423 protein-coding genes, 3 tRNA genes and 4 pseudogenes (1 of these 430 running past the window's edge) are annotated in these 456,876 nt (G+C 67.7%); 273 read left to right on the top strand and 157 right to left on the bottom strand.

Annotated features, from left to right (window positions below; genetic code table 11):
- From rfbD to M3M54_RS16945, 6 genes are all read left to right on the top strand, one after another.
- Positions 1-301: the 3' end of a dTDP-4-dehydrorhamnose reductase gene (gene rfbD / locus M3M54_RS09720; protein WP_249018846.1), read on the top strand. 545 nt of this gene lie to the left of the window's left edge; 301 of the gene's 846 nt are visible here — the last part of the coding sequence; its start codon lies off the left edge, out of view; it ends in the stop codon at positions 299-301.
- A 13-nt stretch (positions 302-314) separates the two neighbouring features.
- Entirely contained in the window at positions 315-1,307 is a 993-nt protein-coding gene (gene rfbB / locus M3M54_RS09715; protein WP_249018845.1) for a dTDP-glucose 4,6-dehydratase, read from the top strand.
- Positions 1,250-1,981 (top strand): uracil-DNA glycosylase, encoded by a 732-nt coding sequence (locus M3M54_RS09710; RefSeq protein WP_371878661.1) that lies wholly within the window; start codon positions 1,250-1,252, stop codon positions 1,979-1,981. The genes rfbB and M3M54_RS09710 overlap by 58 nt, the downstream gene beginning before the upstream one ends.
- Positions 1,982-1,998: 17 nt before the next feature.
- Positions 1,999-2,616: a VOC family protein gene (locus tag M3M54_RS09705; protein WP_249018843.1), complete on the top strand. Its 618-nt coding sequence runs from the start codon at positions 1,999-2,001 to the stop codon at positions 2,614-2,616.
- A 72-nt stretch (positions 2,617-2,688) separates the two neighbouring features.
- A complete protein-coding gene (locus M3M54_RS09700) occupies positions 2,689-4,281 on the top strand; it encodes an MFS transporter (RefSeq protein ID WP_249018842.1) in 1,593 nt (530 codons plus the stop codon).
- Positions 4,185-4,412 carry a cyclic nucleotide-binding domain-containing protein gene (locus M3M54_RS16945; protein WP_371878571.1) on the top strand — a complete coding sequence of 76 codons (228 nt, stop codon included), beginning with the start codon at positions 4,185-4,187 and terminating at the stop codon, positions 4,410-4,412. Before M3M54_RS09700 ends, M3M54_RS16945 begins: the two co-directional genes overlap by 97 nt.
- A 28-nt stretch (positions 4,413-4,440) precedes the next feature.
- On the opposite strand, the gene M3M54_RS09695 is transcribed toward M3M54_RS16945, so the two are convergent.
- Together M3M54_RS09695 and M3M54_RS09690 are read right to left on the bottom strand one after the other, a co-directional pair.
- The gene (locus tag M3M54_RS09695) at positions 4,441-5,292 is read right to left on the bottom strand and encodes a WD40 repeat domain-containing protein (protein ID WP_249018841.1); all 852 of its coding nucleotides are present in this window, start codon (positions 5,290-5,292) and stop codon (positions 4,441-4,443) included.
- Positions 5,293-5,361: 69 nt separating this feature from the next.
- Positions 5,362-9,177: a helix-turn-helix domain-containing protein gene (locus M3M54_RS09690; RefSeq protein ID WP_249018840.1), complete on the bottom strand. Its 3,816-nt coding sequence runs from the start codon at positions 9,175-9,177 to the stop codon at positions 5,362-5,364.
- Between the two features lie 190 nt (positions 9,178-9,367).
- Between M3M54_RS09690 and M3M54_RS09685 the strand changes: the two genes are divergently transcribed.
- The 9 genes from M3M54_RS09685 to M3M54_RS09645 all read left to right on the top strand — a co-directional run bounded on the left by M3M54_RS09685 (position 9,368) and on the right by M3M54_RS09645 (position 22,414).
- A complete protein-coding gene (locus M3M54_RS09685) occupies positions 9,368-12,772 on the top strand; it encodes a hypothetical protein (protein ID WP_249018839.1) in 3,405 nt (1,134 codons plus the stop codon).
- Between the two features lie 76 nt (positions 12,773-12,848).
- Positions 12,849-17,378, top strand: a complete 4,530-nt coding sequence (locus M3M54_RS09680) for a DEAD/DEAH box helicase (protein WP_249018838.1) — start codon at positions 12,849-12,851, stop codon at positions 17,376-17,378.
- Complete coding sequence (locus tag M3M54_RS09675; RefSeq protein WP_249018837.1) at positions 17,371-18,144, top strand: DNA-formamidopyrimidine glycosylase family protein; 774 nt, start codon at positions 17,371-17,373, stop codon at positions 18,142-18,144. Before M3M54_RS09680 ends, M3M54_RS09675 begins: the two co-directional genes overlap by 8 nt.
- A gap of 161 nt (positions 18,145-18,305) precedes the next feature.
- Positions 18,306-18,809, top strand: coding sequence for a hypothetical protein (locus M3M54_RS09670; RefSeq protein WP_249018836.1), 504 nt, complete (start codon positions 18,306-18,308; stop codon positions 18,807-18,809).
- 391 nt (positions 18,810-19,200) lie between these two features.
- A complete protein-coding gene (locus tag M3M54_RS09665; protein ID WP_249018835.1) occupies positions 19,201-19,431 on the top strand; it encodes a DUF433 domain-containing protein in 231 nt (76 codons plus the stop codon).
- Positions 19,428-19,793, top strand: a complete 366-nt coding sequence (locus M3M54_RS09660) for a DUF5615 family PIN-like protein (protein ID WP_249018834.1) — start codon at positions 19,428-19,430, stop codon at positions 19,791-19,793. Before M3M54_RS09665 ends, M3M54_RS09660 begins: the two co-directional genes overlap by 4 nt.
- A 195-nt stretch (positions 19,794-19,988) precedes the next feature.
- Positions 19,989-20,405, top strand: coding sequence for an isochorismatase family protein (locus tag M3M54_RS09655; RefSeq protein WP_249018833.1), 417 nt, complete (start codon positions 19,989-19,991; stop codon positions 20,403-20,405).
- A 289-nt stretch (positions 20,406-20,694) separates the two neighbouring features.
- Entirely contained in the window at positions 20,695-21,240 is a 546-nt protein-coding gene (locus M3M54_RS09650; RefSeq protein ID WP_249018832.1) for an RNA polymerase sigma factor, read from the top strand.
- A complete protein-coding gene (locus tag M3M54_RS09645) occupies positions 21,227-22,414 on the top strand; it encodes a DUF4349 domain-containing protein (protein WP_249018831.1) in 1,188 nt (395 codons plus the stop codon). The genes M3M54_RS09650 and M3M54_RS09645 overlap by 14 nt, the downstream gene beginning before the upstream one ends.
- 36 nt (positions 22,415-22,450) lie before the next feature.
- On the opposite strand, the gene M3M54_RS09640 is transcribed toward M3M54_RS09645, so the two are convergent.
- Positions 22,451-23,437 (bottom strand): aldo/keto reductase, encoded by a 987-nt coding sequence (locus M3M54_RS09640; RefSeq protein ID WP_249018830.1) that lies wholly within the window; start codon positions 23,435-23,437, stop codon positions 22,451-22,453.
- 130 nt (positions 23,438-23,567) lie between these two features.
- Between M3M54_RS09640 and M3M54_RS09635 the strand changes: the two genes are divergently transcribed.
- Positions 23,568-24,452, top strand: a complete 885-nt coding sequence (locus M3M54_RS09635; RefSeq protein ID WP_249018829.1) for a LysR family transcriptional regulator — start codon at positions 23,568-23,570, stop codon at positions 24,450-24,452.
- Positions 24,453-24,489: 37 nt separating this feature from the next.
- Here the strand turns inward: M3M54_RS09635 and M3M54_RS09630 are convergent, their stop codons facing one another.
- Positions 24,490-25,536 carry a hypothetical protein gene (locus M3M54_RS09630; RefSeq protein ID WP_249018828.1) on the bottom strand — a complete coding sequence of 349 codons (1,047 nt, stop codon included), beginning with the start codon at positions 25,534-25,536 and terminating at the stop codon, positions 24,490-24,492.
- A gap of 92 nt (positions 25,537-25,628) precedes the next feature.
- Here M3M54_RS09630 and M3M54_RS09625 point away from each other — a divergent pair, with 92 nt between their 5' ends.
- Genes M3M54_RS09625 through M3M54_RS09615 form a run of 3 tightly spaced genes read left to right on the top strand, consistent with a single transcriptional unit; the run spans position 25,629 to position 27,231 of the window.
- The gene (locus M3M54_RS09625) at positions 25,629-26,351 is read left to right on the top strand and encodes a Crp/Fnr family transcriptional regulator (protein ID WP_249018827.1); all 723 of its coding nucleotides are present in this window, start codon (positions 25,629-25,631) and stop codon (positions 26,349-26,351) included.
- Positions 26,341-26,823 (top strand): NUDIX hydrolase, encoded by a 483-nt coding sequence (locus M3M54_RS09620; protein ID WP_249018826.1) that lies wholly within the window; start codon positions 26,341-26,343, stop codon positions 26,821-26,823. The genes M3M54_RS09625 and M3M54_RS09620 overlap by 11 nt, the downstream gene beginning before the upstream one ends.
- 9 nt (positions 26,824-26,832) lie before the next feature.
- Positions 26,833-27,231, top strand: coding sequence for an ASCH domain-containing protein (locus M3M54_RS09615; RefSeq protein ID WP_249018825.1), 399 nt, complete (start codon positions 26,833-26,835; stop codon positions 27,229-27,231).
- Between the two features lie 9 nt (positions 27,232-27,240).
- On the opposite strand, the gene M3M54_RS09610 is transcribed toward M3M54_RS09615, so the two are convergent.
- Positions 27,241-27,693, bottom strand: a complete 453-nt coding sequence (locus tag M3M54_RS09610) for a hypothetical protein (RefSeq protein WP_249018824.1) — start codon at positions 27,691-27,693, stop codon at positions 27,241-27,243.
- 291 nt (positions 27,694-27,984) lie between these two features.
- On the opposite strand from M3M54_RS09610, the gene groES (M3M54_RS09605) reads away from it, so the two are divergent.
- The 5 genes from groES (M3M54_RS09605) (at position 27,985) to M3M54_RS09585 (ending at position 32,706) form a co-directional block, all read left to right on the top strand.
- Positions 27,985-28,281, top strand: a complete 297-nt coding sequence (gene groES / locus M3M54_RS09605; protein ID WP_249018823.1) for a co-chaperone GroES — start codon at positions 27,985-27,987, stop codon at positions 28,279-28,281.
- 34 nt (positions 28,282-28,315) lie between these two features.
- A complete protein-coding gene (gene groL, locus M3M54_RS09600; RefSeq protein ID WP_249018822.1) occupies positions 28,316-29,947 on the top strand; it encodes a chaperonin GroEL in 1,632 nt (543 codons plus the stop codon).
- Positions 29,948-30,213: 266 nt separating this feature from the next.
- Complete coding sequence (locus M3M54_RS09595) at positions 30,214-30,708, top strand: hypothetical protein (protein WP_249018821.1); 495 nt, start codon at positions 30,214-30,216, stop codon at positions 30,706-30,708.
- A 55-nt stretch (positions 30,709-30,763) separates the two neighbouring features.
- Positions 30,764-31,450 (top strand): response regulator transcription factor, encoded by a 687-nt coding sequence (locus tag M3M54_RS09590; protein WP_249018820.1) that lies wholly within the window; start codon positions 30,764-30,766, stop codon positions 31,448-31,450.
- The gene (locus M3M54_RS09585) at positions 31,447-32,706 is read left to right on the top strand and encodes a cell wall metabolism sensor histidine kinase WalK (RefSeq protein ID WP_249018819.1); all 1,260 of its coding nucleotides are present in this window, start codon (positions 31,447-31,449) and stop codon (positions 32,704-32,706) included. Before M3M54_RS09590 ends, M3M54_RS09585 begins: the two co-directional genes overlap by 4 nt.
- Before the next feature lie 287 nt (positions 32,707-32,993).
- Here M3M54_RS09585 and M3M54_RS09580 read toward each other — a convergent pair whose 3' ends face one another.
- The gene (locus M3M54_RS09580; RefSeq protein ID WP_249018818.1) at positions 32,994-34,079 is read right to left on the bottom strand and encodes a citrate synthase 2; all 1,086 of its coding nucleotides are present in this window, start codon (positions 34,077-34,079) and stop codon (positions 32,994-32,996) included.
- 66 nt (positions 34,080-34,145) lie between these two features.
- Between M3M54_RS09580 and M3M54_RS09575 the strand changes: the two genes are divergently transcribed.
- Positions 34,146-34,409 (top strand): ferredoxin family protein, encoded by a 264-nt coding sequence (locus M3M54_RS09575; protein ID WP_249018817.1) that lies wholly within the window; start codon positions 34,146-34,148, stop codon positions 34,407-34,409.
- A gap of 85 nt (positions 34,410-34,494) precedes the next feature.
- Here M3M54_RS09575 and M3M54_RS09570 read toward each other — a convergent pair whose 3' ends face one another.
- The gene (locus M3M54_RS09570) at positions 34,495-35,661 is read right to left on the bottom strand and encodes an Mrp/NBP35 family ATP-binding protein (protein WP_371878570.1); all 1,167 of its coding nucleotides are present in this window, start codon (positions 35,659-35,661) and stop codon (positions 34,495-34,497) included.
- 16 nt (positions 35,662-35,677) lie between these two features.
- Here M3M54_RS09570 and M3M54_RS09565 point away from each other — a divergent pair, with 16 nt between their 5' ends.
- Complete coding sequence (locus M3M54_RS09565) at positions 35,678-36,859, top strand: hypothetical protein (RefSeq protein WP_249018815.1); 1,182 nt, start codon at positions 35,678-35,680, stop codon at positions 36,857-36,859.
- A gap of 68 nt (positions 36,860-36,927) precedes the next feature.
- On the opposite strand, the gene M3M54_RS09560 is transcribed toward M3M54_RS09565, so the two are convergent.
- The 4 genes from M3M54_RS09560 to M3M54_RS09545 form a co-directional block, all read right to left on the bottom strand.
- Positions 36,928-37,320 (bottom strand): type II toxin-antitoxin system VapC family toxin, encoded by a 393-nt coding sequence (locus M3M54_RS09560; protein ID WP_249018814.1) that lies wholly within the window; start codon positions 37,318-37,320, stop codon positions 36,928-36,930.
- The gene (locus tag M3M54_RS09555) at positions 37,317-37,559 is read right to left on the bottom strand and encodes a type II toxin-antitoxin system Phd/YefM family antitoxin (protein WP_256465846.1); all 243 of its coding nucleotides are present in this window, start codon (positions 37,557-37,559) and stop codon (positions 37,317-37,319) included. The genes M3M54_RS09560 and M3M54_RS09555 overlap by 4 nt, the downstream gene beginning before the upstream one ends.
- A gap of 522 nt (positions 37,560-38,081) precedes the next feature.
- Positions 38,082-39,125 carry a zinc-dependent metalloprotease gene (locus tag M3M54_RS09550; RefSeq protein WP_249018812.1) on the bottom strand — a complete coding sequence of 348 codons (1,044 nt, stop codon included), beginning with the start codon at positions 39,123-39,125 and terminating at the stop codon, positions 38,082-38,084.
- The gene (locus M3M54_RS09545; RefSeq protein ID WP_249018811.1) at positions 39,110-39,961 is read right to left on the bottom strand and encodes an inositol monophosphatase family protein; all 852 of its coding nucleotides are present in this window, start codon (positions 39,959-39,961) and stop codon (positions 39,110-39,112) included. The genes M3M54_RS09550 and M3M54_RS09545 overlap by 16 nt, the downstream gene beginning before the upstream one ends.
- A 24-nt stretch (positions 39,962-39,985) precedes the next feature.
- Here M3M54_RS09545 and M3M54_RS09540 point away from each other — a divergent pair, with 24 nt between their 5' ends.
- A complete protein-coding gene (locus M3M54_RS09540) occupies positions 39,986-43,117 on the top strand; it encodes an ATP-dependent DNA helicase (RefSeq protein ID WP_249018810.1) in 3,132 nt (1,043 codons plus the stop codon).
- Between the two features lie 33 nt (positions 43,118-43,150).
- Here M3M54_RS09540 and M3M54_RS09535 read toward each other — a convergent pair whose 3' ends face one another.
- Positions 43,151-44,038, bottom strand: a complete 888-nt coding sequence (locus M3M54_RS09535; protein WP_249018809.1) for a PAC2 family protein — start codon at positions 44,036-44,038, stop codon at positions 43,151-43,153.
- A 25-nt stretch (positions 44,039-44,063) separates the two neighbouring features.
- On the opposite strand from M3M54_RS09535, the gene M3M54_RS09530 reads away from it, so the two are divergent.
- Positions 44,064-44,972 (top strand): OB-fold nucleic acid binding domain-containing protein, encoded by a 909-nt coding sequence (locus M3M54_RS09530; RefSeq protein ID WP_249018808.1) that lies wholly within the window; start codon positions 44,064-44,066, stop codon positions 44,970-44,972.
- On the opposite strand, the gene M3M54_RS09525 is transcribed toward M3M54_RS09530, so the two are convergent.
- The gene (locus tag M3M54_RS09525; RefSeq protein WP_249018807.1) at positions 44,940-45,824 is read right to left on the bottom strand and encodes a hypothetical protein; all 885 of its coding nucleotides are present in this window, start codon (positions 45,822-45,824) and stop codon (positions 44,940-44,942) included. The genes M3M54_RS09530 and M3M54_RS09525 overlap by 33 nt on opposite strands.
- Before the next feature lie 122 nt (positions 45,825-45,946).
- Here M3M54_RS09525 and M3M54_RS09520 point away from each other — a divergent pair, with 122 nt between their 5' ends.
- From M3M54_RS09520 to M3M54_RS09490, 7 genes are all read left to right on the top strand, one after another.
- A complete protein-coding gene (locus tag M3M54_RS09520; protein ID WP_249018806.1) occupies positions 45,947-46,405 on the top strand; it encodes an Lrp/AsnC family transcriptional regulator in 459 nt (152 codons plus the stop codon).
- Between the two features lie 14 nt (positions 46,406-46,419).
- Positions 46,420-46,935: a carbonic anhydrase gene (locus M3M54_RS09515; RefSeq protein WP_249018805.1), complete on the top strand. Its 516-nt coding sequence runs from the start codon at positions 46,420-46,422 to the stop codon at positions 46,933-46,935.
- A 63-nt stretch (positions 46,936-46,998) separates the two neighbouring features.
- The gene (locus M3M54_RS09510) at positions 46,999-47,436 is read left to right on the top strand and encodes a GFA family protein (protein ID WP_249018804.1); all 438 of its coding nucleotides are present in this window, start codon (positions 46,999-47,001) and stop codon (positions 47,434-47,436) included.
- Positions 47,437-47,514: 78 nt separating this feature from the next.
- Positions 47,515-48,318, top strand: coding sequence for a trehalose-phosphatase (gene otsB, locus M3M54_RS09505; protein ID WP_249018803.1), 804 nt, complete (start codon positions 47,515-47,517; stop codon positions 48,316-48,318).
- 18 nt (positions 48,319-48,336) lie between these two features.
- Complete coding sequence (locus tag M3M54_RS09500) at positions 48,337-48,891, top strand: hypothetical protein (RefSeq protein ID WP_249018802.1); 555 nt, start codon at positions 48,337-48,339, stop codon at positions 48,889-48,891.
- A 15-nt stretch (positions 48,892-48,906) separates the two neighbouring features.
- Positions 48,907-49,785, top strand: a complete 879-nt coding sequence (gene lgt / locus M3M54_RS09495; RefSeq protein WP_249018801.1) for a prolipoprotein diacylglyceryl transferase — start codon at positions 48,907-48,909, stop codon at positions 49,783-49,785.
- Positions 49,786-50,045: 260 nt separating this feature from the next.
- The gene (locus M3M54_RS09490) at positions 50,046-51,395 is read left to right on the top strand and encodes a transposase (protein WP_249018800.1); all 1,350 of its coding nucleotides are present in this window, start codon (positions 50,046-50,048) and stop codon (positions 51,393-51,395) included.
- Here M3M54_RS09490 and polX read toward each other — a convergent pair.
- A complete protein-coding gene (gene polX, locus M3M54_RS09485) occupies positions 51,317-53,032 on the bottom strand; it encodes a DNA polymerase/3'-5' exonuclease PolX (RefSeq protein ID WP_249018799.1) in 1,716 nt (571 codons plus the stop codon). The genes M3M54_RS09490 and polX overlap by 79 nt on opposite strands.
- An 11-nt stretch (positions 53,033-53,043) precedes the next feature.
- Positions 53,044-54,549, bottom strand: a complete 1,506-nt coding sequence (locus M3M54_RS09480; RefSeq protein ID WP_249018798.1) for an FAD-dependent oxidoreductase — start codon at positions 54,547-54,549, stop codon at positions 53,044-53,046.
- A gap of 111 nt (positions 54,550-54,660) precedes the next feature.
- On the opposite strand from M3M54_RS09480, the gene trxA (M3M54_RS09475) reads away from it, so the two are divergent.
- A complete protein-coding gene (gene trxA / locus M3M54_RS09475) occupies positions 54,661-54,990 on the top strand; it encodes a thioredoxin (protein WP_249018797.1) in 330 nt (109 codons plus the stop codon).
- A 64-nt stretch (positions 54,991-55,054) separates the two neighbouring features.
- Here the strand turns inward: trxA (M3M54_RS09475) and M3M54_RS09470 are convergent, their stop codons facing one another.
- Genes M3M54_RS09470 through ileS form a run of 4 tightly spaced genes read right to left on the bottom strand, consistent with a single transcriptional unit; the run spans position 55,055 to position 60,442 of the window.
- Positions 55,055-55,897, bottom strand: a complete 843-nt coding sequence (locus M3M54_RS09470) for a biotin-dependent carboxyltransferase family protein (RefSeq protein ID WP_249018796.1) — start codon at positions 55,895-55,897, stop codon at positions 55,055-55,057.
- A gap of 2 nt (positions 55,898-55,899) precedes the next feature.
- Positions 55,900-56,511: an allophanate hydrolase subunit 1 gene (locus M3M54_RS09465; protein WP_249018795.1), complete on the bottom strand. Its 612-nt coding sequence runs from the start codon at positions 56,509-56,511 to the stop codon at positions 55,900-55,902.
- 41 nt (positions 56,512-56,552) lie between these two features.
- Complete coding sequence (gene pxpA / locus M3M54_RS09460; protein WP_249018794.1) at positions 56,553-57,284, bottom strand: 5-oxoprolinase subunit PxpA; 732 nt, start codon at positions 57,282-57,284, stop codon at positions 56,553-56,555.
- A gap of 20 nt (positions 57,285-57,304) precedes the next feature.
- Entirely contained in the window at positions 57,305-60,442 is a 3,138-nt protein-coding gene (gene ileS / locus M3M54_RS09455) for an isoleucine--tRNA ligase (RefSeq protein WP_249018793.1), read from the bottom strand.
- Positions 60,443-60,515: 73 nt separating this feature from the next.
- On the opposite strand from ileS, the gene M3M54_RS09450 reads away from it, so the two are divergent.
- On the top strand, positions 60,516-61,355 hold the full coding sequence (locus M3M54_RS09450; RefSeq protein WP_249018792.1) for an alpha/beta fold hydrolase: 840 nt from the start codon (positions 60,516-60,518) through the stop codon (positions 61,353-61,355).
- Positions 61,356-61,384: 29 nt separating this feature from the next.
- Here M3M54_RS09450 and M3M54_RS09445 read toward each other — a convergent pair whose 3' ends face one another.
- Positions 61,385-62,071: an MBL fold metallo-hydrolase gene (locus tag M3M54_RS09445; protein WP_249018791.1), complete on the bottom strand. Its 687-nt coding sequence runs from the start codon at positions 62,069-62,071 to the stop codon at positions 61,385-61,387.
- Between the two features lie 107 nt (positions 62,072-62,178).
- Here M3M54_RS09445 and M3M54_RS09440 point away from each other — a divergent pair, with 107 nt between their 5' ends.
- From M3M54_RS09440 to M3M54_RS09430, 3 genes are read left to right on the top strand one after another with little or no spacing between them, the layout of a single operon-like run.
- Positions 62,179-63,507: a lyase family protein gene (locus M3M54_RS09440; protein ID WP_249018790.1), complete on the top strand. Its 1,329-nt coding sequence runs from the start codon at positions 62,179-62,181 to the stop codon at positions 63,505-63,507.
- Positions 63,508-63,524: 17 nt separating this feature from the next.
- The gene (locus M3M54_RS09435) at positions 63,525-65,015 is read left to right on the top strand and encodes a SpoIID/LytB domain-containing protein (RefSeq protein WP_249018789.1); all 1,491 of its coding nucleotides are present in this window, start codon (positions 63,525-63,527) and stop codon (positions 65,013-65,015) included.
- 4 nt (positions 65,016-65,019) lie between these two features.
- Positions 65,020-65,910, top strand: coding sequence for a 5'-3' exonuclease H3TH domain-containing protein (locus M3M54_RS09430; protein WP_249018788.1), 891 nt, complete (start codon positions 65,020-65,022; stop codon positions 65,908-65,910).
- Between the two features lie 47 nt (positions 65,911-65,957).
- On the opposite strand, the gene ychF is transcribed toward M3M54_RS09430, so the two are convergent.
- From ychF to M3M54_RS09405, 5 genes are read right to left on the bottom strand one after another with little or no spacing between them, the layout of a single operon-like run.
- Complete coding sequence (gene ychF / locus M3M54_RS09425; RefSeq protein WP_249021766.1) at positions 65,958-67,037, bottom strand: redox-regulated ATPase YchF; 1,080 nt, start codon at positions 67,035-67,037, stop codon at positions 65,958-65,960.
- Positions 67,034-67,552 carry a phosphatase PAP2 family protein gene (locus M3M54_RS09420; RefSeq protein ID WP_249018787.1) on the bottom strand — a complete coding sequence of 173 codons (519 nt, stop codon included), beginning with the start codon at positions 67,550-67,552 and terminating at the stop codon, positions 67,034-67,036. The genes ychF and M3M54_RS09420 overlap by 4 nt, the downstream gene beginning before the upstream one ends.
- A gap of 30 nt (positions 67,553-67,582) precedes the next feature.
- On the bottom strand, positions 67,583-67,804 hold the full coding sequence (locus M3M54_RS09415; protein ID WP_249018786.1) for a hypothetical protein: 222 nt from the start codon (positions 67,802-67,804) through the stop codon (positions 67,583-67,585).
- A 19-nt stretch (positions 67,805-67,823) separates the two neighbouring features.
- Positions 67,824-68,234: a methylmalonyl-CoA epimerase gene (mce, locus tag M3M54_RS09410; protein ID WP_249018785.1), complete on the bottom strand. Its 411-nt coding sequence runs from the start codon at positions 68,232-68,234 to the stop codon at positions 67,824-67,826.
- Positions 68,235-68,236: 2 nt separating this feature from the next.
- A complete protein-coding gene (locus M3M54_RS09405; RefSeq protein WP_249018784.1) occupies positions 68,237-69,331 on the bottom strand; it encodes a quinolinate phosphoribosyl transferase in 1,095 nt (364 codons plus the stop codon).
- Positions 69,332-69,357: 26 nt separating this feature from the next.
- On the opposite strand from M3M54_RS09405, the gene M3M54_RS09400 reads away from it, so the two are divergent.
- Together M3M54_RS09400 and M3M54_RS09395 are read left to right on the top strand one after the other, a co-directional pair.
- Positions 69,358-70,686 (top strand): MFS transporter, encoded by a 1,329-nt coding sequence (locus M3M54_RS09400; RefSeq protein WP_249018783.1) that lies wholly within the window; start codon positions 69,358-69,360, stop codon positions 70,684-70,686.
- Between the two features lie 114 nt (positions 70,687-70,800).
- On the top strand, positions 70,801-72,072 hold the full coding sequence (locus M3M54_RS09395; protein ID WP_371878660.1) for an ATP-binding protein: 1,272 nt from the start codon (positions 70,801-70,803) through the stop codon (positions 72,070-72,072).
- Between the two features lie 87 nt (positions 72,073-72,159).
- On the opposite strand, the gene M3M54_RS09390 is transcribed toward M3M54_RS09395, so the two are convergent.
- Positions 72,160-73,518, bottom strand: a complete 1,359-nt coding sequence (locus M3M54_RS09390; RefSeq protein WP_249018781.1) for a M20/M25/M40 family metallo-hydrolase — start codon at positions 73,516-73,518, stop codon at positions 72,160-72,162.
- Here M3M54_RS09390 and M3M54_RS09385 point away from each other — a divergent pair.
- The 3 genes from M3M54_RS09385 to M3M54_RS09375 all read left to right on the top strand — a co-directional run bounded on the left by M3M54_RS09385 (position 73,517) and on the right by M3M54_RS09375 (position 76,069).
- Entirely contained in the window at positions 73,517-74,296 is a 780-nt protein-coding gene (locus M3M54_RS09385; protein WP_249018780.1) for an inositol monophosphatase family protein, read from the top strand. The two genes, M3M54_RS09390 and M3M54_RS09385, sit on opposite strands and share 2 nt — an antisense overlap.
- 83 nt (positions 74,297-74,379) lie before the next feature.
- Positions 74,380-74,700 (top strand): helix-turn-helix transcriptional regulator, encoded by a 321-nt coding sequence (locus M3M54_RS09380; protein ID WP_249018779.1) that lies wholly within the window; start codon positions 74,380-74,382, stop codon positions 74,698-74,700.
- Positions 74,701-75,091: 391 nt separating this feature from the next.
- A complete protein-coding gene (locus M3M54_RS09375) occupies positions 75,092-76,069 on the top strand; it encodes an RNA polymerase sigma factor RpoD/SigA (RefSeq protein ID WP_249018778.1) in 978 nt (325 codons plus the stop codon).
- A gap of 118 nt (positions 76,070-76,187) precedes the next feature.
- Here M3M54_RS09375 and M3M54_RS09370 read toward each other — a convergent pair whose 3' ends face one another.
- Positions 76,188-77,678 (bottom strand): MFS transporter, encoded by a 1,491-nt coding sequence (locus tag M3M54_RS09370; protein WP_249018777.1) that lies wholly within the window; start codon positions 77,676-77,678, stop codon positions 76,188-76,190.
- Positions 77,679-77,869: 191 nt separating this feature from the next.
- Here M3M54_RS09370 and M3M54_RS09365 point away from each other — a divergent pair, with 191 nt between their 5' ends.
- Positions 77,870-78,325: a DUF1801 domain-containing protein gene (locus tag M3M54_RS09365; RefSeq protein WP_249018776.1), complete on the top strand. Its 456-nt coding sequence runs from the start codon at positions 77,870-77,872 to the stop codon at positions 78,323-78,325.
- A 267-nt stretch (positions 78,326-78,592) separates the two neighbouring features.
- Here the strand turns inward: M3M54_RS09365 and M3M54_RS09360 are convergent, their stop codons facing one another.
- The 3 genes from M3M54_RS09360 to M3M54_RS09350 form a co-directional block, all read right to left on the bottom strand.
- Complete coding sequence (locus tag M3M54_RS09360) at positions 78,593-79,477, bottom strand: ABC transporter permease (protein ID WP_249018775.1); 885 nt, start codon at positions 79,475-79,477, stop codon at positions 78,593-78,595.
- Positions 79,474-80,427 (bottom strand): ATP-binding cassette domain-containing protein, encoded by a 954-nt coding sequence (locus M3M54_RS09355; protein ID WP_249018774.1) that lies wholly within the window; start codon positions 80,425-80,427, stop codon positions 79,474-79,476. Before M3M54_RS09355 ends, M3M54_RS09360 begins: the two co-directional genes overlap by 4 nt.
- A gap of 82 nt (positions 80,428-80,509) precedes the next feature.
- Positions 80,510-81,598 carry a hypothetical protein gene (locus M3M54_RS09350; protein ID WP_249018773.1) on the bottom strand — a complete coding sequence of 363 codons (1,089 nt, stop codon included), beginning with the start codon at positions 81,596-81,598 and terminating at the stop codon, positions 80,510-80,512.
- 90 nt (positions 81,599-81,688) lie between these two features.
- On the opposite strand from M3M54_RS09350, the gene M3M54_RS09345 reads away from it, so the two are divergent.
- The 19 genes from M3M54_RS09345 (at position 81,689) to M3M54_RS09255 (ending at position 97,275) form a co-directional block, all read left to right on the top strand.
- Complete coding sequence (locus M3M54_RS09345) at positions 81,689-83,005, top strand: replication-associated recombination protein A (protein ID WP_249018772.1); 1,317 nt, start codon at positions 81,689-81,691, stop codon at positions 83,003-83,005.
- 11 nt (positions 83,006-83,016) lie between these two features.
- Positions 83,017-83,754 (top strand): bifunctional precorrin-2 dehydrogenase/sirohydrochlorin ferrochelatase, encoded by a 738-nt coding sequence (locus tag M3M54_RS09340; protein WP_249018771.1) that lies wholly within the window; start codon positions 83,017-83,019, stop codon positions 83,752-83,754.
- A 44-nt stretch (positions 83,755-83,798) separates the two neighbouring features.
- Positions 83,799-84,236: a cyclic pyranopterin monophosphate synthase MoaC gene (gene moaC / locus M3M54_RS09335; protein WP_249018770.1), complete on the top strand. Its 438-nt coding sequence runs from the start codon at positions 83,799-83,801 to the stop codon at positions 84,234-84,236.
- On the top strand, positions 84,229-86,781 hold the full coding sequence (locus M3M54_RS09330) for an aminotransferase class III-fold pyridoxal phosphate-dependent enzyme (RefSeq protein WP_249018769.1): 2,553 nt from the start codon (positions 84,229-84,231) through the stop codon (positions 86,779-86,781). The genes moaC and M3M54_RS09330 overlap by 8 nt, the downstream gene beginning before the upstream one ends.
- Before the next feature lie 40 nt (positions 86,782-86,821).
- The gene (locus M3M54_RS09325; RefSeq protein WP_249018768.1) at positions 86,822-87,109 is read left to right on the top strand and encodes a glutaredoxin domain-containing protein; all 288 of its coding nucleotides are present in this window, start codon (positions 86,822-86,824) and stop codon (positions 87,107-87,109) included.
- Positions 87,110-87,325: 216 nt separating this feature from the next.
- A complete protein-coding gene (gene trxA / locus M3M54_RS09320) occupies positions 87,326-87,715 on the top strand; it encodes a thioredoxin (protein ID WP_249018767.1) in 390 nt (129 codons plus the stop codon).
- Complete coding sequence (locus tag M3M54_RS09315) at positions 87,712-88,005, top strand: glutaredoxin family protein (RefSeq protein WP_249018766.1); 294 nt, start codon at positions 87,712-87,714, stop codon at positions 88,003-88,005. The genes trxA (M3M54_RS09320) and M3M54_RS09315 overlap by 4 nt, the downstream gene beginning before the upstream one ends.
- A 40-nt stretch (positions 88,006-88,045) precedes the next feature.
- A complete protein-coding gene (gene groES / locus M3M54_RS09310; protein ID WP_249018765.1) occupies positions 88,046-88,339 on the top strand; it encodes a co-chaperone GroES in 294 nt (97 codons plus the stop codon).
- A gap of 67 nt (positions 88,340-88,406) precedes the next feature.
- Positions 88,407-88,901 carry a MogA/MoaB family molybdenum cofactor biosynthesis protein gene (locus tag M3M54_RS09305; protein WP_249018764.1) on the top strand — a complete coding sequence of 165 codons (495 nt, stop codon included), beginning with the start codon at positions 88,407-88,409 and terminating at the stop codon, positions 88,899-88,901.
- Entirely contained in the window at positions 88,843-89,607 is a 765-nt protein-coding gene (locus tag M3M54_RS09300) for an ABC transporter ATP-binding protein (protein WP_249018763.1), read from the top strand. Before M3M54_RS09305 ends, M3M54_RS09300 begins: the two co-directional genes overlap by 59 nt.
- Entirely contained in the window at positions 89,604-90,275 is a 672-nt protein-coding gene (locus tag M3M54_RS09295; RefSeq protein ID WP_249018762.1) for a heme exporter protein CcmB, read from the top strand. Before M3M54_RS09300 ends, M3M54_RS09295 begins: the two co-directional genes overlap by 4 nt.
- Positions 90,272-91,015 carry a cytochrome c biogenesis protein gene (locus M3M54_RS09290; RefSeq protein ID WP_249018761.1) on the top strand — a complete coding sequence of 248 codons (744 nt, stop codon included), beginning with the start codon at positions 90,272-90,274 and terminating at the stop codon, positions 91,013-91,015. The genes M3M54_RS09295 and M3M54_RS09290 overlap by 4 nt, the downstream gene beginning before the upstream one ends.
- Positions 91,012-91,257 (top strand): hypothetical protein, encoded by a 246-nt coding sequence (locus M3M54_RS09285; RefSeq protein ID WP_249018760.1) that lies wholly within the window; start codon positions 91,012-91,014, stop codon positions 91,255-91,257. The genes M3M54_RS09290 and M3M54_RS09285 overlap by 4 nt, the downstream gene beginning before the upstream one ends.
- Positions 91,254-92,621 carry a glutamyl-tRNA reductase gene (gene hemA, locus M3M54_RS09280; RefSeq protein ID WP_249018759.1) on the top strand — a complete coding sequence of 456 codons (1,368 nt, stop codon included), beginning with the start codon at positions 91,254-91,256 and terminating at the stop codon, positions 92,619-92,621. The genes M3M54_RS09285 and hemA overlap by 4 nt, the downstream gene beginning before the upstream one ends.
- Positions 92,618-93,493, top strand: a complete 876-nt coding sequence (gene hemC, locus M3M54_RS09275; protein WP_249018758.1) for a hydroxymethylbilane synthase — start codon at positions 92,618-92,620, stop codon at positions 93,491-93,493. The genes hemA and hemC overlap by 4 nt, the downstream gene beginning before the upstream one ends.
- A complete protein-coding gene (cobA, locus tag M3M54_RS09270; protein ID WP_249018757.1) occupies positions 93,490-94,974 on the top strand; it encodes a uroporphyrinogen-III C-methyltransferase in 1,485 nt (494 codons plus the stop codon). The genes hemC and cobA overlap by 4 nt, the downstream gene beginning before the upstream one ends.
- A complete protein-coding gene (locus M3M54_RS09265; RefSeq protein WP_249018756.1) occupies positions 94,971-95,804 on the top strand; it encodes an S-adenosyl-l-methionine hydroxide adenosyltransferase family protein in 834 nt (277 codons plus the stop codon). The genes cobA and M3M54_RS09265 overlap by 4 nt, the downstream gene beginning before the upstream one ends.
- Positions 95,804-96,514, top strand: coding sequence for a biotin--[acetyl-CoA-carboxylase] ligase (locus tag M3M54_RS09260; RefSeq protein ID WP_249018755.1), 711 nt, complete (start codon positions 95,804-95,806; stop codon positions 96,512-96,514). The genes M3M54_RS09265 and M3M54_RS09260 overlap by 1 nt, the downstream gene beginning before the upstream one ends.
- The gene (locus M3M54_RS09255) at positions 96,511-97,275 is read left to right on the top strand and encodes a sulfite exporter TauE/SafE family protein (protein WP_249018754.1); all 765 of its coding nucleotides are present in this window, start codon (positions 96,511-96,513) and stop codon (positions 97,273-97,275) included. The genes M3M54_RS09260 and M3M54_RS09255 overlap by 4 nt, the downstream gene beginning before the upstream one ends.
- Before the next feature lie 122 nt (positions 97,276-97,397).
- Here the strand turns inward: M3M54_RS09255 and M3M54_RS09250 are convergent, their stop codons facing one another.
- Both M3M54_RS09250 and M3M54_RS09245 read right to left on the bottom strand, forming a co-directional pair.
- Positions 97,398-98,777 carry a YncE family protein gene (locus tag M3M54_RS09250; RefSeq protein WP_249018753.1) on the bottom strand — a complete coding sequence of 460 codons (1,380 nt, stop codon included), beginning with the start codon at positions 98,775-98,777 and terminating at the stop codon, positions 97,398-97,400.
- 140 nt (positions 98,778-98,917) lie between these two features.
- Entirely contained in the window at positions 98,918-101,572 is a 2,655-nt protein-coding gene (locus M3M54_RS09245) for a DEAD/DEAH box helicase (RefSeq protein WP_249018752.1), read from the bottom strand.
- Positions 101,573-101,742: 170 nt separating this feature from the next.
- On the opposite strand from M3M54_RS09245, the gene M3M54_RS09240 reads away from it, so the two are divergent.
- From M3M54_RS09240 to M3M54_RS09205, 8 genes are read left to right on the top strand one after another with little or no spacing between them, the layout of a single operon-like run.
- Positions 101,743-102,291 carry a GNAT family N-acetyltransferase gene (locus M3M54_RS09240; RefSeq protein ID WP_249018751.1) on the top strand — a complete coding sequence of 183 codons (549 nt, stop codon included), beginning with the start codon at positions 101,743-101,745 and terminating at the stop codon, positions 102,289-102,291.
- A complete protein-coding gene (dtd, locus tag M3M54_RS09235; RefSeq protein WP_249021765.1) occupies positions 102,288-102,740 on the top strand; it encodes a D-aminoacyl-tRNA deacylase in 453 nt (150 codons plus the stop codon). Before M3M54_RS09240 ends, dtd begins: the two co-directional genes overlap by 4 nt.
- Positions 102,741-102,751: 11 nt before the next feature.
- Positions 102,752-103,828: a hypothetical protein gene (locus tag M3M54_RS09230; protein WP_249018750.1), complete on the top strand. Its 1,077-nt coding sequence runs from the start codon at positions 102,752-102,754 to the stop codon at positions 103,826-103,828.
- Positions 103,829-103,854: 26 nt separating this feature from the next.
- Positions 103,855-104,793, top strand: a complete 939-nt coding sequence (locus M3M54_RS09225; RefSeq protein WP_249018749.1) for an NAD-dependent epimerase/dehydratase family protein — start codon at positions 103,855-103,857, stop codon at positions 104,791-104,793.
- 11 nt (positions 104,794-104,804) lie between these two features.
- The gene (gene rfbC / locus M3M54_RS09220) at positions 104,805-105,362 is read left to right on the top strand and encodes a dTDP-4-dehydrorhamnose 3,5-epimerase (RefSeq protein ID WP_249018748.1); all 558 of its coding nucleotides are present in this window, start codon (positions 104,805-104,807) and stop codon (positions 105,360-105,362) included.
- Positions 105,363-105,376: 14 nt separating this feature from the next.
- Positions 105,377-106,351: a heme A synthase gene (locus tag M3M54_RS09215; protein WP_249018747.1), complete on the top strand. Its 975-nt coding sequence runs from the start codon at positions 105,377-105,379 to the stop codon at positions 106,349-106,351.
- On the top strand, positions 106,324-107,073 hold the full coding sequence (locus M3M54_RS09210; protein WP_249018746.1) for a response regulator transcription factor: 750 nt from the start codon (positions 106,324-106,326) through the stop codon (positions 107,071-107,073). The genes M3M54_RS09215 and M3M54_RS09210 overlap by 28 nt, the downstream gene beginning before the upstream one ends.
- A gap of 7 nt (positions 107,074-107,080) precedes the next feature.
- Positions 107,081-108,631: a HAMP domain-containing sensor histidine kinase gene (locus M3M54_RS09205; protein WP_249018745.1), complete on the top strand. Its 1,551-nt coding sequence runs from the start codon at positions 107,081-107,083 to the stop codon at positions 108,629-108,631.
- Positions 108,632-108,691: 60 nt separating this feature from the next.
- Here M3M54_RS09205 and msrB read toward each other — a convergent pair whose 3' ends face one another.
- On the bottom strand, positions 108,692-109,111 hold the full coding sequence (gene msrB / locus M3M54_RS09200) for a peptide-methionine (R)-S-oxide reductase MsrB (protein WP_249018744.1): 420 nt from the start codon (positions 109,109-109,111) through the stop codon (positions 108,692-108,694).
- A 14-nt stretch (positions 109,112-109,125) separates the two neighbouring features.
- The gene (locus tag M3M54_RS09195; RefSeq protein ID WP_249018743.1) at positions 109,126-109,950 is read right to left on the bottom strand and encodes a sulfurtransferase; all 825 of its coding nucleotides are present in this window, start codon (positions 109,948-109,950) and stop codon (positions 109,126-109,128) included.
- Between the two features lie 67 nt (positions 109,951-110,017).
- Between M3M54_RS09195 and M3M54_RS09190 the strand changes: the two genes are divergently transcribed.
- The 5 genes from M3M54_RS09190 to M3M54_RS09170 all read left to right on the top strand — a co-directional run bounded on the left by M3M54_RS09190 (position 110,018) and on the right by M3M54_RS09170 (position 115,984).
- The gene (locus M3M54_RS09190; protein WP_249018742.1) at positions 110,018-111,649 is read left to right on the top strand and encodes a DEAD/DEAH box helicase; all 1,632 of its coding nucleotides are present in this window, start codon (positions 110,018-110,020) and stop codon (positions 111,647-111,649) included.
- Between the two features lie 33 nt (positions 111,650-111,682).
- The gene (locus tag M3M54_RS09185) at positions 111,683-112,762 is read left to right on the top strand and encodes an Atu2307/SP_0267 family LLM class monooxygenase (RefSeq protein WP_249018741.1); all 1,080 of its coding nucleotides are present in this window, start codon (positions 111,683-111,685) and stop codon (positions 112,760-112,762) included.
- A gap of 13 nt (positions 112,763-112,775) precedes the next feature.
- The gene (locus tag M3M54_RS09180) at positions 112,776-113,450 is read left to right on the top strand and encodes a DoxX family protein (protein ID WP_249018740.1); all 675 of its coding nucleotides are present in this window, start codon (positions 112,776-112,778) and stop codon (positions 113,448-113,450) included.
- Positions 113,451-113,481: 31 nt separating this feature from the next.
- Positions 113,482-114,528, top strand: a complete 1,047-nt coding sequence (mgrA, locus tag M3M54_RS09175; protein WP_249018739.1) for an L-glyceraldehyde 3-phosphate reductase — start codon at positions 113,482-113,484, stop codon at positions 114,526-114,528.
- 169 nt (positions 114,529-114,697) lie between these two features.
- A complete protein-coding gene (locus M3M54_RS09170; RefSeq protein WP_249018738.1) occupies positions 114,698-115,984 on the top strand; it encodes an AGE family epimerase/isomerase in 1,287 nt (428 codons plus the stop codon).
- Positions 115,985-115,986: 2 nt separating this feature from the next.
- Here M3M54_RS09170 and M3M54_RS09165 read toward each other — a convergent pair whose 3' ends face one another.
- Positions 115,987-117,216, bottom strand: coding sequence for an anhydro-N-acetylmuramic acid kinase (locus M3M54_RS09165; protein WP_249018737.1), 1,230 nt, complete (start codon positions 117,214-117,216; stop codon positions 115,987-115,989).
- Between the two features lie 219 nt (positions 117,217-117,435).
- Entirely contained in the window at positions 117,436-118,512 is a 1,077-nt protein-coding gene (locus tag M3M54_RS09160; protein ID WP_249018736.1) for a LacI family DNA-binding transcriptional regulator, read from the bottom strand.
- Between the two features lie 634 nt (positions 118,513-119,146).
- Between M3M54_RS09160 and M3M54_RS09155 the strand changes: the two genes are divergently transcribed.
- The 4 genes from M3M54_RS09155 to M3M54_RS09140 all read left to right on the top strand — a co-directional run bounded on the left by M3M54_RS09155 (position 119,147) and on the right by M3M54_RS09140 (position 123,119).
- Entirely contained in the window at positions 119,147-120,106 is a 960-nt protein-coding gene (locus tag M3M54_RS09155; protein WP_249018735.1) for an ABC transporter substrate-binding protein, read from the top strand.
- A 16-nt stretch (positions 120,107-120,122) separates the two neighbouring features.
- Positions 120,123-120,947 carry an ATP-binding cassette domain-containing protein gene (locus M3M54_RS09150; RefSeq protein WP_249018734.1) on the top strand — a complete coding sequence of 275 codons (825 nt, stop codon included), beginning with the start codon at positions 120,123-120,125 and terminating at the stop codon, positions 120,945-120,947.
- Positions 120,944-122,056 carry an ABC transporter permease gene (locus M3M54_RS09145; protein WP_249018733.1) on the top strand — a complete coding sequence of 371 codons (1,113 nt, stop codon included), beginning with the start codon at positions 120,944-120,946 and terminating at the stop codon, positions 122,054-122,056. The genes M3M54_RS09150 and M3M54_RS09145 overlap by 4 nt, the downstream gene beginning before the upstream one ends.
- 184 nt (positions 122,057-122,240) lie before the next feature.
- Positions 122,241-123,119 carry an ROK family protein gene (locus tag M3M54_RS09140; RefSeq protein ID WP_249018732.1) on the top strand — a complete coding sequence of 293 codons (879 nt, stop codon included), beginning with the start codon at positions 122,241-122,243 and terminating at the stop codon, positions 123,117-123,119.
- Between the two features lie 277 nt (positions 123,120-123,396).
- On the opposite strand, the gene M3M54_RS09135 is transcribed toward M3M54_RS09140, so the two are convergent.
- Complete coding sequence (locus M3M54_RS09135) at positions 123,397-124,434, bottom strand: sugar phosphate isomerase/epimerase (RefSeq protein ID WP_249018731.1); 1,038 nt, start codon at positions 124,432-124,434, stop codon at positions 123,397-123,399.
- Positions 124,435-125,173: 739 nt separating this feature from the next.
- On the opposite strand from M3M54_RS09135, the gene M3M54_RS09130 reads away from it, so the two are divergent.
- From M3M54_RS09130 to M3M54_RS09065, 14 genes are all read left to right on the top strand, one after another.
- On the top strand, positions 125,174-126,232 hold the full coding sequence (locus tag M3M54_RS09130; RefSeq protein ID WP_249018730.1) for an ABC transporter permease: 1,059 nt from the start codon (positions 125,174-125,176) through the stop codon (positions 126,230-126,232).
- Between the two features lie 138 nt (positions 126,233-126,370).
- Positions 126,371-127,282 carry a sugar ABC transporter substrate-binding protein gene (locus M3M54_RS09125; protein WP_249018729.1) on the top strand — a complete coding sequence of 304 codons (912 nt, stop codon included), beginning with the start codon at positions 126,371-126,373 and terminating at the stop codon, positions 127,280-127,282.
- Between the two features lie 26 nt (positions 127,283-127,308).
- The gene (locus M3M54_RS09120; protein WP_249018728.1) at positions 127,309-128,880 is read left to right on the top strand and encodes a sugar ABC transporter ATP-binding protein; all 1,572 of its coding nucleotides are present in this window, start codon (positions 127,309-127,311) and stop codon (positions 128,878-128,880) included.
- A complete protein-coding gene (locus tag M3M54_RS09115; protein ID WP_249018727.1) occupies positions 128,870-129,973 on the top strand; it encodes a LacI family DNA-binding transcriptional regulator in 1,104 nt (367 codons plus the stop codon). The genes M3M54_RS09120 and M3M54_RS09115 overlap by 11 nt, the downstream gene beginning before the upstream one ends.
- Positions 129,970-131,004, top strand: coding sequence for a Gfo/Idh/MocA family protein (locus M3M54_RS09110; protein WP_249018726.1), 1,035 nt, complete (start codon positions 129,970-129,972; stop codon positions 131,002-131,004). The genes M3M54_RS09115 and M3M54_RS09110 overlap by 4 nt, the downstream gene beginning before the upstream one ends.
- Positions 131,005-131,014: 10 nt before the next feature.
- Entirely contained in the window at positions 131,015-132,628 is a 1,614-nt protein-coding gene (locus M3M54_RS09105) for an acyl CoA:acetate/3-ketoacid CoA transferase (RefSeq protein ID WP_249018725.1), read from the top strand.
- A gap of 50 nt (positions 132,629-132,678) precedes the next feature.
- Complete coding sequence (locus tag M3M54_RS09100) at positions 132,679-134,298, top strand: GMC family oxidoreductase (RefSeq protein WP_249018724.1); 1,620 nt, start codon at positions 132,679-132,681, stop codon at positions 134,296-134,298.
- Positions 134,295-135,095, top strand: coding sequence for an enoyl-CoA hydratase/isomerase family protein (locus M3M54_RS09095; RefSeq protein WP_249018723.1), 801 nt, complete (start codon positions 134,295-134,297; stop codon positions 135,093-135,095). Before M3M54_RS09100 ends, M3M54_RS09095 begins: the two co-directional genes overlap by 4 nt.
- A gap of 39 nt (positions 135,096-135,134) precedes the next feature.
- On the top strand, positions 135,135-136,628 hold the full coding sequence (locus tag M3M54_RS09090) for an aldehyde dehydrogenase family protein (RefSeq protein ID WP_249018722.1): 1,494 nt from the start codon (positions 135,135-135,137) through the stop codon (positions 136,626-136,628).
- Entirely contained in the window at positions 136,625-137,821 is a 1,197-nt protein-coding gene (locus tag M3M54_RS09085; protein WP_249018721.1) for a glycoside hydrolase family 88 protein, read from the top strand. The genes M3M54_RS09090 and M3M54_RS09085 overlap by 4 nt, the downstream gene beginning before the upstream one ends.
- Positions 137,818-139,377: a GMC oxidoreductase gene (locus M3M54_RS09080; protein ID WP_256465764.1), complete on the top strand. Its 1,560-nt coding sequence runs from the start codon at positions 137,818-137,820 to the stop codon at positions 139,375-139,377. The genes M3M54_RS09085 and M3M54_RS09080 overlap by 4 nt, the downstream gene beginning before the upstream one ends.
- Complete coding sequence (locus M3M54_RS09075; protein WP_256465763.1) at positions 139,370-140,032, top strand: bifunctional 4-hydroxy-2-oxoglutarate aldolase/2-dehydro-3-deoxy-phosphogluconate aldolase; 663 nt, start codon at positions 139,370-139,372, stop codon at positions 140,030-140,032. The genes M3M54_RS09080 and M3M54_RS09075 overlap by 8 nt, the downstream gene beginning before the upstream one ends.
- Positions 140,029-141,126 (top strand): sugar kinase, encoded by a 1,098-nt coding sequence (locus M3M54_RS09070; protein ID WP_249018718.1) that lies wholly within the window; start codon positions 140,029-140,031, stop codon positions 141,124-141,126. The genes M3M54_RS09075 and M3M54_RS09070 overlap by 4 nt, the downstream gene beginning before the upstream one ends.
- A gap of 132 nt (positions 141,127-141,258) precedes the next feature.
- Positions 141,259-142,422, top strand: coding sequence for a hypothetical protein (locus tag M3M54_RS09065; protein ID WP_249018717.1), 1,164 nt, complete (start codon positions 141,259-141,261; stop codon positions 142,420-142,422).
- 164 nt (positions 142,423-142,586) lie between these two features.
- Here the strand turns inward: M3M54_RS09065 and M3M54_RS09060 are convergent, their stop codons facing one another.
- Genes M3M54_RS09060 through M3M54_RS09045 form a run of 4 tightly spaced genes read right to left on the bottom strand, consistent with a single transcriptional unit; the run spans position 142,587 to position 145,868 of the window.
- Positions 142,587-143,558 (bottom strand): VOC family protein, encoded by a 972-nt coding sequence (locus M3M54_RS09060; protein WP_249018716.1) that lies wholly within the window; start codon positions 143,556-143,558, stop codon positions 142,587-142,589.
- Complete coding sequence (locus M3M54_RS09055) at positions 143,555-144,235, bottom strand: 4-carboxy-4-hydroxy-2-oxoadipate aldolase/oxaloacetate decarboxylase (protein ID WP_249018715.1); 681 nt, start codon at positions 144,233-144,235, stop codon at positions 143,555-143,557. Before M3M54_RS09055 ends, M3M54_RS09060 begins: the two co-directional genes overlap by 4 nt.
- Positions 144,232-144,945 (bottom strand): PIG-L deacetylase family protein, encoded by a 714-nt coding sequence (locus M3M54_RS09050; protein WP_249018714.1) that lies wholly within the window; start codon positions 144,943-144,945, stop codon positions 144,232-144,234. Before M3M54_RS09050 ends, M3M54_RS09055 begins: the two co-directional genes overlap by 4 nt.
- Entirely contained in the window at positions 144,942-145,868 is a 927-nt protein-coding gene (locus tag M3M54_RS09045; protein ID WP_249018713.1) for a DUF6282 family protein, read from the bottom strand. Before M3M54_RS09045 ends, M3M54_RS09050 begins: the two co-directional genes overlap by 4 nt.
- A 181-nt stretch (positions 145,869-146,049) precedes the next feature.
- Here M3M54_RS09045 and M3M54_RS09040 point away from each other — a divergent pair, with 181 nt between their 5' ends.
- On the top strand, positions 146,050-147,384 hold the full coding sequence (locus tag M3M54_RS09040) for an NAD-dependent malic enzyme (RefSeq protein WP_249018712.1): 1,335 nt from the start codon (positions 146,050-146,052) through the stop codon (positions 147,382-147,384).
- 69 nt (positions 147,385-147,453) lie between these two features.
- On the opposite strand, the gene M3M54_RS09035 is transcribed toward M3M54_RS09040, so the two are convergent.
- Positions 147,454-148,503 (bottom strand): hypothetical protein, encoded by a 1,050-nt coding sequence (locus M3M54_RS09035; RefSeq protein ID WP_249018711.1) that lies wholly within the window; start codon positions 148,501-148,503, stop codon positions 147,454-147,456.
- Positions 148,500-149,132, bottom strand: coding sequence for an RNA polymerase sigma factor (locus M3M54_RS09030; RefSeq protein ID WP_249018710.1), 633 nt, complete (start codon positions 149,130-149,132; stop codon positions 148,500-148,502). The genes M3M54_RS09035 and M3M54_RS09030 overlap by 4 nt, the downstream gene beginning before the upstream one ends.
- A gap of 490 nt (positions 149,133-149,622) precedes the next feature.
- On the opposite strand from M3M54_RS09030, the gene M3M54_RS09025 reads away from it, so the two are divergent.
- The gene (locus M3M54_RS09025) at positions 149,623-150,459 is read left to right on the top strand and encodes an SGNH hydrolase domain-containing protein (protein WP_249018709.1); all 837 of its coding nucleotides are present in this window, start codon (positions 149,623-149,625) and stop codon (positions 150,457-150,459) included.
- Here M3M54_RS09025 and M3M54_RS09020 read toward each other — a convergent pair whose 3' ends face one another.
- Positions 150,460-151,182 (bottom strand): TetR/AcrR family transcriptional regulator, encoded by a 723-nt coding sequence (locus tag M3M54_RS09020; RefSeq protein ID WP_249018708.1) that lies wholly within the window; start codon positions 151,180-151,182, stop codon positions 150,460-150,462.
- Between the two features lie 48 nt (positions 151,183-151,230).
- Here M3M54_RS09020 and M3M54_RS09015 point away from each other — a divergent pair, with 48 nt between their 5' ends.
- Entirely contained in the window at positions 151,231-153,384 is a 2,154-nt protein-coding gene (locus M3M54_RS09015; protein ID WP_249018707.1) for an MMPL family transporter, read from the top strand.
- A 179-nt stretch (positions 153,385-153,563) separates the two neighbouring features.
- Here the strand turns inward: M3M54_RS09015 and M3M54_RS09010 are convergent, their stop codons facing one another.
- Entirely contained in the window at positions 153,564-156,482 is a 2,919-nt protein-coding gene (locus M3M54_RS09010) for a vitamin B12-dependent ribonucleotide reductase (protein WP_249018706.1), read from the bottom strand.
- Between the two features lie 218 nt (positions 156,483-156,700).
- Positions 156,701-158,017, bottom strand: coding sequence for a hypothetical protein (locus M3M54_RS09005; RefSeq protein ID WP_249018705.1), 1,317 nt, complete (start codon positions 158,015-158,017; stop codon positions 156,701-156,703).
- A gap of 41 nt (positions 158,018-158,058) precedes the next feature.
- Here M3M54_RS09005 and galE point away from each other — a divergent pair, with 41 nt between their 5' ends.
- Complete coding sequence (gene galE, locus M3M54_RS09000; RefSeq protein ID WP_249018704.1) at positions 158,059-159,060, top strand: UDP-glucose 4-epimerase GalE; 1,002 nt, start codon at positions 158,059-158,061, stop codon at positions 159,058-159,060.
- Here galE and tmk read toward each other — a convergent pair.
- Entirely contained in the window at positions 159,027-159,650 is a 624-nt protein-coding gene (gene tmk / locus M3M54_RS08995) for a dTMP kinase (RefSeq protein WP_249018703.1), read from the bottom strand. The genes galE and tmk overlap by 34 nt on opposite strands.
- Before the next feature lie 27 nt (positions 159,651-159,677).
- On the opposite strand from tmk, the gene M3M54_RS08990 reads away from it, so the two are divergent.
- The 4 genes from M3M54_RS08990 to M3M54_RS08975 all read left to right on the top strand — a co-directional run bounded on the left by M3M54_RS08990 (position 159,678) and on the right by M3M54_RS08975 (position 165,950).
- Entirely contained in the window at positions 159,678-160,796 is a 1,119-nt protein-coding gene (locus M3M54_RS08990) for a hypothetical protein (protein ID WP_249018702.1), read from the top strand.
- The gene (locus tag M3M54_RS08985; protein WP_249018701.1) at positions 160,796-161,404 is read left to right on the top strand and encodes a GNAT family N-acetyltransferase; all 609 of its coding nucleotides are present in this window, start codon (positions 160,796-160,798) and stop codon (positions 161,402-161,404) included. Before M3M54_RS08990 ends, M3M54_RS08985 begins: the two co-directional genes overlap by 1 nt.
- 325 nt (positions 161,405-161,729) lie before the next feature.
- On the top strand, positions 161,730-163,652 hold the full coding sequence (locus M3M54_RS08980) for a hypothetical protein (RefSeq protein ID WP_249018700.1): 1,923 nt from the start codon (positions 161,730-161,732) through the stop codon (positions 163,650-163,652).
- Between the two features lie 24 nt (positions 163,653-163,676).
- Positions 163,677-165,950 (top strand): isocitrate lyase/phosphoenolpyruvate mutase family protein, encoded by a 2,274-nt coding sequence (locus M3M54_RS08975; protein WP_305883074.1) that lies wholly within the window; start codon positions 163,677-163,679, stop codon positions 165,948-165,950.
- On the opposite strand, the gene M3M54_RS08970 is transcribed toward M3M54_RS08975, so the two are convergent.
- A complete protein-coding gene (locus tag M3M54_RS08970) occupies positions 165,939-167,447 on the bottom strand; it encodes a helix-turn-helix transcriptional regulator (protein ID WP_249018699.1) in 1,509 nt (502 codons plus the stop codon). The two genes, M3M54_RS08975 and M3M54_RS08970, sit on opposite strands and share 12 nt — an antisense overlap.
- Positions 167,448-167,564: 117 nt before the next feature.
- On the opposite strand from M3M54_RS08970, the gene M3M54_RS08965 reads away from it, so the two are divergent.
- Positions 167,565-168,704, top strand: a complete 1,140-nt coding sequence (locus M3M54_RS08965; RefSeq protein ID WP_249018698.1) for an isocitrate lyase/phosphoenolpyruvate mutase family protein — start codon at positions 167,565-167,567, stop codon at positions 168,702-168,704.
- 353 nt (positions 168,705-169,057) lie between these two features.
- Here M3M54_RS08965 and M3M54_RS08960 read toward each other — a convergent pair whose 3' ends face one another.
- The 4 genes from M3M54_RS08960 to M3M54_RS08945 all read right to left on the bottom strand — a co-directional run bounded on the left by M3M54_RS08960 (position 169,058) and on the right by M3M54_RS08945 (position 173,551).
- The gene (locus tag M3M54_RS08960) at positions 169,058-170,626 is read right to left on the bottom strand and encodes an alpha-N-arabinofuranosidase (protein ID WP_249018697.1); all 1,569 of its coding nucleotides are present in this window, start codon (positions 170,624-170,626) and stop codon (positions 169,058-169,060) included.
- On the bottom strand, positions 170,623-171,618 hold the full coding sequence (locus M3M54_RS08955; protein ID WP_249018696.1) for a zinc-binding dehydrogenase: 996 nt from the start codon (positions 171,616-171,618) through the stop codon (positions 170,623-170,625). The genes M3M54_RS08960 and M3M54_RS08955 overlap by 4 nt, the downstream gene beginning before the upstream one ends.
- The gene (locus tag M3M54_RS08950) at positions 171,615-171,875 is read right to left on the bottom strand and encodes a substrate-binding domain-containing protein (protein ID WP_249018695.1); all 261 of its coding nucleotides are present in this window, start codon (positions 171,873-171,875) and stop codon (positions 171,615-171,617) included. The genes M3M54_RS08955 and M3M54_RS08950 overlap by 4 nt, the downstream gene beginning before the upstream one ends.
- A 479-nt stretch (positions 171,876-172,354) precedes the next feature.
- Positions 172,355-173,551 (bottom strand): 4-hydroxybenzoate 3-monooxygenase, encoded by a 1,197-nt coding sequence (locus M3M54_RS08945; protein ID WP_249018694.1) that lies wholly within the window; start codon positions 173,549-173,551, stop codon positions 172,355-172,357.
- A gap of 67 nt (positions 173,552-173,618) precedes the next feature.
- Here M3M54_RS08945 and M3M54_RS16940 point away from each other — a divergent pair.
- Positions 173,619-174,435, top strand: a pseudogene (locus tag M3M54_RS16940) (FadR/GntR family transcriptional regulator).
- Between the two features lie 20 nt (positions 174,436-174,455).
- Here the strand turns inward: M3M54_RS16940 and M3M54_RS08935 are convergent.
- Entirely contained in the window at positions 174,456-175,730 is a 1,275-nt protein-coding gene (locus M3M54_RS08935) for a phenylacetate--CoA ligase family protein (RefSeq protein WP_249018692.1), read from the bottom strand.
- A gap of 298 nt (positions 175,731-176,028) precedes the next feature.
- On the opposite strand from M3M54_RS08935, the gene M3M54_RS08930 reads away from it, so the two are divergent.
- On the top strand, positions 176,029-176,490 hold the full coding sequence (locus M3M54_RS08930; RefSeq protein WP_249018691.1) for a MarR family winged helix-turn-helix transcriptional regulator: 462 nt from the start codon (positions 176,029-176,031) through the stop codon (positions 176,488-176,490).
- Between the two features lie 68 nt (positions 176,491-176,558).
- On the opposite strand, the gene M3M54_RS08925 is transcribed toward M3M54_RS08930, so the two are convergent.
- From M3M54_RS08925 to M3M54_RS08915, 3 genes are read right to left on the bottom strand one after another with little or no spacing between them, the layout of a single operon-like run.
- Entirely contained in the window at positions 176,559-177,434 is an 876-nt protein-coding gene (locus M3M54_RS08925) for an amidohydrolase family protein (protein WP_249018690.1), read from the bottom strand.
- Complete coding sequence (locus M3M54_RS08920) at positions 177,431-178,363, bottom strand: SDR family NAD(P)-dependent oxidoreductase (protein ID WP_305883073.1); 933 nt, start codon at positions 178,361-178,363, stop codon at positions 177,431-177,433. Before M3M54_RS08920 ends, M3M54_RS08925 begins: the two co-directional genes overlap by 4 nt.
- Complete coding sequence (locus M3M54_RS08915) at positions 178,360-178,827, bottom strand: MaoC family dehydratase (RefSeq protein ID WP_249018689.1); 468 nt, start codon at positions 178,825-178,827, stop codon at positions 178,360-178,362. The genes M3M54_RS08920 and M3M54_RS08915 overlap by 4 nt, the downstream gene beginning before the upstream one ends.
- A gap of 89 nt (positions 178,828-178,916) precedes the next feature.
- Between M3M54_RS08915 and M3M54_RS08910 the strand changes: the two genes are divergently transcribed.
- From M3M54_RS08910 to M3M54_RS08860, 11 genes are all read left to right on the top strand, one after another.
- Positions 178,917-180,521 carry a class I adenylate-forming enzyme family protein gene (locus M3M54_RS08910; RefSeq protein WP_249018688.1) on the top strand — a complete coding sequence of 535 codons (1,605 nt, stop codon included), beginning with the start codon at positions 178,917-178,919 and terminating at the stop codon, positions 180,519-180,521.
- A 341-nt stretch (positions 180,522-180,862) separates the two neighbouring features.
- Positions 180,863-182,494 (top strand): ABC transporter substrate-binding protein, encoded by a 1,632-nt coding sequence (locus M3M54_RS08905; protein WP_249018687.1) that lies wholly within the window; start codon positions 180,863-180,865, stop codon positions 182,492-182,494.
- 93 nt (positions 182,495-182,587) lie between these two features.
- Entirely contained in the window at positions 182,588-183,526 is a 939-nt protein-coding gene (locus M3M54_RS08900; RefSeq protein WP_249018686.1) for an ABC transporter permease, read from the top strand.
- Positions 183,523-185,490 (top strand): dipeptide/oligopeptide/nickel ABC transporter permease/ATP-binding protein, encoded by a 1,968-nt coding sequence (locus M3M54_RS08895; protein ID WP_249018685.1) that lies wholly within the window; start codon positions 183,523-183,525, stop codon positions 185,488-185,490. Before M3M54_RS08900 ends, M3M54_RS08895 begins: the two co-directional genes overlap by 4 nt.
- Positions 185,487-186,494, top strand: coding sequence for an oligopeptide/dipeptide ABC transporter ATP-binding protein (locus M3M54_RS08890; RefSeq protein WP_249018684.1), 1,008 nt, complete (start codon positions 185,487-185,489; stop codon positions 186,492-186,494). The genes M3M54_RS08895 and M3M54_RS08890 overlap by 4 nt, the downstream gene beginning before the upstream one ends.
- 32 nt (positions 186,495-186,526) lie before the next feature.
- Positions 186,527-187,669, top strand: a complete 1,143-nt coding sequence (locus M3M54_RS08885) for a CapA family protein (protein ID WP_249018683.1) — start codon at positions 186,527-186,529, stop codon at positions 187,667-187,669.
- Positions 187,669-188,913 (top strand): CaiB/BaiF CoA-transferase family protein, encoded by a 1,245-nt coding sequence (locus M3M54_RS08880; protein WP_249018682.1) that lies wholly within the window; start codon positions 187,669-187,671, stop codon positions 188,911-188,913. Before M3M54_RS08885 ends, M3M54_RS08880 begins: the two co-directional genes overlap by 1 nt.
- Positions 188,914-188,931: 18 nt before the next feature.
- On the top strand, positions 188,932-190,641 hold the full coding sequence (locus tag M3M54_RS08875; RefSeq protein ID WP_249018681.1) for a CocE/NonD family hydrolase: 1,710 nt from the start codon (positions 188,932-188,934) through the stop codon (positions 190,639-190,641).
- The gene (locus M3M54_RS08870; RefSeq protein WP_249018680.1) at positions 190,631-192,067 is read left to right on the top strand and encodes an alpha/beta hydrolase domain-containing protein; all 1,437 of its coding nucleotides are present in this window, start codon (positions 190,631-190,633) and stop codon (positions 192,065-192,067) included. Before M3M54_RS08875 ends, M3M54_RS08870 begins: the two co-directional genes overlap by 11 nt.
- Positions 192,067-193,263 (top strand): 2-hydroxyacyl-CoA dehydratase family protein, encoded by a 1,197-nt coding sequence (locus tag M3M54_RS08865; protein ID WP_249018679.1) that lies wholly within the window; start codon positions 192,067-192,069, stop codon positions 193,261-193,263. Before M3M54_RS08870 ends, M3M54_RS08865 begins: the two co-directional genes overlap by 1 nt.
- Positions 193,256-194,539: a 2-hydroxyacyl-CoA dehydratase family protein gene (locus tag M3M54_RS08860; RefSeq protein WP_249018678.1), complete on the top strand. Its 1,284-nt coding sequence runs from the start codon at positions 193,256-193,258 to the stop codon at positions 194,537-194,539. Before M3M54_RS08865 ends, M3M54_RS08860 begins: the two co-directional genes overlap by 8 nt.
- 30 nt (positions 194,540-194,569) lie before the next feature.
- Here the strand turns inward: M3M54_RS08860 and M3M54_RS08855 are convergent, their stop codons facing one another.
- Both M3M54_RS08855 and chrA read right to left on the bottom strand, forming a co-directional pair.
- A complete protein-coding gene (locus M3M54_RS08855) occupies positions 194,570-194,746 on the bottom strand; it encodes a hypothetical protein (protein ID WP_249018677.1) in 177 nt (58 codons plus the stop codon).
- Positions 194,747-195,093: 347 nt separating this feature from the next.
- Positions 195,094-196,284: a chromate efflux transporter gene (gene chrA / locus M3M54_RS08850; protein ID WP_249018676.1), complete on the bottom strand. Its 1,191-nt coding sequence runs from the start codon at positions 196,282-196,284 to the stop codon at positions 195,094-195,096.
- A gap of 206 nt (positions 196,285-196,490) precedes the next feature.
- Between chrA and M3M54_RS08845 the strand changes: the two genes are divergently transcribed.
- Positions 196,491-197,135, top strand: coding sequence for a pyridoxamine 5'-phosphate oxidase family protein (locus tag M3M54_RS08845; protein ID WP_249018675.1), 645 nt, complete (start codon positions 196,491-196,493; stop codon positions 197,133-197,135).
- Here the strand turns inward: M3M54_RS08845 and M3M54_RS16800 are convergent.
- The 3 genes from M3M54_RS16800 to M3M54_RS08825 are packed head-to-tail and all read right to left on the bottom strand — an operon-like array spanning position 197,104 to position 202,196.
- Positions 197,104-198,567, bottom strand: a complete 1,464-nt coding sequence (locus M3M54_RS16800; RefSeq protein WP_305883072.1) for an HAD-IC family P-type ATPase — start codon at positions 198,565-198,567, stop codon at positions 197,104-197,106. The genes M3M54_RS08845 and M3M54_RS16800 overlap by 32 nt on opposite strands.
- Positions 198,512-201,988 carry an HAD-IC family P-type ATPase gene (locus M3M54_RS08830; protein ID WP_249018674.1) on the bottom strand — a complete coding sequence of 1,159 codons (3,477 nt, stop codon included), beginning with the start codon at positions 201,986-201,988 and terminating at the stop codon, positions 198,512-198,514. Before M3M54_RS08830 ends, M3M54_RS16800 begins: the two co-directional genes overlap by 56 nt.
- A 13-nt stretch (positions 201,989-202,001) precedes the next feature.
- Positions 202,002-202,196: a hypothetical protein gene (locus M3M54_RS08825; RefSeq protein WP_249018673.1), complete on the bottom strand. Its 195-nt coding sequence runs from the start codon at positions 202,194-202,196 to the stop codon at positions 202,002-202,004.
- 699 nt (positions 202,197-202,895) lie between these two features.
- Here M3M54_RS08825 and M3M54_RS08820 point away from each other — a divergent pair.
- On the top strand, positions 202,896-203,576 hold the full coding sequence (locus tag M3M54_RS08820; RefSeq protein ID WP_249018672.1) for a PRC-barrel domain-containing protein: 681 nt from the start codon (positions 202,896-202,898) through the stop codon (positions 203,574-203,576).
- 48 nt (positions 203,577-203,624) lie between these two features.
- Here the strand turns inward: M3M54_RS08820 and M3M54_RS16935 are convergent, their stop codons facing one another.
- Positions 203,625-203,975, bottom strand: a complete 351-nt coding sequence (locus M3M54_RS16935; RefSeq protein WP_371878659.1) for a DUF6788 family protein — start codon at positions 203,973-203,975, stop codon at positions 203,625-203,627.
- A gap of 116 nt (positions 203,976-204,091) precedes the next feature.
- Between M3M54_RS16935 and M3M54_RS08815 the strand changes: the two genes are divergently transcribed.
- Both M3M54_RS08815 and M3M54_RS08810 read left to right on the top strand, forming a co-directional pair.
- Positions 204,092-204,400: a hypothetical protein gene (locus tag M3M54_RS08815; protein ID WP_249018671.1), complete on the top strand. Its 309-nt coding sequence runs from the start codon at positions 204,092-204,094 to the stop codon at positions 204,398-204,400.
- Between the two features lie 236 nt (positions 204,401-204,636).
- Positions 204,637-204,709 (top strand) — tRNA-Thr (locus M3M54_RS08810).
- A 220-nt stretch (positions 204,710-204,929) separates the two neighbouring features.
- On the opposite strand, the gene M3M54_RS08805 is transcribed toward M3M54_RS08810, so the two are convergent.
- A complete protein-coding gene (locus M3M54_RS08805) occupies positions 204,930-205,124 on the bottom strand; it encodes a hypothetical protein (RefSeq protein ID WP_249018670.1) in 195 nt (64 codons plus the stop codon).
- Positions 205,125-205,139: 15 nt separating this feature from the next.
- Positions 205,140-205,436: a GNAT family N-acetyltransferase gene (locus tag M3M54_RS08800; RefSeq protein WP_249018669.1), complete on the bottom strand. Its 297-nt coding sequence runs from the start codon at positions 205,434-205,436 to the stop codon at positions 205,140-205,142.
- A 724-nt stretch (positions 205,437-206,160) separates the two neighbouring features.
- On the opposite strand from M3M54_RS08800, the gene M3M54_RS08795 reads away from it, so the two are divergent.
- Complete coding sequence (locus tag M3M54_RS08795; protein WP_249018668.1) at positions 206,161-206,904, top strand: type IV toxin-antitoxin system AbiEi family antitoxin; 744 nt, start codon at positions 206,161-206,163, stop codon at positions 206,902-206,904.
- A complete protein-coding gene (locus M3M54_RS08790; protein WP_249018667.1) occupies positions 206,856-207,773 on the top strand; it encodes a nucleotidyl transferase AbiEii/AbiGii toxin family protein in 918 nt (305 codons plus the stop codon). The genes M3M54_RS08795 and M3M54_RS08790 overlap by 49 nt, the downstream gene beginning before the upstream one ends.
- A gap of 139 nt (positions 207,774-207,912) precedes the next feature.
- On the opposite strand, the gene M3M54_RS08785 is transcribed toward M3M54_RS08790, so the two are convergent.
- Genes M3M54_RS08785 through M3M54_RS08770 form a run of 4 tightly spaced genes read right to left on the bottom strand, consistent with a single transcriptional unit; the run spans position 207,913 to position 209,565 of the window.
- Complete coding sequence (locus M3M54_RS08785) at positions 207,913-208,533, bottom strand: DUF86 domain-containing protein (protein ID WP_249018666.1); 621 nt, start codon at positions 208,531-208,533, stop codon at positions 207,913-207,915.
- Positions 208,530-208,826 (bottom strand): nucleotidyltransferase family protein, encoded by a 297-nt coding sequence (locus M3M54_RS08780; protein ID WP_249018665.1) that lies wholly within the window; start codon positions 208,824-208,826, stop codon positions 208,530-208,532. Before M3M54_RS08780 ends, M3M54_RS08785 begins: the two co-directional genes overlap by 4 nt.
- Positions 208,827-208,834: 8 nt before the next feature.
- Complete coding sequence (locus M3M54_RS08775) at positions 208,835-209,323, bottom strand: type II toxin-antitoxin system VapC family toxin (protein WP_256465844.1); 489 nt, start codon at positions 209,321-209,323, stop codon at positions 208,835-208,837.
- A gap of 8 nt (positions 209,324-209,331) precedes the next feature.
- Positions 209,332-209,565, bottom strand: a complete 234-nt coding sequence (locus tag M3M54_RS08770) for a hypothetical protein (protein WP_249018664.1) — start codon at positions 209,563-209,565, stop codon at positions 209,332-209,334.
- A 213-nt stretch (positions 209,566-209,778) separates the two neighbouring features.
- On the opposite strand from M3M54_RS08770, the gene M3M54_RS08765 reads away from it, so the two are divergent.
- The 3 genes from M3M54_RS08765 to M3M54_RS08755 all read left to right on the top strand — a co-directional run bounded on the left by M3M54_RS08765 (position 209,779) and on the right by M3M54_RS08755 (position 211,492).
- The gene (locus M3M54_RS08765) at positions 209,779-210,015 is read left to right on the top strand and encodes a type II toxin-antitoxin system Phd/YefM family antitoxin (RefSeq protein WP_249018663.1); all 237 of its coding nucleotides are present in this window, start codon (positions 209,779-209,781) and stop codon (positions 210,013-210,015) included.
- Complete coding sequence (locus M3M54_RS08760; protein WP_249018662.1) at positions 210,012-210,386, top strand: type II toxin-antitoxin system VapC family toxin; 375 nt, start codon at positions 210,012-210,014, stop codon at positions 210,384-210,386. The genes M3M54_RS08765 and M3M54_RS08760 overlap by 4 nt, the downstream gene beginning before the upstream one ends.
- Before the next feature lie 401 nt (positions 210,387-210,787).
- On the top strand, positions 210,788-211,492 hold the full coding sequence (locus M3M54_RS08755) for an exonuclease domain-containing protein (RefSeq protein WP_249018661.1): 705 nt from the start codon (positions 210,788-210,790) through the stop codon (positions 211,490-211,492).
- Between the two features lie 238 nt (positions 211,493-211,730).
- Here M3M54_RS08755 and M3M54_RS08750 read toward each other — a convergent pair whose 3' ends face one another.
- The 3 genes from M3M54_RS08750 to M3M54_RS08740 all read right to left on the bottom strand — a co-directional run bounded on the left by M3M54_RS08750 (position 211,731) and on the right by M3M54_RS08740 (position 213,780).
- Positions 211,731-212,144, bottom strand: a complete 414-nt coding sequence (locus tag M3M54_RS08750) for a PIN domain-containing protein (protein ID WP_249018660.1) — start codon at positions 212,142-212,144, stop codon at positions 211,731-211,733.
- Positions 212,134-212,376: a type II toxin-antitoxin system Phd/YefM family antitoxin gene (locus M3M54_RS08745; protein ID WP_249018659.1), complete on the bottom strand. Its 243-nt coding sequence runs from the start codon at positions 212,374-212,376 to the stop codon at positions 212,134-212,136. Before M3M54_RS08745 ends, M3M54_RS08750 begins: the two co-directional genes overlap by 11 nt.
- A 177-nt stretch (positions 212,377-212,553) precedes the next feature.
- The gene (locus M3M54_RS08740) at positions 212,554-213,780 is read right to left on the bottom strand and encodes a hypothetical protein (RefSeq protein ID WP_249018658.1); all 1,227 of its coding nucleotides are present in this window, start codon (positions 213,778-213,780) and stop codon (positions 212,554-212,556) included.
- A 21-nt stretch (positions 213,781-213,801) separates the two neighbouring features.
- On the opposite strand from M3M54_RS08740, the gene M3M54_RS08735 reads away from it, so the two are divergent.
- Complete coding sequence (locus M3M54_RS08735; RefSeq protein WP_249018657.1) at positions 213,802-214,191, top strand: GntR family transcriptional regulator; 390 nt, start codon at positions 213,802-213,804, stop codon at positions 214,189-214,191.
- A gap of 58 nt (positions 214,192-214,249) precedes the next feature.
- Here the strand turns inward: M3M54_RS08735 and M3M54_RS08730 are convergent, their stop codons facing one another.
- Positions 214,250-215,206, bottom strand: a complete 957-nt coding sequence (locus M3M54_RS08730; protein WP_249018656.1) for a hypothetical protein — start codon at positions 215,204-215,206, stop codon at positions 214,250-214,252.
- A gap of 104 nt (positions 215,207-215,310) precedes the next feature.
- The gene (gene speB, locus M3M54_RS08725; RefSeq protein WP_249018655.1) at positions 215,311-216,264 is read right to left on the bottom strand and encodes an agmatinase; all 954 of its coding nucleotides are present in this window, start codon (positions 216,262-216,264) and stop codon (positions 215,311-215,313) included.
- A gap of 99 nt (positions 216,265-216,363) precedes the next feature.
- Here speB and M3M54_RS08720 point away from each other — a divergent pair, with 99 nt between their 5' ends.
- The 6 genes from M3M54_RS08720 to M3M54_RS08695 all read left to right on the top strand — a co-directional run bounded on the left by M3M54_RS08720 (position 216,364) and on the right by M3M54_RS08695 (position 221,367).
- Positions 216,364-216,753 carry a nuclear transport factor 2 family protein gene (locus tag M3M54_RS08720; RefSeq protein WP_249018654.1) on the top strand — a complete coding sequence of 130 codons (390 nt, stop codon included), beginning with the start codon at positions 216,364-216,366 and terminating at the stop codon, positions 216,751-216,753.
- 151 nt (positions 216,754-216,904) lie between these two features.
- Positions 216,905-218,374: a cytosine permease gene (locus M3M54_RS08715; RefSeq protein WP_249018653.1), complete on the top strand. Its 1,470-nt coding sequence runs from the start codon at positions 216,905-216,907 to the stop codon at positions 218,372-218,374.
- A gap of 54 nt (positions 218,375-218,428) precedes the next feature.
- A complete protein-coding gene (locus M3M54_RS08710; RefSeq protein WP_249018652.1) occupies positions 218,429-219,031 on the top strand; it encodes a hypothetical protein in 603 nt (200 codons plus the stop codon).
- 79 nt (positions 219,032-219,110) lie between these two features.
- Positions 219,111-219,692 carry a helix-turn-helix domain-containing protein gene (locus M3M54_RS08705; RefSeq protein ID WP_249018651.1) on the top strand — a complete coding sequence of 194 codons (582 nt, stop codon included), beginning with the start codon at positions 219,111-219,113 and terminating at the stop codon, positions 219,690-219,692.
- Positions 219,689-220,519, top strand: coding sequence for a nitrilase-related carbon-nitrogen hydrolase (locus M3M54_RS08700; RefSeq protein WP_249018650.1), 831 nt, complete (start codon positions 219,689-219,691; stop codon positions 220,517-220,519). The genes M3M54_RS08705 and M3M54_RS08700 overlap by 4 nt, the downstream gene beginning before the upstream one ends.
- Positions 220,520-220,578: 59 nt before the next feature.
- On the top strand, positions 220,579-221,367 hold the full coding sequence (locus M3M54_RS08695; RefSeq protein WP_249018649.1) for a fumarylacetoacetate hydrolase family protein: 789 nt from the start codon (positions 220,579-220,581) through the stop codon (positions 221,365-221,367).
- Between the two features lie 61 nt (positions 221,368-221,428).
- On the opposite strand, the gene M3M54_RS08690 is transcribed toward M3M54_RS08695, so the two are convergent.
- The 3 genes from M3M54_RS08690 to mptA are packed head-to-tail and all read right to left on the bottom strand — an operon-like array spanning position 221,429 to position 223,238.
- Positions 221,429-221,575, bottom strand: a complete 147-nt coding sequence (locus tag M3M54_RS08690; RefSeq protein ID WP_249018648.1) for a hypothetical protein — start codon at positions 221,573-221,575, stop codon at positions 221,429-221,431.
- A 30-nt stretch (positions 221,576-221,605) separates the two neighbouring features.
- On the bottom strand, positions 221,606-222,187 hold the full coding sequence (locus tag M3M54_RS08685) for an ATP-dependent Clp protease proteolytic subunit (protein ID WP_249018647.1): 582 nt from the start codon (positions 222,185-222,187) through the stop codon (positions 221,606-221,608).
- 43 nt (positions 222,188-222,230) lie between these two features.
- Positions 222,231-223,238 carry a GTP cyclohydrolase MptA gene (gene mptA / locus M3M54_RS08680; protein ID WP_249018646.1) on the bottom strand — a complete coding sequence of 336 codons (1,008 nt, stop codon included), beginning with the start codon at positions 223,236-223,238 and terminating at the stop codon, positions 222,231-222,233.
- A 187-nt stretch (positions 223,239-223,425) separates the two neighbouring features.
- Here mptA and M3M54_RS08675 point away from each other — a divergent pair, with 187 nt between their 5' ends.
- Together M3M54_RS08675 and M3M54_RS08670 are read left to right on the top strand one after the other, a co-directional pair.
- On the top strand, positions 223,426-224,589 hold the full coding sequence (locus M3M54_RS08675; RefSeq protein WP_249018645.1) for an RNA polymerase sigma factor RpoD/SigA: 1,164 nt from the start codon (positions 223,426-223,428) through the stop codon (positions 224,587-224,589).
- Positions 224,590-224,663: 74 nt separating this feature from the next.
- Positions 224,664-224,745, top strand: a tRNA-Tyr gene (locus M3M54_RS08670).
- A gap of 75 nt (positions 224,746-224,820) precedes the next feature.
- On the opposite strand, the gene M3M54_RS08665 is transcribed toward M3M54_RS08670, so the two are convergent.
- The gene (locus M3M54_RS08665) at positions 224,821-225,813 is read right to left on the bottom strand and encodes an NADPH:quinone reductase (protein WP_249018644.1); all 993 of its coding nucleotides are present in this window, start codon (positions 225,811-225,813) and stop codon (positions 224,821-224,823) included.
- Between the two features lie 240 nt (positions 225,814-226,053).
- On the opposite strand from M3M54_RS08665, the gene M3M54_RS08660 reads away from it, so the two are divergent.
- Together M3M54_RS08660 and M3M54_RS08655 are read left to right on the top strand one after the other, a co-directional pair.
- Positions 226,054-226,830: a SigB/SigF/SigG family RNA polymerase sigma factor gene (locus tag M3M54_RS08660; RefSeq protein WP_249018643.1), complete on the top strand. Its 777-nt coding sequence runs from the start codon at positions 226,054-226,056 to the stop codon at positions 226,828-226,830.
- 113 nt (positions 226,831-226,943) lie between these two features.
- Positions 226,944-227,780, top strand: a complete 837-nt coding sequence (locus M3M54_RS08655) for an ATP-binding protein (RefSeq protein WP_249018642.1) — start codon at positions 226,944-226,946, stop codon at positions 227,778-227,780.
- Positions 227,781-227,873: 93 nt separating this feature from the next.
- Here the strand turns inward: M3M54_RS08655 and M3M54_RS08650 are convergent, their stop codons facing one another.
- Positions 227,874-228,212: an STAS domain-containing protein gene (locus tag M3M54_RS08650; protein WP_249018641.1), complete on the bottom strand. Its 339-nt coding sequence runs from the start codon at positions 228,210-228,212 to the stop codon at positions 227,874-227,876.
- A 348-nt stretch (positions 228,213-228,560) separates the two neighbouring features.
- On the opposite strand from M3M54_RS08650, the gene M3M54_RS08645 reads away from it, so the two are divergent.
- The gene (locus tag M3M54_RS08645) at positions 228,561-228,785 is read left to right on the top strand and encodes a hypothetical protein (protein WP_249018640.1); all 225 of its coding nucleotides are present in this window, start codon (positions 228,561-228,563) and stop codon (positions 228,783-228,785) included.
- Positions 228,786-229,046: 261 nt separating this feature from the next.
- Positions 229,047-229,670 carry an ATP-binding protein gene (locus M3M54_RS16930; RefSeq protein WP_371878569.1) on the top strand — a complete coding sequence of 208 codons (624 nt, stop codon included), beginning with the start codon at positions 229,047-229,049 and terminating at the stop codon, positions 229,668-229,670.
- Here the strand turns inward: M3M54_RS16930 and M3M54_RS08640 are convergent.
- Positions 229,594-229,944: an STAS domain-containing protein gene (locus M3M54_RS08640; RefSeq protein WP_249018639.1), complete on the bottom strand. Its 351-nt coding sequence runs from the start codon at positions 229,942-229,944 to the stop codon at positions 229,594-229,596. The genes M3M54_RS16930 and M3M54_RS08640 overlap by 77 nt on opposite strands.
- Before the next feature lie 204 nt (positions 229,945-230,148).
- Between M3M54_RS08640 and M3M54_RS08635 the strand changes: the two genes are divergently transcribed.
- From M3M54_RS08635 to M3M54_RS08625, 3 genes are read left to right on the top strand one after another with little or no spacing between them, the layout of a single operon-like run.
- Entirely contained in the window at positions 230,149-231,318 is a 1,170-nt protein-coding gene (locus M3M54_RS08635; RefSeq protein WP_249018638.1) for a PP2C family protein-serine/threonine phosphatase, read from the top strand.
- A gap of 26 nt (positions 231,319-231,344) precedes the next feature.
- Positions 231,345-232,229 (top strand): DUF1028 domain-containing protein, encoded by an 885-nt coding sequence (locus M3M54_RS08630; protein WP_249018637.1) that lies wholly within the window; start codon positions 231,345-231,347, stop codon positions 232,227-232,229.
- Positions 232,230-232,242: 13 nt separating this feature from the next.
- Entirely contained in the window at positions 232,243-234,015 is a 1,773-nt protein-coding gene (locus M3M54_RS08625; protein WP_249018636.1) for an ABC transporter ATP-binding protein, read from the top strand.
- A 50-nt stretch (positions 234,016-234,065) separates the two neighbouring features.
- Here M3M54_RS08625 and lepB read toward each other — a convergent pair whose 3' ends face one another.
- Positions 234,066-234,842, bottom strand: a complete 777-nt coding sequence (gene lepB, locus M3M54_RS08620; RefSeq protein WP_249018635.1) for a signal peptidase I — start codon at positions 234,840-234,842, stop codon at positions 234,066-234,068.
- Between the two features lie 618 nt (positions 234,843-235,460).
- Here lepB and M3M54_RS08615 point away from each other — a divergent pair.
- Positions 235,461-236,366: an Ig-like domain-containing protein gene (locus M3M54_RS08615; RefSeq protein ID WP_249018634.1), complete on the top strand. Its 906-nt coding sequence runs from the start codon at positions 235,461-235,463 to the stop codon at positions 236,364-236,366.
- Here the strand turns inward: M3M54_RS08615 and M3M54_RS08610 are convergent.
- The gene (locus tag M3M54_RS08610; protein WP_249018633.1) at positions 236,351-237,250 is read right to left on the bottom strand and encodes an alpha/beta fold hydrolase; all 900 of its coding nucleotides are present in this window, start codon (positions 237,248-237,250) and stop codon (positions 236,351-236,353) included. The two genes, M3M54_RS08615 and M3M54_RS08610, sit on opposite strands and share 16 nt — an antisense overlap.
- 47 nt (positions 237,251-237,297) lie before the next feature.
- Positions 237,298-237,561 carry a hypothetical protein gene (locus M3M54_RS08605; RefSeq protein ID WP_249018632.1) on the bottom strand — a complete coding sequence of 88 codons (264 nt, stop codon included), beginning with the start codon at positions 237,559-237,561 and terminating at the stop codon, positions 237,298-237,300.
- Positions 237,562-237,656: 95 nt separating this feature from the next.
- On the opposite strand from M3M54_RS08605, the gene edd reads away from it, so the two are divergent.
- Positions 237,657-239,567, top strand: a complete 1,911-nt coding sequence (gene edd / locus M3M54_RS08600) for a phosphogluconate dehydratase (RefSeq protein ID WP_371878568.1) — start codon at positions 237,657-237,659, stop codon at positions 239,565-239,567.
- Positions 239,568-239,598: 31 nt separating this feature from the next.
- Positions 239,599-240,228: a bifunctional 4-hydroxy-2-oxoglutarate aldolase/2-dehydro-3-deoxy-phosphogluconate aldolase gene (eda, locus tag M3M54_RS08595; protein ID WP_249018630.1), complete on the top strand. Its 630-nt coding sequence runs from the start codon at positions 239,599-239,601 to the stop codon at positions 240,226-240,228.
- Positions 240,229-240,260: 32 nt separating this feature from the next.
- Here the strand turns inward: eda and M3M54_RS08590 are convergent, their stop codons facing one another.
- Together M3M54_RS08590 and M3M54_RS08585 are read right to left on the bottom strand one after the other, a co-directional pair.
- Positions 240,261-241,340 carry an ROK family protein gene (locus tag M3M54_RS08590; protein ID WP_249018629.1) on the bottom strand — a complete coding sequence of 360 codons (1,080 nt, stop codon included), beginning with the start codon at positions 241,338-241,340 and terminating at the stop codon, positions 240,261-240,263.
- A 161-nt stretch (positions 241,341-241,501) separates the two neighbouring features.
- Complete coding sequence (locus tag M3M54_RS08585; RefSeq protein ID WP_249018628.1) at positions 241,502-242,536, bottom strand: lysylphosphatidylglycerol synthase transmembrane domain-containing protein; 1,035 nt, start codon at positions 242,534-242,536, stop codon at positions 241,502-241,504.
- A 25-nt stretch (positions 242,537-242,561) separates the two neighbouring features.
- Between M3M54_RS08585 and M3M54_RS08580 the strand changes: the two genes are divergently transcribed.
- Entirely contained in the window at positions 242,562-243,302 is a 741-nt protein-coding gene (locus M3M54_RS08580; RefSeq protein ID WP_249018627.1) for an MBL fold metallo-hydrolase, read from the top strand.
- 11 nt (positions 243,303-243,313) lie between these two features.
- Here M3M54_RS08580 and M3M54_RS08575 read toward each other — a convergent pair whose 3' ends face one another.
- Positions 243,314-243,601: a winged helix-turn-helix domain-containing protein gene (locus tag M3M54_RS08575; RefSeq protein ID WP_249018626.1), complete on the bottom strand. Its 288-nt coding sequence runs from the start codon at positions 243,599-243,601 to the stop codon at positions 243,314-243,316.
- 141 nt (positions 243,602-243,742) lie between these two features.
- On the opposite strand from M3M54_RS08575, the gene M3M54_RS08570 reads away from it, so the two are divergent.
- The 3 genes from M3M54_RS08570 to M3M54_RS08560 are packed head-to-tail and all read left to right on the top strand — an operon-like array spanning position 243,743 to position 248,705.
- Positions 243,743-245,335 carry a proton-conducting transporter membrane subunit gene (locus M3M54_RS08570; protein WP_249018625.1) on the top strand — a complete coding sequence of 531 codons (1,593 nt, stop codon included), beginning with the start codon at positions 243,743-243,745 and terminating at the stop codon, positions 245,333-245,335.
- Positions 245,332-247,824, top strand: a complete 2,493-nt coding sequence (locus M3M54_RS08565) for a putative inorganic carbon transporter subunit DabA (protein WP_249021738.1) — start codon at positions 245,332-245,334, stop codon at positions 247,822-247,824. Before M3M54_RS08570 ends, M3M54_RS08565 begins: the two co-directional genes overlap by 4 nt.
- On the top strand, positions 247,821-248,705 hold the full coding sequence (locus tag M3M54_RS08560; RefSeq protein WP_249021737.1) for a DUF6671 family protein: 885 nt from the start codon (positions 247,821-247,823) through the stop codon (positions 248,703-248,705). The genes M3M54_RS08565 and M3M54_RS08560 overlap by 4 nt, the downstream gene beginning before the upstream one ends.
- A gap of 78 nt (positions 248,706-248,783) precedes the next feature.
- On the opposite strand, the gene M3M54_RS08555 is transcribed toward M3M54_RS08560, so the two are convergent.
- The 3 genes from M3M54_RS08555 to M3M54_RS08545 all read right to left on the bottom strand — a co-directional run bounded on the left by M3M54_RS08555 (position 248,784) and on the right by M3M54_RS08545 (position 252,116).
- A complete protein-coding gene (locus tag M3M54_RS08555) occupies positions 248,784-250,223 on the bottom strand; it encodes a gamma-aminobutyraldehyde dehydrogenase (RefSeq protein ID WP_249021736.1) in 1,440 nt (479 codons plus the stop codon).
- Positions 250,224-250,345: 122 nt separating this feature from the next.
- Positions 250,346-251,191 (bottom strand): cytochrome c oxidase assembly protein, encoded by an 846-nt coding sequence (locus M3M54_RS08550; protein WP_249021735.1) that lies wholly within the window; start codon positions 251,189-251,191, stop codon positions 250,346-250,348.
- Entirely contained in the window at positions 251,166-252,116 is a 951-nt protein-coding gene (locus tag M3M54_RS08545) for a hypothetical protein (protein ID WP_249021734.1), read from the bottom strand. Before M3M54_RS08545 ends, M3M54_RS08550 begins: the two co-directional genes overlap by 26 nt.
- 158 nt (positions 252,117-252,274) lie before the next feature.
- Between M3M54_RS08545 and M3M54_RS08540 the strand changes: the two genes are divergently transcribed.
- From M3M54_RS08540 to M3M54_RS08520, 5 genes are all read left to right on the top strand, one after another.
- Complete coding sequence (locus M3M54_RS08540; protein ID WP_249021733.1) at positions 252,275-252,913, top strand: DUF5134 domain-containing protein; 639 nt, start codon at positions 252,275-252,277, stop codon at positions 252,911-252,913.
- 50 nt (positions 252,914-252,963) lie between these two features.
- Positions 252,964-255,453 (top strand): heavy metal translocating P-type ATPase, encoded by a 2,490-nt coding sequence (locus tag M3M54_RS08535; RefSeq protein ID WP_371878658.1) that lies wholly within the window; start codon positions 252,964-252,966, stop codon positions 255,451-255,453.
- A gap of 480 nt (positions 255,454-255,933) precedes the next feature.
- Positions 255,934-257,199 (top strand): NRAMP family divalent metal transporter, encoded by a 1,266-nt coding sequence (locus tag M3M54_RS08530; protein WP_371878657.1) that lies wholly within the window; start codon positions 255,934-255,936, stop codon positions 257,197-257,199.
- Between the two features lie 107 nt (positions 257,200-257,306).
- Positions 257,307-258,041, top strand: a complete 735-nt coding sequence (locus tag M3M54_RS08525; RefSeq protein ID WP_249021730.1) for a cytochrome c biogenesis CcdA family protein — start codon at positions 257,307-257,309, stop codon at positions 258,039-258,041.
- Between the two features lie 148 nt (positions 258,042-258,189).
- Positions 258,190-260,082, top strand: coding sequence for a glycoside hydrolase family 15 protein (locus tag M3M54_RS08520; RefSeq protein WP_249021729.1), 1,893 nt, complete (start codon positions 258,190-258,192; stop codon positions 260,080-260,082).
- A 12-nt stretch (positions 260,083-260,094) separates the two neighbouring features.
- Here M3M54_RS08520 and M3M54_RS08515 read toward each other — a convergent pair whose 3' ends face one another.
- Positions 260,095-260,649 carry an NUDIX domain-containing protein gene (locus tag M3M54_RS08515; protein ID WP_249021728.1) on the bottom strand — a complete coding sequence of 185 codons (555 nt, stop codon included), beginning with the start codon at positions 260,647-260,649 and terminating at the stop codon, positions 260,095-260,097.
- 41 nt (positions 260,650-260,690) lie between these two features.
- On the opposite strand from M3M54_RS08515, the gene rd reads away from it, so the two are divergent.
- Genes rd through M3M54_RS08500 form a run of 3 tightly spaced genes read left to right on the top strand, consistent with a single transcriptional unit; the run spans position 260,691 to position 262,580 of the window.
- On the top strand, positions 260,691-260,858 hold the full coding sequence (gene rd / locus M3M54_RS08510; protein WP_256465830.1) for a rubredoxin: 168 nt from the start codon (positions 260,691-260,693) through the stop codon (positions 260,856-260,858).
- Positions 260,859-260,899: 41 nt separating this feature from the next.
- Positions 260,900-261,814, top strand: a complete 915-nt coding sequence (locus M3M54_RS08505) for an ABC transporter ATP-binding protein (RefSeq protein WP_249021727.1) — start codon at positions 260,900-260,902, stop codon at positions 261,812-261,814.
- 19 nt (positions 261,815-261,833) lie between these two features.
- Positions 261,834-262,580, top strand: a complete 747-nt coding sequence (locus M3M54_RS08500) for an ABC transporter permease (RefSeq protein WP_249021726.1) — start codon at positions 261,834-261,836, stop codon at positions 262,578-262,580.
- A gap of 16 nt (positions 262,581-262,596) precedes the next feature.
- On the opposite strand, the gene M3M54_RS08495 is transcribed toward M3M54_RS08500, so the two are convergent.
- Positions 262,597-262,809: a biotin/lipoyl-binding carrier protein gene (locus M3M54_RS08495; RefSeq protein WP_249021725.1), complete on the bottom strand. Its 213-nt coding sequence runs from the start codon at positions 262,807-262,809 to the stop codon at positions 262,597-262,599.
- Between the two features lie 430 nt (positions 262,810-263,239).
- Between M3M54_RS08495 and M3M54_RS08490 the strand changes: the two genes are divergently transcribed.
- The 3 genes from M3M54_RS08490 to M3M54_RS08480 all read left to right on the top strand — a co-directional run bounded on the left by M3M54_RS08490 (position 263,240) and on the right by M3M54_RS08480 (position 265,431).
- A complete protein-coding gene (locus M3M54_RS08490; protein ID WP_249021724.1) occupies positions 263,240-263,695 on the top strand; it encodes a hypothetical protein in 456 nt (151 codons plus the stop codon).
- A 171-nt stretch (positions 263,696-263,866) separates the two neighbouring features.
- On the top strand, positions 263,867-264,622 hold the full coding sequence (locus M3M54_RS08485; RefSeq protein ID WP_371878656.1) for a heavy metal-binding domain-containing protein: 756 nt from the start codon (positions 263,867-263,869) through the stop codon (positions 264,620-264,622).
- 8 nt (positions 264,623-264,630) lie between these two features.
- Positions 264,631-265,431 (top strand): 1-acyl-sn-glycerol-3-phosphate acyltransferase, encoded by an 801-nt coding sequence (locus M3M54_RS08480; protein ID WP_249021722.1) that lies wholly within the window; start codon positions 264,631-264,633, stop codon positions 265,429-265,431.
- On the opposite strand, the gene M3M54_RS08475 is transcribed toward M3M54_RS08480, so the two are convergent.
- Positions 265,399-266,340, bottom strand: a complete 942-nt coding sequence (locus M3M54_RS08475; protein WP_249021721.1) for a cation diffusion facilitator family transporter — start codon at positions 266,338-266,340, stop codon at positions 265,399-265,401. The two genes, M3M54_RS08480 and M3M54_RS08475, sit on opposite strands and share 33 nt — an antisense overlap.
- 70 nt (positions 266,341-266,410) lie before the next feature.
- Positions 266,411-266,956, bottom strand: a complete 546-nt coding sequence (locus M3M54_RS08470; RefSeq protein ID WP_249021720.1) for a YqgE/AlgH family protein — start codon at positions 266,954-266,956, stop codon at positions 266,411-266,413.
- 52 nt (positions 266,957-267,008) lie between these two features.
- Between M3M54_RS08470 and M3M54_RS08465 the strand changes: the two genes are divergently transcribed.
- Positions 267,009-267,797, top strand: coding sequence for an enoyl-CoA hydratase/isomerase family protein (locus tag M3M54_RS08465; RefSeq protein WP_249021719.1), 789 nt, complete (start codon positions 267,009-267,011; stop codon positions 267,795-267,797).
- Positions 267,798-268,934: 1,137 nt separating this feature from the next.
- Here the strand turns inward: M3M54_RS08465 and M3M54_RS08460 are convergent.
- Complete coding sequence (locus M3M54_RS08460) at positions 268,935-271,166, bottom strand: recombinase family protein (protein ID WP_249019580.1); 2,232 nt, start codon at positions 271,164-271,166, stop codon at positions 268,935-268,937.
- Complete coding sequence (locus tag M3M54_RS08455) at positions 271,163-271,420, bottom strand: hypothetical protein (protein WP_249019581.1); 258 nt, start codon at positions 271,418-271,420, stop codon at positions 271,163-271,165. Before M3M54_RS08455 ends, M3M54_RS08460 begins: the two co-directional genes overlap by 4 nt.
- A 161-nt stretch (positions 271,421-271,581) precedes the next feature.
- Here M3M54_RS08455 and M3M54_RS08450 point away from each other — a divergent pair, with 161 nt between their 5' ends.
- From M3M54_RS08450 to M3M54_RS08415, 8 genes are all read left to right on the top strand, one after another.
- Positions 271,582-271,851: a hypothetical protein gene (locus tag M3M54_RS08450; protein WP_249019582.1), complete on the top strand. Its 270-nt coding sequence runs from the start codon at positions 271,582-271,584 to the stop codon at positions 271,849-271,851.
- A gap of 29 nt (positions 271,852-271,880) precedes the next feature.
- Positions 271,881-272,684 carry a reverse transcriptase domain-containing protein gene (locus M3M54_RS08445; protein WP_249021718.1) on the top strand — a complete coding sequence of 268 codons (804 nt, stop codon included), beginning with the start codon at positions 271,881-271,883 and terminating at the stop codon, positions 272,682-272,684.
- Between the two features lie 113 nt (positions 272,685-272,797).
- The gene (locus tag M3M54_RS08440; protein ID WP_249021717.1) at positions 272,798-273,706 is read left to right on the top strand and encodes a carbon-nitrogen hydrolase family protein; all 909 of its coding nucleotides are present in this window, start codon (positions 272,798-272,800) and stop codon (positions 273,704-273,706) included.
- Complete coding sequence (locus M3M54_RS08435) at positions 273,703-274,293, top strand: TetR/AcrR family transcriptional regulator (protein ID WP_249021716.1); 591 nt, start codon at positions 273,703-273,705, stop codon at positions 274,291-274,293. Before M3M54_RS08440 ends, M3M54_RS08435 begins: the two co-directional genes overlap by 4 nt.
- A gap of 30 nt (positions 274,294-274,323) precedes the next feature.
- Positions 274,324-274,461 carry a hypothetical protein gene (locus tag M3M54_RS08430; RefSeq protein WP_249021715.1) on the top strand — a complete coding sequence of 46 codons (138 nt, stop codon included), beginning with the start codon at positions 274,324-274,326 and terminating at the stop codon, positions 274,459-274,461.
- A 5-nt stretch (positions 274,462-274,466) separates the two neighbouring features.
- A complete protein-coding gene (locus M3M54_RS08425; protein ID WP_249021714.1) occupies positions 274,467-274,796 on the top strand; it encodes a hypothetical protein in 330 nt (109 codons plus the stop codon).
- Positions 274,783-275,199 (top strand): phage holin family protein, encoded by a 417-nt coding sequence (locus tag M3M54_RS08420; RefSeq protein ID WP_249021713.1) that lies wholly within the window; start codon positions 274,783-274,785, stop codon positions 275,197-275,199. The genes M3M54_RS08425 and M3M54_RS08420 overlap by 14 nt, the downstream gene beginning before the upstream one ends.
- 14 nt (positions 275,200-275,213) lie before the next feature.
- On the top strand, positions 275,214-275,450 hold the full coding sequence (locus M3M54_RS08415; RefSeq protein ID WP_249021712.1) for a DUF3618 domain-containing protein: 237 nt from the start codon (positions 275,214-275,216) through the stop codon (positions 275,448-275,450).
- A 71-nt stretch (positions 275,451-275,521) separates the two neighbouring features.
- Here the strand turns inward: M3M54_RS08415 and M3M54_RS08410 are convergent, their stop codons facing one another.
- From M3M54_RS08410 to M3M54_RS08400, 3 genes are read right to left on the bottom strand one after another with little or no spacing between them, the layout of a single operon-like run.
- Entirely contained in the window at positions 275,522-276,376 is an 855-nt protein-coding gene (locus M3M54_RS08410; RefSeq protein WP_249021711.1) for a DegV family protein, read from the bottom strand.
- Between the two features lie 14 nt (positions 276,377-276,390).
- Positions 276,391-276,801 carry a Grx4 family monothiol glutaredoxin gene (gene grxD, locus M3M54_RS08405; RefSeq protein WP_249021710.1) on the bottom strand — a complete coding sequence of 137 codons (411 nt, stop codon included), beginning with the start codon at positions 276,799-276,801 and terminating at the stop codon, positions 276,391-276,393.
- Complete coding sequence (locus M3M54_RS08400; RefSeq protein WP_249021709.1) at positions 276,798-277,028, bottom strand: BolA family protein; 231 nt, start codon at positions 277,026-277,028, stop codon at positions 276,798-276,800. Before M3M54_RS08400 ends, grxD begins: the two co-directional genes overlap by 4 nt.
- 48 nt (positions 277,029-277,076) lie before the next feature.
- On the opposite strand from M3M54_RS08400, the gene M3M54_RS08395 reads away from it, so the two are divergent.
- The 3 genes from M3M54_RS08395 to M3M54_RS08385 all read left to right on the top strand — a co-directional run bounded on the left by M3M54_RS08395 (position 277,077) and on the right by M3M54_RS08385 (position 279,425).
- Positions 277,077-277,430, top strand: a complete 354-nt coding sequence (locus tag M3M54_RS08395; protein WP_249021708.1) for an iron-sulfur cluster assembly accessory protein — start codon at positions 277,077-277,079, stop codon at positions 277,428-277,430.
- A gap of 73 nt (positions 277,431-277,503) precedes the next feature.
- Positions 277,504-278,214, top strand: coding sequence for a YciI family protein (locus M3M54_RS08390; protein WP_249021707.1), 711 nt, complete (start codon positions 277,504-277,506; stop codon positions 278,212-278,214).
- Positions 278,211-279,425, top strand: a complete 1,215-nt coding sequence (locus tag M3M54_RS08385; RefSeq protein ID WP_249021706.1) for an RNA polymerase sigma factor — start codon at positions 278,211-278,213, stop codon at positions 279,423-279,425. The genes M3M54_RS08390 and M3M54_RS08385 overlap by 4 nt, the downstream gene beginning before the upstream one ends.
- Before the next feature lie 92 nt (positions 279,426-279,517).
- Here M3M54_RS08385 and M3M54_RS08380 read toward each other — a convergent pair whose 3' ends face one another.
- Together M3M54_RS08380 and M3M54_RS08375 are read right to left on the bottom strand one after the other, a co-directional pair.
- Complete coding sequence (locus M3M54_RS08380; RefSeq protein WP_249021705.1) at positions 279,518-280,171, bottom strand: DNA-3-methyladenine glycosylase; 654 nt, start codon at positions 280,169-280,171, stop codon at positions 279,518-279,520.
- A complete protein-coding gene (locus M3M54_RS08375) occupies positions 280,168-280,854 on the bottom strand; it encodes a chlorite dismutase family protein (protein ID WP_249021704.1) in 687 nt (228 codons plus the stop codon). Before M3M54_RS08375 ends, M3M54_RS08380 begins: the two co-directional genes overlap by 4 nt.
- An 84-nt stretch (positions 280,855-280,938) precedes the next feature.
- Here M3M54_RS08375 and M3M54_RS08370 point away from each other — a divergent pair, with 84 nt between their 5' ends.
- Positions 280,939-283,323, top strand: coding sequence for a glycosyltransferase (locus tag M3M54_RS08370; protein WP_249021703.1), 2,385 nt, complete (start codon positions 280,939-280,941; stop codon positions 283,321-283,323).
- Here M3M54_RS08370 and M3M54_RS08365 read toward each other — a convergent pair.
- Entirely contained in the window at positions 283,281-285,410 is a 2,130-nt protein-coding gene (locus M3M54_RS08365) for a bifunctional diguanylate cyclase/phosphodiesterase (protein ID WP_249021702.1), read from the bottom strand. The two genes, M3M54_RS08370 and M3M54_RS08365, sit on opposite strands and share 43 nt — an antisense overlap.
- A 203-nt stretch (positions 285,411-285,613) precedes the next feature.
- On the opposite strand from M3M54_RS08365, the gene M3M54_RS08360 reads away from it, so the two are divergent.
- The gene (locus tag M3M54_RS08360) at positions 285,614-286,657 is read left to right on the top strand and encodes a low specificity L-threonine aldolase (protein WP_249021701.1); all 1,044 of its coding nucleotides are present in this window, start codon (positions 285,614-285,616) and stop codon (positions 286,655-286,657) included.
- A 111-nt stretch (positions 286,658-286,768) separates the two neighbouring features.
- Here the strand turns inward: M3M54_RS08360 and M3M54_RS08355 are convergent, their stop codons facing one another.
- Complete coding sequence (locus tag M3M54_RS08355) at positions 286,769-287,266, bottom strand: universal stress protein (protein ID WP_249021700.1); 498 nt, start codon at positions 287,264-287,266, stop codon at positions 286,769-286,771.
- A 286-nt stretch (positions 287,267-287,552) separates the two neighbouring features.
- Between M3M54_RS08355 and M3M54_RS08350 the strand changes: the two genes are divergently transcribed.
- The 4 genes from M3M54_RS08350 to cydC are packed head-to-tail and all read left to right on the top strand — an operon-like array spanning position 287,553 to position 293,523.
- A complete protein-coding gene (locus tag M3M54_RS08350; protein ID WP_249021699.1) occupies positions 287,553-288,965 on the top strand; it encodes a cytochrome ubiquinol oxidase subunit I in 1,413 nt (470 codons plus the stop codon).
- 16 nt (positions 288,966-288,981) lie between these two features.
- Positions 288,982-290,046: a cytochrome d ubiquinol oxidase subunit II gene (cydB, locus tag M3M54_RS08345; protein WP_249021698.1), complete on the top strand. Its 1,065-nt coding sequence runs from the start codon at positions 288,982-288,984 to the stop codon at positions 290,044-290,046.
- 7 nt (positions 290,047-290,053) lie between these two features.
- Entirely contained in the window at positions 290,054-291,802 is a 1,749-nt protein-coding gene (gene cydD, locus M3M54_RS08340; protein WP_249021697.1) for a thiol reductant ABC exporter subunit CydD, read from the top strand.
- A complete protein-coding gene (gene cydC / locus M3M54_RS08335; protein WP_249021696.1) occupies positions 291,799-293,523 on the top strand; it encodes a thiol reductant ABC exporter subunit CydC in 1,725 nt (574 codons plus the stop codon). The genes cydD and cydC overlap by 4 nt, the downstream gene beginning before the upstream one ends.
- On the opposite strand, the gene M3M54_RS08330 is transcribed toward cydC, so the two are convergent.
- Positions 293,520-294,149, bottom strand: a complete 630-nt coding sequence (locus M3M54_RS08330; protein WP_249021695.1) for a response regulator transcription factor — start codon at positions 294,147-294,149, stop codon at positions 293,520-293,522. The genes cydC and M3M54_RS08330 overlap by 4 nt on opposite strands.
- A gap of 108 nt (positions 294,150-294,257) precedes the next feature.
- Here M3M54_RS08330 and M3M54_RS08325 point away from each other — a divergent pair, with 108 nt between their 5' ends.
- Both M3M54_RS08325 and M3M54_RS08320 read left to right on the top strand, forming a co-directional pair.
- The gene (locus tag M3M54_RS08325) at positions 294,258-296,354 is read left to right on the top strand and encodes an NAD(+) synthase (RefSeq protein WP_249021694.1); all 2,097 of its coding nucleotides are present in this window, start codon (positions 294,258-294,260) and stop codon (positions 296,352-296,354) included.
- The gene (locus M3M54_RS08320; RefSeq protein WP_249021693.1) at positions 296,344-297,744 is read left to right on the top strand and encodes a UTP--glucose-1-phosphate uridylyltransferase; all 1,401 of its coding nucleotides are present in this window, start codon (positions 296,344-296,346) and stop codon (positions 297,742-297,744) included. Before M3M54_RS08325 ends, M3M54_RS08320 begins: the two co-directional genes overlap by 11 nt.
- Before the next feature lie 2 nt (positions 297,745-297,746).
- Here the strand turns inward: M3M54_RS08320 and M3M54_RS16795 are convergent, their stop codons facing one another.
- From M3M54_RS16795 to M3M54_RS08305, 3 genes are all read right to left on the bottom strand, one after another.
- On the bottom strand, positions 297,747-299,537 hold the full coding sequence (locus M3M54_RS16795) for a peptidoglycan-binding domain-containing protein (protein ID WP_305883103.1): 1,791 nt from the start codon (positions 299,535-299,537) through the stop codon (positions 297,747-297,749).
- 204 nt (positions 299,538-299,741) lie between these two features.
- The gene (locus M3M54_RS08310; RefSeq protein WP_249021692.1) at positions 299,742-301,892 is read right to left on the bottom strand and encodes a glutamine synthetase III; all 2,151 of its coding nucleotides are present in this window, start codon (positions 301,890-301,892) and stop codon (positions 299,742-299,744) included.
- A gap of 111 nt (positions 301,893-302,003) precedes the next feature.
- Positions 302,004-302,621 (bottom strand): hypothetical protein, encoded by a 618-nt coding sequence (locus M3M54_RS08305; RefSeq protein WP_249021691.1) that lies wholly within the window; start codon positions 302,619-302,621, stop codon positions 302,004-302,006.
- A gap of 192 nt (positions 302,622-302,813) precedes the next feature.
- On the opposite strand from M3M54_RS08305, the gene M3M54_RS08300 reads away from it, so the two are divergent.
- Positions 302,814-304,148 carry a hypothetical protein gene (locus M3M54_RS08300; RefSeq protein WP_249021690.1) on the top strand — a complete coding sequence of 445 codons (1,335 nt, stop codon included), beginning with the start codon at positions 302,814-302,816 and terminating at the stop codon, positions 304,146-304,148.
- A 6-nt stretch (positions 304,149-304,154) separates the two neighbouring features.
- Here M3M54_RS08300 and M3M54_RS08295 read toward each other — a convergent pair whose 3' ends face one another.
- Together M3M54_RS08295 and M3M54_RS08290 are read right to left on the bottom strand one after the other, a co-directional pair.
- On the bottom strand, positions 304,155-304,562 hold the full coding sequence (locus M3M54_RS08295) for a hypothetical protein (protein ID WP_249021689.1): 408 nt from the start codon (positions 304,560-304,562) through the stop codon (positions 304,155-304,157).
- Between the two features lie 249 nt (positions 304,563-304,811).
- Positions 304,812-306,074 (bottom strand): aminotransferase class I/II-fold pyridoxal phosphate-dependent enzyme, encoded by a 1,263-nt coding sequence (locus tag M3M54_RS08290; RefSeq protein WP_249021688.1) that lies wholly within the window; start codon positions 306,072-306,074, stop codon positions 304,812-304,814.
- A gap of 56 nt (positions 306,075-306,130) precedes the next feature.
- Here M3M54_RS08290 and M3M54_RS08285 point away from each other — a divergent pair, with 56 nt between their 5' ends.
- Positions 306,131-306,448 (top strand): hypothetical protein, encoded by a 318-nt coding sequence (locus tag M3M54_RS08285; RefSeq protein ID WP_249021687.1) that lies wholly within the window; start codon positions 306,131-306,133, stop codon positions 306,446-306,448.
- On the top strand, positions 306,445-307,356 hold the full coding sequence (locus tag M3M54_RS08280) for a DNA-3-methyladenine glycosylase (RefSeq protein WP_249021686.1): 912 nt from the start codon (positions 306,445-306,447) through the stop codon (positions 307,354-307,356). The genes M3M54_RS08285 and M3M54_RS08280 overlap by 4 nt, the downstream gene beginning before the upstream one ends.
- Before the next feature lie 34 nt (positions 307,357-307,390).
- Here M3M54_RS08280 and M3M54_RS08275 read toward each other — a convergent pair whose 3' ends face one another.
- Genes M3M54_RS08275 through M3M54_RS08230 form a run of 10 tightly spaced genes read right to left on the bottom strand, consistent with a single transcriptional unit; the run spans position 307,391 to position 318,077 of the window.
- Positions 307,391-308,362, bottom strand: coding sequence for an ABC transporter substrate-binding protein (locus M3M54_RS08275; protein WP_249021685.1), 972 nt, complete (start codon positions 308,360-308,362; stop codon positions 307,391-307,393).
- Complete coding sequence (locus M3M54_RS08270; RefSeq protein ID WP_249021684.1) at positions 308,359-309,129, bottom strand: ABC transporter permease; 771 nt, start codon at positions 309,127-309,129, stop codon at positions 308,359-308,361. The genes M3M54_RS08275 and M3M54_RS08270 overlap by 4 nt, the downstream gene beginning before the upstream one ends.
- Positions 309,126-309,848, bottom strand: a complete 723-nt coding sequence (locus M3M54_RS08265) for an ABC transporter ATP-binding protein (protein WP_249021683.1) — start codon at positions 309,846-309,848, stop codon at positions 309,126-309,128. The genes M3M54_RS08270 and M3M54_RS08265 overlap by 4 nt, the downstream gene beginning before the upstream one ends.
- On the bottom strand, positions 309,845-311,209 hold the full coding sequence (locus M3M54_RS08260) for a VWA domain-containing protein (protein ID WP_249021682.1): 1,365 nt from the start codon (positions 311,207-311,209) through the stop codon (positions 309,845-309,847). The genes M3M54_RS08265 and M3M54_RS08260 overlap by 4 nt, the downstream gene beginning before the upstream one ends.
- Before the next feature lie 9 nt (positions 311,210-311,218).
- Positions 311,219-312,103 carry a MoxR family ATPase gene (locus tag M3M54_RS08255; RefSeq protein WP_249021681.1) on the bottom strand — a complete coding sequence of 295 codons (885 nt, stop codon included), beginning with the start codon at positions 312,101-312,103 and terminating at the stop codon, positions 311,219-311,221.
- A 44-nt stretch (positions 312,104-312,147) separates the two neighbouring features.
- On the bottom strand, positions 312,148-314,439 hold the full coding sequence (locus M3M54_RS08250) for a bifunctional diguanylate cyclase/phosphodiesterase (protein ID WP_249021680.1): 2,292 nt from the start codon (positions 314,437-314,439) through the stop codon (positions 312,148-312,150).
- Positions 314,440-314,493: 54 nt separating this feature from the next.
- A complete protein-coding gene (locus tag M3M54_RS08245) occupies positions 314,494-314,754 on the bottom strand; it encodes a hypothetical protein (RefSeq protein WP_249021679.1) in 261 nt (86 codons plus the stop codon).
- Complete coding sequence (locus M3M54_RS08240; RefSeq protein ID WP_249021678.1) at positions 314,744-315,946, bottom strand: ArsA family ATPase; 1,203 nt, start codon at positions 315,944-315,946, stop codon at positions 314,744-314,746. The genes M3M54_RS08245 and M3M54_RS08240 overlap by 11 nt, the downstream gene beginning before the upstream one ends.
- A 10-nt stretch (positions 315,947-315,956) precedes the next feature.
- Positions 315,957-317,735, bottom strand: coding sequence for a D-glucuronyl C5-epimerase family protein (locus tag M3M54_RS08235; protein WP_249021677.1), 1,779 nt, complete (start codon positions 317,733-317,735; stop codon positions 315,957-315,959).
- A 30-nt stretch (positions 317,736-317,765) separates the two neighbouring features.
- Positions 317,766-318,077, bottom strand: coding sequence for a hypothetical protein (locus M3M54_RS08230; RefSeq protein ID WP_249021676.1), 312 nt, complete (start codon positions 318,075-318,077; stop codon positions 317,766-317,768).
- A gap of 153 nt (positions 318,078-318,230) precedes the next feature.
- Here M3M54_RS08230 and M3M54_RS08225 point away from each other — a divergent pair, with 153 nt between their 5' ends.
- Positions 318,231-319,379 (top strand): acyl-CoA dehydrogenase family protein, encoded by a 1,149-nt coding sequence (locus tag M3M54_RS08225; protein ID WP_371878655.1) that lies wholly within the window; start codon positions 318,231-318,233, stop codon positions 319,377-319,379.
- 39 nt (positions 319,380-319,418) lie between these two features.
- Here M3M54_RS08225 and M3M54_RS08220 read toward each other — a convergent pair whose 3' ends face one another.
- The 5 genes from M3M54_RS08220 to M3M54_RS08200 form a co-directional block, all read right to left on the bottom strand.
- Positions 319,419-320,642: an aminopeptidase gene (locus tag M3M54_RS08220; RefSeq protein WP_249021674.1), complete on the bottom strand. Its 1,224-nt coding sequence runs from the start codon at positions 320,640-320,642 to the stop codon at positions 319,419-319,421.
- 42 nt (positions 320,643-320,684) lie between these two features.
- Positions 320,685-321,917 carry an aminopeptidase gene (locus tag M3M54_RS08215; RefSeq protein WP_249021673.1) on the bottom strand — a complete coding sequence of 411 codons (1,233 nt, stop codon included), beginning with the start codon at positions 321,915-321,917 and terminating at the stop codon, positions 320,685-320,687.
- A gap of 102 nt (positions 321,918-322,019) precedes the next feature.
- Positions 322,020-322,901 carry an ABC transporter permease gene (locus M3M54_RS08210; protein ID WP_249021672.1) on the bottom strand — a complete coding sequence of 294 codons (882 nt, stop codon included), beginning with the start codon at positions 322,899-322,901 and terminating at the stop codon, positions 322,020-322,022.
- Positions 322,898-323,914, bottom strand: coding sequence for an ATP-binding cassette domain-containing protein (locus M3M54_RS08205; protein WP_249021671.1), 1,017 nt, complete (start codon positions 323,912-323,914; stop codon positions 322,898-322,900). The genes M3M54_RS08210 and M3M54_RS08205 overlap by 4 nt, the downstream gene beginning before the upstream one ends.
- A 33-nt stretch (positions 323,915-323,947) precedes the next feature.
- Positions 323,948-324,376: a PadR family transcriptional regulator gene (locus M3M54_RS08200; protein WP_249021670.1), complete on the bottom strand. Its 429-nt coding sequence runs from the start codon at positions 324,374-324,376 to the stop codon at positions 323,948-323,950.
- A 406-nt stretch (positions 324,377-324,782) separates the two neighbouring features.
- On the opposite strand from M3M54_RS08200, the gene M3M54_RS08195 reads away from it, so the two are divergent.
- Complete coding sequence (locus M3M54_RS08195) at positions 324,783-325,181, top strand: hypothetical protein (RefSeq protein WP_249021669.1); 399 nt, start codon at positions 324,783-324,785, stop codon at positions 325,179-325,181.
- A 31-nt stretch (positions 325,182-325,212) separates the two neighbouring features.
- On the opposite strand, the gene M3M54_RS08190 is transcribed toward M3M54_RS08195, so the two are convergent.
- Positions 325,213-325,926 carry a hypothetical protein gene (locus M3M54_RS08190; protein WP_249021668.1) on the bottom strand — a complete coding sequence of 238 codons (714 nt, stop codon included), beginning with the start codon at positions 325,924-325,926 and terminating at the stop codon, positions 325,213-325,215.
- Between the two features lie 93 nt (positions 325,927-326,019).
- Here M3M54_RS08190 and tilS point away from each other — a divergent pair, with 93 nt between their 5' ends.
- The 8 genes from tilS (at position 326,020) to M3M54_RS08150 (ending at position 332,765) form a co-directional block, all read left to right on the top strand.
- Positions 326,020-327,012 carry a tRNA lysidine(34) synthetase TilS gene (gene tilS / locus M3M54_RS08185; protein ID WP_249021667.1) on the top strand — a complete coding sequence of 331 codons (993 nt, stop codon included), beginning with the start codon at positions 326,020-326,022 and terminating at the stop codon, positions 327,010-327,012.
- Positions 327,009-327,539 (top strand): hypoxanthine phosphoribosyltransferase, encoded by a 531-nt coding sequence (gene hpt, locus M3M54_RS08180; protein WP_249021666.1) that lies wholly within the window; start codon positions 327,009-327,011, stop codon positions 327,537-327,539. Before tilS ends, hpt begins: the two co-directional genes overlap by 4 nt.
- Before the next feature lie 103 nt (positions 327,540-327,642).
- Entirely contained in the window at positions 327,643-329,577 is a 1,935-nt protein-coding gene (gene ftsH / locus M3M54_RS08175) for an ATP-dependent zinc metalloprotease FtsH (protein ID WP_249021665.1), read from the top strand.
- Positions 329,578-329,657: 80 nt separating this feature from the next.
- Positions 329,658-330,023 carry a hypothetical protein gene (locus M3M54_RS08170; protein WP_249021664.1) on the top strand — a complete coding sequence of 122 codons (366 nt, stop codon included), beginning with the start codon at positions 329,658-329,660 and terminating at the stop codon, positions 330,021-330,023.
- A gap of 9 nt (positions 330,024-330,032) precedes the next feature.
- Positions 330,033-330,920 carry a dihydropteroate synthase gene (gene folP, locus M3M54_RS08165; protein WP_249021663.1) on the top strand — a complete coding sequence of 296 codons (888 nt, stop codon included), beginning with the start codon at positions 330,033-330,035 and terminating at the stop codon, positions 330,918-330,920.
- A 16-nt stretch (positions 330,921-330,936) separates the two neighbouring features.
- Positions 330,937-331,455 (top strand): dihydroneopterin aldolase, encoded by a 519-nt coding sequence (gene folB / locus M3M54_RS08160; protein WP_249021662.1) that lies wholly within the window; start codon positions 330,937-330,939, stop codon positions 331,453-331,455.
- Positions 331,440-331,955: a 2-amino-4-hydroxy-6-hydroxymethyldihydropteridine diphosphokinase gene (gene folK / locus M3M54_RS08155; RefSeq protein WP_249021661.1), complete on the top strand. Its 516-nt coding sequence runs from the start codon at positions 331,440-331,442 to the stop codon at positions 331,953-331,955. The genes folB and folK overlap by 16 nt, the downstream gene beginning before the upstream one ends.
- A gap of 9 nt (positions 331,956-331,964) precedes the next feature.
- Positions 331,965-332,765: a type III pantothenate kinase gene (locus M3M54_RS08150; RefSeq protein WP_249021660.1), complete on the top strand. Its 801-nt coding sequence runs from the start codon at positions 331,965-331,967 to the stop codon at positions 332,763-332,765.
- On the opposite strand, the gene M3M54_RS08145 is transcribed toward M3M54_RS08150, so the two are convergent.
- Positions 332,766-333,890, bottom strand: coding sequence for an amidohydrolase family protein (locus M3M54_RS08145; RefSeq protein WP_249021659.1), 1,125 nt, complete (start codon positions 333,888-333,890; stop codon positions 332,766-332,768).
- 14 nt (positions 333,891-333,904) lie between these two features.
- Here M3M54_RS08145 and M3M54_RS08140 point away from each other — a divergent pair, with 14 nt between their 5' ends.
- Positions 333,905-334,936, top strand: coding sequence for a tRNA-dihydrouridine synthase (locus M3M54_RS08140; protein ID WP_249021658.1), 1,032 nt, complete (start codon positions 333,905-333,907; stop codon positions 334,934-334,936).
- On the opposite strand, the gene M3M54_RS08135 is transcribed toward M3M54_RS08140, so the two are convergent.
- Positions 334,906-336,105 carry a hypothetical protein gene (locus tag M3M54_RS08135; RefSeq protein WP_249021657.1) on the bottom strand — a complete coding sequence of 400 codons (1,200 nt, stop codon included), beginning with the start codon at positions 336,103-336,105 and terminating at the stop codon, positions 334,906-334,908. The two genes, M3M54_RS08140 and M3M54_RS08135, sit on opposite strands and share 31 nt — an antisense overlap.
- 221 nt (positions 336,106-336,326) lie before the next feature.
- Between M3M54_RS08135 and greA the strand changes: the two genes are divergently transcribed.
- From greA to M3M54_RS08085, 10 genes are all read left to right on the top strand, one after another.
- Positions 336,327-336,800, top strand: coding sequence for a transcription elongation factor GreA (gene greA / locus M3M54_RS08130; RefSeq protein ID WP_249021656.1), 474 nt, complete (start codon positions 336,327-336,329; stop codon positions 336,798-336,800).
- 13 nt (positions 336,801-336,813) lie between these two features.
- The gene (gene lysS / locus M3M54_RS08125; protein WP_249021655.1) at positions 336,814-338,295 is read left to right on the top strand and encodes a lysine--tRNA ligase; all 1,482 of its coding nucleotides are present in this window, start codon (positions 336,814-336,816) and stop codon (positions 338,293-338,295) included.
- 128 nt (positions 338,296-338,423) lie between these two features.
- Entirely contained in the window at positions 338,424-340,328 is a 1,905-nt protein-coding gene (locus tag M3M54_RS08120) for an acyltransferase family protein (protein WP_249021654.1), read from the top strand.
- Between the two features lie 146 nt (positions 340,329-340,474).
- The gene (locus tag M3M54_RS08115; protein WP_249021653.1) at positions 340,475-340,978 is read left to right on the top strand and encodes a TadE/TadG family type IV pilus assembly protein; all 504 of its coding nucleotides are present in this window, start codon (positions 340,475-340,477) and stop codon (positions 340,976-340,978) included.
- 87 nt (positions 340,979-341,065) lie between these two features.
- Positions 341,066-341,764: a Flp pilus assembly protein CpaB gene (gene cpaB / locus M3M54_RS08110; protein ID WP_249021652.1), complete on the top strand. Its 699-nt coding sequence runs from the start codon at positions 341,066-341,068 to the stop codon at positions 341,762-341,764.
- Positions 341,765-341,769: 5 nt separating this feature from the next.
- Positions 341,770-343,032 (top strand): AAA family ATPase, encoded by a 1,263-nt coding sequence (locus M3M54_RS08105; protein ID WP_249021651.1) that lies wholly within the window; start codon positions 341,770-341,772, stop codon positions 343,030-343,032.
- A 10-nt stretch (positions 343,033-343,042) separates the two neighbouring features.
- Entirely contained in the window at positions 343,043-344,461 is a 1,419-nt protein-coding gene (locus tag M3M54_RS08100) for a CpaF family protein (protein ID WP_249021650.1), read from the top strand.
- Positions 344,458-345,414 carry a type II secretion system F family protein gene (locus tag M3M54_RS08095; protein ID WP_249021649.1) on the top strand — a complete coding sequence of 319 codons (957 nt, stop codon included), beginning with the start codon at positions 344,458-344,460 and terminating at the stop codon, positions 345,412-345,414. Before M3M54_RS08100 ends, M3M54_RS08095 begins: the two co-directional genes overlap by 4 nt.
- 2 nt (positions 345,415-345,416) lie before the next feature.
- On the top strand, positions 345,417-346,352 hold the full coding sequence (locus tag M3M54_RS08090) for a type II secretion system F family protein (RefSeq protein ID WP_249021648.1): 936 nt from the start codon (positions 345,417-345,419) through the stop codon (positions 346,350-346,352).
- Between the two features lie 249 nt (positions 346,353-346,601).
- Positions 346,602-347,492, top strand: a complete 891-nt coding sequence (locus M3M54_RS08085; protein ID WP_249021647.1) for a L,D-transpeptidase family protein — start codon at positions 346,602-346,604, stop codon at positions 347,490-347,492.
- 121 nt (positions 347,493-347,613) lie between these two features.
- Here M3M54_RS08085 and M3M54_RS08080 read toward each other — a convergent pair whose 3' ends face one another.
- The 4 genes and pseudogenes from M3M54_RS08080 to M3M54_RS08065 form a co-directional block, all read right to left on the bottom strand.
- Positions 347,614-348,066 (bottom strand): transposase, encoded by a 453-nt coding sequence (locus M3M54_RS08080; protein ID WP_256465828.1) that lies wholly within the window; start codon positions 348,064-348,066, stop codon positions 347,614-347,616.
- Positions 348,063-349,298, bottom strand: a complete 1,236-nt coding sequence (locus tag M3M54_RS08075) for an ISL3 family transposase (protein ID WP_249021645.1) — start codon at positions 349,296-349,298, stop codon at positions 348,063-348,065. Before M3M54_RS08075 ends, M3M54_RS08080 begins: the two co-directional genes overlap by 4 nt.
- A gap of 116 nt (positions 349,299-349,414) precedes the next feature.
- Positions 349,415-349,954: pseudogene (locus tag M3M54_RS08070) on the bottom strand (IS630 family transposase); the annotation flags it as partial.
- 197 nt (positions 349,955-350,151) lie between these two features.
- A complete protein-coding gene (locus M3M54_RS08065; protein ID WP_249021644.1) occupies positions 350,152-350,337 on the bottom strand; it encodes a Flp family type IVb pilin in 186 nt (61 codons plus the stop codon).
- A 237-nt stretch (positions 350,338-350,574) separates the two neighbouring features.
- Between M3M54_RS08065 and M3M54_RS08060 the strand changes: the two genes are divergently transcribed.
- From M3M54_RS08060 to radA, 4 genes are all read left to right on the top strand, one after another.
- Positions 350,575-352,143 (top strand): hypothetical protein, encoded by a 1,569-nt coding sequence (locus M3M54_RS08060; protein WP_249021643.1) that lies wholly within the window; start codon positions 350,575-350,577, stop codon positions 352,141-352,143.
- A 3-nt stretch (positions 352,144-352,146) separates the two neighbouring features.
- Positions 352,147-353,283, top strand: coding sequence for a glycosyltransferase family 87 protein (locus M3M54_RS08055; protein ID WP_249021642.1), 1,137 nt, complete (start codon positions 352,147-352,149; stop codon positions 353,281-353,283).
- A 217-nt stretch (positions 353,284-353,500) separates the two neighbouring features.
- Positions 353,501-356,089 carry an ATP-dependent Clp protease ATP-binding subunit gene (locus tag M3M54_RS08050; protein ID WP_249021641.1) on the top strand — a complete coding sequence of 863 codons (2,589 nt, stop codon included), beginning with the start codon at positions 353,501-353,503 and terminating at the stop codon, positions 356,087-356,089.
- Positions 356,090-356,214: 125 nt separating this feature from the next.
- On the top strand, positions 356,215-357,612 hold the full coding sequence (radA, locus tag M3M54_RS08045; RefSeq protein ID WP_249021640.1) for a DNA repair protein RadA: 1,398 nt from the start codon (positions 356,215-356,217) through the stop codon (positions 357,610-357,612).
- Here radA and murF read toward each other — a convergent pair.
- From murF to M3M54_RS08030, 3 genes are all read right to left on the bottom strand, one after another.
- Positions 357,592-358,926, bottom strand: a complete 1,335-nt coding sequence (gene murF / locus M3M54_RS08040) for a UDP-N-acetylmuramoyl-tripeptide--D-alanyl-D-alanine ligase (RefSeq protein WP_249021639.1) — start codon at positions 358,924-358,926, stop codon at positions 357,592-357,594. The genes radA and murF overlap by 21 nt on opposite strands.
- 62 nt (positions 358,927-358,988) lie before the next feature.
- Positions 358,989-360,032: a D-alanine--(R)-lactate ligase gene (vanA, locus tag M3M54_RS08035; RefSeq protein WP_249021638.1), complete on the bottom strand. Its 1,044-nt coding sequence runs from the start codon at positions 360,030-360,032 to the stop codon at positions 358,989-358,991.
- A complete protein-coding gene (locus tag M3M54_RS08030) occupies positions 360,025-360,990 on the bottom strand; it encodes an NAD(P)-dependent oxidoreductase (protein WP_249021759.1) in 966 nt (321 codons plus the stop codon). The genes vanA and M3M54_RS08030 overlap by 8 nt, the downstream gene beginning before the upstream one ends.
- Before the next feature lie 277 nt (positions 360,991-361,267).
- Here M3M54_RS08030 and disA point away from each other — a divergent pair, with 277 nt between their 5' ends.
- From disA to sigH, 7 genes are all read left to right on the top strand, one after another.
- Positions 361,268-362,383 (top strand): DNA integrity scanning diadenylate cyclase DisA, encoded by a 1,116-nt coding sequence (disA, locus tag M3M54_RS08025; RefSeq protein WP_249021637.1) that lies wholly within the window; start codon positions 361,268-361,270, stop codon positions 362,381-362,383.
- A 9-nt stretch (positions 362,384-362,392) separates the two neighbouring features.
- The gene (locus M3M54_RS08020; protein WP_249021636.1) at positions 362,393-363,034 is read left to right on the top strand and encodes a CarD family transcriptional regulator; all 642 of its coding nucleotides are present in this window, start codon (positions 362,393-362,395) and stop codon (positions 363,032-363,034) included.
- Between the two features lie 13 nt (positions 363,035-363,047).
- Positions 363,048-363,737: a 2-C-methyl-D-erythritol 4-phosphate cytidylyltransferase gene (ispD, locus tag M3M54_RS08015; protein ID WP_249021635.1), complete on the top strand. Its 690-nt coding sequence runs from the start codon at positions 363,048-363,050 to the stop codon at positions 363,735-363,737.
- Positions 363,734-364,234 carry a 2-C-methyl-D-erythritol 2,4-cyclodiphosphate synthase gene (ispF, locus tag M3M54_RS08010; protein WP_249021634.1) on the top strand — a complete coding sequence of 167 codons (501 nt, stop codon included), beginning with the start codon at positions 363,734-363,736 and terminating at the stop codon, positions 364,232-364,234. The genes ispD and ispF overlap by 4 nt, the downstream gene beginning before the upstream one ends.
- Positions 364,235-364,244: 10 nt before the next feature.
- Complete coding sequence (gene cysS, locus M3M54_RS08005) at positions 364,245-365,597, top strand: cysteine--tRNA ligase (RefSeq protein ID WP_249021633.1); 1,353 nt, start codon at positions 364,245-364,247, stop codon at positions 365,595-365,597.
- Positions 365,597-366,289 (top strand): 23S rRNA (guanosine(2251)-2'-O)-methyltransferase RlmB, encoded by a 693-nt coding sequence (gene rlmB / locus M3M54_RS08000; RefSeq protein ID WP_249021632.1) that lies wholly within the window; start codon positions 365,597-365,599, stop codon positions 366,287-366,289. The genes cysS and rlmB overlap by 1 nt, the downstream gene beginning before the upstream one ends.
- Before the next feature lie 255 nt (positions 366,290-366,544).
- Entirely contained in the window at positions 366,545-367,195 is a 651-nt protein-coding gene (gene sigH, locus M3M54_RS07995; protein ID WP_249021631.1) for an RNA polymerase sporulation sigma factor SigH, read from the top strand.
- Here sigH and M3M54_RS07990 read toward each other — a convergent pair.
- Complete coding sequence (locus M3M54_RS07990) at positions 367,192-368,112, bottom strand: PHP domain-containing protein (protein ID WP_249021630.1); 921 nt, start codon at positions 368,110-368,112, stop codon at positions 367,192-367,194. The two genes, sigH and M3M54_RS07990, sit on opposite strands and share 4 nt — an antisense overlap.
- A gap of 230 nt (positions 368,113-368,342) precedes the next feature.
- On the opposite strand from M3M54_RS07990, the gene M3M54_RS07985 reads away from it, so the two are divergent.
- The 3 genes from M3M54_RS07985 to M3M54_RS07975 all read left to right on the top strand — a co-directional run bounded on the left by M3M54_RS07985 (position 368,343) and on the right by M3M54_RS07975 (position 369,940).
- On the top strand, positions 368,343-368,606 hold the full coding sequence (locus M3M54_RS07985) for a hypothetical protein (RefSeq protein ID WP_249021629.1): 264 nt from the start codon (positions 368,343-368,345) through the stop codon (positions 368,604-368,606).
- Between the two features lie 8 nt (positions 368,607-368,614).
- Positions 368,615-368,687 (top strand) — tRNA-Thr (locus M3M54_RS07980).
- A 101-nt stretch (positions 368,688-368,788) separates the two neighbouring features.
- Positions 368,789-369,940, top strand: coding sequence for a site-specific integrase (locus M3M54_RS07975; RefSeq protein WP_249021628.1), 1,152 nt, complete (start codon positions 368,789-368,791; stop codon positions 369,938-369,940).
- A 154-nt stretch (positions 369,941-370,094) separates the two neighbouring features.
- Here M3M54_RS07975 and M3M54_RS07970 read toward each other — a convergent pair whose 3' ends face one another.
- Positions 370,095-371,225, bottom strand: coding sequence for a hypothetical protein (locus tag M3M54_RS07970; RefSeq protein WP_249021627.1), 1,131 nt, complete (start codon positions 371,223-371,225; stop codon positions 370,095-370,097).
- Between the two features lie 327 nt (positions 371,226-371,552).
- Here M3M54_RS07970 and M3M54_RS07965 point away from each other — a divergent pair, with 327 nt between their 5' ends.
- The 3 genes from M3M54_RS07965 to M3M54_RS07955 all read left to right on the top strand — a co-directional run bounded on the left by M3M54_RS07965 (position 371,553) and on the right by M3M54_RS07955 (position 374,570).
- Positions 371,553-372,416, top strand: coding sequence for an SHOCT domain-containing protein (locus M3M54_RS07965; RefSeq protein ID WP_249021626.1), 864 nt, complete (start codon positions 371,553-371,555; stop codon positions 372,414-372,416).
- A gap of 683 nt (positions 372,417-373,099) precedes the next feature.
- A complete protein-coding gene (locus M3M54_RS07960; protein WP_249021625.1) occupies positions 373,100-373,315 on the top strand; it encodes a hypothetical protein in 216 nt (71 codons plus the stop codon).
- 382 nt (positions 373,316-373,697) lie between these two features.
- Positions 373,698-374,570 (top strand): PIN domain-containing protein, encoded by an 873-nt coding sequence (locus tag M3M54_RS07955; protein WP_249021624.1) that lies wholly within the window; start codon positions 373,698-373,700, stop codon positions 374,568-374,570.
- 159 nt (positions 374,571-374,729) lie between these two features.
- On the opposite strand, the gene M3M54_RS07950 is transcribed toward M3M54_RS07955, so the two are convergent.
- The gene (locus M3M54_RS07950) at positions 374,730-375,668 is read right to left on the bottom strand and encodes a hypothetical protein (protein WP_249021623.1); all 939 of its coding nucleotides are present in this window, start codon (positions 375,666-375,668) and stop codon (positions 374,730-374,732) included.
- A 146-nt stretch (positions 375,669-375,814) separates the two neighbouring features.
- Positions 375,815-376,135, bottom strand: a complete 321-nt coding sequence (locus M3M54_RS07945) for a M24 family metallopeptidase (protein ID WP_256465827.1) — start codon at positions 376,133-376,135, stop codon at positions 375,815-375,817.
- A gap of 103 nt (positions 376,136-376,238) precedes the next feature.
- Between M3M54_RS07945 and M3M54_RS07940 the strand changes: the two genes are divergently transcribed.
- Together M3M54_RS07940 and M3M54_RS07935 are read left to right on the top strand one after the other, a co-directional pair.
- On the top strand, positions 376,239-378,554 hold the full coding sequence (locus tag M3M54_RS07940) for an AAA family ATPase (RefSeq protein ID WP_249021621.1): 2,316 nt from the start codon (positions 376,239-376,241) through the stop codon (positions 378,552-378,554).
- A gap of 41 nt (positions 378,555-378,595) precedes the next feature.
- Positions 378,596-379,804: an ISAzo13 family transposase gene (locus tag M3M54_RS07935; protein ID WP_249021617.1), complete on the top strand. Its 1,209-nt coding sequence runs from the start codon at positions 378,596-378,598 to the stop codon at positions 379,802-379,804.
- A gap of 437 nt (positions 379,805-380,241) precedes the next feature.
- Here M3M54_RS07935 and M3M54_RS07930 read toward each other — a convergent pair whose 3' ends face one another.
- The gene (locus M3M54_RS07930) at positions 380,242-381,567 is read right to left on the bottom strand and encodes an IS701 family transposase (protein ID WP_249019544.1); all 1,326 of its coding nucleotides are present in this window, start codon (positions 381,565-381,567) and stop codon (positions 380,242-380,244) included.
- Positions 381,568-381,743: 176 nt separating this feature from the next.
- Here M3M54_RS07930 and M3M54_RS07925 point away from each other — a divergent pair, with 176 nt between their 5' ends.
- The 7 genes from M3M54_RS07925 to M3M54_RS07895 all read left to right on the top strand — a co-directional run bounded on the left by M3M54_RS07925 (position 381,744) and on the right by M3M54_RS07895 (position 388,381).
- Entirely contained in the window at positions 381,744-382,085 is a 342-nt protein-coding gene (locus M3M54_RS07925; protein WP_249021620.1) for a hypothetical protein, read from the top strand.
- A 153-nt stretch (positions 382,086-382,238) separates the two neighbouring features.
- Positions 382,239-382,829, top strand: coding sequence for a nucleotidyltransferase domain-containing protein (locus M3M54_RS07920; protein ID WP_249021619.1), 591 nt, complete (start codon positions 382,239-382,241; stop codon positions 382,827-382,829).
- Between the two features lie 251 nt (positions 382,830-383,080).
- Positions 383,081-384,352, top strand: coding sequence for a HEPN domain-containing protein (locus M3M54_RS07915; protein ID WP_249021618.1), 1,272 nt, complete (start codon positions 383,081-383,083; stop codon positions 384,350-384,352).
- A gap of 518 nt (positions 384,353-384,870) precedes the next feature.
- Positions 384,871-386,079 carry an ISAzo13 family transposase gene (locus M3M54_RS07910; protein WP_249021617.1) on the top strand — a complete coding sequence of 403 codons (1,209 nt, stop codon included), beginning with the start codon at positions 384,871-384,873 and terminating at the stop codon, positions 386,077-386,079.
- 262 nt (positions 386,080-386,341) lie between these two features.
- The gene (locus tag M3M54_RS07905; protein WP_249021616.1) at positions 386,342-386,698 is read left to right on the top strand and encodes a type II toxin-antitoxin system RelE/ParE family toxin; all 357 of its coding nucleotides are present in this window, start codon (positions 386,342-386,344) and stop codon (positions 386,696-386,698) included.
- Positions 386,698-387,300 (top strand): helix-turn-helix transcriptional regulator, encoded by a 603-nt coding sequence (locus tag M3M54_RS07900; RefSeq protein WP_249021615.1) that lies wholly within the window; start codon positions 386,698-386,700, stop codon positions 387,298-387,300. The genes M3M54_RS07905 and M3M54_RS07900 overlap by 1 nt, the downstream gene beginning before the upstream one ends.
- A gap of 289 nt (positions 387,301-387,589) precedes the next feature.
- Positions 387,590-388,381 (top strand): hypothetical protein, encoded by a 792-nt coding sequence (locus M3M54_RS07895; RefSeq protein WP_249021614.1) that lies wholly within the window; start codon positions 387,590-387,592, stop codon positions 388,379-388,381.
- On the opposite strand, the gene M3M54_RS07890 is transcribed toward M3M54_RS07895, so the two are convergent.
- The 5 genes from M3M54_RS07890 to M3M54_RS07870 all read right to left on the bottom strand — a co-directional run bounded on the left by M3M54_RS07890 (position 388,378) and on the right by M3M54_RS07870 (position 393,382).
- Positions 388,378-388,881, bottom strand: coding sequence for a hypothetical protein (locus tag M3M54_RS07890; protein ID WP_249021613.1), 504 nt, complete (start codon positions 388,879-388,881; stop codon positions 388,378-388,380). The genes M3M54_RS07895 and M3M54_RS07890 overlap by 4 nt on opposite strands.
- 599 nt (positions 388,882-389,480) lie before the next feature.
- Entirely contained in the window at positions 389,481-390,752 is a 1,272-nt protein-coding gene (locus tag M3M54_RS07885) for a YfjI family protein (RefSeq protein ID WP_249019416.1), read from the bottom strand.
- Positions 390,749-391,564 (bottom strand): ExeA family protein, encoded by an 816-nt coding sequence (locus M3M54_RS07880; protein WP_249019415.1) that lies wholly within the window; start codon positions 391,562-391,564, stop codon positions 390,749-390,751. The genes M3M54_RS07885 and M3M54_RS07880 overlap by 4 nt, the downstream gene beginning before the upstream one ends.
- A gap of 3 nt (positions 391,565-391,567) precedes the next feature.
- Complete coding sequence (locus M3M54_RS07875) at positions 391,568-392,935, bottom strand: DDE-type integrase/transposase/recombinase (protein ID WP_249019757.1); 1,368 nt, start codon at positions 392,933-392,935, stop codon at positions 391,568-391,570.
- A 51-nt stretch (positions 392,936-392,986) separates the two neighbouring features.
- Positions 392,987-393,382: a helix-turn-helix domain-containing protein gene (locus M3M54_RS07870; protein ID WP_371878586.1), complete on the bottom strand. Its 396-nt coding sequence runs from the start codon at positions 393,380-393,382 to the stop codon at positions 392,987-392,989.
- 1,076 nt (positions 393,383-394,458) lie between these two features.
- Here M3M54_RS07870 and M3M54_RS07865 point away from each other — a divergent pair.
- Positions 394,459-394,965 (top strand): hypothetical protein, encoded by a 507-nt coding sequence (locus tag M3M54_RS07865; RefSeq protein WP_249021612.1) that lies wholly within the window; start codon positions 394,459-394,461, stop codon positions 394,963-394,965.
- Here the strand turns inward: M3M54_RS07865 and M3M54_RS07860 are convergent.
- Positions 394,887-396,236, bottom strand: a complete 1,350-nt coding sequence (locus tag M3M54_RS07860; RefSeq protein WP_249021611.1) for a transposase — start codon at positions 396,234-396,236, stop codon at positions 394,887-394,889. The two genes, M3M54_RS07865 and M3M54_RS07860, sit on opposite strands and share 79 nt — an antisense overlap.
- Before the next feature lie 337 nt (positions 396,237-396,573).
- The gene (locus M3M54_RS07855) at positions 396,574-398,001 is read right to left on the bottom strand and encodes an IS256 family transposase (RefSeq protein ID WP_249019252.1); all 1,428 of its coding nucleotides are present in this window, start codon (positions 397,999-398,001) and stop codon (positions 396,574-396,576) included.
- Positions 398,002-398,060: 59 nt separating this feature from the next.
- On the opposite strand from M3M54_RS07855, the gene M3M54_RS07850 reads away from it, so the two are divergent.
- Together M3M54_RS07850 and M3M54_RS07845 are read left to right on the top strand one after the other, a co-directional pair.
- Positions 398,061-399,047 (top strand): APC family permease, encoded by a 987-nt coding sequence (locus tag M3M54_RS07850; RefSeq protein WP_249021610.1) that lies wholly within the window; start codon positions 398,061-398,063, stop codon positions 399,045-399,047.
- A gap of 31 nt (positions 399,048-399,078) precedes the next feature.
- The gene (locus M3M54_RS07845; RefSeq protein ID WP_249021609.1) at positions 399,079-400,671 is read left to right on the top strand and encodes an FAD-dependent oxidoreductase; all 1,593 of its coding nucleotides are present in this window, start codon (positions 399,079-399,081) and stop codon (positions 400,669-400,671) included.
- A gap of 112 nt (positions 400,672-400,783) precedes the next feature.
- On the opposite strand, the gene M3M54_RS07840 is transcribed toward M3M54_RS07845, so the two are convergent.
- Entirely contained in the window at positions 400,784-401,422 is a 639-nt protein-coding gene (locus M3M54_RS07840; RefSeq protein ID WP_249021608.1) for a cyclase family protein, read from the bottom strand.
- 804 nt (positions 401,423-402,226) lie between these two features.
- Here M3M54_RS07840 and M3M54_RS07835 point away from each other — a divergent pair.
- The 6 genes from M3M54_RS07835 (at position 402,227) to M3M54_RS07810 (ending at position 408,015) form a co-directional block, all read left to right on the top strand.
- On the top strand, positions 402,227-403,168 hold the full coding sequence (locus M3M54_RS07835) for a transporter substrate-binding domain-containing protein (RefSeq protein ID WP_249021607.1): 942 nt from the start codon (positions 402,227-402,229) through the stop codon (positions 403,166-403,168).
- 57 nt (positions 403,169-403,225) lie between these two features.
- Entirely contained in the window at positions 403,226-404,254 is a 1,029-nt protein-coding gene (locus tag M3M54_RS07830; protein ID WP_249021606.1) for an amino acid ABC transporter permease, read from the top strand.
- A 26-nt stretch (positions 404,255-404,280) separates the two neighbouring features.
- Entirely contained in the window at positions 404,281-405,033 is a 753-nt protein-coding gene (locus M3M54_RS07825) for an amino acid ABC transporter ATP-binding protein (RefSeq protein ID WP_249021758.1), read from the top strand.
- Positions 405,034-405,108: 75 nt separating this feature from the next.
- The gene (locus M3M54_RS07820) at positions 405,109-406,053 is read left to right on the top strand and encodes a dihydrodipicolinate synthase family protein (protein ID WP_249021605.1); all 945 of its coding nucleotides are present in this window, start codon (positions 405,109-405,111) and stop codon (positions 406,051-406,053) included.
- Positions 406,050-406,859, top strand: a complete 810-nt coding sequence (locus M3M54_RS07815) for an SDR family NAD(P)-dependent oxidoreductase (RefSeq protein WP_249021604.1) — start codon at positions 406,050-406,052, stop codon at positions 406,857-406,859. Before M3M54_RS07820 ends, M3M54_RS07815 begins: the two co-directional genes overlap by 4 nt.
- Entirely contained in the window at positions 406,840-408,015 is a 1,176-nt protein-coding gene (locus M3M54_RS07810) for an FAD-binding oxidoreductase (protein WP_249021603.1), read from the top strand. The genes M3M54_RS07815 and M3M54_RS07810 overlap by 20 nt, the downstream gene beginning before the upstream one ends.
- 1 nt (position 408,016) lies before the next feature.
- Here M3M54_RS07810 and M3M54_RS07805 read toward each other — a convergent pair whose 3' ends face one another.
- Both M3M54_RS07805 and M3M54_RS16925 read right to left on the bottom strand, forming a co-directional pair.
- Complete coding sequence (locus M3M54_RS07805) at positions 408,017-409,429, bottom strand: NAD(P)/FAD-dependent oxidoreductase (RefSeq protein ID WP_249021757.1); 1,413 nt, start codon at positions 409,427-409,429, stop codon at positions 408,017-408,019.
- A gap of 102 nt (positions 409,430-409,531) precedes the next feature.
- Positions 409,532-409,777 (bottom strand): annotated as a pseudogene (locus M3M54_RS16925) ((2Fe-2S)-binding protein); the annotation flags it as partial.
- A gap of 177 nt (positions 409,778-409,954) precedes the next feature.
- Here M3M54_RS16925 and M3M54_RS07795 point away from each other — a divergent pair.
- Genes M3M54_RS07795 through M3M54_RS07770 form a run of 6 tightly spaced genes read left to right on the top strand, consistent with a single transcriptional unit; the run spans position 409,955 to position 417,273 of the window.
- Positions 409,955-411,337: an aminotransferase gene (locus M3M54_RS07795; RefSeq protein ID WP_249021602.1), complete on the top strand. Its 1,383-nt coding sequence runs from the start codon at positions 409,955-409,957 to the stop codon at positions 411,335-411,337.
- Between the two features lie 4 nt (positions 411,338-411,341).
- Entirely contained in the window at positions 411,342-412,484 is a 1,143-nt protein-coding gene (locus M3M54_RS07790; protein WP_249021601.1) for an ATP-NAD kinase family protein, read from the top strand.
- 40 nt (positions 412,485-412,524) lie between these two features.
- A complete protein-coding gene (gene gcvPA / locus M3M54_RS07785; protein ID WP_371878654.1) occupies positions 412,525-413,898 on the top strand; it encodes an aminomethyl-transferring glycine dehydrogenase subunit GcvPA in 1,374 nt (457 codons plus the stop codon).
- A complete protein-coding gene (gene gcvPB, locus M3M54_RS07780) occupies positions 413,895-415,454 on the top strand; it encodes an aminomethyl-transferring glycine dehydrogenase subunit GcvPB (protein WP_249021599.1) in 1,560 nt (519 codons plus the stop codon). Before gcvPA ends, gcvPB begins: the two co-directional genes overlap by 4 nt.
- A complete protein-coding gene (locus M3M54_RS07775; RefSeq protein ID WP_249021598.1) occupies positions 415,451-416,389 on the top strand; it encodes a 3-hydroxyacyl-CoA dehydrogenase in 939 nt (312 codons plus the stop codon). The genes gcvPB and M3M54_RS07775 overlap by 4 nt, the downstream gene beginning before the upstream one ends.
- A gap of 59 nt (positions 416,390-416,448) precedes the next feature.
- Positions 416,449-417,273, top strand: coding sequence for an IclR family transcriptional regulator C-terminal domain-containing protein (locus tag M3M54_RS07770; protein ID WP_249021597.1), 825 nt, complete (start codon positions 416,449-416,451; stop codon positions 417,271-417,273).
- Between the two features lie 68 nt (positions 417,274-417,341).
- On the opposite strand, the gene M3M54_RS07765 is transcribed toward M3M54_RS07770, so the two are convergent.
- Complete coding sequence (locus M3M54_RS07765) at positions 417,342-418,298, bottom strand: VOC family protein (protein WP_249021596.1); 957 nt, start codon at positions 418,296-418,298, stop codon at positions 417,342-417,344.
- A gap of 153 nt (positions 418,299-418,451) precedes the next feature.
- Here M3M54_RS07765 and M3M54_RS07760 point away from each other — a divergent pair, with 153 nt between their 5' ends.
- From M3M54_RS07760 to M3M54_RS07705, 11 genes are all read left to right on the top strand, one after another.
- Entirely contained in the window at positions 418,452-419,336 is an 885-nt protein-coding gene (locus M3M54_RS07760) for a TIGR03619 family F420-dependent LLM class oxidoreductase (RefSeq protein WP_249021595.1), read from the top strand.
- A complete protein-coding gene (locus M3M54_RS07755) occupies positions 419,333-420,094 on the top strand; it encodes an SDR family NAD(P)-dependent oxidoreductase (protein WP_249021594.1) in 762 nt (253 codons plus the stop codon). The genes M3M54_RS07760 and M3M54_RS07755 overlap by 4 nt, the downstream gene beginning before the upstream one ends.
- A complete protein-coding gene (locus tag M3M54_RS07750) occupies positions 420,091-420,855 on the top strand; it encodes an SDR family NAD(P)-dependent oxidoreductase (protein WP_249021593.1) in 765 nt (254 codons plus the stop codon). The genes M3M54_RS07755 and M3M54_RS07750 overlap by 4 nt, the downstream gene beginning before the upstream one ends.
- A 141-nt stretch (positions 420,856-420,996) precedes the next feature.
- The gene (locus M3M54_RS07745) at positions 420,997-421,818 is read left to right on the top strand and encodes an amino acid ABC transporter ATP-binding protein (protein ID WP_249021592.1); all 822 of its coding nucleotides are present in this window, start codon (positions 420,997-420,999) and stop codon (positions 421,816-421,818) included.
- Complete coding sequence (locus M3M54_RS07740; protein ID WP_249021591.1) at positions 421,815-422,594, top strand: amino acid ABC transporter permease; 780 nt, start codon at positions 421,815-421,817, stop codon at positions 422,592-422,594. Before M3M54_RS07745 ends, M3M54_RS07740 begins: the two co-directional genes overlap by 4 nt.
- A 203-nt stretch (positions 422,595-422,797) precedes the next feature.
- Positions 422,798-423,484, top strand: a complete 687-nt coding sequence (locus M3M54_RS07735; RefSeq protein WP_249021590.1) for a transporter substrate-binding domain-containing protein — start codon at positions 422,798-422,800, stop codon at positions 423,482-423,484.
- On the top strand, positions 423,484-424,941 hold the full coding sequence (locus tag M3M54_RS16790) for an NAD(P)/FAD-dependent oxidoreductase (RefSeq protein WP_305883101.1): 1,458 nt from the start codon (positions 423,484-423,486) through the stop codon (positions 424,939-424,941). The genes M3M54_RS07735 and M3M54_RS16790 overlap by 1 nt, the downstream gene beginning before the upstream one ends.
- Positions 424,904-426,166 carry an FAD-binding oxidoreductase gene (locus M3M54_RS07720; RefSeq protein WP_249021589.1) on the top strand — a complete coding sequence of 421 codons (1,263 nt, stop codon included), beginning with the start codon at positions 424,904-424,906 and terminating at the stop codon, positions 426,164-426,166. The genes M3M54_RS16790 and M3M54_RS07720 overlap by 38 nt, the downstream gene beginning before the upstream one ends.
- Before the next feature lie 21 nt (positions 426,167-426,187).
- The gene (locus M3M54_RS07715; RefSeq protein WP_249021588.1) at positions 426,188-427,150 is read left to right on the top strand and encodes a dihydrodipicolinate synthase family protein; all 963 of its coding nucleotides are present in this window, start codon (positions 426,188-426,190) and stop codon (positions 427,148-427,150) included.
- A 41-nt stretch (positions 427,151-427,191) separates the two neighbouring features.
- Positions 427,192-427,464, top strand: coding sequence for a (2Fe-2S)-binding protein (locus M3M54_RS07710; RefSeq protein WP_249021587.1), 273 nt, complete (start codon positions 427,192-427,194; stop codon positions 427,462-427,464).
- A 2-nt stretch (positions 427,465-427,466) separates the two neighbouring features.
- Positions 427,467-428,933: an NAD-dependent succinate-semialdehyde dehydrogenase gene (locus M3M54_RS07705; protein ID WP_249021755.1), complete on the top strand. Its 1,467-nt coding sequence runs from the start codon at positions 427,467-427,469 to the stop codon at positions 428,931-428,933.
- 329 nt (positions 428,934-429,262) lie between these two features.
- Here M3M54_RS07705 and M3M54_RS07700 read toward each other — a convergent pair whose 3' ends face one another.
- Positions 429,263-429,826, bottom strand: coding sequence for a helix-turn-helix domain-containing protein (locus M3M54_RS07700; RefSeq protein WP_249021586.1), 564 nt, complete (start codon positions 429,824-429,826; stop codon positions 429,263-429,265).
- Positions 429,823-430,386, bottom strand: a complete 564-nt coding sequence (locus M3M54_RS07695; RefSeq protein WP_249021585.1) for a helix-turn-helix domain-containing protein — start codon at positions 430,384-430,386, stop codon at positions 429,823-429,825. Before M3M54_RS07695 ends, M3M54_RS07700 begins: the two co-directional genes overlap by 4 nt.
- 131 nt (positions 430,387-430,517) lie before the next feature.
- Here M3M54_RS07695 and M3M54_RS07690 point away from each other — a divergent pair, with 131 nt between their 5' ends.
- The 13 genes from M3M54_RS07690 to M3M54_RS07630 all read left to right on the top strand — a co-directional run bounded on the left by M3M54_RS07690 (position 430,518) and on the right by M3M54_RS07630 (position 449,376).
- The gene (locus M3M54_RS07690) at positions 430,518-431,621 is read left to right on the top strand and encodes a Xaa-Pro peptidase family protein (RefSeq protein ID WP_249021584.1); all 1,104 of its coding nucleotides are present in this window, start codon (positions 430,518-430,520) and stop codon (positions 431,619-431,621) included.
- Positions 431,618-431,938, top strand: a complete 321-nt coding sequence (locus tag M3M54_RS07685; RefSeq protein WP_249021583.1) for an antibiotic biosynthesis monooxygenase — start codon at positions 431,618-431,620, stop codon at positions 431,936-431,938. The genes M3M54_RS07690 and M3M54_RS07685 overlap by 4 nt, the downstream gene beginning before the upstream one ends.
- On the top strand, positions 431,935-433,983 hold the full coding sequence (locus tag M3M54_RS07680; RefSeq protein WP_249021582.1) for a hydantoinase/oxoprolinase family protein: 2,049 nt from the start codon (positions 431,935-431,937) through the stop codon (positions 433,981-433,983). Before M3M54_RS07685 ends, M3M54_RS07680 begins: the two co-directional genes overlap by 4 nt.
- A complete protein-coding gene (locus M3M54_RS07675; protein ID WP_249021581.1) occupies positions 433,984-435,672 on the top strand; it encodes a hydantoinase B/oxoprolinase family protein in 1,689 nt (562 codons plus the stop codon).
- A 163-nt stretch (positions 435,673-435,835) separates the two neighbouring features.
- Positions 435,836-436,732, top strand: a complete 897-nt coding sequence (locus M3M54_RS07670; protein ID WP_249021580.1) for a sugar ABC transporter substrate-binding protein — start codon at positions 435,836-435,838, stop codon at positions 436,730-436,732.
- A 21-nt stretch (positions 436,733-436,753) separates the two neighbouring features.
- On the top strand, positions 436,754-438,259 hold the full coding sequence (locus tag M3M54_RS07665) for a sugar ABC transporter ATP-binding protein (protein ID WP_256465825.1): 1,506 nt from the start codon (positions 436,754-436,756) through the stop codon (positions 438,257-438,259).
- Positions 438,252-439,229, top strand: coding sequence for an ABC transporter permease (locus tag M3M54_RS07660; protein WP_249021579.1), 978 nt, complete (start codon positions 438,252-438,254; stop codon positions 439,227-439,229). Before M3M54_RS07665 ends, M3M54_RS07660 begins: the two co-directional genes overlap by 8 nt.
- A 5-nt stretch (positions 439,230-439,234) precedes the next feature.
- Entirely contained in the window at positions 439,235-441,328 is a 2,094-nt protein-coding gene (locus M3M54_RS07655) for a hydantoinase/oxoprolinase family protein (RefSeq protein WP_249021578.1), read from the top strand.
- Entirely contained in the window at positions 441,325-442,995 is a 1,671-nt protein-coding gene (locus M3M54_RS07650; protein ID WP_249021577.1) for a hydantoinase B/oxoprolinase family protein, read from the top strand. Before M3M54_RS07655 ends, M3M54_RS07650 begins: the two co-directional genes overlap by 4 nt.
- Positions 442,992-444,656: a hydantoinase B/oxoprolinase family protein gene (locus M3M54_RS07645; RefSeq protein ID WP_249021576.1), complete on the top strand. Its 1,665-nt coding sequence runs from the start codon at positions 442,992-442,994 to the stop codon at positions 444,654-444,656. The genes M3M54_RS07650 and M3M54_RS07645 overlap by 4 nt, the downstream gene beginning before the upstream one ends.
- Positions 444,653-448,087, top strand: coding sequence for a bifunctional proline dehydrogenase/L-glutamate gamma-semialdehyde dehydrogenase (locus M3M54_RS07640; protein WP_249021575.1), 3,435 nt, complete (start codon positions 444,653-444,655; stop codon positions 448,085-448,087). The genes M3M54_RS07645 and M3M54_RS07640 overlap by 4 nt, the downstream gene beginning before the upstream one ends.
- A gap of 705 nt (positions 448,088-448,792) precedes the next feature.
- A complete protein-coding gene (locus M3M54_RS07635; protein WP_249021574.1) occupies positions 448,793-449,029 on the top strand; it encodes a ribbon-helix-helix protein, CopG family in 237 nt (78 codons plus the stop codon).
- Positions 449,026-449,376 (top strand): type II toxin-antitoxin system PemK/MazF family toxin, encoded by a 351-nt coding sequence (locus M3M54_RS07630; protein WP_249021573.1) that lies wholly within the window; start codon positions 449,026-449,028, stop codon positions 449,374-449,376. The genes M3M54_RS07635 and M3M54_RS07630 overlap by 4 nt, the downstream gene beginning before the upstream one ends.
- A 735-nt stretch (positions 449,377-450,111) precedes the next feature.
- On the opposite strand, the gene M3M54_RS07625 is transcribed toward M3M54_RS07630, so the two are convergent.
- From M3M54_RS07625 to M3M54_RS07605, 5 genes are all read right to left on the bottom strand, one after another.
- Positions 450,112-450,453: a hypothetical protein gene (locus M3M54_RS07625; protein ID WP_249021572.1), complete on the bottom strand. Its 342-nt coding sequence runs from the start codon at positions 450,451-450,453 to the stop codon at positions 450,112-450,114.
- Positions 450,454-450,644: 191 nt separating this feature from the next.
- Positions 450,645-451,226, bottom strand: a complete 582-nt coding sequence (locus tag M3M54_RS07620; RefSeq protein ID WP_249021571.1) for a DUF6431 domain-containing protein — start codon at positions 451,224-451,226, stop codon at positions 450,645-450,647.
- An 81-nt stretch (positions 451,227-451,307) separates the two neighbouring features.
- Positions 451,308-451,709: a hypothetical protein gene (locus M3M54_RS07615; RefSeq protein WP_249021570.1), complete on the bottom strand. Its 402-nt coding sequence runs from the start codon at positions 451,707-451,709 to the stop codon at positions 451,308-451,310.
- Between the two features lie 618 nt (positions 451,710-452,327).
- A complete protein-coding gene (locus M3M54_RS07610) occupies positions 452,328-452,720 on the bottom strand; it encodes a PIN domain-containing protein (protein WP_256465843.1) in 393 nt (130 codons plus the stop codon).
- Positions 452,717-452,965, bottom strand: coding sequence for an AbrB/MazE/SpoVT family DNA-binding domain-containing protein (locus M3M54_RS07605; protein WP_249021568.1), 249 nt, complete (start codon positions 452,963-452,965; stop codon positions 452,717-452,719). Before M3M54_RS07605 ends, M3M54_RS07610 begins: the two co-directional genes overlap by 4 nt.
- A gap of 275 nt (positions 452,966-453,240) precedes the next feature.
- On the opposite strand from M3M54_RS07605, the gene M3M54_RS16920 reads away from it, so the two are divergent.
- From M3M54_RS16920 to M3M54_RS07595, 3 genes and pseudogenes are all read left to right on the top strand, one after another.
- Positions 453,241-453,645 (top strand): transposase, encoded by a 405-nt coding sequence (locus M3M54_RS16920; protein ID WP_371878628.1) that lies wholly within the window; start codon positions 453,241-453,243, stop codon positions 453,643-453,645.
- Positions 453,557-453,886: pseudogene (locus tag M3M54_RS07600) on the top strand (transposase); the annotation flags it as partial. The gene M3M54_RS16920 and the pseudogene M3M54_RS07600, both read left to right, overlap by 89 nt.
- Positions 453,873-454,256 carry a transposase gene (locus M3M54_RS07595; RefSeq protein WP_249021567.1) on the top strand — a complete coding sequence of 128 codons (384 nt, stop codon included), beginning with the start codon at positions 453,873-453,875 and terminating at the stop codon, positions 454,254-454,256. The pseudogene M3M54_RS07600 and the gene M3M54_RS07595, both read left to right, overlap by 14 nt.
- Positions 454,257-454,878: 622 nt before the next feature.
- Here the strand turns inward: M3M54_RS07595 and M3M54_RS07590 are convergent.
- Together M3M54_RS07590 and M3M54_RS07585 are read right to left on the bottom strand one after the other, a co-directional pair.
- Entirely contained in the window at positions 454,879-455,808 is a 930-nt protein-coding gene (locus M3M54_RS07590) for a hypothetical protein (RefSeq protein ID WP_249021566.1), read from the bottom strand.
- A gap of 51 nt (positions 455,809-455,859) precedes the next feature.
- Positions 455,860-456,546, bottom strand: a complete 687-nt coding sequence (locus M3M54_RS07585) for a hypothetical protein (protein WP_249021565.1) — start codon at positions 456,544-456,546, stop codon at positions 455,860-455,862.
- Positions 456,547-456,876: the final 330 nt, after the last annotated feature.

Raw genomic sequence — 456,876 nt, 5'->3', positions numbered from 1 at the left:
CTGCCCGACGTTCACTGGTCACCTGGCGCAGGCGCTGGTGGATCTGGCGGCTGGTGGGCCGCCGCTCGGCATCCTGCACTTGGCGGCAGCGGGCGAGGGCTCCTGGTATGACTTTGCGGTCGAGATCATGCGCGCGGCGGACGTGGATGTGGAGGTGAGGCCCTGCAGCACCGCGGAGTTCCCGCGCCCGGCGCGGCGCCCCGCCTACAGCGTGCTGCGCTCGGAGCGCCCGGGGGCGCCGGTGCTGCCGGACTGGCATGACGGGCTGAACGCCTACCTGGCGGCGCGGGTGGCCGCGTGAGGCGGGTGGCCCCGTGAGACTGCTCGTCACCGGTGGCGCGGGCTTCATCGGCTCGAACTTCGTGCGCCATGTCCAGCGCGAGCGGCCCGACTGGGAGATCGTCGTCTACGACCTCTTGACCTACGCCGGTGACCGGCGCAACGTCGAGGGGCTCGATCGCGTCTCACTGGTGGTCGGCGACATATGTGACGAGCAGGCGCTGGAGGGGGCCGTGGCGGAGTGCGACGCGGTCGTGCACTTCGCGGCGGAGTCCCACAACGACAACTCGCTGCACTCGCCCTTTCCGTTCGTGCACACCAACGTCGTCGGCACCTACCACGTGCTGGAGGCGGTGCGCCGGCACGGTCGGCGCCTGCACCACATCTCAACCGACGAGGTCTACGGCGACCTTGCGCTCGATGACCCGGCGCGCTTCACGCCACAGACCCCGTATAACCCGTCGAGCCCGTACTCGAGCACCAAGGCCGGATCGGACCTGCTGGTGCGCGCCTGGGCGCGCAGCTTCGGCGTGCAGGCGACGATCTCCAACTGCTCAAACAACTACGGCCCCTACCAGCACGTCGAAAAGTTCATCCCGCGCCAGATCACGGAGGTTCTGTCGGGGCGGCGGCCGAAGCTCTACGGCCGCGGCGAGAACGTGCGCGACTGGATCCACACCGAGGATCACTCCTCCGGGGTGCTGGCGATCCTTGAGCGTGGGCGGATCGGTGAGACATACCTGATCGGGGCTGACGGCGAGTGCTCAAACCGCCGTGTCGTCGAGCTGCTGCTTCGCCTGATGGGCCGGGCGGCGGATGACTATGAGCTGGTGGACGACCGGCCGGGTCACGATCTGCGCTACGCGATAGACGCCTCCAAGCTGCGCGACGAGCTGGGCTGGCGGCCGCGCTACGCCGACTTCGAGCGCGGGCTGGCCGACACCGTCGCCTGGTATCGCGCCAACCGCGCCTGGTGGGAGCCCCAGAAGGCTGCCACCGAGGCGCGCTACGAGGTCCTGGGCCGATAGCTGCCGCTGAGCAGCTCGCGCAGGTGGAGGCGGAGGTGGTCGCCTGCCGGCGCTGCCCACGGCTGGTCGCCTGGCGCGAGCGGGTCGCCGTCGAGCGGCGCGCGGCGTTCTCAGACCAAACCTACTGGGGGCGGCCGGTGGCCGGCTTCGGCGATCCGGCGGCGCGCATCGTCGTGCTCGGGCTCGCGCCGGCGGCGCACGGCGGCAACCGCACCGGCAGGGTCTTCACCGGCGACCGCTCCGGCGACTGGCTGTTTGCCGCGCTCTGGCGGGCGGGGCTCGCCAACCAGCCGCAGTCGGTGGCCCGCGACGACGGTCTTGTGCTGCGCGACTGCTGGGTGACGGCGGCGGTGCGCTGCGCGCCGCCCGCCAACCGCCCAACGCCGGATGAGCGCGACCGTTGCGCCCCGTGGCTTGCGGCCGAGCTCGGGCTGCTGGAGAAGGTGCGCGTGGTGGTCTGCCTGGGGGGATTTGCCTGGGATGCGGCATTGCGCCTGCTTGACGGCGTGCCGCGCCCACGGCCGCGCTTCACGCACGGCGCCGAGCTCGCGCTGGGCCAGCTGCGGTTGCTCGCCAGCTACCACGTCTCGCAGCAGAACACGTTCACCGGCCGACTGACCGAGCCGATGCTCGACGCCGTGTTTGCGCGTGCGATCGAGCTGGCGGCGGACTGATCGGTCAAACTGCGCCGATGCAGCTTCCGCGTGAGCCCGAGCTGGCAGAGCTCGTGATCGCTGACCCGCCCGAGCGCTGGCAGGCGCTTGGGTTCGAGGTTGACTCCGTAGGCCACCTCGACATCGGCGGTGTGCGCATCCGCCTGGGCGGCGAGGGCTCTGGCATCACCGCCTGGTCGCTTATGCGCGTCAACGCCATGGGGTCGATCGACGGGCTTTCAAGCCCGGTACCGCGCGTGCTCTACCCACCGCCGTTCAAGACCCACCCCAACGGTGCGACCGGCGTCGACCATGTCGTCATCCACAGCTCGAGCCTCGAGCGCACGACCGCGGCATTTGCGCGAGCGGGGGTCGAGCTCGGCCGCACGAAGCCCGGCGAGCATGGGCGGACGGCCACAAGGCGGCTGGGGCCGGCAATGCTTGAGGTCGTTGAGCGCCCCGAGTTGGGTGTCGAGGAGACACGCTTCGCGGGGCTCGCGATCGTCGTGATCAGCCTCGAGCAGCTGGCCGAGCGCCTGGGCGAGCGACTCGAGCCGATCCGTCCGGCCTCGGCGCCCGGCCGGCGGATCGCCACCCTGCGCGCGGATGGGTCGGTCTCTGTGGCGCTGTCGTTCATGACGCCGGAGCCGCCGTGATAACGGCTGGCCGGCACTGATGATGGGGGCGGCACCGGCGTGCCGCCCCCATTCGGTATAGGCTTCCCGGCCGTGGTCGCTACGGGCGGGTCGGGGCGGGAATCGCGGCGGTGGCTTGCCACCTACCGCTCTGTGCTTGCGATCCGCGACGTCCGGCTGCTGTTCACTGGCCTGGCGGTCTCAGCAACGGGCAGCTGGGCCTACAACGCGGCGCTGCTCGCGCTCGTCTACACCCGCACGCACTCGCTCGCGTGGGTCGGGGCTGCCGGACTCGTCCGCTTCCTGCCGTCGCTGCTGCTCAGCCCCTACAGCGGTGTGGTGGTGGAGCGCTCCGATCGCTTCCGCCTGCTGCTCTTCACAAACAGCCTCAGTTTCGTCTGGCAGGGCCTGCTGGCCGTGGTCGTGCTCGCGCACGGGCCGATCCTGCTGGTGCTGGCGCTGGCCGCCCTGACCTCATCCACCGGAACCTTCACGATGCCGGCGGTTGGCGCAACCGTGCCGAGCATGGTTCCCGAGAGCGAGCTGGTCGCCGCCAACGCGTTGCAGTCGACGATTGACAACCTGGTCGTGATCATCGGACCCGCGCTGGGCGCCCTGCTGCTCGCCTTCAGCTCCGCGGCGGTGGTCTTTTTCGTGAACGCCGCCACGTTTGCCGTTGCTGCCCTGCTCGTCACCCGGATCAGCTTCCGCGGCACCAAGGTGGACGTGACCGAGGGCGGCACGGCCGGCGTGCTTGCGCAGATGCTGGTCGGCGTCAGGGCGATCCTGGGCGCCCGCTCGGCCCGGGCTCTGGTCGCGATGTGCGCGCTGGTCTCCTTCATCTACGGCACCGACACGGTTCTGTTCATCGGCGTATCGGCTCACAAGCTGGGGACCGGTGCGGATGGATTCGGCTACCTGCTGGCGGGACTTGGGGTCGGTGGCGTGCTGATGGCTAGCACCGTCAACCGTCTGGCGGCGCGCGCCAGTCTCGCTTGGGTGATCTTCGCCGGCGTGGCCGGCTATACGCTGCCCACGGCGCTGATGGTCGTGATCCACTCGCCCGCGCTGGCGTTCGCTGTGGAGGTCGTGCGCGGCGGCTCGACGCTGGTCGTTGACGTGATCGCGATCACGGCCCTGCAGCGCGCCGTGCCGAGGGATCAGCTCGGGCGGGTGATGGGCAGCTTCTGGGCGTTCATCATCGCCGCGATCGGGCTCGGGACGGTGATCACGCCCGCGATCACGACCAGTTTCGGGCTGGATGCGGGCCTCTGGACGATGGCGCTCGCACCCTCGCTGGTGGCGCTGGCGGCGCTGCCCGCGATGCGCCGCGTCGACCGCGACACCGCTGCTGCGAGCGCGCTGCTCGCGCCCAAGGTGGCGCTGCTTGAGCAGCTTGGGATCTTCGCGGCGGCGAGCCGGACGCTGCTCGAGCGGCTTGCTGCTGACGCGGCGGAACGCTCGTTTGAGGCGGGCGCGCCGATCATCAACCAGGGGGAGCACGCGGACTACCTGTACGTGCTGATGGAGGGCTCGGTCGAGGTGAGCTTGAATGGTGAGGCTGGCGCCCCGGCCAAACCGGTCGGACGATGTCGGCGCCCGACTACTTCGGTGAGATCGGCATCCTCAGGCACATCCCTCGCACCGCCAACGTGGTTGCCGGCGAGGGCTGTCGCTGTGCTCTGATCGACGGGCAGCAGCTGCTGGAGGCGCTCGGCTCCGCCAGCCCGTCAAGTGCCATGCTCGCGCGCACCTCGACGCTGCTGGAGGCAACGCACCCCGCCGGGGAGCCGCTGGCCGGCGCAGTCGGCACCTGAGCGCCGCGTTCCAGTCGGGAGGTGAGGCTCAGGTGGCCGGGCACGGTGGCCGGTAGGCAAGCTGTGGCACGTACAGCGCCCATTGGGCGGCCGTCAAGGTGCTGGTGGCAAGCGCACAGACGCGCTGGGCCGCCTGGTAGGCGCGAAAGTACCAGCGCTTGTGGTGTCGGCCGGTCAATAGGGCCTGGTTGTTGGCGCTGAAGGCGATGTCCGTGAGCCTGCGACCGGCGCCAGTGATCGTGGCCTGCAGCGTGGCCTGCCCGGGGGACCCGACCGCGTAGAGCCATATCTGGCCCGCTCGGGTCGCCACGGCCAGGGTTCCGGCATCGGCGTTCAGCGCCAGCCCTGTGACCGGCGAGGTGGGGCCGCTGAGAGCGGCCGCAAGCTGCGGGCTGGACGGGTTGGTGAGCGTCCATAGGTAGATCAGCCCGTTGCTGCCGGCCGCGACCAGGAGCATTCCATCCGGGCTGAGCAGCGAGCGCTCGAGCGGCGTGATTGCCCGGGTGAGGGTCAGCGCCCGTCTCGCGGCCGTGAGCTGGATCGCGGGGATCGGGGGTGTTGTGGCAGGTCCGGCGCTGGGGTTTGGGCCCTGGGCCAGACTCGCCGGCATCAACCCGCCGGTCAGGTCGAGCAGTTCCGAACTGGCCGTGACCGTGGGTGAGATCTGGTAGGCCGCAACCGCCAGCTGGCGGGCGAGCGCGCGCTGTGTGGCGCCGAGGCTGCCGGTCTCGAGCGCTACATAATCGGCTATTGCGACCCGGCGTCCGAGCGTGGTGGAGTGGAGTTCACGCGAGACGACCGCCGCAAAGGCGGTCATTGCCAGCGCAAACAGGACCAGGGCACGGATGAGCCAGACCGGGTAGGAGCGACGTCTGACCACTGCGCGGCATGTTAGAAAGCCAGCGGCACCAGCGGGTCCATGCCCCGCCTACCAGCCCGCCACAACCTGCTAACGGCAGGGTGGCTGGTAGGCGGCGCCCTGCACGTACTGTGACCACTCAGCGCGCGTGATTGGCGAGCCCGCAAGCGAGCAGATCTGCGCGGCGACCTGGGCGGGGTGGAAGTCCCAGAAGGTCAGCGTGTCATTTGTGCCGCCGGCGACCAGGGTTCTGCCGTCAGGGCTGAAGTTGACGTCGAAGACCTCGCCGGTGGCGGCTGTCAATGTAGCGATCACCTTAGGCTTGGCCGGGTTATCGATGCTCCACAGCCAGACCTGGCCGCCCGTGGTGGAGGCCGCCAGGGTGGAGCCCTGGGGGCTGATCGCGACCTGGTAGACGGTGCTGGTGGGACCGGTCAGGCGGGCGAGCAGCCGTGGCGCGGACGGTCGGCGCAGGTCCCATAGGCGGACCGTATCGTCGGCGCTGCCGGCCGCGAGCACCTGGCCGTTGGGGCTGAATGCAACCGTGTAGGCGTAGCTCGCAAAGCCCTTGAGCCGCGCCAGCAAGCGCGGCGCGCGCGGGTTGGCGATGTCCCACAGCCAGACCTCGCCGTCGGCGCACGCTACGGCCATCAACCGTCCGTTGGGGCTGTATGCGATCCCGAAGACGTTGTTCGATGTGCCCTTCTTATCGATCGTCGGCAGGGCGATCGGGTGCGCGGGGTTGGTGATGTCCCACATGTGGATGCGGCCGGCGTCGTCACCGACCGAAAGCAGCCGCAGGTTGGGACTGAAGTTGATCTGCTCGATGTAGGGCACGGCGCCCTTCAGCTCGTGGCCGAGCAGTCGCGCTCGGCCGCTGTTGCTGAGGCTCACGAGCTGGACTTTGGCGGCGGCGTTGCCAACTGCCAACAGCCTGCCGTTCGAGCTCAACGCGCCGACGGCGGCGACCGGGCCGAAGGCGGCCGGCATGTGCACCGATGCAATCCGCCTTGGAAGCTGTGGGTCAGCCACGTTCCAGAGCTCGGCGTCGCCGCGTGGTCCGCCGCTGATCACCGCAAGCTCGCGGGCGTTGGCCGTGAAATCGGTCGTGTAGATGCCGCCCGGTGCGGTGTAGGTGCTGGGCGGCGGGAACTGCCACAGGCGCATGGTTCCGTTCTCGTCGACGGTTATCAGCTGACGGTCGTCGGCGCTGAAGGCGGCGCCGGTGACCGGTGCGGGGTGTGGCAGCGGTGGGCCGATCTGGTGCCAGCTGGACGTCGACCAGACCCTCAGCGTCTCGTCCGAGTCGCCTGCTGTCAGGTAGCGGCCGTTGTGGCTGAAGGCCAGCGAGTCAACCCAGCTGCTGAAGCCGTGCAGCGGTGCGTGGCCAGCCTGGATCTGGCCACCGGTTGAGAGGTGCCACAGGTAGATAAGCGCGTCCTGCGCGCCGGCTGCGAGTGTGCGGCCGTTTGGGCTGTAGGCGACGGTGGTCAGCGTGGTCGCGCCGGCGCTCAATGAGGCAAGCGGTGCGGTTGAGCCGTGTGTCGCCCAGAGGACCAGCTCTCCGCTGGCGCCGGCTGCGGCGAGCGTGCGGCCGCTCGGGCTGTAGGCGACCGCCTGCAGCGCCGGATGCTGCGGCGCCTCCAGTGTCGCCTGTGGTGTCGGCCGCGAGGGAGCGGCAAACGACCAGCGCGCGATGCTGCCATCGGAGTTGGCGGCGGCCAGCGCGCTGCCGGCTGGGCTGAAGCTGAGGCCATACACGGTGCCGGCCCCGGCTCGTAGCACCGCCAGCAGGTGCGGGTGAGCGACGTTGGCCAGGCTCCAGACCCGCACCTGGTGGTTGCTGCCACCGGCGGCTAGGAGACTGCCGCGCGCGTTCACCGCCACGGCAAACGTGCTCGCCGGGGCGGAGCCGGCCGTCACCGTTGCCAGGCGCTGCGGGACCCCGCTCGTGAGGCGGTAGAGCCTCACCTGGTTGCTGTTGGCATAGGCGACCGCGAGGATGCGTCCGCTGCCGTCGACCGCCAGGGTGCTCGGCCCGATCGGGCCGAGCACGCGGGTCGGCCGCTCGCCCGCCGAGGAATCAAGCAGCGTGCTGGTCGCCTGCGTTGTCGGCGCGATCCGGTACGCCGCGACGGCGAGCTGCATCGCCAGCGCCGGGTCGGTGCTCGACAACGTCTGTGCTTCGATCGCAACCTGCCGCGAAAGCGCCTGGTTGCGCGCCGTGTAGGCGACCTGGCGCGCGTGCATCGCCACCACCGCCAGCACGATCGCGGTGACAGCCAGCGCCGCCACCACGGCCAGCAGCTGCCGTGTCCGGCGTGCGCGCCGCCGCGCTGCGTGTCGCTCGGCGGCGACCGCCGCGCGGCTGGCGTCCAGGAACCGGCGTTCGAGTGCGTTCAGATCTGACTCGTTGTCGGCGGTGGTCGCCCATCCACGGATCGCCTCGAGGCGTGCGCCGCGCAGCAGCAGCGACGGGTCGTGACCGGCCGCCTCCCAGGCGTTGGCGGCGTCCGTGAGCTGGTGGTGGAGAACGATGCCCGCCTGGTCGCGCTCCAGCCAGAGCGCCAGGCGCGGCCATGCTGCGAGCAGCGCCTCGTGTGTGATGGTGACTCCCTCTGTGCTGGCGGTCAGCAGGCGCGCTGCGATGAAGCGGTCGAGCACGCCTTCGGGGTCGTCAAGCTCGGTGATCGACACTCGCTGTCGTGTGGGTGGCGCGCCGGGGCGGGTGCGGACCAGGCGCAGCAGCAGGCGCCGTGCCTGTTCGCGTTCGTGCGGCCGCAGCTCGGCATAGAGCTGCTCGGCGCTCTGGCGGATCGCGCCCCGCAAACCACCCACGGCGTGGTAGTCAGCAACCGTGAGCTGGTTGCGTCGCGCACGCTCCCAGGTCGCGTGCAGCGCGTGGGAGAGCAGCGGCAGCGCGCCTGCATCGTAGGCAAAACCGGTCGGACTTCCGGGCGCGAGGTCCGCGAGCACAAGCTCCACCAGCCCGTCCTCCACAGTCGCTCCGGCCCGCTTGGCGGGCTCCTTGATCGCTCGACGCACCTCATCTGTGGTCATCGGGCCGAGCACGTAGGGGCCCTGGCGCAGCAGCGGCAGCAGCGCCGGCTCGTGTAGCGCCGCGTCATAGAAGTCGGCTCGCAGCGCTGCGAGCACCACCGTCTGTGGTGCTCGCAGACGGGCGAGCTCCGTGAGAAACGCGCGGCGTTGTGGTTCGGCGACGCTAAACAGCTCCTCGAGTTGGTCGACGATCAGCAGGCCAGGAGGGACGCCGATCCCTGCGAGCGCGCTACGCAGGTTGCCGGGGGGATCCTCGCCGGGTGTCATGAGTGCCACCGGGCTGCGCCCGATGCCGTTGGCGCCATGATCGGAGCGGAGCCGCGCCTCGATGCCGGCTCTCAGCAGGGATGATTTGCCCGACCCCGACGATCCGATCACGAGGATCATCGCGGGCGTCGCTTCGCCGTTGGCGACGCCCTGGGCGCGGAGCTCCTGGATGCGAGCCAGCAGATCCTCGATCGCTGCCTCCCGCCCGAAGAACAGCTCAGCGTCCTCCGCCCGGAAGGGCTCAAGTCCCCGGTACGGCGTGCCATGGTGACCAACGCGAGCGTCGGAACTCAGGCGCACACGCGTGAGCACGTCGACCCAGTCTCGCAGCTCACCTTCACTGACGCCGCACTCACGCAGAATCGACCTGAACAGCTCAAGCTGCGCTGGCCCCGGGAGGTGTCGTCCGCTGCAGTAATCGCCGACCGTCGCCGTTGGCACCCCGAGCCGGCGGGCTAGTTCGCGCACCGTGAGCCCGGCACGGACCCGTAGTGCAGTCAGCTGACGCGCGAGTTCTGCCCGCGTATGGATGGTCCGCGGTGCCTGCCGGTCGTCTGATTGCCGGTCCCCCAGCGTCATTGACGGCCAATCGTATGCCTCCTATCTCGCTCGTCAAGCTGCGCCCGCTAGATCTGGTGCCGCTCCTGGCCTGTCCGAGTTTGTCCGGGTATACGCGTGGATCTTGTACACGCATGGTCGATGGGGTTAGTTTCGGCCTCGCTGAGATGCGCCGAGCCGTCGCTGAACCAGGACGAAAGGGAGCCGACCTATGTCACTGCGCCTTCTGAAACGCGTTCGCTCGCGGTTGCAGCGGGTGACCTCTCCCGCCCGCCCGGAGCGTCCGGGCGGCTCGCGCCGTCGCGCGATCCGGGTCGCATTGCTCGCCGGCATCGTGTTTGTCGGACCAGTGGGCGCCGCCACCGCGTTCGCCCAGGGCTGGAGCACGCCAACGCTTGTTGACCCGGCCTTCCATGCGACCTCGGTCTCGTGCGCGTCGGCGAGCTTCTGTGCTGCCGTCGACAGTGCCGGCAACGCGACAATCTATGACGGAAGCGGCTGGAGCAAACCGGCCGCGGTCGACCCGAATGCGCTCAACGGCTTCACGTCAGTCTCCTGTCCTGCTTCGACCACCTTCTGTGTCGCGGTCGACAACAGCGGTAACGCGCTCACTTATAACGGCACCAGTTGGAGCAAGCCGGTGTCGGTCGACACCAGCTCCGGCTTGAGCGCCGTTTCCTGCGCCAGCTCGTCGTTCTGCGTTGCGGTCGACTTCAAAGGTGATGCCTTCGTCTACCGTGACTCCAGCTGGAGCACGGGCACCAGCGTGGTCGGCACGAGTCTCGAGCTCACCTCGGTCTCCTGTCCGACCAGCTCGTTCTGCGTAGCTGTCGACCTCAACGGCGATGCCTTCATCTACAACGGCTCTTCGTGGAGCGGTCCCACCGCAGTCGACAGCACGGGGGGGCAGCTCACCTCGGTTTCCTGTCCGACCAGCTCGTTTTGTGCCGCCGTCGACAACATGGGCAACGCCTTCACCTACGACGGCACAACCAACAGTTGGAGTACGGCGACAGCGACGGCCGCACTGGACCCGCTGTCGGTGTCGTGCACGAGTTCAAGCTTTTGCGTCGCGGTCGACAATAACGGTGGCGCGGTCGCGTACACAGGGTCCACCGCTGGCTGGTCCACCCGTGCGAGCATCGCAAGCGGGCAGCGGCTGCAGTCGGTCTCGTGCCCGACCAGCTCGTTCTGCGCGACGATCGACGCAAACGGCGGCGTGTTCACCTCCAACGGTAGCGCTGACGCATGGTCGAGCACCCCGACGCAGATCGGCAGCGGCGGCCTGACCTCTGTCTCCTGCGCTTCGCAGAGCTTCTGCGCGGCCGTGGACAAGGCGGGCAACGTGCTGACCTACAACGGCAGCACGTGGACAACGCCTGCGCAGATCGACTCCAGCGGCCAGCTCACCTCCGTCTCCTGCCCCAGCAGCTCCTTCTGTGTCGCGGTTGACAACAGCGGCAACGCGCTCGTCTACCAAAGCGGTACGTGGGGTGCACCGACTGACATCAACAGCCATAACGGGCTCAGCTCGGTCTCCTGCCCGACCAGCTCCTACTGCGTTGCGGTCGGCGGCGAATGGGCGGTAACCTACTCCGGCTCCCCAGCAGCGTGGGGCACACCTCAGGCGATCTACAGCAATTTTGGCCTGGTGTCGGTTTCCTGCTTTAGCTCGTCGTTCTGTGCCGCCGTCGCCTTCAACGGCAGCGCCGGTGACGCGCTGACCTACAACGGCACCACGTGGACTACGCCTGCGCAGATCGACACCAGCGGCCAGCTCGACTCGGTCTCCTGCCCCAGCAGCTCGTTCTGTGTCGCCGTCGACAACATGGGCACGCCTTTCACCTACAATGCCAGCAGCACAGACTGGACCGCGGACACGGCTGACAGCGTCGGCGACACTCTCTCCTGCGCATCGTCGACGTTCTGTGTCTCGGTCAACCTCGACGGTGACGCCTACACATACGACAGCAGCGGCTGGGGCTCGCCCGATCCTATAGACATAGGCAACAATAGCGGTGTTAGTCCCGGCAGCTATGGCTTGAGTTCCGTTTCCTGCCCGACCACCTCGTTCTGCGCAGCTGTCGACGGGCGAGGGAACGCGCTCACGTACACGGCACCGCCGGTGAACACGGCGCCCCCGGTGATCAGTGGCAGTGCGGTGCAGGGCGAGACGCTGTCTGCCAGTGCGGGCACTTGGCAAAATAGTCCGACGAGCTACGCCTACCAGTGGGAGGATTGCAACAGTTCTGGGTCGTCTTGTACGGCGATCAGTGGGGCGACGTCGTCCACTTACACGCTGACCGCATCGGATGTGGGGTCTACGATCGTGGTGCAGGTGACCGCGTCAAACGCGGGCGGTCCGGGTAGCCCTGCGAGCTCCGCGCCGACCGGCGTGGTGCAACCGCTGCCGCCGGTGAATGCGGTGCTTCCGGTGATCAGTGGTAGTGCGGTGCAGGGTCAGACGTTGTCTGCCAGCACGGGTACTTGGCAAAATAGTCCGACGAGCTACGCCTACCAGTGGGAGGATTGCAAGAGTTCTGGGTCGTCTTGTACGGCGATCAGTGGGGCGACGTCGTCCACTTACACGCTGACCGCATCGGATGTGGGGTCTACGATCGTGGTGCAGGTGACCGCGTCAAACGCGGGCGGTCCGGGTGCGCACGCGGACTCGGTGCCCACCGGTGTCGTGCTGCCGACCTACACGCTTCAGGTCTCGCGGGCTGGTTCTGGCTCGGGGTCGGTTTCGAGTAGCCCGTCGGGGATTGATTGTGGGTCGACGTGTTCCGGGTCGTTTGCTCAAGGGACGGCGGTGACGTTGTCTGAGACACCGGCGTCGGGGTCTGTGTTTGCGGGCTGGTCTGGGGCGTGTTCTGGGTCGGGGAGCACGTGCACGGTGTCGATGAGCCAGGCGCTGTCGGTGACCGCGACGTTCAACGTGGTGCCGACCTACACGCTTCAGGTCTCGCGGGCTGGTTCTGGCGCGGGGTCGGTTTCGAGTAGCCCGTCGGGGATTGATTGTGGGTCGACGTGTTCCGGGTCGTTTGCTCAAGGGACGGCGGTGACGTTGTCTGAGACACCGGCGTCGGGGTCTGTGTTTGCGGGCTGGTCTGGGGCGTGTTCTGGGTCGGGGAGCACGTGCACGGTGTCGATGAGTCAGGCCCAGACGGTGACCGCGACGTTCAATCCTGCACCGGTCATCAGCCCGCCGCCTGCGCCCAAGCCAACCTCAACGGTCGGGAGCGGACGCACGACTGTGGGCCGGGTGTCCGGGCTGGCGGTGCGCGACATGCTCAGCTGTGTTGGGACTGGGACGCAGAGTTGCTCGTTCACCGAGACGCTGCAGGTGGTTGAGACCTTCTACGGCCGGCGTCTGGTGGGTGTGGCGGCACGCGCGAAGCTGCGGCGGATCAGAAGGCTCGTCACGATCGGTGTTGTGCACGTCAAGCTGCTGGCGGGACGGCGGCGGCTTGTGCGGGTGCGGCTGAACGCCGCGGGGGTCAGGCTGCTGCGGGCTCGCAAGACGCTGGCCACACAGCTGATGGTCAAGCAGGGGGCAAGGACGCTCAGGCGCCAGCGGGTCGTTTTCCGGATGCCAAAGACCAAGAAGCGCTGAGGCGTCGGCGTGCGGGCGGAGGCAGCGCTGCGCTGCGCGCGGCACACTCCGCCCACGGCGCTACGCTCGCCTCCAGTTGGCAGCCACAGACCCGGCACTTGAGCTCTTCAGCCCGGCGACGCGGGAGTGGTTTACACGTGCGTTTGCGGCGCCGACCGCCGCGCAGGCGCAGGCCTGGCCGGCGATCGCCTCCGGCGAGCACGTGCTGATCTCGGCGCCCACCGGCTCGGGCAAGACGCTGGCGGCGTTTCTGTGGGCGATCGACCGGCTCGCTGCTGCCGGCCCGCGCAGCGGGGGCGAGCGGGCCGGGGCTGAGGCGCCGGCGGGGATCAGCCTCGTCTACGTCTCGCCGCTGAAGGCGCTCTCCTACGACATCGAGCGCAACCTGCAGGTGCCGCTTGGCGGGGTTGGGGCGGCGCTGAGCGTCGCGGTGCGCTCCGGCGACACGCCCGCGCGTGAGCGCCAGGCGATGCTGCGCGAGCCGCCGGACATCCTGGTCACCACGCCTGAGTCGCTGTACCTGATGCTGACCGGCCAGGCGCAGCGGCTGTTTGAGAACACGCGCTGGTGTGTGATCGACGAGATCCACGCGGTTGCCGCGAGCAAGCGCGGCGCGCACCTGGCGCTGACGCTCGAGCGCCTGGCCCAGGTGGCGACGCGGCGTGGCGGCCCGGAGCCGCAGCGGATCGGGCTGAGCGCGACCCAGAACCCGCTCGAGGAGGTCGCTCGCTTCATGGTCGGCCCGGGCCGTGAGTGCCGGATCGTCGACACCGGCGTGCGCAAGGCGCTCGATCTGAAGATCCAGGTGCCGGTCGAGTCGCTGGCGGCGCCCGGTGACACGCCGGGAGCGGTGCTTGACCCGCTGGCTGGCGGCAGCGAGCCGACCACCAGGTCGATCTGGCCGGCGATGTACCCGGAGCTGCTCTCACTGGTGCGCGAGCACAGCTCGACGATCATCTTCGTCAATGCGCGGCGGGCGGCCGAGCGGCTGGCGCTGCGGCTCAACGAGCTCGCTGTCGCTGAGGACGAGGCCGCCGGGCGGCCGGTGCGCGAGCTCGCCCGCGCCCACCACGGCTCGCTGGCGCGCGAGGAGCGCACGGTCGTCGAGGAGCTTTTGAAGGCCGGGCAGCTGCCGTGCCTGGTCGCGACCTCCTCGCTCGAGCTCGGCATCGACATGGGCGCCGTTGACCTCGTGATCCAGGTCGAGTCGCCCAAGTCGGTGGCGCGCGGGCTGCAGCGAATCGGCCGTGCTGGGCACAACGTCGGGGATGTGAGCCGCGGGCGCATCTTCCCGAAGTTCCGCGCCGACCTGCTCGAGTGCACGGTGCTCGCGCGGCGGATGCGCGAGGGCGCGATTGAGACGACGGTCGTGCCACGCAACCCGCTGGACGTGCTCGCACAGCAGATCGTGGCGATCTGTGCGGCCGCCGAGAGTGGTGCCGCGGGCGCGGCGCCCGCTGGCGCTGCGCCCGCCCAGAGCGCCGCTGGCACGGTCGCGGTCGACGAGCTCTACGCGCTCATCACCCGCACCCACAGCTACGCGGAGCTCAGCCGCGTCTCGTTTGAGAACGTGCTCGACATGCTGGATGGCCGCTACCCGTCCCAGCAGTTCGCGGCGCTGCGTCCGCGGTTGGTGTGGGACCGGGTCGCGGGCACGCTGCGCGCCCGGCCTGGCGCAAGGCAGCTCGCGGTCACAAACGCCGGCACGATCCCCGACCGCGGCAACTACATGGTGACGCTGCCGGACGGACGCCGGGTGGGTGAGCTGGATGAGGAGATGGTCTATGAGGCGCGTCCCGGCCAGACGTTCCTGCTCGGCGCCTCCACCTGGAGGATCGAGGAGATCGGCCGCGACCGGGTGATCGTCACGCCGGCGCCGGGGATGCCGGGCGCGGTGCCGTTCTGGAAGGGCGATGGCGTCGGGCGTCCGAGCGAGCTCGGTGAGGCGATCGGCGCCTTCAGCCGCTGGGCGGTCGACCAGGAGCCGGCGGTGCTCGAGGCGCACTACGACCTGGACGCGCGCGCGGCGCGCAACCTGGTCGAGTTCCTGCGCGAGCAGCGCGACGCAACGCGCGTGCTGCCGAGCGACCAGGCCGTGGTGCTCGAGCGCTTCCGCGACGAGATCGGTGACTGGCGGCTGTGTGTGCTCTCGCCGTTCGGCGGCCGGGTGCACGCCCCCTGGGCCCTTGCGCTGGCGGCGCGGATCCGCGACGAGCTGGGGCTCGAGGCCGACGCGATCTGGTCCGATGACGGGATCATCGTGCACCTGCCGGACGCCGAGGACTTTGACCACGGGCGCCTGGCCGAGATGGTGCTGCTCGAACCCGAGGAGCTTGAGGAGCTCGTGATCGGCGAGCTTTCCGGCAGCGCGCTGTTCGGCGCGCGCTTTCGCGAGGCCGCCGGTCGGGCGCTGCTGATCCCGCGCGCCTACCCGGGGCGGCGCACCCCGCTGTGGCAGCAGCGCCTCAAGGCCCAGTCGCTGCTCGAGGTGGCCGCCAAGTACAGCGACTTCCCGATCGTGCTCGAGACCTACCGCGAGTGCCTGCGCGACGTCTTTGACCTGCCTGCGCTGACGGAGCTGCTCGGGCGGCTGCGCCGCCGCGAGGTCTCGCTGGTGGAGGTCGAGACCCAGAGTGCCTCGCCGATGGCCTCCTCGCTGCTGTTCGATTACGTCGCCACCTACATGTACGAGGGTGACACGCCCAACGCCGAACGGCGCGCGGCGGCGCTGTCGCTTGACCGCGACCTGCTGCGCGAGCTGCTCGGCCAGGAGGAGCTGCGCGAGCTGATCGACCCGGGCGCGCTGGAGGCGGTCGAGGCAGACCTGCAGTGGTGCTCGGCGGAGCGCCTCATCGCCGGCCGCGACGAGCTGCACGACATGCTGCGCACGCTCGGGGACCTGAGCGAGGCGGAGATCGCTGCGCGCACGGTGGCGGGGGTCGCGCTGGCGCCGATGCTCGCGGCGCTGCGGGGCGAGCGGCGTGCTGTGAGCGTGCGGCTCGGCGGTGAGCAGCGCTGGATCGCCGCCGCCGACGCGGGTCTCTACCGCGACGCGCTCGGCGCGGTGCCGCCGGGCGGGTTGCCGGAGGCGTTCCTGCGCCCGGTGCCCGACGCGCTGGTGGCGGTCGTTGAGCGCTACGCGCTCACGCACGGGCCGTTTTTGGCGTCCGAGGTGAGGGTCCGCTACGGGGTCGACTGCAGCGCCGCGCTCGCTGTGCTGGAGCACGCGGGGGAGCTTGTGCAGGGCGAGCTTCGCCCCGGTGGCAGCACGCGCGAGTGGTGTCACCGCGAGGTGCTCAGGCGCCTCAGGCGCGCGTCGCTGGCGGCGCTGCGCCGCGAGGTCGAACCGGCGGAGCAGACGGCGCTCGCGCGCTTTGCGCCGTCGTGGCAGGGCGTTGACCGCTTCGGGCCGGCGGGCGCCGGGATCGACCGTCTGCGCGACGTGCTAGTGGCGCTGCAGGGGCTCGCGCTGCCGGCCGAGCTGTGGGAGAGCGAGGTGCTGCCCCGGCGGGTCGGCGCCTATTCGCCGGTCTGGATGGATCAGCTGTGCGCCTCCGGTGAGCTCGTCTGGCTGGGCGCGGGCGCGCTCGGGCGCTCGGGACGCGTGGCGCTCTACTTCCGTGACGAGGCTGCGCAGCTCGCCACGGCATGCGCCGGTGAGCCACCCGCCGGGGAGGCGCACCAGGTTTTGCGCGAGCTCTTGAGCCGGGGTGCCGCCTTCTGGAGCGACCTGCTGGCCGCCGCCGGCACGGGTCTGCCGACCGCGGCGCTGCAGGAGGCGCTCTGGGATCTGGTGTGGGCGGGCGAGGTCACCAACGACGCCTTTGCACCGCTGCGGGCACCGCGCCTCTCGGTCGCGCGTGAGCAGGCCGGTGGCCAGCGGGCCACCGGCCGTAGAGGCCGCTACGCGAGCCGCAGCCGCTCGACGGTCCCGCATGTTCAGGGCCGCTGGTCGCTGACCGCCGGGCTGCTGGTGGCTGGGCAGGGCGACCCGGGTGCGCGCCGGCGGGCGCTGGCCGAGCTGCTGCTCGAGCGCTACGGCGTGCTGACCCGCGAGCAGGTCCTGGCCGAGGGGCTGCCCGGCGGCTTTGCCGGCATCTACTCCGAGCTCACCCAGCTCGAGGTGCTCGGCGTGGCGCGGCGGGGTTACTTTGTGGAGGGGCTCGGCGCCACGCAGTTCGCGCTGCCGGGGGCGGTTGAGCGGCTGCGCGAGCGCGCACAGGCCGACCGGGCGCTTGTGCTGGCCGCACTCGACCCCGCGCAGGTGTACGGGGCGGTGTTGCCGTGGCCGCCGCGGCCGGGCGCCAAAGCACCCGCCCGCGTGGCCGGGGCGCTCGTGACGCTGGTGGACGGGGAGCCGGTTCTCTACCTGGAGCGCGGGGGCAGGGGGCTTCAGACGCTGGTGGACGGCGGCAGCGCCGGGAGCGAGCGTCTCGACCTCGCGCTCGCGGCGCTCGCAAACCACATCCGCTCAGGCCGCGGCCCGCTGCGCCGCCTGGCGCTCGAGCGCGTCGACGGCGAGCCCGCCATCGCTTCGCCGCTGGCCGGCGCGCTGCGCGCGCACGGCTTCCAGGAGGGGCCGCGGCGGCTCACGCTCGGTGCCTGAGGGCGACACGATCATGTGGGCGGCCACGCGCATGCGCCCGGTGCTCGAGGGCCAGGTGGTGGAGGTTGCGCACACGCACGCGCGCTTCGGCAGGGACCGCTGGCGCGAGCGCCTGGGCGGTCATGCCGTGCGCGCGATCGAGACGCACGGCAAGCACCTGTTCATCGTCTTTGACAACGGTCTGCTGTTGCACTCGCACCTGCGCATGACCGGAGCCTGGGATGTGCGCGAGCGCGGCGGGCGCTGGCGGCGGGCGCCGAGCCGCGCCTGGCTGGTCCTGCGCGCGGGAGAGCGGGAGGTGGTCCAGTTCGACGGGCCGGTGCTCGAGCTGATGACGGCCGGCCGGCGGCGCTTTGACCAGCGCCTTTCCGCGCTCGGGCCGGACGTGCTGGCGGTCCAGTTCGACGCGGTGGCGTTTTTGCGGCGGTTGCGCTCGGGCGACCAGGCCCGCGCGCTCGGCGACGCGCTGCTTGACCAGCGGATCCTCGCGGGCATCGGCAACATCTGGAAGGCCGAGAGCTGCTGGGAGGCTCAGCTTGACCCGTGGCGGGCGGTCGGTACGCTGCGCGACGAGCAGGCCGTGGGGCTGGTCGAGCTGGTCCGCCCGCGGATGCTTCTGTCCGGTACCAGGGGGCACCGCGCCGCCCCGCCCAGGGTCTACGGCCGCGCCGGGCGTCCCTGCCCGCGCTGCGGGGCTCGCATCCATGCTCGCCCCCAGGGGGATGAGAACCGCACCACCTACTGGTGCCCCGGCTGTCAGCGCTGAAGCTGGCCGCCCGCGCCGACGGTGGGCCGATCTGCGCGAGGTTGGCGTTGGTGGCAGGCGAGCTGACCGTGGCTTGCTCGCTCCTTGCTCCGTCGGTCTGACGAGCTCATACTCCGTTAATGCGGGTTGCAGGGCTACACGGCTTCCTGTCAGCTGGGTTTGTGAGGGCCCTCGAGCGCCGTGCCCTGGCGATTGTGATGCTCGTTGTCTCAATTGTCGTGGCGATACTCGTGCTGCCCGGTGTCGCCGCCGGGGTCGGTCCCACCAGGTACGCCAGTCTGGTCGTGAGGGGTCGGTGTTCGCTGCGCATGCGGGTTCCGGTCTCGCTGGAGCTGAGGCCCATCGACGGACAGCGGGGTCTCTTCGACGTCATCGGTGACGGTCTACCAAGACACGAAATCGGGTTTGAGGTGCCGACCGGCGTGGTCGGCTCCTGCCTGCCCGGAGGAAGCGCGGCCCGCATCGCGGCCATCGAATCAACGCCAGGCTCGCTTGAGAAGCTGTCCGGCGGGGCTTATGTAGCTCGGCTGACCGAGGACGGCGGCGCCGTGACCTACGTCGTGCCGCTGACGGGCGGTGCTCTGGCGTTCGCTCAGGCTGGAGCGTCGGTCAACGCCGCGGTCAAGTACCTGGCTGCGCACACGCGTGGTCGCATCATTCGGTGATCTTCCGCGATCACCGGGTGGCCTTGACCAGGAGCGGCCCGCCCAGAGTGCTGGCACTCAAGCCTCCCTCGAGCCTCTCGCGCTGGCGGCGGGCGACGCCTTTGGCGGGTGCGGCCGTCGCCGGACGATCCGGCCGCGACGGTTGTCGTGAGATCGAGGAGAGCGGCAACAACGGTCCCGGCCAACCGCTAACCCGCATCAGCGCCGTTTCGCGGCCGGCGGCGATGTCTGCCGCGCTGCCGCCACCCGACCGTGACGCTATCCAAGCGCTTCGACCCGCGATCACACGTGCAGAACAACGATGATCACATCAAGGGTGACTTCTCGTGATCCTTGGCCGGAACACTCAAGGCTTCCGGTCACCTGGTTGCCGTGGCATAAGATCTGGGTTATGGCCTTGGATCGGATAGTGGTCGACCATCAGATCATGGGCGGCGTCCCATGCGTTCAGGGAACCAGGATCCCGGTGGCCACGGTCGTTGGCCTGCTCGCCCAGGGTCTTACCGCTGCCGAGATCCGGGCTGACTACCCACAGCTTTCTGACGAGGACATCCGGGCGTCGCTTCAGTTCGCAGCCGAGGCTGTGACCGAGCGACAGCTCCCGCTCCGTGTCTCGGCGTGAGATTCCTGATTGACGAGTGCGTGAGCCCGCGTGTGGGGGAGGCACTGACAGAGGCCGGGCACGACGCCGTGCATCTGCGAGATGTCGGCCTGCTTGGCGCCAGCGATGAGGATGTGATGGCGGCGGCGAGCGGCAGTGCGCGTGTGGTTGTCTCGGCTGACACCGACTTCGGTGAGCTGCTGGCCGCCCGCGGCGCAACCCTCCCCAGCTTGATCCTGTTACGGCAGTCAGACCGCACAGCCGTTCATCAGGCGAGAACGATCCTGGCAAACCTGCCTCACGTTCAGGCGGACCTTACGAGTGGCGCGGTGGTCAGCCTGACCGACGACCGTGTCAGGGTGCGACCGCTGCCGATCCACTGAGGCGTCTCCACGACGGGGATCGCTTACGCCACTCCGGCCTGCTCGCTCGGCACGCTTACAACGACGACGCAGGATCGTGCATCGGTCGCCGACGCGACGCGACGGTCCGGTCTGGAGTTCCGCGGAGGTGCGCTCAGGGTCGGCCCGCGTCGATCGTCGTCGGGACCGAGATGCTCCCACGCCTGTGCAGCTTGAGTGCCGGCCGGAGCGCCCGACGAGCCGTACGCGACTGGCTGGAGCCTCTACTTCGCTGCCCAGGAACGCCGCACCGAGCAGGTGATCCGAAAGAGCATCGACGACGGCTTTGGCGGGACTGAGCTTGCGAGCATCCTCACCGCGCACCGGGTTCGCAGCGTGGCGGTCTGCGGTGTGCTGTCAGAGATGTGTGTGAGCGCCACCGCCCGCTCCGCGATGAACCTCGGCTGGGACGTGGTGCTCGCCCATGACGCGCACGCCACCTACGACATCCCAGCCGCTCCGGGACTGGCGGGATCAGTTCCACACACCGTGGTGTCGCGTGTCGCCGAATGGGCGCTGGGCGACAATATCGCCGTGACTCCGCGCGCAGCTGATGTCGAGTTTGAGACAACACTGACTAACCGGGTCCCTTAGTGACGCGGTCAAGGCTCCCGTGGTAGTGAAACGCTCGATGGCGGTGTGCAGGTGCGGCTTCAGGCGAGACGATCGCCTGGACGGAGAGCCTGTCAGGGCGAACAGGCGCCCGTAGGAGAAGCCTCGGTCGCTTCGACCGGCGCCGGGAGAGGCCCACTTGCGCTTGCCTCTTTGGCGGGGTGCTTGACAAAGACCAGCGCGTCCCGACGGTGGTGAGGTGCCTGAAGCGCCAACCTCACTCGTGCAGACATCCCCTGTGACGAAACCGTGGGTGCGGCGTAGTAGGGGCATGAGGCTCAGGCAGGCAACGGCTGGCGGGCGCGAGCGGGAGGCTGGCTGGGAGCGCCTGGAAGCGCTCTACCGCTCGAGCCGCGATGACGTCTATGCCTACGTGGTCACGCTGCTCGGCGACCGCGCGAGCGCCGAGGACGTGACTGCGCTCGCCTTCGAGCGCGCCTATGCGCGGCGGCGGCGCTTTGACCGCCGGCGCGGCGAGGAGCGCGCCTGGCTGTTCGGCATCGCCCGCAACGCGGCGCTCGACGAGCTGCGCCGCAGGCGCCGGACCGCGACGCTCCTGGCCGAACCCGAGGCGCTGGCGGAGGGGGCGCTTGCGAGTCCGGATGATTCCGATGAGCTCGAGCTGCGTCGAAGCGCCGTGCGCGCGGCGCTCGCTGCGCTCACGCCGCGCGAGCGTGAGCTTATCGCGCTCAAGTTCCACGCCGGCCTGACCAACGCCGAGCTGGCCTCCGTCCTGGGGGTCAGCGTTTCAAATGCCGGCACGATGCTCCATCGCGCCGTCCAGAAGCTGAGGAGTGCTGTCAATGCGCCCGTCTGACGAGACCCCGTTTGAAGAGAACGACTACGCCGATGTGGCGCTGATGCTCGCAAGCGTGCGCGACTGGCCGGCCGAGGAGTTCACCGCGACGCTCGACGCTCGCGTTCGGCGGCGGTTTGAGGCGCCGCGGAGCGCCGGCGGGCGCGGCCCTGCTGGCATGCGCCGGAGCTGGGCGCGCCGCCTTGGCGTCGCCGCCGCGGGCGTGTCGCTGGCGGCCGGCGCAGCGGTGGTCGCGCTCACCGGCGGCGGCCTTGGTGGCGGTCTGGGCGGCGTGTCGCAGCACCGGGCGCCGGCGCTTCCGCTGGGGCTGGCTCAGAAGGCGCCTTCGAGTACCCACGGCAGCTACTCGCCCTCCGCGAGGCCGCCGGTCCTCGGCACGGAGGGCGGCGCCGTCAACGGCCCGACGACACTGAGTGCCGCCTCCAACGCCGCTCAGGCCACCAACGCGGTCGTCGTGCCGGGCGCCAAGCAGATCCGCTCGGCGCAGATCGACCTCACAACCCCAAACCAGCACGTCAACCAGGTGGCAACCGAGATCGTCGGCGTTGTCAGCTTCGAGCACGGCACGGTTATGAGCTCGCAGGTCACCGCGGCGAGCACCGCCGCCGGGGGCGGCTATGCGAGTTTCACGCTGAGCATCCCCACCGCGAACCTGCAGAGCACGCTCGACCAGCTCTCCCACCTGCGCTACGCGAGCTTGAGCTCGAGCACCGCCGGCAGCCAGAACGTCAGCGACCAGTACGCCTCCGACCAGCGCCAGTTGGCCGACGCGCAGGCGCTGCGTGCTGCGCTGCTCAAACAGCTTGCGGCGGCCACCACCCAGCAGCAGACAGACAGCATCGACGCGCAGCTCAAGCTCGCCGCCGGCCAGGTCACCCGCTGGCAGCGGGCGCTCGCCTCACTTCAGCATCGCATCAGCTACAGCGATGTGACCGTGGAGGTAAACGCGGGCTACCTGCCGATTCCGCCGGTGGTGCACCGCGCGAGCGCGAGCGTCTTCTCGCTCGGCCGCGCCCTCCACGACGCGCTGCGCGTGCTGATTGTCTCAGCCGGCGTGGCGCTGATCGCACTGGCGCTGGCGATACCGATCGGGCTGGCGCTCGCGCTGCTCGTCTGGCTGTGGCTGTGGTCGCGGCGCCGGCGCCGGGAGCAGGCGCTCGACCAGGCCACCTGAGCCACTCCGGGCGCCGCCTGCGCCGTGCTGGGCTGCTCAGCGCCCGACCATGCTCATGTGCTTGGGGCTGTAGCGGTCGCCGTGCACGCCGATCCGCTCGGCGAGCGTGTTCAGGTCCGCGAGCTCGTCGGCTGAGAGCGCGACCGTCGTGGCGGCCGTGTTTTGCTGGAGGCGCTCCGGCCGGCGAGTGCCCGGGATCGGCACGATCCAGGGTTGCTGGGCAAGCAGCCAGGCCAGCGCGATCTGGCCCGGTGCGACTCCCTTGGCCGTGGCCAGCTGGCCGACATGGTCAACGAGCGCGAGGTTCGCGGTCAGGTTCTCGCCCTCAAAGCGCGGGATCGTGGCGCGGATGTCACCGGCGGAGAACTGGGTCTCGGGGCTGACCGTGCCGGTGAGCATGCCCTTGCCGAGCGGGCTGAAGGGCACGAAGCCGACCCCCAGCTCGCCGCAGGCAGGCAGCACCTCGGCCTCGGGGTCGCGCGTCCACAGCGAGTACTCGCTCTGAACCGCGGCCACCGGATGCACGGCGTGTGCCCTGCGGAGCGTCGCCGCCGAGCACTCGGAGAGGCCGAAGTGGCGCACCTTGCCGGCGGCGATGAGCTCACCGACCGTGCCGGCCACCTCTTCGATCGGCACGGCGGGGTCCACGCGGTGTTGGTACAGCAGGTCGATCACCTCGGTGCCCAGACGCCTGAGCGACCCGTCCACCGCGGCGCGGATCTGCTGCGGGCTGCTGTCCAGGCCGACCGACCTCCCGTCCTCGATCCGCCAGCCGAACTTGGTCGCGATCACGACCCGCTCGCGGACCGGCGCCAGCGCCTCACCCACGAGCTCCTCGTTGACGTAGGGGCCATAGACCTCGGCGGTGTCAAAGAACGTCACACCCAGATCGACGGCGTGCCGGATCAGGGCGATCATCGCCTGCTTGTCACCGGGGTTGGGCCCATAGGACTGCGACATCCCCATGCAGCCCAGGCCGATGGCGGAGACCTCGAGTCCCTGGCCGAGTGTCCGTCTGTGCATCAGTGTCCCTTCGCGGATGTTGGTGGATGGCGCTGGCTGCGTGCCCCGCCAGTGCGTTCATGGCATTGATTCTGCGGACAGCTGCACATAGTCGCAAATACACATCTTTTGGTTAGCATCGAAAATGACTATGGATCCGCGGCGTCTTCTGACCTTCCGCACGGTCGCTCACGAGCGCTCCTTCTCGCGCGCGGCCCAGCGTCTGTCGCTCTCGCAGCCGTCGGTGTCGCATCAGGTCGCGCTTCTGGAGACGGAGATCGGCCAACGACTGCTGGTGCGCGCCCGCGGCGGGCTGCGGCTGACCGCCGCGGGCAGTGTGCTGCTCGAGCACGCAGACGAGGTCGCCTGGCGCCTTGAGTTGGCCGAGCGTCAGATCGCCAGGCTCTCCGGTGAACGGCGGGCGCAGCTGCGCATCGGCGCATTCCCCACAGCGATGGCGGGCCTGGTCCCGACCGCTGTCACGCGGATGCGACTGGCGCACCCGCACATGCGCGTGCTGCTGCGCGAGGTGACGGCGGACACGCTCGCGCCCAGAGTGCTGAGCGGAGAGTTCGACCTCGCGCTCGCCTACCAGGATACGAGCATCGCCCGCCGTGAGCTTCGCGGGACGCGGCGTGTCGACCTGTTCACAGACAGCTTCCTGGTCGGTCTGCCGGCCGGCCACCCGCTTGCTGACGCGCGTGGGCCGGTGCGGCTCGAGCAGCTGGCACAGGACCACTGGGTTCTGCCTTCGCCGACGGGGTTTCTGGCGCAGTGCTGTCGCGAGGCGGGCTTTGAGCCCGACATCGTCGCGATCTCGCAGGACCCCATCGCCACGCGCGGGATCATTGCCCGTGGGCTCGCCGTCGGCTGGGTGTCGGGCCTGCTCGCCGAGGACTATCCGGGCGTGGTGTTGCGGGCGGTGGCTGGCCGCGGTCGCAGCCGTGACGTCTACGCGCTGCTGCCGCCGGGCGAGAGCCACCCGCTTGCGGCCGGGTTCATCAGCGCGCTGCGCGACACCGCTGGCCAAGCTTGAACTTTGTGAGTTTGACCACCAGATCTGGTGGTCAAACTCACAAAGAATGCGGCGCGAGACAGGCGGCGCCGATGGTGTCGCTGGGGGCGAGCAGGCTGGTCCTGGTGTCGCTGGAGATCTGGGCAAGCCGCGGTCCGCGCCAGGCGTAGGTGATCGACGTCTCCCGCCAGCGGCCGTAGATCGTGATGCCGTGCAGGATCCTGATTCCGTGCAGCAGTGCGTAGAGATGCGCGACGAGGCGGGGCGGGTTACCGGCGACGCACTGGAAGCCCGCCTGCGCGCCGGAGTCACCGCCATAGGCGAGCAGCGCGCCGGCGGAGACCAGACCACCGCGGTAGGGGGTGTACACGATCGCCGTCGAGCCGCTCGAGATCTGCTGGACGCGCAGCAGGATCTGCTCGCCGCGCGTGGCGCCGATGTGCGCGACGCCGACGATCGCCGCCGCCGGGACCCGCTCAACCATTGGTTTCGCGGCGGTCGACGCCTGCAGCGTGTAACTGATTGGTGTGGTGAGCATCCGCCCATCCGGCAGTACGAGACGCAGCATCGCCCGCTCGGCCCGGAAGAGCTTGACGCGATGGCCGTGGTCGCGCGTCGCCGGCTGGGTGCCGACGCTTGTGTGGGCCAGGCGCGAGTAGGTCAGCACCAGGTCCTCGCGGCCGTTGCCGAGCACATCCGCGATCCGGGCCGTCACGCAGCCCGACCACGGCGGCAGGTAGCGACTGCGGGGCGCCAGCGCGCAGGTTGAGCCGGGGCCGGTGTAGAAGGTCTCGCTCGGCGGCGCACCGGGAAACAGCCTGGGGTCGCTCACATGGCCAGCGCTCGCTCCGGACCCAGCGCCGGAGGGATCAGCGTGGGGCACAGAGCCCCGTCCGGCGCCGCCGCCGTTGCCGAGGATCAGCGTCGCGGCGAAGAACGCTGCGGCCGCGAGCGTGCCGCCCGCCATCCAGCGGCGCCTGCGTCGCTGCCGCGCCTCTTCAAAGAGCACCTCCGGAACCACGGAGGTGCTCGGGCCATGGTTGCTGACCTCGGGCGGTTCGTCCGAGGTGGTTTGGTCGCAGCGGTCCACGGGCGTCAGAAACATGGTACTAGCTAAGCTAGCACGAAGGGCTGCGCCTGTCCAGGGGGTATGCCGTCGCGTGGCGCCACGCCGCAGGTCGCTCTACGCTCAGGGCGATGAAGGAAGCTGTGCTGAGCGCCGCGCCGCCGCTGGCCGGGGCGAACGGAGAGCGCATGGCGCTGATCGCCGCCCTGCCACTCTTCGCCGGGCTCTCCGACGACGATGTCGCCGCCGTCGCCGAGCGCGCGGTGCTGCGCCGCTACGACGCGGGCGACGTGGTCTTCCACGCGGGCGACGGCGGAGAGAGCTGCTTCATCGTCGCCTCAGGGGTGGTGCGCGCGGTGCGTGAGCACCCGAGTGGCCGCGCGATCAGCCTCTCGCACTTTCACGCCGGCGAGGTCTTCGGCGTGAGCTCGCTGTTTGATGCTCAACCTCGTGCGGCCACGCTCGAGGCGGTCGAGCCGAGCGAGCTTGTGGCGATCGGTGGTGCGGACATGCGGCTTTTGATGCGGGAGCGCCCCGAGTTCGCATTCGCGCTCAGCGCGGCGCTCGCGGCGCGGCTGCGGGCGCTCGGTGAGCGGCTCGCGCGGCAGGCGTTTCAGAGCGTTCAGGGGCGGGTGGCCGCGACGCTCCTGCAGCTGGTGGACGCGGCCGGCGGCCAGGGTGAGGACGCGGTGATCGTGACGCTCAGACAGGCCGACCTGGCGAAGCTGGCTGGCGCCTCGCGCGAGTCCGCCAGCCGCTTTCTTGCCTCGATCGAGCGAGCCGGCGTGATCACGCAGGGTCGCGGCCGCCTGACCATCCACGACGCGGGCGCGCTGGAGGCGTATGTCTACTGAGCCCGTGCGTGAGCACGACTCCAACGCGCCGGTCGAGCTCAGCGCCGGCACGCCGGTCGAGTTCAGCGCCGGCGGCCTGGTCGTGCGCGGCAGCGACGTGGTCGTGATCGTGCCGACCCGGCGCGGCGCCGGCGGCGTGCGTGTGCTCGGCCTGCCCAAGGGGCACGTCGAGTCCGGCGAGTCGCCGCAGCAGGCGGCGCTGCGTGAGGTGCGCGAGGAGGCCGGCGTCTGGGGGGAGCTGCGCGGCCAACTGGGGTCGGTCACCTACACCTACGAGCGCGCCGGCGCTCAGATCCCAAAGCGCGTCGAGTTCTTCCTGATCGCATACGGCGGCGGTGATCCCGCAGACCACGACCACGAGGTGGAGGAGGCGCGCTGGATGCCGCTCGCGCAGGCGGCCACCGCGCTCACCTATCCCGGCGAGCGCGACATCGTCGCACGCGCACTTTCACAGCTCGCCGCGGACCGGTAGTCTGAGCCGGTGCGCGTCCTCAACTTCTACTCCTCAGCGTTTGCCGATCAGCTGCGGCGCGGCCGTAAGACGGCGACGATCAGGCTCGGCGACAAGTCCCACAAGTACCGCAAGAACGACTGCGTGGTGGTCACGATCGGCTACCAGCACTCGCCGCGCGAGAAGATCTTCAACGCCGTGATCGACCAGGTGGAGGTCAAGCGCGTGCGCGACCTCTCCCCGCGCGAGATCGAGCACGACAACCCCGAGTTCCGCCGGGTCGATGAGATGGTTCACTTCCTGGAGCGGATCTACGACCGTGCCGTGACGCTGGATGACACGGTCACGGTCGTGCGCTTCTCGCAGATCATCGAGAACCCGCCGGAGCTGCGCGACCGCCTGCACGGTCTCGGCGGCGCCAACAACTAAAAGGCCGCGTCAGCCGCGTTTCGCCGCTGCCGCCTCGGCCCGCTCGGCCGCGTTGGCCGCCCGTGCGACCTGCTGCTCAAGCGAGTCGTGACGCTGGTGCAGGTGCTCGAAGAGCCGCTTCAGCTCACGGCTGCGCTGACGGTCGCGCTTGACCAGGTGCACGGTCAGGCCCGCGGCGATGCAGGCGCCGAGGTCGGAGGTGACGTTGGTGTAGTTGCCGCCGATCAGCTCCGCCCGCGCGCTCACGTCGACGCCGAAGAGCGGCAGCAGCACCAGGTAGACGCCCAGGATGGTGAGGAAGATGATGTGGGCGTGGCTCGACAGGGCGCGCGGCACGAATGCCAGTATCCGGTCGAGCTTGCTGGACGGGTCGGCGGCGGCCGTCACCGCCTGGGTGTCGGTCACGGTGTCTTGGAAGGTGTCGTCTGAGGCTGGTGACGAGCGGTCCTCGGGAATGGACATGGGTGCTCCTTGGATCGGGAAGTGCCGCGATTATGGAAGCTGCGGGGCGAAGTGGCGGGGCCGGCCCCAGCCCCGCCGTCGCCGCAGCCGGGCGGTGGTGATCGCTGCCTGGGTCGGCGGGGCACAGCGGCCCGCGTCGGCGGGCCGTATATAAAAACTTGGCACTCTTCACACGAGAGTGCCAACCGACGGCCAAAACGAGCTATAGTTGCGAGCGCTGGCACTCCACCACAGCGAGTGCCAAGAAACGTAAAGCTCAATCTCAAGGGAATCAACCCGGAGGCTGCATAGATGGCTCTAAAGCTCAAGCCCCTTGGCGACCGCCTGATCGTACGCGCGATCGAGGAGGAGGAGACGACCGCCAGCGGCATCGTGCTCCCCGACACCGCTAAGGAGAAGCCCCAGAAGGGCAAGGTCCTCGCCGTCGGCGACGGCAAGATCAACGAGGAGACCGGCAAGCGCACCCCGCTCGACGTGGCGGTGGGCGACGAGGTCCTCTACAGCAAGTACGGCGGCACGGAGATCAAGGTCGAGGGCGAAGAGCTCCTCGTCCTGCGTGAGTCCGACGTGCTGGCCAAGGTCCAGTAAGACCAAGACCCTCTCTAGGAGAACCAGACGAAAAATGGCTCATAAGGAACTGAAGTACAGTACAGACGCCCGCAACGCCCTGCAGGCCGGCGTTGATGCGGTCGCCAACGCGGTCAAGGTCACGCTCGGCCCCAAGGGCCGCTACGTCGTGATCGACAAGAAGTTCGGCGCCCCCACGATCACCAATGACGGCGTCACCATCGCCCGCGAGATCGAGGTCGAGAACGTCTTCGAGAACCAGGGCGCACAGCTCGTCCGCGAGGTCGCCACGGCGACCAACGACGTGGCCGGCGACGGCACCACCACCGCCACCGTCCTCGCTCAGGCGATCGTTCGCCAGGGCCTCAAGAACGTTGCGGCCGGCGCCAACCCGCTGGCGCTCAAGCGCGGCATCGAGAAGGCGGTCGACCAAGTCGTCGAGAACATCGCCAAGCAGTCCACCCCGGTCTCCGGCAAGGAGCAGATCGCCCGCGTGGCGACGATCTCGGCCGGCGACGAGGAGATCGGCGATGTGATCGCCGACGCGATCGACAAGGTCGGCAAGGACGGCGTGGTCAACGTCGAGGAGGGCCAGACCTTCGGCATGGACCTCGAGTTCACCGAGGGCATGCAGTTCGACAAGGGCTACATCTCGCCCTACATGGTCACCGACCAGGACCGCATGGAGGCCGTGCTCGAGGATCCCTACATCCTCATCGCCAACCAGAAGATCGGCTCGGTGCGTGACATCCTGCCGGTGCTCGAGCAGGTGATCCAGAGCGGCAAGCCGCTTTTGATCGTCTCTGAGGACGTCGAGGGCGAGTCGCTGGCGACGCTGGTCGTCAACAAGCTGCGCGGCACCTTCACCGGCGTCGCCGTCAAGGCGCCGGGCTTCGGCGACCGCCGCAAGCGCATGCTCGAGGACATCGCGATCCTCACCGGCGGCGAGGTGATCACCGAGGAGATGGGCCTCAAGCTCGAGAACACCCAGGTCTCGCAGCTCGGCCGTGCCCGCCGTGTGGTCGTCGCCAAGGACACCACGACGATCGTCGACGGTGCCGGTGACGCGGCTGCGATCAAGGGCCGCATCAACCAGATCAAGACCGAGATCGAGAACACCGACTCGGACTTTGACCGGGAGAAGCTGCAGGAGCGCCTCGCCAAGCTCTCCGGCGGTGTCGCGGTCGTCAAGGTTGGCGCCGCCACCGAGACCGAGATGAAGGAGAAGAAGCACCGCGTCGAGGACGCGCTGCAGGCCACCCGCGCGGCCCTCGAGGAGGGCATCGTCGCCGGCGGCGGCACCGCGCTCTTGGTCGCGCAGAAGGCGCTCGACGTCGAGTCCGTCGGTGATACCGACGAGCAGACCGGCGCCAAGATCGTGCACCGCGCGCTCGAGGAGCCGCTGCGCCAGATCGCCGAGAACGCGGGCCTCGAGGGCTCGGTCATCGTCAACGAGGTGCGCAAGGCCAAGAAGGACCACGGCCTGAACGCCGCCACTGGCGAGATCGTCAACCTGATCTCCGAGGGCATCATCGACCCGGCCATGGTCACGCGCTCGGCGCTGCAGAACGCGGCCTCGATCGCCAAGAACATCCTCACCACCGAGGCGATCGTCGCCGACGTGCCGGACCCGGCTGCGGCCGGTGGCGCCGGCGGTGGCATGCCCGACATGTCGGGGATGATGTAGGCCGTAAAACGGCACGACGTTTGTGGTTTGAGGGCCCGCCCGCTGGCGGGCCCTCTTGCTTTTGCGTTCGCCATGGACGACCCGGGCGCGGGCGTGGCCGCGGGCGTGGGCGGCCCGGGCTTCGGGCGCGAGCGTGGCCGCGGGCGTGTGCGCGGCCCGAGCCCGAGCCTTCCCGCCGCGGATAGTGCTCGCTTAGTGGGCCGGTCGAAGCTCTGTGTGCGAAGCCCGGCAGCGGGCTGCAAGGCAAACTACAGAAAGGTCAGACGATGTCTCTATCACGCAGACGGGCTCTGGGGGCGGCGCTGGCCGTGGCGGTCGGCGTTGCGCCTGTCGCGCTGCTCGTCAGCAGCGCGAGCGCCAGCACACCGCGCTCTATGCACGCCCACGCCCACGCCAACGGCAGCGGCACGATCACGCTCGTGGGGCCGCAGGGCAAGAGCCACACCCGCAGCGGTGCGGTCAGCTGCCGTGTGGTGCACGGCCGCTACGTCGTCAGGACGGTCGGCGGGCGCGCGGGCCGCGGCATGCGGTTGCGGCTGGTGATCGGCAGGTACGCGGGGCCGGGCACCTACACCGGTCGCGTGCGGATCACGCAGACGCGCGGCGCGCGCTTCCACGGGCGCGTCCTGCGCGACGTTCCGGTCGCGATCACGAGCACCGGCGGCAGCTTCAAGTACTCAAAGACGCTGTCGGGCAAGCACAACCAGGCGCTCGCGGGCAAGACCGTGAGCGTGTCGGCCAGCTGGACGTGCTCGGCCTGAAAGCTCGGCCTGAAACGTACGGATCTCAACCCGGAGCGGCCATAAGATAGCGAGCATGGGCCCGCGGGTGCTCATCGCCGAGGACGACGAGCGCCTGCGGGCCATGCTCAGCCGTGGCCTGCGCTACGCCGGCTTTGAGGTCTTCGAGGCCGGCGACGGTCTCGTCGTCCTTGAGCAGGCGCAGCGGCTTGCCCCCGACCTCGTGGTGCTCGACATCGGCATGCCGGGCCTGGATGGCCTTGCCGTCTGTGCCAGCCTGCGCGCCACGAGCGCCGTGCCGATCCTGATGCTGACCGCGCGCGGCGAGGTCAGCGACCGGGTCGGGGGTCTGCGCGGCGGCGCCGACGACTATGTGGTCAAGCCGTTCGTCTTCCAGGAGCTCGTCGCACGGCTGGAGGCGCTCGCGCGGCGCAGCGGCCTGATGCTCGGGGAGCGGCTCAGGTTCGCTGACCTGGTGCTCGAGACCGAGACCGGATCGGTGCTGCGGGCGGGCGTGGCGCTCGAGCTGAAACCCCGTGAGCGCGAGCTGCTCGAGCTGCTGATGCGCCACCCCGGTCAGGTGCTGAGCGCGACGGTTATCTGGGAGCGGCTGTGGGGCGAGGACCGCGGTGGCTCCTCCAATGCGCTGAACGTCGCTTTAAGCGGGCTGCGACGCAAGCTCGGGGCGCCCGAGCTGGTTGAGACCGTGCGCCGTGTTGGTCTTGGTGGGGTCGGCTACCGGCTGCGGGAGCCCGCGGCGTGACGCGCCGGGTCGCCCTCGCCGGGGTGGCCGCCGTCTGTCTGACGGCGCTCGTGGTCGCCGCGATCGCCTACCTCCTGGTTGCCCACGGCGTTCGCACCTACGAGGACCGCCTGCTGGTGACGCTCGCCTCGCGTCCGCGCCTGCTGCTCACGCCGCACGCAAGCAGCACCGAGCTGGCGCAGATCACCGCGCCGGGCGGGGCCCTCAAGCGCCAGACGGCAGCGCTCGCGAAGCTCGGCAAGCTGCCGCCGCTTCACCCCGGCTTTGCCGAGGTCACGCTCGAGCACCGGCCGCTGCGGGTCTTCACCAGGCGCCTTGTGCGGCGGCGAGCTCTGCTGAGCGTCGCCGTTTCTGATGTGGCCGCCCGCGACGACCTCGCGGCCCTGCGCCGCGGCGTGGTGATCGCGATGCTCGCGGGCGCGCTGCTCGCCTCACTGATTCTGGTGACGATCACGCGCCGCGCGCTCTCGCCGCTGCGCCGCACCGCGCAGGTCGCCGACCGGATCGTCTCGACCGGTGATCTCGCGGCGCGCGTGCCGCAGGCCGGTGGCGATGATGAGATTGCGAGCCTCACCAGCTCACTGAACCGGATGCTGACCCACCTCGAGGCGGCCGATGCGACGCTGCGGCGGTTGGTCGCCGACGCCTCGCACGAGCTGCGCTCGCCGGTGACGACGCTGCGCGGGAACCTCGAGCTGCTGCGTGACGCGCGGCTTCAGGGCGCCGACCGCGAGGCCGCGCTGCAGGACGCGCAGGCCGAGGCCGAGCGGCTCGGCGGGCTGGTGGAGGACCTGCTGACCCTGGCGCGTGTCGACACGGTGGTTGCCTCCGAGCGGGTGGTCCTCGATGAGCTGGTTGGGGATGTGCTTTCGGGTTCGCGTGTCCGAATGGCCGATGTGCCGGCGGGTCTGGCGGGCGCGCAGGTCTCGGGCGACGCGGTCGCGTTGCGTACGCTGGTCCGCAACCTCGTCGAGAACGCCGAGCGCTACGGCGGCGGCGCGGAGGTCAGGCTCGCAGGCGATGGCGGCTGGCTTGAGCTGAGCGTGGCCGACCATGGGCCCGGCGTGCCTGAGGCTGACCGCGAGCGGATCTTCGGCCGTTTCACCCGTGGTGCCGAGACCACCAACCTGCCCGGCAGCGGCCTTGGGCTTGCGATCGTCGCTGCCACCGCTGCCGCGCATGGAGGCAGCTGCGCGGTCACAGAGACGCCTGGTGGCGGCGCGACCTTCACAGTCAGGCTGCCGCGGGCGGGGTGAGGTGCCGGGAGGCCTCGCCGGCGATGCTGTGCCGGTGGGGCTCGCGCGGTCCGGTCCACGACCTCCAGCCCCCAAACCAGGTGGCGTGGCCGAGTTTTGTGCATTTGGCGCGATGGGAGCGCCCGAAATGCACAAAGCTCCGCTTGGGGCGGAGGTTTGGGGGCGCGGGGTGGTTCGGGTGGGCCGGGAGCGGGCGGGCGGGCCGGGAGCGGGCGGGTGGGCCGGGAGCGGGCGGGCGGGCCGGGAGCGGGCGGGCGGGCCGCCGCAGCAGCGGCGCGGCGGCCCGTTCAGACGCTTGACAGAGGTCGGGCCGGTGCGCCGACGTACTTGGCGCTTGGACGGATCATGCGGCCCTCACGCTTCTGTTCGAGGATGTGGGCGGACCAGCCAGCGAGGCGCGCGCACCCGAACATCGGCGTGTAGAGCGCGGGCGGGACCTGGGCGTAGTCCAGGGTCACGGCCGCCCAGAGCTCGATGTTGGTGGCGAGGATCCGATCCGGGCGACGTGCCTGCAGCTCGGCCAGCGCAGCCTGCTCGAGCGCCGCGGCAACCTCGATGCGAGGCGACCCGAGCTCGTGCATCAGCTCGCGCAGGATGCGGGCGCGCGGGTCCTCGGCACGGTAGACGCGGTGGCCAAAGCCCATGATCCGCTCGCCGCGGTCAAGCCGCTCGCAGACCCAGCGGTGGGCGTCGCCGGCGCGTTCGACCTCGTCGAGCATCTGCAGCACGCGCATCGGGGCGCCACCGTGCAACGGCCCCGAGAGTGCGCCGACCGCGGCTGAGAGGGCGGCTGTCACGTCGGCGCCGGTCGATGCGATCACGCGGGCGGTGAAGGTCGAGGTGCTGACCCCGTGCTCGGCGGCAGCGGTCCAGTAGGCGTCGATCGCCCTGACGTGCCGGGGATCGGCCTCGCCACGCCAGCGCAGCAGGAAGCGCTCGGCGATCGAGCCGGCGGCGTCGATCTCGCGCTGTGGGACGGGCGGCCGGCCGAAGCCGCGGGCGGACTGGGCGACGAAGGACAGCGCCATCACCGACGCCAGCGCCAGGTCGTCGCGCGCCTGGGCGTCAGTGATGTCGAGCAGTGGCTTGAAGCCCCACTGCGGGCCGAGCGTGGCGAGCGCCGCCTGCATGTCGGCGCGAGGGTCGCCGGAGTGGAATGCGAGCGGGTGGGGTTCGGCGGGCTGCAGCCCGGGCAGCAGGCTGTCGTCCACGAGCAGGCCCCAGACCTGCTCGAACGGGACTTTCCCGACCAGCTCTTCGATGTCAACGCCGCGGTAGCGCAGCGCGTCCCCATCGCGGTCGGGTTCGGCGATCTCGGTTGCGAAGGCGAAGACGCCCTCCAGCCCGGATTGGACTTCGTCGTAGAGAGGCATGGGCACATAGTTCACTACACTCGGCGGTCCTTCGCCAGGTACCTGCAGAGAGGACTAGAGAACCAGATGGCCTACGTGATCGCCGAGCCGTGCATCGGGACCAAGGACAACTCGTGTGTTGAGGTGTGCCCGGTCGACTGCATCCACCCGACGCCCGACGAGCCCGATTACGACACGGTGGAGATGCTCTACATCGACGCCGACGAGTGCATCGACTGCGACGCGTGCGTCGAAGCGTGCCCGGTCGACGCCTGCTTCGCCGAGGATCAGCTGCCCGAGGAGTGGCAGAAGTTCACGCTGATCAACGCGGAGTACTACCGCAACCGTTAGTGCGCCTGCCCGCGGCGCCCCTGTCCGCGGTGCAGCGCTCGACCGTCTGGCGTCCGCCCGGAGTGTGCCCGGGCGGACCCTGTGGTCAGGCCATCGGCAGCGACATGCCCACCGGTTTCGGTGGCAGCACGGTCAGCGCCGGTGCCGGCTCGGCGGCCATCGGCAGCGAGACCGGCGCGGCGGGCGTCAGCTCGATCAGCCGCTGGGCGATCTGCGTGACAGCGAGCGCCGCCGCATCGGCGGGGTTGGCCAGCACGACCGGAAGGCCGTTGTCTGACTGCTCGCGCAGCGCCATCGTCAGCGGCACCTGCCCGAGGAGCGGCACCTCGAGCTCATCCGCCAGCAGCTGACCTCCGCCTGAGCCGAAGATCGCGAAGCTCTCGCCCGCGGGCGTCGTGAAGCCGGACATGTTCTCGATCACGCCGCTCACCTCGAGGTTGAGCTTCTCGGCCATGTCGGCGGAGCGCTTGGCGACCTTCTGGGCGACGGCCTGGGGCGTGGTGACGATCAGGAAGCGGGCTTCCGGCAGAAGCTGCGCGAGCGTCATGGATACATCGCCGGTGCCGGGCGGCAGGTCGATCAGCAGGTAGTCCAGCTCTCCCCACTCGACGTCCTCGATGAACTGCTGCAGCGCCTTGTGCAGCATCGGGCCGCGCCACACAACTGCGGCGTCCTGGTCTATGAAGAAGCCGATCGAGACCACCTTAACGCCTTCGGCGCCGTCCAGTGGAACGATCTGCCGGCTGGCGTTGACCTTCGCGCGCTCGCCGCTCAAGCCGAACATGCGCGGCTGTGAGTAGCCCCAGACATCGGCGTCCATCACTCCCACCCGCTTGCCGGCGGCGGCCAGTGCGGCGGCGAGGTTGGCGGTCACGCTCGACTTGCCGACCCCACCCTTACCGGACCCCACGCAGACCACGTTCGCGACCTGGGCGAGCGCCCCCTCCGGCAGCGAGCCGCGGCCGAGCTTCTGGCTCAGGGTGCGGCGCTCGTCCTCGGAGAGCACGTCGAAGCTGATGTTCACGCCGATCACGCCGTCCAGACGCCGGATCGCGGCATCCACAGCGGTCTGGAAGTGGTCTCGGATCGGACAGCCCGGAGTCGTCAGCGACACCGTCACATCGACCACGCCATTGGTGTGCACGTCGATCGAGCGCACCATCTCGAGCGTGACGATGTCTCGGCGCAGCTCGGGGTCGATCACCTCGCGCAGCGCTTCGTTTACTTCGTCTCTTGTCGGCATGGGTTCCATGATAGGTTCCCGCCACATGCCGATCGAGATCACGCCCCTGCGTGGCCGCGCGGACCTGAAGGCGTTCGTTGCGCTGCCCTTCCGGCTGCACGCCGCAACGCCGTGGATCCCGCCGCTCAAGCTCGAGCGCTACGCGTTCATGACCAGGCCGCTGAACCCGTTCTTCAAGCACGGTGAGGCGGAGTTCTTTTTGGCGCGTCGTGAGGGCCGCGTCGTCGGGCGGATCAGCGCGCAGTACGACCGGAACTTCAACGCCTTCCATTCGAACCGCTGGGGCTTCTTCGGCATGGTCGAGTTTGAGGATGACCAGGAGGTGCTGGACGCACTGCTCGTCGCCGCCGAGGACTGGCTGCGGATGCACGGCCGCGACCGGATGATCGGGCCCTACGACCTGACGATCAACGAGGAGTGCGGGGTTCTGATCGACGGCTTTGAGCTCGAGCCGATGATCCATCAGCCCTGGCACCCGCGCTACTACAGCGCGCGCCTGGAGGCGGCCGGGCTGGTCAAGGCGATGGACGTGCTGCACTGGAATCTGAGGTTGGATGATCGCGACGCGCGCATGCTCAAGAGCCTGCCTCGCTTTGCTCAGCGGGCGCGCGAGCGCTACGGCGTCCGCATCCGCAAGATGTCGTTCTGGGGGCTCGGCAAGGACCTCAAGGAGTTCCAGAAGGTCTACAACGCCGCCTGGTCGCACAACTGGTCCTTCCAGCCGCTGGATGAGCATGACATCGCGGACATGGCGATGCTCTACCGACTGGTGTTCGACAAGCGCTGGTTCATGCTGGCTGAGAACGACCAGGGAGTCGTGGCCGCCGCGATCACGATCCCCGACATCAACCAGGTGCTCAAGAAGATGAACGGTCGGCTGCTGCCGCTCGGCTGGCTGTACTACCTGAACCGCAGGCGCATCATCGACCGCTGCCGGGTCGGATTCCTCGGCGTCCTGCCCGAGTATGAGCACACCGGGGTCGCCGCGCAGCTGTACATGGAGAACTTCGACATGGCTGCGGAATCCCGGATCAAGTGGGGAGAGCCGGGCTGGATCCTTGAAACCAACCACAGCATGAACCGTGGCCTGGAGGCGATGGGCGGGCGTGTGGCCAAACGCATGCGCATCTACGAGCGGCTGCTTGAGGACGGCGCCAAGCCCGCCGCGCCGCCGCCTGAGGTCAGACGCTACTCGCCTGGCGGCTAGCGCGCGCTGGATCTCAAGGCCCTCAACAACGATCCCGCCCTCGCGAGGGAGGGACTATGCACCAACCCTCAGTCCGGACTTCCTGGGGCCACCACGGCGAGGCCGAGGTTGCTCGCGGCCTCGCTCATGCGTGCGTCGTAGGTGAGCACCGTGTCGGCCGCGATCCGCAGCGCACCGACGACATGCAGAGCGTCGAGTGTCCGCAACCTCGCGCCGGGTAGACGCCCCGCCTGCGCGAAGGCCCCGCGCGGCAGCTCGTACAGGTCGATCCGGTCCAGCACGTCGGTCACGTCATCGGTCGGAATCCCCACGCGGGTTGCGGCGCGACGCAGTTCCGTTTCCAGCAGATCGCTCGACACTATGCTGACCCCGGCGGTGTCGCAGTAGCTCTCAAGTTCGTCGGACTCCGCCTCGTCGACCATCAGCTTCATCGCTGCGCTCGTGTCGATGTAGACGATCACAGCCGCTCCGCGCGCAGCTCGTCAAGGATCACCTGGGAGCTTGCCTGGATCTTGTGGCGGCGGATGCCGCTGAACCCATGCTTGGTCGCCGGGCGGGACAGGCGCGGCCCGGTGGTCAGGTCAGGGACAGGGCCGATCGCGGCAACTGGGCGGCCGTGGCTGGTGATGATCGTGGTGGTACCGGCCTCGGCGTCACGGAGCACCTGGCCTGATTGATTCCGAAGTTCGCTGTGGCTGATCGTGGGTATGGCAGAAACCTAGCAGAAGGTGTTACATTGCTGCTACTTCTCTGCTAACTCTCGCGTGCGATCAGTGTCGGGTGAGCGTGAACTTGCCGCCCGACAGCGTGCCGGAGTCTCGTTCGGGGCCGTCAGCGTCAAGGCAGCCACAGGGCTGGCAAGGGCGCCAGCTCAGGCCACGGCCCCAGGTCAGGCCACAGCGGGGGTGGCGAAGTTGCGCGATCGCGTTTCGCCTCCGACCCGGCTTCGGGTGTCCGCGCCAGGTCCGCCGCAGAAAGACCGACGGGGTGCCCCTAAGGGCACCCCGGCGGTTGAGGGAGGAGAGGGTACTGCATTCGCCGGCGAGGATATGAGGCCGGCGAATCCTTCCCGCCCGTGCACTCTCCTGACATGCAGTGCGGGGGAAACTGTTGTGACTCGTAGTGTAGCGTGGCCACTTACGTTTGCGTCCGAGCGATTGACTGGTGGCTAGCGACTAAATCTGTCAAAAGCCTAGCAGGCTCTGCATGCACACATGGCCGCTCACATGCAGCGCTGTAGCCAGCTCGACGGGGCGTCCACCTCAGCGAGCGACGGCAGCATCTGCGCTGAGGAGAAGAGCTTGCTCATCGCCTCCGGCCCGGCCTGGCGGACGATCTCATCGCAGAAGATCTTGCCGCGGCGGTACTGCTCGAGCTTCAGCTCGAGCCCAAGCAGACGGCTCAGCAGGCGGCTGAGCGGCCCCTGCACCTGCCGGCGCTCGTCGAGGCCCTGCCGTAGCCGTGGTAGCGACGGCAGCAGGTCCGGGGCGACCGCGTCCATGACGTGCTCGGCGTGGCCCTCGATCACGGCCATCACCGCCTGGGCCTGATTCATCACCGCGCGCTCAGAGTCAGAGGCGACCATGCCGATCAGATCCACACGCAGGGCGGCACGACCGACGCGGCGCACGGTCGCCGCGCTCGGCAGGCGCAGCTCGCGTTTGCGGACCATGCGCTCCTCGGCGCCGGCCAACAGCTCGCGGACCAGACCGGCGAGATGGTCCTGAAGCCACGGCACGCCGCCGAACTGCACCGCGTGGGTCACCTCGTGCAGCGCCACCCAGGTGACGAACTCGCGTTCGTCGGCGCCCAGGCGCTGTATCGACTCGGCGAGGTTTGGCATGACGAACAGCAGGCGCGGCTCGTGGCCGGCGGCGCGCTCGGGCAGCAGCACGAGCTCGTACTGGCCCAGGACCCGCTTGCCGAGATAGCCCACGAGCAGCCCCACTTCGCCAGAGCCGGCAGCTTCGAGCCACAGCTGAGCCGACGGCTTGACGCGGCCGAGCCGGTCAGCGGCACGCTCGAGCGTCGGCTCGAGCAGCGCCTGGGTGGAGGCGAGGTTCGCGCTAACCCATTCACGGCGGCTGATCGCCTCGGGCGCGGGCAGCGGAGCGGATGGAAAAAGCCCTGTGTAGTCGCTCACGCGCGCGCCGGCGTCGGCCACGATCGGCTCAAGGTCGAGTACGGGCAGGCGCGCGTCGCCTTCGCCCGCAAGGCGGCCGGCGATCCATTCGGCGAGGATCCAATCGATCACCGGTGTAGACATAGCAGCTCCAGCTCGGCCAGCGTCTTAGCGTTGCGCGCGGCGACCACGGGCGAGTGCGCGACCAGGTCAAGCGGCGCGGCGAGCGGTGCTGCACAGGCGGGAAAGCTGATCAGCCCACCCGCCTCACGCACGATCAGCTGGGCGGCGGCCGCGTCGACCGAGCGGCAGGCGCGCAGCGACACCAGGGCGTCCAGGCGCGCGGCGGCGACCTGGCAGAGCGCCGGGGCGATCGCCCCCAGCGCCCGTAGCCGGTGCGCGCATGAGACCAGTCCAGCGAGTGCGTCGATGAGCCAGCGGGGGTCGGCGGACTCTATGCCGAGCAGCTCGATGCGGCCGTCTGTCGTCCGGCGCTCCTGCAGTCCGGGGTCAAGGCGCATGTCGTTGAGGTAGGCCCCCTGGCCGCGCGCTGCCCACCACTCCTCGCCGTTGCCGAAGTCGTAGACGTAGCCGAAGCTGACGTCCGCCATCGTCTCACCGGTCGCGACCGCCAGCGACAGCGCATATGGTGAAAGCCCGCGCTTGGCGTTCAGCGAGCCGTCGATCGGGTCGATCACGACCACCGGCTCGCGGGCTCCGAAACTCGCTTCGCCGCGCTCCTCCGAGACCGTGCGAAAGCGCACGCCGCGTGCGCTCAGGCGCTCGAGCTCGTCGAACACGATCGCCTCTGCGCCCGCGTCGATGACCAACGTGCGGTCGCCGCCACCGCCGGTCGTGCCCGTCTCAAGCGCCCGTTCGGTGGTGCTCGTCTTTGCGGCCAGCATGGCGGCGATCCGCGTTGTGGCTGCGCGGCAGAGTGCGAGCCAATCGGCTGGAGATATGCCCGCGGGCTCGCTCATCGTCAGCCTATGCTGTCAGACCGGGTGAGTGAGCCAGTCACCAGCGCCGCGCAGGCGGCAGAGATCGTCAGCTACAGAGGTGGCTCGCTGCTTGTGCTCGGTGGTGCCGGCAGCGGCAAGACGCGGCTGCTGCGGGACCGCTTTCTCTGGCTGCTCAAGCACGGTGTGGGGATCCACGAGATCGCGCTGCTTGTGCCCTCCCGTGCTCGTGTGGAGGCGGCGCAGACGGCCCTTGAGCGCGAGCTCGACGGTCTGCGGCCCGAGTTGGTGGTGGGGACCGCGGCTGATCTCGCGGTGGAGGTGTTGCGCCGCCGCGTGGGTGTCTGGCAGCAGCTTGCAGTGCCGACGCTCGACCGCAGCGAGCGGCTGGCGATGCTCGTCGAGCGCGGCGACGAGCTCGAACTCGAGCAGCACGACTTCGCCGGCAACCGCACGGCGCTGCTGGAGGCACTTGTCCGCCGGATCGACCGCCTGAAATCCGAGCTGATCGATGCTGAGAGCTTCGCTGCCTGGGCCCAGAACCAGCCTGACCCACGCGAGCGTGAGTTTGCCGCGCTCTTCGGTGCGCACGAACGCATGCTCCGTGAGCTCGGGGCGCGCGACGAGAACGACGCCGTGCGGGCTGCGACTGCGCTACTGGCAACACCCCCGCCGGCCGCGCCGGCCCTGCCGTGCTTTGGGCAGGTGCTGGTCGACGACGCCCAGGAGCTCTGCCTGGCCGAGGCCGCGCTCGCGCGGACGCTCGCTCCGGGGGCGCTGACCGTGGCCGGTGACCCGCACGCTGCCGCGCGGCGCTTCCGCGGTGCCGGGGCGGCTCGGCTTGAGTGGTTCAGGGACCCGGACACGCGGGTGGTGTCACTGCCCGGCACCTGGCGCTGCCCCCCGGCGGTCTGGGAGGTTGCGAGCGCCGTCAGTGAGGCTACCGTCAGCCTTGCTGACGGCGCTTTGGGGGGTGGCGGCGCGGACACGGCCGTCGTTGAGTCCACCGACTCCGACAACGTGCGCTTCTGGCGCTGTGATGGCGAACGCGCTCAGGCGCGCACGGTCGCGACCGAGGTGCAGCGGCTGCTGAACGATGAGCGGATCGCGCCTGACGAGATCCTCGTGCTCGTTCCCGACGTGGTGCGCGAGGGCCAGGCGGTCGCGGCCGCGCTGAGCGAGCGGGCCGTCACACACCGGCTGATCGGCGACCGCTCGTTCTACCAGCGGGCCGAGATTCGCGATCTGCTCGCCTGGCTGCGGCTACTGACCGACCCCGGAGATGCGCTGGCGGTGGTCCGGGCGCTGGCGCGCCCGCCGATCGACCTGCACTCACTCGACATCGCCCGCTGCACGCAGATTGCAAGGCGCCGCAAGCTCGACATGGTCTCGGCGCTGGCCGCCGCGACGCAGTCGCCGCAGGTGCCACCGGAGGCCCGCGAGCGCATCGGCCTGTTCCTGAGACTGCAGCAGGCGGGCGTCGTCGGCCTGGACACGATGCGGCCGGACCTCTACGTACACCAGCTGATTGAGCGGCTCGGGCTGCGCAACCAACACCTGTTTGCGGCCAGCGCCGACGTGGTGGCGCGGATGCGGGCGCTGACGCGCTTCGAGCAGCTCGCGGCCTCGCAGACGCTGCGCCTGCCGCAGTCCACGGCCCGGGAGTTCGCTGTCTCCGTGTGCGCACTCGCCCGGCTTGGCGCCAGCGAGCAGGAGGAGCCCACGGGCAACGGTGGCGGCGGCGTGCAGGTGCTGGCGATCGAGCAGGCAGGTGGCTTGGAGGCAAGCCACGTGTTCGTGCTCGGGTGCAGCGACGCGCTGATCGCGGCGCCGTCGCTTGACAGCGAGCCGGTGCCTGACGAGCTGCTCAGCGAGCGGTTGCCGGCCGACGGCCCGGACACACGCCGCGCGCGCCTGCGTCAACGCCTGTATGTCGCGGTCACGCGTACTCGCGAGCGGCTTGTGCTCTGCTATGCGGCGGACGGCGGCGCGCGCCCGCTTGGCGAGATCGAGCGCGCGCGCGAGCACCTGGGGGCAAGCTGGCAGGAGCGCTCAGAGGACCAGCTCGCACCGCGCGAGACTCTGCAGGCGACCTATCGCAAGCTGCGCGATGAGCTGCTCGACGGCACCAGCCGCACGGCGGGCCGCCTGGCGGAGCTGCGGTTGGACACCGACCTTGACATCTCGCACGCCGTGGTGCGCTACCTGGAGCTGCTCAAGGTGGCGGCGCTGATCGCACGCAACGAGAGCGATCCTGGTCACGGCGTCGCTGACGCGCTGCCAGACATCAACGCGCGTATCGGCCAGGCTGTCACCGCTGAACAGCGCGAGATCCTCTCGAGCTCGCCGCTCGACGACCGGCTGCTCGACATGCGGGTGGGGGCGCGCCGCGTCTCACCTGCGGCCAGCGCCCGCGAGGAACCCTCGCTGGAGCGCTTCCTGCCGATCCGCGACGGCGGTGTGATCCTCTCGGCGACCGACATCGAGACCTATCGTGCCTGCCCGCTGCGCTACAAGTTCGCGCGCGTCTTCCGCATTCCCCGCGAGCCGACGCTGCACCAGCGTTTCGGGATCGTCATGCACCAGGTGCTTGAGCGCTATCACGCCGAGACCGACGGGGAGCCCGGCCCGCTGGCCGGGCTCCTCTTTCTGCTTGACGGCAGCTGGCGTCGCGCGGGGCTCGGCGACTCCGACGAGGAGCGCCAGCTGTACCGCAAAGCGATCGGGGCGCTGAGGCGCTACCACGAGCGCTACCTGCGCGAGCAGGCCACCCCGGTCTGGTTCGAGCGCCCGTTCAGCTTCAGGCTGGGCCGACACCTGGTGCGAGGCCGGGTTGACAGGGTCGACCGGCTGCCATCGGGCGAGCACGAGCTGATCGATTACAAGACCGGCCGCCCGAAGTCGGCTGCGGCGCTGGCGGCCGACGTGCAGCTGTCGCTATATGCGCTCGCCGCGCGTGAGGCGTGGGGCCTCGAGGCGACCCGCGGCGCCTACCACTACCTGCTGGACGACGAGAAGCTCGCGGTCGCCGCCGACGCGCAGCGGGTGCAGTGGATCGCCGGCGTTGCGACCGACGTGGCCGAGGGCATCCGTGCGCAGGAGTTCGAGCCGACGCCCTCGCCGCGCGTCTGTCGCATCTGCGATTACCGCTTGCTGTGCCCGGCGGCGGAGCACTGAGCGAAGCTGCGGCGGGTGCTCGCTCGGTCTGCGTCAGCTCGGCTGCTCGCCGCCGCGCTGACGCAGGAAGCGCTGCAGCTCGCGCTCGATCGTCTCGCCTGAGGGCAGCTCGAAGCGCTCGGGCGGCTCGTCGCCTGCGGCTTGCTCGAGCCGCTCGACAAACGCCTGCACGTCAGGATCGTGTGCCACCGCCAGATTGACCTGGCGCTCGTACTCGGCGGCGGCTGACTCCAGCTCGCGCGCGTCGATCACGACGCCGACGAGGCCCTCGAGTTTGCGGATCAGGGCCAGCGATGCCTTGGGGTTGGGCGAGGCGGCGATGTAGTGCGGCACCGCGGCCCAGAGGCTCGCCGATGGCAGGCCCGCGGTCCGGCAGGCGTCGTGCAAAACGCCGAGGATCCCGGTTGGGCCCTCGTAGGAGGACTCCGTGAGGCCGAGCCGCGCGACCAGTGCGGGGTCGGTGGCAAAGCCGGTCACCGAGACCGGGCGCGTGTGCGGCACGTCGGCCAAGAGCGCGCCGAGCGTGACCACCAGCTGCACGCCGATCGCCTCCGCCAGCTCAACGATCAGGCCGGTGAACGTGCGCCAGCGAAACGAGGGCTCGTGGCCGGTCAGCAGGACCAAATCGCGTGGGGCGCGTGGGACGCGGGCTTCGTAGAGGTGAACCTCGGGCCACTCGATCATCCGCGCCTGTCCGCCCCGCCCCTGCTCGTCGCCCAGCTTGATCCGCGGCCGTGTGGCCTGGAAGTCGTAGAACTCCTCGGGGTCGATCGTCGCGAACTCACGGGCAGCCAACGCCTCGGCGACGAAGCTGACCGCCGAGGAGGCGGCGTCACCGGCGTCGTTCCAGCCCTGGAAGCCGCAGACGAGCGCCGGTGCGCGCAGGTGGTCGGGCCGGTAGTTCCATCTCAGGGGCTGCATCCGACTCACCGTACATCATGGCGTTGTGAGCGAAGAGCGCACGATCAGCTCGTTGCGTGCCGGGGACGAGGTCCGTGGCGTCTACGCCTGCGTGCGCAAGGATCGGCGCAAGACGCGCACCGGCAGCCCATATCTGGCGCTCGAGCTGCGTGACCGCAGCGGCAGCGTCCAGGCCCGGGCCTTCCGCGACGCCGATCAGCTCGCGGGCCTCTTCGAGCGCGGCGACATCGTCAGGGTGATCGGCCGGGTTGAACGCTTCCGCGACGAGCTGGTCGTGGAGGTCGCAGACATCCGTCGCCAGGAACCAGATGGCGGGGCTCCGACGGAGGCGATCACCCAGGCATTCCTGCCCGTCACCTACCGAGATTTCGAGGAGCTCGACGGCTTCCTCGAGCACCTGGCCTCAGAGGTCTATGACCCCGGCTACAGGGCGCTGCTTGACACGCTCATGGCTGACGCGCAGCTGCGCGCCGACCTGCGGCGCACCCCCTGCAGTCGCGCCGGCCATCACGCCTACCTCGGCGGCCTGCTCGAGCACACGGTCGCGGTCGCGACCCTGGCCCGAGAGCTCTGCGAGCTGCACCGCCGGCTCAACAGCGACCTGCTGCTGACGGCGGCGATCGTGCACGACATCGGTCGCACCCGCGAGTTCACCTACACAGCCGAGATCGGTCTGACCGACGAGGGCCGGCTGCTCGGGCATCTGGCGCTCGGCCAGCAACTGCTGATCGAGCGCTTCACCACGCTCGGCGAAGCGCTCGATGACTCGCGGCGGCTGGCGCTGCTGCACTGCGTGATGGCCCACCACGGCGCGGCGGGCCTTCCGGGTGGCCGCTTCGGCTCGCCCGAGGCGCTTGCCCTCTACCGCCTCAACGCCCTTGACGCCGGCGTCAAGGGCGTCTTAGAACACGGGCTCGGGCCGGCTGAGGGCTGAGCCGGCCTGAAGCAGTGCGCGCTCGATCAGCGGTGTCACCACGATCAGTGTGACGAGCGCCCCGGCCGCCACCAGCAGCGCCGAGGCCACCGCCATGTGCGGCAGGCAGCTGGCGAGCACGGCCGAGAAGGAGATGGTGGCCGCCATCGAGACGATCGTGCCGCGCGCGAGCTCAGCGGCGCCGGCGGCGCCGCTGAGGCGGTGGGTGCTGGGCAGGATGATCGAGAGCAGCACCGGGGCGGAGGTGATGACGCCCGCGGGCCTGGCGCCGAGTACGGGGACGAGTGTTGCCATCGTCGCGACCACGCAGGTTGAGATGAGCGCGCGCGTGAGCGCGGGGCTGCGCTTGGATGAGCCAGCCAGGCGTGGGTGTGGCATGTCCGCTTGCGTTTGCGCGGAGGGCGGCCGTTCGGGGCCACGCGCATCCGCTGCGGGCGGCGCCTGAACCGGTGGGCGGCGTGCCGGCCACGGCCAGAGCAGGAGGCTCACCCCGATCACCGTCCAGACGGCTGCCGCCGCCGGCCAGGGTCCGTGCAACCAGCTCAGTGCCAGCACCGAGGCGAGCGCGAGGGCCAGCGAAGTGAGCGCCGTCGGCACGGGCGCCATGCCGCGTGCCAGCCAGGCGTAGGCGACGCAGAACACGATCACCGACATCTGGCCGGTGGTCACGCCGATCGCCGCGTGCGCCGCCGTCAGGCGGCTCGCGGTGAGGCAGACCGCCAATAGGAACGGCCCGGTCGTGACCGGCAGCCCGATCAGACGCCCGCCGATCCGGTCGCCGAAGCTCGCCTGCGCCCATGTGACCAGCGCGAAGGCGATCGGCGTGAGCCCGATGCGCAGCAGGATGGTCATGCCGTTAATGATCGTCGATAGGCGGCCGATTTTCCTGCGAAGCTGATGGCAAAGTCAGGCGGTAGGCCGAGGAATCCTCGGCATATCACGTGTAAGTGAGCGAATTCTGCGATAATAGATTTGTGGATGCGATTGACCGGATCCTGGTGAAGGAGCTGCTGCGCGACGCGCGCGTGACCTATCAGGAGCTCGGGCGGGCGGCGCGCCTTTCCCCGAACACTGTGGCCGACCGGGTTCGGCGCCTGCGCGGCTCGGGAGTCATCAGCGGCTACCACGCGCAGCTCAACCTGTCGGCGCTGGGGCGTGGGCTCGAGCTGATGAGCGACGTGCGACTGCGCGAGGGGATCGACCGCGGGGAATTCGAGCGCGGCCTGGCGGCGGTCGAGCAGGTGATCGCGGCGGCGCGCCTGACCGGCGATTACGACTATCTGCTGCAGGTGGCCTGCGCGGACCCTGAGGAGTTCGAGCAGGTGGTGGACAGGCTCAAGCGCGAGCACGGGGTGCGCGAGGTTCGCAGCCGGCTCGTGCTGCACCGGGTGCCGGTCGCACTCGAACGGCTGGTGGATACCGCCACCGTCTGACACCCTTCGGTCCCATGACCGCGATCGACCGGCTGCTGGGTCACAACCACGCGAGCGCCGCGCAGCTGCAGCCGCGCCACCTCGACGTGATGCCGGCGCTGCGAATCGCGATCGTGACCTGCATGGACTCGCGCCTGGACGTGTTCAGCGCGCTCGGGCTGATCGGCGGCGAGGCGCACATCATCCGCAACGCCGGCGGGGTGGTGACCGACGACGTCATCCGCTCGCTGGCGATCTCGCAGCGCCGGCTCGGTACGCGCGAGATCATGCTGATCCACCACACCGACTGCGGCATGCAGCTGGTCAGCGACGACAGCTTTCGCGCCGAGCTGCAGGCCGACACCGGCATGGCTCCAGCGTTTGCGATCGAGTCCTTCACCGACCTCGATGCAGACGTGCTCCAGTCGATCGAGCGGGTGCGCCGCTCGCCGTTCATCCCGCATCGTGACGCCGTGCGCGGGTTCGTCTACGACGTCGACACGTGCCGCCTGCGTGAGGTTGGTCAGGCGCTGGGCGGGGCGCCGGCGTGAACCCGTCCTTCGTGGGAGCGAGCTGCCTGCGAGCCGCTCGCCGTCTGGCGTAGCATCGAGCGCATGGATCAGGCCGCCGGCTACGCGGTGCAGGGTGGTTGTCTCTGTGGTGCTGTGCGCTTCGAGCTGGCCGCGCCCCCGACGCTTGCCGGTTACTGCCACTGCACCCGCTGTCAGCGCCGCACCGGGACCGCCTCGGCGGTGTCGGTGTTCGTCGAACCGGCGGCGCTCAGGTGGCTGTCAGGCGAGGACCTGGTGCGCTGCTGGGCGCCGCCCGACGGCATGCACAAGTGCTTCTGCGGCGAGTGTGGAGCGCACCTCCTTTCACGCTCTCCCGACGGCTCGCGCATGGCTATCCGGATGGCCGCCTTTGACAGCGACCCGGGCATCCGGCCGAGCTACCGCCAGTACGTGGCCTATGCGGCCAGCTGGGAGCCGATCCCCGAGGACGGGCTGCCGCGCTACGCGCAGGCGCGTCCGCGCGACGCCGACGCCGCCTGACCCAGCGGGCGCTCGGTGGGCACAGGCCCGAGGGTTGCCTTAGCCAGTCCTCAATCTCAGTCGCCATACTGAGTGGCTGTGACCTCCGCGGTGCTTCACGAGACGCTCGCGCCACTGCGCTCAAACCCGACTGAGTCGGCGATTTTGCTGGACATCGACGGGACGTTGGCGCCGATCGTCGACAACGCGGGGGATGCGACCGTGCCTGAGAGCACGCGGCAGCTGATCATCGCCATGTCCCGGCGCTACGGGCAGCTCGCGTGCATCAGTGGGCGCCGCGCTTCAGAGGCGCGGGCGATGGTCTCGGTTGGCACCATCGCCTACGTCGGTGCCCACGGTGGCGAACTGCTGCGCCCCGGTTGGACAGAGGCCCTGGTGGATCCGGAACTGCTGCGCTGGGCTCCCCGCGTCGAGGCCTTTCGCCTGGAGTCCGATACCGGCGAGCTCAGGCGCCGGCGTGTGCGGATCGAGGACAAGGGCACGATCATCGGCTACCACTGGCGCGGGGCATCCGACGAAGCCGATGCGCAAGCGGCGGTGGACGCGATTGCGGCTCAGGCCAAACAGGCGGGGCTCGAGGTCCACTGGGGCCGCAAGGTCATGGAGGTCAGGCCGCCCGTGAGGATCGACAAGGGCCTGGCTGTCCGCCAGGTGCTTGGGGACCGACGCTACGCGGCCGTGCTGTACGTGGGCGACGACACGACCGACCTGGACGCCTTCCGTGCCGTGCGTGCGCTGGTGCAGGAGGGTACGGTCGGCCAGGCGATATGTGTGGGCGTTCGCTCCGATGATGCGCCGGTGGGCGTCGCCGCCGAGGCCGACCTGATGGTCGCAGGAACCGACGGTGTGCGCGAGCTTCTGGCGAAGCTGGCCGCGAGTTAGGCGACGGTTTCGGCCCGGATGCGCTTTCCCGAGCTTCTGCGCACCACCGTGATCCTCTGCGGCGCGGCTGCGACGCTGCTGGCTGTGGTGACGGTCGCGGGCGCCGCCGGCGCCGGCGACTCGCTGCTGGTGCCGCTCTGTGCTTTGTGGTGGCTCGCCGCCGCTGTCTTTGGCGCCATGCTCGGCCGCCGCAGCAGCACCTCGCATCAGATCAGCGTGTTGCTCTCAAGCGCACGCACGCAGATGAGCCTGCCCGAGATCAACCCGGGGCGCGTCGTGCTCAACCGCCTCTGGCCGATCCTGGTGGGCACGCTTGCGGCCGGCGCGGTGGCCTTCGCGGAGCCGCAGGTTCCCGGGATCGCGGCCGGCTTTGCGCTCGGCGGTGCGCTTGTCCTGCGTCGGCAGGGAGCCGCTGTCACAGCGATCGAGGAGCGCGACGGGGCGCGCTTCTACGTCGAACACAACTCGCCGCTGCGGCCGATCAGGCTGATCCGTACGCCGGGCTTTCGCTCCAATCTGACCGAGCTCGCGCAGGGGCGTCAAACGCGTCCGTTCGCCGGCAGGCGCGCCTAGCAAACGCTTCAGTACATGCCGAACACCCTGCACATCCCGCTTTTGGCCTACATCCCCAGTCCGCCGTTCAACGGCTTTTCGGTCGGGCCGTTCTTCTTCCACATCTACGGGATCTGCTATGTGCTGGCGGCGGCACAGGCGATCCTGATCACCCGCAAGCGCTGGTCCAAGCGGGGCGGCGACCCGGACCTGGTCTACGGCGTCGCCTGGTGGGGGTTCCCCGCCGGACTGGTCGGCGGCCGCATCTACTTCGACATCACAACCCCGAGTCAGATGCCCCACCACTGGTGGGGGCCGTTCGCGATCTGGGACGGCGGCATGGGCATCTGGGGCGGCGTCGCGCTCGGTGCCGCGGTTGGCTACTGGTACCTGCGCAAGCACGTCGGCCACCTGCAGGCCGACCGCTTCGTCAACGTGGTCACGCCCACGTTGCTGATCGGCCAGGCGATCGGCCGGATCGGCAACTACTTCAACCAGGAGCTCTACGGCAAGCCGTCAAAGCTGCCATGGGCGCTTGAGATCTCGCCGGCGCACCGTGTGCCCGGCTACGCGCATTACGCGACCTTCCAGCCTTCGTTCCTCTACGAGATGCTGTTTGACCTCTTCTGGGCCGGCGTGCTGATCTGGCTTGACAACCACAGGAAGGTGCGGCCGCCCGCGATCTTTCCGCTCTACGTGGCCGGCTACTCCGGCTACCGGATCTTCGAGGAGACGATCCGCATCGACTACTCGCAGTACATCCTCGGCATGCGCCTGAACTTCTGGGTGGCGATCATCGGCACCATCGCCGGGCTCGTCTGGTTTGCCCTGATCCAGTTCAGACGCCGCCCCGGCGGCCCCGCAGAGCCGCCAGATCACCCCACGAGAGCGTATTCGCAATCTGCGCAGGCGTGAGCCAGGCGCGGCGGGCGGTGGCGATGCCGTAGCGGGCGACCGCAAACCCGCTCGGGTTTCGCACTTTTGGGCCTGTAGCGGCATAGCGGCGTAGCAGGTGGTGGTGGTGGGCGGGGCCGTGGCGGGCTGGTGTGGCCTGTTGGCGCGGTGTCGGGGAAGGAGCATCGGCGGCTTGCGCGAAAGCGGTTGCTGTCAACATAACCCGTCCGTCGCGGCCAAGGGGAGGCACGCTGCGCGGCTTCTCTTGGAGGCTGCCGCCGATGCTCTGCGTCCCATCTTCGCTGAACGAGCTGCTTGTCCTGTTTGAGTCGTGTTTCACCCGTCCCACGTTTGAGACGTTCCGGGGGGTGTTGGTCGGTCAGGTCTCGCAGACCTCTCTGCGGTGCGTGACCGGGATGCTGACAGGCTCAAGGCTGTCGGGGGTGTGGCATCACGCGCGTTGCCACCGGTTCTTCGCCAATGCCCGCTGGTCCGTGGACGAGCTCGGGTTACGGCTCGCCTGCCTGATCGTTGAGCGCTTCACAGAACCGGGTGCGAGCGTGCTGGTCGCGGTCGACGACACGCTCCTGAAACGCAGGGGACGCCGGATCCACGGCACCTTCTGGCATCACGACGCGACCGCCAACAGCCGCTCAGGCTCGGTCGCGTGGGGGAACAACTGGATCGTGGCCGGGATCTGTGTCAAGCTGCCGTTCCTGCAGCGCACCGTATGTTTGCCGGTCCTGTTCCGGCTCTGGCAGCCGCGGCGCGAACAGTTCGTCAAGCAGCACAAGCCCGATCCTGAGCGGCCCGGGAAGGTCAAGCTGGCCAGGGAGATAGTCTGCCTGCTCGCCAAACGGCTGCCGGATCGCCAGATCAACGTGGTCGGTGACAGCGCCTACATCAGCCAGGCGTGGCGTGCTGCACCCAAGCGGGTGACGATCACATCGAGGCTGCGTAGCAACGCGGTGATCTACGCCCCTGCGCCGCCGCGCACCGGCAAACGCGGCCGGCCACGCAAATGGGGCAAACAGCTTGAAAGCGTTCAACAGATCGCAGCCGACCCCGCCACCGAATGGGTAAAGACGACCGTCAGGCGCTACAGCAAAACCGAGACGCTCGAGCTGGCTGAGATCAACTGCCTGTGGGAGCCGCTCGGCGCCGAAACCCCGGTCCGTGTGATCCTCGTCAAAGACGACACCAAGCCGTGCGGCTACCAGATCGCGCTGATCACCACCGACCTTCACGCCACCGCCGCGCAGATCGTCGAACGCTACGCAGACCGCTGGCCGATCGAAGTCGCCTTCCAGGACGGCAAAGAACTGTTCGGCGTCGGTGATGCCCGCAACCGGACCGAGAAAGCCGTGCAACGGACCGTCCCATTCCAGTTCTTGGCGATGGACCTCACGATCATCTGGTACGCGCTCTACGGACATCACCCCGACATCGTCACAGAGCATCGCGCCCGCGCCCCCTGGTACCTCTCCAAGACCACCCCATCATTCCAGGACATGCTCGCCAAGCTACGACGAGTGATCATCGCCACCCAATTTCAACCCGAACAGGCCCGAACCCCCACAACCCAGGAAATCAACCAAGTCCAGCAAGCATGGGCAGCCGCCGGCCTATGAACTGCGAAACCCGAGAACCCGCCCGGTCGGTGGGCGTCGCAGTTGATCACCAGCCGGATCCCCGCCTGCGCCGCCGCCTGCGCGTGATGCTCGTTCAGGTCGCGCCGCTCGGGGTTTGCGTTGATCTCGAGCATCGTCCCGGTGCGCGCGGCGGCCTCGAGCACCGCGTCGAGATCGAACTCGTAGGGCTCACGCTCGAGCAGCTTGCGACCGCTCAGGTGGCCGATGCAGTCAACGGACGGGTGCTCGATCGCGCTGAGGATGCGCCCTGTCATCGCCGCCGCCGGCATTCGGAAGGACGTGTGCACGCTCGCCACCACCCAGTCGAGCTCGGCCAGCAGCGCGTCGGGGTAGTCGAGGCTGCCGTCGGGCAGGATGTTCACCTCCGAGCCGATCAGCAGGCGAAAGCCCTCGAGCGTCCCGTCCAGCTCGCGCGCCCGCTCGATCTGTCTGCGCAGCTCGTCGGCGGAGACGTCGGCGCCGAACCCCATGGACGCCGAGTGATCGGTGATCGCGAGGTACTCGTAGCCGGCGGCGGCCGCCGCGGCGGCCATCTCCTGCATCGACGCGGTGCCGTCGGAGGCGACCGTGTGGCAGTGCAGATCCCCCTTCAGGTCGCTGGCGCGCACGAGCCTGGGCAGCGTGCCGGCCAGCGCCGCCTCGATCTCACCGCGTCCCTCGCGCAGCTCGGGCTCGATGTAGTCCATGCTGAGCAGCGCATACACCTCCGCCTCGCTGGCGCAGCGGTGGGTGAGGCCGGTTGCGTCCTCCAGCACGCCGTATTCGGATATGTGCAGCCCGCGGCGCACGGCGTACTCGCGCAGCGCGACGTTGTGCTCCTTGGAGCCGGTCAGGTGCTGCAGCGCGTCCCCGAACTGGTCGTCTGTGACGATCCGCACGTCCACGCTCACGCCGCTGTGGGTCCTGATGCGCACCGCGTGGGTTCCGGGGGTGGATGAATCCTGCACCTGTGGCAGCGCCGCAACTGCGGCCGCAAGCACCGCCGGGTCATCGGCGGTGGCCACGATGTCAAGGTCCTTGACGGTCTCTGCCATGCGCCGCGCCGAGCCCGCCAGGACCGCCTGCCCGCAGCCCTTGACGGCGCCGATCGCGTGGATCAGCTCATCGCCGACGGCGAGCGCGCGGCTGAGCAGCATGCGCGTCGGCGGGCCCGTGCGCGCATAGGTCTCGGCCGCCTCGAGCAGCGCCTGCTCGGCGCGCTCGCCGAATCCCCTGAGGGCGCTGATCCGGCCCTGCTGGGCGGCGCTGCGCAGCGCATCAAGTGAGTCGATCCCCAGTTCCTCATAGAGCCGCCGGGCCCGCTTGGGCCCGAGTCCTGGCAGCTTGGTGAGCTCGACCAGCCCCGGCGGAAAGCGTGCCCGCAGCTTCTCGAGCGCGGGGATCGCGCCGTCGGTGGTCAGCGCGAGGATCTTCTCCTGCAGGGTCGCGCCGATGCCCGCAAGCTCGGTGGCGCGTCCCGCGAGCGCCAGCTCAGCGACCGACACGGAGGTCTCCCGCACGGCTCGCGCGCCGTTGCGGTAGGCGATGATCCGGTGGATGCTCGCACCGTCGAGCTCGTAGAGGTCGCCGAGCTCGTCGAGCGCCGCGGCTATCTGGCTGTTGGTCGGTGTACCCACCGCGCCGGGCGTCAGCCCGCTCGGTCCGCGGCCGCACCGCCTGCCGCAGGCAGGTTGCGGCCGTGGGGTTTGTACTCGTAGCCGGTGGGGTCCATCCCCGCCAGCACGCGGTCCAGAACTCGCGGCCTCTGACCCAGGTCCTCGCTGTGCTCCTTGCGCGCCACCGCCGCTCTGACGATGCGTCCGCCGAGGTAGCGGATCGGCTCCGGTGGCAGCCAGCGCTGTGGCACCGTCCGCAACGCCGCCGGCAGCCCCGCGTCGCCACCCTCGGCGAGCATCTGCGCGAGCAGCTCGCCGGCGAGCCGCGACGGGCCGACGCCGTCGCCGGAGAAGCCTGCGCAGGCCAGCACGCTTGGGGCGTCACGCAGCCGCACGAAGAACGGCAGCCCGCTCAGCGAGTAGTCGATCGGGCCGCTCCACGACGCCTGTACCGGCAGGTCCCAGAGCGTCGGGTAGGTGCGCAGCAGCTGGCTGCGAATCAGCGCCTCGCGGCGGCCGGGATGATCGAAGCTGGCGCCGAAGCGGTTGCCGTAGGCGAGCGTGCCGCCGCCCTTGCCGAACACGATGCGACCCTCGGCGGTGGCGTGGTAGTAGTTCACCAGCCGGCGTCCGTCTGAGATGCAGACCCCCGGCGTGATACCAGCCTGTGTGAGCCGCTCCGGTGCCGGCGCGGTGGCGATCACGTCGCTTGCGACCACCACCAGGCCGGCGCCGATCTCTGGGATCCCCGCCGCCCAGGCGTTGGTCGCCAGGAGCACCTGCTCAGCCTGGATCGAGCCGCCGTCGAGCACCACGGCGGTGCGCCTGCCGTGCTCGATCGCCCGTACCTGCGAGTGTTCGTGGACGTGCACGCCCGCCTCGCGCACGGCGCGGGCCAGCTCGCGCGCGAGCTTCGCGGGCTGGACGCTCGCCGAGACCGGCTCAAACAGGCCCGCGAGGTGCTGGGTCGATCCGGTCTTCGCCACCAGCTCGTTGTGGTCCAGTGGCCGGTAGGGTGAGGCGCCCAGCTTCTCAAGCAGGCGCACGGTCTGCTCCCATGACCCGACCTGCGCGGGGTTGGTTGCGGCCCAGACCCAGCCATCGAGGCTGAAGGCGTCGGCGATTCCGCGCTGCTCGCAGAACTCGCCGATGCTGCGCACCGCCTGCTCGGCGCGCGCGGCCAGCGAAAGCGCGTGCTCCGGGCCGCACAGCGCGACCAGGTGCTCAAAGTGCGCCCACCAGGTCAGCGCGAAGCCGCCGTTACGGCCGCTCGCGCCCGCCCCACAGATGTCGGCCTCGACCAGCGTGACGTCCGTGCCAGGCGCGCGCGCCTTCAGCTCAAGCGCCGTCCACATGCCGGTGAAGCCGCCACCGACGATGCATACGTCCGTGTGTGACTCGCCGAGCACCGCGCTCTGTGCGCCCGGATCCTCGCCGGCCAGGGCCTGCTCGAGCCACAGCGAGCGGCGCCCGTGGGTGCGCACGGGCCGCGCGGGCAGCGAGATCATGCCGCTTTGGGCTTGGCGACGGCCGAGCACCCTGACAGGATGACGCTTGTTGGGTCCGCGTGCGTTCTCCCGGCGCGGACAGGCACGCAAAGCAGGCGCTATATTTTGTAAAGCGACAAGGTAAACCCGAGAGGAGCCGCGATGGCTGGCAACGTTTCAGAGGTAACAGACAACAATTTCCAGGCTGAGGTGCTCGAAGCCGATCTGCCGGTGCTCGTGGACTTCTGGGCGCCGTGGTGCGGACCCTGCCGCATGGTCAGTCCGGTTGTCGAGGAGATCGCAGCCGACAAGCAGGGCAAGCTCAAGGTCTCGAAGCTGAACACCGACGAGAACCAGCAGACCGCGATCCGTTACAACGTGATGTCGATCCCGACGCTGATCGTCTTCAAGAACGGCCAGGAGATCAAGCGCGTCGTGGGCGCCTACCCCAAGAAGCGCCTCGAGGCTGAACTCGAGCCTGCGCTCGCCTAGCCTCGCCCCCGGGGCGCCGGTCCCGCTGGACCGCGCCCCGGCCGGGCCTGGCGCCCGGCCCGGCTCAGGGCCGCACGCTCGCGGCGCACAGCCGCAGACGCGCACCGGGGCGCAGCTGCGCGGCCAGGGCGATGTCCTCGCTGTGCACCACCGCGATCACGGGATAGCCGCCGGTCGTCGGATGATCGGCCAAGAGCAGGATCGGCCGCCCGTCCGGCGGCACCTGGATCGCTCCCGGAACAAGTCCCTCGGAGCGCAGCTCGCCTGCGCGGGCGCGCTCCAGTCTCGGCCCGCAGAGCGCCAGACCGATCCGGTTTGCCTGGTGGCTCACGGTGAACTCTTCGCCGGTCAGCCACGCGAGCGCCTGGGCCGTGAACCAGTCCGCGCGAGGTCCAAGCAGCACACGCAGCACGGGTTCCCTAGCGGGCGGGTTGACCACGGCCGGCGGCTTGGATCGGGACGCTCCGCGACCCAGTTCGATCACCTCCCCCGCTCGCAGCGGCTCAGGGCCGAGCCCGGTGAGCGTGTCGGTGGCGGCGCTGCCGAGGGTCAGCGGCGCGCGGATGCCGCCGGCGAAGGCGATGTAGGTCCGCAGCCCGCGGTTCGCTGTGCCGACCCGCAACTCCGCGCCGGCCGCGAGCTCGATCGGCTCGTTCATCGCCAGCCCACGGACCGGTGCCCCGGCGAGCGCGACCACCGCTGGCCCGTCAAAGCGCAGCCACGGGCCACCCAGCGTCGTCTCGAGCGCGACCGCCCCGTCGTCGTTGCCGACCAGGCGGTTTGCCAGCACCAGCGCCGGGCGGTCGGCCGCGCCTGACCGGGGCACGCCGATGTGCGCATATCCGGGGCGGCCGAGGTCCTGCAGCGTCGTCAGCGGCCCCGGCGAGATGACCTCGACCCGCGTCATGCTCAGATCGGCTCGAAGCGCACGGACATGCCCGGCTCAAGCAGCGCCGGCGGGTCGCGCTGCGGGTCAAAGAGTCTCAGCTCGGTGTGACCGAGCAGGTTCCAGCCGCCGGGGGAGGCTTGCGGGTAGATGCCGCAGTAGCCGGCCGCCACCGCCACCGAGCCCGCCGGCACGCGCGTGCGCGGCGTGGCGCGGCGCGGCAGCTCAAGCAGCGGCGATGACGGCTCGCAGATCAGGTACGGAAACCCGGGCGCGAAGCCCATGAACGCGACCGTGTACTGCGCGCCGGCGTGCAACGCCACGACGGCCTCGACGCTCACGCCCAGCGCGGAGGCGACCGCCTCGAGGTCCGCGCCGTCGTAGCGGACATCGATTTGGACCAGCTCGTGGGGCATCTCATCGGCAGCCTCGAGCCCATCCAGGTCGATTCGCACAGGCCCATCGCGTCCCACCACGAGCAGCGTCTGATGACCGGGCACGACCTCGGCGAGCGCCTCGCCGTAGCGGGCCCTCACGAGCGCCGCGGCAGCGTGAACCAGGCGGTTGTCTGCCAGCTCGATCAGCAGCGCGCGGTCGCCGACCGGCCGGGTGCGATTCTGGGCGTGGTCGGTCATCGCCTCAAAGAAAGCGTCCTGTATCGCCGCGCGAGCCCGCCTCAGGCAAACGGCCGGATCTCAAAGCCCGCGCCGATCAGCCGGTCGCGCAGCGACACCGCCAGCGCCGCGGCGCCCGGCGTGTCGGAGTGCAGGCACAGCGAGCGAAAGCGGCCGCCGCGCGCCAGCTCAAGCCCCTGCGTGAGCGCCGCCTGCGCGCCCAGCACCGCTCCCGCCTGCGTGCGCGGTACAAGCGAACCGTCGGCGCGGTAGGCACGGTCGGCGAACCCCTCGGCAAAGCCGGCGATCCCGTGCTCCGCGGCCGCCTTTAGAAGCTCCGAGCCGGGCGGCGCGAGCAGCGCGAGGTCCGGCGCTGCAGCCGCCACCGCGCGGGCGAGCGCCCGAGCGGTGACCGGATCGACGGCAGCCCGGTTATACAGCGCCCCGTGCGGCTTGACGTAGCGCACACTTCCGCCCGCGAGCACGGCGGTCGCCTCGAGCGCCGCGATCTGCTGAGCCACGTGGTCGGCAAGGACATCGGGTGAAACGTCCAGCTCGCGGCGCCCGAACCCCTCGCGGTCAAGGTAGGAGACGTGCGCCCCGATCGCCTTGCGCAGGCGCACGGCCGCCTCGCACAGGCGGCGCATGGTCTCACCGTCGCCGGCGTGAAAGCCGCAGGCCACGCTCACGCTCGAGACGCCGGCCATGATCGCCTCGTCGCCGGCCACGCCAGCGGCGCCGGGACGCTCACCGACATCGGCGTTCAGGTCGATCACAGGGGCGGAGTCGTCCATCCGCTCGCGCCCGCCAAGCCTCAGGCCCGCGCCAGGGCGAGGCGCAACGTCAGGCCGTCGATCGTGACCGGGCCGCCCGTGGCCTCATCCTCGCCGACGGATCCGTATGTGAGACTCACCGCGAGCACCTCCCCGGCCAGGTAGCGCTCGTGCTCGCGTGCGGCGGCAAGCAGCTCTTGCGCTCCATCAAGGGTCAGCTCGATCCGGTCGGATACCTCAAGGCCCGCCGTGCGGCGTGCGGCCTGGACGGCGTGCACGATCTCCCGCGCCCAGCCCTCGGCGCGCAGCGAATCGTCGATCTCCAGCTCGAGCGCGACCGCGTGTGAGCCTTCGCGCTCCACCTGGTAGCCGGCCAGCGGCCGCATCGAGACAAGCAGATCCTCGGCTCCGAGCGCGTGTTCGCTGCCGCCGACATCGATATGCACCGACTCGACGGCGCGCAGCGCGCGCGCCGTCGCCTCGGCGTTGAGCCCGGCGACCGCCGCCGCGACCATTGGCATCTGCGAGCCGAAGCGCGGCCCCAGGGTGCGGTAGTTGGGCTTGACCTCGACCTCGCCGAGCTCGTCGGCCTCGGAGACGAAGCGCAGCTCGCGCACGTTGAGCTCGTCGCGCACGATCTCTGAAAGCCGAACGATCGCCTCACGCTCCGCCCCCGCGGCCACGACCACGGCGGCGCGCAGCGGCTGGCGCAGCTTGACCTTCGCCTGGGCGCGGGCCGCCAGGCCGAGGCGCACCGTCTCGCGCGCGACGTCCATCGCGTCCTCAAGCGCCCCGTCGCGCGCCCCGGCGTCGACGGCCGGGAAGTCGCAGAGGTGCACGCTCGGCTCCTCGCCGCACAGGTTCCAGTAGATCTCATCGGCGATGAACGGCGTGAACGGCGCGAGCAGCTCAGACAGCGTCACCAGGATGTGGTGAAGCGTCGCCATCGCCGCCGGCTCGCCGTCCCAGAAGCGCCGGCGCGAGCGGCGCACGTACCAGTTTGAGAGCTCGTCCACGAAGGCCGCGATCGCGCGGCCCGAGCCGGTCGCGTCAAACGAGTCCAGCCCGCTCTGCACGACGGCCGTCGTCAACTGCAGGCGCGAGAGCGCCCAGCGGTCAAGCTCGCCCAGCTCGCTTGGCTCAGGCAGCGACAGCGACTCGCGTGAGACCCCGTTGGCGTTTGCGTAGAGCACGTAGAAGCCGTAGGTGTTCCAGACCGTCAAAAGGAACTGGCGCACCGCCTCGCCGATCGCCTCCATCGAGAAGCGGTAGCCGTCCCACGGGTACTTTGAGGTGAAGAAGTACCAGCGGAAGGCGTCGGCGCCGTGCGTGTCAAGCACCTCCCAGGGCTCGACGATATTGCCCTTTGACTTGCTCATCTTCTGGCCCTGCTCATCGAGGATCAGCCCCAGGCAGAGGACGTTGCGATATGAGCTCTCGCCGAACAGGAGTGTGGAGACTGCGAGCATCGAGTAGAACCAGCCGCGCGTCTGGTCAAGCGCCTCGCAGATGTAGTCGGCCGGGAAGTGCGCCTCAAACTCCTCATCGGCCCGCGCGGGTGCCGCGCCGGCGCGCGAAGGCATCGCCCCGTAGGAGGCAAACGGCATCGAGCCGGAGTCAAACCAGACGTCGATCACGTCGGGGACGCGCCGCATCGTCTCGCCGCAGTCCTGCGCCTGGCAGGCGAAGCTGACATCGTCCACGAACGGCCGATGTGGGTCCTTTAGCAGCGTGCCCGACAGCTCCTCAAGCTCGGTCAGTGAGCCGACCACATGGAGGTGCCCAGCGGGACACCTCCATACCGGTAGCGGCGTTCCCCAGTAGCGCTCGCGCGAGAGCGCCCAGTCGACGTTGCCCTCCAGCCAGTTGCCGAAGCGGCCGTGCTTGACGTGCGGCGGCTGCCAGCCGATCGTCTCGTTGGCGGCCAGAAGCTGGTCCTTGACCTGACTGGTGGCGATGTACCAGGAGGGCTTGGCGTAGTAGAGCAGCGCGGTGTTGCAGCGCCAGCAGTGCGGGTAGGAGTGCTCGTAGGGCTCTGAGCGCAACAAAAGCCCGCGGCGCTCGAGGTCCTCGAGGATCAGCGGGTCGGCCGCCTTCACGCCGATGCCGGCCCACGGCTTGATCCGCGGGCCGTAGGTGCCGTCGGGCAGCACCGGGTTGATCGGCTCAAGGCCGTTCTCCTGCCCGAGGCGGAAGTCATCCTCGCCAAAGGCGATCGCCGTATGCACCAGGCCGGTGCCGTCCTGCGCGGTGACGAAGTCGGCCGCAAGCACCGTGTGTGCGCGCTCGCCGTACTCGGCGCCGGGGATGAAGTCAAACGGCGGCTGGTAGCGCAGGCCGACAAGCGCGGCACCGGGGAAGCGCTCTGAGATCGTCACCTGCTCGCCGAACAGCCGCTTGGCCAGGGCTTCGGCGACGATGTAGCCATCGCCGGTCAGCACGTATGTGAGCTGCGGATCGACGGCGACGGCGGCGTTTGAGACAAGCGTCCAGGGGGTTGTCGTCCAGACCACGAGCTTGCCGCGCTCGCTGGGCAGGATCACGTAGGCGGACGGGTCAACCACATCCTGGTAGACGCCCGGCTGACCGAGCTCGTGGCTCGAGAGCGCCGTGCCGCAACGCGGGCAGTACGGCACGACCTTGAGGCGCTCGAACAAAAGCCCGCGGGTGTGGATCGTCTTGAGCGCCCACCAGACCGACTCGACATAGCTTGTGTCGAGTGTCCTGTAGGCGTGCTCGGTGTCCACCCAGAAGCCGATCCGCTCGGTCAGCGCGGTCCAGTCGTCGATGTGGCTGAGCACCACCTCGCGGCAGCGGGCGTTGAACTTCGCGATCCCGTAGCGCTCGATGTCGGCCTTCTCGGTCATCCCGAGCTCGCGCTCGACCGCCAGCTCGACCGGCAGCCCGTGGCAGTCCCAGCCGCCGCGCCGGTCGACCCGGTAGCCGCGCATCGTGCGGTAGCGCGGAAAGATGTCCTTGAACACCCGGGCCAGCACGTGGTGGGCGCCCGGCGCCCCGTTGGCGGTCGGCGGTCCCTCGAAGAAGCCCCAGCGCGGAGCGTCCGCGCGGCGCTCGAGCGACACCTTGAAGACCTCGTGCTCGCGCCAGCGCGCGAGCACGCGCTGCTCCATCTCCGGGAAGGAGGCGCGCGGGTCGACGGGCTGGTGCGGGCTGGTCATCGGGACGCCCGATTCTAGGCGGCGTTCGGCCCTGGCCCGCTGGCCAGGGCCGACGAGGGGCGATACTGCCCGCATGCGGTTGCGTCTGTACCACCATCGCGATGGGGCCCGGGTGGCCTACTGGGAGGAGGGCACCGGGCCGGCGCTCGTGTTGCTGCACTCACTTGGCCTCTCCCATCGCGAGTGGGCGCCGGTGGTCGGGGCGCTCTCGGGCCGCTTTCGCGTCGTCCTACCGGACCTGCCGTTGCACGGAGACTCTGAGGACCGGCCCCGTCACCCCTACACCCGAGCATGGCTGACCGAGGTGATGGCCGGCTTCTGCTCAGACGCCGGCGGGCCGCGGGCGTCGGTCGCCGGACACGATCTGGGCGCCGAGCTGGCGCTGCGGATGGTCGCGACCGGTTCCTACACACCTGCGCGCCTGGTGCTGCTGAACAACCGCATGCACCGGCCGGCGCCGTTCGGCGCCTGGCGCGGGCTGTGGCGCCTGGCGGCCGGGCTGGGGGCGCTGCCGGTGGCCGACCTGGCGCTCTCGCACGCCGCCCCGGTGCTGCTGCGACCGCGGCTTGGTGAGTACCTGAGTGCCCAGCACAACCCGGAGAGCCGCGACGCCGTGCGGCATGCGCTGGCCGACGTGCGCGGCAACACCAGCCGTGTGCGGGCCTGGGCCAAGTTCGCGCGTCGCTGGCCGTTTGAGGCGCAGCGCGACCTGCTCGACATCTACCCGCAGCTCAGCCTGCCCGTGCTGCTGCTGTGGGCGCAGGAGGATCCGCTGGCCCCGGTCGGCCTTGCGCGCGAGGCGCTTGACCTGATCCCCGCCGCGCAGCTGCGAACGCTGCCGGGCACAGGCTTTCTAATCGCCTATGACGACCCGGTCGGGCTCGCGCGCGAGCTGATCAGCTTCTGCGGCTGAGGGCCTCCGGGCCCCCTTGCTTGTGCCGCTCAGGCGGCGCGCCGCGCGCGGGCGATCGCCGCATCCATGTCGGCGACGGGCGCGCTCGTCGCGTGTCCGTGACCGACCGCCAGCAGCGTCGGCTCGAGCGCCCGCAACTGCGTCGCCGAGTCGAGTGCCTGCGCCCGGTCCCAGGTCGCAAACGCCGCCAGCGGGAAGCGTGGGGTGCCGTGGCTTGGCACCTCGAGGCGGCCCATCGCGGTGAAGGCGTCGCCCGTGATCAGGCTGCGGTCGCGGCGGTCCAGGAACGCGAGTTGTCCGGGCGTGTGGCCGGGGCAGGCGACCACCTCAAGGCTGCCCACGATGTCGCCGGGTTCGAGCAGCACGTCCGCTTTGGTCTCGAGCTTGGGCCAGCTGCCGCGCTTGCGACCGGGGATGTCGGTGGCCTCACCGCTCAGGATGCGCTGGTCTATCGCCGGCATCAGCACCGTCACGGCGGCGCGGTCAAGCCGGCGGCAGAGCTGGTCCAGCGAGCCGACGTGGTCACCGTGGCCGTGGGTGAGCGCGATGCGGCGGATCGGTTGGCCCAGCGCGGCGGCCGCGTCGATCAGCTCGCCGGCCGCGTTCATCGCCGTGTCGACGAGCGTCAACCCGTCCTCCTCGAGCACGAGGTAGGCGTTGACGAAGCCGAGCTTGGTGAGCTGCGTGAGGTTGGCGGTCAGCTGCCTGGATTTCATCTGCGGCTCTCCGATCTGATGTTGAACGCCGGATGTTGCCGATCCGCGCAGCGAATGGGCAGGCGGTAGCGTTGCAGACCAAGCCATACCGAGGTGAAAGGATCAGCGTGAGCACTGACGAGCGAGAACAACTGTGGGGCGGCGAGACCACCAAGGCGGTGGCCAACTTCCCGATCTCCGGCGAGCCGATTCCGGCGCCGGTGATCCGCTGGCTCGGCCGCATCAAGGCCGCGGCCGCGCGGGTCAACGCGGAGCTTCACCTGCTCGACGCCGAGCTGGCGCAGCGCGTCGCCGCGGCGGCTGACCGCGTTGCAGCCGGAGAGTTTGACGACCAGTTCCCGATCGACGTCTTCCAGACGGGCTCGGGAACCTCCTCGAACATGAACGCCAACGAGGTGATCGCCAAGCTCGCGGGCGCGGGTGTGCACCCCAACGACCACGTCAACATGGGGCAGTCCTCAAACGACGTCTTCCCCTCAGCCGTGCATCTGTCGGCGCTCGGCGAGGCGACCAACGACCTGCTGCCGGCGCTTGCGGCGCTCGAGTCCGCACTGTCCGCCAAGGCCAGCGAGTTTCACGACATCGTCAAGTCGGGTCGCACCCACCTGATGGACGCGGTGCCGGTCACGCTCGGACAGGAGTTCTCGGGCTACGCGGCGCAGGTGCGCCTGGCGGCGCGGCGTGTGCGCCTGGCGCTGCCGCAGGTCGCCCAGATCCCGCTCGGCGGCACCGCCACCGGCACCGGCCTGAACACCCACCCCGAGTTCGCTGCCCGGGTGAGGGCGCTGCTGAGCGCCTCCACCGGCCTTGAGATCTCGGCGCCCGAGGACCCCTTCGAGGCGCAGGGCAACCGCGACGCCCTGGTCGAGCTCTCGGGCGCGCTGAAGGTGATCGCCGTCTCCTTCACCAAGATCGCAAACGATCTGGCGCTGATGGGATCCGGTCCGCGCGCGGGGATCGGCGAGATCCTCCTGCCGGAGCTGCAGAAGGGCTCATCCATCATGCCCGGCAAGGTCAACCCGGTGATCGCCGAGGTGACCCTGCAGGTGGCAGCCCAGGTCGTGGGCAACGACGCGGCGATCACGCTGGCCGGCAGCCAGGGCAACTTTGAGCTCAACGTGCGCGTGCCGCTGATCGCGCGCAACCTGCTCGAGTCGATCCGGCTGCTGGCTGCCGCCGCGCGTGTGCTCGACGAGAAGTGCGTGCGCGGCATCCAGGCCAACCTCGCGGGTTGTGAGCGCTCGGCGGAGTCGACGCTGGCCGCCGCGACCGCGCTGAACCCCTACATCGGCTACGACCGCGCCACCGAGATCGTCAAGCAGGCGGCCGCCTCGGGTCGGCTGCTGCGCGAGGTCGCCTACGAGCAGGGCGTGGACGAGGAGACCTACAACCGGGCCATGGACCTGCGCAAAATGGCGCAGGGAAACCTGAGCTGAGCGTCGAAGCACAAACGGTGTCGCTCAGCATCGGAGGTAGGCCGTTGGGCGCGGCGCGGGCGCGGGCCGCGCTGCTCGCGCTGTGTGCCGCCGCGCTCCCGCTGATCTCCGCGGCGCCGGCGCGCGGCGCGGGCGGGCTCTACATCTCCGGCGCGGGCTCCGGCCCAGGTGCCGGCATGAGCCAGTACGGCGCGGCCGGCTATGCGCTGCACGGCGAGAGCTACCAGCAGATTCTGAGCGACTACTACGCGCAGACGACGATCGGTGAGGTCAATCCCAGGCATGTGGTCACCGTGCTGCTGCGGGCCGGTGGCGAGCCGAGCTTCAGCGGCGCCACGCGCGTCGCCGGCACGCGCGTGCGCCTGCACGCGGGCATCCGCTACAGCGTCCTTGCGGCGGGCGCGGGTCTGCGGCTGGTCGCAGCCGGCGTGACCGTGGGGGTGTTCAGCGCACCGCTGGTGGTGCGCGGGCGCCGAGCGCTTGAGCTTGTGGGCAGCGGGCGCTATGACGGCGCGCTGATGTTCAGGCCGAGCCCCCGCGGCCGGGGGGTGATGACGGTCAACGCCGTCGGTCTGGAGGACTATGTGCGCGGCGTGGTCGCTTCCGAGATGCCGCCGAGCTGGCCGGCGCAGGCGCTTGCGGCACAGGCGGTGGCGGTACGCAGCTACGCGTACGCCTCCGTGCCGGTCTCGCCCTACTACGAGCTCTACTCAAGCGCGCGTTCGCAGCTGTACCTCGGCGTCAGGGCGCAGACGCCCGCCACCGACGCGGCTGTCGCCGCCACCCGCGGGCAGGTCGTCGAGTATCAGGGGATCCCGGTCGTCACCTATTTCTTCGCGAGCTCCGGCGGGGAGACCGAGAGTGTGCAGAACGTTTTTGCAGGAGCGCCCGAACCGTGGCTGGTCGGCACGTCCGACCCCTACGACGACTCGCTTAACAACCCCTACTACCGCTGGCGGCGCACGCTCAGCCTGCGCGTGGCGCAGGCGCGTCTGCGGCGGCTGGTGCGCGGCAGACTGCGTGGCATCAGGGTCATTCAGCGCGGCGTCTCGCCGCGCATCGTGCGTGCCGAGGTGGTCGGCACCCGGGGCTCGGTGAGCGTGAGCGGTCTCACGCTGAGCGGGCTGCTCGGTACGCCGAGCACGTGGATGTCGCTGACGACGGTGACCGCGCAGGGCGTGCGGACGAGCACCACGCCTGAGCCGACCACCAGCAGCCCGGGTGCGTCCAGCCCCACCACCACGACCACCACCCAGACCACCGGCGGTGGCGGCCTGGCGCAGGCCCGCCGCGCCGCCCGCGCCAGACGCCTGCTGGTCTCGGGGTCGGTTTTCCCCGTGACCCGCGGCGCGCGCGTACGCGTCGAGCGTCTGGTCGGCGGCAGGTGGTCTGCGGCCGGGTCGGTGAGCCCCGTTGCCACGGGCCGCTATGCGCTGGCGGTTGCCGCGCCGGGCCGCTACCGCGTGCTCTATGCGGGTGTCACTGGACCGGTGGTCAAGGTCGGCTGAGGCGATGAGCGGGCCGCTGTTGGTGGTGGACGCGCCGTTTGTGCTCTACCGCTCCTTCTTCGGCCTGCCGGAGACGATCCGCTCAAGCGACGGTCAGCCGCGCAATGCGCTGCTCGGCGCGTGCAACCTGCTGCTGCGCGTCGCTGCCGAGACCTCGCCCCGGGCCGTGATCACCTGCTTCGGGGCCGAGCAGGCGCCCTACCGGGTGGCGCTCCACGGCGGCTACCACGCCCAGCGCCCGCCGATGCCGGATGCGCTGGCCGACCAGTGGTCGTTGGCGCCGGGCCTGTTTGCCAGCTTTGGCTGGCAGCCTCGTGACGCCGGCGAGCTCGAGGCCGACGATCTGCTCGGGGCGCTCGCCCGCGCCGAGGCCGCCGCCGGCGGCGAGACCCTGATCCTGACCGGTGACCGTGACCTGTATCAGTGCGTCGACGACCGTACGCGCGTGCTCTACCTGCGGCAGGGCAGCGCCGGCTTCGAGACTGTGGATGAGGCAGAGGTCAGGCGCCGCTACGGCGTCTCACCGGCACTCGTGCCCGATTTCATCGCGCTGCGCGGCGACCCCTCAGACGGGCTGCCGGGCGCGCCCGGAATCGGTGCGAAGACCGCCGCGGCATTGCTCGCGCGTCACGGCTCGCTGGAGGCGCTGCTCGGGGACGTGGCGAGCGATGACTGTGGCGAGCGCCCGCGGATCGCCGCGATCCTGCGCGAGCACTCGCCGGCGCTGCGTCGCTATCGTGAGATCGCCACCCTGGTGCCGCTGGCTGTTGAGCGCCCGCGCGATGCGCAGACCGATCTGCGCGCCGCTGCAGCGGCGGCCGCCGCGCTCGGCATGGGCAACCTGGCCGGCCGGCTCGAGTCCGCTGTGTCAGTCGCGGACCTGCGAATGCGCTGAGGACGGCCCCGCGCCGACGCAGTTCAAGCAGCCATGAGGGCAGCGGCTCAGGGCGTGAACTTGACGGTGATCACGTCACCGTCCTGGATCGCGTAGTCGCGGCCCTCGAGCCGCAGCGCGGCGTGCTCGCGCGCGCCGGCGTAGCCGCCGAACTGCACGAGTGCCTCCCAGGAGACGACCTCGGCGCGGACGAAGCCGCGCTGAATGTCTGAGTGGATCTGGCCGGCGGCGTGCCAGGCGCTGAGTCCACGGCGCAGATGCCAGGTCTGTGCCGGCTTGTCCTCGCCGGCGGTGAAGAAGGCGATCAGGTCAAGCAGCTCAAAGGCGCTGCGCACGACCTTCTGCAGGCCCGACTGCTCGAGCCCGAACTCGGCGCGCAGCTCCGCTGCCTCCGCCGCCTCGAGCGCCCCCAGCTCAGACTCCAGGCGCGCGGAGACCGCCACCGCGCGGGCGCCCTGGGAAGCCGCGTAGTCGGCGATCGCGGCCGGCACGTCGCCCTCGCCCTCGTTGACGTTGGCGACGAACAGCACCGGCTTTGCGGTCAGCGAGCCGAGCAGTGTCACCGCGTCCGGAGCCTCCTCCGGCACCGGTACGGTGCGCACCGGCCTGCCTGCCCCGAGCGCCTCCACGACCTGCTCGAGCCAGTGCTGTTCGGCGATCGCGTGTCTGTCGCCGCCGCGCGCCTGGCGCACGACGCGCTCAAGCCGCCGCTGCGCCTGCTCCAGGTCCGCGTACATCAGCTCGGTCTCGATCGTCTCGATGTCGCGCAGCGGGTCGACGCTCCCCTCGGAGTGCACGATGCCGCTGTCGGTGTGGGCGCGCACGACGTGCAGCAGCGCGTCGGTCTCACGGATGTTGGCCAAAAACTGGTTACCGAGGCCCTCGCCCCTGTGCGCCCCGGCGACCAGGCCGGCGATGTCGTGGAAGGCGATCGTGTCCCAGACGATCTTCGAGGCGCGCACGGTCTGTGCGACCTGGCGCATGCGCTCGTCCTCCACCGGCACCACGGCGACGTTCGGCTCGATCGTCGTGAACGGGTAGTTGGCCGCCTCGGCGGCCACGCCTGTGAGCGCGCTGAACAGCGACGATTTGCCGGCGTTGGGCATGCCGACGATCCCGACCTTCATTGGCACCGCAGAAGCCTCCCGGTGACGGTGCCGAGCAGCGCGCCGGCGGCGACGTCGCTCGGGTAGTGCACACCCAGGTAGGGCCTGCTCGCCGCCATCAGGGTCGCGGTCGCATACAAAAGCGGTGTGGCCAGCGGCAGCGCCCGGCTGTAGGCGGCGGCGGCGGCGAACGAGGTGGTTGCGTGAGCGCTCGGAAACGACATGTCGGAGACCACCGGGGACAGCGCCGGCAGCCCTTCGAGTACCGGCCGTGGTCGCCTGGCGGTCAGCTTGACCGCGTAGTTGAGTCCGTAGGCGGCGCCCGTCACCGCCAGGCCGCGCCTGAAGGCACGCCGGCGCTCCGACCCGCGCGGGCTGAGCAAAAGGCCCGCGCCACCCAGCGCAAACCAGCAGGCGGCGTGTTCACCGGCGCGCGAGAACGTGCGCGCACCGGTGACCAGGCGCGGGTCCGCGTGGCCGCGTGTGCGGGCCAGGACGAGCAGCCGGCGGTCGAGTGCGACCGCCGGCGCGAGCATGGTCCTCAAGGCGTTCAGCGCTTCCAGTCCTCAGAAGCCGACGCGGTGCTCGTCGTTTTCGACCAGCAGGTAGTCAACGCGCGTGAGGTCGAAGCTGACCGTCGCGTCCTCGGCGTGCAGCTCGTGCCAGCCGCCGCTCTTGCCGAGCACCTCCCGCAACCGCTCGAGCTCCGCGCCGCGCACCCGCGCGGCCAGCGTCTGGCCGCCGTGGAAGCCGATGCTGATCTTCTGTGGCCTGTCCTCTGCGTTCATCTGCGAAGCTCCTCGCTTGTCAGTGGTGGTCTGAGGGTTGCACTAGCTCGGTCAGCACGCCGCCGGTGGCGGACGGGTGCATGAACGCGACCCGTGAGCCGCGGATCCCGTCGCGTGGCCGCGCGTCGATCAGGCGCGTGCCCGCAGCCGACAGACTAGCCAGCGCTGCCTCGATGTCACTTACACGGTAGGCCACGTGGTGCAGGCCGGGGCCACGCCGCGCGAGGAACCTGGCCACCGCGCCATCACCGCCGAGCGGCTCGAGCAGCTCCACGTGCGAGTCTCCGACATCGAGCAGCGCCGCCCGCACGCCCTGCTCGGCGAGCGTCTCGCGGTGCACCAGCACCATCCCCAGCACGTCGCGGTGAAAGGCCACCGCCGCCTCCAGATCGCTCACCGCGACGCCCACATGGTCGATCGCGTCGAACACCTCTACAGGACCCTCTCCAGCCGTGGGTTGGGGCGGTAGGAGCGTCCCGCCTTGGCGCACGGACGTCCGTCCACCATCACCACGTCGGCGGTGTAGTCGTTTTGACCGCGGATCAGTGACGAGCCGACACCGTAGGCGTCAACCGGCACGCCGAGCCGTTCGAAGCGGTCGATCTTCTCTGCCGTGAAACCACCGCTGACGACGATCCGAACGTCGCCAAAACCGGCGCCGTCCAGCGCCTGGCGCACATTGGCAACCAGTTGCGGGTTCACGCCGCGCGGATCGAACTCGCCCATCGAGTCGATCAGCGAGCGGTCGACCATGCGCTCCGATGTATCGAGCCTGACCCCCCACAGCTGCGGTCCGAGCGCCCGCGCCACCTCGACCGCCGTGCGCGGACTGTCGTTGTCAAAGTCCACCAGCACGGTGATGTTCATCTCCGCGTGGAAGCGCTCCGCGAACACGCGCGCGGCTGCCACCGTGTCGCCGCCGTAGGCGGCGATCAGCCCGTGCGGAACGGTCCCGACGCCGCGCCCGCCCCACCAGGATGCCTGCGCGTCGGTGGAGACGCCAATCGCGCCCGCCACGTGCGCCGCCCAGCCGTCGCCGGTCTGCACGTGCCAGTGGTCGTGCCGGGCGGGGAAGTAGAGGATCGGCTTGCCGCGGGCGGCGCGCACGACCGCATCGACGTTGCGCATGATCAGCGAGCGGCGCGCCAGTGAGCCCAGATACACGGTCTCCAGGTGCGCGAACAGCGGGTACTCGCCCTCGATCGTCAGCACCGTCTCCCACGGCTCGATGGGATCGCCTTCATATAGCGCGTGCACCTCGAGCTTCTCCCAGCCAGGGATCCACCTGCCGTCCGGCCCCCGCTGGCCGGCAGCCAGCTTCAGCATCGCGATCGCCTCGTCGATCCCGCCCAGGCGCGAGTGATGCTTCTGGAAGACCTGCAGCAGCACCCGCGGGCGGTGGCCGACCTCCTCCAGGAGCTGCTTGGTGTAGACGAAGTACGCGTCCGAGTAGTAGCCCTCGCGCAGCCGCGCGACGGGCAGCCTGAAGACCTCGGGCGCAAGACGCGTGCGGGGGGCTGCTGACATGCGCGCAGCCTACAGTCAGGGCGGCCATGCGCGTCTTGCGACACCGCGACTTTCGCCTGCTCTTCATCGGCCAGTCCGCCAGCCAGATCGGCACCCAGGCCGTGATCGTCGCGATGGCGCTCTACATCACCCGGCGCACCGGCTCGGCCACGGACCTGTCGGTGATCCTCGGCGCGGGCTCGCTGCCGTTCGTGGCGCTGATCGTCTTTGGCGGTGTGTGGGCCGACCGCCTGCCGCGCCACCGGGTGGTGATCGCAAGCGACAGCACCCGCGCGCTGTTGCACACCGCGCTCGGCGTGCTGATCCTCACAGGCGCACCCGCGATCTGGCTGATCGCGCTGATCGAGGCCGCCTCCGGCGTGGCCGAGGCGTTCTTCCAGCCGGCCTACGTCGGGCTCGTGCCCCAGACGGTGCCCGAGTCGGAGATCCAGTCAGCGCAGGCGTTGCGCGGCACGCTCGAGAACGCCTCGATCGTCATCGGCCCGCTCCTGGCAACCGCGGTGGTGCTCTCGCTCGGCGCGGGCGAGGCGTTTGTCTTTGACGGCGCGAGCTTCGCGCTCGGGGCGGTGCTGCTGTTGCCGGTCAGGCCCAGGCGGCGCGGGCGGGCTGGGGGTTTTGCGCCGGCGGGCGCGGTGCAGTCGCGCGCGGCCTCAGGTGCCGGCGCCGCTGCCAGCTTCATCACCGACCTGAGGGCCGGCTACCGCGAGGTCCGCTCGCGCAGCTGGCTGTGGGTGACGATCATCGCCTACACCGCCGTGACCCTGTGCACGGTGGTGCCGCTGATGGGGCTCGGCCCGCTGGCGGTCAGGGACGCCTACGGCAGCGTCGGGCTGTTCGGCCTGCTGATCGCGATCTACGGCGCCGGCTCGCTGGTCGCGTCGCTGCTGGCCACCGTTCTGCACCCACGCCGCCCGCTGCGCCTGGCGCTCGCGCTCGGCGCGCTGTGGCCATTGATCGGGCTGCTGGTGGCGCTCGGCCTGCCGCGCGTGGTGCTGGTCGCCGGCGCTCTGATCTCCGGTGGCGCCGGCGCGCTCACCGGCGTCTGGTGGGAGACGACGCTCGCCCGCCACATCCCGCCGGGCGCGCTCTCGCGCGTGAGCGCCTGGGACCACATGGGCTCCTTGGCGTTGATGCCGCTTGGCTACGCCGCCGTCGGCCCGCTGGCCGCCGGCGTCGGTGTGCGCTGGGTGCTCGGCGTGGGTGCCGCGCTCGGCATGCTGAGCGCGCTTGGGGCGCTGATCCCGCGCTCGGCCCGGCGGCTGACGGCAGACGCCGGGTCCGGGCCGCCGGCCAGCGGGCCGGCGGCCCCGGGGGTGGGCGCTGCGCCCAACAGCTCGCGCGCCAGCGCCGCGTAGAAGCCATGGAAACGGTTGCATTCGCCGTCAGCTGTGCCATCAGCGGTGCTAGATGTAGCGTTTGGAGCCTGCTAACTGTAGTGTTGAGCGTCGGCTAACCGTATGATTGAAGGCATGGGCTACCGGCGCAGGGTGCTCGATGACGAGCTCGACATGCTTCTGGACGCGCTGCCCGCCGTCGCCATCGACGGCGCCAAGGCAGTGGGCAAGACGTCCACGTCGCAGGCGCGTGCGCGGAGCGTCGTCGCGCTCGACTCGGGTCCGGTCCGCGAGCCCGTTGCGGCAGATCCCGAGTCGATCTTGATCCGTCCGCGCCCGGTGTTGATCGACGAGTGGCAGAAGGTCCCGGAGGTATGGGATGTCGTACGCCGAGCCGTCGACCGAGACAGGGCTCCCGGTCAGTTCCTGCTCACCGGCAGCGCGACGGTGGCGCCCGGCGCAACCGCCCACTCCGGTGCGGGTCGTATCACTCGCCTGCGCATGCGGCCCCTGGCCTTCAGTGAACGCGGCGTCGCGACCCCGACGGTCAGTCTCGAGCGCCTGCTCAGCGGGACCGCCGGAGCCGTCGAGGGTGACACCGAGGTGCGCCTGGTCGATTACGTCGAGGAGATCATGGCGTCGGGCTTCCCGGGGTTGCGTGGCCTCCCCGACCGTCTGCTCCGAGGCGAGCTCGACAGCTACCTGTACAACGCCGTCGACCGCGACATCCCCGAGCAGGGCCTTGCCGTCCGCAAACCGGCGGCCTTGCTTGATTGGCTGCGCGCCTATGCCGCGGCGACCGCCAGCACCGCGAGCTACACCTCGATCCTCGACGCCGCCACCGCCGGTGTCGGCGAGAAGCCCGCTCGCTCCACCACCATCGCCTACAGAGACGCGCTGCGGCAGCTCTGGCTGCTCGACCCACTGCCGGCTTGGGCGCCGGTCGCAGGAGCGTTCGCCCGCCTTGGGCAGACTCCCATCCACCATCTGGCAGACCCGGCCCTGGCCGCCCGCCTGCTCGGCCTCACCCATCAGTCGCTGCTTGACGGGGCGGGCACGCCGCTGGGTCCGCAGCACGGCACGATGCTTGGGCGCCTGTTTCAGTCGCTGGTAACCCTCAGCGTCAGGGTGCTCGCTCAGCGATGCGAGGCAACCGTCTCACACCTGCGGACCCGTAACGGTGACCACGAGATCGACCTGATGCTCACCAACCCCGAGGGCAAGGTGCTCGCCGTCGAGGTGAAGCTGGGCGGGACCCTCTCGGGCCACGACCTGCGCCATCTGGCCTGGCTGGCCGGCAAGTACGGTGAGCGGGTTATCGACCGCATCGTCATCAACACCGGCCCCGTCGCCTACCGGCGACCGGACGGCGTCGCCGTCGTTCCACTCGCCCTGCTCGGTCCGTAGCCTGAGGGCAGAGGCTCGTCGCCGCTTGTAGATCCCGGCCTGGTCCGGGCCGCCGGCCAGCGGGCCGGCGGCCCCGGCGGTGGGCGCTCAGCCCAACAGCTCGCGCGCCAGCGCCGCGTAGAAGCTCGCCGCGTAACCGAGGTCGCGCACGTCGATGCGCTCGTCGGCGTTGTGGACCAGCGGCGCTGACTCAAACAGCGTCTGGTGGCGGTGCGGGAAGAAGCCGTAGGCGATCAGGTCCGGGAAGGCGGCTCGGAAGTAGCTCGAGTCCGAGTAGCCCGGCAAGAGCACCGGCACCGCCCGCGCGTCCGGGTCGGCCGCGGCCAGCCAGCGCTCGATCGCGTCCATCAGCTCGCTGCGATGCGGGGAGGCGTAGCCGGGCACCTGCTCGGTGAACTCGATCTCCAGGCCCGCCGCTGCCGCGCCGAGGCGCTCGCGCAGGCGTGCGAGCGCGACCTCGGCGCCCAGGCCGGGTGGCACGCGCGTGTCGACCTTCAGCCAGGCGCGAGCGGGGATCACGTTGATCTTCTCAGACGCCCCCGCCATCGTCGGGGTGAGCGTCACCGCGAGCATCGGCTCGACGATCACGGGCAGGGCGCTGTGGCGCGCACGCAGGCTGGCGATCGCGGCGGGGAGGTCGCTCGGGTCCTCGCCGAGCGCCTCGATCAGCGCCAGCGCCGCCGGTGTCGGGTCATAGCCGCTTGAGCCTGGTGCCAGCGCCTCTATCACCGGGGCCAGCTTCAGCAGCGCGTTGTCACCCAGCCGCGGCATCGACGCGTGGCCGGCGGTGCCGTGCGCGGTCAGGCGGAAGCGGTAGATCCCCTTCTCGCCGCAGCAGACGCCGTAGTAGCGCTGGCCATCGAGCTCGAAGGGGCTGGCCGCGCCCTCGTTGACGAGGTAGTCGCAGCGGACCCGATCCGGGTGCTGCTCGGTCAGCCAGCGGGCGCCCACCGCACCGCCGGTTTCCTCGTCTGAGACGAACACGAGCTTCAGCGCGCCGCGCACAGGGCGCCAGCCGGCGCGGGCGAGCGTGACGGCGGCGACCGCCTCGGCGGCCACCTGGCTTTTCATGTCAAGCGCGCCCCGGCCCCACAAAAAGCCGTCGGCCAGATCGCCGCTCCACGGGTCGTGCTGCCAGTCCGCCGCCGCGGCTAGCACCGTGTCGACGTGGCCCAAAAACACCAGCGTGGGGCCGTCGGCCGAGTGCCCCGCAAGCGTCGCGACCAGGTTCGGCCGCTCGGGGGTGGCGGCCAAGAGCTCGGTCTCAAAGCCGGCGTCGGCGACGTAGGCTTGCAGGTGCTCAATCGCCTCACGCTCGTTGCCGGGCGGGTTGACCGTGTTGAAGCGGACCAGTCGCTGCAGCAGCTCGGTCGTCTCCGGCTGCAGGTCGGCGGCACTGACGCTGTAGGCGGCCATGACGCCGAGCGTACTAGGATCGGCCGCCATGAACACCCCCTATGAAGATGATCTGAAGCTCGCCTTCGAGCTGGCTGACGCCGCCGATGCGGTGACGATGGCGCGCTACCGGGCCGCCGATCTGGCGGTTGAGACCAAGCCGGACATGACGCCGGTGTCGGAGTCCGACAAGGCCTGCGAGCGGGTGCTGCGCGAACGGCTGGCCGTGGCGCGGCCGGCCGACCGGATCATCGGCGAGGAGTTCGGCGGGGTGGAGGCGGCGGGCGAGCCGGGGCGCGCGTGGGTGATCGACCCGATCGACGGGACCAAGAGCTACGTGCGCGGGATGGACACCTGGACGACGCTGATCGCGCTGCTCGAGGACGGCGAGGTGAAGGTGGGCATGGTCTCGATGCCGGCGATGCGCAAGCGCTGGTGGGCGGTGCGGGGCGGCGGCGCTTACGCCGACGGGCGGCGCCTTGCGGTCTCCGCGGTCGGCGACCTGGCACACGCCCAGTTCGTCTGGAGCGGCATCGAGGAGTGGGACGCGATCGGCGCCTTCCAGCGCGTGCTCGACCTGGGGCGGCGCTGCTGGCGCACGCGCGGCGTCGGTGACAGCTGGCAGTACATGCTGGTCGCCGAGGGCGCGGCGGAGATCGCCACCGACCCGGAGGCGACGCTCTGGGACCTCGCGGCTGTGTCGATCGTCGTCGAGGAGGCTGGCGGGCGCTTCAGCGGGCTGAATGGGGTCAGTGGTCCGGGTGCCGGCAGTGGTCTTGCCACCAACGGCCTGCTGCACGAGCAGGCGCTTGAGGCGCTCGGCGGGTAGGCAGGGCGCGTCGGAGAACTCCCCGCGGCGTCGCTATCCTGATCACGCGTGCCGGCACGCAGGCCCAGCTTCGTGAGCGTCAGATGCGAGTGATCGCACACCCCGACCCCGAACAGCTCGATCTAACCGACGTGCTGCATGCGCTCAGTGACCCCGTGCGGCTTGAGATCGTTCGCGTGTTGGCTCTCCACAACGAGCTCTCCTGCGGGAGTCTTGGGGTGCCGGTGTCCAAGTCCACGCTCACCCATCACCTGCGCGTCCTGCGCGACGCCGGACTGACCTACACGCGCTCCGAGGGTGTTCAGCGGCTGGTGTCGCTGCGCGGCGACGAGCTGGAGGGACGCTTCCCGGGCCTGCTCGACTGCGTCCTGCAGCATGTCGACGGCCACGAGGCCTGCGCGTAGCCACGGCGGCCGGCCCGCGTGCAGCCATGACTGCGCGTAACGGGCCGCGCACGTTCGTGTAGATGATGCAGGAAGCCGGCCGTGCGCGGGTCGGAGCTTTCAGTTTTGCCGTCGGCGGCCGATTTCCCGATCTGGCTCGCCAACACGAACTTCGTCACTTCTTAGCAAGGACTTACGCATCGCTGTGGTGCGTTGAGTGTTGTTGGGTGGCAAAGCGGTAAGCAGTAGGTCAGGGCGACCAGCAGCGCCCTCCAGCACAGACGCCCGAAAGCTTCCGGCGGGCGAATTTGGTTCGGACCGGACGGCTCACGCAGGAACCGCAAGAACTTGACAGAACTTTACGTAGACGTATAATTCGATCATCTTCAAAATAACGAACGAGAACAAGCCAATGACACCAAAGACCCGCACCAGAGGCGAGCACAACGAGAAAGAGACTGCTCGCGCCACGCGTCGCAACACCACTGCCAGCGCGCAGCACGACCGCCGGGGGACGCCGCTCAGCACGCGCACGTCTCGCCGTCGCGCGGCCGCGCCGGTGCTCGACGGCTCCATGGAGTCGCTCGAGATCTTCTTCCGCGAGGCCCGCACCCATGAGCTGCTGACCGCCGCCGAGGAGATCGAGCTCGCCAAGCGCATCGAGCGCGGCGATCTCGACGCCAAGACGCGCATGATCAACGCCAACCTGCGTCTGGTTGTGGCGCAGGCTCGCCGTTACCAGGGCCACGGGCTACCACTCGAGGACCTCGTTCAGGAGGGGATGCTCGGCCTGATCCGCGCCGTCGAGAAGTTCGACTGGCGCAAGGGCTTCAAGTTCTCCACCTACGGCACGCTGTGGATTCGCCAGGCGATTCAGCGCGGGCTCCAGAACTCGGGTCGCACGATCCGCGTTCCGGTGCACGTCGCCCAGCGCCAGGTCAAGGTCCGCAAGGTTGAGTCCGAGCTGGCGCTGAAGCTCGGCCGTGAGCCCACCGACGAGGAGGTTGCGGCCGTGGCCGACCTGCCGATCGAGCAGGTGACCGAGGTGCGCGAGCTCTCTGCTGCGATCACGAGCCTCGACCAGCCGGTTGGCGACGACGGTGAGACGGCGCTCGGTGACCTGCTGCGCAGTGACGAGCGTGGCCCCGAGGAGCACGCCGCCGACAACTGGCGCGACGCGCAGGTGGCCGAGGTTCTCGCTCGCCTGCCCGAGCTCGAGCGCAACGTGCTCGAGCTGCGCTTCGGCCTCGGCGGCGATGAGCCGCGCACGATCCGTCAGACCGGTGCCGAGCTCGGCATCACCACCTCGCAGGCCGGTGAGCTTGAGCGCCGTGCGCTCAGCACCCTGGCTCGCCACCCCGAGCTGGCGGCCCTGCGCCAGGCAGCCTGAGGCTGTCACCCCGGTCCCGTCCGGACCAGAGCACAACCTGAGCCAAACGTCCCGCCCGGCGCCAGCGCCGGGCGGGACGTTTGCTTTCGGGGCTGAACGGCTGCGGGGTTCGCGGTTGTCAGGCCCGCGAGGCGACGCTCACCGGTTGGCCGGCTGCCGCCGCCGCGACGAGCGGCGGTCCCGCGGCGGCCGTGTCCTGTGATGAGTCCTCGAGCGTCTTGCCCATTGGCTCGGGCAGCGTGATCAGTGTCAGGGCGACCCCGATCACGGAGACCACGGCCATGATCTCCATGACCCCGGAGATCCCGACCGACTTCAGCAGGTGCGGGACCAGCAGTGCGCCGAGGAACGCACCGAACTTGCCCGACCCGGCTGAGATTCCGTCGCCGATGCCGCGTACGGCTGTCGGGTACACCTCGGAGGGGTAGACGAAGGTCGTCATGTTCGGCCCGAACTCGATGAAGAAGTAGCTGATCGCAAACAGGACCAGGAACGGGGCGGTGTCCTGCGCGACGCCGGGGATCAGCCCGATCGCGCCAAAGGCGATCGCCATCACCAGAAAGCCCTGCCACTGGATCCGCTTGCGCCCGATCTTGTCGAGCAGCATGACCGCCACCCAGTAGCCGGGGAAGGCGGCGATCGCGAAGATCGCCAGCGAGGTGAGCGTGTGCGCGAGCAGCGTGCCCTTGGGCTCGAGCTGCTTGAGGATCAGCGGGCTCGACACGGAGTTGCCGTAGAAGGCCACATCGAGCAAAAACCAGCAACCCGCGGTACCGATCAGGCGCAGCAGGTACGGCCGGCGCGTCAGTTGGCGCAGCGCTGACGGCCGCACACGTGCCATGCGCTCGCTCAAGGTTGGCCCGCCAGCCGTTGGCCGTGCCGAGCCGTTGGCGCCAGCGGCAGAGTCCGCCGCGGTGCCGTCGAGCGTCCAGCTGACCGCAGCAGCGGCGCCTGCCAGGTCACCCTCCACGGCGAGCCGGTAGCGCGGGGTCTCCTTGATCCTGCGGCGCAGGTAGACGACCGAGATGGCTGGGATCGCGCCGAGCGCCAGCATCACCCGCCAGGCGACATGGTCGGAGACGCCAGCGCCGAGGAAGATGGAGGCGATCGCCGGTCCGGCGACCAGGCCAAGTCCCTGCATCGCAAAGACGCTGCCGACCAGGCGGCCGCGCGACCTGCGGTTGGCGTACTCCGCAGTGATCACGGCCGAGGTTGCGTAATCACCGCCAACGCCGATGCCGACGATGATCCGGAAGATCAGAAGCGAGGTGAAGCTCCAGGAGAGGCCCGAGAGCACCGCGCCGAGGGAGAGCAGTGCGACCTCAAGACCGTATACGCGCTTGCGGCCCAGTCGGTCCATCAGCCGGCCAAAGGCCAGGGCGCCAAACACCGAGGCGAGCAGCGAGATCGAGTTGAGCAGCGAGATCTGGCCGGTGCTCAGGTGGAAGATCGGCGTCAGCAGCACCGTGACCGTGCCGATGATGAAGAGGTCATAGGCGTCGGTGAAGAAGCCCATCCCCGCGGTGATCACCGTCAGCCAGTGCTTCTGCGTGATCTCGGCCTCGTCGAGGGGCCTGAAGACATCCACGGCAGCTGCGTGCTGCGCCATCTCTGCTCCTTTCCGCCGCGCTTGCTGGCGGGCGCTAGTCCTCATCCGCGTCTGGCGAGGGGAACACTAGGGGCGGGAGATCGGTAGGTTGTGTACTAATTGTGAAACTGCCGGCGAGTCTTGACGGCGCCCGGCGAAGGCGGGAGCTACCGTGTTCTCACCCCCTTCCTTCGCTCGAACGAGGAGCACAAATGTCAACCGCAGATGACACCAGGACCACGAAGGCTTCAGCGAAGCGGGGCGCGGGCTTCAGCGCCGAGGAGCGCGCCGCGATGCGCGAGCGCCTCAAGGAGGAGCGCGCCGGCCAGAAGGGCGTCGAGGCCGAGCGCGAGGTGCTCGCAAAGATCGCCGAGATGGAGGCGGCCGACCGTGTTCTCGCGCAGCGGCTGCACGAGATCATCCGCGCTGCGGCGCCGGCGCTTGCCCCCCGCACCTGGTACGGGATGCCCGCCTACGCCAAGGACGGCAAGATCCTCTGCTACTTCCGCGATGCCAAGAAGTTCAAGACCCGCTACGCCCTCTTTGGCTTCAGCGATCAGGCCAAGCTCGACGACGGCGAGATGTGGCCGACCGACTTCGCGCTGACGCAGATCACGCCCGAGGTCGAGCGGCGGATCGTGGAGCTGCTCGGGCGCGCGCTCGGCTAGCCGCGGCGCCCGTGGACGCGCCGTGCTCGCCGGCGCCGTGCCCGCTGGCGCCGTGCCCGCTGGCGCCGTGCTCGCTGGCGCCGTGCCCGCCGGTGCCGTGCCCGCTGGCGCCGCTCGGCAACAGCTCCTAGCCCCCAAAGCTCGTCCCCAACAGGACTTTTGTGCATTCCGCGCGCTCCCATCGCCCGAAATGCACAAAACTCGGCCCGCGGCCCCAGTTTGGGGGCAAGAGGCGGTCCGCGGCGCGCGGTCCGCGGCGGCCGCCCGCTAGGCCAGCACGCGGCGCTTGAAGTTGCGCAGCCCGAGCGTCCAGAAGAGCACGCCGAAGCCGATCAGCACCGGGTAGACCGCGTAGAGGGGCATGTGCGACGCCTGCGTGAGGCCTGCGCGCAGCCCCTCGTTGATGTAGATCAGCGGGTTGATCAATACCAGCACCTTGAGCCACTCAAAGCCGCCGATCCGGACCGGCGAGAGGCGCGTCCACTGGTAGTAGGTGCCGCCGAGGAAGGTGATCGGCAGGATCACGAAGCCGAACATCAGGCCGATGTTGCGCGGCTCAAAGGTGGTGCCGAGCAGCAACCCCAGCGAGGTCATCGAGACGCAGGCGATCGGAATCAGGGTCAGCACCACCAGCCAGTTGACGTGCAGATGGGCGCTCACGCCGCTGGCGTGCACAACGGCCGCGATCGGAAAGACGATCACCGCGGCCAGCACACCCTGGACGGCGCCGGAGAGCACCTTGGCGGCCGCGACCAGCCAGACCGGGCAGGGTGCCTGGACGCGGTCCTCGATCTCCCGCGTGTAGCCGAACTCCGTCGCCAGCTGCAGCGCGACGGCCTGGATCCCCTGGAACATGATCGAGATCCCGACCACCCCGGGCACGAGCACGGTCGCAAAGCCCGACTCGGACGCCCGGCCGTGGCCGCCGCCGACGCCCTGGCCGATGTGCGGAAAGACGTAGAGGAACACGAACACGAGCAGGAAGGGCTGGATCACGGTGCGCAGCGCAAACTCGCCAAGGCTCTTGCGCAACACGGTGAGGTCGCGCAGGATCAGCGCGCCCAGGGCGGTGCGGCTGGCGTCAAAGACCGAGCGCGTGGGGCGCTGAGCGATCGTCTCGGCGGCGGGCGGTGGCTCGACGGCGGTGCTCATTCGCGCAGCTCCTTTCCAGTCAGGGTGATGAAGACGTCCTCAAGTGTTGGCTCAGATACGGTCAGGTCCGCGAGCGCGAAGCCGCCCGCCTCGGTGGCGGCCACGACCTGCGGGATCAACCGCTCCACGCCCTTGACGTAGAGCTCGGCGCCGCCGTCGGTCACGCGCGTGCGCGTGACGCCGGGCACGCCCGCCTCGAGCGCCGCCGCGAGCGCTGAGCCATCGCCTGAGGCCTTGACGGTGATGACCGTATCGGCCTCCACCGACTGCTTGAGCGCGTCGGGTGTGTCGAGCGCCAGCACCCTGCCGTGGTCGATGATCGCCACGCGCGTGCAGAGGCGCTCGGCCTCTTCCATGTAGTGGGTGGTGAGCACGATCGTCTGGCCGGCGCGGTGCAGATCGCCGAGGATCTCCCAGAGCGCAAGGCGCGACTGCGGGTCAAGACCGGCGGTCGGCTCGTCCATGAACAGCACCGCCGGGCGGTGGAAGATCGCGCGCGCGGCCATCAGCCGCTGCGCCATCCCGCCCGAGAGCGCGTAAACCGACGCCGCGGCCCACTTGCTCAGCTGAAACTGCTCGAGCAGCTGGTCTGATAACCGCCGCGACTCCGCCGCGCCGATCCCGAACAGGCGGCCGTGGAAGTAGAGGTTCTCCCATACGGTCAGCTGCCGGTCAAGCGTGTTCTGCTGGGAGACCACGCCGATCATCTGCTTGGCCAGGGCGGGGTGCGCGACCACGTCCACATCGCCGATGAACGCCCGGCCCGAGGTTGGGATGACCCGCGTGGTGAGCATCCCGGCGGTCGTTGTCTTGCCCGCACCGTTGGGGCCGAGCAGGCCGAAGATCTCGCCGTGCTCGACGCTCAGGTTGAGGTCATCCACCGCTCTGAAGTCCGTGCCCGCATAGATCTTGGTCAGCTGCTCGGTGCGGATGATCGGCCGGTCGGGCATCTATGCGTATTGTGCTCGACAAGCTTGCTGGTCACCGCCGGACACCGCCAGACGGGCGCTCAGCGCTTCGCTGGCGCAGCGATCAGCGGCGCACCGACATCGTGATGAAGTCGCGCGCCCAGGAGGGCGTGAAGAACGTCGCCGGGCCCTGGATGCTGCCCGCAAGCAGCTTGGAGCCGTTGGCCGGGGTTGCCTCGCCGAAGGGTGTCTTCGGGCGGTAGGTGACAAGCACCGGCCAGTAGGGGTTGATGTCAAGCTGCATGCCGCGGACCACCCCGGCCCGCACGAGCAGCTGGGCCACCTGCAACGGGTCAAGGCCGGGGCCCTGCACGTAGACCAGCGCGCCGTCCGCGGTCACGCCCGCGCCGGAGCGCCACTGGTGCTCGATCCCAGGGGTCGTCGAAGCGCAGTTGGTCGCCCCGCAGGTGGCGCCCCACAAAAGCCAGTCGGAGGTGTAGGCAAGCGGTGTCGGGCGGCCGCCCGCAACCAACGGCACCAGGTTCTGGCGCACCGCGACCACGTTCTTGGTCATCGACACGTCGCTGCCCCAGGCGCCGATGTTCACCGAGCCGCCGCGGTAGATCACCAGCGAGGCGGCGCCTTTGCGCACCGGGTCGATCAGCTTGCCCTCCGTGTAATAGCCGCCCTGTGCGGCGCTCATGTAGAAGCCGCCGTTGAACGCCGCGACCAGCGTTCTGGCCGCAGCCGGCAGGATGGGGGCTGTGTACTTGTAGGGGCCACCGCCGGGGCTGCCCGAACCGGAGTACAGGCGCGCGGAGAGCAGGCGTGTGTCCATCCAGGCGATGCCCGCGGGCGCTGATCCACCGGGCGGCACGAGCGTGGTCTCATAAACCGCCGGGATCCCGCGCACGCGTCGCCCGGCCGCGTGCCAGACGCCCTCCCTGGGGATGAGCGGCCGCTGGAAGGGGCGCAGCGGCGCCGGTTTGGCCAGCGGTCGGGGGCGGCTTGGCCGGTGTGCGACGCGGCGAGCCGCGCTCACCGCGACAGCCGTGGAGCGTGCCCTGGTGCCGGCGCGCCGTGGTGTCGCAGCCGGTGCCGTGTGCGCTCCAGGCGCCGTGCGCGCGCCCTGTGCGGCCACCACGACCACGCCCACGGCCACGCAGACCAGTGCCGTGACGAGCAGCCATGAGGATCGACGATGGGCTCCCAACGCGTGCAGTATCGCCGCCCGATCGCAAATTTTTCTAAGAGCGCCCGCTGCCCGAAGCACCCGCCGATCCGGCACCGCGATACTACGACGATGGAGAGCCTCTTTGACGACGCGGGATCCGCGCAGCCGCAGGACGGGCAGGCCGACGCCGCACCGCCAAAGCCGGCCGCGGGCGCGCCGCTTGCCGCCCGCATGCGGCCCGCCACGCTTGCGGAGTTCGTTGGCCAGCGCCGGCTGCTGGGTGAGCGCTCGGCGCTGCGGCTGGCGATCGAGTCGGGGAGGCCGCATTCGATGATCCTGCACGGGCCTCCGGGCTCGGGCAAGACGACGCTCGCGCGCATCATCGCCCATGCGTCCGGCGCCGCCTTCGAGGAGGAGAGCGCCGTGCAGGCGGGGCGCGCGGAGGTGCGCGCCGTGATCGAGCGCGCCCGCCAGCGCCGCGCGCTCGGGCGTGCGACCGTGTTCTTCCTCGACGAGATCCACCGCTTCAACAAGGCCCAGCAGGACGCGCTTTTGCCGGCCGTCGAGGAGGGCCTCGTGACACTGATCGGCGCGACCACCGAGAACCCCTACTTTGAGGTCAACTCGGCGCTGCTCTCGCGGGCGCGGGTCTACGAGCTGGAGGCGCTCACGGCAGCCGATGTGCTCACGCTGCTGCGCCGCGCGACCGAGCGCGGGGAGGTCGGCGACCCCGCCCGGATCGACGATGACGCGCTCGCCTACGCGGCGCAGTGGACCGGCGGTGATGCGCGCGCGGCGCTCGGCGGCCTGGAGCTCGCGGCCCGTGCCACCGGCGCGGATGAGCGCCTGACCGTGGAGCGGATCGCAGACGCGCTGCAGGGCCGCCTGATCGGATATGACCGCGCCGGTGACAACCACTACGACACGATCTCCGCCTGGATCAAGGCGACGCGCGGCTCTGACCCGGACGCCTCGCTGTACTACCTGGCGGTGATGCTCGAGGCCGGCGAGGACCCGCGCTTCATCGTCCGGCGGATGGTCATCCTCGCCTCCGAGGACATCGGCAACGCCGACCCGCAGGCGCTCACCGTGGCGACCGCCACCGCCGCGGCCGTCGAGCACGTCGGCCTGCCGGAGGCGGAGTTCGCTCTGGCGCAGTGTGCGATCTACCTGTCGCTTGCGCCCAAGTCAGACGCCGCCAAGCGCGCGGTGCGCGCCGCGCGCGCCCACGTGCGCGAAAACGGCGCCCAGCCGCCGCCCGGCTACCTGCGCTCATCGACCCGCGCCGAGGGCAACTACGACTACCCGCACGAGCACCCCGGCCACCTCTCACCCCAGGAGCTCCTCCCACCCGCCGTGGCCGGCGCGTCCTTCTACCAGCCAGACGATGCCGAGGCGGTCCGGCGGGACCGCCTCGAAGCGATCAGGCGTGGACGGGGGCGCTAACGTTGGCAGTCATGCCCGCCCAGGCCTACAGAGGCAAAGAGTGCGTCTGCCAGCTGCGCCGGGGGATCTGCGACCAGTCGTGCGTGCGCGACATGCTCGAGACCCCCTTCTACATCGCCTGCCTGCGCCTCAAGGGGCGCCGGGCGCTGGTGGTCGGTGGCGGCGAGGTCGGGCTCGAGAAGGTGGAGGGGCTCCTGGCCTGTGACGCCGATGTCACGCTGGTCGCGCCCCGTGCCAACGACGCGCTCGAGCAGCTCGCCGCCGAGGGCTCGATCACCTGGCACGAGCGCGCCTATGAGCCCTCCGACCTTGACGGCTGTCTCATCGCGATCGCCGCCACCGACGACACCGACGTCAACATCGACGTCTTCAACGACGCGGAGGCGCGCGCGATGCTCGTCAACGTCGTCGACGTGCCACCGCTTTGCAACTTCATCCTGCCCGCGATCGTGCGGACCGGGCCGCTGGCGGTCGCGATCTCCACCGCGGGCGCATCGCCCGCGCTGGCCAAGCGCATGAAGCGCGAGATCGCAGAGCTCTTCGGCGAGCCGTACGCCACGCTCGCGATCCTGCTCAACGACGCGCGTGGCTGGGCGAAGGCGACGCTGCCCACCTACCAGGACCGCAAGCTGTTCTTCGAGGAGATCGTCAACGGCGAGCCGGACCCGATCGCGCTTTTGCGGGCCGGTGAGGTCCAGGCCGTGCAGGATCTGATCGCCGCGGCCCAGGCCTCCGCCCAACCCGCTTGAGCGAACCGCCACTAACGCATCTGGGCGCCGACGGGCGCGCAACGATGGTCGATGTCTCCGACAAGGACGTGACCGCCCGCCGGGCCGTGGCGCGCGCGCTGGTGCGCGTCTCGGCGCAGACCGCCCGGCTGGTGGTGGCCGGCGACGCCCCCAAGGGCGACGTGATCGGCGTGGCGCGGGTCGCGGGCATCCAGGCCGCCAAGCGCACGCACGAGCTGATCCCGCTCTGCCATCAGCTGCCGCTCGCCTTCGTCGGCGTCAGCGCCCGCATCGACGCCGACGCCGGCGTGATCGAGCTGACCGCCGAGGCCCGCACGACCGCTCAGACGGGGGTCGAGATGGAGGCGCTGACCGCCGCGTCGGTGGCGGCGCTGACCGTCTATGACATGGTTAAGGGCGTGGAGCGGGGGGCGATGATCGAGCGCGTGGAGCTTGTGGAAAAGTCAGGCGGGCGCTCGGGGCACTGGGTGCGCGATGAGTGAGCTGCGCACCGACGCAGCCGCCGGCCCTCTGACCGGCGAGGCCTGCGCCGATCCGCTCGGCATCCTCGCCGAAGCTCAGGTGCGCGGCGGCGAGGCGCTCGCGCTGGCGGCCCGTCACCTGGACCCTTCGTTGGTCGACGTGCTGCGCACGATCGGCTTTGACCGCGACTACGTGACCGCAAGCGGCTCATACATCTACGACAAGGCCGGCCGGGTGCACCTGGACATGCACGGCGGCGAGGGCTTCTCGAGCCTCGGGCACTCAAACCCGGACGTCAAGGCGGTGCTGCACGCGATCCTCGACGCCGACCTTTTGGACGGCGTGCAGATCCACTACAGCGTGCTGGCCGGGATGCTCGCCCAGGAACTCTCCGCCAAGCTGCCCGCCGGCCTTGACGCCACCTATTTCACCAACGCCGGCGCCGAGGCGGTTGACAGCGCGATGAAGTTCGCCCGCGCCGCCACCGGGCGCCCGCGGCTGATCGCCTGCGAGCGCGGCTACCACGGCGTCACCCTGGGGCCGCTGTCGATTGTCGGCGACGAGTTCTTCAAGGAGGGCTTCGAGCCGCTTCTGCCCGGCTGCGGCCTGGTGCCCTACGGCGACCTTGACCGCCTCGAGTCCGAGCTGCGCCGCCGCGACGTCGCGGCGTTCATCGTCGAGCCCGTCCAGGGTCAGGTCGTGCGGCTGCCGCCCGACGGCTATTTGCGCGCCGCCCAGGAGCTCTGCCGCCGCTACGGCACGCTGTTCGTCGTCGATGAGATCCAGACCGGCCTCGGCCGCACCGGCCGCTGGTTCGCGAGCGACCACTGGGGGCTCGAGCCGGACATCGTCACGATCGGCAAGGCGCTGAGCGGTGGCTACATGCCGGTGGCGGCGATGGTCACCCGGCGCGAGATCTTCCAGCGCGCCGTGGGCACGCTCGAGCGCAGCTACGTGCACCAGTCGACCTACGGGCGCAACCGCCTGGCGATGGCGGCCGGGCTGGCGTCGCTGCGGGTGATCGAGCGCGACGGTCTGGTGGCGCGCTCGGCCCAGCTCGGCCAGCGCCTGATGGACGGGCTGGGCGAGCTACAGCGCCGCCACGAGCTGATCGGCGACGTGCGCGGGCTCGGGCTGATCGTCGGCATCGAGCTGAAGGCCCCGCGCTCGCGCCCGGGCCAGCTGGCGGTGCGGCTGATGCGGATGGCCAGTGAGGGCCTCTTCCCGCAGCTGGTCGTGATTCCGCTGCACCAGCAGCACGGCGTGATCACGATGGCCGCGGGCAAGAACGACGTGATCAAGCTGCTACCGCCGCTGACGCTCGCAGACAGTGAGGCCGACGACTTCCTGACCGCGCTGGACAGCGTGCTCAGCGACTGCGAGCAGTGTGCGGGCAAGAACTGGGCGGTGGTGCGCGACATCGCGCTCACCACGCTGCGCCGGCGTGATTCCTCCGGCAGCGGGCCCGCTGGCCCGCAGCCGGGCCCAGCCGTGAACGGCGCCGCGCAGGCCGGCCGGCAACCGGGGACGGCCGTGAACGGCGGGCGCCCGATCGATCCCGACGCGGACAACGTCTGCCTGCTCACGGGCGCGAGTGGCTTCATCGGCGGGCACCTCGCCGCCCGCCTGGTGCGCGACGGCTACCAGGTCCGTTGCCTGGTGCGGCCGACCAGCGACATCACCAAGCTGGCCGGTCTCGGTGTCGAGCTGGTGCACGGCGATCTCACCGACCCCGGCTCGCTGCCGCGTGCGGTCGAGGGCTGCCGCTACGTGATCCACTGCGGCGCGATGGTCTCCGACTGGGCGCTGCCGCACGAGATCGAGGCCGTCAACGTGGCGGGCACGAGCAGCCTGCTGGCTGCGAGCGCACAGGCCGCGGTCCAGCGTTTCGTGCACATCTCCTCGACCGACATCTACGGACATCCGGGCATCCCCGAGGTGACCGAGAGCCACGGCCCGGTGCGCTTTGCCAACTGGTATGCGCACACCAAACGCGCCGCCGAGGGGCAGGTGCGCAGCGCCGCAACGGCCGGCATGGAAGCCGTCATCCTGCGGCCCGCCACCGTCTACGGACCCGGCTGTCAGGAGACGGTGCTGGAGGTCGCCAGGGCGATCCGCGGGCGCCAGATGCTGCTCGTGGGCGGTGGGCGGGCGCTGGTCGGGCTCTGCTACGTGGACAACCTGGCCGACGCCACGGTGCTTGCGCTGCACCACGAGCGCGCGCCCGGCGAGGCCTTCAACATCACCGACGGCGTGGATGTGAGCTGGCGACAGTTCGTGGATGATCTGGCCGCCGGGCTGGGTGCGCCGCGGGCGCGCCTGAACATCCCCTACCCGGTGGCTGCGGGTCTGGCCGTGGGACTCGAGCACGGGTACCGTGGGCTGCGACGCGCCACGGGGCTCAAGACGCGCGCGCTGCTCTCGCGTCAGGCGGTCCAGTTGATGGGCATTGACCAGAGCTTCAGCACCGCCAGGGCGCGCGAGCTGCTCGGCTGGGAGCCGCGCGTGGACTACCAGACCGGTCTGCGCGAGACGCTCGACTGGCTTCGCTCGGTGGGGATATAGCGAGTTTGCGGGGCGCTGCGGTGGGTGTAGGATCGAGCCTGTGATCCTCTATGTGTGCCCCGCCGGTACCTCCGGCCCCTCCGCGCTGCACCCGTGCACCAAGGCCGCCAAGGCGCTGGATGCCGCCGGCCATAAGTACGAGACGCGGCGTGTGAAGACCAATCGGGGGATGTTCTGGACCTGGGGCTCGCGTTCGCGCGACCGCGCCGAGATCAAGCGCCTGAGTGGCCAGGAGTCGGTTCCGATCCTGGTGCTCGACGACGAGACGGTCGTGACAGGGTCCGGCGAGATCGCCAAGTGGGCGCAGGCCCACCCTGCCGCCGCCTAGCCGCGCGCCGGCCTGTCAGCCCGTCCTCGGCCCGCCCTTGGGCCGACCGCGGCATGCCGTTGGGCCGCTGCGAGCCGTCGTTGGCCCGCCGGGTTCCGGTGAACGTCTCATCTGCTATGCACAATGCTACAGTTGTGTAACGGTGTACTGAAGTGCCGTTGGTGGATGGGTGACGCCAACACCCGCAACGGGGAAACGAGCAGAAACGAGACGAAAATGGACGTGAAAACAGAAGACTTTCAGCGGGCGGTGATCGAACGCTCGCACGAGCTGCCGGTGGTGGTCGATTTCTGGGCCGCCTGGTGTGCGCCGTGCCGGATGCTTGGACCGGCCCTGGAGGGCGAGGCCGCCAAGCGCGAGGGGCTGCTGGAGCTGGTCAAGCTCGACGTCGACGCCGAGCCCGAGATCGCGGCCCGCTACGGCATCCAGAGCATCCCGACGGTCGTGGCCTTCCGCGACGGTGAGCCGCTGACCGGCTTCATCGGCGCCCGGCCGCCGCGCGCGGTCGGCGAGTTCTTCGACGAGCACGTCGTCGAGCAGGCACGAGGGGTCGGGCCGGCGGCTGCAGTGGACAGCGACGCCACCGTGATGGAGGTGTCACTGTGAGCCAGACCACCGAGGCGCCTGCGGCCACACGCCCGCAGGGCGCCAGGAACCCACAACGAGTCGTTGTCTTCAGCACCCCGACGTGCCCCTGGTGCGACCGCGTGAAGGCCTATCTGCGCCAGCAGAGGATCCCCTTCCGGGAGGTTGATGTGTCCCGCGACCGCGCCGCGGCACGGGACCTCGTCAGGCGCACCGGCCAGATGGGCGTGCCTGTGGTGGAGATCGGCGGCAAGCCGGTGATCGGCTTTGACCGGGCGAAGATCGACCGCCTGCTCGGCATCGGCCACTGATCGGCGCAAATCGCGTTGACAAAGCAAAGGAGCAATGAACATGGAAGAAGAGATCCAACCGCTGGGCGCCCGTGTGCTGGTGCGCGTGGTGGAGGAGGAGACCGTTACCCGCAGCGGGATCGTGCTGCCCGACACCGCCAAGGAGAAGCCCCAGCGCGGTGAGGTCGTCGCCGTCGGCGATGACGAGGAGATGATCAAGGTCGCCCCCGGTGACCTCGTGCTGTACCCGAAGTACAGCGGCACCGAGGTCGTGCTCGACGGACGCGATCACCTGATCCTTGAGTCAAGCGACCTGCTTGCGGTGATCCGGTCCGTCGCCGCCGCGGTGCGCTAGCCGCCAGCACGCGAGTGTGTGCCGCGCGGCCCGGCGGGCCGCGCGGCACAGGTAAGCTCGCCGGACCATGCGCTGCGCGATTCTCACCGTCTCAACCTCGGTTGCGGCAGGTGCCGGCAAAGACCTCTCAGGGCCGGCGCTCGCGGATGCGGTCCGCGCGCTGGGCGCGGAGATCGTGGCCCAGGGGGTGGTCGCAGACGACCGTAGCGCGATCGAGGCATGGTTGCGCGAGCAGGTGGCAGCCGACGTCGAGCTCGCCCTCACCACCGGCGGCACCGGACTCACGCCCGACGACGTGACCCCGGAGGCGACACGTGCGGTGATCGAGCGCGACGTCCCCGGCCTGGCCGAGGCGATGCGGGCCGCATCGCTTGAGCACACCCCGATGGCGATGCTCTCACGGGCTGTGGCCGGCGCTGCGGGTGGCACGCTGATCATCAACTTCCCCGGCAGCCCGCGCGCGATCGCCCAGCTGTTCGGCGTGGTGGAGCCGGTGCTCGGGCATGCAGTTGCCACACTGCGTCGGCGAGATGCGCGACGCGGCGAGCACGATCACCACTGAAGGCGCGGCGGCGGCCGCGGACGGCGGCAGTCCGGTCGTCGCGCTCGAGCGTCTGAGCCGCCACTTCGGCGAGCGCACCGTGCTGCGCGGCATCACGCTGGAGCTCAGAGCCGGCCAGACGCTCGCGGTGCTCGGGCGCAACGGCGCCGGCAAGTCGACGCTTTTGCGGATTCTGGCGACCCTCCTGCGACCCCACGCGGGCAGCGTCAAGCTGTTTGGCGAGCCGCTCCCACGCCAGGCGTGGGCGGTCCGCGGGCGCATCGGGCTGCTCGGCCACGAGCCGCTGCTCTACCGCGACCTCAGCGGTCGTGAAAACCTCACCTACCACGCCCGGCTCTACCGGGTGCCAACGGCAAGGGTCGAGGAGGTGCTCGCCGCCGTGGGCATGCGCCAGCGCGGCGATGACCCGGTGCGTTCACTCAGCCGCGGCATGGTGCAGCGGCTCACGGTCGCCCGCGCTGTGCTGCACAGCCCGGAGCTGCTGCTGCTGGACGAGCCGCGCTCGAACCTCGATCCAGCGGCCGGTGACCTGGTTGAGCCGCTGATTGGCCGCAGCGCCGGAATCACACGGGTGCTGACCAGCCACGACCCGCAGGCCGCACTGGCCGAGGCCGATCTGGTGCTGGCGCTCGCCGGTGGCCGGGCTGCGTACCTCGGCCCGCCGGACGGTCTCGCGCCCGAGAAGCTGCGGAGCCTCTACGCATGAGAACAGCCGCCGCGATTCTGCGCAAGGACCTGCTGCTTGAGCTGCGCACGCTCGAGACGCTGCCCAGCATGGCCCTGCTCTCGATCTCGACGTTTGTGATCTTCCACTTCGGTCTGAACCAGGATTCGCTCTCTGGCCAGCTGGCCGCCGGCGTCTTCACGGTCACGCTGCTGTTCGCCGCGATGCTGGCGATCAACCGGCTGTTCGTGGCCGAGCGCGAGCAGGGGGGCTTTGACGCGTTTCTGCTCGCGCCCGTGGACCGCACGGCGATGTTCGTCGCCAAGGCGGCGGCGCTGTTCATCTTCATGGTGGCGCTGGAGCTGGTCGCGGTGCCGGCGTTCGCGCTGCTGCTGGCGCCACCACGGCTCGGTCATTCGCTGGCGGGCTTCGTGCTGCTGCTGGTGCTGGCCGACGGCGCCTTTGCGGTGATCGGCACGTTCGTCTCGGCGCTGGCCGTGCACACACGTGCACGTGACCTGATCGGGCCGATCATCGGGCTACCGCTAATGCTGCCCGCGCTGATCGCCACGGCGCGCGGCATCGGCCCGTTGCTCCGAGCCAACTCGAGCGGCTCGCCGCAACTGAAGTGGCTGCTGGTCCTGGCGCTCTATGATCTCTTCAACGCGCTGCTCGCGGTAGGGTTGTTCGACTACCTGATCGAGGAGTGACGGCGACAGATCGTATGAGCACCCACGTTCGGCATCTGCGCGGCCTCACGGTCGTAACAGCCCTGATGATCACGGCTGGCTTGGCGCTGACGTTCTTCTACGCCCCGCTCGACGCCGAGCAGGGGTTCGTGCAGAAGATCTTCTACATCCACGTGCCGCTGGCGATCGTCTCGCTGGTCGGTTTCTGTCTGGGTGGCGTCTACGGGATTGGCTACCTGCGAACGGGCAAGCGAGTCTGGGACATGCGCTCCTACTGCGCGATCCACATGTCGCTGATCTTCTCTGTGGCTGGACTGCTCGCCGGCTCGATCTGGGCCAAGGCCTCATGGGGCCACTGGTGGGTGTGGTCTGACCCGACGCTCGTCTCCTACCTGATCGTGATCCTGCTCTACTGCACCTACCAGCCGATGCGCTTCTCGATCGAGGATCCCGAGCGCCAGGCGCGCTACGCCGCCGTGTTCTCGATCGTCGCCGGGGCCTTCGTCCCGATCAACTTCATCATCGTCAACCTCTCCTCCGAATATCTTCACCCGCGTGTGCTGAATCTCGAGGGCGGCGCCATGCCCGGCTCGATGAAGCTCGCGTTCTACACGTCACTGATCGCGGTCGCGCTTCTGTTTGCGACGCTCATGAAGTACGAGATGGCCGCCAAGGAGCTGCGGATAGAGACGCGCCGGCTGCGTAGGCGTCTGCTCGGCGACGACGCCGGTCCGCTCGGTAGGACAGCTTCGCCCTCATGAGCCTGCTCTTTGCCGAGGCTCCCGCGCTGCCGCTGAGCGCCGCCGGTCCCTATGTCGCCGCGGCCTACATCGTCTTTGTCCTGATCCTGCTGATCTACGTGGGGATCATGGCCCGCCGCCTGACGCGCAACAGCCGTGAGCTGCGCGAGCTGCGGGCGCAGCTCGAGGCGCGCGAACGCCCCGGGGCGGCGCTTGATGAGGCCGATGACAGCGCCGACGCCGAGGAGGTGCAGCTGCCTTGAGCGAGCTTTTGGCGGTCGGGATCTCGCACAAGACCGCCCCGGTCGAGTTGCGCGAGCGCCTGGCGCTGACCGATGCACGCGCGCTCGAGTTCGTCCGTGATCTCCATGCCGTCGCCGGCATCCAGGAGGTGGTGGCCCTGTCCACCTGCAACCGCACCGAGCTCTACCTGGTGGCCGCTGACCCGATCGACGCTGAGGCGACGCTGCTTGGTCTGCTCGCAAAGCGCTCCGGGATCGCACTGAGCGCGCTCGCTCAGGCGATCTACTCGCACCGCAACTGCGAAGCCGCCCGCCACCTCTACCGCGTCAGCGCCGGGCTCGAATCGATGATCGTCGGCGAGGACCAGATCCAGGGCCAGGTGCGCCGTGCCTACGAGGTCGCGCTCGAACAGCAGACCACCGGAGCGCTGACCAACCACCTGTTCAAGGCGGCGCTCGAGACCGGCAAGCGGGTGCGCACCGAAACGGCGATCAGCGCCGGCCAGATGAGCCTGCCGTCGGTTGCGGCGATGCTGGGGCGTGAGGTGTTGGGGGATCTCCGCGGACGCCGTGCCGTGCTGATCGGCACCGGAGAGTCCAGTGAGCTTGCCGCGCAGGCGCTCGCCGCGGCCGGTGTGGCGGTGGTGTTTGTGGCCAACCGCAGGCGCAACCGCGCGGTCAGCCTCGCCAACCGTTTCGACGGCCATAGCGTTGCCTTTGACGAGTTGCCGGAGGCGCTTGTCGAGGCGGACATGGTTGTCTCCGCCACATCGTCTCCGCACCAACTGATCGAGGCCGAGGGTCTCGAGCTCGTGCAACGCGAGCGTGCCCACCGGCGGCTTTTGGCCATCGACCTGGCGGTGCCGCGTGACGTGGACCCGGCCTGCGCGCAGGTTGAAGGCGTCGCGCTCTACGACATCGACGACCTTGAGTCGGTTGTCGCGCGCAACCGGCAGGTGCGTCTGGAGGAGGCACGCAAGGCGGAGGCGATCGTCGAGCAGGAGATCCAGAACTTCGCGACCTGGCTGGGCTCGCTGGAGGTGCTGCCGACGCTGGCGGCGCTGCGCAGCCACGCGAGTGCGATCGCGGCTCAGGTCTTGGCCGAGAACGAGGGCCGCTGGGAGTCCGCGTCAGAGCGTGACCGCGAGCGTGTCGAAGCGATCTCTCGCGCCATCGTCAACCGGCTGCTGCACCACCCGACGCTGCGTCTCAAGGAGCTGCGTGACGACCGCGTGCATGCGCGGATGGCGCTCGTCCGCGACCTGTTCGCGCTCGAGGTGGATGCCGATCCGGCGCTCCGCAACGCAGCGGCTGACGTGCAGGACCTCGCCGAGATCCGTCGGCTACCGGAACGCAGTGGCGCCTCTGCGGGCTCGCGCCGGTGATCCGCATCGGGACGCGCGGCAGCGCGCTTGCACTTGTGCAGGCGCACGCCGTCCAGGCTGCGCTCGGACGCGTCGGCCTTGAGACGGACATCGTCACGATCACGACCGCCGGCGACCGGGGCCAGGATATCGGCGATAAGGCGCGCTGGACCTCCGCCCTGGAGCGCGCGCTGGTGCAAGGGGAGATCGACCTGGCCGTGCACTCTGCCAAGGATGTTCCCGGCGACCTCGTCGAGGGGACAACCATCATCGCGATTCCTGAGCGCCAGGATCCACGCGACGCGCTCTGTGGCTGCGCCAGTCTCGCCACGCTCGCTCCTGGGGCGCGGGTGGGTACAAGCAGCGTGCGCCGTGCCGCCCAGATCCATGCGCTGCGTGAGGACATCGAGGTTGTGAAGCTGCGCGGCAATGTCGATACCAGACTGCGCAGGCTTGCCGAAGGCGAGCTCGACGCGGTCGTGCTGGCACAGGCCGGTCTGATGCGCCTGGGTCGTGAGAGCGAGATCGGCTGTCTGCTCGACGAGTGCGTGCCGGCCCCTGGCCAGGGCGCGCTGATCGTGCAGGCGCGAGCCGACGACGAGCGTGCCGCCGTGATCAACGATCCCGCAGCTGAGCGTTGCGTGTTGGCCGAGCGGGCACTCGCGAGCCATCTCGGAGCGACATGTGCGACGCCGCTTGGGGCGAGCGCCGTGCCCGCGTCGGCTGTGGATGTGACCCTCAGGGCATGGATCGGCCTTCCCGACGGCTCCCACTGGATAGCGGACGAGCTCACCGCGTCGGCCAGCCTCGTCGGGGCGGAGATGGCGCAGCGGATGGTGGCTGCCGGTGCCCGCGAGCTGCTGGTGCGCGCGGTGGAGATGGCAAGCGCATGACGGTGTACCTGGTGGGGGCCGGACCTGGTGACCCTGGGCTCATGACCGCGCGCGCGCTCGAGCTGATCGCGCTCGCGGACGTCATCATCCACGACCGGTTGATCCCGGTCAGCGCGCTCGACGGCGCGCGGGCGGACGCGCAGCTGATCTACGCCGGCAAGCAGGGGGGCGGTGAGCAGGTGCCGCAGGCCGAGATCACCAGACTGCTCGTCGAGCACGGGCGCGTCGCGGACATCGTGGTTCGGCTCAAGGGTGGGGATCCGTTCGTTTTCGGGCGCGGCGGCGAGGAGGCCGAGGCGCTGGTCGAGGCCGGCATCGACTTTCAGGTGGTGCCTGGTGTGACGGCCGGCATTGCCGCCAGTGCCTACGCGGGTATACCGGTCACGCACCGAGATCTCGCCAGCTCGGTCGCGTTTTTGACCGGCCATGAGGATCCCGACAAGCCGGGCTCGGCACTTGACTGGGCCGCGCTCGCGGCCTTTCCCGGAACGCTCGTCGTCTATATGGGTGTCAGGCATCTGCAGGCGATCGCCGCTCGTCTGATCGCCGCCGGCCGTGCCGCTGACGAGCCTGCGGCGGTGGTGCAGAGCGGCACCCTGCCCGGGCAGCGCACGCTTGTGGCTACCCTGGCGACGATCGCAGCACGGGCCAGCGAGGCACGCATCGGGGCGCCGGCAATCGCGATCTTCGGACCGGTGACGGCCCTGCACGGGCAGCTGCGCTGGCTGGAGCGCCGCCCGCTGCACGGGGTCAGCGTGGCTGTGACACGTGCGCGCGAGCAGGGCTCTCGCCTGGCGGAGCGGTTGCAGGCGCTCGGTGCAGCGGTGATTCTGGCTCCCGTGATCAGGACTAAGTCGCTGCCTGGTCCGCCGCCCGACCTGGGGTCCTACGACCTGATCTGCTTCACGAGCCCGACCGGCGTCGAGGCGTTGTTTGAACGGCTCGACGCCGCCGGCTTGGATGCCCGTGCCTTCCCTGGTAGCGAGCGCACCAGGGTGGCCGCGATTGGGCCGGCCACCGCCCGCGCGCTCGCCGCGCGTGGGATCCGCGCCGACATCGTGCCGGCACAGGCGGTGGGCGAGGCGCTCGCTGAGGCGCTCGCCGGTTTGCCGGTGGCGCGGGCGCTGGTCGCCCGTGCGCGCGAGGCCCGCGATGTCGTGCCCGAATCGCTACGGGCGCATGGCGCCGAGGTTGACGTGGTCGCGGTCTATGAGACGGTGGTGGAACCGCTGGATGAGCAGACCCTCGAGGCCGTCGCCGGAACCGACTACATCACCTTCACCGCCGCCTCGACCGTGCGCAACTTCCTCGCGGCAGCCGGCGGGGCGCAGGCGTGGCTTGCGCGTGGGTCGGCGCGGCCGCGGGTGGTGAGCATCGGCCCCGTCACCAGCGCTGAGCTGCGCGCTCAGGGCCTGAGCCCGGACATCGAGGCGCAAAGCCACGATATTGACGGGCTTGTGGACGCGCTCGTCAGCGCGTGAGCGCTCCCGGTCAGCCGAGACCGGTCACGCTGCTGACCGACTACGGTCTCGCCGACAGCTTCGTGGGTGTGTTGCATGGCGTGATCGCTGGCATCTGCCCGCAGGCACGTGTGATTGACCTCAGCCATGGTGTGGGGCGCCAGGACGTGCGCGGCGGGGCGGTCACGCTCGCTCAGGCGATCCCCTACATGCCGGTCGGCGTGCACGTCGCGATCGTCGATCCCACCGTGGGCAGCGCGCGCCGCGCGGTGGTGATCGAAACCCGTGACGGGCGCCTCTTCGTCGGCCCCGATAACGGCCTCCTGTGGCCGGCTGTCGAGGCGAGCGGCGGCCCGGTGCGGGCGGTCGAGATCTCACGCTCGCCCTGGCGAATGGAGCCCGTTTCAGCGACCTTTCACGGCCGCGACATATTCGCCCCGGTGGCAGCTCATCTCGCCTCAGGCGCGCCGCTCGCGCAGGCGGGCGAAGAGCTTGCCTGCCATGCGCTTGAGCGCCTGACGATTGCAGGGCCGTGGATGCATGCGGGTGAGATGATCGTGACGGTGGCCGGTGTCGACAGTTTCGGCAACGTTCAGCTGGCCGCCGGCGCTGGGGACCTGAGTGCGCTCGGTGTGCGGCCTGGCGACAGCGTGCGGATCACTGCGCCTGCGGCCGCCGGGCAGGTCGCGACCGTCGCACGCAGCTTCGCCGATGTCGCACCGGGTCAGGCGCTGATCTTCCTGGACTCCGCGGGTCGGCTTGCGATCGCGCTGAATCTCGCAGACGCCGCGGCGAGACTCGGTCTGCGCGAAGGGGATGAGGTCAGGCTGAGCGCGCCGGGCGGGCCCTGATGGATCACTCCGGCTCGGCTCCGGACCGGCTCGGTTACCCGCGCGTCCACCTGCGTGTGACCGACTCCACCAACCTTGTGGCGCGCGAGTTGGCGGCGTCCGGAGCGGTGCATGGCACGCTTGTGACGGCGCGGGAGCAGACGGCCGGTCGGGGAAGGCAGGGTCGTGACTGGCACGCGCCGCCTGGCGCGGCGCTCGTCTGCTCGTGGGTGCTGCGGGATCCGCCGCCGCTGCTGTCGCTTGCGGCCGGAGTGGCGACCGCCGAGGTTTGTGGTCAGATGGCAGGTGTGAAGTGGCCAAACGACGTGCTGATCGAGGGGCGCAAGGTCGCAGGGATCCTCGTCGAGGGCCGCCCGCAGGAGGGCTGGGCGGTGCTCGGCATCGGGCTCAACGTTGCGCTCGAGCTGAGCCAGCTTCCCGACGGTGTGCGCGAGCGGGCGGCCACGCTCGGCCGTGCGTCGCAGGACATCGAGCCGCTGCTGCAGATCCTGTGCGCGAGCCTCGAGCACTGGTTGGCGGTGCCTGTTGAAGCCGTGCTGGAGGGCCTCCGTGCCCGCGACGCGCTGTGCGGCCGTCTCGTGCGCTGGGAGTCCGGCGCGGGCACCGCAGCCGGGATCGATAGCCGCGGACGGCTGCTGGTCGCGCGCGGGGACGGCAGCACCGTTGCGCTGGACGCCGGCGAGGTGCACCTCGGTAGCGGTCAGCCATGACGCCTGGGATCGCGCTGGAAGCCGTGCTGCTGCTCCTGGCAGGCGTGGCCGCAGGGTTTGTCGGCTGTGTCACGGGCCTTGCCTCGCTGGTCAGCTACCCGGCGCTGCTGCTGACCGGGCTCTCGCCGATCGCCGCCAACGTCACCAACACGGTGGCGCTCGTGTTCAGCGGTGTGGGCTCGGTCACGGCGTCGGGCCCGGAGCTCGATGGCCAGTGGCGCGCGCTGCGCGGACTGGTGCTGATCAGCCTGCTCGGCGGCGCCGTGGGGGCCGTGCTGCTGCTGGTCACCTCGAGCGCCTCCTTCAGGCTGATCGTGCCGTGGCTGGTGGCTGCGGCTTCGCTTGCGGTGCTCGTCACGCGACCAGCCGTGCCGGCGGCGCAACATGGCTCCGGTGAGCTCCGGCTGACACGCACGGCGCTCGCCGGCTCGTTGCTGGTGACCGTCTACGGTGGCTACTTCGGGGCGGGCGCGGGGGTGATCATGATCGTGCTGTTTGAGGCGGTGCTGGCGAGCTCGTTTGCGCGCTCGAACGCTGTCAAGAACCTCAGCCTCGCGCTCAGCAATCTGGTGGCAGCTGTGATCTTCGCGTTCGCGAGCCCGGTTGACTGGTGGGCGGCGCTACCGCTTGCGGTGGGTTTCTTCTACGGCGGCCGCCTTGGCCCACGCGTGGTGCGCACGGTGCCGGTGCGGTTGCTCAAGATCGTCATCTGCCTGCTGGGGCTCGTCCTGGCCGGCTGGCTCGGCGCGAGCGCGTACTGACCGCAGCCGCGCGGGGCGTGGCTTGCTTGACATCACGGGTGATCTCCGTGTCGGCTGCCGGGCCCCAGCGTGAGTGGCTGCGCGAGCGGCCCGCCGGGCAGGTCAGGTCCTCCCCGGCGCCGCTAGCAGATGTTGATGCGCTCGAGCAGTCGCCGGCTCACGGTAACCGCGAGGATCCTCCGCAGCCGATGATGTTTGGTGCGGACCACGAAACGCTCCCGGTACAACGCTCGCACGATCAGCAGATGCCGGCCACGCCTGAGCCCACGCAGCGACAACCACGCCGTCGCCGGCAGGCGCTTGGCGCGCCTGAGCTGGCGTCCGAGCCTGAAGGTGACCAGATGCAGCTTCAGCCGTGTGCGGCGTGGCAGGATCCGCCGCGTCATGCGTACGCGGATGGCCGACCTGGGCCGGTAGCACGCCAGCGCCCGGCGGGTCGCGCCGCGGCCTGTGGTCTTCAACCCCCCGGCGGATCCACCACCGCCGTGGGCTCCGGTGCCGCCACCACCAAAGGTGCGCATCGGTCCTGACACGAGCAGAGTGAGCTGCTGGTCCCCGAGCGCGACGGGGGAGCTTGCGGTGGTCCCGATCGCACCCGCGTCTGGGCCGAACCCGGGGCTCGCTCCGGACCCCGAGCCTGACCCGGACCCCGAGCCTGACCCGGACCCCGAGCCTGACCCGGACCCCGAGCCTGAGCTCGACCCGGACCCCGAGCCGTTCAGCGGTGAGAGCGCGATCGAACTCAGCTCGCCGCCCACGGCGAACGGGGTGGCGGCGACGCCGGTGGCGAGCGCGACAGGCGTGACCGTGCCCGAGTTGAAGCTGGTCACATAGGCGGTAGTCGCATTGGAGGAGATTGCGACGTCGGTTGGCTGCGAGCCGACGCTGATCGCGGTGGCTGCAGTGCCGCTCGCAAGGTCCACCGGCGTCAGCGTGCCGCCGCTGTCGCCGGTCACATAGGCGGTTGAGGTGCCTGGCGCGATCGCGACCCCGTCAGGGGTCGGTGCCGGCAGGTCGATCGGTTGGCCCAGGCCGCCGCCGGGCAGCGAGATCGGGGTCACGGTGGCGTCTGCCGCGTTGGTGATGTAGGTCGTCGAGCCGTTCGCCGAGAGCGCGATGGCATCGGAGTTCGTCGGGATCTTGATCTGCTTACCGACCGCTTGGGTGCTCAGATCGATCGGCCAAAGGGCTCCGGCGTCGGACACCACGTAAGCGGTGGCGCCGTTGCCCGATATCGCGATCGCGTTCGGGCGATGGGCCAGCACTATGGGGTTGCCAACGGCACCCGTCACGAGGTCGACGGGTACGACCTCAGAGGTACCGTAGTCGGCGACGTAGGCCATCTCGCCGTTCGGTGCGATCGCGACCGCGACCGGTTTTGAGCCGACCGGAATCGCCGTCCCCACCGCGCCGGTGGCGAGGTTCACCTGGACGAGCGTGCCGGACTGCTCGTTGGTCACATAGGCAATGGGGTCGCTGGCCAGCGCTGCTGTGGCGAACACGCCGCTGCCAAGAGCGGCTAGTGCGATTACGGCGGCGGCGTGGATGAGCGTACGCCTCACAACACCCGGATCGGCAGGCACCCGCGTTGCTCAAGCTCGCGCGTGTCGCGCTAGTACAGGCGTCCAGCTCCGTGCCCCGCTCAGGCGGCGTCGCGGTCCAGGTCCTCGTCGTCTTCGGGCTCGTCGTCTTCGGGCTCGTCGTCTTCGGGCTCGTCGTCCGCGTCCGGGCCGGGCTCCGCCAGCTCGTCCTCCAGATCCAGCTCGTCATCCAGCTGGGGCTCCGCGCCGCTGACGGGCGCCTCGACCGGCGTGGCCGTCACCTCACCCGGCCGGCCCGCTCGGCGCCTGCTCTTGCCGCGTTTGCCCTTGGGGAAGTTACGCAGCAGCTCGCGAGCGAGCGCCGCGGGCTTGCGGGCCATGCGGGCGCGAGCGCCGTTGATCGCCTCGGCAGCCTCGGGAGTGTGCGCGAGCGCGGCCGCGAGCAGCGCGGCGGAGAGGCGGCGGTCCTCTTTGCGGGTGGCGTGCACCAGTCGCCTGGCGTTGCGTGCGTGTGCCTGGCCGCTTGAGTTCACCAGCAGGCCGAGCAACCGCTTGGTCTCGGGCCAGCGCTGCACCGCGTACTCCTCGTGCACCTCACGGGTGTACTCGGCCAGTCGCCAGATCCAGTTGTTGGCCTGGTCACGGCGGCCGATGCGCCTTTCAGCCAGTGCCTGCAGCATGATCTTGACGCCCTCGCGGCGCTCGTCTCGGGGCCAGCCGGCGATGATGTCGATCGCCGTGTCAAATGCCTCCGCGTCCTTGGATGCGGCCACCTCCTGGAGCGCCCGCAGCCGCAGCTGCGCGCTGCGGTTGCGCTGCAGTGCGGTCAGCAAAAACAGCCGGCGCAGCTCGCCCTGCCGGTCAAAGTGCAGCATCGCCTTGGCGCGGCGCCAGGCGGTGGGCGCAACCCGCGCCCCAGCCAGCTGCGCCCAGACGCGCTGCTCGCCGTAGTCAAGGTTCTCGACCGCGATCCGCCAGAGCTCCCGCTCGAAGACCTCGGCGCGGCGTTCTGGATCGGGCGTGACCGGCAACACGCGACGCTCCACCCTGATCCGGCGCCCACGGCCACGGCGCACCGGTCCCACGACTATCGCGCCCCCCCGGTACACGTCGCGGTCAAGCAGCGAGTGCAGCGTCACCACGGGATCGTCGTGCTTGGTGGCCGGGTGCACGAAGTCCACGACGATGCCGGCCTCCTTGCCTGGGTGCCGTCGCGTCACGCGCCCCACGCGCTGTTGGTAGATGCGCTTGGAGGCGGTCGGTGCGAGGTGCATGCAGACGGTCGCGCGGGGACTGTTCCAGCCCTCGGCGAGCAGCTGCGCGTTGATCAGCACGTCCACCTTGCCGGCTTCGTAATCGGCGAGGATCTTTGCCAACTCCCGCTTGGGCGTCTCACCGGACACGGCCATGGCCTTCATGCCCAGCGCCCGGAAGGACTCGGCGACGTTGTAGGCATGCTTGACCCCGGCCGCGTAGACCACTCCCGGCATGCCGTTGAAGCGCGTCTTGTAGAGGTCGGCGATCGCCAGGTTGAAGGGCGTCTGGTCCAGCAGTTCGGCCAGCATCTCCTGGTCGAACTCGGTGTCCACCTCGCCGCGGCGCAACGGCACCTTGGCGATCGTTCGCACGCCCGGACCCGGCGGTATGCGGATGCAGCGCAGCGGCGCGATCACCCCGCGGCGGGCGGCCTGCGCGAGGTCAAAGCGCGAGGTCTGTGTTGGGAACAGGTCGGTGACGTGGCGTGCAATCAGCGCGCCGGTGGCTGTCATGCCGATCCAGATCGGCTCGTGCCAGCGGCGGATGGCCGCCGAGGTCTTCTCGCCCAGCGCGGTGTGAGCCTCGTCGCAGATGACGATCGTGTATGCGCCGGAGATCTTGCCGGCATTGCGCACGAACCACTGGTAGGTCTCGACCGTGACCGGCCCGTTGGCCGCATCCTCGCCGATCAAAAGCGGCTTGCACAACCGGTCGCTGTAGCCGTGGTCGCGGAGCTCGCCGATGAACTGGTCAACCAGGTTGCGCCGGTGTGTGAGGATCAGCACTCCGCCGGTGCGCGAAGCCTCCACAAACCCGACCGCGGCGACGGTCTTGCCAGCCCCGGTGGCGTGCTCAAACCAGAAACGCCGCGCGGCGCCGGGATCCTCGTCGAGGCTCTCAGGCGAGATGTCCTCGTCCAGTGCGTCGTCGTCGTCCTGCCAATCCTGGGGCTCCTCGTCGCTGTCCAGGCCGTGCTCGTCGGGATCGTCCTCGCCCGCGTCCACCTCCTCGTCGCTCTCATCCACCTCCTCGTCGCCCGCGTCCACCATGTCGGCCGCCGCGCTCACAGCCGCGACTTCAGCGCCTGTCCCTTCGGCCGGCGGCGCGTGCACGGCCTGCGGGTCGGCGGCACTCGCAGGGTCCTCGCTTGGCAGCGCCTCCGTGCCGGCCTGCACGCCCGCCAAAAGCGCCGTGAGGGTTCCCGACAGGGCGTCGACCTGGTGGGCGGAGAGCACTGTGCCGTCAACCAGCTTCGGCTCGTCATCCGACAGCAGGCGCTCGAGACCGAGCAGCAGCGAGTACTGCTGACGCCAGCGCAGCGACGGAGTCTTCAGACCCGCCGCGACGTCGACGAGCGCGGCATCCAGCGCGCGGCGCCGGGCGCTGCCGGGTGCGAGCGCCTCCTCGGGCGTCTCGCCGTCGAAGACGAACCGCTCGCGCGTCAGCTGTTCTGCTCGCTTGATCGCGGCAGAACTCGGAAGTGGGGTGGGATCACCCATCTACGAGCATTTGTGAAGGTGGTAGAAAGGAGCCGCTGCGTGTAACCCAAACGGCTCAAAATGGCGCCCTCAAACTTGCGATGAGAGCTGGAGGTCAACCCGGGGGCGGCGTCCACCCCGCCCTGGGCAACGCGCAAAAGGATAACAGCGATCTAAGCAACCGCGCGCCGTTGCTTGGTGTCCCCGCCGACTGCCGTGGTGCGGTGGTCGCCAGCGACCTGCACCCAGGCCGTGTGCCAAGCTTTCAGGCCGTGCAACACCGTCCCGCCGACGCCGACGCCGAGCCTGACCCCGGCTACGAGATCAGGCGGCTTGGGGGTGAGCGCGAGCTCGCCGCGGCGCTCGCGCTGCGCTACGAGGTCTTCTGTCTCGAGCAGGGCGTGCCTGCGCATGAGGAACGCGATGGGCGCGACCACAGCGGGCTGCACCTGGTCGCGGTCATGGACGGTGCGATCGTCGCGACCTGTCGGCTGGTGTTCGTGGGGCAGACCGTCCAGTTCAGCCGGCTGGCGGTGAAGCGCAGCGCCCGGCGCCGGGGGATCGCCAGCGCGCTGCTGCGTGCGACCGACCGTGAGGCACGCGCACATGGCTCAAGGCACATCCTGCTCCACGCCCAGACCTACGCGCGCTCGCTCTACGAGCAGGCCGGCTACGAGCCGCGTGGCCGCGAGTTCGTGGAGGCCGGCATCGAGCACATCGCGATGGAGAAGCTGCTCTGAGAGCGCTCGTGCAGCGCGTCAGCAGCGCCTCTGTGGCCACGGACGGCGAGGAGATCGGGCGCATCGGGCCGGGTCTTTTGGTGCTGCTGGGGGTCACCCACAGCGACACGGTGCAGGACGCTGAGCGTCTCGCCGCCAAGGTGATGGCCCTGCGCGTCTTCCCCGACGCCCACGGCCGCATGAACGCGCCGCTCGGAGACCGCGAGCTCCTGTGCGTGAGCCAGTTCACGCTCTACGCCGAGACCCGTCGCGGCAACCGCCCGAGCTACGGCGCCGCGGCCCCGGCGGAAGTCGCCGAGCCGCTGTATGAGCGCTTCTGCGAGGTCACAGGCGCCAGGCGCGGACGCTTTGGCGCGGACATGGCGGTCGCGCTTGTGAACGACGGTCCCGTGACCCTGATGCTCGAGCATCCGCCCGCCGCGCAGGACCCCTTCAGAGTGCAGCTCTAACATCGCCGCCGATGTGCAGAGCACTCTTGCGCCTGGTCGCCGCCGTCACTCTCGTCGCAGCGTTTGTGGCGGCGCTCGCGCCCGCTGGCGCAAGCGCCTTCCAGAAGGCGGTCTGGGGGCCGCCCACGGTGGACGGCATCAACCAGTTCCCGCTCTACCGCGAGCTCGGCGCGAGGATCTACGAGACCCAGCTTGACTGGAACGAGGTGGCGCTGACCAAACCGGCCGACCCGACCTCGCCGGCGGACCCCGCCTACGCGTGGCCCGTGCAGATCGGCCAGGAGATCGCCGAGGCCAGGCGCTACGGCATGCGCGTGCTCTTGGCGGTGAGCAACGCCCCGGCCTGGGCCAACGGGGGGCACGCCGGCATGGGCTGGGCGCCCAGAGACCCCCGCACCTACGCCCAGTTCATTCAGGCGGCGGCGCGCGAATACCCGAGCGTGCATCTCTGGATGGTCTGGAACGAGCCCAACCGCAAGGGTGACTTTCGGCCCGAGACCCCCGCGCGCTACACACAGACGCGCCTCAGCGCGGCGCAGAAGCGGGCGCCCCACCTCTACGCCCAGATGCTCAATGACGCATACGGTGCGCTCAAGCGCCTGAGCCGCAGGAACGTCGTGATCGGCGGCGACACCTACACCGCCGGGCTGCTCGATCCGCAGCAGTGGCTCGCGAGCATGGTGTTGCCCGGCGGCCGGCGGCCCCGCATGGACATGTACGCTCAGGACCCGTTCAGCTACACGGTGCCGCTGTTCGGTGCCGCCCCATCGCCCTACGGCGAGGTGCAGTTCTCCGACCTGCCCCGGCTCGAGGGCTGGACGAAGACCTACTTCGGTCACGCGCTGCCGCTGTTCCTCTCGCAGTTCTGTGTGCCGACCGCGCCCAACCAGATGTTCAGCTTCTACGTCTCGCCACCGTCGGTCGCTGCCAGATGGGTCAAGGACGCGTTGGTCACAGCGCGCAAGGCCGGCTACATCTACGCGCTCGGCTGGGCCAGCGTGCGGGACCAACTGCCGCTTGACGCCTGTGGGTTGATCCAGCAGGACGGCAGGCGCAAGCCCGACTTCTACGCCTTCAAGAACAACTAGCGCGACCCTGCGCGAAAGGAGCTCCTGTGGACTGCATCGTGACGGGCGGCGCCGGTTTCATCGGCTCGAACCTGGTCGACGCCCTGATCGCGCGGGGCGACCGGGTGGCCGTGATCGACAACCTGCAGACCGGCAAGCTCGAGAACCTGGCTGCAGCCACCGCCGCGGGGGCACAGCTGCACCGCCTCGACGTGCGCGACGCGGTGGCGCTCGACGCGGTGTTCGCCTCGGTGCGTCCCCAGGTGGTCTTCCATTTGGCGGCGCAGATCGATGTGCGCAGCTCGGTCGAGGATCCCGCCGCCGATGCGCAGGTGAACGTGCTTGGGGCGCTGAACGTGCTCTCCGCGGCGCTCGCGTACGGCGCGCGCCGCGTCGTCAACACCTCGACCGGCGGTGGGCTCTACGGCGACGCCGCGCTGCTGCCAACGCCCGAGGAGCATCCGGTGCGACCGCTGGCGCCCTACGGGCAGAGCAAGTACGCGGCCGAAGGCTACTTCGAGCTCTACACGCGCCTGCACGGCCTCTCGACCGTGTCTTTGCGGTACGGCAACGTCTACGGCCCCCGCCAGGACGTGCACGGAGAGGCCGGGGTTGTGGCGATCTTCTGTGGCTGCCTGATCGACGCCGTCACGCCTCGCATCTTCGGCGATGGGCGCCAGACGCGTGACTGGGTCGAGGTGGCCGACGTGGTGCAAGCCAACCTGCAGGCCGCCGACAGCGACGTCACGGGCCCGCTCAACATCGGCTGGGGCGAGGAGACCTCCGTGCTCGAGCTCGTCCGCGAGCTCGGCAGGGTGGGTGCGGAGCATGGCCTTTCCCTGCCCGCGCCGGAGTTTCTGCCGGCCCGTGCGGGCGAGGTCAGCCGCAGCTGCCTGGACGTGCGCCGCGCGCGCGCCGAGCTCGGCTGGGAGCCGCGCACGCGGCTTGGCGGCGGTCTGGAACAGATCCTCGCGGGCCTGCTCTAGATTCTCCGAAGATGCGGATCGTCGCTTCAAAGCTCGACGGCCCCCTGCTGCTCGAGCCGCAGGTCTTCGGCGACGAGCGCGGCTTCTTTTTGGAGAGCTTTCGCGCCGATGTGCTCGAGCGCATCGACCCTTCCCTGAGCTTCGTGCAGGACAACCACTCGCGCTCGCGTGAGGCGGTCGTGCGCGGCATGCATTTCCAGTCCGGGCAGGCAAAGCTCGTGCGCTGTGCACGCGGGGCGATCTTCGACGTGGTCGTTGACATTCGTCCCGGCTCGTCCACGTTCGGGCGCTGGGAGGGCTACCGGCTGGACGATGAGGACCACCGTCAGCTGTTCGTGCCAGCTGGCTTCGCGCACGGCTTCTGCGTGCTCAGCCCGGCGGCGGACGTCACCTACAAGGTCTCCTCCTACTACGACCCCACGACCGAGCGGGGGTTCCGTTACGACGACCCTGAGGTCGGCATCGACTGGCCGCTTGCGGCCGACAGGCTGATCGCCTCCGCGCGTGACCGCGACGCCCCCACGCTCGCTGAGCTTGCGATCGGCTCGGCCACGCCACCGATCACCTAGCATCACCGGCAGGCATGCGCGATCGCCTGGCTGTCAGCGAGAACCGGTTCCGGCAGGCGAGCTACGTGGCGCTTGCGGCGCTCACGCTGATCGTCTTCACCGGCGCCGCCGTGCGGCTGACCGACTCCGGCCTGGGCTGTCCCACGTGGCCGCGCTGCTACGGCCACATCTACCCGCCGCTGGGCATACACCCGCTGATCGAGTTCTCAAACCGCGCGGTCGCCGGCATCGTCGGGGTGATCACCGGCATGGTGTTTTTGATGGCGCTGGCGCGGCGCCCATTCAACCGGGAGCTCGCCTGGCTGGCCCTGATGCTCCCGCTCGGCGTGGTCGCGCAGGCGGTGCTGGGCGGCTTCACGGTGCTCGAGAAGCTCGCGCCGGGCTTCGTCATGGCGCACTTCCTGCTCTCCATGGTGCTGTTGATCCCCGCCTTCTGGCTGGCCTGGCGCGCAACCTTCCCGCAGGGTGGGCGGCCGCGCAGCAGTGACCGCCTGCTCGTCTGGTCGGTCCGAGGCCTTGCGGTGATTGCGGCAATCACGCTGTTTGCGGGCACCGCGGCCACCGCGGCCGGTCCACACTCCGGCGGGCATGTCGGCCAGGTGATCAAGCGGCTCACGATCGAGGGACCGAACACGCTTCAGTGGGCCGTCAACCTGCACGCCACAGCCGCGGTGATCTTTGGGGTCTGCGCGATCCTCGTCTGGCTGCTCAAGCGTGGCCGCACCGGCACCATGCTTGCCCCGCTCGAGCCGCTGACCGTGCTCGGCATCCTGATCGCCGCGCAGGGGCTCATCGGCGCCGTGCAGTACGAGCTCAAGCTGCCGGCCGAGATGGTCTGGGTGCATGTTTGCATGGCAACCATGACCTGGCTTGTGACGCTCTGGGCGATCGCCAGCGAGGGCCGGATCGGTGAGGTGTCAACGTTGGCGGATGGGCAGACAGTCGCTACGATCGTCGCGCAATGGCCACAGAGCGTGCCGGTGAGCTGAACGGTAAGGAGCGGGCCGCGACCGACGGGGCGCTCAGCATTCTCGTGGTCGACGACGAGGAGGATCTGCGCGAGATGCTCACCCGCTCCTTCTCGCGAGAGGGGCACAACGTGACGGCGGTGGGCGGTGGTGCCGACGCGATTGAGCGCGCCAGCGCCGAACACTTCGACATCGTCCTTCTCGATGTCGCGCTGGGGCCGGGGCCGGACGGCTACGAGGTCTGCCGCACGCTGCGAGCCAGGCGCAATGTGGTGCCGATCATCATGCTGACGGCGCTTGACTCAGAGGCCGACGCGGTGCTCGGTCTGGAGGCCGGCGGCGACGACTACGTGACCAAGCCCTTCGGCCTGGCGGAGCTGCGCAGCCGGATCCGCGCGGTGCTGCGGCGGGCTGGCGCGCGCGGCGGTGGCATGGGTGCCGACGTGCTCTCGGTCGGCCAACTGAGGCTCGACCGCTCCCGTCGCGAGGTCACGGTCGGCGACGAGCCCGTGCGCCTGACCTTCAGCGAGTTTGAGCTGCTCGACGCGCTGATGGCCGATCCCGGTCGCCTGCTCAACCGCCAGGAGCTGCTGCGCGCGATCTGGGGTGACAGCGCCTACCGCGATCCGCGGGCGATAGACGTCCACATCCGCCATCTGCGGGAGAAGCTCGAGCCCGAGCCGGACAGGCCCAGGTACATCCAGACGGTCCGCGGCGCCGGCTACCGGCTCGGCACGGGGTAGCGGCCTCGTGTTGCTGGCGCGGCTGCGCTGGAGCGCGTTCGGGCTCCGTGGCCGGATCGTCGGCGCCGTGCTCGCCACAACGGCGATCAGCCTGGGAGCGGCCGCGCTGGTGCTCCTGCCGCGCCTGGAGACGGTGCTCACGCAGGCGTCCAAGAACACGCTCAAGAGCGCTGTCCTGCACGCCGGCCCCGAGCTCGACAAGCTCAGCCAGATCCAGTACGAGCTGATTCCCGTCGGCCTGATAGCCCCGCGGCGTAGCCTTGTCGCCAAGGAGGCCAGCACTGCCGCCAGCCAGCTGGTCAGCTGGGAGTCGGCGCTGCGCAACCGCTTCGGCGACGCCGACATCGCGCTCTGCGGGCCGCTTGACTACCAGGGCAACTGCAGCCCGGTGATCCCGTCGGTCAACCAGTCCGACCAGACGGCGCTCGCCGAGATTGCGGCGGCCAGGCCACTCAGCGACATCAGGAGCGCCTTCGGGCGCCGTCAGGCGTATGTCTCGCTGGGCTCCAACGGCACCACCGTGCGGGCCGCCGTGTGGCTGAAGGCGGCCGACGCCGTGCTGGTCGTGCGGATCGCCAACAACGAGATCGGTGCGACCGTCACGGCGGTCCGTCACGCTTTCGAGATCGGCGCGGGTGTCGCGATCATCCTCACGGTGCTGATCGCGATCCCGCTCGCCGGCACGCTCGTCAGCCGCCTGCAGCGGCTGCGCCAGGCGGCTCTGCAGATCGCGATCGGCGCGAGTGTCTCGAGCCTCCCCGCCGAGCGCGCCCGTGACGAGGTCGGTGATCTCTCGCGGTCGTTTTCGATCATGCAGCGACGCTTACGCCAGCAGGAGGAGGCGCGGCGCGCGTTCGTCGCCACCGCGTCACACGAGCTGCGCACGCCGCTGGCGTCACTGGAGGGCATGCTCGAGCTGCTGGAGGAGGACCTGCAGGCCGACCACCCCGACCTTGAGGATGCCTCCGCCCTGCTCGAGCGCGCCCGCGTGCAGTCGCGGCGGCTGGCGCGGCTGGCCGCAGACCTGCTCGATTTGAGCCGCATCGATGCGGAGGTCGGCCTGCGCTCGGAGCCGGTGTCGCTGGGCGAGCTTGGCCGTGCGGTGCTGGCCGAGTTCGAGTTGGCCAGCGGCACCCGTGAGGTGGCGATCGTGCTGAGCGAGGACGCGACGCCGGCCTGGGCGCTGGCCGACCCCGGCAGCGTCGCACGCATCCTGCGCATCCTGCTCGACAACGCGCTGCGGATCGCGCCGGCTGGCAGCCAGATCACGGTCACGGTCAGCGCGCTGCCCGAACCGACCCTGACCGTCGCAGATCAGGGCCCCGGGGTCTCCAGGGAGGAGCGGGCGCTGATCTTCGAGCGCTTCAAGCGCGGCCGGGAGACGGGCGGCGAGGCAGGCTTCGGGCTTGGCCTGGCGATCGGTCGCGAACTCGCGCAGCGGATGGGTGGCTCGCTTGTGCTGGCTGACAGTGACGGCCCGGGTGCCACGTTCGTGCTGCGCCTGCGCGCCGCGGAGCCCCCGGCTGGCGCTCTGGCCGGGGGCTCGAGCGAGTTCTGAGCTGGGCCGGGGCGGCCTGGACGGTGGGTGGTCGAGCGCGACCACCCACCGGGTGCCCGGTCAGCTCGCCGGGTCGAAGCCCAGCGCCACCGAGTTGATGCAGTAGCGCAGGCCGGTCGGCTCAGGGCCGTCCTCGAAGACGTGGCCGAGGTGGCCGCCACAGCTCTTGCAGATCACCTCGGTGCGGATCATGCCGTGGCTGGTGTCCAGGCGGTTGACGACGCCTTCACCCTCGACCGGCGCGTAGAAGCTTGGCCAGCCGCAGCCGGAGTCGAACTTCGTCTCTGAGGAGAACAGCGGCGCACCGCAGCCGGCGCAGTGGTACATGCCGGTTTCCTTGTTGTCAAGCAGAGTGCCGGTGTAAGGCCGCTCCGTGGCGGCGTGGCGCAGGACCTTGTAGGCCTCGGGGCTGAGGCGCTCGCGCCACTGCGCGTCGCTCAGCGTGGAGGGGTCAGCTGGGATTGGGCGCTCGGTTTCCATGCTCCCACGGTAGCTCAGTCTTCGCCGGTGGCGACCGGGCGCTTGGCGTCGCGGCTCCACTCAGACCACGAGCCCGGGTAGAGACGGCCCTCGACCAGCCCCGCATGCTCGAGCGCCAGAAGGTTCAGGCAGGCTGACACGCCCGAGCCGCAATAGGAGATCACCGGAGTGCCCTCACCGATGCCGGCCCGGGTGAAGGTTTCGCGCAGGCGCTCACGGCTGGCGATGCGGCCGTCGGCTTGCAGGTGCTCGCGCACCGGCACGCTGCGGGCGCCTGGGATGTGCCCGGAGCGCGGATCGACCGGGTCCGGGCCGCCGGCGAAGCGCTCGCGGTCGCGGGCGTCGATCACGACGTGGTCGCTGTCTGCCAGCTCGTCGATCGAGGCGAGGCGCTCGGCGGGCCAGGGGGCCGCCGTGAAGCGCGCTGGCGCGCGCGGCGGTGGCGAGCCGCGCTCGAGCTCTGCGGCCGGCCAGGCGGCAAGGCCGCCGTCGAGCACGGCAGCGGCGTGGCCGGTCGCGCGCAGCAGCCAGACGAGCCTTGCCGCGACGATCCCGCCGAGGTCGTCGTAGGCCACGACCGTGTCGTGCTCACCGATTCCAAGCGCCCCCAGACCGTCCGCGAAGCGCGCCGGTGTGGGCAGCGGGTGGCGGCCACCGCGGTCGTCCTCGTGCGGCTCCGAGAGGACCGTGTCAAGGTCGACGAAGACCGCCCCGGGAATGTGACCGGCCTGGTAGGCGGCGGCGCCGGAGCGGCCGTCGAGGTACCAGCGGACATCCGCGAGCGTGATCGCTGTGCGGTTGGCAAGGCACCAGCTGATATCGACAAACGGCTCGAGCACAGCGTTGATCCTACGGTCTGCGTGAGGTCGGTGAGCCGTCCGGTCGATCCGGCACCATGCCGGACTCGTGTCAGTGACGATCAGCAAGCGGCCAGGGACGGCGGGCGCCACGCGCCTGCGCGCCTGGCAGGAACGGGCGCTTGCGGCGATGGCGGACTGGCGTGAGGGATCCTTTCTGATCTCCGCCGCGCCGGGCGCCGGCAAGACGCGTCCGGCGCTCGAGTTTGCGCGAACCGAGCTCGCCTGTGGGCGTGTGGGCGGGGTCGTGATCGCCTGCCCGACCGCGCCGCTGACGCGGCAGTGGGCGCACGCTGCGCATGCGCTCGGCCTCGAGCTCGCGCCGGACGCGGACACGCCCCGCCCGCCGCACGGCTTCCACGGTGTGGTCGTGACCTACGCGCGGATCGCCTCGGCGCCGCGTGTCTGGGCGGCGGCGGCGCGTGGCCGGACGCTCGTGGTCGCCGACGAGGCGCACCATCTCGGCGAGGATCTGGCCTGGGGGGCCGCCTTCGGCCAGGCGTTCGGGGCGAGCGGACGCTGGCTGCTTTTGTCCGGCACCCCCTTCCGCAGCGACGCTGCGCCGATCCCCGGCGTCGCCTACGACAGCGACGGCCTGGCGGAACCGGACGTGGCCTACACCTACGCCGAGGCGGTGCGCGACGGGGTCTGCCGCCCGGTGGTGTTCGTGACCTACGACGGTGCGCTCTCATGGCGCAGCGGTGAGGACGTGATCGAGTCGAGCTTCGAGACCGTGCTCTCGCCGCGGGAAGCGGCCCGGCGCTACCGCACGGCCATCTCGACAGATCTTCCTGACGGTCTGCCGCGCATCCTCGGCGAGGCGAACGCGCGGCTTGCGGCGCTGCGCGCAGGCGGCCAGCCGGACGCCGGTGGGCTGGTGGTTGCCGCCGATTCTGACCATGCCAGGCGGATCGCCGCGCGGCTGCGTGAGGTGAGCGGCGTGACGCCCGTGGTCGTGCTGCATCAGGATCCTCGGGCGGCGGCGCGGCTGGCGGCCTTCGACGGCTCGAGCGATCCGTGGATCGTCGCCGTCAACATGGTCTCAGAGGGCGTCGACATCCCGCGCCTGCGGGTCGGTGTCTATGCGACCGCCGCCAAGACGGCGATGATCTTCCGCCAGATCGTAGGGCGCTTCGTGCGCACGGTCCCGGGCCGCGAGCCGGAGCCGAGCTGGCTCTACATCCCTGCCGAGCCGGTGCTGCGCGACCATGCCACCAGCGTTGAGACCGAGCTGCGCCAGATCGTGCGCAGGCGCGATGGACAACCGGACGAGGAGGCCGAGCTCGACGCCCTGGAGCGGCGTGCCAGCGAGCGCGGCGAGGTGCTCGACTTCGAGCCGCTGAGCGCGGACGTGGCGCCGCAGCTGACGCTCTTTGGGCCCGCCTCGGCCGCTCCGGCGCCAGCTCGCTCCACGGCGCCTGCCGCCGAACCGGCTGCCCTGGCGCCGGCTTCAGTCGCTCCGGCCGACGGCGCCGCACGCCCATTGTTCGAGCGCCGGTCGGCATTGCGCTCCCGGCGCCAGCGGCTGGTCGCTGAGCTCGCGCGCGACCGGCGCGTGCGCCATGCGGACATCAACGCCGAGGTCAACCGCGCGCTCGGCATCGAGACGGTCGCCAAGGCGACGGTGGAGCAGCTCGAGCGCTCGATCGAGTGGTTGGATCGAGCACTGTACAGCCGTTAGTTGCGCGCGCAATCATTGTGCTACGCTCGGTGAATGAGCTTTGAGCTTGGTCTTGCCACCTTCGCCGACCTGCCCCCCGGCCGCTCACCCCAGCTGCGCATGCGCGAGCTCCTGGAGGAGGCACGCCTGGCCGACGAGGTCGGGATCGACGTGTTCGCGATCGGGGAGCACCACCGCGCGGACTATCTGATCTCCTCGCCGGCGGTTGCACTCGCGGCGATCGCCGCCCAGACCGCGCGCATCCGGCTCTCGAGCGCGGTGACGGTGCTGAGCTCCGATGACCCCGTGCGTGTCTTTGAGCAGTTCGCGCAGGTCGACCTGATCTCCGGCGGTCGCGCCGAAATCATGGCCGGACGCGGCTCGTTCATCGAATCCTTCCCGCTCTTCGGCTACGACCTGGACGACTACGACGAGCTCTACGCCGAGAAGCTCGAGCTGCTGTTGGCGCTGCGGGCCGGCAACCCGGTGACCTGGTCGGGCCGGCACCGTCCGGCGCTCGCCCAGGCGGAGGTGTATCCGCGTCCGGTTCAGGATCCGCTGCCGGTCTGGGTTGCTGTCGGTGGCACGCCCCAGTCGGTGGTGCGCGCGGCCACGCTTGGTCTGCCGCTGACCGTTGCGATCATCGGTGGTCAGCCGGCCCGCTTCAAGCCGCTGGTCGAGCTCTACGACCGCGCCTGGCGCCAGAGCGGCCACGATCCCGCTGACCGTCGGCTTGCGATCAACACGCACGCCTTCGTCGCACCGACCCGTGCGGCGGCCGACAGCGCCTTTGCCCACCCATACCTGCAGATGATGAACCGCATCGGGCGTGAGCGCGGCTGGCCGCCCGCTGGGCGCGCCCAGTATGAGGCGCTTGCGGCGCCCGACGGCGCGCTGGCCGTCGGCTCCCCGGAGGCGGTCGCGGAGAAGATCCTGATGGAGCACGAGCTCTTCGGCAACCAGCGCTACATCGGCCAGTTCAGCGTCGGCGACGTGGCTCACGCCGACGTGCTGCGCTCGATCGAACTCTTCGGCACCCAGGTGGCGCCACTGGTGCGCGCCGAGTTGGAGCGGCGCTCGCCGCCGGCAGCCGTAGAACCAGTTACCGTGTTGGCTCAAGCGACAACGGCATAAGCGAGGTCAAGAAATGAAGATCGGGCGTCTGATGCTCCGTGCAGCGGTGGGGGGTTTCTTCATCGGACACGGCACCCAGAAGCTGTTCGGCTGGTTTGGTGGTAATGGCCTGAAGGCCACGGCCGAGAATTTCGACAACATGGGGCTCAAGCCCGGGACGCTGCACGCCGCCGCTGGCGGTGCCGCCGAGACCCTCGGCGGGGCGGGGCTGCTGCTCGGCTACCGCACGCCGCTTGCTTCCGCCAGCATCGTCTCGGTGATGCTCACGGCGATCAACCGGGTGCACCTCAAGAACGGTCCGTGGGCCAGCAAGGGCGGTTACGAGTACAACGTGGTGCTCGCCGCCGCGGCGCTCTCACTGGCCGAGTCCGGTCCGGGCGCGCTGTCACTGGATGCCCTGCGCGGCAAGGAGCGCGAGGGCGCCCGCTGGAGTCTGCTCTCACTGGCGCTCGGCACAGCCGGCGCGGCCGGTGCCCATTTCCTGGCTCAGATGCGCGCCACGCCCGAGCCCGCACCGGTGGCCGCTGAGCCGGCCAGCGCGTCGGCCAGCGCGCCGGCGTCGAGCGCCAGCGACCAGCCACACGCCGACGATCACGCTGAGGCGCACCCCCAGACCGAGGAAGCTGACGCGGTAGGCGAAGTGGCCGGCGAAGAGCCGGCGGCTGAGGCCGAGGCGACCGAGAGCTAACCGCTCAGCGCGCCCGTCCAGCCGGCCACGAATGTCCGCGCTCGAACGCTACACACCACGCTCTGACCGCTACGACTCGGTGCAGTACCGCCGCACCGGGCGTAGCGGTCTGCTGCTGCCACCCATCTCCCTGGGCCTGTGGCAGAACTTCGGCGACTCCAGGCCGCTCGAGCAGAGCCGAGCGATCCTGCGCCGTGCCTTCGACGCGGGCATCACCCACTTCGACCTGGCCAACAACTACGGGCGTCCATACGGTTCGGCTGAGACGAACTTCGGGCGCATCCTGCGAGAGGACTTTGCGGGGCTGCGGGACGAGCTCGTCATTTCCACCAAGGCGGGCTGGGATATGTGGCCGGGTCCATACGGTGAGTTCGGCTCGCGCAAGCATCTGCTCGCGAGCCTCGATCAGAGTCTCACGCGCATGGGGCTCGATTACGTCGACATCTTCTACTCGCACCGGGCCGATTCGGAGACCCCGCTCGAGGAGACGATGGGCGCGCTGGACAGCGCCGTGCGCCAGGGCAAGACCCTGTATGTGGGGATCAGCTCCTACGGCCCGGAGCTCACGCGTGAGGCGATCGCGATCCTGCGCGCGCTCGGGACACCGTTGCTGATCCACCAGCCCTCGTATTCGTTGCTCAACCGCTGGATCGAGCACCGGCTGCTGGACGTGCTCGACGAGGAGGGCGTCGGCTGCATCAGCTTCGGGCCGCTCGCGCAGGGGCTGCTCACCGATCGCTACCTGGACGGCATCCCGGCGGACTCGCGGGTGCGTGTCGGAGTCGACTTCGACCAGGGTTTGCTCACCGACGAGAACCTCGCCCGCGTCCGGGCGCTCGACGCGATCGCCAAGCGCCGTGGCCAGACGCTCGCCCAGATGGCGCTCGCGTGGACGCTGCGTGACAGCCGTGTCACCTCGACGCTCGTGGGTGTCTCAAGCCTGCGCCAGCTGGAGGACAACCTGCGCGCGCTGGATAATCTCGACTTCAGCGCTGAGGATCTATCCGAGATCGACCGCTACGCCCAGGAGGGGCACGTCAACATGTGGGCGGGGTCGGCTGCCGTGACGCCCGCTTGACGAGGCTGTCCGGGTTGGTCGACCAGGGCTGAAGCCGGGTGCCAGTTCACCGGCGCGCCCAGCTGAGCAGAGCCAAGCGCTCAGCGACGGCGACGGCGCATAGGGCTTGCAGAGACCGTACTGGCCGCTGCCCTTTGCGCGCGGCCGAGCTACGCTACTCGTCGAGATCGTGCACCCCCTGATCGTTACAGCTGATGCGGTCGGCGGCCCCCCGTCCTGGCTCGAGGCCCAATTCCACCGCGACTGGGTGACAGCGCAGGCGATGAGCCTATGGAGCTTCTTCAGGGCCAGCATGGACCCCGAGGGCTGGTGGGTCGAGCTCGACGACGACGGTCGTGCCCTGCCCACCGGTTGCCCGCCCGGTGTGGCTCCGCGCCAGAACCTGCTGACGGTGGCCCGGATGACGCACTCCTACGCGCTCGGCGAACTGCTTGGCGTGCCGGGATGTGCGGGGATCGTGGACTGCGGGCTTGCGGCGCTGTGGGAGCGCCACCGCGACAGGGAGCTTGGCGGCTACATCGAAGCTATAGGCCGCCCCGGCCCCGATGACAAGACCAAGACGCTCTACGGTCACGCGCACGTGATCCTGGCCGCCAGCAGTGCACTGGTTGCCGGCCACGACCCGGCCCGGAACCTGCTCGCTGACGTCCTGGCCGTGCTCGATGAGCACTTCTGGTCAGAGCACGACGGTGCCGGCTCCGAGGCCTACGACCATCAGTGGAGGGAGATCGAGTCCTACCGGGGCGCCAACAGCAACATGCATCTCTGCGAGGCTCTGCTAGCCGCAGCCGACGCGGCCGATCGCCCCGATCTGGTGGTCCGGGCAGAGCGGCTCGTGCGCCGGTTCGCGGACGGCTACGCGCGTGCTCACCAGTGGCTGCTACCCGAGCACTTCTCACCGGACTGGGCGGCCCGGCTGGACTACAACGCCGAGCGGCTGGACGATCCGTTTCGACCCTATGGCGCTACGCTCGGGCACTCGCTCGAGTGGGCGCGGCTTGCGCTGGCGGTCCAGCTGGCCGCCGGCACCACCGACGCTAGCCTGCTGGAGGCGTCTGAGGCGCTGTTCGACCGGGCCGTTGCGCTCGGTTGGGATCACGCGCTCGGCGGTCTGCCCTACACCGTCAACTGGGACGGCAGCGTCGCCAACCCGGACCATTACTTCTGGCCTGTGGCGGAGGGCATAGCCACCAGCTCGTACCTGTTTCGCACAACTGGCAAGCCGGTCTATGAGACCTGGTACCGGCGCTTCTGGGAGTTCGCAGCCACGCATCTGATCGACCACCAGCGCGGTGGCTGGTATCCGCTGCTGGACGCGCGCAACCGCCGCAAGGTCCACCCGTGGTACGGCAAGCCGGATGTCTATCACTCGCTGCAGGCATGTCTGCTGCCGATCATGCCGATGGCCGGCAGTGCCGCCGGTGCGGTGCGGATGGGGGCCCAGCAGCGTCGCTGACGCTAGGCCGAGAGCGGCGCCACACCGCCGCTCTCGCGCGCGTAGCTTGGCGGATATACGGTCTTCCCGAGCACCGCAAAGCGGCTCGCTCCACCTGCGGCTGGAATGTTGTTGGCCAGCAGTCGGCGCGCGGCAAAAGCGAGCGTCGCGAACTTGACGGCCTCCTTGTATTGAGGGGGGATGCCGTACTCGCCAGAGCTTGCCAGTCGCATGTGCGGCGGTAGCTCTTCCCGAGTCATCGCAAGCAGAGTCGAGTTGCGCACACCGCCGCCGCTAGCGATCACAACCGTGATCTCCTCGACGCGGGGGATGAAGCGCGTGATCGCGAGCGCAATCGACCATGCTGTGAAGCGGGTGAAGGTCGCGACGATGTCCTCCGCCTTGAGATGTGCATGCTGGTCTATGACGGCGTCTGCGTAGCTGGCACCAAAGTCCAGCCGCCAGGCGGATCTCGGCGGCTTGCGGTCAAAGAAGGGGTGCGTCTGGAGTTCCTGAAGCAGGTGGACGTCAACAGCTCCGGCGGCCGCGGTTTTACCGTCGGGGTCATAGGGCTTGCCGTACAGGCGACCCATTGCGTGGTCAATCATGACGTTGCCCGGGCCGGTGTCGAAGGCCATCATCTCCGATCGATCGGGGCTGGCCAGCTGGATGTTGGCGATACCACCGATGTTGAGCGTGAGCGTGCGGCCGAGGTCACGGAAGGCGACAAAGTCGAGGTACTGCATGAGTGGCGCCGCGTTACCGCCGAGCGCGTGGTCCGAGGGCCGAAAGTTCCAGACGACCGGAATGTCGCAGTGAGCAGCGATGATCGCCGGCTCGCCGATCTGGAGCCCGCAGGGATAGGGTCCGTTGAGCCAACGCGCGACGATATCGTCATCGGGAACCTCGCTGTAGCGCTCCCGTTCGGGTGGCTCCTGGTAGATCGTCTGCCCGTCGACGCCGATCACGTCGACCTCTGTGGAGGTCAACCGCTCCTGGTCGAGCAGCTGTTTGGCAGCGTCGGCGTAGACGGCGCCTGCCACGTAGTGAAGCCGCGTGAGCTCAAAGATGGTGAGCTCGTTGGCGAACGCCTTCAGCACCTGGCTGGCGACGCTTGCGGGCCAATCGCGCGTGGTTCCTGCCAGGAAGCGTGGGCGAGTGGGGTGCCCGTCTCCTCCAAGCTCGATTTCAACCAAGGTGGCGTCGATGCCGTCAAACGAGGACCCAGAGTTCAGACCGATAGCAAGTGGCATGCGCGCTCCTCTTCCTGTGGGGTTGATTGGTGGACAGTCCAGCCGGCCGCGGGCTCGGGTACACAGCTGGGGCTGGTGCTATGCCGCGCCCCGCACGGCTCCTGTGGCTGGGCCAGAACTCCTCCGCCGGCCCGACCGTTCGTCTGCTGGCAGGCGCGTCGTCGTGAATCGACCTCCGTGCTGATCGAAGCTGGCGGGACGATCCTGCCTGACAACCGCTCACTGCATCGGCCGGATCTCGCCTGAGCCCCTGACGCGCAGAGTCATGTCGATGGTCTGGGTACTGGGCTCAGACCGGTCGCCATCCAGTCGCGCAAAGATGCGTTCGCACGCTAACGCGCCGAGCGCCTGCGGGTCCTGCGCCACGACCGTGGTAGCGGGCTCGAGGAGATCCGCGAGCATGAAGTCATCGACGCCGACAAGCGCGACCTCGTGCTGACGGCCCATCGATCGCAACGCACGGATCGCGCCGACGGTGACCATGTTCTGGCTCGTAAACAGCGCGGTCGGCTGATGCTCGTCGATCAGCTCGCGGGTCGCGCTGAGCGCGGCGTGTTCGACGTGGAGGCCCCAGCGCACGAGGTCCTCGTCGAGATCGATGCCCGCCTCGCGCAGGGCGCTCCTGTATCCCTCGAATCGTCGGGCCGCGGTCTGGATCGAGGATTTGTCGCCGAGGAACGCGATACGCCGGTGCCCGTGCTCGATCAGGTGGCGCACGCCCGCCCTGGCCCCGGCTACGTTGTCAGAGAGGACGGCGTCGGCCGCCAGGCCACGGGGCGTCCGGTCAATGCACACGACCTGCAGGCCGGAGCGCTGTTCCAGGGCCAGGTAGCTCTGGTCGTCGCCGCTGGGCATCACCAGCAGGCCGTCCACGCGGCGCGATATGAGTGCGTGCGCGAGCGTGCGCTCGCGCTCCGGGTCTTCGTCGACCGAGCCTGCGAACACGGCGAATCCGCGGCCGACGGCTGCGTCCTCGATCGCCCGATGCACGGTTGAGGAGAATGGGTTGGCGACGTTCTCGAGCAGCACGCCCAGTGTCCGTGTGCGGCCGTCGCTGCTGCGCAGGCTCCGGGCCGTCAGGTTGGGTCGGTAGTCCAGCGCGCGGCTGGCGCCGTGAACGCGTTCCGCAAGATCCTCGGCCACGGTCGGCTCGCCGTTGATAACGCGCGAGACCGTCTTGACACTGACTCCAGCGAGCTGTGCCACGTCACGCATCGTGGGTCGCGCTCTGGTGCTCACGGCCGTCGCGCTACCAGCCTCGTGCATCGCGGTGACCGTCGTATCCAGGGTGGTCATGGGCACGCATCATATATGGCGACTTGTTCCACATGGATTCGCTTGACAACGTTATCTCGGCGGGTGTACCTTTTCCCGGTCAACGTTGTCTCAGGCGGCCAAGCTGCAAACGCGATGGGTCGCTGGGCGCGTGAGCCGTGCGCTCCTCGCTTTGGTGGGAGCGCTGGCGCAGTGGTCGGATCTGGACTGCAGGGGAGGAGGCAGAGAAAGCAGACACGCGTCGAAAACTGACATGCACCGCGGGCCACGAGCTCGGGCCGCACGAATCGGCCCGGTCCACGCCTCGGCGCACGCAGGTCGCCGCTGCTCGTACTGGCGGTGAACATGCGTGGCGGTGATCTGCACGAGCCGCAGCCGCGGTGACCAAGCCGCGAGGGCGATCGGCCTGATCACCGATCGAAGCTCTGCTCACGCCCGGAAGGCGGCCGGCTAGCTCACCCGTGGGCACGTTGTGTTCGCCCTCCAGGGCAGGCTGGAAAAAGCATGCCGACCGCATCGATCGGGTAGCTGAATCTCAGAACAACGGGGCCATATTGCCAACGGGATTGTGCGAGCGCAGGACAACTGAAACAACACAAGCAACAATCAGGGGAGAGGAATGTCTCATTTAAGTCGAAGGGTCATTGCTGGGCTCGTGACGAGCATCGCCGTCTTAGCGGCGCTGGCGGCCGTGCTCGTGTCAACGGCGAGCGGTGCCTCACACAAGGCCTCACACAAGAAGTTCACGGTCGCGCTGGTTCCGGGCGACTCGACGGATCCGTTCTACCTGTCGATGGAGTTTGCCGGCAGAGCGGAAGCTAAGAAGCTGGGTATGAACTTCATCTGGCAGGGTGCGTCGGCGTTCTCGCCCGAGGCACAGGCTCCGGTTCTGTCGGCGCTGCTCGCCAAGCACCCGAGCGCGCTGCTCGTGGCGCCAACGGACCCGAACGCGCTCACCTCGATTCTCAAGCAGTACAAGGCGGCGCACATCCCGATCATCACGGTCGACACGACGATCAACGACAAGGCGATTCTGTCGGCGCGCATCACATCCAACAACGCCCAGGGTGGGGCTGCTGCTGCCGACGCGTGTGCCACGGCCATGAAGGGAACCGGTGCGGCGGCTGTGATCTACACCACGCCCGGGACCACCACGACCAACGCGCGTGGACAGGCCTTCGTCGCCGAGATGAAGAAGAAGCACCCCAAGATCACCGTCTACACGGAGTTCGACAACAACACCGAGTCGACGGCCACGAGCCAGGTGAGTTCGTTGCTGCTCGCCCACCGCGACCTGAAGTGCGTCTTTGGCACCAATGACTACGCGGCTGAGGGGGCGGCGACGGCCGTCGACGCTGCCCACGAGAGGTCGAAGGTCACCATCGCTGGCTATGACGCCGAGCCGCAGCTGGTGACGCTGCTGCGCAAGGGCACGATCGACATCATCGTCGCCCAGAAGCCTGCGATGGAAGCGACGATCGCGGTGCAGGACGCGTACGACGTGCTCACTGGCAAGGCGCGCAAGGTCAAGAAGTCCGTGCAGCTGGCCAACGTCATCATGACGAAGTCCAACATCAACAAGCCGTCGATCAAGAAGTGGATCTACAAGTCCTAAGGAGCTGGGTCTACAAGTGAGTGACAACCGCTCTCAGGCGAACCTCGCGAGCCCCGACGCCTCCGGCGTCGGGGCTGACCCACCCATCGTGGAGTTGAGGAACGTCGGCAAGCACTACGGGCGCATCACAGCCCTCAAGCACGTGAGCTTTGCGATCCGTAAGGGCGAGGTGGTCGCCCTCGTCGGGGACAACGGGGCAGGCAAGTCAACCCTGGTCAACATCATCGCCGGGGCGCTTGCGCCGTCTGTCGGGGAGCTGCTGATCGAGGGGGAGCCCATGCGCTTCAGGAGCGCAAACGAGGCAAGGCAGATGGGGATAGAGACGGTCTATCAAGACCTGGCGCTGGCCAATGACGTGCCGGCCTGGGCCAATCTGTTCCTCGGCCGTGAAATCAAGCGGCGGGGTCCATTGGGCGCGCTCGGCTGGCTGGACAAGAAGGCGATGATCGGTGCCGCGGACGAGGCGCTGGGCCGCACCAAGATTCGTATCAAGTCGATTGAGGCCAAGTGCGGCGCCCTGTCGGGCGGTCAGCGGCAGGCCGTCGCGGTTGCTCGCGCGATCAACTGGGGCTCGCGCATGTTGCTGATGGACGAGCCGACGGCGGCGCTGGGTGTAGAGCAGCAGCACCAGGTGGGCGTGCTGATCGAAGCGGTGCGAGAGGAGGGGACGCCGGTGTTGCTTGTGAGCCACAATCTGCCACAGGTCATGGCAGTCTCTGACCGGATCCTCGTTCTCTTCCATGGCCACCTGGTCAAGGAGCTTGTCACCGCCCGAACTACGACTGACGAGGTAATCAAGTGGATCACCGGAGCTGGGCTGGTTAGGCAGGCGGCATCGTGACAACAGATCAGACACCTGAGGCCCGGCCCGAAGACCAGGCGATGGAGGACATCGGCGCGCTGCTTGGGGAGACCAACGACGACTGGAGTGACGCAGACGACGATGCGGAGCGAACGCCATCCAGGCTGATGCGCCTGCTCGGCTTCCTCGCCAAGGGTGAGGGCGGATGGTGGACGTTCGGCGTGCTCGTGTTTATCTGCGTTGTTTTTGGCGTGCTTGCTCCGGATTTCTTCTCCCAGAGCAACTGGGTTGCTACATCCGAATACGCGGTCGAGTACCTGATGCTGGCGCTCGGCGAGACGTTTGTGATCGCGACCGGCGGGATCGACCTGGCCTGCGGTGCTGTCCTGGGCTTCTCCGGGATGCTTTCGGCGGTGGTCATGCAGAGCATGCTCGGCGGGCATGCCGACACGTTGCTGATCACCGTGGTCGGGATTGTGGTGGCGATCGGCACCGGGGCGGCGATCGGCTTGTTCAACGGGGTCATGGTGACCAAGGCGAAGCTCACGCCCTTCATCGTGACGCTCGGAACGCTCGGTATGGCCACCGGCGGAACCTACCTGCTCGACAACGGCAACCAGGTCAGTAACCTCCCGCCCCAAATCGCCACGCTCGGCACGACGATTTGGCTGAGTGGCTGGCTGCCCGTCATCTTCGTGGTCGCTGCGGTTTTCGCGGTCGGCGCCTCGGTGCTGTTGTCGAGAACCAGGTTTGGCATGTGGACCTACGTCGTTGGCAGCAACCCACTGGCGGCCCGCCGGGCGGGCCTAAAGGTGGACCGCCACCTGATCAAGGTCTACATGCTGTCCGGGATTCTGGCGGGAGTCGCCGGGGTGCTCGTGACTGCCAGGTTCACGATCGCAAGCCCGATCGCTGGCGCAAACGATGAGCTCGATGCGATCGCGGCTGTGGTCATTGGCGGCGCGAGCCTGTTCGGCGGCAACGGCACCATCCTGGGCACGACGATCGGAGTGTTCGTCGTGTCAATCCTGGTGACCGGTCTGGTGCTGGTCAACGTGCAGCCGTTCTGGCAGCAGGTGGCGGTCGGAGCGGTGCTGCTTAGCGCGGTCATGCTGGACCAGCTGAGACGGCGACTCGCGGTGGCCTGAAGCGCGCTGCCCGGGTGGCAAAGCCACGGGGTAAGGTGGGACGGGCACGCGCGGACGGGGCCCGTCCCACCGGGCGCGATCTCCGCAGGATCGGTGACTGGCGCGGGCAGCACATCGACGTGAGACCGCGAGCAGGATGATGGCCGATGTCGTTGACAGCCGACAGCAAAACGGAGGAGATGAGATGTTTGGCGGCATCGAAGCCGGCGGCACCAAGTGGATCTGCGCATTGGCCGATAGCCATGGCACGCTGGTCGAGACAACGACCTTCCCGACAAGCGGTCCAGAGGCGACGCTGGCCTGCGCGATTGCGTTCTTCCAGGAGCGTGGACCGGTGGACGCCTTGGGTGTTGTTGCTTTTGGGCCCGTCGACCTGCGGCGCGAATCTGCGACATATGGACACATAACGAGCACGCCAAAGCCGGGCTGGCGGGACACCGACGTGCTCTCGCCGCTCGCACGCGCCCTGAGGGTGCCGATCGCATTTGACACCGATGTCAACGGCGCTGCACTGGGCGAGTGGTGTGCGGTTGCAAAGAACAGGCCGAGCACCCTCGCCTACGTGACGGTGGGGACAGGTGTGGGCGCGGGCGTGGTCGTCGGCGGAGTGCCACTCCACGGGCTCCTGCACCCCGAGTTCGGTCACGTGCGGATCCCGCACAGTCATGTACGTGACCCGTTTGCGGGATCGTGTCCGTTCCACGGTGACTGTCTTGAGGGCCTGGCTTCGGGCGTCGCGCTCGAGGCGCGTTGGGGAGCGAGCCCAGTAGAGATTCACGAGCCGCGCGCGTGGGATCTCGAGGCGGAGTATCTTGCTCTGGGGCTGATGAACCTGATCTGCGTGCTTTCGCCGCAGCAGATAGTGCTCGGCGGTGGGGTGAGCAAGCACGCAGGTCTCCTGGAAGCAACGCAGCAGCGGCTATGGAGCCTGGCGTCGGGCTATTTCCAAGCAGCCGAACTGCTCACGGCGAGCGGCGTGGCGGCGTACGTCACGGCCCCGCGGTTGGGTGACTACTCCGGAGTGAGCGGGGCGATCGAGCTCGCGCGTGGTGTGGCCGGGTAAGAGCGAGGCGCCTCCGCCGGCTGTTCTGCGCGGCGGAGCCGTGGCTGCGGGGCGAGCTTCGTGCGTGTACGTTTTCTGGCCGAGCCGACCAGACGGCGGCTCTGGCGAGCTTCGAAACCCATGGCGCAGACGGGCCGCGGCGGCTGAGTACCATCATCGGCGTCGCCGGGAGCATCGCTGAGGCGCTGGTCGCCGAGTGCGGGTACCGATGTCACAAAGGCCTCGACGCCGGCTCGCGCTGCGCGCGGCTGTCGCTGGAGCCGACTGGGCCCTGTCGTCAGGAGGGGGCATGCGTGTCGTTCGGGCGTCGCGTGTCGCGTGGGCGTTGCATCGCCGCGTCGAAGGCGCGATCGGTCGATGGAAATTGGATCCGACGCATGTACGCCAGCGCCTCCCTTGCACCGTGCTTCCGGTCCATGCCCGCGTCCTCCCATTCGACCGAGAGGGGCCCCGCATAGTCGATTCGGTCGAGCGCACGGAGGAGCGCGTCGAAGTCGACATCGCCCCGTCCCAGCGACACGAAGTCCCATCCCCGCCGTGGATCTCCGAAGTCGAGGTGGGAGCCGAGGATTGAGCGCTCGCCATTGAGCCGGACCTTCACATCCTTCACATGCACGTGATAGATACGGTCGCTGAACTCTTCGGCGAACCGTGCAGGGTCAAGCGACTGGTGGACTAGGTGGGACGGATCGAGGTTCAGGCCAAAGTTCTCGCGCCGATCGAGCGCGTCGAGCGACTTACGGGTGGTGACGAAGTCGTAGGCGATCTCGGTCGGGTGTACCTCGAGTCCGAATCGCACGCCCTCGCGTTCGAAGACGTCAAGGATTGGCGACCAGATCTCGGCGAACTGCTCGTAGCCATGCTCAATCTCAGAGAAGTCGTTGGGAGGGAAGGAGTAGATGAGCGGCCAGACCGGTGAGCCGGTGAACCCGTTGACCTGCCGGACACCAAGGCATGCCGCGGCACGTGCGGTGTCCTTCATTCGGTCGGCTGCGCGCTGGCGCACGCCGGCCGGGTCGCCATCGCCCCAGATCTCGGGCGGGACGATGGCCCGGTGCCTCGAATCGATTCGATCGCATGTTGCCTGCCCGATCAGGTGTGCCCCAAGCGCCCAGCAGCTCAGGCTGTAGCGCTCGAGCAGGTCATTGACTCGGTTGCGGTAGGCTGCGTCGTTGAGGCACCGGACGACGTCAAGGTGCTCCCCCCAACAGGCTAGCTCGAGTCCCTCAAAGCCAGCTTGGTTGGCGAACTCGGCGACTCCTTCGAGCTCTAGGTCGGCCCACTGTCCAGTGAAAAGGGTGACCGGTCTAAGCATTTGCGTTCGCTTCTATGGCACCGGTTGAGCTGGTTGGCGTCGCGCGTGTCCGCAGCCATCTCGGAGCCTTCCATGTGCACTGAGCAGGGCGGCGCTCAAGCGGCTCGATGACGATCTGGCCCCCGCGCGCCTCCTCGCAGCCAGAGCGCGCGTCCTCGCCCGTCTCCACAGCAGCGGTGAGATTGCGGGTCGGGTTGGGCAAAGTGGCGTCTCAGCCGAACCTCTGGCCGGCAGGCGGCCAGCTGTTCACGGCTAATGTCAGCTCTTCTCGCAGGATGGTGCGGAACGCTAGCAGGACGGCCGATCGTTTCTGACGGTGCGGATCTCGACCAGTATTTCGCCGCCGATATCTCCGTCAATCGCTCAGATACCGGGCTTCGAGTGGGCGTGGCCGTTCAACCCTGAGGCCCGCGTAGTCAGAGCCGCGGAACATTATGAGCGGCCTGGGGCAGGGAACGCTCGCCGACTTGTACCGCGCCGCGGGCTTTGGACACGACTGCGTGCTGACCGGATCTTTAGGGGACTGCGCCCGGGCACTGGCGGCTGAGGAATGGTTAGGAAAAAAAAAGATCTTCGCGCCTTTGGTTGACAGCGGAGCCTCATCGTGTATATCGTTAGATCGATCTACTAGACCGATCCAGTTGATGAGGAGAGAGGGATGGGTGGAGCAAGAAGGCCGGGGTTGCTATCAGGACTCCGGAGCGCCGGCGGTGGAGGTTCCATCAGCGTGGGAGCCCGCGTGGCCAAATCCGAAGGTGGACCGCGACGTCGTTTCGACCCGTGGCGCTTTGGCATCTGGATCGCACTTGTTGTAGTGGTCGTCCTGCTGATGGCAGTCTCGGCGTCGTTCCGTTCCACGTCGAACCTGACCAACGTTCTTCAGCAGAACTCGCTCATCGGCATCGTGGCCTGCGGAATGTTCGTGATGATGGTCTCAGGAGGCTTTGACCTCTCGGTCGGCGCAGTCGGCGCCCTCGTTTCGGTAGCCGCCGCGGCAATTTCAGTTGACGTCTCGGTGCCGGTTGCGATCCTCGCTGGGTTGGCGCTGGGTGTGTTCATCGGGCTGTTGAATGGCGTGCTCATCGCCAAGGGACGCATCAACGCTTTCATGACCACCTTTGCCATGGCTAGCGTGGTCACCGGGGTGATGTTCATCGCGACCTCAGCTTCGCCCGTTGTCGGCAACGTCGGCTTCCTGCAACAGGTCTCTCTGTTCGGGACCTTCATCGGGCTGCCCGAGGTGTTTTTCGTCTACATCGCTGTCGTGGTGGTCACGTGGGTGCTCATGCGGCGAACCAAGTGGGGCCACTACGTCTACAGCCTTGGAGGCAACCGCGATGCGAGTTTCCTGAGCGGAGTTCCCGTTGTCAGTGCTCAGACGCTAGCGTTCTGCTTCGGTGGCTTCATGGCTGCCGTCGGCGGTCTTCTGCTTCTCGGCGAGAGTGGTATCGGTCAGCCGTCGTCGGCTACGGACTGGCCCCTCACGGCGATCGCAATCTGCGTCATTGCAGGAGTCTCGCTCCAGGGAGGCGAGGGCCGCGTGCAGGATACGGTTGCTGCAGCGCTGCTGCTCGGAGTTGTCGACAATGGCCTCAATCTTCTGAACGTTTCGCCGTACGTCCAACCAACGGTCACCGGAACGGTCATTCTCATCGCAGTTGCCGGTGACCAGATATCGCGACGCAGAAGCGTGTCCGCCACGCGGGCGGGAGCCCGGAAACCGCTGCCGGCCAGCGGATCGGGTCTGGAAGTTCCGACTCCGGACGAACAGGTGGCGTCCGGGGCGCCGGTCACATAGAGGGCTTTCAAGGCCCTCTTACAACAAACCACCGACAATCAGACAGTAAGGGAGAGGTACGCCATGAAGTTACGAGTGAGATCCGCAGTTCTTGGTGGGGCCGCCGTGGCGGCGTGTGCCGGTATCGGAGTCGGCGTTGTGGCTACAAGCGCGGGCGCCAAGACGACCCACCACTTCGTCATCGGGTCGGTCATCAACGACCTGTCGAATCCGTTCCTTGCGACGATGGGTAAGGCGGAGCAGGCGGCTGCCGCAAAGGCAGGGGCTACGATCCACGTCGTCAGTGGTAGCTCGAGCGGCACGATCTCGATCGGCACACAGATCGCTGAGGTCAAGCAGTTCGTCAGCGAGCACGTCAATGCGATCCTGCTCACGGCATCAAACCCGCAGGCGATCGTGCCCGCGGTGAAGCTGGCCAACAAGGCCAAGATCCCGGTGTTTGCGGTCAACACGACCGTCGGCAAGGGCGCCAAGACGGTGACGTTCGTCGGAGACAACGACTATCAGTACGGCACCGAAGAGGCCAAGCTGCTCGTCCAAGCGATTCATGGCCGCGGCAATGTCGCGCTGCTCGAGGGTGTGCTCGGCGACTCGCCCGAGGTTCTGCGAACCAACGCCATTCACGCCGTTCTCAAGAAGTATCCGCACATCAAGGTCGTGAGCACACTGGTCGACAACTGGACCAACCCGCAGAACATCACTGATGTGCAAGACCTGATGTCCAAATACGGCACGCACGGACTCCAAGCGGTGATTGCCGAGGGTCCCGAGATGTACGCGGGTGCCGAGCTTGCTCGCAGCAGAGGCGACAAGACAACAGCGTTCATCGCAGGCGATTACTCCAAGCAGGTTCAACAGGCGATCGAGCGCGGTGCACTGTACGGTACCGTCGATCAGAGCCCAGCAACGGAAGGAACGATGGCGGTGCAGTACGCGGTGGACTACCTGACCGGGAAGAGGTCGAAGATCAAGACGCCGCAGGCCTACATCCCGCTGCCCCTGATCACGAAGGCGAACGTTCGCAAGATCAACGCGACCTGGTCCTCCTAACAGCGACCGTCTGATCAGAACGCCGGATGGCCAACGTCTACGAACAGGCAAGCAGAGAGATGAATGCCAACGATCTCAGTCTCAGTGTTCCTCGCTTGTCGCTGCAGGACATCAGTAAGTCCTTTGGCGATGTGACCGTGCTGCACGATGTCAGCATGGACGTAGCTGCGGGGGAGATTCACGGCCTGCTCGGACAGAACGGTGCCGGCAAGAGCACGCTGATGCGTGTTCTTGCCGGCGGCTATCCGGACTATCGGGGGACGGTTAGGCTCGACGGGGAAGTGGTTGCGATGACCAGCCCTGCCGCGGCGCAGGCACAGGGTATAGCCATCATCTACCAGGAGTTCAGCCTAGTACCGCATTTGACCGTAGCTGAGAACATTCTCCTCGGGCGGGAGCCGGGGCGAATCGCCTATAGCACGCGGCAAGTGCGAGCCGAAGCAGCGGGCGTGCTTGAGAAGATCGGCATGGCCGGCGAACTCCCACTTGACGAAACGGTCCGAGGTTTGAGCACCTCAACGCAGCAACGCATCGAGATCGCCAAGGCCCTTTCACGAGACGCTCGCGTGCTGGTGCTTGACGAGCCGACGTCCAGGCTTGACGGAGCTGAGCGCACCAAGTTGTTCGCGCTTATGCATCGTCTAGCCGCAGGTGGCACATCGCTGGTTTTCATCTCGCATTTCCTTGAAGAGGTCCTTGCGGTGACCTCAAGACTCACGGTTCTCCGAGACGGCTACGCGGTCGCGCGCGGCAAGTCGGAGGACTACTCGCTGGAGACATTGAGCCAGGCCCTGCTTGGACAGGACCTGCAGCGCCAAGAGGAAGCGGAACGCAAACACACGACCACGGCTGCCGGAGAGTGCCTCCTTGCCGCCAGGGCCATCGAGGTGGGGCGGCGCGTCCGTGGCGTAAGCCTGGAACTGCACGCTGGCGAGATTGTCAGTCTTGCCGGCCTGATGGGATCGGGCCGCACAACCTTCGTGAAGTCGCTCATCGGGGCTGTAAAGATGACTGGCGGTGAGGTGGAACTGCGCGGCAGGCCGGTCCGTCTGCGAAACCCAACGCAGGCGCTGCGCGCGGGCGTCGCGCTTGTGCCAGAGGACCGCCGTGCGCAGGGGCTCGTCGGGGCTCTGCCCGCACGCGACAACATCGTGATTATGAGCCTCATCCGCCAACCGTCCAGACTCGGCTTCGTCAAGACCTCAGGACTGCGAGGGCTAGCCAAGCGCGCAGTGGAAGACCTTGAGGTCCGGCCTGCCGATGACACAAGGGCAGCATCGACCTTCAGCGGCGGAAATCAGCAGAAGCTGTTGATTGCGCGCGCTGTGCTCTCGGGGGTCGACGTGATGATCGTCGATCAGCCAACCGCTGGCGTAGATGTGGGCACCAAAGCTCAGATACATCGCATTCTGCGAGGGTTGGCTGATGAAGGGAAGGCGATCCTGGTTGTTTCAGATGAGATAGACGAACTCTTGACGATGGGCGACAGGATCCTCGTGATGCGGGAAGGTGCGCTTGCGGGGGAGTACGCACGAGGTAGGATCGATCGCGCCACACTGATCGCCGAGCTTGCAACGAGGACGGCAGATGCAGCCTGACGACGTCGCGCTGTCGGGGCCTGCTCAGGTGTCGCCGCGGCACGGCGGCAGGCGACGAGTGACGATGAAGGATGTCGCGGCTCACGCTGGCGTGTCGCGGGCGACCGTTTCGCTGGTTGTACGCGACAGCCCGCAGATTCCAGCTGAAACGAAAGTTCGCGTGCGGCGGTCGATGGAACAGATCGGCTACGTCTATGACCACCGCGCGGCTGTGATGCGTTCGGACCGCACGATGACCATGGGCTTGGTCGTGACCGACGTGCGGAACCCGTACTTTGCAGAGTTGACGATGGCGCTTCAAACGCGCCTTCAGGAGTCGGGATTCGCCTTGATCACGGGCTATAGCCTGGATGACCAGGAACGGGAAGCGCGCCTGCTCGAGGTCATGGTCCAGCGCCGCGTCGACGGTGTCTTCGTGATCCCCTCCAAGACCACCACGTCAGACGCTCTCAACCGGTGGTTGCTGACCTCGGGGACACCGCACGTTGTGATCGTCCGTCCGATCCAGAATCACGAGGCCGACTACGTCGCTGCTGACAACCTGCGTGCGGCCATTCTGCTCGGCGATCACCTTGCGGCCGAAGCCTGTGAAACGGTCGCTTTCCTGGGGGGCCCACCGCAATCGACCGTGCGCAGTGAGCGCGAACGCGGGCTTACCGAAAGCCTGGGCGCGCACGGGATCCGGTTTGACCGGACGCTGTCGATCGCGTCCACAGCCGATCGCTCCGGGGGTGTCAGAGCGATCAACCAACTGCTGGCCGGCTCGCCGCTGCCGGATGCGATCGCCTGCTACAACGATGTCGTCGCATTTGGTGTTATGGAGGAACTGCGGAGACGCGGTTTTGAGCCCGGTCCTGACGTGGCGATCGGGAGCTTCGACGACCTGTACGAAGCTGAACTGAACCAGCCGCCGCTGACCTCAGTCGCCACCTATCCAGCGCGTGTCGGCCACGAGGCCGCGCGGATTCTGATTGAGCGGCTCGACGACCCAGACGCGGCGGCCGAGCAGCTTCTGATCTCGCCGCGGCTGTCGGTGAGGGAGTCAAGCACCACGCGCCGGCGCGCCACGGCCTCGCGGGAGACAAGGTCATGACCGGCCTCAGATGGGGGCTGATTGGCGCCAGCGACATCGCGAGCACCCGCATCATCCCTGCGCTACGCCGTGTGGGGCAGGAGCCGCTCGCGGTGCTCAGCAGCTCAGCAGAGCGTGGGGCTCGGTTTGCGGTCGAGAACGATGTCAGCCTCAGCTACACCAGCCTCGACGCGATGCTTGACCGCCACGATATTGATGCCGTCTACATCTCGACGACCAACGAGCTCCACGCCGAGCAGGCGGTCGCCGCGGCCATGGCGGGCAAACACGTCCTCTGCGAGAAGCCGCTCGCGATGTCGATCCATGACGCGCAGAAGATCCTCTCGGCGTGCGACGGGGCCGGCGTGGTGCTCGCTGTCAACCACCACCTGCCGGCGGCTGGCACCCATCGGAAGATGCGTGAGCTGATCGCACAGGGTGCCGTCGGCAAACCCCTCGCAGTCCGTGTCTTTCATGCCGTGAAGCTGCCCGATCGGCTCGCGGGCTGGAGGTTGCAGAACCCCGAGCGCGGTGGCGGCGTGATCCTCGACATAACCAGCCACGACGCGGCCGCTGTCCAGGCGCTGCTCGGAGCCCGAGCACTCGAGGTCGCCGCAATCTCATGCTCGCAAGGACTGTGGGCGGCCGCCGTCGAAGACGCCGTGGTCAGCGCGATGAGGTTCCCAGAGGACGTGCTGGTCCAGACGCACGACGCCTTCACAGTTGGCTACGCAGGCACCGGCCTGGAGGTCCATGGCACTGAGGGATCAATAATCGCTCGTGGGGTGATGACCCAGGATCCAGTCGGCTCGCTGCACCTGCGTGATGCAAACGGAGAGCGGGAGATCGGTCCCAGTGACCGCGACGACCTTTATGACGTGACGCTCAGCGCTTTCGCAGAAGCCGTGCGGGGACAGGCTGCTCCCATAGTGGACGGTCAAGCGGGGCTCCAGGCTTTGGCGGTCGCGCTGGCCGCGAAGGAGTCTGCGCAGGCCGGACGTACCGTGGCCGTTGATGCGCTGCTCACAGGCCAACTACCGCACAGTGGATAAGGAGGACCCAATGCGGACGATCCCCATCATCACGGCACCGGAGGCGGGTGCCCTGATCAGCGACGGCGCTGTCGTCACCGTCAGCTCATCCTCGGGTCTTGGATGTCCCGACGCGGTGCTGCGCGGGATCGGCGAGCGTTTTGCGGCCACCGGCTCCCCCAAGGGCATCACGACCGTGCACCCGATCGCAGCCGGCGACATGTTCGGGATCGCGGGCATCGACCATCTCGTAAAGCCTGGCCTGTTGCGCCGCGCGATCGCGGGCTCCTATCCAAGTGGCGCGTCGTCGCAGGCTCCGCCGCGGGTTTGGCAGGCCATTGAGGCGGGCGACATCGAGGCATACAACCTCCCTTCCGGTGTGCTGTTTCAGATGCATCGAGCAGGTGCCGTCGACCAGCCAGGAGTCTTCAGCAAAGTTGGCCTGGATACGTTCGTCGATCCCCGCCAGCAGGGTGGCCGCATGAACAAGCAGACGCCGGCCGAGATCGTGAGCGTGCGCGAACTGGACGGTGACGAGTGGCTGTTCTACGAGGCGATTCGTCCTGACGTTGCGATCATTCGCGCCACCACCGCTGACGAGTGGGGCAACCTCTCCTACGAAGACGAAGGCTCGGTGCTCGGCGCGCTAGACCAGGCCTACGCTGCGCACAACAACGGCGGCATCGTTATCGCGCAGGTCAAGAGGGTCGCCGCCGGCGGGACGCTGAGCGCACAAACAGTGCGGGTTCCCGGGATTCTTGTCGACGCGATCGTCGTCGACCCCGACCAGCTGCAGACCACGGGCACTCCGTATGACCCAGCGATCAGCGGACAGATACGCCGACCGCTCGCCACGCTGCAGGACGTTGATTGGTCGATCGAGAAGGTGATCGCCAGGCGCGCGGCGATGGAGCTGAAGGCGGGAGAGATCGTAAACCTGGGCTTTGGCATCTCGGCGCTGATACCCAGGATCCTCGTTGAAGAGCGGATGGACTCTGCCGTCACCTGGGTGATCGAACAGGGTGCTGTCGGCGGGGTGCCGTTGACCGGGATGGCGTTCGGCTGTGCCGTGAACTCGCAGGCGCTGATGCCGAGCATCGATCAGTTCACGCTCCTGCAGGGCGGCGGCTTTGATCACGCGATGCTTTCGTTTTTGGAGATCGATCGGGCCGGCAACGTAAACGTTCACTGCCTGCCGGGGCGACGCCACGTGACCGCCGGCATCGGCGGCTTCGCCGACATCGTCGCAAAGGCTCCGACGATCGTGTTCAGCGGCATGTTCACAGCCGGCGGCGCCGATGTCGGGGTAGAGCACGAACAGGTCACGATCCGGACCGACGGTCGTCACACAAAGCTTGTGGAACAGGTCAGAGAGATCAGCTTCTCTGGCAAGCGGGCCCTAGAGACCGGTCAGCGTGTCATCTATGTGACTGATCGATGTGTGATGGAACTGCACCCGGAAGGCGTCACCGTCACCGAGGTATTCCCAGGAATTGATCTGCGCTCCGATGTGTTGGAGCGAGCTGACTTTGAGCTGCGGGTGGCCGAGGACCTGCGTGAGGGTGATCGGCGCCTGTTCAGGCCAGAGGCGATGGGTCTGGAGCTGATCGACGCCGGACTGCCGGAGGCAAATGTTCAGGCTTGACGCCGCACCGGCAGGTGAGGCGTGAGTATCACCAAAAGAAGGCAGTAACCATGAATAGTTCCGAGTTTGATTACATTGTTGTTGGCGCCGGAGCGGCTGGGTGCGCAGTCGCAAACCGACTCTCTGAGGACTCGTCCACGCGCGTTCTGCTGCTCGAGGCCGGTGGACGCGATCTCTCGCCACTGATCCACGTGCCGGTTGGCTTCACGAAGCTCACGAGTCCGAGTGTGAACTGGGGTTTCGAGACGGCGCCACAGTCTCAGCTCGATGGGCGCAGGATGTGGTACCCGCAGGGCAAGACCCTCGGTGGCAGCACCTCCATCAACGCAATGATCTACATCCGCGGGCAGGCACAGGACTACGACCGCTGGCGCGATGCCGGGAACCCCGGGTGGGGCTACGACGATGTGCTGCCCTTCTTCCGGAAGGCTGAGCACAACGAGCGCCTTGCCGACAGCTATCACGGGACTGACGGACCGATGAACGTCACAGAGCAGATCGAGTGCAACCTGCTCACAAGGGCTTTCGTTCGCGCCAACCAGGAGCTCGGCCTCAGCTTCAACCACGACTTCAACGGCGCAGGCCAGGAGGGTGTCGGGTACTACGACGTCACCCAGCGCGACGCCCGGCGGGAAAGCGCCGCGACCGCCTACCTGCGGCCCGCGCGTAAGCGGCCCAACCTCACGATCCACACGAACTCGCTGGCGACGCGCATCCAGGTGAGCAACGGTGTTGCCAGGGGCGTGGAGTATCTGCATCGAGGCAGAGCCACTAAGGCAAGCGCGCGGCGCGAGGTGATTCTCTCTTCTGGTGCGATCAACTCGCCGAGGCTCCTGCTGCTGTCGGGCATTGGTCCTGCGAATGAACTCGAGGCGCTGGGAGTCTCCGTGGTCCACGATCTGGCCGGCGTGGGAAAGAACCTGCAAGATCATATGGACGTGTATCTCACGGCCCACACGACGCCCGTCAGCTTCAACGAGTCAGACCGGCCCGACAGGGCGGCGCTCTACACGCTGGAGTACCTGATGTTCAAGAACGGCCCACTGACCGCGTGCGTCTGTGAGGCCGGGGCGTTTTTGAAGAGCAGCGAGGAGGTTGAGACGCCGGACATCCAGATCCATTGTCTACCCGCGTTTGTCATTGACCACGGCCGTCAGCGAGTCAAGGGACACGGCATGACGATCAACACCTGCCACCTGCGGCCGCGCAGCATCGGCGAGGTGACGCTGCGGTCGAGCAACCCTGAGGACATGCCGATCATAAACCCGAATTTCCTGGCCGACCCGTACGACTGGAGGATTTCGCTAGCCGCCTTCCAATGGGGCCGCAGACTCCTGAGCTCCGAAGCGCTCAAGCCGTTCGTTCTCAGCGAGCACATGCCGGGCGCAAGTGTGCAGACCGATGCCGAGATCCGGGCCTACATCCGCAGGTGGGCAAAGACCGACTACCACCCGGTCGGCACGTGCAAGATGGGAACTGATGAGCTCGCAGTCGTCGACACAGACCTCCGTGTGCACGGTCTCGAGGGTCTGCGCGTGGTCGATGCATCCATCATGCCGACGCTGATCAGCGGCAACACCTCGGCTGCCTCGACCATGATCGGTGAGAAGGGCGCGCACCACATCCTTCACGGATCACTGGCCGCGGCGAGCAGCGGAGCGGCCAGATGAGCCACGCTACGCCAAGCGGAGTTGGTGAGGTTGAGCTCTCCGTTGACGCGGCGCGTCACATCGCGACGATCACGCTCAGCCGGCCGGCGAAGCTCAACGCGCTCACACCCGAGATGCTCGAGCAGCTGCACAGTGCGCTGATCACAATCGAGGCCACGAGCACCGAGGCCGTCGTCGTGCGCGCTGCGCAAGCCAAGGCTTTCTGTGTCGGTGCGGACATTGAGCGCTTCGCCGGTCTCGCTCCCACCGCCATGTGGCGTGACTGGACCAGACGCGGCCACGAGATCTTCGAGACGCTGGCGCGACTGCACCAGCCGAGCGTCGCCGTGTTGGCCGGACATGCCTTTGGTGGCGGCCTCGAACTGGCGCTGGCCTGCGACTTTCGGATCGCCGCCGAGGGAGCACGCCTGGGCCTCCCGGAAGTAGGACTGGGCACCGTGCCCGGATGGGGAGGAACTGGACGGCTGACAGCGCTGGTCGGTCCCGCGCGCGCCAAGGAGATGATTCTCGCCGGACGGCAACTGGACGCCCAGACCGCGCTTGACTGGGGGCTGCTCACGCGAGTCGCCCCGGCCGCCGCGCTGGAGCTGGAGCTCGAGCAGCTGCTCGCCGCACTGACCAGCCGTGCCCCCGTAGCCGTTCAGCTTGCCAAGCAACTGATCGATAGTGGCGCGGTGGGTGGTCCAACAGCGCTGCTTGAGGCGTTGGCCGGCGGTCTAGCCGCATCGACCGCTGACCTCGCGGAGGGGGTCGCCGCCTTTCGTGAGCGTCGCGAACCCAGCTTCGGTGGGAACTGACGCCACCGTGGAGGCAACCATGATGAGGAGAGAACAGCCATGACAGCGGTGCAGCGACCAGCGGAACGCCAGATGATCATCGGTGGCCGAGACAGCGAGGCCGCCGATGGTGCGCGCTTTGTCCGTGAGAGCCCTGGTGACGGTGAAATTGTCGCCTCCTACCCGCAGGCGGCCGCTGCGGACGTGGACCGCGCCGTGAGCGCGGCGCGGGACGCTTTTGACAGCGGCCCGTGGCCGCACATGTCCGGCGCCGACCGGGGTGTCGTCCTTCATCGGGTGGGACAGCTGATCCGGCGTGACGCCACGCTGCTTGCAGAGCTCGAGGCGCTGGAGAGTGGAAAGCCGATAGCACAAGCACTTGGAGAGGTCGAGGGCACCGCCGATCTATGGGAGTATGCGGCGACCGTTGCACGACACACCTACGGTGACGCTCACAACGCCCTTGGGGCAAATGTGCTGGGGATCGTTGTAAACGAGCCGGTCGGGGTTGTGGCGATGATCACGCCCTGGAACTTTCCGGTCCTGATCATCAGCCAGAAGCTGCCGTTCGCGCTTGCGGTTGGCTGCACGGCTGTGGTCAAGCCAAGCGACCTGACGTGCGGAACAACCATTCACCTCGGCGCGTTGCTGCGCGAAGCCGGACTCCCAGACGGGGCCGTGAACGTCATAACCGGTGATGGCTCGGTCGGCGCCGCGCTCTGTCGACATCCAGGTGTTGACATGATCTCCTTCACCGGCTCGACCGCTGTCGGTCGTGTGATCGCGCGCGACGCCGGCGAGGATCTCAAGCGTGTCGAGCTCGAGCTCGGGGGCAAGAACCCACAGATCATCTGCGCGGATGCCGACCTCGATCGCGCGGCCGACGCTGTCGTATACGGCTCGCTCTTCAACCAGGGTGAGTGCTGCAATGCCGGCAGCAGGCTGCTGGTGGAGGAGGGTGTGTCCCATGCGGTGCTGGAGCGCATCGCCGAGCAGATGGACAGGGTGGTCGTGGGCGATCCACTTGATCCGGCAACGCAGGTCGGCGCGATCGCCAGCGAGGCGCAGCTTCGCAAGATCGAGGCGCTGGTCGAAGACGGCCGGGCCGCCGGCGCGTCGACGCTGGTTGGAGGGTCGAGGCTTCAGACCGAGCAGGGCTGCTTCTTCCAGCCAACCGTGTTCAGCTCGGTGGAGCCGGACATGAAGATAGCCCGAGAAGAGATCTTCGGGCCGGTGCTCTCGGTGCTCACGTTCAAGAGCCTCGACGAGGCGATCAGACTGGCGAACTCAACGCTGTACGGGCTGTCGGCAGGGATCTGGACCCAGGACCTTGACAAGGCGCTAAGGGCCGCTAAGGACATCCGTGCGGGGACGATCTGGGTCAACTCGTGGCTCGATGGGTTCCCAGAGCTGCCGTTCGGCGGGTTCGGCGCGAGCGGTGTCGGACGTGAACTTGGCCGCCAGGCGGTCGCCGCGTTCACCGAGACGAAGACCATCCAGATCCACAGCGGCTGGCGGTCACCGTGGTCGACGGTTGGACGGTGGGACGGATGAATTACCCGGTGCTCGCGGCGGCGCTGCCGCTCGTGCCGCCCACCCCCGTCCGGCCCCCAGATGGCTACATCGAGGCAGCTGAGAACGCCTGGGATGTCGCCGAGACCAAGGTCCGCTCACTCATCCACCAGCACCCCGATCGATTCCCGCTTTACACAACCGATGGCCGTTGGTCGCTTCAAGGAGATGCTTGGACCAACTGGTGTGAAGGGTTTCTGGCGGGCGAGCTCTGGCTACTGGCGGAGCACACAGGCGACCAAGAGCTGCGTGCCCGCGCCGAGCACTACAGCCGCCTGATCGAGCCGCGCAAGACCGACCGTGACGTTCACGATCTCGGATTCCTGTTCTGGTCAAGCTGGAAGCGGTGGTTTGACAGCGACGGAGACCCAGGGCTGGACGTCGTCGTCGTCGAGGCGGGAAGGACACTGGCGCTGCGCTTCAACGAGCAGGGCCGGTACCTCCGCAGCTTCCTGGCCGCCGACAGTCTCTTCATCGACATCATGATGAACGTAGGGATCATCTTCTATGCGGCGTCACGCACAGGCGACAACGATCTTGCTCGCATCGCTTATGAACACTGCCTGACCACGCGGCGCTACCTGGTACGTGGCGATGGCAGCGCGAGCCACGAGGGCATCTTCGCCCTCGATTCTGGCCAGTTTCTCAGGCAGACGACCCAGCAGGGCTGGCGAGATGATGGCTCGTGGGCGCGTGGACAGGCCTGGGCGATCTATGGGTTTGGGACCGCATACCGCTTCACCGGTGACCGACGGTTTCTCGCCACCGCCGCCGCCTGCGCGGACTTCTACATCGAGCGGACCGGCGAGCGGCTGATAGCGCCCAACGACTGGGAAGAGCCCGAGCCAGCCCGACCATTCGAAAGCTCCGCGGCCGCGATTGCAGCCGCCGGCATCTGGCAGCTTGCCTGTCTGACACAGGACACCGCCAGGGCGATCAGCTATGGCGAGTATGCGCTGCGCATCCAGCACCGCCTCCTGGCCCCCGACTTCCTCGCTGGCGAGCATGAGGAGTGGGACGGCATCCTCAAGCACGGCAGTTACCACGAGGCAAAAGGGCTCGGGGTCGACGAGTCGGTCATGTGGGGTGACTACTTTCTTTTGGACGGCCTCGCAATGGTCGCGGCGAGTCTCGGGTCGCCCCGGAAGCGAGCAGCGGTTGCGGATCCGCGATGACCGACCCCTTTGGCAGTGACCAGCCACCGGTCGTCGGCTCGCTGGACAGCGACCACATCGACTGCGACATAGCGATCATCGGCTCGGGGATGGGTGGAGCAACCGCAGCGTTTGCGCTCAGAGACACCGGCCGCCGGGTGCTCGTCATCGAGCGCGGCGACTTCCTTCCGCGTGAGGAGCAGAACTGGTCCGCGGCGGCTGTCTTTGCGGAGAAGCGCTATAAGAACGCTGAGCTCTGGTACGACGGACGCACCGGCAAGCCCTTCCTGCCGGGAGTGCACTACTGGGTGGGTGGCAACACGAAGGTGTATGGGGCCTGCCTGCCGCGCTTTCGCGTTGAGGATTTCGGCGCCATCCGGCACCCGGACGGGATCTCCCCCGCGTGGCCGTTTGAGTACAGCGAAATCGAACCCTACTACTGCCAAGCCGAGAAGATATACGGAGTCCACGGCAACGGCGAAGGCGACCCCACCGCTCCGTGGAGATCAGCCGACGCACCATACCCCGAGCTCGAGCATGAGCCGGACCTGGCAGCACTCGCCGACTCGCTGAACGCGCAGGGGCTGCACCCGTTTCATATGCCGATGGGTGTCGACCTGCGCCCCGACGGACGCTGCATCCGTTGCCAGACCTGCGATGGGTACCCGTGCAGACTTGGCGCCAAAAACGATGCCGAGACTCGCGCCATCACGCCGGCGCTGGAGAGCCCGACCGTAAAGCTGATCACACGCACGCTCGTCAAGCGCATCGGCACGACCCCAGACGGGCGAACGGTCACGGAGCTCGAGGCCGTACGCGATGGGCGGGAACTCAGGATCCGTGCCGAGCGCTTCATCCTCGCGGCCGGTGCGGCGAACTCAACCGCGCTGCTGCTGCGCTCCGGCTCCGCAAGGCACCCGAACGGCCTTGCAAACTCCTCGATGCTGGTTGGCACCAACTACATGGTGCACGCCAGCACATTCTTCATGGCTGTGGATCCGCGACGCACCAACCACGTTGAGTTCCAGAAGACGCTTGGCATCAACGACTGGTACCTCGGCAATGATCGGGAATTCCCTCTCGGGAACGTGCAGATGCTCGGCAAGCTGAAGGCGCCGATGCTCAAGGAAGCCCGGCCATGGGCGCCGGACTTGGCGCTCAAATACATCGCGAATCACAGCGTCGACCTGTACCTGACCACCGAAGATGTCCCGAAGCCCGAGAACCGCGTTAGGCTCGACCGCAACGGGAAGATCTGGGTCGACTGGACGTCCAACAACCTGAGTTCCCACGCTGAACTGCTAAAGCGCGTCACCCGCACGATGAAGCGAGCCGGTTATCCGTTGATTCTGACGGAGCGGATGGGCATTGAGACCAACTCGCATATGTGTGGTACTGCGGTGATGGGTGAGGATCCGGGCAGGAGTGTGATAGATCGTGATTGTCGTGCGCATGACGTTGGGAATCTTTGGTTGCTTGATAGTTCTGGGTTTCCGTCTTCGGCGGGTTTGAATCCGGCGTTGACGATCGCGGCGAACGCTCTGCGGGTCATTGATACTGGCGTGATTGATGGGTAGTGGGCGAGCGGTTGTGTGTGAGGATGCGGCTTGGGTGCGGGTTCGGGAACGGCTTGGTGCTGCTCGCATCTTGCCTTTGGTGAGTTTTGATGATGCTGTGCAGGCGGTTGCCACGGCGCGGGCGTTGATGCGGGGTGGGGTCGATTGCATCGAGGTCACGTTCCGTACGCCGGCGGCTGTTGAGGCGATCAGGGCGCTTTCAGGGATTGAGGGTTTGTTTGTTGCTGCGGGTACGGTGCTTTCGGTTGATCAGCTTGAGCAGGCCAGGTTGGCGGGCGCGCAGCTTGCGTTGGCGCCGGGCAGCAACTTTGAGGTGATCCGGGCTGCACGCGAGCGTGGTTTGCCGTTTGTTGCGGGGGCGGGCACGGCTTCGGAGGTGGAGCAGCTGCGTCATTTCGGTGTGCGTGTGGTGAAGGTGTTCCCGTTTAGAACGGTGGGTGGGGTTGAGTTTTTGCGCTCGCTTGCAGCGGTGTATCCGGAGATGCGGTTTGTCCCGACCGGGGGTATCGATCAGAGCAACCTGAGCGAGGCGGCTTCTGCTCCCGGGGTGCTTGCGGTTGGTGGTAGCTGGATCGCGGCCCCTCAGCTGATTCGCGCGGGACGCTTTGAGCAGATTGAGCAGAACGCTCGCGCGGCCCGGATGCTGCTTCGGTGAGCGGCCTGGCGATCAAGGCGCGGGAGGTGTGTCGCTGGGATGCGGTGGCTTTGGGTGAGGTGATGCTGCGGTTTGACCCGGGTGCCTCAAGGATCGCGACCGCTCGCAGCTTCGAGGTTTGGGAGGGCGGCGGGGAGTACAACGTTGTTCGTGGTCTTGCACGCTGTTTCGGGTTGCGTACGGGGATCGTGACCGCGCTTGCGGACAACCCGCTCGGTCGTCTTGTTGAGGGCCTGATCGGTCAGGGTGGTGTGGGGCAGGCACAGCTCAACTGGGTTGCGCATGACGGAGTTGGGCGCAGTGTTCGTAATGGCCTTAACTTCGTTGAGCGTGGCTACGGGGTCAGGCCGCCGCTCGGCTTGTCAGATCGCGGTCACACAGCCGTCTCGCAGCTGAAGCCGGGCGAGATTGACTGGGAGCGGATCTTCGCTTCAGAGGGCGTGCGCTGGTTTCACTGCGGCGGTGTGTTCGCGGGTCTTTCGGAGAGCACGTCGGCGGTTGCGCGCGAGGCGATGCTCGCCGCCCGCGCGCACGGCACCGTGATCTCCTATGACCTCAACTACCGTCCGTCGCTGTGGCAGGCGCTCGGTGGGCCCGAACGCGCCGCGCAGGTCAACCGTGAGCTTGTCTCGCTGGCTGATGTGCTGCTCGGTGTCGGCGGGGATCCACGCCAGGCGCTCGGACAGGAGCTCCCGCACGTCGAGCAGGGCAGCGGGCTTGATCCCGGTGCGCACCGTGCGCTGCTTGCCGCGATCATGGACCGTCACCCCAACCTGCAGTTGGTGGCCACCGCCATCCGGCAAGTTCACAGCGCGAGCCTGAACGACTGGGGTGCTGTCGCGCACTCCAAAACCGGTTTTGTGGTCGGGCCGCGACTTGACCGCCTCGAGATCTTCGACCGCATCGGTGGCGGGGACTCGTTCGCCTCAGGCCTGATCTATGGCCTGCTCAACAACCAGGAGCTTCAGCTGGCGCTCAGCTACGGTGTCGCGCACGGCGCGCTGGCCATGACCACCCCAGGCGACAGCTCGATGGCCACACTCGCAGAGGTCCAGCGCCTCGTCCGTGGCGAAGCCTCGCACGTCGCCCGCTGAGCGACCGCCACGCCCAGGAGGGGAACGTCAACATCTGGGCGGGGTCGTCTGCCGTCGAGCCCGCCTGAGCGCGGCGGTCAAAGGTGTTTGACAGGGCTGAAGTCCGGTGGCGCTGCTGCCGATACCTTTGGGGTGCGCCGCCTGCTGCCAAGCATCGCCCCAGTCGCCGCCTGTCTGGCTCTCCCCGCCGCAGCGCTGGCCACTCCGCCTGTGCCGGTGTCGCGGCAGTTCACCGGCACACTCAGCTCGCTCGGGACATATTCGTTCACCGTCCAGAGGCCCGGTCGCCCGACCGGGGTAATCCATGCGCTCACGGTGGCCGCCAACCGCCTGGCTCGCGGCGACTACCCGTACGTTTGGGGCGGTGGTCATGCCCAGGCCGGGATCGCCAGCGTCGGTGAGCGGGGGCCCGGCTACAACGGCCGCAGGCGCGGCTTTGACTGTTCCGGGTCGGTGGCGGCGGTGCTCAGGGGTGCCGGCCTGTGGCCAGCGGGCAGTGGTGTGCCCAACGACGCGGGTGTGATCCGCTATCTGCTGCGCCACCACGAGATCGCTCGCGGTCCCGGTGTTGGTCCGCAGGAGGTGACCCTGTATGACAACCCCGGCGTGCACATCTTCATGAACATCGATGGGCGCTTCTTCGGCACCTCGGATGGCGGTGGCGGTGGCGACCGAAGGGGCGGCCCCGGCTGGCTTGATGACGGTGCCCCCGACGCCTACAACCCGCGCTTTCGCCGCTACCATTTCCTGCCGTCCGTGCTGAGGGCGACCACGACCGCCGGCTTCACCTCAGGCTTTCAGTACGGCGCCGGTGTCAACCTGGCAGGTGTGCCGATGGGCGTTCCCGTGCACGTGCTCTACACCACCACCCCGCAGGGCACGATGATCGCCCAAGCCGTGACGGTGCCCGGTGAGCTCACGGCCACTGGCACCGTCCAGTCGGTCACCGCGGGCGGGAGCGGCTTCACGCTGCTGGCCGCCAACGGACAGACGCTGAGCTTCCCGGCAACGGTCGGCACGCCGCTGGCCCAGGCGCTGGCAAGCGGCAACCTCGCCAGCGGGGACACGGTGTCGGTGAGCTACATCAGCGCGCCGACGGTCGTGGTTGTCGGTTTCACGGTGACCGCGGCGGCGACCACGCCGACCACGACCACGCCGACCACGACCACGCCGACCACGACCACGCCGACCACGACCACGCCGACCACCACCACGCCGACCACCACCACGACCACGGGCGGGACGACCACGACCACGTCGACGACGCCCTCCGGCGGGGTCGGCTTCATGGGCTGAGCAGCGCAACCTGCAAGCCGCGGCTCAAGGCGCCGAGGTGGGGCGCCGATAGCGTTCATCAGAAGCAGCGCCCGCGGGCCGCGGGCGCAGATGCTCAAGCAGACCCTCTCTCCTCATGCGCCGGCGCGGCAACCCACACGGTTGTCGCGCCGGTGTGTTTGTGCTCAGGCGCTCTGGCGCGGCTCGAAGACCGGGGTGCCGTACGTGTGGAAGGTGTGGACGGTCGGGTTGTGCCAGGCTTGGCCCTTGGCTCGGTCGCTCTCAGTCCAGATCACGCACGGCTCGTCCGGCGCGTAGACCAGGCGTCCGCCGCTGGTGACCTCTACGCGGTTACCGCCCGGCTCGTAGCCGTAGAGAAAGAACCCCTGGGCGACGTTGTGCTTGGAGGGCGCGAACTCCACGTAGACCTCGTTCTCGATCCAGATGTCGGCGGCGCGCAGGCACTCCTCGCGCGTGTCCACCCAGAAGGCGGCGTGGTGCAGCCGCCCGTGGGCGCCCTCGGCCGCATAGGCGTCGCGCGTGTAGATCAGCTCGTGCGCGGCGATCGTGACCGAGAGCCAGGAGCCGCCGAGCGTGCCGTCGTTCAGCTCGATGCGCTCGTACTCGCGGTAGCCGAGCACGCCGGTGGCGAAGTCGCGCTGGGCGCGGACATCGCCGGCGAGGATGTTCAGGTGGTCAAAGCGCTTGACCGCCACGGCCCGGTTGGGCTGCTTGCCGTGGACGTTCTTGAAGTCGGTCGGAACCGGCTTGACGTAGCGCTCCACCTCGCTGTAGAGCTTGAAGCGGTGCCCTTCGGGATCCTGGAAGTGGAAGGCTCTGCCGATGCCGTCATCGCCCGAGTCCTCCCAGCCGCGCCCGAGCCCGGCCGCCTCGATCAGCGCCACACGGCGCTCGAGCGCCTCATCGCTCCAGGTGCGCAGGCCGCAGTACCCCATGCCCGCCCTTGCTGCTTCGGTGAGCTTCAGCGACCAGCGCTGGTAGTCATCCCAGCCGCGCAGGTAAACGGACTGGCCGTGGCGGTGCTCGACCTCCATGCCCATCATCTCGGTGAAGAAGTCGACGCTCTCCTGGGGCTTCGGGGTGAAGAGCTCGATCGGCCCGAGGTGGGCGATGTCCGGTGCTCGCAGCTCGCTCATTGCAGTTGTGCCTCCACGACGGACCGCAGCCCGTCCAGGTCGTATGACTTTGCGCCGGCTCTTAGCCGCTCGCGCTTGATCTGCTCCTTGTGCTCGCGCTCAAGCGACGCCGTGAGCACCTCTGTCGCACGCTCGCGCTCGACCACGGCCACCCCGTCGCCGTCCAGCACCAGGATGTCGCCGGGCCTGATCTGGGCGGCGCCGACACTCACCGGCACGTTGATCCGTCCGGCTGTGGCCTTGAGGGCCCCCTTGACGCGCACCCAACGCGCCCAGATCGGCAGGCCCATCTGTGCGAGCTCCTCGACGTCACGGACCGCGGCGTCGATCAGGATGGCGGCGACACCGGCCGCCCGCGCCTGGGTTGCCAAAAGGTCGCCGACCAGTGCCACCGGGCGGGGCTCGGGCATGGTCAGCACCAGCACCTCGCCAGGCTGTGCCTCCGCCATAACGGCGTGCACCATCAGATTGTCGTCCTGGGCACAGAGCACGGTGCGGGCCGGGCCCGCCGCGCGCGAGCCGGGCACGATCTGGCGCAGATCGGCGTCCACGTAGTCACGCCGGCCGCCGGCCTCGTACACGGTCGCTGAGCCGAGGCGGGCCAGCTCGCTGAGCTGCGCGGGGGTGGCGGCGGCCAGCGGGCCGCCGCCAACAACCTCATGCGCCCGCTCGCTCACAGCTCGCTCACCACCTGCGGGATCACGCGCTGGAAGGCCTCCGCGTAGCGGACCTCGGCGTTGCCGCTGGCCCGGCGGGCGTGGTTGGCGCGATGCTCGGCGCGCTGTGCGTAGTAGGTCTGAAGGTAGGCCTGGGCTTTCATGTGCGCCATGGCCGCACGCTTGCGCTCAAACACCGAGGTGATGTCAACGAACGTGGTGGGGGTGAAGTTGCACAGCTCGGGCTGGTGGGGCTCAAACAGGTAGAGCGCCGGTGGCTTGACGGTCGCAAAGGCGCTCTGCACACCGGCGCCGGCGGCCAGCGAGCGGGCGCGGTCAACGGCCCGGAAGGCGACCGGGTGGTCAGGGTTGAACGGGTCCGTGTCCGTGTGTGTGACGAGCACGTCCGGCGCGAACTCGCGGATCACCTCGGCGATCGCCTGCAGCTCCGCGGCGCCGATCTCGAGCGGATAGTCGCCCAGATCGAGCGCCCGGAAGCTCGCACCGAGCTCGGCGCAGGCCGCCTGCGCCTCCTCGTGGCGGGCGCGCTTGACGTTCTCGACCGTCTGGCCGGGCTGCTTCCAGAGCTCGCCGGACTCGCCGCGCTCGCCGTATGAGAGTGCGACCACCTCGGCCACGCCACCCCGCTCGACGGTCTTGGCGATCGCGCCACCGGCGCGCCAGACGAAGTCCGCGGCGTGCGCCCCGATTACCTGGATGCGCCGGCTCACAGCGGCTCTCCCGCGAGCCTGCGGGTGTTTGTGACAACCATCGTGTGGATCTCCTCCTCGCTGAACCCGGCTCTGAGCGCCTGGTCTGCGAACAGCGCCAGGCCATCCTCGACCGGTGGGTTGAACACCTGGCCGAGGTCGGTCGAGAGCACGTTGCGCGCAACTCCTGTCGCACGCACACCCTCCCAGACGTGCTCCCAGCTCACCTTGCGTGTGTAGGGGGTGGTGAAGCAGCGCTCCATCAGCGCGCCGCGCTCGGTGAGCGTCACCTGGTCTTGGATACTCAGGCTCTGAGAGGGGAACTCCGGGTGGGTGACGACCACATCGCGAATCCCAGCCGCCAGCGCGCCGTCGACCACCGCGAAGATCTCCGCACGCGACAGGTGGCCGGTGGCCAGCACCAGCTGATGACGTGCCGCCACCGCCAGCACCTCCCGGACCTCCGGCAGGAGCTCACCGCTGATTGGGTCTAGCACCGCCACCGGCTCTGCCTGCACGCCTGCCTCTCGAAGGGCGACCTCGAAGCGCATCCACACGGGCATCGGCGCCCCGGCCGGGAAGCTGTGCACCTCCTCCATCTCACCCCTGGAGTTGACGGTTGGCATCCAGACCGTGCGGGCGCCTTCACGGGCGGCGACCTCAACGGCCAGCGGGTTGATCCCGCCCACCGCACGGTTCAGGACGATCGCGCCGATCGCCCGCACGCCTGGCACCGCGGCGCTCACGGTCGCGGCGCGCTCGGCGGTGGCGGTGTAGTGCGACTTCATCTGGAAGCCGGCGATCCCGAGCTCCAGGCAACGGCGTGCGAGCCCGATGTCGTCGATGATCCGCTCCGTGAAGTCCGGCGCGATGTGCACGTGCAGGTCGTAGCCGCCGCGCACGAGGCTGCGCGCGCGATCGCTCGGGATCGGGTGCTCTGCCATGGCCAGAAGGTAGCGGACACTGCATGCAGAGAGTGTCTTTCGCGTGCGAGGTGGCGCCCAGGCGTGCGGTTGAACGCCGGGGCTGTCCCGGTGCTGCGCGGGGTGCCTCAGCCAGGCCCGTCGGACAGGCGAGACGATGCGGGCGCCGTGTCCGCTGCTCTGGCCCTACGATAGGCCTGCCATGCCGATGGACTGCACCTACCGCCTGCGCATCCCGCATCAGGCTGGGTACCTGGCTCAGGTCGCGCAGCGGATCAGCGAGCTCGATGGTCTGATCGGCGATGTCCACACGATCACGATCGCCCGGCTCGAGGCGATTCGCGAGATCACCGTTGAGCTGCGCGACCGAGAACACGCAGATCAGTTGGCGGTGGCGCTCGGCGAGCTCCCCGGCGTGCGCGTTGTGTGGTATCACGACCGCGCCTTCATCGCCCATGTCGGAGGCAAGGTGGAGATGCGTCCCTGCCGGGTTGTGACCTCCAACCAGGAGGTGCGCGATGTCTACACGCCCGGCGTCGCTCGGGTCGCAAGCGCGATCCACGAGTATCCACAGCTGGCGGCGCGCTTCACCATGATCGGCCGCAGCGTCGCGATCTGCACCAACGGCACGCGTGTGCTGGGGCTCGGTGACATCGGCCCGGTGGCGGCGATGCCCGTGATGGAGGGCAAGGCGATGTTCTACGCCCAGCTCGTGGACATCACAGCCGTGCCGATCCTGGTCGACACAACCGATGTGGATGAGTTCGTCGAGACGGTTGTGCGGATTGCGCCCGGCTTTGGTGGGATCCACCTCGAGGACATATCCACCCCCTCATGCTTTGAGATCGAGCGGCGGCTGATCGAGGCGCTGCCACAACCGGTCATGCACGACGACGTTCACGGGACCGCCGTGGTCACTTTGGCGGCGCTGATCGCCGCCTGCCGCCAGGCCGGGATCCGGCTCGATGAGGCGGTCGTCGGACAGATCGGTCTGGGGGCTGCTGGCTTCGGCATCGCGACGCTGATCCACGATGCCGGTGTGCGGCGGGTACTGGCAAGCGACCCGAGCCCTGCTGCGCAGCAGCACGCCACGGGGCGTGGGATCGAGATCAGCGATCTGCAGACGCTCATGCGTGAGTGTGACGTGGTGGTTGCGACCAGTGGCAGACCGGGGCTGATCACGCCCGCGATGGTGCGGCCCGGTCAGGTCATCTTCGCGCTCACCAACCCGGCTCCGGAGATCGAGCCCGAGGCGGCGCTCGCGGCTGGCGCGGCGTTCGCCGCCGACGGCACGAGTGTCAACAATGTGCTCGGCTACCCGGGGATCTTCAAGGGTGCACTGCAGGCCGGGGCCAGCGAGATCAACCTCGAGATGAAGCGGGCGGCCGCCTGGGCGCTCGCCGGGCTGACGGTCTCCTCGGAGCTGATCCCGGAGGTGCTCGACCGCAGGGTGCATGAGGCCGTCGCCGGCGCGGTGCGCCAGGCTGCGATTGACAGCGGCGTGGCGGATCTGGAGCGTCTGGGCGCCGAGCCCTGAGCCAGGGTTGCGCCTGGTGCAGCCGACGCGCCGCTCTCCGGGTGTTCGGAGAGCGGCGCGCGCTTCGTTCTAGTGGAAGCTCGGCAGCGTGCCCGCGGCCACCTGGGATAGCGTCACGCGGGCAACCTTGTATGAGACCTGTGTCGCGGGGGCGCCGTTGGGCGACCCGCCCGCGAAGCTGATCGGCGTGCCCGTCTGGGAGTTGATCGTCAGCTGTTCCTGATAGTCGGGCCCCACCTCGTCCGAACCGCCGGTGAGGACCAGCGTCGGCTGGCCGGCACTGGTGCCGTCTGTCACGCTCACGCCGGGCAGGGTGGCGAGGATCTTGAGCACGCCCGCCCGTACCTCGGGGTTGCCGGTGCCGGCGATGAGCGCGTCCTGCGCGTTCTCCCAGACCCGGTTGTTGTAGATGGTCGCGTTCGGGTCGTAGGGAAAGCCCGTGAGCTTGTCCTTGAGCTTCGCGGAGGCAAGGTCCGCCGCGGATGTCCCCGTGGTGGGCGTGATCTGCGGCTGTCCGTTGGTGTCTGGGGCGTTTGCCAGGGCGAGCGCCGCCTGTGTCACGTTGCCGGTGGCGGCGGCCTGCGCCGCCGCGATCTCGCGGGCGAACAGACCGCCGCCTTGGTTGTTGTTGGCCGCAACCTGTGCCGCCAGGCCACTCTCGCTGCGGGAGAAGTAGCAGGTTCCGTTGTCGCCGTAGAGGTCGTAGACGGTGATGGTCACAGGGCCGCCGGCTGCCTGGGCGCTGAGCGTCGTGGTGCGCTGGACGAGCGTCGCGTTGCCCGGCGGAGTGGCCGATGCGCTGATGTTGCCCGCGAGGCGCACGAGCGCCGGGCCACCCCCGTGCGCCTGGAGGCCGAGCGCCGGGGCAGTGCCGTGCTTGCCGCCTGCCGTGAAGGCCACCAGGGCAGCGGCGATCGCGGCGACGCTCGCGGTGGCGAGGGTGAGCTGGCGCGGCGCGCGCCCACCCACCCGCCACCTGCCGTGCTGGCCCCGCCTGGGGGCAGGTTGCGAGCTTGCGTGGCGCAGCAGCGCGAGCAGCGCACGGTCGTGTGCGGCCGGATCGGTGGGTCGGCGGTCGGGTCGCTGTGCGGCCACCCAATCGAGGTCGTGATCGGTCATCGAAGCCCGTCCTGTTCGTTGTCGTGTTGGCTGGTTTTGAGGTATGCGCGCACGCGCTGGCGTGCTCGGTGGATGCGTGAGCGCACCGTGCCGACGGGAACGCCGAGCGCCCGTGCTATCTGTTCGTAGTCCAGGTCGGCCCAGGCGAGCAGGAGCAGCGCGTCGCGGTCCACCGCAGGCAGGTCCTTCAGTGCGGCCGCGAGCTCGGCGCCGAGCATCTGACGCTCGAGCGGGTTGAGCTCGTCACCGCCCTTGGTGAGCACATCCAGCGCTGCTGATCGCGAGAGCTTCTGCTCCTCGCGACGGGCGCTGCGAAAGTGGTCGCGCAGCAGGTTGTTCGCGATCCCGAAGAGCCACGGTCGCGCGTCGGTATAGCGCGCGTCAAAGCGCCAGCGACGGTCGAACGCCACCCGGAAGCTCTCGGCGGCTATGTCCTCTCCGGCCGCCCCGGCTCGGCTGCTGCAGAAGCGGTGGACCGCTTCCCAATGTCGCTCGAAGAGCCGCGTGAACGCTTCGGGATCACGCAGCGACCTTGCGACCAGTTCGGCGTCGGTTGGTCCCGCTGGGTGCGTCGCGCCGCGGGTGCGCAGCATGGCCGCGACAGGTGGTTGTGCGTAGGTGTCATCCATTGCAGCTGATTCGCCCACCGCGCCAGAAAGGTTCGCGGTGTGCCGGATGGCCGTGATGTGGACTGGACGCATCGCTGGTCACGATCCGTGTGCCTTCACTGACCAGCATGCGGCACATGTTGTCTGCCTCGTGGCTGGGCGGCGGCCCGATCGCTGGTTGTGTCGCGTCACCCACGCAAAGGGGGTCGGCAGGACAGCGGCTTGCTCGAGCCTCGGCTGCGGTTGGTGGGCGGCTGTGCGGAGCGAGGGCTCGCGGCGGCGGTTGGAACCGGTTGCCTTTGGGTAGCGCAATCCCGGTTGCGGTGGTTTTGATGCTCGGCGTCGGTTCGTGATTGATCGTCCAGTGAGGTTGCGTCTGCTCACCTTGGCGGTGGTGTTGCTCGCTGGCGCTGCGGTTGCCGGGTCCCCCTTGGTGGCCGCGTCGCCGGCGCGGCCGGTGGCCAGGTCGCGACCGTCGTCGCCTGGCGGGGAGCTGTTCGATCAGCGACCGGTGGCGCCGGTTGTGGCCGCCGCCGCGCTCGCGCGCGCGGGCGCGCCCATCCCCACCGTGCTCGACCCCGCAACAGCGGCCGGCGCGGGGCAGCCGATCGCGTCGGCATGCCTGCCTGCCTTCGGGTCCGGTCTGAGCTACCAGCTTTGCAGCCTCGGTGACGTTCAGGCGCGCCACACCGTTGTCCTGCTCGGCGACTCGCATGCCTCCATGTGGACGCCGGCGTTTGTGCGGGCGGCGAGACGCCTGGGCTTCAGGCTCGTCCCGCTGGCCAAGCCCGGCTGTGCCCTGTGGGCGCTGCATGAGAATCGCCCCGGTTGGCCGTGCCTGAGCTGGTGGCGGGGCGTCCTGGGAGTCATCGCGCGGCTGCGCCCGTCGGCCACCATCGTGAGCTTCCTGACGGACAACTACACGGTGGCGCAGGCTGGGCTGGCGGCGCGTCTGGTGGCGCGCGTGATGCGGGCGGTCCCACATCCTGTGCTGCTGGCGGATGCGCCGAGCGACGACTGGTATGTGAATAACGTGCCCACGCCGGCGCAGTGCATGGCTGCGCCGGGCGCCAACCTGGCGCGCTGCGCTCTGCATCTGACGCCCGCTATCCGCGCCTCGCTGCAACGCATTCAGGCGATGGTCGTCAGCCATGGCTACCCCGCGATCCCGACCCTACAGTGGTTTTGTGAGGGCGATCTCTGCCCGACCGTGATCGGCGGGATCGTCACGAGCGAGGACGGCAACCACATCACGCCCCAGTACGCCCAAGCCCTTGGTCCGCGCCTGGCAAACCGGTTGCGTCCAATCCTCGCCGAGCTGTGGCGGGCGGAGGCGCGGGCGCGTTGATCAGTGCTGCTGATCGCAGAACACCGACTGCAGCGTGTCGAACGCGCGGTCGATCATCAGGACCGGCTGCGGGGCGCCTGCATCGAGGACGCGCCGTCGCTCCGCGCCGATCGTGCGCAGCGCGGCCACCGCGGTCCGCGCCACAAGCTCGCTGGTGAAGCGATCCGCAGCCCGCGTCGGTTTGTCGTCGGCGCGGCCAGCCTGCCGAGCGCGCTCGAGCAGCGCGTCTGTGATCAGCTGCTCGATCCGCAGCAGGGGACGCTGACCGGAGCGTCGCATCGAGTTGAACGTCGCGGCGCTGTCGGTGAACGCCCATAGCAGCTCGCGCTCGGGGCTCCGCTCGATCGCGGCGGCCAGCTGCACCAGCGCCATGCGCACCGCGCGCACGGGGCTCTCAGCCACGGGGCGAGCGATGATCGCCGCGTGTGCTGCCTGCATCCAGGTGCCGAGTTTGGAGGCGACGATCCCTTCCTTGCCGTCGAAGTAGCGGTAGAAGGTGCGCTCGGTGACCCCGGCCGCGGCGGCTATCTCGCGCACCGTGGTGGCATGAAACCCGCGTTCGGCGACCAGCTTGTCGGCCGCCGCCTGGATCGCGGCCGCGGTCGCGCGCCTGTGGGCCGCGCGTCGGCCAGTCCCGGCGGCTTTGGCTGCGGGCGGGGCGTCGGCGTTCGGAGCGGGGCTCCCGATGATGAGGTCGCGCGGGTCGGGATCCGGGTCGGTCACCTCAAAGAATTTGTCACACCTGACGCGGTTTCTGTAAAGCTGTCATGCATGACAGAACGCTCCGATTCGCGACTCGGCTCGCTCGGCGTCTGGGCGGCGCGCCGGCGCTGGCTCGTGCTGGCGGGCTGGATCGCGCTGCTGGTGGCCGCGACGCTCGCCCACAGGGTGGTGAACAGCAGCTACAGCGACACGCTCACGATTCCGGGGAGTCCGGCCCAAAACGGCCTGAACATCCTGCAGGCGCACGATCCACGCGCCGGCGGCCAGAGTGGCCAGGTCGTCTTTGAGTCAGGCGGCGCCCCGCTGAGCAACGACAGGCAGGCGATTGAGCAGTCGGTGAAGGACCTGCAGGGCCTCCCGCACGTGCTGGCGGTCGGCGACCCGCTCGGCACGTCCACGCTGTCGGCCAAGGGCACCATCGCCTACGCCAGCATCAACTTCAACCAGAACCCACAGAAGCTCGGCAAGGGCTACGTCAACCAGGTCGACTCCGCCGTTGCTCCGGCGCGCCGCGTCGGTCTCAAGGTCTTCTACGGCGGTGGGCTGGGGCTGGCCGCTGAGCCGAAGGCAAAGGATGCGACTTCGGAGACGATCGGGATCCTGGTCGCGCTGGTCGTGCTGCTGGTCGGCTTTGGCTCGGTGTATGCCGCCGGACTGCCACTGCTCAGCGCGGCGCTGGCCGTCTTCACCGGATTGGGGACGCTTGGGGTCGTTGCGGCGGCCGTGGCGTTCGGCACGAGCGCGCCGACGCTGGCGCTGATGATCGGGCTGGGGGTGGGGATCGACTACGCGCTGTTCATGACGACACGTTTCCGCCAGCGCCTGATCGACGGCAGCGAGGTCGAGCAGGCGATCCGCGCCACCGTCTCGGCCAGCGGTCACGCGGTGCTGACGGCGGCCTCGACGGTGGTGATCGCGATGCTTGGTCTCTACGCGTCGGGGATCTCGTTCATCGGCAAGCTGGGGCTGGCAGCGGCGATCACGGTCGCTGTCGCCGCGCTCGCGGCGCTCACCCTGGTACCGGCGCTGCTGGGCTTTGCGGGGCGCGGCATCGACCGCCACGCTGTCCGTCGCCTCGTCGCCGAGCCGAGCGGCGAGGGTTCAGCCATGCACCGCTACGTGGCCACGATCGAACGCCACCCGTGGCGCTTTGCGCTGGGTGGGATCGGCCTGCTGCTGGTGCTTGCGATCCCGGTTCTCTCGATGCGCATCGGCCACATACAGCCGACCGCCGAGCCCGCCAGCTTCAGCGACCACCAGGCCTACCTGGCGATCCAGCGGGGCTTTGGCGCTGGGGCCAACGGCCCGCTGACGATCGTCGTGGCACCGCCTGCCAAGCGAAGCGTGAGTACGGAGCTCGCCTCACACCTGGTCTCGGTGCTGCGCGCGCAGGTCGATGTGAGCTCGGTGCCGCGCATGGGCCTGGCGGACGCCGGCAGTCTGATCGTCGGCAAGGTTCTGCCCGGCAGCGGGCCTGGTGACACGGCGACGGCGAGCCTGGTGCACCGCCTGCAATACCAGGTGCTGCCGCAGGCCCTGGCCGGCAGCGGCGATCGGGCGTATGTGACCGGCGGCACGGCAGCCACCGTTGAGTTCGTCAACACCGTCACGGCCCGCCTGGGCATCATCATCGCGGTCGTGCTCACCGCCGCGTTCGTCCTGCTGCTTACGGCGTTTCGCAGCCCCGTGGTGGCCGTCAAGGCCGTGCTGCTGAACCTGCTCTCGATCGGGGCCGCCTACGGCATTCTGGTCGCCGTCTTCCAATGGGGTTGGGGCTCGAGCCTGCTCGGCGTGGACGGAACCGTGCCGATCGAATCCTACGTGCCGATGATCATCTTCGCGATCGTCTTTGGCCTGTCGATGGACTATGAGGTGTTTCTGGTCTCGCGCATCCGCGAGCACTGGCTCGAAAGCGGCGATAACGCCAAGAGCGTCGCCAGCGGCCTGGCCCAGACAGCGCTCGTGATCACGTGCGCGGCGCTGATCATGGCCAGTGTGTTCTTTGCGTTCCTGCTCTCAACGAAGGTGGACATCAAGATGCTTGCCCTCGGGCTCGGAGCGAGCGTGCTGATCGACGCCAGCGTGATCCGCCTGATGATCGTGCCATCGCTCATGTTCCTGTTCGACCGCTACAACTGGTGGGCGCCCGCCTGGCTGCAGGGCTCGCCCCGGGTAGCGGCGCCGTTGCCCGCCCAGGCTTGAGCCTCTGGCCCGCCGTGCACGGCCGTGATCTTCGCCTGCCAGCGCGTGATGGTGCGGGCGATTCGCCGGTTAAGGGGGAGAGGCCCTGCATCAGCAGGGCCTCTCCCGTCAGGTCTCACGCTGTGGCTGGCGCTCTCAGATCTCGACCAAACCCGCTCTCGTCGCCGTGGCCACTGGCATCAACCGCAGCCGGTGTTGAAGCCGCAGCTGGAGCACGTGTAGCAGGCGCCGGTGCGCTGCATCATGCCGCCACACTGCTGGCAGGCGGGACCGAGGTCCAGGCCAAGCGGTCCGCGAGCGGCTCCTGCGGGCACCACCGGTGGGGTGTCGGTGAGCGCCGCGGTCGCGGCTTTGGCTGCCTGCGCTGAGCCGGTTGGTCCGGCCCCGCCACCGCCCGGTGCTCGCGTCGTGCCGGCCGCGTCCTCGCGGCGCTGTTCCTGGCGCTGTATCTGCACAGCGGGCACGGACGTGTCGCTTGCGTGTGAGCTGGCCGCGTTCTCGGCGGCCCTGCGGGCGCGCACCGCCGGGGTCAGGATGCCGAGCTCCTCCTGGGTTTCGGCGTCCAGGAAGCGCGAGGCCAGCCAGCGCATGATGTAGTCGGGCATCGACTTCGCGAACGGGATCTCCGGGTTGGTCGTCATCCCCTCCGGCTCGAAGCGCATGTAGCTGAACTTCCGCACCAGCGTCTCGAGCGGAACCCCGTACTGGAGTGCGATCGAGATCGACGTCGCGAAGGCGTTCATCATCCCCCGCATCGTCGAGCCCTCCTTGCCGATGTCGGTCAGGAAGATCTCGCCGACGCTGCCGTCGTCGTACTTGCCGGCGGTGATGTAGCCCTCGTGGCCGCCGACCGAGAACTTGTGGGTGATCGACTCACGCTCGCGCGGCATGCGGTTGCGCCGCGGCGGCGCGGTCGCGACCGCCTCGGCGACGCGCCGCTGGATCTCGGCCTCCACATCCACCGGGTTGGGCGCATCCTTCTGCGCGTCGGTTCGCAGCGCCTGCGCCGTCTTGGAGCCGTCACGGTAGATGGCCAGGGCCTTGACACCCAACCGCCAAGCCTGCAGGTACGCGTCGGCGATGTCATCGGCGGTCACCTCGTGGGGCATGTTGACCGTCTTTGAGATCGCACCCGAGATGAACGGCTGGACGGCACCCATCATCTTGATGTGACCCATGTGCGAGATCGCCCGCTCGCCGACCGCCACGTCAAAGACCGGCAGGTGCTCGGCCTTTAGGCCCGGCGCGCCGACGATCGTCCCGTGCTCGTTCACGTGGGCGATGATCTGCTCGATCTCCTGGTCGCCGTAGCCGAGTGTCTGCAGGGCGAGCGGTACCGTCCGGTTGACGATCGTCATCTGCCCGCCGCCGACCAGCTCCTTGAACTTCACCAGCGAGAAGTCCGGCTCGACGCCGGTGGTGTCGCAGTCCATCAGGAAGCTGATCGTGCCGGTCGGCGCGAGCACCGTGGCCTGCGCGTTGCGGTAGCCGTGCTCCTCGCCGAGCGCGACGGCCCGGTCCCAGGTCCCACGCGCGGCCTCGAGCAGAGGCGTGTCGGCGCACTCCTCGTCGGCCAGCGCGTAGGCCGCGTCGCGGTGCATGCGCATCACCGCCAGGTGCGGCTCGGCGTTCTCGGCGTAGCGGTCGTAGGGGCCCATTGCGGCGGCCACCTCGGCCGAGCGCAGGTAGCCGCGGCCGGTCATCAGGGCTGTGATCGCGGCCGCGATCCCGCGGCCCTCGTCGGAGTCGTAGGGCAGGCCGTTGGCCATCAGGTAGGCGCCGAGATTGGCGTAGCCCAGGCCGAGCTGGCGGAAGGCGCGGGCGTTGGTCGCGATCTCGTCGGTCGGGTAGCTGGACGGCGAGACGACGATCTCCTGTGCCAGAAACACCACGTCGATCGCCCGTTCGAAGGACTCGACGTCGAAGCTGCCGTCCGGGCGGCGGAACTTCATCAGGTTCAGCGACGCCAGGTTGCAGGCCGAGTTGTCGACGTGCATGTACTCCGAGCACGGGTTCGAGGCGTTGATCCGACCCGAGTTGGGGCAGGTGTGCCAGCGGTTGATCACCGTGTCGTACTGGACGCCCGGGTCGGCGCAGCGCCAGGCTGCCTGCGCGATGTCGGCCAGCAGCTCGCGCGCCCGCACCGGCTCGCCGATCGGCTGGCCGGTCGTGCGCGCGATCAGGTGCCAGTCCGCGTCGTTCTCGACCGCCTGCATGAACTCGTCGGTGACGCGCACCGAGTTGTTGGCGTTCTGGTACTGGATCGAATGGAAGCCGTCGCCGTCGATCGACATGTCAAAGCCGGCGTCGCGAAGCGCCGCAGCCTTGTCCTCCTCCTTGGCCTTGCACCAGATGAACTCACGGATGTCGGGATGGTCGACGTCCAGCACGACCATCTTGGCGGCACGGCGGGTGCCGCCACCGGACTTGATCGACCCCGCCCAGGCATCGGCGCCGCGCATGAATGACACCGGCCCGGAGGCGGTCCCGCCACGCGACAGTGGCTCCATCGAGCCACGGATCCGCGACAGGTTCACACCCGAGCCGGAGCCGCCACGGAAGATCATGCCCTCCTTGGTGTTCCACTCGAGGATCGACTCCATCGTGTCATCGACCGACAGGATGAAACAGGCTGAGGCCTGCATCTTCGGGCTGCCCTCGGGGTGCCAGCCGACGTTGAACCACACCGGCGAGTTGAACGCCGCCATCTGGTGAAGCAGGATGTAGGTCAGCTCATCTTTGAAGGCGCGGGTGTCTTCGTCGCTTGCGAAGTAGCCGCGGTCAGCGCCCCAACTGGCGATCGTGCCGGCCACGCGCGTGAGCATCTGCTTGACCGAGCGCTCCCGCTCCGGCGAGCCCGGACGCCCGCGAAAGTACTTCTGCGCGACGATGTTGGTCGCGTTCTGCGACCACGACTTCGGGAACTCGACGCCGGTCTGCTCGAACGAGACCTTGCCGCCGTGGCCGATGCGGGCGTCCCGGAGCTCCCATTCGACGGTCGCGAAGGGGTCAACGTCGGGGGTGGTGAAGTACCGCTCGATCGGCAGCCCCGGTTGTGTGCTGGCCTGGGTGGTTGGGGCCTGCGGTGTCTTCGCCATTGGCTTACGTCTCCTTCGCGTCGCTGCTGCTGTGAAATTGCCTCCTCCCGCCCGGCGGCTGGGGGGTCGTGAAGCATCCCGCCTGGGTCGGACGGAAACACCCTGCGACCCGGTCCCAACGCCGAAAACGCCGCAGTTTGGGAAAAGGGCAGCACCACAGACTGTAGTGAGCCCCGCTGCACCTGCGGCACTGCGCCCAGAGGCGGTGCGCCGACGCTTCAGTCGCGGGCTCGAGCAGCCTCGAGCGCCAGCGCCTCGCGGGTGAGCGCGCTCTCGGCGGTGGTCGCCACGAGCGCCTCCTCCGCTGCCCGGGCGCGGGCGAGCGCCTCCTGCGCCTCAACCTGGTAACGCTGCGTCTGTTCCCTGTGTTCCTGCACCTGAGCGCGCAGCAGCTCGACCTCCGCGGCCAGTACGGCCGAGGCGTCGCCGGCCAGGACCTCGCCTGGCACGCTCCCGTTGGCAACGACGGCTGGCGCGGCCCTGCCGGCCGCGAGCGCTTCACGCAGCAGCTCAATCTCCGCCGCACGGGTCGCGAGCGCCGCGTCGAGCTCCGCCAGCGTCGACTCGAGCTCGGCGTTGCGCCGGCGCGTCGCCTGGGTCTCCTCGGCCTGTGCCTGTGGGCCGTCGGTCCGCGCTCGCGCGCTCTCGAGCTCCTTGGCGTGCTCGGCCTCACGCTCGTCCAGGGTCTGTTGCATCACGGTTATCTGGGCCTGCGCATGGGCCAGCCGCTCGTCCAGTTCGGTCGCCTCGCGACGGCTGGCGTGTGCCCGCGCCTGCGCCGTCTCCGCCGCCGCGCGCACACGCTCGAGCTCGGCTGACCGGTCTGAGAGCTCCGCCTCGAGCGTCACCTGCGTTCGCGTCGCCGCATCTGCGGCCGCTCGGAGCTGCGCCTCAAGCGCCCCGGCGCTCGCGGCTGACGCCTTCGCTCTGGCCTCCGCCTGGTCGCGATCCTCGATTGCGGCGTCCCGGTCAGCCAGCGCGGCGTCGCGGTCCGCGCGGGCCTGGTCGCGCTCGTTGCGCAGCGCCGCGAGCTCTGACTCGGCCGCCGTGCGTCGCTCGCGCTCGCCCTCCAGGCGGCGCTCCAGCTCGCCGATCGCAAGCCGCCTTGACTCTGCCAGGCGCTCTGCCTCGACCAGCCGGGGGGACTCTGCTCTCGGGGGCGCTTCGAGGCCCGTGCTCACGGCCGGCGGCAGGCTGCCACCGAGCGCCGGCTGCCTGGACGCCGGAGCTGGGAGTCGCACCGACCTGCCATCGGGCAGCTCAAGCGAGTAGCTTGCGTCCGCGCCGATGCGCGCGCGCGGAACCGAGAACGCCGCCCGCAGCAGCCCCGGTGGTCCCGGCAGGGCTGGCAGCTGCTCGTGCCGGTGAACCTCGCCGCCGGCTTCGATCAGAAGCGTCAGGTCGCCGCTTTGCGGCGACTGTCCCGGCCGGCCCGAGATGCGCAGCAGACTGGTGCCGGGCGAGGCCTCCACATCCTCGAACTCGATCAGCTCGAACTGGTCCTGCGGATCCTGTGGCTGTTGTCCCTCGCTCACGGCACCGGCAATTGTATGGATATGCAAAGCTCCGGCACGAAATGAAGCTGCTAGTCACCGGCGGCGCCGGTTACATAGGCTCGATCGTGGCCCGTCTGCTGATCGAGACAGGCCACGAGGTGGTGGTCTTTGACAACCTCGAGCGCGGTCACCGCGAGGCCGTTCCGCGCCAGGCCCAGCTGATCCTCGGCGACCTGCGCAACCCCGAGGATCCACGCCGCGCTCTCGACGGCGGTGGCTTTGGCGGTGTGTTGCACTTCGCCGCCCTGGCGCTCGTCGGCGAATCGGTCGAGCACCCTGGCCGCTACTACCGCACCAACGTCGCAGGCACCCTGAACCTGCTCGAGGCGATGGTCGCTGGGGGTGTGCCGAGGCTCGTGTTCAGCTCCACCTGCGCTGTCTACGGCCAGCCCGACGAGGTGCCGATCGCCGAGACCGCGCCACCGCGTCCGCAGAACGCCTACGGTGCCTCCAAGCTGGCCGCCGATCACCTGATCGGCGACTTCTGTGCCGCCCACCAGCTCGCCGCCGTCAGCCTGCGCTACTTCAACGTCGCCGGTGCCCACGGCGAGGCCGGCGAGGACCACGAGCCCGAGACCCACCTGATCCCCAACATCCTGAAGGTTGCTCTGGGCGCGAGCGCCAGCGTCCAGATCTTCGGCACTGACTACCCGACAGATGACGGGACCGCCGTGCGTGACTACATCCACATCGACGACCTGGCGGCTGCGCACCTGCTCGCGCTTGAGCACGCACGCGCTGGCGAGCACCTGATCCTCAACCTCGGCAACGGCAACGGCTTCTCGGTGCGGGAGGTGATCGAGGTGGCCCGCCGCGTGACCGGCGAGCCGATTCCGGCGCGCGAGGCGCCGCGTCGCCCCGGCGACCCGCCCAGGTTGGTCGCCGCCTCCGACAGGATCCGCGCGGCACTCGGCTGGGTGGCACAGAAGCCGGAGCTTGAGACGATGATCGCCGACGCCTGGGCCTTCGCGCAGGCCCACCCGCACGGCTACAGCAGATCTGACAGCGCCGCGAGCGCCTGAGCCAGCACCTGCTCGCGCCCGCGCCCGGCGTCGAGCACGCGAAACCGTCCCGGCTCTGCGGCGGCGAGCTGCAGGTAGGCCTCGGCGACCTGCGCAAAGAAGCCGGCGCCCGCCTGTTCGAGTCGGTCGGGCGCCTGTCCCCGGGCATCCGCGCGCGCTTGCGCGGATGCCGGGTCGAGCGCGAGCAGCAGGGTGCGGTCCGCCGTGAGGCCGCCGGTGGCAAACAGGTTGAGCGCGCGCACCGCCTCGACGCCGAGGCCGCGGCCGGCGCCCTGGTAGGCCAGCGAGGAGTCCACAAAACGGTCGAGCAGCACCCACCGGCCGGTGGCCAGCGTCGGCTCGAGCGCCTCCTGGACCAGCTGCGCGCGCGCGGCCGCATACAGCAGCGCCTCGGTGCGGGCGCCGACGTTCAGCGCCGGATCCTTGACCAGCGCTCTGATCGCCTCCGCGGTTTGCACGCCGCCCGGCTCGCGCAGCAGCCGGACGGGGCGCCCGCGCGCCGCAAGCGCCGCTGCCAAGGCGTCGGCGAGCGTGCTCTTGCCAGTGCCGTCCAGGCCCTCGATCGTGATCAGCCTGCCGCGCTCGCTCATGTGTAGGAGGTAGCTTACGATCCGAGCATGGCGCAGCTGCTCGAACGACAGCCTGGTGTCGCGGCGATTCTCGGTCCGGCGCTCGAGCCCGGCGGGTCGCCGTCGCACGCCTACCTCTTTCACGGCCCGGGCGGCGCCGGCAAGCGAGCGGTCGCGCGCGAGTTTGCCGCGCGGCTGCTGGCGCACGGCGCGGTCGATCCGGCCAGCGCGCAAGCGCGCGCGCTGGCCGGGGTACACCCGGATCTCACGTGGGTGACGCCGAGCGGCGCGCACGAGATTCTGGTCTCAGATGTCGACGCGGCGGTCGTGGCTGCGGCGACGAGGACGCCGTTTGAGTCGGCACGGCGCGTGTTCGTGATCGAGTCGGCAGAGCAGCTCGGGGCTGAGGCGGCCAACCGGCTGCTGAAGACGCTCGAGGAGCCGGCGGCGTTCGTGCACATCATCCTGATCACCGAGCGGCTCGCCGATGTGCTCGACACCGTCCGCTCGCGCTGCCAGCCGGTGCGCTTCGATGCGCCGAGCGTCCCCGAGCTCGCCGCCGCGCTGCGGGCGCAGGGGACGGAGCGCCCGACGGCAGAGGCCGCCGCAAGGCTGTGTCTGGGCGACGGGAACCGCGCGCGTGAGCTCGTCGGTGAGCAGGGCCTAGCGCTGCGTGAGCGTGCGCAGGCGCTGGCCCGCTCAGCGCTCGTCGGGGTGCCTGCGGGTTTGCTGTGCGAGGCGCTGCTTGAGAGTGTGCGCGCCCGCGGCGAGCGCGCGCGGGTGGGACTCGAGGTCCGCGCCGGGCAGGAGCTCGAGCTGCTGCCGAGTCGTGAGCGAAAGCGCGTACGGACCGAGTGGGACGAGCGCGTGCGGCGCGTGCGCCGGCGCGTTGAGACCGCGGCGCTCGAGCTCGCTCTGGACGTGGTTGAGAGCTGGTTTCTGGACCTGATGGCGCTGTCCTGCGGTGCCGGTGAGCTCGTGCGAAACTGCGACCGGAGCACGGAGCTCGAGGCCGACAGCCGCGCCCGCCGTGGGGCGGATCTGCAGGCGCTGGCGCGCGCCGTGGATCTCGTTGAGGACACCCGCCAACGGCTGCGGCGCAACGTCAGTGAGGATCTTGCGCTGGAGGCCCTGTCAACCCGGCTTGCGCGGACGCTCGCAGGCTGATGGTCAGGTTGTGGCGTCGCGCCGGGAGCGAGCCTCCGCGTGAGCAGGATGACAACCCCTCGGCGGGGCGCGTGTACCTGCGCGTGCCGCGTGCCGCTGACGAGCAGGAGTTCGTCTCGCTGATGCGCTCAAGCCGCAGCTTCCACCGCCAGTGGGCGAGCGCACCGACGGACTCGGCACGGTTCCTCGCCTACCTGCAGGACTGCAACCGGCCCGACTTCGAGGCGCGGCTTGTGTGCCGTCGCAGCGATGACCGGATTCTCGGCTTCTTCAACATCTCCCAGATCACGCGCGGCTCGCTGCAGAGCGCCTACCTGGGCTATGCGGTTGGCGAGCATTACGCCGGCCAGGGTTACATGAGCGAGGCGATCGAACTGCTCTTGCATGTCGCGTTCGTCGAGCTCGAGCTGCACCGGCTGGAGGCCAACATCCAGCCCGCCAACGAGGCCTCACGGGCGCTGGCGATGCGGGCCGGCTTCAAGCGGGAGGGTTTCTCGCCGCGTTACCTGAAGATCAACGGCCGTTGGCGTGACCACGAGCGCTGGGCTCTGTTAGCAGATGATTGGCGTCGCGCCCACGGCCTTCCCGAGGGCGAAGACTTGCGCTAGCTTTGCGCGGTCTTCGCGCTTTGAGGGGAGAGGGAGGACTCGGTGAGAGCGCGATCGGCCTGGCGGCTGGTCGCGCTCTCTGTCTCAGTGCGCTCGTCGGTCGGCCTGGGACACATGCGGTGCAGTCGCCGGCGGCACCGCTGAAGCTCCGCATTCGGTCCGAAGATCGCCACTTTTGTCCATAGGAGAGAAACTTTCTCAAAGTTTCCTGGACAAATGGTCAAAGACCTGCGCAACATGGCAGTTATGTTCGTAAGCCGGAAACCCTTTGCCTGGCCTGGGACCGGGTGCGTCGCGGCGGCGGGCTCGTCGGGAGCGCGTGGCCGTGGCTGACCTGCGCGCGCGAGGGGCGACGGTCAAGGGTCGGGCGATCGCGGTTTCGCGGCAGGCGCGTGAGCGCTACCGGGACCTCTACACGCCCGAGGTGCTGGAGGCGCTTGAGGCGCTGAGCGGTTTTGACGCGCGTCGTGGCGAGCTGATGGCTGCGCGGATGGCGCGTCGGGCCGGGCGTGCGCGTGAGCGGCGGGCGATCGGGTTTCTGCCTGGGGACGGGTTGATCGAGGGGACCGGGATCACGGTGGCGCAGGCACGGGCCGGGGATTTTGTGGGTGCGCGGATCCCGGATGATCTGCGTCGGCAGTGGATCCAGGGCACGGGTCCTGCGACCAGGCCACGGGCGGGGATCGCGGAGGGTTTGCGCAACGTGGCCTACGCGCTTTTGTCGGGTGCTGATGGTTGGATGTTCGATGGCGAGGACGCGCTTGGCCAGGTGCAGACGATGGCGCTTGACGCGCAGCGCAACCTGAAGCTGATGACGGGCGGCGATCGACTGTTTCTGTCGGTGGCCGAGCAGGTCGCGGGGGAGATGAACGCTTGGGCGAAGGGCTTTCTGGGCCGGGAGATCATCGACGATTGGCAAAAGCAGCTGTCGTTCACCACCCGGATCTTTCGGGTGCGTGGGCTGCATCTGGATGACCGTCACCTCGCGCACGCGGACGGGCGTGGGTTCTCAGCGTCGATCGCCGACCTGGTTTTGTATGTGGTCGGCAACCAGGCGGCGCTGCGGGCGCAGGGGCGTTCGCTGGTGTTGTATCTGCCGAAGATCCAGACCGCCGCGGAGGCCGCCTACTGGGGGCTTTTGCTGGACTCACTCGAGGAGCATCTGGGTTTGGCGGCCGGGTCGATCCTGTGTTATGTGCTTGTCGAGCAGGTCGAGGCGTGCTTTCAGCTGATGGAGATCCGCGCCGCGCTGGGGTGTCACTTCGTCGGCTTCAACACCGGGCGCTGGGACTACATCAACTCGCTCTCTGACGCCTACGCGTGGGATGAGGGGTTTGTGAACCCGAACATCGACCAGGTCACCATGACCTACGGCTACATGCGCGCCTACGAGGACCGGGTGCGCCGGGCGGTGAACACGCCCGACCGCAACGGCAACTTTGCGCTGTGGCAGGGTGGTATGGAGCCGAACATCCCGGTCGGCAGCGCGGCCGGGGTGAGGGCGGCGATGGAGAAGGCGCTTGCGGGTGCCAGGCGCGAGGAGCGTGAGGGCGCCTCAGGCAAGTGGGTTGCGCACTGGAAGATGGTTCACATCGTGCGGCCGGTGTGGGCGCAGGCGGGGCGCGATAACCAGTTGGGGCGGCAGTTTGCGCCGCTCACCTACAGCGCTGAGGATGCGCAGGCGCTGAGGCTTTTGGAGGACGGGCCGCGCACGGTGCGTGGCGCAAGGGACCTGATCAGCGTCGCTCTGCAGTACGGCAACGCGTTTGGTCGCGGCTATCAGGCGGCGGCGCTCAAGCCCGCCGACTTCTTCGGTGACGATGACGTGCTTTATCTGATGGAGGACGCCGCGACCGGCGAGATCCGTCTGTCGGTGCTGTGGGAGTGGCTGCACAAGTCGGCTGCGATGAGCGCCGATGACCCGTCAAGCGGTGTGCGTGCCGGCGAGGTGTTCACGCGTGAGCTGTTTGTGGCGCTGCTTGAGGAGGAGTACCAGAAGCTGCTTTTGGCCAGTGGCCAGGATGTGCACGAGGACTCAAAGCAGACGACGCTGCCGATCGCCCGTGCAATCGTCGCTGCCTACGTGCTCGAGCCGGTCAAGGCGCCCTGGTACATCGACCTGCTCAACCTCGCCCTGGACGTACCGGACCTCGCGACCGCCCAGACGCGGATCCGTGACTACCTGGACAGCTTCGCCCGTGATGGCACGCGCATCACCCATAACCCCGACCTTGACACCAACCTTTGAGAGAACCGCGAGATAGGCACACAGATGACCACCTTTGACCAGAACCTCGCCGCAGCCAAGCAGTTCATGGACTCCGCGCGTTTCACCAACACCACCCGGCTTTACTCGCCACGGCAGGTGGCCGAGCAGCGCGGCACGATCGCCTCAGACCACACGGTTGCGCGCGAGAACGCGCAAGCCTTCTATGAGCGTCTGCGCGAGCTCTTTGCCCAGCGTCTGGCGATCACCACCTTCGGCCCTTACTCGCCGAGCCAGGCGGTGACGATCAAGCGGATGGGGATCGAGGGGATCTACCTCGGTGGCTGGGCGACATCAGCCAAGGGCTCAACCAGCGAGGATCCGGGCGCGGACCTTGCAAGCTACCCGCTCTCGCAGGTGCCAGAGGAGGCGGCGGCGATCGTGCGTGCGCTGCTCACCGCGGACCGCAACCAGACCTACATGCGCTCGCGCATGACCGCCGCCCAGCTCGCGGCAGCCCCCGCGCCGATCGACTACCGGCCGTTCATCATCGCCGACGCCGACACCGGTCACGGCGGCGACGCGCATGTGCGCAACCTGATCAGGCGCTTTGTGGAGGCCGGCGTGACCGGCTATCACATTGAGGATCAGCGTCCCGGAACCAAGAAGTGCGGCCACCAGGGCGGCAAGGTGCTGGTCGGTGTGGACGAGCAGATCAAGCGCCTGAGCGCCGCCCGCTTCCAGCTCGACGTCATGGGTGTGCCCGGGATCATCGTCGCGCGCACCGATGCGGAGGCCGCAAACCTGCTGGACTCAAGCGCCGACGAGCGCGACCACCCGTTCATCCTCGGCGCCACCGCCCGCGGGGTGCCCTCCTACAAGCTCGCGACGCTCGCGCTGATGCGTGTCTTCTACGACTCCGGACACGAGACCTTTGACGGCTTCAGGCTCTATGAGATCAGCGAGCAGGAGTACGCCGCGGCGCAGGCGTGGCTCAGCTCCACCGGCCTGCGCCGCGCCGCCGAGGAGGCTGCGGCTGCCGTCAGCGGTGAGCCGGAGCCGCGTGTGGAAGAGGCTTACGACCGCATCCTCGACGCGATGGTCGAGCGCTGGGAGGCGGACGCGGGCCTGATGACGATCGGTGAGGCTGCGCTGGCGACTCTGCAGATGCTGGAGGAGGACGGCGCCGATCTGCCAATCAGCCCTGGAAACTGGAGAACTTTTGCAAAGTCCGCATCGTTCTGGGCCGTGCGTCAGAAGGCCCGTGAACTCGGCATCGGCTTCTACTGGGACGCGGAGCTGGCGCGCACCCCGGAGGGCTTCTACCAGGTCCGTGGCGGGCTCGAGCTTGCGATCAGGCGGTCGCTGGCGGTGGCGCCCTACGCCGATCTGGTCTGGATGGAGACCGCCAGCGCCGACATCGGCGAGGCGCGCGAGTTCGCGCAGGCGATCCACGCGCAGTTTCCGCAGCAGATGCTCGCCTACAACCTCTCACCGTCGTTCAACTGGGACTCGACCGGCATGTCGGAGGAGGAGATGCGCGAGTTCCCGAGGCTGCTTGGCGAGTGCGGGTTCGTGTTCAACTTCATCACCTACGGCGGGCACCAGATCGACGGTGTCGCCGCGGAGGAGTTCGCAACCGCGCTGCAGCACGACGGCATGCTCGCGCTCGCCCAGGTCCAGCGACGCCTGCGCCTGTTGGAGTCCCCGTACCGCACCCCGCAAACCCATGTCGGCGGGCCACGGCTTGACGCCGCGCTGGCAGCCTGCACGGCGCGCACGGCGACCACCAAGGCGATGGGCAAGGGCTCAACCCAGGTGCAGCACCTCAAGGCCACCGAGCTGCCGAAGCAGGTGCTCGAGGACTGGCTCGCGGCCTGGGCGCAGGCCAACGACCTTGGCACGGCGCCGCAGGTGCGCCTGCGTCCCAGCCGCGAAGGGACCGACGTGCTCGAGCTCGAGGTGCTCGACGGCGAGCACATCAAGCTCGCAAACGTGGTCTTCGCCCCGATCCGCGACCGCCGAGGTGAGACCATCCTCTCGGTCCGGGACCAGAACACATTCGACCAGACGCTGCGCCGCAAGCGCCTGCAGACCCTCACCCACCTCTACCTGCTGCGCCGCTACAACGCAAGCTCCGTGCACTACGTCGCACCCACCGACGACAACGCCGCCCAGTGCGAACGGATGAAGGCGCTCGGCATCTACACGACCGTCTCCCACGAGGTCGGGGCGATCATCGTCGCCGGCGTCGATGTGGCCACGGTCGCAGCCTTCGACGACCCCGAGGCTGTGAGCAGGCTGATCGGCGCTCGCGCGGCCCTGGCCTCAGCCAGCTGACGCGCGGCCCAGGCCGGTCTGCCGGTCGAGGAAGGCGTAGACGTCGATCAGGTCGACGCCCGGGCAGGGGCTGAAGACCACCGTGTCGGTCGGCAGGCCGGAGACGAAGCCGCTGTGATCGCGCGCCGAGGGCCAAGCCTTGCCTTCCCAACGCTGGACCGCGTCATCGGGCGGGCGCCGGCAGCAGGCCGGGTCCGGACAGGTGGAGGTGGCCCTGCGGGTCGTGTCTGAGCCACGGAACCAGTGCGACATCGCATCGACGGTCCCGACCGTGATCGCGTCGCCGCGGTCACGCCCGAGCTCGATGTGCGTCACGCACCAGAAGTTGCCGGCCACGGTCTCTGTCCGCTGATAGTGAAGCTCGTAGGAGTCCTCTGACTCAAACGCCTGTCGTGAGCTCCACCAGCGGCACAGACGCTGGCCCTCGATCGTGCCGTCCACATCTGCCGGCAGCAGAACGCCGTCGTTCTCATACGCCTTCCAGAGGCGACCCTCGTGGTCGGAGCGCTGGAAGTGGATGGGGATGCCGAAGTGCCGGGTGATCAGGTTCGTCAGCCGGTGTGCCGCCATCTCGTAGGAGATGTAGAACATCTCGCCCAGATCGGCGACGGAGATGTCGTGGTTGCGCTTGGCCTCGGCGATCAGGGCGACCACGGAGGCTTCGGGGGCGAGCAGCGCGCCGGCGAAGTAGTTGGCCTCGACGCGCTGGCGCACGTAGGTCGCAAAGTCCGTCGGCTCACGGTGGCCGAGGGCGAAGTGCCCGAGCGTCTGAGCGATTACCGACCGTGAGGTGCGCGTGCCGCCGGTCGCGTTGCGTTGCGGCACGTAGAGGACACGGTTGGCAATGTCGGTGATCGACCTGGTTGAGGCGGGCAGTCCCTGGACACGCGCGACCCTGAAGCCGAAATGGGCGGCAGCGTCGGTGAGGTGGCGCTCGGAGACGGCCGCGGGACCGGTGTAACCGACCGCCTCGAGCGCACCCTGGGCGATCGCCTCGATCTCCTCGAAGTAGTTGTCGCGGCGGCGCATCTCGTCGCGCATGGCGGCGTTGGCCGCGCGGGCGCCCAGAACGCCGGGCGGCGTGTCGTGCCCGGAGCTGGCGCGCGCGGTCCCGTCGGTGAGATCGCGCAGGCGGCCGAACAGCGTGACGACGTGCTCGAGCGCGGCGCCGTCCAGGCGCGCCGATGGTTTCAGATACGGCAGGCGCAGCGACTGGTAGAGGGGGTCGTCCTGGATACGTGCGAAGGCGACCTCCAGCTCGGCCCGTCGACTCGGCGCCGCCGCGGACAGCAGCTCGGCCGGCTTGCACGCGAGCGCGCCGGCCAGCTGGTTGACGGTCGATAGGCGCGGCTCGCGGCGACCGTTCTCGAGCTGCGAGAGGTAGGAAGCTGAGCTCCCCACGAGCTTGCCAAGGGCCTCCAGCGTGAGCCCGGCCCGCTTGCGCTGATGGCGCAGGCGCTGGCCGAATACGACCGGGTCGAGAGAGTCGGAAACCATGTGAAAATCTGTGCAGTTATAGCACTTAGTCGTAAGTATCAAAAAGATTTGCTCGACAACAGTCACGGAATGGCCAACTATGGCGATATGTCTGTTGAGGCCGAGGAGGAGTCACCCATGAGCAGCCTGTCCACCATCGCCGCCGCCGCGATCGACCGCGACTGGGCCACGAGCCAGCGTTGGCTCGGGGTCGAGCGCCACCACGAGGCCGACGACGTGATCCGCCTGCGTGGCACCATCCGCGTCGAGTACAGCCTCGCCCGACGTGGCGCGGAGCGGCTCTGGTACCTGTTGCACGGGGAAGAGTCGGTGGGCGCGCGCCACGCCGCGTCGGCGGAGCAGGCTGTGGCGGCCGTCAGGGCCGACGCGGACGTCGTCTATCTCCCCGCTGCCGGTGTCGGCCAGCCGACAGAGGCGCTCGTCGCGGGCGTCAACAGCGCTCTGCGCCGCGCTGATCAGATCGAGTGGGCGGCAGCGGTGGCCTCCGGCCAGCACGAGATGCAGCGCGAGTGGCTGGCGCCTGTGATCGCCGTCGCACAGGCTGGATTCGGTGGTGCCGCGCACGCCTATGAGCTCATGCACGCGCTGATCGGGGCCGGTGCCGCCGGCGTGCTCATGGACGATCAGCTCCCCGAGGCACGGAGGCTGGGTCATGGGGGTGGCAGCGTGCTCGTTCCAACCGCACAGCACGTCCGCATGCTCGACATCGCCCGTCTCGCCGCCGACGTCGCCGGCGTGCCGACGCTGATCGGTGCCCGCACGGCCGCGCTGAGCGCGGGACTGCTGACCAGCGACGTCGACGCGCGCGACCACGAGTTCCTCGCCGGCGAGCGCTCTGCGGAGGGCTATCACCACGTCCGTTCTGGGGTCGAGCACGCCGTCGCGCGTGCCCTCGCGTACGCCCCGCACGCCGACCTGGTCTGGCTCGAGACGCCGCTTCCCGATCCGCATACGGCTCGCATCTTCGCCGGGCGCGTCCACGACCAGTACCCGGAGAAGCTGCTCGCCTACAGCTGCTCCTCGTGGTCGGACCGGTACGGTCGGCGCGACACCGCCGCGCTCGCGGCGCTCGACCGCGAGCTGGCGGCGTCGGGCTACGCCCTGCGCTGCTTGGGCGCGGCGGCCGGGCTGAGCGCGAGCGCGAGTGCGCTCGCGCTGCCAGGGACGGGCGCAGGCGAGTACGAGCTAGAGCAGCTTGAGGCCTACTTCAACGACGTTGTGAGCACGCTTCCGGGCGGGGCGGTCGCGGCTGTGTGAACGCCCGAGGGGGCCTGTGGTCTCGGCGTGCGACGGTGCTCTGTGGCCTACGGACTTCACGCAGTCCCCATGCGACGAGGTAGTCGGCTGTACATCCGGCGAGACCGGCTCATGCCGCAGCTGTCCCGTCGGCGTCGGGTGTGGCATCGTCACCGGAAGCCCGGTTTGTGCTCCGTTGCTTGCACGCCAGACCCCCAGCTCAGACGACCGCGATCCTGTAAGGAAGTCGCGGTCCAGACATCACTTGCTACTGACCTCGACATCGATTGGATTATCTGAGGCTGCCTCAGAGCGGACGCACCGCTGGTCGGGGGGTGACGCTGCGGCTCGCGGTTCTGCCGTCGCGCGTCTGGCTATGCGGGCCTGCCACCGGCGAACGTCTTGGCGGCGGTGCTGTGCTGGCCACGGCGGGCGCCCAAGCTGCATAGGCGGATAAGGTTCCAAGAGAGCGGCGGCAGGGGCGCAGTCAGCCGACCGCCGTTGACGCTCGCGCTCGTCAGCTGCTGCGGTCTCACCGTGTTTGGCTGTGCACATGTGTTCTGCGCGTACGGATTGTCACCGGTAAGCGTCACGTGCTCGACGACACCGAGAGCGTCGAAACCGTGCAGAGCAAGGTCGAGCTCGAGAGGCGTCCTCCGGTCACGGTTTGCGCACAGGATGACCAGTTCGCCCTCGGCTTCGCGCCACACGGCGGTCGCCTCTAGCGCCGGCACACTGCCGAAACGCTGAGTTTCAATCCGCGGTCCGTCGGCGTGGAGACGGAGCACGACGCCGGAGCGCGCGTGCCTCGCGGCGAGCGCGAAGGGAAAGAACGTCGTTTGCCTCCAGGCTGGCCCACCGGGCTGAGTCATGATCGGTGCGATGGTGTTGACCAGCTGCGCGAGGCACGCGACCCGCACGCGGTCGGCGTGGCGCAGGAGCGTGATCAGCAGCGTCCCCACCACGACTGCATCTGCCAACGAGTGGGTGTCTTCGATCAGGCGTGGGTGCTCCTGCCACGACCCCATCACCGTGGCGTCGAGCCGCGACTGGTACCAGACGTTCCACTCGTCAAAGGAAACGTCGATCCTACGGGGACTTCGGAGCTTCGCGGCTACGTGGTCGCATGTCGCCACGAGGCCGTCGATATACGCGTCCATGTCGCAGGCGCTCGCGAGGAAGCTGTCGAGGTCGTCATCCTCGGGCTCGTAGTAGGCGTGGGCCGAAATGAAATCTACGTACGGATAGCACTGCTCGAGCACCGTCGCCTCCCACTCCCCGAACGTCGGCATCGCGCGGCTTGAGCTGCCGCAGGCAACCAGCTCCACGGACGGGTCAAGGATTTTCATCGCCTTCGCCGTCTCGCGCGCAAGCTTGCTGTAATCCTCTGCGGTTTTCTGGCCGATCTGCCAAGGCCCGTCGACCTCGTTACCGAGGCACCAGACGCTAACCGCGTGCGGCTCAGGATGCCCATTCGCCGCCCGCCGAGCCGAGAGTGCGGTGCCGCCGGGAACGTTGCAGTACTCGAGCAGGTCAAGCGCCGCCTCGGTCCCGCGGGTTCCGAGGTTGACGGCCAACATCGGCTCCGCTCCGACGAGGCGCACCCAGTCGACGAACTCGTCTGTGCCGACGCGGTTGTGTTCGACTGAGCGCCAGGCCAGGTCGAGCCGTACGGGTCGCTCGTCTACCGGTCCGACCCCGTCCTCCCACCGGTAGCCGGATACGAAGTTCCCGCCGGGATAGCGGACAATCGTCACGCCGAGCTCGCGCGCCAACTCGAGGACATCGAGACGAAACCCCCGCTCGTCGCTCTCGGGGTGCGCTGGCTCGTGGATGCCGGTGTAGACGCAGCGCCCGAGGTGCTCGACAAGCGTCCCATAGAGCCTCGCGTCGACTTCTCCGACCGTCAGACTGCTGTCGATAGCCCCGTGCGCGGACGTCATTGCGACTCACCTCCGTCGAGCTGGACGATTATCTTGATGCCGCGGTACGCGGCGAGCGAGGTGAACGCATCGGCGGCGTCCTCAAGCGCGTACCGCTCGCTGACGAGGTGGCCGAGCCGCAACGAGCCGGTGCCGGCTAGTCGCGCTGCGCGCGCGAGCGCGTCAGCGCGCATGCGCCGGCTCAGGGCGATCGTCACGCCCTTCCGGCGCGCGAGCGACGCGCGAAAGCCTGTGCGGTCGTCGCTGGGGATGCCGATGAGGACGATGCGGCCGCCCGGGCGGACGCCGACAAGAGCGGTGTTCAGCGCGTCGTCAGAGCCTGCCACCTCAAACACGACGTCGAGCTCGGACTCTGGTACCTCCGCCAGCGGGACGACGTGCGGGTGGAGTGCGAGGGCAGCGTCGAGCCGGTGCGGTAGTGGATCGGCCACCGCGACACGCGCGGCACCCGCGCGAACCAGTAGCTCGACAAGCAGCAGCCCAATCGGCCCGCAGCCGACGACGCCGGTGAATGACTCCCACGAGACGTGGCCGAGATCGAGCGCGTGCAGCGCGACGCCGAGCGGCTCGAGTAGCACGGCGTCGTCGTCGGACAGGGTCGACGGCACTGGCTCGCACAGCGCCGCCGGCCATGTCATAAAGGTCCGCAGTCCGCCGTCGGTGCCCTCGTAACCAGCGAAGGCTCCGAAGGGGCATAGATGCAGGTCGCCGCGCGCGCAGACCACACAGTTGCCGCACGGCACCGCTGGCTCCACGGCAACGCGTTGCCCGGCATTCGGCCCGCTCTCGATCGTGGCGAGGATTTCGTGTCCGAGGACGATGGGTCGGGTGAACTCGACGCCACCCGTCGTCCCCTCAACGAACCAGTGCCGGTCCGAGCCGCATAGGCCAACCGCGCGAACGCGGAGGAGGACCTCACCCTTGCGGCACTTGGGCACCGGCTCTTCGTGCAGGCGCAGGTCGCCGGGTGCGTGCAGCCGCAGCGCCTTCACGGTCGCGGTGCGGCGGTCGAGTTGCGGATTACGACTGTCGGCTCGAACGGCTGCATGGCGGGCTGCCCATTTCGCTCCCTGCTCACGGCAGATTCCATCGCTGCTTCCCCGATCTGGTTTAGGGGCATGTGCACGGTCGTCAGCGCAGGCAGGGCGGCCGCCGTCAACGGGATGTCGTCGAAGCCGACGATCGACAGCTCCTCGGGCACACGCAGGCCTCGCGCCGCGGCCGCTCCGAGCGGACCGATCGCTGACACGTCTGTGGTGGCGACGATGGGCGGGGATCAACGTCTAGGAGTGCGTCGAGTGCGGTTCCCGCCGCTCGGAACTGATCATCGACCTGCTGTACATACGCGAACGGGTGCGACCACCCGTGCTCTGCCGTGCTCGTCGCGTATGCGTCGATACGGTCGCGGATATCGCCGAGCAACATCCCCGCGACGAGCGCGACCACAGGGGTTCGTGTGCTCCTCAGATCGTCGATGAGCATGCGCTCATCCCGGAAGCCACCGCTCAAGGTGCGCGACACCGTGCGATGTGACATGCCTGCGACACTGGTGATGTCCTTGATTGTCACCGTCTTTGGCTCACGACGATCCACGCGGCCGGTCATAGCTGGATCATATGTCTTGGCGCCGCTCGGCGATTGCCGTAGATCGTTTTCCTGGCTTCGGTCTCGGGGGGCTTGTCGCGTCGGAGAAGGCGACCGTAAGCGTGGTTTGTCTGGCTCGGTGGCTCAGACGACCGCGAGAGCCTCATCCGTCGGCCGTGGCCAGCCGGTGTAGGCCTCTGCCAAGTAGCGTCGCCCGGCCTCGGATTCGACGACGGAGCTGAGTTCGCCGTGCTGGCGTAGACGATCAAACTCGCTGGCGTCGGGTGTGCGGTGCAGCATCTGCGTCATCCACCAGGAGAAGTGCTGTGCCTTCCAGATCCTGGGCAGCACGTCCTGCTCGTAGCGATTGATTGCCGTTGCGTTGCCGTCCAGCAGCAGCGCTCGCAGCGCACGCGCGAGCACGAGCACGTCCGCGACCGCGAGGTTCATGCCCTTGGCTCCGGTCGGTGGGACGGTGTGGGCGGCATCCCCGACAAGCGCGACATGGCCGCGGTGCAAGCTGCTGGCCACGAAGCTGCGGAATCGCAGTACGTCCCGCTGAAAGATCGGGCCGGTGCTCAGCGGGTGGGGGGCCACGCGGCGCTGAAGCTCCTCCCAGACAAGATCGTCACTCATCGCCTCCGGGTCGAGTTCGGGGTCGCACTGCAGGTACATGCGCTGCACGGTGGGGCTTCGCTGGCTGATCAGCGCGAAGCCGTGCTCGGAGTTGCTGTAGATCAACTCCGCCGCGCTGGGCGGTGCTTCGCAGAGGATCCCGAACCATGCGAACGGGTACTCGCGGAAGTGGCCGCTCGTGGCCGAGCCGGTCACCGCTTTCCTAACGGCGCTGTGGGAGCCGTCGGCTCCCACGACGAAGTCACATTCGAGGCGGAGCTCGGAACCGTCCGTGTCTGTGGCGCGCACCTGCGGCCGGTCGCCGTCATGGACCGCGGTGACCGTTACGCCGAAGCGGATGTCCTGGCCCTGCTCGAGCCGCGTGCTCAGGAGGTCCTTGAGGACCTCATGCTGGGGATACAGCCAGACGCCATGACCCGTCAGACCCATGAAGTCGACGCGGTGGCCCTCACCGTTGAAGCGCAGCTCAATCCCGTCGTGACGTGCACCGTCCCGAAGCACCCGGGTCGATGCTCCCGTCTCCGTTAGGAGGCGCACTGTGTCGGCCTCAAGGATGCCGGCGCGGACTGTCGTCTCGATCTGATCGCGTGAGCGGCATTCAAGCACCGTGGACTCGATCTCCGCCAGTGCGAGCAGATGCGACAGCAGCAGGCCAGCCGGGCCGGCCCCCACGATCACCACGCGTGCTTGATCAGCCCGTGCCACGTGACCGATCGTACCCGCGTGTGCACCTGCAGGTCAAGCTTTACACAAAGAACGCTCTAATGCGCACATGGGCAGAAACACGAGGCCCATGGCGAGCTGGCTGCGAACCGAGCTTGCTATAGAAAAGATCACTCTTTATGGTTGCCCAATGCAACGCCTCCCGAGGCAACGCTCACGCCTCACGATCGACGAGGTCGCGCGACTGGTCGAGAATGAGATCCATGCACGCTCTCTGGCCCCGGGCTCGAGGCTCGGGACCGAGACTGAGCTTGCGGCGCGGTACGGCGCATCACGGCCGGCGGTTCGGGAAGCGGTGCGCCTACTGGTGGCGGCGAACCTGGTGCGGGCGAGTCGTGGTCCCGGGGGTGGCGTGTTTGTCGCCCATGTCCCTGCGGGCGGACTGGCGCGCACGGTCGGCGGCGCTCTCGAGACGATGTTGCGGGCGGGTATCACCAGTCTGAGCGAGCTGCTCGAGGCTCGCATGCTGATCGAGGTCCCGCTGGCGGGCTTGGCGGCGGTGCGCGCGGACCCCGAAACTGTCGAGCGTTTGCGGCAGTGCCTCGCGGCGGGGGCTCGCCAGTCCGGTGACGTGTCTGCGCTGCGCGCCGCAGACGTGTGCTTCCACGACGCTGGCCGAAGCTGCCGGCAACCAGGTTGCCGGTGCGCTCGTGGCTTGGTCTTACCTTGTGCTCGAACCAGAGCTCGATGCCGTGATCGCGCCGGCTGTCGTCGATGCCATCCTGCTCGAGCAGCACCGGCACATATTCGCGGCGGTCCAGGCGCGCAGCTCCCGGCGTGCGGAGGCTGCGATGCTCAGCCACCTACGCTACATCGGTGATGTGCTTGAGACGGTGGCCCCGGTTAGGTCAGCCCCCTGTCGCTGAACTGCTGTGAGCCGGGTCAGTCAGGCGCCAGAGCGTTGCGCCGGCTGGAGGCGCCGCGTCTTCGGTCGTGTATCGCGAAGCGTCCCGGGCATTACAGCCACGACGTTAATCGACAGCCCGAGCCTGTCACGCGCCAGATCCTGGATTCGCGAAACCCGCGCAGGTTCGGTCATTTCGACCAGGACGGTGATTTCGTCGCTATCGCTGGGGTGCAGAATCGCCGCAGCTGCCTGGCTGGTCCGGTCAGGCCGACGTATCCGGTAGCCACCGAGCACGCCGACCTCGCGCAGGATGGCCTCGACTGCGGACGGGAAGATGTTCATCCCGTTGACCACCACCAGATCGTCTGTCCGCCCCACGATCCCTCTGGGGAGCCAGATGTGCTCGTGCCCGGCGGGGCACGCGCCACCAACTTCGACGATGTCACCGCTGCGGAAACGAATGAGCGGATAGCCGGTTCGCAGCAGCGCCGTCAGAACCATCTCCCCCTGATCACCGGGCGCAGTCTCTGCGTCCGTGCGGGGATCGACGACCTCGCAGATGAAGTCGTCCTCGTTCACGTGCAGGCCCCCGCCAGCGGCGCATGGATAGGTAAATACCCCGACTTCGGTTGAGCCGGCGTGATCGAGGACGCGCGCTCCCCAAGCAGTCTCGATCCGGCCGCGGGCCGCTGCGATCGAAGCGCCTGGCTCCCCTTGGCAGATCACCGTGTGGACTGACTCGAAGGCAGCCTCAAGCCCAGAGCGCTGCGCCTCTTCAGTTAGCACGATGGCGTAGGACGGGGTGCAGATGACGGCTGTGGTTTCCAGCTGGGCCATCGTGATCAGCCGCTCGCGCGCACCGAGCCCCCCGAGCGGGATGGGCAGCGCCCCGATCTCCTCTACGCCGGCCACGGCCGCCCAGAACTGGAGGTATGGGCCGAATGCGAACGGCAGCGCGACGCGATCTCCGCTGCCGATGCCGGCATGGTGCAGCACAAGCGCAAACTGAGCTCGGGTGTGGAGCCAGTCCTCATCGGTTTGCGGCACCCTCAGCTGGTCACCCACGGTGCCACTGGTCACATGCACGCGGGTGTAGCGCTCGAGCTGATAGCTGATGTTGGTCCCGAACGGCGGTTGCGACGTTTGGTCGGTCAAAAGCTCCGACCTCAAGGTCAGCGGAAGCGAGCGGAGCTGCTCGCGAGTCTCGATCGAGGCATGTAGCAAGCGCTCGCGCTGAAATGAGTTGGCGTGTGCCACGCGCTCGATCAGCTGACCGAGGCGCTCGAGCTGCACGTCCAGACGCCTTCCGCTCATCTACGCATTTTAGAAGGAGGCGAACGAGGATTCCGCTGTCAGCAGGCGTTGAGACAAGCGCTCAGTCGGCTGATGGCCTTTCGCTCTGGCGCGGTGCGCGGGCGACGATTGCCTGGTCGGCGGGCGATCCCGGTGCGTCGTGCGCGCCGGACTGGCCATTGGGTCGGGGTGGCAAAGCCCGACCCGGTGTCGAAGACGAGCGAGCGATGGGTGCGGATGGCGCTTGGGCCGGCTGCTCAAGCCGCAGCAGCAGGGCGGCCCGCGGTCAGAACGTCCGGCTGTCGGATAGGGTGTAGCGATGGCAGCGACCGTGCAGAAGCCGCCGACCGAGGTTTCTCTGGTCTACATGATCGGCCGGATAGACCACGCGGTCCGGCGGGCCATGCGGGATGTGCTGGCTCCGTGGGAGCTGAGCGTGCCGGAGTTCACGGCGCTTTCGATCCTGCGACGGCGCCCCGGTCTGTCCAATGCTCAGATGGCTCGTCGCACGTTGGTCACGCCGCAGTCGATGATTGAGATCCTGGCCAGGCTCGAGAGCCGCCAGCTGGTGGCTCGTACCAGTGACCCCAACCACGGCCGGATCCTGCGCTCACTGCTGACGGCCCAAGGTGAGCTGGTGGTGAGCGCCGCGCAGGCCGAGATTGACGTTCTCCAGGACGCGTTGCTTGACGGCCTGAGCGACGGTGAGCGGGAACTGGTCCTAGGCGCCATGTTCACGGCGATGCAGCGACTGCGGGCCTCCCACCGCGCTCGCAGCTGAAGCCACGCGTGTCCGAGAGCGGGCGCTCCGGCAGGTGGCCCGCTGGCCACCCGCCGGGCAGCGCTGTGTCAGCTGCCGTCCAGTCCTAGCAGCCGGGTTGCATTCTGCTTGAGCACAAGCGGCCTGACCTCATCCTTGATCGGCAGCTCGGCGAACTCCTTGAGCCACCGGTCTGGGGTGATCAGCGGGTAGTCGGAGCCGAACAGCATCTTGTGCTTGAGCTGCGTGTTGGTGTAGCGGATCAGGATCTCCGGGAAATACTTCGGCGCCCAGCCGGAGAGGTCGATGTAGACGTTGGGCTTGTGCACGGCGATCGCCAGCGCCTCCTCCTGCCAGGGGAAGGAGGGGTGTGCGAGGATGATCTTCAGCTCCGGGAAGTCAGCGGCGACATCGTCAACCAGCATCGGGTTTGAGTACTTCAGGCGGATGCCGCCACCGCCGGGCATGCCCGCGCCGATGCCGGTCGTGCCGGAGTGAAACAGGGCGATCAGGCCGGCCTCGGCGATCACCTCATACAGCGGGTAGAACTCGGTGTCGTTGGGCGAGAAGCGCTGCGTGTTGGGGTGAAACTTGAAGCCCCGCACGCCGGCGGCGATGAGCTCGCGCGCCTCGCGCACGCCCAGCTTGCCTTTGTGCGGGTCGATGCTGGCAAACGGGATGAGCACGTCCGGGTTGGCGCTGGCGACCTCCAGAACCTCCTGGTTGCCGAGCCGCCTGCGTCCCATGCCCGCTTCGTCGTCGACGTTGAAGATGACCGCGAGCATGTTGCGCTCGCGGTAGTAGTCGGCCACCTCCTGGGCGGTGGGCTGCGGCGGATGGCCGCCGAAGTAGGCGGCTGCCGCCTCCAGCACCTGGGCGGTGACGGGATCCTGTGGCTCGCCCGCGTTGCGCTCGGCGTGGACGTGGATGTCGATGGCTGTGATCTGCTCGAGGTTCGGAATCATGCTCCCGCCTCCGGCTGGAGGTGCAGTGGTGGCAGCGTCACGCCGGAGGGCTGGCGGTGGGCGGCAAACGACGATGCCCAAGCCTGCCCGATAGCCTCCGCGTTCCAGCCGCCGTCGCGCAGCTGGTGAAGCAGCTCCCCGGAGTGCGCGTAAAGCGTGAGCCGGTCGCCGCCGATACCGATCGCCTGCCCGTTGATGTCGGCAGCGGCTTCGGAAGCGAGAAAGACGACAAGCGGCGCGCACTCCTCTGGCCAGCCGATGGCGTGCTCGCGTCGGACCTCGGCAGGAAACGCCTCACCGGCGGCGGCCGGCCCCACGAGCGGCTCGTAGATCGGGATCGTCGCCGTCATCTGCGTCCAGGCCGTCGGGATCACCGCGTTGGCGGTGATGCGGTCCCGCGCGAGCTCCATCGACCACACGCGTGCGAACGTGACGATGCCGGACTTGGCGGCCGCGTAGTTGGTCTGGCCGAAGTTGCCGAACTCGCCCGCGGGCGATCCTATGACGATGATCCGCCCGCCCTCGCCCTGCTCGCGCATCCGGATCGCTGCGGCACGCGCACACGTGAATGTGCCGCGCAGGTGCGTCTCGATCACCAAGTCGAAGTCCTCGTCGGACATCTTCCAGAGCACCCGGTCGCGCAGCACTCCTGCGTTGGTGACGAGGATGTCCAGGCGGCCGAACGTGGCCACCGCACGGTCAACGAGTGCCTGGGCGACGGCGCTCGGGCCAACCGCGCCGACCTCGGCTACGGCGCGGCCGCCAGCGGCTGTGACCAGCGCGACGGTCTCCGTGGCGGCCTGTGCGTTGAGGTCGTTGACCACCACGGCGGCGCCGGCCTGGGCCAGCGCAACCGCGTAGGCTCGGCCCAGGCCCTGGCCGCTGCCGGTGACGATCGCTACCTTGCCATCCAGCGTCAGGCCGCTCATGCGTAGAACCTCACAACCGACTCGGCCACCACGGCGGGGCGCTCCGCGTTCTGTACCTCCATCGTCGCGGTCATATGCACCTCAACCCCGCCTCTGATCTGCGCTGCGGCGGTGATCTCGGCGACGCCGCGGTAGCGGGCGCCCACCTTCAGCGGCCCTGGGAAGCGGACCTTGTTCAGCCCGTAGTTGATGCTCGTGGCGGCGTCTGCGACAGACAGCAGCTGGGTGACAGGTGCCAGCAGCGCGAGCGAGAGGAAGCCATGCGCGATGGTGCCGCCGAACTGGGTGTCGCGCGCCCGCAGCGGATCCACGTGGATGAAGTTGTGATCGCCGGTGAGCTCCGCGAACTCATCCACGAGATCCTGGGTCATCTCCGACCATTCGGTCGGACCCAGCGTGCGCCCGACGCTCTGCTTGAGCCCTGCCATATCGGTTGTGTATCCAGTCGTGTCGACGCTGGCCATGCTTCTCTCCTGTCTCTCTAGTGCTTGCGTGCGTGAGTGGTGCGTATGAATCTTGAATATCAGGTAACCGAATGTTACCGTTGCGTCAAATGAGGGTCGGAGAGCCCACTGCGCCCAGAAGTCCGAGCGGTGACCTGGCCTGGCCGCTGCGCCGCGCGGCCGCCCTGCACGGGGACGCGCTCGCGGTCATCGACGGGCCGGCCCGTGTCAGCTACCGTGAGCTCGCCGCTCGCGTCGCCGCGCTCGGCGGCTCGCTGGCGGGCCTCGGCGTGCCCGACGGCGGCCGCGTCGGGTTTCTCGGCGTAAACTCGCTTCCGCATCTGGAGTGCTGGTTCGCGGTGCCGTCGGCCGGCCGTGTTCTCGTGGACCTCAACTTCCGCCTGGCGGAGGCTGAGCTCGAGTTCATCATCAACGACTGCGGCGTGCAGGTGCTGTTTGCCGACAGCGAGCGCCTGGGGGTTGCCGCAACGCTGCGCCAGCGCTGCCCGAGCCTTCAGCGGGTGGTGCTTGTTGACGGTGAAGCGGGCGGAGAGCAGCTCCCCTACGGTGAGCTGATTGAGCATGAGCCGCTCGCCTACGTCCCGCGATCCGGCGATGAGCTGGCCGGGATCTGCTACACGGGCGGCACCACCGGCAAGCCCAAGGGGGTGATGCTCAGCCACGAGAACCTGCTGGCCAACGCACGGCACAACCTGATCGTCACCGGGCATGCTCATGAGGACCGCTGGCTACACGTCTCGCCGATGTTCCACGTCGCCGGAACCGCCAACGTCTTTGCCTGCACCTGGGCGGGGAGCGTGCAGGTGATAGCCCCGCGCTTTGAGGCGCGGTTGCTTATTGAGCTCGTGCGGCGCGAGTCGGTCACGCACTGCGTGCTGGTACCGACGATGCTCGCGATGCTGATGGATGAGCTGAGTCGCGACACGGGCGGAGGCCTGCCGTCGATCCGTCACATCCAGTATGCCGCCTCCCCCATCACCCCGGCCCTTCAGCGCCAGGTGCTCGAGTACTTCAGCTGCGACATCGTCCAGCTGTATGGGATGACGGAGGCAGCACCTTCCGTCACGCGGCTCTCCGACGTCGATCACCGCCGCGGGCTCGCCGGAGACTCCGCCTACGCCAAGCGCCTGGCCTCCGTGGGCACGCCGATCATGGGGGTGGAGGTTGCCGTCAGGGGTACGGGCGGGGAGTGGCTGCCGGCCGGTGAGGTGGGCGAGCTGTGCGTGCGCGGGCCCAACGTGATGCTGGGCTACTGGAACCGCGAGCACGAAACCGCCACCGCGCTCCGGGACGGCTGGTATCACACCGGCGATGCCTGCTGGATGGATGAGCAGGGCTACGTCTTCCTCGTGGACCGGCTCAAGGACATGATCGTCACCGGCGGGGAGAACGTCTACAGCATCGAAGTCGAGTCGGCGCTGGCCGAGCATCCGGCGGTCTTGGAAGCCGCAGTCTTCGGGATACCGGACCCGCGCTGGGGGGAGGCTGTGCACGCTGTCGTCAGTGTTCATCCCGGCGCCGAGCCGAGCGCCGAGGCGCTGATCGAGCACTGCCGCAGTCTGATCGCCGGCTACAAGATTCCCCGCTCGATCGACATCCTGCACGAGCCGCTGCCCAAATCCGGGCCCGGCAAGATCCTCAAGAGCAAGCTGCGCGAGCCCTACTGGGCGGGCCGGAGCCGGCGCATCAACTGATACGTCGGCTCGCCGACAGCCGGTTCGTTCATCTGGCTCGGCGGCCCACGTGACAGCTTGCCTGGAGCTTGCAGAGCGCCTACTGGCCCTCCATAGATTGCGGTCATCGTGTCTGTGATCGGTTGGTCCACCACGGCCATCGGCCGGTTTGCTGTGGTTGACCAAAAGAGTGCCCAGCGTCGACCGTGCTTCCAGTTCGACGCCTTGGCCTCAAGCCGAAATAGAGGCCGATCGCTGGGCCGACCTTGACAGCACGATCCTGAGGGCCTAGGCTAATATCAGGTAGCCGAATAGATGGCTAGGTTGGCGACCATCGGTACCAGAGGAGAAGAGGAGAGAATATGTCGCTGTTTGTTGCAAAGACGCGTCACGGCGGGCGTCCGCTCGCCGCAGCCGGACGGTCTGTGATTTACGGGGTGAGCGCGACCGCTGTCATCGGGTTGTTGGCCGGGTGCGGCTCGAGCGCCGCATCCGCAGCGCGCGTGAGGACAAGCCACCGCGCCAAGGTGGCAAACGGCGGCGACTTGGCCGTGCAATTCGCTGGCCCGCCGATCAGCCTGAACCCGGCGCTCGGCGGTAACGGCGGATCCGCCGTGTACACCGCGCTTGCGTACGACCCGCTGATCTACCTGAGCAGCCGTGGAAAGTTCCTGCCCGATCTGGCGACCTCCTGGAGGTATGTCCGCAAGGGTCACAAGGCCTTCGAACTTACGCTGCGCCGCGGCGTGAAGTTCACCGACGGCACCGCGATGACGGCCAAGGACGTCGTCGCGTCGATGAAGTACTTCCTCAGGGCCGGAGGCGGCTTGGTCGGAGGTGTTGGTGACATCACCTCGATCACCGCGCCCAGCGCTTACAAGGTCCTCGTCAGGTGGAAGACTGCCAATCCGGATGCCGTAGGCACGATGGACCAGTTCTACGGGATCGGCCAGATCATCGGTCCCAAGGGTCTCGCCCATCCGAGCTCGCTGCTGACGAGCAGCGATGGCACCGGGCAGTACATCTATGACAATGGCGCTTCAACCACAAACAGCGTCTACACCTACAAACGCAACCCGCACTACTTCAACCCGTCGGCTCAGCACTTCAGCCAGATCCAGGTCAAGGTGATCGGCGACCCGACGTCCGTGCTCTCAGCGATGCAGACCAATGAGGTCCAGTTCGCCAGCGGGGCTCCGACCACGCTCGCCGCAGCCAAGGCCGCTGGTCTGCGGATCTACAAGGAGCCGTTTTTCCAGTGGGAACTCATCGTCCCGTGGCGCAAGAACATCGTGCCCGCCCTGGACAAGCTCAAGGTGCGAGAGGCGATCGCCTACGCCCTGAACCGTCCTGCGCTCGCCAGGGCGCTCGGCGCAGCGATCACCAGCCCGGCTACGGAGGTGGCGATGCCGCAGGCGGACGGCTACGTCAAGGGTGCTGGCTGGACCTACAACCTGGCCAAGGCGAAGGCCCTGATGAAGCAGGCCGGCTATCCGCATGGCTTCACCGTGCCGGTGCTGGCGGAGTCGCTGATCGACCCCAACACAACCACCGCTCAGGCGCTCACTCAGAATCTGACGGACATCGGCATCAAGACCAAAATGACCGTGATCTCGACCGGAATCGGGCAGTTTATCGCTGCGGCACAGACCGGCAAGTACGGGATCGTGGTCTTTCCGGGCGCCGGTGTCGACATGTACCAGGTGGCCCAGCAGATCCTGACACCGGGCGTCTTCAACCCGGCGCACCTGCCCACGCCGCCCGCGATCGCGTCTACGCTCGCCAAGGCCTACGCAAGCTCCGGTGCGGCGCAGACCAGGCTTTACCAGAAGGTCGATAGGCAGCTGGATTCGTTGGCCAGCTGGATTCCCGGCGTCCTCGCGCTCTCGCCGAACTACGTCTCGCCGAAGCTCGTGAACGTCACTGAGTCGTTCCTGGATCCCAACCCGATTCCGGTCGGCCCCACGTCCGCTACGTCTTGGGCGATGAAGTAGGAGATTCCGCAGAGCAGGTCCAGTAGTCAAGACTCCAGCGTGAGGCATGAGGTGAGAGGCGGCAGGAGAGACAGGGTTCCCGGGTTCTGGCTGATGAGGATCGTCGGCTTCCGTGCGATCACGGCGATCCCGCTCATCCTGCTCGTCTCCTTCATCATCTTCGCGCTGGAGTCGCTCGTCCCCGGCAACCCGGCCGAGACGATCCTGGGTCAGAACGCCACGCCCCAGAATGTGGCAGCTTTGGACAGGCAACTGGGCCTCAACAAGCCCCTGCTTGTCGGTTTCTGGAACTGGCTCGACGGCGTCCTGCACGGGCACCTTGGCACTTCGGTGATCAGCGGTGAGAGTGTCGGAACGCTCCTCAGCGCCCGCCTGCCGGTGACGCTATCACTCGTGGTCCTCAGCGTAATTGTGAGCGCGATCGTGGGGACCGCCCTCGGACTTGCGAGCGCTCGCCGCGGCGGGTGGGTCGGCCGCCTCCTTGATGTTGTCTCGCTCACGGGCCTGGCGCTACCGAGCTTCTGGGTGGGGACCATGCTCGTGGCAGTCTTCGCCGTGAAGATCAGGATCTTTCCGGCCACTGGTTATGAGGCTTTCGGACAGTCCCCGACCGGTTGGATCGTGCACCTGATCCTGCCCGTCGCCGCTCTCAGCCTGCTCGGGGTAGCGTCGGTCGCCAAGCAGTCTCGTGACGCCATTTTGAGCGCGCTTGAGGCCGACTACATCGCGATGCTGCGAGGCAACGGTATGAGCGAGCGGGAGATCATGTTCAAGCACGTCCTGCGCAACGCGGCGATGCCGATCGTGACCGTCCTAGGCGTGGTCGCGATCGGCACCCTCGGCGGCACGGTCTTTGTAGAGAGCGTCTTTGTGCTGCCCGGGTTGGGCAGCCTGGCGACACAGTCAACGGTGGACCATGACCTGCCGGTGATTCTTGGGATCGGCCTTTACTTCACGATCATCGTGGTCGTCATCAACCTGCTGGTTGACATCACCTACGGGCTCCTGAACCCCAGAGCGAAGACGACATGAGCGTGGCCACGCCCGCAGTGCTCGAGAACGAGGCCGATGCAGCAGCGTCGGTCTCGGCGGTGGCCCCTAAAGGAATCCTCCGTACGATCGTCACTTCCAAGCGGGGTGCGAGCGCCCTCGTCTATCTGGTGCTGATCTTCCTGGCCTGCGAGTTGGCGGGGGTGCTGACCTCCGGTGGTCCCAACGTCCAGAACCTCTTGGCCGTCAATCAGGGACCCTCCATTCACCATCTGCTTGGAACCGACGAGCTCGGGCGGGACCTCCTCACCCGCATTCTGTACGGTGGGCGCTCGAGCCTGGTTGGGATCGCGGAGGCGCTCGGGGCGTTGCTGATCATCTCGATTCCGCTTGGTGTGATCGCAGGCTACGTAGGCGGGCTCACCGACAGGATCATCACCCGAGGTGCGGACCTGGTGATGTCGATCCCGGTCATCATCATCCTGCTGGCAGTGCTCGCCATCTTTGGGCACAGCATGACCACGGCGATGATCGCCTTTGGTGTGCTCGGCTCGGCCGGTGTGACGCGCGTGGTTCGCAGCGCGGCGCTCGCCGCCCGCTCGGAGGCGTTCATCGACGCGGCGAAGGTGATCGGCGTGCGGCGTACCGACATCATCTTCCGCCACGTCCTGCCGCAGTGCCGGGGTGTGATCGTGGTGCAGGCAGCGCTTTTCGCCGCGATCGCGCTCGGTGTTCAGACCGGGCTTACGTTTCTCTCGCTCGGGCCGGCGCCGCCCGCCCCGACGTGGGGTGGTATGGTCGCCGACGCTGTCTCGCAGTTCTACGTTGCGCCCTGGCAGCTGGTCCCGTCCGGGGTTGTCATCGCGCTCACTGTGATCGCCTTCGGCGTACTCGGAGACGTGGTGCGTGACGCCATCGCCGACTCGCATTCGGCCGGCGTGGCTGGGGGCAGGCACAGGGTGCGCCGGCGCCCAGATTCCCCCCGGGCAGGGGCGGCGCCTGAAGGCGCTCTGCTGGCGGCCACCGGCCTCAGCGTGGCCGTCGGGGCCGACAGTGCGCAGACTTTCCTGATCAAGGAAGTGTCCCTCCATGTCGGTTTCGGTGAGGCCCTTGGGATCGTGGGAGAGTCAGGCAGCGGCAAGTCGATCACGATGAAGGCGATCGCTGGTCTTCTGCCGGCTGGCGTGGCCGTTACTGAAGGAGCGGTGTGGTTCGAGGGGACGGAGCTCACCACCGGCGGTGCAGACGCGTACCGCTCGGTGCGGGGTCGCGGCGTCTCGATCGTCACGCAGGAGCCCATGCGCGCCCTTGACCCTTCCTACCGCGTCGGGCGCCTGCTCGCCGACCTCGTCAGGTCACTGGACGGCTGCACCCGGGCGCAGGCGCGCGAGTGCGCGATCGAGTTGCTCGGGCGAGTTCAGATCTTGGATCCCGAGGACGTGGCGCAGCGCTACCCGCATGAGATCTCAGGCGGGATGGCCCAGCGGGTCGCCATCGCAATGGCACTTGCCGGCAAGCCGCGGCTGCTGATCGCTGATGAGCCGACCACGGCCCTGGACGTCACGGTTCAGGCGGAGATCTTGGATTTGTTGCGGAGGCTGCAGCAGGACACCGGGATGGCGCTGATCTTGGTCAGTCACGACCTCGGCGTGGTCTCGGAGATCTGCGACCGGGTCTGCGTCATGTACGCAGGAGAGGTCGTCGAGGTCGCGCAGGCCTCCGAGCTGTTCGACCAGCCGATGCACCCATATACGCGCGCGCTGATGAGCGCCAACCCCGGCTCGTGGCAGGGCGGGCAGCTCAGCACGATCCCAGGGATGGTACCGAGCCCTCAGGACTGGCCTGTCGGGTGCCACTTTGCCCCACGTTGCGGCTACGCGACGGATGCATGCGTCCGCGAGCCGATCATCCTGCGGCAGGTTACGGCGACTGATCAGGCTCGCTGTGTGCGCGCTGAGGTGCTGTCTGCGGAGCTCTCGCGGACCCCTACTGAGGTGAGGCAGTGAGCGAGCCCCTGCTGAGCGTCGAAGGGCTGGTCGTCGACTACCAGCTCCCACGAGGGCAGCTGCGGCGGGCCCTGGACGACGTGAGCTTCAACGTGCTTGCGGGACAGACGGTAGGGCTGGTTGGTGAGTCCGGATCCGGAAAGTCGACGATCGCCCGGGCGATCGTCGGCCTCGCGCCCATCACGGCCGGAACTGTCACGCTCGGCGGAGGGGCGGCCGCGGCACCGCGCCAAAGCGTGCAGATGGTGTTTCAAGACCCATACAGCTCGCTGGATCCGACCAAGACGATCGGCTACAGCGTCGCCGAGCCACTGCGCGTGCACCACGGTCGTGAGCTGGGAGCCCAGGAGGTGCGCGCACGGACCGAGCAGATGCTCGAGTCGGTTGGGATTCAAGCGTCGGCGGCGAAGCTTTATCCCGCACAATTCTCCGGCGGACAGCGCCAGCGGATTGCCATCGCGCGTGCCCTGATCGTCAAGCCCAAGCTGGTGATCTGCGACGAGGCGCTCTCGGCGCTGGATCTCTCGGTCCAGGCTCAGATCATCAACCTGCTCGTGCAGTTGCGCGAGACTCATGGGATCAGCTATCTCTTCATCTCCCACGACCTCAGCGTGGTCGAGATGCTATGCGATGAGGTCGTCGTCCTTTATCGGGGGCGCATCGCCGAGACAGGGCCGGCCAGGGCGGTGAGCAACCGGCCGCGGCATCCCTACACGCGCGGCCTGGTGGCCGCGGTGCCGGAGATCGATCCCGTCGCTCGGGCGGCATCGAGGGCTACGCGCGAGCGTCTGCGCAAGCCTGTAGCGCCGGCGCCACCGCTTGAAGACAGCTGCCAGTACCGGCATCGCTGCGTCTTCGCGACCGAGCAGTGCGAGCAGAGCCGGCCGGCTCTGCGTCTCACCGATGGTCCGACGCTCGTGGCCTGCCACCGCTACGAGGAGGTCGCGCGCGACCTCGACGAAAAAGCAGAATCAGAGATTCCAGCGATGACGCCGCAGTCATGAGTGCGGTCTGACTACCCGAAGGCGGTGAGAAGGTGAGCGCACGCATCCTAATTGTGGGTGACTTGATTCTGGACGAGCCAGACCCGGACTCTTTCTTTGCGCCCAGCGCGCCTCGGCTCTGCACCGGCGACGTGGTGATAGGCCAGGTGGAGGTCCCGCACTCGACGCGCGGGCGCCTGCAGAGCACCGACGTACCAGCGCCGCCGGCGCGGCCTGAGCATCTCGAGGCACTCCCCAAGGCCGGTTTCAACGTGGCCACCCTGGCCGGCAACCACCTCGCTGATCAGGGTGCCGATGCGATCGAGGACACGATCACCAAGCTTCGCGAGCTTGGCATCCACACCACCGGCGCCGGCATGACCCTCCGGGAGGCTCGAGAACCGGCCCGCATCGCCGCCGGAGGCGTCTCGGTCGCGGTCTTCAGCTACAACTGCGTAGGTCCAAAGGACGGATGGGCGCGTGCCTCAAAGCCCGGCTGCGCCTATGTGAACGTGCTCACCCACTACGAGCTGGATCACGCATCGCCCGGCGGTCCGCCGACTATCTACACCTTCGCCGCCCCAGAGAGCGTAGCTGAGCTGCGCGTTGATCTCGCCGCCGTGCGACCTACGGTGGACATCGTTGTGGTCGCTCTGCATAAGGGCATCGGCCACGTGCGCAGCCAGATCGCGATGTATGAGCGCGACCTCTCGCATGCTGTGATCGACGCAGGTGCCGACATCGTCGTGGGGCACCACGCTCACATCATGCGCGGGATCGAGATCTACCGGGGCCGGCCGATCTATCACGGGCTAGGCAACTTCGTGACCGTCACCAGTGCGCTCTCGCCCACTGACAGCCACACGCCGGAGGCCCGTGCCTGGGCGCTCCGCCGCGAGCAGCTCTACGGGTTCCGGCCCGATCCGAAGATGCCCACATACCCCTTCAACCCAGAGAGCCGCAACACGATCATCGCCGACTGTGAGGTGGACGCCGACGGGTCTCTGAGCCCGGGCCTGATCCCGTGCTGGATTGACGATGATGCGCGACCGGTGCCCCTGGGTCGCGAGGAGGGGCAGCGCGTGGTCGACTACGTGCGCACCATCGGCGAAGAGGCCGGCTTGGCCACCGAGTTTGAATGGGACGGGGAGCGGGTGCGTGTTTGGCCCGCGGCGGGCGCTGGGGAGCGGGAGTGATGGCGGCTTCACAGAACGGGTACCCGCTTGAGGGCGTTAGGGTGATCGATCTGACACGAGCGCTGGCGGGGCCCTTCTGCACGCTGATCCTCGGCGGGCTGGGTGCCGACGTCATCAAGGTTGAGGACCCTCGCGGTGGCGACATCTCTCGCGGCAACGCTCCCTACATCGGTCCCAACGGGCTAACGCTCGCTGCCACCTCGCCCGAGGACATCTCGTTGGCGGCGCTCACGCGTCTGCGCGGCAAGCGCAGCGTCACCCTCAACCTCAAGCATCCAGAGGCAAAGGAGGTGTTCGCCGATCTGGTGCGCAACGCCGACGTGGTGGTGGAGAACTTCACGAGCGGCACGGCGGACCGGCTGGGTGTGGGCTACGAGGCGGCGTCTGCCGCCAACCCGCAGATCGTTTACTGCGCCATCAGCGGATTCGGTGCCGACGCCGACCCGGGCGTGCGGGCAATGGACACGATCATTCAGGCGCTCAGCGGGACCATGCTGACAAGCGGTGGTCCCGAGGATCCGCCTATCAGGGTGGGTGTGCCGATCGCGGACGTGATGACACCGGTGTGGGCGATCGTGGGGATTCTGTCCGCTCTTCAGCATCGCCAACGCACAGGCGTGGGCGAGTTCGTCGATGTCTCGATGCTGGGCGTCGTCACATCGCTGGTCGCCACTGAGGACTGGCAGGCGCTCCAGGACCTCGGCCAACCGCTGCGCACCGGCCCCACGCTGCCTCGGCTGGCGCCGTTCGGGGTGTACCGCTGTGCGGACGGATGGTTCGCGATGGTTGCGCCCCAAGACCGGCTGGTGCAGGGCCTGGTGGAGGTCATGGGTCGTCCCGAGCTGCTCGAAGATGAGCGCTTTCAAACTCGGGATGCGCGTGTCCTGCATGACGCGGAGCTGACCATGGAGATCGAGTCCTGGGCAGCGAGCCTGCCTGCAGAGGAGGTCGCTGCTCGCCTGGCTGCAAAGGGAGTGCCGGTGGCGCCGATCCGCACGCCGATCGAGGCTGTCAGCGATCCACGTGTCGACGCGCGAAAGGAGACACGACCGGTGCAGCATCCCGTGCTGGGTGACATCCCGCACCTGCGCACCGCAGGTGTGCCGATCCGCATGCGCAATGCCCACGTCGGCTTTGAACGACTGGCGCCGCGCCTTGGTGAGCACACCGAGGAGATCTTCGCGGGTCTGCTCGGCTACGACGAGCAGCGTATTCAGGGGCTGCGTGACGCCGGCGTCATCTGAGAACGACAAGGAGTCTGCATGAGCACAACAGCACGACGATCCTCGCCTGGACACTACGAGGGCTACTCCGAGCGCCTGTACGACTCCTGGCAGCGAAGCTCCTTCTACGTGGCTGTGCGAGACGGTACAAGGCTCGCAGTTGATCTCTACCGGCCGGTGGCAGACGGAGTGCCGAGCGAGCGGCCTCACCCGGTGCTCTGGATCCACACCGCCTACCAGCGCAGTGTGCTTGGTCCGGACGGCAGCTTGCAACTGCCGGCCAGTGGCTACATGCCGACACTCGACCTGACACTCTACGGCTACGTGCTGGCTGTTGTGGACACGCGGGGGAAGGGTGCTTCCTTCGGCTTTCGCCGCGGCATGCAGGACAGCACTGAGGGACGCGACGCCTACGACATGACCGAGTGGTTCGCTGCGCAGCCGTGGTGTGACGGCAACGTTGGGATGCTGGGCTGCTCGTACTTGGGAGGCAGCCAGGACAACGCCGCGATCACAACTCCGCCGAGCCTGAAGGCGATCTTCCCAGGGGCAACGCCCTTCAACCGCTACGACTCAATCTGCCGTGGCGGGCTGCTCGCGCAGTTTCACACAAGGCCCGAGGACCCCCGTGATGAGGGCGTCGACAGTCTGCCGGTCGACGATGATCCAGACGGCGTGATGCTCGCGGCGGCTCGCGCCGAGCATCGGGGCAACTCGATCATGGCCGAGATCTGGCGGGACATACCGTTTCGTGACGACCGCTCAAAGCCGCTCGGCAGCCGCTTCTGGGAGGAGTGCAGCCTCAGCACGTACCGCAACGCGGTGGAGATGCACGGCCCGGTTATGTACCGCTGGACCGGTTGGCGGGACGAGTTCACCGCCGATCAGTTTGTCGCGCTGGCGAACCTGCGCAACGTGGTCAAGGTCTTCATCGGCTCCGACACGCACTGCCAGAGCCCGGACTTTGACATGTTCGCCGAGCACCTGCGCTTCTTCGACCGCTATCTGAAGGGCGTCCAGAACGGTATCGACACTGAGGACCCCGTCTACTACTACACCTACAACGCCGAGCCAGGGCAAAGCTGGTCAAGCAGCCCGACCTGGCCGGTTCCCGGGATGCGGCCACAGCGATGGTTCCTCGATGCAGACCGGCTGGCGCTGGCGCCTATGCACTCGAAGCGGGCCGCCCGGCGATCCTTCGAGGTCGACTACTCCGTAATTACGTGGGAACCGTTGACCCCATTCTGGCCAGAGTCCCAGCACGGCCACGGCGTTAGCTTCGAGACTGCGCCTTTCGAGCGGGACATGCGACTGACCGGGCACTCGGTCGTGTCTTTGTGGCTCTCATCCACGCAGCCCGATGGTGACAACTTCGCCTATCTGGAGGAGATCGAGCCCGGCGGCGAGGTCCACCTGCGCGCCCACGGCCGCCTGCGCTCCAGTCACCGCAGGTTGGGTACGCCGCCCTATGACTACCTGGGCCTGCCGTGGCACCGCAGCTTCCGCGAGGACTATCTACCGCTTGTGCCCGGTGAGCCCGAGGAGCACGTCTTCGACCTGCTGCCGACGTCGACGATTGTGTGCCGAGGATCCCGGCTGCGTCTGGTGGTGACCGGCGCCGACCCCCGTCAGCGCACGCATCTGCCTTTCGACGAGCCTCCGATGGTGACCGTGCACACGGGCGGTCGGATGGCCTCCTACATCGAGCTTCCCGTGGTACCGGCGCAAGGGGCAAGCGATGCTGAGTGAGGTCAGCGCGGTCCCATATGCCTCGGCCGCCGAAGTCTACTGCCCGTTCTACCTGCCCGACACCACAGCTGCGACACGCTTCGAACAGGCCGGCTATCTGATGGAGGAGTACTTCCTACGTGGCGAGGGCGATCTCTACGCCTCCGGTGGGCACGCTCCGCGGCTGCTGCGCAGCGGCCTGCCCTTTGTGACACGTGCGCTTGTGGCGCGTCCGCAGCGGCCCAGTGACTTCTCCGGGGTTGTGCATCTGAATGCGACCCACCCGTTCCTCGGCCTGGTCCAGTGGGAGTATCTCGCCGAGCTGTGTCTCGACACCGGCGACGCCTACATCGCCGTGGGCACGGGCACCGACGCGCTCTCGCGCGGCCGCTCCACGGCCGATTACCCCGTGTCGGCTACGCCCGTCATGCGATGGTTCAACTCGAGCCGCTATGCCCCTTTGGTCTGGCCCGAGGACGACGGCATCCGATGGACCATATTCGCCGATGTGGCGGCGCTGCTGCGCGCCCCCGAGCGTCCGATGCTCTCCGGGCTTGAGATCAAGCGGGTCTACGCCTCCGGCTGGTCCTTCCTCGGCAGCTTCATGCGGACGTTCATCAACGAGGGATTTCACGACAGCATGCGCCGGGCTGACGGCGGCCCGCTGATAGACGGCTACGTGATCGGCATCTCGAGCCCATGGCAGGGCGGCGGCTACCTGGAGATTAACTCTGGCGTGCCGCCTGCGCCTGTCGGCCACCAGCGCCGGCGGTTGCGGGCGATTGACGTCCCGGTGATTGAGTTCCTCAGCCAGAACGAGGGCGAGCGCAACATCGGGTCGCAGGCGCCGGACGTAGATGAGGGACCGGGGCGCCACCGTCTGTATGAGGTCGCCGGCACCACGCACACAGACCTCGGTGTCGTGGTGCCCCGCACGGGCATGATCCAGCTCGGACAGCGTAGTCACCCGTTCGCGCTTCCAGAGCCGCCGCGTCGGTTCGCCAGCTCAGACGTTCCGTTGCGCCGACTGTTCTCAGCGACGATGGCAAACCTCGACCGCTGGACGACGGAGAGCGAGGCGCCTCCCGCGAGCGCTCGCTTGCGCTTTGATGCCGCCTTGGAGGTGGCGCGTGACGAGTTCGGCAACCCCCTTGGCGGCGTCAGGTCTGTTCAGCTCGATCTGCCGCTGGCGCGGTACGGGCGTGCCCCCGCCGAACACGCTGAGGACAACGCAACCCACTTCCTGCCGATGTACAGGATCCCACTGCGCCGCGAGCAGCTCGCGCGCCTGTATCCGGGAGGCCGTGAGGAATATCTGAGGCGGGCTGGTGAGGTGCTCGAACGGATGATCTCCGGGCGCTGGCTTCGTCGTGCTGACATGCACAGCTACAGCGCTGAGATCACCGACGCAGCTGCCGCGGCGTTTGCCGTGACGGAGCGGGGCTAATGCCAGACGACCACGCTTGGTTGGGTCAGCTGGGTGTCGCCTATGACTCGCCCGAGGTGATCGCCGAGCGCTGGCGAGCGGGCGGTGGCAAGGTTGTGGGGATTTTTGGACGGTACGCCCCACGCGAGCTGGTGACAGCTGTGGGGATGCTGCCGGTCCCGCTGGATCCAGTTGGACTCGTCGGAGCGGACGGCCGCAGCGATTCAGCGGCGCCACCCGGGTTGCGCGGTGAGCTCTCGTCAGACGCGTTCGGGCTGGTTGCCGCGTTGCTTGACGGGCGTCTGGGCTGGATCGACGCTCTTCTGATCGGCCGTGACAGCGAGGCGCACACAAAGCTCTTCTACGTTCTGCGCGAGATGGCAGCTGACGCGGAGTTCGGTGCACTCTTACCGCCGCTTGCCTTCAGCGATGTGCTGCGACTGCCGCTACGTACCTCGGCTGTGTACAACCGCATCCGTCTACGTGAGCTTGCGGCGGTGCTCGCTCAGTGGGCCGAGCGCGAGTTCGACCCCGTCGCTGTGCGTCAGGCGATCACGGAGGATGTGCTGATAACGCATCAGCTCCGTAGCCTCAGGCGTCTACGCGCGGAGGGCCGTATCACGGCCACCGAGGCGCTGATAGCCGACGTGGGCGTGCGCACGCTCCCGGGAGCCGATGCCCGGTCTGCGCTGGCGGCCATGCTAGCGGCGCGCAGCCGACCGGCGGAGGGGCACCCGCCGGCGTTGCCGGGTCCGTGCGTCTTCATCACCGGCTCCGGGCCCGTCACCCAGGTCTACTCGGTGCTTGAGGAATCCGGCCTGGTCCTCGTCGGCGACGACCACGAGTCGGACGGGGAGCCCCCCGGTCCCGACGGCGAGCCGGCCGGTCTGTCTAGCCGCGACCCTATCGACTGGCTGGCCGACCACTGTCAGTTCAGCACGATCGGCGCCGCTCGCGCCGGGCTCGACCGTGTGCGTCATGTTGCTCGTCGCGTCACAGAAACCCATGCCGCTGGTGTTCTGCAGCTTATATTGCCCGAAGATGAGGCATCCGGCTGGGAGCTGGCCGAGCTGGTGGCACTACTGCCGGACACCCCAGTGATCTCGGTCGAGCTTGCCGCTGAAGGTGAGTGGGGTCAGCAGCTTCGGGATGCCGCCGCGGCGCTACGTGCACGGATCAGTCGCCCTGGTTCCGGAGGTGAGGTGCTACATGTCTGAGGAACGCGGCATCCGACGTCGGCCGGAGCTTTCCTGCACGGCTGAGTTCTCCCGTTACCAGCGGGAGTGGTTCAGCGAGCTGCGCGTGCGTGTCGGCGACGGTGAGCCCTTTGCGGTGCTCAGTGCCGATTCTCCGCATGAGATCTATCGCGCGATGGACATCCCGTATGTCGTCGTGCAGTGGTGGTCATCGCTGATTGCCGCCAAGCAGCTCGGCCCTCGCTATCTCGACGCGCTCGAGCAGGCCGGCTATCCGACCAAGCACGAGCAGTACAACTCGCTGCCGCTCGGAGAGCTGCTGGCCGGCGATCCGCAGACCGCACCCTGGGGTGGCCTGCCGAGGCCCACAATCCTGCAGGCCTCGCCATCCAGCGACTCGATGCGCCAGCTGTTCGAGCTCTGGGCCCGCCACTCAGGGGCCACCTTTCTGCCGGTCGAGCGCAGCGTCGATACGCGGATGCGCGTGCCTGCGCAGTGGTGGGAGGAGCTGCCGGACAGGTGGGAGAGCTTTCTGCCGAGGGAGCGCCTGGATCTGCTGAGCGATGAGCTCAAGGGCTTGGTACGCGTGCTTGAGACGCTCACCGGAAGGCGCTTCTCGGAAAGCCGCTTTACCGAGGTGATGCACTTGGCCAACGAACAGGCCGAGCACAACCGCGCGACCCGTGATCTGGTCGCCGGGACGAGACCCGCACCGGTAAGCGCGGCCGAGACCATGCCGGCTGTGATGATTCCCCAGTGGCACCGGGGGAGCGCATGGGCGCGCGATGCGGCGCAGCTGCTGCGAGAGGAGGTGCAGCAGCGGGTCGACGCCGGACAGGCCGCGCACCGGGGTGAGAAGCTGCGTCTCATGTGGTTGGGGCGTGGGCTGTGGTCGAGCCTAGGGCTCTACCAGCACTTTCAGGAGACCTATGACGCCGTCTTTGTCTGGTCGATGTACCTGGGCCTAGCGGCGGACGGCTACCTGCGCTACTTCGACGGCCGCGACCCTCTGCGCGCCCTGGCGGCACGCTTTGTCCCGGTGGGTGAGGAGCTGCGGATGCCGACTTGGTCCAGCGCCTGGCACCTCAAGGAGGCCCGGCTGCACGCGATTGATGGTGTCATCAGCCTGGGTGAGGATGACTTCTTCAGTGTGCGCAGGCTGGAGGCGGCCGGGATCCCCGTGCTCACGATCCGCGCCAACAACGTCGATCGCCGCACCTGGAGCGAGGAGGATCTGATCGAGCAGATAGGCCGGTTCATCGAGGTGCGTGTGCTTCCGGCACGCGACTCGCGGTGAAAGCCCTCTTCGGGCACGATCCGCGTCTCGTCAGATCACCTCGTAGACGTCGATAGTGACGGCGCTGGGGTCTCGCAGCGCCGTCACGATCGCGACCATGTGGTTCACCCGGGTTCCGAAGTTGGTGGGTATCCACGGTGGGTTTTTGGTGCGAATCGCTTGCAGACACTGGGATCGTGTTCTTGAGGGCTCGAAAAACGTGGGCACACGTTTGTTGTTACGGCTGATCCCAGCCAGCGGGCACGCCTCGGCGCTGTCGACACTCCGTGCAACCAGATGCTGATACCGCCGCTGCTTCTCAGCCTGGGCTGCTGCCCGCCTGCGTCTCTTGTCGCGCATTGCAACCTCCGAGCCCGGACGGTGTCGCAATGTCAGCTGGCTTGCGGCGATGTTGTGAGCACGCTCCCGGGCTCGCTGGTGGCGGCCATGTAAAGGTCAGGCCGGGACGATGGTCTGAGCTGCCCGCTCAGCACTCCGGCACGTTGACGTTGCATGCCATGTGGTCGGGTGTCTGCTCGGTCTTCGCTCGCCTCCGCCTCCAGGGGCGCCCGGTATCAGTGCGGCAGCGCGCCGCCGACGAGCGCGATCACCGCACCGATGGCCCCGGAGGCGAGCAGGACTTCGACGACACCTCGCCTGAGTAGCAGCAGCGCTACCGCGGCGGCCGCGAGGATCACGAACTGCCACGGCTCTTGCAGCGCCAGCGCGAGCTGGACTCCCGCGCCCAGGATCGCGCCGATTGCGGCCGGGCCGGCACCGTCGAGGAATGCGCGCGCGTTCCGGTTGCCGCGTAGCCGCTCGAACTGGGGGCCGCCGAGCAGAATGAACGCGAAGGAGGGTGCGAAGGCGACCGCGGCGGCCAGGATCCCGCCTGCGAGTCCATGAGCCGCGTAGCCGACGGCGGCGACTGTGGCGACAACTGGGCCCGGGGTGACCTGTCCGAGCGCCACGGCGTCGAGGAAGCGGCTGTTGCTCATCCAGTGGTAGGTGTGCACGGCGTCGCCGTGCATCAACGGGACGATCACGAACCCGCCGCCGAAGGAGAGCGCGCCGACCTTGAGTGCTGTCCAGGCGACGGCGCCGAAGCCGCCGACCGTCACTGCCGCGGGCAGTAGGAGCAACGCTCCGAGCGAGTTCAGCGAACCGCCTGCGGACGGGGATCGTTGGATCACGAGCTCGACGGCGCCGCAGGCGAGCAGCACGATCACCAGATACGCCCCGATCAGCGCCGCCGCTGCTACGCCGAGGATGACGTAGGCGATCCAGCGCAGCGTGCGGGCGCGGTTGCCATGGACGGCCGCGAGACTTGGCGGTATCAGCCCGCGGGCGGCGTGCGCGGCTACCGCGGCCACGGCTGCACCTGCCCCGGCACCGGCGCCCCTGACCAACAGCGGCGCGCTGTGGGAGAGGAACAGCAGCGATAGCACGAGCACGAGCACCACTGCTGGCACGATGAATCCGAGCCCGCCGACGATCGCGCCGGCAGGGCCAGCCACGCGATAGGCGGTGAAAATCGCCATTTGCGTTGATGCCGGCCCGGGCAGCAGCCCGCACGCGGCGTTGGCGTCCTGGAACTCACGCGCGTCCATCCACTCCTCTCGGTCGACGACCAGCTGACGCAGCAGGGCGATGTGGGCCGGTGGACCACCGAACCCGGTCAATCCGATCCTGGTCCACTCGCGGGCGACAACCGCCAACGAGACGCGCCTCCGCGGCGGCTGCTCGCCATCTGCGTTGCCGGTCATGCGGCCCCCGCCCGGTTGTGTGCGAGCCGGCCAGCGACGCTCGCCAGGAGATCTCGGATCCGCATCTCACCAACACTGTCGCAAAGCGTGATCACGTGGCGGGAGCGGGTTGCGGTCAACTCATCGAGCGGGTTCACGCAAGCACCGGCGATGGCGGTCCCGGGATCAGCCGGCGTGCGCATCGCCTGCCTGTACAAGGCCCTGGGGTGGCTGCCGATGCCACGGGGATCGCCGGCTGCGATCCGATATGCCCCGCCAACGCTTCGGCGATCTGCGACCGCGCACCTTTATCGGTGGGAAGGAACAAGGGAGAACGGCGGGGCCACTGCAAGCTGCCGCTCTCATCAATCGCGCGCCTCCTGTTCATGTGCGTGGCGACCGCTGCGCCCGGAGCCGGCATCAACGTCTCGCCGCGTGGAGGCCCGGCCGGCTTCTTGCGGGTGCTTGACGAGCAGACGCTGCTGATCCCCGACCGGCCCGCCAACCGGATCGCCGATGCGGTGCGCAACCTGCTGATGGATCCACGCGTCGCGCTGCTGTTCCTGATCCCCGGCGTCAGCGATACGTTCCGCGTGAACGGACGCGCGGTGATCACCGACGACGCCGCTCTGCTGGCGCCCAGCAGCGTGACGGGGCGCGCGCCGAGGCCCGGGCTCGTCGCCCTCATCACCGACTCGGAGCTGCGGACCGCCAGTCGGCACATCGAGCGGGGAGCGCTCCCCAGCTGCCGCGCTATCCTGCGTGCACTCACCGACCGGGGCTTCGACGCGGACGGCTATGACACCGTCCGAACGGTACGCTACGCCCGGGCGATGGCCTCTACTGACCCGGACGCGGAGCGCGGGCGGTGAGCGCGGACGCCGGGCCGCTGGCGGCGATGAGCGCGAGCGAGCCAGCATTCGGTGCGGGCAGCGCAAGGAAGCGGCGCAACGGTCCGAAGGTCAGGGCGCCAACAAGGACTCCCGTGGTCGCGCCGACGGCGCGCGTCACGGACGGGGCATAGCCGCGCTCGCGCGAGCCCAGCTGCAGCGTCTGGGCAAGCTGCGTGGTCACGATCGCGCCGAAGGCCACCACGGGCGCCTGCGCGGAGAGCAGCGGTGCCAGAAGCACCGCGCCAAGTGCCGGGACTGCAGTGGCGAGACCATGGCGGATGATGTCCCCGCGCAGTTCCGCGTCAAAGGAGCGGCCGTTCTGCAGCGCCAGCCCGCTCAGCTCCCGCTCGCGCGGGGCCTGGACGGCGACGGCCACAGCTGGGAGGACGTCTGTCACGAGGTTGATGGCCAGGATCTGGCGGGTCCCGAGCAGCGCTCCGCGTCCGAAGAGCGTCGCCCCGGCGATCATGCCGATCTCCCCGAGGTTGCCGCCGAGCAGCAGCCCCAGGGCGCGATGCAGGTTCTGCCACAGTGATCGTCCCTCGAGCAGCGCCTCGGTCAGCGTCTCGAAGCGATCGTCACCCAGGACCAGGTCAGCGGCCTGGCGGGCGACCTCGGTTCCGTCGGCACCCATCGCCACGCCCACGTCGGCCAGCCGCAGGGCCGGGGCGTCATTGACACCGTCGCCGGTCATCGCCACCGTGTGCCCGGCACCGCGTAGCGTCTCGACGATGCGCAGCTTGTCAATCGGGGTGATGCGCGCGACCACTGCGGTGTGGCGCAGCAGCTCGCCGAGCTCCTCGTCACCGGCGTGCTCGAGGCGCTCGCCGGTGAGCACGACGTTCTGCTCGCGGTCGTCGATCAGGTTGAGCTCCTGGGCGATGCGACGCGCGGTGGCCGGATGGTCTCCGGTCAGCATGATCACGCGGATGCCCGCCTCGCGACAGCGCGCCAATGCTTCAGCTACACCCGCACGCGGCGGGTCGCTGATGCCGATCAGGCCGCGCGCGGTGAGCCCGCGCGGGTCATCCACGGATGTCCCCGCGTCTCCCTCGGCCACGAAAAGGACGCGCAGACCCTGCGCCGCCATCTCCTCGGCTCGCTCCAGCAACCGCTCGCGCTCGCTCTGGTTCAGCGGATGAGACTGACCCTGGCCGGAGAGCAGACTCGTGCAGCGCGGCACGATGACCTCGGCGGCGCCCTTCACGCAGACCCGCTCGCCCACCGCGGTGGCGTGCAGGGCGCGCACCGGGTCAAATGGGGCCTCGGCCCGACGCTCGCCCGCCGGTTCGTCGTCCAAGCCGACCCCGCCCGCGGCGCGCAGCACCGCGCGGTCGGTGGCGTGGGCCAGCCGTTCAAGCTCCGCGAAGGGAGGGCTGGCCAGCGCAGCGCAGCACCTCGCGGGCGGCACCGGGCCGCGCCGCGTTCTCCACGGGATGGGTGCCCTGGAGATCATCGACCATGGTGACTTCGAGCTTCCCGCGGGTCAGCGTGCCCGTCTTGTCCACGCAGACGATGTCCACGCGCCCCAGGCTCTCCACGGATGCCAGCCTGCGCACGAACGCGTTGCGGGTGGCCAAACGACGGGCCACCGATGCCTCGGCCACCCCGGCCAGCAGCGGCAGCCCCTCGGGAACGGCGGCCACGGCCACGCTGGCGCCGACCGCCAGCTGGGTGAGCGGCGCTCCACCCCAGGCGATACCGGCGAGCGTCACGAGCAGGCCCCCGGCGGCGATCACAGGGATCCCCTGGCGGAAGAGCACCTCGAGCCTCTCTCCCAGCGGCGTGGCCCGCGTCTCCTGCACGCTCAGGGCCGCCGCGGTGGCTCCCAGCCGGGTCCGGTCCCCCACGGCAACCACGACGGCGGTGGCCGTTCCCACCGTCACATCTGAGCCCTCCAGCACGATGCGATCGGCTTCGCGTTCGGCGTCGGGCGCCTTGGACACCGGCAGCGACTCACCGGTCAGGGCCGACTCGTCGAGTTCGAGCGATTCGGCGCAGAGCAGGCGGGCGTCCGCGATCACCCGGTCGCCGCTGTGCAGCAGGAGCAGATCGCCGGGGACGACCTCCTCGGCAGCCACCTCGCGGGGCTCGCCGTCGCGCAGGACTCGCGCCGAACTCGCTCCGAAGCGCTCGAGCGCCTGCGCCGCCTGACCGGCCTGGCGCTCCTGCCAGGCGCCGACCGCGGCATTGACCACGATCACCGAGCCGATGATTACCACGTCAGCCAGCTCCCCGAGCACCAGCGAGAGCCCGGCTCCGGCGCCGAGCAACGCGACCAGCGGCGATTCCAGCTGCTCGCCCATCGCGGCCAGGAAGGCGTTGGGGCGCCGGCGGGCGGAGCGCCGCCGCTGGCGCGCCATGGCGCTCTCCTCGCTCAGGCCCTCCGGCCCGCTGTCCAGCGCAGCCAGCACCTCCTCAACCGAGCGCGCGCCCCAGCGTTCGGGCCTGGGGTCGGTGAGCCGGCTGATGACCGAGCGCGAGCGGTGGCCGCCACGCAGGCGCTGCCAACCCAGGCCCAGCGCCGCGAGGGCGCCGATGTAGGTGGCATGCGAGGCGCGCTGCACGCCCACCGGACCGCTCAGGCCCCAGGCGGCGCCGGCGACGTTGGTCAAGACCGAGCATCCGACGGCATTAGCCACGACGCGCTCACGGCGCGCGCCGGCCTCGATGATCGCGCCCACGGCCTGCAGACCGGGGGCCAGATAGTCGGCCCTGGCCTGGAAGTGCGAGCTGCGCCCGGAACTCAGAGCGATGGCCAGATCACACGCCTCAAAGGCCTCGGCCGCCCGGGCGCTGTCGGAGAGCACGGCGACGAGCGAACCGTGACGCTGGTGCTCGCGCACGAGCTCCACGAGGTCGGCCTCGATCGCGAGCTCGATGCCGCAGCGGCGACTGACCGCCCGCGAGGCACGACGGTCATCGCCCTCGAGCATGATCAGCCTGACACCGTGGCGGGAGGCGGAGCGCACGAGCACATCGACGCCGCTGGCCAGCCGTGGGCGCAGGCACAGGTGAGCGAGCGGGACTCCATCTTCATCGTTGAGCGCGAGCGCCTGCTCGCCGGCATCCACCGCGCGGCGCAGTTCCGGAGAGAGCTCGCCACCGCCGTCCACCGGCTCCAGGCGCAGGCGGCGACCGCCGACGACCGCGGTGATGGCCCTGCCGTCGAAGGAGGCACTATCGGCATGCTGGCTGCGCGCCGCGGGCAGGGTCGTTCCCCACGGCGAGCCGGCCGCGTTCATCATCGCGGCGGTCAGCTCGCTCAGCTCCGCGCGGTCCTGGCCTGCGCGGGGCAGGATCCGGACCTGTTCGAGTCCGTCGGTCAACGCCCGTGGGCGAGCGATCAGCAGCACGTCGGGGCGCCGCAGCGTCCGCTCCGGGCGCGAGCCGACGACCGTCACGCCCGCCCTCAGCACGCGTGCGCTGGCGCCCATGTCGGCCGCATCCGAGCCGATCACGGCGGCGCGCGGGTTGACCAGCAGCAGACCGGTGAATGCGGCGGCGAGCGAACGCCAGCGTCCGGCGTAGAGGACGGCGTAGGCCAGCGAGACCGGGCCGAGCAGCGCCGCGTAGCGTTGCGCGGCGTCGCGCGGCGTCGGCACCGGGCGCGGGTGGCCCTCGAAGCCGTCGGTGACCTGCAGCTCCACGACCAGGGGTCCGTGCAGGACGGTGGCGCCAGCTGACAGGCGGGCGCCGGGGGCGGCGCAGTCCGCCAGGCCATCGTTGCCGATGACCACGCCGCTTCCCTCGATCACGCGCGCTGGCAGGGGAATGCGAGTTCCGGCCTCCAGCCGCACGACGGCCCCTGGCTGTGCCGAGGGAACACTTTCCAGGCGACCCTCGTACTGCCGCCAGGCATCGCGTCGCTGACGGGTTTCGGTGAACAACCGCAGCGCGCCGGCGCCGGCCACCAACAGACCCAGTGGCGATCCGGAGACCGTGAGCGACAGCACCGCCCCGCCGCCCAACAGCAGCTGGCTGCGCTCGCGACCAAGGCCGTGGCGGAGGCGATCACGAACCGCGGGGATCCCGTCCACCAGACCGATCGCACCGGCGACCGTGGCCGGCGCGGCCGCGCCGGCCGACGACGGTGACGCGCCCAATGCTCGCGTGGCGGCCAGGAAAGCCAGTCCCGCGGAGGCTCCGAGCAGACGGGCCCCGCTCTGGATCAATGGAGCGGGATCCAGCGGATGGCTCGGAACGTCCTGGCCGGGTGAGTCGGGAAGCTCGACGCTGCTGGACAGGTCGGCCAGCAGGCTCTGCAGCGACGTGACCCGCTGAGAGAACTCCACGAGCACTCTGCCCGTGGTGGCGCTCGCCGTGGCCCGCGCCACCTCCGGCCTGGCCTCCAGCAGTGCGACCACCCGCCGAGCGAGGCGGGGATCTCGATCAATGCCCGGCACGGCGATCCGAGCCCGGCCAGAGCTGCCCGCCCGCTCGAGCATCACCCCAGCCGCAGATATGCCCACACCGGCCGGACGCAGAATGCCAGGCTCAGCCGTGCGAGTGGGCCGGGACGCGCGCACCAGCCCATCGCCGCGCCCAGCCCGTCCGGACCCTGTGGACGCATCCCTCGCCGCAGCGACCGACTCGGCCAGGCACCCGAGCAGGCGCGTCGTGCTCGTCCGCTGCTCGTCGTACTCGATCAGGACGTTGGCGGTGCTGGCGCGGACGCTGACCGCCGAAACTCCCACGACGTTCCTCAGACGGTGCTCCAGCTCCGTGCCATCGACGCCACCGAGGGCTGGGAGATGCACGCGGAGGCGCCCGGTGCTCGAGCGCACGACCCGCGGCCGGGCCGCGTCAGAGACGGTGGCCGCGCTGGACACGTCGTCGCCAGGTCTAGCGCTCGGGCGAGCTCGGACGCGAGCGGTCGTGTATCTCGCGCGCCTCGGCGAGTATGTCCTCGGCCTCCTCGCGCGCACGCCAGAACAACCGCTGGGCGACGCGCGTCACATCCTCGGCTAGGCGTCCGACGAGTTCCTCTGCGCGCTCCTCAGCACTGCGCTGCGCTGCGCGGTCCGTGGCCGAGGTCACGATTCACTCGCGGCGGTGGACTCGCTGCGGCCAGCAGGCGCCGTTGTGCGACTGGCGGTGGTCGCGGCGCGCCGCGGACGCGGGGTGGTCGCGCCCGTCGCCTTCGTGTGCCGGGCGGGCGTACGGGCACGGGCGCCTTCTCCGGTGGTGGCGCCATCCGTGGTGGCGCCATCCGTCGCAGCCGCCTGCGAACGAGCACTCCCTGAACTCGACGACCCGGAGCGGGTCGCTCCGGAACTCTCCTGGCCGCGGACTCCACGGGATAGGCCGCGCGCCGCTCCGGTGGCAACGTCTCCCGCCTTCATCGCTCCGGCAACCCCGAGCACCATCCCGCGGCGCATGGTTTCACGAGTGCGCGGCGAGAACACGGCCGCCGTCGCCGCGGCCACCACCGCCGACTCGGTACTGAACAGGTCATCGACACCCATGTGTCCTCCGATTTGGTATTGACGCTAGCGTTATCCGGGTAGGGGACATACCCAGGTGACAAGGTGGCGAATCATCCACCGGGTGATAACCCGCCATCTCTGCCTCTGAGCGATGCGCGACCGCTCAAGCCCGCTTCGACCTCGTCGCGGACGGTGGCGCACGACAGGTTTGGCGGCCCGCTCTCGGCAGGCGGTCACGTACGGCAACCCATCATCAACCACGGGAGACCCAGATGAGACGCAGGATGACGGCATCAGGGAGCCGGGCCTCATGAGCGCCGGGCCGGAGTTCATCATCGGCAGCGATGTGACCTGCCGAGACGGCGAGTGCGGCGCGCTCAGGCGAGTGGTCGTTGATCCGGTCGCCCGCGCGCTCACGCACATCGTCGTCGAGCCACGACACCACCAGAGCGCGGGGCATCTGGTCCCGATCGAGCTCGTCGAATCAGCGGCCAACGAGATCCGGCTGAGCTGCACGGTGTCGGAGTTCGACGCGCTGGAGAGCGCAGAGGAGACCCACTTCCTGCCGGGCGCCAGCGGCGAGTGGGGCTATGAGCAGCACCAGATGCTCTCCTGGCCGTACTACGGCCTGGGCGGAGGCATGGGCATGGGCATGGGCGGCATGGGCATGGGCATGGGCGGCATGGGAATGGGCGGCATGGGCCCCCACACCGTCACCGATGACCGTGTCCCGGCCGGCGAGGTGGAGGTGCGCCGTGGCGAGCACGTGCATGCGAAGGATGGAGAGATCGGGCGAGTGCAGGGGCTGGTGGTGGATCCCCGCGATCACCACGTGACGCACTTCCTGCTCGACGAGGGCCATCTGTGGGGCAAGAAGCGCGTCGTGATTCCGATCGGCACGGTGACCAGCGTGAAGGCGGGCGTCCAGCTCAGCCTCAGCAAGGACGAGGTGCGCGACCTGCCTGCGGTCGAGTTGGATCACCAGGTGTAACTGTGCCCCGCAAGAGCGGAATGCCGCTCTTTCAGCAGGTCCGGTCTCCTATTTCTCCCCCCATCCGTTGGCTTCGGCGGCGGCTTGGAGGGACCGGCGCTGGAACTCTGTGCTGAGCTCGTGCAGGCGGTGGTTGTGCTCGAGCCAGGATCGGTAGCGGCCGGCTCGCTTGGGGGTGAGATTGCGGGCGAGGGTCTTCTGGTTGCTCCGTTGCGTCCAGGCGATGTAGGGGCTGTGCAGTTGGGTAGGTCCGGCGTGGCAGTGGCAGCCGGCGTTGGGGCAGCGGATGTGGGGCTCGGCGGCCGAGCCGGGTAGGCAGAAGCCGAGCGTCGCGACTTGGGCGACGATTTGCTCGAGGGGCTGCTGGTGCTCGTCGGAGTGGTGGCTGCTCGCTGTGATCGTCGTGTTGGGGGTCTCGCGTGGGCATGGTGGTCGTCTGCCAGGGAGCTACGGTTCGAACTTGAAACCCAAGCGCTGCGCGCGCTGATGCCGGCCACGATCCGGCCGCGCTTGGCTTGGACGCTGAGGAGTTCGTGCTGCTCTCAGATGATCGTGTCGGCCGGGCTCTGGATCAGCTGTTTGACTGCGATCGCGTGTCGCTTTTGGCGGAGCTGGTGCTGGTCGCGATCGGCGAGTTTCAGATTGACTGCTCGCAGCTGCACAACGACTCGACCTTGATCACGCGGTATGGCGAGTACGCGCAGGCTGACGGCCGTGAGGGTGGCGGGCGTAGCACGGTCGCCGCCGCGAGGGGCCATGCGCAAGATCATCGTGAGCTGCTCTCAAACATCATGAGTGTGGATGCCAGGCCTGTCATCCCCTGATCCCCATCAATCAGCGAGGAGCCTCGCCCGACCGCGAGCCGACGGTGGTCAAGTCGGCGATTGTGGCCGGCATCGCTGCCGTAGTCGCAGGTCTTATCCTCGAACTAGTTGCCCGGGTCGCCTGAGTCCCGGACCGGATATCCTGCTGCACGGGCAGCGAGTGACTTGGACTTAGCTGCACCCCCGCTGCACCAAATCCAGCTCAGGGTCAGCAAAACGCCAACATCCCTGCAAACGCCGACGTAGCTCAGCTGGTAGAGCACTTCACTCGTAATGAAGGGGTCCGGGGTTCGAATCCCCGCGTCGGCTCTCAAAAGCCCAGCAAATGACGCTCGACTAGGTTTTTGGTTATCGCGGCGAGAGGCAAAAGGTCCCGAAAGGATCCCGGCTTGGCGTGAGACGTGCGCATGTGCTCGACCGCTGTGCAAGCTCGATCCGGGCACGTGTAGCGGGTTGACGGCGCGCGTCGAGCGGTCTGGTATGCGAAGTACCGGCTGCCCCACGGTAGCCCACAACTGAATCGTCCTGGCTATGACGGATGCTCTGATGTTTTGATTGAGGGCGTCAGGTAGGTGACCAGCTGGACTGCGGGGGATCGCGGCCCCCGGAGGTCAGGGAACTCCTCCATGACGACAAAGCCCATCGCCTGGTAGGAGGCTCGCGTTGCGGCGTGGTTGGCGTCCGGATGACGGGCGCCGGGGGTCTTGACCTGCAGGAAGCGCACCGATCCGCACTCAAGTCACCTGCGCGCCTTGCCCAGCAGGCGCCGGCCGATGCCGGCTCGGTGCAACGGGCGGATCACGGCCATGAGGTGGACCTCGGCGGCGTCGGGGCTATGGCGGACAAGCGTAAGCGCTCCAACCGGGCGAGTGTGGATCGACGCGACCAAGGTGGGAGATCGCTCGGCTTCAGCGACGTACCCGTCTACCGCCTCAGCTATCCCGAACCAGTCCGGGAGCGTTTCGAGAATTTCACGGACCACGCTTCCCGACGCGCCTGTGCTCCAGTGGCATTCGCAGTCCATTGGGCTGGCCATGGCCTGATCGTAGTCAGCCGCGTCGGCGACCAGACCACAGGGCGGTAGCGTCCAGTCCGTCGGCTCGGCGCGTCGAGTTGCGGCTGGATGATTGTCCGGGCTCGACACGGTGACGCCTGGAAGCTCTACGACGGGGTTGGCTGCCGAACGGGCGCATCGAGCCGCCGCTGAACCTCGAACCGACGTGCGTGCTCGATCACGGTGGCGTTCGCGTTCTGTGGGGTTTTGGACCCCACAGCAGCGTACCCGGCTGTCGTAGTTTTGCGCTTGTCGCGGCGTGGACGCCGTCCGGGGTAGTGGCGGCCGGGGCGCGTTGGTGGTGATCGCCGGGGTGGTGTTTTGAGTCGTGTTGCACCCAGCCGACGTTCAACACGTTTCGTGTGCTGGTGGACGCTCAGGCCTCACAGACCCGGGTGCGGTGGGAGACCGGGATGCTGACAGGCGCGCGCGTCTGTCGGGGGTTTGGCATCACGCTCGCGCCCACCGGTTCTTCTCGAACGCTCGCTGGTCTGTGGACGAGCTGGGGCTCGCGCTCGCGCTTGCGTGCTTGATCGTTGAGCGCTTCACGACCCCTGACGTGAGTGTGCTGGTCGCGGTCGATGCCGGTACGTGACATCATTCTGGCTCCTGCGACGTAGTTTGCATTTACACGCTTATTGCGTAACATGTGGGCGTATTGCGTGCTCATATGCAAACTAGATCGGTCTCTTCCAGGCTGGCTCCGGTGCTCGAGGAACTCGAGCTCCGGCAGCCGTCGGTGGTCACGCGCGCGCTGTTGCGTGACATTGCTGAACAAGTCGGCGTCACTCTGGGTCCGAGCCAACTGGCCGCCCGGCTTGTCCGTCTTGGGTGGCTGCTTCCGCTTCGCAAGCGTGACGCATGGGAGTTCGCTCCGGCGGCTCGGGCCGGTCGCTACCGGTCCGGCGATCCCTGGATCGAGCTGAGGGCGCTGTTGGCGCACGACCCCGACGCTCCGGTTGCGGTTGCCTTCGAGTCGGCCGTCTGGGATTTGGGGCGTGCGTCCCACCAGCCCACCGTGCCCGTGCTCGCGCATCGACCTGGATGGCGCGTGCCGCGTGTGTTGGGAGTGCGGTCGGTCACCTTCGACTGGCACGTCGCCAGCCGGCCGATCCGCGGTCTCCCCGTCTGGACCGAGGCCACGGTGCTGGTGGCAGCGGCGGATCGCCCGTCGGCCCAGGGCAACTGGGGTAACGCAGACGACTGGCTTCCGAGCACGTTTCGCGCCGCGGTCGCCGACGATGTCCTTGCCGAGGCCGGTGGCCGGACCGTCTCCACGCTCGCGCGGCTCGGGTATCTCGCGGAGTGGGCTGGGCAGGAGGAGACGGCCGACCGTATTGAGGAGCAGCTGCCCGCGCGGCTCCCGGTGACGTTTCTGGGGCCGCGCGATCGGCGGGTGCGATGGAGCAGGCGCTGGCACGTGTACGACGGGCTCCTGCCGAATCGATGATCACGCAGGGATACCTCGCGCGCCACTTCCTGGGCAGGAGCGGAATGTCCGATTCGGCGCTGCTGGATGTCGCGCAGGACTACGCGCTGAAGCTGCTTCACGACGACGGCATCTTCGAACTCGGGGTCGTGCTGAAGGGCGGCACGTCCTTGCGCAAGCTGCGCACTGGCAACGCCGGACGGTTTTCCACCGATCTCGACTTCGCCGCACCCGACGCCGACACCGCCGAGTTCCTCCTCGACACCATCGATGGTGCGGAGCTGTTTGACGCGCGGTTTACCCTGACCGACCGCGAGACGCTGCGCGCGAAGCTCGTGGTCGAAACCCCGCTCGGACGGCCTCGGATCCCTGCGCGCATTGAGATCTCACCGCGCGGTCTGTGGCTGCCGACCGAGCTCACCACGCCCGTGGTGCTGCCCGTGCACGCCGGGTACGAGTTCACGCTGCCCGCTATCCCTGCGCCGGCGCTCGAGGAATCCCTCGCGGAGAAGCTGGCCGCGTGGCGCCGGCGCCGAAAGATCCGCGACCTGTACGACCTCGATCTCTTCGGCCGCGGAGCGTTGAACGAGCCGCTGATCCGGCGGCTGCTCGTGCTGAAGATCTGGCACGACGTCGTCGACGACGGGCTGGGCACCAAACCGTTCGATCCCGCGGTGATCGTGGAGGACTTCGATCCTCGCCGGCTCCCTCCAGAGGACATCGGCCTGCTTGCCCAGCCCGTCGAACCGGTGAAGTGGCTCGCGAGCGTGCGAGCACGCTACGCGTTCCTCACGTTGCTCGACGAGGTCGAGCAACGGATCGCCCGGTGCAATCCCGACGACCGGTATGACGTCACGCGACTTGTCGGCGCGCTGGCGCCCGAGCATTAGCGGCCAAGTAAGGAAGAGGTGCCTGCCAATCAACGTCGCAACGGTTGACAAGTCAACCCTACCGGTTGGGATGGCGGAGCGGCACAGACCGCGGCAGCGCAGCGGGGTAGGAGCAGGAGCCTGCTAGTCGCGAGGTCGCTCAGCCCTCAACCAACGACGCTTTCCCTTGGCTCCAACATCCCGGCGGTCCCGACCGCATCGGGGAGAACCAAATAGGTCCCGCAAGGCTCCCGGCTTGGCGTGAGATGTGCGCGGCGGTCTGGTCATCGTGAAGCTTGATCCGGCACGCCCTCAAGGTTGCAGGCGCGCCTCGAGCGGGCTGGTAGGCGCATTGCTCGCCGCTGGCCGGCAGCGAGGACACAACGCCCTGCCAACCGATGATCGCAGTGGCAATCTGACGGGGAGTTCGGATCAGTTCAACCTGGTCGGTGAGGTGTTCCTGCAGCGCGGCGAGCTTGAGGCGCAGTGCGGGAAGGTCGCGTTCGACGACGCCCGAGATCACGGCGAGGTCAGCGCCGAGGTATTCGTGGATCAGCTTGTCGCGCATCCCCGCGATCTGCCGCCAGGGGATGGAATCATCGTGTGCTCGGGTTTCTGTTGACAGGCCCTTGACGGCCTGGCCGAGGATCTCGATGTTGCGGATGACCGCGTCCTGGGTCATCCGATCGGCAAAGAACGCGTCGCGGCCATCCTGGGTGTATTCGATCACCGCGTCGATCGCGTCGAGGGTGCGCAGGAGGTAGCTGCGCTGGCTGTTCACAGCGCGACGGCTTCAGACAGGATCTGCTCACGTAGGTGGGGGCTGATCCGGCCTTCACTGACGAGATCGACGTTGAAGCCGAGCAGGTCCTCCAGTTGCTGCCACAGTCCGACAAAATCCAGCATGCTTCGGCCGGGCTCCATCTCGACAAGCAGATCAACGTCGCTTTTCGGCCCAGTGGTACCGCGTGCGGCGGAACCGAACACGCGAACGTTCCGGGCGCCATGCTTTGAGGCATGGTCCAGGATCTCGCTCCGACGCTGGCGGATTGCATCAAGGTCTGCGACGACCATCGTGCTGTTTACGTTAGTGGCAGACGTGGCACAGGCGAGATGTCGATCCCGGGCGCCACGCAGTCGTCGCACGCGCGGCCGACGAACAGCACCAGCCACGGCACGATCTTGAACGCTTTGACGTGTCTCGGCCTGACAGCCCGGAGGTGATTGTGATCGAGCGTCGCGATTGTGTTCAGTCGAAGTCTTTCGGTGACCGCCACCAGGCTCGGGTCCACTCCACCGAGGTCGTTGCCGGCGTACTTTCCGGTCAGCCTGCTGACGCGCACCCAAGCCTCGCGGCCGAGCGCTCGAACCTCAAGCTCGCCGTCGACGACAGACCGATAGAACCCGGCTTCGGCAAGCGCACCCAGCTGGCGGGAGATCAGCCAACCAGTCACGGTGAGAACCAGCGCGGTGCTCACCAGAACAGTGGGCTCCTGGTCGAGCAGCGCAAGACAGCGCGCGTGCTCTGGCTCACCGCTATCCGCGTAGGCGACCAGAACGCTGGTGTCGATCAGCAGGCTCAGCGACCGAACGCTTCGGCGAGCATCTGCTCATCCTGTGCGGCCGCTCGCCCGGAGGTGGAGGCGCCGATCGCCGCAAAGCGCAGCCGCTGCCCAGCATTCGTGTCTTGGCTGCCCGGTAGGCATGCGGTGATTAGCTCGGTGGCCAACTGGTCGGGAGTGATGTCCCGTTTTGCGGCCTCAGCCACAAGGCGTGCTGCGACCTCGTCTGACAGGGTGACGGAGAGGCCCATGTGAAGCAGTCTATGACTGCTTTTGGTGTCAGCTTGCAAGGCTTGGGCCTGTTGCTGGACAATCAGGGAGGGACCGCGTTTAGGGGGGTTCGGCCCGGCCGTGACGCCCGCTTGATCGTCGTGATCGACTGCGAGTATGAAGGCTGCACTTGCGTGCGATAACGAGGATCAATTTGTCTAGCTAACCTAGCTAGGTCTTGTTATTGTCTGCGCATGACCGAAGTTGGCATGCACGAGGCCAAGACAAAGCTCTCCCAGCTGGTTGAGCGCGCTGAACGTGGTGAGGAGATCGTCATTACGCGCAACGGGAAGCCTGCGGTCAAGCTCGCACCAATCCCATCGGTCACAGCGCTCGCGTCAGTGCGTGGTGCCTGGCGCGGGCAGGTCCTTATCGCCGATGACTTTGACGAATTGCCGGACGACATTGCCGAGGCGTTCGGGGCGAGTTGAAGCTGCTGCTTGATACGCACGTGGCGCTCTGGTGGCTGGCTGACGACGATCGGGTCGGCGGCGATGCAGCCCGCCAACTTGACGATGCCTCTAACCGTGTGCTGCTGAGTGCGGCGGTCGCGTGGGAGGTGGCGATCAAACGTTCTCTCGGGAAGCTGCGGGCACCGGCAGAGTTGACGGCGACGCTGCTTGGAGCCGGAGTGCAACCACTGCCGATCACGCTCGAGCACGCGAGCGCCGTGGAGGCGCTGCCATGGCATCACCGTGACCCGTTCGACCGCCTGCTCGTCGCCCAGGCGATCGTCGAGCGCGCGACGATCATCTCCCATGACGACCGCCTCCGGAGCTACGACGTACCAATCATCTGGTGACAAAGAAGGGCATTGCACCGGACAGAAAGCGGAATGACGCGCGTTGCCGAGGGGCCGCTCATCGCCGACGCGCAAGCTGGCGTGCATCCTCGTCGGGGATGAAGACGCTCGTGCAGAGCTGCTGAAAGGATGGGCGGAACTCCTCGGCTCACCAGACCGCATGGGGTCGGTCACTATGACTGGAGCCACGATCGCACCACGGCCGAACAAGCCGTGTGCGCGAGAACCGCACGCACCGATTGAGGTGGCGGCGGGAGTGTGGTTCACCCCGGATCGTGGAGGGTTGATCCGTGCGGCCAGCGTCTCGAGGTTGACGGGGCTTGAGGCGGCGGTTGTGGCTGTCCTGGCTACGCGGACGCTATGAGGCCGGTCTCGTCGGGGCCGTCGCCTACTGTTGGCGCATGAGCTGGGTCACGGGACGGCTTGTCGCCTTTGATGTGGAGACGACCGGGGTTGATGTCGAGAGTGCGCGGATCGTCACCGCGGCGGTGCTCATGCTCGACGCTGGCAAGCTGGTCGAAGAGCGCTTCTGGTTACTTGACCCGGGTATCGCGATTCCTGAGCAGGCAAGCCGGGTGCACGGCATCAGCACCGAGCGTGCCCGGGCGGAGGGCCAAAGCCCGGTTTTGGCGGTCGAGGCGATCACCGGCCTGCTCGCCGAGCAACTGCGTCAGGAGGTCGGGCTCGTCGCTTTCAACGCACGGTTTGACCTGACCGTGCTTGACCGTGAGGCGCGGCGTCATGGGGTGCGGCCGCTCGTTGACCGCGTCGGCGGGACTGATGGGATGCTGGTTGTGGACCCCTTGATTCTCGACAAGCATGCTGACCGTTTCAGGCACGGTAAGCGCACGCTTGGGCTCGTGTGCGCGCATTACGGTGTGGCGCTTGAGGACGCGCACGCGGCGGGCGGGGATGCGTTGGCCGCCGCGCTGCTTGCCTTGAAGCTTGGCGCAACGTTTCCGGAGCTGGGCGGCAGCGACCTTCGTGCCTTGCACCGCCGGCAGATTGGCTGGGCTGCGGAGCAGGCCGCGTCGCTTGAGCGGTATTTCCAGGAGCGGGGGCGTCCTGAGCATGTCGAGGGGGCGTGGCCGATCGTTCCCGGCTGAGTCGCGAGACGGGGCCAGCTCAAGCTGCACCGCGGAGGCGGCCCCAAGCGCACGAGCGGCGCCCGTGGGCCGCTGGCGTTTTGATAGGAGGTGTCGCATCGCTGCTTGCCAGCGCCGCTCGGGGCGCGGCGTGACCATCGCGCTGTCTCGCCCGCCGCGTGGACCCTTGCCACGCGCCCGCAGGCAGCATGCGCTGCGGGACCGCGCACCCAGCCCGCAGCGGAGCCTGCGGGAGTGCTCACACCTTGACCACGCTCAGGGCCGCGTGTGCCTGTGCGATGGCGTCGTAATCGTCGTCTTGCGTGACGACGGGGAGGCCGTGCTCGATCGCGGTCGCGGCGATCAGCGCGTCGGTGAGCTTGACCATGCGCTGGATTCCGGCGGCGCGGCAATCGGCGACAAGCCGCGCCCACGCGACCATGATCGCCTCGCCGATTGGGATCGGGTCGGCGGTTCGGGCCAGTGCCAGGGTGTCCGCCCGACGGGCGCGAGTTCGGGCGTCGCTGGCGTGGAGGACGCCGAGTTGCAACTCACCGATCGTCACAACGGACACGGCTGCCCGATCGGGCAGCTCTCCCAGCGGCCGGTCTGCTTCGCGCGCTATGAAGACGGAGGTATCAAGCAGCCCGCGGCTGGGTCGGTCATAGCTCATCGATCGTCTGGCCGGCGAGCTCGTTGAGGTCTCTGGCCAGTCCCGGGTCGGCGGCACGATCACGCAGCTGGTCGCGAAGGTTGCCGCCCACGAGCCAACGAGCGCGACGGCCGTGGGGCACGATGTCGGCGACGGGCTCGCCGTGGACGGTCAGCGTAACCCGCTCGCCCGACTGAACGGCGTCGATCACCTGGGCGGTCCGGTTGCGCAGATCACGCACGCCGATCTCCATGTGCGACAACGTAGCATAGTGCCAACGCCTGTCACCGGACGGGCTGCTCTGGCCGAGCGCGCCAAGCGTTGCCGTCCATCGGGTGCTGCTGACGGCTTGCTGGCGCTCGTACCCGATCGATCGGCGGCCGGTCGATCCTGCGGGCGTCGGCGATGTGATGAAGCAGGCTCGCAGACCTCAGCCCGCGACGACGCGCTGTCGGCGGGACGTCCAGAGCGAACGGACGCGCCCGCCAGGGGCGATCTCGACCAAGGCGCTGACGTCTGAGAAGTAGCCGCTGTCGGTATCGGTGTAGATCGTGCCGCTGGCACCGACCGCAAGCCCGTCGGGACTGAACAGGTTGGGGATGCTGCCTCTCGTTCCCAGCAATCGATCCAGGCTGCGTGGCGGCACGACGGTTTGCATTCCAGTTTTGCTCATCACCTCACCGTTTGGGACGGGCCGCGGCCTGAGCACCCGGAGGAAGAGGCCCAGGTCTCCGAGGGCCGCGTAGACCCTGCCATCGGGGCTCGAGGCAAGCAGCCCCGGTCCGCCGCCGCTGCGGAAACCGTCGCCGAGGTAGAGCACACGGCCGGAGGCGCTGCGCTCGAGGAGCATCGGAAAGCTCGAGACGAACATGTCACCGGCGCGGTCAAAGGCGATCCCGGTTGGGTATCCGTCGACAAGTCTGCTCTCGGGTGCGTAGCCCGGGTGTGTGGGGCCGGCGAAGTATGAGAGCGTGCCAGCGCGCGAGAGCGCGACGATGTCCTGGGCTGCGATGTATAGCTTGCCGCCGGGCCCGAACGCAAGTCCGGTCGGGTCGACGAGGTCGGCGCGCGCCGCCGGGCGCGATCCCGTCAGATAGGGCGCGTGGCCGTGACGCGGAAAGCCGGGGCGGCGCGCGTCGCCGGCGACGGACACGATCCGCCCGTCCGGGAGCACCGCTCGAACGCGGTTGTTGCCGCTGTCGGCGAAGTAGACGGTGCCGTCAGCGCTGACAGCCAACCCCGAGTAGGCGCTCAGGCGAAGCGCAGCGCGTGTTGCGGGTCCGCCGTCGCCTGAGAAACCGTGGCGACCGCTACCCGCAACGACCACGAAGCGACCGTCTGGCAGCATCCGCAGGATCTGGTCGCGCGCCGGGTCGACGACGTACAACACGCCCGTGCTGGACACCGCGAGCGCTGCCGGCTGCTTGAGCGTCACCGCGGCACCGAACGTGGACGGCGGGCTCAGGTGGCTGGTCGCGTGCGCCGTGCTGCCGGTGCCGCCGCGGCCCAAGAGGGCGACGGCGGCTGCGATCAATCCGGCTGCGGCCAGGCACCCGGCGGCGATAGATGCGCGCCGCCGGCGCTCACGACGCCGCGCCTCCCGGAACAGGGCTTCCGTATCCGGGCCGGCGGGAGGCTGCTCCCCAACCAGAGTCATAACGCTAGTAACATTAGTTTTATGCCATCTGTCAAGGCTTCGGCGGCTGCAAGCGAGTCACGGCTCACGCTCGCGGCCGTCGACCGCACCAGGCCAACAGATCTACACGAACAGGTCGCCGCCGAGATTCGCCGCGCGATCGCCGATGGCGAAGCACGCCCGGGAGAGCGGATCCCACAGGCAAAGGACCTTGCCGCCGTGCTCGGCGTCAACACCAACACCGTGCTGCGGGCGCTGCGCGTGCTGCGTGAGGAGGGGCTGCTCGAGGTCGGTCGCGGTCGCGCGATCCGTGTCACCGGGACGCCCGAGCGCACCGCGACGATGGGCAAGCTCAAGGAGGCAGTCGAGCTGGCCCGACGCTTCGGCTACCGGCGCGACGAGCTCATCGCGATGCTCGACGCGCTCCTGTAGCGCGACTGGCGGCGCCGCCTGCCATCAGCACCGAGCGCGATCGGGTCGGCAGCCCGCCTCAGCAGGCAAAGTCGCTGTCAAACGGGCGGCTGAACCACTGCGTGAGCGTGATCTGTCCGCCGGTGAACGGCGTCTGCGAGCAGGCCGCCATGGCGCCGGAGAGGGTCCTGGCGCCGGGCAGCCACTCTGGGATCCCGTAGAGCGACCCGGACAATGAGTTCGTGCCGCCCGTGACCGTGTCCCACTGCGAGGCCGTCGAGTAGGCTCCGACGGTGGCCGCTCCCGCGGCCTTGAGCCCCGCGATCATGCCCTGCAGGTCGGCCACGTTCATCGCGGTGTTTGACTGCCAGGTGTTCGCGGTCTCCACGTCGAGCCACCACGGGTAGCTGCCGGCGGATCCGTTCACCGTAACCTGCGGCTGCTGATCGTTGATGGCGGAGGCTGCCGCCGCGAGCCAGGCTGCGTCCTGGGCGGCCTTGTTGAAGCCGTACTGCCAGGCGCAGGCTGGAGAGTTCTCACCGACCGTGTAGGTGCGGCTGCTGAGCGTCACGCTGGTCGTCAGGCACGATCCGTATTGGTCTGTGGTCAGCGATGATTGGGGCCAGTCGCCGATGAGCGTCCCGTTGTAGACGTTCCCCGGGTCCGCGGTGTTGACATACAGCGACACCTTCGGCTGGCTCACCGTGACGCCGGTCGCGGAGCTGGCGGCCCCGTAGAGCTCGCTCTGCGTGTAGCTCGGATAGGACGATGAGGGCCCGAAGCAGGGGTTGAGGTTGTTGGCCAGGCCGCCGGTCAGGCCCACGATGGCAAAGGCCGGCGCGGAGGGGAGGGTCGAGCCGCACTGCGGGTAGGAGACGTCGTTGCCGGTCGTCGTCGCTGTCCCGCCGCCACCACCGTGGCCGCCCGGCTTGGCGGCGGCCAGCGCCGGGGTGCTCGCAGCGCCGATCAGGGCCGCGAGCAGAACCGCGCGCACGCCGAAACGACAAGCTCGTAGTGTCCGCGTCCACCTGCTCATCTCGTTAGCTCCTCTGGGCCTCCGGTGGCCCGTCCCGACCAAGTGATGTGGGGATCCTAACGCTGTCACGGGTCAAGATGTGACCAGCGTGGCGGTCCGGCGACTCAGCCAGCAGCGTCTGCGCCGAGCGCCATCAGCGAGATCAGATCGTAGGCGACGTGGCTTGCGGCGATGGCCGTCAGCTGGGCGTTGTCGTAGGGGGGCGAAACCTCGACCACATCGGCCCCGACCAGCTGTGTGCCGCGCAGCGCACGCAGCAGCTCGAGTAGCTCGCGACTTGAGAGCCCGCCCGCCTCCGGCGTGCCGGTACCGGGCGCGTGGGCGGGATCGAGCACGTCGATGTCAACCGACACGTACAGCGGCCGGCTGCCGATCCGCTCGCGCAGCCGCTCCGCCACCGCCACGACGCCGAGCCTGTAGACGTCGGCGCTTGAGATGATCCCGAAGCCGAAGCGGCGGTCATCGTCAAGATCCTCGCGGCCGTAGAGCGGCCCGCGGGTGCCGACATGGCAGAGCGCGTCGGTGTCGAGCAGCCCCTCCTCAAACGCGCGCCGGAACGGCGTGCCGTGCGTGTAGGCGGCGCCGAAGTACGTATCCCAGGTGTCCAGGTGCGCGTCGAAGTGCAGCAGCGCGAGCTGACCGTGGCGTTTTGCGAGCGCACGCAGGAAGGGCAGCGCGATCGTGTGGTCACCACCGATCGCCACCAGCCGGATGCCGCGCTCGAGAAAGCCACTCGCCTCGCGCTCGATGGTCGCGATCGCCTCGAGGATGTCGAACGGGTTCACCGCGATGTCGCCGGCGTCGGCGACCTGGGCCAGGGCGAACGGTGCGGCGTCCAGAGCGGGGTTGTATGGGCGCAGCAGCCGCGAGGCCTCGCGGACATGCGCGGGGCCGAACCGGGCACCCGGCCGGTAGGACACACCGGCGTCAAACGGCACGCCGACCACGGCGATATCGGCCCGCTCGAGCTGCTCGAGCCTGGGGAGTAGCGCGAAGGTCGCAAGGCCTGCAAAGCGCGGCGTCTTGGACGTGTCGGCTGGGCCAATCGGTTCGGACATCGGTCTCCCTCCCTGTTACGCTATAGGCTACGAGTATTGCTTATTAGTCATCAACGTGCACGAGCGCGTTGGCGCTGTGCAGCCGAGAGGGGTGTGTGCATGACCGCTCAGGCAGAGCTTGTCATGGACGTGGCGCGCCGCATCGTCGGAGACTTTGGCGCACACAGGCGCGAGGAGTACTTCGCCGGCTTTGACGCCGACGCGACGTTCATCTTTCCGGACCAGCCGCGGGTTCTGCGGTCACGCGCCGAATACGAGGCGGAGTGGGAGCGCTGGGAGCGCGAGCACGGCTTTCACGTGCGCTCGTGCCGTTCGAGCGCAGCTCGGCTGCAGATGTTCGGTACGACGGCCATCTTCACCCACGACGTGGACACCGAGCTCGAGTGGGACGGCGCGCTCGTGTCCACCCACGAGCGCGAGACGATCGTGCTGGTCGAGCGCGCCGGTCGCTGGCTGTGCGTGCATGAGCACCTGTCGGCTCGGACCTGACCAGGCTGCGGGTGCCGTGGCCGCGGCGGCGTGAACTGCCCCGAGGACCGAACTTATTGCGCATGAGACAACGTTCGTGTACTTTTGCGCATCGGAGATGGTTCTGGCACCACGCGGGTGTGGCCGAGTACAAGCGGAGGGAGCAGCGTCGATGAGCGTTGAGGAAGAGATCCCGGTCAGGGTGGCGGAGGTGCCGCCGACCTTTGAGGTTGAGCGCCGGTCGATCGACTGGGTGCCAGAGGAGGAGCGCCACGCCAAGCTCTGGCATCAGGCGCCACTTTGGTTTCTGGGCAACTTCCAGTACTTCACGATCCCGATCGGCTTTGTCGGCCCGGCGATGGGACTCTCGCTGGGCTGGACCGTCCTGGCAGGCGCGCTGGGCATCTTCGTGGGCACCCTTTTCATGGCCTTCCACGCGACCCAGGGGCCGATGCTCGGGCTGCCGCAGATGATCCAGTCACGCGCGCAGTTCGGCTACCGCGGCGTGCTCGTGCCGCTGTTTGCGACGCTCTTCACCTACCTGGCGTTCAACGTCACCGACCAGGTGCTGACGGCCCAGGGATTCCAGACCAGCTTCGGGTTCAACCCCACCGTGGTTGCCGCCCTCTCCGCCGTGGTTGCGGCCGTGATCGCGATCTGGGGTCACGACTGGGTGCACCGCGCCTTCCGGGCGATTCTGCTGCTCGCACTGCCGGTGGTGAGCATTCTCTCGATCGGCGTGCTGCTCGGCGACGCCGGTGGGCACGCGCCGCACCAGCACCTCGGCTTCGTGTTCACCGCGTTCATGGCGCAGTTCTCGATCGCGGCGGCCTACAACATCACCTACGCGCCCTACGTCTCGGACTACTCGCGCTACCTGCCGAAGCTGACCGAGGCCCGCAAGGTGATCGCCTCGGTCTTCCTCGGCGCCGCCGGCTCGCCGGTCTGGCTGATCGCGCTCGGGGCCTGGCTTGCGATACGGCTCGGGGCGACCGACGGTCTGGCCGGCACCAAGGTTGCCGGCAACAACATCTTCGACCCGCTGGGGACCGTGGCCGCGATCCTACTGGCGGCAGGACTGATCGCGACGATGGGCATGAACGCCTACGGCGGCATGCTCAGTCTGCTCACGGCGATCGACTCGTTCAAGCGCATCCGCCCAACCCGTGCGGCGCGCGTCAGCGGCATCCTCGTGCTGACCGTGATCTGGTTTGTGGTGGGCGAGACGATCTCCTCCAACGCGGCGACCACGGTCTCCAACTCGCTGACCTTGATGCTCTACCTGCTCGTGCCGTGGACGGCCACCAACCTGGTCGACTTCTTCTTCGTGCGTCACGGTCACTACGCGATCACGGACCTCTTCAGACCGGACGGCCTGTACCGCACCTGGGCCTGGCGCGGGCTGGTGGCCTACTTCGTCGGCTTCGCCGCCGAGATCCCGTTCATGGTGCTGCCGAGCCTGGCGGGCTTCACCTACACGGGTCCGGTCGCAAAGCAGCTCTCGGACGTTGACATCTCCTGGCTGGTCGGGCTCGCCGTCTCCGGGCTGGTCTACTGGCTGCTGTCGCGCACGATCGATGTCGGTGCCGAGCAGCTCGCGGTGGCAGAGTCCGAGCGCGAGCTCGCGCACGCTTCGACTTGAGCGGGTGATACAAGCGGAGGCGATGGCTTGGCACCCGAGCGATCAGCCTCGCCGATGATCGACCCGCGCTTTGCGATCGCGGGCGCGGTGCTGCCGCTGCTTGGGAACCTTCGCTACGCGCAGGCCACGCTCAGCGGCCGCACCCGCCCAAATCGCGTCAGCTGGGCGCTGTGGGCGCTGCTACCGCTGATCGCCTTCGCCGCTGAGCTGAGCGCGGGCGTGGGGCTTGCGTCGCTGGTGACGCTCTCGCTTGGGCTCGGCCCGCTGCTCGTGCTTGCCGCGTCGGTCGGCAGGCGCGCCGGCTTCGCGGCGCTCGAGCGGTGGGACCTCTGGTGTGCGGCCTGCGCCCTGTTGGCGGTCGTCGTCTGGGCGCTCAGCGGCCGCGGGTACCTTGCGGTGGGCGCCAGCGTGCTCGGCGATGCCTTCGCAGCCCTGCCGACGATCCGCAAGGCCTACCGCGCGCCACAGAGCGAGAGTGCGAGTGCGTTCATCGCAAGCTCGCTCGGATCGCTGCTGACGCTGCTCACGCTACGACGGTGGACGGTCGACAGCGCCGCGTTCCCTGCCTGGGTGGTACTCGGCGGCGGCTTGATCGGCCTGCTGACAGTGAGGGCGAGCCTGCGAAGGCTGATCGGCTCGGCTGCGGGGAGGCTTTGACCCCGCCGAGGTCCGCTAAAGGGACTGCGACACCGATGCTCGTGGACGCGCTTCGGCTACTGTGCGCTCGAGCGCGACGATGGCTGCCTCAAAGCACATCCGTATAGGTGCGCGTCTACGTCACGCGCGCGAGCAGAGCCGCCTTTCGCTTGGGGAGGTCGCTGAGCGCGCCGGGGTGACCAAGAGCTTCCTCTCGCGCGTGGAGCGGGACATCACGAGCCCCTCGATCGCGAGCCTCGAGGCGCTCTGCGGCGCGCTCGGACTGCCGCTGGCGGACCTCTTCCGCGAGCCTGAGACTACGCTTGTACGTCGCTCTGATCGGCCGCGCCTGGCCGAGCTGCCCAAGGACGCGGATGTCGTCGACACGCTCATCACCCCTGCCGACGAGCGCCACGTCACGGTGCTCGAATCGGTCGTGCCGGCCGGCGGCTCCGGCGGCAGCGAGCTCTATGCCCTGCCCAGTGAGTGCGAGGTGTGCTTCGTGCTGCGCGGCGAGGTGGAGGTCAGCTTCGCAGAAGAGAGCTTCACGCTGGGCACAGGCGATGCGCTCACGTTCGGCGCCTCGGTCCCGCACACGTGGCGGGCCCGGGGAGACGAGGGGGCACGCATCCTCTGGATCCTCGCCCCCGGCCTGCCAGATCCTCAGGGAGCCATCCGTTGAGCGTCACGGTCGCCTGCTGCCAGGTCGAGCTCGAGGTCGGGAGTGCAAAGCGCAACCGGCAGGCCTGCCTGGACGCGGTCGCCGCTGCGGCGGCTGACGGCGCCGAGATCATCGTGCTGCCCGAGCTGGCCAACAGCGGCTACGTGTTCGCCGATCCGGGCGAGGCACGTGCGCTCGCCGAGCCGCTCGATGGCCCGATGGTGAGCGCGCTCGAACAGCTGGCCAAGAGCCTCCGGGTGGTGGTCGTTTCAGGGCTGTGCGAGTCAGACCAGCAGGCTGGCGTGCTGCGCAGCAGCGCCATCGTCGTGGACGAGCGCGGCCTGCGCAGCGTGTACCGCAAGGCCCACCTGTGGGGGCGCGAGCCGCAGTTCTTCCGGCCCGGGGACCAGCCGCCGGCGGTTATCGACACCCGCTTTGGCAGGCTCGGGACGATGGTCTGCTACGACCTCGAGTTTCCCGAATGGGTGCACGGTGCGGCGCTGATGGGCGCGCAGCTGCTGTGCGTGCCGACCAACTGGCCGGCTGAGCCATGCCCGCCGGGGGAGCGCTCGATGGAGGTTGTGCGAGCGCAGGCGGCAGCGTCCATCAACCGCGTGTTCATCGCCTGCTGTGACCGTGCAGCGGTGGAGCGGGGGGTGGTCTGGGTCAACGGCACGGTGATCGTCGGGCCGGACGGATACCCGCTCGCCGGGCCGGTCTACGCCGACCGCGCCGTCACGATCACGGCTCAGCTCGAGCTGAGCGCCGCGGACGACAAGTCGCTTGGGCCTCGCAACGACGTCTTTGCCGACCGCCGGCCCGAGCTCTACCGCGACCTGCCGGGCTGAGGCGCAGCGGCGGCCCGTCGGCAGCGACGGCACTCGTCTCGCTCGATTAGCCTGGCGGTATGAAACTCGCGACCTTCACCACCGATTCAAGCCCAGAGCCGCTCGGCGGCGTCGTCGACGGAGAGCGCGTGCGGGCCTTCGCGCGCGGCGCCGACGCGGTCCGTGACGTGTTGGCCGGCACGATCTCCACCGAAGCGGACCTGGGCCAGTACGCGCTGAGCGACGTGCGGTTGCTCGCACCGATCCCCCACCCGGGGACGATCTTCGCGATCGGGCTCAACTACGCGGACCACATCGCGGAGATGGGTCATGCGAGCCCCCAGTGGCCGACGGTGTTCCTCAAGGCCGCCAACTCGGTGACGGCGCCGTCGGGGCCGATCGTCAAGCCGGCGGTGGTCGCCAAGCTCGACTACGAGGGTGAGCTGATGATCGCGATCGGTCAGGGTGGGACGGCCGCCGCATATTGCGTGGCTGACGACGTGACCGGGCGCGACCTGCAGGGGCGCGAGCCGCAATGGGTGCGGGGCAAGGGCGCCGACACGTTCTGCCCGTTCGGGCCGTGGCTGACGACCGCCGACGAGGTTCCGGATCCCGGGAACCTCGCGATCCGAACCTGGGTCAACGGCGAGCTGCGTCAGAATTCAAACACCTCAAACCTGGTGTTCGGGATCGAGGCGCTGCTCGCCTTCATATCCGAGACCTGCACGCTGCGCGCCGGGGATCTCATCCTGACCGGCACCCCGGGTGGGGTCGGGCAGGGTATGAGCCCTGCGCGCTACCTGCAGTCAGGCGACACGGTCAGGATCGAGGTCGAGTCGCTGGGGCAGATCGAGCACAGCGTCAGTTAGCCGTCACACCCGAAGTGAGCGCCAGCCCAGCGGGGCTGGCGCGTCACCAAAGCGCCTTCCCTCAGTCCTCTTCGTCCTCTTCGTCCTCTTCGAACTCGAGGTCGTCGAAGGCCTCGGGGTCGTCAAACTCAGCGTCGCCCTCATCGTCGTCGTCGCCGTAGCCGAGATCGTCGTCGTCTTCGAAGTCGTCTTCGTGGAGGTTGGTCATGGCCCGCAGATTAGTAGATGCGCGCGTGGATCAGTGCTTGTCGAGGACCCGGTCGATCAGGCCGTAGGCGACCGCTTCATCCGCCTTGAAGAAACGGTCGCGCTCCATGTCGGCGTGCACCTTCTCGACGGTCTGGCCGGTGTGCTGCGCATAGATCTCGTCGATGCGACGACGGATGTTCAGGACCTCCCGGGCGTGGATCTCGATGTCGGTCGACTGACCCTCAAATCCGGAGGAGGGCTGATGGATCAGGATGCGGCTGTTGGGCAAAGCAAAGCGCTTGCCCTTGGCGCCGGCCATCAAGAGCAGCGACCCCATGGACATCGCGATTCCGACGCAGATCGTCTGCACCTGGGGCTTGATGAACTGCATCGTGTCGTAGATCGCAAGGCCTGAGTAGATCGACCCACCCGGGCAGTTGATGTAGATCGAGATGTCCTTATCGGGGTCCGATGACTCGAGGTGAAGCAGCTGCGCCACAACCAGGTTGGCGACGATGTCATCGATCGGCGTGCCGAGGAAGATGATTCGCTCGTTCAGGAGGCGGCTGTAGATATCGAACTCGCGCTCGCCTCTGGCGGTGCGCTCGATGACCATGGGTACCAGTGGCATGGGCTTGACGCTAGCGGATGTCGGAGTGGATCGCCTGTGGCGCTCAGGCGGCCTGGTCGAGCCAGGCGCGTCGGCTGGTGTGCGGGCCCGCGTAGGCGCCGCCGTCGAGCTCGGACCTGATCTCGCTGAGCGTGCCAAAGCGCTCGGCGACGACGTTGTGCTGGTGGATCGTCTCGAGGTTCTCCTGACGGGCGCTCACAAACGCGCCGTCGGGTAGCTGCGGCAACTGCTCGACGACCCCGCGGATCATCTCGCGCACGCAGTCTTCGACAAAGCGCGGCCGGCGGTGGGCCTTCTCCACCACGTGCGCCTCGTCGCTGCGCTTCATCAGCTCGTAGATCTCCGAGGACATCGATTGCTCCACGACCTCCAGCAGCAGGCGTGCGTCGAGCTCGATACCGGCGTCCTCGGGCAGGCCGACGTACAGCGTCCCGAGGCCGCGCTGGTTGTGGGTGGCCACCGGCACCGCCTCGAGGATCCGCTCGATCTCCTCCCCGTCGTAGCCGCTCTCACCGAGCCGCGCACGGGCGCTCGATGCGACGAGCTCCTGAGCGCACGGGCAGGCGGTCATACCCTGCGCGGAGACCCCGATCAGTCGACGCGTACCCGCGGCGGTGCTCACGGCACAGCCGTGCAACGTGTAGAGCTCCTGCGTCTCGATACCGGAGACGGGTGCGGGCTTGTGCTCCGGGAAGCGCGCCTCCACGGTCACCTCGGCCCGGCGGGCGCCCTGGCGTTCGCGGACGAGCTGCGCGATGTGCTCAGCGAGCGTCTCGGCATGGAATGGGGTCTCACCTAGTACGACCTGGCCGATCGCCTCGTTGACGACCTCCTCGAAGCGCGACATGTGCGCGCCCTTCTGGTCGGGTCCGAGCTCGACCACGCACTCGAAGCGTGCCCAGAAGAGCTGGCTGCGCCCGCCGAGGTTGAGCCTGATGACCTTCTCTACGCCCGTCACGCCCACGCGCGTGAGGCTCAGCCTCACGGGCGGTAGCTGTGCCTGGACGTCAACTAGCTGGCATTGGGTGTGGGTGCTGGAGACGCTGGTCATGTCCGGTCAAGGGTAGAACAGCGCCTCGGGTGCCGCCGCAGCTCTCTGCTGTTGTGCTGATTGGTACGAAGTGCGCGAAAGTGTGGTATCACTCGGCGGTCCCCAGAGGGGGATCCAAGTCAAACGCGAGCCACCGGCGCGTCGGCGGTTGCAGATGGCTGGTCCGTGGTCCGGAAGGAGTCGGAGAATGAGTGACGAGGCGACCGCATTACTCAGTGACGAGCATTCGCTGGCGGATGTCGAGGGTTTTCGCGACCTGATCGCGGAGGCTCAGGAGCGTGGTTTTCTGACGTTTGAACAGATCGCCGCATGCCTCGAGGATTGCGAAGCGAGCAAGGAGCAGGTGCAGGCGCTGCGCGAGTTCTTGGACGAGCAGGGGATCGCGGTGATGGGCGCCGATGGCAGGGTCGCTCGCTCAGAGCTGCACAGCTTGGAAGCGCGCGCTGCGGACGCCGGCACCACGGGTGCCGAGCGCGATCCGGAAGCGGGACGCACCGCGCGTAACGAGCTTGATCTGACGGTCGAACCGAGCCTGGACTCGCTGCGCCTGTACCTGAGGGCGATAGGCCGGGCGCAGCTGCTCACCGCGCAGCAGGAGGTGGCGCTGGCGCGGCGGATCGAGCGGGGCGACATGGAGGCCAAGCAGCAGATGATCGAAGCCAACCTGCGCCTGGTCGTATCGATCGCCAAGGCCTACCTCGGACGTGGACTGACATTTCTGGACCTGATCCAGGAAGGTTCCATCGGGCTGATTCGGGCGGTCGAGAAGTTCGACTACAGACGCGGGTACAAGTTCTCGACCTATGCCACCTGGTGGATTCGTCAGGCGGTGACGCGGGCGGTCGCGGACAAGGGCCGCACAATTCGTATCCCGGTGCACATGGTGGAGCGGCTCAACAAGGTCACGCACGCGGAACGCGCACTGCTGCAGCGGCTTGGCCGCGAGCCCACAGCCGCTGAGGTTGCGGCTGAGCTGGGCCTCACGGTCCACGACGTTCGCGATGTGCAGCGGATGGCCCAGCAGCCAGTGTCGCTGGAGAAGCCTGTGGGTGATGACGAGGATGCTGCGTTGGGCGATCTCGTCGAGGATCAGACCGCGGAGTCGCCGTTTGAGATCGCAGCCGACCGGCTGCGGTGTGAGAACCTGCACCGGGCGCTGGCTGCGCTTCCCGAGCGCGAGCGGGAGGTGATCGAGATGCGCTTTGGGCTCAGCGGGGACCGGCCCTATACGCTCGAGGAGGTCGGCCGTGCCTTCAACGTCACGCGCGAGCGCATCCGCCAGATCGAGACGCACACGCTCAAGAAGCTCGAGGCGCTGCCTGAGGCGCAGCGTCTGCGCGAGTTGGTCTGATCCGCCCGCCGGCATGAGCGGTTCCGGGCGGGCCTGCGCCTACGCGCAGCGACCGTATAGACTCGACGCTCGCTGGCGGGATTCCCGAGCGGTCAAAGGGGACTGACTGTAAATCAGTTGGCACTGCCTTCGGAGGTTCGAATCCTCCTCCCGCCACTGCGCTTCAGCGGCTCGAGTCGGCTGGGCTGGCCAGTGGCTCGGCGGGCCAGCGGCTGGGCGGGACAGCTCGGCTCAGCGCTGGTCGAGGTCGATCACGACCTTGCCCACCGCGCCCTGCTCGACGGCGTCGTGCGCTGCTGCCGCCTGATTGAGGCTGAAGCGCTGGATCGGCAGCGTGCTCAGGGCACCAGCTGCCAGCGCCGCTGACGTGCGGTCGATGGCAGCCTGGAGGTCCGCCGCGGGGACCATGTAGAGGAGCATGAAACGCAGGGCTATGTTGGCCGCCATCAGCTGACGAACGGGCACCTGGGCGACGCTCGTGCTGTCTGCGGCATAGGCCACGATCACCGCACCGGGCGCCGCCACCGCCAGGTCCAGCTCCAGGTTCGCCGCGACTGCGACCTCCACGAACCGCTCGACCCCTGTGGGGACGGCCTCGCGGATGCGATCTGCCGCGTCAGCTTCGCGGTAGTTGACGACCGTGTCTGCCCCGGCCTGGGTCGCGAGCGCCGCCTTCTGTGGGCCGCTGACCGTGGCGACCACCTTGGCCGCGCGCTCGAAGCGCGCAAGCTCGATGGCGGCGTGTCCGACTGCGCCGGCACCCCCGGAAACGAGCACGGTTCGTCCCTCTGGCGCGCCGTCGGTTGCCAGGCAGTAGGCCGCAGTCAGCGCCGGGACTCCGAGCGAGGCGCCGAGCTCGAAGGACGCCGCATCGGGCAGCGGGATCGCTCTGTTCTCGGGTAGCACCGTGTACTCCGCGGCTGTCCCGTAGGGGCTGCCGTGGGCTGCAAACAGCAGCCAGACCCGCTGCCCGAGCCGCTCGGTGCTGACACCGCTGCCGACCGCGTCAATCGTGCCGGCGCCGTCCTGGTTGGGGATCTGTAGCCCACCAAGCGCTGTCCCGGCGCGTCCCGTGAGTCCCTTGCGCGTCTTCCAGTCGGTCGGGTTCACGCCGGAGATGGCGATTCGGACGCGCACCTGGCCAGGCCCGGGTGACGGGGTCGGGATCTCGCGGACCTCGAGCTCAGGCGAGCCTCCATCGGTGCTGTAGAGCGCAGCGAGCATCGCGAACATCCAGCATAGATGGCGCACTGTTGTCGCCGAGTCTGAAGGCGGTCGTCGAGCTGCGCGTTCAGCCGGCGACCATGAGCGACGCGCGCGCCTGCTGCGGTGGGCTCGATCCCGGCGCTGCCGTCTGGGTCGCGCACACGGCGGAGCCAGGGTGTCCGTCAAGACAGGCTGACGCATAAGCTGAAACGCACCGTTTAGGCGCGGTAATCTGCGGGTAGCGGCCTGATCATGGATATGAGCTCTGCAGTCCTCAACGACCCACGCGCAATCAGTGGCCGGGATGTTCCGGCCGAGGAGCTGTTTCGCCGCTGGCAGGGGCATCGGGACCGCCAAGCGCGCGACGTCCTCGTGAGCCGGTATCTGCCGCTGGCCCGCAAGCTGGCGCGCCGCTACCGCGGCGCGCGCGAACCACTGGATGACCTCGAGCAGGTCGCAAGCCTCGGTTTGGTCAAGGCCATTGACCGTTATGACCCGGACCGCGGGGTGGGCTTCCAACACTTCGCGGTGCCGACCATAGTCGGCGAGCTGAAGCGCTACTTCCGTGACTGCGGCTGGGCTGTGCACATGCCGCGCGGCATTCAGGAGCTGGCTTTGCGGGTCGCGCAGGCACAGCGCCAGCTGACCGCGCAGACAGGCCGCGAGCCCACCTACAAAGAGGTCGCGGAGTTCCTCGAGATCGACGTCACGGATGTGCTGGAGGCGGCAGAGGCGGCCGCGGCCCATCACTCGGTGTCCTTCGATACGCCGCACGACGACGGCGACGGTGAGGCGGCCACCCTTGGTGACTCGATCGGCCAGACGGATGAGCGTTACGGGCTGGTTGACCTGTCGGCGTCACTCGCGCCGGCGATCAGGCAGCTCTCCGAGCGTGACCGCCATGTGCTCGCGCTGCGCTTTGTCGAGGACCGCACGCAGAGTGAGATCGCCCAGGAGGTCGGCGTCTCGCAGATGCAGGTCTCGCGCATTCTCGGAAAGACGCTGGATCGGCTCGCGGCATCCGTGGACGTTTAGCTCTCGCAGGGCGGACGTGAACCCGGAACCAACGCGCCCGGCGTGCTCGTCACGCCGGGCGATCAGGGGATCGCTCCGGTGCGGCCCTTGGTGCGCTACCTTGATCGGCGTCCGTGAGTTCTGAACGTGCTTGCGTCGGGCTCGAGCTCGAGAGCCGGCCCCAGAGCGTCGCGATCGTGCGTGCGGCCCTCACCGGGCTGCTCGAGTTTGCGGGCGCTGGCGAAGCTGTCTCGACCGACGTCCGGACGGCGGTCAGCGAAGCGTGTAACAACGTCGTCATGCACGCCTACCCCGGGCAGGCGGGGCCGCTACGCGTCCTTGCGTACAGCGCAGCTGGCCGCTTCGATGTGGTTGTGCGTGACGAGGGGATGGGTATCCACCAGCTCTCTCGCGATCCGCTCGCCGGCGGGCACGAGCACATGGGGCTCGGGCTGGCCCTGATCAGCGCGCTCTGCGACCAGCTGGAGGTGAGCAACCCAGCGCATGGCGGCACGCAGGTCACGATGCGCTTTCGCACCGTTGCGGAGGAGACCGAGCACGGCGCGCCGCACGGTTACACCTGGCATGAGCGTCCCCACCAGCTGTCCGGCGAGGACGTGGTCATGTGGTGTCGGCCGGTTGCGTTGAGCGGTCACCTGGTTGGTCGAGTGGCGCGCGCAACGGGTGCCGCTCTGGGCTTCACGATCGCCGGCGCCAGCGACCTGTACGCGATCGGCGAGGAGATCGCCTCGCTCACCGATGCGACGGCCGGTGAACGGCTGGTGGTTGGCGTCTCGGTTGCTGAACACCGCATGACGCTTGCGGTGGGCCCGATAGCTGACTCCGAGCTGCGGGCGCGCCGTGAGTCGCTGGCCGGGCTCGTGGACGCGATCAGCACTGGACCATACGGACAGGGAGAGCTCTTACGCCTGTCACTGGCTGACCGCGGTCGCCAGCCGGTGGGCGGCTGATCTGGGCTTTGTGCGGCGGCTGGCCGGGGCTGCGGGCGGTGGTCATGTCCTGGTAGCCAGGCGGGGCGGCAGCCGCGCTGCCGTCGCAGCGGCTCAGCGGCCGTCGAGCAGCTGCTCAGGGGAGTCGGCCAGAAGCAGCTCGTGCTCGAGCCCGGTCAGGCTCAGCAGGCGGCTGACCTGACCCTCGGCATACACCACGCCCAGACGGCGCCGCTGATCGTGTGCCCGCTGATGTGCGCGCACCAGCACGCCGAGTGCTGTCGAGTCGATGAAGCTGACATCCCGCAGGTCGACGATCACAAGTGTCTCGGCCTGCAGCTGGGACAACTCACGCTCCAGTGCCTGGCTGGAGGCGATGTCGAGTTCGCCGCCAACGCACACCAGCGTCGCCTGTTCATCCCTCTTGACCGTGATCGAAATAGCAGGCTCCAAGATGCTTGGAGATTACCGCGACGGCGTCCACGGGGATTTGTCCCGGGCTCGGGAGCTGCTCGCGGCAGGCGCCCGGGCCCAGCGGGGCGGCGCATCGCGGCCACTCCGGCTCGTTGCGGCGCTTTGCAGAGCAGTCGGCGCTGAGGTCAACCAAGGCCGGTAAGCCGTGAGGCCGAGGCCGCCGAGCAGCGCGTGAAGCGGCGGCCAGGTCATCCTCGCAGCCGTCAGCCGTTCTGTGCTGGCCTGTCGCCGTCCCCGCAGCGAGCGGTTCAAGTGGTTCAAATCTCGACTGCCTGGGAATTAAGCCATCAGTCGTAAGCAATCAAATGCGTCTACGAAGGAGCTGACATGGGACTAGGCGTTTCACTCGTTTTGATGGCTATCGGGGCGATACTGCGGTGGGCGATCAGCGTGACGACGGCGGGAGTCAACATCCATACGGTCGGACTGATCCTGCTGGTCGTGGGCGCCATAGGCTTCGTGATCTCAGTGTTCTGGATGGTTTTCTACGCTGAGCATGTTGCCCGCCAGTCCGATCCGGGCGCCGGAGGCTACCCGCAGCCGCCCGCCTGAACCCGGGTGAACGCTGCCAGACCGGAGTCGCGGTTCATCGCGCTGACAGCTGGTTTCGTGGCCGCACGTCGGGGTATTTCTGAGGGTGTCGAGCTGAAATGAGCATGAGCGGCGAGCCCAAAACCCCGTGCCTGATGCGGATGCGGTCAGCGCTCGGCCGAGCGGCGCGGCGGCGAACGTTGGAGTGCGGGCTTTGCGACGGTCTGACCGTCGCAAAGCCCGCAGCGTTGTGGTCGAGATCGGAAGCGGAGCGGTCCTGAGATGCGCAGCGGTCCTGAGATGCGCAGCGGTCCTGAGATGTGCGGTGATCCTGAGCCCGCCGGAGCCAGCGACACGCCGCAGTGGATGCCCGCGCGGGAACTGGCACGACGACACCCAACTTCGGCGCACGGCTATCTGGCGCTACGGCTCGAGCTGATCAGTCAGCCCGGGTCTGTGTCGCTCGTGCGAAGGCTGCTACGCACCATCGCTTACGAGGTCGGGCTTGGCAGTGCAGTGCTGGATGACCTCTGCCTAGCCGTCAGCGAGGCCTGTAACAACGTTGTGCTTCATGCCTACCCTGGCGCGTCTGGTCCGCTGATCTTCTCCTGTACGGTGCGTGGCGGTTCGGTTGATGCCGTGGTCAGCGATCGTGGCTGTGGCATGGCGTCGGGCTCGTGTGGCACGCGCGGGCTGGGCGCCGGCCTGGGCGTGATACGCGCGCTGGCGGCCACGGTCGAGTTTGACAGTCGCCTCGGCGCGGGCACCGAGGTGCGGATGACGTTCAGACGCACCCGCGGGGTTCCTGAGGCGGAGGTCCCGGAGCAGATCAGGCCGTGGCGCCTGTCGAGCGTTGATCCGCCGGGGTCTGCTCGGACAGCGTCAGGCGCGCATCCAGTCCGGTGAGCGTCAGCAGTCGCTGTGCCTGCGGCCCGGGATTGCGAACCGTCAGCCGGATGCCCTTCTGGCTCGCGGCCTGGTGCGCTCGCACGAGGACTCCCAGACCTGTGGAGTCGATGAATGCGACGCCGGCCAGGTCGAGCACGACCTGCTGTTCGTCTGTGGTCGCGAGCACCTCAGAGAGGTGGCGCTCCAGCGCTTGCGCCTCGGTGAGCGACAGCTCACCAGCGACGACCACGACGCCATCCGCCTGTTGGTCCACGTTGAGCCCGCCGGTCATCTCTCGTTCGCCTCCGTCACGTTTTCCGCGCCGGTGCAGCGCGCGCGACCGTCATAAGCCTGTACCGTCACCGTTTGAACGCGCGGGCGATCGGAAAGTTCCGCTGTTGGTGGCGGTTCGTTGGCGGCGTAAGCTCCACCGGAACGCGCCGACGTCGGCGTCAACGACCATAACCGGGGTTTGCGGGTGTCAACACAAACCGATGTGTCAGCGAGGCGCGCGGGCGATCCCGAACAGCTGTTGCTGATCGACCCTGACCGCCTGCAGGCGCAGGCCCTGACCGAGCGTCTGCGCAAGGTTTGGCCCCAGCTGCGGGTCGTGCTCATGTCGAGCCTGCCGGAGGCCGACGCCGACCTAGGCGGCGAGGTCGACTGTGTGCTGCTCGCCGCGGATGCGCCACGGGCGGCCAGCATGGACGCACTTGCGCTGATCCGTTCAAGCAACCCCGATCTGCCGGTTGTGATGCTGGTGGCCGACGGTGACGACCGCAGCGGGATCGCGGCGCTCAGCATCGGCGCTCAGGACTACGTGTGGCGGCAGGCCACCCCGGGACACTCGCTGGCCCGGGCGATCCGCCTCTCGGTCCAGCGCAAGCGGGCCGAGCGGTATGCCCGCGAGCTGGCGATGCTCCGCTACCAGAGCGCAGAGACCAGGCGTGTGCAGCGAGGGCTCATGCCACGGTTTCTGGTCGACGACCCGCGTGTGCAGGTGCGTCACGGGTATCGCCCTGGGGATCGCAGACAGGTGCTCGGCGGGGACTTCCTGGATGTCGTACAGAGCTCGCCGGCGCGGCTCCAGATCGTGCTCGGCGACGTGTGTGGGCATGGTCCAGATGAGGCGGCGCTCGGTGTGCAGCTGCGTATCGCGTGGCGCACTCTGATCCTCGCCGGGGTGGAGCAGTTACGGCTGCTGGAGACGCTTGACCGCCTCGCCAGTCAGGAGCGCCACGCCGAGCACGTCTACGCGACACTCGCCAGCGTTGAGGTGGACCTCAACGCTGGCACCGCGCGCGTGGCGCTCGCTGGGCATCCGCCGCCACTGCTTGCCAGAGCCGACGGCGTGCAGATGCTGACAGCGCACGGCGCCGGGCCGCCCCTGGGCATCGGTCTGCCGCCCCGCTGGGATGTGCACGAGATCGAGCTGGGGCGGCAATGGACGCTGCTGCTCTACTCAGACGGGATCTACGAGGGCCACGTCGTCTCGCGTGGCGTCCGTCTGGGCATCGACGGGCTTGTCAACCTGCTGTCCGGTGTCGGACCCGACACGATCTGGGAGCTGATCCCCGACGGCCTGCTCGACCGTGTCGAGGCGCTCAACGACGGACCGCTCGAGGACGATGTTGCACTCCTCGCAGTGCGCTGCGAGCGCGGCTGAGCAGCCGTGCGCCTACGATAGGCAGCGTGACCTACTCGATCGTCGCCCGCGACCAGCAGACAGGCGAGCTCGGCGTTGCCGTGCAGTCGCACTGGTTTGCCGTTGGCCCGATCGTGCCATGGGCCCGGCCCGGGGTGGGCGCGGTCGCCACCCAGGCCAACGTGCGCGTGGCTCACGGCCCGGACGCGCTCGAGCTGCTTGCCGGCGGGGCGAGCGCTGGCGAGGCGCTCGAGCGCCTGCTGGCCGCCGACCTGGGCGCGGCCAGCCGCCAGCTTGCGATCGTTGATGCGAACGGGCGCGTGGCGGCGCACACCGGCCACAGCTGCATGGCCGAGGCTGGCCATGTGACCGGCGAGCAGGTCTCCTGCCAGGCGAACATCATGGCCAGCCCCGCGGTGTGGCCGAGAATGCTTGAGGCCTTCACCACGGCGGCCGGCCCGCTGGCCGGCCGCCTGCTTGCGGCGCTGGACGCCGCCGAGGCGGCCGGAGGTGACATCCGTGGCCGCCAGTCAGCGGCGCTCCTGGTGGTGCCGGCGACCGGCGAGCCGTGGGAGGCCGAGGTGAGGCTGCACGTCGAGGACCACCCCGAGCCGCTCGTCGAGCTGCGTCGGCTCTACGAGCTGCACCGCGCCTACGAGCTCGCCGGCCGTGGTGACGAGCTCACCGGGGAGGGCCGCCACGATGAGGCGGCCGTGCTCTACGACCAGGCCTTTGCGCTTGCCCCAGGAAACCACGAGCTGCTCTTCTGGGCCGGTCTCGGGGCCGTCCAGACCGGCGAGCTCGAGCGTGGGCTCGGGCTCGTACGCGAGGCCATAGCCATGCAGCCCGGCTGGTCGCTGCTGTTGCCGCGACTGTCTGCCGAGGTCGCGCCCGCCGCACCGACCGTCTGCGCGCACCTGGGCCTCGCCTGACTTCGCCGTGCCGGTGCTTGAGGCCAGAGCGAGCCATCGCGCGACCCTGCGCTTCTGCGTGGAGGTTTCGCGGCCATACGCACGGCTTTTGATCGGTGGCGCCACCTGCATGGTGCTGGGCGTGCTGGTGGAGAGCGTCGCCACACCACTGGTGTTCGCCGACGCGCTCGAGCGGATCATCAAGTTGCCTCCGCACGCGCAGCTGTGGCCCACCTTCGGCCCGGTCGTGCTCGCCTACGCGGGCCTGCTGCTCGCCGGCACGGTCTGCTTCCGGCTCGCCGGCTGGCTCGAGTGGGAGGGCTGCACCAAGGCGTTCTCAAATTCGGTGCGGGTTGCCTTCGAGCGTCTGCTTGAGCTCAGCTACCGCTGGCATGTCGACCACCCCTCGGGTGAGGTCTCATCGACCCTCTCAACCTTCTCCTGGGCGCTGATGCAGTCGATCGACGAGCTCACCTGGGGAATGCTGCGGATCGTCGTCAGCGTGCTCGCCGGGATCGTCGTGCTGCTGGTGGTCGCCTGGCCGGTGGGCCTCACCGTGGCTGTGTTCACGGCGCTCTTCGTGTGGCTGGTGGTGATCCGCTCAAGGCCGGTGACCGAGGCTTCGGCGCGCTTCTCGGCCGCCCACACGGAGGCCGAAGGGGTTGCCTTTGACGTGATCCGCAACATCGCAACGGTCAAGGCGCAGAGCGGCGAGTCGCTCGAGCGCGCGACGCTCTCGGAGAAGCTGGGGCGGTCGGTCGCAGCCGACCTCGGCGCTCGCCGCGCGTTCACGGTCACACGCACCTGGATGTCGTCGATCATCAATCTGATGAGCTGGGGCGCGCTCTTCATCGGCGTGGTGCTGGCGCTGCATCACGATGTCTCGGCGGCGATCGTCTACCTCATCCTGTTCTACACCTCGCAGATCGCCGACTCGGTGATCCAGAGCTTTCAGACCGTCCGATCGCTCTCACGTGCGCTCGGTCGCGGCGCGAAGCTGGTGGCCCTCGTGGAGTCCGACCCAGAGGTGGTGGATGCGCCCGGCGCTGGGGAGCTGCGCGTCACCCGTGGCGAAGTTGCCTTCCGTTCGGTGTCCTTCTCCTACACCCCGCAGCAGCCACTGATCGAGAACCTGGAGCTGGTGGTCGCGCCGGGGGAGCGCGTCGGCGTCGTCGGTCCCTCAGGCGGTGGTAAGTCAACGCTGACGCGGCTGGTGCTGCGCTTCATGGACGTGACCGGTGGTGAGATCCAAATCGACGGCCAGGCCATCCGCGCGGTCACGCAGCGCTCGCTCCGCAGCCACGTCTCGTACGTGCCGCAGGATCCGCAGATGCTGCACCGCTCGATCGCCGAGAACATCTGGCTTGGGCAGGAGGGCGAGCCGGACATGCAGCGCATCATTGAGGTGAGTCGTGCTGCCCACGTGCACGAGTTCGTCGCCGATCTGCCCGACGGCTACCAGACGATCGTCGGCGAGCGCGGGCTGAAGCTCTCCGGCGGCCAGCGCCAGCGTGTGGCGATCGCGCAGGCCATGCTCAAGCACGCTCCGATCCTGATCCTGGACGAGGCCACCAGTGCGCTCGACTCGGCCTCCGAACAGCTAGTGCAGGAGGCGCTGTGGTCACTGATGGCCAACTGCACGTCGCTGGTCGTCGCCCACCGGCTGGCCACGATCGCAAAGCTCGACCGTATCGTCGTGGTGGAGGCTGGGGCGATCACAGACTCCGGCACGCACCGCGAGCTGCTCAGCCGCGGCGGCACCTACGCGCAGCTGTGGGCGCATCAGTCCGGCGGCTTCATCGACTAGCCGCTGCGGCCGCCGGGGCCACCGGGGTGAGCTGGCGGGCGCCGCTCGCTTCAGAGCGTGCCGATGCGGCCAAGCGGCCAGTAGGTGAAGAAGGCGGTGCCGATGATTGACGATTGCGGCACCGGGCCCCAGTAGCGGCTGTCGTCGGAGACGCCGCGATTGTTGCCCATCATGTAGTAGTAGCCCTTGGGCACGGTGATGGCCTTGGGGAAGTTGCAGTAGGAGGACTCCGCGGGGCTGCAGGCGACGAACCCGTTGATGTGGGCGTCGGCCCTGGGGTGGTAGCCGAAGTTCTCGCGCTTGCCGTTCAGGTAGACGTAGCCGTCGACGATCCGCAGGCGATCGCCCGGCAGGCCGACCACGCGCTTCACGTAGGTCTGGGACGATGCGCCGCCTGAGTCGCGGTCGCACGGCTGCGGATGCCCGTAGCCCTGGTTGGGGTTGCCGCAGACGCCGTCGGCGCCGACCAGCGCGCCCTTCGGCGGATGGAAGACCACGACCTCGCCGAGCGTGGGGTGTGTGGCCAGGCGGTCGACCAGGATCCGCTGGCCGATCATCAGCGTCGGGATCATCGAGCCGCTCGGGATCTTGTAGGGCTTGACCAGAAACGCCTGGATCAAAAGCGCGAGCACGCCTGCGACCGCGACTGTCACAACGAGCTCCGCTACCGCGCGCGACCTGCCGCCCCCCTTGCGGGCGGGGTCGCCGGGCGCTGGTGAGGCGGTGGCCTGTTCCAATGAGTCTGAGCCGTTGCGGCTCAGGTAGGGCGTGGGCAGATCGGGTTCGACGAGACTCTGGTCGGGCTGCGGGGAGAGGTCTTGATCCATTGGTCTTGCTTGCCGCGCGGGCTGAGGTAACCGGCAGGAGTCGGCTACGGTTCCGAGCCCGCACACGAGGATTCCCACGGGCGTTCCCAGCGTACTTACGTCGAAGGATTTGTGCGCAGGCAGCCACACGCTGAAGCGGCCGGACCCACCGCCGCAGCGGCACAAAAAAGCGGCTCGGGGGCGCTGATCGTGCCTGCTCTCGCGCGTAGCCTGCGCACGGAATAAGCCTCGTCGCTCGCCGTCGGGAGCCGCCCTGCTTGGCTTTTGCTGGGCCTGCTCCCTCCCGAACCGCTGCGCTGAAAGCTAGGGCACACGGCGCTCAACGCGCAAGGGCGCTCGCAGCACCTTCGCGCAATTTGAGCGAAATTCAGGTTTCGGCATCGAGCGCTGCGCTTGCCTGTATGGGCGCCGGCGCAACGCCCGAGATCCTGGTGCTCGGCGGGACCGCGCCACGCACCGGATCCACGTCTGCTTGGCGAAACTTCACCCCTCACACGCCGCGCTCGACGAACATGGGGCCGCAAGGCTTCGCCCAGAACTCGCGAGGCTGGCTTTGCTCAGCTACGCTGCTCCGCTACCGGGCGCCCCATCCGGGGCGCTGAGGGGATGAGATCTCACATGCGAAGGCTGCTGTCAGCTCGCACACTGCTCGCGTTAGCGCTCGTGGCGGGCGTCGCTACGACCACGAGCGCCGGCGCGCATGAGCGCTCGCGCGACATGCGCGCGCGCAGCCTCGCTCAGGCGCAGCCGGAGCAGACGGTAACTGTGTCCGCGGCGGCCACGGCCACGGTGTTGACGGTGGGCGCGACGACACTCACCGCTCAGGTGGCGGCGCTGGCGCCGAGCGATGGGACGCCGTCCGGCACGGTCGTGTTCTCGGTCGAGGGCCGCACGCTCGGCTCGGTCCCATTGACGGCGGGCGTGGCCACGCTCGCCTACGCCGTTCCGGCCGACATCACCGAGACGCTGACGGCCGCCTACACGGGCTCGAGCGACTACGCGAGCTCGTCCGCCTCACAGACGGTCACCGGCCCCACGGTCGAGCAAGCGTTCGTCGTCAAGCCGACGATCCGCGCCGTGCTGCGCAGCCGCCTGCGGCGCAACCGCCGCGGCTGGTGGCACACGATCGTCCGCGTGCGCTTTGTCTGTGACCGCGCCGGCTCGATGATCGCCGGCGGCTGTCCCAAGCCCGTGGTGATACGCCACAGCGTCCGCAACGGCAGTCTCACGCGCAGGATCAGGACCATCGCGGGAGCGTCGGCGAGCGTCACCGTGCGCCACATTCGCATCGACCTGGGCGCGCCGCACGTCCGCGTCGTGGGCGTGCGGTGGCACGGTCACTACCGCACGCTGGTGCATGCCCGCTGCCTGGCCCGCGACCGCGTCTCCGGGATCGTGTCCTGCCGGCTGCGCGTCCACGTGCGGCGTGGTGCGGCGCGCGAGACGGTGACCTACACCGCCACCGCCACCAGCGGCGCCGGGGTGGTGCGCTCGGCTTCGGTCACCGCCTACGTTGCGGGCTGAGCCGCGGCGGTGTGCTCGGCGATCGCGTCGCAGAGCCGGGGCCATAGCGGCCGCGGGCGGTCGTGCCCCATGTCCTCCAGCAGCATGAGCTTTGCACCGGGCACCAGCGCGGCCGTGCGCTCGCCACCGCTGGGCGCGATCAGGGTGTCGTCCAGGCCGTGAATGACGAGCGTGGGCACGCGCAGACGGGAGAGTCCCTCGGCGCGCGGCCCGCTGGCCAGCATCGCCGCCAGCTGGCGGCGCGTGCCGGCTGGGCACAGGCCACGGTCGTAGGTCTCTGCCGCGATCGCTCGCGTCTGCTCGAGCTCCGGGTAGCGTCGCGAGTGCCAGGCAAGCCAGGTTGACGCCGACTCGATGTAGGCGTCGCGGTCCTCGGGCTCGGGTGCGAGCAGCGCGGCGCGCACCTCCGGCTGCGCTTGGCCGTACTCCGGCTCGCCGGTGTGCGACATGATCGAGGTCAGGGTCAGCACCCGTTCGGGGTGCTCGATCGCCATCGTCTGGGCGATCATGCCGCCCATCGAGACGCCGACGACGTGGGCGCGCTCCATGCCGAGCGCGCCGAGCAGGTCAAAGCCGTCGTCGCTCATGTCGCTGAAGGTGTAGGGCGCAAGCTCACGGGCGCGGGCGAAGTCGCCCGCCGCCGCTGCCAGCTGGATCTGCTCAAGCGGCGGCTCGCGCCCGTCGAGCTTCGCGGAGCGACCGCAGTCGCGGTTGTCGAAGGCGATCACGCGGCGCCCGGCGGCCGCGAGCTGCGCACAGAACTCGCGCGGCCAGGAGACCAGCTGGGCACCAAAGCCCATCACCATCAGCACGGCCGGATCGGCGTCGTCACCGAAGCTCTCGTACTCGAAGGAGAGCCCGCTCTGGACGGTTATCTGCGCCATCGACCCGAGGCTATCTCAAGAGCGTCCGCGCGGCGGGCCGCTGCCGCCTACCAGTGCTGTGGCGCAAAGTGCACGAAGGTGTTGCCACGCTGCAGGGTCCACAGCTTGAAGGCCTGCGTATCGCTCATGCTGACGCGATTCATCGCCCCGCAAGCGGCGCACTTGCTGGTCGCCAGACGGCTGCCCGGCGCACCGGTCAACGTGATCAGATCCGGTGCCTTCAGGCAGCTGCGGCAGGCAAAGCTCGCCAGCACCAGGGCCGCGCAGTCCTCCGCCTCAAACCTCGCCTGATCCTCGAGCGCCACGCTCATCGCACTCCTCCCACTCGATCCAGCTCCTCTCAGGTCGGGGGTCTAACACTTTTGTTGCTTGACAAGCATAACTCGAATTAGATATAGCTCGCAACATGCACAACTGGCCAAATCCCCGACCAGCCCGCGACGTCCATCTGACGGTGGCCGAGGTCACCGAGCGGATCGCTCGCCGCAGCCGTGAGACGCGGCGCGCCTATCTCGACCGGATCGACCGCCGAATCGAGCATGACGCCATCCACGGCCGCCCCCGCGGGCGCTCCGGCTGCGCCAACCTTGCGCACGGCGTCGCCGGCTGCGGCGCAGACGAGAAGGAGCTGCTCGTCGAGCGCGACGTGCCCAACGTCGCGCTCGTTTCCGCCTACAACGACATGCTCTCGGCACACCAGCCGCTCGATCGCTATCCGGCGCTGCTCAAGAAGGAGATCCTGCGAGCCGGGGGCGTGGCCCAGTTCGCCGGCGGTGTGCCGGCCATGTGCGATGGGATCACGCAGGGGCGCGAGGGCATGGAACTGTCGCTGTTCAGCCGGGACGTGGTGGCGATGGCGACCGCTGTGGCTCTGGCCCACGACATGTTCGACGCCGCCCTGCTGCTCGGGGTCTGCGACAAGATCGTGCCGGGGCTGGTGATCGGTGCGCTCAGCTTCGGGCACCTGCCGTGCATCTTCGTGCCCGCTGGCCCGATGCCATCGGGGTTGCCCAACACCGAGAAGGCGAGCGTGCGCGAGCGTCACGCCCGTGGCGCCGCTGACACCACCGAGCTGCTCGACGCGGAGCTGCGCTCCTACCACGCCCCCGGCACCTGCACCTTCTACGGGACGGCCAACACCAACCAGCTGCTGATGGAGGCACTCGGCCTACACCTGCCGGGCACGAGCTTCGTCCCCGCCGGGACGGTGCTGCGCCGGCGGCTGACCGAGGCGGCCGGTCGCCGGGTCGTCGCGCTGGCTGGCCCCGAGGAGCGCGCGGCAGTCGGGCGCATCGTCGATGAGCGCGCGATCGTCAACGCCGTCGTGGCGCTGCTCGCGACCGGGGGCTCGACCAACCACACCATGCACCTGGTGGCGATGGCGGCGGCGGCCGGCATCGCGCTCACCTGGCAGGATTTCGCCGAGCTCTCCGAGCTGGTGCCGCTGCTGGCCCGCATCTACCCCAACGGCAAGGCCGACATCAACGACTTCCAGCGGGCCGGTGGCACCGCCAGTCTGTTTGCGGCGCTGCTCGACGCCGGGCTCTTGCACGAGGATGTGCCGACCGTCGCAGGTCACGGCCTGCGACGCTACACGCAGACACCGGTGCTGGTCGACGGCGAGCTGCGCTGGGAGCAGGCGCCCGCCGCCGGTGCGCTTGACCCGGCGGTGCTGCGCTCACCCGAGCAACCGTTTGCCCGCGACGGCGGCATCCGCGTGGTTGACGGCTCACTCGGCCGGGCCGTGGTCAAGGTGTCGGCCGTCAGGCCCGAGCAGTGCGTGATCGAGGCGCCCGCACGCGTGTTCGACGATCAGCAGTCATTCCTCGATGCGTTCGCGGCCGGCACGCTGAACGATGACGTGGTCGTGGTGGTGCGCTTCCAGGGTCCGTGCGCCAACGGCATGCCTGAGCTGCACCGGCTGACCCCGGCGCTCGGCGTCATGCAAGCCCGCGGGCAGCGCGTGGCGCTCGTCACCGACGGGCGCATGTCGGGCGCCTCCGGCAAGGTGCCGGCGGCGATTCACTGCACCCCGGAGGCGGCAGCTGGTGGACCGCTTGCGCTGCTGCGCGACGGCGACCTGATCCGGCTGGACGCGCGACGTGGACGACTGGACGTGCTCGAGGCAGACCTCGAGTCGCGTCTGCCCGCGGTGGCGCCGCGAGCCGGTGAGGAGGGCGTCGGCCGCGAGCTCTTCGGGCTCTTCCGACGGTCGGTGTCGAGCGCCGATACGGGCGCGAGCGTATTCACTACGCTGCATGATCCCCAGCCCGTTGTGCGTCCCAGCGTCGGCGTCGGCGAGCTCGTGGAGGTTTGAGGCCCGTGCAGCCCCAGGCGGAGAGAGAGTTGTGAGCGAGAGTTTTGAGCAGCTGCTCGGTGCGACGCGCGTCGTGCCGGTGATCACGATCGACGACGCCCAGCGCGCTGTGGCGCTGGCACGGGCGCTGGTCGCTGGTGGCCTGCCGGTGCTGGAGGTGACGTTGCGCACCGACGCGGGGCTCGAGGCGATCGGCCGCATCGCGGCCGCGGTCCCGGATGCGGTGGTTGGCGCCGGTACGGTGACCACGCCCGCGCAGCTGCACGCCGCGCGGGCCGCCGGGGCGCGCTTCATCGTCTCACCCGGCTGCACCGACGCGCTGGCGCAGGCCGCGGCGCAGGCCGGCGGCGCGTTTCTGCCAGGGGCGGTCACGGCCAGCGAGGTGCTGCGCCTGCTGGAGCGGGGGATCACCACGATGAAGTTCTTCCCGGCGCAGTCAAGCGGCGGCATCGCAGCGATCCGTGCGCTGGCCGGGCCGTTCCCGCAGGTCAGCTTCTGCCCGACCGGCGGCATCGACCTGGAGCTTGCAGGCGCCTACCTCGCGCTCCCGAACGTGGTCTGCGTCGGTGGCTCGTGGATGGTCACGCCCGAGCTGATCAACGCGGGCGACTGGCCGCGGGTCACCGCGCTCGCCGCCGCGGCAGTTGCCGCCACGAGCTGACCGGCGCCGAGCCGCGGCGGCGCGGCGCCCGCTCAGGCCGCCTGCAGGCGGCGCTCGACCAGCTCGAACACATGCTCTGGCGCCAGCACGTGATCGATCACCATGTGCGCCGCCCCGATCACCCCGGCCATGTGTCCCAGTTCGGTGAGCGCGATCTGCAGGTGCCGCGATGCGACCGGAGTGGAGTGACGGTAGATCGCCTCGCGCACCGAGGCAAAAACCTGTTCGTCGGCCTCTGCGAGCTTGCCGCCGATCACGACCGAAGTCGGGTTCAGCAGGTTGACGGCGTCGGCCACGGCGGCGCCGACCAGCCGGCCGCTGCGACGGACCTCGGCCATCGCCTCGGGCTGGCCGTCGCGAGCCAGCCTCACGACATCCGGTGGTGTCGGTGCGAGATCGCCCAGTCGCCGGGCTATGGCCCAGCCGCCGGCGACCGCGTCCAGGCAGCCGACGTTGCCGCAGCGGCAGACCTCTGTCGCGTTCGGGTCCACCACGATGTGGCCGATGTCGCCCGCCGCTCCGCGTTCGCCGCGCAGCACCTCGCCGTAGGCGATCAGGCCCGCGCCGATCCCCGAGCCGAGCTTCACGAAGATCATGTGCCGATCGCCGCGGCGTGCGGCGCGATGCTCGCCGAGGGCCATGATCCGCGCGTCGTTGTCAACCAGCACGGGACGGTCGGTCACATCGGCGAACATGCCGGGCACGTCGACGCCATCCCAGGCGGGCATCGCCGGCGGGCTCACCGGCCTGCCGGTGTCAAAATCCACAGGGCCGGGCAGGCCGATGCCGACGCCCAGCACGTCCTGCCAGTCGCGGCCGAGCTCGTGCAGCAGCTCGCCGAAGCGCGCCTTGACCCAGCCGAGCACGACCTCCGGGCCCAGGTCTATCTGCAGCGGCGCGGTGAGCTCGGCCAACGGCCGCGCCCCCAGGTCACAGACGGCCAGATGGCAGCCCGTCTGGCCAAGGTCGCCGACCACCACCAGGCCGGCGTTCTCGTTGAACGCGAACACCGACGCCGGTCGCCCACCGCTTGACTGCGCGTCGCCCGCCACGCGCACCAGGCGCGCCGCCGTCAGCACGGCCAGGCGCTGGACCACAGTCGAGCGAGCCACGCCCAGGTGCTCGGCGAGGTCGTTGCGGGTGCTGGCCGTACCGCTGCGAATGAGCGCCAGTACCGATCCTGGTGAAGCTGGTTCTGCGATTCAGGACAAGATAGAGCCCCGCCCGCGTGCGCGCTCTCAAACATGCCTGGCGGGCGAATCGCGGGCGCCGGCTACGCGCGGCGCCCGACGCGCAGCGATCGCCAGTTGATCGGCTCGTGGCGGCTGCGCCGCAGCAGGAGAAACGCGATCGTGCCCCACGTGGCCGGAACCCAGAGCGCGATGGCGTGGTAGACGATCGTTGCCGAGGCGGCGAACGTGCTGCGCACGCCGTAGAGCGCGAACAACCCGATGAAGCTGCCGTCCAGGACGCCGATGCCGCCGGGGATCGGGATCAGGTTCGACAGGTAGCCGATCTGGTAGGCGAGTACAACGGTGGCCAGCGGTGGCGTGTGGCCGAGCGCCTTGAACGCCAGCCACAGGACGGCGATGTCAAACCACAGGTAGCCGAAGGCGCCAAGCAGCCGCCAGTCGGGCGTGAACAGGGTCTTGGCCGTCAGGCGGATCGTCCCGGAGCTGGCGTTCGCCCATCGCGAAAAGCGCCCGCTGCGTCCTGCCATCAGGCGGTCGCTGACCGTCGGCAGGGCCAGGAAGGCGAAGAACACCACGACGCCGACGGCGCCCGGCACCAGGCTGAGCAGCGGGTCACGGTTGCCCGGCAGGATCCCGAACCAGACGCCCAGCCCGGCGGCGGCGAGGGTGATCAGGTTGATCCCGCTGGTCAGCAGGAACAGCACCGCCGAGCGTTCGGCGACCTCACCCGGACGCTCGCCGCGCTCGATCAGCAGCCAGGCGCCGACGGCGATGCTGCTCGCGCCGCCGAGTGCAACGGCGGAGCCGAACGCCAGCTCGCTGAGCGCCACCCGCGCCCCGAACCGGCGCGGCACGCGGTCGAAGACCAGCAGGAAGCAGACCACGTAGCTTGAACAGGAGAGCAGCTCGAGTCCGATCGCGATCAGGACCACATGCACCGGCATGTGCAGGATCTCGTGCTCGACGCCGTGCAGGCTCGGTACCGCCAAGAGCAGTCCCGCCGCCAGCGCGACCAGCACGCCGAGCGAGATCAGGCCGTGCCAGAGGTTACGTCTCGCCTTCTCGTCGGTGAGCCCCAGCTCGTCGGCGTTTGGAGGCTGTTCGTTGTCCGCCACCATTGCATCCTGTCATCCTCAGACCATGTCAGCCTTCGAGCTGCCAGATCGGGACGGCGTCTGCGTGCGGGCTGACAACCCAGGGCCACTCACCCTGAGCGGCACCAACACCTGGGTCTACGGCCGCGAGCCGGCCTGGGTGATCGATCCGGGCCCAGCGCTCGAGAACCATCTGGACGCGATCAGCGCGGAGCTCGACGCCCGTGGCGGTCTCGGCGCGGTGCTGCTCACCCACGACCACCAGGACCACGCGCAGGCTGCGCCAGAACTGGTCGCCCGTTTCTCCCCGGTCCCGCTCGCCGCTGCTCGCGGGACGGCCACGACGGTGCTCAAGGACGGCGACCGGGTCGGGCCGTTCACCGTGATCGCAACCCCCGGGCACGCTCCCGACCACCTGGTCTTCGTCGCCGACGGGGTGGCGTTCACCGGCGACGCGGTGCTGGGGGAGGGCAGCGTCTTCATCGCCTCCCAGCTGGCCGCCTACCTGCGGGCGCTCGAGCGGCTGCGCGCGCTCGAGCTGGAGCTGATCGCCCCGGGCCACGGCCCGCTGGTGCGCGACCCGCACGCCAAGCTGGATGCCTACATCGCGCACCGCGAAGCCCGCGAGCAGGCGCTGCTCGACGCGCTCGCAGCGGGCCTGCGGTCGCCTGCAGAGCTGCTCGCGGCGGCCTGGCCCGAGGTTCCACCGGAGCTGCGGCCCGTCGCGGAGCTGACACTCGCCGCACACATGGAAAAGCTGGCCCAGGAGGGCCGGCTGCCCGCGTAGCTACGGCTGGGCTACTGCTCCGGTTCGATCGCCGAGAAGACGCGCAGGATCTCGCCGATCTGGTGCTCGCGGTCCATCGGGTGGCGCAGCGGCATGTCGCGGTTCAGCTGGTAGTGGTTGCGCCGCCCGTCGCGCTCGCGTGTCAGGTAGCCGGCCTGCACCAGGTCGGCCACGATCTTCTGGGCCGCGCGCTCGGTGATCCCGACCGTGTCGGCCACCTCGCGCAGCCTCACGCCCGGGTCTCGCGCGACGCACAGCAGCACGTGCGCGTGGTTGGTGAGGAAGGTCCAGTCGGCCACGCGCGAAGCCTAGGGCAAACGCCGCCAGACACGCAACTAGATATACGCGTTGTAATTCGCTATTCTCAAATCGTCACTGGAAAAACGTAAATGGGAGTTCGACATGACGGTTGCTCAGCACAGGCAGGACGGTCCCAGGCGATGATCACATTTGCGGTCGCGGCACCCGCGCTCAGCCTTGTCCTGGCGCAGATCGTCGCCCGGCGTGCCGGGCTGGTGGGGCGCATCTGCCTGGCCGGGGTAACGCTCGCCTTCGCCGCTGCCATCGGGCTGCTCGCTCGGGTGCTCATCGCGCCCGGCGGCGCGAGCGCCGCTGGGCCGCTGGCGCTCCATGCCGACCGTCTCACCGTTGCGATGCTGCTGCTCGTGCTCGGCGTCAGCGCGCTGGCGCAGGCCTACGCACTGCGCAATCTCGCCGGCTCGCCGCAGCAGTCCCGCTTCGTGCGCACGACGGCCCTCACCACCAGCGCGGTGGCGCTCACCGTCAGCGCCGCGCACCTGCTGTTGCTGCTGGTCGGTTGGGAGCTCACCTCGCTCGGGCTGCTTGCGATCGTCGGTCAGCGGCGCGAGCTACCGCTGGCGCGCGAGGGCCTGCGCCGTGCCGCGCGCAGCCTGCTCCTCGGCGATGGCGCGCTGCTCTTGGCGGGCGCGCTGATCTGGCGCAGCGCCGGTGACGTCTCGCTCGTGCACCTGCACCGTGTGGCGCTCGCCCTCGCTCATGCCAAGCTGCCGATCCTGGTCGGGACGCTCCCCGCCGCCCCCTGCGTCGCAGCGCTGCTGACCGTGGCTGCGGCTGCGAGGGCAGCTCAGCTGCCGCGCCAGTCCTGGCTGGCGGCCACGGTCACTACCCCGACCCCAGCCTCCGCCATGCTGCATGCCGGGCTGGTGAACGCGGGCGGCTTCCTGCTCGTGCGTCTTGCCCCCGTCTTTGCCGATGGTCCAACGGGGCCGGTACTGGCGGTGACGATCGGCCTTGCGACCGCGCTCTACGGTGGCACGCTCAGCCTCTCACGCCCGGACGTCAAGGGCTCCCTTGCCCAGTCGACGAGCGCCCAGATGGGCTTCATGCTGATGGCCTGCGGCGTCGGCGCCTATGCCGCCGCGATCGTGCACCTGATCGGCCACGGGCTCTATAAGGCGAGCGCCTTCCTCGGCGCCGACGGGGCGGTGGCTGCGCAGACCGCCAAGCGCAGCGCGCCCGCGCTGCCCTCAGCACCAGCCCCGCGGCGCGGCACCCTGGTCGCCGTCGCCGCGCTGAGCGCCGCGGCGATGGCCGCGGCACTTGCCAGCTTCGCCCACGCTGCGCTCGCCGACCGGGGCGCGATCGTGCCGCTCGCCTTCGCCTGGGCCGCGGCGGTGACGGTCAGCTCCGGGCTGCTCACCGGCTCGCGCCTGCCGCGTGCCGCGGTGCTGCTGCTGGCGACGGCCGCGAGCGCCGCCTACGCCGGCCTGCTGGCCCTGCTGACCGCATACCTGCACCTGGCGGCCGGCTCGACCTACACGCTGCCGCTGACGCTCACGCTGCCGATCATCGCGCTTGCGTTCCTCGCGGCGTGGGCACTCGCCGCGGGCGCGACCGGGCTGGTTGGGCAGCTGCGCGCCAGGCTCTACCCGTACCTGCTCGATCTGGGTAGCGTGCGAATCAGGCCGGTCGCCGTCGCGTCCGCGCGCGCCGGGCTTGCGCGGCCGGCCGAGCAGCCGGCGCGGCTCGCCGAGCAGGGCGCCGCCGCATGAGCGCCTCACTCGACACCGCCAGCCCGGGCACCGTCCCAGCCACGGACGCTCGCGCGGGGCTCGTGCTCGCCGCCCTGGCCGCGGCCAGCGCGAAGCTGCCGGTCGCCTGGCCGATCGCCGACCTGATCGCGGTCAACCCGCTGGCCGGGCTTCAGGAGCGCGGCTTCGAGGGCGCGGTGGCCTGGGGCAGGGAGCTACTGGGCCTGCGCGGCCATATGACGCTTGGCCAGTTTCGCGAAAGCTACGATGCCGGCCGGGTGACGCGCGCGGACCTGCTCGCGGCCCTGCGCCGACGCCACCCCGCGCTGTGCGCCGCAGGCCAGGCCGAGGCTGAGCTCCTCGCCGAGCTGCTCGAGGACCTCGACGAAGAGGCGCCGGCTGACCCGGTGCTCGGCGTGGCCGCGCGCCTTGACCAGGCGCTCGGCACCAGCGTGGCGGCCGCCGTCGACCAGGAGGTGCTCAAGTGGTGCGCCGCCTTCTGCGGCGCGGCGCAGGCGGCCTGGCCGATGCCCGGCCGTGAGCGTGGCCTCTTCCACGCCTGGCGGGCGATGGCCGCGCGCGACCCGGGGCTCAGGCGCCTGGCCACCTCCGGCGCGGTACGCCTGATGCCGGCGCAGCCGCTTGCGACGATCGAGTGGGCGCTTGACCTGCTTGCCGTCCCCGACACGCGCGTTGAGCGTGAGCTGACCGAGCAGCTCTGCCGCACTCCCGGCTTTGCCGCACACTTCCGCTGGCGCGAGGAGCACCCCGAGCTCTGCGACGCGCCCGGCGGGATTGCTGAGCTGGTGGCGCTGCGGCTGAGCTACGAGGCTCTGGCGGTCGCAAGGCTCGCCCGGGAACGGGGGATCGCGCTCGAGGAGCTCAACGCCGGACGCGAGCAGGACCCGGGCGACCGGGTCGGTCACAGCCGCGGTGGCGCCGGGCGGGCGCTGCTTGACGGGACGGAGCGCGCCTTCATCTGGCTTGATGCCTACGAGTGGCATTACCGTGACCGGCTGCTGGCCAAGCTCGCCCGTGGGGGGCGGCCGGCGGGAGCCGGCCGCCCCCCACAAACAGACAGGACCCCCGCCGCACAGGCGATCTTCTGCATCGACACGCGTTCGGAGGGCCTGCGCCGCGCGCTTGAGTCGCTCTCGCCGGGGCGCTGGCAGACCTTCGGCATGGCGGGCTTCTTCGGGCTGCCGGTCGTGCTTGAGCACCTGCACAGCGGGCAGACCACGCGGCTTTTGCCCGGGCCGCTCGAGCCCACCGCCGTGGTTGCCGAGCGCGACTCAGGCGCCGGTGCCGGCGTGCTCGCCCGTCGCAACCACGCCCAGGCGCTTGCGACCGCGCACCGCGCCGCCAAGGCCAGCGCGCTTGCGCCCTACAGCATGGCCGAGGCGACGGGCTGGCTGACGGGCGCCGCCGCAGCGCTGCGGACGCTCTTTCCGGGGGCGCGTGGCGGCCAGCCAGCGGCCAGGCCGCCGCTCGAGCTGCAGGCCGGGCTGGGGCTCGAGGAGCAGATCGCCTGGGCGCGCTTCACCCTGCGGACGATCGGCCTCACGGATCACTTCGCCCCCGTGATCCTGATCGCCGGGCACACCAGCCTGGTGACCAACAACGCCTACCAGGCGGCGCTCGAATGCGGCGCCTGCGGCGGACACGCCGGCGGCGAGAACGCACGGCTGGCCGCAGCGATCCTCAACGACCCGCGGGTGCGCGCGGGGCTGCGCGAACAGGGGCTCGAGGTGCCCGCGGCAACCCGCTTCATCGCCGCCGAACACGACACCGCCACCGACACCGTGAGCCTGCTGGACGTCGGAGATGAGGACGAGCTCGCGGCAGTGCGCGCGGACCTCGAAGAGGCCGGGGCGGCGCTCGCAAAGGAGCGCGCCCGCCTGCTGCCGGACAGCTCCCCGCCGCGCCGGCGCGCGCGCGACTGGGCGCAGGTCAGGCCCGAGTGGGGTCTCGCTCGCAACGCGGCCTTCATCGTCGCGCCGAGCGCTGTGCGCAGCGGCCTTGACCTCGGTGCTCGCACCTTCCTGCACTCCTACGAGTGGTCAAACGACCCCGACGGTACGGCGCTTGAAACGATCCTCACCGCCCCCGGCCTGGTGGTGCAGTGGATCAGCGCTCAGTACTACTTCTCAAGTGTCGACCCCGAGGTCCTCGGCGCCGGCGACAAGACGCTGCACAACGTCCTGGGTGATGTGGGCGTGCTGCAGGGCGCGGGCGGGGACCTGCGCCTGGGACTGCCCTGGCAGTCGGTGGGACACGGCGAAGTGCTCTTTCACGAGCCCATGCGACCGCTGTTCGTCTTACAGGCCCCGCTTGCGCGGATCGACCGGCTGATCGCCGCAAGCGTGCTGCTGGGCGATTACGTCGGCGGGCGCTGGATCGCGCTGGTCGCGCGTGAGCAGCCCGACCAGCCCTGGCAGCTGCGCCTGCCAAGCGGCGGCTGGCAGCCCTGGCGCCCGGCTGAGCCAGAGGCCCCGGACGCGACCCCGTGAGCGCGCCAAGCCGGGTCGGTCACCCCTACGCCGGCGCGGCGGTCGCGCTGGCCACCAAGCACCAAAAACAGGACGCGATCGCGCCTGCGCTTGGGGCTGTGCCGGGCCTGCGGGTCGTGGTGGCTCAGGGGCTTGACACCGACGCGCTCGGCACCTTCACCGGAGAGATCCCGCGGCCCGGGACACCCAGCCAGACTGCGCTGACCAAGGCCCGGCTTGGCATGCGGGCACTCGGCGTCGCTCGCGGTGTCGCGTCCGAGGGCAGCTTCGGTCCCCATCCCGAGCTCGGTTTCGTGGCTGTCGGCGTCGAGCTGCTCGCGTTCATCGATGACGAGCTCGGGATCGAGCTCGTCGAGCGGCGCATCTGCGAGCAGACCAACTTCGCGCACCTTGAGACCGGTGCGTTGGACGCGCGGACGGAAAGCTTCCTGGCGCGGGTGAGCTTCCCCGCCCACGCGCTGATCGTGCGCGCCAACCGCCCGCCGGGGGACGATGCACCGGGTCCGCTTTACAAGGGCGTGAGCGACCTGGCCGTGCTCAGACGCGCGATCGCTCAGTGCGCAGCCGCCTCATCCGACGGGCAGGCACGACTCGAGACCGACATGCGCGCGCACAAAAACCCGACGCGCATGGGCGAGATCGCGCTGCTGGCCGCGGCGCTCGGCCGACGCCTGGCGCAGACCTGCGTTGCCTGCGGCGCGCCCGGCTTCGGGCTGGTCGGGGTCGAGCGCGGGCTGCGCTGCTGCCTGTGCGCGCGCCCCACCGAGCTTGTCGCCTGCGAGCTTGACGGCTGCGCGCGCTGCGGCCACAGCGAGCGCCGGCCGCGGTCCGACGGGCTTGGCTGCGCCGACCCGGCCTGCTGTGAGCACTGCAACCCGTGAGCTGCGGCGCGGCGCAGCTGCCACCGGCACGGTCGGTCCGGGGGCGGTCGAGCGCGACCGGCCCCCGGAAGCTGAGCCTCAGTCCAGGGCCACCATCACGTGCTTGACGTTGGTGTAGTCCTCGAGCGCGTAGAGCGACATGTCCTTGCCGTAGCCGGACTCCTTGTAACCGCCGTGCGGCATCTCGGAGGCCATCGTGATGTGGTTGTTGATCCAGACCGCGCCGAACCGCAGCGCGTTGGCCACGCGCATGGCGCGGCCGACGTCGCGGGTCCAGACGCTGGCGGCCAGGCCGTAGGGCGTGCCGTTGGCCCAGCTGATCGCCTGCGCCTCGTCGCTGAAGCGCTGCACGGTGATCACCGGCCCGAAGATCTCGCGCTGGATCATCTCGTCGGTCTGCCCGAGACCGGCGACGACCGTGGGCTCGAGGTAGAAGCCGGGGCGATCCGGCTGCCTACCGCCGGTGACGATCTCGGCGCCGGCCGGGCGGCGCTTGAGGAAGCCCTCGACGCGCTCGCGCTGGCGCTTTGAGTTGATCGGGCCGAGCGTCGTCTGCTCGGCGCGGGTGTCGCCGATGACCAGCTTCTGCGCCTGCTGCGCCAGGCCGGCCACGACCTCGTCGTAGACCTTGGCGCCTGCCAGCACACGCGTGGCGGCGGTGCAATCCTGGCCTGCGTTGTAGTAGCCGCAGGCGGCGATCGCCTCCAGGGAGCCGTCGAGCTCGACGTCGTCAAAGACGATCACCGGCGCCTTGCCGCCGAGCTCGAGGTGCACCTTCTTGAGCGTGTCCGCGGCGGCCTTGGCAATCCACTTGCCGGTCTCGACGCTGCCGGTCAGGCTCACCATCGCGACCTTCGGGTGGGTGACGAGCGCCTGTCCGGCCGGGTCACCGTGGCCGGTGATCACGTTCAGCACGCCCTTGGGCAAAAACTCGGCGGCGAGCTCGGCGAGGCGCAGGGTGGACAGCGGCGTGGTCTCGGCCGGCTTGAGCACCACCGTGTTACCGGCCGCAAGCGCCGGGCCGATCTTCCAGATCGCCATCATCAGCGGGTAGTTCCAGGGTGCGATCTGGCCGATAACACCGACCGGCTCGCGGCGGATGAAGGAGGTGCGCGCGGGCTGGAACTCGCCGGCCGTGGGACCCTGCAGCGTGCGCGCCGCTCCGGCGAAGAAGCGCAGGTTGTCGGCGCAGAACGGGATCTCGTCGCCTCGCATGGCGGCGATCGGCTTGCCGGCGTTGTCTGACTCGATCGCGGCGAGCTCCTCGCCGTGGGTCTCGATCGCGTCCGCCAGGCGGATCAGCGCGAGCGCTCGCTCGCTGGGTGTGGTCGTTGACCAGCCGTCAAAGGCGCGCTGTGCCGCGTCCACGGCACGGTTCACATCCTCGGCGCCAGACAGCTGCGCGTGGGCCATGATCTCGCCGGTTGAGGGGTTGAAGATCGGCTCGGTCTCGCCGCTTGCGGAGGCGGTGTGCTCGGAGTCGATCAGGTTCAGAAGGGTGGGTGCGGTCTCGCTCATGCGCGCACGCTACCACCCACGGATGCTCCGGTTTGGCGGAGTCGCGAGGGCGCGATGCGCCCTCGCGGAGCTCCATGTGCCGGCGCCCGGTGTGCGGATCCGGACGCTTGCGGCGCCGCCGGTCAGCGCGAGTGCGCGAAGTACTCCTCGTCGCGCAGTTGGGCGTCGCGCTCCTCACGGTTGAGCGCGTCGACGAACACCACCGCCATCGCCAGGCCGAACACGAACGACTCCACCAGGCACATCGTCGCGCCGGCGAGCTCCTGGTCAGACAACGCTGAGATCCCGAACCCGCGCGGGAACGACACGTACAGGGGGTAGAGGGTCGAGGTCATGAACGTCAGCGTCAGCCCGACCACGGCGCCCGCGCCGCGGGAGACCGCAAGATAGATCAGGCGGCTCACGCCGGTCGGCGCCTTCTCGCTCGGTACCGGCGAGATCAGCATCCACCACATCGGCACGCCGGCGCCGAAGAGCATCAGGCGCTCGAGCTCCAGCAGCACGTGGTGGGCGGTGGCGAAGTCGAAGATCGGCGGCAGCGCCCAGCCGATCACGGTCGCCGACCAGACCGGTACGCAGACCAGCGGGTCGGTGGCCCGGTTCCAGAAGCGCCCGGCGCCAGGGTGGCGCTCGAGCCAGGCGCGCGCGCCGGGCGACATGCCTGAGGTGATCACGGGGTCGCGCAGGCCGAGGATCACAAGCGGCGGGATGATGTCGGCAAGCAGGGTGTGCTGGGCCATGTGGGCCCAGAGCAGCCAGTGGATCGCGATCGTGTTCAGCGGCGAGCTCAACGTCAGGAAGGCGAGCAACTCGCCGGCTGCGAAGAAGCCCCAGTACCTGATCCCAACCGGGTGTCCGGCGGCGCGTGCACGCCTGACCAGCGACACGTACCACACGGTCGCTGCGATCAGCAGGACCCAGAGGACCGGCTCGAAGCTCCAGCTACCCCAGCCGGGTACCGGTCTCATCGGGAGGGCTCGGTCGCGCGCGCCATCGTCTCGACGCGACGGTAGCACCGCCAAGGCCACGCCCGCGTGCCCCGGCGGCCAGTGATTGCGGCAGTGGTAAGGGCACGAACAGGTAGGCGGCAAGCAGCACGAACAGCGGTCCCGTGTTCACGTCGGTCGAAGCTCCCGCCCAGAAAGGGCCACCCAGCGACTGGCCAAAGACCCAGTAGGTCAGCGCCAGCAGGCTCCCGGCAAGCAGCGCCATACGGCGCCGGCGAGTCAGAGCGCCGAGCCCGATCAGCACCGAGAGCGCCGCGAGCGCAGGCGCGGCTGTGCCGCCGGCGCCGTGCAGGGCGGCGGCCAGCGCGCGGTCGAAGCCGGCGAGCGGCGCCGGCGCGCTCGCGGCCATCGCTTGCAGCTGGGCGGACGGGCTGCCCTGGGCGCCGGTCAACCACAGCACGGCACCCTCCAGCCACAGCCCGGCCCAGATCAGGGCGCCGGCGCGCGCCGCCGCTCCCCGCTCACGTGAGGGCCAGACCAGCAGCCCGACAAGCCCGTAGATCAGCGCTGCGCCGGGCGCGCCCATCAGCGGCGAGAGCGGCGCGGAGGTCAGGATGCCGCCAAGGCCCTCGCCCACCAACCAGACGACCAGGCACCAGAGAATCGAGGCGGCGAGCGCTGGGCGAACACTGCGCGGGCTGACGATCAAGCCGAGGCCGATCGCGCATTGCAGCTCGGCCACCAGTGTGTTCCACAGGGGCAGGTCGCGGCCGTAGAAGCCCGCGAGCGCGTTGATCGATGTGGCCAGCGGCCCCGGTTGCCCGCTGGCGTTTACGGCGAGCACGTCGCGCACGAACGCGTGCGTGTACATGAAGCTCTGGAACTGCAGCAGGCCGTCGAGCAGCCACAGCACGCCCAGCGTGATCTGCACGCGGCGCGCGGTCATCCTGCTGACGTGGGGGAGGTCGGGGGGGCGGCGGGGTGCCCGGAGCCGCTGCGGCGCTTCGCTAGCATCGGCTGAACCTACCAGCAGCCGGCGCTCACGCATCCCGGTGGGCCGGGGCGGGGGTGGGGGTTGACCGTGCACACCGATCAGGTAGACCCATGAAGATGCCGGGCGTTGGACCGGCCCGAGCCGTCGGCGGCGCTCACCGTGCGCCGGGGATGGCGGTCGCCTCCGGAGGCATGCACCTGATGCCAAGCTGGCTTGCGCTGGTCTTCACCTTCGCGCTTGTGGTGGTCGTGATCGCGCACTTCAGGCATCTGGTCGATGCCCCGGGGGAGAGTCGCCTGTGGCACGCCGGTCACGTGCTGATGGGGCTCGGGATGGTGGTCATGTTCGCGCCGGCGGCGGTGGACCACATACCGATACCGGCGCTCGTCTGGCAGCTGCTTTTTGCCAACGCTGCTGGCGCTGTGCTGGCGCTGCTGCTCTTCCGCACGCTAGAGGGCCGGGCCACCAACCTGCTCTGGCTGGCCGCGGCGGCGGATCTGGCGGCGATGGTCTACATGTGGCTCGGCCAGATCCTGCCGGTGCTCAGCTGGGTGCTGGTCGGATACTCGCTGGCGGGGTGCGTGTTCTGGCTGGTGGGGGCCGACCGCCACGTGGATGGCCGCCCCCTGGCCGGCCGTGCCGGCGGCCGCGTGGCCTCGCTGGTGTGCGGCGCTGACGTGCGCGCCTCGCTTGCCACAATGACTTTTGCGATGGCCTACATGTTCGCGGCGATGGAGCTGGCGCGGTGAGCGAGGAGGGCGCGGCGGGCGAGGCGGGTGCGGCGGGCGCGGTGGGCGTGATGGGCGCGGTGGACGACGCGTGCCGGGCGGACACACGCGAGCTCTCGCTGGCGATCGGCGGCATGACCTGCGGCGCCTGCGCGGCGCGCATCGAGCGCCGTCTGAACCGTCTCGACGGCGTCCAGGCGAGCGTGAACTTCGCCAGCGAGCAGGCGCTCGTCACACTCGACGGGTCGCTTGAACTGGAGCGGATCCTTGCCGAGGTGCAGGCGACCGGCTACTCGGCCACCCCGCTTGCGCAGGACCCGCGCGAGGATCACGGCGAGCAGGCGCGCGAGCTCGACGCGAGAGTGCGGTCGCTACGGCGGCGCTTTGTGGTCGCGGCGATCCTGTTCATGCCGCTCTGCGACCTGTCGATCCTGCTGTCGCTGGACTCCTCCCTGCGGCTCGCGGGCTGGCGCTGGCTGATGATCGCGCTGGCGGCGCCGGTCGTCACCTGGGCCGCCTGGCCCTTCTACGAGGCCGCGGTCCGCAACGCTCGCCACGCCGCCACGACCATGGACACGCTGGTCTCGGCCGGCATCGTGGCCGCCACCGCCTGGTCGCTCTACACGATGTTCGTGCTCTACTCCAGCCGCCACGGCGCCACCGCGGGCGGGCTCGGTGCTCGCTCGGGCGGCGGTCTGTACCTGGACGTGCCCGCCGGGGTCGCCACCTTCCTGCTGGCGGGACGCTACTTCGAGGCGTGGTCGCGGCGGCGCAGCGGCAACGCGCTGCGGGCGCTGGCGGCGGTCGGTGCGCGCGACGTGGCCGTGCTCGACGAGCACGGCCACGAGCGGCGCGTGCCGCTTTCGCGCCTGCGCGTCGGCGAGCGCTTCGTTGTGCGGCCAGGCGAGACGATCGCGACCGACGGCGAGGTCGTGGACGGGCGCGCGGCGGTGGACCGCAGCGTGATGACGGGCGAGTCGTTGCCCGAGGAGACCGCGACCGGGGACCGCGTGCTCGGTGGCACCGTGGCGCTCGACGGCCGGCTGGTGGTGCGCGCCACGAGCGTTGGCGGCGACACCCAGCTCGGGCAGATGCTGCGGCTCGTGGCCCGCGCCCAGAGCGAGAAGGCGTCGGTCCAGCGCCTCGCCGACCGGGTCTCGTCGTTCTTTGTTCCCACCGTGATGCTGATCTCGGCTGCGACGCTCGCCGTCTGGCTGCTCGGCGGCCACGCCGCCGACCCGTCGATCAGCGCGGCGCTGGCCGTGTTGATCGTCGCCTGCCCCTGCGCGCTCGGGCTGGCGACCCCGGCTGCGCTGGTGGTCGCGACCTGGGCCGGTGCGCGGCTCGGGATCTTCTTCAAGGGCTACGGCGCGCTCGAGGCCTCACGTGCGATCGACACGGTCGTGCTGGACAAGACCGGCACGGTCACCGAGGGCCGCATGGTGCTTGCCGGCATCCAGGCGGCGCCGGACTGCCAGGAGGAGCGGCTGCTGGCGCTGGCCGCCGCTGTCGAGGCGGCCTCCGAGCATCCGCTGGCGCAGGCGGTGGTCGCGGCCGCGCTCGCGCGGGGCTTGGAGGTGCCGGCGGTCAGCGACTTTGTCGCGGTCCCCGGTAGCGGCGCGCACGGGCTGGTGGACGGTGCCGAGATCACGGTCGGACGCCCCGGTGAAGGGTTGCCCGCGGAGCTTGTGGCCTGCGTTGAGCGCTGGGAGCGCCAGGGGCGCACAGCCGTCGCGGTGCGTGAGAGCGAGCGTGTGCTGGGTGTCCTGGCTCTGGCTGATGCGATCCGGTCCTCCGCCGCGGAGGCGGTCGCGCAGCTGCACGCGCTCGGGCTGCGATGTGTGCTTGCGACCGGCGACAACGACGCCACCGCACAGGCTGTGGCGGCGGCGATCGGCGTCGATGAGGTGCTCTCCGAGGCGCTACCCGCCGACAAGGTCGCGCTGATCCGCTCCCTGCAGCAGGAGGGTCGGCGTGTGGCCATGGTCGGTGACGGCGTCAACGACGCGGCCGCGCTGGCCAGCGCCGACCTCGGCCTGGCGATCGGCTCCGGCACCGATGTGGCGATCAACGCCGCCGATCTGGTGATTCTGCGTGACGACCTGCGGGTTGCGCCAACGGCGATCCGCCTGGCGCGACGGACCCTGCGGACGATCCACGGCAACCTCGCCTGGGCGTTCGCCTACAACCTCATCGCCATCCCCGTCGCTGCGCTTGGGCTGCTGAACCCGCTCTTTGCCGGGGCGGCGATGGCACTTTCCTCGACGCTCGTGGTCTTCAACAGCGCGCGTCTGCGGCGCACGGTGGCGGCCGCCTCGGCGCCGGCCGCCTCGGCGCCGGCCGCCTCGGTGCCGGCCGCCTCGGTGCCGGCCGCCTCGGCGCCGGCCGCCTCGGCGCCGGTGCGGGAGTCGGGCCGGGTGCCAGTGGAGGGGCCGGCAGTGGCTGGCCGGGTTGCGCCGGCGCCCAACGCACAGCTGGCCCTCGCCTCGAGCCCGGGGCCGGCGGGTGAGGCTCGTGACGCCTCGGAGGACTCGCGGCCGGGGCGGGCGATCCGAGCCTGACGCCGTCAGTCGAGCTCGGAACTCCCGAACTTGGGGATGGTCGTTTGCGCGCGCCACCGGAGCCGGTCGCCGGGCCGCGAGGCACGCGGCGACCAACGCCCGAGTCAGCCCGACCGCCCTTGGCCCCCAAAGCTCACGCCCACCGGTCAGTTTGTGCAATCCGGGCGATACCAGTGCACGAATTGCACAAAGTGGCTACTCAGGACGGCAGTTTGGGGCCTGGAGGATGTGATCCGGGCGCTCGCTGGCTCGGATGCCGCGGGGCCGCGTTGCCCGGCCTGCGGGCGCGCGCCGCGTGTCTGAATCACCGTCGTCGGCCGCTGGCCTGTCGTCCCGCCGGTCGCCCTTGGGCCGCCCCCACAATCAAGCTGTTAGGGTACCCTAAGTTGATGCGCGGTTTGTGTGTCGACTGACATGCCCACCATGCAGCCGACCGCGCCCGCCGAGAGCGAGACCACCGAGCTCCCGCAGCACTCAGAGATGGCGTGCTTGGACGCCGGCTCGCCGCAAGGGCGACGCCGGCACTGGCTGACCCTGGGGCTGCTTGCGTTCTGGGGTCCAGGGCTTGTGGTGATGCTCGCCGACACCGATGTCGGCAGCCTGATCACCGCCGCCCAGTCGGGCGCGCAGTTCGGCTACAGGATGATCCTGCCGCAGATCGTCCTGATGCCGATCCTCTACGTGGTCCAGGAGATAACCGTCCGCTTGGGCATCGTCACGGGTAAGGGACATGGCGCGCTGATCCGAGAGCGGTTCGGCCGCAACTGGGCGCTGCTGTCGGCGCTCACGCTGTTTGCGACCAGCGTCGGGGCGCTGCTCACCGAGTTCACGGGCGTAGCTGGCGTCGGTGAGCTCGTGGGTCTGCCCCCGGGGCTCACGGTCCCGGTGGCGGCAGCCTTTCTGATCGGGGTCGCGTTCAGCGGCAGCTATCGGCGCGCCGAACGGATCGGCATCGCCCTGGGCTTGGCCGAGCTCGTGTTCGTGCCGGCGATGATCCTCGCTCACCCGAGCCTGCACGCGATCGGCTCCGGTCTGGGACAACTGCCGCTGCACAACGGCAACTACCTGCTGCTGTTGGCGGCCAACGTCGGCGCCGTGATCATGCCTTGGATGATCTTCTACCAGCAGGGCGCCGTGATCGACAAGGGGCTGACGCGGGCGCAGGTTCGCTCCGAGCGCCGTGACACCGCCCTCGGCGCGGTGCTCACCCAGCTGATCATGATCGTTGCGGTGGTGGCGTTCGCCGCCACCGTCGGGCTCAGCGGCCACGGTGTGGCGCTCACAAACGTCGGTCAGCTCTCAGCCGCGCTGCGGCCGTTCATCGGCGCGCTGGGCTCAAAGCTGCTGCTCGGCGTGGCGATGCTGGGGGCGGGCATGGTGGCTGCGCTGGTCGCCTCGCTGGCCGGGGCGTGGGGCATCGCGGAGGTGTTCGGCTGGGCACACACGCTGAATACGGGTCTGACCCGCCGCTCCGCAAAGTTCTATGCGACCTACGCGCTCGCCCACATCCTCGGCGCGGTGATCGTTTTGACCACACCCGACATGATCGGCCTGGTGATCGACGTCGAGGTCATGAACGCGCTGCTGCTACCGATCGTGCTTGGCTTTCTGCTGGCGCTGGAGGCGCGGGCTCTGCCAGCAGATTGGCGCATGCGCGGAACCCGAAAGTACGTCACCTGGTCGCTCTGCCTGGTCGTGATCGCCTTTGGCCTCTACATGGTGCCCACGACGCTCGGCCTGACCTGACGGGTCGCGGGCAGCGACGGCAGGCGGCGGCTTGTCCGCGTGAGCACATAATGGATTCCACGAGCGCCCGGCATCCAGCCGGCTCGGTTACGCTGAAGACCCCGCAAATGGACCCAGCAGCAGGTATCGGCATCCCGCTCGCGTTCGGCGCGGGCCTCATCAGCTTCCTCTCGCCCTGCGTCCTGCCGCTGGTGCCCGGCTACCTCTCCGCGGTCGCCGGCGTCAACGACACCGCCGAGCTCAGGGCCCGCCGCGTGATCGGCCCCACGCTCGCCTTCATCGGCAGCTTCTCGGCGATCTACATCGCGCTCGGCCTGCTCGGCCAGCAGGCCCTGCGCGGCGCCTTCACGGGCACCACCGCCCGCGATGTCTGCGGCGCGCTGATCGTCGTGATGGGCCTGCTTTTCGTCGCCAGCCCCTTCGTGCCCCGGATCGCGCGCGAGTGGCACCTGCCCGCACTGGCCCAACGCGCCGGTCGCTCTGGCCCGGTGCTCACCGGCGCCGCCTTCGCGATCGCCTGGACGCCCTGCAGCGGCCCGACGCTGGGCGCGATCATCAGCGCCGCCGGCACGTCATCGAGCGCCTACAGGGGCGCCTTCCTGCTGGCGATCTACTGTGCCGGCCTGGGCGTCCCCTTCCTGATCACGGGCCTGGCGTTCGGCAAGGCGACCGCTGCGCTGAACGTCGTCAAGCGCCACTACCCGGTCGTCATCGGCCTCGGCGGCGCGGTCCTGGTCGGCATGGGTGTGCTGATCTTCACCGGCCAGTTCGAGCTCCTGAACGTGCACGTCAGCGATTGGCTGCGCGCCACCGGCCTGCCGAACCTCAACTCCGACACCTAGCCTGTCGCACCCGGCCCGCTGGCCGGGTGCGACACCAAAGCGGATGCCCGGGCCAGGCACCGGGGCGCCCGCCGCGTGCACGATCGACGTCATCGCGCTCGGACTGGACCTGAGAACGTGCTCATCCGGGTAGTCTTCGCGGCGAGCCGTGTCGCCGACGATCCCGATCCCACCGCACGACCGGCCGCTGACCGGCGGCTCGCCGTTCCCGGCGATAGCCGACTACGCGTTTCTGTCCAACTGTCACACCGGCGCGCTGTTGGCGCCCGACGGCAGTATCGAGTGGCTGGGTGTGCCTCGCTTTGACGCGCCCTCGATGTTCGGGGCGCTGCTCGATCGCCGCGCCGGCTCCTTCCGCGTCGGCCCCTATGGGATGGTGGTGCCGCTGAGTGTTCGCTATGTCCCAGGCACCATGATCATCGAGACGACCTGGCTGACGCCGTCAGGCTGGATGGTTGTGCGCGATGGGCTGACGATCGGTCCCTGGCGCGAGCAGCAGGACCATGAGGACGGGCGCACACGGCCGCCCACCGACCAGGACGCCGATCACATGCTGGTGCGTGTGATCGAGTGCGTGCAGGGCAGCGTCCAGGTCGAGGTGGTGTGCGAGCCGATGTTCGACTACGGCCGCGAGCCGGCCAAGTGGACGGTGCCCGACGGCGACCGGGGTGTCGCGGAGGCGACCAGCTCACAGGGCCAGCAGGTCGCGCTGCACTCCGACCTGCGGCTTGGGATCGAGGGCAGCCGCGCCCGCGCCCGCCACACGCTGGTCGAGGGCGAGAGGCGCTACGTGGCGCTCGGCTGGGGCGCCGGGCTGGACGGTCCCGCTGACCTCCAGGACGCCGACGCGCGCCTGCTCTACACCGAGCACTATTGGCGCGAGTGGCTGGCCGGCGGACGCTTCCCTGACCACCGCTGGCGCGAGCACCTGCACCGCTCGGCGCTGACGCTCAAGGGGCTCACCTACGTGCCCACTGGGGCGATGGTGGCGGCGCTGACCACGTCCTTGCCGGAGGCGCCGCAGGGGGAGCGCAACTGGGACTACCGCTACTGCTGGATGCGCGACGCCACCTTCACGCTGTGGGGGCTGCATGCCCTGGGCTTCGACTGGGAGGCCGACGACTTCATGCAGTTCGTCGCCGATCTCGAGCGCAACGAGGACGGCAGCCTGCAGATCATGTACGGGGTCGGCGGCGAGCGTGACCTCGCGGAGTCGACGCTCGATGACCTTGGCGGCTACGAGGGCGCCAAGCCGGTGCGGATCGGCAATGGCGCCTACAACCAGCGCCAGAACGACGTCTACGGCGCGGTGCTCGACTCGATCTACCTGCACATCAAGACCGGTGGCCACATCCCGCAGCGGCTCTGGGGCGTGATCAAGGACCAGGTGCAGTGCGCGCTGGCGGTGTGGGACAAGCCCGACCAGGGCATCTGGGAGGCGCGCGGTGAGCCCAAGCACTATGTCTCTTCGAAGCTGATGTGCTGGGTCGCGGCGGACCGCGGCGCGCGCCTGGCCGAACGTGAGGGCGAGGACGAGCTCGCCGCAGAGTGGCAGGCCAGGGCCGACGAGATCAAGGCGGACATTCTCGCCAAGGGGGTCTCTGAGCGCGGCGTGTTCCGCCAGCACTACGACACTGACGCGCTCGACGCTTCGACGCTGCTGATTCCACTGAACCGCCTGCTGCCGCCCGATGACGAACGCGTGCGCGACACGGTGATGGCGATCGCCGACGAGCTGACCGAGCACGGCCTGGTGCTGCGCTACCGCACCGACGAGACCGATGATGGTCTCAAGGGCGAGGAGGGAACGTTCCTGATCTGCTCCTTCTGGCTCGTTTCGGCGCTGTCTGAGATCGGTGAGCGCAAACGCGCGAGCGTGCTCTGCGAGCGGTTGCTCGCCCACGGGTCTCGGCTTGGGCTCTTCGCCGAGGAGCTCGATGCGCACAGCGGCAGGCATCTGGGCAACTACCCGCAGGCGTTCACGCACCTGGCGCTAATCAACGCCGTGCTGCACGTGATCTCCGACGAGGAAGCCGACTGACCAAGCCGCCTGCTAGGGCAGCACGATCTCGCCCGCGTCGGTGATCACCGGCATCACTGGCTCGACGATGTCCGCGCGCTCGCGGGAACGAGTGAGCAGATGCTCTGCAGATGCGAAACCGGCAAGCTGCTCGAGTTGCCGCCGCGTCGGGAAGGCCAGCTCGAAACCACCCCGCGCATTGAGCTCGATGGCCCGTTGGGGGGTCAGCCAACGGGCGGCCACGATCTCGGCCTCGTCGACGGCGGGCTCCTGGCCTTCGGGGGCGCTCGCCAGGTAGAACCAGGTGTCAAAGCGGACCGGGGCGCGCTCCGGTGTGATCCAGCGGGCGTAGAGGACCAGCTCGGCGTCTGCGGCCAGCTGGATGCCGGTCTCTTCACGGAGCTCGCGCCGCGCCGCCGCCGCGAGGGCTCTCTCGCCGACACCATCGACAGGGTCCACAGCGCCGCCGGGGAAGACCCAGTGGGCTGCCATGAAGCGGGCGGACGGGTTGCGCTTGACCATCAGCAGCTCAAGCCCGCCTGTGCCGCCACGCAGCAGGATCACGGTTGCGGCAGGACGCGCGCTCACACCCCCGACCGTAGCGCGGGCCGTCAGCTAAGCTGCCGACGGTGAGGTACATCTGCGAGTCCTGCGGGTACATCTACGACCCGGATGAGGGCGACCCGGACGGCGGCATCCCGCCCGGAACCGCGTTTGAGGACATCCCTGAGACGTGGTTCTGCCCGGTCTGCGGGGCTCGCAAGGCTGACTTCACGCCCTGGGAAGAGGCCGACTAACTCACCACCATCCCGCCGCCGCGTCCGTTACCGTTCGCGCCGTGGCAGAGACGGTTAGCGTCGTCCGAGCGGGGCGGACGGAGACCTATGTCGTCGGTGAGGAGCGCGCGGACGGCTCGCTGGTGCTGCTGCCACAGCCGCGGGCTGAGCCGGCCGCCACACGGCCAGCCGCGACGCTCGCGCCGGCCGTCGGCGCCAGCGTGCTCGAGGTCGATGGGCTGACCGTCGCCTACGGGCCCAAGGTGGCGGTGGCGGACGTCAGCCTGCGGATCCAGCCCGGTGAGATCTTCGGGCTGCTCGGGCCCAATGGCGCCGGCAAGACCAGCACGCTCAGCGCGATCGAGGGGCTGCTCAAGCCGCGTGCGGGTGCGGTGCGCGTGGCTGGGTTTGACATCCGTCGTCAGCCGACGCTGGCCAAGACGCGCATGGGTGTGCAGCTGCAGGCCACGAGCTTTCAGCCGGATCTGACGATCAGCCAGGTGCTGCGTCTGTACGCCGGCCTCTACGGGGTGCGCCTGGGGGCTGCGGAACTCCACTCAAGGCTGGCCGAGGTCGGGCTCGAGGCCGAGGCCGGCAAGCCTTTCAGCCAGCTCTCAGGCGGTCAGCAGCAGCGCCTCTCGCTGCAGATCGCGGTCGTGCACTCACCCGCGCTGCTGCTGCTCGACGAACCCACCTCGGGGCTTGACCCGCAGTCGCGCCGCCAGCTGTGGTCGCGCATCGAGCAGCTGCGCAGCGCCGGTGGCAGCATCCTTTTGACGACGCACTCGATGGAGGAGGCACAGGCGGTGTGCGACCGGGTGGCGATCATCGACCATGGCCAGCTTCTGACCTCTGAGACACCAGCCGAGCTGATCGTCAAGCATCGCGACGACCCACGCGTGCTCGCCGTGGCTCACGGTGAGGTGACCCTCGAGGATGTCTTCATCGGACTGACCGGGAGCGAGATCCGTGACTAGCGAACCCGGGAGGCCCGCCGTGCCCTCCGTCGGACTGGTGCTGACGTCCCTGTTCCGGGCTGATTTCGCCGCCTTCCGCAAGCATCGACGCTCGCTGGTCGTGAGTCTCTTGCTGCCGATCTTTCTGCTGGTCAGCACCGCCGGCGATCAGGCCGTCCACAGCTTCGACGGGGCGGGCTACATAATCGGCCTGGCGATCTCCTACGGTCTGCTGGCGATGGCGATCGTCGGCTACGCGCTTTCGACCTCTCGCGACCGCGAGCGCGGCGTCTTTCAGCGTCTGCGGGTCACGCCCGCGCCAACCTGGGCGATCATGACAAGCCGCCTGGCGATGCAGGTGCTGGCGAATCTGATCCTGGCGCTGATCGTCGTGATCGTCGGCGCGCAGCTCCACAACCTCTCGCTGTCGCTCGGGCAGTACCTGCTCGTGCTGCTGGTGTCCGTGCTCGCCGGGGCGGTGTTCCTCGCGATCGCACAGGCGCTCGTCGGCCTGATCCGCTCGACCGATACGCTCCAGGCGGTCGCGCGCGTGCTGCTGGCCGTTTTGATCATCCTCGGCACCTTCGGCCAGGTCGGTGCGCTGGGTGCCGCCTGGGTGGATGTCTCGCGCTGGAGTCCGGTCGGGGTCGTGATGACGATGTTCGCCGGCGTCCTTGACCTCGGCGCCTGGGGCGGCCGCGACACGGGCGCGGTCGGCGCGGCGGTCGGCTACGTTCTCATCTGTGCGGCGGTGGGGGTGCGCTGGTTCCGCTGGGAGGCGGGCTGAGCGGCGGGCTGGGCGCCTACTCCAGCACGATCAGTACGTCGCCCTCGGAGACCGCCTGGCCCTCCACGCAGCGGATCTCGCTGACCACGCCGGACTCCTCGGACTCCACCGGCATCTCCATCTTCATCGACTCGAGGATCACGACCGCGTCGCCCTCCTCGACTGTGTCTCCGACCTCGACCTCGATCTTCCAGACGGTCCCGGTGATGTGAGCTTCGACGTGAGGCAACTGGCCCTCCTAGGTTCGACTCGTTCTGACCGCGGCCAGCATAGTCGCAGGCGTGGCCACGTCGTTGGCTGGGTCAAGGCCGCCGCCGCGTCGCCGCTGCCCCGCCGCTGCGGGCCCACCACTGCGAGGCGAGCGCGACTGCGGTGCCGCCATGCTCTGTAAACGCGCAATTTGCGGATTCCGTCCGAGCCCCGTTATTGACTACCGCGGGATGGATCAATCCCTGTTGTCGGTTCACTGTGAGGTGCGATTGTGGATAGCTCCGGCCTGTTCTTGAGCTCGTGCAGCCGTCGCGAGCTGGCCCGGCGACGGTCTGCCGGCCGCTTCTGGAGCACGCAGAGCCTGCTGTGGCTGCTCAGACGCGTGTTCGGCCCGTCTCGCAGGGCGCTAAGGTGACACGAAATGGCGCTGGTGTCGTAGCCTGAGGATCGTGAATCCGGAAGAGAGCCAGAACACCGATCTCGAGCCGGCGGTGGGCGCCGGCTTGGAACCGGCAGGGACGGGCACCGAGGGCGATCCGGACCTGGACCTGGTTTCCGCGGCGCTGCGCGCCGACCTGAGCGACATCGTCGCGTTCGTGGAGGGACTTGCCACACGCCTCGAGGCGGCGCTGCCGGGTTTTGTCGAGATCAAGCGCATCCGCAACGGCTTTCGCGGCCCGAAGCTGGTGGCCGAGATCGTGGTGACCGCGGGCGACCAGCGGCTGGTGCTCAAGCGTGACGGCGGGCGCGTCAGCGCCACGCGGTCGCGTTTCTCCGGCGGGATCGCGATCAAGACCGATACGCTCGAGCTCGACGCGTGGCTCAAGCTGCTGGTCGAGGCTGTCGCGGTGCAGGCCCGCAGCAGCGAGCGCACGCGTCAGGCATTGCAGCGCTTGGTGCTCTAGAGTTAGGGAGGGTTTCGCATGGGCTTTCTGGATCGACGTGGTGAGCGGCCCCAGGGCCAGCCGGGCCAAGCGGGCCCGGCGCAGCCGGGAGAGTCGGCGTCCGTGGCTGCTCCGTACCACGCCGGCTCGCTCGAGGGCCTGCCGGAGTCAGGGCGCGAGCGGCTCGAGCGGATGCGTCAGGACATCGCCCGTGGATTCTTCACCAGCGACCTGTCCGTCAACGAGTTTCTGCTCGTCAAGGAGGCGGGGTTTGAGCCGCTTGGGCTGGTGCTTGGCAGCTCGATCTACCACATCGGCTTCCAGCAGGCGGCCTGGAACCAGAACATGGAGATGCGCGTGCTGACGCAGGCGATGTACCACGCCCGCGAGCTTGCGATGACGCGCATGGAGGAGGAGGCCGACCAGCTCGGGGCCGACGGGATCGTCGGCGTGCGGCTCACGATCGGCCGCTACGACTGGGGCGCTGACATGGCCGAGTTCATCGCGGTCGGCACCGCTGTGCGGCACGCCGGTGGCGAGCTGCAGCGCGCGCCCAGCGGCCGGCCGTTCACCTCCGACCTGAGCGGTCAGGACTTTTCGACGCTGCTGCGGGCCGGCTACCGGCCCGTCGGGCTGGTGATGGGCAACTGCGTCTACCACGTCGCGCGCCAGGGCATGATGCAGTCGATGCGCAACATCGGCCGCAACGTCGAGATGACGAACTTCACCCAGGCGCTCTACGACGCGCGCGAGCTGGCGATGTCGCGCATGCAGTCGGAGGCCGAGTCCGTCCAGGCTGAGGGCCTCGTCGGCGTGCGGCTCAACCAGGCCTCGCACGGCTGGGGCTCGCACGTGATCGAGTTCATGGCGATCGCGACGGCGGTGATCGCCACCAAGGCTGACCACACGATCGAGCGTCCGGCGCTGGTGCTGCCGCTGACCGGCTGAGCGCGGCGATGCCGGCGGACGTCAAGATCCGCGCGCAGGTCTACCGCGACCCACGTCCCGCGCAGCTGTTTGACCGCTACCACGAGCGCGTGCGCCGCCGCCCGCCGCAGTGGCCCTACGAGCTGGTGCGGGTGATCACCGTTTGGATCGCGGTTGCGCTGTTCCGAACCGAGGGCTACGGCGCTGAGAACGTGCCCAACGGGCCCGTGATCGTCGCGCCCAACCATGCGTCGTTCCTGGACCATTTCTTCACGGGGGCGTTCGTCCGCCGTCACATTCACTTCATGGCCAAGTCGCAGATGTTCGGGCGCCATCCGATGAGCTGGATCTACAGCCATGGCGGCGTCTTCCCGGTGCGCCGCGGCCATCACGATGAGGAGGCGTTCAAGACCGCGTTCGCGGTCCTGGGGCGCGGTGGGGCGGTGGGCATGTATGTCGAGGGTGGGCGGTCGCGCAGCGGCAAGCTCGCCGATCAGGGCAAGCCAGGGATCGGACGCCTGGCACTCGAGTCGGGCGCCACGGTGGTGCCGGTCGCGATCCTCGGATCCAATCGCGTCCGCAACTGGCGCCGGCTGCGCTTCGCGAAGGTCGTGGTGCGCTACGGCCCGCCGCTGCGCTTCACACCCGTCGCCAACCCGAGCCGCGAAGCGCAACAGGCGGTGGCCGACGAGATCCTGCGCCGCATCCGTGCCCTGCACACGGAGCTCGAGCAAGCAGGACCTGGCCGCGCGGCGGCTGTTGCGCGCGCGTCTGTGCTGCGCGAGCGTGTCGGCCGGTCAGCCGGCGTGGCGCGTGAGCTCGATTTGTAACGGACCCTGGTTGGTCTGTGCGTGCTCGACCTGCAGGGTCGAGTGCGTCAGGCCGAAGCGGTCGCGCAGCAGGGCGGCAAGCGCGCGGCGAGTCTCATGGCAGTCCTGTGCCGGATCCACGATCACATGCGCGGAGATGGCGTTGAAGCCGGTGGTCACCTCCCAGACGTGCAGGTCGTGAATCTCGACGACGCCGGGATGCGCAGCCATCGCCACGCCGATCTCAGCCGGGCTCACACCCTCCGGCGCCGCCTCCATCATCACGCGAACCGACGCCCGGATCAGGCGCTGTGCCGCGAAGAGCATGACCGCTGCGATCAGCAGCGAGGCGATCGCGTCAGCGCGGTAGGCGCCGGTCAGCAGGATCACCAGCGCCGCGGCGGCGGTCGCGGCAAAGCCGAACAGGTCGGTCAGGATGTGCTGGTAGGAGCCCTCGACGTTGAGGCTGCGATGTGCCTGGCCATGCTCATGCTGGTGGGTATGTGCGGGGCCGCCGAGCACGCGCACCGCGACCAGGTTCGCAACCATTCCGGCCAGCGCAACCGCGAGCACCGGGCCGGCGTCGACGTGCACCGGAGCGATCAGGTGACGGATCGCGCCGTAGACGATGAGCAGTGCCAGCACCAGAAGTGTGAGGCCGTTGGCGTTGGCGCTCAGGATCTCGGCGCGCCCGAGGCCGAAGGTCAGCGCCCCCCGGGCTGGTCGCGTGGCCAGCTGCGCTGCCACGAGGGCCATGGCGAGGGCGGCGGCATCGGTGAGCATGTGCGCGGCATCAGACAGCAGCGCCAGTGACCCGGAAAGCAGGCCCACCGTCACCTCCAGGGCCATGAACGAGATGATCACTGCCAGCGTGAGCTTCAACTGGCGCGCCTGCGCTGCACCGTGGTTGTGGTGGTGGTCGCTGTTCACGCGATTGATCGTAGGAGTGTTGGGAGCGAGCGGTGGGCGCAGCCCCGCGGCCGCGTAGGCTTCCGGCCTGTCAGTTCAGCGACGGATCCTCCGGCATCCGCGCCACCAGCGCATAGCTGCCGCCCTTGCGCTCCAGCACCGTCTGCCAGAGCTGCTCGGGCGTCTGGGTGAACGCATCGCCGTAGTTGGCCGGTTCGAGGATCCAGTCGCCGCGATCGAGCTCGCCGTCGAGCTGGCCGGGGCCCCAGCCCGAGTGCCCTGCGAAGACGCGAGCACGCCGCACCCCGGCTTTGTCCAGGTCGAAGGCGGCGTCGCTGGAGAGCACGCCGACATTGTCGAAGGCGATCAGGGCAGCGTCATGGCGATCCTCGAAGTCGGCCAGCACGATCACCGCCGAGCGGTTGACGGGCCCGCCGATCCGCACCTCGTCATCGGCGCCGGTCAGCGCCACCAGCTGCGGCACCGCCTCGCCCACCTTCGACTGCGACGGCCGGTTCAACACCAGCCCGAGTGCGCCCTCCGCGGTGTGCTCCACCACGAGCACGACGGTACGCCAGAAGTTCGGGTCCTTCAGGGTGGGGCCGGCGATCAGCAGTTGGCCGCGAGCGGAGTCCACGCGAGGAATGTTGGCATGCTGTCGAGCTGGTCGTAGGCTGTTGACTGGAGTCATGGGCGAATACAGCACGTTGAGCTACGAGGTTTCGGCGCCGGGCCTGGCGACCGTCGCGCTGGCTCAGCCTGAGACTCGCAACGCGCTCGCCCCCGAGCTGCTCGCGGAGCTGATTCAAGCACTCGAGCGCGCCCGGGCCGATCAGGATGTTCGGGTGGTGGTGCTCGCCTCGACACACCCGACCGTTTTCTCAAGTGGTGGCAACCTGGCGTCGTTCACGGCCGATGTGCCATTGCTCGAGCGCCACGAGGACAACGAGCGCTTCCCCGAGCTGTTCAGGCTGCTCGGCGAGCTCGGCAAGCCATCCATCTGCGCGGCCCGCGGTCACGTCCTGGCAGGCGCACTGGGGCTGGCGCTCGCCTGCGACCTGGTGATCGCCAGCGACAGCGCGACGTTCGGGACGCCGGAGATCGGCGTCGGGCTGTTTCCGTTCATGGTCACGGCGCTGCTGTACCGCAACGTGCCGCGCAAGCGAGCGGCCGAGCTGATGCTGCTCGGGGAGCGGATCACGGCTGCGCAGGCACAGCAGATCGGCATCGTCAACCGCGTCGTGCCCGAAGCTGAGTTCGACCAGGCGGTGCATGACTGGGCCGGGCGGCTGGCGGCCCGCTCGCCGCTGATGCTGCGCATGGGCAAGGACGCAATGTTTCGGCAGCAGGACATGGCGCTGGCTGATGCGCTGGACTACCTGCGCGCGCAGCTCACGCTCGCCTTCGCCACCGAGGATGCGCGGGAAGGCGTGGCGGCGTTCTTCGAGAAGCGTGACCCACGCTGGCGCGGGCGCTGAGTCGACGTGCGGCTTGGCCGGCTCCGTTTGGCTGACTGACCAGTCAATCAGTATCCTCGGGGGATGTTGCGCCGTGAAAGCTGTGGTAGGCCAGCCGGTGGGAGTCCGGTCCGGGTAGGCGCTGGAGCGCCCGGTAGCAGGCCCCGGTCTTGGGGAGAGATCCCTTGGGCTGAGCGGGGTGTCGAGAGCCTCTTTGGAGGGAGCAAGCGCGTGGGCTGGGATTGCAGCCTCGTTAGAGAAACAATCAGGGAGCCGAGCCGCTCATTTCACGGTGAAGGCCATGTCCGTCACGTCCGATCCAGAAATGGTGTGGCGGGTCCCTGCGGGGTAGGGAGACTTGCACGCGCGCATGGTCTGATCACGGAACACGGGAGGCCCGTCTGCCTGGCCTTGTCAGGCAAAGACCGCTTGTATAAGCCGATGGTGAAATCGAGCGGAGGGCAGCGGGAGTCCGACGGGGTCGTAGTAGTGATGACCGGCGGAAAGGTAAAAGCGCCGGTAGCGAAGGGCCCTGGCTTTGATCATGGTTGTGTGGGAGGTAAGCGTTAGGGCATGGTTGCTGTAGAGCAGCCCAACAACCCTGGCAGGCTTTTGCCTGTTGGCCCGGCCGGTGAGCTTTTGCTCTGCGGTGGGGATGTGCGAGAACTTCAGCGCAAGCTATGGGTGGCCGCCAAGCGGTCCCCGGATCGCCGTTTTCATGCTCTGTTTGACCGGATCTGGAGGAGTGACGTCCTTCGGGAGGCATGGGAGCGGGTGTGTAGGAACAAGGGCGCTGCCGGGATTGACCGGCAGACGCTTGATGCGGTCAAGGAGCACGGGGTGCAGCGTCTGCTTGCAGATCTCCAGTCTGAGCTTCGGGAGGGGGTCTATCGTCCGTTGCCGGTTCGGCGGGTCCAGATTCCCAAGCCGCAGGGTGGTAGGCGGCCGTTAGGTATTCCGACCGTGAAGGATCGGGTTTGCCAGCAGGCCGCAAGGATTGTGCTTGAGCCCATTTTTGAGGCGGACTTTCAGCCGTGCTCGTTTGGGTTCCGTCCGCGACGGTCAGCGACGGATGCGAAGGAGGTGCTCCGCGAGTCGTTCATTGAGGGGTATCAGTTCGTTTTTGAGGCTGACATCCGGGACTATTTGGAGCCATCGTCACACTGCCTTTGCGTTCATGGGGGTGGTGTCGAACAGGGTGTTTTCGGCGTGTGGGACCAGTATTCGCAGGCCTTTTCGGCGTCCGTTGCGGACGTGGATGGCTTCAAGCTCGCCGCGCTTGACACGTTGCAACACGGTTTGGCGGGAGACGCCGAGGGCGCGCATCGCGTCGAACATCGGTATGTATCCGGGTGGGGCGTCGTCGACGAACAGGGCGCGGAGCTGGTCGTTGACACGGATCCGCCATGGTGCGCCGGGGGTGTCCTGTTCGCCGCGGATGACCCCGTCGTGGAGCCAGCGGTGGATTGTGGAGGGTGCGACGCCGAGCTGTTCGGCGGCTTTGGCGATCGGGAGCAGCTCCCCGTCGGGCGGGTCGGTGGCTGGCTGGTAGGCGGGGATGTGGCGGTAGCGGCGCAGGCCGCCGACGATGATCTGGGTGAACCGCTCGCCGGTGGCGGAGCGGCGGCCTTGGCGGTTGAGGATCCCGGCGATCGTGCCGTCGTCGTAGTGGGTCGCGAGGCGTGTGAGCAGTTCGATCGTGTCCTCGTCGGTGCGGATCGTGGGCTGGTGGCGTGGCAACGGGACCGTGAGCTCGGTGATCGCGCCGCCGTGCCAGCGGATCGTGACGGTCGCTTGGTCCTTGTCGCGGTCGACGTTGAGGATGACCTCCTCGATCAGGCAGCGGATCAGTTGTTTGCGGTCACGGTCACTGGTGGTTGGGGCGGACCACACGCGCCCGAGGTCGGTGCCGAGCGCAAGCAGACCTTCGCGCTCTTGTTTGGTGAGGGTGCGCGGGTGTTGTTGCTGGCGCAACGCAAGCTCCGCCTCGGCTTTGGCGAGTTCTTGCAGCGCGCTCTCCCAGTCACGCTCCAGGCCGCGGGCGACGAGCCGGTTCTCAGGCTCGACCTGTCGGTAGCGGCGCTCAGCCTTCTCGGCCCGGTAGCGGGCTTGCTCGAGTTGCAGGCGCCACTGCTTCAGCGCGGCATCATGGTCGTGCTCGAGCGCTTCGGCCGCGATGATCGCGGCCTTCACACCGGCTGGGGTGAGCGCCGCCAACAGCGCCCCGGCGACAGCCTGGTCGATCTGCATCCCGCCGACACGCATGCACCAGCTGCCGCGGTTCTCTACCAGGATGCTGGCGGGGCAGTGGTAGTTGGGGCGTTGCTGCCCGCGTTTGCCCTGGTAGTGGACCTTCAGTTTCCGTCCGCAGCGGCCGCACACAGCGATCCCTTGCAGCAGCGCTTGGCCTTCGCGGACCGCGCCGCCGGGCTCGTGCGCGCGCGGACGGGTGTTAGCGGCGATCCGCTCACGGTTTGCCTGGTAGGTGGCCTTGTCGATGTAGCCGGGGTGATGCTCCCAGATCAACACCCCCCATTCTGCCTGGGGAAGGCGACGCAACCGCTGACGTGTGTTGCCGTGCTCATCGACATAGCGCTCACGGCGGGTTTTCCCGAACGCGTAAGCGCCAGCATAAACGGGGCTCTCAAGCACGCTGTGGATCTGATGGTAGGTCGGGGTGACCCACCGCAGCTCGTCGTGCTCCCAGCGACGCAACGGGAACTTCACGCCCTCACGACGCATCCACAACCACACCTGGCGCACCGACCCGAGCTCAGCGAACCGGTCAAAGATCGTCTGGATCGCACCACGGATCGCCTCGTCGGGATCGAGCAGAATCTCGCCTTCCTCCTCGCCCCAGATAAGCCCGACCGGCAGCATCTTGCGCAGCTCCCCCCGCTGGGCCTTGTTACGGATCCCGCCGTTCAAACGGGCCCTGAGGACGTGCAGCTCAGCCTCCGACATTGTGCCTTTCAGGCCGAGCAGCAGCCGGTCGTTGAACGAGCCGGGGTGATAGAGCCCGTCGCTATCACCGATCACGGTGTCGGTCACCCCACACAGGTCCAAAAGCCGGTACCAGTCAACGTTGTTGCGCGCCAACCTGGAGACCTCCAGGCCGAGCACCAGGCCGGCGTGCCCGAGCGCGACCTCCGCCGCCAGCCTGGCAAACCCGGAGCGGTCAGACATGCCGGAGCCGCTGATCCCGAGGTCCTCGTCGATCACGACGACCTGCTCGCGAGAGAACCCCAGCTCGATCGCGCGCTCAACCAGCGCGTACTGGCGGGCGGTCGACTCCGTGTTGCGTTCCAGCTGCTGTTGAGAGGACTGGCGCAGATACACGAACGCCTGACGACCCAGATGCGAGCCGGTCAGCTTCTGACGCTCGCTCATCGCCCAAGCCCCGAACGCCGATCCGCAAGCTCGGCCAGCTCAAGCAAACAGAACGCCAGCCTGCGCGCCTCATCCGGGCGCAGATACGCCAACACCGGCAAGCTCGGCTCAAGCAATGAGCCGAACTCGTCACACCTCTCCCCAGTGTCCTCATCGCTCAGGCACACCGTCACCAGCTCCAAGCCACCACCACCGACCCGGCTGATCGTCCTGCCATCCAGACGGGTCAGCACACGCTCCCGGTACTCGCTCATCGCCGCCCGCCTCGGTCGCGACCGTCTGCGCGATCAACGCTGCCAGCACGCTCACCGCGGTCTGACGCTGCTGCTCGCCGACCAGCTCCCACAACACCGCCGCCGGTGCCGGACTCTCGGCCAAATCCAGTCGCAGCTGCACGATCGATCTCCTCGCAACCATGATCATCGCGCTCGCCCAGGACGACACGCTCAACCAACGGCGCCAGCACCCGCCGGGTGGCCAGCAAATCCTCAAGCAAACACAGCATCCCTGTCCCGACCGGCTCCGGCACGGCCTGCAGATCGGTCCACGCTGCCGGGACCATCAAATGGCTGGCGTCCGGAAGGACCAGGATCAGCTCCAGCCGCCCACGCCGGTGCATCCAGCCCATCAGTTCAAGCGGCTGTCCCTCCCACGCATGCGCACGCCGAACGATCCGCACCGTTGACGGAAAGCCATCGAGGTGGGTCTTGTGTCGTGTCTTCCTTCTCCTTGATCGAGCACGAGCGTTTGCTTGCGCTTGTTGCGGAGCGGGTTTCGGACAGGCGGGTGGTCAAGCTGATCCGTTTGTGGCTCCAAGCGGGGGTTATGGATGATGGGCAGTTCTCGCGGTCGGTTGCGGGGACGCCCCAGGGCGGGGTGGTTTCTCCGCTGCTGTCAAACATCTATCTCCAAGCGCTTGATCGGGCGTTTGCTGATGAGGCTCACGGCAGACTGATCCGTTATGCGGATGATTTCGTCGTGGCTTGTCGCAGCAAAGCCGATGCCAGCGCAGCACAACGGTTGGCGGCGGACGTTCTCGCCAGCCTGGGTTTGGGGCTGCACCCGGACAAGACGAAGATAGTTGACCTACGAGAAGGCCGGGAAGGGTTTGATTTTCTCGGCTGCCATTTCCATGCTCGTGTGTCGGGTCGTTTGCTGGAGCGCGGCGTCCGTCGCTACTACCTCCAGCGGTGGCCTTCCCAACGGGCGATGGGTCGGGTTCGTGCCAGGGTCAAGGCCCTGACCGGGCGCGGCCGGGTCGGGCATGACCTCCGTGACGTGATCGCGGGACTGAACCCGATTCTGCGTGGGTGGGGCAACTACTTCCGGACCGGGAACGCCGCTATCAAGTTCAACCAGATCGATCGGTATGTCGTGTACCGGCTCAGGCGCCTGATGGTCAAGCGCTATGGCCGGAATCTGCACGCGCGACATCCGGTCTGGGACCGTGAGTTCTTCGAGGCGCTCGGCCTCTACCGCTTGCGGGGCACCGTTCGATACCCGGGGGTTGCGTCGTGACCATCAGGACGATCATCGGTAAGCCGTGTGCGGGAAAACCGCACGCACGGATTGAAAGGGGAATGGGGAAACAGGCCCTCGCGGTACTGCGCCCCTGACTACCAATGCTCACCGTGGCCTCTGCCGCAGCCGCCGCGTCGGGCGCCGATGTCGGCGCCAAATTGCGCGTTGGCGCCGTGCAGCTCAATGCAACTGAGGATGTGGAGGCGAACCTGGAGACGGCCGATCGGCTGGCCCGCCAGGCGGTGCGCGATGGCGCGGCGCTCGTGGTGCTTCCCGAGAAGTGGACGGTGCTCGGCCGCGGCGAGGTGATGCAGGACCGCGCCCAGACGCTCGACGGAGAGGCGGTCAGGTGGGCGCGAGCGCTCGCGCGCGAACACCATATAGACCTGATCGCGGGCTCGTTCGTGCACCGGCGCGCAGGGTCGGCCAAGACCGCAAACACCAGCCTGCACGTCGGCCCAGACGGCGAGATCCTCGCCAGCTACGACAAGCTGCACATGTTCGACGTTGAGGTCGACGGCACCCGCTACACCGAGTCTGAGCACGAGCAGCCGGGGGAGTCTGTGGTGGTGACCACGGTCGGCGCCAACCCGCAGACCGACCAGGGCCACCTGCTCGGCATGAGCATCTGCTACGACCTGCGCTTTCCCGAGCTCTACCGTGCGCTCAGCGAGCGCGGCGCCGAGATCCTGGCGGTTCCCTCCGCGTTTACGCTGGCCACCACCCGCGACCACTGGGAGACACTCCTACGCGCGCGCGCGATCGAGAACCAATGCTTTGTGATCGCGGCAAACCAGATCGGCCCCCACCCGCCCGGCAACCGCTCAGGCGGACGCAGCATGATCGTCGACCCGTGGGGCATCCCGCTCGCAGTCGCACCCGACTGCGAAACGGCGATCGTCGCCGATCTGGACTTCGCTCTACTGGCCGACGTACGCGCGCGGCTGCCGGCGCTGACCCACCGACGCGCACCGGGGCTGTATGCCGCTGCCCAAAGCTCCGGTCGGCCCGCGCCGTGAGCGTCGCCGCCGACAAGCGGCGACTGATCCTGGATGCTGCTGTCCGCGTGTTTGCGCGGCAGGGCTTCCACACCTGCCGCGTTTCGGACATCGCTGACGAGGCCGGTGTCGCCTACGGGTTGGTCTACCACTATTTCCCATCCAAGGAGACGATCCTCGACACGGTCTTTCTCGAGCGTTGGAACCTGATGCTCGCGACGATCGCCGACGCGCAGGCGAGCGAGGCTCCGCCCCGCGAGCAGCTTCGTCGCATCGCGTCCTTCATCGTCGACTCCTACAGGCGCGACCCCGATGTGATGAAGGTGATTGTCGTGGAGGTGACGCGGGCCGCGAACACGTTCGGTCGCACCCACGTGCAGCGGATCATGCAGGCCTACGAGGGCATCGCGCAGATCGTTGCGCAGGCTCAGAAGGCGGGTGTGTTTCGCCGCGAGGTTGATGCGCTGTTTGCAGCCCAAGCGTTCTACGGCCTGGTCGAACAGGTGCTGACCCAGTGGATCTTCAGTGGCGAGGAGATCCCCGAGGCGGAATTTGAGCACGTCAAGGCTGAGATAGTGGAGATGATCTGCGGCGGCCTCGGCGGATGAGCCGCTTGCGATCTGGTTGAATCACTCGAAATGAAGGAGAGCCCAGTGGTAAAGCGACTCATGTGGTCGGGCCTGATGGCCGCGGTCGGCGCGCTCGCGAGTGTTGTCGCGACGCGTCTGGCCGCGGTGATCTGGAAGCGGGTCTTCGACGAAGACCCGCCGGAGTGAGCGACGTGAGCGAGCGCCCGCCAGAGCCGGGAGACGCACAACGCACGCGTCGCCCGCACTCGCTGCGGAAGTCTGCGGCTGCGACCGAGCCACCTGCGCCGGGTGACGCCGCGGCCGGCCGGACCGCCGGGGAACTCGCAGACGCCACCGGCAGTGCCACTGACCCCGCGGCGACGGCGCTGGCCGCCGGCTCGCCCCTGAACGCCGTCCTCGAGCGTCTCGGGCTCACCCAGGCTGAAGCGCTGGTCCGTCGCCGACCGGAGGTCGGCCTCGGCATAGCTTTTGCCGGCGGGTTGGTGGTGGCGACTATTCTCAAACGTCTTGGCCGCAGGTAACGAACAGCAGGACAGCATTGCCGGCGCTATCACCCAGGTCTCTGACAGCCTGGGGAAGCTCGTGCACGACGAGATCGAGCTCGCCAAGGCTGAGGTGGGCGAGAAGATCTCGAGCATCGCCCGCGGCACGGCGGCGGTCGCCGCCGGGGCCGTGTTCGGCGTGTTTGCCGTGATCCTGGCGCTGCTCACGATCGCCTGGGCGCTCGACGCCATACTGGTCAGCGGCGTGGGCGATGTCTGGATCGGCTTTCTGATCGTGACGGGCGTGCTGGTTGTGCTCGCCCTGCTCTCGTTTTTGTTTGCCTGGCGCAAGCTCCGCGTCGGAGCGCCGACTCCGACGATGGCGATTGACGAAGCAAAGAAGATCCGCGAGACGGTCTCCACCTCGGCCGCCAAGAGCTGAATAGACACGGCACGATGGCGACTCGCACACCCGATGAGATTCGCGCCTCGATCGAGCGTAACCGCCAAGAGCTCGGTAGCTCGCTGGCTCTCCTGCGCGACGAGGTGGGCCAGCTGACCGACTGGCGCGCCCAGCTGCGCCGCAACGAGCGGAGCCTGCAGATCGCGGCCGCGGCCGCCGGGTTCGTGTTTGCCGGCGGCGTCGGCGGCGCGCTCGGAGCCGTGCTGCGCCGCGGCCGCCGACGCCGCTGAGGCCGGGCGCCCGACGGCGCGCCACTGGACGGCGCGCCGCTCGACGGCGCCTCACCGGATCGCTGGCGTCGTTACTGAAGCAGTGAGCGCTCGGTGGCGCCGATGCCGAGCAGCCCAGGCCCGATGTGGGCGCCGATCACGGGCCCGATCTCCGAAACGAACATGGGCTCGCAGCCGAACACGTCTCGGCAGCGTGCCGCCAGTTCGCGCGCCGCCTCGGGCGCGTGTGTGTGCTGCACGACCCAACCGTCGCGTCCGCTGGCGGCCAGCTGCTCGCCCAGCGCAACCAGGCGCTCGAACGCGCGTCGGCTGGTGCGCACCCGCTCGACGGCCGTGATCTCCGAGTCGAGTGAGAGGATCGGCTTGATCTTCAGCGCCGCGCCCAGCAGCGCCTGGGCACCGCCGATGCGCCCACCCCGGCGCAGGTACTCGAGCGTATCCAGGGCGAAGAGGAAGTCCAGCGAAGCTCGTGCCGCCTGAGCGCGGGCTACAACCGCGGTCGCGTCTGCGCCTGTGCTTGCGGCGGCTGCTGCCGCCAGCAGCATCAGCCCCTGCGCGCCACAGGCCGTGCCTGAGTCGACGACGTGGACCAGGGCGGCTGCCTCGCCGAGCGCCGCGCGGGCCTGCTCGGCACTGCGCACCGTGCCAGAGAGCCCACCGGAGAGGTGGATCGAGACGATCTCATGGCCGGCTGTCGCGAGTGGCTCGTAGATCGCCAGGAAATCACCGATCGAGGGCTGGGAGGTGGTGGGCAGGTCGCCACCGGCCACCAGCCGCTCGTAGTAGGCGTCGTAGTCGGTGATCTCGCGCTCGCGGCTTGCGCCAGCGCTGTCATGCACGTAGAGGCTGACCTCGCGAATACCAAGAGCCTCCACCTGCCCGCGTGGCAGGTAGTGACAGGTGTCTGATACCAGGGCTACGGGCATGCGCCCGCCTGACCCTACAGCAGGTTTTCGATGCTCAGCGGCGCGGGCTCGGCCGCGCCGACCTCCGCCGGTGCTTGCGCTGAGGCTGTGCCGGCACCGTCGCGGACACCGAGCAGCCTCTGCAGCTCGCCGGTTTCGTGCATCTCCATGACGATGTCGCAGCCACCGACCAGCTTGCCGTCGATGAACAGCTGTGGGATCGTGGGCCAGCCGGACAGCGCCGAGAGCTCTTGGCGGATCCTCGGATCGGGGAGCACGTTGACGGCCGCAAACGGGGCCTCCAGGCTCTCCAGCACGGCCACGGTGCGCGCTGAGAACCCGCAGGCCGGCGCGTCCGGCGTGCCCTTCATGAACAGGATCACCGGGTTCTCGGCGATCGCGCTCTTGATCTCGTCGCGCATCTGGTTGGTGGCTGGGTCGCTCATCGATCCTCCGTTGCTGTGATCTTGAGGGAGAGGGCGTGGATGCGGTCGCCGAGCTCGGCGCCAAAGACGTCGTAGACGAGCTTGTGCTGGTCGATCCTGCTGAGGCCGGCGAAGGCTGGGCCTTCCACGATCGCCTCGAAGTGATGCCCGTCGCCGCTGACTGCGGCGCGTGTGCCGGGGATCGCGGACTCGATCCTGACCTTGAGCTCGTCGGGTGAGACTGACATGCTCTCTAGCGTAGCGGCCACGCGGGCCGAGGCTATACTCACTGAAGCATGATCTCTCTTACCGACAATGGTGCTCTGAAGGTTCGCGAGTTTCTCTCCGCGCAGGCCGCTGTGGCCGAGACCGCAGGTCTGCGCGTGGGCGTCCGCGGCGGTGGTTGTTCCGGGTTTCAGTATGCGCTTGCCTTTGACGAGGAGCGCGACGGCGACACCGTTTTCGAGGACAAGGGAATCCGACTCCTCGTCGACAACGCGAGTCTCCCATACGTTCGTGGCTCGGTGATCGACTTCGTCGACGGCCTGCAGGGGGCCGGCTTCAAGGTCGAGAACCCAAACGTCGTGGCCGCCTGCGGCTGCGGCTCCTCGTTCCGGGTCGCCGAAGAACAAGAAGTATCAGCCGTCTGAGGCCACGGTCCATCTCGGGGTTTCGCGTTCGTCGTACTGACATCAACGCAAACCCACTGCGGAGGTGGACGACATGAAGTATCTGCAGCTGATCTGCATAGAGGGCGAGACCGGAACGCCGGCGGCGGCCGCAGCCATGAACGAGCACATCGGTCCATGGCTCCAGGAGACACAGTCGCGAGGCATCAGGATCGTCGGCAAGCAGCTCGACGAGCCGGCAGGCGCGAAGACCGTCCGCGTCCGCGACGGCGAGACACTCATCACCGACGGCCCTTACGCCGCCACGAAGGAGTACATCGGCGGCCTCGACATACTCGAGTGCGAGAGTCTCGATGAGGCGATCGAGGTTGCCGCCAAGCACCCGGTCTCGTGGTTTCACGCGATCGAGCTGCGGCCCTTCGCCTCCGAGCTCGAGGTCCCTGACGACCTCAGCCCCGACGACATGCGCTACCTGGTGCAGATCTTCGTCGACGGCATCCCCGAGACCCCGGAGGTCGAGGAGGGGATCGTGCGGGACGCCGAGGCGTGGGGGGAGCAGGCGCGGGAGCGTGGTGTCATGGTGCTCGGAGGCGGGCTGCAACCGAAGCACACAGCCACAACGGTGCGCGTCCGCGACGGCGAGGTGCTGCTCACCGACGGGCCGTTTGTTGAGACCAAGGAGTATCTGGCAGGCATCGCGATCCTCAACGGTGGCGTGACCGAGCAGGCGGCGGTGGAGTTCGCCGCCCGCTTCCCCACAGCGCGCTACCACCCCGTCGAGGTCCGGCGATTCATCGACCAGTGACCGCGCCGGAGGCGGTGCAGGCGGCGTTTCGGGATGAGTGGGGACGCATCGTCGCCTCCCTCATCCGCCGCACCGGCGACTGGGACCTCGCCGAGGAGGCGGCGCAGGAGGCGTTCGCCCAGGCGCTCGCCAGCTGGCCGGGCGACGGCGTGCCGCGCAACCCGGGCGCGTGGCTGACGACCGTCGCCGGCAACCGCGCACTCGATCGCATCCGGCGCAGCGCCCGTGGCAACGAGCTGATCCGGCAGCTCGCCGAGGATCCGCTCCACGCCGCAGCAGACGGGCAGCAAGACGACGAGCCGCCGCAGGCGATCGAGGACGACCGCCTGCGGCTCATCTTCACCTGCTGCCATCCGGCGCTGGCCCTGGAGTCGCGAGTGGCGCTGACCCTGCGCGCGCTCGCCGGGCTGACGACGGCCGAGATCGCCCGCGCGTTCCTGGTCCCCGAGGCGACGATGGCCAAGCGGCTGACCCGTGCGAAGGCAAAGATCGCCGCCGCCGGGATTCCCTACCGGGTCCCGCCGCCCGAGCGGCTGCCAGAACGCACCAACGGCGTCCGCGCGGTGCTCTACCTGCTCTTCAACGAGGGCTACGCCGCGTCCTCGGGTGACCTGCCGATCCGCGCGAGCCTCTGCGACGAGGCGATTCGGCTTGCGCGTCTGCTCCCGGCCGAGCCGGAGACCCAGGCGCTGCTTGCGCTCATGGTCCTCCAGCACTCGCGTCGCGACGCCCGCGTCGACGACCGCGGCGAGCTGGTCACGCTCGAGGACCAGGATCGGTCACGCTGGCACCTCGACGAGATCGCCGAAGCCGACACGCTGCTTTCCGGCGCCGGCCCGCTGGCCGGCGCCGGGCCCTACCGCCTGCAGGCCGAGATCGCCATCCGCCACACACGCGAGCCGACCGACTGGCCGTGCATCGCCGAGCTCTACGCCGAACTCGAGGCGCTCAGCCCCTCGCCGGTGGTGCGGCTGAACCGGGCGGTGGCGGTCGCGCTGGCCGGGGACCTCGACGCGGGGCTCGAGATGGTTGGAGAGCTCGTCGTGGGCGACGAGCTCTCCAACTACCACCTGCTCCATGCCACACGCGCGGATCTGTTGCGCCGGCGTGGTGACCTCGTCGCAGCGCGGGAGGCCTACGAGCGGGCGTTGGCGCTCGCCCCGACGGAGGCCGAGCGGCGGTTCCTGCGGCGACGGCTCGTCGTCGAGTGAGCGCCAGAGGTGGTGGCAGGCGAGCGTGGGCTGGTCGCTCGGAGTGCCCAGCGCTTGGCGCCCGTGCCCGCCCGAGCGCGCCGCTTTGTGCCTCAGATCGGGTCGGGCTCGGCGGCGCCCGGGTCGCTGTCCAGCGTGGCCCACAGGTAGCGGCAGGCGAGCGTGCGGTAGGGGCGCCAGGGCGCCGCGATCCGCTCCATCGTCTCAGGGTCGGGCAGGGCGTCCAGTGCGTAGGCCGCCATCATCGCCTTGCGGATCCCCAGGTCACCTGTGGCCAGCACGTCCGGGCGGTCGAGGTGGAACATCAGGAACATGTGCGCGCTCCAGGGGCCGAGGCCCCGCACGGCCGTCAACTCCCCGATCACTTCCTCGTCGCTCAGCGTGTCGAGCCGCTCGAGCTCCAGCCTACCGTCCAGCACGTGCTCGGCGAGTGAGCGCAGGAACGTCACCTTGGCGCGGGAGAGGCCGACACCGCGCAGCGCCTCCGGGTCCTCGTCGAGAATCTCTCGAGGGGTGGGCTCGCGCCCGCCGAAGCGGGCGGCCAGCCGGTTGTAGATCGCCGCCGCGGCCTTGGTCGAGAGCTGCTGGCCGACGATCGTGCGCACCAGCGCACCGTAATGCTCACGCTGGGCGCCGGAACGGCGTTCCGGTAGGCCGTCCGGCCCGTGGCGGTCGATCAGATCACGCAGGACGGGATCGCCGGCGCGCAGTCGCTCACGCGCGGCACGGCTGGCGTCGGCGCTCACGCCGACGCGCGCAGCGCGGCGCCGTCGAGCGCGCCAAGCGCCCGCTCGACCGGCATGGACAGGCAGGTGAAGGTGGGGGTGTCGCGCAGCGTGTAGGCGCTTGACTCGGTCAGGCGGAGCTTCTGGACCAGATCGAGGAAGTCGGCCGGGTTGTCGGACTCGAAGGCGACCACGAACTCCTGGTCGTCAAGGCCGAACGAGTAGCTCGTGTTGAGGTCGATGTTCGGGAATTCCTTGCCGACGCGGATGTGCTCCTGCATGATGCGCCAGCGCTCGTCGGCGGGTAGGAGATACCAGGCCCGCGTCTTGACGAACGGATAGACGAACAGATACTTGCTGTGTCCGGGCCGCACCTCCAGGCGGGACTCGTCGGAGTACTCCGACGGCTTGGTCATCGCCAGGTAGGAGTACGGGATGCTCATCCACTTCATCAGACCGCTCTGCGTGAGCACCACGTGGAACTCGTGGATGCGCTCCAGGTTCTCGGCCTGCGAGAGCAGCAGCATGTCGGCGTCTCCGCGGGTCCCGGCCAGCGAGAACACACGCAGCAGGTGATCCTGGCTGAAGTCCTCGCAGGCGGCCAGGAACTCGCGCTTGTGCTCGTCGCGCTCGTCGTCCGGTAGCCGCCGCCAAGCGGGCTCCACCGCGAGGAACGTGTACTTGACGAAGTGTCGCTTGGGCATTGCCCCCCAATGATGGCAGGTGCTGTCTCCGGCGGGCGCCGGGCGGGGTAAGCAAGTCCTTAGCGATCGTTAGGATTCAGCGTGATGCGGATTGCGTTGGTATCTCCGTACTCGTGGTCCTATCCCGGGGGCGTCACGAGGCACATTGAGGCTCTGGCCGAGCAACATCTGGCAGCCGGACACGATGTGCGCGTGCTGGCTCCGCTGGACCCACCGGACCGAGCCGCGTCTTTGATGCACCGTGGTGCCTGGCCGCAGCGCATCGCAGCGCCCGACTACCTGATCCCGCTGGGACGCACGGTCGGTGTGGGTGCCAACGGTGCGATCTCGAATCTGTCGTTCGGCGCCTGTGGTGTGGCACGTCTCTCACGGGAGCTGGCCAGGGGCGGCTACGACGTCATTCATATCCACGAACCGGTCGCGCCGATGGTCGGCTGGGTGGCGACGCTGCCGTTCGGAACGCCGCTGGTTGGCACGTTTCACTCCTATTCGGCCAAGTGGTTGCCGAACGCCTTTGCCAACGCGTTCGGCGCAACCCAGGTGCTGAACCGCCTGCACGTGAGGATCGCCGTCTCGCAGGCCGCCGCATGGACTGGACGGCGGTGGTTCGGCGGCACCTACCGCGTGATCCCCAACGGTGTCAGCGTCGACCAAGACGCCCTGGTGGGCGCGCTCGCGCTGGGGCGCGAGCGCGCCCACCAGGATCCCCAGCAGCCGTTGCGGATCGTGTTCGTCGGGCAGGCGGTGGAGCGCAAGGGGCTGCCGGTGCTGGTCAGGGCCTTTGAGGCGCTGCGCGACCATATCCCTGCTCAGTTGACCGTGATCGGCCCGAGCGAGGATGAGCTTGCTCCGCTGTTGCTTGACGGGCGCGGCGTTCGCGCGCTGGGCAAGGTTGACGATCAGACCAAGCGCCGCGAGCTGTGCGCGGCTGATGTCTTTGTCGCGCCGTCGCTGGGCGGGGAGAGCTTCGGCATGGTGCTGACGGAGGCGTTTGCGGCGGGCGCGGCGGTGGTCGCCTCCGACATCGCCGGCTACCGGGACGTGGTCAGCGCCGGCAGCGACGGCCTGCTCGTGCCCGCGGGCGACGCGCAGGCGCTGGCCGAGGCCGTGCGCGAGCTCTACCACGAACCGCAGCGACGCCTGCAACTGGCGGAGCGGGCCGCCCAGACGGTCCAGCGCTTCGCCTGGGAGCAGGTCGCCGGTGAGGTCATGCGCGCCTACGAGGATGCGATCGCGGTGCCTGCGCCGGTCGGTGTGCGACGCAAGCTCGCCGTCTGGAGTGGCTTCGCGCCGGCGGATATGGGCCCGCGGGTGTACGCGCAGCGTCTTGAGAGCATCGAGCCACCGCTGGCGTCTGAGGGTCAGCAGCGCGGCCGTCGGGCTCGCCTCAGGCGCTGGCTGACTCTGGGGGCGGGCCTGATGACCGCCGTGCTCGCCTACCTCGGGCTGCGTAGGGTCGGTATCGCAAGCGTCGGCGCGACGCTTGTGAGCTCGGAGCCAACCTACGTGCTGCTCGGCTTGACGGCGATGGCGGTGGCGATGCTGTTGCGCGGCCTGGCCTGGCATGCCGCAGTGCGCGCGGCACTGCCGCGTGCTCGGATCGGGCTGCGCGACACGCTGCGGGCGACGATGATCGGCGTGTTGATGTCAGCGACGCTTCCCGCGCGTCTGGGCGAGCCTTCGCGCGCGCTGGTCCTCGCGCGTCGAACCGGGCGTCCCCGCGACACCCTGCCGGTGCTGCTCGGGACGGTCGTCTCGCAGACGGCGATCAACGTCGTCGCGCTGATCCTGCTCGGTGCCCTGACCTTCTCGGTGGCGGGCTTCTTGGCCGGTCACGACAACGTGCTGATCGTCACCGCCGGCGCGCCCTCGTTGCTGCTGCTGGGCCTGGTGCTGGCGCCGATGCTGTTGCGCCGTCGCAACGCCAGCACGCGCTTCGTGCGCCTCTCGCGTGTGATCGCTGCGCTGCAGCTTGCGACCGGTCGTGCACGCGGCGGGCTCGCGGTCTTCGGCAGCCTGCGCCTGGGGGCCACGGCGATCAGCGCGCAGCTCGCTGCGTGGGCGGTGCAGATCCTGGCCTGTTATCTGCTCCTTGTGGCCCTCGGGCTCGGTCAGCGCGTCGGCCTGTTGGCGGCTGCGGCGGTGCTCTTTGCCGTCAACGTGACCGCGGTTCTGCCTGCCACGCCGGCGAACGTCGGGGTCTTTCAGTTCGCGTGCGCGACCGTGCTGGCCACCGGCTGGCACATCGGCTGGGGCACGGGCGTGGCCTACGGCGTGATTCTGCAGGCCGTGGAGATCGCGACAGCGATCCTGATGGGCGCGCCAGCGCTGCTGCGAGAGGGCATGTCGTGGCGCGAGGTGCGTCTGCGCGCGTTGCATGCGGCCCCGATCAAGCTCCCGCCCAGGGGCCCAGCCGCTGACGGTGCCTACGCTGCCGTGCGCGTCGGGTCGAGCAGCTGGCGCGGGTAGGAGGCCAGCTGCGCGCATGGGAAGGGTGCCGCGAAGTGGTAGCCCTGCCCGTAGTCGACACCGAGGCTCTGCACCCGCCGCATGCGCGCCTCGTCGGAGACGTACTCGGCGATGGTCTGCTTGCCGAGGGCACGGCCGATCTTGACGATCGACTCGATCAGCAGGTCGTCGGTGCGGTTGCGTTCGGTCGAGAGGAACTGGCCGTCGATCTTGACGTACTGGGACGGGAAGTGCTTGAGGTAGTAGAAGGTGCTGAAGCCGGCGCCGAAGTCGTCTATCGCGAACTTGCAGCCGAGTGCAGCGAGGCTGCTGGCCATGGCTCGCGCCTTGCTCATGTTGCCGATCGCCGCCGTCTCGGTCAGCTCGAAGACGACCCGCTCAGGGTTGGTGCCGTGCCGCTTGAGCTGCTCTGCCACGTAGCGGACGAGGCTGGTGTCGTCGATCGTCGCGCCGGAAAGGTTCAGCTCGAAGGTGAGATCCGGGTGAGCCGTGGCCAGCGCGAACCCGTGGTCGATCACCCAACGGTCGATCAGGTGGATGAGCCCGAGCCGCTCGGCAGCGGGCAGGAAGCGTCCGGGGGTGACGACGCCGTCGCCGTCGCGCAGGCGCAGCAGCACCTCGCAGTGGGTCATGACGCCGGTGCAGAGGCTGACGATCGGCTGAACGAAGAGCTCGAAGCCGTCCTGCGCGAGCGCGCTGCGGATGACGTGCTCGATCGAGTCGCCCCGGTGGTCGCGAACCCAGCCGCGGTCTGAGGCCTCGAGCAGCGTGGCGCGGTTGCGTCCCTTCTCCTTGCTCTGGTACATCGCACGGTCGACATCGGCCAGCACGTCCTCGACACTCGCCTGGACGCCGTCGAAGATCAGCACCCCGGCGCTGCCGGTTACGCGCAGCGTCCTGCCGTTGACGTCGGTCTCGTGCTCGCGTACCGCGGCGAGCAGCTCGTCGGTCAGCTCACGGGCGCGAGCTGCGTCAGCGCCCGGCACCAACACCGCGAAGGAGTCGCCGCCGAAGCGGGCCAGGACGTCACTGGGGGCGAGGTGCTCGGCCAGGACCTCGGCGATCTCAGCGACCAGCGCGTCGCCGACGCGGTGGCCATAGGTTTCGTTGACGTACTTGAAGTTGTCCAGGTCCAGCATCAGCACCGCCACCTCGTGCCCGCCCTGGCGTGCCCGCGTGGCTGCGTTGGCCAGCTCCTCCTCGAAGCGCTTGCGGTTGAAGAGGCCGGTGAGCGGGTCGTTGTTTGACAGGTAGGCCAGCTGCGCTTGAGTGCGTCGCCGCTCGCTGATGTCGCGCAGCGCGCCCACCAGGCCGACGATCGCGCCGGTGTGGTCGCGCAGCGGGCTCAGCGTGGCGGAAACGTGCAGCAGGTGCCCATCCTTGTGTAGGCGTACGTCCTCGTACTCGGCAAACTCGATCGCGCCGCTCAGCACCTCGCGCCGCCGCTCGACGGACTCCTGGAAGCTGCGGGTGCCGCTGCGGTGCGGGTAGAGCTTCGACAGCGGCTGGCCGATGATCTCCTCGGCGGTGTAGCCGTAGAGGCGCTCGGCGCCCGGGTTCCAGCTCAGGATCTCGAGGTCACGGTTGACCGTGTAGATCGCCTCGCTCGTCGACATCACGATCTGCGATAGCAGCCGCTCCATCTCAGTGGAGCGCGCCGCGAGTGTGTAGTCGTGGTTGATGCCCACGTAACGCAGCGGCGTGCCGTCGCTGTCGACCTCCAGGACAGCACGGGCCACTATGGGGCGAACGCCGCCGTCGGGGAGCACGAGGCGCAGGTGCTCCTCGAGCTGTTCGCCGGGGTGCTCGTGTAGGCGCGCCAGCCAGCGCGTACGGCGCTCCCGATCGTCGGGGTGGGTGTGGCTCAGGCCGGTCGTCTGATCGACCGCGATCGTGTCCGGCTCGTAGCCGTGCAGGCGGTAGAGCTCATCCGACCAGCGGGCCGCGCCGGTCTTCAGATCCCACTCCCAACTGCCAACATGGGCCAGGTGCTCGGTGGTGTCGTGGAGCCAGCGTAGGCGCGCGAACTCCAGCTTGAGCGCCTCGTGCTCAGCGCGCAGCCGGTTGAGCTCATCGTCATCGGCCACCGGCCCTCCTCGAATCTAAATCACCGGGCTTCCTGTTGGCATCACCGTCCTCCGGGTGATCGGCAGGCGCAGCGATGCCTTGATCAAGGGTCCGACTTTCTCATCGACAATCGTAGTCCGCGGCCGCGCGCGTCCAGTAACCTCGCCGCTGTGCCACCGATCCCCGATCACGAGCGCGCCCTGCAAGGCGTGCCGGCTGAGCGATGAGCGCCGCGCTGGCGCGGCGCGGCTTTGCCTCAGACAACGCCGCGGGAGTGCACCCGCGCGTGCTGGAGGCGATCGCCGCGTGCAATCGGGGGCACGCCTACGGCTACGGGCACGACCGCTACACACAGGCCGTGGAGCGGCGCCTGGCCCAAGCGTTGGGCGCCCCGGACGCCGCGGTGTTCTTTGTCCTCAACGGCTCCGGTGCCAACGTCCTGTCGCTGCGCGCGGCGCTCAGGCCCTGGGAGGCGGCGGTTGTGTCAGCCAACGCGCACCTGCACACCGACGAGGTCGGTGCGCCGGAGGCTGTGGCCGGCACCAAGCTGCTGGTGGCGCAGACGTGCGACGGGCGCGTGACGCTTGAGGGTGTGCGGCGGCTCGTGGAACGCAGCAATGACGAGCACTCCGTCAAGCCAGGGCTGTTGTCGCTGACCCAATCGACGGAGCTGGGAACGCTGTACGAGGTGGGCGAGCTGCGCGAGCTCGCGCAGCTCGCCCACGACAACGGCCTGCGGGTCCATGTCGACGGGGCACGCTTCGCCAACGCCGCCGCCGCGCTGGGGCTGTCGTTGGCGGAGCTGCTTGCGGCCAGTGGTGCCGACCTGCTCTCGTTCGGTGGCACCAAGAACGGTCTGATGCTCGGTGAGGCGGTGGTCGTGCTCGACCCGGCACTCGCGCCGGGGATGCTGCACCTGCGCAAGCAGACGCTGCAGCTGGCTTCGAAGATGCGCTTTGTGGCGGCGCAGTTTGACGCCCTGCTGGACGGAGACCTGTGGCTTGAGAACGCAGCCCACGCAAATGCGATGGCGCGGCGGCTGCATGAGGCCGTCGGCACGATCGAGGGTGTGCGCGTGTCGCGGCCGCCTGCCGCCAACGCGGTCTTTGCGGTGCTGCCGACCGACGCGTGTGAGCGTCTGCAACGCGAGTTCGACTTCTACGTCTGGGACGAGCACACCGGCGAGGTGCGCTGGATGTGCTCGTGGGATACCACCGAGCAGGACGTGGACAGCTTCGCGCGCGCCGTGCAAGACGCGCTCCGTTGAGCGGCGGCTCAAGGCGGACGCTTGCGAGCTGTCCGGCCGAGCGCCCCGGGTGATGATCCCTGCGCGCGTCGGCCCAGCCGGCGCGCGGCCGGACGAAGCTTTGGTTGGCCGTCAGGCGGCGGGCTTGTGCTCCATGCGTCTGCGGCGCTCCGCGCGAGCCGTGGCCACGGCCGGCGAGGGGACCACCACGACCGGAATCTCGGCGTGGTGAAGCAGCTGGCGCGAGACGCTCCCGAGCATCAGCGAGCGCAGCTCGCTGCGCCCGTGGCTGCCGCAAACGATCGCATCGGCGTGCGCCTGCGCGGCGGCGCCCAGGATTGCCTCGCCGACGGTGGTTGTCACCACGGCCGTCTGTGGGGTGGCATCGAGTCCGGCCTGACGGGCCAGCTCGGCGCCCGCCTGCGCGGCTTCCGCGGCGGACTTCTCGGTGGCCGAGTCCATCTCGTCGAGGTCCAGCGCGATCGCCATGCCGGCGCCGGCGCGGGCCATCGTGTCGATGAAGCGCTGCCAGACCGTCAGCACGATCGCCTGCTGACCCGGAAACAACTTGGCGGCCTGCTCGATCGCGGCCTTGGAGTCCTCAGAGCCGTCGTGGCCGATCAGAATCATTGTGTCGCTCCTTGGCGGTTTGGATGGTCTGGGGAAAAAGCGTTGTGACGTGAGCCGGGGGGTGTCTCAAGGCCCAGCCTAACCGGGCCGTCCCCGGGTTGCCACAGGGTCCGATGCGGGTAGCGAGCCGAGATGTACGGGATCGATGTGCGGAAAAGCCGCAGCGCCTGTCAGACAAACTACATGAGCGGGGGCGGCTCCCGCCCGCGATGATACGGTCGATTCGTAGGCCACAAACGCTCAGTTGTGCAGTTGCGCACAATCTGGGCAGCAATGAGGAGGTCCCGTGAGCGCTTTGGACTTTGCCCGGCTCCAGTTTGCGATAACCACCCTGTTTCACTTCATCTTCGTCCCGATGTCGATCGGGCTGGCGCTCTACGTCGCCATCTGCCAGACGCGCTACCACCGCTCAGGTGACGAGGTGTGGCTGCGCGCGACCCGCTTCTGGGGCAAGTTCCTGCTGATCTCGATGGCGATCGGGGTGGTCACCGGTATCGTTCAGGAGTTCCAGTTCGGCATGAACTGGTCGCTGTTCTCGCGCTACGTCGGCGACATCTTCGGCGCACCCCTGGCGATGGAGGGCCTGATCGCGTTCTTTTTGGAGTCGACCTTCATCGGCCTGTGGATCTTCGGCTGGGGGCGCCTGCCCAAGCGCATCCATCTGGCGACCATCTGGCTCACGGCGATCGCCACGATGCTCTCGGCCTACTTCATCATCCTCGCCAACGGCTTCATGCAGCACCCCGTCGGCTACACGGTCAATCACGCCACGGGCCGCGCTGAGCTGACCAACATCTTCGCGGTGATGTTCAACCCGATCGCGCTGCTCGGCTTCGTGCACACCGTGCTTGGTGCGATCACGACCGGGGGCATGCTGGTGATCGCGATCAGCGGCTATCTGATGCTGCGCGGGCGCGGCGGCCAGGTGGCCTCGAGGTCGATGCGCATGGCGCTGCCATTTGCGCTCGTGGCCGTGTCGCTAACCATGTTTGTCGGCGACAGTCAGGGCCGCGTGCTCGTGAACCAGGAGCCGATGAAGATGGCAGCCGCCGAGGCGGTTTGCAACTCCGGCCACGGCGAGAGCTTCTCGATCTTCTCGGTCGCTGGTTTCACCGACAACCCCTGCCCCAACCACATCAGCTCGATCCGCATCCCGCACCTGCTCAGCCTGATTGAGGATCTGAGCTGGAACGGCAACATCAGGGGTATCGACCAGATCCAGGCCGCCGAGCGCGCCCAGTACGGACCCGGCAACTACGTGCCGCCGGTCGGCGTCGAGTACTGGACCTTCCGGCTGATGATCGGCGCCGGGATGCTGATGGCGGCGATCGCGCTGGTCGGGGTGGTGCTCGTGCGTCGGCGCCAGCTGGAGCGCGCACGCTGGTTCAAATGGCTTGCGCTGCTGGGTGTGCCGCTACCGATCCTCGCCAACTGGTGCGGCTGGATCTTCACCGAGGTCGGGCGCCAGCCCTGGGTGGTCTTCGGCCTACTGAAGACCGCTGACGCCAACTCGCCGAACGTGGGTCTCGGCAGCATCATCTTCACGCTGGCCGGGTACATCGTGATCTACGGCGTGCTGATCGCGACCGGAGCATGGCTGATGTGGCGCGAGGTTGGTCACGGGCCCGAGTCCGATGACGCCCCGACCACGCAGCCTCCGGGTGCCACCCCGAAGCCCGACATGGTCATGGCCTACTGAGGGAGTTCGAGAAGCGATGCACAGCGATCCTGGTTTCCTGCAAATCATCTGGTTTGTGCTGGTCGGCGTCCTCTGGGCCGGTTTCTTCATCCTCGAAGGCTTCGACTTCGGCGTGGGCATCCTGGTCAAGGCGCTGGCCCGCGACCAGGTGGAGAAGCGCATGGCGATCCACACCATCGGTCCGGTCTGGGACGGCAACGAGGTCTGGTTGATAGTGGCGGGGGGCGCAATGTTCGCCGCCTTCCCGCTCTGGTACGCGAGCGCCTTCTCTGGCTTTTACCTGGCGTTCTTCCTGTTGTTGGCGGCGCTGATCGTGCGCGGCGTCTCCTTCGAGTTCTGGGGCAAGGTCGACTCCGAGCGCTGGCGCTCGGTGTGGGAGTGGGCGATGGCGATCGGCAGCGGTGCGGCCGCATTCCTGTTCGGTGTCGCCTGGGCGAACCTCATCCATGGCGTGCCGATGGGGGCCGCTCACGTGGTGCACCTCTCACTGCTCGGCATGCTTCACCCCTACGCGCTGCTCGGCGGCGTGACCACGCTCGTGCTCTTCCTCGCGCACGGTGCGAGCTTTCTGTCGCTGCGGGTCGACGGTGATCTGCGCAAGCGTGCTGGCGCCGTTGACAGGTTGGCGACGCCGCTGGCGGCGCTGCTAACGACGGGCTTCCTGGTCTGGACGCTCTCAGCTCACGGCTGGGCGGTGCAGGTGCTGATCCCGGCGCTGCTTGCCTGCGGCGGGCTCGTGGCGGCGACGGCGCTCAACCGTGCCGAAAGACAGGCCGCGGGGTTTGGTGCGAGTGCGCTTGCGATCGGGATGCTGACCGCGACGTTCATGACCTCGCTCTATCCCGATGTGCTGCCGTCGACCACCAGGGCGGCATACAGCCTGACGGTGGCCAACGCGTCCTCTAACCACTACGCGCTGGTCGTGATGTCGATCGTCGCGGTGATTTTCGTGCCGGTCGTGCTCGCCTACCAGGGCTGGACCTACTGGGTGTTCCGCCATCGCCTCGGCCGCGACGACTACGAAGGGCCGCTCACGCCGGTGGCCGTGATCGAGCACATGACCACCGGCCACGGCCACTGAGGGTGACGTGGCGAGCGGCCAACCGGACGGCAAGCCCAGGGTCGATCGCCGGCTCGCGCGCGAGACCCGGGCGGCACGGCCACACTTCCTGATCGGCGCGCTGCTCGGTGTGGCGAGCGCCGCGCTGACGGTCGCCCAAGCGGTGCTGCTTGCCCGGGTGATCGCCGCGGTGGCGATGGGGCACGCAACGCTCGCGGACGAGCGCGCGGCGCTGGTTGCGCTTGGGGCCGTGCTCGCGCTCCGGGCGCTGGTGGCCGGCGCCTTCGAGCTCTCCGGCAGGCTCGCGGCCGCGCGCGTGCTCACCGAGCTGCGCCGGCGCCTCGTGCAGCGTCTGCTCGTGGACCGGCCCGGGCTCGAGCGCGAGGAGCGCACCGGCGAGCTGGTCGCCGCCGCCGTCCAGGGCGTGGACGGCCTTGAGACCTACTTCGCCGGCTACCTGCCGTCGCTGATTCTGGCCCTCGCAGTGCCGGTCGCGGTGCTGGCCTGGGTGACGCCGATCGACCCTCTGGTCGCGCTCATCTTCGCGCTCACGATCCCGGTGCTGATCGCCTTCATGATCCTGATCGGCGTCGGTGCCCAGTCACGCACACGCGCGCGCTGGCAGGCGCTCACGCTGCTCTCGAGTCACTTCCTCGACGTCGTGCGCGGGCTCGAGACGCTGCGGGCACACCGCCGTGAACGCGCGCAGGTGCAGATCATCGACAGCGTCGGTGAGCGCTACCGAGTCGAGACGATGGGCACGCTGCGCCTGGCGTTCATCAGCTCGCTGGTGCTCGAGCTCTGCGCGATGCTCGGCACGGCGCTGGCGGCGGCGACGATCGGGGTGCAGCTGACCGGCGGGGACCTGAGCCTCGACGCCGGGCTCACGGTGCTCTTTCTGGCGCCCGAGCTCTACGGGCCACTGCGGGCGGTCGGTCAGCAGTTCCACGCCACGGCGGATGGGCTGGCGGCTGCGGGTCGGCTGTTCTCAGTGCTGGATCAGACCGATCCAGTCGCTGCCGCCGGCCCGCTGGCCGGCGGCGCGCCGAGCCCCGCGCCACTGCCGCCCAGACACACGCCGGACCCGCGTGACGAGCCTTTGCGCTTCGAGCGTGTCCGCTTCACCTATCCGGGCAGCGACCGTCCGGCGTTACAGGAAATCACCCTCACGCTCGCGCCCGGCGAGTTCGTGGCCGTGATCGGGCCAAGCGGGGCGGGCAAGTCGACGCTCGCCGCGCTCGCGCTCGGACTCGTGCATCCCGACAGCGGCCGCGTGAGCTGTGGCGGCGTTGACCTGTGCGCGGTCAGCCCCGAGGCCTGGCGTGACCGCCTGGCGTGGGTCCCGCAGCGCACCAAGCTCTTCGCCGACACGCTGGGGGCAAACATCGCGCTGGCGGTGCCGCGGGCGACCGCCGCTGAGATCCGCACGGCGGCCGTCCGGGCCGGCCTCGAGGAGCTGATCGCGTCGCTGCCCGCCGGCCTACAGACCCGGATCGGTGACGGCGGCCGGCGCCTGTCGGCCGGTGAGGGTCAGCGGGTCGCGCTCGCACGCGCCTTCCTCACCGACGCTTCACTGGTGGTGCTGGACGAGCCGACCGCCAACCTGGATCCCGCGACCGCCGGGGTGATCGGCGACGGGATCGAGCGGCTCGCGGGCGAGCGTACCGTGCTCCTGATAACCCACGACGCCAGGCTTGCGGCGCGCGCACAGCGCACAGTGCGGCTGCGGGACGGGGCCGTGCTCGCGCCGAAGCCACAGACGGTGGTGGCGGTGTGAGCGCGTTCTCAGCCGGCATCGGCGCAACAAGCACCAGCCGCCGCCGGCGGGCGCTTGCGCTCTGGCGTGTGGCGCGCCTGCGTCAAGGCGAGGGTCGGAGGCTGGCCTTGACGGTGATCCTCGGCTGGGCCACCGTGATCTCGGGCGTCGGCCTGCTGACCGCCTCCGGCTATCTGATCTCGCGTGCGGCCCAGCGGCCGTTGTTCATCACGCTGATGGTCACGGTCACGACCGTGCGCGCCTTCGGGCTCTCGCGCGCGGTCTTTCGCTACCTCGAGCGCCTGGCCTCGCACGACCTGGCGCTACGTGTGCTCGCACGTCTGCGCACCGGCTTCTACGCGGCGCTCGCACCGCTCGGCGCGGCGGCGCTTGAAGAGCGCCGCCGCGGTGATCTGCTCGCGCGCTTCGTCGCCGACGTCGACTCGCTCCAGGACCTCTACCTGCGCGCGCTCGCGCCGCCGCTGGTGGCACTACTCGTGATCCTCACGACTGCGGGCGCTGCGGCTGTGATGCTGCCCACCGCGGGGCTCGCCCTGGCCGCCTGCCTGGTCGTGATGGCGCTGCTCGTGCCGGCGCTGGCGTCGGCAGCTGCTGCGGGCGCGGGCCGGCGCCAGGCGCCGGCCCGCGCCCGCCTCGCCGACGAGCTCCTGGAGGCGCTCGAGGGCTCGGTCGAGCTGGCGCTGGCGGGCCGTGCGCAGGAGCGTGCGGACCGGATCGATCAGTCAAGCCGTCGGCTGATCCACCTCGGCCTGCGCGACGCGCTCGTCGGCGCTGGCGCCACGACGCTGCAGGCGCTGGGCGGTGGCGTGGCTGTGATGGCGGTTCTGATCGTCGCCATCCCGGCGGTGCACACCGGCGCCCTGAGCGCCGTGCTGCTGGCGGCGATCGTGCTTTTGACGCTGGGCGCGCTGGAGGGGTTGGCGCCCCTGCCGCTGGCTGCCCGCCGCCTGAGCGCCAGCGCCCAGGCCGCGAGCCGCCTGGCCGACATCAGCTCGCTTGAGCCCGCGGTCAGCGATCCGCCCGCACCCCGTCTGCTGCCTGCGGGGGCGGCGCTCGCGCTGAGCCTTGAGCACGTCAGTGTGCGCTTCAGCGATGGCACGCAGGCGCTTGACGACGTCAGTCTCACGCTCGAGCCGGGCGCGCGTGTCGCGCTGACCGGCCCGAGCGGCGCCGGCAAGACCACGCTCGCGGAGCTGCTTGTGCGCTTCACCGATCCGCAGGCGGGCACGGTCAGGTTGGGGGGCATCGACCTGCGCGAGCTTGCGCTTGACGAGGTCCGCGCAAGCGTCGTGCTGATCGCTCAGGACGCGCATGTGTTCACCACCAGCGTGCGCGAGAACCTGCTGCTCGCGCGGCGCGAGGCCAGCGAAGCCGAGCTCTGGGCGGCGCTCAGAGCGGTGGCACTGGATGAGCACGTGCGCTCGCTGCCCGCGGGGCTCGACGAACTGGTCGGCGAGGATGGGGGACTGCTCTCCGGCGGCCAGCGTCAGCGGCTCACGGTCGCGCGGGCGCTCGTCTCAGACGCGCCCTTCATCGTGCTCGACGAACCCACCTCCCAGCTGGACGGTCCGATCGCGGCGGAGCTGATCGGGCGCGTCGCGCACGCCGCCGGCGACCGTGGCCTGTTGGTGATCACACACCGCAGGGCCGAGGTTGCGGCCTTTGACACGGTCTACGAGCTGCGCAACGGGCGGCTCACGCCAGCCACGCGCGCGCCCTAGCTGAGGAGCTTGCGGTCCAGGGCGTAGCGAACGAGTTCGGCGCGGTCCGCCAGCCCGAGCTTCTGCTGGATGTGGGCACGGTGGGTCTCGACCGTGCGGATCGACAGGTAGAGCTCGTCGGCGATCTGGCCGTTGGTGTATCCGAGCGCGATCAGCCGCAGGATCTCAAGCTCGCGTTGCGAGAGTCCGTCCGGTGGCCCCGGCAGCGGCTCCGCGGCGAGCTTGGCCCCCAGGCGTGGGTTCAGGTAGCGCTCGCCCGCGACAGCGGCGCGGATCGCATCGACGAGCTCGCCATCCGCGGACTCCTTGAGCACATAGCCGAGCACGCCGTCGCTCAATGTGCGCCGCGCGTACGCCGGCTCGTTCTGCATCGTCAAAACGACTATCTGCGTTTCGGGAAACTCGCTGCGCAGACCGGGAATCGCCTCGATGCTCTCCTCGCCCGGCATGTTCAGGTCGAGCACCAGCACGTCGGGGTGGTGGCCACGGACATAGCGCCTGGCGGAGGCCACGTCCTCGGCTTCGGCCACCACCTCGAAGCCCTCCTCGCTGTCCAGCAGCTGTCGCAGGCCACGGCGAACGATGGCGTGGTCATCGGCGATCACGATCCGGATGTTTTCGCTCACCAACGGCAAGTTACATCGCCGGGCGGCTGCGTTGCAAGCTGGGGTCGCCGCTGCGCCTGAACCGCTGCCACGGGCATTTGCGGCGGGTTTGCGGGAAACTACAGCGCAATGGCCAGCGCCACAGCTGCGGGAGTGCTCCCGTTTGACTCGATCTACCGCCACGGTTATGTCCGCGTGGCGGCTGCCGTTCCACGCGTGCAGATTGCCGAACCAGCCGCGAACGTCGCGCAGACGCTGGCGCTGGCCCGTTCAGCCGACGAGCAGGGCGCGGCGCTCGTTGTCTTTCCGGAGCTCGGCCTGACCGCCTACACGGCCGATGACCTCTTCCACCAGGACGCGCTGCTGGAGGCGACGCTCGCGGCCATCGAGTCGGTGCGCGAGGCCAGCGCCGCGCTTGCACCACTGCTCGTGGTCGGTGCGCCGCTGCACGTTCAGGACGGCCTCTTCAACGTTGCGCTGGTGATCCACGCCGGCCGGGTCCTCGGGGCGGTGCCCAAGAGCTATCTGCCCGCCTACGGCGAGTTCTACGAGAAGCGGCAGTTCCGCGCCGCGCGTGACGCGATCCGCACCGAGGTGGAGATCGGCGGGGTCAGCGTTCCCTTTGGCAGCGACCTGCTGTTCACCGCCACCGATCTGCCCCAGTTCACCATGCACGTCGAGATCTGCGAGGATCTCTGGGCCCCGATTCCGCCGAGCACCTACGCGGCGTTGGCGGGTGCGACGGTGCTTGCCAACCTGTCGGCCAGTAACGTGACGGTCGGCAAGCCCGAATACCGGCGGTTGCTCTGTGCGGGACATTCGGCACGCACACTCTCCGCCTACGTTTACACAGCCGCCGGCCTTGGGGAGTCCACCACAGATATGGCGTGGGACGGGCAGGCGCTCATCTACGAAAATGGCGAGCTGCTCGCCGAGGCCGAACGCTACCCGGCGTCTGGCACGCTGACCAGCGCCGACGTCGACCTCGATCGCCTCAGCGCTGACCGCATGCGGCTCACTTCCTTCGGCGACTGTGTCCACGACCACCGCGAGCTTCTGCGTCGGGTGAGGCGCATCGAGTTTCGCCTGCGCCCACCGACCAGGGCGCTGCCTTTGACGCGCGAGGTCGCACGCTTTCCGTATGTGCCGACTGATCCCGCCTCGCGTGATCAGCGCTGTCGGGAGGTCAGCCTGATCCAGGCCAGTGGCCTGCAGACACGGCTTGAGGCCACCGGCATCGAGCGCGTCGTGATCGGCGTCTCCGGCGGCCTTGACTCGACGCTTGCGCTGCTGGTCGCGGCTCGTACGATGGACCGCCTGCGGCTGCCGCGCACCAACATCCTCGCCTACACGATGCCCGGATTCGGCACCAGCGCCACCACGCTTGGCAGCGCCCGCGAGTTGATGCAGGCGCTCGGGGTCACCGCAGCCGAGCTCGACATCCGGCCGTCGTCGCAGCTGATGCTTGAGTCCATCGGCCATCCGGCGGCCTCCGGAGCGGAGGTCTACGACACCACCTACGAGAACGTGCAGGCCGGTGAGCGGACGGCCCACCTGTTCCGCCTGGCAAACCTCCATGGCGCGCTGGTGCTCGGTACCGGCGACCTCAGCGAGCTGGCGCTCGGCTGGAGCACCTACGGCGTCGGCGACCAGATGTCGCACTACAACGTCAACGCCTCGGTGCCAAAGACCCTGATCCAGTTTCTGCTGCGCTGGGCGCTCGACACGGGCGAGCTCGGCGCGCAGGCTGGCACCGCGCTCGAGGCGGTGCTGCACACCGTGCTCGAGACGCCGATCTCACCGGAGCTGATCCCAGCGCCCGCCGGCAGCGCCGTCGCGCCCGAGCAGCACAGTGAGAACACCGTCGGTCCCTACGAGCTTCAGGACTTCTTTCTCTACCACGTGCTGCGCTACGGCAACCGCCCCAGCAAGGTTGCGTGGCTCGCGCACGCGGCCTGGGGACAGCGTACGCGCGGGTTCTGGCCCGACCTGATCCCGGAACGGCGGCGCAACGAGTACACGCTCGAGCAGATCGAGCGCTGGCTGCGAGTGTTCCTCTCACGGTTCTTCCAGACCAGTCAGTTCAAGCGCTCCGCGCTCCCGAACGCACCGAAGGTCGGTTCGGGTGGGTCGCTTTCGCCGCGCGGCGACTGGCGGGCACCGAGTGACGGGAACGCCCGCACCTGGCTGGCGGAGCTCGAACGGGGGCTCGCCGGTGAGCAATGAGGCGGTGGCCGCCGCCGCCGCGAAGATGCGCCAGGCGGGGCAGAGCGACGCGGCGATTCGGCACTTCAGCCATGCCATCGAGCGCGTGGCGGCAGGCGAGCGAACGCTGATCTCAAGCGCTGAGATCGAGCCCGTGCCGGACGTTCCCGGGCTCGCCGAGCTGCCGGACGCAGATCCGCGCGAGGCGCTCGCGGCGCTTGCGGTCATCCGGCTCAACGGCGGCATCGCCACGTCCATGGGCCTGCGCCAACCGAAGTCGTTGCTCGAGGCTCGCGAGGGGTACAGCTTCCTGGAGGTGATCGCCGGTCAGATCCTCGACCTGCGTCGCCGCCACGGCGTGCGGCTGCCGCTGATCCTGATGAACAGCCAGGCCACGCACGAGCCGACACGTGCAGCGCTCGACGGCATCCCCGAGCTCGCCAACGGCGGCCTGCCGCAGGAGTTTTTGCAGAGCATGGTCCCCAAGCTCGATGCCGCCACGCTTTTGCCGGCGCGCTGGCCCAGGGCGCCGGAGCTTGAGTGGTGTCCGCCCGGACACGGCGACGTCTACGCCTCGCTGGTCGGCTCGGGCCTGCTTCACGCACTGCGCGAGCGAGGCTACCGCCGCGCGATGATCGCCAACTCCGACAACCTGGCGGCAACGGTCGATGCGCGGATCGCGGCGCATGTGGCCGAGCAGCGAATCCCATTTCTGCTCGAGGTGGTCCGTGGCACCGCCTCGGATCGCAAGGGCGGCCATCTCGCACGGCGCCGCAGCGACGGGCAGCTGGTCCTGCGCGAGACCGCCCAGACGCCGGTGGAGGACGCTGCCTCGTTCCTTGACTACCGGCGCTGGCGCTACTACAACACCAATTCGCTGTGGATCGACCTCGACGCCCTGGAGGAGCGCTTCGCTTCGGCAACGACGTTGGAGTTGCCGGTGATCGTCAACCACAAGACGCTCGACCCGCGGGACCCCGACTCGCCGCCCGTGCTGCAGCTGGAGAGCGCGATGGGCGCCGCGATCAGCAGCTTCCCGGGCGCCTGCCTGCTGGAGGTGCCGCGCTCACGCTTCGTGCCGGTGAAGACCACAGATGACCTGCTCGTGCTGCGCTCTGACTGCTTTCGGATGGCTGATGGCTTCGTGCTCGAGCCCGCCCGGCAGGGCGCCAGCCCGCCCGAGGTGGCGCTGGACAAGGACCATTTTGGCCTGATCGACGACTTCGACCGGCGCTTCCCCGCGGGTCCACCGTCGCTGCGCGACGCCGAGCGGCTGATCGTCAACGGCGACGTGTACTTTGGCGCAGACGTCGTCGTGCGCGGTAGCGTGCAGATCGACGCGCCCCCGGATGGGCTGAGCGTGGAGCCGGGAACGATCCTCAACCACGAGGCCGTGTCCGCCTCGGCCTGAGCTCAGCCGCCGTGCCGCCGGCGCCGGTCAGGGACCGCCTGGGGCGTGCCGGCGCCGATGTCGCCGTGGAGCTCGTTGTGTGAGCGCACGCCGTGCATCCACCTCGGTAGCGGTGCCTCTAGCGCGGTGGCGGCGGCGGTCCGGCCGAGCGCGCGCCCGCGCCGCAGGATCGCAACCGTCTGTCGTCTGCGTCTGCTCCAGCGGACGCTCACCGGACGCACATGCAGCAGCGCGTCCCAGGTGGGGCCGTTGAGGACGCCGCTTGCGGCGAGCCGGTGGCGGCGCTGGAACGCTCGCACAGCGCGCTTTGTCTGCGGTCCGAACACGCCGTCGATCGCGATCCGGTAGCCGGCTCCGTAGAGGTGCTCCTGCGCCCATATCACCAGATCGCCGCGGTTACCGGCGAAGATGCTCGCCGGCGTGCGGTTGGTTGTGTAGCTGACCGGCAGCGGCGGTAGACGGGTGATCGCGCCGAAGTAGGACAGCGGCGCCGACTGCCAGTCCCACCAGCTCACGCCGGTCGCGCCGTACTCCTTGGCGAGTAGGCTGAACTGCTCGATCGCGCCGATTGACATGCCGGCGCCGCTGTTCCACAGCTGGCCCAGCGGAAAGATCGGGCGGCGGTAGAGCTCGTTGTACTCGTAGGTGATCGCGTAGACATTCTGCACCGAGGTGCCGATGTCGGCCCAGTACATCTGCGGCAGGTTGTACTGGGCGCCGCCGGGTCCGAGAAATATCGAGTACGGAAACGTCAGGTGGTAGCGGACGTAGGGAAAGCCCGCCAGGCCGACCGGGAAGCGCTGGCCGATCAGCCTGCGCAGACGCGCGATGTAGGTCTGGGCGGCGATGTAGCGCGACTGGTACTGCGATTCGGCGTCGATCACCAGGCAGTCGGCGCCGTCACGCACCGCCCGCGCGCCCAGGTTGGCCTCGATGACCGGGTGCACACCGTAGACGTACTGCCAGGCGCAGACCCTGATACCGGCCTCGTGCAGGTCGGTCACCAGCGCCGGCGAGAACTGCCGCCACCACTGGGTGCCGTCGCTGCTCTTGACGTAGAGCGCCGTTATCCCGTAGCGCTTTGCCTGGGCGATGATCGCCGCGATGTCGCCGCCGTCGGTGTCGTGCAGCACCCAGATCCACATCGCGCGCCCCGCAAACGGGTTGCCGGCGGGCACCGGGATCGTTGCGGGTGCGGGCGCGGTGAGCGGGCAGGCGGGCGTCTGCGTGATCGTGGTGGTACCGGGGAGCGTGGCGGTCTCGGTCACCGGCACCGACTCGGTGAAGACGGTCGTGGTCGGGTACGTGTAGGTCGTGGTGGTCGGCGCCGCGGTGGTGCTCGTGCCCGTTCCGGTGCTCGTGCCCGTTTCGGTGCTCGTGCCCGTTCCGGTGCTCGTGCCCGTTCCGGTGGTCGTGCCGGTGCCGGTGGTCGTGCTCGTGCCCGTGCCGGTGGTGGTCGTGGAGGTGGACGTGGAGCTGGTGGTGGTGGACGATGTGCCGGTTGGTGGCGCCGTGGTCAGCGTGGTGGTCCCGGTGGCGATGACCGGTTCGGTGACGGTCTGCACCGCCTGCACGGTCGTGTACACGGGGGTTCCAGGTGCGACGGTGGTTGACGTGATGCCCACCGACCCGCTGCATGGGGTGTGGACCGTCACGGTGGCGCCGGCGGCCTGTTCTGCGGTGGTTGAGGATGGGCCCTGCTGGTGCGCGCTTGCCGCCAGTGCGATCGCCGTAACCGGCCCGAGCAGGGCGGCCAGCAGCCCCGATACGAGCAGTGCACCGCGTCCACTCAACGCTGCCAACGCCTGCCTCACGGCTTGCTGAAACCCCACAGATCGTTTCCAGTTGCGCCACCATCTGGGAGGCCCTGTCGGGTTCTCCCTACAGGGTTAAAGCACGCGGCGAGGTCTCACGCTGCAGGTTCCTGCCCAGTGTCGCGCGGGTGTCAACTGGGCGGTACGGGTGGGCGCCGGCCAGCGGGCCGGCGCCCACAGCGATCACTTGATGAACAGGATCTCTGAGTACTTCGGTAGCGGCCAGAGGTCGTCGGCAACCTCTTTCTCGAGCCGGTCGGCGACCTCACGGACGGCGCCCATCGCCGGAAACACGACGTCGTGCATGTAATGGGCGTGTTCGAGCAGGTCATCCTCCGGGTGGTTCTCCTTGAGGTTGGCACTGTCGAGGGCGCGGATCACCTCGAGGAACGAAGCGATCCGCTCGCCGGTTTCGCTGGCGATCCCCGGCTCCTCGGCGGCCAGCAGTTCGGCCTTGTAGCGCACTGCGGCGGGCAGCAGCATCGTGCGCGCGAGCGCGGCCGCGGTCTCGGCCTCGATGTTGAGCTTGGTGATGTACTGCTCGAGGAACACCTCGTAGCGAGCGTGCAGCTCGCGCTCGTTCAGCACGCCGTAGGCCTCAAAGGCGGCGATCGTCCGTGGGTCGATCAGGTAGGGAAGGGCATCGGGGGTCGCGCGCAGGTTGAGCAGGCCACGGCGTGCTGCCTCCTCATGCCAGTCGTCCGAGTAGCCGTCGCCGCCGAAGACGATCTGCTTGTTGGCCGCGTAGCTGCGCTGGATGATCGGGCGCAGCGCGTCCTCGAGCGTTCCGCCGGCGGCAAGTGTGTTCTCGAGCTCGCTGGCGAGCTCGTCAATCGCCTCGGCGACGATCGTGTTCAGCACCGTGTTGGGCAGGCCCAGCGACATGCTCGAGCCGAGGGCGCGGAACTCGAACTTGTTGCCGGTGAACGCGAATGGGCTGGTGCGGTTGCGGTCGCCACCGTGCATCGGCAGCGGCGGTAGGACCGGTGTGCCGAGGCCGAGGAACGACTCCGGGGTTGACTGGCCGGCGGTGCCTGCCTCGATCGCTTCGAAGAGCTTCTCGAGCTCGTCTCCGAGGAAGATCGAGATGATCGCCGGCGGCGCCTCGTTGGCGCCGAGTCGGTGGTCCTGGCCGGCAGAGGCGACCGATGCGCGCAGCAGGCCCTGGTGCTTGTTGACGGCCTGGATCACGGCCGTGCAGAAGAACAGGAACTGGAGGTTCTCGTGCGGCGTGTCTCCGGGGTCGAGCAGGTTCTCGCCCTCATCGGTCCCCATCGACCAGTTGTTGTGTTTGCCAGATCCGTTGATGCCCGCGAAGGGCTTCTCGTGCAGCAGGCAGACCAGCCCGTAGCGGCGCGCCACGTTCTGCAGGATCTGCATCGTCAGCTGCTGGTGGTCGGAGCCGACGTTCGAGTTTTCGAAGATCGGGGCGATCTCGTACTGGGCCGGGGCGACCTCGTTGTGACGGGTCTTGATCGGTATGCCGAGGCGGGCGAGCTCGCGTTCAGCTTCGAGCATGCAGGCGAGTACGCGCTCGGGAATCGAGCCGAAGTAGTGATCGTCCAGCTCTTGACCCTTGGGCGGCTTGGCGCCGAACAACGTGCGACCGGTGGTCACCAGATCGGGTCGCTCGAAGTAGTACTGCTCGTCGATCAGGAAGTACTCCTGCTCGGGCCCGACCGTCGTGAACACACGGCCGACCTCCTTGCCGAACAGCTTCAGGGCGCGACTGGCAGAGCGCGAGAGCGCGTCCATCGAGCGCAGCAGCGGGATCTTGTGGTCGAGCGCCTCGCCGGTCCAGGAGACAAATGCCGTCGGGATACAGAGCAGCGCCCCGTTGGGGTTCTCCAGGATGAAGGCGGGGCTGGTCGGGTCCCAGGCGGTGTAGCCACGCGCCTCGAAGGTGGCGCGGATGCCGCCGGTCGGAAACGACGAGGCGTCCGGCTCTGCCTGGATCAGCTCCTTGCCCGAGAACGAGGCCAGCGCGGTGCCCTCACCCGTGGGCGCGTAGAAGCTGTCGTGCTTCTCGGCGGTCAGCCCGGTCAGCGGCTGGAAGACGTGCGCGTAGTGGGTTGCGCCCTTCTCGAGTGCCCACTCCTTCATCGCCAGCGCCACCGCGTCGGCGAGCGTGGTGTCGAGCGCCTCGCCCTTGGCAAGGGTCTGGGAGAGCCGCTTGTAGACGTCCTTGGGCAGGCGTTGGCGCTGCACCGCCTGGCTGAATACGTTCTCGCCGAAGACCTGGTTGTCGGCGACGGTGAGGTCGGTTGTGCCGAGCGCGGCCCCGTCGGGGGTCCACTGCGCTGCAAATACGTTCTGCTGGCGGATGCGGGACATGCTGTGGGCTCGATTCCTTCCTGTTCGCGACCAGGCGGTGTGGGCGCGCGTGAACTTAGCTGCCGCCCGGAGACGGCCATTTCAAGCTATATGACGCCCGGCGTGCGGTCACTATCCAAATGTCCAAAATCGCCCGCAGCCACTCTGCGGGGCGGGCGGCGACCCCACGTCGTATGCGAGCAGCGCGCCGGAGCGTTTGGCGATGCAGGCGCTGGCCGTCTCGACGAGCAGCCTGCTGTCGACGCGGGGCGTCTTGAGGAAGTAGCGGGTGCCCGCCACGCCCGCCGCCTTGCAGGACCCTGCGTTGCTGATCCGCATGCCCGTCACGTTCGTGTAGCCGACAAGGCCCCGTGCGGCGGTGTACTCGCCGTCCAGATGCGTCAGGCCCTCGGGTGTCTTGAACGTGACCGGGTTGACGTGACCGAGCGCCAGCGAGTAGCCGCGGCCATTGACGTCGTAGGTCGAGACCTTGAGCGGCTCCGTCGCGTTGGTCTGCCAGTCCTGCGGCCCGTGCACCGGGCCGCTGATCTCAAACTTGAAGCCGTCGTTGGTCGAGGTGTCGGTGAAGCGGTAGTTGGTGAGGCTCGCGAGCCGCGCGAGGCTCGTGTTGAAGCGTGCGTTGGCGGTCGCTGCGGCGGGGACGGCTGCCAGCGCGAGCGCCGCGGCGCAGGTGGCCAGCCCGACCGCGACCGTCGCCCTCCGGCTCAGGCTGCGTGATGTCGTGTGCAAGGTCGAGCTCGCCGCGGTCGATACGGCGGCGAGCCTACCGTCTCGCCGCCGGGCCCACGAACTTTCGTACTCCAGTTCGCAAAATGGACACTGAAATACGAAAGTTCGCGGGCACGGGGGTCTGGCGGCGGTGGGCGGCAAATCTGGCGCTAGCTGAGCTAGTACCATAAGGTACATGCGAGGGTTGTGGCGATGACGGTCGATGTGGGCGAGTCCGAAACTGCCGAGCCCTCGAGCCCCGCCGAGCCCTCAAGCCCCGAGGTCCTCTTCGAGGAGGCGCGCCGCCGCCGTCGGCGGCGGCGCGTGGCAGGCGCCTGGGTGCTCGCCGCCCTGGGGTCGGTGGCCCTGCTCGGCGGGCTGGCCGCCGGCGGAGGCTCGCCCGCCGTGCCACGGCACGGCCGAGCCGGCGCTTCCTCAGGTGCGGCGCCAGCAGCGACCTGGCACGAGCTCACAGCGCCCGGCGGCTTCATCGTCCCGGGCGCGATCGTCACCGATGTGGTGCGCTGGCGCGGCGCTCTGTATGCGAGCAGCCAGGGCTCCGGGCGCGTGCACGTCTCGGGTGCGCGTGGCTGCCCATCGGGCAATGACTGCGCTGTGGTGTGGCGGTCGGTCGACGGCGGACGCTGGCACGCGGTCTACGCCACACCGTCGCTGGGCGGCGGCCAGGGTGAGTGGCTACAGCCGCTGCACGGCGCGCTGCTGCTCGGCGACTCTGACCAGTTCAGCGCCGTCTGGCGCAGCACGAACGGCAGGACCTGGCAGGAGGTCAAGCTTCCGGCCGCGCTCGCCGGCGGTGGCCTGTCGGTCTGCAGCGCCGACGCCGGGCGCCGCGTGGTGCTGATCGGTAACGGCGCCAGCCTGCCACCCAAAGACAGGAGCGCCGATCTCGTCTGGAGCGCGGGCGCCGGCCTGCGCCTGAGGCCCGCCCAGCTGCCGGCGGGCTATTCGGCGGGCTGCGTCCAAACGGCCGGCGCTGGGTTCGCCGGCGTCGGTGGCCTCACTCGCAGCGGTGCGGGGCCCGTGCTGGTGCGTTCGGCGACCGGTCTGCGCTGGCAGATCACGGCGAGGCTGCGCCTGCCGCGCGAGCTGCCCGCCGGCGCGAGCCAGAGTCTCGTGATCGCCGGCCGGATGATGGTCCTGCTGTCAACGCCCGAGCCGATGGACCCGAGCGCTCGCGCGCAGCTCTGGTACTCAAGCAGCGGCAGGCGCTGGCGGCGCGCGAGCGTGTACGGCCGCCTGCCACTGGCGGGGGGTTTGCGTTATGGCCCCACGAGCTTCCCCGAGCTCGTCGCCGCGGACGGCGGGCTGATCCTCTACGACAGCTCGAACACGGCGCTCTGGTGGTCGGCAGATGGCCGCGTCTGGCGCCGCCCGCGCCTTCGCCGCCTGCCGCCCACGACCCTTGCCCCGCAGGGCGTCGCCGCGGTGGGCAACACGTTGGTCGCCATTGAGCGCGCGCGGCGCGCCGGCAGCCGTCTGCCCGCCGGCGCGACAACCCTGTGGCAGCTCACGCTGAGCCGCCGCTGAGGCTCGCTACGCGCAGACGAGGCTCCGGGCGGCATGCGCCGGACTTGGGAGAGGCTGCCCCTCGCTCTGTGCAGGCTCGGGCGTGGGCGTAGCGGGCGGCCGCTTGCTGAGCTGCTCGGCGAGCAGACGCCGCTGACGCTCGGTCAGTGAGCCGATCGGCTTGATCTCGGACACGCCGTTGCGCTCGAGGAACTTGCGTGCGCGCGTATTGCCCCAGCGCGGCTGCGAGAGCAGGAGCTCGGCGACCGTCCAGCGAGCCGCCGCCTCAGGGCAGTCGAGGATCACATCGGCAGCTGACACGCCGCCGGCCGCGATGCGGCGCTTGAGCTCAGCCCGCGCCAGGCGGATGGTGTTGGCGTGCTCCAGGGCGCGGAGGCGCTGCGGGTCGGTGCGCATTTCAAGCGTGTCGGTCATCGCTGAACCCTCATCTCCATGCTGATCTGCTCCTTCCGGCCCGCACAGGGCACGCTCACGCCGCACCCGGATCGGGTGCGTGAATTCAAAGTTTTCAGACGACGCGACGCACGCTCGCTGCCACGCCTCGGCCTCGAGCTCGTGGGTCCCGGCAAGTGACCCCTCTACAACCAGACGTCAAGCTAGCGCGAGCAAGCTGGTAACAGCAAGGTCACAAATCGCGATCCGTGTGCTTAGAGCGTGAAATTCCTATTCGCGGCCGTCAGACAGCGGGCCGTGCTCGGCCTCAAAGTCGCGCTTGGCGGCAGCGAAGATTGCGATCGCCTCATCCAGCACGGCTTGGTCGTGGGTCGCCATCACGCTTGTGCGCAGCAGCGCCCCGGCGGGCGGCACGGCAGGATGGATTGCCACGTTGACGAAAACCCCGGCCTCGTAAAGCGCCTTCCAGAGAAGGACGGCCTTCCAGTCATCTCCGACAACCACTGGGACGATCGGGGTGATCAGCTCGGGGCCGTCGGGGCGGGGCTCCGGTTCGAGCACCCAGAAGCCAAGCTCTGCGAGTCCTCGGCGCAGGTAGGCGGCGTTGGCGAGCACCTTCGCAAAGAGCTCGCGACCCTCCTCGGAGCGGCAGATCCTGACGGCGGCGAGCGTCGCGCCGACAGCCGCCGGCACCGCCGATGCGGTGAACAGGAACTGGCGCGCGGCGATCCGCAGGTAGTCGATCACCTCGGCCGATCCGGCGATCACGCCGCCGCAGGAGGCGAGCGATTTTGAGAACGTGGCCATGCGCAGGTCGACATCGGCCTCCACGCCGAACAGCTCGCAGGCGCCGGCGCCGCGCGCGCCAAGCACGCCGAAGCCATGCGCCTCATCGACCATCAGCCGCGCACCGTGGGCCTTGACCAGGGCCACGATTTCGGGCAGAGGCGCCAGGTCCCCCTCCATCGAGTAGACCCCGTCGACCACCACGAGGATGCCGCCACCATCCTGTTCCGCGGCCTGCAGGCGCTTCTCGAGCAGGTCGAGACGGTTGTGGCGAAACGGACGCAGCTTTGCCTGCGACAACAGACAGCCGTCGAGGATCGAAGCGTGGTCGCCGGAATCGGCGATCACCGTGTCGTGGGTGTCCAGGATCGTCCCCAGCGCCCCCAGGTTGGCCTGCGCGCCGGTGGTGAAGACCAGCGCCTGTTCGGTACCAAACCATTCAGCCAGCTCCCGCTCGAGCTCGACGTGAAGTTCGGTGGTTCCGTTCAGGAGCCGTGAGCCGGTGAGGCCGGTGCCGTAGCGATCGAGTGCGTCACGCGCACCCTGCTTGACCCGCTCATCGCCGGTCAGTCCCAGGTAGTTGTTGGAGCCGAGCATGATCCGTCGCTGGCCCTCCATCTCAACGACCGGCAGCGTGGGCCCGTCCAACACGTGGAAGTACGGAAGCGCACCGATCTGGCGTGCCGCGTTGAGCTGCTCGATGCGCTCAAACTCGCGGGCCTTGGCAAAGACATCGATCGCAGTCATCGCGCAGAGCGTAACGTTGACAGCGCCGGCGATGCTGTCACCATCCGCTGCAAGCGATGTCACAGGCGCCGATTGAAGAGTCCGAGGTGTGTGAGGGGGAGCTCGTTCCGGAGTCCGGGGCTTGGCTTGAGGACCAACGGTCCGGGGACCTTGAGCACGCCAGCAGGGAGCGTCTGCCGCTGCACGACGCCGCGATCGCGGTACAGACGGCGGCGCTCGTCGCCGGCGGCTTTGTGGCGGGAGCAGTGACGGTCGCGTTGCTGCGCCGTTACGGCCAGCCGCGGCCCGAGCGCCCGCTGCTCGGGCCCGGGTCCGGACGCCAGCTGCCCGGCGAGACTCGGATGTTTGTCGTCTCTGTTCGCCGCGTGGTGTGAGCGCGACGCTCTGTGACGTGCGCGTCGAGGTGCGGCCTCCGTGGCCGTTCAGGCTGACGCGACGCAGCGGCATGGACGGCTTGACTCAGGTCCGTGGCGGTGTTCTGCAGCGGCTTGTGCACGAGCGGCTGGACGACGCGCAGGTGCCGGTTCATCTCAGGGTGGCGCAGCTGTCCAGTGGTCACGTGCTGATTGGCGCTCGCGCCGCCGGCCGCGAGCCGGCGGCGCGAGCGATCCTGCGGATGCGGCGCGCACTCGGCGTGGACCTGGACCTGCGCGAGTTTCATCGGCGCTTTGCGCGCGACCCGATGATCGGTGCTGCCATGCGCGCCAACCCGGCACTGCGCCCGCCCGGTCGCCCGGACCCGTTCGAGGCGCTTGCCTGGGCCGTGACCGAGCAGCTGATCGAGTATGAGCGGGCCGCGGCAATTCAGCGGCGGCTGGTCGCAGCGCTCGGGCGCCGTGACCGCGAGAGCGGCCTGCGCGACTCGCCGAGCGCAGCGGTGCTCGCCGGCCAGGCGCCGGCGAGACTGGCATCACTTGACCTCGCGCCGGCTCGTGCACTGACGTTGATCAGGATCGCCCGCGAGGTCTCTGCTGGCCGCGTCGATTTGGCGAGCGCCGATGAAGCAGAGCAGGAGTGCGGCTGGCGGCGGCTGCGGGCAATTGCCGGTGTTGGTGCGTGGACGCTCGAGGTGCTGGCGCTCACAGGACAGGGCAGGCTCGACCGCATCCCCGCCGGTGACCTCGGCCTGCTGAAGTTCGCCGGGCGCTGGCTCTCGGACGGCGACCCCAGTGCACGTGCGGAGGAGGGACAGGTGCGCGCGCTGTTTGAACGCTTTGGGCGCTGGCAGGGACTTGCGGCCAGCTACGTCCTGCACGCCGGCGGCTGGCCTGGGTTTGGGTAGCCGCTGGGCCGGCGTACGCCCGGCGGCACGTGAGCTAGATCCCGAGGCCCGCCAGGTCCTGGTTGGTCGAGGCTTGGCCCAGCTCGAGCAGGGCGTTGGGGTCGGTCAGGAAGCCGTTGCGGTTCAGCCAGTCGCCAAACGTGTTCCATTCAGCCTCGCGTTGGTAGCCCCAGACAGGAAGGCCGGTGGGGAACATCTCCGGCAGCGTCGCGCTCAGCATGGCGCGTTCGAACGGTGCCCGCACCGCCAGTGAGGGGACCGCATTGATGAGCGTCGTGATCGCCTGCGCCGGGTCAGCCTGGACTGCGCGGTAGCCGCGCGCCAGTGCCTGCGCGAAGCGACTGACCAGGCCGGGGTAGCCGCTGATCGTCTCCCCGCGCGCGACCAGGACCAGCCCGTCGTAGGTTGGATAGCCGGGCACCGCCAGCAGCCGTCGCAGCTTCGCCGGCCAGAAACGCGCGTCCGGTTCGCTCAGTGTCGTGATCGTCGCCTTGCCGCGTGCGCCGCCCCGCCTGGCTCGCTTGGTGGTTGCGCTGGTACTGGTCGAGGCGGCTGTCGTTGTGCCGGTGGTGTTCGGTGCCACGCCACCCGAGGATCTGGCGGCCGGTGTCCTGACCCTGATCTGGCTCAGCGGGACGTGCACGATCGCTGCAATCCCGGCGACCGGCTGGTTGCGGTTGCGGTGCAGGAAGACGTTGACCTCGGAGGCGAAGGCCAGCAGCACCTGGCCGTTGTGCAGCATCGTCAGCGGATCCTGCTTGGGCGTGGGCACGACGATGTGCACGTCGATGTCGGTCTGCTTGAAGTAGCCCAGCGCCATTGCCTCGTAGAGCCCTGTGTAGAGGGCATTGGGCCGGCCGGCCAGCGCGACGGTCAGCTGGTTGGCCGAGTGGGGTGCCGGCGTGAAGGTGTTCTTGATCTCGCCACAGCCGGCGACGCCGACAGCCACGAGCACGGCGAGGCCGATCCTGGTCAGCAGGCGCTTGCGGGTGGAGTGCGCGTTCATCTGGCTTGAGTATTGCCGCGTTCGTGGATCCATGGCATCGCTCGCCGCTCCGCGATGCCAAGCAGCGTGAACAGCATGATGGCGAAGGCGACCAGAACCAACACTGTGGCAAACGCCTCGGCCATCTCGAGGTTGGCCACCGTCACCGTCAAGAGATACCCAAGCCCGGAGCTGGATCCCGCCTGCTCGGCGAGGACGACCGCGATCACAGCCAGCACCGCCGCGAGCTTCGCGCCGGCGAAGACGCCGGGCAATGCGCTCGGAAACTCCACTCGCCAGAAGGTCTGCGCCCGTCCGGCGCCAAGGGTCCGCATCAGCTTCACCAGGTCCGGGTCCACCGCCGCGAGCCCCGACATGGTCGTGACCACGATCGGGAAGAAGCACACCAGTCCGATCACGATCAACTTCGGCAGCAGCCCAAAGCCCAGCCAGGTCACGAGCAGCGGTGCGAGGATCGGGATCGGGATCGCCTGCGTGGCCACGAGCGGCGGATACAGTGCGCGGCGCGCGAGGCCGGAGAAATGCAGCAGTACCGCGCTGGCGAGCGCACACGCGCCGGCCAGCAGGATGCCGAGCAGGATCTCAGCCGCGGTCGGCTTGAGGTCGTGCCACAGGGTCGCTCGGTCTGTGTAGAGCGCAGCCAGCACCGCGTGGGGGGCGGGGAGGACCAGGGAGCTGATGGAAGCCAGGTCGACGTAGGCCTCCCAGATGCCGAGCACCAGCGCCAGCGTGACGATCGGAGCCAGCCATGAACCGCGCGGCCTCAAGCGTTCACCCCGAGCCTCGCGAGCGTGCTCGCGCGCAGTGCGACCACCGCCGCGTCGGTGCGCGCGCGGGGCCGCGGCAGCGCCACCTCCACATCGGCGATCAGCCGCCCCGGTCGCGGTGAGAGCACCAGCACGCGGTCCGCCAGCAGGACCGCCTCCTCCACGTCATGGGTGACCAGCACGACGGTTCGCCGTTCCTCCTCCAGGGCGTGGGCCAGCCAGCGCTGCATCTCCGCGCGTGTGATCGCGTCGAGCGACGCGAAGGGCTCGTCCAACGCCAGCACCGGCCGTCCCGAGAGCAGCGTGCGCAGGAAGGCCACGCGCTGGCGCATGCCGCCTGAGAGCTCGTGCGGTCGCGCGCGCTCGAAACCGTCGAGCCCGAATCGCTCGAACCAGGGCCTGGTGGCGGCGCGGGCACCCTGGCGCCCGACGCCCCGAACGCGCAGCGCCAGCGAGGCGTTGTCAAGCGCCGAGAGCCACGGCAACAGCAGATCGCGCTGCGGCATGAGCGCCGCTGGCGCGCAGCGTATCGTGCCCGTGTCAGGCTGCTTGAGCCCACAGATCAGCTCAAGCAGCGTCGTCTTGCCGCAGCCGCTCGGTCCCACCATCGCGACGGTTTCCGCGCCCGCCACCTGCAGCGAGACCTCGCTCAGCACCTTGAGTGGCGCACCGCCGCGGCGCACCGCGAAGCTGTGGGAAACACCCTCTAGCGAAATCAACTCACGCGCGGTCTCGTCAGCGCTCGCACAAAGTCCTCGAGCTGGTCGGTGCGCCAGCATTCGAACGCCTCGCAGTACTGCGCGTAGGCGGAGATCACGCTGTCCCCGTAGTTCCAGTAGAGCTTCGGCTCCGGGTTCAGCCAGAAGGTGCGGCCGGCCTTGGCGGTGATCGCGGCAAACAGGTCCTCGCGCGGCGGGCGGCCGTTGGTGCGCGCGTCGCCGAGCACGATCACGGTTGCGCGCGGGTGCAGCTCGTCCTCGATCTCCGCCAGGAATTCGCTCCACACGCGCCCGTAATCGGTGTAGCCCGAGATGTCGGCGACGCCTGCGTCACGGCTGATCGCGGCGGCGGCGGCACGGAAGTCACGCTCGCGCTGGAAGACGTCGGTCACCTCCGAGATCCGTTCGATGAAGACAAACGACCGCTGCTTGCGAAACACGTCGTGCAGCGCGTGCAGAATGCTCAGAAAGAAGGTGCTCGCGCTCGTCACGGAGGTGGACACGTCGCAGAGCACAAACAGCTCTGGACGGCGCGGACGGCGCGGGCGGTACTTCAGGGTTATGGGCACGCCGCCGGTCTGGAGCGACGCCCGCATCGTCGCACGCACGTCCACGTGCGCGTGACGGCTGTGGCCACGCAGCTCGTGCCCACCGGAGGCGAGACGGCGGCGTAGCTGGGCCACGACCCGATGCACGGCGGCAAGATCCTGCACCGGACCGCCTGGCAGCGAACGGTCGAGGTCGGTCAGCGCTCGCTTAGGGGGCAGCGCTTGGTTGCGCTCGATCTGAGCCCGTTCGAGCTCACGACGCAGCGCCTGCTCGAAACGCCGCAGCTGCTCGCGTGGGATTCCCTCACGCCGGGGATCATCCTCGGGCAGCTCGGGCTGGCGCTCGCTGCGCAGACCCAGCGCCCGCCGGATCCGCTGGACGTCGACGCCCAGGACACCTGAGCCGTGGCCCTTGCCGAAGGCGGCTATGGCCAGCCGCGCCAGGTCGCGCAGGTCACCATCGGTGCTGTCGCGCAGCGCCCGTGCGATCTGCCGCCGAAGCTCGTCGAGGTCGAGTTCGCCGTCGCCGAAACGGGTCTGAGGCTCCGCCACCTCCAGCCGCAGTGCCTCAAGCTCGGTGGCGCGAAAGAAGAAGCGGTCGAATACGAGCGCGAAAAGCCGTCGATCCTCAGGGGACTTGGCGATGGTCGCGGCGAGCGTCTCGCGAAAGTCGCCCAGGGCGCCCCAATCGACCAGTTCCAGCGCGCTGAAGGCGTCCAGGAGCTCCGAGGTGCCGACGCTCACGCCCTCCGTCCGGAGGTCTTCGGCGAAGGCGACGATCTGGCCGTCGAAGTCCACGTGACCGCTGGTCACGGCGAGCGCTTAGACGGCCTGGGCGGGCTCGAGTCGCACGCCGACACGCTCGGCCACCGTGTCCAGGTCGGTGCGATGCTTGACGATCACGCTCATCGTCTCGCGGAACACCGCCTGGTCGATGTCATCGGCGCCGAGCAGCAGCAGCGCCCTGGCCCAGTCGATCGATTCGGCGATGCTCGGAGGCTTCTTGAGGTCGAGTTCGCGCACCATCTGCACGACCTCGACGAGCTTGCGGGTGATGGTCTCGGGCAGCTCGGGGCAGTGGACCCTCACGATCTCGAGCTCGTGCTCGAAGTCCGGGTAGTCGAGCCACAGGTACAGGCAGCGGCGCTTGAGCGCCTCGGTCAGCTCGCGACTGTTGTTGGAGGTGAGCAGCACGACCGGATGGGTCCTCGCCTCGATGCGCCCGAGCTCCGGAATCGTGATCTGGAAGTCAGAGAGGAGCTCGAGCAGCATCGCCTCAAACTCCTGGTCGGTCTTGTCGATCTCATCGATCAGCAGCACGACCGGCTCGCTCGCGGCGATCGCGGTCAGCAGCGGTCGTTCGAGCAGGAACTGCTCGCCGAAGATATCGTCCTGCACCGAGTCCCAGCCGGCGCCGTCGGACTCTGCCTGGATCCGCAACAGCTGCTTGCGGTAGTTCCACTCGTACAGCGCCTTGGCCTCATCCAGGCCCTCATAACACTGCAGGCGCACCAGCTCGCGCCCGAGATACTTGGCCAGCGCCTTGGCGAGCTCGGTCTTGCCGACGCCGGCGGGGCCTTCGACGAGCACTGGCTTGCCAAGCTTTGTCGCCAGGAACGAGACGAGCGCCGTGGGGCCATCAGCCAGATAGCCGACCGCACGCAGCCCGTCGGCCATCTCCTGGGCGCTGGTCGGTTCGTTGGCCATCCCGCAAATATAGGCAGAAGCGCGCGTTGAGCCGCCGCTGCCGATCAACTCGCCGGGATGCTGTCCTCGCTCGGCTTCACCGGGTTACGGCGGGCGGCGGAGGCAACCAGCAGCGCCTCGATCTGCTTGGCCGGCTGCGGCCGTGCGAGCAGGAAGCCCTGGCCGAACTCGCAGTTGGCGTCGAGCAGTCGCCGCAGCTGGCTCGCGTCCTCGATGCCCTCGCCAAGTGTCTCGATCTGCAACGTCCGGCCGAGTGCGACCAGCGTGTTGACCAGCGCCGCGGACTCGTCCGAGCTGGCTGGGCCGCTGATGAACGAACGGTCGATCTTGAGCACGTCTACGGGAAGCTCGCGCAGGTAGGCCAGCGAGCTGTAACCGGTGCCGAAGTCATCGACTGCGATCCTGACACCGAGCTCTCTCAGCTCGTGCAGGCGGGCAGAAACTCGCTTGGGCTCACGCACCAGAGAGGTTTCGGTGATCTCCAGGGTGAGGGCCGCCGGCTCGAGTCCGGCCTCCTCGAGGATCTCCGCCACCTCCTGCACGAAGCCGGGCTCGGCGAGCTGGCGGCTCGATACGTTTATCGCGATTGCGACATCCAGCCCGCGCGCACGCCAGGCGGCGGCCTGGACACAGGCCTGCGCCGCCACCCAGTGACCGATCTCGAGGATCAGCCCGCTCTCCTCGGCGATCGGGATGAAGACGTCTGGAGCCACCAGTCCCCGGGTCGGATGCTGCCAGCGCAGCAGTGCTTCCACGGTGCTGACCCGCAGGTCGTCAAGCCGGAAGGTCGGCTGGTAGACGAGGTGGAACTCGTTGTGGTCGAGCGCGCGGCCGAGATCGAGCTCGAGCCCCAGACGGTCGGCGATCGCGGTCTGCATCGCAGCCTCAAACACCACATAGCGGCTTTTACCGGCACGCTTGGCCGCGTACAGCGCCAGGTCGGCATCGCGCAGCAGCTCCTCGGTATCGACCTGGCAGCCGCTCGCGATGCCGATGCTGGCGGTCAGCCGCACCTCAAACTCGCCAGGCAGCGTGATCGGCTGTGCCAGCGCCGTCAACACGCGTCTGGCCACCAGCTCGGGACTGGTGCCGTTGCCCTCTGGCTCGAGCACGATCACGAACTCGTCGCCGCCGATCCGCCCCACCGTATCGCTGGCACGGAGCAGTCCGCCGAGCCGCTCGCCAACGGTTCGCAGCAGTTCGTCTCCGGCGCTGTGACCGAAGGTGTCGTTGACGTTCTTGAAGCCGTCGAGGTCCACGAACAGCACGGCCACCGGTGGTCCGCCGCGGCCACAACGCGCCAGCGCGTGGCTGATGCGGTCCATCACCAGGGCTCTGTTAGCCAGGCCCGTGAGCGCGTCGTGCAGCGCTTGGAAGGCCAGCTCGTCGGTCTTGTCCGCCACGATCCGCATGGCGCGCGCGCGGCCCGTGCCAAGCAGGAACAGTGTCAGCGCCAACAGGACCGAGACGGCAATGCCACCGGCCAGTGAAGCCACCGCGCTGCTGTCGGCCAATATCGACTCACCCTGCACAGTCCCCGTGACCGTCTCGGTAACGCCGTTGGCGAGCCGTGTCGTCGAGACCGCGTTGTGCGCGCGGGGTCCTGCTGCAAATGTCAGCCGATCATCGATTCGGGTTGTGAGCGCCACGCCCACACCGGTGAGATGGCGGCGTGCCTCACGCAGCAACGTTGCCGGGTCGATGGCGATCGTGGCCCAGCCGATGAAGGCGCGACGCCGGCCTGCGGCCGTGCCAGGGGGTGTCGGGGTCCGGTAGACGGCGATCGACGCGCCCAGAAAGTGAACGCCGCCGAGGCTGAGTCCGAAATCGACGATCTTCGGGTCAAGTGGTGAGAGCGCAACGACTCCTTTGCCGTGACAGATGGCCTGCTGAGCCACGGCTTCGTAGCGCACGATCGCGGGTTTGCCGGCAAGCGTTGTGCGCGGGCAGGCGTTGGCGTGGGGCGTCGGCTCGGTCGTCGCCAGCGCGATCAGCTCCGGGTACCTGGCCACCGCGCGCGTGTCGGCCACCCAGCGCCGGAAGGCGGCTGGGTGGAAGCCAGGCGTCTCCTGCATGAAGGCAGCGGCTCCGCTCAGCAGGTCGGCGTCGCGCTGGACCTCGAGCCCAAGGCTCGCCTTTGCCTGCTCGGCGGTGAGCCGGAAGGCGCTGCGCGAGCGCTGGGCTGCGTTGTCGGCCGTGCGGGCAGCGGCCACCACTGAAATGCCGCTCCCCGCCAGCGCCAGCAGGATCGCCGCCAGGGCCCAGCCGCGCAGTCGACGCGGAGCCTTCTGGCCCGCGGGGTTGTGCATCCCGCCGACGCTCTCTGAATCCTTCATGCCTCTGTCATCGGCAGACTCCGGCGAATCTTGCGGTGGCAGCTGTAAATCTCGTCAGAGGATCGGGATGTCCCTGACCGCGGGGGCAGGCTCGGCACTGCGCTCGAGCTTCGCGAGTACCCAGTCGATCAGCGCGCGGAGCGCCTCGATCAGCGCGCTCAGTGCCTCGGTCAAGCGCACGCGGATCTCCTCCGGCATTACGCTGAGCAGCTCCTGGATCAGCTTCGCCAGCGGATCGGTGTCCGGCTGGCTCGCGTCAGTTTCCGGTGCCTCCCAGCCGGAGGCGGGTATCTCGTCGTCGGGCTCAGCGTTCACGCTTGAATGACACCTCCAGCGCCCCGTCCTCATAGGTCCCCGATACTGCCGTGTAGGCGGCAAGCGTCGGTGGCAGCATAACCGTGCGCCGCTGCTTGCCGGCCGTCACGATCAGCTCCAGTCCGACCTGCTTGAGACCGATGTCGGCCTTTTCGACGAAGGGGATCGTCAGTCTGAGCGTGGCTCCGTCGGCGGTGGTCGTCACCGTCTGGGTGATCTCGGCGTGGAGGATGGCGTCGGGCGAGGCGCCGGCCAGCGGGCCGGCGCCGAAGGGCTCGCCGTCAAAGAGCTCGCTGCCGAGGATGCCGAGCATCTCTCTGCCGACCACCTCGCGGTCCAGGTAGGGAACCTCGAGCACCGGTACGGGTGAGAACGCTGAGCGAACCAGCGCGAGCTGCTCCTGTTGATGCGCGCGCCAACCGGCGAAGTAGCCGCCCACGTCTGCGGGGAAGACCTTGTTGACCACCACGGCGTCGGTCAGGTAGCCGTAGAGGTTCAGGTACGTGAAGGTTCGCATCGCCTCGCCGATCACCATGCGGTCGGGCGCCATCACGAGACGGATCGTGGTGTGGTCGCTGTCGCGCAGGATCGCGTCCATCGCAATGAGGTTGGCCGACAGCCGCTGCAGATCGGCGAACACGGCATCGGTGGGCAACGGCAGGTCCAGGACAGTTCGCGCGAACGGGGCGGCTGTGGCGATGATCGCGCGCTGCAGCGGCACGATCTTCTCGAGCCACCAGCGCGCAGCTTCCGGGAAGGACAGCAGCCGCAGCGTCTCGCCGGTCGGGGCGCAGTCGATCACAATCACGTCCCACTCGCCCGAGTCGTGGTGTTCGCGCAGGCGCAGCAGCGCGAACAGCTCATCGAATCCCGGTGGCACCGTCAGCTCCTCCGCCGATATGCGGTCAAGGCCGCGCTGGGCGAACACACGGCCGAGCCAGGCTTGGACGCCGCCCCAGTGCCCGCTGAGCTCGTCCTGGGCATCGATCTCCGCGGCATGCAGGTTGGCCGCCACTCGGGTGGGCTGCGAGCCCAGAGTGGTCTGGAGCGAGTCAGAGAGGCTGTGGGCGGGGTCGGTTGAGAGGATCAGCGTGCGGCGGCCGCCGGCTGCGATGCGAACCGCGGTTGCGCCAGCCACCGAGGTTTTGCCGACGCCGCCCTTACCGGTGTAGAGGATCGTGCGGGCGCTCACTGTCTCAAAGCTACAGGGGGTTGCCGCCGGTGGGCTGCGTGGTTGTGGTGGTGGTCGTGGTTGGCGTGGTCGTTGTGGTGGTCGTCGGCGTGGTCGTTGTGGTGGTGGTGGTCGTCGTGGTGGTGGTGGTGGTCGTGACGACTGTGGGTGTTGTCGTCGGCGGTGGCACGGGGACGCTCACCGTCGGTACCGCGCCGGTGCTGGGCAACAGCGGCGCGGGCGTCTGCGGGCAGCCTCCGCGGCAGACGCTCAGAGTCGTCGCCAGCTGCGCGTAATGACCAACCGGGTCGGTCACCGACATCGCCAGCCTGTATTTACCAGGGCGCAGCTTCGGCGCCGGGAACGCGCGTGTCCCAGCCAGGAAGTAGCGCTTCGTGTAGATGTGATAGTGGCCGGGCGAGCCGAGGGCGACGCCCACCTCCGCGTACTTGTTCAGCGCAAAGCGCAGCGCGAAGCGCCGGCCTGCCGGTGCGGTGGTGGTCAGCAGCGTCAGTTGCGGGCGCAGCAGCAGGTCGCCTGCAAACAGCTGGTAAGTCGAGCAGTACACGGGGATCTGCGTTTTCTGGCAGAGCAGCTTCAGAAAGCCCGTGACCAGCACGTGGTAGTTGAGGGGATCGGGCTCGCCCGGCTGGTAGAGCGACCAGCCGCCCGTCACGAACCGTGGCAGCTCTGCCTCCGCCACCTGGTTGCCGTCCGCGTAGAGCGTGTTGGCCAGCGGGTCCTGCGAAACCTGGCCGTAGTCATAGAGCCCCAGGAGCGTTTGCAGGAAGGCGTTGATGATGTTGGTCTTGGGCGTAAAGGAGTACTGCAGGTAGCGCGTGCCGAGTTGCGTCTTGACGGCGACACCGACCGGCGGGGGTGTTTGGAACAGGCCAAGCGCGTTGTGGGCCACGGTCAGGTACTGCTCGTTGCCGGTTGCCAGGTAGGCGTTTGTCAGCGCTTCAAGTCCGGTTGCCTGGGCCATCGCACTGACCCATGGCGGGCGACCACCCTCCCAGTTGAAGTAGTACTCCCAGGCCAGCCCGCCGCCACGGCGGACGGCCAGCGGGATCATCTCGCTCATCAGTGTGACGAGCTTCGGGTAGTCGCTTGGTCCGGCTTCGTAGAAGCCGTCACCCTCTCCGAAGGTGTGCAGGACCTGCAGCTGTATGCCCGACCCGGCGTAATACTGCCAGACGAGCTCTGAGCCCTGAAACTGGACCGAGGTGCCGTTGGCGAGCCGCTGCCCTCGCCGCCAATAGGTCGCGTTGTTGGCGAGCGTGAGCATCAGCACCGGCAGGCGTGAGACCGTGACCTGCCGGTAGGTGGCCATCTCGTCCAGCGTCGCGGTGACGTCGGCGAGCTGCGCCGCTCGCCAGCTGGGAAGATGGCGCTCCTCCACAAGCGCGGCACGCCAGCTGCGCAGGTCTGCGCTGTAGAGCGCCGGCGCCAACGAGCCGCTGTTACGCAGTCGCAACAGCGCCTGCGCGAAGGTGACCGGCCGGGGGCCGTGACGGTGCTTGCGAACGGTTCTGCGCTCGCCCGCACGGGCCACGGTCGCGAGTGGCAAACGCGCTGCCGCCGAAAACGTCAGGCCTTCCGCGGGAGCGCTCAGCCAGGGTGGGGCTGGCGCTATAACGGGCAGGTTTGGGTCGGCGGCGATGCCGCTCAAGTAGGGGTTCTCAACGACCCGCGTGTGGCCATCGCGAGCCACCAGCACAACGGTCGCGGCTTGGGCGCTACCCGCCAGAGCAGCAAGCGTGGCCAACGCAGCGAGCGCGCCGGCCAGCCTGAATCTGAAGCGCGTCACTGGCGGTGCGATACCCCGCCACCGCCGGCGCTAATCGCGGCCTACCTCCTGGTCATCGGTCTCGAGCTCGTCGTCACTGTCGTCGGGCCCCAGCTCCGAGACGGCGCCTGGGTGGTAGTGCACCTGGAAGCGCTGCAGAAGCTCGTCGCGACGATCCTCGTCGACCGGCACGTCGTCGGAGATACGGACCCAATCGGCGCCCTCAAACTCCTCCATATTGAAGATCTCCTGGTCCAGCTCGGGAGAGTCGTCGACGATTATCAGCACCTCGGTCTGCGGGTTGAAGTAGGTTCCGGGACGGTTCACGAGCTCCTCGAGCTCGACGCGATCTGAATCAGCCATACGCGCAGCCTAGCCGTTCGGGCGGTCGCTCACAAACGTGCGCCGCGGGCGCGACGTGCGCTAAGCTGCCCTGGTGTTGACTGACTAGTCAATCAGCCGGCCGGTGTCCGGCCATGGCTGCTCGCAAAGCCATCCCAGGAGAAACCGCAAGTGATCGACTTCACGCTCACAGACGAGCAGCTCGCGATGCGCGAGATGGCACACGACTTTGCCGAGAAGGAGATTCGGCCGGTCGCGTGGGAATACGACCGCGATGGCACCTGGCCGCAGAAGGTCATCGACAAGGCCTGGGAGCTCGGTCTGATGAACGCCCACCTGCCGGTGGAGTACGGCGGATCGGGAATCGGCTATCTGGATGGCGCGATCGTTGAGGAGGAGCTCGGCTGGGGCTGCTCTGGCATCGCCACGAGCCTCACCTGCAATGGCCTGGCGATCGTGCCGGTCGCGCTTGCCGCTTCGGAAGCGCTGAAGAAGGAGTACCTGGGCAGGCTCTCCCAGGGGCCGCTGCTCGCCTCCTTCTGCCTGACCGAGCCGGACGCCGGCTCAGACGTCTCAGCGATGAAGACCACCGCAACGCGCAAGGGCGACCGCTGGGTGATCAACGGCTCCAAGTGCTTCATCACCAACGGTGAATACGCCGACTGGTACACGGTCTTTGCCAAGACCGACAAGGAGGCGGGTCACCGCGGCATCTCCTGCTTCGTCGTCCCGCGGGATGCCGGCGTGGTCGTCGACAAGCACGAGGACAAGATGGGCCAGCGCGCCTCGAACACCGCGACGATCACCTTCCCAGAGGTGGAGATCCCGCTGGATCACCTGATCGGTGAGGAGAACCAGGGTTTCAAGCTGTCGATGATGACGCTCGACCGCACGCGCCCTGGCGTGGCGGCGATGGCCACAGGGGTCGCCCGTGCCGCCATGGAGATGGCACAGGAGTACGCAAAGCAGCGCGTCCAGTTCGGTGTGCCGATCGCCATGCACCAGGCGATCCAGTTCATGCTCGCCGACATGGCAACCAAGGTCTACCTCAGCCGCCTGGCGGCCTACAACGCCGCGGTGCTGCTGGACCAGGGCAAGCGCAACACGCTCGAGTCCTCACACGCCAAGCGCTTTGCGGCAGACTCGGCGATGGAGGTCGCCACCGACGCTGTTCAGGTCTTTGGTGGCTACGGCTTCATCAAGGAGTACAAGGTCGAGAAGCTGATGCGCGACGCCAAGCTCCTGCAGCTCTACGAGGGCACGGCCCAGATTCAGCGGATGGTGATCGCTCGCGAGACGCTGCTGCCGCGGCAGGGGGGCTGAGTCCGGCCCCGCGGCCGCGGCGGCTCGCTACGGCGCGACCTACTCCAGCTGGAAGCGCCCGTCGGCGTAGATCACGCGCTGCGAGCCGTCGCGCATAACCGCGGTCACGGTGCGGTCAGTGGTGGAGACGATGTCGTTGTGGACAGCGGCCGCCAGGTTGAAGCCGAGGGCCTCCCACTCTTCCTGGCCAACCTCGCTGGCTTCACCGTCGTAGGCGATGTTGAACGACATTCCCACCGCCAGGTGCGTGTTCCCGTACGGGCCGCCCATGTTCTCGTCATAGAGCGTGTTCGCCATGAAGCGGTCGATGCGCGACAGCCGCGCGTCGGTCAGCGAGAACTCGCCCACCCGGTTGCCGCCCGGCGCGGCGACGATCTGCTCGATCAGCTCCGGGTTCTCCTCGGCCGTGGCTGAGGAGACAAGCCCGTCCTTGAACTCCAGCCGGATGCCGCGTGCGACCTTGCCGTGGCTGTAGAGCGGCTCGGAAAAGCTGATGTGGCCCTGCGTGCCGCGCCAGTCGGGGCAGGTGAAGATCTCAAAGCTCGGGATGTTGCGCCCGCCGCCGCCGAGCCAGCGGCGCTTTGACCCGATCGTCAGCCAGAGGTCGGTGCCTTCGGCCTCAACGTGCAGGCGCTCGATCGCAAGCGAGTTCAGCCACTCGCGGTAGCGGGTGATCTCGGCCTGGGTCTCGCGCCAGCGGACGATCGGGTCGCTGTCGTCGAGAAAACAGGCGCGGATGATCTGCTCCCAGTACTGCTCGAGCGACAGCTCCGCTTCGGCCGCCATCCCAGCTGTCCCCCAGAGTCCGATCGTCCAGTGCAGCAGGCCGGCCGCCTCCTTCTCCTGGCGCCAGCCCATCATCGGCATCTGCGCGGCCTGGTGGCGCATCATCTTCTGCGGGTCGACGTCGGCCATCGCTCGCGGATCCTGCTCGCCGGCGATGTAAAGCAGGTGGTCGCTCTGGTCAAGCATGCCTCGCATGAGCTTGGCCGCGAAGAAGTCGAGCTGCGCGTCTTCGGCCAGCTCGTAGAAGTCGCGCTCGAGGTTGATGCGCTCATCCTGGGTGAGCGTCAGGTGCTCGATCACGTTGCCACCGGAGCGCCAGACCGCGCGGCAGACTTCGGCAAACAGCGGCTTGGTCTCCTCGGCGCCCATGACGAGCACCGTGTCGCCGGGCTTGATGCCGGCGCCGTTGCCGAGCGCGAAGTCGACGAGGACACGGCCGTAGCGTTCAAGCACCTGTGGATCTGGTTCGTAGCTCATGGCGCGAGCCTACCGGCCAGCGGCGGCGAGCGCCGCGGTTGGCTACGGCGTCACGTCGTCGAGCTGGAACTGGCCCTCGGCGTAGATCACGCGCTGCGAGCCGTCGCTCAGCGTGGCGGTGACGGTGCGGTCGGTGGTGGAGACGATGTCGGTGTGGATCGCCGACTCGTTGAAGCCGAGCGCTCGCCACTCGCCCTGTGTGAGCGTGGCGGGGTCACCGTCGTAGGTGTCCTGGTAGGCGTTGCCCAGCGCCAGGTGTGTGTTGCCGTATGGCCCGCCCATGTTCTCGTCATACAGCGTGTCGGCCATGAAGCGGTCGATCGGCGAGAGGCGCGCGTCGGTCAGCGAGAACTCGCCGACCCGGTCGGCGTTCTCGGTCGCGAGCATCTCGTGCAGCAGGTGCTCGTTCTCTGACGCGATGGCGCGCGCCACACGCCCACCCTCGAACTCGAGCTCGATCCCGCGGATCAGTGACCCGAACGCATACAGCGGCTCGCTGAAGCGGATCCAGCCCTCCGTGCCGCGCCAGTCCGGTGAGGTGAAGACCTCGAAGCTCGGGACGTTGGCACCCACACCGTCGCGCCACAGGCGTCGCTCGCCGAGCGTCACCTGCAGGTCGGCGTCAGGGCCATCGATGTGCATGCGGCTGATCCCCAGGGCGTTCAGCCGGTCGCGCGTGACGCGGATCGCGTCGCGCACCTCGCGCCAGCGCACCACCGGATCCTCATGGTCCAGAAAGCAGGCGCGGATGATCTGCTGCCAGTACTCCTCGATTGTCATGTGAGCCTCCGCCGCCATGCCGGGCGTGCCGTAGGAGGCGATCGTCCAGCTGTAGGCGCCGCGGTTCTCCTTCTCCTGCTCCCACTGGCGCACGGGCAGCCACGCCTGTCCCCGGGCCATCTGCCTGGCCGGGTCGATCCCATCGAGCGACCGCGGCCGGGCCGGGGCGTAGAGCACGAGGTCGTGGTCGACCTGGTCCACGAGGCCCCGCGCGTAGACGTCGGGGACGAATGTGAGCTGTTCCTCCGAGGCGAGCTCGTAGAACGCCCGCCTGACGTCGTCCCGGTCGTCCTCGGAGGGCATGTAGGAGTGGATCACGTGCCCGCCCGCTCGCCACACGGCCCTGCAGGCCTCGACATACAGCGGCTTGCAGGCGTCCGAGCCATTGACCTGCACGACGTCGCCGGCCGCGATCCCCTCGCCCTGACCAAGGGCGAACTCGACCAGCAGACGCGCATAGCGCCCGATCACCTCCCGATCCGGGACGTACCCCATTGGCGCGAACAATACCCGCGGCGTAGGCGGCATCCCGTCCGTCGCCTGAGCTCGTGCCGCTGGCCCGCTGGCCAGCGGCACGGCAGCAGCGTGTCCGCTCGGCTACTCGGTCGCCGAGAACTCCCAGATCGCGACGGCCAGCAGGCCGAGGCCGAGCAGCAGCACCACGCAGATCTCGAGCACCGCCGGCATGCGCCAGCCCCACCAGTGGATGCCGGGGTCAAGTGCCCTGCGCGCCGCGGCCGAGATGTCGATGTGAGCGAACACCAGCCGGCGCATCGGATCGACCGCGTAGGCGAGCGGGTCCACGCGGTTGAGCACGGTCAGCCAGGTGGGCAGGCCGCTTGACGGGAACAGCGCGCCGGAGATGAAATACATCGGCATCACGATCATCTGCATGACACCCATGAACGACTGCATCTGCTTGATGCGGATCGCGACGCTGAGCCCGAATGCCGTGATCGCGAAGGCCAACAGCAGCAGCAGCCCGAGCGCGCCGAAGATCAGGCCGGGCGCGTAGGGGACGCCGACAAGCCCGGCGATGGCGAGCACGATGACCCCCTGGGCGCCCGCCACCGTGGCGCCGCCCAGGCATTTGCCGATCACGATCGAGCTGCGGCGCACGGGTGCGACCATCATCTCGCGCAGGAAGCCGAACTCACGGTCCCAGACGATCGACGCGGCGCTGAACATGGCCGTGAACATCACCGTCATGCAGAGGATCCCCGGGTAGATGAAGGTCTTCAGGTTGACACCGTGGGTGCCGGCGCTCGCGAGGCGCTGAAGGCCGCCGCCGAGCACGAACAGAAACAGGAACGGCTGCACCAGTGAGGTCACGATTCGCATGCGGTCGTTGACGAAGCGGATCAGCTCGCGGCGCCAGACGATCTTGATCGCGCGCAGCTCCGAACGAGCGCTGCGGTGCGGGACGTGCACGCGGACGACCTCAGTGGGGTCGAGCGGCGGGTCGGCGGTGGCGGTCATCGGCGGCCTCCCATCATCTGCATCATCACCCGGTTTCGGAGCTTGGAGGGATCCTCCTCGGCGTCGCGGATCGTCGAGCCGGTGAAGGACATGAAGACATCGTCGAGCGTGGGGCGGGAGACGCTGACGCTGCTGATCGCCGGCAGGTCCGGGTTGCGGGCCGGGTCAAACTCGGCAAACAGCCGCGGCACGAACTGCTCGCCCGCCTGGATCCTGAAGGTGACGGCCCCCTCCGCGATCTGCGCCTGCACGCCGAGGCGCTCGCGCAGCGCGGCGATCGCCGCGTCGTTGTCATCGGTCTGGAGCGTCACACGGTCGGCCCCGACGCCGGCCTTTAGGCGCTCGGGCGTGTCGAGCGCGACGATCTGGCCCTGGTCCATGATCGCGATCCGGTCGCACCACTCGGCCTCGTCCATGTAGTGGGTCGTCATGAAGATGGTGATCTCCTCACGCTCCTGGAGCTGGCGGATGTAGGTCCAGATCGAACGGCGGGTCTGCGGATCGAGCCCGATCGTCGGCTCGTCGAGGAACAGCACGCGCGGCGAGTGCATCAGCCCGCGCGCGATCTCCAGGCGCCGGCGCATGCCGCCGGAGAACGACATCACCTGCCCGTCCTTGCGCTCCCAGAGGCCCACCATCCTGAGCACCTGTTCCATGCGCGGCCCCACCAGCTTGGTGGGGACACCGTAGAGCTCGGCGTGCAGCTTCAGGTTCTGGGCGGCGGTCAGGTAGCCGTCGAGCGTCGGGTCCTGGAAGACCAGCCCGATGTTGCGCCGCACGTCGTCACGCTCTGCGACGACGTCGTGCCCGGCGACGCGAGCCCGGCCGGAGGTCGGCGTCAGCAGCGTGCAGAGCATGTTGATCGTGGTGCTCTTGCCGGCGCCGTTGGGGCCGAGGAAGCCGAAGACCTCCCCAGCCCCAACCTCGAAGCTGACTCCCTTGACGGCCTCGAACTCGCCGAACTGCTTGCGCAGGTTCGCGACGGTGATGGCCGCGGTGTCTGTCGTGCTCATGCAGAGAGCTTAGGACTCACCCTTCGCTGCGTCTCACTGGTCGCCGGCGAGGATGTGGTAAAGCCGTCGGCGCGCATCCTCGAGGATCTTCAGTGCCTCCTCGACCTGTTCGGGCGTGCCGTCCTGGCCCACGTGCATGACCGCGCGGATCAGGCCGCCGACCGCGTGGCGCAGCTGCCCCCGCGGGTGGCCCTCATCCTCTGCGCCCGCCTCCCAGGGGGCGCGGCGCCCTTCCTGCTCGGCCAGATGGGCCCGGCCTTCATCTGAGAGCTCGAAGGCGCGCCCCGCCTCACCCTCTCGGCTTGTGGCCCGGATCAGGCCCTCGTCCTCGAGTTGTGCCAGGGCCGGGTAGACCGAGCCTGGGCTTGGGCGCCAGCGCCCGTCGCTGCGCTGCTCGAGGCCCTGCATCAGCTGATAGCCGTTGAGCGGACTCTCCTGCGAGAGCAGCATCAAAAGCGCCAAGCGCACATCTCCTCGCCGACGCCGGCCATGGCCGCCGAACCCGCGTGGCCCAAAGCCGCCGGGTCCGCCGGGTCCGCCGAAACCGCCGGGTCCGCCGAAACCGCCGGGTCCGCCGGGTCCGCCGAAACCGCCGGGTCCGCCGAAACCTCGCGGCCCGAAACCACCGAAGCCGGGGCCGAAGCCGCCGGCACCGCCGGGGCCGGGGCCGCCCGGTCCGCCGCCACGCCGGCAGCGGCAGCCGCTGTGTCCACGGGGCCCTTCTACGTCTTGTTCAAAGTAACTATCGCCTCGCATCGCATGTCCTTTCGTGTATATCGCGATACATTAGCGATATATCGTAACAGCTCGGCTGGTGAACAGACCGGGGCCATACGAGATGCGGCTTGCGTGGCAGTAAGATCAGCGTATGAACGGTGACCACGACGGATTCCGAGTCAGGCTCACGCAGCAGGGGGAGCAGGCGCTCGGACGGCTCGCGCAGGACCTCCTCAAGAGCCCGGTTGTGAGCGGCACGCTGACCACGGCCTTTGACGTGCGCGAACGCGCGGGCCGTGCACAGGAGCTCGCGATGAGCGCGCTGAACCTGCCGTCCGCCTCGGACCTCGAACGACTGACGCGGCGCCTGCGCTCCGTTTCCCAGCGGCTCGAGGGCGTTGAGGAAGGGCTGCAGGGCCTCTCCGACCGGCTCGACCAGCCGCGCGAGGACTCCGCGCTTGAGGCCCGGCTGGCGAAGCTCGAGAAGCGTCTGGCCTCGCTCGACCGCACGCTCGCAAAGCTCGATAAGAAGCTCGACGCAGCGGCCTGAGACCGGCCCGCCCGGGGTCGGGCCGGGCGCGTTAACTCGGCCCGAGCGCCGCGACCGCCAGCTCGCCAACCCGCAACTCGGCGGCGTGCAGCGCCTGCGCATCGATGTAGGCGTGGCTGCCGACCAGGTTCGATACGAGCAGCAAACAGCCCGCCTGTGCGCCGGCCCGCGCGGCCACCGTGAAGATCGCCGCCGCCTCCATCTCGACGGCCAGCGCCCCGGCCCTCCGCCAGCGCTCGAGGTAGGGCTCGGCACCATAGAAGAGGTCGCTTGACACGGTCGCTCCGGTGACCGCGGGCGGATCGGCCGCCTGACCGGCGGCGAGCAGCGCCGCCGGCAGCCGCGCACCGACCGCGCGCACGCTCGCCATGCGCTCATGCCCGCCGAGCGCCGTGCTGGTGCCGTCGTCAGCCAGCGCCTCGGTCACGACGATCAGCTGGCCGAGCGCGAGCCCGTCCCGCAGCCCGCCGCAGGTACCGACGCGCACGAGCCGTTGCGCCCCGAGCTCGATCAGTTCGGTTACCACGATCGCCGCGCTGGGTCCGCCCATCCCAGTGCTCTGGATGCTCAGCGCCAGCCCATCGGCGGCAACGCCCGTGTATCCCCACAGACCGCGGTGGTGGTTGAGCATCAGCGGCGCGTCGAGCAGCGCCTGGGCAAGGCGCAGCGCCCGCCCCGGGTCACCCGGCAAAAGCACGCGCTCGGCCAGCTCGGCGGTCTGATGGATATGCACGAGGTCACGCACTCGCGCGCGAGCCTAGACGGTCGCACCGCCGCCGTGCCAATAGACTCGCCGCGTGTCGGCGAGTGCGCGTGTTACACGACCGGGGTGGCGTGAGTGAGCGTCGTCGACGCGATCCGCGAGCGCGTCGCCGCCACGGGGCTGCTGGTGCCCTCAGGGCCGGTCGTGGTCATGCTCTCGGGTGGTCGTGACTCGACCTGCCTGCTGGATCTCGTCGTATCCATCGTTGGGCGCTCGGACGTACGCGCGATGCACGTCAACTATGGCCTGCGCGCCGGTGCCGATGCGGACGAGCGCCACTGCCAGGCGCTCTGCGATGCGCTCGGTGTGGAGCTCTCCGTCAGCCGTGCTTCGGATCTGCGTCCCCGCGCAGGCAATCTGCAGGCCTGGGCGCGCGAGCTGCGCTACGAGGCCGCCGCCGCGCTCGCCGCTGCTCACGCGGCGGACATCGCGGCCGGCCACACCGCCACCGACCAGGTCGAGACGATCCTCTACCGCCTGGCGTCCTCTCCGAGCAGGCGTGCGTTGCTCGGCATGCGCGCGCGCGAGGGGATCCTGATCCGGCCGCTGTTGGAGCTCAGTCGCGAACAGACCGGTGCCTACTGCCGGGAGCGCGGCCTGAGCTGGCGCGATGATGAGAGCAACGCCACCGGCGCCTACGCGCGCGGGCGCGTGCGACACCAGCTCGTCCCGATCCTGCGCGAGATCCACCCCGCCGCCGAGGCAAACATCCTGCTTTTGGCCCAGCGCCTGCGCGACGAGGCGGAGGTGCTCGACGCGCTCGTGGCCCGCGAGCTGGGGGACACACAACAGATCGAGCTCTCACGGTTGCGGGCGCTGCCGGTAGCCATCGCCCGTCTGGTGGTGGCGCGGCTTGCTGACGGCGTCCACGGCCGCCCCGTCCCCGGGCCGAGCAGCCGACTGCAGGACATTCTGGCGATGCGTGATGCGGGTACGACGCACCTGGACCTGCCGGGCGGGGTGCGCGCCACCGCGATCGACGGTCAACTGAGCTTTGCGCCCACACCAGCGGGGGCCGCGCGTGGCGACGCCTCGAGCGGCTTCGACACCTACACTGAGCGGCCGTGACAGAGCAACCGCACCTGGGCGAGGTCGTGGTCGCCGCCGACGACCTCGAGCGCCGTGTGCGTGAGCTCGCCGAGGCCGTCTCGGCCGACTACGAGGGCAAGGATCTGCTGCTGATCGGCGTGCTCAAGGGCGCCGTGTTCTTCCTCGCCGACCTGATGCGCTCGCTGCGGATCGACTGCGAGGTCGACTTCATGGCGATCTCCTCATACGGCTCGTCGACCAAATCCTCGGGTGTCGTTCGCATCCTCAAGGATCTCGACGCCGCGATCGAGGGCCGCCACGTCCTGATCGTCGAGGACATCATCGACTCCGGCCTGACGCTCCAGTACCTTTTGCGCAACCTCGCGGGGCGCGGCCCCGCCTCACTCGAGGTCTGCGCGCTGCTGCTCAAGCCCTCGAGCAGCCAGGCGCAGCTCGCACCGCGCTACGTGGGGTTCGAGATCCCTGACAGGTTCGTCGTCGGGTATGGCCTGGACCACGCCGAGCGCTACCGCGCGCTGCCCTACGTGGCCGTGCTGGAGGCGTAGCGCCCGCGTCAGGCCCGCCAAAGCGTGATGCTACGCTTGAGCCTCCCCGCCTGAGAGCTGCACGAGAGTCGGTTGGCGGCAGACAGGAATGAGGCCTAAGACCATGAGCCGTTTCTTCAAGAGCGCCGCCTTCCCGATTCTGATCGTTGTGGTGCTCGCTTTCTTCGCGTCGCAGCTGGTCGGCAACACGACGACCAAGCAGGTGCCGACCTTCGGGCAGACGCTCAAGCTGATCACCGAGCGCAATGTGACCAGCGTCAACCTCGATCAGCGTGACAACAGCATGACCGTGGTCACGACCGAGGGGCTCAAGTACACGACCGGCTACCCCAACAACTACGTCTCGACGATCATCAATGATGTCGAGCGCTACGAGGGTGGTGCCGCCCTGCAGGTGCAGGACACCGCCACCAGCGGCTGGCTGTCGCTGCTCACCTACCTGTTGCCGTTCGTGATCTTCATCGGCTTCTGGCTGTTTTTGATGAATCAGGTCCAGGGTGGCGGATCCAAGGTGATGTCCTTTGGCAAGTCACGCGCAAAGCGCATGTCGGTCGACTCACCGAAGATCACCTTCCGCGACGTGGCCGGAGTGGATGAGGCGGTCGAGGAGCTGCACGAGATCAAGGAGTTCCTCGAGAACCCCAAGAAGTTCCAGGCTCTGGGCGCACGGATCCCCAAGGGCGTGCTGCTCTACGGCCCGCCTGGCACCGGCAAGACCCTGCTCGCCCGGGCCGTGGCCGGCGAGGCAGGGGTGCCCTTCTTCTCAATCTCTGGCTCTGACTTCGTCGAGATGTTCGTTGGCGTCGGTGCCTCGCGCGTGCGTGACCTCTTCGAGCAGGCCAAACAGAACTCTCCCTGCATCATCTTCATGGACGAGATCGACGCCGTCGGCCGCCATCGCGGCGCCGGTCTGGGCGGCGGTCACGACGAGCGCGAGCAGACGCTCAACCAGCTGCTGGTCGAGATGGACGGCTTTGAGATGAAGGACAACATCATCCTGATCGCCGCCACCAACAGGCCCGACATTCTCGACCCCGCACTGCTGCGTCCGGGGCGCTTCGACCGTCAAATCGTCGTCGACAGGCCCGACCGTGCCGGCCGCAAGAAGATCCTTGAGGTGCACACGCGCGGTAAGCCGTTGGCACGTGAGATCGACATCGACGCCCTCGCCGGCCAGACCCCGGGCTTCACCGGCGCCGACCTGGCGAACTTGGTCAACGAGGCCGCCCTGCTCGCAGCGCGAAGCGGCAAGCGCGAGGTCACGCAGCTCGAGCTCGAAGAGGGCATCATGCGCGTGATCGCCGGCCCGGAGAAGAAGACTCGCGTGATGGGCGAGAAGGAGCGCCGGATCACCGCCTTCCACGAGATGGGGCACGCGATCGTCGGACACTACCTGCCCAACAGCGATCCGATCCACAAGATCTCGGTGATCTCTCGCGGCCAGGCGCTCGGCTACACGATCTCGCTGCCCGGTGAGGACAAGTTCCTGACCACCCGCGCCGAGCTGCTTGACACGATGGCGATGACGCTCGGCGGCCGGGCCGCGGAGGAGCTCGTGTTCGGTGAGATCACCACCGGCGCCTCCAACGACCTCGAGAAGGTCACCGCGACCGCCAAGCAGATGGTGATGCGCTTCGGTATGTCTGAGAAGCTGGGTCCACGCGTGTTCGGACACGATCACGGCCAGCCGTTCCTCGGCCGCGAGTTCAGCACCGAGCCGGACTACTCCGATGAGATCGCGCGTGAGATCGACCTCGAGATCCGCCGCATCGTCGAGTCCGCCCACACGGTGGCGCGCGGCATCCTCAACGACCACCGCGAGTCGCTCGACCGGATCTCCGAGATCCTGCTCAAGCGCGAGACGATCGAGCGCGACCAGTTCGTCGCACTGCTCGGCGGCGACTCAGAGGAGCAGGTGTTCGGCTCCGAAGCGCCGCCGCCACCGCAGCTGCCGATGCCGCCAGCGGCCCCGGAGCGCAGCGGTGAGGCGCCCAAGCTCTTCCCGCGGCCAGGTTACGCGGGCGGCGCCGCCGACTGAGCGAGGGGCAGCTCCCGTGCCGCCTGGGCGGACGACGCTGATCCGGCGCGCGGTCTGGCCGGTGGCGGTAAGGTGAAACCATGCAACCCGGCTCGCTGCTCAGCATCGTCACGCCGCGCAAGACCGCTCGGCCCGGTGCGTTTGTGCTGCTGATCCGCTGGGGGTTGCCGGCGCTGTTTGTGATCTTCGGGCTCGTGATGCTGGTGATGGCTCACTTTCACCTCACCGGCGTGCAGGACAACGCTGCCGAGGCGAACGTGTTTGTCACCACGAAGCTGTCGCGCGACTCGATGCTCTCGACGATCGGTGTGGCGTCGATCGTGGTCGCGATGATGGTCGCGCTGCTCAACTGGATGCTGCGACTGAACGCCGACGAGGCTGATGACCGTGCTCAGGAGGACAACGCACGCGAGCACTTCCGTCGCACCGGCCGCTGGCCTGACTGAACCAGGCAGATGGTCTTGGGTTCGATGCCGGTGGCCGGCGAACAGGCCGGATCGCAGCTGCAGGGGAGCGGGCGTGACGGGGGCAGGCACCGCGCATTCACGTTGATGGGGGTCGTGAACGTGACGCCCGACTCCTTCAGCGACGGCGGGGAGTACTTCGATCCGGCTGCGGCTGTCGCCCACGGGCTCGAACTCGCGGCGCAGGGCGCCGGCATCCTTGACGTCGGTGGGGAGTCGACGCGGCCTGGCGCCGATCCGGTGGAGGCCGAGGAGGAGGCCAGGCGCGTGGTGCCGGTGATCGAAGCGCTCGTCGCCGCAGGCGCGACCGCGCAGATCTCAGTCGACACGATGAAGGCCAGCGTGGCCCGGCGGGCGCTTGCGGCGGGAGCGCACCTGGTCAACGATGTCACGGCGCTGCGAGCGGCGCCCGAGTTGGCCGAGATCGTTGGCGCCGCGGGCGCTGACCTGTGCCTCATGCACATGCGCCACATGCCGGGCCAGCCGCCTCAGGCGGCCCGCTACACCGACATCGTCTCCGAGGTGAAGAGCTTTCTGGAGGAGCGCTTGGCGTTCGCCGTCGCTCACGGCGTCGCGGAGGAGCGGGTCATCCTCGATCCCGGCTTTGGCGGCGGCAGCTTTGGCAAGAGCACGGCCGAGAACCTCGACCTGCTGCGGCGGCTGCCAGAGCTGGTCGCGATCGGCCGGCCGCTGCTGGTGGGTACCAGCCGCAAAGGCTTTCTGGGTGAGATCACCGGCCGGGCGGTGTCCGAGCGACTGGCGGCGACGATCGCCAGCAACGTGATCGCCTTCACCGGGGGTGCGAGCATCTTTCGGGTGCATGATGTGGCGGCCCATCACGACGCGCTGCAGACGACGGCCGCGACGCTTGCCGGGTAGAGTCGAGGCCTCAGAGATGAGCAGCGAAGACGACACCGACCCGCTCGAGTCCGAACCTGCGCCCGGCGCTGAGCCGGATGGCACCGAACCCGACGACCTTGCCGTGGAGGAGGAGCTGGTCGGTGAGGAGGACGAGTTCGATGAGGACGAGGAAGACGACGACGGCCACCCGGAGCCCGAGGTCACGATCGAGATCAGCGGCCTCTCGCTCTACACACACATGGGCGTGAGCGCCGCCGAGCGCGAGGTTGGTCAGCGCCTGGTCGTGGATCTGCGCCTTGATGTTGCCGACTGCGATGCGACCGTCACCGACCGGATCGAGGACACGGTCGATTACGGCGAGGTCTGCCAGCTGGTCTGGCTCACCGCTCAGCAGCGCGAGTACCGCACGCTCGAGCGCTTCTGCGCCGCCGTGGCCGAGCGGTTGATCGAGCGATACGAGATCTACTCGGTCTGGGTCAAAGCCTCCAAGCCAGAGCCGCCGATCGCGCTCAGCATCGGCGAGGTTTCCGTTGAGGTGTGGCGGGAGGCGTGACTGCGCTCGGGATGCTCGGGCTCGGGTCAAACCTGGGCGATCGCCGGGCGCACCTGCAGGCGGCCGTCGATGCTCTGGGTCAGCACGGGGTGCGTGTGCTACGCAGCTCACACACCTATGACACCGAGCCGGTCGGGCTGATCCTCGACCAGCCCGAGTTCCTGAACGCGTGCGTCGAGATCGAGACCGAACAGGGACCGGAGGAGCTGCTCGACAGCTGCAAGGCGGTTGAGGGTGAGGTCGGCCGCGCAGCGGGCGGCCCCCGCCATGGTCCGCGCGTGATCGACGTTGACCTGCTGCTGCTCGGCGGGCTGGAGTACAGCTCGCCGCGGTTGAGGCTGCCGCACGAGCAGGTCTCCACAAGACGCTTCGTGCTCGTGCCGCTGCTCGAGCTCGAGCCCGACCTGCGCCTGCCCGGCGGCGAGCTCCTGGCCGACTCGCTGGCCGCGCTCGGGGGTGCCCAGCAGGTCACGGTCGCGGGCCCCCCGCTGGCCATATAGTCAGGCGCCATGAGTGATCCTGGGCCAGAGCCCGAGCTGTTGCTGGTGGTTGACGTCGGCAACACCCAGACCCACGTTGGCGCCTTCGCCTCGGGTGACCAGACGCTCGCGGCGGACTGGCGCTTTGCCACCAGGCGCGCGGCCACCGCTGACGAGCTGGCGGTGCTGCTCGCGGGACTGTTCGCGCTGCGCGGCCACACGCTCACCCAGGCCGTGGCGTCGATCGTTTCCTCGACCGTGCCACGGCTTCAGGAGCAGTGGCGGTTGCTGGGCCGGCGCCACCTCGGCCACGACACGATGGTCGTGGGTCCGGCGCTGCGGACCGGCATGCCGATCCGCACCGAGAACCCGCACGAGGTGGGTGCTGACCGCCTTGTCAACGCGGTCGCCGCTCACGCTCGGTTCGGCTCGGCCTGTGTTGTCGTCGACTTCGGCACCGCGATCACCTACGACGTCGTCTCCGACGACGGGGAGTACCTCGGCGGCGTGATCACGCCGGGCATCGAGATCTCGCTCGAGGCCCTGTCAGAGCGCGCCGCCAAGCTCCCCAATGTGGAGCTGGGGGAGCCCCGGACGGTGATCGGCCGCTCCACCTCGGAGGCGATCCGCAGCGGCATCGCGTTCGGGTTCGCCGGTCAGGTCGAGGGCATCGTGCGGCGTCTGCGCGCGGAACTCGGGGAGCACACGCGCGTGATCGCGACCGGCGGCTTCTCGACCGTCATGTACCCGCTGATCCGGGACGCGATCGACGAGGTGGACGAGTTCCTGACGCTCACCGGGCTGCGACTGATCTGGGAGCTCAACCGCTGATCAGTCGCCGTGGGGCACCGGTACGTCCGGTGACATGGCGGCCGCCGCGGCCAGCTGCAGAATCGCTCGGCTGGTGCGGTCGGCGGGTGTGTTCGCGCGCAGCTCGGCGTGCCGGTCCAGCAGCGCCCTGATGGCGTAGAACACGGGCAGGTCGTCGACATCGTCGGGCACATCGCAGGCCAGGCGCGCAAGCGCAATCATCTCGCTGCCGTCGCCCGTGCGGAACTCGAGCAGGGCACCAACCTGCAGGTAGCCTGCGACACGGTCAAGCAGCAGGTGGCTCGCGCGTTCGCGCTCCCCGATCGCCGGACCGCTGACCGCCAGCGGCTCGCCTCGTGCGATGCGCAGCGCCTGGCCGGAGGCGAGAAGCGCCACCTGCTGGGGCGTGAGTCCGGCCTGCAATGCCAGCCGCAGTTGGGCTGCGGCCGACACTGCGGTCGCGCCGTAGGGGGCGTCGGAGGCGAAGACGATCTGGGCGGCGGGGACCAGCGAGAAGAGCGCAACCAGATCCTGAGAGACCCACCAGGCCGTGTCGATCAGGACGTTGGGCAGATCCGCGATCACCCGCCACAGCCACGCCAGGTCAGACACGGCCGCGTGGGCGAGAATCACGCGTGCGTTGGGGTAGCGGCTGGCGTTTGCGACCACGTGCTCACCCAGCGCCGGAATGCCCCGGCCGGCGTGGATCAGAATCGGCACGGTGCGCTCGTGCGCAAGCGCGAACAGGCGCGGTATGTCAGGGTGATCGAGCGTGAAACGCTCGGCCCGTGGGTGCAGCTTGATCCCCCGGGCCCCTCGGGTGAGGGCGCGCTCGGCTTCGCCGAGCGCGCCCTCACCCGGCTTGACCCGGCAGAACGGCACGAGCAGCCCGTCCGACTGCGCGGCGGTGGCGATCACAAAGTCGTTGGCGGGCGGGTAGCCGTCCGGCTCGTGCATCGGAAAGACGAAGCAGCCGCACGCCCGTGCGGCGCGCAGCTGGGCCAGCAGCTCGGCCGGGCTCTGCCGCATGCCGTCAGGATCGTTCTGGCCAAGATGCGTGTGCGCATCGAAGATCTCGATCCCCGGCACCTGTCCGCGGATCACCTCGAGCCAGGGTGCCGTCAAAGCCTCCAGGTCCAGCGCCACAGGTGATTCCTACCATGAACGCCGTGAACATGAGTTCCGACCCGCCGCGCTCGCTGAACGAGCCCTGGCAGCTGGGCGGCCTGACCGTCCCCAACCGCGTGATCCTGGCGCCGCTGGCCGGGATCGGCAACTGGTTCGTGCGCCTGCAGGCAAAGCGCTACGGCGCCGGCCTGACGTTCTCAGAGATGGTCTCAAGCCATGCCGTCCACCACGGCAACGCGCGCACCTGCCGCGAGCTCTTGCGCATCCATCCCGACGAGCACCCGGTCGCCGTGCAGCTGTTCGGCGCCGATCCCGACGTGATGGCGTCGGCGGCCGAGCGGGCGGCCGCGGCCGGGGCGGACCTGATCGACATCAACATGGGCTGCCCAGTCCCGAAGGTTTGCAAGACCGGCGCCGGCGCGGCGCTGCTGGAGGACCCGGACCGCGCTGTACGCGTCGCGCTGGCGGCCGCCAGGGGCAGCGGGCTGCCGGTCACCGTCAAGCTGCGCACCGGGATCAGGCCCGGCGACGGCAAGGGTGTCGCCGTGGCCCGCGACCTCGCCGAGCGCGGCGGGGTCGCGGGGCTCTCGATCCATCCCCGGCACGCTTCGCAGCGTCACGGTGGTCGACCCGATTATGAGCTGTTCGCCGCGCTGGTCGCTGAGCTGCCGGTGCCGGTGCTGCTTTCCGGCGGGCTGCGCACGGCCCAGCTGGCCCGCGAGGCGTTCGCGCAGACCGGCGCGGATGCGATCCTGCTGGCGCGCGGCTCACTGGGGAACCCATGGGTGTTTGCGCAGCTCACCGGCCGCCGCGAGAGCGAGCCGACGCGGGCGGAGATCCTCACGGAGATCGACTGGGTGCTCGACGCCGCCGTGGAGCACCTCGGGGAGGAGCGCGCGAACCGTTACCTGCGCAAGTTCCACCCCTGGTACGTGGAGCGGCTCGGTGGCACGCGACACGAACAGGCGCGGTTGCAGGCGGCTCTCCAGCAGGCTTCGAGCGTGGCCCGCGCGCGTGAGCTCTTCGCCGCCGCTCAGGCGCCGGAGCCTTCGCTGGCTGCGTAGCCGAGGGTGGGTGATGGTCCGGATGTGGCGAACGCGAGGCGTCCCAGCCAGGCGATCGTGGCCAGCGCAAACACGCTGTAGGTCGCTGCCTGAGCGGCGTCGCCGAGACTGTGCAGGAAGCCGTAGGGAGGGACGATGATCAGGCTCGCCGCCACGCAGAGCCAGGTGAGCGTTGGGAAGCCCGGTGGATCCTCCAGCACCGTCACGGCCAGCATGAAGGGGGCCATGTAATAGACGTTGTCCCAGGGGTCGAGGGCACAGCGCACCAGTAGCACGACCGCCAACGCCGCTAGCGCTTGACGGACCGCCGGCCGGGCGCTGCGGCCATGCACACGCAGCCACCACCAGGCACCGCTCAGCAGCCAGGCGACCAGCACCAGCAGGATGTGTGCCTCGCGAACGAACCAGGAGGATGGCCCGAGCCACCAGAGCAGCTGGGTGGGCTCGAAGACCCCGTAGGCCTGGTCCCCGAGGGTACCGCCCATTGAAGCCCCCGAACTCAGCCGCAGTGCGGTGACGGGGAGCATCACCGCACCTGCAACCAGTACCAGGGTCGTAAAACCGGAGAGCCGCCGGTCGGCGGGCATCAGGGCGAGCACGAGCGGCACGGCGACGAGTGCCCAGGACTTGTTGATCACCGCGAGGGCGAGGAACAGGCCGGCGGCGCGGCTCGACCCGCGGCAGGCGAGCAGCACCGACGCTACGCACAGCACTCCCCCCAGCGCATCCTCCGGGTGGCCGCCGACGATCGTCATCAGCGCCGGGGGCGTCAGCATGAACAGATCGACCGGCCGTACGCCCCGCCTCGGGCTGGCCGCCGCCGGATCGTTGCTGGCCGCCGCCGGATCGGTGCTAGCCCCGCCGGCGATGTAGCCTGCCAGAACACTCGGGGCGAGCATGCACGGAATCGCCGTCGCGATGTACACCCCGCGTGCGGAGGCCCCCAACGCGCCCGCCAGCAGCGCGAACGGTGCCCGCAGCAGCAGCGAGCCGATGTAGGGAGGGCCGGAACGCAGAAAGCCCAGGAAGTGGCCCTGCAACAGCAGCCGGTAAGCCGGCCAGGCCTCGCGGTAGAAGTCGTTGCGCGGGTGCAGGTCGATCGCGTAGATCAGCAACACGGTCGCAAGCAGCGACAGACAGGCACCGAAGATCAGCGCGGGCGCGTGCATCGATCGGAGACGGCGTGGCTGCGGGCCCGCCGTGGCGACACTTACCGACATCTCCGGCCGGTATCGGCAGTAATCTGTCGCGGCTGAAGCTGCTCGGAAGCGTGCGCGCGCCCGGAGCGCCGCTCGCCATGCGTCTATACTGGCGCGCCCACGGACACGATCACGCGTCATGCGTCCGATCCGCCAACCCGCGTTCTGCGCCCAAGCCAACCCATAAGCACATGCCCAAGGACGTCATTCTCACACCTGAAGGACTCGCCAGCCTGAGAGCTGAGCTCGAGCACATGTCCACCGTGCGCCGGCGCGAGGTTGCGGCTCGTATCAAGGATGCTCGCGAGTTCGGTGACATATCCGAGAACGCTGAGTACGACGATGCCAAGAACGAGCAGGCGATGCTCGAGGCGCGCATCGCGGTGCTCGAGGAGAAGCTGCGGTCGGCAACCGTGATCGATGCCTCCGAGCTCGACAACGAGGTCGTCAGGGTCGGTACCACGGTCCATGTCGTTGACGGTGACGGCGCGGAGCACCGCTACACGATCGTCGGATCGGCCGAGGCCAAGCCCGCCCAGATGAAGCTCTCCAACGAGTCGCCCGTGGGCAAGGCGCTGCTCGGGCGCCGCGCCGGCGACACCGTGTCGGTGACCACGCCGCGCGGCGAGCGCCAGCTCAAGATCGCAAAGATCGAAGTGGCCTGAGCCTGGGCGCGACGTGGCCGACGACGGGCGCCATCCTGCGCACCAGGGCGAGGATCCACCTGATGTCTTTACGGCTCGACGCCAGAAGCTTGCGGCTCTGCGTGAGGCTGGGGTCGAGCCCTTTCCGTACGGTTTCAGCAGGGTTGAGCCGATCGACACGGTACGTGCCGCACACGTGAACCTGGAGGTTGGCGAGGAGACGGACCGCGCTCACCGCGTCGCGGGCCGTCTGGCGGCGAGACGCGGTCAGGGTGGGATGGCGTTCCTTGACCTGGTCGACCGCTCCGGTTCGCTGCAGCTGCAGGCTCGCGTCGACGAGCTGGGCGTCGAACGGATGCGACTGCTCCTGGAGCTGGACCTGGGCGATCTGATCGGTGTCGACGGAATGGCGCTGCGCTCCCGTCGCGGCGAGCTGACGCTCCGGATCACGAACTTCGAGCTGCTCGCCAAGTCGCTGCGGCCGCCGCCCGACAAGCACCACGGGCTCACCGACACCGAGACCCGTCTGCGTCACCGCGAGGCCGACCTGCTCGCCAACGAGAACACCAGAGCCGTCTTCATCACCCGGGCGCGGATGGTCACGGCGATCCGCCGCTACCTTGACGCGGAGGGGTTCATCGAGGTCGAGACGCCGATTCTCCAGCCGCTCTACGGGGGGGCGGCCGCGCGACCGTTCATCACCCACCACAACGCGCTTGACCGAGACCTGTATCTACGGATCGCGCCCGAACTCTATCTCAAACGCCTGCTGGTCGGTGGCCTGGAGCGCGTCTATGAGATCGGCCGTCTTTTCCGCAACGAGGGCCTCTCGCCCAAGCACAACCCCGAGTTCACCTCGATCGAATACTACGAGGCATACGCCGACTACCTCGACGTGGCTGACCGCCTGGAGGCCCTCCTGCGCCAGGTCACAGCGGAGATCGGCTACGACGGACCGCTGGATTTCCAGCGCCCATGGCACCGGGAGACGCTCGCCGGGGCGATCCGGCAGCGCACGGGCGTGGACATCCGTGCAAGCCGTGAGCGCGACGAGCTGGCAGCGGCCATGCGCGCCGCCGGCCTGCAGGTTCCCGAGACGGACAGTTGGCCGCAGTTGGTCGATGAGCTCGTCTCAAAGCATGTCGAGCCGACACTGATCCAGCCGACGCTCCTGTTCGATTATCCGATCGAGATCTCGCCACTGGCCAAGCGCCACCGCAGCGAGGAGGGCCTGGTCGAGCGGTTTGAGGCGTTCATGGCCGGAATGGAGATCGCCAACGCGTTCACCGAGCTCAACGATCCCGACGACCAGCGCCGGCGGTTTGAGCAGCAGCGGGCACTGGCAGCGGGCGGCGACGAGGAGGCGCAACCCTACGACGAGGCCTATATCGAAGCCCTGGAATACGGGATGCCGCCCGCGGGCGGGATCGGTTTCGGCATCGACCGGCTGGCGATGATCCTGACCGGGCAGCGCACGATCCGCGAGGTCGTGCTGTTCCCGGCGATGCGCGACTGACGCGCCGGACGCAGCAGCGCGCGGTGTGCTCCGGCGAGTTGGGTGAGTACGCGAACCGGGAATCGCGCTGAGGGCATCTACGGTTTGCCGCAGGGTTCAGGCCGCGGCAGACGAACGACACACGCGAGATGGACTCGGCCAGCTCCGCACGCGAACAATCCCATGGTTCACGGTCAGACGGCCGACGGCTGCCATATCAGCCCGGGCTCGACGGCCTGCGGGCGCTGGCCGTCAGCGGTGTGTTTCTCTATCACGCCGGCGTCTCCTGGATGCCGGGCGGCTTCCTCGGCGTCGATCTCTTCTTTGCGCTCAGCGGCTATCTGATCACCTCGCTGCTGCTGCGTGAGTTCGCGGCCGACGGGACGATCGCGCTGCGGGCCTTCTGGGCACGGCGGGCGCGCCGCCTGTTCCCAGCGGTGGCCGTCGTGATCGCGTTTGCGCTCTTGGCGACGCTCACGATCGCGCGCGACGACCTCAGCCGCACCCGCGCCGATGCGATCAGCGCGATCGTCTACCTCACCAACTGGCACGAGGTCATCGCCAACCACTCCTACTTCAATCAGTTCGGACGCCCCTCATTGCTCCAGAATCTGTGGTCGCTCGCGGTCGAGGAGCAGTTCTACCTGGTCTGGCCGCCGCTGCTGCTGCTGGGGTTGCGGCGCTTGCATCCGCGCAGCGTCTGGTCGCTCACGGCGGTGTTGGCGCTGGTCTCTGTCCTGTTGATGGCGGTTCTCTACAACCCCAACGGCGACCCGTCGCGCGTCTACTACGGAACCGACACCCGTGCCTTCACGTTGCTGATCGGCGCGCTGCTGGCATTCGCGCTACCTGGTATCCGCCGGGCGCTTGCTGCCCGCCGCATCGGCCCGGTCCAGACCGACTCCGTCGGGCTGATCGCGCTTGTCGGGGTGCTGATCCTGTTTGTGAGCATCCACGACTATCAGCCCTGGCTGTACCGGGGTGGCTTTCTGGTGATGGCGCTGATCGGGGCGGTCCTGATCGGCAGCGTGGTCATGCCCGGCTCTCGGCTTGGTCACGCGCTCGGCTGGGAACCGTTGCGCTGGCTGGGCGTGCGCTCCTACGGCATCTACCTCTGGCACTGGCCGATCATGCAGCTGACCAGGCCCGGTGTCGATGTATCGCTCCCTGGCCCGGTGCTCGTGCTGCTGCAGGCCACCGGCACGGTCGCCGTCGCGGCGCTCTCCTACCGCTATGTCGAGACGCCGATCCGCTCTGGTCGCGCGCAGCTCAGGCTGCGGGCCTTCCTTGACCGTCACACGCCGCACCAGCGCCTGGCCTGGGTGACGAGCGCCGCCGCGCTGCTCGCGGCACTTGTGGCCGCTGGGTTCGGTCTGCCAGCCCCCGCCACGGCGCTTGCGCACCAGCGAACAGCGACGCCGCAGGCGCTCATCCCGATCGCTCCAGGCAGAGGCGCCGTTCGCGGTCTGCCACGACCTGGCCCGAGCGGCCCGGGCGGTGCTGACCACCCACCTCCCTCAAAGCCAGAGCGTTCACGGCGGCCGCCAGGCTTCCACGGCGAGGTGCTGGCGGCCGGGGACTCGGTGATGCTCGGCGCCGCCGCCAACCTGGAGGCGCTGATCGGACGGAGGCTGCGTGTGGACGCGGTGGTCGGACGCCAGGCCGAGGCGACGATCGCCCGACTGGCCCAGTACCGGGCCGCGGGCCGGCTGCCGCGTGAGGTGATCGTGCAGATCGGCGACAACGGTCCGGTCTGGTACAGCGACATGCAGAACCTGCGCCGGGTGTTGCGAGGCGTTCCCGTGGTGGTGATCGTCAACGTGCGGCTGGCCCGCAGCTGGCAGGGTGAGGTCGACCATCAGCTTGCCCAGTACGTGCGGACCTGGCCGCAGGCTGTCTTGGCCAACTGGTTTGCCCACAGCACGCGGGCGATGTTGGTGGACGGCGTGCACCCACAGGTGTGGGCGCGCGCGGTTTATGCCCGCGTGGTCTACGACGCGCTCAAGCGCGCACAGCGCCGGGCGCGGACAGCAGGTCGGCATGGCTCTGTTTGACCGCTCGAGGGGGGGAGGATCGGCGTCGGAGAGAAGCCAGCGGGCGACACAGGCGGCGCGGCCGTTGGCCGGTTGGTGAGTTAGGGAGCCAAAGCTAAAGGGCTGTGCTTGCAGCTGCCGATACAGTGGGCACCGTGTGGAAGTGTATGCGCTGGCTCAGAGGCAGGATCCCGGGCGAAGGCGGCCAAGCGCTGGTCGAGTTTGCCTTCGTGCTACCGCTGTTGCTGCTGTTCCTCTTCGCGATCATCGACTTTGGCCTGGCGCTGAACCAGCAGAACTCTGACACCAACATCGCCAACATCGCGGTGCGGGAGGCGGCTGTGATCGGCACCACGACGAGCGTCATGTGCGGCACGCAGCCCGAGACCACGCTCCAGCTGTGGGCAACCTGCGAGTCCCAGCGCATCGGCGGACCGAACCTGACCAGCGTCTGCGTGGGTGACATTGCCACCAGCACCTCGCCCGCCAGCAGCACCTACACGACCGGAGACCCGATCGAGGTCAAGGTCACGTCCACGTTCAGCTGGCTGAAGCTCGTCAGTGAAGCGTCCGGAGGCCTCTCCTCGACGATCGGATCCAGCGCGACGATGCGCATGGAGGGGTCGCTGACCGGCACCAATCCATTCCTGACCCCGACCTGTACCAGTTGACCGGAACCGCGAGGGCCGGCTGTCCACAGTCAAGTTTGGCGATGCTCACGCCGATAGCAGACACGAAACCTACTGGAGCCTGTACAAATGGAAGCCCATCGTCACTTTGGTAAGTTCCCGCCCCGTGGTCGCGCACAGGCGCTCGCCGGTCGCAGGAACGCGCTGCTGGTAGCGGCTGTCTCGGCCCTGCTGGCCGCCGCCCTGATCTACCTCTTCGTCGCCAACTACAGCAAGCGCACGGTGGTGCAGGTCGGACCGCCGCAGACCGCCGTCTGGGTGGCCAAGCAGAACATTCCCCAGGGCACTCCAGAGGCCGCGATTGCGGGTGAGGGCTATTTCAAGCGCGTGGAGGTACCAACCGCACGGGTGGTGCCGGGAGCGATCGTCGATCCCTCGCAGATCATCGGTGAAGCCGCGACCAGTGACATCGTCGCGGGACAGCAGATCACGACTGCCGATTTCACGCGCAGCACGGCGCTGCTGCCGGGTATGCTGCGCGGCGACGAACGGGCTGTTGCCTTCGCGTTCTCGAGCCAGCAGGGGCTCACCAGCTACCTAGCGCCGGGCGACACCGTGGACATCATGTTGCTGCTCGGTAAGAGGTCTGAGATGCTCGTCCAAGACGTGCCCGTGTTGGCCAACGCAAGCGGCGTCGTGGTACTGCGGCTGAGCGACCGCCAAGCGCTGATCGTCACGGCTGCGACCGGCCAGGGCAGCCTGTGGCTGGCATTGCGACCGTCGATCGGCGCCGCCGACTCGGTGAAACTCTACTCGGTTGGGAGCTGACAGACATGGCGCGCCCCATCACAGCGGCTGTTGCACACGACGAGACCGTGGCCCTCCGACTGGTCGGTGAACACATTCCGGAGGACTCGAGCGTCGTGCTGACGGAGCACTTTGAGAGCTTCGACCTGAACGCCGATGCGATCCTGCGGATGGATGTTGATTTGCTCCTCGTGGCCTGCCGCGAGGGCTCGGCCGAGGCGCTGAGGCTGGTGTCGCTGTGGCACACGGTGCGCCCCAACACACCGGTGGTGGTGCTATCGCACGGCAGCGACCAGGAGTTTGTTCAGGAAGCCTTTGCGGCCGGGGCAGACGACTTCATGGTGTTGCACCCCGGTCCCTACATTCCCGAACAGGTGAGCCGTGACGTGGAGTTCACGATCCGCAAGGCCGTGACGCGGACGCGCACCGCGGCCGACCAGGGGCCTGATGCGGGCACGCTGATCGCTGTGCTCGGTTCCAAGGGCGGCGTCGGCAAGACCGTTGCGGCCACCAACCTTGGTGCGGCGCTGGCAAGTCGCGGTCGTAAGACGGTGCTGATCGACCTGGACCTGCAGTTCGGCGACGTCGCGCTGGCGCTCGGCCTGCGTCCCGATACGACGCTGTTCGATCTGGCCGTCTCGGGTGGCAGCCTCGACGCCGACAAGCTTGAGGACTTCATGCTGCGCCACCCGAGTGGCCTGCGAGTGCTGGCGGCGCCCGCAAGGCCGGACCAGGCCGTCTCGGTGACGGCGCAGATGATGTCCACCATCTACGCGGTGCTGCGCCAGGAGTTTGACTTCATCGTCGTCGACACGCCGCCAGCCTTCACCGCCGAGGTGATCGCAACCGTCGATGTGGCCGACTGGATCTGCATGGTCGCCATGTTTGACGCGCTGTCGCTCAAGAACACCAGACTTGGACTGGACACGCTCGAGCTGATGGGCCATCCCAGTGAGCGGGTGCGCGTGGTGCTCAACCGAGCCGGCACAAACGTCGGGATCTCCGATGCGGAGGCCGTTGAGATCCTGGGACGTACGCCCGATGTGCTCGTGCCCAGCGACCGTGAGATCCCTGTGTCGATCAACGATGGTGTCCCGATCGCCCTTTCGGGCAGCCGGTCGCACGCCGCGGGGGCGATCAGGTCGCTGGCGGAGATGTTCCTCAGCGATCTGAAGGCCGAACCGGCCGAGCCCAAACCGTCGGTGCCGCGCAGCCGTGCCTCTGGGCGCCGGCCGTTTCGGCGCAAGGCGAGTGTGAAGACGGCCCCCGAGCTGGCCCGCGGCCGCTGAGGTGAGTGAGATGGAACTGCGCGAGCGCCTCGCTGGGATGCCAACATCGGGACCGACCGACTCGGCGGCGTCTGATTCGTTCGTCGAGCTCAAGGACCGGATCCACACGGCGATCATCTCCGAGCTTGGACCCCGGCTGTACAACGAGGCGCTGTCCCAGAAGGCGCTGCGTGAGGTGGTGCTGGCTGATGTCCGCCAGCGACTGGGCCAGGAGCGCGGCTTGGCGACCGCAGACCGTGAGCGCCTGGTGCAGGAGATCGCCAACGACACCCTGGGTCACGGCCCGATAGAGCCGCTTTTGCAGGACGACACCGTCACGGAGGTCATGGTCAACGGGCCCTCGGACGTCTGGGTCGAGCGCTCCGGCCGGATTGAGAAGACCGGGGTGCGCTTCACCGACGAGCATCACCTGCGGCGGATAATCAACAAGATCGTGGCGCAGGTCGGCCGCCGCGTCGACGAGTCCTCGCCAATGGTCGACGCGCGCCTGCCCGATGGAAGCCGGGTGAATGCGGTGCTGCCGCCGCTCTCGCTGACCGGCCCGCTGCTGACGATCCGCAAGTTCTCCAAGAATCGCTGGGATCTCGGGGATCTGGTCAGGATCGGCTCGCTGAGCGTCGCCGCACGCGAGTTCTTGGAGGCGGCGATCAGGGCGGAGCTTAACATCCTGATCGCTGGTGGCACGGGTTCCGGCAAGACGACGCTCTTGAACGCGCTCTCCTCGGCGATCCCCGACGATCAGCGGATCGTCACGATCGAGGACGCAGCCGAGCTACGCCTCAACCAGGCGCACGTGCTGCGCCTGGAGGCACGTCCCAAGAACGTAGAGGGCCAGGGCGAGGTGCCGATCCGCGAGCTGGTCCGCAACTCCCTGCGGATGCGTCCTGACCGGATCATCGTAGGTGAGGTCCGCGGCGCTGAGGCGCTCGACATGCTGCAGGCGATGAACACCGGCCACGACGGCTCGCTCAGCACCTGTCATGCCAACACGCCGCGCGACGCTGTGGCCAGGATAGAGAGCATGGTGCTGATGGCAGGCATCGACTTCCCGATGCGTGCTGTACGTCAGCAGCTCTCGCGCGCGCTCGACCTGATCGTGCAGATCGAACGCTTCAATGACGGCGGTCGTCGCATCACCAGCATCACCGAGGTGCAGCGCATGGAGGGTGAGACCGTGACGCTTCAGGACATCTTCGAGTACCGCATCGACAAGGAGAGCGGTGACGGCAAGGGTCAGCTCGTCTATTCTGGCCTGCGGCCCACGTGCGCCAAGTTCGAGCGCAACGGCGTGCGGCTGCCCGCATACATGGACCAGCACAGCTTCGGCGCTGAGCGCTCCGGAGCGGTTGCTTCGATGTCGGCCGAGCGGCCGCCGGCGACCGGCTTTGGCATCCGTCCCGCGCGCATCGAGAGGCGGGTTGCCAAGTGAGCGCTGACGCAGGTCTGGCAGCCGCCGCAGTCAGCGTTGTTGCCGGTGGGTTGCTTGGTGGAGCGGTGTTCGCGCTGGTTGGGCACCGCCAGACGGTCGCGCAGCGAGTTGGCGCGTACGTGACGCTGCGGCACGACGAGTCCGACTCTGAGCAGTCGCTGGTCGAGCGCGCGCTCGGCGACCGCAAGGCCCGCAAGCTCGCGCGCTCACCGCTGCTAACGCGCCTGCGCACCGAGATGGAGGTGGCTGAGATCGACATTGGGTTGGAGCAGCTACTGGGGTATGTGGTGGTGGCCATTCTGTTGGTAGGCGGTCTTCTGGTCCTAAAGACCCACAGCCCCGTGGCGGCCCTGCTGGCGCTCGTTGTGCCGGGAGCTGCGCTGATGGCGATCAGGATGCGCGCCGACCGTAAGCGGCGGATGTTCGCCGATCAGCTGCCGGACAACCTGCAGGTGATCGCCTCGGCTATGCGCTCCGGTCAGACCTTCGTCGGAGCGCTCAAGGCGGTGCTGGAGGACGCACCGGAGCCCTCGGCGCGGGAGCTGCGTCGGGCGGTGCTCGACGAGCAGCTCGGAATCCCCTTGGCCGATGCGCTCGCGCAGGTGACCGAACGCATGCGCAGCCAGGACTTCAAACACGTGGCGATCGTTGCCTCGCTTCAGCGCGAAACCGGCGGTAACACCGCCGAGGTGATTGAGTTGGTCGCCGAGACCGTGCGGCAGCGGATCGAGATACGGCGGCTCGTGCGTTCGCTGACCGCTCAGGGCCGCCTCTCGGGCGGCGTCCTCGCGGGTTTGCCGGTGGCGCTGCTGCTGTTCATCTCGTTGATCAACCCCGGTTACGTGCGTCCGCTCTACCACACCACCATGGGGCTGGTCGCCCTGGGCGTGAGTATGGGTCTGGTCGTTTGCGGCGGGTTCGTCATCCGCAAGATCATCAAGATCGAGGTGTGACCGTGTCCAGCTACATATATCTGGCACTGGGGGCAGGGTTCCTGGGAATCGCCGTGCTCGCGACGCTGGTGGCTACGCGGGAGCATCGCGGCTCGCCGGTCGAGCGGGTGCGGGCTGTGATCGACCACGGCCTGCAGGCCGGAGGTGACGGCTTGGGCGCCGACCTTACCGTCTATCTCGACAGGGAGGCTCATAGGAGCTTTCTGTCAGCTGCTGCGACATCGCTTGGGGGCCTCTTCTCCGGGCGCCTGACAACGATCCGAGAGGCGGCGATCCGCGACGAGCTGATGGCCGCCGGCATGTACACCGTATCTGCGCGCACCGTCATCGGCTACCGGGTGCTGAGCACCGTCGCCCTGCCGCTGCTTGCACTCCTGCTGGTCGGCCTCCACGGCATGCTCGACGTGCTGATCGTCGCCCTGGCAGTGTTCGCCGGCTGGGTTCTGCCGCTCACGTATGTCCAGCGTCGTGCGCGCCGGCGGATCGAGACGATCGATCGGGCCCTGCCCGACCTCGTTGATCTGGTGACGGTGATGATCGAGGCCGGGCTGTCCTTCCCACAGGCGCTCAGGCTCGCCTCGGGGCAGTTCGGGCCGCCGCTCGGCGATGAGCTCAAGCTGACGCTCCAGGAGCAGACGATGGGCCTCTCGATCGAGGAGGCGCTGACCCATATGGCCGAACGCGCCGACACGCCCGCTATGCGCTCGTTCGTGCGTACCATGGCGCAGGGGGAGCGGATGGGCATCTCACTGGGACAGATAATGCGCAACCTGGCGCACGAGATGCGCGCCCGTCGTCGCGCCAACGCCGAGGAGCGAGCCCAGAAGACTCCCGTCCTGATGCTCTTCCCGCTGGTTTTTCTGATCTTCCCGGCGCTCTTCATCGTTCTCATGACGCCGGCCGTGATCGGCCTCATCCACAACCTCGGCTCGCTCTGAGCAGTCTCCCGGCGCAAGCCGCTCAGCCCGCCTCTTGGTCGCATTCTCACGGCTCTTGGCTAATGTGAAGCCATGACCCGACGACGAGCCGCATTACTCAGTCTCGCGCTTCTCGCATGCACGTGCATTCTCGCTCCCGCAAGCGCCACCGCAGCCTCGCCCCAACGGTTGCGTGTCGTGGCTGTATATCCGGCCACGCGTGGGGCGATTGCAGGAGATGCTGCGTTCACCGTTCGGTTTTCGCAGCCGTTGGCGCGCAGCCAGCCGGTCGCGCCGACGCTGCTTCCCCGGCTCGCCGGGCGCTGGCGTCGAGTGGGCCCGCGCACGCTCAGATTTTTCGCGGCCAGTGGCTTTACGCCCGGCACCAAGGTGACCCTCACGGTGCCGAAGGGCCTGCGCGCGGCCGCCGGCGGTACGCTGTCTCACCCCGTGCTGGAGCGGTACGTGGTCGGCGAACCATCCACCGTGCGGCTCGTTCAGTTGCTCGCCACGCTCGGCTACCTGCCGGTCCATTTAGCCAGCGCGCAGAGTCCGCCGTCCGATGATCTCCGCGCGCAGATGCGGGCGCTTTACTCGCCGCCGCGCGGCAGGTTTGTCGTTGGCCGCGGCTGGCCGGTGTCGCTGCGCTCGTTGTGGACCGGACAACGGGCACTCGTGATTCGAGGCGCGGTCATGGACTTCCAGTCCCAGCGCGGACTCCCAATGACGGGCGTCTTGACTCCCGCATTGTGGAGCAGGCTCGTCTCCGCGCTCGTGCACCGTCAGTACAACCATGCTGGCTACACCTACGCGGTGGCGAGCGAAGCGAGTCCGGAGACCCTCACTCTGTACCACAACGGCGCGGTCGTGCTGCATACGCTCGCCAACACGGGTATCTCCGTGTCGCCGACCGCGCTCGGGACCTACCCGGTGTATGAGCGCCTGCGCAGTCAGGTGATGCAGGGGATCAATCCCAACGGCGTGCCGTACGCGGACCCCGTTCAGTTCGTCTCCTACTTCAACGGCGGCGACGCGGTTCACTACATGCCCAGGGCTTCCTACGGTTACCCGCAGAGCCTGGGCTGCGTCGAACTGCCCTACGCAGCAGCACAGCGCGCATGGCGTTACATCAGCTATGGGACGCTCGTCACGGTGATCTGACCTAATTCAGTGAGTAGGCCGTCGCTCGGCCGCGATGGGTCGCGCCGAGGGCGTCACGTTAACTGTGTAAGCGTGGTTTCTTCAGGTTAACAGTTACTCTGGTCGTGTCAATGGGTGGTGGTCAGCTTGCGTCCGGGATCCGGTCACCGAAGTGGATCTTGAGCGCTAGCAGCGCGGCTGTCCAGTTCCGGCAGCGGGTCCATTGCGGGACGGCGTTCTGGAGGCAGAGGTAGACGAGCTTGCGGGCTGAGTCCTCGTTGGGGAAGCTGCCCTTCGTTTTGATGGCTTTGCGTAGCTGCCGGTTGAGCGCCTCGATCGCGTTGGTGGTGTAGATGATCCGGCGGACCTCGGCGGGGAAGGCGAGGAACGGTGTGATGTGCTCCCAGGCGGCGGTCCACTGCCGGGTGATGATCGGGAAGCGCGCTCCCCACTTCTCATCGAAGGCCTCCAGTGCGGCCCATGCCTGCTCGGCGTTGATCGCGGTGTAGATCGGTTTGAGGTCGCGGGCGACTTGCTCACGGTCGCGTCTGGGCATGTATTTGAGGGTCTCCTGCTGTTTCCGTGGGTTTGTCACCGGCCTGGTAGGGGTGGGCACAGGCCTCCGTGTTTGAGCATCGCGAGTGCGATCAGCGCCTCAGCTGAGTGGAACCCGAACGCGCGTCTTGTGATCAGCCGCAGCTGTCCGTTGAGCTGTTCGACCCGGGCGTTTGACAGTCCGTGTTTGATTGCGGCGATGATCCCGGAACGCTGCGCGGTGATCGTGCGTGCGAGCTTCACGAACGCTGGCAGTCTTGAGCGCCGTGCCCAGTCAAGCCAGCTGTCAAGCAGCTTCTCGGCTTTGCGGGCAGACAGCTGGTAGATCTGGCGCAGCTGCTCTTTGAGCAGGTAGGCGCGGTACAGCGGCCCGTTGGTTTTCTGGATCTCTGAGAGCTTGGCGCGCTGGTTGTCGGTGAGGTGCTGCGGGTTCTTCCAGACGCAGAACCTCGCGCCTTTGAGGTCCTTGGCAAGCTGCGTGTTGCCGTCCTTGCGGGCCTGGCGCCACACCTCGCGACGAACCTCGTCAAGCGCGTCGGTTGCCAGCCCGATCACGTGGAACGGGTCCACGCACCGCTCCGCGTCAGGGACCGCTTCAGCGACCGCGGAGCTGATCCATGAGGCCATGTCGCAGGACACAAGTTCGATCTGTTTGCAGCGCTCTTGGCCGAGCGCGTCAAAGAACTCAAGCACCGTCTGGCGGTCACGGCCCGGGGCGGCCCACACCAGCCGGCCGCTGTGATGATCAACCACGACCGTGAGGTACTTCTGGCCCTTGCGGTAGCTGATCTCATCAATCCCGATCCTGCGCAGACCGTCCAGCAGATCAACCTGGCGGCGTGCCTCAGAAGCGACCCGCTCAAGGATCTGCCCGACCGAGCGCCACGCCACCCGCTGAAGCTCAGCCACCGCGGTCTTTGATGTGTTGCACGCAAGCCACGCGACCTGATCCTCAAACGAGCGCGTAAACCGGCTGTCATGCCGCGCCCACGGGACCGCCGCGACCACCACCCCATGCCGGCGACAGCTCACCCTGGGGGCGTCAGCCTCCAAGAGGCAAAACGTCGCGCCCAAATCCAGTGCGCGCCAGCGACGGCGACCCTCCCCCCCGTCATAGCGCCCACATCGCCGACGGCACCTCCCGCAACGATCCCGCTCCCGCCAGCACGGCCTGACAGCGACGATCACCTCGCCCTCGACCCCCACAGTCACATCCTCAACCACCGCTCCTTGCAAACCAAGCAGCCTGGCCCATACCCTGATACCGCGCACGTCCCAGTTCGCCTCCTAGAAACTCCAGCTGTCAAGAAGCCGGAAACCTTAGAAGCGACGGGGCGTGCGCGCCCCTCTCAGCCGCTCACCCCACCCACGGAAACGTCAGTAGCGCCGGATTTTTCATCCATCGCCAAGACGATCGCGTTCTCCGGCGGGTTCAAATACAGGCCGACGACATCGACGAGCTTCTCCGCAAAATGCTTGTCGTTTGAGAGCTTGAACGTCTTGACGCGATGGGGCTTCAGGCCCCGTGCCGCCCAGACCCTTTGCACCGTCGCCGGGGAGACGCCTTGCGCGCGGGCCATCGAGCGGCAGCTCCAGTGCGTCTCACCCTCAGGCGTCTCATGCAACGTCGCATCAACGATCGCCTGAACCTTCTCTGGCGGGATCGACGGTCTGCGACCCCTGCCCGGACGGATCACCCCGATGCCCTTCAAACCATCGGCGGCGAACCGCTCACGCCAGTTACTCACGCTCGTCGCAGACACACCCAGCTCCGCGCCGATCCGTGTGTTGGCGACCCCGTCAGCAGCCAGCAACAGGGCCTTGGCGCGTTGCACATCCCGGCGCTTGGCGGTCTGTGAACGCGAGAGCTTCTCAAGTACTTCTCGCTGGCCCTGGGCCAGCGGCAAAGCAGCAGTAGCAGAGCGCATAGCTCATCCTACCACAAACCACAGCTATTTGCGAGACACTACACTAGGTCTGAGGGCTGTCGGCTGCTGGCACTGGCCGCTTTGAGATGTCTTTCAGATGGCTGGCGGCCACCCTTTAGAAGGTGGCCGCCAACGCTCACGAATGGCCGCCAACGCTCACTGATCACGCCGGGTGAGTGGGTGGCCGGACCTGCTCGTTAGGGCAGGCTGCTGCTGATCGTGTTCAGCACGCTGGTCACCTTGCCGCCTAGCAAGGTGAGTGCGGCGATTGCGACGATAGCGATGAGCGCCAGGATCAGGGCGTACTCGGTGAGCCCCTGGCCCTCCTCATCGTCCAGCAGGTGGGCTAGCGCAAGCTTCATGTTGATGAAGAGCTTCAGCATATGTATGTGTCACCTCCCCCCATGAGTTCCGGTGGTCAGTTATTCGGGCGTGACGCACGCGTCACATACAGAGGCAATGGTTTGCCCCGCGGCACCGTGGTCGGTATCCGTGACCACTCATCGGTGAGCTTATGGCCGAACTTGAGTGCCTGCACGCGCCGACGACGACTATGGACGAATGTACGAGGCTGCAATGAATCTTGCAAGCCTTGAGCATGTGGCTGACGATGAACTCCCATGCCCGCCAATTCGCTGCGCGACCGCACCGCGGCGCGGCCGCTGCCGACGCCGGACGTCGTGAAAGCTGACGAGTCGGCTGTCGCGCTCCCTGCGCTCGGCTGGCTCAAGGCCAGGGCTATGTTCGTGATCGCGGTCTGCGCGATCGTCGTCGCCGGCCTGGTAGGGATTCCGAAACACCTCGCGCAGGACGGCTGGCTGGCCCTCATCGCCGGGCGGCTGATCGCGGCCCACGGGATCCCGACGCACGACTATTTCACCGTTATGGCCCACGGGGTGCGCTGGGTTGACCAGCAATGGCTGGCGCAGCTTGCGATGTACGAGTTGGTCCACCTCGGCGGCCTGCAGCTCATGACCGTGCTATACGTGCTCGCGACCAGCGCGGCGTTCGCGGGCGCCGTAGCCGCGGGCCGTGCGCTCGGCGGCGAGGACCTGGATGTGCTTGCGGTGACGCTTCCCGGAGCCTTCTTCTATCTGGTCACAGCGGTGTCGATCCGCACGCAGGGGTTCGCCTACCCGCTGTTCGTGACGACGCTCTGGCTGCTCGCCTCGGATCTGCGCGCGGCGCAGCGCGGTCGCCGTGTGTATTGGGTGCTGCCACTGCTCGTGCTCTGGGCGAACCTGCACGGGTCCGCTACGATGGGAGCAGGGCTCGCCGGGCTCTACGGGTTGATCGTGCTGCTGCGGAGCGTGCGCAGCCGCGGGCTTAGCGGCCTGCGCGACGGACGGGCGCTGCTGTTCATCGTCGGCTCGCCGCTGAGCCTGCTCGCGACCCCTTACGGAGCGGGCATGATCCACTACTACCGCGTCACCCTGACAAACCCGGAGTTCGGCCGGCTCGTGACCGAGTGGAAGCCAATCATGTCGGTCCCGCTGTTGGCGATCCCGTTCTTTGTGCTGGGGGCGCTGATCGCTGTCGGCGTTCTGCTGCTGGCGCTCGGGGCGCGGTCTGGCCGGGCCGCGTGGCCGCCGCTTTACGACACGGCCGTGCTGGCCGTGCTGGCTCTGGGCGCCGTGATCGCGGTGCGCAACGTGACCTGGTTTGGGCTGGCGTTGATCATCCTGTTGCCACCACTCGTCACCGCACTGCGGCGCGACCGAGCGGCACCACTGCGTCGCTCGCGTGTGAACCTACTGATAGCGCTAGGAACGATGGCAGTTGCGGCACTGATGACCGGGAGTGTGCTGGCACGGCCCGCAAGCTGGTTTGACAGCACCTACCCCCGCGATGCGATCCCAACCCTAAGCCGGCTGATCGCACGTGACCCGCGCGCGACCATCTTCGCCGACGTGCGCTATGCCGATTGGCTGATCTGGGAACGGCCGGCGCTGTTCTCCGGGCGGGTCGCCTACGACACGAGCTTCGAGCTGCTCACGCGCAACCAGCTGGAGGCGATCGCGCACCTTGCGGCGCGCAACACGAACGCGCGAGCGCTCCTGGCGCACTATTCGATCTGGATGCTTTATCCCGCGAACCACGTTACCGACCGCGAGCTGTTGCGCCGGGCGGGGGTGCACGTGGTCAGTCGCAGCCGTAGGGTGATCATCGCCACCCACGGACTCGGCTGAGCGATGGCTGCGGCGCCGATCGGACCTCTGTCGGTCTCTCCCACCGACCGCACGTCGCTGGCGCGGCTCGCGGAGCTGGCCTTGTTCGGCTTCGTGCCGCTGGTTTTCTGTCTGGCCTGGGCAGTCGTGCTGTTCAGGGCGCGCACGGCGGTCGTTGACTTCCAGTCCGCGTACTACCCGGCCGCAGTCAGGCTGCTCGCCGGTCACAACCCCTACGCGGCCACGCAGGGGCAGGTGGTCGACGGCGGCGCGTTCGTCAATCCGGCGCTGACGGCGCTCGCCTTCCTCCCGCTGGGGCTCGTATCAGGAGGGCTCGCCCAGTTGATCTGGACGCTTGCCTGCATCGCCTGCGTGCCGGCGATCCTGTGGGTCCTCGACGTACGTGACTGGCGGCTGTACGGTCTGGCGTTGCTGTGGTCGCCGGTGTTTGACGGCTGGCAGACCGGCAACGTGACGCTGCCGCTCGTGCTTGCTGTGGCGCTCGTCTGGCGTCACCGCGACCGTCCCCTCGTGGCTGGGCTGATCACGGCGGCGGCGATCAGCATCAAACCCTTCGTCTGGCCGCTCGCGCTGTGGCTGCTGGCCACGCGACGCTTCAGGGCCACCGGCTGGGTGCTCGTCTGGGGCGTTGCGCTTAACCTGGTGGCCTGGCTAACCGTCGGCGTCGGGCAGCTCGGTGCCTATCTGCGGCTCTCCGCGCGGGTGACGGCAGCGCTTTGGCGCGGGGGCTACGCGGTCCTTGCGGTCGCCGGCCAGCTTGGCCTGGGCCGCGGTGCGGGCGAGGTGCTGCTCGTGGCGGTAGCTGCTGCATTGGGCGTTGCCGTCTTCGTCGTGGGCTGGAGGCACGGGCACGAGCGCGACGCGCTGGTGCTGGCCGTGTTGCTGATGCTCGTGGCCTCGCCGCTTGTCTGGAATCATTACTTCTCGCTGCTGCTGGTCCCGCTGGCGCTGACGCGTCCGCGGCTGAGCCTGGTCTGGGTCGTCGGACTGCTGATGTGGCCGTTGCCGCCAAGAATCCCGATCCACACCTGGGAGCAGGCGATCGCCTGGGGAGCCACCGCGGTGGTTGTTGTAACCGCCCTGCGAACCGGTGCGCGTGCGGGCGATCATCCCAGCCCGGCGCTCGCGGCCAGCGCATGAGGGTGCCCGGTCGGTTGCGACCGCACGGCTGGTAGACTTGCCTATGGCCGCAGTCAGACCCACGCAACCGCGAATCAGCCCTGGAGCGCTCTTTCTGGACCGAAATGGTTGCTGGTTATCGGCCTCCCAGCCGACTACTAGTATGAGTAGCGAGCAGGTAGTCAAGGACAACGAATCGACCGACCCGCCATTGTCCAGCGACGGAAAGATTTAAGAAATGTTCGAGCGATTTACAGAACGCGCACGTCAAGTTGTCGTCCTCGCGCAGGAGGAGGCGCGGACTCTCAAGCACAACTACATCGGGACCGAGCACATCCTGCTCGGCCTGCTCCGAGAGGAGGAGGGTCTCGCTGCACGGGTGCTCGAGTCGCTGGACATCACCGTCGAGCGTGTGCGGGCACAGGTCGTGCGAATCGTCGGTTCCGGTGAAGAGGTCACCTCCGGCCAGATACCGTTCACGCCGCGCGCCAAGAAGGTTCTTGAGCTGGCGCTGCGCGAGGCGCTGAGTCTGGGTCATAACTACATTGGCACCGAACACATCCTGCTCGGCCTCGTCCGTGAGAATGAGGGCGTCGCGGCGCGGATCCTGCTCGACTTCGACGCTGACTCGGAGAAGATCCGCAACGAGGTGATCCGCATGCTCTCCGGTCCGGGAGGGCGGCGTGGCACCGGTGCGACGCCGGCGGCGGGCGTGGGTGCGGCTTCGGCCGACCCCAAGAAGTCGTCCAAGCTGCTCGATCAGTTCGGCCGTAACCTCACCAAGCTTGCCGCTGACGGCAAGCTCGACCCGGTCGTCGGCCGCGAGACCGAGATCGAACGGATCATGCAGATCCTGAGCCGTCGCACAAAGAACAACCCGGTGCTGGTCGGCGAGCCGGGTGTCGGCAAGACGGCAGTGGTCGAGGGACTCGCGCAGCGGATAACCAATGCAGACGTCCCCGAGCTGCTGAAGGGCAAGCAGATCTACACGCTTGACCTGGCCGCGCTGGTGGCCGGTTCCAAGTACCGCGGTGAGTTCGAGGAGCGCCTCAAGAAGGTGATGAAGGAGATCACCCAGCGGGGCGACATCATTCTGTTCATCGACGAGCTACACAATCTGGTCGGTGCTGGTGCGGCCGAGGGCGCGATCGACGCCGCTTCGATTCTCAAGCCCGCGCTGGCTCGTGGTGAGCTGCAGACGATCGGCGCCACGACGCTTGAGGAGTTCCGCAAGTACCTCGAGCGCGACTCGGCGCTGGAGCGCCGTTTCCAGAAGATCGTGGTGGATCAGCCGTCCAAGGACGAGACCGTCCAGATCCTCAAGGGTCTGCGTGACCGCTACGAACAGCACCACAAGGTCAACATCACCGACGAGGCGCTTGCCGCCGCCGCCGATCTGGCTGACCGCTACATCTCCGATCGCTTCCTGCCCGACAAGGCGATCGACCTGATCGACGAGGCAGCCTCGCGCATGCGCATCAAGTCGATGACCTCGCCCCCGGTCTACCGTGAGCTCGAGGATGAGATCGAGGAGACGCGCCGCGCCAAGGAGGCGGCGATCGAGGCGCAGGAGTTTGAGAAGGCAGCCAACCTGCGTGATCAGGAGCGGCGTCTGACGCAGAAGAAGCGTGAGCTGGCGGAGCAGTGGGAAGCCGGCGAGGCGACCGAGCGCCCGTCCATCGGCGAGGAGGAGATCGCCGACATCGTCTCGATGTGGACCGGGATCCCAGTCTTCAAGCTGACCGAGGCCGAGACCGCGAAGCTGATGCGCATGGAGGAGGAGCTGCACAAGCGCGTCATCGGCCAGCATGCGGCGGTGGAGGTCATCTCAAAGGCGATCAGGCGTTCTCGCGCTGGCCTCAAAGATCCCAAACGGCCGACCGGCTCGTTCATCTTCCTGGGCCCATCCGGGGTCGGCAAGACCGAGCTGGCACGGACACTGGCCGAGTTCCTGTTCGGTGACGAGGAGACGATGATCCGCATCGACATGTCCGAGTACATGGAGAAGCACGCGGTCAGCCGCTTGGTCGGTTCGCCCCCCGGTTACATCGGCTACGACGAGGGCGGCCAGCTGACCGAGGCGGTGCGCCGCAAGCCCTACAGCGTGCTGCTGCTCGATGAGATCGAGAAGGCGCACCCGGATGTGTTCAACATCCTGCTGCAGATCCTCGACGATGGTCGGCTCACCGACGCCCAGGGTCGCACGGTCGACTTCCGTCACACGATCGTGATCATGACCTCGAACATCGGCGCAGCTGAGATCGCCCGCAACTTCCAGATCGGCTTCTCGACGATCGAGGACGAGACCGGCGTCAGCTACGACGAGATGAAGAGCCGGATCATGGGCGAGCTCAAGCGCGTCTTCCGCCCGGAGTTCATCAACCGGATCGACGATGTGATCGTCTTCCACAAGCTGGCCAAGAGCGAGATCAAGGAGATCGTCGACCTGCTCCTGCGGCGTATCCGTGAATCGATGGCCGAACGCGAGTTGCAGCTCGAGCTCTCCGAGGACGCCAAGGACCTGCTGGTCGAGAAGGGCTGGGATCCGGCCATGGGCGCAAGGCCGCTCAAGCGAGCGATCCAGCGCTACATCGAGGACCCGCTGGCTGACTTCGTGCTCCGCTCCCAGGTTCCGGAGGGATCGACCGTGGTGGTCGATCGCGAAGAGGGTGGCGACCGTGAGGGCGCTGAGAGCGCTGAGGTCAAGCTATCGGTGCTCGAACCGGCTCCCCAGCCTACCCCGGTTGGTGTTGGCGCCGAGGGTGGTTCCGACGAAGCCGACGTGGACGAAGCCACGCAGTCGGCTCAGTCCACCGACGAGAGCTAGAGGCATCGACGAAGCGTCAACGCCCCAGACCTGAGGACCGTTGCGCCGAACGGTCCTCAGGTTTGAGGGCCTGTTGGTCGGTCTCCTGCGGCTCCGTCGGGCTGCGGGCGTAGCCTAACGTCGATATGCCGGCGCCCAGAACTGTCCACGTCTGCACCGTCTGTGGTCACGAGTCACCACGCTGGGCGGGCAGGTGTCCGGGGTGCGGCGAGTGGAACACACTGGTCGAGGAGACGCGCGTCAGGGACGGCGCTCCCGGGCGCGGCGCCGGCCAGCGGGCCGGCGCCGGCGGTGTGGTGGCGGCTGTCGTGCCGGTGGCGCTCGCCAGCGTTGCGGTTGCACCGGAGCCACGGCTGAGCACCGGCATCGGCGAGCTTGACAACGTGCTCGGCGGCGGCTTGGTGCCAGGCTCACTGGTGCTGCTGGGCGGGTCTCCCGGTGTGGGCAAGTCGACGCTGACGACCATGGCGCTCGCCAACCTGGCGGCCGCCGGCCACCGGACGCTGTACATCTCGGCCGAGGAGTCCGCGTCGCAGATCAGGTTACGGGCGCAGCGGCTGAGCGGCGGCGACCCGCTGGCGATACCCGTGGTCGCGGAAACGGATCTGGCTACGGTACTGGCGACCCTCGAGCAGGAGCGGCCCGAGGTGTGTGTGGTCGACTCGGTGCAGACGCTGCACAGTGGCGGGCTCACGAGCGCCTCAGGATCTGTGGCGCAGGTCCGCGAGGTCGCCAGCGAGATCATGCGTGTGGCCAAAACGGCCGCTATCGCCGTCCTGCTGGTCGGCCACGTGACCAAGGACGGTGCGCTGGCGGGGCCACGGGTGCTCGAGCATCTGGTCGACTGCGTCCTGCAGTTCGAGGGCGAGCGTGAGCGCACCTACCGTACCGTGCGAGCCGTCAAGAATCGCTTTGGCTCAACCAACCAGGCGGGTGTGTTCGAGATGCGCGACGATGGCCTGGTCGAGGTGCTCGACGCCTCTGCACGGTTTGTGGCGGAGGCGACACGTGCGCCGGGCAGCGTCGTGCTGTGCGCGATGGAGGGGGTGCGACCGCTGTTGGTGGAGGTCCAGGCGCTCGTACATGCCTCTGAGCTCGAACAGCCGCGCCGGGTCGCGGCTGGTATCGACCGTAACCGTCTCGCGCTGGTCCTTGCGGTGCTCGGCCGGCACGCCGGGATCGGCCTCGGTCATGCTGACGTGTTCGTCAACGTCGTCGGTGGGATCCGCGTCGACGAGCCGGGCGCCGACCTGGCTATCGCGCTCGCCGTCGCGAGCGCGGCGCGAGGCCGGTCGCTTCAGTCTTCCAGTGGCGGACCGCTCGCCTGCTTCGGGGAGCTCGGTCTCACCGGCGAGCTGCGCAGCGTGGCACACGCCGACCGGCGCCTTGACGAGGCGTCCAAGTTCAGGCTTGGGGATGTGGTCGAGCCCGCGCGCCATCGCACGCTCCGCGCTGCGGTGGCCTCCAGCCTGGCGCGGTCGGATGCGCGGGCGAGTAACGAGCTAGGCGTCAACGCCGCCTGACTGAGGTTGTTCCTCGCGCGCGTAGGCCGCCATCACATCCTCGAGGCGTGCGACCCGGCTGCCCTTGATCAGACAGGCGTCGCCGCTGCTGAGCTCGCGCATGAGCGCGACGGCATCGTCAGTGCCGTCCACGCGCGCGTCGCCGTAGAGCGAGGTCTGGTAGCCAACCACCTCTATCCCGAGCTCCCGCGCCAGCCTGGCGATGCGACGATGTTCAGGCTCTCCGTGCACACCGAGCTCGGCCATCAGGCCCAGCAACGCCAGCCGACGCCTGGCCGGCAGCGCCGCCAGGGCGCGGACCGCCGCCTCCGCAGAGGCGGGCACGGAGTTGAAGCAATCGACGATCAGTGACGGACCATCTTGCTGATGCTGGACCTCCATGCGCCAGGGGGATCCTCGGTTGGCACCCAGTGCCTCGGCGACCGCCTCGATCGGCACGCCACACCAGAGGGCCGCGGCCGCAGCCGCCAGGGCGTTGTGAATCTGGTGTGCCCCATGCAGTGCCAGCTGGATATCTGCCCGTCCCCAGGGCGAGGCCAGACGAAAGCGCGCACGCAGTTCTCGGTCGAGCGTCACATTCTCGGCGCGCACGTCAGCGGGCGCGGTCACCGCGTAGCCGAGCACCGGACAGGCGCCGAGCGCAGCCATGGCGCGCACACGCGGGTCGTCCTGGTTCAGGACGGCGACGCCAGAGGCGGGCAGTGCAGAGACGAGTTCGCCCTTGGCGCGTGCCACGCCGTTCAGGTCGCCCAGGAATTCGACGTGCGCCATCTGCACACTTGTGAGCACTCCGACCTCGGGTCGCGCGACGCTGCACAGTCGTGTGATGTCGCCGCTGTGCCGCACGCCCATCTCGAGCACCACCCAGCCCGTGCCCTCGCGTGCGCCCATGAGCGTCAGCGGCAGGCCGAGCTCGTTGTTGAACGAGCGGTCGCTGGCGGTGGCGGTGAACGTCGTGGCCAGACAGCCGGCCAGCAGATCTTTGGTCGTCGTCTTACCGACAGATCCGGTGATCCCGATCGCTGCTGCGACTCGCTCTCGCGCGAGCGCGCCGAGCGCGAGCAACGCCGCCGCCGTGTCCGGCACCCGGATCGCGGTCGCGCCGAGCGGGTCCTGCGATGTCAGATAGGCCGGCGCCCCAGTCTCGAGTGCAGCCGGGATGAATGTGTGTCCGTCACGGTTCGCGACGATGGGCACATACAGCTGACCTGCGCGCAGTGTCCGCGAGTCAATGCTCGCACCCTCCACGGCAACGTCCGGTCCCGTGATCTCGGCTCCCAGGTGGGTCGCCAGCTCGGAGGCAAGGAAGCGCACGGGCTACTCCTGGCCCGCATCGCTGGCCGACTTGCGTCTGGCGACCGTGGCGCCGGCGCCGCTCATCCGCTGCTGCCCGCCAACGCCAGCGCCACCAGGCGGTCTAGCACCTCACCGAGGGGCAGGCCGGCGGCGGCCATCATCCGCGGGTAGCGGCTGTAGGAGGTGAGGCCCGGCAGCGTGTTGACCTCGTTGAGGATGACCTTCTCGTCCGCTGTCAGAAACATATCGACGCGTGCCAGCCCCGAGCAGCCGAGCGCGCTGTAGACGGCTCTGGCCGTTTCCTGCACGAGCGCGCGCGCCTCTTCTGAGATGTCAGCCGGGACGATGAACGTGGCGTTGTCCGAGCCGTAGGTCTCGGGTCGGTGCTCCTGGTGGATGCGGAAGAACCCGTGCGACAGCGAGATGCGGTCGACCTCTCCGGCCAGCAGATCCGGGCCGCTTCCGAGGATCGCGCACCCGACCTCGCTGCCGCTTACCGCCTCCTCGATCAGCACCTTGCTGTCGTACTCGCTTGCTGCCTGGATTGCCACAGGGAGCTCCTCGCTTGTGGCTACCTTGCTCACCCCGAATGAGGATCCCGAACGTGCCGGCTTGACAAACACCGGATAGTTGAACTGCTCGGGATCTAAGGGTGTGTCGGGCTGGATCGTCCAAAAGCGCGGAGTGGCGATTCCGGCCGCCTTGACTACGGTGTAGGTCAGCGTCTTGTCCATGCACAGCGCGGAGCTCTGTACGTCACAGCCGACGTAGGGGATGCCGGAGAGCTCGAGCAACCCCTGCATGGCGCCGTCCTCGCCAAGCCTGCCGTGCAGCACCGGGAGCACCACATCCAGCCGGACGGTTCTGTAGCGCTCGCCGTCAAGCACGAGCAGACCGTGCATGCTCGGGTCAACGGCAGGGAGCGCGGGCCTTTGGCTCCCGTGATCCCATCCATCCGCGGGTCCGTCACAGAGTCTCCAGGCGCCGCCCTGGGTGATCCCAATCCAGAATGGCTCGTACTTTGCTGGGTCCAAGTGTTGGGCCACTTCGCGCGCCGACTTGACTGAGATCGGGTGCTCTTCGCCAGCCCCTCCGAAGATGACGCCGAGCCTCAACCTAGGCACGACGCAGCTCGCGTTCGAAGTTCAGGCAGTTGCGCATGCTGTTGACTACGGTGTCGAGCAGCGCATGGTCGGTGTGGTAGGCGGTGTGTGGGCTGACCAGTACGTTGGGCAGCGCGTGTAACCGCAGCCAGAGCGCGTCTTCGATCGGCTGATCCCGCCGGTCGGCGTAGAAGATCCCCTGCTCGCCCTCGACCACATCGAGTGCGGCGCCGCCCAGCCGGCCACTCTCCAACGCTGGTACCAGTGCCTCGTTATCGATCAACCCGCCGCGGGCTGTGTTGACGATCAGTGCCCCGGGCTTCATCAGCTCGATCGTGCGTCGGTTGAGCAGATGGCGCGTGGTGTTGGTGAGCGGAGTGTGGAGCGTGACGATGTCGCTGCATGCGAGCAACGCATCCAGCGGCACGTGGCTCAGGTCGGCTGTGGGCACGCTGTCGTGGGCGAGCGTGCGGCAGCCAAAGCCGCTCAGCCGTCGCAGAACGGCGCGGCCGATCCGGCCTGTGCCGACCACTCCCACCGTCATGTCACGCAGCTCGCGTCCACGTGCGGGGCTCAGCCGGTAATCGTGGACCGTTGCACGAGTGACCACCGATCTGGCGTGGCGCAGCGCCATCAGCATCAGCATAAGCGTGTAGTCGGCCACGCTGTCGGGCGAGTAGGGCACGGTTTCGACGCGGATGCCCAGACGCGTCGCGCAGCGCATGTCGACGTGATTGGTGCCGACGCTCCTGGTCGACAGATACATAACACCCGCCTGGCGCAGGGCGACCAGGGTGCGCTCGCCCACGGGAGTCTTGTGGCCGATGCTCGCGCAGCGCTTGCCCAGGGCAAGCGCGGCTGTGCGCTCGGTCAGGGAGGCAGCGGTGACGGCCACTTGGACGCCGAACCTCGGTGCCATCTGCCGGAAGAGCGCGGCCTCGTCCTGCTCGCACCCATAAACGATGAGCTCCGCCTCCAGGGTTGCCGGCCGGCCCCAGCCGGCAGACGTTGGCTGTAGCTCGTTGTGCGCCGCTGCGGATTGGGCGAGGCTGCCGATCAACCGACGCCCAGCCTTCCGGGCCTGCGGCGGCCTGTGTTGCCGTGGCGGTATGTCGATCTCGGGACGGTGAGCATCAGTACTCCCTACAGTCTGTGCCCCCGCTCATGCAGCTTAGATAGCTGCCCGCGCCGCAGCGCCGGCAACCTTCGCGGCCTCCGGTTTCATGATTACCGCACCAGTCCGTAAAATCCTCCTCATGGCCTCACGTTCCGGGGAAGAGCCCAGAGAGGGGCTCGATTCGCGACAGGAGTCCCGGATGGTGCGGGCGCTTGAAATGGTCGCGCCCGGAACAGCTTTGCGGGAGGGGCTGGATAACATCCTGCACGCACAGACGGGGGGGCTGATCGTGGTTGGGGACGCCGAGGATCTCGCCTTCCTGTTCTCTGGCGGGGTCAAGCTGGATCTTGACTACACACCCGCGTTGCTTTACGAGCTGGCGAAGATGGACGGCGCGATCGTGCTCAGCTCAAACGCAACCAAGATCGCACATGCGAACATCCAGCTGACACCGGACCCAACCATCCATACGCTCGAGACCGGCACGCGCCACCGCACGGCCGAGCGCGTCTCAAAGCAGACCGACGCGATTGTTGTCGCGATCTCCGAGCGCCGCAAGGTCGTGTCCCTGTTCGTGGACGGCGTCAAGTACATCCTTGCGGACATCCCGGTGGTGCTGGCCAAAGCCAACCAGGGGTTGGCGACGCTCGACAAGTACCGCAGCCGCCTCGACCAGGTCTCCACCCGTCTGACCGCGCTCGAGTTTGAGGGCGGCGCCACGCTCCACGATGTGCTGACCGTGCTGCAACGCGCGGAGCTGGTGATGCGCATGGCTGTGGAGATCGAGCGCTACATCGTCGAGCTTGGCACCGAGGGCCGGTTGATCGAGATGCAGCTTGACGAGACGATGGTCGGCGTGGGCGCCGAGAAGGCGGCGCTGGTGCATGACTACCTGTTGGATGACGACGAGGAGACCTTCACGCTCGCATTCGACCAATTGGCGCATCTGCCGCATCAGGATCTGCTCGACTTTGGCAGGCTGGCGGAGTTGCTCGGCTACGACCGTAAGCTCAACACCCTGGACTACGCCATATCGCCACGCGGAATAAGAATTCTCGGGCGCATCCCAAGGCTGCCCAAGCTGGTGGTGAGGCGTATCGTCGAATCCTTCGGTGGACTCGAAGAGCTTCTGGCCGCCACCGATGGTGACCTGGAGACCGTGGATGGTGTGGGCGAGATTCGGGCCAAGGACATTCGCGAGGGACTTCGCCGGTTGCAGGAGATCAACCTCGTCGACCGCTATCTGCAGACGTGACGACGCTCTGTGGCACGAACTGATAGCGCTGCACGAGCCAAGGAGGACACCATTACCGACACGGTTCACGATGGGCTGGGCGAATCCGACTACGAGACGGTAGAGATCGAGTCGCTGACGCAGATCGAGTTTGCGGTTGGCGACTGCGTCGTCTACCCGCACCACGGTGCGGGTACCGTCATCAAGAAGGAGCTCAAGCAGATCCTGGGGGAGGAGCGGGAGTACCTCACGATCCGCATCCTGCACAACGAGATGACGGTGATGGTGCCGACCGCTAACGCGCACCTGGCCGGCCTGCGGCGGGTCGTCAGCGAGGAGACACTGGCACGGGTACTGGAGATCCTGACCGAACCTGGCTCCGCGATGCCAGGCACCTGGAGCCGGCGAGTCAAGCACAATCGCGACAAGATCAAAACCGGCGATGTCTGTGAGCTTGCCGAGGTGGTCCGCAACCTGGCGATCAGGGAGCATCAGAAGGGACTTTCAACGGGCGAGAAGCAGATGTACATGCGTGCCCGGCAGGTGCTCGCGTCGGAGCTCATGTACGCGCTTGACATGGACGAGGTCCAGGTCGAGGCCCACCTTGCGGACGTCATTCTGACCGGCGTCGCAAACGCCGCAACGGACGTCGCTGTGCCCGACGACGAGTGATTGGGGCCGTTCGGTGAGCGGTGAGGCTCGCGCGCTCGCGCTGGTGGTGGGCGCTGGACGCGGCGAGCGGCTCGGATATGGCGGGCCGAAGGCGCTGGTCCAGCTCGCTGGCCGTCCCATGCTGGAGTGGAGTGTGGTTGCGCTGCAGCAGGTCTCGTGCGTGGATGAGATCGTGGTCGCTCTACCCGCGGACAGGCTCGATGCGGCGCCTGAGGGCGTGCTTGCCGTGGCCGGCGGCAGCACCCGCTCAGAGTCGGTGCGGGCAGCGCTGGCGGCTGCGAGGTCTGATGCCGAGGTTGTGGTCGTGCACGATGCGGCGCGGCCGCTGGCAACGCCCGAACTGTTTGCGCTGGCGGTTAGCGAGCTCGCCCGCACAGGCTCCGACGCGATCGTCGCGGCGGTGGCTGTCGGCGACACGATCAAGCAGGTCAGCGGCTCCGGTCGAGCGGTCGAGCGCACGCTTGACCGCTCGTTGTTGTGGGCCGCACAGACGCCCCAGGTGTTCCGACGCCGGACGCTGGACGTGGCCCTGCAGGCTCCGGTTGAGCTGATCACAGCCGCAACCGATGACGCTTGGCTGGTTGAGCGGCTCGGCGGCACAGTCGTGGTGCTGCCGGTGCATGCAGAGAACTTCAAGGTCACCACGGCACTCGATCTGCGCCTGGCAGAGCTACTGCTCAGTGAGCGTGGAGTGGCGCAGTGAGCGTGGCGACCGGTATGGGGTATGACTGCCATCGTCTCGTCGCGGGACGGCCACTGGTGATTGGGGGTGTTCGGATCCCGCACTCGACCGGACTGCTCGGCCACTCCGACGCGGATGTGCTTACGCACGCGATCATCGATGCGCTGCTAGGCGCGGCGGCGCTTGGCGACATTGGGGAGCACTTTCCCGACACCGACGAGCGCTTCCGGGATGCTGATTCGATCGCGCTGCTGGTCGCGACGGTCAGCCTGTTGACCGAGCGCGGCTGCACGATCGAGCACGTCGACGCGACCGTCGTGATCGAGCAGCCGAAACTGGCTCCGTTCAAGGCCGCGATCCATGAACGCCTGCGCGGAGCGCTCAACGTGGGTGCGCACCAGCTCAACGTGAAGGCGACGCGAGGCGAGGGCATGGGCTTCATCGGCAGACTCGAAGGTGCCGCCGCACTGGCGATCGCGACCGTGTCCCGGCCGGACAGTCAAACTTCCAGCGTCTAACTTCTGGCCTATGCGCGAGGTTAGATTGCATGACACGCTGAGCGGGACGGTCAGACCGCTCGAGACCAGGACGCCGGGCAAGGTCGGCATCTACTTCTGTGGCCCGACCGTGTATGGGCCAATACACGTCGGCAACGCACGGCCTTTCGTGGTCTTCTCGCTGCTCAAGCGCTTTCTGGTGCACGAGGGCTACGAGGTCACCTTGGTCTCCAACGTAACCGACGTCAACGACAAGATCTACGCCGCCGCTGCGGCCGCGGGGACGGCGTCGCAGGAGCTGGCGCGGACCATGACCGCACGCTACGTGGCGGACACCGACAGGCTCGACCTGGGTCGGCCGGACCACGAGCCGCTGGCCAGTGAGGCGGTTGAGGACATGATCGATCTGATCTCGACGCTGATCGAATCAGGCCATGCCTACGCGGTTGATGGTGATGTGTACTTCTATGTATCGAGCTATGCGGCATACGGCGAGCTCTCTCACCGACGCCTGGAGGATCTGGATCAGGGCGAGAGCGGTGACGCTGCGTCGCGCAAGCGCGATCCTGTCGACTTCGCGCTCTGGAAGGCGCGCAAAGCTGGCGAGGACACACACTGGGAGTCCCCGTGGGGGAGCGGTCGGCCGGGTTGGCACATCGAATGCTCAGCCATGGCCGAGCGGCTGCTGGGTGCCGGATTCGAGGTCCACGGTGGCGGTTCCGACCTCGTCTTTCCCCATCACGAGAACGAGGCCGCGCAGACACGTGCTGCTCGCGGCCAGCCGCTCACGCGGCTCTGGATGCACAACGGCATGGTCCGCCTCGACAGCGAGAAAATGTCAAAGTCGGTCGGTAACACGTTTCTGCTGCACCAGGCGCTCGACACCTACGGCCGTGACGCGCTGCTGGTCTACTTCTGCTCCGGGCACTACCGCCAGCCGATCGAGTTCGACCACCAGAGCCTGGTGGCCGCCCGCACGAGCGTGAAGCGTATCCGGGAGTTGGCGCGACGGCTGCAGGCCGGGAACTCACCGGCGTGGTCAGGGCCGCTTCACAAGGAGTTCTTTGATGCTCTGGCGGAGGACTTCAACACAGCTCGGGCGCTGGCCAGCGTGTTTGAGTGGGTGAGGCTCGCGAACCGCTCAGAGGACCCCGTGGGTGACAGCGACCTGCGCGAGATGCTGGGCGTGCTCGGCCTCGGGAATCTGCTCGATGGTGGCGCGCAGCCAGCACCACCGCCGCGCGCGCTGCAATTGCTTGATCAACGTGATCACGCCCGCGCTGAACGTGACTGGGCGCTCGCAGACCGCCTGCGTGACGAGCTCGGTGAGCTGGGCTGGGAGATCCGTGACGGGCCGGACGGGTCGTCGCTCGTTTCGCTGTGATGATCGTCTACGGGCGCAATCCTGTACATGAGGCGCTGCGCGGCCCGCGCAGCGTTGTCACGATCTGGGCCACCGCCAGCGCGGCTCGGGAGCCGTGGATCGAGCGGGCCGGTGTGCCGGTCATCACGCAGACCACCCAGGAGATCACGCTGAGGGCGGGCTCAGAGGGCCACCAGGGCGTTTGCGCCGAGGTATCGGCATATCGCTACGCAGCCGCAGAGGAGCTGCTCAGCGCCGGTCCGGGTGTCGTCGTGGCCCTGGATCAGGTCCAAGACCCCCAGAACCTCGGCTCCATCTGCCGCTCTGCCGAGTGCGCCGGGGCGCTCGGCGTGGTCTTGCCCGAGCGCCGCTCCGTCGAGGTGACAGCCGCTGTCTGCAAGGCGTCGGCGGGGGCGGTTGAACATCTTGCGGTGGCGCAGGTGCGCAACCTCACAGACTTTCTGCTCGCGGCCAAGAACGCCGGCTTCTGGTGCTACGGTGCGGCCGGCGAGGCAGGCCTCGACTATCGAGCCGTCGACCTAAGCGGGCCGATCGTGCTCGTCATGGGATCGGAGGGCCGTGGGCTGCGACCACGTGTGGCGGCCAGCTGTGACGCGCTGATCTCGCTGCCGCTGCGCGGACGCATCGACTCGCTGAGCGTCGGTGCCGCCGCCGCGGTGCTGCTCTACGCGGCTTGCGCGGCAGGCGTCTGACTCCTCGCCGAGCCGCCCGCCAGCGTCAACTTGACCCGTGCCCTTGACAGGCGAGCAACGTTATGCGAACCTGAGCGAAAGCATGAGTGTCAACTCAAGCTTTAGATATGAAGAGGGGATGATGTCTTGGGAGAGCTCATCATCCGGCTGGACAATCTGATAGGTAGCGGCGCCAGGGGAGGTGACGCGCCACGCAATTCCAACCGCCGAGGCCCGTCTTGGGTTTCTCTGGCGCATCCAAAGGAACGCACCGCCGTGGCTCGAATCTCAGCAAACCCCAAGCCTCAGCTACAGGTTGAGGATAGTTATCTCATAGCGCTCGCGAAGGCCGGAAGCGACGACGCCTATGACCGGCTGGTGCGCCGGTACTACCGCTTCGTGAGGCTCAAGGCGTCGTCCTACTTTCTGGTCGGCGGAGACTCCGAGGATCTGATCCAGGAGGGGCTCGTCGGCCTCTACAAGGCGATTCGTGACTACCGCAGCGACCGTGAGTCGAGCTTCCGCAGCTTCGCTGAGCTCTGCATCACTCGTCAGATCATCACCGCCGTCAAGACGGCGACGCGCAATAAGCATGCACCGCTCAACCAGTACATCTCCTTCTCAAGCACGCCGGTGAGCACGGGCGCCGACAGCGAGCCTACGCTCGATGAGATGATCGCCGGGTCCCCGGTGCATGACCCGGTCAACCAGGTGATCAGCTCCGAGGAACTGCGCGCGCTCGTGGGCTGCATCTCCACCGCCCTATCGGAGCTCGAATCGCGCGTCCTGTCGCTGTACTTGGATGGGCGCTCATACGAGGAGATCGGCAAGCGGCTCGGTTGTGAGTGCAAGACGGTTGACAACGCTCTACAGCGCGTCAAGCGCAAGATCGGAAACCACCTCAGCGAACGTGCTGTGGCGGCCTAGCTCTGAGCCCAGAGGGCTCCGAGATCGGGCCGCAGGCCGTAGGTCGGGAACGCGCCGAAGCGGTGAAACAGCGGGTGGTGGGGCCCGTGGAAGTCAGATGAACCGGTGGTGAGCAGACCGAGCGACGCGGCTTCACGTACCAGCAGCTCGGTCTGCACACGGCTGTGGGTGAGATAAAAGGCCTCGACGCCGTCGAGGCCAAGCCCGGCGAAGCGTCTCAGGGTCGAGCTGACCTGGTCTGCGGTTGCGAGGTCCCAGAACGGATGTGCCCAGACGGCGAGACCGCCGGCGGCGTGTAGTACATCTATCGCCTCGGCCACGGACGGCGCGGCGCGTGGCACGTATGCGGGTTTTCCTTCCACCAGGTAGGCGACCAGAAAGTCCGTCGCGCTGCGCAGCCCTTCGCGGGCCAGGCGGGCCGAGTTGGCCGGATCGCTGAAGACCGCCTGCGCAAGGTGCGGGCGTCCGACGCTCGCGCCGGTGGCGCGTCGAGCGTCGATGCCGCTGCGGTCAAGCCGCCAGCCGGATCGCTCGACGGCTTCACACATGCGTTCGGTCCGCCGTGTTCGATCCTCCCGCGAGCGCGCGAGTTGCGCCAGCAGCTGCGCGTGCTCCGGGTCGATGCCGTAACCGCAGACGTGCAGATCGGGGCCGGCCGTGTCGAGCACGGAGATCTCTACGCCGGTCAGCAGCTCAAGGCCGTGGTCACCTGCGGCGGCTGCCGCCTGGGCCAGGCCGGCGACGGTGTCGTGGTCGGTGAGCGCCAGTAGCCCGATCCCCGCGCTCGCGGCTAGGCCGACCACCTGTGCCGGGGCAAGCTCGCCGTCGGAGTAGGTCGAGTGTGACTGCAGATCGAAACGTTGTGTCGGCGCGCCGGGATCGGCTAGCGCCGGGGCTGTTTCGCGTGAGGGCCTCATCAGTGCGACCGTAGTGCATCGGAGCTGGGGTGGGCGTGTGCACTCTATTAGGGCACCCTAAGTCGTGCTACGTTCTGCCGGCACTCATTCCGACTGACGCAGTCGGACTAGGTAGCGCCACAGGTTCCCCATCCGCCCAGCCCGTGCAGACAGACAGAGCGCGTTCCGCGGCGTACCGGCGGCGGACCCAGAGAGTGCGCTTCTAGGTCTGGCTGGCGCTGCTCCGGGTGGTGCTGTTCGTGATGGTCGGTGAGGAGGTGCAGGAGATGCAGCTGGCGGGCTGGATCGGCGGCACGACGACCGGCCACTGGCCGGGTTGGCTGGGGCAGTGGTTCTCGCTGTCCGCCAACGTCCAGACGGTTGCCGCGCAGGCGGGGGCGGTGGCGACCGCGCTCGGCTCCTATCTGCTTGCGCAGTATCTGCGCGTCTGGCGGCCGCGGCGTCGCGGCCTGCGGGCCGCGACTGTGGCACTGACGCCGCCCGTGCCAAACTGAGCGCTCCAGCCCGCTTGGCGCAATTGGTAGCGCACCTCACTTGTAATGAGGCGGTTGTCGGTTCGAGTCCGACAGCGGGCTTGACAAAAAGCCTGTAAACGAGCACTTTCGTAGTTTGTGACAAGGACGGCTCGGGCGAATATGTCCCGAATATGTCCCAAGGAAGTCGTAAGATTTGCGACATGGTGGCCGCGGGCAAGCCGGTTTCGGGACATGTCTTCCGGGTAGAGCGCGCCCGCGGGCCGGTCTGGTATGCGAAGTACCGGATGCCAGACGGCACGCAGGTGCAGAAGAAGATCGGCCCTGCCTGGACCCAGCGTGGGCGTCCGTTTGACGGCTTCTACACCAAGCGTCTGGCGGAGGAGTGGTTGCGTGAGGTTCTGCACGAGGCGGCACGCGGTGAGCTTCAAGCCCAGACGCGGACGGGCGTGATGTTCGAGCAGGCGGCTGCTGAATGGTTGCGCTACGTCGAGGTTGATCGCCAGCGCAAGCCCTCAACGCTGGCTGGGTACCGTTGGATCGTCTCAGGGCAGCTGGTGCCGGCGTTTGGCGGGTTGGCGGTTGAGGCGGTCACGACCGGGGTGATCGAGCGGTGGCTCGGGTCGCTTGGTGGGGCGGCGAGTTCGAGGCGCAAGTACTTGGTTGTGCTCCACGGGGTATTGAGGCGTGCTCGTAAGGTGTGGGGGCTTGACTCTAACGCTGCAGCTGAGGTGGAGAAGCCGCCGTTGACGCGGGGCGCGGAGATCCAGGTGTTCTCACCCGAGGAGATCTGGGCGTTGGTCAGAGCCTCGGCGAGTGAGCAGGACGCGGCGCTCTACCTCACGGCGGCGTTCACGGGGCTGCGGATGGGGGAGCTGATCGCGTTGTGCTGGCGGGACGTGGACTTCACCGGGTCCGCGATCCGCGTGCACGCCAGTTACGCCCGTGGTGCGCTGACCACACCAAAGTCCGGGAAGGTCCGTGCCGTTCCGATGGCCCCGGATGTCGCTTCAGCGCTGGCGCAGCTCGGCAAGCGGGAGCACTGGGTCAGTGATGACGATCTGGTGTTTGCGGGCGAGACCGGCGGGCACCTCGACGGCTCCGCGCTGCGCCGCCGCTACAAGACGGCTCTTGGCGTCGCTGGGCTGAGGCCGTTGCGCTTCCATGACCTTCGCCACACCTTCGGAACAAGGATGATCGCCACCGCCGACATACGCCGGGTGCAGGAATGGATGGGGCACGCCGACATCCAGACAACGATGCGCTACCTGCACTACGCGCCGCGCGCCGAGGACGCACAGCTTGTCGCCCAAGCATTCAAGGTCAACGCCGGCTGGAGAGACACCGTCGGTTGAGTAGCCGCCGCCGGCGGGGACCGTAACCCGACGCGGTGCTCGTAGGGCACGGCAAGGTCAACACGCCGGACGCGCTCCCGGACTCCGTGCTGACGCGCCGTGCATGAGGACGATGAGAACACCACGTTGCCAAAGCGAACGCCTTGGCAGGCCGTCATTGATGTTCAAAGCGATCACGGGTGCTCGCGGCAGTTGACTCGTTCTGGGAGCTGACTGTGAGTTGCGCGCGGGCGACGAAGTATGGCTCGATCGCTTCACGGCGCGCTCGCTCCCAGTCGTTGACGACCAGCTGGCAGGGAACCGATGGCCAGTTTCTCGCGAGTTTCCGGTTGCCCGCCAGCGCGCTGAGGCGGTCGAGTAGATCGTCTGCGAGTTGCGTGGCGCCGAGGTCACGGAATACCTGGAGGTTTGTCATGAACTCGTAGCTCGAGCCGAGAACCGAGATTCCGCTTTCGTCTCTGACGCCCGGCATCGGTGCCGGCCGATACCTGCGGCCGGTTGGGACGTCTGTTACCCGCAGGTGCAGATCCATGGCGAGCGCGTCCATCAACGTGATCAGCTCGTGGAAGCCGGCGGGCGCGTTGGCCGGATCGAACGGGACGGCGGCTGCGCGGCGGGAGCGCTTGGTGGCGCGTGCCGCCTCGGTCTGTCCGATAGCACGCGGAACGATCGTCTGACGCGAGCCGTCCGCCTCGATGTACTGCTTGACCTCGATCGCGAACACCTCGGTCTCGGTCATCCGCCGGTTCAGAAACTCGATGATCGTGCGCAGCTCGCTGGCGATCTCATCTGCAACGAACACCAGCCGGATCCGGTCTGCCGCAAGATTGGTCTGAACCGTCGCCCAATACGCGGCCTCGTCGTCAACACCGAGCGTCGCCAGCAGCGTCTCCGCGGCGCTGCTCCCAGCGCGCGCGGCCTCGTCCTCAAACCACGATCGCAGCAGCTCAACCCGCCAGAACGCGGTCGCGTTCGCCGCATAGTCGAGCATCTGCGCGACCACCTCCCGTCGCGCCCGCGTGTCCGAACTGCGTTTGACCTCCACAAGCGTCGGTACACCTCCGGCGTCCAGAAACAGATGATCAAGCGACCAACGGTCGCTCGAATCACCAGCATCCGGGATGCCAGCCTCCCTTCGCACGAGCACCCAGCCTCCCGTGCTCTCACCGCCCGCAAGGATCTCAGGATGCTCGGCAAGCAGACTCTGAAGAACCGCCTCAGCGTCGTATTTCGCCTCGCGCATCACAACGAACTCATCACCGTCGCGAAGATAGATCGCAGACACCGAAACCGAGACTATCTCGCCCCACTCAAACCAGGCGCGTCAGCTCCGGGTGATGCCCCGTCGGGTAGGTCCGGCGCCTCGCGGCGCCGGACCTACCCGACGGGTTGTCGCGCGTCGAGCCACGAGGCGGTGACAGGCTCAGGCCATGCTACGGCCGCGAGTCGGCTCTTTGCGTCCGGATGGGGCGGCTGGCCCCGGGCGGGCACCCCTGCGGAACCAAGGTTCGGGAGATTGTTATGCCATGTGGCCGTGGCGTGAGTTACGAGACTCTCGGGGCTGAGGTGCGTCTGCAGTCTGGGTCGCGAGTGTTTAGACTCGGCGTTCGCGATGTCCACTAAGACGCGCTATCGGGTGGCGAACTATGGGGGCGGCTTCGCGGACACGAAGCCGATCGTCGGCGAGGCCGGAACCGTCACGCTCGAAGGGATCAAATGGACCCTGAAGCTCGGTCGCAGGAAGATCACTGATCGGCTTGAGATGTGGCCGTTCGAGGTCGAGCCCATCGACTCGGATTCGTGCCGTGTGACGGTGCACCGGGCGAGCGATCCGGGGGTCGCGATCACGTTTGATGTGCCGGGCACCAGCGCTGAGGTGTTGCGAGCTGATCTTCAAGAGCGGGGCTGTGGCTATGACGTCCTAATGGATGAGGCCGACGACCGCCGAGCGCTCAAGGATCAGGGTGCCTGGTGGGTTGACGTGCCACCGTATCTGGCTTTGATTGGGTGCCATTGGACGGGTGCCAAGAACACGAAGGAGACGGGCGATCTTCGTGTAACGGCCGAGGGGTTTGAGTACAAGGCGACACTCGGCTCGCGGGTTCGGATTCCGTGGGCGGCCGTAGAAGACATCGACGTCAGCAACCAGGCCACCCGGCGTGTAACCGCCACGCGGGTACTTGCCGTTGGTGTGCTCGCGCTTGCTGCTCAGAAGAGCGAGGTGCTGAGGTACGTCCACATCGCGGACAAGAACACGGTGTTCACGTTCGCTATCAAAGCACCGCAGGACAAGGTCCTCGCGGCGATGCGGCCCGTGCTCGACGCGCTCAATCGACAGGCCCAACCCGAACCGGCACAACCAAGGACTGCGGTGGGGTCGGTGGCTGACGAGCTTGCAAAGCTCGCCAGCCTACGAGATAGCGGTGTTCTCAGCGACGAGGAGTTCGCCGCACAGAAGGCAAAGCTCCTCGGGTGAACCGAACGGCCGAGCGAGGCCGGCACTGAGTATCAACACGCCGTGCCGCGGCTATTGCTTCGGTGTCCGGCAGGCGCAACCGCGCGCTATCGGAAAGGCGACGTAGGAGAACGCGGCGGTCTCCGGCGCCCAGCGGTCGCTGTGCCACTTGCACGCGCACCCGAACCCCCGATCGCCGAGCCTAAACGTGAGGCGAGCGACCGCCCAGCACGCGAGCTGGAGCATGTGATCGAGCCGGTGCTCGAACATGACCTCGGCTGGGACATCTGGGCCCGCGCGACCCGGACGCACGGACCCGCTCCGCGCCCGCGGAAACTTCACCGAGCGGAGCGAGGTCCCAAGCGACCGTCTCCGCGCGCGTGAAACAGTCGTTACGAGAACCGGCCGGCGGCGACACTAGCCCTTCCCTTTCAGGCAAACATCATCAGCTGCCAGCAGCGCCCCTCGCCTGCCGGCTCGCCACCAGCGCACATGCTAGCCCCCGTGGCGCGGTGCCATACGCTTGCGCCAAGCCCGTTCGGGAGAGACCGCGTGGCAGACCACGACAACCAAGACGACCAGGCTGAAGGCGACGGCGAAGGCGCACGCGACCAAGCCACCACGAGATGGAGCGAGACCCGGGCCCAGCGCCAGATCAACGAGCGCGACGCCGCCGCCTACCAACGGCTCATGGGGAAGCACGCTTGTATGAATGGTGGGAGCAACGACATCCCGCCACAACCCACATCACAGAACTCTTCGGCAGCCCCACCGAGTGCACCAACCACCTCTGGCTCGCCACGCTCGGCGAAAAGGTCGCCGCAATTGGCGGACACCTCGAACTCGTCGCCGTGTTCGGCGACGAGACCCTGACACTCCTACGCGAGCCAGGACCCGGAAACCCTGAACCCGCTGCCTGACCCCGGACCCCGAGGGGCCGGTACGCTCACGATTCACAGCTGGTGGCCACCAGGGCGACGCCTCGGGAGCCTCGCCGAACTCCCTGTCCGGACACCCCGGTCCCCGGCACGCCCGGGCCGGATCGCGGTCACAAGAGCCACGGCAACGAGCCGCGCTAACGGCATGCGGCGCGGAGTGGAGGTGCGTCACTGACGAGCGAGCACCGTAAAGCAGCCGGCGTCGCCGGTATCTACCAAGATCTAGAACCTCTCCGATCGGTCCAACGTGAGGTGCCTCGAGATAATCGACTGCATGCGCGACGAGGGGATCGTGCGGCGCTGAAGCAGCGGCACCTTTGCCGACCGCAACCTTCCATGCTGTGGATGACCCAAGCCGCTGGATATGTCCCTGCGCGACGATTACGCTCCAACGATCTCGCCCGGACCCTACCCACGACTGCGGCTCAAGCCGCGCACTTCGGCGGCTCAGACGATCGCAAGTCTGGAGCAGCTGATCAACAAAGCTCGCGATATAACGAGTCACGCCGACGGGCCGGCCGACGTTGTTGTGGATCGCCTCCGAAACGGTTATGCCGACTGGGTTGAGCAGGTTGAAGACGTGCTGCACAGCGCGACCTATTGGACCGACTGGTCTTCGCTGCTGTTCACCGATCGGTACTGGCATATCCGCGACATGGCGTCCGCGGTCTCAAGACCGCATCCACTGGTCGACCACGAGATCCGGCGCCAGACGGCGTGGTTACAGGGGGCCGTTGATGACCTGAAGTCGCGGGTCGCGCGAGCTGACCTCGCGACCGGCGCTCCGGCAGTCGTCGACACGAACGTACTGCTGCACTTCATGCCGCTCGATCAGATCCCTTGGCCCGAGGTAGTCGGAATGCGGGAGGTCCGTCTGATCTTGCCGCTACGGGTTGTCGAGGAACTCGACTCGAAGAAGTACGACCAATCAAAGCTGGCGGCCAAACGAGCAAGAAGCATCCTGCCGCGCATCGAGGAACTCGTCGGTCCAGCCGGCGAGCCAGGGAACGTCCGAGAGAACGTCACGCTGGAAGTTCTCGTCGATGCAGGTCCTCGCTTCCGCTCAGGCGACGCGGACGACGAAATCCTGTCGGTCACGCAAGAACTCCCGCTGATCTACGGCGCTCAGACGTGTCTTATAACGGGCGACACGGGGATGAAGCTCCGCGCGCACGCACGCAGGATTCCAATCGTGTCGCTCCCCGACCAGTACCGGCGGCAAGGCGACAGCGTCTAGCACCGGCGGCGGGCACGCCGGTCGAGATGCTCTTTGGCGGCTGCAGGCGGGCTTCGATGCGATCGAGATTCGCATAAGCATGCTTGCGGTATGTGGCCTGCCCCCGAGGTCGCCCAGGTGATGAGAGCCGCGCCGGCATCGGACGGGCTGAGGATCGGCTCAGAGCCGGTCCTGGAGCTCAAGGAGGACCGCCATCGCCTCTGTGTGAAGCTCTCCAAAGACCTCTTCAATGGTGTCGAGACCGTTCTGCGCGGTACGGATGGCGCGTTCGATGTCGCCGCGACGGTCGATGAGGCTGATGAGCTTGTCCAGTCGCTCGCTGAGTAGAGCCCCGTCCAGTGGCAGATCCCCGCTTTCGGCCTTGGCGGCGAGGGTGCGCGCGAGTTGTATGGCGACTTCGAGAGCGAGTCCGCTACCCGGTTCGTCATCGGGCTCCCACACGACCATGATCCGGTTGCCGTGGTAGTAGCGCAGCATTCCGCCCTGCATGGGTGCCCTCTCCTTGCCCGAGAACACCATAACGGCGACGTGCGCGCCACGGTTGAGCATTGCGCGATCGAGTTCTCCAAGCGCCGCCTTCAGGCTTGGGCGCTCCTTGCGTTTCTTCAGCTCGACCACGACGCGGCGTGATCGTCCCCCTGTATCACGTGGGTTGAGCGTGATGACGTAATCGCCGACCTTCTCGTCGGCGATGCCTGCCGTGGCGCCTGTGGCTTCCAACTCGTCCTCATGTGGTGCAGCAAGCCTTTCCAGCACAGGGCCGATCGCCTCCTCAAACTCAAGGCCGCGGGCACTTGAAACCTGTGTGCGCATCCGACTCAGCGACTCGATCTTCGCGGTGCGGTCATCGAGTGCGGCCACGAGACGATCTACCCGCGCTTCGACGGCCTCCACGGTTCCCATCGCGGCGCCGTGCAGCAGGATTGCTGCACCGAGTTCGATTGCGCGCACAACGATTTGCCTTGGATCCCTGCCCGCGGCAATCTCTTGTCGCACAAGCTCAACGACTGCGCCATCCACGGCGAGGTCATGGACGAGCACTTCGTTGCCGTGAAGGGCAACGGTGGCGTTATCGTCGGTTTGGTCGGCCGCGCTCATCGCGGGACAATGTTCGCACCATGCACGCCGGCCGCCAGTTGTCGCCGAAGCGATCACGTTGCTCGTGGACTGTGAGACCGCAAAGCAATAGCGGCGGCCGCTGAGCGCGGACCGGTGACCGGAGCGTTCGGGGGCTAGCTGGCCGCTCAGGCCGTCAGGACGATCGGAGCCTGATCGGTGATCACGATCGTATGCTCGAAGTGAGCGGCGCAGGATCCATCGTGAGTCTTGAGAGTCCAGCCAACGCCAGCATCGCGTATCTCGCCGCGACCGGCGGCGATGATCGGTTCGATCGTGATCACCAGACCCCGGGTGAGGCTCTGGTCGAGCCGGGGGTGATGAAAGCTCGGCACGTTCGGAGGCTCGTGGATCCGGCGACCGATCCCGTGGCCGGTGAGATCCCGACACACCGAGTACCCATAACCGGTTGGCCTCCACCGCGCGGCCGATCTCGTTGATCCGGACACCAACGCGGGCGGCTCTGATGCCGCTGTGAAGCGCTCGGCGGGTCGCGTCGGTTGCGCCTACTTCCGCGGCACCGTTCGAAGCCCTAGTCTCTTGCGCTAGCAAATGACCGCTACCGCCGACAAGCTCAGTGCCTTGTTTCTCGATGACGCATCACCGCTCCCGCTGGAAGACATCGCGCGCGCGGCGACGGGAATCGATGACGCCAGGAGTGCGGTCGAAGCGTTCTTTTCGCCGACGCCAGGGCTCGAAGAGCGGCAGGCGCGAGCTGCCCTGCTGATCCACGCGCTCAGGCGCAACCCGGAGCTCTTCGAGGGCCGTGGGCTCAAGGCACGACGCGAAGCCCTTGGTTTCGTCGGAGACGCGTTCGCGCAGCAGTTCAGGTCATGGAAGATCGCGTTCGCGGGGGAGGACTTCGAGAAGCTCCAAAGCTTGGCCTCGCTGCCCGACGCTGCTCTTAAGCAAATCGAGAACGCGGCGGCCCAGCTCGTCTCACTCACTTCCTTGGAGTCCGCTCGCGGCGAGATCCAGCGTGCTTTTGGAACCTACCGTCCGCTACTGGTTCCGCTAATACCTGCCCCTCTCGCAAAGAGCAAGCTGACTGACCTCTTCACTGCCGTTGCCGAGGTTCGTGCGACTGTGGGACCAGCGTTCCTAGCCGCCCACGCGCGCGCAAGCGAGACCATGTCTGACTTTCGACGCGACGTGGAAGCCGCCGGACCAGTCGCAATGCGCTGTTTCTCCGAGCTGCTCTCGAGGCTCGACGATGTTTTGACTGAAGTCTACGAGAAGAACGCCGCAACTCAGCCAGCAGAAGTGGAGGTGACGTCTGCTGGGAAGAAGTATCCCCTCTCTTCGATCGACGCGACGCTGCGGCTCGGCCTCATCGTCGTCAACCGTGGCCCCGGCCAAGCCCTCGACGTCCGGATAGTGGAACTTGAAGGAACAGGCCTACGCCTCGAGACCGAATCAGTGCCGCTCGGCATACTGATGCCAGACGAGCGTGCTGCCGGGACGGTGGCTGGTGTCTCGGTCGGCGAGGAGTCGTGCCTCGTGATCGGCCGTGTGGAGTGGAGCAACAGTGACGGCAGCGCGAACTCGGCGCCATTCGAGGTGATGTTTGAGTCACAACGCTCCGACATTGACTGGGATCACCTTCGCCAGCGCTACGACCTTGAACCGGTGCGAACCAAGCAAGAGCTCGTAGGACGAGCGGAGCTGCTAAGAGAGCTCGTTGACCTGGTGGGCGAACGGAGTGTCGGCAATGCCTTTGTGACCGGGCAAAAGCGGGTCGGTAAGACGTCGATCGCGCTTACGTTTCAAAGCCAGTTCTCAATCGATGATGACATCGCCGTGGTTTACCTGGAAGCCGGCGCCTACATACGTCCCTCCGCCGAAGGGACAATTGCAGCGATGGGAACTGCTGTTGCATCGGAGCTAACAGCCACGGGCCCTCGCTTCTCAGACATCCCGATCCCGGATTTTGAGGCGACTCTCGCTCCCCTCCGAGGCATCGTCGGACAGATGCGCCAGCGCGTCCCGAAGCTTCGCGTGATCGTGATCCTTGACGAGTTTGATGAACTCCCGCGTGCGCTGTACCGCCGAGGTGACATAGGCGATGCGTTCTTTGTCGCGCTTCGGACACTCGCCAGTCAGCAGCACATCGGATTCGTGCTGGTCGGGGGCGAAAAGATGGGGCCTATCATCGACGCTCAAGGCGACCAGCTGAACAAGTTCGAATCCGTGCCAGTCACCTATCTAGATCGCGAGCGCCACTGGGACGACTTCAGCGACTTGATCCGCCAGCCAGTCGCGGACTGCTTTGAGGTCACCGACGAGGCGATAGTTGCGATGTACGACCACACCGCTGGACACCCCTATTTCACGAAACTCATCTGCCGCGCCCTCTTCAAGCTCGCAGTGAATCGTCGAGACGCGCACATCACGGCGCAAGAGGTGGTAGATGCAACCGCCGATGCGCTCGACGGCGCGAGCGTCACAAACTTCATCCATTTCTGGGAAGACGGGGTACTTGAGTCCGCCGAGAAGGTAGAAGACATCTCAGTCCGTCGTCGTAAGGTCCTTCTCGCCTACGCCGAGGCTCGAGAGTGCGGTGATCGCACAGTGGATGCTGTCGTCGAGCGCGCAGCAACGTTCGGACTTGCGGATCAGGCGACGAAGGAGACACTCCGAGAGTTCGAGCGCCGCGGTGTTCTAGAGGTCGTTGATGGGTGCGCACGAACGAAGGTGCGGTTTTTCGACATGTGGCTGGAACGTTACGGCCGAAACGCGATCACGACAACTTTTACGGATCCAGATGCGGTTCTAAACGCCAAGCTCCGAGAGATGGAGCAGAGAGTGTCCTCTGAGGAGATCTCAGACGTAATCAAGCACTGGGGCCACTACGGAGGCGTCAGATAATAAGTCAAGGAGTTTTGTGGGTTGTGTAGAACTCTTTGTGTGTGATCGATGAGCGTGCGATCGGGGAGCGTTACCGGGCGTTGGCTGGTGATCTGAACGAGCGTCAGCGGCGGTTGTGGGCTGGTGCGGAGGCGCTTTCGCATGGTCGTGGTGGTCAGGCGGCGGTGGTTCGTGCGACTGGCCTGAATGAGGGAACGGTCCGCCGTGGTGTGCGTGAGGTCCAGGCTGGCGAGTCGATCGAGCACGGCCGGGTTCGTGTGCGTGGTGGGGGCCCGAAGGCGTTGAGTGAGAGCGATCCGACGTTGCTGACGGATCTTGAGCGGCTTGTCCGGGATGATGCTCGTGGTGACCCGCAGTCGCCGCTTCTGTGGACCGCGAAGAGCGTCAGGTCGATCGCTCGTGCGCTACGCGATCAAGGCCATCAGGTCAGCCACGAGACGGTCGCGCGGTATCTGCGGTCCCTTGGTTACAGCTTGCAGGCCAACCGCAAGACCAAGGAGGGATCTAGTCATCCCGATCGTGACGCTCAGTTTCGTCATATCAACCAGACCGTCCAGACGGCGCTCAGCGCTGGGCAGCCGGCGGTGTCTGTGGACACCAAGAAGAAGGAGCTGGTCGGGGACTTCAAGAACGGTGGGCGCGAGTGGCGAGCGAAGGGCGATCCGATCCCGGTTCGGGTTCATGATTTCAAGGACCAACAGCTGGGCAAGGTCAACCCTTACGGTGTCTATGACATCGCCAACGACGAGGGGTGGGTGAGCGTCGGGATCGACGCCGACACTGCACAGTTCGCGGTCGCGTCGATCCGAAGCTGGTGGGAGCAGCTCGGCAAACCGCGCTACCCCAACGCTGAGACCTTGACGATCACCGCGGACTGTGGCGGCTCTAACGGTTACCGGACCAGGCTTTGGAAGACCGAGCTACAGCGCTTCGCTGATCAGACCGGCCTGCAGATCCAGGTCTGCCACTTCCCGCCCGGAACGTCGAAGTGGAACAAGATCGAGCACCGCCTGTTCAGCTACATCTCAAGAAACTGGCGTGGACGGCCGCTCGTCTCTCGTCAAGTGATCGTCGAGCTGATCGGCGCGACGACCTCAACCGCGGGGTTGAAGGTCTACGCCCAGCTCGATGAGAACACCTACCAGCGGGGCGTCGAAGTCCCCGACGCTGAACTGGCCGCGGTCAACCTAACCCCGGACGAGTTCCACGGCGAGTGGAACTACCTCATCAAACCGCGACTTATCGACTGACGCTTCCTACAGGGGGCAGCAGGTCAGCGCCGACCACGTTCGGCAATGGCTTAACCAGTTCGACGGCGTACGGGAGCAACGGCTTATGTTCGGCGTCCTAGAGGCGGTCAACTTCTACGACGGAGGACGGATCCGGGAGAAGCTCGCCGAAGCCCACGCGGTCGCCGTACGTGGGGTTCGCCAACGCCTCGAATCAGGACGCCTCAAGAGGGACGAATTCGTCGTCTCATATTTGGGCGGACCAGCTAAAAGCGGGGCCCGGTATGCGCGCCTGTATGCCGACCAAAACAACATTTACGCTGACCACGTACAGGAACTCGGCAACCTCCAAGAGCCATTGTCCAAAGAGACCTGCCAGGCCCTGATCATTGTCGACGACTTTCTAGTAGTACTTTGTTACTCTTCGGGAGTGTGTCGTAGCGGCAGCTCGGCGAGGTCTATCGGTCGTTGGCAGGTGTGGCAGTGTCCGGACCAGCAGTCGAAGATGGGCATGAATAGGCGGACCGCTTGGGGGAGTGTGAGGCCCGCCGCTGGGCTTTTGGGTCGGTGCGCTCCAATGTCAGGAACGCGTGCGCGGTGCTGACCAGTGCCGTGTGGTGATACCAGCCGATGTAGGAGCGGCCTTCATAGTGATCGAGGCCGAGCTCGCCTTTGAGCTGGCGGTAATCAAGCTCGATCATCCATCGCAGTCGGGCGAGCCGTGCGAGACGCTGGGGCTTGGTGCGGGCCGGGAGGTTCGAGATCCAGTAGTCACTGGGCGTCTCAGCACCTTCGGGCCATTCGATGATCAGCCATTCCGTACGTGGCGCGACGCGGTCCCGGGTGACCGGATGCGCGGCCGTGATCCGTTTGAACGCGAACCTCGAGGACACCCTTGTCTTGCCGGTCCCGCGGAACGCGACGGTCTGGAAGTCCTCGCCGGTCAGTGTCGCGGCATACTCCCCGACCGACACCGGGTCAACGTCGGCGTGATATGCGGCCGGTGAGCGCCCGCGGGCGCCGGGCTTGCGGTCCGGGACCGCGAACACCGCACCCGGCGCGAAGATGGTCGTCTCGGGGTTGATCGACAGCACGTACTGAAACCCGCCCGTGTCAAGCTCACCACGCAGCTGCGTGTTCTCACCATAGGCAGCGTCACCGAGCACCGGCGCAACATCGATCGCCCAGCCCGATGCCTGCTTGACCAGCCCGAGCCCGAGCTGCGGCTTGGTCTGAAACGTCACCTCCGCAGGGATCTTCGCCTTCCGGCGACGCTCCTGATCAGCGCACCAGTCCTCCGGCAGATACAGCGCCCACCCCAACGGCAGCGTCGCATGCTCAGACACCGCATGCAGCGACACGCCGATCTGACAGTTCCCGATCTTCCCAAGCGTCCCCGAGTACTGGCGCTTGACCCCAGGAGACTTCTTCCCGTCCTTCGGAAACCCCGTGTCATCAAGCACCCACGCCTCCGCGGCGACGATCGGCGCGACCCGCTCCACCACCGCCTGCATCAATCGCCCCGGCTCCCACGGACTGTCGGCCAAAAACTGCTGCAGACTCTGATAGTCCCCATCACCATCCAGCCGCTCCACCAACGGCTCAAGGGACTTACGCGCACCTGCTGTCAACAAACCACGAACGTACACCTCAGCATTGGAGCGCTGCGCCGGATGCTTCATCGCCACGCCACTCACCGCAGCCATGAACGCCTCCATCCGATCCTTCACGTCCCGCGCCAGCGACCCCGCCGGCATCTCCTGCTCCATCACCGAAACGGCCATCCGCACCATCCTGCATCGAATAACACCAATGCAGGATGGGTTCGCGCTACAGCGACTAACACCTCCAGCAGACTAACAAAGTACTACTAGGGTCCGGGGACCAAGCCTGCGAGCAGCTGAGCGAGCTGGAAGCCCGTATCGGCAGCCTAATCAGGAAGCGCGGGATCAAGGTTGTCTTGATTGCCATCACGGGCTTCGCCGAGGCTGCCCGTCGCGTGGTCGAAGCAGCGGAGACGCTCGGCATTCCACTGGACCTCTATGTCTGCGATCCCCTCGGAAACGGTGACCGATGCTTCTCCGCAGAGTCAAGTGCATTCCGTTCGGACGCAGAGCGTGAAGGCGCGCGCGAGGTCGCCGAATCCTACGGCCGCCGGCTTCAGCGTAAGTTCCCGCTCGGGTACGCCGATCTTCAGGCGACGGTCGTCTTCGACGAGAGCTGTCCGAATGGCGCACTGCCAATACTTTGGGACACCTCCGGTGATTGGCACGCACTGTTTCCACGTCACAAAGGCCGCTGAACGGGCACGACGCTGCCGCGCTAACGCTTTTCGTGTGATGCTCGTTCAGGCCACGCGATCTCATCGGCGACGCGGTGTTGGTCCGGGCAGTCCGGGTCGTGGACGGACTCTGGGATGCTTGTCACCGGCGCCACGCGGCTCTAAGGTCCTCGCGTGGACTTGGATGCCTGGGACGCTTGGACTCCGGTCGAGGTGGCCGCCAGACTCGATGGCGTTGGTCCCTGGGCGGTTGCAGGTGGGTGGGCGATCGACCTCTTCGTGGGGTTCCAGTCGCGTGAGCATGAGGACCTGGAGGTGGTGACTTCACGGGGAGGGCTGGCTCTGTTTCAGTCAGCGATGCCGGAGCTCGAGTGGTACGCGGCACACGCAGGCGAGGTGACGGCAGTTTCCAGGACTCCTGGGATCCTTCGCCCTACCTGGCAGACCTGGGGGTGGGATGCGCCGGCCGGGAAATGGCGGCTGGACGTGATGCGCGAAACGTGGGTTGGTGGCCGCTGGGCCTACCGGCGCAATCCCGCCATCGACATGCCTCTAGACGCCGCCCTCCACAAGACCGCCTCGCACATTCCGTTTCTCGCGCCGGAGATCGTCCTGCTGTTCAAGGCCAAGCATTCCCGAGACAAAGACCGGCACGATTTCGAGCTTGTTCTGCCTCGACTGACTGACGCACAAGCCAACTGGCTCGCGCGGGCGCTCTCCGTAGAGGATCCAAGTCATGCTTGGCTACGAGAGCTTCAAAGGTAGCTCCGCAGCCCGCGTCGCGATTCCTTTCACGTTCCCGCTGCGTCCGCGACCGCTATCGGAATGGCGACCATCGATCGCGACGTCGCCGACAGCCGGTTGCGCACTGAGGCGAATACTGGTTCTCGGGCATGGAGCACCGGGCCCTGCGTTGCGGCCGATGCGTGCGTCAGGCTTGATGGATCGCCCGCCTCCAACCTCGTCACGGACGCTCGCCGCCGGATCATGTCCGATCTGATCGGACAATCCGGTTCATGCCGAATCAACTGCGCGCGCTAGAAGCAGCCGTCAGAGAGCACGATCTCGGGTTGTCCGACGCTCTCGCGTCGCTCTCCGCTTGCTTCGGACAGGCATCTTCCACCAACTACTCCGAGGTGGTGTACGGCACCCGCCCCGGCTGGAGCCTGACCGTCAAATATGGGAAGCGGGGCCAATTCGCCGGCCTCGATACCAAGCGAGACCTAGACGATGAGGCGCGGGCCGAGGTACTCACGATGCTCCGGGGCCGACGGACACATCGAGTGGCGACAACCGTACTCTTCAGCTACCTGCCGGTGGCAGGTAGCTGGCGATATCGGGACTGGTTCCAGATATCCGCTGTTCCCGACACCTTTCCACAAGCCGAGTATTCCATGGCAGGCGGCTATCCGCTGCCGCACCCGTTCTTCATCGAAGTCGCTTACAGCGGATCGGAGAACAAGCAGCTTGACGACTACCGGAGTGCCGTGGCGACTCGAGAAGCGACGAGGCTCTTATCCGGAGTGGTGCGCCACATCGATGATCGCCTCGGCTCTTATCCGCATGCCGATTGGTTCATTCCAATCGATAGCGGCGACTCCACCACCCACCCATCACCACGACTCGGGTGGCTGGGTTACGCGCTCGATGACTACCACCGCGTCGCCGCAGAGTTCACGCCGATCACCGCCGAGACGCGTGCGATCCCGCACGACCCACACTACGGCTATTACGCGAAGCGCGGGTTCACTGTCGGCCAGTTACTGACGCTACCGGAAACGGTCGAGGACGCTCTCAGCACCTACCGCGACTTGCCAGCGTTGGATCAAGACCGGTTCCTGCACTGGTGCCACTGGCTGAACCACGCTCAGCAGATCAGCAACCTGTCCGCATCCGCGTCAACGATCGCTGCGGCGCAGGCGATCGAAGCGCTGACGCCCGAGTCGCCGGCAGGCGCGAAATGCGTGGCGTGCGGCCGTGAAGACCGGCTCAGCATCAGGGCACGGGTCAAAAAACTGCTCGAGGAATACGCGCCAGGCGACGAGTACGCCGCGGCGCGTCAGGAACTTTATGACTACCGCTCCAAGTTCACCCATGGCTCGTCGCTGTTCTACGGTGAGCTCCGACACTCTGCGTTCGGAGAGTTCGGCCCGCGCTCGTGGATCGAACGCGACCTGAGCCATGCGGCGTTGCTCGCCGCGCGCACCGCCGGAGTTAACTACCTGCTGGGTTTAGGTCGCGAGCCGAGTGATCTCAGCAACGGGCTCCCGAAGTCTGCCCGTGAATGAACCTGTCGGTGTCGAAGCACAAGCCCAGTGGACTGTTGCCCGACGCCAGCCCGGCCCAGCGCTGCGCGGGGCGCGGTGCCTGCCTGTCCGTCTCCGTCCGTTTGACATCCGTTAGCACGCGCCCAGATCGGCGCCATACCCGCCGGCGCAGAGACGCCGAGGGCCCGTGAACACGGACCTTTCGGTGCAGCGAGGCTGGAGTCGAACCTGCGATCTTCGGGTTATCAGCGGTTGACTCGACCATCGACGATTCGGCGGTCGGCGCTACGTCGGCGACATCACTCGCAGTCTGCAGTCTGGACGACTTGGCTTTCCTGCCGCTGACTCGGCTGACGAGCGTCGGCGCATTGGCAGCCGGCCCGTCACACGGTTGCTCAATTGCAGCTCTCGCGCCAGCCGGTGCTCGGCGCGTGGGCGAGAATGCCTGGGTGAGCCGCGCCGCCATCTCCGTCTCGGACTTAAGGGGGCGTCAGATAATAAGTCAAGGAGTTTTGTGGGTTGTGTAGAACTCTTTGTGTGTGATCGATGAGCGTGCGATCGGGGAGCGTTACCGGGCGTTGGCTGGTGATCTGAACGAGCGTCAGCGGCGGTTGTGGGCTGGTGCGGAGGCGCTTTCGCATGGTCGTGGTGGTCAGGCGGCGGTGGTTCGTGCGACTGGCCTGAATGAGGGAACGGTCCGCCGTGGTGTGCGTGAGGTCCAGGCTGGCGAGTCGATCGAGCACGGCCGGGTTCGTGTGCGTGGTGGGGGCCCGAAGGCGTTGAGTGAGAGCGATCCGACGTTGCTGACGGATCTTGAGCGGCTTGTCCGGGATGATGCTCGTGGTGACCCGCAGTCGCCGCTTCTGTGGACCGCGAAGAGCGTCAGGTCGATCGCTCGTGCGCTACGCGATCAAGGCCATCAGGTCAGCCACGAGACGGTCGCGCGGTATCTGCGGTCCCTTGGTTACAGCTTGCAGGCCAACCGCAAGACCAAGGAGGGATCTAGTCATCCCGATCGTGACGCTCAGTTTCGTCATATCAACCAGACCGTCCAGACGGCGCTCAGCGCTGGGCAGCCGGCGGTGTCTGTGGACACCAAGAAGAAGGAGCTGGTCGGGGACTTCAAGAACGGTGGGCGCGAGTGGCGAGCGAAGGGCGATCCGATCCCGGTTCGGGTTCATGATTTCAAGGACCAACAGCTGGGCAAGGTCAACCCTTACGGTGTCTATGACATCGCCAACGACGAGGGGTGGGTGAGCGTCGGGATCGACGCCGACACTGCACAGTTCGCGGTCGCGTCGATCCGAAGCTGGTGGGAGCAGCTCGGCAAACCGCGCTACCCCAACGCTGAGACCTTGACGATCACCGCGGACTGTGGCGGCTCTAACGGTTACCGGACCAGGCTTTGGAAGACCGAGCTACAGCGCTTCGCTGATCAGACCGGCCTGCAGATCCAGGTCTGCCACTTCCCGCCCGGAACGTCGAAGTGGAACAAGATCGAGCACCGCCTGTTCAGCTACATCTCAAGAAACTGGCGTGGACGGCCGCTCGTCTCTCGTCAAGTGATCGTCGAGCTGATCGGCGCGACGACCTCAACCGCGGGGTTGAAGGTCTACGCCCAGCTCGATGAGAACACCTACCAGCGGGGCGTCGAAGTCCCCGACGCTGAACTGGCCGCGGTCAACCTAACCCCGGACGAGTTCCACGGCGAGTGGAACTACCTCATCAAACCGCGACTTATCGACTGACGCTTCCTAAGCCAGTGCGAGAAGGCGCTCGCCGAGCTCCCGGCGAAAGGCGCAAGACCGGATCCGGCGAGCAAACCGGGCGCTTTACGGCGATCCGCCGCCATCCTGACTCGGTAAGGCTTTAGAAGCCGTTGGCTATTGCTTTGGGTCATGGGCCCTACTACTCGTAGGCGAGTGCTTCGGCGACGTTGCATCGTCGGTCGGCCCTGCCAGTTGTGGCTATAAGCGTTGACTTATAGCAGCTCTGGCTTATACTAGGTTGGTGGCGTGGGAGATCGAACTCACGGACCAAGCCAGGGACTGGATTGAGTCGCTCGACGATGACGATTACGACTCGATGGCCGGCGTCCTAGATCTCCTCGAACAACTCGGTCCATCACTCGGCCGTCCAGCGGCCGACGTCATAAACGGCTCGCGTCATCACAACATGAAGGAACTCAGGTCGAGCGGTCGCCATCTGCGCGCACTGTTCTGTTTTGACCCGCGACGGACCGCGATCGTGCTGCTCGGAGGCGACAAGGCCTCAGACTGGACTGGCTGGTACGAGCGCAGTATCCCAATCGCAGATGAGCTGTACGACGAATACCTCGCGGAACTAGAAACGGAAGGATTGATCTGATGCCAAACACGACAAGCTGGAGGGATATTCGTGGCCGGCGACCCCCGGACGAGGCGGCCGTCGAGACCGAGAAGCTACGGATCAGACTCGCAACGCTCCGCGAGCAGGTGGGGGTGAGTCAGATCGAGCTGGCCGAGGCCCTCAACACCAGTCAGTCAAATGTCTCGCAGCTCGAACGAAGCAACGATCAAATGCTTTCGTCGATCGCGAGATATGTTCACGCACTGGGCGGTGAGCTCAAGCTCACTGCCGTGATCGGCGACACCGTCTATACGCTGCTCGAGGATGTCGGTGACCTGACGCCGTCGCGCCGGAGGCGTCCGCCCGTGGAAGCTCGAGGTTCCACGAAGACTGCGGCCCGCTCAGCAGCAGCCGGCGGCAGGGGAAGCAGCCAGTCTGGCCAGACCAAGAGCGCTGTACTCGCCGCACTAGCGAAGAGCGGCCCGATGACCGCCAGCCAGGTAGCAGCTGCGACCGGGCTGAAAACGACGACCATTAGCTCGACGCTCTCAAAGCTCACCAAGAGCGGCGAGGCCGTCAAAGCCCCCCGCGGCTATTCGGTACCCCGGCGATCGCGGTCGCGCGCACGGCAATCAGCCTGAGTGGGCGCACATTCACGAGGAGATCCGAGCCCATCGTGATCGCTTTCGTGTTTGACCGCTCAGCCGCCAGACAAGCGGATTGGCGACGAAGCAGTCACAGTGGCGCTAGCTTGGCACGGATTGGCTGAACGTTGGTGATCGGCTCGCTGGCTGGTGCTCCTGGCTGGCGCAACTTCGGCGCAGTTACCGCGAGATGCGGGACTCGCGAGTGGTTGGTCGTCGTCTGGTTCGCTGGTGATAGGGGTCGCTGACCGGCCGCGTCCGGGTTGTCGCGCTGGTCGTGCTTGTCGTGGCCAGACGCGTGGTGATCGGCGACGGGACGCGGCCTGTTGACGCTTCTGGCGTCGTGTCGTGGTGGGATCTCGTCGGCGCCGCGTGCCCGGCGGCCGCGAAGGGTTACCGGGGGTTGCTGTTGCTCTTTACACTCCCCTCACCGGGCTGGCGGCCTGGAGCGGTCCTGTGGGAGGATGATGGTCGGGTGTTGGGTGAGCATGACCGGCAGGTTCTGGATCTTGCATCGGCCTGGTCGGTGTTTGTGGCCGATCAGGTGGGGGTGCTGCTCGGCTGCGATCAGGACACGGCTGAACCGGTGCTTGATGGTCTTGTTGACCGGGGGTTGTTGTTGCGGGCCAGGTTGCTGCCGGCCGGTCAGCCGTTCTACCGCGTGACCAGCGAGGGGCTCGCCGAGGTCGGGTCGAGTCTGCCGGTACCGGTCGTTGACCTGGTGGGGTTGCGTGGAGAGCTTGCGGTGGTGTGGCTGTGGCTTTTGGCGCGTATCGGCCGGCTTGGTGAACCGGTTGTTTCGGTCAGCTCGCGCAGGGAGCTTGCAGCCAGGCCGGGGATGGTGCAGGGGCCGGATGTGCTGGTCGCGACCGACCGCGGGTGGGTGGCGGTGCACCTGGTTCTCGGCATCCCGGACCTTGCGCTGTTGCGCCGCGTGCTTATGAGCTACGGCTCCGATCCACGGTTCGTTGAGGCGATCGTTCATGTTGAGACGCAGAGCACCGGTGTCGCGGTCAAGGAGCTGGTCGAGGGCCTTGGGTTGGCGAGCATGGTGCGCGTTCAGTCCGTGATCCTCTAGCCGGCGGTGGGCTGGACGGGTTGGGCGTGCTGCCAGATGTGCTGGTAGTGGTCTTCGAACTGTTTGAACAGCACCGGCTGGCGGTCGGCGCGCAGCCAGATCACCGGGCTCTGGTCAGCGGGGGTGGCGTAGAGGTGTGGGGATATGAGCTGCTGGTTGTCGGCACGGATGATGCTGTGGTAGCCGGCCGCCACGAACACCCGAACCTCGATCCCACGGGCTGCTTCCGTGTTGAGCAGCTGGAGTGTTTGGACGGCTTGGTCTGCGAGGGTGGAGCGGGCTGCGAGCTTATGCGTGCCCTCTGCTTCAGCTTCTGTGATCGTCAGGTGCGCCGACTCGGGGTGAGAGACCAGCACCCGAACCAGGACACCCTCTTGGGCTTTGCCGGCCAGCAGCTCAACGTCCTGTGGTTCGGTGAGAACGTGGTGGAGCGTGAGATCAAGCAGATCGATCTGCACGACGGCTTGTCTGATCAGCTGCCGCCAGCTGTTGACGGACACGTTGGATGGTGATGACGGCGCCATTCTGGATGGTGATCGGGGGGACGAACGACTGAACGACCAAAGGGGTGTCGGAGGTCGAGAACGGCGGCGGGGAAGGAGGATCAGGGGTTCGGGCGTTGCGGCGGTTTGTCGCGCGTTTGTGATCGCTTCGCTCTCGCCTTGATCGCTCGCCACGATCGTGGTGGCGGGACGCGGGGGTGTTGTCGTGGTGCGGGCGTGTGTGGGCGAGCGATGCGGACCACTCGCGCGTAGCGGTGGTGGTTCAGGCGTCGACGGTCGGTGCAGCGGTCCAGAGTGTTGAGCGCCGTTGATTTTCGGGACGGTGATGCTTTTGTTCGGCGGCATCGGGGGGTGGGGTACGAAAGAAGAAGTAAGTCCGGGGTGGGGTCCCGGGCTGACGGCTGATCGGCTCGCAATGAAGGGCGGTCAGGGTCGTGGGCTTGCGGTTGCTTGTCGCGCGTTTGTGACCGCTTCGCTTTCGCTTTTGATCGCTCGCCATGAGGTGCTCAGGTTTCTGAGTGACCGGTCTGGTGGCGCGGCCGGGTGCTCGGCGAGCGATTCGACCCACTCGCGCGTGGCGGTAGGCAGCCGGCCGGTTATGTCCCGCTGCTGCTGGCGGCCCAGAGCTGGGCGGGTCGTCCGCCGGTCGGGATCTGGGTGCTGTGGACGCGGTGGGCGGCGTGCAGGGCTTGGAGGGCGTGGTCGATCTGCCCGGCGGGCTGGTTGTGGTTGAGGGTCTGGCTGATTTGGCTGCGGGTCAGTCCGCCGGGATGGTTTGTGAGGATGGTGTGGATCTGTTCGGCGAGTGGCTGACCGGTCGCACCGGTGAGCGCCCATGCTGCGGACCGGGTGGCGTAGTCCTGGAGCGCGAGTGCGGCGCTCAGGTGCGGGCTGCCGATCTGGGTTTTGCCGTCAGCGAGGGCGTAGAGAAGCGCGAGGCGGATGACGTGCGCTTCGGCGCGGGCGGTGATCTGGCCGATAATCCCGGCCTGTGGCTGGGCGAGTGTGCGGTAGGCGTGATGCCACATCTCCCGGGCGTCGGGATCAAGCTTGATCTGGCCGGCTGTGCGTGCTTGGCGTAGCGCCGTGGCGAGCAGGCGATCAAGGCCGGTGCCGGCGAGGGGGTCAGGTTCGCCGCCTTCTGGGAGCAGGCGCTGGCGGCGGCAGCAGACGATCAGGATCCGGTTCAGATACCCGTTGGAGAGCTCTGCCTGGGTTATGTGGCGGCGCAACTCGTGTTGGGTGATGTGACCGATTAGCGTGATGTGCGCGGTGCTGGCGCGCGCCGGCGCGGTGCGGGTCAGGATCGCCAGTGGCCGTCCATCCCACGCTGAGCGCAGAGTTGGTGAGAGTGTCGAGATCTCACGGCTTGCGGCCTTCAATACTGACGCGAATTCTGGTTCGATCACCAGCAGCCGCTGATCAGGGTGACCGGGATCCTGGCCGGCTGGGTCACGGACCGCCCAGATCAACCCCTCGCCACTGGATAGGCCGGTGAGAATCCGTGAGTCGATCGACGTGTCGACACTGACCAGAAGCCGACGGACATGATCCCAAGATGACCCCTTTCTCGCCTTCGCGCTGTCACCGACCAGCAGCATGAACTCGTTGGTGTGATGGCGGGTCGCTTCGACTTGGAACCACGCGCCACGACCGATGGCGGTACCGAACCCGACCAGCAGCTGGGTGAGGATCGCGACCGGGTCAGCCTCGGTGTGCGGGGCGACGCGGCCCACGATCTCGCCGAGCAGCTCGTGGTAGACGGCGGGTGCTGGTGCTTGCGGCCAGCCTGGCGGTGCTGGCAGCAGCCCGCTGTTTGTAGGCTGATCCTCCGGTGGCGGGTCAAGCAGCGACAGGGTGGCGGTCATTCGGCTGAGACCTCTGTGACGGCGACCCGTGCCGAGCTCTCATCCACGATCGCCTTGTTTGCCGCGAACGCGGCAACCAGCGCCGCGACAGCGAGGTTGTTGATCAACCTCGGCAGACCACGGGACGTGGTGTGGATCAGGCTGATCGCATCATCGGAGAACAGGGTGTCCGAGCGGCCCGCGAGCGCCAAATGATGCTGCACATAGCTTCGGGTCTCTTTCAGGTCGAGGCCGTTGATCGTGTAACGCACCGCGATCCTCTGGTCCAGCGCGGTGAACGTGCCGTTGCGCAGCCGACGCCGAAGTGTGGGTTGGCCGAGCAAAAGCAAACAGAACGGGGCGGTCTGGTCCATCCCCATGTTTGACAAACACCGGATCCCCTCCAGGCTCTCCGCGTCAAGCAAATGGGCTTCATCAATGATGATCACGACATGCTTGCCACGCTCCGCGCTCTCGGCGGCGAGCATCTCTTGGGCTTGGGGGATCAGAGCGGCGTGATGGAACCTAGGGGTGGCGCCCAGGGTGTTGATGATCAGCCCGTAGATACCGCGCAACCCGACGCCGGGGGTTCCGAGATAAAGCACCGTGTGCCTTGAGGCATCAAGGCTCGCCACAGCGGCGCGGGCAGCAACAGTTTTGCCGGCGCCGCACTCCCCGCTGATCACACCGATCGCCTGCTCACTGATGCACCACGCCATCCGGGCGACCGCCTCAGCATGCGAGCCATGGGCATGCAACATTCCCGGTGCCAGATCCTTCCCGAACGGCATGCGTGTGAACCCGTAATGGGCGCGCAACCTGTCAATACTCACTGCTCATCCCTCCTGCTTTTGGTTGATGTCACGATCCTTCTCGCCGTCGCCGTCGCCGTTGTTTGTGAGGCTGGCGTAGTCGATCCGCTGACCACCCAGCTCAGCGTCGCGCTGCTCAGCCAGCAGCTTCAGGTAGTCGATCCCTGTGCCGGCCGGTGGTGGCGGCAGCTCCCGCTGGGCTTGTGGGTGGGTGCGGCGGCCGATCACCAAAGGTGTGGCGGTCCCCATCGGGCGATGCTGGTAGCGAACCTCGATCATCGTGAGATCGAACGGGTCGAACACCAACTCGACCTTGCAGCCGGCGAGCGCGGCGTTGACCTCGTATTGGTTGGCGTAAAGCGACACGGTCGCGGTCTTCGTGACCGTCCGTTCCTGACTCCACAGAAACGCTTCGCGCAACAGCGCCGGGGTCGGCAACTGGGGTGCGCCCGCCGCATCAAACCGGGCCAGCGGGGCTTGCTTGGTCTCTGAGTGCACCCGGCGGTGATAAACGACCTCCACCCACGCGGAGAACCGACGGTTCAGCTCCGCCAGCTCGATGCCATCATCGATCTCCACCAGGAACTGGTCGCGCACGGTCCGGAAGAAGCGTTCGATTTTCCCTTTCGTTGTCGCCGCCCTCGGGCTTGCGTGAATCAGCCTCACACCAAGCACCGCACACGCACGAAATAGCTGTGAGGACACGAACGCCGAGCCGCGGTCAACCAAAATCTGGCCGGGCACCCCACGGCTCATCAACCCGGCACGGAGCGCGGCCTCGAGGCGGAACACATCCTCACCGGTCCCCCACCGCCACCCGGTCAGCAGGCGAGAGTGATCGTCGATAAACGCGACGAGCACCGCCCGCGCGGCGGTGCCGGCGAGCCTGGGGCCATGTAACCCGTCCCCAGTCCACAGCTCATTCCGGGCAGCGGCTTCGAACCGGCCATAAACCTTCCCTGCAGTGTGACCATCACCCCTGACGTTCAACCCGGCACGAGCCAGATGCGTCTGCAATGTCCGCAACCCCGGCACGTCCTCACCGTCCTTGACGCTGGCGAGCATGATCTGCCTGACCTGCGCGGCGGTTCGCTCCGGCCGCTCACGTTTCAAAGCGAACGCCAGCTCCAATGTCTCGGCCGGTGTCCTGACCGGGACGACCCGCCGCCGGGGAAGCAAAGCCTCGAACCCGCCGCGGCGATAAGCACGAATCCACTCATCCAGAGTGCCGCGCGCGACCCTGACGAGCTGCCCATCAGGCCCGACATGCTCACGCCCAGCCAGTGACCGAACGAGCCGGCCACGCTCAGCTTTCGACAACCCCTCATCGGCGGCGTCACGAATCAGGGTGTAACGAAACAGGCCGATCTCCCGGCGACGATCCTCATTCACCTCGTTGCTCTCCCGCGCTCTCGTTCATCCGAAGCGCAGGAGCGTCTCAGCTCACGCCGCCCACGGGAAGGCGGGAGCTCGTGTTGCCAACAGCACCCCGCCAGACAACCTGGACACAACCGGCCACGGATCCACCGGACCGAACCTCAAAACCCACGCCCTGGCCGTGACTGCGATCGCTTCCAACGCGTCCGCGACCACGCTCCCAGCCGGCATGATCGGCCCGAGCTCCGGGTCCAGCACGATCGCGCACCGCGTGAAATGCTCCCGAATCACATCCGCCCGCGCAGCGAACCGGCTCAACCAGCCCCGGACCGTGTCCGCCGGCAACCCCAACCACCCAGCGATCCGGCGATACCCCTGCCCAGCAACGCTCGCCTCAACCGCCGCGCCGATCACAGCCACCTCGTCCCGACGACGCAACAACCCGATATCAGGCAACAGCACATGGGTCCCCAGACACCCCCGGCACCTGGCCCGCCTGGGCACCAGCCGCCGGTCAGCACCCCGACAGCGCAACACCCGCTCCCGGCCATGACCCCACGGCCCCAACACCGCCCGGCATAACGGACACAACAACCCGCCAGCCAACAACTCAGCCTCGACCACGGCAGGCTCTGCACATACGATCAACATCGGGGTGCCACCTCCGGCATCCAAGAGAGCCCTCCCGGCAACCGCCAAGCTGACGGGAGGGCTCTCGCGCGTTCACAAACGCGCCAAGCCTGCCACCATCGCAGCAAACATGCCGCCGATGAACGGCGCCACCCACACCGCGCGTGCCGGATTCAAACGGCGCTCAACACTCGCAACGTTCTGGCACGGATCGTGAACGACAGTGAGTGCGCGATCAGCTGGTGATAGGCCTCGCCCTTTGCCGACCTGGCAGATGCTGCGTCACGCTTCCTCTGCTGCCACCAGATGACCCCGAACCCTGTGATGCCGGTGAGTAGGCTCGACCCCAGAGCCGCGACAACGGGAGCCCAGATCGACACACGCTCAGCCTAGCCAGCGGCTCGGCGTAAGGAGATCGTCACAGGCATGGTGTAGGAATCAGGGGAGGAGTTCACATTCCTACGAAAGCGAGCAGTGCTGAGCAGTCGTTGTTGTTGAACGGCCCTTCGGATTCGAGGGACGTGAACCGACGGCCGGAGTAGGGTGCGCACGTCCTTTTGACTTTGGATACTGGCGTGCAGGTCTTTGTCTGTGATCTGCACGCGCCGTGGCAGCGCGGCAGGAACGAAAACACCAACAGTCGATGGCTGAACCGATCGCCGCCGGCTTGGATCGAACGCCTATGTCTCCAGCACAGCTACTGCTCGCCCTCAGGGCTCACCTCTGCGGCGCTGGGCGCTTGCTGGTCGTCGAACTTCCCCGCGCTGCGCTGCGTGGTTGTCCCCGTCGAGTTTGACCGCCCTCCTCCTCGGTGTCCGCATAGCGTACAGCTGCTCGCTTGACGGCCGCATATCGCGGTGGTAGGTTCTTCCCGCTGTTACTCACAACTGGGACAGAGGAGAGGGTCAATGAGTGAGCGCGTCGTAAACGCGAAGCTGTCAACACTCGAGGCTTCAGGACTGAGTCTCGCCGGACTGGCGCCTACTATGGCGCTCGCTCTCGGAACCTCGTTTGCAGCCTCGGAAGCGGGGCCCGCGGTTCCCTTCGCCTATCTAGTGGCGATGTTCGGCTCGTTTTCGCTGGCCTACGTAATCGTCCGCTTCGCCCGCCGCTACGACGTGGCCAGTGGTGTCGCGTTCACCTACGCCGGTCGTTCGCTTGGACGCCTGGCGGGTTTCGTCGCGGGCTGGGTGTACGTGACAGCCTGGCTCTCTTCGACAGCCGTCGTGTTGGGGGTCGCCTCGGTCTCGGCCAGTGCGCTGTTGCAGCGCCACAGCATCAATGTGAGCTGGTTCTGGATTTTCCTAGTCCTCTTGATCCTCTCGGGTTTCGCAGTTCATAGGCCGGCGGCTGCCCATGCTTGCTGGACTTGGTTGATTTCCTGGGTTGTGGGGGTTCGGGCCTGTTCGGGTTGAAATTGGGTGGCGATGATCACTCGTCGTAGCTTGGCGAGCATGTCCTGGAATGATGGGGTGGTCTTGGAGACATACCAGGGGGCGCGGGCGCGATGCTCTGTGACGATGTCGGGGTGATGTCCGTAGAGCGCGTACCAGATGATCGTGAGGTCCATCGCCAAGAACTGGAATGGGACGGTCCGTTGCACGGCTTTCTCGGTCCGGTTGCGGGCATCACCGACGCCGAACAGTTCTTTGCCGTCCTGGAAGGCGACTTCGATCGGCCAGCGGTCTGCGTAGCGTTCGACGATCTGCGCGGCGGTGGCGTGAAGGTCGGTGGTGATCAGCGCGATCTGGTAGCCGCACGGCTTGGTGTCGTCTTTGACGAGGATCACACGGACCGGGGTTTCGGCGCCGAGCGGCTCCCACAGGCAGTTGATCTCAGCCAGCTCGAGCGTCTCGGTTTTGCTGTAGCGCCTGACGGTCGTCTTTACCCATTCGGTGGCGGGGTCGGCTGCGATCTGTTGAACGCTTTCAAGCTGTTTGCCCCATTTGCGTGGCCGGCCGCGTTTGCCGGTGCGCGGCGGCGCAGGGGCGTAGATCACCGCGTTGCTACGCAGCCTCGATGTGATCGTCACCCGCTTGGGTGCAGCACGCCACGCCTGGCTGATGTAGGCGCTGTCACCGACCACGTTGATCTGGCGATCCGGCAGCCGTTTGGCGAGCAGGCAGACCATCGCCCTGGCCAGCTTGACCTTCCCGGGCCGCTCAGGATCGGGCTTGTGCTGCTTGACGAACTGTTCGCGCCGCGGCTGCCAGAGCCGGAACAGGACCGGCAAACATACGGTGCGCTGCAGGAACGGCAGCTTGACACAGATCCCGGCCACGATCCAGTTGTTCCCCCACGCGACCGAGCCTGAGCGGCTGTTGGCGGTCGCGTCGTGATGCCAGAAGGTGCCGTGGATCCGGCGTCCCCTGCGTTTCAGGAGCGTGTCGTCGACCGCGACCAGCACGCTCGCACCCGGTTCTGTGAAGCGCTCAACGATCAGGCAGGCGAGCCGTAACCCGAGCTCGTCCACGGACCAGCGGGCATTGGCGAAGAACCGGTGGCAACGCGCGTGATGCCACACCCCCGACAGCCTTGAGCCTGTCAGCATCCCGGTCACGCACCGCAGAGAGGTCTGCGAGACCTGACCGACCAACACCCCCCGGAACGTCTCAAACGTGGGACGGGTGAAACACGACTCAAACAGGACAAGCAGCTCGTTCAGCGAAGATGGGACGCAGAGCATCGGCGGCAGCCTCCAAGAGAAGCCGCGCAGCGTGCCTCCCCTTGGCCGCGACGGACGGGTTATGTTGACAGCAACCGCTTTCGCGCAAGCCGCCGATGCTCCTTCCCCGACACCGCGCCAACAGGCCACACCAGCCCGCCACGGCCCCGCCCACCACCACCACCTGCTACGCCGCTATGCCGCTACAGGCCCAAAAGTGCGAAACCCGAGTGATCCTGGCCACGACGGTTAACTTCGTCGGGGTGAAACCATCAGTTCGGCTGAGGGCGTCACGTTAACTGTGTAAGCGTGGTTTCTTCAGGTTAACAGTTACTCTCGTCGTGTCAATGGGTGGTGGTCAGCTTGCGTCCGGGATCCGGTCACCGAAGTGGATCTTGAGCGCTAGCAGCGCGGCTGTCCAGTTCCGGCAGCGGGTCCATTGCGGGACGGCGTTCTGGAGGCAGAGGTAGACGAGCTTGCGGGCTGAGTCCTCGTTGGGGAAGCTGCCCTTGGTTTTGATGGCTTTGCGTAGCTGCCGGTTGAGCGCCTCGATCGCGTTGGTGGTGTAGATGATCCGGCGGACCTCGGCGGGGAAGGCGAGGAACGGTGTGATGTGCTCCCAGGCGGCGGTCCACTGCCGGGTGATGATCGGGAAGCGCGCTCCCCACTTCTCATCGAAGGCCTCCAGTGCGGCCCATGCCTGCTCGGCGTTGATCGCGGTGTAGATCGGTTTGAGGTCGCGGGCGACTTGCTCACGGTCGCGTCTGGGCACGTATTTGAGACTTGAGCGGATCATGTGCACGATGCATGTCTGGACCGTGGTCTTCGGGAAGATCGCCTCGATCGCCTCAGGGAACCCTGTGAGCCCGTCGACACAGCAGATCAGGATGTCGCGCACACCACGGGTCTTCAGGTCGTTGAGCGCCTGCATCCAGAACTTCGCGCCCTCCGTCTCCTGAAACCACATGCCGAGCACGTCCCGGTCGCCGTCCAGGGTGATCCCGAGCGCTATGTAGAGCGCTTTGTGCCCGACGCTGCCACCATCACGGATCTTGAGCACCATGCAGTCCAAAAACACGACGGGGTAGATCGTCTCAAGCGGCCGTTTGGCCCACTCACGCACGTCGTCTGCGACCTGGTCGGTCACGCGGCTTATCAGCTCACGGCTCACACCCGTGCCGTAGAGCTCTTGCATGTAGCCCTCGATGTCACGGGTCGACAGGCCACGGCTGTAGAGCGCGAGGATCTTCTGATCGATCCCGGCAAGGCGCCGCTGACGCTTCTTGACGATCTGCGGCTCAAACGTGCCTGCCCGGTCCCTGGGCGCGTCGATCACGATCTTGCCGTGATCGCTCACGAGCGTCTTTACGCTCGTCCCGTTGCGCTGGTTGGCCGCGCCGCCAGCGGGCTCCTGGTGGGGCTCATAGCCGACATGGCAGGTCAGCTCCGCGTTCATCGCACGCTCCACCAGCCGTTTAGTCAGCCGGCCAAGAACCCCGCCTGACCCAAGGATCTCCTCCTCGGTCCTGGCGCCAGCCAGCAGCTCGTCGATCACCTCGTCGGAGATCAAGGACTCCTCAACGCCCCCAACCGCGCAACGGACCCGCCGACGCGCGATCGCGCGCTCGACCGCCTCCTCGAGCCCCGGCACCGGCCGCGCCGCGCCTGGGTTGGGCGGCTCGTCGCTTCGCTCCTCCCCGCCCAACCCAGGCGCGGGAGACATCACCCCGAACGGGGGCTGGGCCAACAACACATCACTGCTCATGGTCTTCGTCGTGGTAGGCATGCGATCTCCTTCGCTGATGCCTACACAGTTCCTGTGACGATCCCGTTCGGCTGCTCGTCGTGCTCGAGCTGGTTTCGATGGCGACGTTGGGAGGTTTGATGGTCTACGTTCTGGCCAAGGGCGGGGCGAACGGACTGTCCTGGAAGCCCTTTGATCCCTCGCTCTCGCCTAAGGGCCTGTCAGGGATCGGGTACGGGATGATCTATGGGTTTGCGGGTTTCGCCGGCTTCGAGGCTGCGGCGGCCCTAGGACGTGATAGCCGTGACCCGGCGCGCGTGATACCACGTGCGATCGTTTTCTCGCTCATCGGCGCGGCGCTGTTCTTCATCCTTTGTACCTATGCGCTCTCTGTCGGGTACGGCGTGACCCACTCCTCAAGATGGGCGGCGGACGCGGCGCCGCTTGACACCATCGTTGGCCTATACGCAGGCTCGGCTTGGGCTCAGATAGTCGACGCCATGGTCGTAGTCAGTGCCTTCTCGTCCGGCCTTGGCCTCATGTCCTTGACTTCACGGATCCTGTTCGAGATCGGAAGCCACAAGCAGGCGCCGGGCGTGTTTGCGCGTCGGCATGCACGGTTTGGGACGCCGTTTATAGGGATCGTGTTTGCCTCTCTCGTTGCGTTGGTGCTAGCAGGGGCGGTCGGCGAGGGGACCAACGTCACCACCATGATCGGTGTCCTAGCTGGCGCCAACACGCTAGGCCTGATTCTCATCTACGGGCTGCTTGCCATCGGGATCCTCGTGGACCGCCGCGAGCGAGCCTGGGCCGTGACCCGCTCAGGATTGGTGAGGATGGCGTCAGCGGTCGTCCCAGTCATCGCGCTGGTGCTGCTCGGCTACGCGTTCTACGCCTCGTTGTTCCCTCGTCCGCCATTTCCGTTCAGCCTTGAGCCCTATCTGGTCGGCGCCGTTTTGCTGCTAGTGCTCTTGGGCGCTTGGGCGCTAAAGCGGCGAGGCAGCGGGTTGGATTTCGTGAGCGCTGCCACGGAGAGCAAAGAGCAATCGCTGACGGATGTAGTGCCTGCGGGCGATGCCACCCTGTAGCACGGAGCAAGGCGCCGCCGACGTTGTCGTAGTGGGCTGCGGTGCGGCCGGATTCACGGCCGCGCTCGCCGCTCACGAGCGCGGCGCATCAGTCATGATGCTCGAGAAAGCAGAGCAAGTCGGCGGGACTACGCGCAAAGCAGGCGTCTGGATCTGGATCCCAAACAACCCGCTCCTGCGGGACAGTGGCCTCAGTGATCCGAAGCCTGCCGCGTTGAGGTATATGGCACGCCTCGCGCGTCCGCACGTATACGACGCCGAGTCCACTCATCTCGGCCTGCCTTCGGACGAGTTTCGGCTGATCGAGACGTTCTACGACGAGGCCTGCGACGCCATGGAGCTTCTTGTTCGGATGCGAGCACTGCAGCCGCATCACCGGCCGGACATCCCTGACTACTACGCAGAGCTTGCCGAAGACGAGACGCCCTACGGGCGCGTGGTAATGCCCCGGCCACGCTCAAGCCCGACCGGCGGAACCGGGTTTGAGTTTGTCGAGGACCTCGAGCGCGCGGTCCGGTCGCGCGGCATTGCTGTCCGCACCGGATGCCGGGCCGTGCGTCTGGTCATGGAAAATGGGCGCGCCGTAGGTGTGGTCGCGGACGAGCGCGGTCAGGAGCGGATCTTCCGAGCCCGCGGTGGCGTGGTGTTCGCGAGCGGCGGCTTCACTCATAACCGCGAGTTAATGCTACGGAGCTTTGCGGCCCCATTGCTGCATGGCGCGGCCGCGCCGTCGAACGAGGGGGACTTCGTATCAATCGCCGGCGCCGTCGGCGCCCGCTTGGCCAACATGGGGTGCGCTTGGATGGCGCCGATACAACTTGAGCAGGCTCTGACGCCCGAGCAAGCGCGCACCAACGCGAGTATCACTGAGGTACACGGGGACAGCGCGATCATTGTTAACCGTGAAGGACGCCGAGTCGTGAACGAGAAGGCGATGTACAACGACCTAACGCAGGCCTTCTTCGAATGGGACGGAGCATACGGCGGCTACCCGAATGCGCGCCTCTTCCTGATCTACGACCACGCGACGGCGCGATTCTACGGGGACAATTCTTCGGGCAACCCCATCCTCCCAGTTGACGTCGAGGCGCGTCACATCCTCAAGGCGCCGACACTAACGAAGCTCGCCGCCGCGTTGGATGAGCGGCTTATGGCGCTCGGAGTGGCGTCCGGTGGCATACGGTTGGCAGAGGGGTTCGGGGCCGAGCTCGAGCGGACAGTCGAACGCTTCAACAGTTACGCACGCACCGGCTCCGATCCGGAGTTCCATCGCGGCGAGAAGGCAATCGAGCGGTTCTTCAGCGGGCCGGCCCGCCCCGGGAATGATCGCCACCCGACGATGTATCCGTTCGAGTCGACTGGCCCCTACTACGCGATGATCCTAGCTCCAGGGACGCTCGACACGAAGGGCGGGCCGGTAATTGACTGCGCGGCACGGGTCATCAGCAGTGACGGCGATCCGATACCGGGACTTTACGCCGCCGGCAACTGCGTTGCCTCGCCTTCCGGCCAAGCCTACTGGGCCGGGGGAGCCACCGTGGGATTAGCGATCACGTTTGGCCGTATTGCCGGGCTGGGGGCTGCTGCTGCCGCCGCCGGCGCCTCACTCGGCGGGACTTTCTGAGCGAAAACGTGTACCCGGCGGGTCGGTGTCGCCTACGCCCGGCGCGGCGCTCATGTTGCCGTTTCGTGCTTCTGGGGCCACGTTCGCCGCGCTACCGAGCACCGGGCGTGACTCATCCTTCGGGCAGCGCAAATACGCGCACGGGGGACCCGTTCGCACCAATCACTTTCATCGGAGCTATGACGATCCGAGTGCGTGGTGGAAGCTCACCGAGGTTGGTGAGGTTCTCCAGAATCAGCCGGCCGGCGCCGAGCCACAGGTGATGCAGTGGGAACGTAGTGGAGTCGACGGGGTCGGCCGACGGGCCATCGAAGCCGATCGCGGACACGCCAAGATCGATCAGGAACTGAGACGCATGCTCGTCAGGGAAGCTCCACCCGGTCCAATAGGCTTCGGTGCCGTAGCGCCGCGCGTTGTCTGAGTGCAAGAGGACGACATCCCCGTCCATCACTGCGCTGGCTAGTGGCTCAAGCTCTGCTCGCGAGATCGCTCCTGGGGAGCGGTGAGAAACGTCGATCGTGACCGCCTCGGTCACGAGCCGGTCGAGCGGAATCGCGTCCAGGCTGTTCCCCCCGGCGACCAGGTGCGAGGGGGCGTCGATGTGTGTTCCGGTGTGATTGACGAAGCGCCACTCGGAAATCGCGTAGCCGTCGCTCTCGACCTGGGCGAGGTCACGGAAGCTCGGTGACGCCAACCCGGGGTAGACGGGCATCTCGTTTCCGTAGGCATGGGTCAGGTCGACGACATTCATCAGCTCTCCTCTTATGTTGAACGGCATGACATCGCAAGCAGCTTCCTCGAACCTGGTTTGCGGTTCCCCACGGCAGACTGAACTGCACGCCCCGTCGTGGTCGTGGCCGACTACAGCGCGGATCCAATGGCTCGTCCGTTCAGGCGGCCAAACTAAGTAGGAGCGGCAAATCTTGCCAGAAATCCTGAGTGCCTTCGCGGCTCCTGGCACCGGTCGTCGGCGCCCGCGCGCGCGAGTTCTCAGGGCGCGAACCTCCAAGCTCAGGCGAACGGAATATTCAAAGTTACTTCGAGCGCGCCCGCGGGCCTCCGAACATCGAGACGGTGGTCTCGGGAGTGCTTGCGCGATCGCCAGCGTGGTTCGATTCGCCCTCGGCTTAAGATCGACCAAGCTGTGGCCCTCTACGAGTTTCTAACGAGCCAATCATGATCCGCCCGCGGGTGAGCGGCCTCCCCACCCGCACTTGAGGGCCCCGGTGTGGGAGGGGGCCACGCTCTCCCGCAGCTCAACCAAAAGTGGGCTTTCCGGGCGGGTGCAGCCGTGGCCACCGTACACCAGCGACAGCGGCTGATGTTGGCTTGGTCGGCAATCTCTCCCGATTCCTTCCAATTTGGTGCTGTCCCTCTCTCATCGGCAACGACACGCAGAGCCGAAGGCCAAGAATCCTCAGCGCTCGTCTTGCGTCCAGACGCTCGGTATGCGAGCATAGCGGAAGATCGGGCAGCAGCCCGGGTACGGGTCGCAGGGAAGAGAGGCGACCGCGCTATTTGGAGGGGCCAAGCGCCCCTGAAAGGAGGAGTGCTAATGGAGGATCGACAGGGTCAAGCGCACGACTGGACGGTGTGCCGTAGCCGAACGGCTGGAGGCGCAGGAGCGAGAGTCGCGGCACTGGCAGGCGTGGCTCTAGCGACAATGGCTTTCGGGGCTACCGCTGCCCACGCGAAGGCAGCGCATTACAGCGTAACTATTGCTGGCCACAAGATTACGACCAACGCTCGGCTGGCGGCGAGCGTGCCAAAAAAGGTTCGGGCCGTCGGCCTCGAAGACATCACCTACAACAATGCGCCTCCGGATGAGCAGGTCATAAACGGCGTCAATGTCGGCTGGGAGATCGACTTGGGCCGCGCTGTCGCCGCGGAGTTGGGCTTGAAGTGGAAGCTGACGACGTCCGCTAACTTCGAGGAGTTCGTTCCCGGCTTGCAGAACGGACGGTACAACACGTCGTTTACCTCCTTCATCCAGACGCCGGCGAGGTTGAAGCAGATCGACATCATCACCTACTACAACGTCGGCACTGGCTTTGCGGTCAAGAAGGGCAGCTCGATCAAGATCAGGAAGCCGGCTGATCTCTGCGGCCACACGGTCGCCGTGATTGAGGGTTCCGCCTTCATTCAGCAGATTGAGTCGATCAATTGCAAGCGGTTCGGCAAGCCGGCCGTGAAAGTCCAGTCGTTCCCCTCTGACTCAGCGGCGGAGCTGGCTGTGAGCAGCGGCCGGGTACAGGTCTACTCCTCATCCGAAGATCAGTTGTCGTACCTGATTCAGAAGACTGCGCACCAGTTCGTGCTACAGCCCCTGAACTTCGATCCGGTCCCCGAGGGTGCCGGCGTGACCAAGGGACTTGGCCTCAGCAAGCCGATTGCGAACGCGATGAACGCGCTGATCCGGTCCGGCGCGTACAAGGCGATCATGAAGAAGTGGTCGATCACGTACGGCTTGGTCAAGCACGCGACCATCTACCGCTAGAACACAAAGCCCAAGGAGCTAGGGAAACCCTCAGTCGTGGGCTAGAAGCCATCGACGATGGACGACTCCGCTTCTAACTCGCAGGCCTTGGTGCCGACGCTCGACGGTCACGTCGAGCGTCGGCCCAAGAACACGCCCGCAGGCGTGCTCTTGATGGTGCTGAAATGGATGGCACGCGCTGTGGTTCTGGTGGTCATGGTTGACGTGGTGCGGATCCTTGTCACCTCCAAGACGATCGAGTGGGGGACCGTCGCTCATTACCTGACCTTCGGCGCAATTCTCGCAGGAGCCCTGACCACACTCGAACTCACAGTTGCAGGCATGGCAATCGGCATTGGCATCGGGGTAGTCCTGGCGCTCATGCGGCTTTCTCCGAGTACGGTCATGAATGCCGCGGCATCGGCGTATCTGTGGTTCTTTCGTGGGACGCCGCTACTCGTCCAGATCATCTTTCTCTACAACCTCGCATCATTCATCCAGCGGATCACGGTTGGCATTCCGTTTGGAGGGCCGACGTTCTTTTCGTGGAACACCAACTCGCTGATAACGGTCACGAGTGCGGCGGTCCTGGCGTTGGGACTCAACCAGGGCGCCTACATGTGTGAGATCGTGCGGGCCGGGATCCTGTCAGTGGACGAAGGTCAAATGGAGGCTTCACTTGCGCTGGGCATGACCCGCAGGCGTGCGATGCGGCGCATCATCCTACCCCAGGCGATGCCGGTGGTAATCCCTCCAACCGGGAACAATGCCATTGCACTGTTGAAGGACTCCAGCCTGGTCAGCGTCATCTCGATGAAGGAGTTGCTCTACCAAGCCCAACTCATCTACTCCGCGCAGTTCAACACGATTCCCCTCCTAGTGGTGGTCTGTATCTGGTACCTGGCGATGACCACCGTAGCTTCAGTCGGGCAGTACTATTTGGAGCGCCACTTTGATCGCGGGTCGACGCGCACGCCGCCGCCACGCTTCAGGACGCGGTTCGGGCGCAATCTGACCTCAATCCTTCGCCCGGGGGCAAGGATGGGCTCCGCAAGCGATGTAGCGGCTGCTGCGCAAGCCGGTCAACGCTCGGGATTAGGCTCGTGAGCGCGCACTCCGCGACCGAACAGCCACTGCTTCGCCTCTGCGGCATCCATAAGCGCTTTGGCGACAACCACGTACTGCGCGGCGTCGACCTGGAGCTCGCAGCGCGCGAGGTGGTCTGTCTTATCGGCCCCTCGGGCTCAGGCAAGACGACCCTGCTGCGCTGCGTCAACCACCTGGAGGTGCCCACCGAAGGGCGCGCGATCCTGCAGGGAGAGCTGCTCGGGCAGTACACCCGCCGCGGTCGGCTCGTCCCACTCCCACCGCGCGAGCTTGCCGCACAGCGAGCTGCCATCGGCATGGTCTTCCAGCACTTCAACCTGTTCGATCACAAGACGGCGCTGGAGAACGTGACCGAAGCACCGATCCAGGTAGCGGGTATGTCGAAGCACGAAGCACGCGCCATCGCGGGCAGACTCCTAGAGAGCGTTGGCCTAGCCGAAAAGGCACACGCCTACCCCCGCCAGTTGTCTGGCGGCCAGAAGCAGCGCGTGGCAATTGCCAGGGCGCTGGCGATGTCGCCGAAACTCATGCTGTTTGACGAACCCACCTCGGCACTTGATCCAGAGATCGTTGGGGAAGTCCTGGACGTAATGCGCAAACTCGCCCATGAGGGGATGACAATGCTGGTGGCCACACATGAGATGACGTTTGCGCGGGACGTAGCCGACCGAGTGGTGTTCATGGATGGCGGCGTGATCGTCGAGCAGGGCCCGCCCAGCCAAGTCCTTACGGCCCCGAGTCACGAGCGAACCAAGCGTTTTCTCGCGCGTCTCCTGTGAGGCCGTCTCGTTGGGTCTCCGATCTTCAGCCCACTATCGCCTTCTCAATCAAACTATCGGCCATAAGGAGCCTTGATGACATTCCGGGGTAGTTATACGGTGACGATCACGCCGTTCACCGACGACGGCGCCGCCATCGATCTGGAAGCCCACCGTCGTTTCCTGGATTGGCAGCTCGCCTCCGGTGTGCCAGGACTGATCATCCTTGGTTCGACCGGAGAGTTCCTTGCCGTATCGGATGCCGAGCGCACCGAGTTCGTGAAGGCAACCGTGGAGCACGTTGGAGGCCGCGTCCCGGTGCTGGTCGGAACTATGAACGCGTACACGCCGAATGCGGTCCGGTACAGCCGTGAGGCCGAGGAGCTAGGCGCCGATGGCCTGATGGTGGTGCCACCGTACTATTACACGCCCACGGAGGATGAGATATTCGATTATTACAGGGCGATCTCTGAGGCCGTGACCGTGCCAATCATGCTCTACAACAATCCGGTCACGTGCAACGTCGACATGTCGGCCGCGCTGGTGGCGCGCCTCACGGCCTCACTTGAAAACGTGCGGTACATAAAAGAGGCGAGCCTTGACGTAGCCCGTGTCTACGACGTGATCGAGGCGACGGACGGGGTGATGCAGGTCTTCGCGGGTGAGCGCATCGTCCAATCGTTTCTGCTCGGCGCCGTCGGCTACGTAAACCCGTTCGGAAACTACGCTCCACGGGCGTCATCGGTGATCTGGGACCTGCTCACCGCCGGCAGAGTCGAAGAGGCCCAGCAGATCCAGCGCAAGCTCGACGAAGTCAACGCGATCATCGCTGCAGGCCATCCTACCTATGGGCATCAGTGCTACTCAAAGGCGCTGGCTGCTCTGGTCGGATACCCAGTTGGAGATGTGCGTCCGCCGCTTACGAAGTTCACGAGCCTTGGTGGGGAGGGAGAGGAGCGTGTGCAGAGGATCCGGCCTCTCCTGGAGCAGCTCGATGAGCTCGCTGACCGATTCGCACCGCGAGCTGCGGTTACGCGATGAGTGCTGATTGCGGGCGAGCCGAGCGAAATGGCTCACGTGGGCTGAGCGATCTCACCAACAGGACGGTGCTGGTCACCGGTGCGTCGAAGGGTATCGGTGCGGAGATCGCGTCCGCCCTGGGAAACGCAGGTGCCGCGGTGATCGCCGCATACAACGCAGACCATGAAGGTGCCCACAACGCCACGAGCGCGATTCCAGAGAACCGTCGACATCTCGTGTCGCTCGACTTGGCGCGTGCAGGTGCCGGACGAGAGCTGTGGCGACTGGCTTGCGACTGGCGAGGTTCAATCGATGTAATCGTCTGTAACGCGGCCGTGATGCTGGACTCTCCACTGGATTCTACAGACGCGGAGTGGGATGAGGCTTGGGAGCGAACGCTTGCCGTCAATGTCATCGAAACGGCAAACCTCATGCGCGCTGCCGCACGAGCGTTTGTCGCACGCGGTGGCGGGGTTCTGATCGTGCTATCCAGCTGGGCGGCACAGCGCGGCTCAGGCAATCCCGATCTGCTTGCCTATGCTGCGTCAAAAGCAGCCGTCAAGTCGCTGGCGCAGACACTGGCACGCGCTCACGCGAAGGATGGGTTGTTGGTATACGTGATTGCCCCAGGGATCGTACGCACACAGATGTCCGAGGTCTCTGCGCAACGCTTGGGTGGCGAAGCGGCGGTCACCGCGACACTTGCTATGGGCGACTGGGTCCCTCCTCACGAGATAGGCGAATTGGTGGCGTTTCTGGCGGCAGGAAGGATGCGGCACCTCAGCGGCGCCACACTGGACGTCAACGGTGCAAGTTACATCCGCTGACGCGACGCGCGAGCGGGCCGAGGCGCGCTCCGGACAGTGTGAGGTACTGGTAGTCGGCGCTGGCATAACAGGCACTGCCACTGCCTGGCATCTCGCCCGAGCCGGGATCGACGTCATGGTAGTCGAGCGCGGAGAGATCGGCGCGGCCGGGTCCGGCGCCAACGCGGGTAGTCTGCATGCACAGCTTCAGCACGCACCGTTTGTGGAGCGCGGCGTCAGCTGGGCACGGGCGTATGCTCCCGCGACCCGCTTTCTGCTCGAGTCGATCAGGTTGTGGCGAGGGCTCAGTGATGAGCTCGGAACGGATCTTGAGGTTTCGCTGACCGGAGGGATCCTGGTTGCTGACGACGACGATCAGATGCATGCGATCGAGCAAAAGGTGGCTATCGAGCACGAACAAGGTATTGATTCGAGTTTGCTTTCAGCGACCGACCTGCGTGAGCTGGCGCCGTACCTTGCTCCTGGGATGGTGGGAGGCGAGTTTTGCGCTAATGAAGGCAAGGCCAACCCACTTCTGGCGACGGCTGGGCTGGCCAAGGCAGCAATGGCAAACGGTGCACGGATTCTCACTCGCACGGACTTGCGCGCGCTCGACGGAACCGACGGGGGATTCACGGCGCTCACCTCAGCGGGCGAGATTCGTTGCAAGAAACTGATCAGCTGCGGAGGCACCGAGGCCAGTGTCGTGCTCGCGCTGGCTAATGCCCGCTGTGCGCCCGTTGGCGGCGAACCCATCCAGGCATCGGTCACTGAGGCTGTGGCCCCACTGATCGGCCACCTGATCTACTACGCAGGTCAGCCGCTGACTCTCAAGCAGGCACGTGCCGGCTCGATTCTGATCGGCGGTGGGTGGCCAGCGAGCGTGCGCGCCGGGCACCCACAGGTCAGCGGCGACTCGCTGCTTGGCAACCTCGCGGTCGCCCAGCGCGTTGTGCCGGAGATCGCGAACGCTCGCCTGATCCGTACGTGGGCAGCTTATGTAAACGCAACATCCACCTGGCTGCCGCTGATCGGGGAGCTCCCCGGTGCCCCAGGGTTGTTCATTGGTTCCTTCCCCTACATGGGATTCACGGCGGGTCCCCTGCTTGGCCGTGTACTCGCACAACTTGTGCGGGGCCAAGTACCCGAGACAGACCTTTCCGCCTTCACACCCTGACTTAGCGAACCACCGCGCCGATCTCGACGGGCCTCATTGGCGGTGAGGGCGAGTACCCCGACATCTCGCCGGGCTCCTCACCGAGGCTCCGTGCCACCATTGCGCCAATCACCGGACCGCAGTAGCGCCCCTGGCAAGGTCCCATTCCCGCGCGTGTCTCACGTTTGACGGTCCCAGCGTGTCCCGCTCCGTCTGCCAGTGACCGCGAGACAGCCTGCCGTGTGACGCCCTCGCAGCGGCAGATTGCTGTATCTGGCTCGGCTAGCTGGTCAGTGAGAATTGGCGCATGGTAGACCTTGGCGAGCCCCTCCTGAAAACGCTTCTGTCGGGCTACGGCTCGCTCGGCCTTGGACTGGAGCGAGTCACCGGAGGGCTTCACGCCGAGCTTTCGGAGCACGTCAAGCGCAGCCAGCTCACCCTGCGCCTGGGCATGCCACGCCCCGCGGATGCCGGCACCGTCGCCAACCACCCAGACACCGTCCACAGATGTCGCGCCGCACGCGTCTACGACCGTCTGGAGGTGCCCGAAGCCGGCGGCGAACTGGTGGCGACAGCCAAGCGAGCGCGCCGCCTCCGTGGATGGAATGAAGCCGAAGCCCAGACAGATGGCGTCCACCTCGAAATGACGTAGCTTGCTCAGGTCGGGGCGCCCGCTCGAATCGACACCTGCCACCTGGGCGCTATGTACGTGACCACCACCATCCGCCCGAACGATCGTGGCCCCGTAGATCACGGGCACGCGCGCGCGCGCGAGGACGCCACGATAGTGCAGCCCAGCGCGCACCAGGCTTGGAGCTGCTCGCGCCATAGCAATGAGTGCGCGACCGCGGGCAGGTAACGGTGCGCCAGCCAGCTCCACGACAGCCGCAACGCTGGCGCCGCCGCGCGTGAGTTCAGCTGCCACCTGCATGTTCAGCGGCCCGTTGCCGGAGACCAGCACGCGTTTACCAGGCGCCACGCCGTAGCTTCGCCAGAGCGTCTGCGCGGCTCCGGTGGTCATCACGCCGGGGAGGGTCCAGCCCGGGAAGGGAACGCCCCGCTCATAGGCACCGGGCGCTAGCACCAGCGCCCGGCACGAGTATCGCTGGCGACCGCGTGGCGAAACCGCATCGATTGCATCGAGCCCAAAAGCTCCCCAGACACAGGTCTCGCTGTGAACCTCGACTCCGGCATCTATCACGCGACGAATCAGGGCGCGGCCAGCAGCAAATTGGCGGTCCGACGGAACTCTGGGGTCAACGCCAGCCGGCTGCTTGAAGTACTGCCCACCGAGCTTTGTACGCTCATCGAGTAGGACGACACGCAGCCCGGCCTCAGCAGCCAGGGCGGCCGCTGCGAGCCCGGCGGGCCCGCCGCCAACGACAAGCAGATCACAGCTTTGCGTCTCGTCACCCCTGTCGCTGGCGCCACCCATGCAAGCATTTGGCGGCGAGCTAACCTCACCTCCACGGGTCGGCTGCGGTTCCATCGGTGGCGTCCGATCCAGTTGCACCAAGGCTGGCGACCGGTTCACGCGCATTCCTGGCCTTGCAACCGTCATGCAGGCCCGCTGCCCGGGTCTACCATCGACCGTAACAAGGCACTCTTGGCAGATACCCATGCCGCAGAACACCCCCCTGGGGTCGCCGAGGCGGCTCTGGCGCAGCACCCGCTCGCCTGCCGCGATGAGCGCCGCGGCGATCGTCGCGCCCGGTGCCACCGGGATTGCCCTCCCGTCGAAGTCAAAACTCGGTCGATCTGCCCCGTTCACGTTCGCGTTCATGGTGTACGTATAGCGCGCAAGCGCACGGCTTGCGCGCACGGTGCCACGCTTGGTCCCAAGCTGGACTCTGCACGGGAACGGGATGAGCGCCTCCCGCTCTGGACAAAACCCAGCTCGATGTGGCAGAGTTCGCATACCGGGCGACCGACCGCATTCCGAGCACCAACGAAGAGGACCATGAGCATTTCTTCCCACACCGAGTCCCGAAGCGACATCGACCGCCGTCACGTGATGCACCCGTTCAGTGTGTTGCAGCGCCACGAGCAGAGCGGGCCACGCCGGATGATCGTGCGGGGATCCGGTTCGCGGGTATACGACGAGGACGGCCGCGCCTACATCGACGCGATGGCCGGACTCTGGTGCGTAAACATCGGCTACGGCCGAAGCGAGATCGCGGATGCGCTCCACGAGCAGACCTTGCGTCTGCCGTACTACCACTCATTCTCATCGATGGCGACGGACACGCCTGCGCTGCTTGCTGAGCGCCTGATCGAGCTGATTCCAGGGCACATGTCGAAGGTGCTCTACGGGACCAGTGGCTCGGATGCCAACGACACCCAGATCAAGCTCGTGCGCCTCTTCAACAACCTCCTCGGCCGCCCAGCCAAGAAGAAGATCATCGCGCGAGACCGCGGCTATCACGGCGTCTCGATCGCGTCAGGCAGCCTGACAGGGTTTCAAGCGATGCATTCTGGCTTTGACCTGCCGATGCCCGGAATCATTCATACCACGTCTCCATACCGCCTAAGGGAGGCTGGAGTGGACGAGAGCGACGCGGATTTTGTGGCTCGACTCGCAGCCGACCTCGACGCGCTCATTGTTGCCGAGGGTCCAGAGACGGTGGCGGCGTTCATCGCCGAACCGGTTCAGGCGGCCGGGGGGGTGATCGTCCCACCCGAGGGCTATTTCCCAGCTATCCAGGAAGTTCTCAGGCGCCACGACGTTCTGCTTATCGTAGATGAGGTCGTTTGCGGGTTCGGGCGGCTTGGGACCTGGTTCGGCAGCGAGTTTGTGGGCGCCGAGCCGGACCTGGTGACCGTCGCTAAGGGCATCACGTCAGCCTATTTCCCCCTATCCGCGTGTGTGGTCTCAGAGCGGGTCTGGCGAGTGCTGGCTGACGAAAGCGGTGAGCGGGCCTTCGGACACGGCTACACCTACACCTCCCACCCACTGGCTGCCGCCTGTGCCCTCGCCAATCTTGCTTTGATTGAGCGTGACGACCTGGTGAGCCAGGCTGGAGAGCGCGGAAAATATCTGAACTCCCAGCTTCGCGCAGCCTTCCAGGACCACCCAATGGTCGGCGAAGTACGTGGGCATGGGTTGATAGCAGCCGTAGAATTCACCGCGGGCGCCGGCCCGACAAAGCTGTTCGATCCGATCGGCAAGGTGGCTGCTCGGGTAGACGCCGAGTGCTTGGAACGCGGAGTTATCACGCGGGCGCTGCCCGACTCCGACACGATCTCGTTCTCTCCGCCGTTTGTGATAACAGAGACGGAGATCGATGAGATCGTCGCCGTCGCACGGGAAGCAGCCGACGTCGTCGCCGCGGACATACTTTGAGCTCATGGTCAAGGCTGGCGCGGCGCGTCCACGGCTGGGGATCATCGTCAACCCGCTTGCGGGGATCGGTGGGCCGGCCGCGCTGAAGGGCAGCGACGGCGCAGCTACCGTTGCCGAGGCCCGTGCCCGTGGTGCCAGGCCGGAGGCGCCGCTCCGAGCGGAACGAACACTGCAGGCACTGGCGGCACGCGTCGGACCTGCTGAGTTGCTCGCGGCACCCGGCGCAATGGGTGCCGATCTTGCGCGCCGGGTTGGCTTCTCGGTAAAAGCCACCAGCAGGTCCGCCCCATCCGAGACTTCGGCACTCGACACTCGAGTCGCCGCCACTGCCATGCGTGACGCAGACGTCGGATTGCTCCTGTTTGCTGGTGGAGATGGGACCGCACGGGACATCCACGATGCAATCGGGGACCAGCTTCCCCTGCTGGGAATACCGGCCGGCGTCAAGATGCATTCAGGCGTCTTTGCTCACAGCCCGGAGGCCGCAGCGCGAGCGGCGGAAGCGGCTTTGCGAAACGGTCCCAGCCTACCCTTGCGCGGCGCCGACATCGCGGATGTGGATGAGCAGGCGGCTCGCGACGGACGGGTCGCCAGCATCCTCTACGGGAGCGTGCGCGTGCCTGATCTTCCGCGACTGGTGCTACCGACGAAGGCTGGCTCACCGGCGCAACCCGGGGCTGAGCTTCAAGCACTCTGCAGAGAGATTGCTGACACGCTCGAGCCCTCCTGCCTTTACCTGTTCGGACCGGGCAGCACGACAGCGATGGTGCTTGCTGCACTCGGCGCGCGCGGCACGCTGTTGGGCGTTGACGCGGTACTGGACGGGCAGGTCGTCGGCAAAGACCTCACCGAGTCCCAGACGCTCGCACTGCTCGATACTCACTTGGACTCAAGACTCGTGGTGGGACTGGTTGGAGGGCAAGGAATGCTGTTCGGTCGCGGCAACCGGCAGCTCACGGCGGCTGTGCTGTCCCGCGTAGGGGCTGACAGGATCACGGTTCTGAGTGCGGCGGACAAGCTGCTCGCACTGACTCCCCCGACGCTATGGGTAGACACCGGCGACCCAGTGCTTGACAAGCATCTAAGTGGCTACATCCGAGTGCGTGTTGGACCACGGCAGCAGATCATCATGACCGTTTCGAGCTAGCGACGACTGGAGCAACGTGACCCTGAGAGCTCACCCATACATGGCCAACTCGGCTCCGGCGCTGCGCGAGGAGCTGTGTGCCGCTGTCGGAGTCAGTGACCCGGAGGAGCTGTTCGCGCAGATCCCGCTTGATCATCGCGCCGCCAGACCGGTCGTGTTGCCGCCAGCGCTCGCTTCTGAGGTGGAACTCTCGCGTCATCTCCGCGACACCTTGGGCCGCAACGTCGACTGCGAAGCGGTGCTCAGCTTCCTAGGCGGCGGCTGCTGGCAGCATCACGTGCCCGCCGTTTGCGACGAGCTGGCGACAAGAACCGAGTTCCTGACCCCCGTGTGGGGCACCCCTGCCTCCGACCACGGCCGCAACCAGGCCTGGTTCGAGTTTTCAAGCCAGCTTGGCGAGCTGCTCGATCTGGATTTCGTGGGTCTGCCCGTGTACAGCTGGGGCTGCGCGGCGGGGCATGCGGTGCGGATGGCCGCCCGGATAACGGGCCGAGACCAAATTCTGATCTCCGAGTTCATGGACCATGAGCGGCTGGCTGTCATGCGCACCTACTGCGAGCCCCCGGGGATGCGAGGGCACATTGAACTCCGCTCCGTGCCCACGAATCCGGCCACCGGGACAATCGCGGTAGACGAGCTGGCCGCCGCGCTCTCCGATCGTACGGCGGCCGTCTATCTGGAAACCCCATCGGGACTCGGTGTTATCGAGCCTGACCCTGGCCAGATCGCTCGACTTGCTCACTCGCATGGCGCCGAACTGATCGCCGGTGTCGATCCCACATCACTCGGCCTGCTGGCACCACCGGGCCAGTACGGGGCGGACATCGCGGTTGGGCCGACCCAGCCTCTTGGCGTGCACATGAATTGCGGCGGAGGTGTGGGTGGCTTCATCGCCAGCCGCGACGAGGAACGCTACGCGCGGGCATACCCCACACTGCAGGTGAGCCTCTGCCCCACCAGCAAGCAGGGCGAACACGGCTTTGCGCTCACGCTGTTCCAGCAGTCCTCATACGGCTCGCGCGAGCTAGGTAACGACTGGACCGGAAACTCCGTCTACCTCTGGGCGGTCGTGAACGCCGCCTACATGGCGCTGCTTGGACCCGCGGGCTTTGCCGAGCTTGGCGAGCTGATCCTGGCACGCAGCAGATACGCCGCAACCAGGCTTGCAGAAGTGCCGGGCGTCAGCGTCCGCTGGCCGTGGTTCTTCAAGGAGTTCGTGCTGGACTTCAACGAGACTGGACGGACAGTTGCGGAGATCAACGTCGCTCTGCGTGAGCGCGGCATCTTCGGGGGCGGCGACCTGTCACTCAGCCACCCACAGCTCGGCCAAGCCGCACTGTACTGCGTGACCGAAGTTCACACACAACACGACATAGACCGGCTCGTAACGGCGCTGACAGAGGTGCTGGCATGAGTCTCCCGAAGCTACGTCAGTACCACGCCGCAGTGTGGGACGAGCCCATCGTGATGGAGATGGGGCGTGCCGGACGCCGAGGCATGGTCTTTCCCACCTCGGACGCCGAAGTGTCTGCCGCAGACGGGACGCTCGATACAGTGATCCCGGCTAGCGCTCGCAGACAGCATCCACCAAAGCTTCCCGAGCTCAGTGAGTTCGAAGTGCAGCGCCACTACCTACACCTCGCGCAGGAGACACTCGGGATGATGGGGATAAGCCTCTTTGGGACCTGCACGATGAAGTACAACCCTCGCGTTAGCGAGCTCGTAGCGGCTCGCCCGTGGCTTGCCGAGTTACATCCCAATCAAAGCGAAGAGACGCTGCAAGGCGTGCTCGAGATCGTGCATGGCATGAACCAGATCCTCTGCGAGCTGTCGGGCATGGCGCAGTTTGTGTTCCAGCCAGGCGGTGGCGCGGACGCCGCATACACGCACGCCTGCATCACGCGGGCCTATCACGAGCACCGGGGAGAGCTCGCGCAGCGCAACGAGATAATCACGACTATTCAGGCACACCCATGCAACGCGGCAACGGCGGCCGCCGCTGGCTTCAACGTGGTGACGCTGCCGCTGGAAGAGGCCGGCTACCCCTCTGTCGCCGCGCTCGAGGCAGCCCTGTCTGACCGCACCGCGGCGCTTATGGTCAACAACCCCGACGACATGGGCATCTACAACCCAAACATCAAACGCTGGGTCGAACTCGTCCACCAAGCTGGTGGGCTTGCTTTCTACGACCACGCGAACTTCAACGGGGTGATGAGCAGGCTGCGCGCCCGCGAGCTGGGATTCGACGCCTGCATGTTCATGCTTCATAAGACGTTCGGTGCGCCCAAGGGCGGCGGTGGCCCTGCAGTTGGTGCGTACGGCTGCTCGGAGGACCTGGTCGCGTTTCTGCCGAGACCCCTGGTCAGGCAGGTGGGTGGAAGGTACACCATCGAACACGAGGCGCCGCTCAGCGTCGGCCGCGTACGTGAGTTCTGGGGCAACATCCCACAGGTGGTCAAAGCCTATGCCTGGACTCGAGCGATGGGCTCGGACGGGCTTCGGCAGGCGGCCGATATCTCCGTGCTCGCCAACAACTACATGGAGCGCCGGCTGCTTGCGATCCCCGGGGTGAGCAAATCGTTCCCGGAGCTGAGCTCGCCGCGCCTGGAGATGACGCGATACAGCCTCGCCAAGGTAGCTGAAGACACCGGTGTGACCGTGCTCGACATTCAGAACCGAATGGTCGATTTTGGGGTGGACGCCTTCTGGCTAAGCCACGAACCGTGGATCGTGCCCGAGCCATTCACCCCAGAGGCCGGCGAGCTGTGGTCCAAGGAGGACATCGACTACTGGATCGATGTGCTGGCGACCGTGATCGACGAGGCCTACAACGATCCTGACACGGTTCGCAGTGCGCCCCACTGCCAGGCAATCCACAAGGTAGACGGGGCTGGGGCTGACGACCCGCAGCGGTGGGCCACAACGTGGCGAGCCTACCAGTACAAGCACAGCATTCAGGTGACTTCGTGAGCGCACCCATAGCGATAGTCGGGGCTGGAAGCATCGGCACAAGCTGGGCAATCGTATTTGCGCGGGGCGGTCATCCGGTCTCGGTCTATGACCCGGACCCGGGACGGTTGACAGCCGCGACTACCGAGATACGCGGGCGGCTGCAGGCACTCAGCGAGGCAGGGTTGCTCAGCGAACCGGCCTCAACAATCGCCGCACGCGTGAAGATGCAGGAAGAGCTCGCCGAGTCGCTGGCGGGGGCCGTGCACATCCAGGAGTGCGCGCCGGAGCGTCTCGAACTCAAGCGCGAGCTGCTGGCGACGATCGACACCATCGCAGAACCTGACGCGGTTATCGGCAGCTCATCGTCTGCACTCACGATCTCAGAGACGGCGAATCACCTTCGCGACCGCGAGCGTTGCCTGGTAGCGCATCCGGCCAATCCGCCACACCTGCTGCCCGTGGTTGAACTGGTGCCAGCGCCGTTCACCTCAGCGCAGGTGACAGAGCGCACCTCCGCGCTGCTGACCGCCGTAGGAATGACTCCCGTGCTGATCAGGCAGGAGATCGATGGATTCGTCTACAACCGGTTGCAGGGCGCGGTCTTGCGGGAGGCCTACTGTCTAGTGCGCGACGGAGTGATCGGCGTTGACGACCTCGATAGGGTCGTGCGCGACGGGCTCGGCAGGCGCTGGGCGGTCATCGGCCCATTCGAGACCGCTGACCTCAATACGCGCGGAGGGATTGTTGAGCACGCTCGGCGCATGGGTCCGGCTTATCAGCGGATGGGGGCGCAGCGCGGGCAGAACGACCCCTGGGATGACGAGCTTGTGGCCAAGGTGGCGGCGCAACGGCGGGCGCTGCTGCCGCTCGAGGACTGGGATGAGCGAGTGGCGTGGCGCGACCGTCAGCTGATCGCACAGGAGCAGGCGCGACGCCGCGCGGCGCCGCGTTGAAGACGCGTGCGTCATTCGACACGGCGGTCAACCCGGCTAGAGGAATAAGATCGCGGTTCGTGAACAGTCAACCGCAACCCCAAGCGTTAACCCAGGAGACCGACTCAGTGGAGCAGCCAGAGCGCTCCAGGGACTTCAATCAGTCCCTGTCGCGTGGGCTAGAGATCATCGAAAGCTTCGGGGCCGATTGGCCGCGCCAGACCGTCAGCGAGGTCGCAAGCAAGACAGGCCTGACGCGCGCGACCGCACGCCGCTTCCTGCTCACACTCGTCGATCTCGGCTACATGACCACAGACGGCCGCACGTTCGAGCTATCGCCGCGCGTGCTGCGTCTTGGATACTCATTCCTCTCGGGACTCGGCTTCCCGAACGTCGCGCTTCCTCACCTCGAAGCACTCGTAGCCGAAGTGGACGAAGCAAGCGAGGCCTCCATCTTGGATGGGAATGACGTGGTCTACGTTGTGCGCGTCCCGGGAACACGACTTATGACGATTGCGGTTAACGTGGGCTCACGGATGCCAGCTCACGCGACGTCGATGGGACGCGTACTTCTGGCTGGTTTGAGCGACCGCGAGCTGGAGGCATACTTGGCCACCGCCAAGCTCACGCGCTACCTGCCACACACGGCCAGCGACATCCGGACCCTGCGCCAGCGGGTGTTGAAGGCGCGGGCTGACGGCTACGCGATCGTCGACCAAGAGCTCGAAGAAGGACTGATCGCCGTCGCCGTCCCGATCCATGACCGCACGCGACGGGTGGTCGCGGCCGTGAACCTGTCCACACACATAGGCAGACACGACGCCGACTCGGTACGGCGGGAGCTGCTGCCGCCACTGCAGCATCACGCCACTCTAATCGAGCGCGACCTCGCCCATCTCACCTAACGATTACCAGATCGATTGCCCACAACCGTCTGTGGTCGAAGTCCAACTGACGCCGCGTCGGCGGTCGCTCAATACCGGGCTTCGGTCAGCGCCACGTAGTTGTTGTCTGGCTCCACGAAATACGCGTAGCTCCAGGAGCGGCCGTCCGCGAGTCTGACCGTCTGAGGCTCGCAGAGAAGCTCTACCCTGCAACGCGTCAGAGCATCGGCTGCACGCTCGATATTGCGCACTCCGATCGCAAACTCAAAGCTACCTAGATGACCCCACTCTCCACGCATGTCCGGCGACGGAGGGATGTGCTGGCAGGGCTCCATACCGGCCCCGTGCGGATTGGTGAGCAGCATCATGTGCTGCCTCGGCGGAGTGCGCGGCGCGTACCACGCGTCCATGGGCTGGAAGAAGCCATCGCTTTCAAACAGCATCCCGGTGAAACCCAGCGCGCCATAGAACTCACGCGTGCGCTCGATGTCCGCCACCCCGAACGCAACGTGGTTGACGCCCTGCGGGCCGTCCTCCACCGGCCAACCGCTCTCCAAGTCGTGCCACTCGATCATCTCGATCTTCGTCCCATCCGGATCTGAGATGTAAGAAAGGCTGCACAGCGTGTCGTACGGCGGCAGCGGTGCTGCGTTCGGCTCCATCAGACCCCTGACGCCGTAGTCGGCAAGCATTCGCCGGTAGGTGCCAGCTTGATCCTTGACGTGCACACAGACCTCACACACCCCGGGCTCGCCCCAACCGATGCCATCGGGCAACGGCGGCGGAGGCTGGTCCAGCGTGGAGACGAGCTTGACGGCGCCCAACCCCAGAGCGGTAGGGCGTCCCGGCCTCAGCATCGCCACGCGCGCCCGGACGCCTGACCGGCCGGCTACCCGCTCAAGACCGGGTAGCTCAAGCTCCTCATCGAAGACACGCTCTGTGAAGCCCAACCGCGCATAAAAGGAAAGGGAGTGCTCCATGTCGGATACCCCAACCCCGATGTGGTCCACCCCCAAACACAACCCAGGGGTAAGCACGGAATCCATGACCGCCTCCCGTCCATAATCTCGCAAACCTCAAAGCTGGTTCGGCTCCAGCCTCACCAGTGCTGACAACAATACACGCGGCGACGCCGGAGCGCCCGCTCTACGTGCAGATGTGCGCTTGACGGGCGCCGACTCTGATGATTGACTCAAGGCGTGTTGATTGGCGCCAAGCTCCAAAACAGTGGCTCGCTGCCCATGGAGCGAGGCATCCCCGAGCTCGCCGCCGTTCTCGAGGCGGGCGGGGCAGATTCGATCTGGGTGTCTGATCACGTTGTGATGCCACGCGAGATCAAGTCGCGCTACCCGTTTGCGGCGGATGGACGCGCCACATGGCCGAGCGACACGCCGTACATCGAGGCAATGATCGCCCTGGCGCTGGCGGCTGCCGCGACCCGTCGCGTACGGCTCGGCACGGCCGTGCTGGTGCTGCCGCTACGCAATCCTGTGATGTTCGCCAAGCAGGCCGCTTCGCTCGATGCGACCAGTCATGGGCGGCTTGAGCTTGGATTGGGCGCCGGATGGCTGGAGGAGGAGTTCGACGCGCTCAATGTGCCGTTCCATCGGCGCGGCGTGCAGCTCAGCGAATGGATCGCAATCGCCCGCGAGTGTTGGACCGGATTTCCAGCTCGACGCAGCTCAGAGGACTACCTGCTTCCTGCAGACACGGTCTGCCTACCGAGTCCGCCTCACCGGATCCCGGTCCTCCTTGGCGGCCACTCCGACCTAGCGCTCCGGCGGGTCGGCACGCTGGCGGACGGCTGGCTGGGGCAACAGTCGGCATCAGAGCTCGACCCAGATTCGATAGTGAGCGCAAGGACCAGGTTCATGGACGCCGCGCGTCGGGCCGGACGCGAGGACGGCAGCATCCGCACCGTACTTCGGATAGTCGAGTCCGCTGGGCATGCCGAAGCGGTGGCAGACAACCTGGCGTCGCTTGCACAAGCTGGCGTGGACGAGGTGATCGTCGATCTGAGCTGGCAGAGCGATGACCAAGACGCGCAGCTGTCAGTACTCCGAGCAGCCGCGGCGGCGGCATGAGCCCGGGCCTCACGGTCTCACTTCATGGCGCCCGCGCACTGGTGACCGGCGGCGCCAACGGCATCGGTTCCGCGATCGTCAAGCTCTACGCTGAGGCGGGCGCCTGCGGCGTGACCGTGGATCTGCAAGCATCGGATTCACTCCCCGAAGGCTGGCATGCCAGCACCGCTGATGTGCGGGTCGAGAGCGAGATTGAACGCGCATGCCGTGATGCTGTCGCGACGCTGGGAGGCCCGTTGGACTTCGTCGTCACTGCTGCCGGGATCGTGCCGCGTTGGCACAGGATCGCGGAGCTTGACCTAGACGAGTGGGATAACGTCTTCGCCGTCAACGCCCGCGGAGTTGTGGCGACCCTCAAACATGCCGCCCCGCTCATGAGGGAAGGTGGCGCGATCATCGTGATCGGCTCTCTGAACTCTTGGCGCGGCGACGGAAACATAGCCGGCTACGTTGCCAGCAAGCACGCCGCTCTCGGGATCGTACGATCTGCCGCGATCGACCTAGGCTCGCGTGGTATCCGGGTCAACGCCATCGGCCCAGGGCCGGTAGCCACTGCGGCGCTCCAGGGTCGCATCCAGCAGCGAGCCAGCTCAGGAGGACCGCCACCCGGCGCGGCTCTTGCAGCAGCAGCGGCAGCCACCAGCCTCGGCCGCATCGCGACGGTCACGGACGTTGCCGGGGCAGCACTCTTCTTCGCCAGTGACCTCTCAGCCGGAATCACCGGCCAGCTGCTGGCGGTAGATGGCGGGCTGCCATGACCCACATGCTGGAAGACCGTGTAATCCTCCTTACCGGCGCATCTGGTGGAATCGGTCGCATCACCGCAGCGTTGCTGCTCGAGCGAGGCGCCTATGTGGTGGCTCACTACGGCAGCCACCGTGACGGTGCCGAAGAGGCATGCGCAGCCGCACCCGAACGCGCATTGCTGGTGCAGGCCGATCTTGCGCAGGCGCAAGCCACGCGCGCTCTCTGGCGAACGGCGCTAGCTTGGCGCGGGCAAGTTGATGCGCTGATACTGAACGCCGCCGTGGCCCTGAGCATCCCATTTGAAGCGCAAGACTCAGACTGGGATACGGGCTGGGAACGTACTTTCCAGATCAACGTCGCCTCACCGGGAAACCTGATCCGTGCCGCGCTTCCACACTTCTTGGGGCGCAAGCAGGGTGTTGTGATCGCGATCTCGAGCTGGGCTGCGCAACGCGGCTCCGCACTCCCGGCGCACACCGCCTATGCCGCGTCGAAGGCCGCGCTGCACAACATCACGCAGTCAGTCGCCCGCAACCACACCGCAGACGGCGTGCTCGCTTACATCGTCGCGCCAGGCATCGTGAAGACGCCGATGTCGGAGATCTCGGCTTCGTCTCGCGGCGGGGTCGACGCGGTGAATGCCATGCTCCCACTCGGCGAGATGGTGCCGCCGAGCGAGGTGGCCGAGCTGATTGCGCAGCTCGCGACCGGTCGTCTCCGCCACCTGGCGGGCGCCACACTCGACGTCAATGGCGCCGCAAACATTCGCTGAAACCGCGGTATTTGCGCACACAACCGCAGCGTGACCAAACCCTCTCGTGCGATTCCAACTTGACACCCCAGCCAGGGTCGTGCACTATGCGGACATGCAGCCGCTATACGAGCACGCCTCTTCCAGCTGAGGTGCGGGACAATGGCGCTCACACGACCAATTGCGGATACAACTCTGGTAGATCAAGCACTTAGCACGGCTCCCTCGCACGCACTGGGAGACCCCGTTGTTGTCGTTGAAGGCCTGCGCAAGTCGTTCGGAGCGCGCGAGGTGCTCTGCGGCATCGACCTCTGCGTTCGCGCGGGTGAGCATGTCGTCATCTTCGGGCCCTCTGGCTCGGGCAAATCCACACTGCTGCGCAGTATCAACCTGCTTGAAGAGCCCACTCATGGGTCGCTGAAGGTCTTTGATGTCGAGTATGGGCCCGACGGGGCATCAGGGGTGCGTCGTGGCAATCCGCTGGAGCTGCGCCGGACCGTCGGCATGGTCTTCCAGCAGTTCAATCTGTTTCCGCACCTGACGGCGCTTGAGAACGTGGCGCTGCCACAACGGGCCGTCCGGCGCACCAAGCGTGCGGAAGCCGAAGAACGCGCGGCACTCGCCCTGCGCAGGGTAGGACTGCTCCGGCACGCGGCGCACTACCCCAACGAGCTCTCAGGCGGTCAGCAACAGCGCGTCGCGATCGCTCGCGCTCTCAGCCTCGATCCGAAGATCATGCTGTTCGACGAACCGACATCGGCCCTTGATGCCGAACTGGTCGGCGAGGTGCTCGAGGTCATGCGCGAACTCGCCGAAGCCGGCATGACGATGGTGGTGGTGACCCATGAAATCGGTTTCGCGCGCGAGATCGGTGACCTAAACGTCTTCATGGACCAGGGCGTGATCGTGGAATCAGGCGACCGAACGCTCTTTGACAGCTGCACTAATCCTCGCTTACAGAAGTTTGTTTCGGCAGTACTGTGATTGCGTTCGCCTCATCACTGATCAACTGGAGCTACGCCTGGGCAAACCGAGGGGCATTGCTCCATGGCCTGCTGGTGGCTGTCGAGGTGTCTGCGCTGAGTTTGGTGCTGTCAGTTTCGGTTGGGCTGCTGCTCGCAGTCATGCGCATGTCACGACCGCCATTTACTTGGCTGGCTGCCATTTACATAAACATCTTCCGCGGGGTCCCAGTGATCGTAACCGCGCTGTGGGTGTACTTCGGTGTGTCTGAGGTGTCCGGCCTGAACTTCTCGGTGTTCGTGGCTGCAGTCATATCGCTAACGCTGCTCTACTCGGCATTCATCTCCGAGATCTTTCGATCGGCGCTCGAAGCCGTCCAGCGCGGCCAGCGTGAGGCCGGCCTCGCGCTGGGGATGACCAGGCCACGAATCTTCGTCTCGGTCATCTTGCCGCAGGCAACCAAGATTGCGCTGCCGAACATCGGCAGCATGCTGATCGGGATGGTAAAAGACACGTCCGTGATGTTCGTCATCGGCCTGACCGAGCTTGTGGCTACGGTGCAGAACCTTGCCAGCGTCAGCTATGAGTATTTCACGCTTTACACGGCGGCGGCGGTCATCTACATCGCTGTTGCTTTCACCGTCGACTTCGCCTTCCGCACGATCGAGAAGACGATGCAGACACCGCCGCGGGGAGGTATCGCACGCGCGGCGAAGGGCCGGCGACGGCGTCACGTTCAAGCGATCATGGATCGCTTCGACGCCAGCTGGCAACAGCAGGGTACGTCAGCACCGTGACGGCTATGGTGGCCGTCACGTCGAAAGGGAGGTTGGGGATGTTTAAGTTGGAGAGAAGGGCTATTACGGCACTGGCCAGTTCCGGCTTGGTGGCCCTCGGGGTATGCGCGTGTGGCAGTGCCGCCGCTAGCACCACTGGACACAAGGCGTCAGCCAGCTCGAAGCCCCCGGGTCTGATGCACTCCGGGACGCTCGTAGTGGGCATGGACCTGCAGTTCAAACCGGAGATGTATCTCAACCACGGAAAGCCAGCAGGCTACGACGTCGACCTTCTCCGCAAGCTTGCGGCCTACGCGCACGTCAAGCTGAAGATCGACAACCTCGGCTTCAACGGGCTGATCCCCGGCCTGCAGACTAAGAAGTTCGACATGGTCTCGGTCGGACTGTCGCCGACCCCGGCACGAGCAAAAGTTGTGAGCTTCACCAACGCCTACGTGCCATACGCGCAGATCGTTGGCATCCCCAAGAAGGATGCCAGCACGATCACCAAGATCTCACAGTTGAACACGCCCAAGGACACGATCACCGCTCTGCTCGGCTCGACCGACCAGTCTGAAGCAAAGGCAGCTTTCCCGAAGGCGAAGATCGAAGCGCTCGCAGACGAGAATTCAGACTTTTCGCTCGTAGCGACAGGACGCGCCAACGCGATCGTCGTTGAGGACTACCTGCTTGCCCAGTACAGCAAGGCAAATCCCGGCCAGCTCGTCCAGGCCAAGATCAAGCCGCTTGACGTTCAATACGGCTCCTACGCCGTGCAGCACGGCAACACGGCGCTGGTCAGGTACCTGAACAAGTTCCTCTGCACGGAAGACAAAAATGGGACCTTGGCAAAGCTCTACAAGAAGGACTTCGGCGTGAAGTCGTTCCCGGGCGTGCCTGCCTGCAAGTGATGAGCGCTCCGCACTCGACGACAGACGTGCTCGTCGTCGGTGGCGGGCCCGCAGGGATGGCGGCGGCCGCACAAGCGGCCGCCGCCGGCTTGTCCGTCACCCTAGTCGACGAGCGAGCCACCCTCGGCGGTCAGATCTACAAGCGCATGGGCCCCGGCTTCGAGGTGGCAGACACTCGGGCTATCGGCCGCGACTATGCCGTAGGCGAACGGCTCATCTCACAGATGGGTCAGCCGAACATCGACGTGCGGCTCCTCACCAGCGTGCTCGACCTCGACGGCACCAGCGCCATCGTGTGCGAACGAGAGCAGAGCACCACCGTCATCCAAGCCCAGCGCATAATCGTCGCACCCGGGGCTTACGACAGACCTGTCGCTTTCCCTGGCTGGACTCTCCCGGGCGTGCTGACAGCCGGTGGCGCGCAGACGCTGATAAAGACGCAACGCGTTCTACCTGGTAAGCGGATCGCATTTGCCGGAAGCGGGCCGGTCGCACTGGCCTTCCCGGCCCAACTTCACCATTACGGCGCCAACATCACGCTTGTGTGCGACGCTGGGCCACCACCACGCCCGGCAGACATGGCCGCCATGCTCATCGCGGCACCCGGCAACCTCGCACTGCTGCGTGACGCCGTCGGCTACAGAGCCCAGCTGCTCCGCGCGCAAATTCCGGTGCGCTACCGGCGAATCGTTGTCGCCGCCCAAGGCGTGGGCCGCATCGAGCTCGTGGTCCACGCCGCTGTCGACGATAACTGGCGCGTGATCCCCGGATCCGAGCGGAGCGAGCGCTGTGACGCACTATGCCTTGGCTACGGGTTTCTGCCGTCGGTAGAACTTCTGCGCCTTGCCGGCTGCGCGTTTGAGGACGACGAGGATCGGGGCGGTGCGGTGGTACTCGTCGATGATTGGATGCGCACGAGCGTTGACAGCCTCTACGCCGCGGGAGACGGAACCGGCGTGGAGGGCTCACTGGTGGCAATCGACGAAGGGTCGCTGGCAGGTCTCGGAGCAGCGCGCGACCTAGGCGCGATCGGCTCGCATGAGGCAGAGCGGCAGTCAGAGCCAATGCGGCGCAGGCTGCGTCGTCGTCGCCTCTTCCGCCGCGCCCTGCGGCGCATGCACAGAGTCGGCCCCGGGATATACGAACTTGCGGACGAGACGACTGTGATCTGCCGTTGCGAAGAGATCACCCGGGCTGCACTCGAGCCAGCTCTCGGGGCCTCCGCTGACCCAGCTGCCATAAAGGCTCTAACCCGAGCTGGCATGGGCCTGTGCCAGGGGCGCAATTGTCAGCGAACGATTGCGGGACTCGTTGCGCAACGCCACCACTGTGCACTAGGTCAAGTCCGATCGCCTACCGCGCGCCTGCCGGCGCGTCCAGTGCCGATCAGCGCAGTCACAGACGAATCGATCGAAGACTATGGCTTCTTCACAGCGCCCGCAACGCCACGCAATTGAATCGCCGGCCGGCGCCGTGTGGCTCTCGCTCAGCGACACTAGCTCATCGCTCCCGTCCGACACCGACGTGCTCGTCATCGGCGGTGGTGTAATTGGATGCGCACTCGCGTACTACCTCGCGCGCGAAGGCGTCACGGTAACCCTGCTGGAGCGCAGCGAGCTAAATCGTGAAGCGTCTGGTACCAACGCAGGAAGCTTTCACTTGCAAATCGCGATCCATCAACTGACAGGTCTTGAGGTGGACAGCCTCGCCCATCGGTTGCTACCTGAGATCCGTCTTTACGTTCAGGGTTCAAGGCTGTGGCAAAACCTAGAGAGAGAGCTCAACGGATCGCTAGAGATGCACGTGACCGGCGGGCTCATGGTTGCCGAGACCGACAAAGAACTAAGCCTGCTGCATTCAAAACAGCGAATCGAGCACGATGCCGGCTTGGAAACGCACGTTCTCGAAGGGGAAGAACTGAGAGCCTTCGCGCCGTTCCTGACCCCAAATCTCAAGGGCGCAACCTACTGTCCAACCGAAGGCCACGCCAACCCGCTTCTGGCTGCACCACTCTACGCTCTGCGTGCAGCACAAGCGGGAGCCGCTATTCGTACGGGAGCAGAGGTACGCACGATCGATCTCGAGCAACAAGACGGCTTTGTCGTGCGCACCAGCCGCGGCTCCGTAAAAGCCCGCCGAATAGTCAATGCCGCCGGCGCGTGGACCAACGACATCGCAGCGATGCTTGGGCTGCGTCATCCGGTACGCCGCGAGGGACTGCATGTCAACGTCACCGAGCCGCGCGAGCGAATACTGACACCGCTGGTACAGCACATAGGGCGGAGGCTCACGCTCAAACAGTCCGCCAACGATACGTTCATCATTGGCGGCGGCTGGCCCGCGCGCGCAGTCGGAGACGACGGTCGCTATCGAACCGTGTGGGCGAGTGCCGCCGGTAACGTCACCATCGCTGCTCGCATAGTGCCGGCGCTCGCGAACGTGCGTCTGCTCCGGACCTGGTCCGGACCACTCGCCTTCACGGATGACCTAGAGCCGCTCGTCGGTCCATCACGACAGCTGCCAGGCTATTTCACCTGCATGGCGACGACCGGGTTCACGCTGGGGCCGCTGATGGCACAGCTATTAGCAGAGACCCTGGCCCACCCGACCGGCAAGTCAGCGGTGCCGGACAACTTTGCACCCGACCGCGCCGCAGCCGCGATGGCCGCAGCACGCAGTTGAACGACACAGGGAGGCAAACGAATGGATCGTACTGACATCTCATGGCAGGGGTACTGGGCCGCATGTCCGACACCGTACGGCGAGCACGGCGAACTCAGACTGGACCTCCTGGAGTCGTTGCTAGAGCACTACCTAGCCCATGGTCTGCACGGAGTGCTGATCAACGGAACCACCGGAGAATGGTTCTCCCAGACATCGGCGGAACGACGCGCTGTCGCTGAAACTGCAATCGGTTGCGTAGGCGGACGCGTACCCGTTGTGATCGGCTGCAGCGACTATACGGCCAAGGCCGTGATTGAGCTAGCCGACCACGCAATGCGTGCTGGCGCTTCGGGCATCGCGGCCAGCGCGCCCGCATACAGCAGACCATTGGACGAGGAGATCGTCGCCTTCTACGAGGACATTTGTACTGCCCTGCCGGACGCTCCGATGATGCTCTACAACTGGCCGAGCGGCACACACGTCGATTTCAGTCCAGAACTCTGTGCACGCTTGGTCGACATCGACTCGGTAGTGGCGCTGAAGAACAGCACAGGTGACTTCGACCGATTTGTCGAGACCACGCGAATGGTTGTCCAGCGTGCTCGCGTCTTCGGTCCATTCATGTCCCGCGCGGGATACCGGGCATTAACCCGTGTCGGAGGCGACGGGTTCATCGGCGGCGGGGCGATCCTCGACGATGCCGACCCACGCTTCTGGCAGGCACACTGGGAAGGCGATCAGGCCTATTGCTTGCAACACGCTGAGCGCACTGATCGAATCTTCGAGAAACTGTGGCTACCAGGCGGCTGGCGGGGTCGCTTCGGTCACTACCAGAGCCAACTCAAGGCGATCATGACCATGATCGGACAGCCAGGGGGGACCGTTAGGCCGCCACGCCTGCCAATCAAAAGACCAGAGCTGCTTCAGCAGATCCGGGCCATCTTGGTCGAGGAAGGCATCCTCGAGCCGGACCGCGGCGACGGAAGCGAGACGACGAATTGACTAGAGCGCCGCTGCCGACGGGCGTTCGTCGAGGTCAGCCGGTGGCAATCACCGTGGATGGCGAGCCGGTAGAGGCGTATCTGGGCGAGACGGTCGCTGCGGTACTGATCGCCCGCGGCGACGCCGAGCTGCGCCGTACACGGCACGGAGCCAGCCGGGGCCTCTATTGTGGGATGGGGCTGTGCTTTGAGTGCTTGGTCATGGTGAACGGCGTGGCAAATGTTCGCGCCTGTATGACCTGGGCAAACGACGGCATGGAGGTCCGGCACATGGCTGGACTAGTTCCAGCTGAAGCCGGTAAGGAGAGCGATTGATCATGTTAGCCTTGAGCGATGTAGCGCTGAGCGATGGCCTCGTCCGCGAGCAGCTCTACATAAACGGCGAGTGGACAGATGGCCTAGCAGAACCGGTAGTGGTCCGTGACCCGGCGACAGGCGACCGCCTCGCGACGGTTGCAAGCGCGTCTGCTGAGCAGGTGGAAGAGGCGGTCACGGCTGCGCATGTCGCGTTTGGCGAGTGGTCGAGGCTTCTCGCCCGCGAACGCTCCGCGATCCTTCGCCGATGGTATGAGCTGATAGTCGAGCACGCTGATGGCCTTGCACGGATTGTGACGGCAGAGCAAGGCAAGCCGCTCGCCGAAGCGCGCGGCGAGGTGCTTTACGGAGCCGGCTTCGTCGAGTGGTTCGCAGAGGAAGCTAAGCGTGCCTATGGTGATGTCGTTCCCACCAACCAACAGGGGCGCCGGACGGTGGTGATCAAGCAGCCGATCGGCGTTTGCGCTGCGATCACGCCCTGGAACTTCCCTTCAGCCATGATCCTGCGCAAGGCTGGGCCTGCGCTGGCGGCTGGCTGCACGATGGTGCTCAAGCCAGCGAGCGAGACACCTCTGTCAGCACTAGCGCTCGCGGAGCTGGCTGAGCGAGCCGGCATTCCCCCCGGCGTGTTCAACGTGACTCACGGACCCGCGCAAGAGGTCGGCGCTGTGCTGACCTCGCATCCACAGGTACGGGCGTTAACCTTCACCGGATCCACGGCTGTCGGGAAACTTCTCGCCGCTCAATGTGCCGGTACAGTCAAGCGCACGCTGCTTGAACTCGGCGGCAACGCACCACTTATCGTGTTCGATGATGCGGACATTGATCTCGCTGTCGCGGGTGCGATCGCGTCCAAGTTTCGCAATGCCGGCCAGACGTGCGTGTGCGCTAACCGACTCATAGTGCAGGCAGGAATCCATGATGAGTTCGTAAAGCGACTGAAGCAGGCCACGGCGGCGATGACAGTTGGTTCCGGACTCGAACCGGATGTCGCGCAAGGTCCGCTCATCACACAGGCTGCCGTTGAGAAGGTGGAGCGCCACGTCGGTGATGCGCTCGACCATGGGGCGACAATTCAGCTCGGCGGGAAACGCCACGAGTTAGGTGGCACGTTCTACGAGCCGACGATCATCACGGGCGCGACGAGCGAGATGCTGGTCGCTAAAGAGGAGACCTTCGGCCCGGTAGCAGCTGTCTTTCGGTTCAGCTCTGAGGCCGAAGCCATCGCCCTCGCCAACGACACTGAGTCAGGACTCTCGGCCTACTTCTTTACGCGCGACTTGGGACGGGCCTGGCGGCTCGGTGAGGCCCTTGAGTATGGCGTCGTCGGGATCAACACCGGCTTGATCTCGTCTGAGGCGGCACCCTTCGGGGGCGTGAAGCAGTCGGGCCTTGGCCGCGAGGGCTCGCGGCACGGCCTCGACGACTACCTTGAACTCAAGTATCTCTGCTTCGAAGGGCTCGCCTGAGTCGGTAGCCGACGTTCACGCGGTGACCTTGGCGACCACACTGCCGCAAGGATCAGAGGCCGGCGCAGAAGTTCTTCGGCGAGCGTGTCCCGAAATGTGTCCCGAACTCGGCAATTATGACCTGAGAGAACTGCACAGAACTTGATGGGACCAACGAGAAAGTGGGCATTTGCAGGGCAAATAGGGCACTTGTAATGGGGCGGTTGTCGGTTCGAGTCCGACAGCGGGCTTGGTAAAGGGCTGATGTGGTTGACGGTTTATGCCGATCCGGTGGGCGCCTGTGACTCGAGTGAAGCCCTGGGGCACCTACCGCCACCGCTCGCTATCCGTCAACTGCGTGGGAGCGTTCTCGTGCTTGCGGTCGTCCAAAGTGCTAGCACGGGTTCGGGGCCTGTGGCGCGCCATGAGATTTGGCGCGGTCGGTCCCCATGTAGCGCGTCGCCGGGACCCAGTTCGAACAGCTCATCGTCGACGGTTATCTGCAGGGAGCCTTGGTGTAGGTAGACGAAGACATCTCCGTTGCCGAGCGTGACCGGTGCTTCGCCTGTCTGTCCGGCGTCCGCGGATTGGCAGGCGATCTCTAGCTGTGAGTTATCCGGCACCAGTAGCCGGGTCCCTGGATCGTCGGTGATGCTTCCGCGCGAGACGTGGGTGCTGCTTGATGTGCGCAGGGTTTCGGCAAGCGATATGTCGAGGGCGTGGGCGAGACGTGCGAGTACGGGGAGCGAGGGAACACTGGCGCCGGTCTCGATCGTCGAGAGGTATCCCGGTGACATGTCGACGGTGCGGGCTATCTCGGTGAGAGTCTTACCAAGCTCGGAACGTCGTTCTCGCAGGCGGCGGCCAAGAACGGTGCCGAGCTTGGCTTCGTCGAGTAGAGGGTCGGTGCTCAAACTACGCCTGGGGTCAGGAGCCACAGTGCTTCTACGGGCTCTTCGGAGGTTACGTGCGCGGAGTGGCTTGGGTGTGAGGAGTAATGGATCCAGTCCCCGGGTCCGAGTTCGTAGGTCTCGCCTTCGATGGTCAGCTCGAGTGTGCCTGAGAGGATCAGGCTGAACTCCTCACCAAGGTGGCGAAATGGTCGTTCGCTGCCTCCGTTGGCGGGGAGGTGGCGGGCGTAGAGTGCGGAGAAGGCGCGGTCTGCGACCTGGCCTGCCAGTACGGCGTAGACCTCGCCTGAGCCTTGCTCCAGGCGGAATTCGTGGCGGTCGGCGGCCCGGATCAGTCGTGTGCCGTGGCGGTGTTCCTCGGGGAAGAAGTCTGCGACCTCTACGCCGAGGTCGGCTGCGATGACCTGCAGGGCTGTTAGCGATGGCACGGCGGTGCCTGTCTCGATCTGGGATAGGTAGCCGGTCGAGAAGCCGCAGTGACCGGCCAGTTCCTGAAGCGTGAGCCCGTGCTCGCGGCGCAGTTGCTGCAGCCTTTGGCCGATGTGCTGGAGGTCGGTTTCCATTGAAGTTGCGCTTTTCAAAATTCGGGCTCGGCTCTTGACAGTTCGCTCAGGCCTCAATAACTTTGCCATAGCAAAACGCAAACGAGGAGCTGGGGAGCTGTGCGAGGCGTTTATTTTGGGGTTCTGTGGTGGTGAGCACGGCGCCGGCTGCCCTTCAAGCAGGAGAGCGTATAAGACGTCTTCGGGAGGCGGTCGTTGAGGCTGGCCTGGATGCGTTTGTTGCCACAAGCGACGAGTCGATCGCGTATCTCAGCGGCTTTCGGCCGCTGCAGCTTGAGCGGCTTTTTGCGGTCACGGTCCACGCGGGTTCGTCGGCTGCGATTCTGGTTCCGGCGCTTGATCGCGGCCAGGTGCGCGACGCGCCCGACGTGCTCACCCGAGTCTCTTATGAAGCGAGCTCGGACGGTGTGGCTGAGCTGGTCGCAGCGCTCGCTGGTGCGCGACGGGTCGGTGTGGAGGGCGAGCACCTGAATTTTGCGCGTAGCGAGGCGTTGCGCGCGGCTGGGTTTGAGCTGGTCAGCGCCGGGCAGCTCATGGATGCGCTGCGTTGGTGTAAGGAGGCGGGTGAGATCGAAAAGGTAAGGGCGGCGTGCGAGCTTGTCGAGCGTGGCGTGAGACTGGTGTTTGAGACGCTCAGCCCCGGCGTGACCGAGCGTGAGGCCAACGGTCGTGTCGAGAGCTGGCTGCGCGAGCAGGGGGCTAGGGCAGCGCATCCACTGATCCTGTTCGGGGAGCGGGCTGCCAACCCGCACAGTGAGCCCGGAGATCGTGAGCTGCGCGTTGGTGACGTCGTGTGCGCTGATCTATCGGCCTGTCTTGACGGTTACTGGGGGGATCTGACGCGGTGTGCCACGGTTGGGCCCGCGTCGGATTGGGCGAGGGACGCCTGGATCGTCGTGCGGGAGGCTCAGGCGGCCGCGATCGCGGCCTGTCGCCCTGGGATCAGCGCCCGTGAGGTGGATGCTGCCGCACGCCAGCCGGTTGAAGCGCGTCCCGATCTTGGGCAGTGCCTTCACGGCGCCGGGCACGCGATCGGTTTGGCGATCCACGAGCCCCCGTTCCTGGTTCCGCGCACGCAGACCCCGCTTGTCGCAGGCATGATCTTCACCATCGAACCGGGGATCTACCTGCCCGGTGTCGGAGGCCTGCGGCTCGAGGACGATGTCCTCGTCGGCCCGGATGGTCCGGAGCTGCTGTCAACGCCACACCCCGAACTGCTCGAGCTGAGCGCATGATCAGAAGCGTTCTACACCTGCGTCCGCGCGCGGGGCGCAGCACCGACATCGTCGACTTCTACCGTCGCTACCACGTGCTTGAGCGCGCCTCGAGGCAGGAGGGCTTCATCAGCTCGGAGCTGCAGCTACCGATTCACGGTGAAGGGGACGTGCTCGTGACGGCCCTGTGGCGTGACGCTGACGCCTACAAGGGCTGGCTTGAGAACCCGGACCGCGCGCTGCACACTGACGAACTCGCAGAACTTGTCGAGGACTTCCACGCCGGTGTCTCCGGCGAGACCTACGAGATCGTGCTCGATGAGCGGGGTGAGCGATGAGTCGCTTTCGCGTCGCGATGGACATCGGGGGCACCTTTACAGACGTCGTCGCTTACGACGAGGAGGTCGGCGGCTACGTGGCGGGCAAGTCCTCAACCACTCCGGGGGATCTCACGGCCGGTGTGCTTGCCGCGCTGGCTACCGTCGACGCGCAGCCGGAGCGCTGCAGCTTCGCTGTGCATGGCACGACGCAGGGGCTGAATGCGTTTCTGCAGCGCAAAGGCGAACGCGTGTTGTTACTGGCAACCGCAGGCGCGCGCGATGTCTACCACATCGCACGCGGCAACCGAACACGGCTATACGACATCCACTACCGCAAGCCTATCCCGCTCGTGCCACGTGAGGACATCGTCGCGATAGCGGGCCGTCTGAACTATGCAGGCGAAGAGCTTGCTCCGCTGGACCGTGAGGCGGTACGGCTTGCCGGCGTCCGCGCCCGCGCAGACGGGTTCGGCGCTATCGCTGTTGCCTTTCTGTTTGCGTACCTCAATCCAACGCATGAGCTTGAGGCGGAGGCGATCCTGCGCGAGGAGCTCGGCGAAGGCATGACGATATCTCTCTCGCATCGGATCGCTCGCGAATGGCGCGAGTACGAGCGCACCTCATCAGCTGTCCTTGACGCCTACACCTCGCCCGTTGTCCGCACCTATCTAGGGCGTCTGGAGAGCGAGCTGACCGAGCGCGGGCTCAACGTACCCTTGCACATCATGCAGTCAAGCGGCGGGATCATAACTGCGCGTTCGGCGCGGCAGATGGCCGTGCAGACGCTGCTCTCCGGTCCTGTCGGCGGAACGATGGGCGGAGTCGCGCTAGCGCGCCGGCTGACGCGCCCGAACCTGATCTGCGTAGACATGGGCGGGACCAGCTTTGACGTCTCACTCGTGATCGACGGCCGCCCGGACATCTCCAGCGAGGCTTACCTGGAAGGGCTGCCCCTGCTGATGAGCGTCGTCAACTTCCACACCATCGGTGCCGGCGGGGGCTCGCTGGCCTACGCGGAAGCTGGCGGCTTGCGGGTCGGACCCGAGAGCGCCGGGGCCGACCCGGGACCAGCGTGCTATGGACGTGGAGGAACCCAGCCGACAGTGACCGACGCCAACCTCGTTCTCGGCCGGACCGATCCGACCTGGTTTGCTGGCGGCCAGATGAGTCTCGATGTTGACGCCGCCCACCGAGCCGTTCAGGAGCTAGCCGGGAAGCTTCGTCTTGAGACTGTTGACCTCGCGGAGGGGATCTGCGATGTGATAAACGCCAAGATGGCTCAGGCGATCCGCACTCTGACCGTCGAGAAGGGCATCGAGCCACGGGACTTCGCGCTGGTCGCGTTCGGCGGCGCAGGACCGATGCACGCCGCCTTCCTAGCCAAGGAGCTTGAGGTTGAGGAGGTCATCGTGCCAAGGTTCCCTGGAGCTTTCTCAGCATGGGGGATGCTGGAGACAGAGATCCGCAAGGACTTTGCGCAGGCGTGGTTCTCGCCTCTGGCTGACGCCGATCATGGGAAGCTCGCTGACGCCGCCGGTGCGCTCGAACGCGATGCCGAGGCTTCGCTGCGTGAAGAGGGGATCGCCGCGGGACACGGGCGCGTTGAGCATGCGCTCGATGTTCGCTACGCAGGGCAGGAGTACACCATCACGATTGGACTGCTCTCCGCCAGCGAGCCGCTAGAGCCGGGTTTTGATGACGCACTGAGCGGTCGCTTCGACGAGGCGCACGAACGGCGCTTTGGTCACTCCAACCCCGGAGCGCCGGTCGAACTCGTCACGCTTCGTGTGACCGCCTTCGGTGACCTTGGACGCGCGCGCCCTCAGCCATTGGAAAGCCAGCGAGGCGATGGCTACGCGTACGAGGAGCGTCCGGTGGTGTTCGGTCGGTCCAATCGTGACGCCCGCATCGTCCGCCGCGACGCGCTCCTGGTGGGCGCCGTGGTTGACGGTCCGGCCGTGATCGTCGAGAACACCGCGACCACAGTGGTCCCACCGAAGTGGCAGCTGCGGGTGGACACCTACGGCGAGCTGATCATGCGTGCAACCGACAAGGAGGCGTGAATGGCGACCGGCACGCTGGATCCGATCACCACGGAGATTGTGCGCAGTGCGTTCACAGCCGCTGCTGATGAGATGAACGCAACACTGATCCGCTCGGCCTACACACCGATCATCTATGAAATGAAAGACTGCTCGGTGGCGCTGCTGGACGCCGAGCACAGAGTGCTCGGCCAGTCCGCCGGGTTGCCGATCTTCCTCGGAAACCTCGAGATCTGTACGCGCATCTGCGAAGAGATGTACGGCCGCGATGGCTGGGAGCCCGGTGACGTTTGGATCATGAACGACTCCTACATGACAGGCACACACCTCAACGACATGACGGCATTCGGACCGATCTTCGTAGATGGTGAGCTCACCGGATTCGCCGCCTGTCGCGCCCACTGGCTCGACGTCGGCGCGAAGGACCCGGGCGGACCGATGGACTCGACCGAGATCTACCAGGAGGGGATCAGACTCGGACCGTTGAAGGTGGTTGAGCGCGGGCGTCAGAGACGCGACGTCACCGACCTGCTCGCCCGCAACAGCCGTTTCGGCTATCCCGCGGCCGGCGACCTGGGGGCCCAAATCGCCTGTGTGCGGACAGGGCAACGGCGGCTTGAGGCGATCGTCGAGAAGTACGGGCGCGAAACGCTTGAGGCAGCCCGTGATGAGATCTTCGCCCAGACCGAGCGACTCGAGCGTACGCTGGTGGCGGCGATCCCGGATGGTGTCTACCACGCACAGGGCTGTATCGACGACGATGGGACCAGTGATGAGCCGGTCTGGGTGCGGGTGGTTGTGACGGTCGCTGGGGAGGAGATGACAATCGACGTCACGGGCAGCGACGATGCTCGCCGCGGGCCGATCAACTGTGGTGAGGCGCAGGCGATCTCCGCCTGCCGTGTGGCTTACAAGCTGCTGATCAACCCCGACAACCCGCCCGACGGTGGCGCGTTCCGGCCACTGTCGGTCAACGTGCGGCCCGGCTCTCTACTTGGGGCCGAGGAGCCCTATCCATGCCAGTGGTATTTCACGCCGCTTGGCTTGCTGATCGATCTGGTAGTCAAGGCACTAGCCGACGTGCTACCCGAGCAGGCTGCTGGTGCTAGCTACGGCGACTCGATGATCATCGGTCTGGCGGGCGTCGATCCCCGTAACGGACGGCCGTTCTTTGATCTCGAGCCGACCGTTGGCGGATGGGGTGCATGGCAGGGCAGCGATGGCGAGGATGGCCTGATCAACAACGTCAATGGTTCGCTCAAAGATCTGCCGATCGAGGTGTTGGAGACCAAGTTTCCGTTGCGGATGACCGAGTACAGCTTCCGGGCCGATTCCGGCGGCGCCGGACGCTGGCGCGGCGGCAACGGCGTGATCCGTGAATACACGATGGATTGCGATCAGGCCGAGCTCTTCCTCTGGTTTGAGCGTGCGAAGACACCGGCCTGGGGTCTGTTCGGTGGGGGCACGGCCACGCCCCCCGCGGTTGTGCTCAACCCCGGTCACGGAGATCAGCGCACGATGCTCAAGGCAAGCCGTGTGCCGCTGAGTCGCGGCGACGTGATCCGCACGATGACTGGCGGCGGAGGTGGCTACGGAAGCCCGACTGAACGTGACTCGGACGCCCTAAGCCGCGACATTCGTGCTGGTCATGTGACCGCGGATGTCGCTCGAACCATCTACGGGCTTAACGCGGAGGAACAACAGCAGTGATCATCACGAGGAGGACGCAATGAGTAGGAAGTTAGGGCCACGCGCAGCGTGGCCGGTCGTCGCAATCACAGCAACGCTCGGTGTCGCGGGCTTGGGCTTTGCGGTAGCAAGCAGCGCCAAGGACACGGCTCACGCCCACACAGCAAGCAAGAAGAGGCCAGCGGTGGCGTTCTTCGGCTTCGCCACCGACAACTCATTCGCGCAGGCAACCTGGAAGGGCGTGCAGAAAGAGGTCAAGGCCTATCACGGCACCGCCACCTTCCTGAATGGCAACTTCAGCGCAACCACTCAGGTTCAGCAGTTGCAGACCGAGATCTCATCCGGCAAGTACAACATCTTCGTCATACAGGCCAACGACGGCACCGCAGTGGTGCCCGAGATCAAGCAGGCGATCAAGAAAGGCATTGTGGTCGTCGCCGAATTCACGCAGGTCGGCAGCAACTACGCCGAGATCAAGCCGCAGGTGCCTGGCGAGATCTCCGTGGTCGAGAGTGCCGTCGCGAACGGCAGAGATCTCGGGAAGCTGGCCATCAACGCCTGCGGGAAGCGGCCCTCATGCAACGTCGTGTATCTGCAGGGTGATCCTACCTTGCCGCTTGACGTGGCGCGCACTAGGGCGGTGCTGGCTGAGCTCAAGACCGACAAGAAGGTGCACCTGCTGGGAGACCCGACCGGCGGGTACCTCGCGTCGACTGGTGAGACAGTGACCCAGGACGTGCTCGCCGCCCACCCGAACGTAAACGTGATCATTGGATCCTCGCAGGCGATCGAAGGCGCCACCACGGTACTTAAGGGTCGCGGCCTTTTGCGGAAGGTGAAACTGATCGGTAACGGTGGCTCAACGCAGGCCGTCAACTACGTCAAGTCTGGGGTCTGGTACGCCACGTACGGCATTCCCGAGGTCACCGATGGAGCCGTCGCCACCAAGTACGGAATCGAGAAGCTACAAGGAGGCAACCCCCCCAAGGCCACAAATTCCGCCAACCTCGGTCCGGCAGGCGGTCTCTGGACCAAGGCAGTCGTGGTGAAGACCCACCTCAAGGGCCAGTACAGCGACTGACCTAGTCGTAGGCGAGGACGCGTGCTTGAGCTCCAGAACATCGAAAAGGCATATGGGCCGGCGCGCGTCCTCGATGGCGTAACCCTGCTGGCACGCCCCGGTCAGATCCACGCGGTGCTTGGTGAGAACGGTGCGGGCAAGTCGACGCTCGTGAAGATCGCCGCCGGGCTCGTGCGTCCGGATGCGGGGCTGGTAGCGGTCAATGGCGACCCCCTGAAGGCCTTCACGCCGCGCGCGGCGAGAGAAGCAGGAGTCGAGATCGTCACCCAGGAGCTGACCTCAGTGCCTGCACGCACGGTGCTCGAGAACGTCTTTCTCGGGCACCGTGTGGTTGCTGTTGGTAGCGTCCAGCGCTCCAAGCATGCGCGTCAGCGCTTCGCAGAGGTATGCGAGGAGTGCGGTTTCTCACTCCCCGGCGATGCAATCGCGGCGGATCTGTCGATCGCTGACCGGCAGATCCTCGAGGTTCTGCGCTGTCTCATCCGCAGACCAAAGGTGCTGATCCTCGACGAGCCGACATCATCGCTTGATGAAGAGCGCGCACACAGGCTCCGGGTGCTGCTGCGCCGGCTCAGTGATGCCGGCACGACTGTTCTTTTCATCTCTCACTTTCTCAATGAGGTGCTCGAGACAGCCGACTGGGTGACGGTGTTGCGCGACGGCCGGCTGATCAGCTCAGGGCCGACAGAGGAAGAGACGGAGGCGAGCCTAATCAACAAGATGGTCGGACGGACGCTGAGCGTGCTGTACGCACCAAAAACGCTACCGCCCGCCGAGGCCGAGACCGTCCTCGAGGCAAACGACATCTGGTGGGGGTCAGCCGTTCGTGGAGTCAGCTTGCACGTGCGTCGCGGGGAAATTGTTGGCCTAGCCGGCCTGATCGGCGCCGGCCGGTCAGAGTTCGCGCGGTGCTTGGTCGGCGCCGCCAAGCCTGACCGGGGCACGGTCCGAATCGCCGGCGGCCCCCCAATACGCCCGCGCAATCCGCGCCGGGCGATCAGCGCAGGGCTGGTTATGGTGCCCGAAGATCGCAAGCAGCAGGGCCTCGTGCTCGGCCGCTCGGTTGCGGAAAACCTTGCTCTCTCCAAGCCGCAGACAAGTGGTCACCTAGGCTTCGCGCTCCCCCGACGGCTCGAGGATGCCGCTCGCGATTGGATACGCCGCGCCGACATTCGTCCGGCATCACCGGCTGCGGTGGTGGGCGAGCTCTCCGGCGGCAACCAGCAGAAGGTCCTGCTGTCCAAGTGGCTGGCCTGTGGTCCGAAAATCCTGATCGTCGACGAGCCTACGCGAGGTGTAGACGTTGGCGCAAAGGCGGCAATCCATGAGATGCTGGCGCAGGCAGCTGCGTCAGGAGTTGGCGTGCTGCTCATCTCCTCAGAGCTTGAGGAGTTACTGGGCCTAGCACACCGTATTGTGGTATTCCGCAAGGGTGAGGTCGTTGATGAGGTTGAAGGCGAGGCCAGCGAAAGGGAACGAATCATGACGGCTGCCTTCGGTGCGGCGGGGATGGGTGCGGATGAGTGATGTCACGGCGCCCGAGCAGCCGCAAGAGGTGACGCCCACACGCGGCCCGCGTATCCGTGCGACCCGCGACCTCGGGATCGTCGTGTTTCTCGTCGGCATCTTCGCGGCGTTAGCGATAGCCGCCCCGTCCTTCCGGACCAGCGGAAACCTCAGCAACATTGTCAACCAGATGAGCATGCAGGGGATCGCAGCCTGCGGAGCCACCCTAACGATCGTCTCCGGAGGCTTTGACCTGTCGCAGGGTTCCGTCTACGCGTTCTGCGCGATCCTCTCCGTGATGCTTGTCCACACGTTCGGCGTGCTCGGCGCGTTCGTTATAGCCGTGCTCGCCGGACTTGGTCTGGGTGCGATCAACGGCGCGATCATCGCCCTTGGCAGGGTCAACAGCTTCATCGCCACCCTGGCGACGAGCTACGTGTTTCTCGGCTTCGCCACCGTCATCACACAGGGCAACGTGGCGACAACCTCCAATCAAAACTTCATGGTCATGAACAACACCTACGGCCTCACCGTCGCCTCATGGGTCTTCATTGCCATCGCCGTGCTACTCGGCATTCTGCTCGCCTACACGCGTTTCGGGCGCGGCCTCTATGCGATCGGTGGAAACCCGGAGGCGGCCCGGCTGTCGGGCATAAACATCTCCTTCTACAGAATCGCAGTCTTCTCGATCAGCGGAGCGTGCGCAGGAGCGGCCGGCATCATCGCCGCGTCGCAGGCTGGCTCGGCCGACTCGAGCATCGGCTCCACACTCGCACTGCTGGCGATTGCCTCAAGCGTTGTGGGCGGAGTGAGCATCCTCGGTGGCCAAGGTGCTGTCTGGCGCGCCGTAGTCGGAGCGCTGATCCTCGAGCTGATCAACAACGGCTTCGTGCTGCTCAATCTCAACCCGGTGTACGAGGACGTCGTCTTCGGACTCCTCGTCCTGCTCGCAGTCGGTATGGACCAGCTCCTGCGACGACGCCGCACATGACCAAGATGAACAATGAACAAGTAGCGGCAAGCGCCGCGACCATCCGTGCCGCCACAGATGTCGGTGGCACCTTCACAGACCTGGTCTATTTCGTCACCGACCACAGCACTGGCGAGCAGCGCGTGGTCACGGCAAAGGCGAATACCACTCCACCGGACTTCGAGCGCGGCGTGCTCGAAGTACTCATGCGCAGCGGGATCAGGATCGGAGAGATCAACTCGCTTGCCCACGGCACGACCGTCGTGATCAACGCGATAGCCGAGCGCAAGGGCGTCCTGACGGGCCTGATCACGACCAGGGGGTTCCGGGACTCGCTGGAGATCGCGCGCGGTAACCGTCCGGACTTTTTTAACCTGCACTACGTCAAGCCCGAGCCATTCGTACCGCGTTACCTGCGCCGCGAGGTGGAGGGCAGGCTGGCGCAGGACGGCAGTGAGCGCTGGCCCCTTCAGCTGGACGAGCTGCCCGCAATCATCGACGACTTTCGCCATGAGGGGGTGCAGGCCATTGCCATCTGTCTGTTGCACTCCTACGCCAACCCCGCACATGAACGGGCTGTGCTTGAGCACGTCCGTAATCTGTGGCCCGAGGTATCGGTTGTTGCCTCACACCAGATCACACGAGAGTGGCGCGAGTACGAACGCACCAGCACGGCGGTCCTCTCAGCCTACGTGCAACCGATCGCCGAGCGCTACCTGACGCGACTCTCAGGCGGCATGCGCGAGCGTGGCTTCGGCGGGCAGCTGTACATCGTTCAGTCCAACTGCGGCGTGGACTCGGTGGAGAAGACGAGCGAGGTCCCAATCACAATGGTCGAGTCCGGCCCCGCCAGTGGCTTCTGGGGTGCTGCCGAACTCGGACGATTGATCGGCGAGTCCAACGTCCTTGCACTTGATATCGGAGGCACCACAGCGAAGTGCTCGCTGATCGAGGGCGGCCAGGTCAAGATCACCTCCGACTACTGGATCGAGCGCAGCCGCCTCTCCGCCGGCTACCCGATCCTCGTTCCCGTCGTTGATCTCGTGGAGATCGGCCAAGGCGGAGGCAGCATCGCCTGGGTGGATGACTTCGGCAAACTCCACGTCGGGCCACAGTCCGCCGGTGCGCTACCCGGGCCGGCAGCGTACGGGCGGGGCGGCACCGCTGCGACCACGACCGACGCCAACCTCGCGCTCGGCCGCATCGACCGCGACTACTTCTGCGGCGGTGAGATCGAGGCTGACATGGACTCGGTTGAGCGAGCCCTGGGTCCGATCGCCGGGCGGCTCGGGCTGGACATCACCGAAGCCGCACGCGGCATCGTGCGGATTGCTAACAACAACATGGTCAACGCGCTCAAGCTCGTATCGCTAAACCGCGGCTATGACCCGCGCGACTTCACGCTCGTCGCCTTTGGCGGCGGCGGCGGCATGCACGCGGCAGCGCTCGCGGCCGAACTGGGCATGCGCAAGGTCGTGATCCCACGCGCCGCCGAGGTCTTCTCGGCCTGGGGCATGCTGATGAGCGACCTGCGCCGCGACTACTTCATCACCCGCCTAGTCTCGCTCGCCCCTGATCAGGGAGCCGCGATCCGCGCATTGCTCAGAGAAGCGGTTGACGGAGCGCTCACGCAGTTCTCCGATGAGGGCATCGAGCCAGAGCGGATCAGCTTCCGCCAATACGGGCGGCTGCGATACGAGAACCAGGAACACAGCGTCGAGGTCCCTATACCCGACGGGCAGTTACATGCTGTTGCGATCAAAGATCTCATCGACAGCTTCCACCAAGCCTACGAGCGCGAGTACACCTACAGACTTGACGCCCCGGTCGAGTTCGTCGGCTTGCACGTCGTGGCGAGCGCCGAGGTCGGCAAGCTCGAACCCACGCGGCTGGCCGTTACCGGCCGCAGCCTCGAGGACACGCGGCGACCGAACCGCCTGGTCGACTATGCCACCGAAGGCATCCATGAGGCAGCTATCTACACCGGCGAGCTGCTCGAGCCCGGCATGAGCTTCCCTGGTCCGGCTGTTGTCGAGACCAAGGGCACGACGGTCGTCGTGCACCCAGGCAATGAGCTCACCGTCGATGACTACGGCAACCTCCACATAACTCTCTCATGAGCCAAACACAGAATCAAGCGACCGTCGATCCGATCACCCTCGAGATCATCCAGAGCTCGTTGCAGTCCATCAGTGACGAGATGTTTGCCGCTTTCCGCAAGACGGCAATGAGCGCGATCATCTATGAGGTTCTGGATATGGGCACCGCGATCACGGATGCCAGTGGCAACCTCGCCTCATCCGGTGCCGGCATTCCGGCCTTTGTCGGCGTTCTCGACAAGGCCGTGCAGCGTGTACTTGAACTCCACGAGCGCGACGAGATCACACCCGGAGACATCTTCGCCACCAACGACCCCTACTACGGTGGCGTCACTCACCTCAACGACGTGGTCCTCGTGATGCCGGTGTTTGCTGGCGAGCGGATTATCGCCTGGACCGCGAACATCGCTCACTGGAATGACATCGGCGGCATGGTCCCCGGCTCAATCTCCAACGAAGCGACGGAGATCTTTCAGGAAGGGCTGCGTCTGCCGGCAGTCAAGATCTTTGACCGCCACCAGCCAATCCGTTCCGTGTTGGAAATCATGAAAGCCAACAGCCGACTACCGGACTTCCTTCAAGGCGACATGTGGGCGGGAGTTGCGGCTGTACGAGTCGGCGAGCGTCGGATCCTTGAGCTGATCGACAAGTACAGTGCCGAAACCTTCAGCACCGCGCTTGAGAGCTTCATGAACTACGGCGAACAGGTCGCTCGCCAAGCGCTGCGCGAGCTCCCGCAAGGTCTCTTCGAGCTCGAAGAGGAGCAGGACAGCGGAGCTACCTACAAAGTGACCGTGGAGATCAGCAACGAAGAGTTCATCGTCGACCTCAGTGACAACCCCGACCAAGATGCCGGTCCGAACAACGCGTCCCGTGACGGTACGATGGTCGCGGCGCAGATGATCTTCATGAACATCACGGGCGCTCATGAGTCAGCCAACGCTGGGCACTTCCGTCCCCTAAGGCTGCTGACCCGACCGGGGTCTGTCTTTGACCCGCGGCCGCCAGCCGCCTTTGGAACCTATTACGAGGTCGAGATTCGCATCTACGACCTGATCTGGCGCTGCCTCGCTCCCCACTTCGAAAAGCTGCCTGCCGGCAGCTTCGCTTCGATCTGCGGCACGTTCATCGGTGGCAGACACCCGGACACCGGTCGGCACTTCACGATTGTGGAACCAGAGATTGGCGGCTGGGGTGGATCAGTCACGCACGACGGTAACTGCGCCATCTTCAGCGGGTTCCATGGAGACACGTTTAACTGCCCGGCCGAGGTGGCCGAGGCACGCTACGGCCTCTACGTGGAACAGCTCGCACTTGGCGAGGAGTCTGGCGGAGAGGGTGAGCATCGCGGCGGCAAGGGGATCGTGCTCGACTACCGCGTGCGAGCTGACGGCTGCTTCTTCACCTGTGCCTACACCCGCAACAAGCACAAGCCATGGGCGCTCCACGGGGGTCGCGAGGGCTCGCCTAACTACGTCGAGGTCATTCGGCGAGATGGCCACATCGAGCAGTACGCCGTCGTCACCGCACTCGAGGTCAACGAGGGCGACATCATCCGCGTGCACACCGGCACCGGCGGCGGCTACGGAGACCCACGCCGACGCCCCCGTGATCTGGTGCGCGAAGATCTACGCAACGGTTACATCACCGCCGAGATCGCCCGAACGGTCTACGAGCTCGCTCCGTGAATAGCGAAGCGGCCACAGACCCGATTACCCTCGACATCATCGCTGGAGGGCTGCAGGCGGCCGGGGAACAGATGTTCGTCGCTCTACGCAGAGCGGCGATGAGCGCGATCATCTACGAGGTACTCGATGCTGGCAGCGCGATCACAGACCCTGCGGGGGATCTAGTCTCCTCAGGCGCAGGGATACCAACCTTCGTCGCCGTCCTCGACCGGGCAGTCAAGTGCATCCTCGCTTTGCACGGACGCGAGGAACTGCGTCCCGGTGATGTTTTCCTGACCAATGACCCTGCGTACGGCGGCGTCACACACCTAAACGATGTCGTTGTCGCGCTGCCGGTATTCGCCGGTACAGAACTCGTGGCCTGGGCGGCAAATATCGCGCACTGGAACGACGTGGGCGGCATGGCCCCGGGCTCGATATCCACAGACGCCATAGAGATTTTTCAAGAGGGACTCAGACTGCCCGCCGTGAAGCTGATCGACGCTGGCAGGCCACTGCGATCAGTCTTCGACATCCTGCGCGCCAACAGTCGTCTGCCGGACTTCCTGACCGGAGATCTGTGGGCGGGAATCGCGGCCGCGCGAGTTGGTGAGCGCAGAATCCTAGACCTCGTGCAACGCTACGGCCAGCGCGCAGTTGAACGGGCGATTGACCGAGAGATCGCCACCGGCGAGCAGCTGGCTAGACATCGGCTGCGCGCGCTTCCCACCGGCCGCTTCGAGCTTGAGGAGGAGCAAGACGGCGGTGCTGTATTCACTGTCGCTGTCGAGATACGCGACGCCGAGTTCATCGTCGATCTGAGGACGAACCCGGACCAAGATGAGGGACCAACGAACCTCTCACGTGACGGTGCGACGATCGCCGCGCAGATGGCGCTGATGAATATCATCGGTCTGCAGGGCTCCGCCAACGCTGGCCACCTCCGGCCCTTGACCGTGCTTACTCGGCCCGGATCGGTGTTTGATCCAACCCCCACCGCGGCCTGCAGCCTTTATTACGAGACGCGCATAGCGCTCTACGACCTGATACTGCGCTGCCTCGCCCCGCACCTAGGTGACCGGCTGCCTGCCGGAAGTTTCGCTTCGATCTGCGGCACGTACATCGGTGGCCGACACCCGGACACCGGTCGGCACTTCACGATCGTGGAACCAGAGATCGGCGGCTGGGGGGCTTCCCAAAGCCATGATGGCAACAGCGCGCTTTTCAGCCCGGTGCACGGCGACACCTTCAACTGTCCGGCTGAAGTGGCCGAGGGTCGTTACGGACTCTATGTCGAGCAGCTGGCGCTGAGTGGCGCTTGCGGTGGTGCTGGCGAGTACCGCGGTGGGCGTGGCATCACCCTCGATTATCGAGTGCGCAGCGACGGATGCTTTCTGACCCTTGCCTATCGACGCTCCGAGCACCCTCCATGGCCTTTGCTTCGTGGCGAACCTGGATCATCCAACTACGTTGAGGTGCTTCGCAGGGATGGTCGGACTGAACGTTACCGCGCTGTTACCACGCTGCCGCTGTCCGCCGGCGATCTGATACGGATCCACACCGCCAACGGCGCCGGTGTCGGCGACCCACGACGCCGCGACCGCGCTCGTGTGCTCGAGGATGTGCGCAACGGTTACGTGTCGACGGCAGAAGCCCAGGAGGTATACGGTTGCACCCTTTGACCTTCGACGCCAGCTCCGACCGCGAACTCATCGCCCGAACCGAAGCTCTCGCTGAGGCGCTGCTGACCGACGCGGTGGGACGCAGGCGGTGGCGGGAGCGTGTTCAGGGCGAGCGGGTCGCGCGGCTGCTGCGCGATCCGGAGGGGCTCACCTTCGTCCTGGCGCTCACCGACGAAGTTCTCCGCATCCGCGACGATAGCCGTGCGGCCAGGTACCTCGAGGCTCTTGTCGCTGAGAGCAAAAGCCCGCGTTTTCTGGGACCGATCGATCGCCAGTTGCTGCGAGTTGGGGTCGTCGCCGCGGCGCGCTACCCGCGGATCATCATGCCCCTTGTCAAGGCGCGAGTGCGGGCCGAGCTTGCGAGTTTCATCGTCGCCGCCGAGCCGCGGCCGTTTGCCCGCCACCTACGGCGGCGTGCGGAGGCTGGCACGAAGTTGAACATCAATCTGCTTGGCGAGGAGATCCTCGGCGACGAGGAGGCAGAGCACCGACTACAGACGGTGCTCGAGCTGCTGCGCCGCCCAGACGTGAACTACGTATCTGTGAAGGTGTCAGCCGTTTGCTCGCAGCTGAACATCGTGGCGTTTGATCACGAGGTGGAGCGTGTCGCGGCTCAGATACGTCGCCTCTACGACGAAGCGCTGGCGCACCGGACTGCGAAGTTCGTCAACCTTGACATGGAGGCTTACCACGACCTCGAGCTCACGCTCGCGGTGTTCCAGCGAGTACTTGGCGAGGAACGCTACGGCGGTTTGGACGCCGGGATCGTGCTGCAGGCCTACATACCGGACTCCTTTGCCGCGCTTGGCGGGCTGCTCGAGTGGGCGCGTACCCGCCACCAGCGCTGGGGTGGGCGCATCAAGATCAGAATTGTAAAGGGCGCCAACCTCGCCACCGAGCAGGTGCAGGCTGAGGTGGCCGGACTGCCTCAGGCGCCCTTCACGGACAAGGCTGATGTCGACGCCAACTACAAGCGGATGCTCGACGCCATCCTTGACCCCGCTAACGCCCAGGCAGTTCGGGTCGGTGTCGCAAGCCACAACCTGTTTGAGGCAGCGTGGGCGCTGACCGTTAGCGAGGACCGCGGCCTGAAAGCCATGCTTGAGCTCGAGATGCTTGAGGGCATGGCCCCGTCAATCGCCGCTGCCGTCCAGGCGCGGGCAGGTGGGCTGCTGCTCTACACCCCTATCGCCCGCCGGGCCGACAGCGAATCGGTGATCGCCTACCTGATTCGCCGTTTTCAGGAGAACGCCGGACCGGAGAATTTTCTGCACCACCAATTCGACCTGCGGCCGGGCACCGCATCGTGGCTGCGCGAGCGGGATCGCTTCCGTGTCGCCGTAAGTGAGCGCCACCTCACTCCCGAGCGCACGCGACGCACGCAGGCCCGGGGCCGAGACCCACAACGGGGCACGCAGGTGTCTGAGCTAAACAAAGCCTTCGAAAATGAGCCAGACACCGATATAGCGATCGCCGCCAACCGGAAATGGGTAGCCGAGCAGATGCGGCCGTTGGCCGAGCTAGACGTGCAGCTGGTGCCTGTTGTCGCAGCCAACCGCACCATCTGCGACGGCGTTACCAACGAGGGCCATGACCCAGCGGTACCCGGGCAGGTCGCCTATCGTTGGGTCCAAGCCGACGAGACACTCGTGGACGAGGCTGTGACGACCGCGGCCAAAGCGGGCGAACGCTGGCGGTCCATGCCCATCGCCGAGCGCCACGCCCTGCTTCACCGCGTAGCCGACGGTCTGGCTCAGAATCGCGGTCGACTGCTCGGAGTAATGGCCAGAGAAGCCGGAAAGACCTTCAGCGAGGGTGACGCCGAGGTCTCCGAGGCGGTCGATCTGGCACGCTTTTACGCCGACACGATCCCGGGCCTGCGCGACCCTTCCGAGCAAGTCCGCTTTCAGCCTTACCGCACAGTGGCGGTCGTGCCGCCTTGGAATTTCCCGCTCGCCATTCCCGGTGGTGGCGTGTTCGCGGGTCTCGCCGCCGGCGCCGCCGTAATCTTCAAACCCGCCCCTGAAACCGTAGCCACCGCCTGGTTGATAGCCGAGATCGCTTGGGCCTCCGGGATCCCACGGGATGTGCTGCAGTTCCTGCCGACTGCCGACGGTCCCGCTGGCCGCCATCTCATCACCCACCAGGGGATAGAAGCGATCATCTTCACCGGCTCGTGGGACACGGCACGGCTCTTCCTCGGCTGGCGGCCTGACCTTCCACTTCACGCTGAGACAAGCGGTAAAAACGCCATTGTGATCACCGCCGCCGCCGACTTGGACGCGGCTGTCACAGATCTCGTACGCTCCGCGTTCGGGCACGCTGGCCAGAAGTGCTCGGCGGCTAGTCTCGGCATACTTGAGGCCTCAGTCTACGACGACCGTCGTTTCATGCGCCAGCTATCCGACGCCGTGCGCAGCCTCAGGCCCGGCCCGGGATGGGAGCTCACATCGACCATGGGACCGCTTATCCGGGCGCCAGAGGGACCACTCAAGGATGCTCTCAACCGACTCGAGACCGGCGAGCGCTGGCTGGTCGAGCCACGAACCCTCCAAGCCAACCCCTGCCTCTGGTCGCCAGGTGTCAAGCTCGGAGTAAGGCCGGGCTCGTCGTTCCACCTCACCGAATGCTTCGGGCCGGTCCTCGGGCTCATGAGGGCTGCAGACCTCGATGAGGCGATAGCACTACAGAACCAGCCAACCTACGGGCTGACTGCCGGGCTGCACTCCCTCGATCCGGCCGAGATAGCTATCTGGCGGGAGCGCGTCCAAGCCGGCAACCTCTACGTCAACCGTCACATCACTGGGGCAATCGTTCGTCGCCAGCCTTTCGGAGGTTGGAAACGATCCGTCGTCGGCCCCGCGGCCAAGGCCGGCGGCCCCAACTACGTCGCCAGTCTCGGTACCTGGAGCGGAACTTTCACCGGATCAGCAGAAGAGTTCGAGGCCGCAGTCCTCCGCTACGCCCGGCACCAAATGCAACCGCGCGACGAGACGGGCCTCCAAGCCGAGGCCAACGTCTTCCGCTACCAGCCGCTGGAGCGCGTGCTGATACGAGCCGGTGCCGACGTGGATGACCGCGAAGTCGAGCTAGCGCTCGCCGCTGCCCGCGCATTCGGCGCGGCGGTCACCGTCTCATCGCCGGCAAACCGGCGGCTCTCGGCGATCGTCGTTGTCGAAGACGAGAGCGAACTCGCCGATCGGCTGAGGCGAGCAAACGCTCAGAAGCTTCGGCTGCTCGGGCACGCCGGCCCTCAACTCCGGCTAGCTGTCCACGACTCCGACATCTGGCTCGACGATGTCGCCGTCGTCGCTGATCCTCGCCGCGAGGCTCTGCGGTGGGTGCGAGAGCAGGCGGTGAGCGAGACACGCCATCGGCACGGAAACATCACGAACCGGCGTCCTGGACTTGTGTCTCTGACCGGACACTGAGTGCCCGTCGGTGTTGCCGGTCGCCTGTTTGGTGCTGGCTGGTATTCGCTGGGCACTGATACGGGTCGATGAAACCGGAGGTCGGCGGCACGAGCGCAGCTGACTGTGCCCGCTTCGCGAGTCGGTGGCAGCCAGATTCCGGGGAGGTCGCTCTCGGCCCTCTTTATGCGGTCGGACTCGAGTAGCTCGGGCCGCACTGTGTCCCGAAATGTGTCCCGAACTCGGCAATTCTGACCTGCGAGAACCGCATAGAACTTGATCTGACCACCGAGAAAGTGGGCATTTGCAGGGCAAATAGGGCACTTGTAATGAGGCGGTTGTCGGTTCGAGTCCGACAGCGGGCTTGACAAAAGGCCTGTAAAGCGGCGTGTTTATAGTTGCTGGACGTGATGGCTCGGGCGAATGTGTCCCGGGTTTTCTCCCGGGATCTGCGCGGGATTCGCGTCATGGTGAGGGTGGCGCCGAGCCAGTCGCGCGCCGCGTCTTCGGGGTTGAGCGTGCCTGTGAGCTGGTCTGGTGTGCGTGTGCCGGCTGCTGGATGGCGGGCGGGTGCTCAGGAAGATCGGCCCGGCCTGGACCTAGCGTGGACGGCCGTTTGACGGTTTCTACACCTGGTCGGTCGTGACGAGGTGCACGCCGCATCGCAGAAGCAGTGCCTGGCAGGGCTGTCGCGCATTGGGGTATGACCTGGTTATACTCGATGTTGTGAAGACCGCGATCTCCGTCCCGGATGAGACCTTTGACCGTGTTGAGCGCGCTGCCGCCCAGCTCGGTGTCTCTCGCAGCGAGTTCTTCGCGCGGGCTGCTGAGCGCTGGCTGCACGACCTCGACGATCCGCAGACCACTGATGCGATCGATCGAGCGCTTGCCGGGATCGTGCAGGACACGGCGTTCACTGACGCCGCGGCAGCCGCTGTGGCTAAGCGCGAAGCGCGGACGTGATCGCACGCGGCGAGGTCTGGTGGGGTGATCTCGGCCTGCCGCGCGGGTCGGCGCCCGCGCTTCGCAGACCGGTTCTGGTCATCAGCGCTGATCAATACAACCGTTCACGGCTGCAGACGGTGACGGTTGCGATCATCACAACGACCCAGAAGCTGGCAGGGCTGCCAGGCAACGTGATCATTCCCGCAGCCGTGAGCGGCCTGACGGAAGACTCGGTGCTGAATGTCACCCAGATCGCCACCCTGGACCGTGGCGCGCTCGAGGAGAGGATCGGGACTGTCCCTGACTGGCTGCTGGCGCAGGTCGACGCCGGCCTTGCCCGCGCACTCGGGCTCACAAGACCCTGAACGCCCTCTCGTCGACTCGATTTCGGGCTGGAGGGCCTCCCTCTCAGTGCCGTCAGCGGCGCCAGTCCCAGTATCCGGGATCGGCTGTGAGCGTCGGATCCCAGCACCAGCTACCAGCGACTGTCTTAGCCGACGTGTGAGCGTCGTTGGCAGGACGCCAGAGCCTGCGCGGCGGACGGAGCTCTCCGCGCGGGCATGCGCAAACGGAGCTGGTGAGGATCGAGCCTGGTGTTGCCGTTGTAGCGCCGGGATTGAGCGGGCCCGGCGACAGCGTGTCCCGAAATGTGTCCCGAACTCGGCAATTCTGACCTGAGAGAACTGCACAGAACTTGATGGGACCACCGAGAAAGTGGGCATTTGCAGGGCAAAGAGGGCACTTGTAATGAGGCGGTTGTCGGTTCGAGTCCGACAGCGGGCTTGACAAAAGCCCTGTAAAGCAGCGTGTTTCTAGTTGCTGGACGTGACGGCTCGGGCGAATGTGTCCCGGGTTCTCTCCCGGGATCTGCGCGGGATTCGCGTCATGGTGAGGGTGGCGCCGAGCCAGTCGCGCGCCGCGTCTTCGGGGTTGAGCGTGCCTGTGAGCTGGTCTGGTGTGCGTGTGCCGGCTGCTGGATGGCGGGCGGGTGCTGAAGAAGATCGGGCCCGCCTGGTCCCAGCGTGGGCGCCTGGCTGGCGGCTTGTCGACACGATTGTGCGCGCGAGCGATCAGAGCTGCTCGGCTGGACGGTCGTCGAGTCAGTTGACCAACAGCCTGTATGTCGCCTGCGCTCGCCTGATGTCGTCGGCCGCGTATATCCGTCCGAGAAGAGGGTCGCCCAGGTTGAGGGGTTTCTCGATCCGACGCAGCCAGGTGGTCTCCGTTTTGCGCATCTGATCGCGCATCTCTAACGGATCGTCGACGTAGGAGAGGAGCGCGACGAGGTCCTGGCGCTGAGCGTCAGGGTCTTGGTGCACGAGCAGCGACCTGGCCTTGATGAGGAGCCGCGCCGAGCAGTGTGGGGACGGGTACGTTCGCTCGCGAGCCGTCTGTTGAGCGCCGTTCAGTTTGATCACGTTGGCGCTGTTCTCGATGAGCATCGGTGGGTGCGGTACGAAAGAAAAAGTAAGTCGCTTTGAGCGATGGAATCGTCGCTGGTGGCGTGCTCTTCGGGACCGCGGCGTGACTGGCGGGCTCACGCGAGCACGCGACGCTTGGAAGGCGGGCAACGAGGCAGGCAGGGCTGGTTGGTGGTGCGCGCGGGGGGGCTGGCTGCGACGAAAGCCACAGGCTACGGCGCAGGTGGCGGGTGTCCGTGCAGCAGCCCGCCGGTCAACCACACGGCACGCTCCCACGGGCCGAGGTGGTCTGCACCGAAGCGCAGCACCCACGCCCGGACGGCGAGCATGATCGCCTCGACCGCGTCGCCGAGCCCGCTGCCCGCGGGGGTCACGGCACCCTGCTCTGGGTCTAGCATGACCAGCTGGCGGGTCGCGCACGCCCGCAAGCTGCCGGCGCGTGCGCGACCCGCGCGCAACCACCCACGGACGGTGCCCTCTGGCCGCAGGAGCTGGCGGGCGATCACGCGATGCCCATGTCCGCTCGCCGCCAAGTAGAGCGCCTCGCCGATCACCTCCGCGCCGTCGCGTCGGCGCGGAAGCAGCCAGGCGGGACACAGCACGTGCGTGCAATCGCACCGTCCGCACCGTGCGCGTCGTGGCGTCAGCGACCGTGTGCCGTCACGCATCCGGATCTCGCGCGAGCGCGCGAACCCCCACGGCGACAGCGGCCCCGAGCACGCCGGGCACGCCAGCTCCCCGGCCGCCGCCAGCGCGGCCTCCACCCGCTCCTGGGTGATCGCGATCGAAAGCATCAAAGATCTGTTGCCGGCCCACCACCGCCGAACTCTCCCAGACACGGTCACGGCCAGGAAGGGGCAGCTCGTGTTGCACATCTACCACACCCCACGCCACGAGCCACGTTCCGACACGGCCACCTCATGATCACCATGAACGGCGCGAACACGCCGTTTCATCAGCAAATTGAACGGCGTCCAACAGCCGTCGTCCATCACGACCCGCATCGGGATGGTGCGCTGGAGAGCTTGGGTGCAGCCCGGGATCGGGACCGTGCGCCTGCCAGGCGAGGTTCTTGGCGTGTCTCTGACTCCGTCTGGAGCGAGCAGGTCGACCTGCAGGTCGTCGCGTTCGTAGACGAACGCTATGTCCGGTTCGATCAGGTTCGTCGGTGGGAGCTGCTGGAACCCGAGCCTCTCCAGGCTCGCGGCGACTTCTTCCGTGGAGCTCGGTGTTCGGCGACTGTTCGCGAGGATGTCAATGTCGGTCGTGGTCCGCACGATGATGTCTCTGCCAGCTGTCGTGCGGTGCGCTCTACGTGGCCCTGATCACGGTTTCCTCCTCGGATCTGATCATGAGAATTCCCCACCTCGGCCGGGTGTGAGCTGACGCGCCCGCAGGCGGTGAGGGCGAGGCCCGAGGGCCGAGCCTGAGCCCGTCTGCGGGCGCGCGCGGGCCGTTCTGTCGGGGGGTCTCCCTCATCGTCGTTGGTCCCTGAGGCCATCGACGAGTGAGGAGGACGATGTGGAGATACATGCGTTGGCGAAGCGTGGCTGGTGCTGTACCTGAGTGCAATGGAGCGGGCCTCCGTCAAGCGGCAATCCGGGGATCCGTTCTCAGAAGCGAACGCATGGGCGATCCTCGACATCGCCTCCGGAGGTGATCCGCGAACTCTGAACAACGTCGGGGTCCGCTCGCGCACGGCCGCGACCGCAGGCAAGTTGCCTCACGGCCGCGGGTTGTCGCCAGAGGCATAGCCTCGCTTGGGTGTCGGTGAACTCGGTAGACGATAGTCCGCGAGTAGCGCCTTCCCGCAACTCGGGCCTCTCGCCGGCGGCAACGGGATGCGGGATGCGCGGGGCGAGGGGGGGAATGCGGGTCAGGTCTGTCTGGCACCGTTAGGGTTCGTGGCGGGTCACGGTGCTGATGCGATCGATCGACTTGTCGAAGGACAGGATCTGCTCGATTCCGGTTGCCTCGGCCTGCGCGATTAGATAGGCATCCGCGAAGTCAAGGCGGTCGACCTCGTAGACCTCCAGCGCGCGAAGCAGAGTCGCCGGATCAAGCGTCTTGATGGTCGGTAACGCGATCGCGGCGCGCAACAGCTCGGCCACACGGTCGCGCGGCACTTCGTAGAAAGACTCGAGCACGTAGACGCACTTGGCGACGATCAGGTCTGCAAGTAGCAGCTCATCGGAGTCTGCGAGCGCGCGGGTGGCGCGAGCAGCCATCTCCGGCGGGTCGCCGGTGAGATGCCGGATCAGCACGTTGGTGTCGAGGAACTCGGTCAGCGCCGCCGCCCCACGCGCGCCGCTCGCGTCTGGCGCAGGACTTCATCCCACGGTGTTCCCCGCTTGGCGGCGGGCACCGGAACACTGCCTGCCAGGTCGAGGAAGTCCGGGGTCTTTGCGACCACGGCCCGCGAACGCTGGACCCTGAACAGCAGCTCATCTCCCTCATGTAGCCCGAGCGCGTCACGGACGCTCTTCGGAATCGTGATCTGCCCCTTCGACGTGATCTTCGCACTCGAATCCATCCCAAAATCTCCTTACCTATTGCTGAACGTAAGGATAGCGACCTCAAGCCATCAAAGCGGCGCGTTGCAGGGAAGCCGGCCGTGCAGAGAGCGGCAGCCCGGTGCCGCGTCTTATTTCGGTCGCGTGCTGTTGCGGCGGCGAAGCGACGGCAGCACGCAGTCTCTGCGTGGCTCCTCGCTTGTTTTCGTGGGTAGCGTCCGGTGGAGGCGGTAGAAGTGGTGTAACGGGCGCCTGGGGGTCGGAGTGGTTCCGACCACCGTGGTGCTCATCCTCGATGGGCTCCACCAAGAGTCGATCGAGAAGGAGCACCACGATGGTCGTGGAGCAGAGCATGACGGTTTTTGATGTTGTTGCGGGGGTGCGTGATGGTCGTCTTGACGATTTCGTCAGGGAGGCGGTCGCGTTGTTTGTGCGCGAGTTGATGGAGGCTGAGATCACTGGGGAGATCGGTGCTGGCCGGGGCGAGATCGCGCCGGGGTCCAGGGCGAGCTACCGGAACGGGTATCGGTTGCGGTTGTGGGAGACCCGGGTTGGGGAGATCGAGCTGCTGATCCGGCGTAAGCGCTCAGGGGGGTCCGTTTTTCCCGTCGTTTCTGGAGCCCAGGCGTCGGTCGGGGCAGGCGATCGTTGCTGTTGTGATGGAGGCGTATGTCAACGGGGTCTTGACCTGGAAGGTTGACCGGCTGGTGGAGCAGCTTGGTGTTGAGGGGATGAGCAAGGACCGGGTCTCGGCGATCTGCCGTGGGTTGGATGAGCAGGTCAAGCTGTTTCGCACCCGGCCTCTGGATGGCGCCTACCGGTATCTGTGGTTGGATGCCAAGCACGTGAAGGTCCGTGACCACGGCCGGGTGGTCTCGAAGGGTCTGGTGGTCGCCTACGCGGTGCATGAGACCGGGGTCAAGGGAGGTGATCGGCCTTGATATCGGGGAGGTGGAGTCAGGCGCGTTCTGGCTGGAGTTCCTGCGCTCGCTCAAGCAGCGTGGCCTGCAAGGGGTGCAGCTGGTCATCAGCGATCAGTATGAGGGACTGAAGGCAGGCGATCGCCCGGACGATGAGCTGCCTGTGACAGCGTTGCACGGTGCATTTCACCAGGGATATGGTGATGCACTGCCGTCGCGACCAGCGAAACCTCGTCGCCTCAGCTTTGCGGGCGCGCTACTGGCCGAGCAGAACGACGAGTGGGCCCTCAGCCGCCGCTACCTCTCGTTCGAGTCAATCGCGCTCGTGCTGGCCACACCCGCCGACACGGCCACCGAACCGACGGTGCAGGAGCTCCCCGTTGCAGCCTGAACCCATCAACACGGCGCGCACGCGCGTGACGGCCTTCGGCCTCGCACCCGGGGGCTCGGCCTCAGCCGGTCACGCGCGTCACCCCAGCAAGGAGGTGCCGCTCACCCGCAGGTGAGACCCGTCCACCGCCATCGAGGGTTACACCACTACAGACGACTTGACTATCGCCGGGATCGAACGGGCCGGTGACTTTCGGTGAGGGAGCCCTCAGTGTTCAGGAACCCCACCATACTGGCGCCACGCGACCCGCGTAGGCGCCGCCATCACCACGGTACACGGCGCTGACGCCCCAACGGCCACCGCCCGGCCTGTCGCTCAACACCAGCCTGCCACGAGGGCAGCGGGCGTGTCGCCCACCTGTGCGCTACCTGTCAAAACTTCCTCAGACGCGGAACGCCCCGCTCACGCTCGGAACCCGGTGCTCGCCGTGTCCACAGCAATGCCAGAAGACCTGACGTGAGTCAGGTCGACCGGCTCCGCGATCTACGCGGCTCGCACCTTCATTGCTCGATCTAGTGCCGGTTGCAGCCAGGTGTGCGGCACCAGAGCCCTGGACGCCTGTCGGGACCGCGCCCCAAGACTCCAGATCAGCTGGAAGCCCCGGGGCGCGGCTCGCGCTCGACTACGTGCAGGCGTTGCTTATCACTGGCCCTTCGAACTCCGGGTAGCCCAGCGAGGGCTGCTGATCGCTGCCGTACTGGGCAAAGCCACCGAAGTCGTTCACGCCGGCCCCAGTGCTCACGTTCCCGAACTCGAGCGTGCACGATGCCGTGCCGTGAGCTCCTGCGGCGGGTGTTGTGACACGCGTCCAGTACGGGTAGAAGGCGCCGGGAGCGTTGGGCGGTGGCAACGCGCAGCCGGTGCCGTTTGCCTGGCAGGTCGACTCACTCAGCGCCGTGTCGGTTTGCATGAAGAACTGCTGGTACTGCTTACCGCCGCTGGTTGGCAGCTGCTGCACGAAGCTCCCGGGGAGCGTCGCCGTGGGCTGCGAGCCCGTCGGCCACTCGGGCCAGTAGGAGCTGCCGTCAAAGTCGAGGTCGCCGTTCTGAGCGAAGTCGTCTAGGCAGCCGGCCACAAGGTCCGGCGGTGAATTCAGGCTGCCATGCGTGTCGCCGGCCGGGTAACACAGCGCATCTGACGGCTCGACGCTACGCGTGCCGTCAGAGTTGCCTCCGGCCGACGCCTCATACGGTCCGTTGCAGGTGTTGTAGAAGGTGTCGGTGAGGCCTGGGCCGAGCGTGAGTGTGCTGGCACTGGTGACCGACGTGCAGGGCGTGAAGTGCCCGATCTCGAACTCGGTCGAGATGTTAGTGGCAAGCGCTGCCCACGGCACGATGTTGGCCTTGGCGGCCGTCGCGTACTCCGGCTGGAAGTTGAACGGAGTCCCGTTGCAGGTTAGAATCGACGTGTTGGCAAAGCCGTTGGCGGCCGATGCCTGCATGTAGCCGGTCTTGCCTGTGGTCAAATCGTTGATCACGACCTCAAAGGCGTGCCCACCTCCGGAGACACGAGCATCGTACATGTGGACGGTGATCTGGTCGCCTGGGTTCATCATCAGCGTGTCTTTGTTGGGCGTGAAGCTCGCCAGGTTTGACTCCTGCGGTCAGGGCGGCCCTGTGGGTACACCGTTGGTCTGGATCCAGGCGAAGTTGACCGGCTCTTCGCAGCCCGGGTTGCAGGTCGCAAAACCAGTTGTGCATTCGAGGCTGTCAATCGTCAGCGCTGCACACCACTGCGAGTCGTTACAGCTGGTCGAGTCGGCAAAAGGTGGAAAGCCCGGCGGATAGAGCTGCAGCTCCATGAAGGCCGAGCCGCCGCCCGCGTAGCAGCCGCTCGTCTGCAACGGCGTGCAGGTCGGCGCGTTGCTATCGCTGAGCGGAGTACAGGAACTCTGTGGGTAGGAGTTCGGGTCACACATCGCCATCGAGAACCACGGCGCAGCCGTCAGCTCAAACCAGTGCGAGACATCCGAGCCCGGGTGCTGGACAGTCGGCGCCGCGCTCGGATCGCGCGGTAGGGTCTCGGTCCAGGTGACGTTGTTGCCGGAACCCTGGGCCGTTGAGAGAAACGTCATGTCCGGCTCGTCATGGCCGATGTAGACACCATTGTCATAGAAGCGGCCGTTCCAGGTGTTGGGCGTCCATGTGCTGAAGCCGCGGATGTCCGTACAGTTCAGCCGCCGGTTGACGGAGGTCTGCAGCGTACTCTGGCCGTTGCAGTCAAGCTCACCAAAGCCTGACGGTTTGAGGGGCCCGGCCGCGGCAGTGCCAGCCGCTCCAAGCCAGATCAAGGCGCTCAGCAGTAGGCCCGCGCCCAGGTGAGATAACAGTTTTGACGACATCTGCCCTCCTCGACAGTCGTCCCCTCTTGGTATGCGCGCGATCCTAACCGCGCCGCCAGAGCGTTGCAAGCGTAGAGCCCCAATGAGTTCGTCGGCCGGCCGAGGATCGGATCGACCGGCCTCGCGAGCGGGTAGCTCGGTGAGACGTTGGATGAGCCCGAGTGCGGCCTTGGCAATGCGATCCTCCGGCCCGAGCCGCTGGTCGGGGGTCTCGGGGCTTTGACGTGGTTAGGATGAGCGTCGGGTTCCGCGCTTGAACTGGTGTCGCGCCGGCTGAGC

The organism is Conexibacter sp. S30A1 (genome assembly GCF_023330665.1).
GTDB lineage: Bacteria > Actinomycetota > Thermoleophilia > Solirubrobacterales > Solirubrobacteraceae > Palsa-465.
Note: the sequence above shows the minus strand (reverse complement) of the source record. Positions and strands in the feature narration are given on the sequence as shown.

What these genes read in the sequence shown, in the direction of transcription:
- M3M54_RS09705 (WP_249018843.1), top strand. Translation starts at nt 1,999, where the DNA reads ATGCAGCTTCCGCGTGAGCCCGAGCTGGCAGAGCTCGTGATCGCTGAC.
- M3M54_RS16945 (WP_371878571.1), top strand. Translation starts at nt 4,185, where the DNA reads ATGTCGGCGCCCGACTACTTCGGTGAGATCGGCATCCTCAGGCACATC.
- M3M54_RS09690 (WP_249018840.1), bottom strand. Translation starts at nt 9,177, where the DNA reads ATGACGCTGGGGGACCGGCAATCAGACGACCGGCAGGCACCGCGGACC.
- M3M54_RS09685 (WP_249018839.1), top strand. Translation starts at nt 9,368, where the DNA reads ATGTCACTGCGCCTTCTGAAACGCGTTCGCTCGCGGTTGCAGCGGGTG.
- M3M54_RS09665 (WP_249018835.1), top strand. Translation starts at nt 19,201, where the DNA reads ATGGCCTTGGATCGGATAGTGGTCGACCATCAGATCATGGGCGGCGTC.
- M3M54_RS09650 (WP_249018832.1), top strand. Translation starts at nt 20,695, where the DNA reads ATGAGGCTCAGGCAGGCAACGGCTGGCGGGCGCGAGCGGGAGGCTGGC.
- M3M54_RS09645 (WP_249018831.1), top strand. Translation starts at nt 21,227, where the DNA reads ATGCGCCCGTCTGACGAGACCCCGTTTGAAGAGAACGACTACGCCGAT.
- M3M54_RS09640 (WP_249018830.1), bottom strand. Translation starts at nt 23,437, where the DNA reads ATGCACAGACGGACACTCGGCCAGGGACTCGAGGTCTCCGCCATCGGC.
- M3M54_RS09635 (WP_249018829.1), top strand. Translation starts at nt 23,568, where the DNA reads ATGGATCCGCGGCGTCTTCTGACCTTCCGCACGGTCGCTCACGAGCGC.
- M3M54_RS09630 (WP_249018828.1), bottom strand. Translation starts at nt 25,536, where the DNA reads ATGTTTCTGACGCCCGTGGACCGCTGCGACCAAACCACCTCGGACGAA.
- M3M54_RS09625 (WP_249018827.1), top strand. Translation starts at nt 25,629, where the DNA reads ATGAAGGAAGCTGTGCTGAGCGCCGCGCCGCCGCTGGCCGGGGCGAAC.
- M3M54_RS09620 (WP_249018826.1), top strand. Translation starts at nt 26,341, where the DNA reads ATGTCTACTGAGCCCGTGCGTGAGCACGACTCCAACGCGCCGGTCGAG.
- M3M54_RS09610 (WP_249018824.1), bottom strand. Translation starts at nt 27,693, where the DNA reads ATGTCCATTCCCGAGGACCGCTCGTCACCAGCCTCAGACGACACCTTC.
- groES (WP_249018823.1), top strand. Translation starts at nt 27,985, where the DNA reads ATGGCTCTAAAGCTCAAGCCCCTTGGCGACCGCCTGATCGTACGCGCG.
- groL (WP_249018822.1), top strand. Translation starts at nt 28,316, where the DNA reads ATGGCTCATAAGGAACTGAAGTACAGTACAGACGCCCGCAACGCCCTG.
- M3M54_RS09595 (WP_249018821.1), top strand. Translation starts at nt 30,214, where the DNA reads ATGTCTCTATCACGCAGACGGGCTCTGGGGGCGGCGCTGGCCGTGGCG.
- M3M54_RS09590 (WP_249018820.1), top strand. Translation starts at nt 30,764, where the DNA reads ATGGGCCCGCGGGTGCTCATCGCCGAGGACGACGAGCGCCTGCGGGCC.
- M3M54_RS09580 (WP_249018818.1), bottom strand. Translation starts at nt 34,079, where the DNA reads ATGCCTCTCTACGACGAAGTCCAATCCGGGCTGGAGGGCGTCTTCGCC.
- M3M54_RS09575 (WP_249018817.1), top strand. Translation starts at nt 34,146, where the DNA reads ATGGCCTACGTGATCGCCGAGCCGTGCATCGGGACCAAGGACAACTCG.
- M3M54_RS09570 (WP_371878570.1), bottom strand. Translation starts at nt 35,661, where the DNA reads ATGGAACCCATGCCGACAAGAGACGAAGTAAACGAAGCGCTGCGCGAG.
- M3M54_RS09565 (WP_249018815.1), top strand. Translation starts at nt 35,678, where the DNA reads ATGCCGATCGAGATCACGCCCCTGCGTGGCCGCGCGGACCTGAAGGCG.
- M3M54_RS09550 (WP_249018812.1), bottom strand. Translation starts at nt 39,125, where the DNA reads ATGTCTACACCGGTGATCGATTGGATCCTCGCCGAATGGATCGCCGGC.
- M3M54_RS09545 (WP_249018811.1), bottom strand. Translation starts at nt 39,961, where the DNA reads ATGAGCGAGCCCGCGGGCATATCTCCAGCCGATTGGCTCGCACTCTGC.
- M3M54_RS09535 (WP_249018809.1), bottom strand. Translation starts at nt 44,038, where the DNA reads ATGCAGCCCCTGAGATGGAACTACCGGCCCGACCACCTGCGCGCACCG.
- M3M54_RS09525 (WP_249018807.1), bottom strand. Translation starts at nt 45,824, where the DNA reads ATGACCATCCTGCTGCGCATCGGGCTCACGCCGATCGCCTTCGCGCTG.
- M3M54_RS09515 (WP_249018805.1), top strand. Translation starts at nt 46,420, where the DNA reads ATGACCGCGATCGACCGGCTGCTGGGTCACAACCACGCGAGCGCCGCG.
- M3M54_RS09510 (WP_249018804.1), top strand. Translation starts at nt 46,999, where the DNA reads ATGGATCAGGCCGCCGGCTACGCGGTGCAGGGTGGTTGTCTCTGTGGT.
- M3M54_RS09500 (WP_249018802.1), top strand. Translation starts at nt 48,337, where the DNA reads ATGCGCTTTCCCGAGCTTCTGCGCACCACCGTGATCCTCTGCGGCGCG.
- lgt (WP_249018801.1), top strand. Translation starts at nt 48,907, where the DNA reads ATGCCGAACACCCTGCACATCCCGCTTTTGGCCTACATCCCCAGTCCG.
- M3M54_RS09490 (WP_249018800.1), top strand. Translation starts at nt 50,046, where the DNA reads ATGCTCTGCGTCCCATCTTCGCTGAACGAGCTGCTTGTCCTGTTTGAG.
- trxA (WP_249018797.1), top strand. Translation starts at nt 54,661, where the DNA reads ATGGCTGGCAACGTTTCAGAGGTAACAGACAACAATTTCCAGGCTGAG.
- M3M54_RS09470 (WP_249018796.1), bottom strand. Translation starts at nt 55,897, where the DNA reads ATGACGCGGGTCGAGGTCATCTCGCCGGGGCCGCTGACGACGCTGCAG.
- M3M54_RS09465 (WP_249018795.1), bottom strand. Translation starts at nt 56,511, where the DNA reads ATGACCGACCACGCCCAGAATCGCACCCGGCCGGTCGGCGACCGCGCG.
- pxpA (WP_249018794.1), bottom strand. Translation starts at nt 57,284, where the DNA reads ATGGACGACTCCGCCCCTGTGATCGACCTGAACGCCGATGTCGGTGAG.
- ileS (WP_249018793.1), bottom strand. Translation starts at nt 60,442, where the DNA reads ATGACCAGCCCGCACCAGCCCGTCGACCCGCGCGCCTCCTTCCCGGAG.
- M3M54_RS09450 (WP_249018792.1), top strand. Translation starts at nt 60,516, where the DNA reads ATGCGGTTGCGTCTGTACCACCATCGCGATGGGGCCCGGGTGGCCTAC.
- M3M54_RS09445 (WP_249018791.1), bottom strand. Translation starts at nt 62,071, where the DNA reads ATGAAATCCAGGCAGCTGACCGCCAACCTCACGCAGCTCACCAAGCTC.
- M3M54_RS09430 (WP_249018788.1), top strand. Translation starts at nt 65,020, where the DNA reads ATGAGCGGGCCGCTGTTGGTGGTGGACGCGCCGTTTGTGCTCTACCGC.
- ychF (WP_249021766.1), bottom strand. Translation starts at nt 67,037, where the DNA reads ATGAAGGTCGGGATCGTCGGCATGCCCAACGCCGGCAAATCGTCGCTG.
- M3M54_RS09420 (WP_249018787.1), bottom strand. Translation starts at nt 67,552, where the DNA reads ATGCTCGCGCCGGCGGTCGCACTCGACCGCCGGCTGCTCGTCCTGGCC.
- M3M54_RS09415 (WP_249018786.1), bottom strand. Translation starts at nt 67,804, where the DNA reads ATGAACGCAGAGGACAGGCCACAGAAGATCAGCATCGGCTTCCACGGC.
- M3M54_RS09405 (WP_249018784.1), bottom strand. Translation starts at nt 69,331, where the DNA reads ATGTCAGCAGCCCCCCGCACGCGTCTTGCGCCCGAGGTCTTCAGGCTG.
- M3M54_RS09400 (WP_249018783.1), top strand. Translation starts at nt 69,358, where the DNA reads ATGCGCGTCTTGCGACACCGCGACTTTCGCCTGCTCTTCATCGGCCAG.
- M3M54_RS09395 (WP_371878660.1), top strand. Translation starts at nt 70,801, where the DNA reads ATGGGCTACCGGCGCAGGGTGCTCGATGACGAGCTCGACATGCTTCTG.
- M3M54_RS09385 (WP_249018780.1), top strand. Translation starts at nt 73,517, where the DNA reads ATGAACACCCCCTATGAAGATGATCTGAAGCTCGCCTTCGAGCTGGCT.
- M3M54_RS09390 (WP_249018781.1), bottom strand. Translation starts at nt 73,518, where the DNA reads ATGGCGGCCGATCCTAGTACGCTCGGCGTCATGGCCGCCTACAGCGTC.
- M3M54_RS09380 (WP_249018779.1), top strand. Translation starts at nt 74,380, where the DNA reads ATGCGAGTGATCGCACACCCCGACCCCGAACAGCTCGATCTAACCGAC.
- M3M54_RS09375 (WP_249018778.1), top strand. Translation starts at nt 75,092, where the DNA reads ATGACACCAAAGACCCGCACCAGAGGCGAGCACAACGAGAAAGAGACT.
- M3M54_RS09370 (WP_249018777.1), bottom strand. Translation starts at nt 77,678, where the DNA reads ATGGCGCAGCACGCAGCTGCCGTGGATGTCTTCAGGCCCCTCGACGAG.
- M3M54_RS09365 (WP_249018776.1), top strand. Translation starts at nt 77,870, where the DNA reads ATGTCAACCGCAGATGACACCAGGACCACGAAGGCTTCAGCGAAGCGG.
- M3M54_RS09360 (WP_249018775.1), bottom strand. Translation starts at nt 79,477, where the DNA reads ATGAGCACCGCCGTCGAGCCACCGCCCGCCGCCGAGACGATCGCTCAG.
- M3M54_RS09355 (WP_249018774.1), bottom strand. Translation starts at nt 80,427, where the DNA reads ATGCCCGACCGGCCGATCATCCGCACCGAGCAGCTGACCAAGATCTAT.
- M3M54_RS09345 (WP_249018772.1), top strand. Translation starts at nt 81,689, where the DNA reads ATGGAGAGCCTCTTTGACGACGCGGGATCCGCGCAGCCGCAGGACGGG.
- M3M54_RS09340 (WP_249018771.1), top strand. Translation starts at nt 83,017, where the DNA reads ATGCCCGCCCAGGCCTACAGAGGCAAAGAGTGCGTCTGCCAGCTGCGC.
- moaC (WP_249018770.1), top strand. Translation starts at nt 83,799, where the DNA reads ATGGTCGATGTCTCCGACAAGGACGTGACCGCCCGCCGGGCCGTGGCG.
- M3M54_RS09330 (WP_249018769.1), top strand. Translation starts at nt 84,229, where the DNA reads ATGAGTGAGCTGCGCACCGACGCAGCCGCCGGCCCTCTGACCGGCGAG.
- trxA (WP_249018767.1), top strand. Translation starts at nt 87,326, where the DNA reads ATGGACGTGAAAACAGAAGACTTTCAGCGGGCGGTGATCGAACGCTCG.
- groES (WP_249018765.1), top strand. Translation starts at nt 88,046, where the DNA reads ATGGAAGAAGAGATCCAACCGCTGGGCGCCCGTGTGCTGGTGCGCGTG.
- M3M54_RS09305 (WP_249018764.1), top strand. Translation starts at nt 88,407, where the DNA reads ATGCGCTGCGCGATTCTCACCGTCTCAACCTCGGTTGCGGCAGGTGCC.
- M3M54_RS09300 (WP_249018763.1), top strand. Translation starts at nt 88,843, where the DNA reads ATGCAGTTGCCACACTGCGTCGGCGAGATGCGCGACGCGGCGAGCACG.
- M3M54_RS09295 (WP_249018762.1), top strand. Translation starts at nt 89,604, where the DNA reads ATGAGAACAGCCGCCGCGATTCTGCGCAAGGACCTGCTGCTTGAGCTG.
- M3M54_RS09285 (WP_249018760.1), top strand. Translation starts at nt 91,012, where the DNA reads ATGAGCCTGCTCTTTGCCGAGGCTCCCGCGCTGCCGCTGAGCGCCGCC.
- cobA (WP_249018757.1), top strand. Translation starts at nt 93,490, where the DNA reads ATGACGGTGTACCTGGTGGGGGCCGGACCTGGTGACCCTGGGCTCATG.
- M3M54_RS09260 (WP_249018755.1), top strand. Translation starts at nt 95,804, where the DNA reads ATGGATCACTCCGGCTCGGCTCCGGACCGGCTCGGTTACCCGCGCGTC.
- M3M54_RS09255 (WP_249018754.1), top strand. Translation starts at nt 96,511, where the DNA reads ATGACGCCTGGGATCGCGCTGGAAGCCGTGCTGCTGCTCCTGGCAGGC.
- M3M54_RS09245 (WP_249018752.1), bottom strand. Translation starts at nt 101,572, where the DNA reads ATGGGTGATCCCACCCCACTTCCGAGTTCTGCCGCGATCAAGCGAGCA.
- M3M54_RS09230 (WP_249018750.1), top strand. Translation starts at nt 102,752, where the DNA reads ATGTGCAGAGCACTCTTGCGCCTGGTCGCCGCCGTCACTCTCGTCGCA.
- rfbC (WP_249018748.1), top strand. Translation starts at nt 104,805, where the DNA reads ATGCGGATCGTCGCTTCAAAGCTCGACGGCCCCCTGCTGCTCGAGCCG.
- M3M54_RS09215 (WP_249018747.1), top strand. Translation starts at nt 105,377, where the DNA reads ATGCGCGATCGCCTGGCTGTCAGCGAGAACCGGTTCCGGCAGGCGAGC.
- M3M54_RS09210 (WP_249018746.1), top strand. Translation starts at nt 106,324, where the DNA reads ATGGCCACAGAGCGTGCCGGTGAGCTGAACGGTAAGGAGCGGGCCGCG.
- msrB (WP_249018744.1), bottom strand. Translation starts at nt 109,111, where the DNA reads ATGGAAACCGAGCGCCCAATCCCAGCTGACCCCTCCACGCTGAGCGAC.
- M3M54_RS09185 (WP_249018741.1), top strand. Translation starts at nt 111,683, where the DNA reads ATGAGCTTTGAGCTTGGTCTTGCCACCTTCGCCGACCTGCCCCCCGGC.
- M3M54_RS09180 (WP_249018740.1), top strand. Translation starts at nt 112,776, where the DNA reads ATGAAGATCGGGCGTCTGATGCTCCGTGCAGCGGTGGGGGGTTTCTTC.
- mgrA (WP_249018739.1), top strand. Translation starts at nt 113,482, where the DNA reads ATGTCCGCGCTCGAACGCTACACACCACGCTCTGACCGCTACGACTCG.
- M3M54_RS09165 (WP_249018737.1), bottom strand. Translation starts at nt 117,216, where the DNA reads ATGCCACTTGCTATCGGTCTGAACTCTGGGTCCTCGTTTGACGGCATC.
- M3M54_RS09160 (WP_249018736.1), bottom strand. Translation starts at nt 118,512, where the DNA reads ATGACCACCCTGGATACGACGGTCACCGCGATGCACGAGGCTGGTAGC.
- M3M54_RS09140 (WP_249018732.1), top strand. Translation starts at nt 122,241, where the DNA reads ATGTTTGGCGGCATCGAAGCCGGCGGCACCAAGTGGATCTGCGCATTG.
- M3M54_RS09135 (WP_249018731.1), bottom strand. Translation starts at nt 124,434, where the DNA reads ATGCTTAGACCGGTCACCCTTTTCACTGGACAGTGGGCCGACCTAGAG.
- M3M54_RS09120 (WP_249018728.1), top strand. Translation starts at nt 127,309, where the DNA reads ATGGCCAACGTCTACGAACAGGCAAGCAGAGAGATGAATGCCAACGAT.
- M3M54_RS09115 (WP_249018727.1), top strand. Translation starts at nt 128,870, where the DNA reads ATGCAGCCTGACGACGTCGCGCTGTCGGGGCCTGCTCAGGTGTCGCCG.
- M3M54_RS09110 (WP_249018726.1), top strand. Translation starts at nt 129,970, where the DNA reads ATGACCGGCCTCAGATGGGGGCTGATTGGCGCCAGCGACATCGCGAGC.
- M3M54_RS09105 (WP_249018725.1), top strand. Translation starts at nt 131,015, where the DNA reads ATGCGGACGATCCCCATCATCACGGCACCGGAGGCGGGTGCCCTGATC.
- M3M54_RS09100 (WP_249018724.1), top strand. Translation starts at nt 132,679, where the DNA reads ATGAATAGTTCCGAGTTTGATTACATTGTTGTTGGCGCCGGAGCGGCT.
- M3M54_RS09095 (WP_249018723.1), top strand. Translation starts at nt 134,295, where the DNA reads ATGAGCCACGCTACGCCAAGCGGAGTTGGTGAGGTTGAGCTCTCCGTT.
- M3M54_RS09090 (WP_249018722.1), top strand. Translation starts at nt 135,135, where the DNA reads ATGACAGCGGTGCAGCGACCAGCGGAACGCCAGATGATCATCGGTGGC.
- M3M54_RS09085 (WP_249018721.1), top strand. Translation starts at nt 136,625, where the DNA reads ATGAATTACCCGGTGCTCGCGGCGGCGCTGCCGCTCGTGCCGCCCACC.
- M3M54_RS09080 (WP_256465764.1), top strand. Translation starts at nt 137,818, where the DNA reads ATGACCGACCCCTTTGGCAGTGACCAGCCACCGGTCGTCGGCTCGCTG.
- M3M54_RS09075 (WP_256465763.1), top strand. Translation starts at nt 139,370, where the DNA reads ATGGGTAGTGGGCGAGCGGTTGTGTGTGAGGATGCGGCTTGGGTGCGG.
- M3M54_RS09060 (WP_249018716.1), bottom strand. Translation starts at nt 143,558, where the DNA reads ATGAGCGAGCTGCGAGCACCGGACATCGCCCACCTCGGGCCGATCGAG.
- M3M54_RS09045 (WP_249018713.1), bottom strand. Translation starts at nt 145,868, where the DNA reads ATGGCAGAGCACCCGATCCCGAGCGATCGCGCGCGCAGCCTCGTGCGC.
- M3M54_RS09040 (WP_249018712.1), top strand. Translation starts at nt 146,050, where the DNA reads ATGCCGATGGACTGCACCTACCGCCTGCGCATCCCGCATCAGGCTGGG.
- M3M54_RS09035 (WP_249018711.1), bottom strand. Translation starts at nt 148,503, where the DNA reads ATGACCGATCACGACCTCGATTGGGTGGCCGCACAGCGACCCGACCGC.
- M3M54_RS09030 (WP_249018710.1), bottom strand. Translation starts at nt 149,132, where the DNA reads ATGGATGACACCTACGCACAACCACCTGTCGCGGCCATGCTGCGCACC.
- M3M54_RS09015 (WP_249018707.1), top strand. Translation starts at nt 151,231, where the DNA reads ATGACAGAACGCTCCGATTCGCGACTCGGCTCGCTCGGCGTCTGGGCG.
- M3M54_RS09010 (WP_249018706.1), bottom strand. Translation starts at nt 156,482, where the DNA reads ATGGCGAAGACACCGCAGGCCCCAACCACCCAGGCCAGCACACAACCG.
- galE (WP_249018704.1), top strand. Translation starts at nt 158,059, where the DNA reads ATGAAGCTGCTAGTCACCGGCGGCGCCGGTTACATAGGCTCGATCGTG.
- tmk (WP_249018703.1), bottom strand. Translation starts at nt 159,650, where the DNA reads ATGAGCGAGCGCGGCAGGCTGATCACGATCGAGGGCCTGGACGGCACT.
- M3M54_RS08990 (WP_249018702.1), top strand. Translation starts at nt 159,678, where the DNA reads ATGGCGCAGCTGCTCGAACGACAGCCTGGTGTCGCGGCGATTCTCGGT.
- M3M54_RS08985 (WP_249018701.1), top strand. Translation starts at nt 160,796, where the DNA reads ATGGTCAGGTTGTGGCGTCGCGCCGGGAGCGAGCCTCCGCGTGAGCAG.
- M3M54_RS08975 (WP_305883074.1), top strand. Translation starts at nt 163,677, where the DNA reads ATGACCACCTTTGACCAGAACCTCGCCGCAGCCAAGCAGTTCATGGAC.
- M3M54_RS08970 (WP_249018699.1), bottom strand. Translation starts at nt 167,447, where the DNA reads ATGGTTTCCGACTCTCTCGACCCGGTCGTATTCGGCCAGCGCCTGCGC.
- M3M54_RS08965 (WP_249018698.1), top strand. Translation starts at nt 167,565, where the DNA reads ATGAGCAGCCTGTCCACCATCGCCGCCGCCGCGATCGACCGCGACTGG.
- M3M54_RS08960 (WP_249018697.1), bottom strand. Translation starts at nt 170,626, where the DNA reads ATGACGTCCGCGCACGGGGCTATCGACAGCAGTCTGACGGTCGGAGAA.
- M3M54_RS08935 (WP_249018692.1), bottom strand. Translation starts at nt 175,730, where the DNA reads ATGAGCGGAAGGCGTCTGGACGTGCAGCTCGAGCGCCTCGGTCAGCTG.
- M3M54_RS08930 (WP_249018691.1), top strand. Translation starts at nt 176,029, where the DNA reads ATGGCAGCGACCGTGCAGAAGCCGCCGACCGAGGTTTCTCTGGTCTAC.
- M3M54_RS08925 (WP_249018690.1), bottom strand. Translation starts at nt 177,434, where the DNA reads ATGATTCCGAACCTCGAGCAGATCACAGCCATCGACATCCACGTCCAC.
- M3M54_RS08920 (WP_305883073.1), bottom strand. Translation starts at nt 178,363, where the DNA reads ATGAGCGGCCTGACGCTGGATGGCAAGGTAGCGATCGTCACCGGCAGC.
- M3M54_RS08915 (WP_249018689.1), bottom strand. Translation starts at nt 178,827, where the DNA reads ATGGCCAGCGTCGACACGACTGGATACACAACCGATATGGCAGGGCTC.
- M3M54_RS08910 (WP_249018688.1), top strand. Translation starts at nt 178,917, where the DNA reads ATGAGGGTCGGAGAGCCCACTGCGCCCAGAAGTCCGAGCGGTGACCTG.
- M3M54_RS08905 (WP_249018687.1), top strand. Translation starts at nt 180,863, where the DNA reads ATGTCGCTGTTTGTTGCAAAGACGCGTCACGGCGGGCGTCCGCTCGCC.
- M3M54_RS08900 (WP_249018686.1), top strand. Translation starts at nt 182,588, where the DNA reads ATGAGGATCGTCGGCTTCCGTGCGATCACGGCGATCCCGCTCATCCTG.
- M3M54_RS08895 (WP_249018685.1), top strand. Translation starts at nt 183,523, where the DNA reads ATGAGCGTGGCCACGCCCGCAGTGCTCGAGAACGAGGCCGATGCAGCA.
- M3M54_RS08880 (WP_249018682.1), top strand. Translation starts at nt 187,669, where the DNA reads ATGGCGGCTTCACAGAACGGGTACCCGCTTGAGGGCGTTAGGGTGATC.
- M3M54_RS08875 (WP_249018681.1), top strand. Translation starts at nt 188,932, where the DNA reads ATGAGCACAACAGCACGACGATCCTCGCCTGGACACTACGAGGGCTAC.
- M3M54_RS08870 (WP_249018680.1), top strand. Translation starts at nt 190,631, where the DNA reads ATGCTGAGTGAGGTCAGCGCGGTCCCATATGCCTCGGCCGCCGAAGTC.
- M3M54_RS08865 (WP_249018679.1), top strand. Translation starts at nt 192,067, where the DNA reads ATGCCAGACGACCACGCTTGGTTGGGTCAGCTGGGTGTCGCCTATGAC.
- M3M54_RS08860 (WP_249018678.1), top strand. Translation starts at nt 193,256, where the DNA reads ATGTCTGAGGAACGCGGCATCCGACGTCGGCCGGAGCTTTCCTGCACG.
- chrA (WP_249018676.1), bottom strand. Translation starts at nt 196,284, where the DNA reads ATGACCGGCAACGCAGATGGCGAGCAGCCGCCGCGGAGGCGCGTCTCG.
- M3M54_RS08820 (WP_249018672.1), top strand. Translation starts at nt 202,896, where the DNA reads ATGAGCGCCGGGCCGGAGTTCATCATCGGCAGCGATGTGACCTGCCGA.
- M3M54_RS08800 (WP_249018669.1), bottom strand. Translation starts at nt 205,436, where the DNA reads ATGGCCAGCCCAATGGACTGCGAATGCCACTGGAGCACAGGCGCGTCG.
- M3M54_RS08790 (WP_249018667.1), top strand. Translation starts at nt 206,856, where the DNA reads ATGGAGCAGGCGCTGGCACGTGTACGACGGGCTCCTGCCGAATCGATG.
- M3M54_RS08780 (WP_249018665.1), bottom strand. Translation starts at nt 208,826, where the DNA reads ATGGTCGTCGCAGACCTTGATGCAATCCGCCAGCGTCGGAGCGAGATC.
- M3M54_RS08770 (WP_249018664.1), bottom strand. Translation starts at nt 209,565, where the DNA reads ATGGGCCTCTCCGTCACCCTGTCAGACGAGGTCGCAGCACGCCTTGTG.
- M3M54_RS08765 (WP_249018663.1), top strand. Translation starts at nt 209,779, where the DNA reads ATGACCGAAGTTGGCATGCACGAGGCCAAGACAAAGCTCTCCCAGCTG.
- M3M54_RS08755 (WP_249018661.1), top strand. Translation starts at nt 210,788, where the DNA reads ATGAGCTGGGTCACGGGACGGCTTGTCGCCTTTGATGTGGAGACGACC.
- M3M54_RS08750 (WP_249018660.1), bottom strand. Translation starts at nt 212,144, where the DNA reads ATGAGCTATGACCGACCCAGCCGCGGGCTGCTTGATACCTCCGTCTTC.
- M3M54_RS08745 (WP_249018659.1), bottom strand. Translation starts at nt 212,376, where the DNA reads ATGGAGATCGGCGTGCGTGATCTGCGCAACCGGACCGCCCAGGTGATC.
- M3M54_RS08740 (WP_249018658.1), bottom strand. Translation starts at nt 213,780, where the DNA reads ATGACTCTGGTTGGGGAGCAGCCTCCCGCCGGCCCGGATACGGAAGCC.
- M3M54_RS08735 (WP_249018657.1), top strand. Translation starts at nt 213,802, where the DNA reads ATGCCATCTGTCAAGGCTTCGGCGGCTGCAAGCGAGTCACGGCTCACG.
- M3M54_RS08730 (WP_249018656.1), bottom strand. Translation starts at nt 215,206, where the DNA reads ATGAGCAGGTGGACGCGGACACTACGAGCTTGTCGTTTCGGCGTGCGC.
- speB (WP_249018655.1), bottom strand. Translation starts at nt 216,264, where the DNA reads ATGTCCGAACCGATTGGCCCAGCCGACACGTCCAAGACGCCGCGCTTT.
- M3M54_RS08720 (WP_249018654.1), top strand. Translation starts at nt 216,364, where the DNA reads ATGACCGCTCAGGCAGAGCTTGTCATGGACGTGGCGCGCCGCATCGTC.
- M3M54_RS08715 (WP_249018653.1), top strand. Translation starts at nt 216,905, where the DNA reads ATGAGCGTTGAGGAAGAGATCCCGGTCAGGGTGGCGGAGGTGCCGCCG.
- M3M54_RS08710 (WP_249018652.1), top strand. Translation starts at nt 218,429, where the DNA reads ATGATCGACCCGCGCTTTGCGATCGCGGGCGCGGTGCTGCCGCTGCTT.
- M3M54_RS08705 (WP_249018651.1), top strand. Translation starts at nt 219,111, where the DNA reads ATGGCTGCCTCAAAGCACATCCGTATAGGTGCGCGTCTACGTCACGCG.
- M3M54_RS08695 (WP_249018649.1), top strand. Translation starts at nt 220,579, where the DNA reads ATGAAACTCGCGACCTTCACCACCGATTCAAGCCCAGAGCCGCTCGGC.
- M3M54_RS08690 (WP_249018648.1), bottom strand. Translation starts at nt 221,575, where the DNA reads ATGACCAACCTCCACGAAGACGACTTCGAAGACGACGACGATCTCGGC.
- M3M54_RS08685 (WP_249018647.1), bottom strand. Translation starts at nt 222,187, where the DNA reads ATGCCACTGGTACCCATGGTCATCGAGCGCACCGCCAGAGGCGAGCGC.
- mptA (WP_249018646.1), bottom strand. Translation starts at nt 223,238, where the DNA reads ATGACCAGCGTCTCCAGCACCCACACCCAATGCCAGCTAGTTGACGTC.
- M3M54_RS08675 (WP_249018645.1), top strand. Translation starts at nt 223,426, where the DNA reads ATGAGTGACGAGGCGACCGCATTACTCAGTGACGAGCATTCGCTGGCG.
- M3M54_RS08665 (WP_249018644.1), bottom strand. Translation starts at nt 225,813, where the DNA reads ATGCTCGCTGCGCTCTACAGCACCGATGGAGGCTCGCCTGAGCTCGAG.
- M3M54_RS08660 (WP_249018643.1), top strand. Translation starts at nt 226,054, where the DNA reads ATGAGCTCTGCAGTCCTCAACGACCCACGCGCAATCAGTGGCCGGGAT.
- M3M54_RS08645 (WP_249018640.1), top strand. Translation starts at nt 228,561, where the DNA reads ATGGGACTAGGCGTTTCACTCGTTTTGATGGCTATCGGGGCGATACTG.
- M3M54_RS16930 (WP_371878569.1), top strand. Translation starts at nt 229,047, where the DNA reads ATGCGCAGCGGTCCTGAGATGCGCAGCGGTCCTGAGATGTGCGGTGAT.
- M3M54_RS08640 (WP_249018639.1), bottom strand. Translation starts at nt 229,944, where the DNA reads ATGACCGGCGGGCTCAACGTGGACCAACAGGCGGATGGCGTCGTGGTC.
- lepB (WP_249018635.1), bottom strand. Translation starts at nt 234,842, where the DNA reads ATGGATCAAGACCTCTCCCCGCAGCCCGACCAGAGTCTCGTCGAACCC.
- M3M54_RS08615 (WP_249018634.1), top strand. Translation starts at nt 235,461, where the DNA reads ATGCGAAGGCTGCTGTCAGCTCGCACACTGCTCGCGTTAGCGCTCGTG.
- M3M54_RS08610 (WP_249018633.1), bottom strand. Translation starts at nt 237,250, where the DNA reads ATGGCGCAGATAACCGTCCAGAGCGGGCTCTCCTTCGAGTACGAGAGC.
- M3M54_RS08605 (WP_249018632.1), bottom strand. Translation starts at nt 237,561, where the DNA reads ATGAGCGTGGCGCTCGAGGATCAGGCGAGGTTTGAGGCGGAGGACTGC.
- edd (WP_371878568.1), top strand. Translation starts at nt 237,657, where the DNA reads ATGCACAACTGGCCAAATCCCCGACCAGCCCGCGACGTCCATCTGACG.
- M3M54_RS08580 (WP_249018627.1), top strand. Translation starts at nt 242,562, where the DNA reads ATGTCAGCCTTCGAGCTGCCAGATCGGGACGGCGTCTGCGTGCGGGCT.
- M3M54_RS08570 (WP_249018625.1), top strand. Translation starts at nt 243,743, where the DNA reads ATGATCACATTTGCGGTCGCGGCACCCGCGCTCAGCCTTGTCCTGGCG.
- M3M54_RS08565 (WP_249021738.1), top strand. Translation starts at nt 245,332, where the DNA reads ATGAGCGCCTCACTCGACACCGCCAGCCCGGGCACCGTCCCAGCCACG.
- M3M54_RS08555 (WP_249021736.1), bottom strand. Translation starts at nt 250,223, where the DNA reads ATGAGCGAGACCGCACCCACCCTTCTGAACCTGATCGACTCCGAGCAC.
- M3M54_RS08550 (WP_249021735.1), bottom strand. Translation starts at nt 251,191, where the DNA reads ATGAGACCGGTACCCGGCTGGGGTAGCTGGAGCTTCGAGCCGGTCCTC.
- M3M54_RS08545 (WP_249021734.1), bottom strand. Translation starts at nt 252,116, where the DNA reads ATGACCGCGCGCCGCGTGCAGATCACGCTGGGCGTGCTGTGGCTGCTC.
- M3M54_RS08540 (WP_249021733.1), top strand. Translation starts at nt 252,275, where the DNA reads ATGAAGATGCCGGGCGTTGGACCGGCCCGAGCCGTCGGCGGCGCTCAC.
- M3M54_RS08535 (WP_371878658.1), top strand. Translation starts at nt 252,964, where the DNA reads ATGGGCGCGGTGGACGACGCGTGCCGGGCGGACACACGCGAGCTCTCG.
- M3M54_RS08530 (WP_371878657.1), top strand. Translation starts at nt 255,934, where the DNA reads ATGGCGTGCTTGGACGCCGGCTCGCCGCAAGGGCGACGCCGGCACTGG.
- M3M54_RS08525 (WP_249021730.1), top strand. Translation starts at nt 257,307, where the DNA reads ATGGACCCAGCAGCAGGTATCGGCATCCCGCTCGCGTTCGGCGCGGGC.
- M3M54_RS08485 (WP_371878656.1), top strand. Translation starts at nt 263,867, where the DNA reads ATGCGTCAGGACATCGCCCGTGGATTCTTCACCAGCGACCTGTCCGTC.
- M3M54_RS08480 (WP_249021722.1), top strand. Translation starts at nt 264,631, where the DNA reads ATGCCGGCGGACGTCAAGATCCGCGCGCAGGTCTACCGCGACCCACGT.
- M3M54_RS08465 (WP_249021719.1), top strand. Translation starts at nt 267,009, where the DNA reads ATGGGCGAATACAGCACGTTGAGCTACGAGGTTTCGGCGCCGGGCCTG.
- M3M54_RS08460 (WP_249019580.1), bottom strand. Translation starts at nt 271,166, where the DNA reads ATGAGCGAGCGTCAGAAGCTGACCGGCTCGCATCTGGGTCGTCAGGCG.
- M3M54_RS08455 (WP_249019581.1), bottom strand. Translation starts at nt 271,420, where the DNA reads ATGAGCGAGTACCGGGAGCGTGTGCTGACCCGTCTGGATGGCAGGACG.
- M3M54_RS08450 (WP_249019582.1), top strand. Translation starts at nt 271,582, where the DNA reads ATGATCATCGCGCTCGCCCAGGACGACACGCTCAACCAACGGCGCCAG.
- M3M54_RS08430 (WP_249021715.1), top strand. Translation starts at nt 274,324, where the DNA reads ATGAAGGAGAGCCCAGTGGTAAAGCGACTCATGTGGTCGGGCCTGATG.
- M3M54_RS08415 (WP_249021712.1), top strand. Translation starts at nt 275,214, where the DNA reads ATGGCGACTCGCACACCCGATGAGATTCGCGCCTCGATCGAGCGTAAC.
- M3M54_RS08410 (WP_249021711.1), bottom strand. Translation starts at nt 276,376, where the DNA reads ATGCCCGTAGCCCTGGTATCAGACACCTGTCACTACCTGCCACGCGGG.
- grxD (WP_249021710.1), bottom strand. Translation starts at nt 276,801, where the DNA reads ATGAGCGACCCAGCCACCAACCAGATGCGCGACGAGATCAAGAGCGCG.
- M3M54_RS08400 (WP_249021709.1), bottom strand. Translation starts at nt 277,028, where the DNA reads ATGTCAGTCTCACCCGACGAGCTCAAGGTCAGGATCGAGTCCGCGATC.
- M3M54_RS08395 (WP_249021708.1), top strand. Translation starts at nt 277,077, where the DNA reads ATGATCTCTCTTACCGACAATGGTGCTCTGAAGGTTCGCGAGTTTCTC.
- M3M54_RS08390 (WP_249021707.1), top strand. Translation starts at nt 277,504, where the DNA reads ATGAAGTATCTGCAGCTGATCTGCATAGAGGGCGAGACCGGAACGCCG.
- M3M54_RS08375 (WP_249021704.1), bottom strand. Translation starts at nt 280,854, where the DNA reads ATGCCCAAGCGACACTTCGTCAAGTACACGTTCCTCGCGGTGGAGCCC.
- M3M54_RS08370 (WP_249021703.1), top strand. Translation starts at nt 280,939, where the DNA reads ATGCGGATTGCGTTGGTATCTCCGTACTCGTGGTCCTATCCCGGGGGC.
- M3M54_RS08360 (WP_249021701.1), top strand. Translation starts at nt 285,614, where the DNA reads ATGAGCGCCGCGCTGGCGCGGCGCGGCTTTGCCTCAGACAACGCCGCG.
- M3M54_RS08355 (WP_249021700.1), bottom strand. Translation starts at nt 287,266, where the DNA reads ATGATTCTGATCGGCCACGACGGCTCTGAGGACTCCAAGGCCGCGATC.
- cydB (WP_249021698.1), top strand. Translation starts at nt 288,982, where the DNA reads ATGCACAGCGATCCTGGTTTCCTGCAAATCATCTGGTTTGTGCTGGTC.
- M3M54_RS08325 (WP_249021694.1), top strand. Translation starts at nt 294,258, where the DNA reads ATGGCCAGCGCCACAGCTGCGGGAGTGCTCCCGTTTGACTCGATCTAC.
- M3M54_RS08310 (WP_249021692.1), bottom strand. Translation starts at nt 301,892, where the DNA reads ATGTCCCGCATCCGCCAGCAGAACGTATTTGCAGCGCAGTGGACCCCC.
- M3M54_RS08300 (WP_249021690.1), top strand. Translation starts at nt 302,814, where the DNA reads ATGACGGTCGATGTGGGCGAGTCCGAAACTGCCGAGCCCTCGAGCCCC.
- M3M54_RS08295 (WP_249021689.1), bottom strand. Translation starts at nt 304,562, where the DNA reads ATGACCGACACGCTTGAAATGCGCACCGACCCGCAGCGCCTCCGCGCC.
- M3M54_RS08290 (WP_249021688.1), bottom strand. Translation starts at nt 306,074, where the DNA reads ATGACTGCGATCGATGTCTTTGCCAAGGCCCGCGAGTTTGAGCGCATC.
- M3M54_RS08285 (WP_249021687.1), top strand. Translation starts at nt 306,131, where the DNA reads ATGTCACAGGCGCCGATTGAAGAGTCCGAGGTGTGTGAGGGGGAGCTC.
- M3M54_RS08275 (WP_249021685.1), bottom strand. Translation starts at nt 308,362, where the DNA reads ATGAACGCGCACTCCACCCGCAAGCGCCTGCTGACCAGGATCGGCCTC.
- M3M54_RS08255 (WP_249021681.1), bottom strand. Translation starts at nt 312,103, where the DNA reads ATGGCCAACGAACCGACCAGCGCCCAGGAGATGGCCGACGGGCTGCGT.
- M3M54_RS08250 (WP_249021680.1), bottom strand. Translation starts at nt 314,439, where the DNA reads ATGAAGGATTCAGAGAGCGTCGGCGGGATGCACAACCCCGCGGGCCAG.
- M3M54_RS08230 (WP_249021676.1), bottom strand. Translation starts at nt 318,077, where the DNA reads ATGGCTGATTCAGATCGCGTCGAGCTCGAGGAGCTCGTGAACCGTCCC.
- M3M54_RS08220 (WP_249021674.1), bottom strand. Translation starts at nt 320,642, where the DNA reads ATGAGCTACGAACCAGATCCACAGGTGCTTGAACGCTACGGCCGTGTC.
- M3M54_RS08215 (WP_249021673.1), bottom strand. Translation starts at nt 321,917, where the DNA reads ATGGGGTACGTCCCGGATCGGGAGGTGATCGGGCGCTATGCGCGTCTG.
- M3M54_RS08210 (WP_249021672.1), bottom strand. Translation starts at nt 322,901, where the DNA reads ATGACCGCCACCGCCGACCCGCCGCTCGACCCCACTGAGGTCGTCCGC.
- M3M54_RS08205 (WP_249021671.1), bottom strand. Translation starts at nt 323,914, where the DNA reads ATGAGCACGACAGACACCGCGGCCATCACCGTCGCGAACCTGCGCAAG.
- M3M54_RS08195 (WP_249021669.1), top strand. Translation starts at nt 324,783, where the DNA reads ATGAACGGTGACCACGACGGATTCCGAGTCAGGCTCACGCAGCAGGGG.
- ftsH (WP_249021665.1), top strand. Translation starts at nt 327,643, where the DNA reads ATGAGCCGTTTCTTCAAGAGCGCCGCCTTCCCGATTCTGATCGTTGTG.
- M3M54_RS08170 (WP_249021664.1), top strand. Translation starts at nt 329,658, where the DNA reads ATGCAACCCGGCTCGCTGCTCAGCATCGTCACGCCGCGCAAGACCGCT.
- folP (WP_249021663.1), top strand. Translation starts at nt 330,033, where the DNA reads ATGGTCTTGGGTTCGATGCCGGTGGCCGGCGAACAGGCCGGATCGCAG.
- folB (WP_249021662.1), top strand. Translation starts at nt 330,937, where the DNA reads ATGAGCAGCGAAGACGACACCGACCCGCTCGAGTCCGAACCTGCGCCC.
- M3M54_RS08150 (WP_249021660.1), top strand. Translation starts at nt 331,965, where the DNA reads ATGAGTGATCCTGGGCCAGAGCCCGAGCTGTTGCTGGTGGTTGACGTC.
- M3M54_RS08140 (WP_249021658.1), top strand. Translation starts at nt 333,905, where the DNA reads ATGAACGCCGTGAACATGAGTTCCGACCCGCCGCGCTCGCTGAACGAG.
- M3M54_RS08135 (WP_249021657.1), bottom strand. Translation starts at nt 336,105, where the DNA reads ATGCACGCGCCCGCGCTGATCTTCGGTGCCTGTCTGTCGCTGCTTGCG.
- greA (WP_249021656.1), top strand. Translation starts at nt 336,327, where the DNA reads ATGCCCAAGGACGTCATTCTCACACCTGAAGGACTCGCCAGCCTGAGA.
- M3M54_RS08120 (WP_249021654.1), top strand. Translation starts at nt 338,424, where the DNA reads ATGGACTCGGCCAGCTCCGCACGCGAACAATCCCATGGTTCACGGTCA.
- M3M54_RS08115 (WP_249021653.1), top strand. Translation starts at nt 340,475, where the DNA reads ATGCGCTGGCTCAGAGGCAGGATCCCGGGCGAAGGCGGCCAAGCGCTG.
- cpaB (WP_249021652.1), top strand. Translation starts at nt 341,066, where the DNA reads ATGGAAGCCCATCGTCACTTTGGTAAGTTCCCGCCCCGTGGTCGCGCA.
- M3M54_RS08105 (WP_249021651.1), top strand. Translation starts at nt 341,770, where the DNA reads ATGGCGCGCCCCATCACAGCGGCTGTTGCACACGACGAGACCGTGGCC.
- M3M54_RS08100 (WP_249021650.1), top strand. Translation starts at nt 343,043, where the DNA reads ATGGAACTGCGCGAGCGCCTCGCTGGGATGCCAACATCGGGACCGACC.
- M3M54_RS08065 (WP_249021644.1), bottom strand. Translation starts at nt 350,337, where the DNA reads ATGCTGAAGCTCTTCATCAACATGAAGCTTGCGCTAGCCCACCTGCTG.
- M3M54_RS08060 (WP_249021643.1), top strand. Translation starts at nt 350,575, where the DNA reads ATGCCCGCCAATTCGCTGCGCGACCGCACCGCGGCGCGGCCGCTGCCG.
- M3M54_RS08055 (WP_249021642.1), top strand. Translation starts at nt 352,147, where the DNA reads ATGGCTGCGGCGCCGATCGGACCTCTGTCGGTCTCTCCCACCGACCGC.
- M3M54_RS08050 (WP_249021641.1), top strand. Translation starts at nt 353,501, where the DNA reads ATGTTCGAGCGATTTACAGAACGCGCACGTCAAGTTGTCGTCCTCGCG.
- radA (WP_249021640.1), top strand. Translation starts at nt 356,215, where the DNA reads ATGCCGGCGCCCAGAACTGTCCACGTCTGCACCGTCTGTGGTCACGAG.
- disA (WP_249021637.1), top strand. Translation starts at nt 361,268, where the DNA reads ATGGCCTCACGTTCCGGGGAAGAGCCCAGAGAGGGGCTCGATTCGCGA.
- cysS (WP_249021633.1), top strand. Translation starts at nt 364,245, where the DNA reads ATGCGCGAGGTTAGATTGCATGACACGCTGAGCGGGACGGTCAGACCG.
- rlmB (WP_249021632.1), top strand. Translation starts at nt 365,597, where the DNA reads ATGATCGTCTACGGGCGCAATCCTGTACATGAGGCGCTGCGCGGCCCG.
- M3M54_RS07990 (WP_249021630.1), bottom strand. Translation starts at nt 368,112, where the DNA reads ATGAGGCCCTCACGCGAAACAGCCCCGGCGCTAGCCGATCCCGGCGCG.
- M3M54_RS07975 (WP_249021628.1), top strand. Translation starts at nt 368,789, where the DNA reads ATGGTGGCCGCGGGCAAGCCGGTTTCGGGACATGTCTTCCGGGTAGAG.
- M3M54_RS07965 (WP_249021626.1), top strand. Translation starts at nt 371,553, where the DNA reads ATGTCCACTAAGACGCGCTATCGGGTGGCGAACTATGGGGGCGGCTTC.
- M3M54_RS07955 (WP_249021624.1), top strand. Translation starts at nt 373,698, where the DNA reads ATGTCCCTGCGCGACGATTACGCTCCAACGATCTCGCCCGGACCCTAC.
- M3M54_RS07950 (WP_249021623.1), bottom strand. Translation starts at nt 375,668, where the DNA reads ATGAGCGCGGCCGACCAAACCGACGATAACGCCACCGTTGCCCTTCAC.
- M3M54_RS07940 (WP_249021621.1), top strand. Translation starts at nt 376,239, where the DNA reads ATGACCGCTACCGCCGACAAGCTCAGTGCCTTGTTTCTCGATGACGCA.
- M3M54_RS07930 (WP_249019544.1), bottom strand. Translation starts at nt 381,567, where the DNA reads ATGGCCGTTTCGGTGATGGAGCAGGAGATGCCGGCGGGGTCGCTGGCG.
- M3M54_RS07915 (WP_249021618.1), top strand. Translation starts at nt 383,081, where the DNA reads ATGCCGAATCAACTGCGCGCGCTAGAAGCAGCCGTCAGAGAGCACGAT.
- M3M54_RS07900 (WP_249021615.1), top strand. Translation starts at nt 386,698, where the DNA reads ATGCCAAACACGACAAGCTGGAGGGATATTCGTGGCCGGCGACCCCCG.
- M3M54_RS07885 (WP_249019416.1), bottom strand. Translation starts at nt 390,752, where the DNA reads ATGACCGCCACCCTGTCGCTGCTTGACCCGCCACCGGAGGATCAGCCT.
- M3M54_RS07865 (WP_249021612.1), top strand. Translation starts at nt 394,459, where the DNA reads ATGAGTGAGCGCGTCGTAAACGCGAAGCTGTCAACACTCGAGGCTTCA.
- M3M54_RS07860 (WP_249021611.1), bottom strand. Translation starts at nt 396,236, where the DNA reads ATGCTCTGCGTCCCATCTTCGCTGAACGAGCTGCTTGTCCTGTTTGAG.
- M3M54_RS07855 (WP_249019252.1), bottom strand. Translation starts at nt 398,001, where the DNA reads ATGCCTACCACGACGAAGACCATGAGCAGTGATGTGTTGTTGGCCCAG.
- M3M54_RS07840 (WP_249021608.1), bottom strand. Translation starts at nt 401,422, where the DNA reads ATGAATGTCGTCGACCTGACCCATGCCTACGGAAACGAGATGCCCGTC.
- M3M54_RS07835 (WP_249021607.1), top strand. Translation starts at nt 402,227, where the DNA reads ATGGAGGATCGACAGGGTCAAGCGCACGACTGGACGGTGTGCCGTAGC.
- M3M54_RS07830 (WP_249021606.1), top strand. Translation starts at nt 403,226, where the DNA reads ATGGACGACTCCGCTTCTAACTCGCAGGCCTTGGTGCCGACGCTCGAC.
- M3M54_RS07820 (WP_249021605.1), top strand. Translation starts at nt 405,109, where the DNA reads ATGACATTCCGGGGTAGTTATACGGTGACGATCACGCCGTTCACCGAC.
- M3M54_RS07815 (WP_249021604.1), top strand. Translation starts at nt 406,050, where the DNA reads ATGAGTGCTGATTGCGGGCGAGCCGAGCGAAATGGCTCACGTGGGCTG.
- M3M54_RS07805 (WP_249021757.1), bottom strand. Translation starts at nt 409,429, where the DNA reads ATGGGTGGCGCCAGCGACAGGGGTGACGAGACGCAAAGCTGTGATCTG.
- M3M54_RS07795 (WP_249021602.1), top strand. Translation starts at nt 409,955, where the DNA reads ATGAGCATTTCTTCCCACACCGAGTCCCGAAGCGACATCGACCGCCGT.
- M3M54_RS07790 (WP_249021601.1), top strand. Translation starts at nt 411,342, where the DNA reads ATGGTCAAGGCTGGCGCGGCGCGTCCACGGCTGGGGATCATCGTCAAC.
- gcvPA (WP_371878654.1), top strand. Translation starts at nt 412,525, where the DNA reads ATGGCCAACTCGGCTCCGGCGCTGCGCGAGGAGCTGTGTGCCGCTGTC.
- gcvPB (WP_249021599.1), top strand. Translation starts at nt 413,895, where the DNA reads ATGAGTCTCCCGAAGCTACGTCAGTACCACGCCGCAGTGTGGGACGAG.
- M3M54_RS07765 (WP_249021596.1), bottom strand. Translation starts at nt 418,298, where the DNA reads ATGGATTCCGTGCTTACCCCTGGGTTGTGTTTGGGGGTGGACCACATC.
- M3M54_RS07755 (WP_249021594.1), top strand. Translation starts at nt 419,333, where the DNA reads ATGAGCCCGGGCCTCACGGTCTCACTTCATGGCGCCCGCGCACTGGTG.
- M3M54_RS07750 (WP_249021593.1), top strand. Translation starts at nt 420,091, where the DNA reads ATGACCCACATGCTGGAAGACCGTGTAATCCTCCTTACCGGCGCATCT.
- M3M54_RS07745 (WP_249021592.1), top strand. Translation starts at nt 420,997, where the DNA reads ATGGCGCTCACACGACCAATTGCGGATACAACTCTGGTAGATCAAGCA.
- M3M54_RS07735 (WP_249021590.1), top strand. Translation starts at nt 422,798, where the DNA reads ATGGACCTGCAGTTCAAACCGGAGATGTATCTCAACCACGGAAAGCCA.
- M3M54_RS16790 (WP_305883101.1), top strand. Translation starts at nt 423,484, where the DNA reads ATGAGCGCTCCGCACTCGACGACAGACGTGCTCGTCGTCGGTGGCGGG.
- M3M54_RS07720 (WP_249021589.1), top strand. Translation starts at nt 424,904, where the DNA reads ATGGCTTCTTCACAGCGCCCGCAACGCCACGCAATTGAATCGCCGGCC.
- M3M54_RS07715 (WP_249021588.1), top strand. Translation starts at nt 426,188, where the DNA reads ATGGATCGTACTGACATCTCATGGCAGGGGTACTGGGCCGCATGTCCG.
- M3M54_RS07705 (WP_249021755.1), top strand. Translation starts at nt 427,467, where the DNA reads ATGTTAGCCTTGAGCGATGTAGCGCTGAGCGATGGCCTCGTCCGCGAG.
- M3M54_RS07695 (WP_249021585.1), bottom strand. Translation starts at nt 430,386, where the DNA reads ATGGAAACCGACCTCCAGCACATCGGCCAAAGGCTGCAGCAACTGCGC.
- M3M54_RS07685 (WP_249021583.1), top strand. Translation starts at nt 431,618, where the DNA reads ATGATCAGAAGCGTTCTACACCTGCGTCCGCGCGCGGGGCGCAGCACC.
- M3M54_RS07680 (WP_249021582.1), top strand. Translation starts at nt 431,935, where the DNA reads ATGAGTCGCTTTCGCGTCGCGATGGACATCGGGGGCACCTTTACAGAC.
- M3M54_RS07675 (WP_249021581.1), top strand. Translation starts at nt 433,984, where the DNA reads ATGGCGACCGGCACGCTGGATCCGATCACCACGGAGATTGTGCGCAGT.
- M3M54_RS07660 (WP_249021579.1), top strand. Translation starts at nt 438,252, where the DNA reads ATGAGTGATGTCACGGCGCCCGAGCAGCCGCAAGAGGTGACGCCCACA.
- M3M54_RS07655 (WP_249021578.1), top strand. Translation starts at nt 439,235, where the DNA reads ATGAACAATGAACAAGTAGCGGCAAGCGCCGCGACCATCCGTGCCGCC.
- M3M54_RS07650 (WP_249021577.1), top strand. Translation starts at nt 441,325, where the DNA reads ATGAGCCAAACACAGAATCAAGCGACCGTCGATCCGATCACCCTCGAG.
- M3M54_RS07625 (WP_249021572.1), bottom strand. Translation starts at nt 450,453, where the DNA reads ATGCTCATCGAGAACAGCGCCAACGTGATCAAACTGAACGGCGCTCAA.
- M3M54_RS07620 (WP_249021571.1), bottom strand. Translation starts at nt 451,226, where the DNA reads ATGCTTTCGATCGCGATCACCCAGGAGCGGGTGGAGGCCGCGCTGGCG.
- M3M54_RS07605 (WP_249021568.1), bottom strand. Translation starts at nt 452,965, where the DNA reads ATGGATTCGAGTGCGAAGATCACGTCGAAGGGGCAGATCACGATTCCG.
- M3M54_RS16920 (WP_371878628.1), top strand. Translation starts at nt 453,241, where the DNA reads ATGGGCTCCACCAAGAGTCGATCGAGAAGGAGCACCACGATGGTCGTG.
- M3M54_RS07590 (WP_249021566.1), bottom strand. Translation starts at nt 455,808, where the DNA reads ATGAACCCAGGCGACCAGATCACCGTCCACATGTACGATGCTCGTGTC.